Genomic DNA, 450621 nt, shown 5'->3' on the forward strand with positions numbered 1-450621 from the left:
CGTCGTTGACGATGTGGGCGCCCGCTTCCACGGCGAGACGCGCCGTTTCGGCGCGGTAGGTGTCGACCGAAATGATCGCGTCCGTTTCACGAGCCAGCCCGGCGATCACCGGAAGGATGCGCGCTTGCTCCTCCTCGGCGGTCACCGGCGCGGCGTCCGGGCGAGTAGATTCACCGCCGATATCGAGGATTTCCGCGCCCTGCTCCACCGCACGCAGGCCTGCGCTTACGGCCGCAGCGGCATCGATGAAGCGCCCACCGTCGGAGAACGAATCCGGAGTGATGTTGATGATCGCCATCAAAACGCCACGCGGCCCTAGTTCGAGATTGCGCCCATGCGCCAATTTCCAGCGAGACACCTGAAATGGAGTGTTCGTCATGTTCCCATGATCCCCGCGATGCCGAGAGCCCATATTCCATGGCCCCACCAAGAATAGATCAGCCTGTTAAATATCAAAGAGTTGCGAGGCTTTCTTCAGGCTACTCCGAAAGCTCTGAGCGCTACGTCCAGTCGATTTGTGTTGCGCTCGTGCTGGCTATGCCCCAAGCTTCAACGAACTTCAACCAAAGAGAAACACCTATTGATGTACCGAGTTCGCGTTCCGCTGAAAGCCGCTCTCGTCGCGCTCTTCGTCGGCCTTCCGCTGGGGGGTGCCGCGGCAGAGACCGTGTTCAGCAAGAGCTTCACCTACTTCTCGATCGGCGGTCGCACGGCTGCGGAACTCGACAAGGCGCTTGCTGCGGCCGGCCCGGTGATGACAAGCACGGGCGCGCGCCATCCCGGAGCGACGCGGATCAAATTCGGTGGCACGATCACCTATGTCAGCCGCGGCGGGCGCTGCGCCATCGGTACGGCGCGCGTCACGCTCAACACGCGTATCATCCTGCCGCGCTGGAAATATCGCAAACAGGCGGGCCGTGATCTTGCGTTGGTTTGGGACACGCTCGCAAGCGACATAAAGCGCCATGAGGAGCGGCATGCGGAGATCGCCCGCAATCATGCGCGCCAGATGGAAAAAGCGTTCCTAGCGCTGAAACCGGAAGCGGATTGCGAGCGCATGCAGGCCAAAGTGGCTCGAACGAGTACGACCGAAGTCGAAAGGCACGACAAGGATCAGGCACGCTTTGACCGCACCGAGGCTGCAAACTTCGATCGCCGCATGATTCGGTTGCTGCAATACCGTTTGGAAGGCCTCAAGGGCGGGCGCTGAGGTCATTCCACCTGCCTTCGTGCACAACGCACAGTGATCCACAACGGGATTGTCCGGCTTGTTTAAGCAGCAAGAAATCGCACCCCAAGAACAGGGTGACTATAGTCTGGCAGCGTGCAAGCCGGCCGCGCAAAACCCACGGTATTTTATTGGCGAATTCTAACGATGGCAGCGAGACGCCGACTCAGCTATATTGAGACCATGAAGTGAGAGGTAGAATTGAAGTTCAACCTTTCGACGAGACAAGCGTTTGGCTGTCGGCCGGTAGCAAGACGTCGTGCTCGTATTTGGCTTTATTTTGGTTTCGCATCGTTGCTTCAGGCTTTTAATTCAGGGCCCAAGCAATGAAGCAAAAACAGGTTCTCCTGGCGTGTCCTGGTGCAGCAGATGCTCCCTCCCTCATCTGTCTGCGATACGCCCTCCTTGCCTCGCTCGTCGATGCGACCAGCGAGGCATTTTTTTGTGCTGTGCCGGAATAGCTGCTCGGTAGCCCGGGGGTCAGGCCTGGCGCTCCGGAACATGGACGACCAGTCCGTCCAGAGCCTCACTCATCTTGATCTGACAGGAAAGCCGCGATGTCGGACGCACGTCGTAGGCGAAGTCCAGCATGTCTTCTTCCATTGCCTCCGGCGCGCCGACGGCAGCAGCCCATTCGTCGTCGACATAGACATGACAGGTCGCACAGGCGCAGGCGCCGCCGCATTCGGCTTCGATGCCCGGCACGGAATTGCGAACCGCGTTCTCCATGACCGTGGAGCCGTTCTCGACATCGAGTTCGTGGCGCGTGCCGTCAAAGGCTACGATCGTAAGTTTTGTCATTTCACTTTCCGGAATGGATTGGTAGGAGTGGCCGCCAGCGCAAGATCCTGCCGCTGCAGGCGGCGACGGCGCGAATTCAGCGCACGTTCTTCCAACAAATTGGCCAGCCAGTCAACAACAGCCGGTCCCGCCCGGTGGCACATCCCCGTATGAGCGGCCGCGGGAGGTGTCCAAGCGCCGCTTCGCAAGAGGATTGAAGTCAGCGGCAAAGCTTCAGAATGAAAAGCTCGGTCACGAGTACGGCTGCACCGAGCGCGCCCGCAAGGATCGTGTTCCCCGGTTCCCGTTCGATCGCGGCCGCCGCCTCCGCAACGTCAACGGCGCCGACAGCGAGCGCAGAACCCTTCAGCCGGTGGGCAGCCTGGACGCGCCGATCGGTGTCACTGCCAGCGATCTCGCCGACCGCTTGCCGCGCCTGCCGCGCGAAAAGCTGCAGAACTTCGATCTCCAGTTCCTTGTCCCCCATCGTCTGTCTGCCGAGCTGGGCGAAGTCGATGGGTTTTCTGCCGAGGGAAGAGCTTCCTGGGTTGTCTGGTGTCTCGAAGGCTATCTTGAGTGCCGCCATGGGTCAGTTTCCTGTCAATAGATGTCACGTTCGCCGACGCTGTCGCACCGCATAGAGCATGCGTGGATCATCGACCGGCGCCGCTGCCATCAGCTTAAAGCGCGATGCAATTGACGCAGGAATCTGAGGAAATGGTTAACGCAGGTTAAACGGGCTGATTTCCTTGGCTTTTCCCACCGGGAAGCCGTCATCCTGTTAAGAAATCATTAGGATTTTAATGAATGCGGATTGCGCTTAATTGTAAGAACCTGGCTAATGTGTCACTACGATACGGTCAGGAACGGGTTTGCGTACGAAAGTGGCAACTGTTCCGGTGGATAAGCTCTGTGCTCGGTGCCGTGAGGCCTTAGTTCGGGCTATCCATCAAGGCAATGGAATGGGTGATCAGGCAGGATATTGCGCGGATGTGGCGCGTGTCCCTGGCGTCACCGCCCTGTTTCGGATGTCTTCGCGATCGCCGGTGCGGCGCCGTGGAGATGGCCATCGGCGGGCAATAGTAGTGAGGCGTATCCCTATGGCGACGAAAAAGAGCAGTGAGTCGATCGACGAAAAGGCGTTCCAGGCACTGGAAGCGGCCCTGAAGATCGACTTTGACGACCTTAAGTCGGCTCTGAATGACAAGACTTCCTTGGATGAACCGGAGGAAACCGTGTCTGAGCCCAGCAAGCAGGCTGCCGCATCTGATCAGGCGCAGGCTTCAAAGGCGCAGCCGGAAGCGCCGAAGGCAGTACGCAGCCTCGCGTCCGAGCCCGCTCCGAAGCAGCCGCCGCTTTCACCGGCAAATGACGATACACGCCGATCGCCCGCCGCGATGCTGCGTTCCCTCGAAGTTCGCACCAGCCGCGCGGCAATCCGCACCGCTGCGCTGGTGTCGCTGCTTTGGGCCTTCGCTGGTCTCGCCGTCGCCCATCTCCTTTATGCGCCGCAGATCTGGCAAATCCGTTCGCCTGCCGATCTCGCCGCCACGCCGGGTGCAATCGGTGTTCTTATCGGCATCGCCCTGCCCGTGATGCTGTTCTTCTCCTTTGCCATCATGATTGCGAGAGCGCAGGATCTGCGCAACGCGGCGCGCTCGATGGCTGAGGTCGCCCTCCGTCTTGCCGAGCCGGAAACAACCGCCGCAGACCGCGTGATGACCGTTGGCCAGGCTGTCCGTCGCGAAGTGTCAGCGATGAACGAAGGTATCGAGCGCACCATCGCACGCGCGACGGAACTCGAAACGCTGGTCCACTCCGAGGTTAATGCGCTTGAACGCAGCTACAGCGAAAACGAACTTCGCGTTCGCACCCTCGTGCAGGAACTGGGACTTGAGCGGGAAGCGATCATCGGCCACGCCGACCGTATCCGCACCTCGATCGCCGGTGCGCACACCAAGCTGAAGGACGATCTGGAACTAGCAAGCGAGGATATCGCCTCGCGCATCGCTTTGTCCGGCGAAGCCTTCGCTTCCTTGATCGATACACGCTCCGCCGCCCTCACGGAAAGGTCGGAGAATTCGCTGCAGACCATCAGCACGATGCTGTCCACCCGCACCGATGCGCTCCTTTCCGGACTGACAACGGCTGGCGTCGCGCTCAGCAATGAATTCGATGCACGTCTCGACGCCCTCAGTGAGACCCTGGAAAAACGTGGCGAGCAGTTGCTCGGCCAGTTCGAGACCCGCGCTTCCAGCCTGGATGCCAACACCGAGAAGCTGAATGCCGCCCTCAATGAGCGTGCGCGCCAGCTCAACGAAACGCTGATCGCACGGACCCGCGACCTCAACGAGAGCCTGAGTGTCGGCCAGCAGGCAATCACCGGCGGGCTCGACGACATGCTTGCCACGCTCAATGGCGCTCTCGACGAAAAGGGCGCAAGCTTCAGACAGAGCCTGAAGTCGAGCGCCGACGATGCGATCATGGATCTCGATCTTCGCGGCGGTTTCTTCGAAGAAAAGCTGCAGACGACGGTCGGCCAGTTGGCGACGGCCTTCGACGAACGCTTCCACGAGTTCGCGAGTGCTTTCGACAAGCGCGCAAACCTGCTCGACACCAAGCTGATGGAAAGCCTTCACCGGATCAACGAGACCGTTTCCGGCGGCTCGGACGCGATCGGCAACGCCCTCGACAGCGGTGTTGAGAAGATCGGTTCGGCCCTCTCCGACCAGTCGCTGACGCTTGCCACGGCACTTGGCGCGACACAGGATTTCATCGAGGAAAGCATCGGCGGCCGTACGTCCGAGCTCAGCAATCTTATCGGCAGTGCGCAGAACCGGATCGAGAGCGTGCTTTCCGACAAGACCGGTTCGCTGATGGGTGCGCTCACGGAGGCGCAGGAACGGATCGAGAGTGGCTTCGGCCGCCGTGCCGATGCGCTTGCGGATGCCCTCACGACCAGCGAGCAGCGCCTGACCGAGGGGCTCGATTCGCGCACGTCCGCCTTCATCGACGGTCTACAATCCGCGCATGCGCGGATCGAACAGACCCTCACAGGCACGACCGATGAAATCACCAGCGCCATAGCGGCAAGCCAACATCGCCTGGACAACACGCTTTCGGAGCGCACTGCCGCCATCTCGACCGCCCTCACCTCCGGCGCGAGCCTCGTCGAGGGTGCTGTCGCCGGTACCGCTGATCGGCTGGAGCGCGTCCTCTCCGAGCGCGGAGAGGCGATCTCCGAAACGCTCAGCAGCCAGACCAAAGCGCTCGAAGGCGTGCTTTCGCAACGTGGGGACGCGATCACCGACGTGCTCACCAACCAGACGACTGCGCTCGATGGGGTCCTTTCAGAGCGTGCGACACAGATCAACTCGACGATGTCGGCCCGCGCCAATGAAATGGCGGACACGCTCAGCCGCCACGCCGAAGACGTTGCCGACAACCTGACGTTCCGCGCAATGGCCGTCGCCGAGACGATGACGGACCGGGTCGGCGAGATCGAGAACAAGCTTTCACAAAGCGTATCCGAGGTGGCCGAGAACCTCGGCAGCCGCGTCAGCCAGATTGCAGGCACGCTCACCGAAACGAGCGCTCGGATCGCCGAAGATCTGAGCGGTCGCGTCGGGAAGATCTCGGACGCCCTGACGGGCACCAGCGCCGAGATCGCGGAAGCGCTTACTGCCCGCACATCCGAGGCGACCGCCTCGCTCGCCGGCAAGGCTGCAGAAATCGAGCAGGCGCTTTCCGGCAAGACCGAACATTTGCGCGACACGCTCACGACGACGCATGATCAGATCAGGGCGACGCTCGACGATCGGATCCACGCGATCAATTTGGCCGTCGGCCAGGGACGCGAAAACCTCGAGGATCTGCTGTCCGATCAGTCCATGGCGATCGCGACGACGCTCGCGACCAGCGCCAGCATGCTGGAAATGTCGCTTGAGGAGCGGCAGTCGTCGATTGCCGGCGTCATTGACCGCAGCGCCGAAGCGCTCGACGCGCGCATGCGCTCCACCACCGGCACCATCGCGGACCGCCTTGCCGAGACGGCCGACCAGATCAGCCTTGCGGCCGACACGCTCACCAATCGCGTCGACATCTCGATCAACGGCATCAACAACCGTCTCGACGATACGGGCGCCCGCATCGAGGCGAGCCTCGGCTCGCTCGAAGATCGCGTTCAGGGCAGCGTTGGTAGCGTGAACGCATTCGTCGATGAGACTGGCGCGCGTATCGAAACGAGCCTCGGTTCGCTTGAGGAGCGTATTCGCGGGACCGTCGGTACCGTTAGCGGCATCGTCGACGATACGGGTATCCGCATCGAAAACCGCCTCGGCGCAGTGGAAGAGCGCATCCGCGGCAGCGTAGGCAGCGTCAACGCCATCGTTGACGACACCGGCGCGCGCATCGAAACGAGCCTTGGTTCGCTCGAAGAGCGCATCCGCGGCAGCGTCGGCAATGTCAACGCGATCGTCGACGACACCGGCGCGCGTATCGAAACGAGCCTCGGTTCGCTCGAAGAACGCATCCGCGACAGTGTCGGCAGCGTCAACGCCATCGTCGACATTGCCGGACAACGGATCGCCGATAGCCTTGGCGAGCGCGCCGGCGAGATTGATCGGGTCAGCGAGACGGCGGCAGCCCGCATCTCGACGGCGATCGAGGCCGGTACGGGCCGTATCGAAGAGCGGCTCGGTACGATGGACCGCGCCCTCAACATCGGTCTCGAAAACGTCAATCGGACGATCGAAGGCAAGGCCGCAGCCCTCGTAACGAGCCTGCGCGGCGCTGTAAGCAGCGCAGCGCAGGAGCTCGACGCGGAAGCTGCCCGTTCGGCCGATCTGTTGTCCAAGGCTGGCGTGGATTTCGCAGACGCGCTTGCCGCCCGCAACGCCGAATTCGCGACCTCGATCGAGCAAACCGCATCGACCACTGCCGCCCGCCATGCCGACCTCGCCCGCTCGGTTACGGACGCCGTGGATACGGCAACCGCACGGCTTGCCTCCACTCATAACCAGGTTGCCAACCACGCTCTGGGCATCCAGCAGAGCCTGTCGGACGCGGAAAAGGCGCTCGACGCCCGTGGCCAGGCCATCCGCAGCACACTCGACGAACGCACCCGCGAACTCAATTCGATGCTCGCCGGCCGGTCGCTCGAGCTGTCGCGCCTTCTGGACGAGCAGGCACGGCCCGTCATCGAGCAGTATGCGGCAACCGGCAAGGAGGCGGCCGAGCGGATCGCTGCCCTCACCCAGGAGAGCGCGGATCGCCTGCGCGCTGAAAACGCGGCGCTCATCAACGCGATTACCGAGCGGACCGACGAAACGCTCAACGCCATAACGCTGCGCGCAGAGGAAACGGCCAAGGCCATGAAGATGGTCGAAAACCGCCTCCAGTCGACGGCGATGGGTCTCATCGACCAGCTCGCCGCCAACAATTCGGCGATCGCGACCGTTATCGATCAGGCGAGCGACAATCTCGGCGACATGGACCAGCGCCTTGAGGCGACGGCATCGAAGTTCTCCGAAACGACACGGCAGGCGTCCGACATGCTGTCGAGTTCCGCGCGCCTCATCGAAGGCCGGGTCGACAAGCTCTCCGACATCGCCGGTTCGACGCTTTCTCAGATCGGCGGGATCGTTGGCCGCTTTGAGGATCATTCGAAGGTTCTCGGCCAGGCGTCCGACCTGCTGGCCGCCGCCCAGTCGAACCTGGTCAGCACGCTCGAAGAGCGTCAGGGCGCATTGCGGACCCTTTCCGTCGGCCTAGTGCAGCGCTCGGAGGAAATCGAACGCACGATGCGGGCACTGGAAGGCTTCGTCGATGGCGCCTTCCAGCGTGCCGAAGAACGCTCCGGCCAGGTCGCCGGAAATCTTCGCAGCGGCATCCAGTCCTCCTTCGCGGACGTCGGCCGGCTGCTGTCGAGCACCGAACAGCGTGCGAACGAAGCTGCCGAAGCGATGCGCAACGCTCTGGCGCAGGCTGGCGAAGAAGCCGGCGCGTCGGTCGAAGGCGTCTTCACGCAGGCCGAGGAGCGGACCCGCCAGATCGCCGATACGTTGCGCTCCGGCGTCGAGACCTCGTTCGCCGATGTCAACAAGACGCTGTCGCAGGTGGAAGGCCGCGCGCTCAGTGCCTCCGAGGCGCTTCGCCGCGCGATCGCCAAGGCTGGGGAGGATGCCGGTCAGTCGATCGAGGGCGCCTTCACAAATGCCGAAGAACGTTCGAAGGAAGTCGCGTCTCGCCTGCGCGGCAGCGTTGGGGCCTCGGTGTCCGACATCGAGCGCATGCTGGCTGAAAGCGGCAAGAAGTCTGACGGCGTTGCCGCCCAACTGCGCGAGGCCGTGCGTCAGGCAATCGATGAGGCGATCAACCGCTTCAGCGGTGCGACCGACGAAATCCGCCGCTCCGCCACCGAGATCCGCAAGGAACTCGACATGACCCGCGAGGAGCTGAAGCGCGGCGCCTTCGATTTGCCCGAAGAGGCAAAGGAGAACGCCTCGATGATGCGGCGCGCCGTCTCTGAACAGATCAAGGCGCTGCAGGAGCTTTCCGAAATCATCGGCAAGTCCTCCACGCAGCTCGAGGTCGCGCAGCCGGTTCGCCAGCAGGCCGTTTCGAATGCTCCGGCTCCTGTCTCCCCCCGCCCCGCCGTCCAGCAGCCGGTCGCGGAGGAGCGGCGTGAGCAGCCGGCCCCCGCACCAGCACCGGCTCCGGCCCTGCGTGGAAGCCTGGGCCTGGAGCAAGCCACACGCCCGCAGACGCCTGCCCGCCAGGATGTCGCCGAGGACCGCACGGAAGAAGGCGGCGGCTGGATGCGTGATCTGCTTCGCGCGGCCTCGCGTGAAGAAGCTCCCGCCACCGCGCGCCAGCGGCCGGCGGAAAGCCAGCCTTCGGTGCGCCCCGGTGACAGCCGTAATCCGCGCCATGTGGTCGAGTCGTTGAACTCGCTCTCGGTCGACATCGCCCGGGCGATCGACCATGACGCGTCGGTGGATCTCTGGCGGCGCTATCAACGCGGCGAACGCGATGTGTTCACGCGCCGCCTGTACACCCTCAAGGGCCAGCAGACATTCGACGAGATCAAGCGCAAGTATGATCGCGAACCGGAATTCCGGACGGCGGTGGACCGCTACATCGCCGACTTCGAAAAGCTGCTCGCTGATGTCGCGCGAAACGACCCCGACAAGCGCATTACGCAGACCTATCTGACGTCCGATACGGGCAAGGTCTATACGATGCTCGCCCACGCGGCTGGTCGCTTCAGCTGATCCGGCAGAGAGATCTGCAGGTAACGGCCCTGTCGAAAGACGGGGCCGTTTTCGTATTCGCCGTATCGCAGAGCAACCCACCTCCTCACAGGCGCGTGCAACGCGACCTCGGCATCGTCGGCTGTGGTTGCTCAGTGCAGACGATTGCTTCCTCGCCGGCGATGCATTGCGGTGGCGTCCGGCCAATCGCGCTCTTGTCCGTTCGCTGTCTCGAAATCCGCGCTGCGGGAAATGGTCAGCATGCACAGGTGGTGGCGGCAATTGCTCGCCGACGAAACCGCGCCTCACCAAGGCCGCCGCACCCGGAGGGCGCAAGGTCCTTAAATCGGTGCCGATTTGGGGACAAAATCATGCGGCAATTCAAATGCTGCAATGAGCTTTGCGCGCTGGATGAACGCGCGGCGCTCAAAGGAGGCGGAAATGAAGCCGCGAATTAAGGTCCTTACCCTTGGCGTGAGCGATCTCGAAAAGTCGCTCGCCTTCTATCGCGACGGAATGGGCCTGCCGACGGAGGGGATTGTCGGCCAGCAATTCGAAGATGGCGCGGTGGTCTTTTTCCATATGGGCGAGGACCTGATCCTGGCGCTATTCCCGACGACTTCACTTGCGAAGGATGCGAAGATAACCGCACCGCCAGTGCGGCTCGGTGCGGTGTCCATCGGCCACATCGCCAAATCGAGAGACGAGGTCGATGCCGTCATGAAGCAGGCCGAAAAGGCCGGCGCAGTCATTACCGATGCGGCGCATGAACGCGTCTGGGGCGGGTATTCGGGTTATTTCCACGACCCGGACGGCCATCTCCGGGAGATCGTCTGGAATCCGCAATGGACGGTAGCCGATTGAATGCTGCCGAGACGCGCGCCGAGAAAGCCCGGCGGTTCGCTGGCGGGTTCGGAACCTGGCGGGGCCAGAACCATACTCGCGCAAAAAGAAAGGCCCCAACCGGGGCCTTTCGAAAATTCTGATGACCGAGCCGGCATTGCCGGATTTCGATCAATGCTCCTTGTTCGCGTAAACCGACTTCTTCGTCAGATAGATGAGGCCGGTGAAGATGAGCAGGAACACCATGACCATGAAGCCAGTGCGCTTGCGATCTTCGAGATGCGGCTCGGCCGCCCACATCAGGAATGCCCCGACGTCTTTGGCGTACTGGTCGACCGTCTGCGGCGTGCCGTCGTCATAAGTGACCTGGTCGTCGGAGATCGGTGGGGCCATGGCCAGCGCTGCCGCGTTCGCGAAGTACGGGTTGTAATGTGTTCCTTCAGCGACCTCGACGCCTTCCGGCGGCTCCTGATAACCGGTCAACAGCGCATGGATGTAGTCCGGTCCGCCTTCCTGGTAGGGCCAGAACATGTCGAAGACGAACTGCGGGAAGCCGCGCTCGATCCCGCGTGCCTTCGCGATCAGCGAAAAGTCCGGCGGTGCTGCGCCGTTGTTGGCGGCAGCCGCTGCTTCCTTGTTCGGGAACGGCGACGGGAAGTGATCCGACGGAACGGCCTTCCGCGTGAACATCTCGCCGTCCGCATTCGGTCCGTCCTGAACTTCGTAGTTTGCCGCGAACGCCTTCACCTGAGCCTCGGAATAGCCCAGATCTTCCAGCGTACGGAAAGCGACGAGGTTCATCGAGTGGCAGGCAGAACAGACTTCGGTGTAGACCTTGAGGCCGCGCTGGAGCTGGCCTCGGTCGTAGTGGCCGAAGAGGCCGGCAAAGGTCCAATCCTGCTGTTCCGGCTTGTGGATCGGAAAGTGCGGCGTGCCGCTGGTGGCATGCTCCTCTCCGCCTGCCGGTTCCTGGGCGACGGCGGCGCCCAGGCCGAGACCGGCGACGACAGCGAGTGACAGAATGCCTGTAACAAGCTTTTTCATTGTTGTGGGTTCCTTATCAATCACTGTTCTGATCAAGCGCGTACGGTTGCCGGCTGCGCCTTTGCATTCTGCTTTTCCAGCACCGCCTCGGTGATGGAGTTCGGAATGCGCTTCGGCGTTTCGATCAGGCCGAGAACCGGCATGATGACGAGGAAGAAGGCGAAGTAGTACAGCGTGCCGAGCTGCGACATCACGACATAGAGGCCTTCTGCAGGGCGCGAGCCCAGCCAGCCGAGCATGATCGCGTTGGCGACGAAGATCCAGAAGAACAGCTTGTACCACGGGCGGTAGACGGCCGAGCGGACCTTGGACGTGTCGAGCCAGGGCACGAAGAACAGGACGATGATCGAGCCGAACATCACCAGAACGCCGCCAAGCTTGGAGTCGATCGGTCCGATGCTGAAGGTGATGGCGCGCAGCATTGCGTAGAACGGCAGGTAGTACCATTCCGGAACGATGTGAGCCGGGGTCTTCAGCGCGTCAGCCGGGATATAGTTGTCCGGATGGCCGAGGAAGTTCGGCATGTAGAACACGAACCAGGCGTAAACGATCAGGAACACCGATACGCCGAGCGCATCCTTCAGCGTTGCATAGGGCGTGAAGGCGACGGTGTCGGTCTTCGACTTCACTTCCACGCCGGTCGGGTTGGTCTGGCCGACGACATGCAGGGCCCAGATGTGGAGGACCACAACGCCGGCGATCATGAAGGGCAGCAGATAGTGCAGCGAGAAGAAGCGGTTCAGCGTCGGTTGGTCGACGGCAAAGCCGCCAAGCAGGAACTGCTGGATCCACTCGCCGACCAACGGGAAGGCCGAGAAGAAGCCCGTGATAACGGTCGCACCCCAGAAGGACATCTGACCCCAGGGCAGAACGTAACCCATGAAGCCGGTTGCCATCATCAGGAGATAGATGACGACGCCGAGGATCCAGAGGATTTCACGCGGTGCCTTGTAGGAGCCGTAGTAGAGACCGCGGGCGATGTGGAGGTAGACCGCGATGAAGAAGAACGACGCGCCGTTGGCGTGCAGGTAGCGCAACAGCCAACCGTGGTTGACGTCGCGCATGATCTTTTCGACCGAGTTGAAGGCGACCGACGTTTCCGCCGCATAATGCATGGCCAGCACAACGCCGGTCAGGATCTGGACGATCAGCATCACCGACAGCATGGCGCCGAAGGTGTAGGCGTAGTTCAGGTTGCGCGGAACCGGATAGGAGACGAACGAGTCGTGGACGAGACGCGGCAGCGGAAGACGGGAATCAACCCACTTCTCGATGCCTGTCGTTGGCGTGTAGGTTGAATGATCAGCACTCATTATCAGTAGTCCCCTCAACCGATCTTGATAACTGTGTCGGAAACGAACGAGAAGGTCGGCACGGGGAGGTTTTCCGGTGCCGGGCCTTTGCGGATACGGCCGGCCGTATCGTAGTGCGAGCCGTGGCAGGGACAGAACCAGCCACCGAAATCACCGGCCTGACCGAGCGGAACGCAGCCGAGGTGCGTGCAGGAACCGATCATGACGATCCAGTTCTCCTTGCCCTCGCCGGCCGAACGGTCGAGATCGTTGGCCTGGGCGTCGGAGGCAAGGTTGGCGTTGCGCGCAACCGGATCCTTGAGGTCGTCCAGAGGAACGGCCTTGGCGTCTTCGACTTCCTTGTCCGTGCGGTTGCGGATGAAGATCGGCTTGCCGCGCCATTTCGCCGTCAGCGACATGCCCGGCTGCAGGCTGGAGACATCGACCTCGATCGAGGCGAGCGCAAGCGTCGATGCGTCGGGACGCATCTGGTCGATGAACGGCCAGGCAGCGGCAGCGGCGCCGACGACGCCGGCCATACCCGTGGCCAGGTAAAGGAAATCGCGGCGAGTCGGCTCGCCCAAGGTCTCGCTTGAAGTGTCGTGTTCGCTCACGGCTAAACCATCCTCTCACGCAATGTTGCGGAAACCGCATCCGCCCCGGCGAGATTCCTGTTCAGGCCATCGCCCGAGCCAAGGAACCACGCCCTCTCAATTCTCTGGCGCCCTGGCCGGCCTGCCGAGACAAGCGTAGACCGGGCACCAGTATCCGGAAAATTATACGTACGCACTGGACGCAGATTCCCCGTCAATCGGGCGCGTTCTATGCTTGATCGCAAATTATGTCCAGCCTTGACAAGGGCATGTGGGCAGATTGTCGCGGGTAAAAGCGCGACCAATTGGCACAAGGACTTGACGGGGTTACGGGCCTTTTCCCGGGAGGTGTCGCGGACGGTCGGCGGGCGGCGTTCGAGCGCCCTATTCCGCCGCTTCTTCGCGCGCCAGAAAGCCGCCCGATTGACGCGACCAGAGGTCGGCGTAGAGCCCGCCGCGCGCGATCAGTTCCGCATGGGTGCCATCCTCGACGATGTGTCCTTTGTCCATCACGACAAGCCGGTCCAGGGCAGCGATCGTCGACAGCCGATGGGCGATCGCAAGCACCGTCTTGCCCTCCATCAGGCGCTCCAGGTTCGACTGGATGGCCGCTTCCACTTCGGAATCGAGCGCGGAGGTCGCTTCGTCGAGAACGAGGATCGGCGCATCCTTGAGCATGACGCGGGCAATCGCTATTCGCTGCCGCTGGCCGCCGGAAAGCTTGACGCCGCGTTCGCCGACATGCGCGTCGAACCCCTTTCGGCCACGCTGATCCTGGAGATTCACGATGAATTCGTATGCTTCCGCCTTGCGGGCTGCTTCAATCAGCTGCGGTTCATTCGCGCCGGGCCGTCCGAAGAGGATATTGTCACGGATCGACCGGTGCAGAAGCGAGGTGTCTTGGCTGACCATGCCGACATGGGCGCGCAACGATTCCTGGCGGACACCCGCAATGTCCTGGCGGTCGATCAAGATGCGGCCGCCCTCGAGGTCGTAGAAGCGCAGCAGCAGGTTGACGAGCGTCGACTTGCCGGCACCGGACCGACCCACAATGCCGACCTTCTCACCCGGCCGAATGGTGAGCGAGAAATCGTCGATGACACCGCTGCCCTTTCCGTAGTGGAACTTCACGTGCTCGAAGCGGATCTCCGGCCGGTGGACCTTGAGACCGGTCGCACCCGGTCGATCGACGAGGCCGATCGGCTGGGAGACGAGCTCGGCAGAATTCTGGATCGTGCCGATATTGCGCATGATCGCGTTGAACTGCGACATCATGCGGCCGAGCAGCATGTTGAGGCGCAGCACCAGCGCCAGCGTGAACGCCACCGCGCCGGAACTGACAGAGCCGGCGAGCCACAGATGGATCGCATAGACGGCGATGGCCGTGATCATGAGGCCTGAAAGCAGCGCCAACGACGAGCGCACGGCCGTCAGCAACCGTGTGAAGGGGATTACCGCGCCCTGGAACCGGTCGAAGCCACCGCGAATATAGCGGTCGTTCTCCTCGTCACTGCCGAAGAGCTTCAGCGTCTGGATATTCGAATAGGCGTCGACCATACGACCATTGAGCATCGACGCCATCTCGGCCGTCTCGCGGGCGTGCTTGCGTACCCGGGGGACGAAATAGCGGGCAAGCGCAAGGAAGACGACAATCCAGAACGCCACCATTGCCGCAAGCCGCCAGTCGAGCTGGGCTATCAGCGCCATGGTCGATGCCGTGTAGATCACGATGAACCACACCACTTGCAACAGCGAGACGATGAGGTCGCTCGTGGCCTGCGCGCCGGACCAGACCTTCGTGACGATGCGGCCGGAAAAGTCGTTCTGGAAGAAGGTTAGCGACTGGCGCGCGACGTGAACGTAGGATTGCCAGCGCACCAGGTTGAGAAAACCGGTGATGATCGCCTGTTCCTCGACGAGCGCGGCGAGCGCAACCGCAAGGAAGCGGAACACCAGCACCGTCAAGAGCATGAAGAGCAGTTCCGGTCCATTGGCGGCAATCAACCCGCTCCATCCGGCCTCCGGCTTCACGGTGTCAAGGACATCGACCAGTCGGCCGACGAAGTAGAAAAGCCCGGCTTCCAGCATCGCCACCAGACCGCCAAGCGCTGCCATGGCGATGAACGGTCCCTTTGCCTGGCTCGCATAGAACCAGGCGAACCCCCACAACGATTTTGGTGGCTGCAGCCTCTCTCGCGGCGCGAACGGCTTGATCCAGTTCTCGAAGATGATGACGATGGCGCGCAGCATGTTTTCCGATATAGGTGGTTCTGAAACAGCGGCAAACGATTTCCGGTGCCGGCTATATTACAAATGTGTAAGTTCCGCAGGGGCGCTTGCCCGAAAGAACTTGAGAAAAACGCCACAACTGTTTGTTGCCAAAGGCCAATGGAAGCGGCGGATTACTCCGCCGCTTCTTCCTTCTCCAGATCGTCGGCAATGAAGCCGCCGGACTGGCGCGACCAGAGATCGGCATAGAGCCCACCCTTGGCCACGAGCTCTTCATGGGAGCCGGTTTCGACGATGCGACCGGCCTCGAGGATCACCAGGCGATCCATCTCGGTCAATGTCGAGAGCCTGTGTGCAATCGCGATCACCGTCTTGCCCGCCATAAGCGCGAACAGGTTTTCCTGGATCGCGGCCTCGACTTCGGAATCGAGCGCCGACGTTGCCTCGTCAAGGATCAGGATCGGTGCATCCTTGAGGAAGACGCGAGCGATCGCGATGCGCTGGCGCTGGCCTCCGGAAAGCTTGACGCCCCGCTCACCAACCTGCGCGTCGAGGCCGCGCCTGCCAAGGTTGTCCTCCAGCGTCTGGATGAAGTCCCAGGCGTTCGCCTTCTTCGCTGCCGCGACGATGTCCGCATCGCTCGCTTCCGGATGCCCATAGGCGATGTTGTCGCGGATAGAGCGATGCAACAGCGACGTGTCCTGCGTGACGACGCCGATCTGCGCGCGCAGGCTATTCTGGGTGACGGTGGAGATATCCTGGCCGTCAATGCGGATTGAGCCGGACTCAAGGTCGTAGAAGCGCAGCAGGAGGTTCATCAGCGTCGTCTTGCCGGCGCCCGACCGCCCGACCAGGCCGATCTTCTCGCCCGGGCGGATGTCGAGCGACAGCCGATCGATGACACCCTTCGCCTTGCCGTAGTGGAAGCGAACGTTGTCGTAGCTGATCGCGCCATTGTCTGCCTTCAGCAGCGCGGCATTCGGCTGGTCGATGATGTCGTGCGCCTTGGTCATCATGCCCATGCCGTCATAGACCGTGCCGATATTCTCGAACAGTGCCGAGACCTCCCACATGATCCATTGCGACATGCCGTTGATGCGCATCGCAAGGCCGACCGCGATGGCGATCGCGCCCACCGAGATCGCGCTCGTCAGCCACAGGTGGATGCCAAGCGCGCCGATGGCAAAAAGCGCCAGGCTGTTGTTCGTATAGACGAACACATGAAAGAGCGTCACCTTCCGCATCTGCCGGTGGACGGTATCGAGGAACTCGTCCATCGCCGCGCGGGCATAGGTCTCCTCGCGACCTGCGTGCGAGAACAGCTTGACGGTCCCGATGTTGGTGTAGCTGTCGACGATACGGCCCGTCATCATCGAGCGCGCATCGGCCTGCTCTTTCGAGATCTTCTGGAGGCGCGGGACGAAGTAGCTGACGATCGAGATATAGACCACAAGCCAGACGGCGAGCGGCGCAACCAGTCGCCAATCAGCCGTCGCCACGACGATCAGCATCGTCACGAAATAGCTGATGACATACACGAAGACGTCGAGGATCTTCATCACCGTCTCGCGCACGGCAAGCGACGTCTGCATCACCTTCGTCGCCACGCGTCCTGCGAATTCGTTGGCGAAGAAGGTCATGCTCTGGCGCAAGAGGTAACGGTGCATCTGCCAGCGCGCGATCATCGGGTAATTGCCGAGCAGCACCTGATGCATGACGAAGGAATCGAGAGCGACCAGGCTCGGCAGGCCGATGAGGACGAGCGCCGCCATCCAGAACAGCTTGCCACCTTCGGCCGCCAGGAAGCTGTCGCGGTTGGCGCTGGAGAGCCAGTCGACCATGTTGCCGAGGAACTGGAACAGCGCCACCTCGCCGATTGCGATCAGCATGGTGCAGACCGACATGATCAGAAGCCATGGAACGGCAGGCTTCGTATAGTGCCAGCAGAAGGCAAAAAGACCTTTCGGCGGAAGCGTCGGCTCTTCCGTCGGATAGGGATTGAGGCGGGATTCAAACCAGCCAAACATTATCGAGCTCCTTCAGAGTATTTTTGAAGGAAGGCGGGTCGCCCCGCATTCTTATCTGGAAAAATCGAAACCGGAAATGGGCCCGCAAAACAGGCTACGACCTCCGGAGAACCGGAGCGCGCGTCAATCGATCGATAGAAAGAAAAGGCGCGGAACCGGTCAGACCAGGAAGGACCCGGCCCAGAGGCGTGTCATCACGGGAATATGCATGCATGCCTCCAAAGGTTCGCGTTGAAGATGAGCGAGCTTTAAACCTATTCGCGCGCCCGCGCCAGATTGTCGCGGGTATTTTCCTCTCCATTTTATAATCACCGTCCCGGCTGTTGCCGATACGGCACAAATTAGCGAGCCAAAAACCAGCGACAGGAAATGTGTCGTCCCACCGCCAGGCCGCGGCTGGATCGCGTGACAATTCGCTGTCATAGAAACCGTCGCTATCACATGCTCCCTTCCGTTCTGGTGAAGCCCTATGAACAGTCTCCGCATCGCGCTCTATCAACCGGACATTCCGGGCAACACCGGCACGATCCTGCGGCTCGCCGCCTGTCTCGGAATCGCGGTGGATATCATCGAGCCTGCCGGCTTCGATCTGTCGGATCGCAACCTCAAGCGCGCGGGCATGGACTACATTGCGGCGGTCACCCTTACCCGCCACGTCAACTGGGAGCGTTTCGAAGCTTGGCGGGCGACCACCGGCCGCCGGATTGTGCTGGCCTCGACCAAGGCGGCGCAGCCCTATACGCGCTTCAGCTTTCGCGCCGACGACATACTGCTGTTCGGACGTGAAAGCGCCGGCGTGCCAGACCACGTGCACGAGCGGGCCGATGGCCGTGTCGTCATCCCGATGGCGCCTGGCCAGCGTTCGCTCAATATTGCCATGTCGGCTGCCATGATCGTCGGCGAAGCGATCCGCCAAACCGAGCCTGACTGACAGGGTGGGCAAGAACGTCATATCCTGTCCTCTTGTCTCCGGGGACGCACAGCGAGCAGCATCCGGCTTACGAGGCAGACCAGCGCGAGGGCGCCGAGCAAAACACCCGCGCCCGTAAACGCGGCTGCATAGCCCCAGTCACGGACGAACGGCTGGCTTGCGAGCGGTGCGATGAACTGGCCGGCAAAGATTGCGGCGATCAGGGCTCCCGAAAGTCGCCCGCGCAGTGCCGGCGGCGCGATCGCGAGCAGCGAAGCCGAGAGGTTCGGCGTCATCAACCCCATGCTGATCCCGGTTATCGCCGTTGCGGCAAGGATGCCGGCATAGGATTGGGCGCTTCCCAATCCTATGTAGCCAGCGCCGAGCGCTGCGAAACCAAGGGCAAAGACGCCCATCCGGCCGATCCGGCTCCTCACCCGCGAAAAGGAAAGCGCCGCTAGGACGCCAACCACCTGCCCCGCTCCGATCGCCATGCCGGCGCGGCTCGGCTGCACGATACCGAGGTTTTTGAGATAGAAGGGTAACTGTGTCGGCAGCATGTAGAAGATCGCAAAGTGCAGGCATGCCGCGAAAAGCAGCAAGACGAGCGGCAGGGTAATGCCGCGGCGTTCCTCCCGTTTGACATCCGCAATCGGCGCGGCGCGGTGTCTGTGCGGCTCCGGGATTAGCGCCAAGACTGCCGGCAACAGCGCAAAAGCCAGGCAATAGATCGCAAATGGTCCGCGCCAATGGATGTCGGCGAGCAGACCACCGCCCGACAGGAAGATGGCTCCGCCGATACCGACGAAAGCGGCCTGGAACCCCATGTAACGGTCGCGCGCGACCCCTTCGAAGAAATCGCCGACCAGCGCGGTTGCCGTCGTCATGATGCCGGCGACGGAAACGCCGAGCACTGCGCGGCCGACAAGCAAGGCCGGCAGGCTGTCAAGGACGAGGCCCGACGATCCGGCAAGCGCGAAGACGACAAGAGACAGAAGCAAGAGCCGCTTTCGGCCGAACCGGTCGGCAATGAGGCCCGCAACGGGTGCGAGTCCGGCGATGAATATCGCCGGGAGCGTCAGCATCAGCCGGCTGAGGAGCGCCGCGTCTTCGGTCTCGACGAAGTGAGCCTCGATGCCGGGCAAGGAAGCGGAGAGCGTCGCGCCCGACATGATGGTCAAGGCGCTCACACACAGAAGCGTGAGATTGCGGCCCCTGGTTTCGGCGGAAAGCACGCCTTCTGCGGCTACTGCTACATGGAAGGTTGGGCCACTCATGCCGCAATCTCGGTGTAAGGCGTCGTCTTGCGGGCGCTCTTCAGGGTGCGCGCCCACCAGGTCAGCCGATCCATCATCAGGAACAACGGTGCCTGCATCTCGTCAGGCTTGTAGAGGTTTCCGGCTGCATCGAATTTCGACCAGGCTTTCGGGAAGGTGATGCCGTCACGCAAGGTGACCGTATGCAGTTCGCCAAAAACCTGACGGAGCTGCTCAACCGCTCTGATGCCGCCGGATGCGCCACCATAGGAAACGAAGGCAACCGGCTTCGCGTGCCACGGTTCGTAGACCGAATCGATCAGCTCCTTCAGCGCGGCCGGATAACCGTGATTGTATTCGGGTGTGACGACAATGAAGGCATCCGCCTCGGCGACCTTCCGCTCCATCCATTCGGCAGGGTCGACCGCTTTTTCGGCACCGCGAGAGGTCCTGAATCTCACCGGATCGATGATCGTCAGGCTGAAGACGCTGGAGGTCGAAATTTCACGGATGAGCCAACTCGCGACCGTATCGCAAAACCGGCCCTGCCGTGCGCTGCCGTAGATCACAGCCAGGGTCATCTTCTCTGTCATGTGGAATCAGCTCCTTGTTGTCGCTATCAGGGAGCTCATGCTATAGAACCTCAACCATAGTTGAGGTCAATAGGATCCCATGGAAAAAGGCAAGGTCGGCGATATTGCGCGGGAGTTGACGGTCGGCGAGGTCGCCGAACGCAGCGGTCTTGCGGTCTCCACGCTCCATTTTTACGAAACCAAAGGGCTGATCAGAAGCAACCGCAGCCGCGGCAACCAGCGGCGCTATCCGCGCGCGGTGCTTAGGCGCGTTGCCGTGATCAAGGTCGCTCAGCGCACCGGTATTCCGCTGGCAGAGATTCAATCGGCGCTTTCCGTCTTGCCCCATGATCGGCCGTTGACGGTCGAGGACTGGACGAAACTCTCCATCACCTGGCGACATCATCTGGACGAGCGCATTGCCAAGCTGACGGCGCTGCGGGACCATCTGACGGGGTGCATCGGCTGTGGCTGCCTTTCGATGCGCGAGTGTCCCTTGCGCAATCCATACGACGTGCTCGGCGGTGAAGGAGCCGGTCCGCGCCTGATTGATCCGATGGATGGAACGGATCAACGTCAAGCCGCCTCATAAGGTCGAGCGCAACCATGCTTGCCAGGGTGCCAAGGGAGCAGAGAAGCGGAGTCGGCAGGAATCAGTCGGCGCTTGGTAGCCGGCGCATGGTGAACTCGATCTCATCGCCGTCGAGCTGGCGCCAGCTTTCCACCTCGGTCCAATAGGCCGCCTTGGGCCAGGTCTCGAACCACTCGCGCGCCTTGGCGCGGGCCGCGCTTCGCTCGAGCCGAAACGTCTCCCTCACGAAGAGCCTGTCGCTCCGCGTGGGTTTTTCCCGGCGGTGCCGGGCAATCTGACGCCGCAAGCCTTCGAGCGGCGGTCCTGCGGGTATTCTTGCCATGGGCGATACCTCTGCAACGAAGATAGGATGACCGCGACGCCATTGCCAGCCCTCGCCGGAGGACGCGCCGATCTTTTCAGGCGCCGAGCCGGCAATCCTTCCGCAGGCGTTCTCGCATAACTGACATCAAGCCGACGACGATTCCGTCTTGGCCAAATCATTCCCATCTAGGGCTCATTCCTGCGGTAGACTGTCCATGGCGTCGCGCTGCCGTTGCCATTCGGGCAAAAATATGAACTGTGGCGAAACCACTCGAATCGGCGGCTTTTCCCGTGCGAGAAGCTGCGAATGGAAGCTGAATTCCCATGGAAAGACCGCAATTGCCGCAGGGCCTGCCTGCCGACATCGAAGAGAAGAAGGCCGAGGCGAAGGCCTGGTTCGAAAGTCTGCGCAACACGATTTGCGCGGCCTTCGAGGCGCTCGAGGACGACCTGACCGGACCGCTTTCCGATCAGCCAGCGGGCCGCTTCGTCGGCAAGGATTGGCTGCGCGAGGGCGGGGCCGGCGGTGGTGGCCGTATGTCGATGATGGAAGGTCGCGTCTTCGAAAAGGTCGGCGTCCACACATCGACCGTCTACGGCGAATTTTCTCCCGAGTTTCGCGGCCAGATTCCCGGTGCCAGCGAAGACCCGCGCTTCTGGGCGTCCGGCATTTCGCTGATCGCCCATCCGGTCAACCCCAACGTCCCCGCCGTGCATATGAATACTCGCATGGTCGTGACGACCAGCAACTGGTTCGGCGGCGGTGCCGACCTCACGCCGGTTCTCGACCGCCGACGTGTGATGACCGATCCGGATACGGCGCTCTTCCACCGGGCGATGGAAATCACCTGCAGCCGCCACGCGGTCGCCGATCACGCGAAGTTCAAGGCATGGTGCGACGAGTATTTCTTCCTGAAGCACAGGAACGAACCGCGTGGCACTGGCGGGATCTTCTATGACTGGCTGCGTTCGGATGATGAAGTCGGCGGCTGGCAGGCGGATTTCGCCTTTACCCGCGATGTCGGCAAAGCCTTTGCACTTGTTTATCCGAAAATCGTCCGGGCAAATTTCAATACGCCGTGGACGGAAGCGGATCGTGACGAGCAGCTAGTTCGCCGAGGGCGTTATGTCGAATTCAACCTGCTCTACGACCGTGGTACGATTTTCGGGCTCAAGACTGGCGGGAACGTAGAATCGATCCTCTCCTCCCTGCCACCGGTTGTGCGCTGGCCTTGACGCGAAACTGGCGTCGCGCGTGTCGAGCAAAACGATGTGAACAAAATCCCCGCGACCAGCGTTCTTCTCGCTACGGCGCCGCTCGTGTCATCAGACGCGCAAAGGGGCGCTGTAGCACTTTGAAATGCTGCATGTTTTTATCCAAATCGGCTGCGATTTAGGCAAACAAGCAGTAGAGAGAAGGACCGGCGCATGGTTTTCAAGAAACGAACGTTCTTCGGCGACGACCCGGAGAGACAGCCGGCCGAGCAGCCCGCTGAACTCGAACGCCGCGTTGCGCATTATCTTGCTGTCTCGCAGGGGCTCGACGCGATTGACGTCACGGTCACCTGCAGGGGCAACACGGTCGTGCTCGGCGGAACGGTGGCGACCAGCGATGAAGTTGCCCGCGCGGAGGAAGCAGCAGCGGCCGTCGAGGGTGTTGCCGAGGTGATCAACCACATCGAGATTTCGAAAGTCGGCACGGGCTGAACGGCGCGCCATCGGCCATTATCCGCGTAAACTGAAACGGCGAAGAACCTGAAATTCAGCACTCAGATAGAGCTGAGCGTCCAGCCGACGATCTCGCCTGCGACCTGCGCAAAGGCCGCGTCGAGGGCGGCGACGAAGGCGGGGCTGCCTGCGCCCTGTACCGGCGCGACAGCCCGGAATGCCTTTTGCGTCCGAACCGTCCCGTCCCGATCGTTGAGCAGCTTTGCGAAGATCTCAACCACCGCCGTATCCGCCCCTTCGGTGGAAATCTCGAAGGAACGGATTTCCGTGATGAGCTGGTAGTCGATTGCCAGCCCCTGGCCCGGCCTGCCGACGCCTCCCACCTTGCCGGAATTGTCAAAGGTCTGGACGAGTTTGTCCTGCACCATCTTCGGGAGCCGGTCGCCCCATTGAGCCTTTGCGAGATATTGCAATTCCGACCGGGACAGCCGGATTACGATCTGATCGCTGTTGAGGGTCTGCAGCGCGGCGGGCTCGGGCACGAGGATCTGTCTCTTGGTCGATGCCTGCCCTTGGACGATGGGCACCGACGCAAGACTGAACGTATCGTTGACGGCGGCGCGCGTGCCGCAACCCGCGAGCGCCATAGCCAATGAGAAGATTACGGCAGACCGGGTCGCCCTCCCCCTACGCACAACTACCAGCCCCCGAAAATCCATACTGCCAATATCCCCATCCACTCCGGCGCAATTCTCAGTCTACCCGTCGGGTGCATACCGCTTGCAACACTCGATCGACGCGAATCACCGCCGCGTGCGGCCATCATACTGCTTTACCGTTTCGCCCCCGAAAAGCAGCCTCTGCGGATTTCTATCGAAGTTTGAAATCGTACTCTCCAGGCCCTGCACTGTACGGCGTGTCTCGGTCACCAAGGCCTCCACGTCGCGCAGTCCCGAATTCGAGAAACGCCTCAGGTTCTCGGTGATCGGACCGATCTGCGCATTGAGGCTGTCGGCCACCTTACGGAACGCCTCGAGCGTCGAACGCGCCTCGGCAGAAAGCGACGGCGCGTTGGCATCGCCCAGGAAGCCGTCGATCTTCACCAGAATGCCGTCGACCCGGTTCGATGCCGCGTTCAGCTTGTTCGACATCTGCGTGAAATCGGTAATCGTCTGGTCGATATCCTCCTGCCGTGCGGAGATCTTCGACGCGAAGTCCGATATCCGCGCGACGGTCTGGCGGGCATCGGCGCTCGCGGCCGAGATGTCGTTGACGACCAGTTTGACCTTCTGGGTATCGACCGATTCGATCAGTGTATCGACGCGCTTCAGTGTCTGCTGGGCGTTCCTGCCCACCTCCTGATAGGTCTCCACCGTCCGCTGGAAGGAGGCGATCGTCTCGGAAACGCCACCGGAGGCGTTCTTGAGGTCATTGCTTACCTGTTCGACATTGCTCACGATGCGGTCGATTTTCTTCGGGTCAACCGATTTGATCAACGTGTCGGCGGCCGCAAGCGTCGCGTCGAGTTTCTGGGATGCGGCGCTGACCGTTGTCGAGAGTTCCCCGACACTCTTCAGGAAATCGTCGATCGCGCCGGAGTTGTCGGCAAGCGCCTTGGAAAAGCGCTCGGCATTGCCGATCGTCGTGGTGAGTGGGCCGCGTACGTCCGTGACGAAGCCCTGTATATCGGTGATGGCGCTGTTCGCGCGGTCGAGGATCGCGTCCGCAGTTGCGAGCAAGCTGGTGACGCTCGACTGATCGGCAAGGATGCGAGCCTGCGTTCCGTTTTCAAGGGCGGTTTTCAGGATGTTCTCGTCGCCCTTGTTGCCGCCACTGAGTTCGATATAGGCAGCACCGGTCAAGCCCTGCACCTCAAGCGTGGCCCTGGTGGATTTCAGCACGGGCGCGTCGGCGGAAACCTCGGTGATGGCAAGCGAAAAGCGCGGATCGTTCGCATCGATCGCGAGGTTGCGGACGGTGCCGACGTTGATACCGTTGAATCGCACCGGCGAGCCGACCGAAAGGCCATTGGCCGAGCCCGGGATGTTGACGATCAGCTCAACCATCTGGCCGCTTCGCCCATACTGCGACATCCAGTAGACGAATCCGAACGCGGCCGCGATGACGAGTACGGTGAAGAAGCCGACAATGGCATAGTTCGCTTTGGTTTCCATTGGCTCCGACTACCTTCGCGACTTCTAGAGCGCCGTGCGTTCAAATGAATGCACAAAGGAGCTCTAGCACTTTGATTCTAGCGCATCTTATCCGCTTTCAACGACTCGATTTGAAAGCGGGATGCTCTACTGCATTTGTCCTTAAATCGTAGCCGATTTAAGGACAAAAACATGCAGCAATTCAAAGCGCTACAGCGTCCTTTGCGCGTCTGGTGAGACGCGCGGCGCTGTAGCCGCTCATTCACACTGCTTCGACAAGCGGGCTTGTCCGAAGCTTGTCACCTTGCACCTTGCGAACATCAGTCATGTTCGCGAACGATCGACCTCGCGCGCTTGCCCCGGAAATAGGACTTCACCCATGGCTCTTCACAGGCGAGCATGTCCTCGATCGTGCCGGAAACCAGAACGCGCTTCTTTCCGAGAACCGCAATCCGGTCGCAGACCGAAAACAGGCTGTCCAGATCGTGAGTCACCATATACACGGTCAATCCAAGCGTGTCGCGCAACTTGGCAATCAACTCGTCGAACTCCGCAGCACCGATCGGATCGAGACCCGAGGTCGGCTCGTCGAGAAAGACGAGATCCGGATCGAGGGCGAGCGCGCGCGCAAGCGCCGCGCGCTTGATCATGCCGCCTGACAGCTCCGACGGATACTTATCCGCGGCCTCCGGCGCCAGGCCCACCAATTCGACCTTGAGCCGCGCAAGCTCGTCCATGAGGTCCTGCGGCAGATCGAGATATTCGCGCATCGGCACCTGAATATTCTCCCGCACCGTTAAGGCGGAGAAGAGCGCACCATGCTGGAAAAGAACGCCGAGCCGCATGTCGAGTGCGATGCGATCGGCCTCGCTCATCTTGTCGTATTCGGCCCCAAGGATCTCGATTGTGCCTGAACGCTTCGGCAATAGCCTGAGCACTGTGCGCATCAGCACTGATTTGCCGGTACCAGAAGCGCCAACGAAGCCCAGAATCTCGCCGCGCAGCACTTCGAGATTGAGCTTGTCGAGGACGATATTGTCGCCGAAACCGACCGTAAGGTCTCGAACGGAAAGCACGGCTTCGCGCTGTTCCGCCGGGTTGTCCGTTTGCTTTTCCATAACTGCCTGAACCATGTTCCGTCCGCCTCAGAAGTCGATTGCCGCATAGAACATGGCGAACAACCCGTCGACCAGGATGACGACGAAGATCGATTTGACGACCGACGACGTCACGCGACGTCCGAGTGACTCGGCGCTGCCGCCGACCTTGAGCCCCTCGACGGCGGCAACGACGCCGATGATCAGTGCCATGAATGGCGCCTTGATCATGCCCGCCGCTACCGACGAGAAGTCGACGGCTTCCTGCAGCCGCGAGAGGAATGTCGCGAACGTGATGCCCGAATAGCTCCACGCAACGAGCGCCGCACCGGCCAGCGCCGCGAAGTTCGCGATGATCGTGAGCAGAGGCAGCGCGATCGTGAGCGCCACGAGGCGCGGAAAGACCAGAACGCCGACGGGGCTCAAGCCCATGACCTTCAGCGCATCCACTTCTTCGCGCATCTTCATCGAACCGATTTCGGCCGTGATCGCACTGCCGGACCGGCCGGCAATCATGATCGCGGTCAGCAGCACCCCGATTTCGCGCAACTGCAGAATACCGACCAGGTCGACGACGAAGATCTCGGCGCCGAAGGACCGGAGCTGGAAGGCTCCTTGCTGCGCGATGATGGCGCCGATCAGAAACGACATGAGCGTAATGATCGGCACGGCCATGACGCCCATGCGGTCGATCTGGTGCACGATGGCGGCGGGAGAAACCCCCGCATGACGCCCGAGCTTGAGTTGAGCCCCGCGCACTGCCGAGCCCAGGATGAACATCGCCGCGACCGTATCCGTCCATATCGACACGACCACCTCGCCAAGCGGCGCGAACAGCCACTGGAAAAGCGGAGGTTTCACTGTGTCGCGCTCGGGAGAGCGCAATTTCGCCGGCAGCGCTTGCACGAGTTCGACATAACGCTGGCCGCCACTTGCGAAATGCACGTCCGCACCCGCCTCGCCGCCAATACCGTTCATGAAGCGGCGGATGATCCAGGCGCCCGCCGTATCCATCGCCGTGACGCCGGAAAAATCGAACTCATACCGGCCACCCGAGGGCCGCCCAAGCTTCTTCAGCTTCGCGGCCATCTCCTCGGCTGTCTCATGTCGCCAGTTGCCGCTGAAGACATAGCGCCGGCCTTCTGCTCCGGCGCTCTCATCGAGCGTGACATCTGCAACGATCTGGGATTGGGAACGCGTCACGTGATCTTGGTCTTCCCGGTTGGCTTTTGCATAATTCCTTAAACCAGATTCGATCTAAGGACCAAATCATGCAGAAATTCAAAGTCGTAAAGCGGGCTTTGTGCGGCTGAAAAGCTACACTGCTCAAATAAGTTCCCAAAATGCAGAGCGCGTGATGGCGAAGCTGCCGTCCACGGCCCCGTCGGAGAAGATCCAATGCCACTTTCGCTTACCGCAACCGTCCAGCACTTTCCGATCGCCGGCGTCTTCACGATTTCCCGCGGTTCGAAGACGACGGCGAGTGTCGTCACCTGCGAGATCAGCGACGGCGGCGCGACCGGCTGGGGAGAATGCGTACCCTATGCCCGCTATGGCGAATCGCTCGAATCTGTCCTGGCTGCTATCGAGGCCGTACGTCCGTCGGTCGAGGCCGGCCTGACTCGCGCTGGTCTCCAGCAGGCGATGCCGCCCGGCGCTGCCCGCAATGCGGTCGACTGCGCCCTTTGGGACCTTGAGGCGAAGCAAATTGGCAAGCCCGTCCATGCACTGGCCGGTGTCGCCGCTCCCGGCCCCCTCACCACCGCCTACACCCTCTCTCTCGGCGAGCCGGAGCAGATGATGAAGCAGGCACAAAAATATTCCCATCGCGCGCTGTTGAAGGTGAAGGTCGGCACTGCCGACGATACATCGCGCATTCGCGCCGTCCGCCAGGGAGCGCCGGAAAGCCGGATAATCCTCGACGCGAACGAGGGTTGGACTGAGGACAACCTCGCCGTCCACTTCGCCACCTGCGCGGAAAATGGCATCTCCCTCATCGAGCAGCCGCTACCGGCAGGACGCGACCAGGCGCTCGCTTCGATTGCGCGCCCGGTTCCGGTCTGCGCCGACGAAAGCGTGCATGGAACAGACGATCTCGAGGCATTGGTCGGACGCTACGATGCCGTCAACATCAAGCTCGACAAGACCGGCGGCCTGACCGAGGCGCTTCGCATGCGCGCCGCAGCCCAGGCGCTTGGGCTCAAGATCATGGTCGGCTGCATGGTCGGCAGTTCGCTCGCCATGGCGCCGGCGATGCTCGTCGCCCAGGGCGTCGATTTCGTCGATCTCGATGGCCCGCTCCTGCTCGCGGAAGACTGCAAGCCGGGCCTGCGCTACGAAGCTTCTCTCGTCTTTCCACCTGATGCCAGTCTTTGGGGCTGAAGGTACCAGCCGGCAAAGGCGAAACAGCAGCCGGTGAAGGCGACGGCCGACATCGAATAGAAGCCGTTGACGCCGAACCAGGCGTAGAAATAGCCCGAGAGGAACGTGAATATCGCCGTGAAGAAGCCGGTGTAGAAGAAATAGAGGCCCTGCGCCGACGCCTCCTGCTCCTCCGCAACCCTCTCCACAAGCTTATGCTGCATGCCCGTATGCATGATCGCATAGGTGAAGGCGTGGAAACACTGCAGCACGAAATAGCCGGAGAAACCGAGATCCATCGGGAAGATCAGCCAGCGGACGACGGCAAGTCCGCAGCCGGAGAAGATCATCGTCCATACGCTGAAGCGCCGGATGATTGCCTTGGCGAAAAAGAACATCAGCACCTCGGCTGCCACGCCGGCGCTCCACAGAGCCCCGATCTGCGTACCGCTGAAGCCAATGTGCTGCCAGTAGATGGCCGAGAAAGCGAAGAGCATGGCATGACTGCTGTTGACCAGTGTGACGCCGATCAGCAGCAACTGCAGATCAGGCTGGCGCAGCGATTTCGGCGGCGGTTCGGTCAGCGCCGTGATCGGCGAAGGCCGGCGCGGCCGCCCGACGCGCGGCGCCAAAAGAGCGATCACGATCATCAGTCCGAAGCCCGCGGCCATCGCCGGCAAGACCATGGGCCCGCCAAACCTGCCGATCATCCAGCCGCCAAGCATGGTCGCACCGATAAAGGCGACCGATCCCCAGACGCGCATATGGGCATAGTCGAAGCCCCAGCGCCTCACGCCCGAAAGCGCGATCGCCTCGACGATCGGCACGTAGGGCGAATAGACCGCCGATTGCAGCGCGTAGATGATGAGAACTGGCCAGAAGCTGTGCGCGTAGAAAAGAATGAAGGCGGTCGCGAGGGACAGGACGGCCGACCAGATCAACACGATCACCCGCTCGCCGATCCGATCCGCAAGCAAACCGGCGAGCGGCGCTGTAATGACGCGAATGAACATCGGGACGGCGAGAACGACGCCGATCTCGAAATCACTCATCGACATGGTGCTGAGCCAGACCGGGAAATACGGCATGGCAAAGCCGTTGACGATCAACGGCGCGCAAAAGAGCAGCGCTATGCGGAGCGCGAAACGACGCGGCGGAGGCCCCACATTCGAGGGCGCGGATGAGGGAATCATGGAGTGACCTGATGGCTGTAGGCCATCCTCTAGCACAACCGCGCCGCAACTCACCATAAGCTAGTTTTCGCCACAGGCCGTTCTCTGAAAAGAACGAAGAGAAAGATACGAAACCGTCTGGCGCCGCATTCCGCTGCCGCATGTTTCCTTTAAATCGTAGCCGATTTAGGAATCAGGCCGCCTGTGGCGCGAGGATATGCGCCAGCATCCTTTCAGCCTCATCCGACGCTTCCACCTCGATCATGCCGCCGCGCATCCGGTGCCAGGTGATCAACTCCATCCTGCCGTCGTGATGCTCGGCGATTGCCGTGCAGCTTTCGACCCAGTCGCCGGTGTTGATGTAGCGGATATCGCCGATGTCCTCGATCACCGCGTGGTGAATGTGGCCACAGATGACGCCCTGCGCGTCGTGGCGGCGCGCCTCGTCGGCTACGACCTTCTGGAATTCGCCGATGAAATTCACCGCGTGCTTGACCTGCAGCTTTGCCCAGGAGGAAAAGGACCAGTACGGCATGCCGAGACGGCGGCGGATCGCGGCCAGCCCGATATTGATGGCAATCGCCATGTCGTAGGCCCAGTCGCCGAGATAGGCGAGCACGCGCGCATTGCGCACCACGACGTCGAATTCGTCGCCATGCAGGACGAGATAGGTGCGGCCGTCGGCGGCTTTGTGCATGTGGCGCTGGGCCACCTCTATGCCGCCGAAATGGACGCCCGGGAAATCCCGCATGAACTCGTCGTGATTGCCGGGAATGTAGATGATGCGGGAGCCCTTGCGGGCCTTGCGCAGCAGCTTCTGGACGACGTCGTTGCAGGGCTGCGGCCAATACCAGCTGCGCTTCAGGCGCCAACCGTCGACGATGTCGCCGACGAGGATGATGGTTTCCGCCTCGTGATGGCGCAGGAAGTCGAGCAGGTAATCGGTTTTCGCCGCTTTTGAGCCCAGATGGACGTCGGAGATGAAGAGCGTCCGCAGTTTCCGGACCGAGTTCTGTTGGGATGCCGATGCCGCGGTCATGCGAGCCTCGTCTTGGTTGATCCTTTTGATGACCGTCAAAACCAGACTCGTGTTTCAGGAAGATGACACGACATGTGCGTGCGACAAATCCGGTGTCGGAAATGAACCAGAGCATAACTGTACGCCGCCCGCAATTCATGCCAAAAGGCGCCGATCAAGAAGAAGGAATGCAAGGCATGAATACGGGCGACAAAGTGAAACCGGTACCGGCAAGCGGGGACATCGACCAGCAGGCGCTTTTCTTCCATCGTTACCCGCGCCCCGGCAAGCTTGAGATCCAGCCGACCAAGCCGCTCGGCAACCAGCGCGATCTGGCGCTCGCCTATTCGCCCGGCGTCGCCGCGCCCTGTATCGCGATCAGGGACAATCCCGAAGCTGCTGCCGATTTCACCGCGCGCGCCAACCTCGTCGCGGTGATCTCCAACGGCTCGGCCGTTCTCGGCCTCGGCAACATCGGCCCGCTCGCCTCTAAGCCGGTCATGGAAGGCAAGGCCGTGCTGTTCAAGAAATTCGCCGGCATCGACGTCTTCGACATCGAGATCGACGCGCCGACCGTCGATCGCATGGTCGATGTCGTCTCGGCGTTGGAACCGACGTTCGGCGGCATCAATCTCGAGGACATCAAGGCGCCGGAATGCTTCGAGGTGGAGCGGCGCCTGCGCGAGAAGATGGAGATACCGGTCTTCCACGACGACCAGCACGGCACCGCGATCATCGTTGCTGCCGCCGTTATGAACGGCCTCGAACTTGCCGGCAAGGATATTGCCGAGGCGAAGATCGTCGCCTCCGGCGCGGGCGCGGCCGCCCTCGCCTGCCTGAACCTGCTCGTTACGCTCGGTGCCAAGCGGGAAAACATCTGGGTCCACGATATCGAGGGTCTCGTCTACAAGGGACGTGAAACGCTGATGGACGAGTGGAAGTCCGTCTATGCACAGGACAGCGACAAGCGGGTGCTTGCCGACAGCATCGGCGGGGCCGACGTCTTCCTCGGGCTTTCCGCCGCCGGCGTGCTGAAGCCCGAACTTCTTGCCCAGATGGCCGAGAAGCCGCTGATCATGGCGCTTGCCAACCCAACTCCCGAGATCATGCCGGAGGTGGCCCGCGCCGCCCGGCCAGACGCCATGATCTGCACCGGACGATCCGATTTCCCGAACCAGGTCAACAACGTCCTCTGCTTCCCGCACATCTTCCGTGGCGCCCTCGATTGCGGCGCGCGCACGATCAACGAGGAGATGAAAATGGCGGCGGTGCGGGCAATTGCCGGCCTTGCGCGCGAGGAGCCGTCGGATGTCGCCGCCCGCGCCTATTCCGGTGAGACGCCGGTGTTTGGACCAGACTACCTCATCCCCTCGCCTTTCGACCAGCGGCTGATCCTCCGCATCGCTCCGGCCGTCGCCAAGGCTGCGGCCGAAAGCGGCGTCGCGACCCGCCCGATCCAGGATTTCGACGGCTACCTCGATAAACTGAACCGTTTCGTCTTCCGCTCCGGCTTCATCATGAAGCCGGTCTTCGCGGCGGCCAAGAACGCCCCGAAAAACCGCGTCATCTTTGCCGAAGGCGAAGACGAACGGGTGTTGCGCGCCGCTCAGGTGCTGCTGGAGGAAGGCACCGCCAATCCCATCCTGATCGGCCGCCCGCAGATCATCGAGACGCGTCTGCGGCGCTACGGTCTCCGGATTCGCCCGGATGTCGACTTCGAGGTCGTGAATCCCGAGGGCGACCCGCGCTACCGCGACTACGTCGACGATTATTTCGCACTCGTCGGCCGCCGCGGCGTCATTCCTGAAGCGGCGCGTACGATTGTGCGCACGAACACGACGGTGATCGGCGCGCTTGCGGTCAAGCGAGGTGAAGCGGATTCGCTGATCTGCGGCGTGGAAGGACGCTATAGCAAGCACCTGCGTGACGTTTCGCAGATCATCGGCAAGCGCGCGGGTGTTCTCGACTTCTCGGCCCTGAGCCTGCTTATCTCGCAGCGCGGCGCCACCTTCTTCACCGACACCTATGTCAGCTACAATCCGAGCGCCGAGGAGATCGCGCAGACGACCGTGATGGCGGCCGGAGAAATCCGCCGCTTCGGCATCACGCCGCGTGCGGCGCTCGTATCGCATTCGAATTTCGGTTCGCGCGACTCCGAAAGCGCTTCGAAAATGCGCGCGGCACTGCAGCTTGTACGTGAACTTGCACCCGACCTCGAAGTCGACGGCGAAATGCACGGCGACTCCGCGATCTCCGAGATACTACGTCAGCGTGTGATGCCGGACAGCGCGCTTAACGGCGAAGCCAACTTGCTCGTATTCCCCAATCTGGATGCGGCGAACATTACGCTTGGTGTGGTCAAGACGATGACGGACAGCCTGCATGTCGGGCCGATCCTCCTCGGCTCCGCCCTGCCGGCGCACATTCTCTCGCCGTCGGTCACATCGCGCGGCGTAGTCAACATGGCCGCTCTTGCGGTCGTCGAGGCAAGCCATCCGGTGTAACGGATAGGCACACGTCAGCGCTGCCGACCGGGCGGCGCTGACGTTTATCCCGATCAAAATTCAACCATGAATTTAGAAAGGGCAATAGTTTGCAGCGTTTACGAAATATTGCACTAGACAAAGCATGCCCCCATTACCATGCTTATCTAGGGGCAAGATTCGGTGTTGGGCATGACGGATCAACAGGCTGTCCTCGATCTATTGGACATTGTGGAGTACGGGGGCTGCGCTGAACCCGAGCAATTCTTCGCGTTGATGCGCCGCACTTTCAAGATCGCGCACCTGCTATATCTGGAAGCTGAACCCCTTGCCGACGGCCTGAAGGTCTGCCGTCTGCACCACACGTTCGGCGCCTATGCCGCCGAAATCTATCGGACGAGAGCTCTCCACCGCATCGATCCGATCCTGCGACTTGCGCTTGGCGGCGTGAGACCTGTCGAATGGACGACCGCCCGCCGACGCTTTCCGGAGTGCGAACCGCTCTTTCACGCAGCGGAGGAGATCGGAATTTCGGCGGAAGGCGTCGCGCTGCCGCTGCCTTCCCCCGCCGGACGCATGGCACTTCTCGCCATCAACGCCAACATGTCGCCCGTGGAATGGTCCATCTACCGACGTTGCCACTTGCGCGACTTTCAGCTGGCCGCCAACCTCTTCCACGCGTCTATGTTGGAGCATGCGGCCACGGCCGGCGCGATCGATGAGCGCGACATGCGTCTTACAGGTCGCGAAACCGAGGTATTGACCTGGTCGGCGGCCGGCAAGAGTTATTGGGAAATTGCCACGATCCTCGGCATCTCCGAGCGTACGGTCCGCTTCTTCATGACCAATGCGCGCCGCAAGTTGAACGTCGTCTCCAATACGCAAGCCGTGGCACAGGCGGTTCGTCACGCCCTGATCCCTACCATCTGACGGGTCGAATTAACCATCACCGCCGCCCTTCCGACAAAAGCCCCGCAAATTTAGTAGGAAAAAATCGGCTTTTGAACTGTCACTACCGACAGTTACATGTGTCACTTGAGCCTGACAGCATCGCCCCATATCGCGCAATAACGATGGAGCGAAAGATGATCAGGATTGTGAACGGTAACGCTCGCGGACGGCACCCGCAGGCCATCGACGAAATGTTCCGGCTGCGCAAGCGCGTGTTCCACGACTTCCTGAAGTGGGACGTGAAGACGGACGGCGAGTGGGAAATCGACCACTACGACAAGGCAAACCCCCTCTATGTAATGTCCTACGCGCCGGATACCGGAAAATTGCGCGGATCGCTGCGGCTCCTGCCAACCCTTGGGCCGAACATGCTGGACGATACGTTTCCGATCCTGCTCGGCGACAACCCTGAGATCCGCAGCGCCTCCGTGTGGGAATCGAGCCGCTTCTGCATCGAACCGGATATCTCGCAGGATCGCTCGTCGAACCAGGTGACGGTCGCTGCTGCGGAACTGATGTGTGGCGTGGGTGAGCTTGGCCTTGCCTCCGGCATCAGCCACATCGTCACCGTGACCGACGTGTTCCTGGAAAGGATGTTCCGTCGGATGGGTTGCCCCGGAGAACGCATTGCCGACCCGCACCGGATCGGCTCCGTCTACGCCGTGGCCGTGGCGTGGGAAGTGACCCGAGAGCTGCTCGAAACAATGAAGCAGGTCGCCGCGATCGAGGGCACCGTGCTTGAGCGCCCGATGTCGCTCGAAACAGCACGGGCAGCTTGACACCTCTTGCCGGGCCGCGTTCGCGGCCCGGCCCTTCCGTCGCCTGCTGTTTGCCATGTTAACGTAAAACTTCGCCTTGACGTTGCGCTGTTACGTCAAGGCCTTATGATAAGGGGAAACAGGAGTTGGCGGCGGCGAACGTCCTCAAAGAAGGGACCGCGCGCCAAAGCAGAAGAGACAAGCGCCAGTGTCCCGGAGTTTCGTGTACCGGAAGCTCAAATGTGCGGCGGTCGCCTTGCTCCCGGCGCTGCTGGCAATCGCAGGCGGCGCGTCGGCGTCGACCGTTTGTGAACGTCTGAATGAACGGCTTACCGATCTTTCCACGATCGTCGCTCCGACCGCCAACCTCCGCGATTTCACCGGCGCCGTCTCCCGCCAGAACATCGAGCTCCGCCGGGCCAAGAATGAGCGACGCCGGATGGAATGCAGCACCGGCAGCGTCGTCGTCATTGGTGGCGAAAACGACGATGCATGCACGGCGCTTGATGACACCATCGCCCGCATGGAGGACAACCTTCAAAGGCTGAAGGCGCATCGCCGCTCGTTGATATCGGGCGACATGGGCGACACGCGCCGGCGCATTCTCGCGGCGCTGGAACTGAACGGCTGCCACGACGAGGCCCGCGGCGGCCCATATCCAATAGAGGAGCAGGACGAGTTCGCCAGCGCGGCCGTCGATGATGCCGAGTTCCACCGCAATATCCTCAGGGATCTTCCGCCGGATAGCGAGGATTATCCGCTGCTGAATGACGACAGCGACATGCAGGATTTTCCGCTGCTGCACGAGGAGCCGATTGGCAGTCTCAGGACAATGTGCGTACGCACCTGCGACGGAGCGTTTTTCCCGATCTCGTCAAATGCGACGCCGTCGGACTTTGCCCGTGACGCCGAGCTTTGCCAGGCACGCTGCCCCGGCGCAGAGACGGAACTTTACTACCACGTCCTTGAGACGGAGGAGGCCGACCAGATGGTCTCGGCCTCGACCGGAAGGCCCTATACCGAGTTGCCGACGGCCTTCGCCTACCGGGCGCGCGGCGTCGGCGCGCCAGGGGTTTGCGGCTGCCGGATTCCGAATCCTACCGCAACGCAAGATCGCGGCAAGGCGACGACAGGCAGCGAGCCCTCGATCATCACGATCAATGGCGACCGGAAGCCGGCTCAGGGATCCGCACAGGCAAAGCCGGGGCCTGAGAGACCCTACGACCCGGCGAACAGCAAAGTCCGCGTCGTAGGCCCGACATTCCTGCCGCAGGAAAAAAGCGCAATCGACCTGAAACATCCACTTGGCCCGAGCTACCAGCCGACCCAGGGCAATTGAGCTTTCAGCGGCAACTCGACCGATTGGGCCCGCCACATCCCATGCTTTCAAAGTAGTGCAGGTAGGACGTCTATCGTATTGAACTCACGAACTGTTTATCCTTGAATGCCCCACGCTTCCTCGAAGACAAGGTCCTCGAGAGGCAGGCGCTGACGCCATCCTTTTACCGCGAGTTCCGGCTGCTGATAGAGCCGGTCGACAAATCCGACGCAAAGCCAGGCAACGATTTCGACATGCTCGGGCACGCCGAGAATCGACTTGATCTCCTGCTCGTGGAAAATGCTGACCCAGCCGACGCCGACACCTTCCGCGCGTGCGGCAAGCCAGAGGTTCTGGACCGCGCAGACGGTCGAATAGACATCCATCTGCGGATTGTGTGTCCGTCCAAGCACGACCGCTCCACCGCGCGTGCGATCGCAGGTGACGCAGATGCTGAGCGGTGCCTTGCGAATGCCTTCGAGTTTCAGCGACCGGTATTGCGCCTGCCTGTCGCCGAAGAACATCAGCGCCGCTTCCTCGTTGGCGCGCTCGAACGCCTTCCAGACCTTCTCTCGCGTCTCCTTTTGACGGACGAGCACGAAGTTCCAAGGCTGCATGAAGCCGACCGACGGCGCCCGGTGGGCGGCGCCAAGCAGGCGAGCAATGAGTTCGTCCGGCAGTGGATCGGGAAGGAATTCGTCACGCACGTCGCGGCGTGTTTCGATTGCGCGGTAGACGGCGGCACGCTCGTCCGGCGAAAAGGCTTCGGCCGCCGTCAGGCAGCCCTTCGGTTCAGGCAGCATCGTTCGATCCCCAACAATGCACAACCTCCCGCCGTCCGCGCGGGGCCGGTCTATCTCGCCAGGCCGGTCTTCTGACTCTGGATCATCCAGCCGCGCCGCCTTCCCAAATCGCTTGAGGATCTAGTGGCAATGTCCTGAGACAAAATCAGAACCTGTATGGCGCGACCGTCCCCATCACAGCGTTGGGCACGTTCCGGGCTTGCACCGGATTCCCGATTCTCCCGCCGTGGCGGGCACCTGACGGCTGCATATGGGCACAGCCGCTGGCGAAAGGCAAGCGAGCCGAACGGTTCGCCTTACCCCGAGACTTCGCGCCGGAGAGTTCTCGTCAGAGCGGCGCCGCCGGATGCGGGGAACCGTCGTAGGCGCCCCAGATCGATTGGTCGAAGCAGATCACCGAACCGGTCATCAGGCCGGATTCCGCCGAGGAGAGATAGGCGCAGGCGCGCGCGACCTCGGCCGGGTCGACAAGGCGGCCGAAGGGCTGGTTCGCTGCCGCCTTCTCCAGCCAGTCCGCGGGTGCGTCATGATATTCGCGCTGGATGCGATCCTCCCCCTCCGATGCCATCCAGCCGATGTTAAGACCGTTGACGCGGATGCGGTTGCGCAGAAGCGCGTAGGCCGTGTTCTTGGTCAGTGTCTCCAGGGCGCCTTTCGACGCGCAATAGGCGGCGATGAAGGGCTGACCCGCCTTTGCCGACATCGAGCCGATATTGACGATCGTGCCCTCGATCTTCTCGCGCCGCATCACCTTCACCGTTTCCTGAATAAGGAAGAAGGGCGCGCGGATGTTGATCGCGAACATGCGGTCGAAGAGTTCCGGCGTCGTGTCGAGGATCGTGCCGCGGTCGGTGATGGCAGCGGCATTGACCAATGCGTCCACCCGGCCGAATTCCCTGTCGCAAGCATCGACAACCTTGCGGGCATCCTCGACCCGCTCGAGATCGGCCGCCACGTAAACCACCTTGGTGCCGGTCGCCTTACTGATTTCGGCTGCCTTCGCCTCGCCTTTGGCAGCGTTGCGCCCGCAGATGACGATACCGGTCGCGCCCCGTTCGGCGAAGAGAGCGGCGATTGTCGCGCCGAGCCCTTGTGTGCCGCCGGTAACAATGGCAATTTTTCCGTCGAGACGACCATAATCCGTGCTCATGAAATCCTCCCTGGGATGATTGCGTTTTTAAGCTGCCGCCCTCGAAGTGTTGGGGAGCGTAGCTCTGTGGCGTCCCTCAGCTTTTCTTTTTCTCGGCCTGGACGGCCAGTGCCTCCACGAAGGCCACGGTCTCCCAGCCGGCTGCCAGCGCTTCATGCATCAACTGTGCCTGCGTCTTTGGCGCCAAGCCGCCGAGCGGCGGGTCGCGATCGAGATTGGTCGGGAACGAATAGCCTTCGGCGCAGGAAGCAATCGCGTTGGCAATTTCGCCGGCCGAGAGCGTTCCGTCCGCTGCAAGGGCCTTCAGGGCCGGATAGAGCACGCCGCACATCCGTTCGCGGTCGACCGTTTCCATCGCGCGTCCGAAGGCGGAGGAGACCTGAAGGAGATTTGCGACGCGCTTGATGTCCACCGAGCGGTTGGTTCCCGCCGCATGGAAGAGCGCAGGATTGAAGAACACCGCATCGCCCTTCTCCAGCGGAAGCTGAACATGATTTTCGTCGAAGTACGCTTTGAACTCGGGCCTTTTCAGCGCGAGATAGCCGGGCACATAGCTCTGGCTGTAGGGCAGGAACAAGGTCGGCCCGCTTTCGAGCGGCATGTCGCAATGGGCGATGGCGCCCTGTAGCGTCAGAACGGGCGAAAGCTTGTGCACATGTGCGGGATATTGCTCGATGACCGCTGATGTCTGGAAACCGAGGTGATAGTCCCGATGCGCCGACTGCGCCGCTCCGCCCGGATTGACGCGATTGACCTGCGCCGTCATCTGGTAATGTGGCCCGAGCCAGGCTTCGCTGACGAGTGCGACAACCGCGTTGGCGTAGTAGGCCGCGAAGTTTTCGGGAGAGCGCAGGCAATGCTTCTCCAGTGAATTCCAGATGCGGTCGTTGGCGCCGGGCTTGGCGAAATGGTCGCCGCCGCCGCGGTTCGTGCGGTGTTGCTCCTCGATGATCTCATCGAAGATGCGGCTTGCCTGGTCGATGACACTCGTATCAGCGAAGGCGCGCTTGAACACCGCAACGCCAGGTCCTTCGGCCAGAACCTCGCAAATCTCCGCCAGCGCGGCGCGCCGGCTGTCGTCCGTCCCGCAATCGGCAAGAAGGCTGGCGCTGTCGTAGATCAGGATGTTCTTCTGGCAATCGGTCGCATGCGGATAGTCGGCCGGGTCGGTGCGGCGCTCGACCTCGGCGCGGAACGCCTCGATACTGCAGGAATCCTCCGTCAGCCATACGCGCTCGACGCGTTTCCTCGCCGTGTTGTCGGTCTTCATGGGTCTCCTCCTGCTGCATCTTCCTGCCTCGTCGCCGATACCGACTATACGTCCCGCACGATCCTGATATAGAGCAGGAATCCATCAAAAAACCATCACGAGGCATGGTCGTGGCCCATCCGTTTCTGGTCAAGGATATCGCGTTCCAGGCGGGTGTGAGCACCGCCACGGTCGACCGGGTGCTCAATGATCGCGCCGGCGTCCGTCTGCAGACCATCGCTCGTGAAGGCGGCGATCCGCGAGCTTGAGAAGCAGCAGGTCGGCATGGAGATCCACGGACGGAAATATGCAATCGACGTGGTTATGGAAGCGCCGGAGCGCTTCACCGACGCCGTGCGGCGCGCTTTCGAAAATGAAGCGACGACCTTCATGCCGACGATCTTCCGCTGCCGGTTTCATTTCGCAGAAACGATGCGAGTCCACGAGATCGCGCAATTGCTCGACCGAATACGCCTGCGCGGCACCGACGGGGTTGTCCTCAAGGCACCGGATATGCCCGAAGTGACCGCCGCCGTCGCACGGCTGGAAGGCGCAGACATACCAGTGGTCACACTTGTCACCGACCTGCCGCACTCCGCCAGAACGGCCTATGCCGGGGCCGACAACCGCGCGGCCGGCGCGACCGCCGCCTATCTCATCGGCGAGCGCTTCGCCGACCAAGCCGCCACCGTATTGGTCACGATATCGAGCAACCGCTTCCGCGGAGAGGAGGAGCGGGAGATGGGTTTCCGTCGGACATTGCGCGAGCGCTATCCTTCGATCGGCATCGTCGAGATCAGCGAGCGTTTTGGCAAGAACGAGGAAACCGGCGCCCTCGCCCTGGGTGCGCTAACGCGTCATCCCGAGATCAACGCCGCCTATTCGATCGGCGGAGGAAACCGCGCCGTGCTTGCTGCGTTCCATCAACTTGAACGCACCTGCACGCTCTTTGTCGCCCATGACCTCGATCAGGATAATCTGGAACTTCTGAGAGACGGACGCGTGCATTTCGTCCTGCACCACGACTTGAAGATGGACGCGCGCACGGCCTTTCGCACCATCATGGAGAGAAGAGCGACCCTCCCCGGCTCGGGAAGCCAACGCCTTTCCGCGGTCGAAGTGATCACGCCCTATAATCTGCCGGTTGGCTGAGGCCGCAGTCAGGCGGCGCCATGCAACGGAATCACTCCGGCTGATATCGCACGAACGCGAATGCCTCTCCCGTCGGCGACCAATTCGGGACATTCATCGTTCCCTGCCCGCCGAAGAGCTCGAACAGCACCAGCGCATTGCCGCCTTCCGGGTCCATCAGGCGAAGCCTGACGTCAAGGTCGCGCGGATGGTCGAAGATGTCGCCGTCGTAGGAGAGCACCAGCAGGTGTCGGCCATCGGGCGAAGGATGCGGAAACCAGTCGCCATAAGGGCTGTCGGTGATGCGTTGCACGCCACTGCCGTCTGGTCGAATCCGCCAGATCTGCATGCGGCCGGTGCGGCTTGAATTGAAATAGATCCAATGTCCGTCGGGCGACCAGTCCGGTCCGTCATTGCGACCTTCGCCCATCGTCAGCCGGCGCTCGCGGCCGCCATCGACCGCGATCGTGTAGACATCGAAGACCTGATCGCGAATGCCGCAATAGGCGAGTGTGCGCCCGTCCGGAGACCAGCCGTGCCAATAGGACGGCAGGTTCGGCGTGATCAGACGGGGGACGCCGCCCTCGATCGGCAGGACGTAGATCGCCGATTTGCCGAATTCTGTTTTGTCACTGATGACGAGCTTTTTCCCATCAGGGGAAATGCCGTGGTCGTTGTTGCACTGGCGGGCAAAGCCCGTGTCGATCTCCATCGGTTCGGTGCCGTCGAGCGCGAGACGATAAAGCCGGCCGTCGCCATTGATGACCAGATAGCGTCCATCCGGCGACCAGTTGGGTGCCTCGACCAGCCGTTCCGTCTGCCAGACGATGCGCGTCTCGCCGCTGCCGACGTCGAAGATCTCCACCGAGCTGCGCATTGTTACCCCCTGTCGCGGAAGCGATTGGTAATCGGGTAGCGCCGGTCGCGACCGAAGTTCTTCTTGGTGATCTTCACGCCTGGCGCCGACTGCCGGCGCTTGTATTCGGCGATATATAGCAGGTGTTCGACACGATGAACGGTCGGTTCGTCATGCCCGCGGGCGACGATTTCCTCCGTGCTCATCTCCTTTTCCACCAGGCATTCCAGAATGTCGTCGAGCACCGGATAGGGCGGCAACGAATCCTGGTCGGTCTGGTTCGGCCGAAGTTCAGCGGACGGCGCCTTGTCGATGATGTTCTGCGGAATGACCTCGCCGGAAGGTCCCAGCGCGCCCGGCGGCACGGCGCCGTTGCGCCAGCGCGAAAGGGCGTAGACCTGCATCTTGTAGAGATCCTTGATCGGGTTGAAGCCGCCGTTCATGTCGCCGTAAAGCGTGGCGTAGCCGACCGACATCTCGGACTTGTTGCCGGTCGTCACCACCATCGAGCCGAATTTGTTGGAGATCGCCATCAGGATCGTCCCGCGCGTACGGCTCTGGAGGTTCTCCTCGGTAATGCCGGATTCGGTGCCCTCAAACGCGTCAGAGAGCGCGCTTAGGAAGCCCTCGACCGGCTCCTCGATCGCAACTGTATCGTAGCGGCATCCGAGCGCCTTGGCGCAGGCCTCGGCGTCCTTCAGTGATTCTTGCGAGGTGTATCGGTACGGCAGCATGACGGTGCGCACCCGCTCCTCGCCAAGCGCATCGACGGCGAGCGCCGTACAAATCGCGGAGTCGATGCCACCCGAAAGGCCGAGCACGACATTCTTGAAGCCGTTCTTGTTGACATAGTCCCTGAGCCCCAGCATGCAGGCGCGATAATCCGCCTCGTCGCTTTCCGGTATGCGTGAATTGAGCCCATTCGACGAGACCCAACCATCCTCGCCGCGCCTCCATTCGGAGATTGCGACCGCCTCCTCGAACTGACTCATCTGGAAGGCGAGCGACTTATCCGCGTTGAAGGCGAAGCTCGCCCCGTCGAAGACCAGTTCGTCCTGACCGCCAAGCTGGTTGGCATAGATCATAGGCAGGCCCGTCTCGATCACCTGCTTCAGGACGACCTGATGGCGAACATCGACCTTGCCGCGGTAGTAGGGTGACCCGTTCGGGGAAAGGAGGATTTCGGCGCCGCTTTCCTTGAGTGTTTCGCAGACGCCGAGATCGCCCCAGATGTCTTCGCAGATCGGTATGCCGACACGCACACCGCGGAAATTGACGGGCCCGGGCATGGCGCCGGCGTCGAACACCCGCTTCTCGTCGAACTCGCCGTAGTTCGGCAGGTCAACCTTGTCGCGGATCGCAACGATCTTGCCTCCGTCCAGGACCGCAATCGAATTGTGGCGGAGCGCTCCGGCCTGACGGGGAAAGCCGATGACGACGCCCGGGCCTTCATCACCCGTATCGGCGGCGAGCCTCTCGACGGCCTGCAGGCAGGCCTTCAGAAATGCCGGTTTCAGAACGAGGTCTTCCGGCGGGTAACCGGAAATGAAGAGTTCGGTGAACAGGAGCAAATCGGCGCCTTGGCGCGCTGCGTCCGCGCGCGCCTCGCGTGCCTTCGCCAGATTGCCGGCGATGTCGCCTACGGTCGGATTGAGCTGGGCCACGGCAATCCGTAGCGTTGAGGGAGCGGCTTTCTGTGCAGTCATGAGCGGGGCCTGTGGATCTCTTCTCAGCGATTACTTCTGACATACGTCCTGTTCTTACCGCATACCGCGGCAAAAAACCCACAGCCAATCGCGATCAACTCAAAAATTCCGAAAAATTCTGCATTTCCCGGCCTTTACACGGCGCGATGGCGATCTTTTCGTGCGCGTGGAACTTGCGGCCGTCGAAGCTGGTTTAGCCATTCATCCCCTGTTCAAGATGACAGTCGTATGACAGTTGAACGACAGATTTATGAAAATTGGAGACGCCGTTGGCCAGTATCGATTCCGCCGCCGCGAGACGCTCCCGGACCTTTGTCGATAGGTCTGGGCCCTCCGTCAGAAACGCCAAGGCGCTGGCTGGCACGCGCAGCGCGTTCTTCTCTCTTTTTATTGCTGCCGCGCTTGTGTTCGCGATCGAACTTATCGTGCGCCAGTCCCTTGCCGAGACGGTGGCCTATTTCATCGATCCCATGCGTCCGGCCTGGACGACGATCGCTGTTTTCTTCCTGGTTCTGCTTGCAGTCGACGCACTCTTCGGCCGCGAGCACAAGGCGGCCCTGCTTGTCGTGCCGCTCGCCATCCTGCCGGCATTCATCAGCGAGCAGAAGCAGGTCTTCCTTTCCGATCCCCTTTATCCGACCGATTTCCTTTTCGGTCGGCAGATCATGGAATTGATGCCTGTCCTTGTTAAGGATCGCCCGTGGACTGCCGTCGCAGTCGTGGTCGGCTTGATCGCCATGATCGCCACCATCGGCCTGCTCCTGCGCTATGCCTGGCGGAACTTTCCCAAGCTGACGCGCAGGGAGCGTCTCGTTCGCGTCGGCTTTGCCCTGCCGCTGCTCGTCGCGTTCTGGCACATCATGGACTACAACCAGTTTTCGTGGATCCGCGACCGCTTGCGGGTGATTCCGATCATGTGGGACCAGACCGAGAACTATCGCCACAACGGTTTTGCGCTTGCCTTCGCGATCAACTTGCCGATGGCCAGTGTCAGCGCGCCGGCGGGCTACATGGCCGATGCAATCGACCGCATTCCGGTGAAGCCGCTGCCTGCCGGAACGACGCATCGCGGCAAGCCGGATGTGATCGTGGTCATGAGCGAATCCTTCTGGGATCCGACTCGCCTGCCGAACGTGAAGTTTTCGTCCGATCCGATGCCGACGGTGCGTCAAATGCAGGTGGGCAATGTCTTCTCGCCGGAATTCGGCGGCATGACAGCCAATGTCGAATTCGAGGCGCTGACCGGCTTTTCGAATGCGTTCCTGCCCTATGGCAGCATCCCCTACCAGCAATATATCCGCAATCCGATCCCCTCGCTCGCAACCTTCTTCCGTAGCGAAGGTTACGTCGCGCGCGCCATCCATCCCTTCCAGGGCTGGTTCTGGAACCGGAACGCCGTCTACAAGGCATTCGGCTTCGACGCGTTCCGCTCGGAAGAGAACTTGCCGGCGATGCAGAAGCGCGGGATCTTCGCCTCGGACGAATCGCTGACGAAGGAAATCATCCGCCAGGCGGATGCCATGGAGGACCCGTTCTTCTTCTTCACGGTGACGCTGCAGGGCCATGGACCCTACGAACCGAACCGCTACGCGAAGAACACGATCAAGGTCGAGGGCAACCTCCCGGAAGGCGACCGCCAGGTGCTCGCGACCTATGCCCAGGGCATCAAGGAAGCGGACGACAGCCTGAAGATGCTGATGGACTGGGCGAAGAAACGCGACCGCGAAACGATCATCGTGCTCTTCGGCGATCATCTGCCGCCGCTCAACACGGTCTACACCAACACGGGTTACATGAACGACGTGACCGCGTCCCGCAAGGGTTCGAAGGAACAGATGAAGGCGCAGCACGAAACGCCGCTCGTCGTCTGGTCGAACAAGACCGGCCCGAAGAAAAACATCGGGACGATCAGCCCGGCCTTCCTTTCCTATCAGATCCTGAAGCAGGCCGGCTACGAGCACCCCTACTACACGGGCTTCCTGGGCAAGGTTTACGACCAGTACCGCGTTGTCGACCGCTATATGGTGGTGCGCAAGAACGGCAAGGATGTTGCGGAGTGGTCGCGGCAGCCGAAGGTACCCGCATCGCTACGCGACTACCGCTTCCTTCAGCACGACATCATGTTCGGCAAGCGGTACAGCACGGAACGCTTCTTCAAGTCCCACGCCGAGCTCTTCCCCGCCGGTTCCTAAATCCCGACGGTCGGCGCGTGAACCGCCCCGACCGTCGCCGTCCCGCCGTCCTCCGCGCAACAACTGTGGATGCGCTCTTTCGCGCACCACCGGGGCTGCTGACGGACACCGCTTCACAGTTTTACGGCACCGTCCTAAATAGCCTCCGAGCTATTTCCGGAGGCCAGCATGCCGCATCTCAACGAAATTTCCCAAATTCTCCTCGGCAAACCCAGTAGCCAGTTGAGCGAAATCGAACGCCGCATCCTGACGCATGCGAGAGAGCGACGGCCTCTTTCGACGGACACGCAGGCGGCATTCGATACCAGCCTTTCCTTTGGTGCCCGGCTCGCCGATGCCATCGCACGCGTCGGCGGCTCCTGGACCTTCATCCTCGGCTTCTGCGCCTTCCTCGTCGCCTGGGTCGTCATCAACTCGATCCTCCTCGTACGTGGCGCATTCGATCCCTACCCGTACATCTTCCTCAATCTGGTGCTTTCGATGCTGGCGGCGTTACAGGCGCCAGTCATCATGATGTCGCAGAACCGTCAGGCCGAACGGGACCGCTTCGCCGCCTCCAAGGACTACGAGGTCAATCTCAAAGCCGAGGTCGAGCTGATCGCTCTTCACCACAAGGTGGATGACGTCCTGCTCCGCGAAATTGCCGAACTGCGCTCCGAGCTTGCCAACCTCAATCGTCAGCTAGCGCAGTCCATGCCCGTCACGGGCCGCGGCGAGGAATCGGCGGGAAAATAGCGTGGCGGCGCCACAGGCACCTGTCAGGCCAGCCGGCTTTGCCATGCTCTGGAAGCACAAAATGCGTCGTCTCTAATGCAATGCGAATGAAGGCGCGGACGGAGGGGTAAAGTTGCTCAACTTATTGGAGTATGAGAAAATTAACCTTTAAGGCGCACCCTCAAAATGCAGGGTATTAGAGATGCAGCGACCGTTACCCTTCAAAACTGCTGCATCCTCCAATCTGGAGTACCTAATACGATGGCCTGCAAACGGCCCGCGATAGAGCGGGACTATGAGAACATGACGAGCTCTCCGCCAGCTTAATGCAAATATCCGCCGCTGCGGTGCTCGTGGCGCGGATCTTCGCCTGAAACAAACAATCAACTTGCACGTTAAGCGCAAGGTTGAAATGCTATTGAGTTGTCAGAGCAAGGCTGTGTGTTGCCCGGAACACGCGTCAGTTGCCGTGTCCCGTTGCAGCGCCATTGGGGGCATGCGCGCAGATGCAGCGGGTTGCGGGAAAGGAAAGCGTTGAGCAAAAGAGCCCACCTGGTTTCACGGTGGAGGCTTTGCTGCAAAATCCGGAATTCCGGCCTGCCCTGCAGGTGGGAGCACGCAACCTCATCTCGCTGAACGATCTCTTTCCGCGCGTCGCCCGCATGGTGGCGGCCCACCAGAAGTGGATACTCAGCCACGCAGCCTATGCGCTCCACCTCGAGCGCGACCGCAACGACCCCGACTCAGGCGTCACGGCAGCGCGCTTGCTGAAGCTGATGCGCGAAACCGGCGGGGCGAGCCGGAACACCGCGACTGCATTTCTTGCAGAACTGCTCGCCTACAAACTGCTCCGGCCCGCCAGCGGCGGCCGAACCAGGAGGACGCGCCCCCTTGAACCGACGGAGGTCAGCCAGCATGCGATGCAACTCTGGTTCAAGAGCCAGATGGGCACGCTCGACCTCTTGGACGGAGGAACAAGAGTCGAGCGCATCGAGGCCGACATCGCCATTTTCGAACGCGCCCAGCCGATTGCCGCACGGCGCCTCCTCGCCGACAGCAAATGGACGCAGCCTCCGCAAGGCGTCGCCGTCTTCGTCTGGTCGGAGTCTGGCGGAATACTGCTTGACGACCTGATGGCGCGCCCGTCGAGTCTTGTTCCGGAGAACGGAAGAGTGTGGATCAACGTCAACCTGGCGGCACTCGCAGAGCACTACGCCATATCGAACACCCATGTCCGCCGCCTGTTTTCAAACGCGGAGAAGTCCGGCTTTATCGGCAGGCCAGATGATGGGACGCGCGGCCAATTCTGGCTGAGCGAACGGCTGGTCGAGCAATATGCCTTCTGGCAGGCCGTGAAGTTCGAAGCCCTGGCAGGCGCCTTCGATCGGGCAGCGAAGACGCCGGGACAATAGGCAAGCGCCGTCAGGCGCGGCCCTGGTCAAACTTCGGCAGTTCGTCGTCGACGTCGTAATAGTCGCCCTTGTCGGCGCAATAGATGTGATAGCCGGGTTCGAGCCGCGTCGGCTCCTCGAAAGTGCCCGCAAGTATCGACGTGTAGTCGAGTGCGTCGGCCTTCCAGAAAAGCGCCGATCCGCAGGACCGGCAAAAGCCGCGCTGCGCCTCCGGGCTCGAACGATACCAGGTGACATTGTCCGCGCCTTCGACATCGATGTCGTTGTTTTTCACATTCGTCGCGGCGTAATAGAGGCCCGTTTGTTTCCGGCACTGCGAGCAATGGCAGAAGATGACCTCCCGGAGCTTGCCGCGCGTTTTGAACCGCACAGCGCCGCAAAGGCAGCCGCCTTCATGAATTTCCATTGCCGTCCTCCCGTCGTTCCGTTCGCGCTACTGCGTTTGTCCTTAAATCGGAGCCGATTTAAGGACAAAAACATACAGCCATGCAAAGCGCTGCAGCGACATTTGTGCGTCTGAAAAGACGCGCCGCGCTGTAGAATAAAAAACCGGGCCAGCTTTATCGGCCGGCCCGGTCCTGTCAAATTCAGATGATGCGCTGATCGTTCAGAAATTTTGAACTAGGCGTTTCTCATCCCCAATCAGCCGTTGACGACCATCTTCTTCTCGTCGCGGCCGCCCTTCATGCGTTCGGCAAGCAGGAAGGCGAGTTCGAGTGCCTGGTCCGCATTCAGGCGCGGATCGCAGTGCGTGTGGTAACGGTCGGCGAGATCGTCGCCGGAAAGCGCGCGCGCACCGCCGGTGCATTCGGTGACGTCGTTGCCCGTCATCTCGATGTGGATGCCGCCCGGGTGCGTGCCTTCCGCACGGTGAATCTGGAAGAAGCTTTCGACTTCCGACAGGATCCGTTCGAAGGGCCGGGTCTTGTAGTTGTTGAGCGTGATTGTGTTGCCGTGCATGGGATCGCACGACCACACGACCTTCTTGCCCTCGCGTTCGACCGCGCGGATGAGGCGCGGCAGATGCTCGGCGACCTTGTCGTGACCGAAACGGCAAATCAGCGTCAGGCGGCCAGCTTCGTTTGCCGGGTTGAGGAGGTCGATCAGTTCCAGAAGGCCGTCCGCCGTCAGCGACGGGCCGCACTTCAGGCCAAGCGGGTTCTTGATGCCACGGCAATATTCGACATGCGCATGGTCGGGCTGACGCGTGCGGTCGCCGATCCAGATCATGTGGCCAGAGGTCGCATACCAGTCACCTGACGTCGAGTCGACGCGGGTGAGCGCCTGCTCGTAGCCGAGCAGCAGCGCCTCGTGGCTGGTAAAGAAATCGGTCTCGCGCAGGCTCGGGTGGTTTTCCGAAGTGATGCCGATCGCCTTCATGAAATCCATGGTCTCGGAGATCCGGTCGGCGAGCTTGCGGTAGCGCTCGGCCTGCGGGCTGTCCTTGACGAAGCCCAGCATCCACTGATGCACGTTCTCGAGGTTGGCATAGCCGCCCATCGCGAAGGCACGCAGCAGGTTCAGCGTTGCAGCGGACTGGCGGTAGGCCATGACCTGCCGCTCCGGATTGGGCACGCGGGCCTCTTCCGTGAACTCGATCCCGTTGATGATGTCGCCGCGGTAGCTCGGCAGCGTCACGTCACCCTGCTTTTCCACGCCCGAAGAGCGCGGCTTGGCGAACTGGCCGGCGATGCGGCCGACTTTCACGACCGGCTGCTGGGCCCCAAAGGTCAGGACGACGGCCATCTGCAGGAAGGCGCGGAAGAAGTCGCGGATGGTGTCTGCGCCGTGCTCGGCGAAGCTTTCCGCGCAGTCGCCGCCCTGCAGCAGGAAACCGCGGCCCTCGGCGACATTGGCAAGAGCAGTCTTCAGACGCCGTGCCTCGCCGGCGAAGACGAGCGGCGGATACTTCGCAAGGCGTGTTTCCACTGCCTCAAGCGCTGCGAGATCCGGATAATCCGGCACCTGCTGAATGGGTTTTTGCCGCCAGCTGTTCGGAGTCCAAGTCTGTGCCATTTCCATCACCTGTTGTCTGACGCGGGAGCCCCGCGCACGTCGCGCCCGCGGTCATCTAACCGCCTGGTATTCGGATTTCCATGATCCAAGCCGCCTTGCCCGCCCCCGAGCCGATGACTTCACGGATGCGGGCTTATAAACGTTAACATGGGCCTTGGAAAGCCATTCTACCAGAAAACGTCGGTGGTCGCGTACCGCCTGCAAGCAGGCTCAAGCGACCCTTTCGCCGTTTCTGATCCGGTAGGACGGCTGATACATGGTCACCAATTCTTCTGACGCGGTCGGATGCACGGCCATGGTGCGATCGAAGTCGTCCTTGGTGCATCCCGCCTTCAGCGAAATACCGAGCAGTTGCGCCATTTCGCCGGCATCGTGGCCGAGGATATGGGCACCCACCACCTTGCGGTCGGCGGCATTGACCACAAGCTTCATGATCATCCTTTCCTTCCGTCCCGAAAGGGTCGCCTTCATCGGGCGGAACTCGGCGCGGTAGACCTCGAGCTCATCGAATTTGCGTGCTGCATCTTCTTCCGTCATGCCGACCGTGCCGATCTCCGGCTGCGAGAAGACTGCCGTCGCGATCAGGTCGTGATCCGGCGACGTCGGGTTGTTCTTGTATTCCGTCTCGATGAAGCACATGGCCTCGTGAATCGCCACCGGCGTGAGCTGTACGCGATCAGTCACGTCGCCGAGCGCGTAAATGCCCGGTGCGCTCGTGCGCGAGAAGGCGTCAACGATAATCGCGCCGCGCTCGTTGACCTTGACGCCTGCGCTCTCGAGGCCGAGACCCTTGGTATTCGGCACGCGCCCCAGGGCGAGCATGACCTGGTCGACAACAAGCTCGCCGTGCTTCATCGTCTGAGCGACGCGTCCGCCTTGTGGATCGGTCGATACCGACTGGATGATGTCCTCGCAAAGGATGCGGATACCCTTTTCTTCCATTGCCGCATGCAGGCCGCGTCTGAGGTCCTGGTCGAAGCGCGAGAGAATTTCCTTGCCACGATAAATCACCGTCGTCTCGACGCCCAAGCCGTGGAAAATGTTGGCGAATTCGATCGCAATATAGCCGCCGCCCGCAATGAGGATCGATTTCGGCAGTTCGGCGAGGTCGAAGGCCTCGTTGGAACTGATGCAGAGCTCGTGACCCGGAAGCGCTTCGTGCGGGCTCGGATGCCCGCCGACCGCAACCACGATGCGCTCGGCTGTGACGGTCTTGCCGCTTGCCAGCAGTCGCACCGTGTTGGGCCCGGCGAGCTCGGCGCGGGTGTCGAGGATTTCTGCGTCGGCATTGGCAAGCCCCTTGCGGTAGAGGCCCTCAAGACGGGAGATCTCCTGTTCCTTCGCCGCGACCAGCTTCGCCCAGTCGAAGCGGCTTTCGCCAACCGTCCAGCCGAAACCCGCCGCGTCCTCGAAATGCTCAGAATACTGCGAGGCATAGACGTAGAGCTTCTTCGGCACGCAGCCGCGGATGACACAGGTGCCGCCATAACGAAACTCCTCCGCAATCGCCACCTTCTTGCCGAGCGCCGCCGCCAGACGCCCGCTTCTGACGCCACCCGAACCACCGCCGATCACGAAGAGGTCATAGTCGAAAGCGGTCATGGCGAACTCCTGGAGTGAAAATCGTATCGGTCGAAAATGTCGGATTGGAGGATGGTAGGCAGGGACCCGCCTCACCCTTCGCCACTGATATAGTATTGCGACGCAAAAAAAGAAAAGCCCGGATCGCTCCGGGCTTCGTAACCGTCTCCGCCTTGCGGCGATTTACTGCTGCGCCGGAGCGGCGGTGCCAGCGTCGGCTGCGGGCGCGCCGCCGATCTTCGCATCAAGCGACTTCGTGGCGTCATTCGTCAGGTCGCGCGAAACGCCGGCCGCCCAGATATCGGCCGCCTTCAGCAACTCGCGGGAAGCGATCGGACCATTGTCCAGCAGCTTCTTGCCGGCGGGCGAACTGTAGAACTCGGTGATCGCGTTCAGTTCCTCGACCGAGAAGGTCTTGGCATAGATAGTTGCAGCCTCGCGCTCGAGATCCGCACGCCGTGCCGCAAGAGCCAGCGCCTTCTCGTCGACCGTGGCTGTGATCAGCTCCTGGTGGTTCGGCGAGGACTGGATCAGCGTATTCTTCAATCGCTCGGCGAGGCGCGGCAGAATGTTGTCAAAAGTGTTGGTCACGCCAAGCGCACCGATGGTCGCGCGGGCGGCCTTGATCTGATCTTCCGTGACGTCCTGGGCGCGCACTGCCGGAACCGTAACCGAAACGAGAACGGCAGCAGCCGCGAAAGTGCGGGCAAGCCCTGTGAGTTTCTTCATTGTTATCCATGCTCCTGTGTTGGCACGTGTCGCCCGGCCGATCGCCGCCGCCAGGCAGACATGTGCGGAAATCTATTTTCTGCGCCGTCCGCACGCTTCTTCGAAGCGGGGAACCGGCTCAGGACGCCGTCAGGGTACGGGCTCCCTCCGGACCGGCGATGATCGCCAATGACGCAATCCCGATGAATAGCCCGTGCTCAACCACCCCGGGGATAGCATTCAGCTCTGCCGCGAGCGCATCTGCATCAGGAATACGGCCAAAAGATGCATCGAGTATGAGGTGTCCCCCGTCGGTCTTGAAGGGGCCGTCGCCCGACGCGCGAACGACGATATCACCCGTCATTCCCATCCGGGTCGCCACCTTTTCGATCGCCAGGCGCGTCGCAACCTGGCCGAACGGGTTTACTTCGATCGGCAGCTTGAAGGCGCCGAGCACGTCGACAACCTTGGTTTCGTCAGCAATGACAATCATCCGCTTGGAGGCGCTGGCGACAATTTTCTCACGCAGCAGTGCGCCGCCACCGCCTTTGATCAGCCTTAGTTTCGGATCGACCTCATCGGCGCCGTCGATCGTCAGATCCAGTTCCGGCAGTTCGTCGAGCGACTTCAAAGGCACGCCGAGCTCCAGGCAAAGCCGGGCCGTGCGCTCGGACGTCGGGACCCCGACGATCTGAAAACCCGACGCAACCTTTTCGGCGAGCAGCCGGACGAATTCTTCGGCGGTCGAACCAGTGCCGATTCCAAGCCGCATGCCGTCTTCGACATATTCAAGTGCCGCGGCTGCGGCCTTGATCTTCATTTGGCGGGCGTCCATGCGCCACTTGCTCCCTCGTGATCGCTCAGATGGCCAAGCCAAGCAGGCCAGCCACTGTCCAATTTCCGCTGAGACACTTACACGCCCGTCGCTGCAAACAAAAGCCAAAATAAGAGTGCTTTGCCGGATTCCCGTGAGCAGCCTGCGCTGATGCGCGCCATTGCATTCCTCGCCCACTTCGCCTACCCGAACAGCCAGTGCATGTCGCGCAAGAGTGCGCAGCGGTTTTGTGCGACGACATGCATGGAAACATAGCCACAAGCGTTGCATGAAGGCGCATCAACGCGACGTGCTCCAAGATTTCCGCCGACGCGAGGTTCCTAGTGTCTCCTCCCATTGTCGTCTTCGATCTCGACGGTACGCTTGTCGACACCGCTCCGGATCTCGTCGCCAGCCTCAATCACGCAGTCACCCAGGCCGGTGTCGAGCCCGTTACCTATGCGGACCTCACCCATCTCGTCGGTCACGGCGCGCGGGCGATGATCGAGCGCACCTTCGCGCTGCGCGGTAAGGCACTCAGCGAAGAGGATCTTACCTGGCAGATGAGGGAGTTTGTGGATTTCTACCACGGCTCGATGCCAGGGGATTCGCTGCCCTATCCGGGCCTCGTCGCGGCACTCGATCGCCTGCAGGATGCCGGCCTGAAGCTCGCTGTCTGCACCAACAAACCGGAAGCTCTCGCAACACGGCTTCTCGAAGGGCTTGGGCTGCTCGGCCGGTTCGCAGCCATCTCAGGGGGCGACACCTTCTCGGTCCGCAAGCCGCATGCGGAACATCTGCTTTCGACAGTCGCCAATGCCGGCGGCATCGCCGGGCGCGCCGTGATGGTCGGCGACAGCCTCAACGATATCCTTGTCGCACGAAACGCTTCGGTGCCTTCGATTGCCGTGCCGTTCGGCTATTCCGACGTGCCGATCGAGAGCCTTTCTCCCGATCGCATCATCCAGCATTTCGATGAACTGACACCCAATCTGGTCGAAACGCTTCTTTCGCGAAAGCACAAATGAGAAAGGGCCGCACTACAGCGCCGTGCGTCTCTTCGAGACGCGCAAAGGTCGCTGTAGTGCTTTGAATTGCCGCATATTTTTGTCCTCAAATCGGCTCCGATTTGAGGACACATGCAGTAGCGGGCCTTTCCTTATCCTTCGGCGCGGCGAGCGTTGCGCGTCGCTTCCAGTGCGCGGTTCACATACGTGTCGCGGTCATAGACATCGTTGAAATATTCAACGCTGCCGGTCTTGTTCGGCCATGCGGTAAAATAGGAAACGTAGACCGGTACCTTCTGCGGCACCTGCAACGCCTTGTTGCGGCCGCTCGTTATTTCCTTGCCGACGTCGTCAATGCTCGTGCCGAGAACCGCGGCAGCCATGCGGCGCGGATCGGCGAGGCGCACGCATCCGTGGCTGAGCGCGCGCTGATCGCGCTTGAAGAAGCTCTTCGACGGCGTGTCGTGCATGTAGATAGCGTGGGCGTTCGGGAAGAGAATCTTCAGTTCGCCGAGCGCGTTGTCGCTGCTGGGCGGCTGGCGCACCGCAACCGAGGAGGTCGATCCGTACCAGTTGACGGCCGACGATGACACGACGCGGCCACCGACTTCGACCTGATACCCCATGCGGTCGAGATAGCCGGGATCGCTTCTGAGCTTCGGCAGCATCTCGTTGACGATGATCGACTGCGGCACGCCCCAGTAGGGATTGACCTCGACCGTCTGGATCTCGTCTTGGAAGAAATACGTCTGGTTCGTCTTCGAGCCGACGACCACGCGCATGGAGAACTGCTCCACGCCCTGATCCGTGTAGGAGGCCGTGAAAGCGGGCTGGTTGATGAAGACGTAGCGGTTGCCCAATCCATCCGGGAGCCAGCGCGCCTGTTCCATCGCGATTTCAAGCTTGTTGATCTTGTCGGCGGTGGTGTCGCCACCCGTCAGCACACGGATCGAGGCCTGGCCGACGACACCATCGGCCTTCAGGCCATGTTCCTTCTGAAAGGCCTCGACGACGGAAACCAACTCGGGCGTGTAATCCGGCGTTCCCTGGTAGCTCGCGAGCACGACGGCGTGTTCGGTTTTCAGCGATTCGGACGCCTTGAGCTTGATACCGGCGATGACGTTGGCGAGTTCCGGATTGCTCTCGCCGGGCTTCAGCAGCGTACCTGGAGCGATTTCCACACGGGGGGTCGCATCCGTTTGCGCGCGCAGGCGCTCCAGTTCCAACTTCAGAGCCTGGAATTGTTCACTCTTGGGGTTCTGGCTTTCAATCAGTGCCGCAACATCGTCGCTTCCCACCATCTTGTCGAGGAATGCGAAGAGGTCGACACTCTTGCGCTTGAAATCGTGATAGCCCGAGATCTTGTTCGGGTCGATGCGGCCGCGGACCGTGTCCTGTACATAGGTCAGCGTCGCGACCGACATCGCCAGTTCGAACTGCACCAGCTCCTTTTCGCGGGCAATCATGTCGCCTCGATCGAAGGTGTCGGACGGTACCTGAACCGCATAGTCCTGTGGATCGAGCCCGACCTTTGCGGCCTGTGCGAGCACCGCAAGCGCCGATTTAGCGCGCGCGCTGACGCCGCTGCCATTGATCCACACGAAGTCCGTCCGGGAGCCATAATAGTTCTCAACCGCCTTCGCGACGCCCTCCGTGGCGCGGACGTTGATTTGGGGGAGAAACTGCCGTGCGTCCGAAAGCGGCGGGCGCAGCATTGGGGGCAAGGCCCCGTTTTGAACCGAACCGGTCACGATGGGATCGAGCAAGTGGTCCGTGGCGATCCGGCGCAACGGTTCGGCTTTGTAGGTATAGTACCGCGGACCAGTGACGCGCGGCGGCTTCGCCGCGGTTCTCGGATCTATCTGTTGCGGCATGATCATACCTACGCCCGGCAGCGGCCGGGCAGGTTGGGCGTATTCCGGCGATGTCCGCTTCTTGCCGCCGCGGATGAAGTCCATGAGGGTAAGCGCCGATGCCGGCCGTACATCCATGGTTGCAATCGCACACCCACCGATGAGCGCTACAATCGCTGCCGATCTGATAATTTTCATAAGAACAAAGATCCCCGTATTGCGTTGTCGCCGAATTCGGCCGCTGCCAGATTCTCGCCACGCCCTCGTGCTCCACGACTTATAGAAAAGGATGGTGAATGAAAAGGAAACGGCCCGCCTCCCTCGCCTGAAACCTGTCTCAAAAGATCTCGTTCGAAGGCTGCTGAAGCGCCATAAAAAATTGATTCCTATTCATTTTGCGCGCGTAGCGCCTGCATCGTTGTTTCCCCGGTTACAGTTTGGCCTGCATGAGGAAAACGCGCAATGTGACGGAAAGGTCACAACTCCCGCGATTTCGAGGGTGCCGGATCGGCCGGTGCTGGCGCAAAAGCAGATCGATTGCGGCGCTGCAGCAATTCAAACGATTGTAGACGCGGCCATAGCTTTGCGGGCCTTTACAAGCTTGAGTGACCGGGGCAGAGAGGTGCCCGGCACCGGGGCGTAACGACCGGCTGGGACACGTTTCTCGCCTCGGCTTCATGAACCGCAGACGAAGGCAGGTATCACGATGACATCGACCCGCACGGAAACAGATACGTTCGGCCCCATCGAGGTGGCGAGCGACCGCTATTGGGGCGCCCAGGCGCAGCGCTCGCTTGGGAACTTCAAAATCGGCTGGGAAAAGCAGCCTGTCGCGATCGTTCGGGCCCTCGGCATCGTCAAGCAGGCAGCTGCGCGCGCCAACATGGCGCTCGGCCGCCTCGACCCGGCGATTGGCGATTCGATCGTCAAGGCAGCGCAGGAGGTCATCGACGGCAAGCTCAATGAGCATTTCCCGCTCGTCGTCTGGCAGACCGGTTCCGGCACGCAGTCGAACATGAATGCGAACGAGGTCGTTTCCAACCGGGCGATCGAACTGCTCGGCGGCGTCATGGGTTCGAAGAAGCCCGTTCATCCGAACGACCACGTGAATATGAGCCAGTCGTCGAACGACACCTATCCGACGGCCATGCACATTGCCTGCGCCGAGCGCGTCATCCACGACCTGCTGCCCGCGCTGAAGCACCTGCACAAGGCGCTCGAAGAAAAGGTGAAGGCTTTCGATCACATCATCAAGATCGGCCGCACCCACACGCAGGATGCGACGCCGCTGACGCTCGGTCAGGAGTTCTCCGGCTATGCTGCGCAGGTTGCTTCCTCGATCAAGCGCATCGAGATGACGCTGCCCGGCCTCTGCGAACTCGCCCAGGGCGGCACCGCCGTCGGCACTGGCCTTAACGCCCCGATCGGTTTTGCCGAAAAGGTGGCTGAGGAGATCGCCGGCATTACCGGCATCGCTTTCACCTCGGCGCCGAACAAGTTCGAGGCTCTCGCGGCTCACGACTCGATGGTCTTCAGCCATGGCGCAATCAACGCCACGGCCGCCGCGCTTTTCAAGATTGCCAACGACATCCGCTTCCTCGGCTCCGGCCCGCGCTCCGGCCTCGGCGAACTGTCGCTGCCGGAAAACGAGCCCGGCTCGTCGATCATGCCGGGCAAGGTCAACCCGACCCAGTGCGAAGCGCTGACTCAGGTCTGCGTCCAGGTGTTCGGCAACCACGCGGCCCTCACCTTCGCCGGCAGCCAGGGTCATTTCGAGCTCAACGTCTACAATCCGCTGATGGCCTACAATTTCCTTCAGTCGGTACAGCTTCTCGCCGACGCGGCCGTCTCCTTTACCGACAATTGCGTCGTCGGCATCGAGGCGCGCGAGGACAATATCAAGGCGGCACTCGACCGCTCGCTGATGCTTGTCACCGCGCTGGCGCCGAAGATCGGCTACGACAATGCCGCGAAGATCGCCAAGACCGCGCACAAGAACGGCACGACGCTGCGCGAAGAAGCCGTCGGCGGCGGTTATGTGACGAACGAGGAGTTCGACGCGATCGTCCGCCCGGAAACGATGATCGGCCCTGCCTGATCAATCTCGATTGCCGCGGCGCGATCACCGCTGCCGCGGCACACTCGGCCGCTTTAAAGATAAGAGCCTGCAGCAACTCAAGCTGCAGCGGCGTCCTTTGCCAGTCCGATAAGGCGCGCGGTTCTGTAGGCGCATCAGCCCGAAATTGGTCGAATTGTATCGATGCGCTCAAGCAATTGTTAAGACTTCACAAATCATTTGTCCCTAAAAATTACCAGACTTTAGAATTGAATAAATAAAGGAGGTTTGCATATGCAAACGGCAACCTCGAATAAGGCGCCGGCGCCGGATATCGCCGCGCAGATCACCCACGCCATGCGGATGATGGGGGTGGCGCCAATACCGCGCAATTACGAGCTCTATTATGAGGCCTACCTCGGCTCCAACACGCAATTGTCCAAGGATCTCGCGGCACTTGGCAGCCGGGCGACACAGGAAGAGCTTGACGCGATCGGCGCACAGTATTTCAGCCACATTCACCATCCGCACGGCATCGAGCGCGCGCACAACACCCTTGCTGCCAAGCTGACTGAGCTCGTCAACCTCTTGAAGGACGAGCAATATGCGCTCGAGAACTACAACAAGGTTCTCGATGAAGCCTATAGCAACATGACCAGCAAGAGCGCTGCGAGCGCCGACATTCTGCGCCACGCAATCGGCATCCTGACCGAAGCAACGGTCGACACCATGAACCAGGGGAAGGAGCGCGTTCAGACCGTCGTCCAGAAGTCCTTCGAAATGGAAGTCATCCGGCAGGAGCTCGACGAATATAAGCGCATCGCCAATACCGATTCACTGACGCGTCTAGCTAACCGGCGGGCCTTCGATGATGCCCTGGCCGCCGTCTACAACAGCGAACATCGGCGTAATTTCACTGGTCTGCTTGTCGCCGATATCGATCATTTCAAGAAGGTCAACGACACGTTCGGTCATCCGGTCGGCGACAAGATCCTCGCCACGGTCGGCAGTGTCATCCGCGCCAACTTGCGCCGGGACGCATTCGTCGCGCGCACTGGCGGCGAGGAATTCGCCGTCATTCTCCATGACATCACGCAGGAAGAGTGCCTGCAGGCGGCTGACCGGATCCGTACCGTGCTTGCCGGCACCCCCTTCAAAAACTCCAAGACGGGTGTCAACTACGGCCCGATCACGCTGTCCGTCGGCGTCTGCATGGCGACCGAGGCGGACGATCCGGTCGATCTCTACAACAAGGCCGACGTCGCCCTCTATTCCGCCAAGAATGCTGGCCGCAACCGCACGGTGCTATTCGAAGAGGGAATGCGCAAGGATTCCGGTCGCAACTGGCTGATCTATCGCCGGTAGATATCGCTCCCAGCGTCGCTTGTCGTCAAAAGCAATCGGCGGCGCCTACCACATGGTCTTGGCGGCGCGCCCGGGCCATTCCCGGTCGTAACTCTCGTTGTCGAAATCCGCCTTTGCGGCTTTAAGCAGCGTACCGGGGGTCGGCAGCGACGCCGGATCGACGAAGCGATCCGCGTTCCAAAGTTGCGAACGGATCAGCGCCCGCGCGCATTGGAAATAGACCTCTCCGATCGTGATCACGATTACGCTGCGCGGATGGTTGCCGTCGACCTCGAAGGAATTCGTCAATGCCGGATCGACGCTGACGACCGCCGTGCCGTTGATGCGCATCGCCGTATTCGAGCCGGGGACGAGGAACATCACCGCCACCCTCGGATCGCGGACAATGTTGGCAAGCGAATCGACGCGGTTATTGCCACGCCAGTCCGGCATCAGCACGGTCTTGTCGTCCGCGACCCGGACGACACAATGATCGTCGCCACGCGGAGAGCAATCGAGCCCCTCGGGCCCGACGGTCGCAAGCGCAGCAAAAGGCGAGGCCTCGATCATCTGCCGATATTCCGCCGTCAGCGCGCTCGTCACTTTGACGATCGAGGCCTCGCTTGTCTCGCCATAGAGTGCCCTCAGTTCCTCGATCGTGCTGATGACTGTCATTCCATCCTCCGTGCAGCCTGCTCTTGCATGCGCTTTCAACGGATAGCATGACGTCCTGATGACAGCATCAGGCGATTCTTCTCAAATGAGCAGCCTTCTTGCCTTCGCCAAGGAAGGCCTTGATCCTGTCAATGACCGGTTCGGCGGAAACGATACGGCGATGGCCGAAACCGTTCGCCCAATACAACTCGACGTTCGGCCCGGCCGCGCCGTAGCGGCGGGCGTGGGCTGCGGACACCTCTTTGTCGTCCTCTGCGTGGATGACGAGTACTGGTTTCCTCAGCATGCCGAGAATGCGGGCTGCGTCAAAGCCATCGATCCTGCGGCCGGAAAGGCGTTCGACCATGCCTTCGAAGGCGGACTGGGCGACCGGCGCAAGAGCCATCATCTTGCCGAAACCCTTGAAGAGCCAGGTCATTTCGCTCGGAGCGCCGATCAGTACCAGTTTGCCGGGCACGCGCGCCGGTACGTCGCAGACAACGGCGCCTGCCGCACAGGCGAGGCTCGCACCGCCGAAGGAATGGCCGATCGCGACGTCGAATCCATCGAAATGGCGCCAGGCCGCATCGATCGCCCTCACCGCCTGCGGCATCGTCAGCGATCGTCCCGGCGAAGCGCCGTGCCCCGGCCAGTCGATGGCCACCACCTCCGCACCGGCAGCAAGGAGGCCATCGATCAAAGTCGCGAGATAGGCGCTGCGCGATCCCCAGCCGTGGGCGAGCAGGATACGCGGGCCTGCGGCACCCGGGCTCCGGGCGAAATGATGCGCGACAAACCAGCCACCGGCGAAAGACAGCGTCATCTTTCGCGAGCGCTCCATGGTTGACGCCGCCGCTTTCAGCAAGGCTGCTTCCTTGGCGCTTTTCGGCTTGCGGCTCGGCGTGCAACAGAAGATTCTGAAAGCGAGCCTGCCGGCCGCCTCGGCGGAGACGGCAGACACGGCCTTCAGCGCCGGACGGATGACCTTGATCCCGAAGGATGCCATAGTAAAACTCTCTTGAAATGTTCAATCATGAACATCATTGTACAGCGATGAACAAAAAGCAAGTGACAACAGAACAACACCATTTCCCCTGGGATCATCCGCGGTTCCGAAGCTGGATCGCCGTCGCCCGCGCCTGCCAACTGATGCAGCAGACATTGACCCGGGAACTCGCCCATCTCGACATCAAGCCGCCGCATCTCGATATCCTGATCAATCTCTACCGCTTCGACGGCATCACGCAGCAGGAGCTCGCCCGCAAGTTGCTCGTCGGACGCTCCAACATGAGCATGCTGTTGCCGCAGCTCGAGAAGCGTGGCCTGATAGAACGGCGGGGAGACGAGCGTGACAAACGCGTGCTGCGGCTCTCACTGACGCCGGCCGGCTGTACGCTCACCGAGGAGGCAATGGAGATCCAGACGGCGCTTATCGAGAAGTCTCTGACAGGTTCGCCGATCGAGGACTGCATGACGGTCGCGCAGTCGATGGAGCGGATCATCGCCATCTTGCTGAAGGAAGGCAGCGATTGAGAGCGCCGCTAGCGTGGCCTGAGCGTCATATCGGCGCGCAGAGATGCTGTAGCACTTCGGATCAAGGCGTGTTTTTTGCTGTGGTCAGCGCGGCTTTTCCGACTTGTCGCGCGACATGCCCTTTTCGGCCAGTTCCTGCTCATAGACAGCGAAGAGTTCCGCGCCCCTCTCTCCCAATTCTCGCAGATAGCTCCAGGTGAAGATCCCCGTGTCATGGAAATCATCGAAGCCGATGCGCACGGCGTAGTTACCGGTCGGCTGCATCGAAATGATCTGAACATTGCGCTTGCCGGGTACAGTCACCCGTTGACCCGGCCCGTGTCCCTGCACCTCGGCCGAAGGCGAAAGCACGCGCAACAGCTCCGCTGACAGGTCGTAGGAGGCGCCGTCGTCGAAAGTGACAGTAAGGCGGTGACGGTCTTTCGATACGCGCAACTCGGTCGGCCAGAATTCACTCATGATACTCACTCCGCATTCATTCGCTGAGCACTACAGCGCCGCGCGTCTTATCAGGCGCGCGAAGGACGCTGTAGCACTTTGAAGTTGCATGTTTTCACCTTAAATCGGCTGCGATTTAAGGAAACATGCAGTAGCCTAGATCATGCCCGGGGCCTATTAAATTCGTTCGCCCGCCAGAGCGGATCCTCGCCTCCGAAAAGGAATGGTAGGCTGAAAAAGCGGAAACATTTTCAGATCTTTCGAGCCTATTCAGGGGAAATGCGCGTCTCCCTTCGGATTCTACCTGGAACAACGCCCATCGACCGCTGCCTCACCGAAATTTGCGACAGTATGCGCCTTGACGCGAGGGTTTTTGCCCACGACATTGAAAGCGTTGGGAGAAAAGCCTTGAACAATGCCGCGATAGACAGAACCGGCGCAGAGCCGCTCGACAGGTCCACGACGCCGATGATCGATCCTTTCGGTCGGACGATCACCTATCTGCGCGTGTCGGTCACCGACCGCTGCGACTTCCGCTGCACCTACTGCATGGCGGAACACATGACCTTCCTGCCGAAGAAGGATCTGCTGACGCTCGAGGAATTGCAACGGCTTTGTTCCGCCTTCATCGCCAAGGGCGTGCGCAAGCTCCGGCTCACCGGCGGCGAACCGCTGGTGCGCAAGAACATCATGTTCCTCGTCCGCGAACTCGGCAAGGAGATCCAGGCCGGCCGCCTCGACGAGCTGACGCTGACGACCAACGGTTCGCAACTCGCGAAACATGCGGCGGAACTTGCCGATTGCGGCGTGCGCCGCATCAACGTTTCACTTGACACCCGCGATCATGACAAGTTCCGCCACATCACCCGCTGGGGCGAACTTTCGAAGGTGCTCGAAGGCATCGATGCTGCTCAGGCCGCCGGTCTCAAGGTGAAGATCAACACGGTCGCGCTCAAGGGCTTCAATGACGCCGAGATTCCCGAGCTGATGCGCTGGGCGCACGGGCGCGGCATGGAACTGACGCTGATCGAGACGATGCCGATGGGCGAAGTGGACGAGGACCGGACCGACCACTACCTGCCGCTTTCCGAAATGCGCGAACGTCTGGAAAGCCAGTTCACGCTCAAGGATATTCCCTACCGCACCGGCGGCCCTGCCCGCTACGTCGAGGTGGCGGAGACCGGCGGACGGCTCGGACTGATCACGCCGATGACCCACAATTTCTGCGAAAGCTGCAACCGCGTGCGGCTGACTTGCACCGGCACGCTCTATATGTGCCTCGGGCAAAACGATGCGGCTGATCTGCGCGCGGCGCTGCGCTCGACGGACGACGATGCCTACCTCTCTCGCGTCATCGACGAGGCGATTTCCCGCAAGCCGAAGGGCCACGACTTCATCATCGATCGTGAGCACAATCGCCCGGCCGTCGCGCGCCACATGAGCGTAACCGGCGGCTGACGATTCGCGACATCGAGAAAAGCAAAAGGCCCCGCAGTCGCCACCGACCGCGGGGCCTCTTCTTGCCGATAATTCAGGCGGCGTAAGTCGGGCCGTACCGAACCTCACCGTATTCGCCCACGCCGCTGGTGCCGGTCTTGAAGCGTTCGATCTTTTCGTTGAGTGCTTCGACCTGCCGGCGCAGGCCATGGATTTCCGCAGTGTTTTCCTCGACCATTGCAGCGTTCTGCTGCGTGATCAGTTCGACCTCGTGAACGGCGGAATTGACCTCGTTGAGGCCGGTATATTGGTCAGCAGCAGAAGCTTCGATGTTGCTGACGAGCTGGTGAATGGTGGCGATATGGTCGTTAATGACCGTCAGCGCTTCGCCGGTCTCCTGCACCAGTGCCACACCGCTGCGCACCTGGGCGGAACTTGCCGAAATCAGCCCCTTGATCTCGCGGGCGGCTCCCGCACAACGCTGCGCCAACTCGCGCACCTCCTGGGCGACGACCGCGAAGCCTCGGCCCGCCTCGCCGGCGCGGGCCGCCTCGACGCCTGCGTTCAGTGCCAGGAGATTGGTCTGGAAGGCGATCTCGTCGATCACGCCGATGATCGTGCTGATCTTTTCGGACGAGCGATTGATTTCAGCCATGGCATCGATCGCCTTGGCGACCACCTGGCCGGAATGCTGCGCATAGTTATTCGTCTCATCGACCGACACCGTCGTGCGTCGGGCGCTCTCGGCGGTAGAGCCCACGAGTTCGGTGAGTTGACGCAGTGCACGAGAACTCTCTTCAAGTGCTGCTGCCTGCTGCTCGGTGCGGCGGGCAAGATCGTCGGCCGAAGCCGAGAGATTGCCTGTCCCGCCGGAAATCTCTTCCGCGACGAGACGCACATCGGTCAGCGTCGCACGCAGCGCCTCGACGGCATTGTTGTAGGTGCGGGCCATGACGACGTAGTCCGCCGGCAGGTCTTCCGCCATGCCTTCCTCGAGATTGCCGGCAGCAAGCTGGGCAAGAACATCGGAAAGAGCGTTGAGCGCCTGCATCTGCTCGGCTTCGATGCGCGCGCGTTCCTGAGAGCGTCGCGCCTCCTCTTCGGCAGACAATGTACGCGCTGCCTCGGCCTCGCGTTCCAGCCGCACGTTTTCGAGCGCATTATCGCGGAAGACGGCGACCGAGCGCACCATGTCGCCGATTTCGTCACCGCGGTTGCGGCCTTCGATCGCCACTTCGAGATCACCATTGGCGAGCCTCGTCATGGTTTCGGTCACGCGTTTCAGCGGGCCGCGCAGCGTCTCGACAAGCATCAGACCGCCGATGATCGAAAGCAGCGTTCCGGCGACCATAGCGATGATCGAGACCGTCGCCGATCGTTGGCTGTCCTGCTTTCCGGCTTCCTGCGCATTGCTGACGAAGCTTTCGAGCGTGCTGCTCGCGTCGGCTACGAGCGTTGCAGCCTCGCTCTTGGCGGCCTGCCAGCGACCGCCAACGTCGATCAACGCGGCCGTGCCCTTGTCGATGTTGTCGAGTGAGGGGCCGAGCTTCGCCGGCAGATCGCGGAGCGCTGCGTTCTTGCCGCCGAGATCGGAAAGCTTGCCCGCAGTCTCACGGACGGCGTTTATATCCGCAATCACGAGGTCGCGGCTCGCCGCATCGAGCGAGCGATGTAACTCGCTGATATGGAATCGGGTATTATCGAGGCCCTTGAAAGTATCGCCCATCAAGGCGATCAGCGTCTTCAGCGTCGAGATTTCCTCATCCATGCCGACGAAGCGCTTGGCTGCGGTGTCGGAATTCTTGACCGCCTCCTTGGCAAAATCGGCTTCGTATTTCGAGAGCTTGCTGAGGATTGGCACCAGAGCGTTCTTCTTCGCCTCGTTGTCGTCGGCGCCTGCAAGGATCGCCTGTATCTTCAGCGCCTGTTCCTTGAGTTCACCGATCGGCTTCTGGACCTTTTCGGACGCAATCTTCTCGGCCTCCCCGATCTGTTTCAGCAGATGCGGCAGCAGCTTGTTGGCCTGGTCGATCTTGGCGTCGGGATTGACCGCCATGGTTACCGGCAGGCGGAATTTCTTGATGCGCTCGGCAACCCCCTGGTAGGCGGCCGCATCGAAGAGCAGCGCCTTGGCGAAGGCTTCCTTTTCGCCGGATTCGCTTCGGATGATATCGATCTGCTTGTAGGCGCCGTTGCCCGTCTCGGTCATGTCCGCGAGCGCCGCTTCCAGCGACGTCGTTACCGAGTCCTGCTCGACCTTTACCGCCCAGAGCTTGTCGGTCTGATTGCGCATCTGGCCGCCGAGTGCGACGACCGAGGCGATCTGTGCCTTGTCCGCGTCACGCGCCAACAGCGCTTCGAGGGTTCTGACACCCTCTTCCTGCTCGCCGACCTCTTTCGCAAGGAGATCGCGCGTTTCCTCGCTCGGGTTATCGGCGAACGCCTGCAAGGCACTGCGCAAAGCCTGGAAATCCGAGAGATTGTTGATGGTCTCGCGGGTGACGGTCATATGCCCATTGAGCGTACGAGCGGTGAAAAAGCCGACGAGACCGATCCCGGTGATCAGGACCACGAGCGGAACCACGAAAAGGAGGACTTTTGTGACGATACGCAGGCGCTGTAGAAGGCGATCGATCAAAGACATTGCGGACCCCAGGTTCTTATTATGAGGAACATGCCCGCACGGTGGCTTCTCTTGGTGATGAAATGCCGGCGGAAGCACCTCCCAGGCTCCGGCGGACACTTCGCGGATCGACGGTGCGAAAGAAGATCTGAAGCCCGTCATCCACCGATCGCTTCATGCGATTGCACTGCGGAATCATCGGGACGATAGGCAGCGAAACTTAAGATTCCGCGAATAATCCTCGATACCACGATTGCCCCTTGAATTTCGCGTCAGTGCGGCTGGCTCTTCAAATTGCACAAACGGTGCTTGAGTTTGCATGAAATGGCAGTCATTGCTTCGACAAGGGGCGTACCTCCAAGCGACGGATTCGCTCCTCCCGCCAAACATGGCATTTGGCTTCGGCCGAGGGCCATCAGGAAAGACGAATGCATTCATCTGCCAATGTCCGCGGCATCGTTTTCATGTGCCTTGCCATGGTCAGCTTCGCCTGCAACGATGCGCTCGTAAAATCCGTGACGGGCGTCATGAACACCGGCCAGATCATGTTCGTGCGCGGTCTGCTCACCACGCTGATGGTGCTGGGGTTTGCTGTTCACTTTCGCGCATTCCGCCCGGTCCGAACGATCCTGCGACCGGCGATCCTCCTGCGGATCGTCATGGAGGCGCTGGCGTCGATCACCTATATTTCCGCGCTCGGGCAGATACAGCTCGCAAACGCCTCGGCGATCATGCAGGCGCTGCCGCTGGCCGTCACCCTCGGCGCGGCGCTTTTCCTGCGCGAACCGGTCGGATGGCGGCGCTGGACGGCGATCGCCATCGGCTTCCTCGGCGTGCTGATCGTGCTGAGACCTGGGCCGGAAGGCTTCACACCAGCAGCCTTGACCGTCGTCGCATGCGTTTTCTGCACCTCGACGCGGGATCTTTGCACCCGCCGCATCGGCAGCGACGTGCCCTCGCTCTTCATCACCGTCACCACCGCCATAGTAACGACGCTGGTCGGCCTTTTGCTGATCGTGCCTTTCGGCGGCTGGCAGCCGATGTCGAGCACCTCGCTGACCCATATTGCCGGTGCCAGCATCCTGTTGATGCTCGGCTACCAGACGATCGTGCTGGCGATGCGCGATGGCGACATCTCTGTCATCGCGCCGTTCCGCTACACGAGCCTGCTCTGGTCGATCGGAATCGGCATTTTCTTCTTTGCGGAGACACCGGATCGCTGGATGCTGGCGGGGGTCGCGATCATCGTCGGCTCCGGCCTCTATACCTTCTATCGCGAGAGCCTGCGCGGGCGGAAGGCCGTCGCCCAACGCTCCCTTGCAGGCCCCCTCGAATAGGGAACGCGTCGATGGTCACGAATGCGCCAGACACAACGCAACGCCCGCCTGCCGTCATTCTCGCCGGCGGACGATCCTCGCGCATGGGACGCCCGAAGGCGGGCCTCGTGCTCGGTGGCCGGACCATCCTCGACCATATCGTCGAACGGCTCGCCCCGCAGGTGGGAAACATTGCGCTCAACCTCAATGCCGATCCCGGTATCGGGCTGCCGCCTGGTCTTGCGGTGCTGGCCGACGCGGTGCCCGGTTACTTCGGCCCCCTCGCCGGTGTCCTCACAGCCATGCGCCACGCTACAGAGGTTGCGCCGCATGCGACCCATGTCCTGACCGTGCCGACCGACACGCCATTTTTTCCCGATGATCTCGTTGTGCGGCTATCTTCGGTGCCCGATCCGGAGGGGACGATTGCCGTCGCTTGGTCCGGCGGCGAGATGCACCCGCTTTTCGCGCTCTGGCCGGTTGCGATCACCGATGATCTCGAAGGCTGGATCCGTACCGACACCAAGTTGCGCGTGCGCGCTTTCATTGCGCGCCACCCATCGGCAGCGGTAGACTTCCCCATGATCGCGACGAAGGCAGGTCCGCTCGACCCCTTCTTCAATATCAACACGCCGGATGAGCTTCGAGAGGCTGAAGCATGGCTGCAACGCCTCAAGGATCGCAAAGCATGACCCAACCCAGGATATTCGGTATTGCCGGCTGGAAGAACTCGGGCAAGACCGGCCTCATGGTCCGTCTCGTCAATGAGATGACGCGGCGCGGCTACGTCGTGTCGACGATCAAGCACGCCCACCACGACTTCGACATCGACAAGGTCGGCGCCGACAGCTACCGGCACCGGGAGGCCGGCGCGCACGAGGTAACGATCGTCTCCTCGACGCGGTTCGCAATCATGCACGAACTGCGCGGCGGGCCGGAACCGTCCTTCGAGGAGATCCTGGCGCGGCTCGCTCCCTGCGATCTGGTGCTGATCGAAGGTTACAAGCGCGAACCGATCCCGAAGATCGAAGCGCGGCGGATGGAGTCGGCCAACCGCGAGCCTCTAGCGCCGAGCGACCCGCACATCGTTGCCGTTGCTGCGGATCACCCGGTGACCGACGCGGGCCTTGCGGTCTTTGATCTCGACGACACCGCTGCAATCGCGGACTTCGTCGAAAAGGTTACGGGACTGCGGGACTGAGCCTCCCGCCTACCGATCGATTGCTACTGCATGTCGCCTTTAATCGTAGCCGATTAAAGGACAAAGACATGCAGCAATTCAAAGTGCTACAGCGTTCTTTGCGCGTCTGAAAAGACGCGCGGCGCTGTAGGTCTGCGCTTCGACGGACGAAAAAAGCGGGGCCGGTCGCCGGCCCCGCTTTTTATCAAACAATGGGGCGCAGCAGAGAACCCGCCGCGCCCGCGATCATCAGCGCTGGGCGACCGGCCGCACGAGCGGTGTCACGCGGCGAATGGTCACGCGCCGGTTCTCCTCCTCCGCATCCGGCGTGCGTACCTTGAGGAAGCGTTCGCCATAGCCTTGGGTCACGAGGTTTTCGGCCGGGATGCCATAGGCTTCGCTGAGGAGCACCGCGACCGACTCCGCCCGCTGGTCGGAAAGAACCAGGTTGTCGCGGTCGGAGCCGACGGCGTCCGTGTGGCCCTCGATGAAGAAGGTTTCGCCCGGATCCTTTTCTAGAACCTTGGACATCGCGTCCGCGACGCCGCGCAGCGTCTTGGCCTGCGTCATCGACACCTCGGCGCTGCCCGTCTCGAAGTGGATCGTGTCGAGGTCGATGCGGCGAACCTTGTCACGCAGCCGGGCGGAGTTGCGCACCTCATCGATGGTGTAGACGCGCTCGACCTGCTCGACCGGAGGCTCGGAAAGGAACTCGTAATAGTCCCGATCCGGATCGTCGGCCACGTCGACGATATAGTCTTCCACCGGTATCGTCAGGCGCATCGGCGGCAGGTCGTAACCGACGTCGACGATCGCCGGACGGTTATCATCTTCGTCATACTCGGGCGCGTAGACCATCAGATATTCGTTACCGTCGCCGTCAATACGCGAACGCTGCACGATATCGCCATAGCGGTTGTAGATCGTGACGATACGATAACCGCCAGGGCGAACGATCGTCTCGCGAACGCGGTCACGCGGCAACTGGTCGTAGAAGGTTTCCTCCGAATCGCGTCGCAACCGCGGCCGGTCGTCGCCCCGGACGAAAATGCGATCGCCGACACCGAGGATCACGCGGTCCTCCACTTCCTCCACCACCTGCACTTCGGTGACTTCGTTCGTGTTGTTGTTGACCGTCGTGTTATTGACCGTGGTGTTATTGATCACGGTGTTGTTGACGATGTTCGTCGTCTGAGGCACTGCGAAGGCTGGCGCTTCTTCGATGCGCTGTCCCTCTTCCTTCAGGTTGGCCTCGATCCTCTTCGGAAATTGTTGCCGGGCCTCGGTCGATATTTCCGCCTGGGAGGAGGCATCGTCGGTTGGAGGTGCTACGCTTTCTGCCTTGGCACGCAATTCCTCGCGCTGCTTGCGCCGCGCCTCGCGTGCACGGTTGCCGCCGACATTGTCGGCGTCCTTGTCGCTGTCGAGAATGGCTGCACCGTTTTCCACCGGAAGCACGACAGTGTCGTCTGTTGCTGCCGGGTCCTTGGCGATCTTGACCTTCTCTTCCTCCGTGCGCTTATCGACGACCTCAGGAGCGGGCCGGGCCCGTGGCTGTTCGCCTGTACCCTGCTCTGCCGTTGCCGGTGCTTCTGCGCCGGGAACAGGCTGCCTGCCCTCACCGGCCTGGTCGGCTGGCTGTTCGGTCTGACGCTGCTCTTCAGCCTGCTGCTGGCGCTTCTTGCGCGGAACCTGCTGCTCCTCGGCTTGCTTCGGAGTGCCCTCTTCGGTGGCGGGCTGCTGTTCTTCAGCCTGCTGACGCTTCTTGCGCGGGGTCTGCTGCTCCTCTGCGCGCTGCGGAGTGCCCTCCTCGGTGGCGGGCTGCTGTTCCTCAGCCTGTTGCTGGCGCTTCTTCCGCGCCGGGGCCTGCTGCTCCTCGGCTTGCTTCGGGGCGCCCTCCTCAGCGGCGGGCTGTTGTTCCTCAGCCTGCTGCTGGCGCTTCTTGCGCTTCGGAGCCGGCTGTTCCTCTGCCTGCCGCGGAGCGGCCTCTTCAGCGGCTGGCTGCTGCTCTTCAACCTGCTGCTGGCGCTTCTTGCGCCTCGGGGCCTGCTGTTCTTCGGCCTGCTGCGGAGCAGCCTCCTCTGCAGCAGGTTGCTGTTCCTCAGCTTGCTGCTGGCGCTTCTTGCGCCTCGGGGCTTGCGGCTCCTCAGCCTGCTGCGGAGCGGCCTCTTCAGCGGCGGGCTGCTGCTCTTCAACCTGCTGCTGGCGCTTCTTGCGCCTCGGGGCCTGCTCCTCTCCGGCGGCGGGCTGCTGTTCTTCAGCCTGTCCCTGTTCGGCTTGCTTTCTGCGCTTCTTGAGAAGCAGCAAATCCTCGGGCGACGGCTGGTCCGCGCCTTCCTGAGCAACTTCGAACGGCGCCATCAGGCTCTCGGCAAGCGCAGGCTGCACGGCAAAGGTCGCCGCGAATACGGGCAAGGCCACCGTTGCGAAAAGTCTGGATCGAATCGACATTGTCTTCCTTCCTCTTATTGGGAGGTTCGGCTCGCTGCGCGTCCTGGTCCGATTGAACGGTCACGCCTGCAAGCCTGCTCCCACAGGGCCATGATCCGCGGTTTCCGACTTTTTTGTGGTCAGTCGCGTTTGTAATCGCAACGCTGCAGCCGCGGATCGGTTCCGCTTCAAGGGCTATCGGACGCGACATTAACCTCGCGTGAACAGGCCGTTCATCTTTCTCTCGCGCCATGGAGGAGGACGAAAGACGCGTGATTCCCCTTTGGCGGTGGGCGATGACGCTTTCCAGTTGATTTTTACAGGAGAAGTACGAATATCCCGCCAACCGTGGCGGACGCCTCGGCCCTATTTGGCACCCGCGAACAAGAAAAAAACGGGTGTCAGCCAACAGAGAGGATAATCATGCGTATTTCCAGACGGCTGGCAGCCGCCGCATCGGCTGCCCTTTTCGCGCTCATGGCAAGCACGGCCATGGCAGATGGCGAAAAGATCGTCTTCGGTACGGAAGGCGCCTACCCGCCTTTCAACAATCTCGAGGCCGATGGCACGCTGACGGGCTTCGATATCGACATCGCGAAGGCGCTTTGCGAAGAGATGAAGGCTGAGTGCACCTTTGTGACGCAGGAGTGGGACGGCGCCATTCCGGCGCTGATCGCGAAGAAGTTCGACGCGTTCATCGCTTCGATGTCGATCACCGAGGAGCGCAAGCAGAAGGTCGACTTCACCAACAAGTACTACAACACGCCGCCCGCGATCGTCGTTCCGAAAGACTCGCCGATCACCGAAGCTACCGAAGCCGCGCTTGCAGGCAAGACGCTCGGCGCGCAGGGTTCCACCACCCACTCCAACTATGCCGAAGCGCACATGAAGGAGTCGGAACTGAAGCTCTACCCGACCGCGGATGAGTACAAGCTCGACATCGCCAATGGCCGTATCGATGCGGTCATCGACGACGTCGTTGTGCTTTCGGAATGGCTGAAGACCGAAGATGGCGCTTGCTGTAAGCTGCTCGGCACGCTGCCGATCGACCCGGTCATCAACGGCGAAGGCGCCGGCATCGCCGTTCGCAAGGGCGACGACGCGTTGCGCGAGAAGCTCAACAAGGCGATCGACGGCATCCGCGCGAGTGGCAAGTACAAGGAAATCAACGAAAAGTACTTCCCGTTCGACGTCTATGGCAGCTAATCGACGGTTTTCGTGCCGATCATGCCGGGGAAATCTCGGTTGATGAAAAAAATGCAACGGCGGACGGCTTGCCCTTCCGCCGTTTTTGTTTGACAAGAACCCTCGAAAATAAGCGCAATTGGCGCATAAAAGAACGCTGCTAGGGGAATTTATTGGCATGAGCGGACTGTTCGCCGCCCTTTTCTCCGTTTTCGCCTGGATCGGGTCGATGATCGATCCGCTCTGCGGTCCGGCCGGAGTGTTTCGTTGGTTCGGCACAGGCACGCTCCTGGCGTGTGGCGATGCCGGATGGGGCGACGAGATCGCCTACGGGTTCCTCGTGACGGCGAGCCTCGCGATCGCCACCCTGCCAGTCGGGCTCGCGGCCGGCTTCTTCATCGCGCTCGCCAAGCAGTCGAACGAAAGGTCCCTCCGCCTTGCGGCCAATATCTACACGACGATCTTTCGCGGCCTACCCGAGCTCCTGACACTCTTCATCGTCTACTACGGCCTCCAGATCCTGGTGCAGCAGTTCCTTGCCGGTGTCGGCTACGAAGGCCCGGTAGAGATCAACGCCTTCGTTGCAGGCATGATTGCACTCGGCGTCGTCTTCTCCGCCTATTGCTCGGAAGTGCTGCTTTCGGCCTTCAAGGCGATCCCGCACGGACAGTATGAAGCCGGCGATGCGCTCGGCTTTCATCGCGGCAAAACGATGCGCTTGATCATCCTGCCGCAGCTCGTGCGCATCGCGCTTCCCGGTCTCGGCAACCTCTGGATGGCACTCCTCAAGGACACTGCCCTCGTCTCGGTGGTCGGCCTGCCGGACATTCTCCGCCAGACCGGAGTCGCCGCCCGCGTCACAAAGCACGCGTTCGAGTTCTTCGGCGTCGCCTGCATTCTCTTCCTGATCCTGGCGATGATTTCGTCCGTCGTCTTCTCGGCGCTTGAGCGCTGGACCAAACGCGCGGAGATGACCCGATGAGCATTGCCGAAACCATGATCCCGCCTCAGGCACCGCCACCGGCTCCGCCGAGGCCATACACGCTGTCGCGCTTCATCGGCAGCGTCACGCTCGGCGTCTGGCTCGCGCTCGCCGTCGGCATCTTCCTCACTGTCGTCAACGGCTGGGACCCCGAGAAGTTCTCGAAATACGGGCCGAGCTTCGTGTCAGGCCTCGGCGTCACGCTGATGCTCGTGATCTCTTCGATCCTCATGGGCGCCGTCCTGTCGCTGCCCGTGGCGATGGGACGGATGTCGAAGAACAAGATCTGGTCCTGGCTCTCCTATGCCTATGTCTATTTCTTCCGCGGTACGCCGCTGATCACCCAGCTCTTTCTCGTCTACTACGGCCTCGGCAGCTTCCGTCCGCAGCTCGAAGCGATGGGACTCTGGTGGTTCTTCCGCGACGCCTGGAACTGCGCGCTTTTTACGTTCACGCTGAACACCGCCGCCTACCAGGCAGAAATCCTGCGCGGCGCCATCCAGAGCGTGCCGCGCGGGCAGCACGAAGGAGCCGCCGCACTCGGGCTGTCGCAGCGCGTCGCCTTTTTCAAGGTCATCCTGCCCCAGGCGATGATCGTCGCGCTCCGCCCTTATGGCAACGAGATCATCCTGATGATCAAGGGCTCGGCGATTGTGGCGATCGTAACCGTCTTCGACCTGATGGGCGAGACGCGCCGCGCCTTCTCCCGCACCTTCGACTACCAGATGTATGTCTGGGCCGCGGTTCTCTACCTGCTGATGGTCGAATTGCTGCGCAACGTCTGGGCCCTGCTGGAGGCGCGGCTGACACGGCATCTGAAGCGATAGCTGCGAGACCTCGGGCAATAGAAAGCTTGGCAGCAGTGATCGACGAGTGCTGCCAAGCCTTTGTTATCCTGCAGGAAATCCAGATCCCGCACAAATATTAGGACTTGATTAATAGATCAAGCGTTTCATCATAGAGACCACCTTTGCGAGAAGTGAGGTCCTGATGACGAGTGAGATGGAACTGCAACTCAAGGGTTACGGCCTGACAACGGCCCAAATTCTCTACCGGATGCCCGATCACCCGACCTTCCTCCAGACCTATATCTGGCAGCACTACGACATCGCGCCGGACTTTCCGGAGATGCGCCACTTCCTGAAGTTCTGGCAGGAGAAGTTGGACGGACCGCTGCATTCGGTACGTTATGTTCATCGCAAGCTGATATCGGCCAGCGAATGGCGGTCGCTCAAGGGAGAGTTCATTCTCCACTGAGCGGTCGAAGCCGCACAGAATTCCAACTGAACATCCATTTTCGCGAACGGATGCAGTTGCGGCAACCGCTCTTGCTCTCAAGCGCAAGTTTCCCACTGTGGTGAATGCTGCACCTTCAGACGTGCACCTCACCGTGAGCGAGTTCGCCTTCGTGCCGTTCCTTGTGCAGCGACGCATAAAGAACAAGGACGTAAAAGAGCGCAACTCCAATCATCACCACCCAACCCGGTAGCGGCCCAAGCGCGGCATTTTCAGTGACGTCAGCCCAGGAACGGACGTGGCCGAAAGGTTCGCCATTGGTGGAAATCTTCGGTGACGAGATCTTCAGCGCCCAGGCCAAAAGCAGGATCAGATACATCCAGCAATAGTTGCGCTGAAGCCTTCTACAAACAGCTTCGCGATAGCTCATCAGAAAGGCCGGCTTGCGCAGGCTCATAGCGATCGACACGGACCATTTGACGCTTGGCGTCCCTTCCGGCGAAAGGATCTGAGCGAAATAGCCGCGCTCGAGTTGGCGCACGCGCGCGCGGTAGACATCGAAGAAGCGATAACGCCTCGCCTCGATCAGCAGCAGCAGTGTGATCAAGAGCATCGCGAACAGCAGAACCCCGTGATGCGAGGACGGCGTTGAGAGCGACACGGAAAGCATCGCCGCGACAACGGTGATCGCCCAGTTCGACGTGCGGTCGATGCGGTCCCGCCATCCCGCCATTCGGCCCATTTCGCCGCGATAATAGTGAACGATCGTGTTGATCGTCTCCTGCGTCGTCTGCGGCAGCGGCAGCGCCTGCCCCTGCCGCTCGGGCAAATCCTTATCCAATGTCAGCGGGCTGAGTTCAGCGGACATCGGCATTCCCTCCCGGCTTTCGTTGTTGATCGGATGATGACTCCTTTCCGGCGCCGGATAAATCCCGCCGCGCTTGCGCATCGTCATTTTTTTACCGAACGCTAAATGTTCGTTTTTTGTTTCTCAAAGGCCGCCCGGCGGATCGATCGCCACCTTGCGCACGGCGGATTGCCAAAGGCTGCAGACGGTCGTAAGAAGCGCCCATGACCCAGCAGAGCAAGAAGATCGACGAGGAAGCACTGGCGGAGGCGTACAACCGCGCACTTTCCCTCGAGAAATCCGGCAACCTCGACGCAGCCGCAACGGCTTACGCCGAAGTCCTGGCGCTCGACCCGGAGGATCACGGCGGCGCCGCCGTTCGCCTCGCCTCGATCGGACGCGGAGAAACGCCGTTGAAGGCGCCCGACGCCTACGTGGCGACGCTCTTCGACCAGCATGCCGATGTCTTCGAGAACGTCCTCGTCGACCAGCTCAATTATTGCGTGCCGCTGCTGGTCCGCCAGCGCCTGCAGGCACTGGGACTAGGCCCCTTTCAGCGCGCACTCGATCTCGGCTGCGGCACAGGTCTCACCGGCGGCGCTCTGCGCGACATGGCGGAGGACATCACCGGCATCGACCTCTCCGAAAACATGGTCGAGATCGCCCATGAAAAGGATCTCTACGAAACGCTTTATGTCGCCGAGGCGGTCGATTTCCTGGACGACAACGACGAATCCCCGTTCGACCTCATCGTCGCGACTGATGTGCTGCCCTATATGGGCGCCCTCGAAGCGCTCTTCTTCGGCGCCGTCGACAATCTCGTACCGGGAGGTCTGCTGATCTTCTCCAGCGAAACCCTTCCGGCGGAAACTTTTGCCGGCCGCGACTACATGGTTGGTCCGCATCAGCGTTTTGCCCATTCGGAAGCCTACCTGCGCGATCGCCTGACCGCGACCGGTTTCGAAATCATCGAGATGGGCGACATCACCGTGCGCATGGAAGAAGGCGAGCCGATCGCCGGACAGTTGGTGGTCGCGCGCTTCAAGCCCTGAGGCAAGCGATCGCGAGCGCGCCGATGTGCCGGGGAATGCGCGCGGCCTCTTTTCCCCACGCCAACCATCGGTTACACCTGCCCCAAGGCAAATGGGAGTATGCAGGAAATGGCCAAAGTCGCATTCATCGGTCTCGGCATCATGGGTTATCCCATGGCTGGTCACCTCAAGGTTCGAGGCGGACACGAACTGACGGTCTATAACCGTACCGCAGAGAAGGCACAAAAATGGGCTGCCGAGTTCGGTGGTCGGTCGGCTGCGACGCCAGCGGAGGCAGCGGACGGCCAGGATTTCGTCTTCGCCTGCGTCGGCAACGACGATGACCTTCGCTCCGTGACCACCGGCGAGAATGGCGCCTTCGAAACTCTGAAGGCGGGCGCTGTATTCATCGATAATACCACGGCCTCGGCCGAGGTCGCCCGCGAGCTCTACGCCGCGGTCAGGGCAAAGGGCGCTCATTTTATCGACGCACCGGTTTCGGGTGGACAGGCTGGCGCTGAAAACGGCGTGCTGACCGTGATGTGCGGCGGCGACGAAGACGCGTTCGACAGAGCCAAGCCGGTGATCGATGCCTATGCGCGCATGGTCGGCCTGATGGGCCCGGTCGGCGCAGGGCAGCTTACCAAGATGATCAACCAGATCTGCATTGCCGGCCTCGTACAGGGGCTCGCCGAAGGCATCCACTTCGGCAAGAAGGCCGGCCTCGACATCGAGAAAGTGATCGATGTCATATCCAAGGGTGCCGCCGGGTCCTGGCAGATGGAGAACCGCCACAAAACGATGAATGCCGGCAAATACGATTTCGGCTTCGCTGTCGACTGGATGCGTAAGGATCTCGATATCGTGCTGGCAGAAGCGCGCCGCAACGGCGCCAAGCTCCCGGTCACCGCACTGGTCGATCAATTCTACGCCGACATCCAGGCGCGCGGCGGCAACCGCTGGGATACTTCGTCCTTGCTCGCCCGCCTAGAAAAATGACGCTTTCGCCCGCGTCCACGGCCAGCGAGATCATCGAGCATCTGAGGACACTCGGGTCGGAAGAAAACGTGGCCGGGATGGCGCGGTTCGGTATCGTCACGCAAACCGCGCTCGGCCTCTCCAATGTCGAGCTGCGGCGCATAGCCCGGCACGTGAGAGTCGATCACTCCCGGGTCATGGAGCTTTGGCAATCGGACATCCGCGAAGCGCGTCTGCTCGCCGCCTTCACAGCCTCCCCGAGCGCGCTGACATTGGAGGAGGCGCGCGAATGGGCGGGTGACTGCAATTCCTGGGAGCTTGCCGATACGGTCGCCGACCTGTTTGTCGCCGCTCGTTTCGAGCGGACGCTTATTCCGGAATTCGCCGCCGACGAACGGGAGTTCGTCCGCCGCATCGCCTTCGCGATGATCGCGACCGCGGCCGTCCACCTGAAGAAGGAGCCGGATTCGCTGCTCCTTTCCTGGCTGCCGCTGATCGAGGCACATGCCGGCGACGAACGCAATTTCGTGAAGAAGGCGGTCAATTGGGCGCTGCGCCAGATCGGTAAACGCAGTTCTGCCTGCCACGGACCAGCCGTCATGCTGGCAGAAAAGCTCACCGCGAGCGACAGAGGCGCAGCACGGTGGATCGGGAAGGATGCGCTGCGCGAACTTCAAAGCGATCGCGTGCGTAGCCGGCTCGGCGCTCAGGCCTGACGCGGCGGTTTATTCTTCGCTCGCCTTTTGGTCGATCACCATGTAGTCGAGCGGCAGTTCAGTCGTGTACTTGATCTGCTCCATGGCGAAGGCCGAGGACACGTCTCGGATCTCGATCTTGGCTATCAGCCGCTTGTAGAACGCGTCATAGGCGCCGATGTCGGGCACGACGACGCGAAGCAGGTAATCCACGTCGCCGCTCATGCGGTAGAATTCCACCACTTCCGGAAAGTCGGCAACCACTTCGGAGAAACGGCGCAGCCACTCCATCGAATGCGAATTGGTACGGATCGAAACGAACACCGTCACCTTGGTGTTGATCTTCACCGGATCGAGCAGAGCGACGCGGCGGCGGATGACGCCATCCTCTTCCATTTTCTGGATACGCCGCCAGCAAGGCGTGGTCGAAAGACCGACCTTCTTGGCGAGGTCGGCAACGGCCAGAGTCGAGTCTTCCTGCAGAAGGCGCAGGATCTTGCGGTCTAGGCGATCCATGAAATGTCCTCTCGAATATTTTTCCCTTCATAACGTGGATTTTGTGAAAATAAAGAAAATTGTTTCAAGAAATCAACTGAGCGACACGTGCACGCAGGAACGGCAGCAGGTCCGTTTCAAACCAGGGATTTCGCCGCAGCCAGCCGGTATTGCGCCAGCTTGGGTGGGGAATCGGCAGGACAGCCGGGCCGGCATTGCGCATCACGTAGCGTTGCCAGTTTTGCACAGTCTCGGTCATGGAGCCCGGACAGTCCGGACCGAGATGCCAGCGCTGCGCATAGTGGCCGATCGCGAGCACGAGCTCGATCTGTGGCATGGCGTCCATCACCCGTTGCCGCCAGAGCGGTGCGCACTCCCGCCGCGGCGGGAGGTCGCTGCCGTGTTGGTCGTAGCCCGGGAAGCAGAATCCCATGGGGACGATCGCGAATTTTTTCGGATCGTAGAATGTCGGCCGGTCGACGGCGAGCCATTGGCGCAGCCGATCGCCCGAAGCATCGTTGAAGGGTAGTCCGCTCTCATGCACCCGCAGTCCGGGCGCCTGGCCTGCGATCAATATCCGCGCTGAATCCGAAATGACCGCCACGGGCCGCGGCTCGTGCGGCAACCGATGGTCCTCGCCGCGCGCCGGACTGTCGCGACAGGTGCGGCATGCGGCAATGGCTGCGCGCAATACCTCCAGATGATGCGCGCTACTATCCGCCATTGACGAGCCTCCTGAAAATCACTCGGACCTGCTCCTCCAACCATTGAAGAATAAGTCCCGACCAATTGTCCGCTTCATGTGGCGTTTCTTCGGCGCCACCATTCGACCGGCGCCACTCTTGCGGCTGAACGAAATCACCGCTCCAGACGCCGACGCCGCCCTCGCGCGCCGCTTCTTCCTCGTTCTGGTAGCGGCCATAACTGACAGCATAGCCAGAGAGAACCATCTCGCGGCCAAGATCGCGCTGACCCGCCTCGCATACGCCGAGGTCGCGGCCATAGCGGTCGTGGCCATGCAGGCGGCATGCCGTCGTGAAGCCACTGGTAAGCGTCTTCAGGTGCTGACGTGCGTCGCCGCCGCAATCCCATATCGCTTCGCCCCGCCGGCAGGTCTGACCGATCTCGGGCGCGTCGATGCCTTCGAGCCGTATGCGTCGCCCGTCGAGCCTCAGGCTGTCGCCATCGCTTGCGGTGGCTGCACCCTGCAGCTCGCCGGTCACAGCCCGTTCTGGCGGCGGTAAGTTGGCGGCGACATAAGCGCCGATGCTGAGCAGAATGAGGAACATCCAGCCGCCCATCATTCCGGAGTCGCGCCCGGGCTCGACGGCCGTTGAACGGCTAAATCCGAACCGTCGCCTTGGTGCAGGCGGCCTTGCTCCCGCCCCGCTGATGATTCGGAACCTCCGCTTTCCCGACCTCACGCACGCACCCCATGACTCGACACTGCCAGCCTCACTCTGCCTGTCAAAAAAACGCAATCGCGCCACAATGGTTTTCGAATCCTTGCCGGGCAGCAACTTCTTAAGGATTGCATCCTAGACTGCAAGCTCGACACAATCCCTTGATCAAGAGCATGAGTATCGTCGCCAGTACATCGACAGATAAGATCATCGTCGACAAGTCGCGCAGCCATCGGAACAAGGCCGTTTCGAAGACTGTGCGGGCGACGCGTGAGCGGCTGCAGACGGGCTCGTCCGCGCCGACCGGCTTCGAGCGGGAAATGCTTCTCCTGCATATCCATTCCGTCTTGCACGGGGCGATTGCCCTGCCCCTCCTCGTCGCACTGATCGCTGCCACCGGAGTCTACCTTTCCGGCGAGCCGGACATCCTCGCCTGGGCATTGGCGACGCTCTCCGCTCATGCCGTGATCGTATTCCTCGCCCGCAAGGCGAAGCGGGAGGACGTCGGCGCCGAGAAGGTCGCCGTCTGGCGGCGCCGCTTTCTCGTGGGCCAGTTGTTGATGGGACTTTGCTGGGGGGTTTTCGCCACCCAGGACTGCGCCTCCTGCGGTGGTATCCGCTTTGGCTTCTTCGAAGGGACTGTCCTGCTGGTTGCGCTCGCTGCAACGGCCATGGGCACCTTCCTGTTGCGAAACGCCCTGCTCTATACATTTCTGCCGGTTGTTGCCGCGCTTGCCTTCTCGTCGGCGACAACAGGCGATCCTTTCCACATCGGCCTCACCGGGATCCTCTCGCTTTCGCTCGCCTTCCTCGTGTTCATGACCGGCCGCATGAACCGCGCCAACGTTCACATCCTTTCCGTCCAATCGGAAAAGGACGACCTCATCGCCGAGCTCGAAGTGGCAAAATCCATGTCCGACGAGGCCCGCCGGCGCGCCGAGGAAGCCAACCTCGCAAAATCCCGGTTCCTCGCCTCGATGTCGCACGAGCTGCGCACGCCGCTGAACGCGATACTCGGCTTCTCCGAGGTCATGTCGACCGAAGTGCTCGGGCCGCTCAGCAACCCGACCTATAAGGAATATACGTCGGACATCCACCGTTCCGGCGAGCATCTGCTCAACCTCATCAACGAGATCCTCGATCTCTCGCGTATCGAGGCGGGCAAATACGATCTCAACGAGGAGGCGGTGAACCTTATAGAGATCGCCGAGGATTGCATCGGCATGGTGCAGCTGCGCGCCCGTGCGAAGAACATCACGATCGCTGACCAGTTCGAACAGGGCATGCCCGCCGTGTGGGTCGACGAGAAGGCGATACGCCAGGTTACGCTGAACCTGCTTTCGAATGCGGTCAAGTTCACGCCCTCGGGCGGCGAGGTCACCGTCAAGGTGGGCTGGACCGCTGGCGGCGGACAATATCTGTCGATCAAGGACAATGGCCCGGGTATTCCCGAGGAGGAGATCCCGATCGTGCTTTCCGCCTTCGGTCAGGGCTCGATCGCGATCAAGAGCGCCGAACAGGGCACCGGCCTCGGCCTGCCGATCGTCCAGGCGATCCTTGCCAAGCATAATGGCCAGTTCATCCTGCGTTCGAAGCTTCGCGAAGGCACGGAAGCGATCGCGATCCTGCCGCCTCGCCGTGTGCTCGAGAGCGTTCCCCCCGTCGAGGATGTCCGGGCGCTGGAACCGCGCCGCAAGAGCTTCGCCTGATCGGGAAGACATCTCTGCGCGCAGGTCAGTTCATGAACCTCTGCGCGCAGGTCAGTTCATGAACCCGGCCAGAAACACCACGTAAAAGGCATAGGCCGCATTGGCGAGGATGAGGCAGAGGCAGGCGAAGGATCCGAGATCCTTGGCGTTCTTGCCCATTTCCGAGATTTCCGGCGAGACGCGATCGACGATCTCCTCGATCGCGGTGTTGATCGCCTCGAAAGCCATCATCAGCAGGAACAGGATGGCCATCGCGACGTATTGGAACAGCGTTGCGCCGGCGATGAAAAACGCCACCATGGCGACTGCAAAGGCAATGAGCTCGTGCCTGAACGCCGCCTCCCCGATCAGCCGCCTTGCCCCTCCCAGCGAATAGCTGGCGGCGGCAAAGAGGTGCCGGATGCCGGTATGCTTGTCGACAGCTGCGGAGCGGCCGTTGCGCGGGGTGGTGTTGTTGGCGTCCATTTTATCTCGACAGGCTCAAAACTGCTGAAGCTACCATATCGCGATTGAGGCGAATAAAAGGCCGCCCGGATTTTAGACCTGCAACCATCGCTCGTCGCGAGCCTTTCGATAGGAGAGCCGGCCGCTCCTATCTAGCCCGCCGCGACGGAGCCTTCGTGCCCCGACAGCCTATCGACAGCAACCGTGGCACGTGGTCGAACTGCGCGCAAGGCTGCCGCACGGAACCGTCAAGCGGACCTGAACGCGGCAGGCTCGGTGTCTAAACGCGCGCGATTACTCTTTGTTGCTGACGCCGGCCTGCGCGAAGGTCGCCATGCCGCTGTGGCAGGCGGCCGCCGCCTTGACGATTCCCGCGGCGAGTGCGGCACCCGTGCCTTCGCCAAGCCGCATGCCAAGCGCCAGAAGCGGCGTCTTGCCGAGCTTCTCTATCGCGCGCATATGTCCCGGCTCCCCGGAAACATGCCCGATCAGGCAGTGGTCGAGCGCCGACGGGTTGGCGGCCTTGAGGATTGCCGCCGCCGCCGTCGCGACGTAACCGTCGACGATCACCGGGACCTTCTGCATGCGCGCGGCGAGGATGGCGCCGGCCATCGCAGCAATTTCGCGGCCACCGAGGCGGCGCATCAGTTCGAGCGGATCGGAGAGGTGGTCGCGATGGAGCGCCACGGCCTTCTCGACCGCGGCGATCTTGCGCTTCAGCACCTCGCCTTCCGAGCCTGTTCCCGGTCCGACCCACTCTTCCGCCGTGCCACCGTAGAGGCCGAGGTTGATCGCGGCCGCGATCGTCGTGTTGCCGATCCCCATCTCGCCGATGCAGAGAAGATCCGTTCCGCCTGCGATCGCCTCCATGCCGAAGGCCATGGTCGCGGCGCAATCGCGCTCGGAAAGGGCAGCCTCCTCGGTGATGTCGCCGGTCGGATAGTCGAGCGCAAGGTCGAACACCTTCAGGCCGAGATCCTGGCTGACGCAGATCTGGTTGATCGCTGCACCGCCGGCCGCGAAATTCTCCACCATCTGTGCCGTTACGGACGGCGGAAAGGGTGTCACGCCCTGGCGTGTTACGCCATGGTTGCCGGCAAAGATTGCCACCAGCGGCCGAGTGACCGCAGGCGGGCGACCGGTCCAAGCAGCAAGCCAGAATGCGATTTCCTCGAGACGGCCGAGCGCACCGGGCGGCTTCGTCAATTGCCCATCCCGTTCACGCGCCGCCACGAGCGCCGCCGAATCCGGACCTGGCAGGTTGCGCAACAATTCGCGGAAATCATCGAACGGAAGGCCGCTGGCACTCATGGAGAATCCTTGCAAGTAAAAAGCGTCGGTTGGCGCACGTCATAGAGCGTGGGGCCGCTCCCGGCAACGGCATTTGCGCCAAATGCTGTCGCCGGAGCATGATCGGAAGGAGCACGGCGATTCGGGCGGGAGAGGGAATGGCATCTATCGGCGATCTTTGGGACGACGTGGCGCGTGCGGTCGCCTTCCTCAGCCGCATTCCCGTGCCGCAACGCCATTTCGTGGACCATGACGGGCGCCTCGATCGGGCCGTGCGCGCCTTTCCCCTTGCCGGCGTACTGATCGCCCTGCCCGCAGCGGCGCTCGCGGGATTCCTGGTTGCACTTCAGGTGAGTTCGCTCTTCACCGCTTTCCTTGTCATTGCCGTGCAAGCCCTCGTCACCGGAGCCCTGCACGAGGACGGCCTCGGCGACACCGCCGACGGCTTCGGCGGCGGACGTGATCGTGAGAGTGCGCTCGCGATCATGAAGGACAGCCGCGTTGGCACCTATGGCGCCTTGGCTCTCATCCTGTCCGTCGGCCTGCGCGTCTCCGCGCTTGCATCCTTCCTGCCACTCTTCGCGCCGATCGGCGCAGGGCTCACGCTCCTCGGCGTGGCGGCGCTCACCCGTGCTGCCATGGTCTGGCACTGGTCTCGTCTGCCTCCCGCGCGCCCTGGCGGTGTGGCCGCATCGGCGGGTACGCCCGATCCGCAAGCAACCTCCATCGCGCTCGGCTCCGCCGTTCTTTTCGCGCTGCTCCTGTTCTATGCGGCGGGCGTTCCTGCCGTCGCGGTGCTGCTCGCGCTTGCCGGCTTCGCGCTGACCGTAAAGGCCTTTGGAAAGATCGCATCGCGCAAGCTCGGAGGCCATACCGGCGATACGATCGGTGCGACGCAGCAACTGACGGAAATCGCCATTCTCGGCGCCCTTGCGCTGACGGTCTGAAAGGCCAATATTGTTTCGAAATCCGAAGTGAAACGGGATACTGGCCGCGAACCACTTCCGGCGAAAAACGGAGTAAGCCCCGACCGTGGAATCCCCCTGTATTCTCGTTTGTTCGATCGACGAAAGAACCGGCTACTGTTTCGGCTGCGGCCGCACGCGTGAAGAGATAGGTGCCTGGACGCTTTACACCGATGCGGAGCGGCACAGCATTATGGTGGCCCTGCCCGCGCGGCTCGACACGGTGGAGCGCAAGCCGCGACGGGAAACTCGCCGGTCGCGCATGGCGCGGGAACGAAACGGCGCATGAATCGTCTGATCTTTTTGCTGGCAATCCTCGGGGTCGGCCTCGCGCTTCTGATCTTCAATCACGAGAGCGGCGAAACCTTCGGCATCAACAACGACGATTTCGGGAGGCTTGTCGCGCTCGGCGCCATGGCCGCACTCCTGAGCGCCGCCATTCTCCGCAGCCGCGGTCGCTTGGGCGAGGGCCTGCGCCAGATCTTCGTCTGGTTCCTGATCGCCCTCGCCCTGGTCGCCGTCTATGTCTACCGCTTCGAACTGCAATCCGTCGGCGACCGGCTACTGGCGGCCCTGATGCCGGGACGCGCTATGGTGATCACCGACAGCGAGGGCCAGCAGGAGGTGGTGCTGCACCGCCGGCTTGACGGACATTTCGCCGCGGACGCGATCATCAACGGCCATAGCGTCAGCATGCTGGTCGATACCGGCGCAAGCAGCGTCGCGCTCACCTTCGAAGATGCCGAGAGGATCGGCCTCGATCCGGCGAACCTCAGCTACACCGTAACCGTGATAACGGCGAATGGTCGTGCGCTTGCCGCCCCGGTCACCCTGTCTGACATTGCCATCGGTCCGATCGAGCGCCGGAACATCCGGGCAATGGTCGCGGCGGAAGGAAAGCTCGACCGAAGCCTGCTCGGTATGAGCTTCATTTCGACCCTCGACTTTCTCCAGATGCGCACGGACCAGCTCCGGCTGCGCGACTAACGCTGTGGCTGCGCAATTCCGGACGGAAAACCGCTTCACACTTTTCCTGGAATTGCTTTAGTTTCGAAGCCTGTAGCCGGTGTGGAAAATCCAGGTCAGCACCGACATGCAGACAGTCAGGAAGGCGAGGATGATGACGGCGCTCACGGCCGGATTGACGTCGGAAATCTCGAAGAAACTCCAGCGGAAGCCGCTGATCAGATAGAGTACCGGGTTGAAATGACTGACCGTCCGCCAGAACGGCGGCAGCATGTCGATCGAATAGAAGCTGCCACCAAGGAAGACGAGCGGCGGCACGACCAGCATCGGGATCAGGTTCAACTGTTCGAAATCCTTGGCCCAGATGCCGATGATGAAGCCGAACAGGCTGAAGGTTATGGCCGTCAGCACGAAGAAAAACAGCATTACGAAGGGATGGGCGATCGAAAGATCGACGAAAAGCGAGGCCGTCACGAGGATGATCGTGCCGATCATCAGCCCCTTGGTCGCGGCCGCGCCGACATAACCGAGCACGATCTCGACCATCGATATCGGCGAGGACAACACCTCGTAAACCGTCCCGGTGAACTTCGGGAAATAAATGCCGAAGGAACCATTGGCGACGCATTGGGTCAGAAGCGTCAGCATCATCAGGCCGGGCGTGATGAAGGCGCCGTACGAAACACCGTTGATCTCCTGGATGCGTGCTCCGATCGCCGCGCCGAAGACGATGAAGTAGAGCGACGTGGATATTACGGGCGACACGACGCTCTGCAGAAGCGTACGGCGGGTCCGCGCCATCTCGAAGAAATAGATCGACTTCACCGCCTCGATATTCATCGTCCCGCCTCCACGATCTCGACGAAAATGTCCTCCAGCGAACTCTGTCGCGTGGAAATGTCCTTGAGCCTGATTCCTGCTTCCGCGAGCGCGGCAAGCAGCGCTGTGATACCGGTCCGCCCGGCGCTCGTGTCATAGTCATAGATCAGACAGTGACCGTCGGCCTCGAGCGCCAGATTGTAGGAGGACAAGCCTTCGGGCACGCGTTCCAGCGGCTGGGCGAGATCGACGCGCAGCTGCTTGCGGCCGAGTTTCGTCATCAACGCTGCCTTCTCCTCCACCAGCAGGATCTCCCCGCCGTTGATTACAGCGATCCGGTCGGCGATTTCCTCGGCCTCCTCGATGTAGTGCGTGGTCAGGATGATCGTCACGCCCGAAGCGCGAAGCTCCCTCACCACGTCCCACATGCTCTTGCGCAGATTGACGTCCACGCCGGCCGTCGGCTCGTCCAGGAAGAGCACGCGCGGCTCGTGCGACAGCGCCTTGGCGATCAGCACGCGCCGCTTCATGCCGCCGGAAAGCTCGCGCAGCATGTTGTCCTTCTTGTCCCAGAGCGACAGGTCCTTCAGCACTTTCTCGATATGCGCAGGATCCGGCTTCTTGCCATGCAGCCCGCGCGAGAAGGAGACGGTATTCCAAACCGTCTCGAAGGCGTCGGTTGTGAGTTCCTGCGGCACCAGGCCGATCATCGCCCGGGTCTGGCGGAAATCGCGCACGACGTCATGCCCACCGACGGTGACCTCGCCTCCGCTTGCATTGACGATGCCGCATATGATCGAGATCATCGTCGTCTTGCCGGCCCCATTCGGCCCGAGCAAAGCGAGGATCTCGCCTTGCTCGATATCGAGGCTGACGCCTTTCAGCGCCTTGAACCCCGACGCATAGGTCTTCGAGAGATTGGAAACGGAAACAATGGGCGCCATGCAAACGGGTCCGGGAACGGTGCGGGATTAGGCAGGATGCCGCTCTATATGGGCCAACTCGGGTGGAATTGCAGCCCATGCCGGTCAAAATTCCCGGCGACACACCGTAAACAAGTCGCGTTCGCGAGCATAGGCACTTCTGAACAGGAGCGCCCTTTGCTGAAGCCTGGCCGACGTTTACGTAGCCCGCCCCGCATCGCGCGGTGATTTCTGCAGCCAGGCGCGTGCGACGCCTGGACGATCGTGCACTGCCATTCCGGCGAACATTGCGGCAACGAACAGAAGGGTCGCAGGGAGACCAAGGGAAAGCGAGGCGAGTGCGGGACCGGGGCAAAGCCCCACCATGCCCCAGCCAATGCCGAAAATCGCCGACCCCGTAATCAGGCGGCGGTCAATGACGCGCGCCGTCGGCGCGTGAAAGCGCTCGTCGAACAGCGGTCTCCGCATCCGGCGGGCAACCACAACGCCGATGGCCGCGACCGCAACGGCGCCGCCGAGCACGAAGGCAAGGCTCGGGTTCCAGTCCCGCGCAACGTCGAGAAAACCGCGTACACGCGCAGGATCAAGCATGCCGGAGAGCGAGAGGCCGAAGCCGAAGATCACGCCCGAGACGAGCGTCGCGACGACGCGAAGATAGTTGCCGTTCGTCATGCGAAAAATCCCATCACGTAGACCGTCAGGATCGCCGCAGACATGAAGGTCGCCACTGCCATGATCGAGCGCTTTGAAAGCCGGGCCAATCCAACCACACCGTGGCCGCTCGTGCACCCGGAACCCAGGCGCGAACCGAAGCCGACCAGGAAGCCGCCGATTACCAAGATCGGCCAGGAAGCTGTCAGCGTCACCTCCGGCCATTGCCCGGACAAGAGGCGGAACAGAACCGGCCCGAAGGCCAAACCGACGACGAAGGCGCCTCCGGCTACCGGCTGCACGCCCTGCAAAAGCCGGCCGGCGATCCCGCTAATGCCTGCCACCCGGCCCGTGGCGAGCATCAGCACGGCTGCGGACAGGCCGATCAGCATGCCGCCCGCAAGCGCATTCCAATAGTCGGTCATCGCTTCTCTCCATCGCGGCAGAAGATCTCGTAGAGCGCCATCACCAGCCGCGAGGCTTTCTCCTCGGCGAGACGATAGAAAATCTGCTTCGCATCTCGCCGCGTTGCGACGATGCCCGCCTCGCGCAGCACCGTCAGTTGCTGTGACAAGGTCGGCTGATGGATGCCGAGCATCTCCTCCAACTGGCCGACCGAATGCTCTCCCTCGACAAGGGCGCAAACGATCATCAGTCGATTCTGGTTGGCAAGCGTCTTGAGCAGCGTCGCCGCCTCGCCCGCCCGCACGCCCATGTCCGGGCGCACGTTACGAAATTTCATCACGGTTCCCATTGCCTTCTCCCGTCAGTTCCACGCCGCGCCCAGCAGCGCATTGAGCGGAAACTTCAGATAGCGCGCGCCGTTCGATTCCGGCTCCGGCAGCCGGCCGCCGCAAATATTCACCTGCAACGCGTGCAGGATCAGCTTCGGCATCGGCAGCGTCTTGTCGCGCGCCTCGCGCAGTCGAACGAAGTCGTCCTCCGTCAGCCCGACCAAATGCGTATTGCAGCGCTTTTCTTCACCAACCGTACTTTCCCAACGCGCTTCGCGGCCGTTCGGCCGGTAGTCATGCCCGGTGAAAACGCGGGTTTCGTCTGGCAAGGCAAGGATCGACTTGATCGAGCGCCATAACTGGCGCGCGTCACCACCCGGAAAGTCCGTCCGGGCGGTGCCGCTATCCGGCATGAACATCGTGTCGTGCACGAAGGCCGCGTCACCGACAACATAGGTCACGGACGCCAGCGTATGTCCCGGTGAATGGATGACGGAAGCCTCGATGGAGCCGATGGAAAAGCGTTCGCCGTCGACGAAGAGATGATCCCACTGCGAACCATCCGTCGCCAGTTCCGGCCAGTTGTAGATCTTCTTCCAGAGGCACTGGACCTGCCGGACCTCTGCGCCAATCGCCGTCGGCGCGCCGGTCTTTCCTTTCAGATAGGCGGCTGCGGAAAAATGGTCCGCGTGCGGATGGGTGTCCAGGATCCATTCGACGATCAGGTCGTTATCGCGGACATACTCGAGGATCAGGTCTGCCTGCTCGGTCGCTGTCGCTCCTGATTTTTCATCGAAATCGAGCACGGGATCGATGATCGCGCAACGCCTCGTCGCCGGATCCGAAACCACATATTGGATGCTTCCCGTTCGGCATTCGTAGAAGCCTTTGACGTCCGGTTTTGCAGTTTGATTCATAGGCATGGTTGCCCCCATAAAGTCATACAATATACAATTAAGTATATTATATATTGTTAGTGCGAACAAGGGAAATGCCACGTGGCTGCGGCGCCGGGATTCGGGTTCGAAGCATTGAAAAACGTGACGTTCGTTTCCGTCAGCCGTAAAGGCTGTAGAAGAATCGGATGGCTATGAGCACCATGAAGATGCCGAATCCCGCCTCGAGCTGTCGCCTGCCCATCGCGTGGGCAAGGCGCACCCCGAGGGGCGCGACGATCAAAGTTATCGGGATGATCAGCGCCACCGCAATCCAGTTGATGAATCCGGTCGAAAGCGGCGGAAGGCCCGGTGCGCCCCACCCCGCCCAAACATAGCCGAAGAGGCCCGGAATGGAGATCAGCACGCCAACGCCGGCGGAGGTTGCGACTGCCTGGTGAATTGGTCGGTTGTGCAACGTCATGAAAGTGTTGTTGAGCACGCCGCCGCCGATCCCCATCAGGCCGGAAAGTATGCCGATCGCGACTCCGACCAGCCATTTGATCGGGTTCTTCGGCAGCTCCGTACCGATGTGCCAGGTCGCACGGTTGAAGATCATCCGGAAGGCCAAGGCGAGCGCGATCACCGCGAAGATCAGACGCAACGTCTCGCTGCCGACATGGGCTGCGATCACCGAGGCGAGGATTGCGCCGAGCGGCACCGCCACGATCCAGTTGCGCAACAGGTCGACATCGACCACCCCGCGGCGGTAGTGCGCCAGAAACGAACGCAGCGAAGTCGGAACGATGATCGCGAGTGACGTGCCAACGGAAAGATGCATCTTGACCGCGTCGTCGATGCCGAGCAGGCCGAAAACCTGATAGAAGACCGGTACGAGGATCGCCCCGCCACCGATGCCGAAGAGGCCGGCGAGCACGCCGGCAACGACGCCGGCGGCCGCCAGCGCCAATGCAAACATCATCAATTCCGAGACGGGCGGCATGAAGAAACTCGATTTTGCTGGAATCCGGCAAAGAAGAATCCGGATCAGGGCTGCTTGCCTATCACTGTCATGAAACGGTGATGCTTTTCAATCACTTTGACCGCTGCATGTTTCCTTAAATCCTGAGCGATTTAAGGATAAAACATGCAGCAACTGAAAGTATGCAGCGTCCTTTGCGCGTCGGATAGGACGCGCGGCGCTGCAGCGCGGAGCCCTCGCTCCCCGTGATTTGCACTCCGGAGCTCCCCCTATTCTCCGGCGTTTGGCCGGCTTTCCCCGCCGGCCTCTTTTTTTGCCCGTAACTCCGGAAAAGTGCATAGCGGTTTTGCGTCCGGAATTGCGTAAGTTCAGAAGTCAGTCGCAATGCCGATAGCCGGACTTGCGCGTTCTCAGGTCGAAATGGAAGTGGTCCTTGTGGAACGGGTCGCTGCCGGGGCCGAGCACGGTGTTGAAATACTTGCAGCTGTCGGAGCGCACGGCCTTCAGAAGGCCACGTTCGCGGAAGGCGAAGAAGCCCTTTCTGCGAACATCGATCTCCTTGCCGTTCTTCAGGACGAACTTGCCGACATCGATGGCATTGCCGTGCGCGTGCTCCGACATCGGATTGCCGCGGCGCGAATTCATCGTGCGGCAGGAATAGCCGCCGAGCGGCTTGATCGTCTTGACCCCGGACCAGTAGCGGTAGCGCGAGGACGGGGCGAGCTCGTATTTGACCCACTGGGCGAACGCTTCGGTCACCTGGCAGTTCAGCTTTACCGCCGGCTTGACGGCGATGCCGCCGGAAAGGCCGCTAAGCTCGATCGGATAATCGATACCGCAGGACGGTCCGTTGCCGATCCGCGGGATATCGCGGAAGACGACGCCGAGCTTCTTCAGGCGCTGGCGGCAGGCGATTTCCGCCCGAGGCATTTCACCGGTAAATTCCGGCGTGGACATCGGATTGCGCGCGCGCGGCAGGAAGGCGACCTGCTGCGGCTCCCGCGTCGGCCGGCTTGTCCGCTGCGGCTCGATGTAACGCGGTCTTTTCGCCTCCTCGGTGGAGATCTGCTGCGGCGCCAGCGGAGGCAGATCAGGATCGTAGCCGAGGTCCGGCCCGGATGCGGGCGCCGGACCGGCGGAACCGCCAAGTTGATGCACGTTGTCCTCGCCAATGCCGGCGACCACCGGCTGGCTGACGTTGCCCTCGGCAATCTCGTTGCTCTGCTCTTCGGCAAGCCCGACGACGGGCTGGACCCCAAGCATGGCGTCCATATTGACGCCTTCGGGGGGCACCGTCATCGGAGCGGCGCTTGCCATCTGTGTTCCGGCCGCGGGCATCGGCTCGCTGTCGATCATCGGCAGATCGCCGCCCGGCCGCGCACCAGGATTGGCCTGCACGACGTTGCCGCTCGAGGCCGCCACCGGTTCACCCGACGGGTAAGCCGCCGCGATTTCCTGGCGCGGCCGCGCAGCGGTACGCACGGGCTCTATGGCGCTGACACGAGCGCCGCCGTCGATCCGGGCGGAAGGCGCGAGCACGTTGGTTGTGCAAGCAACGAGGGAAGCGGACAGCACCAGCGCAGTCAGCGGTCGATGGAGAAGAGAAACACACGCCATACTCACTGCCGCCTTCGTCCGCGACAAAACCGAAGCCTTGTCGATGCGCCGCCGATCCTACAGCGCCGCCCGTCCAGCCGGACGCGCAAAGGCCGCTGTAGCACTTTGAACTGCTGCATGTTTATCCTCGCTCGGCCATGATTTAAGGAAACATGCCGCCGCCAAAACCGTGGCTGCCGCCTGTGTCGTCAACCGGGCGGACGGCTGAGAAAATCGTATTTCGGTCGGACTTTAGGTAAACAGGGTAAACGAAGCCTTTCCGGCGCCATACCAGATCCGGCAATCAACCTGCGCGTTGGTATGATTGGTGGCCCGCATCCCTTCGAATGCGGGCCGTAAAACTTCACATCGAAACCCGACACGCCGTCAGCGGCATTCCCCGCGGTGGACGATGCTGAACCCGCCAGCTTCCGCCTCGCAAGCATTTGCGAAGGTGCGCATGAGGCCTGCGCGCCGGCCGCAGACGGGGGCAAACTCCATCGTGCAGACCTGTTGCACAGGGGGACGGCTAGCGGGGCGGCATTCGCCAGGCCCGATGACGCGGAAGCCTTCTGCACGAGCGAGGCAGGCATTCGAAAACGTCTGTGTCCGTCGGCCACGCTGGCCGCAAACCGGCGCGAATTCGCGGGTGCAGGCTTGCGGCGGGCGACTAGCGGGGCGGCACTGACCGCGATGGACGACCCGGAAGCCGTCGGCCCGCGCCTGGCAAGCATTCGGGAAGGTCGTCAGGCGATTGCCGCGTTGACCGCATACCGGGTCGAATTCCATTGTGCAGATTGGCGTCGGACGGCTGGGTCTCGGGCCGGGGCGCGGTTCGTCAACGACAACCGTGCAGGCCGAAAGGAAGCCGAGCGCCATGAGGACGACAGTGGAGAGCCGCAAGATAAAGGGTTTGAGAAGCAACACAGGCATACTCCTCCCGATCGAATCGTCGGATCGCGTCATGTCTTGTCGGAACAGCGAAACGATCTAACGCTTTGAAACGACGCAATTTCGGACGGAAACCGTTACACACGTTTCCCGGGATTTCTTTCAGCCCCAAGCGACCGGCCTGCCACGGCCAATGCCGCGTCATCTGACGCCGCCCGCGGCATTACGTCAAGTCCCGCGAGTTGGGCGCATTCGCATACAACCGTCGATAGGATCGTGGCCGCATATAAAAAAGCCCGCGTTCGTTTGAACGCGGGCCAGTCTTTGCTACTGTAGGAGTCTTCTTCTCCGTCAGGCCGCCCTGCCGTAGGCCGCGCGACGATTCCTTTCCTGCAGGCAGAACTTTTCAAGCAGCGCCTTCAACTCGCGGCTCTCGTGTGCGAGCGTCTGGCTCGCGGCAGTGGTCTCCTCGACCATCGCGGCGTTCTGCTGGGTCATCTGGTCCATGCTGTTGACGGCGGTGTTGACCTCCTGGAGCCCCGTCGCCTGTTCGCGGGCGGCCGTGGCGATCGAGGCCACCTGCTCGTTCACGCGATTGACCAGGGTCTCGATCTCCATCAGGGCGTCACCCGTCGAGCGCACCAGTTCCACCCCGGCGCCGACTTCCTTGACCGATGTGCCGATCAAGTCCTTGATCTCCTTGGCGGCGCCAGCGGAGCGCTGCGCAAGCTCGCGCACTTCTTGGGCGACGACGGCGAAGCCGCGGCCCGCCTCGCCGGCCCGCGCCGCCTCAACGCCGGCGTTGAGCGCGAGCAGGTTGGTCTGGAAGGCGATTTCGTCGATCACGCCGATGATCTGGCTGATCCGGTTGGAGGACGCTTCGATCCGCCCCATGGCATCGATCGCATTGCGAACAATGCCGCCGGATTTCGCCGCGCTCGCCTTCGTCTCATTGACCATGTCGCGGGCCTCGTGGGCACGGTCGGAAGCATGGCGAACGGTCGAGGTGATCTCGTCGAGCGCCGCCGCAGTCTCTTCGAGGGCCGCCGCCTGCTGCTCCGTCCGGCGAGACAGGTTGTGCGCGGCCTCCGAAATATCCCCGGCGCTGCCGTGGACGATCTCGGTCGACTGCGAGATGGCGCCGATGACACCGCGAAGTGCCGCAACCGCGGTGTTGAAGTCCTGCTGCAGCTTCGCATACTCGGGAGCGATCTCATCGACTTCGGCTGTCAGGTCGCCGCTCGCCAGCCGCTCCAGCGCCGCGCCGATCGTGTCCATCGCGTCCGCCTGCGCCTCGGCTGTCGCACGCTGGCGCTCCTCGTTGTCGCGCCGTTCGGCATCCAGCCTGTGCTGCTGTTCCTCCTCGCGCGAGCGCAACTCGAGCCGCTCCCGGACCGAATCGCGAAGCACGACTAGCACCTTGGCCATCTGGCCGATTTCGTCACCGCGATCGGTTTCCGGCACATCGGAGGAAAGATCCTCGTCGGCGATCGCGCGCATCGAGATTTTCAACTTCTCGACCGGCCGCACGACGCTGCGTACGATCGCCAGCGCCGCCGTCAGGATTGCCAGCGCCGCTGCAGCCAGAATGCCAGCCATCTGCCAGGCGCGCTCACGGAACATGGCGGCGAGATCGTCGGCATAGACGCCGGTGCCGACCACCCACCCCCAGGGTTCGAAGCCGGCCACATGGGAATATTTCAACACCGGTTCGTCTGCCCCGGGCTTCGGCCAGTAGTAGTCGACGAAACCCTTGCCCTGCGCCTGCACCGTTTTGACGAACTCTACGAAGAGATGCTTGCCGTTCGGGTCCTTGTTGGCGGTGAGATCCGTCCCGTCGAGCTCCGGCTTGATCGGGTGCATGACCATGGTCGGGTGCATGTCGTTGACCCAGAAATAGCCGCTGTCCTGATAGCGCATCGCCTTGACGGCTTCGAGCGCCCGCTTCTGCGCCTCCTCGCGCGAAAGCGTGCCGGCCGTCTCCTGCTTATAGTACGCCTCGAACACCGTAACCGCGTTCTCGTTCATCGCCGCGAGCATCGCCTTGCGCTCCGCGACCAGCTTGTCCTGCGCCTGAACCAGAGCAAACGTCAGTGCCGCCGCCATTGTCAGCAGCGCAAACCCCACCAGCGCGTAGAGACGCGCTGAAATCCGAAATTTTCTCATCCCCAGCCTCCACTTTGAGGCTGCAGGATAGGAGGAGGTCTTTGCAAAGCCCCTAACAAGTGATCACTAATTTTTGCGGTACTCACTTAACGATCTGAAAACCACGAAAGGCCTTCACGGCACGCGCGCTCCCCGCGGAATTGTCGGCAGGTCCTCTTTCCTTGTCGGCCGACCATGCGGTAGATCTTGTTCGACAACAGGGAGACGGGCTGATGACCGAAGCGACCAAGCCGAACGGCGAGCTTACCTTGCGAACGCTCGCCATGCCGGCGGACGCCAATGCCGCCGGTGACATCTTCGGCGGCTGGGTCATGGCCCAGATGGACCTTTCCTGCGGCATTCGCGCCGCGGAGCGCGCCAGGGGTCGCGTGGTCACGGCCGCCGTCAAGGAAATGGCCTTCGCCCTGCCGGTGAAGATCGGCGATACGCTTTGCATCTATACCGATATCGTCAAGGTCGGGCGCACGTCGATGACCTTGAAGGTGGAGGCCTGGGCACAGCGTTACCTCTCCCATGTCATGGAGAAGGTCACGGACGCGATCTTCGTGATGGTGGCGCTCGATTCCGCCGGCAAGCCGACGCCGGTACCGGAAGAATAGGCAGGCAGATGGGCGCTCGCGCCAGATCCGGCGATCTTCTCCCATATTCGCGTCGTCATGGGCATGATCATCAGCCTTAGCCTGGCGCGGCTCTTAAGCGGCGTCGCACTTTTCGTCCAGCACCGCTGCCGGGCTGAAGGACCTCAAGCTGGATCAACGTTCGGGCGGAGCGGATGGAACCGCCTCATCCCTTGAAAATGAACGAGGCGCCGGCGGCGATCAGCGCGAAGCCGACGACGTGGTGCCAGCCGATCGATTCCTTCAGCCAGAAGACAGAGAAGATGACGAAGATGGTGAGTGTGATCACCTCCTGCATCGTCTTCAACTGCGCCGCCGAATAGACCGAGTGGCCAATGCGGTTCGCGGGTACGGCCAGCCAGTATTCGAAGAAGGCGATGCCCCAGCTCGCGACAATGACGATGTAGAGCGGTGAGGACGTGAACTTCAGGTGGCCATACCAGGCAAAGGTCATGAAGACGTTGGAGACAAGCAGAAGCAGTACCGGCCAGACATAGGCGGGATTGATGGCGAAGGGCATGGAGACCTCGGAGGGCGCGAATCGTTTTCCCGAAGATGAGCCGATCGAGATCGCCACCGCAAGCGCCCTCGCCGTGCTGAACCCCGCTTTCCAGGGTCTCTCACGCAAAAACCCCTTCCCGATCGATCTGGCCATTGGCAACCCTGCATGCAGCCATCCAGCGCCAAGTCAACCGAGGTTGCGCGAAACACCCGTTTCGTTTCTGTTTTGTACTCGTTCCCCCCTTCACATTCGGGCTGACTCTGTCCATATTCCGGCCATGGCCCGAAATCCAAAGAACTCCCCGAAGAAATCGTCAACACCTAGCGGTTTCGAAGAAGCCCCACAGGCGCCGCTTTCCGGCACGCCACTGTCCGGCAATATCTCCGATTGGGTAAAGCAGCTCGAATCCGAGGCCGAGGCAAGCACCTTCGAAAGCCAGCGCGAGATCGCCTCCAAGGCGGGCAAGCATCGCAAGAAGGTGGAAATTGCTGCCTCCAAATCGGCGGCCAAGGAAAAGTCGGCCGACGTAGCACGCGGTGGCAAGGGCAAGCCGGAGATCGTCGGCGGAAAGACCGCCCGCGGCACGTCGATGGGCGGCAGCCATGATCCGAAGACGCGCGCCGCCGCGGGGCTCAATCCGGTTGCGGGCCTCGATGTCGCGCTGGAGGATGCCGACAAGCTGACCACCGGTTCCGGCGTGACCGCCACGGTCGACGCGTTGGCAAAGCTGATCGAGAGCGGCAACCCGCTCTTCAAGGACGGCAAGCTCTGGACGCCGCACCGCCCTGCCCGGCCCGAGAAATCGGAAGGCGGCATTTCGCTGAACATGGTGACCGACTACCAGCCCTCCGGCGACCAGCCGACGGCGATCGCCGACCTCGTCGAAGGTCTCGGTTCCGGCGAGCGCAACCAGGTGCTGCTCGGCGTCACCGGCTCGGGAAAAACCTTCACCATGGCCAAGGTGATCGAGGCGACGCAGCGTCCGGCCGTCATCCTCGCGCCGAACAAAACGCTCGCCGCCCAGCTCTATTCCGAATTCAAGAACTTCTTCCCGGACAACGCGGTCGAGTATTTCGTCTCCTACTACGACTACTACCAGCCGGAAGCCTACGTGCCGCGCTCCGACACCTATATCGAGAAGGAATCCTCGATCAACGAGCAGATCGACCGCATGCGCCACTCGGCGACGCGCTCGCTCCTGGAACGCGACGACGTCGTCATCGTCGCCTCGGTCTCCTGCATCTACGGTATCGGCTCGGTCGAGACATATACGGCGATGACCTTCCAGATGAATGTTGGCGACCGGCTCGACCAGCGGCAATTGCTGGCCGACCTGGTGGCGCAGCAGTACAAGCGCCGCGACATGGATTTCCAGCGCGGCTCGTTCCGCGTGCGCGGCGACACCATCGAGATCTTCCCCGCCCACCTGGAGGATGCCGCCTGGCGCATCTCGATGTTCGGCGACGAGATCGACTCGATTACCGAGTTCGATCCGCTGACTGGGCAGAAGACCGGCGACCTGAAATCGGTGAAGATTTACGCCAACTCGCACTATGTGACGCCGCGACCGACGCTGAACGCCGCCATCAAGGCGATCAAGGACGAGTTGACCTTCCGCCTCGCCGAACTGGAACGCGCCGGTCGCCTGCTGGAAGCGCAGCGGCTGGAGCAGCGCACCCGCTACGACCTGGAAATGCTGGAGGCCACCGGCTCCTGCCAGGGGATCGAGAACTATTCCCGTTACTTGACCGGCCGCAAGCCAGGCGAGCCGCCGCCGACGCTGTTCGAATATATTCCCGACAACGCGCTGATCTTCATCGACGAGAGCCACGTCACCATTCCGCAGATCGGCGGCATGTATCGCGGCGACTTCCGCCGCAAGGCGACGCTGGCCGAATACGGCTTCCGCCTGCCCTCCTGCATGGACAACCGGCCGCTGCGCTTCGAGGAATGGGACGCGATGCGCCCGGACACCATCGCGGTCTCCGCGACGCCCGGCGGCTGGGAGATGGAACAGTCCGGCGGCGTCTTCGCCGAACAGGTCATCCGCCCGACCGGCCTCATCGACCCGCCGGTCGAAGTGCGTTCGGCCAAGACGCAGGTCGACGACGTGCTCGGAGAAATCCGCGAGACGGCTGCCGCCGGCTACCGCACGCTCGTTACCGTGCTCACCAAGCGCATGGCGGAGGATCTCACTGAATACCTGCACGAACAGGGCGTGCGAGTGCGCTACATGCACTCCGACATCGACACGCTGGAACGCATCGAGATCATCCGCGACCTCCGCCTCGGCGCCTTCGACGTGCTGGTCGGCATCAACCTCTTGCGCGAGGGCCTCGACATTCCCGAATGCGGCTTCGTCGCCATCCTCGACGCGGACAAGGAAGGCTTCCTGCGTTCGGAAACCTCGCTGATCCAGACGATCGGCCGCGCCGCCCGCAACGTCGACGGCAAGGTCATCCTCTATGCCGACACCATCACCGGCTCCATGCAGCGGGCGATGGAGGAAACCGCCCGCCGCCGCGAGAAGCAGATGGCCTACAACCTCGAAAACGGCATCACGCCGGAATCGGTGAAGGCGAAGATCTCCGACATCCTCGATTCGGTCTACGAGCGCGACCACGTCCGCGCCGACATTTCCGGCGTCTCCGGCAAGGGTTTTGCGGACGGCGGCCACCTCGTCGGCAACAATCTGCAGGCGCATCTCAACGCGCTCGAAAAACAGATGCGCGACGCCGCCGCCGACCTCGACTTCGAAACCGCCGCGCGGCTGCGCGACGAGATCAAGCGCCTCAAGGCCGCAGAGCTTGCGGCGCTTGACGATCCGCTGGCACGGGAAGAGGCGCGGAGTGCCGAAGGCACGACAGGGAGACGAAAAGAAGAGGCGCGGAGCGCCGAAGGCACGACAGGGAAACGAAAAGAGGAGGCGCGGAGTGCGGAGCGCAAGAGGGACGGAAAGGCCATCCCCAGCCCAATCTCCCCCCCTGTGGGGGAGATGTCCGGCAGGACAGAGGGGGGTAAGCCCGCCTCACCCGCCGGCTACTTCCAGAAACCTTCGCTCGACGACATGGGGCCAGGCACCGACACCGAACGCCCGCTCTTCCGCAAGCCGGACCTCGACGAAATGGGCCGCGACGTGGCCGTCCCGGCCGGCAAGGGGCAATCGCTGTTCCGCAAGAACACCCTCGACGAGATGACCGTCGGCCGAACGGAAAAGCCGGTGACAGGAAAAGTGCCGGAGAAGCCGCTGATCCGGGCGAAGCCAGGCGTTGGGTCGTACGAGGATCCGGCGGAGGAGAAGCAGCGCAAGGGCCGGACGAAGGGGAAAACGGGGCGGCCAGGGAGATAGCCGCCCCACCACGGGCATCAGAAACCGACACGGCAAGCGCCGCCTCAGATTGACGAAAGGGGTCCAGCAGCTTTGTTTCACCCCAGGTTGAAAGAAGGTCGTAAACTGCCGTGAGGTGCTCGTGGTAGGGCGGCCGAGCACCGGATTTCGAGCCGCCTAGAATCCTCACTAGTCAAGAACGATTTCCACCTATCAAACGCCCCCAACGATTTGTCTTTCAACGTTCGTTTTGGCAAAGGTGCCCCCGGCCGTCGCCCTGCGAAAACCCCTTATTTTTTATGGAACTTTCCTCCCTATTGCGGATTTGGTCATTGCCGCATTTAAGGCAATACTAAATTAGGGAGAAAAAAGACATGAAAACCCTACATGTACTTCTTACGGGCACCGGCCTGGCTCTTATGTCGGTCGGTTTTTTTGCATCGACAACGGTTCCCGCGCGCGCCCAGGGCGTCGAGCGGCCGATACTCACGGCTGATCAGTGCAGCCCGCTCACAGAGGGCAATTATCAGCTTTGCTGCATGGCGCGGAACCGCAACATGATCCTCTCCGCAGAGCAAATCGAGCAATGTCCGCCGTTGTCTACAGCTGCGATCACGAGTGCCAACCCCTTCGCAACGACTGATAATACCTTCCCCAGCGGCGGTGCGTTCGGCGGCGGTGGCGTGAGTGGTGGCGGTGCTACCAGCGGCGGTGGTGCCAGCGGCGGCGGCGCGAGCGGCGGTGGAGGTGCCGGTGGTAGCGTCGGTGGTGGTGCCGGCGGTAGCGTCGGTGGTGGGGGTAGCGTCGGTGGCGGCGGCAGTGCCGGCGGCGATCTTGGTGGTGGCGTCAGCGAGGATGGCGACCACGGTTCTGCCGGCGGCGATACCGGTAGCGCCAGCGCGGAGGGCGACCACGGTGCCGGTGGCGATGCTGGCGCCAGCGCGGACGGTGACCACGGCGCCGGCAGCGATGCCGGCGGTGCGGCCGCTTCAGCCGATGTATCCGCTTCGGTTGGTGCATCCGCGTCGGGCAGCGCATCCGCGACGGCCGGCGACTGATGACCGGGCGCAGTCTCGCCGGCTCGTTGCGGCCGGCGCGACCTTCTTATTCGTCCTGACGATGGCGTAGCGGATAGGACCCAAGCCTCGGGATTGAGAATTCCGAGGAAGGGGCCAATAGCGCGTGATGTGCTGCCGCAGCCGGCGCAGTTCGCGTGGCGGACAAGGTTTGCTACTGCCCTTGGTTCGCCGTAGTTGCCGCAAACTCGCCATGGCCAGCTTCGCCCGGAGCAGCGGAGATGGCGTCGCGACAGGTGCGGCTGCCTGAACTCACATCGGCCGTGCAGAGCGGATGATTTCGCAGCATCGCATGACAGCGCCCTACTCCGCCGCGCGCGGCTTCGCCTCCAACGCCTCCAGCTCATACGAATACCCCTCCAGCATCGTATAGGCCTGCTCGATCGCCTCGATCTGCGCTTCGGCGTTCTTGATCGCATCGGCGATCGACTGGCTGCGGGCACGAAGCATCGAGCCGAGCACGTCCGTCTCCGGCCGCCGGCCGAGGCGGTCGAGGTGTTTGCGGACGCGGGAGCGGTGGCGTTCGAGCTCGAGGATGTGGAAGCGGTTCTTGACGATGTCGTCGGAGAGTTTTCGGCGCATCGCCGCGACCGGATCGAAAGTACCGGGCTCGCGCTCGTCGAGGATGAAATCGTTGACCAGCGCTTCGAGCATCATCAGGCCCTTGAGGTCCCTGGGGTCGGCGAGCTGCGGATCGTAGCCGGTATCGTCATAGACCTTGCGGCGCACCGGATCCTTGAGCAGGTCATAGGCGGCCTGCAGCTTGCCGAACTGCTCGGCATCGCCGCCGCGGTCCGGATGCGCGGTCTTGACAGCCTTTCGATAGGCAGTCCGGATCGCCCGCTCGTCGGCGTCGCGCTCAATTCCGAGGAGGACATAGGGATCGATCACGCCGGGCACCTGTTCTTCGTCAATGCAATGTTCCTCTCCGGCCAGACCTACCGGTTCGCCGCGTCGGCAGCAAGCCCGTGATGGTTGCATCAGGGCTCGCTACGCTCATCCGAGCGTCGGGACGAAAATGTGGTCAGAAAGAGGCAATCCACGACATTTCGGGATCGGCGCATGGTCGAGCGAGGCCGCGGAAACGGCGTTGGGAAGGGCATTGCGCCCGGCGTCACCGCCTCCAGAAACTCCGCTTGCCTTTTTTTGCAAATACTGCCACTTCTAAGTTGTTCGGGCGTTTTCAATCCCGGAGACTGGACTTTCGTTTGAGCCCGGCCATTCCGCCGGGACTGCCGCAAGCGGCATCGTTGACGTCTTTTCCCCGATATCGTGACCACTCGACGCCTTTCAGTGCCGATAGCGCTGAAGACGACCCGTTCGCATCCCTCCGGGGGCGCGGACAACCAATGCAGACTGAAGGAAAAGGACTTCTTCCATGGCCACCAAGGGCACCGTAAAATTCTTCAACCAGGACAAGGGTTTTGGTTTCATCACGCCGGAAGGCGGCGCGAAGGACGTTTTCGTCCACATCTCCGCCGTTCAGGCCGCCGGCCTCGCAACGCTGAAGGACGGCCAGCAGGTCTCCTTCGACACCGAGCCGGACCGCATGGGCAAAGGCCCGAAGGCCGTCAACCTCCAGGCTATCTAAGCCGGACCTTTCGGTTGGATTTGAAGAACGGCGCTTCGCAAGAGGCGCCGTTTTTTTGTTGGATAGCTTTCGGCAAAGCCCCTCATCCAGTCTGCCGGCCACCTTCTCCCGCAAGCGGGGCGAAGGAAACGTGCGGTACGCTCTCAGCCCGGCTTGCGGTGAGGGGCATCCAGGAACGAAAGAGTCCTGATATCCCTACTCCGCTGCCTGCCGTGCCGTTGCCGCCTCGAACACCGCGTTGAAGGCGGCGTGGATCACTTCAGGGCCGGCGCCCTTGCGGGTGGCGTCGGCGGAGAGGAGCTGGCGGTAGCGGCGGGCGCCGGGCCAGCCCTGGAAAAGGCCGATCATGTGGCGGGTAACGTGGACCAGCCGGCCACCGCCGGCGATATGGGTGGCGGCGTAATCCGCCATGGTGTCGCGCACGCCGGCCCAGTAATCGAGCGACAGGCGATGATCGCGATCATTGAAGGCGTGCGGCTCGATCGGTTCAGGCGCAGCACCCGTCAGGGGATGGGCGAAATAGCCGTCAGCGGCGGTAAGCAGGCCGCTGTCATGATAGGCGGCACGACCAAGCATGACGCCGTCCAGCGCCGGCCCGTTTCCGGTTTCAGCGGCAGGCGCGGGGCCGCCAGGCGGCAACAGGCGATGATCCAGGTGCGAAAGCGCCTGATCCAGCGTCTGAAGACCGCCGTTGAGGCCGATGAAAAGATTCGGATTTTCTTCCTTCAGCCGATGCACGAGGCCATAGTCTAGCGGCGGGATCTCGCGGTTCTCCCTTGGACTCAAGCCCTGCAGCCAGGCCTTGCGTGCATGGACCCAGACGGCGTCCGTGCCGGCATCCTTCACGCGCGCGACAAGGTCGCGCAGCGCCTGTTCCGGTTCCTGGTCATCGACGCCGATACGGCATTTGACGGTGATGGGAATTTTGACGGCCGCCTTCATCGCCGCGACGCATTCGGCAACGCGCGCCGGCTCCTGCATGAGGCAGGCGCCGAAAGTGCCCGACTGCACCCGGTCAGACGGGCATCCGACATTCATGTTGATCTCGTGGTAGCCGAAGCCTTCGCCGATCCGGGCGGCCTCCGCCAGCTTTGCCGGATCATTGCCGCCAAGCTGCAACGCGACCGGGTTCTCCGCGGCATGGTAGCCGAGCAGCTTCTCGCGATCGCCCCGCAGGATCGCGTCGGCGACGATCATCTCCGTGTAGAGCAGCGCATGACGCGAGAGCTGGCGCGCGAAGAAGCGGTAATGCCGGTCGGTCCAATCGATCATCGGCGCGACGGCGAAGACCGGCGCCTTGAAGTATCGGGTGTTTCCCGATCCTACAGTGAATTGCGCCGTTTCCTTCATATCTCGTTAGCTCTCGTTTAACGCCTGGCCCGTTCCTGCTGTGCTATGGCTACAATGTAGCAAACGGTGAGAGGCGTGTAGCAAATTCAGGGGCACCATCGTCGAGCGAAGGCGCCGGAATGGGCAGAAAGTCATATACTGCGCAGATCCGAATAATGCGAGAGAGAGCCACAGTCCAGAGTGAGGCCGGCCGCGGCGGTAGCGAGTCCCGATCGGCGCGTTGCGGGGACGATGATCTCCGATGGCTATCGCTATCTATTGGGCGCGCCGCCCTGGACCTTAACATCGCCAAATAGATGCCTGCGTAGGATAGGCTAGCGCACCGGAACGCGCCGCGGATCGATGGAAGGGCAGCAAAGGACCGCTTGCGCGGCGACGGCACAAATTTTGTGTCCTGCTGTCGGTTCTTGTCGACATCGCGCGTTCCTACGTCCGAGGCTCATTGGGCCGACCGAACAAGGGAGATTGAGCGATGCGTGTCTTAGTCATGGTAAAGGCGACGAAGGACAGTGAAGCGGGCGCCATGCCCACGACAGAACTTCTCGAAGCCATGGGCAAGTACAACGAAGAGCTGGCGAAGGCCGGCATTTTGCTAGCGGCCGACGGGCTGCACCCTTCCTCCAAGGGAAAGAGGGTAGCCTTCGACGGTGCCCAGCGGCTCGTCATCGACGGCCCCTTTGCCGAAACCAAGGAAGTGGTCGCCGGCTTCTGGATGTGGCGGGTGAAGGACATGGACGAGGCGATCGCCTGGGTGAAGCGCTGCCCCAATCCGATGCCCGGTCCGAGCGAGATCGAGATCCGCCAGGTTTTCGAACTGGAGGATTTCAGCGAGGCGCTGACGCCCGAAGTCACCGAGCTGCTTGAGGGCGTCCGCGATAAGCTTGACGGGCAATAGCCCTGCGCCAGTTCCGGTGTATTCGCCCGGCCGACCGGCTCGCCCGTTCGAATAAAGCTGGCCATGTAACATGTTTCATTGGACAGACGACCAGTCCGGTCCGTCAAACGGTACGGCTGGCGACGCCGCCGCGCCGGTAGCCCTACTACACATCGCCGGTCCTCGTGCGGCAGGCTCTTCCAGCCACGCCACGCCTGCAACCATCTCGCCGTCAATCACGTATTGTCCAGCAAAAGAATTCTCCGTGATGGAACCACGCGGTTGCTCCCGGAGTTGATTTTCGGAGTGAGGAGGAACGATGTCTAAAGCGCTAGCACAAAACATTCGCAACGATCATCGCGACCGCGATCTCGAATGCCAACGTGCCATGGGTGACGATTTCGAGTTGCTGATCGCCGTCGCCGAAAGCGAAGGCTGGACGTGGCAGGAGATCGCGCTGGCTTTGATGGAACTCACCGAAGAGTATGTGGCGGCAATGCGCGCCGATGCCCAAATGAAGGAGGAGGCCTCGGTAGGACTGCCGATTTCAAAGACATTGCATTGACCTGCCGCGGCGTTCCTGCGTCAGTTCCTCTGCGCATGATGATTGATTGGCGTGGCGCCGCTCCTGAAAAGCGCGAAGAACTCCGCCGGGCTTTTCGGTTCGTTCGCATGAAGTCTCACCGATCCGTCCTTCCCTACAACCACAACGGTGAAGTCGCGAACCTCGTTGACATCGAGGTCCTCGCGGATCTGGCGAGCGTCGAGGTCGCCGCCGGCTCCATATAGCGGCACGGCGCAACCGTCCCTGACGCGCAGGACGACGCAATCGTGACGGGCAAGTTCGCGGTGCTTTGCAAGCAGCAGCTTCTCCTGACGCTCCGCTTTCTCGTTCGTGAGGTCTGAGAAGATAACGATGACGCGATTTTTCCATTCGAACTGGGCGAGACTGCTGCCGGCGTACTGCGACAGCGAAGGCTCACCAATGATTTCGGCCACCAGGGATTTGGTCCACATTGTTCCTTCCTAACACGACAGAAGACCGCCGCCCCGTCCCGACTCGGCGCGCGGTCGACCACAATGAACTCATCAGGGGATTCATCCGGTTCGCCAACGTCCAGGGCAATCGTCCGGCCGCTCCCCTCAGAGCATACGGTAGCGAAACCCCTGTGAAGCCCGATTGGTTCCTCCGGTCGGCGAAGGTCTGCAAAATAGCGGACAAACCGGAATTCCTGCGCTACATTGAAGCGCTTGGCTCAAGTTGCGCGTCGGAGGAGTACGGAACCTGGGCCCATCTTGCGACGTTGTTGTTCACGATCTCAAGGAGGAGAAGCATGCATCAAGTGTTGTGGAGCCATCCCATCGAGGTTGGATTGACCGGTAACGACGTGCGTACGGTCAAGGGACCGTCCGACGCGCTGAGGTGCCTGGCGGACCAGTGGCCCCACCGTGGACCCTACTACGTCGCCGCCCGCAGCGCCTGCCGCGGAGCGATGGAGGGACGCCGCACCGTCGAGGAAGCCCGCAAGCTCTTTATTTCCGCCGCGAAAGAGGCGCATCTAGAGACGCACTGAGGCACAGGCGTACGACGCCGGGATATTGCTCGCATCGGTCAAGGTATATTTTTTGTTTTCGGTCGTAGCCTTTTCCGGCTCCGCCATCCGTGCATAATAGCCGTTTCCGACCGACTTAATCGCAGCCAGAGCCGGTCCACTTCATACCGATACATCTCGAAATGACACAGAAATCTCCGCGAAACCGCCCGATTTCTGTCGCGAAGCGTTCATTTCTCTCAGTTATATTCTGAGGTGCCTCACAAAAACCAATTTCGGAGAGCTTTAGTCCACACCAAGGGGAAAAATAAGACGGGAGAGCCAGCATGAGCGAGAGTCATCTCTACCGCATAGTCGAAGTCAGCATGAAGCGCGAAAGCGGCCGCAAAGACATCGGCATCATGACAGTCCGACAGGCCCTTGAACTTCCCGAAGTACCCAGCCTCGAATACAGCCATCCGGAACTCAATTCGCGTTCGGACGGCCGGTTTCTGACACGCGACCAGCTTAAAGCATATGTGCGCTGCGCCTGAGTGCAGCCTCCGTGTCGAATCATCGGCATAACTTTGCCTCTTGCGGCAGCCCTTCCGGCTGCTAACGTCCAACTTCAGATTCGCCACAACTCCGCGCCTCTATCGATGCGGAAGCCTGTGGCGTCTCGAATTTCCGTATGACGGCCCGGGGTCGACATTTGCCGCCGGGTCGATCACGGTAGAAGGGGACGATCTTGGATACAGTCATACCTCCCTCGCCGCCCGTGCTGCTGCCTATTTCCGGCAGCCTCGTGGGCTTCCCCGTCCGGCGCGTCTATTGCGTCGGCCGCAACTATGCCGCTCACGCGATCGAAATGGGACACGATCCCGACCGCGAGCCACCCTTCTTCTTCCAGAAAAATCCGGACAACCTGCTGCCGCCGGGCGAGAACTTCCCCTACCCGCCCCGCTCCTCCGATGTCCACCACGAGGTGGAATTGATCGTCGCCCTGCGCAGCGGCGGCGCCGACATTCCCGTCGAGGACGCGCTGAACCACGTCTATGGATATGCGGTCGGCATCGATTTCACCCGCCGCGACCTACAGGCAGAAGCCAAGAAGGCCGGCAAGCCCTGGACGGCGGCCAAGGCCTTCGAGCATTCCGCACCGGTTTCGGAACTCGTACCGTCGGAAGCGATCGGCCATCCGAGCAATGGCAATATCTGGCTGAAGGTCAACGGCGAAACGCGCCAGCAGGGCGATCTCGACCAGATGATCTGGAAGGTACCCGAGATCATCGCCGAGCTTTCGACGACCTTCACGCTTGCGCCCGGCGACGTGATCATGACCGGAACGCCCTCAGGCGTCGGTGCCGTTCAGCGCGGCGACGTCGTCACTTGCGGCGTCGACGGCATCGCCGCACTCTCGGTCACCGTCGTCTGAATCCACAGTACCGTTGCGCGTCTTATCAGACGCGCAACGGTACTGTAACACTTTGAATGCTGCATATTTTTATCCTTGAATCGACTACGATTTAAGGAACCATGCAGCAGGAGGGAAACACGCATGCCACTCTTCGCCCTCGGATCCCTTCAGCCGCAAACGCCGGGGGAAGGCAGCTATTGGCTCGCGCCCGACGCCAATGTCATCGGCCAGGTGGAAATCGGCGAGGATGTCGGAATCTGGTTCGGCGCGACGCTACGCGGCGACAACGAGCCGATCCGCATTGGCGCGCGCACCAACATCCAGGAAGCCGTCATCATCCATGTCGATCCCGGCTTTCCGACGACGATCGGAGAAGGTTGCACCATCGGCCACCGGGCGATCGTCCACGGCTGCTCGATCGGCGACAACTCGCTGATCGGCATGGGCGCAACCGTGTTGAATGGTGCGCAGATTGGCAGGAACTGCCTTGTAGGTGCCAATGCACTCATCACCGAAGGCAAGCAATTTCCAGACAATTCGCTGATTGTCGGTGCACCAGCCAAGGTCGTCCGTACTCTTGATGACGACGCCGTCGAGAGGCTCAAGCGTTCTGCCGAACATTACGTGAAGAACTGGCAGCGCTATGCCGCCCAACTCACGCGGCTGGGCTGAGGGGCAGGTCGGTAGAAAATCAGGCGCAGCTCTTGCAGTGCCCGCGGATCTCGATGGTCGTCTTTTCGGTCTTGAAGCTCTGCGCGCGCACGAGCGCCGAAAGCCGCTCCTCGATCGCCGCGTCGTGGAACTCCGTCACCTGGCCGCAGCCTTCGCAGATGGTGAAGGCGGTGACGCCGCGGTCATGCTCGTGCTCATGCGGGCAGGTGCAGGCCACGAAGGCGTTCAGGCTTTCCAGTCGGTGCACGAGGCCGTATTCGAGCAGCTTGTCGAGCGCGCGGTAGACCTGCAGCGGCGCGCGAAAACCCTCATCGCGCAGCTTGTCGAGAATGGTATAGGCGCTCATAGGGCCTTCCGAATGGGCCAGCGCTCCCATCACCAGCGACTGGTTTTTCGTTAATTGCGGCGTGCCCATCAGCGATGCCCTCCGTACGAAGAATGTGAAGCGCTTTCGATCCTTCTGCCGACCGGCAGGAGACTCAGCACGAACAGCGCCAGGGCCGCGACCACGATAGACGGCCCCGATGGCGTGTCGAAGTGAAGCGAGCCGAAAAGGCCGCCGGCGACGGCGAGCGCGCCGATCAGGGAGGCGAGAACAGCCATGATTTCCGGCGAGCCTGCAAAACGGCGCGCGGTTGCCGCCGGTATGATCAGAAGCGACGTGATCAAGAGGATGCCGACGATCTTCATGGCAATGGCGATCACCAGGGCCATCAGCAGCATGAAGAAGAGGCGTGCCCTCTCCGGCTGCAGGCCTTCGGCTTCGGCCAGTTCCGGATTGACGGTTGAGGCGAGCAGCGGCCGCCAGAGATAGACGAGCGCGAAGATCACCAGAATGCCGCCGCCCCAGATGATGTCGATGTCGGCCTCGGAAACGGCAAGGATATCACCGAAGAGAAAGCCGACGAGATCGATCCGAACCCAGGTCATAAAGGCGACGATGACGAGACCGATCGACAGTGCCGAATGCGAGAGAATGCCGAGCAGCGCGTCCGTCGACAGCGCACCGCGCTTCTGCAGGAAGAGCAGCAGCAGCGAGACGACGGAGGCGACGATGAAGACGCTGACCATCAGGTTGAGCTCGAGCAGCAACGACAACGCAACGCCGAGCAGGGCCGAATGCGCCATGGTGTCCCCGAAGTAGGCCATGCGCCGCCAGATGACGAAGCAGCCGAGCGGGCCGGCAACTGTGGCAATGCCGACGCCGGCAACGAGCGCGCGGATGAAGAAATCGTCAAGCATCGCGCTTCTCCGCCTGTTCGAAGCCCTGGAGCCGCGTGTGATGGCCGCAGCCGCAGTCCGGATCGTGATCGTGCACGTCCTCGGCTTCCTCATGGTGATGATGATGCCCATCGCCCGGGAAGCAGCTTTCGGCGATGCTGCCATCCGCATGCAGCACCCGGCCGTCCGGCAGGTGCGTATGGTCGTGATGGTGGCTGTAGACCGCGAGCGTGCCGGCTGCGCGCCGGCCGAAGAGCTTCAGATATTCCGGGCTGCGGCTCACCGCCTGCGGCGTGCCGCGGCAGCAGACATGGCCGTTGAGGCAGACGACAGTGTCGGTTTCCGCCATGACGATGTGGAGATCGTGCGAGATCAGCAGGATGCCGCAGCCGGTGCGATTGCGAATCTGCTTGATGAGTTCGTATAGCGCGATCTCGCCGGAGAAGTCGACGCCCTGCACCGGCTCGTCGAGAACGAGCAGATCGGGCTTGCGGGCGATCGCGCGGGCAAGCAGTGCCCGCTGGAACTCGCCACCCGATAGATGCTGCACTTCGGCTTTCGCCATGTGCAGCATTCCGGTCGCGGCGAGCGCCTCCTCAATCTCGCGCCCCTTCAAGGGTCCGGTTAGCGTCATCAGCCGCTCGACCGTCAAGGGCAAGGTCCAGTCGACGGCGAGCTTCTGCGGCACATAGCCGACCTTGAGCCCCGCGACGCGCTCCACATGCCCCTCGTCCGGCTTCAGCACGCCGATCGCCGTCTTCGCCGTCGTCGATTTTCCCGAGCCGTTCGGCCCGATCAGCGTGACGATTTCGCCGCTGCTGATCGAAAACTCGACGCCGCGCACGAGCCATCGCCCGTTCCGGCGCACTCCGGCATTGTTGAGGCTGACAAGCGGCCTCGTTTCTGGCGATCGGAAATTCAGCATCGAAAAATTCCGGATTGATGGTTGCCACTGGCTATCGCACACGTTATAGCATAACGCAATTGATGTAATAACATTACATGGCGGCGTTGCGCAAGGTCCGACGCGCAATGGCCCCACGACACTTTGAACCTGTAAAGCTCGGAGACCCCGATGAGATCGACGCCTGCCCTGCTTTTTGCATCAACCGTCCTTTTGTCCGCACCGGCCTGGGCGGATGCGCCCAATGTGGTGGCTTCGATCAAGCCTGTCCACTCGCTGGTCGCGTCGATCATGGAGGGCGTCGGCGAACCGTCGCTCATCGTCGAGGGCGGCGCCTCGCCGCACACCTACAACATGAAACCCTCGAATGCCGCGGCGTTGCAGGCGGCGAACGTGGTGTTCTGGGTCGGCCACGGCCTCGAAGCGTTCCTGGACAAGCCGCTCGAAGCGCTTGGCAGCGGCGCCAAGGTGGTGGAACTCAGCGAAGCGCCCGGCCTTGAGAAGCTGAGGTTCCGCGAAGGCGGTGCGTTCGAGACGCACGGGCATGACGAGGGTGAGGAAGCCGCCGACGATGGCCACGAACATGAAGAGCACGCCGCCAAACAGGAGCCGGCTCACGATCATGAGCACCGCCATGCCGAGGGCGAGGTCGACATGCATTTGTGGCTTGACCCGATGAACGCCAAGGCGATGGCCGCCGAGATCGAAAAAGCGCTCGCCGAAGCCGACCCCAGCAATGCCGCTGCCTACGAGGCCAATCTGGTCAAGCTCAACCAAAGATTGGATGCGCTGGACAAACACCTTGCAGAGACGGTGACGCCGGTCCGGGACAAGCCTTTCGTCGTCTTCCACGACGCCTATCAGTATTTCGAGCATCGCTACGAGGTACGTGTCGCCGGATCCATCACCGTCAGCCCCGAAGTGCTTCCCGGCGCCGAACGGCTTTCCGAAATCCGCGCCAAGATCAAGGAACTGGGCGCGACCTGCGTCTTTGCCGAACCGCAATTCGAGCCGAAGCTGATCAATGTCGTCATCGAAGGCACCCCGGCGAAACCCGGAACGCTCGATCCTGAGGCGGCAACGCTCGATGCCGGGCCGGACCTCTATTTCCAGCTGATGGAGAATATCGGCGCTTCGCTGAAATCCTGCCTGGCTTCGGCGAGCTAGAGCAATCCAGGAAAAGTGTGAAACGGTTTTCCGTCCGGAATTGCGTAGTTTCAAAGAGTTAGATTATTTCCCTGTTTCAATGAAACAATGAAATGATCTAGCGTCGTCCTCCATAACGGCGAAGGCGGTTCTCGAGGACCTGTCTTTTCTCTCCCTTACTTGCCCAAGAAGGAGGCGGCCGACGGGCCGCCGCCTCTTCAAACTTCTGGAAATCAGTGGGTCGCGGCAAGGCCGACGATAACGCCGGTCGCCAGGCTGATCAGCAGGAAATCATTGTCGACGCGCACCCATTGCTGGCCGCGTGGCGGCGTGCGCAGCTTGTAGCGCCGGTAGTCACGGACATAGGCCATGTGGCGCCGCTCGGCCGGGCTCAAGCGATGGCCACGCGCCCAGCGATGCTTCTTGATGATCACGCGCTTTTCGACAGTCTTGTCGACGTGCTTGTATACGTGCCGGTCGACAGACTTGGACCGGTAACGGTCATGCGCCTGCGCAACCTCGAAAGATCCGGACGGTTGGGCAAAAGCCATGGGGCTTGCCAGGAAGGAACTGGCGACGAGGGCAATGATGAGACGTTTCATGAGGGGCTTCCTTTCGTTGTCTGCCCCTCGAAACTAAAGTTCACTTCCTGAACCGAAGATGAAACTCCCCATTACAATTATGTAATGATAACCGTCGTTTATGATTGTTTCCTTATAAATTGAATTCGCCTAGACAGGCGCCTGATAGCGAAAATGATCGAAATCGGCCGGCAGTGCGCTGCCCGAGGTATCGAAGGCGAACATGCCGGCGAAAGCACCGGTGAACGAGCCGTGCTCGCCCCGCCCTCCTTCGTCGGAAATCACGCCGGCGTCGAGCACCGGGCCGATTGCCTGCCATGTGTCGTGCTCCGCCGCTCGCCAGAAGAACTGGAGATCGTTGTCACGCACTTCCATCGCCAGGTGGATCGGTCCATCCGGAACCGCGGCGCCGCTGCCCGCCGGGAATGCCAGGCGGCCATGCGGAAAATCGCCGGGGCACGAGAGAATGGTGACGGCTCGTCCGAGCTTTTCGTGCCAGGTGACGCCCAATGCGTGAAACTTGTGTCTGTTATAGTAATGCGTCAGGCCGGCCACCTGCTGGTAGGTCTCGGGCGCAAACTCAACGACGGTCTCGGCCCGGAACGAATGGTGCTCCTGCCGCCGCGCCACCAACGCCTGCTCGAACCAGCTGCCGATGCTTTCCCGGGCGAAGAGCCTGAAATGCCCCGCCCGCCACGTCAGCGAGAAGATGCGCTCAGCCGCGGGCGTGCGCAGCCACTGGAACTCGGCGGGAAGGTCCGCCTCGTCGAAATCGGTCTCGACCACGCTTGGCTGCGCGACGACGCTCGTACTCGCCGGTGCTGGAACAGTCACGTCCGGGACCGTGCCGCCGTTTTCGAGGTAAAGCCAACCATCCTCGCGCCAGACGCATTTCTGCAGCGCCGTTTCGCGGCCGAGGGTGCAGCGGCGTTGCGGCGCTAGCGGACGGCCGCACAGATGGGTGTGATAGGCCTGACCGTCCGGCGTCTCGACATACTGCCCGTGCCCTGCCCGCTGCAGCGCGGCCTCGGGGTGATCCTTCGAGCTGATGAGATGGGTATTCGGATGCATCTCATAGGGTCCGTCGATGCTGCGCGAACGAGCCATCGTCACGGCATGGTCATAGCCGGTGCCACCTTCCGCGACCGTCAGATAGTACCAGCCGTTGCGCTTGAAGAGATGCGGCCCCTCGACCAGGCCGAGCGAACTGCCGGCGAAGATGTTCTTGACCGGGCCGACGAGCCGGCGAGTACGCTCGTCCCACTCCTGCAGGAGAATCCCGTCGAAGGCCGGAGTCTTCGGCGCGCCGCCGAAGCTCTCGGTGCGGTGGTTCCACTGCATATTGAGGAACCACTTGCGGCCGTCGTCGTCATGAAAGAGCGAGGGGTCGAAGCCGGACGAGTTGACATAGACCGGATCGGACCAGGTGGCCTCCACCGCCTCCGCCGTGACGATGTAGTTATGCGCGTCCTTGAAGTTGCCGTCGAAGCGCTTGACGTCGGTATAGACCAGCCAGAACAGCCCGCCTGAATAGGACAGGCATGGCGCCCAGACGCCGCAGCTATCGGGATTGCCGCGCATGTCGAGCTGGCTTGCCCGCTCCAGCGGCCGACGCACGAGCCGCCAGTTCACGAGATCGCGTGAGTGGTGGATCTGCACGCCCGGGTACCATTCGAAGGTCGAAGTGGCGATGTAATAGTCGTCGCCAACGCGGCAGATCGACGGATCCGGGTTGAAGCCCGGAAGAATCGGATTGCGGATAGTCGCGACCATGGCTTGCCTCTCCCTTGGATCACAATGATTTTGGATCGCATCGCCCCAAAGTCATAAACGTGATCGATTCTCATAAGTTAGAGCGGGATGCGGACGGAAACCCGCGCCCACTTTTGCTCATCCGCTCTCGATTCTCGGAGCGCATCCAGCCTGAAACTCCGAAGCGTTTCAAGACCCCGTCGCACGGTGCCTGTGCAGGAAGAGCAGGCCGAAAGGTCCTGCTCCCGAATCGCCCCGAGCATGAAGGAAACCGATGACCGTTCTGTGGAGCGCAACTGTGGAGAAAACGGCGGTCGCCGCGCGTGCCTGCCTAAGTCTTAGGCATTTTCCATTCACCCATATTCGACTTTCGTCTTGGACCGTCCTGCTATCCCGGAAAATCGGGCGTCGGGCTTGAAAGGAGGCTTGAAATCGGCACTGTGACTGTGCTTGGCGAAAGATAAAAACAGCCATTGCGGGGAGGAACTTGATGAAACCGTTACTCGGCTTCAGTCGGTTGATCGACACCATCACCGAGAATATCGGCAAGGCGGTCGGCTGGCTCATTCTGGTCGCCGTGCTCGTCAGCGCGGGCAATGCCGTCATCCGAAAAATCTTCAACATGTCGTCGAATGCCTGGCTCGAGGCGCAGTGGTATCTCTTCGGCGCAGCCTTCATGTTCGCTGCCGCCTATACGCTCAGCCAGAACGAACACATCCGCATCGACGTCGTCTACGGCAGTTTCTCGCGCCGCGTGCAGCACTGGATCGACCTCTTCGGTCACGTCTTCTTCCTGATGCCGTTCGTGCTACTCATGCTCTATTACCTCGTCCCCTACGTCCGCATGTCCTACGTGTCGGGTGAAGTCTCGTCGAGCGCAGGCGGACTGATCATCTGGCCCGCAAAAGCCATCCTGCTCATCGGCTTCGTGCTCCTCGCCCTGCAGGGTGTTTCGGAAATCATCAAGAAAATAGCGATCATGACGGGAAATATGGACGATCCCACCTCCTACGTGCCGACGCATGCACCGCTTGACGAAGCTGCAGGTCCGGAGGTGCGCTCGTGATTGAGTTCATTGCTGAAAACCTGGCACCGATCATGTTCGTATCGCTGATCGTGTTCCTGATGCTGGGTTACCCCGTCGCCTTCTCGCTCGCCGCCAACGGTCTCCTGTTCTTCATCATCGGCGTCGAACTCGCGCCGCTTTCGGATTCGATCAATCTTTCCTGGCCGCTTCTCAACGCATTGCCCGAACGTTTCTGGGGGGTGATGTCCAATGACACGTTGCTCGCGATCCCCTTCTTCACCTTCATGGGCATCGTGCTGGAAAAGTCAGGCATGGCCGAGGACCTGCTCGACACGATCGGCCAACTCTTCGGCCCCGTCCGCGGCGGTCTTGCCTATGCGGTCATCTTCGTCGGCGCACTGCTTGCGGCAACCACCGGCGTGGTTGCGGCCTCGGTCATCGCCATGGGGCTGATCTCGCTGCCGATCATGCTGCGCTACGGCTATGACCGGCGCGTGGCATCCGGCGTCATCGCCGCCTCCGGCACGCTCGCCCAGATCATCCCGCCGTCGCTCGTGCTGATCGTCCTTGCCGACCAGCTCGGCCGTTCGGTTGGCGACATGTATGCCGGCGCCCTCATCCCGGGTCTCGTGCTGACCGGCCTGTACATGCTGTACATCCTGCTGATGTCGTTCCTCAATCGCGACTCCATGCCGGCATTGCCGCTGGAAGCGCGCACGCTCGGATCCGGCGTCACGTCACTTGCCATCGCGCTCATTGTCGCCGCCGGTATCGCCTATGCGGCGCACGTCTATCTCTCGCCTACCCAAGGCGAGAACGCGGATATCCTCGGGGCGACCGTTGGCGTCGCGTTCATCTACGTCGTCGCTCTCATCGACCGGGCCCTCAAGATCAATGCCCTGTCCCGGCTGGCGCAGCAGGTCATCATCGTCCTGATCCCGCCGCTCGCGCTAATCTTCCTCGTCCTCGGCACCATCTTCCTCGGCATCGCGACGCCGACGGAAGGCGGAGCGATGGGCGCGGTCGGCGCGCTGATCATGGCAGCCGCCAAGGGGCGGCTCAGTCTCGATGTCGTGCGTGGAGCGCTGACCTCGACGACGCGCCTTTCCGCCTTCGTGCTCTTCATCCTGATCGGCGCACGTGTCTTCTCGCTGACCTTCTACGGCGTCAACGGACATCTGTGGGTCGAACACCTGCTGACGGCGATGCCGGGCGGCGAAGTCGGCTTCCTCATTGCGGTCAACCTGCTGGTCTTCTTCCTGGCGTTCTTCCTCGACTTCTTCGAGCTCGCCTTTATCATCGTGCCACTGCTCGCACCGGCGGCCGACAAGCTCGGCATCGACCTCATCTGGTTCGGCGTGCTGCTCGGCATCAACATGCAGACGAGCTTCATGCACCCGCCCTTCGGCTTCGCGCTCTTCTACCTGCGCTCAGTCGCAGCCAGGGTGCCCTACCTCGACAAGGTGACCGGCAAAATCACCCAACCGGTTACCACGGGCCAGATCTATTGGGGTGCGGTACCGTTCGTTGGTATCCAGATCCTCATGGTGGCGCTGACGATCATGTTCCCGCAGATGGTCATGCACTACAAGGGAAGCGGCGCCGTCGTCGATCCGTCCACCATCAAGATCGAGGTCCCGGGCTTCGGAACGGGTGGCGGCGGACTGACCCTCCCCGACAATGGCGGCGGTCTCGGTCTTCCGGGTGGCCTGCAACTGCCGGGCGGCAGCCCGCTCGACAACGGTCAGCAGCCAGCCCAGCCGAACAATGCACCCGCCCAGCAGAACAAGCCGGCGACCGATCTCAGCGCGCCGCCTAAGTTCAACTAGAGCAGCAGACGCCTTTCGCGGTTTTTGCCCCTCATCCGCCTGCCGGCACCTTCTCCCCGTCCCGACGGGGAGAAGGGACTCGCGGCAGCCGTGGCCCTCGTCATCACAGTCGGGGACATACGCGCTGCTTCCCTCTCCCCGCATGCGGGGAGAGGGTTAGGGTGAGGGGCAAAACCGCCAAGGACTTGGCCCACGGCTTAAACAAAAACCCCGGAGCCAAGGCCCCGGGGTTTTTCGTTTCTGCAACTATAGGAGCGGCTCAGACCTTGCCGTTCCGCTGCTGGATCATCATGAAGGTATCGTAGTTGTATTCGGCGATCTGCGCGTTGAGATAAAACTCGGCGCGGAAGGCCTTGATCGAGTCCCAGATCTTCTTGAAGGTCGGGTTCGATGCTTCCATCTCCGCATAGACTTCGTTCGACTTGTCGAAGCAGGCGGACAGGATTTCCGGGCTGAACGGGCTGAGCTTTGCGCCGGCGGCCACAAGGCGCTTGATCGCCGACGGGTTCAGGTAGTCATACTTCTGCAGCATGTTCGCGTCGGTCGCCTGGCAGGCGGTGCGCAGCAGCGACTGATAGTTCTTCGGCAGGCCCTCGAAAGCCGCCTTGTTGAACATGGCGTGCACCGTCGGGCCGCCTTCCCACCAGCCGGGATAGTAGTAGTACGGCGCGACCTTGTAGAAGCCGAGCTTTTCGTCGTCGTACGGACCAACCCATTCCGCGGCATCGATCGTGCCCTTTTCGAGCGCCGGATAGATATCGCCGCCGGCGATCTGCTGCGGCACGACGCCGAGCTTTTCGACGACCTTGCCGGCGAAGCCGCCGATACGCATCTTCAGGCCCTTCATGTCCTCAACGGTCTTGATCTCCTTGCGGAACCAGCCGCCCATCTGGACGCCGGTGTTACCGCCCGGGAAGCCAATGAGGCCCTGGGTGGCGAGGAACTCGTTGAAGAGGTCGATGCCGCCGCCGTGATAGTGCCACGCGTTCATGCCGCGTGCGTTGAGCGCGAAAGGCACAGCAGCACCGAGTGCCCAGGTCGGGTCCTTGCCCCAGTAGTAGTAGGCGACCGTGTGGCAGGCTTCCACGGTTCCGGCAGCGGCGGCGTCAGCGGCCTGCAGACCGGGTACGATTTCACCGGCTGCGAAAACCTGGATTTGGAAATTGCCGTCCGTCGCTTCGGAAACGTATTTCGACAGCACCTCGCCGCCGCCGTAGATCGTGTCGAGCGACTTCGGGAACGACGAGGCCATACGCCAGTTGATCTTCGGATTTGCCTGCGCGATGGCCGGCGATGCGAGCGCCGTGGCGGCAGCCGCACCCAGGCCACCGATGCTCGCGTGTTTGATGAATGAACGGCGATCCATAATACCTCCCTATTGCCCGCCATGACGGCCACAGGCGCAATCGCGCGCCTGCGACGCCGCTCGTTGAGCCCTCCCTCGTTCGCTCCAGCGCGTCGAGAGCTCACACCTCCTCGTTTTGCCAGCCGCGCGCACGCAAAGCGTCTCACACGTGGGACCGGCACCACTGCACCATACATATTCACTAATGCATGTCCAGCGAGGGTTTCCGGCGCCCTATTCGACTTTTGTCTAAGACGCCGGAGATGGGACAATATTACCTAAAATCGAGGCAAATCAATGAATTCGCCGGCTTCAGAGTTCCGCCGACTTTGCCCAGAGGTTGATATCGGCCTCGCGTGCGTAGAGATCGATCTCGGTCAGTTCCTCCGCTGTGAAACTGTCGTTGTCGAGCGCCTTGACGCAGTCGACGATCTGCGCGGAACGGCTGGCGCCGATCAGCGCCGAGGTAATGCGCCCGCCGCGCAGCACCCAGGCAAGCGCCATCTGTGCCAGCGTCTGGCCGCGGCGTTCGGCTATGCCGTTCAACTTGCGGATATTGTCGATAATCGTCGGTCGGATGAAATCCTTCTTGAGGAAGTGGTTCTGGGCCGCACGGCTGTCCCCAGGGATCCCGTTCAGATACTTCGTCGTCAGCATGCCCTGGGCAAGCGGCGAGAAGACGATCGAGCCGATGCCGAGATCTTCGAGCGTATCGATGAGCCCGTCGTCCTCGACCCAGCGGTTGAGCATCGAATAGCTCGGCTGATGGATCAGACACGGCGTGCCGAGATCCTTGAGGATCGCGGCCGCTTCGCGGGTGCGTTGCGAGTTATAGGACGAGATGCCGACGTAGAGCGCTCTGCCCGAGCGGACGATATGGTCGAGCGCGCCGCAGGTTTCCTCGAGCGGCGTGTCCGGATCGAAACGGTGGGAATAGAAGATGTCGACATAGTCGAGGCCCATCCGTTTCAGGCTTTGGTCGCAGGAGGCGATCAGATACTTGCGGCTGCCCCACTCGCCATAGGGTCCCGGCCACATGTCGTAGCCGGCCTTGGAGGAGATGATCAATTCGTCGCGCAAGTCGGCGAAGTCGGTGCGCATGATCTCGCCGAAGGCGGTTTCCGCCGATCCGGGCGGCGGGCCGTAGTTGTTGGCGAGGTCAAAGTGCGTGATGCCAAGATCGAAGGCCGTGCGGCACATGTCGACCTTGCGCTCATGCGGCGTGTCGCCGCCGAAGTTGTGCCAGAGGCCGAGCGAGATCGCCGGCAATTTCAGCCCGCTCTTGCCGCAGCGGTTGTATTTCATCGTCTCGTATCGGTTTTCCGCCGGTTGCCAGGCCATTGTCGTATTCCTCTGTTTCGGGTGGGTGTTTGGATACCCCTCCCCGCCCCTTCGCCACAAGAGGGAGGAGCTTGTCGTGCCCGGTCTTTCGCCTTTGCGCCTCCGGCTTCCTGGATGGGCTGCGGCGAAAGAAAACGCCGCAGCCCTTCTCGGGTGTTCCTCGTACCGTGGATTTCTTGCTCAGCGCAGCAGCGCCTGTGCCTCTTCGATGCCGAGAGCGGCCGGCTGCGTACAGGTGGTCGAAAGCGTCACGAACCGGCCCTCCTCGCCCGACTTCAGGATCGATACCATGACGTCGACGCCGTGAAGCGCGCGGTCCAGCGAGCAACGCGCGTCGCGGCCGTTGAGGATGGCGTCCGCCATGTCGGCGAGACCAGCCGTGCGGTAGTTGGCGATCGGCCCCGCCGGGTGATCCCAGTTGTTGACCGCAAAGGGATGCTCCCACATTTCGAGGGGCTGGATGTTCTTGTCGCGCCCGCTCGCCTCGACCCTGCCGCCGAAGAAATTGGGATCCGGCACGAACAGCGAGCCTTCGGTGCCATAGAGCTCCATGTTGGCGTGACGATGCGACCAGACATCCCAGCTTGCTGAAAGCGTGATCGTTGCGCCGTTCTGGAACTCGAGCAGCGCATGGATGTTGGTCGGCGTCTTGACCGGAATGACCTCGCCATTGCGCGGCGCGCTGGTGATCGTCCGCGTCTCGTTTGCCATCGAGGAAAGCGCAGCGACGCGCTTCACCGGGCCGATCAGGTTGATGAGGTTGGCAATGTAGTAAGGTCCGAGATCAAGCACCGGACCACCGCCCGGCAGGAAGAAGAAATCCGGGTTCGGATGCCACATCTCCATGCCGGGGCTCATTACGTGGCAGGTCCCGGAGGTGATGCGGCCGATCTTGCCGTCGTCGATGTAGTCGCGGGCGAGCTGGTGCGCACCGCCGAGGAACGTGTCCGGCGCGCAGCCGACCGTAAGGCCCTTCGCCTTGGCGACAGCCCTGAGTTCCTCGCCCTGCTCCAGCGTCAGGACCAGGGGCTTTTCGGAATAGACATGTTTTCCCGCCTCGAGGATCGCCTTCGAGACCGGAAAATGCGCGTCCGGAATCGTCAAATTGACGATGATGTCCACCTCGGGATTGGCCAGCAGCGCCTCGATGCTCTGTGCCGTCACGTCATATTCCGCGCCGCGCGCCTCAGCCGCCGCCGGATTGATGTCGGCGCAGGCGACCATTCTGATGCCCTTGAAGAGCGGTGCGAGCTTGAAATAGGTGGTGGAGATGTTGCCGCATCCGATGATGCCGACGCCAAGTTCCTTCGTCTTCATGGTTTTTCCGTTACTCAATAGGATTGGATGGAAGCAAGCGAGCGTTCAGCAAAGCGCCGGAAGTCGCTCGGGTTGTCATGTTCGGCAATGAAATACTTCACCGAAGTTGCGGAAAGCGCCTTTACGAGCCCCTTCCAGTCGATCGTACCGTGGCCGACATCAGCCCAGCCGTCCTCATTCGTCTTCTCGCCCTTGGGCGCTATGTCCTTGACGTGGACGGCAGTGATACGGCTGCCGTATTTCGCGATCCAGGCAAACGGATCGGCGCCGCCGCGGACAATCCAGGCGATATCGGCTTCCCAAGAAAGATCCGGGCCGCCGGAGAAGATGTGGTCCAGCGGTATCGAGCCGTCCGCAAGGGCATGGAACTCGAAGTCATGATTGTGCCAGCCGAAGTCGAGCCCGGCATCACGGAAAGGCTTGCCCGCCGCCTGCAGCCGCTGACCGAAGGCGCGCCAGCCGGCTGCATCGCTCGGACGCTGGTCCGGCATCAGGTAGGGGCAGTAGATTGCCCGGATGCCGAGCGCATTCGCGATCCGCAGCACCCGCGCCGGCTCTTGCTCCAGCATATCGATCCCGAAATGCGCGGTCGGCATGCTTACGCCGTTGCGTTCAAGGCCGCGCTTGAACTCTGCGACCTCTTCGTCGGTCAACGACGCGTAAAGCGCGCCGTAGCCCTCGACCTGCGTATAGCCGGCGTTGCCGACGGCCGCGAGCACATCGCCAAGCGGCGGAAAATTGCGGGCGCTGTAGAGTTGGAAGCTGACGTCTTTCATCAAAAATTCTCCTCGTTGAATGCGCAGGATGGTTGTTGGGAGCAGGTTCGGGCGTTTCAGCCTGTTGCCCTCAGCCAGGTGTCATAGTCGGACACGAGGAGGTGGAGCGGATGGTCGTCCTCCTCGATTGCGGAAAAGCGGCCCACCGGCTCGCGGAAATAGTTGTCGGTAAGGTCGTCGTTGACGGTCGAAACTTCGCCCATCAACACGTCGCCTCCCTCCGCCCAGAAGGCATGCCAGTTTCCGGGCAGCAATGTGACGCTCTCGCCGGGTTCGAGCTGCAGGAGGTCGCCCGCCCTCAGCCGGCGCAGGCGCGCATCGCACGCGACTTCGACGTCGCTGTGCTCGTCGACCGAGCCGTCGGGAAGCGAGTTGTACATCTCAAGCACCAGCGTCCCGCCGCCGCGATTGATGATGTCCTCGGTCTTCACAGCGTGCCGGTGCAGCGGGTTGACCTGGCCGGCGCGCGTGATCATCAGCTTCTCGGCATAGACCATGCCCTTGCCGGTACCGAGATTGGCCGCGGCGCCGTTCCTCAACGTGAAGAGGACGAGACCGAATTCGTCGAAACGGCCCTTGCCGTAGTCGGTAATGTCCCAGCCGAGCCGCGCGTCCAAGATCGTCGGACTGTCGGATGCGATACGCGTCTGCAATTCCTCGGGCGACCAATAGGCAAAGGGTGGCAGCACGAAGCCGTGGCGGCGCATGAAGGCGTCGCTTTCGCGGATGATCTCGTTGACGTGGCTGCGTTTCATCCAGTTCACCCTTTTCCCTGGCACGATTCGAGATCGTAGGCGCTGAAGCTCGGCACGATACCCTCGGCGAGCGGCGCCTTCGGCGTGAAGCGGATCACCTTCGTCTCGCCAGCCGAAAGATCGAAGGCATTGTCGGAATAGCGCCCATCGATATCCGCCTCGACCATCACGTGCAGCGCAAGACCGCTCGCCGTGACGACCACGTCGAAGGCGCCATCCAGTCGCGGCACGGTCTCCAGCGTGAGGCCGGACGGCAAAAGGTCGAGCGCCTTGTAGGTGCCCTGGACATGATGCCCCTCGCCGGACATGCCGTTGGACGCTTCGAACGACCAGAAGAGCAATGTTCCCTCCGGGACTTCACTGCTCGCGATGGTGACGAGCGTGGCGGCGCGGTCCGGCGCACAGGCACCCGCGGCGGCTGCCAGCGGGCGACGCTCGCCGTCCAGCGAGACAAGGAAGATCTGGAGCTCGATCGTCACCGTCTCGGCGGTGTCGTTCACCATCGAGAAAGTGATTTCCTTGCCATCCTTGGAGGGGATGGCGGCGACGGCGACGGGCTGGAAGAAACGGCGGGCCATATAGTGCATGGCCTTCCAGTTGCCGCCATAGTCCAGGCTCGACCAGGAAGCAACGGGCCAGGTGTCGTTGAGTTGCCAATAGAGTGTGCCCATGCAGTGCGGTTTCAGCGACCGCCAATAGTCGACGGCGGTCCGGATCGCGAGCCCCTGCTGGACCTGGCTCAGATAGACGAAGCTCGGGAAATCCTTCGGAAAACGGAAATAGCGGAACATGGTCCCGGCGATCCGCTCGTTGCCGCCGGCATTCTTCTGATGCGCCTCCATAACCGGCGAGGCGATGTTGAGATCGCGCGCCTCGGCGAACTGCCGGACGATCGGCATCGAGGTGTAGGACTGGAAGCCAAACTCCGAGCAGAAGCGTGGCGTCACAGTGCGGTAATTGTCGAACGACTTGTTCTCGTGCCAGACGGACCAGTAGTGCATGTCGCCTGCACCGTCGGCGTGCCAGGCATCGCCGAAATCGAGGTGGCCAACGGACGGGCTTGATGGCCACCAGATCGCTTCCGGGCAAGCCGCCTTCATCGCTGCCTCGACCGTACGGTTCAACCGGTCGTAAGAGACGAGGTAACGGTCGCGATCCTTGCGGCTTTCGTCGAACCAGGTGAGCGCGCCGACAAGTTCGTTGTCGCCGCACCAAAGCGCAATCGACGGGTGGGACGACAGGCGCTTGACCTGATAGTCCACCTCGGCCGCGACATTATCGAGAAAGTCCGGGGTCGAGGGGTAGAGATTGCAGGCGAACATGAAGTCCTGCCAGACGAGCAATCCCAGCCGATCGCAGAGATCGTAGAACCAGTCGGGCTCGTAGAAGCCGCCGCCCCAGACGCGGATCATGTTCATGTTGGCGTCGACGGCGGATTGCAGCAGGTCTTCTACCCCTCCCGGCGTCACGCGCGACGCCAGCGCATCCGCCGGGATCCAGTTCGCTCCGCGGCAGAAGATCTCGCGGTCGTTGATGCGGAAGGCAAACCGGCTGCCTGCCTCGTCCTTGTCGGTGACAAGCTCGATCGAGCGGAAGCCGATCTGCCGCGTCACGCTCTCGTCCGGCAGTTCGACGTTGAGGACGGAAAGCGCCTGTTCTCCGCTGCCCGCCGGCCACCACAATCTTGGCCTTGCGACCGTGAAGACGTGGGTGATCTTGGTCTCACCGGCGGCAACCGCGCAATCCAGGCGTTCCCGGACGCCGTCAAGTTCGAAATAAACGGGGACGATGCCCGGATCGTGGGCAAAAAGCGTGACGGTTACCTGCAGGTCGACCGCACCGTCGGTAAACCAGAGCTGACGCGTCGTCACGTGTTCGATGCGCGCCGTCTCAAGTCGGCAAAGTGCCAGCGAGCCGTAGATGCCGAGTGGCGCGATGGCGATGTTCCAGTCCCAGCCGAAGTGGCACTGGGGCTTGCGCAGCATGTTGCCGTTGGGGATCGGCGAATTCCCATCGTGATAAGGCACGTAGAAAGGCTGCGCCGCCTGCCGGCGCGCGCCCTCGGCAATAGAGGAATGCAGCACGACGCGGATGCGGTTCTCGCCGACGACGAGCGCACTCGATACATCGGGGCGATAGCGGCGAAAGCAGTTTTCCACCTGCAGCACCAACCGATCGTTGACGAAGACCGAGGCGACCGTGTCGATGCTTTCGAAATCGAGATACCAGCACCCGTCGAGATCGTCGGCGTCGACGACAACGGTGCGCTCCAGCACCCAGTCCTTGTGCGCGACCCATTGCACGTCGGCTTCGTTCCGGCCGGTATAGGGATCTGCAATAATGCCCGCCTGCTGCAACGCGCTGTGTACATCGCCCGGGAGCGGGATGGTAAGCGCGTGGCTGTTGTCGGTCGAGGCAAGTAGCCAGTCGCCAGACAAATCGATACGGATGGCGTCGCGGTTCAAGGTTTCGGAGGGCATTTCCTCAAATCCATTCACGGGCCGGCGGTCGAGACCGACGTCATTCTTGTTTATTGCGAGCCCGAACGGCGCCGCCCGGGCTCAATATCGCTTCTCAAAGACGGTTTTCGCTGGCAGCGTCGAAGATCGAGGCGACCCCCATGTCGAAGGAAAGGCGCACGTTGGTGCCGGGCTTGTAGCGCCGCTGGCCGGCGATGCGCACGGACATCGATTGACCGGCCAAAGTCAGCCACAAGAGGTTGTCGGCGCCCATCGGCTCTTCGATGTCGACGACAGCCTGATGGGCTCCATCTCCCGCCGCAGCCTCATCGACCCTGACGTGCTCCGGCCGGAGCCCGAGCACGACCTTCTGGCCCGGCTGCAATCCTCCCCGCGCCGGATAGGCGGTGACGTCGAAGGCAACGCCGTTAACCTGCACGAAGCTACGGCCGTCCTTGGCGGCAACCTCGCCACGGAAGAAATTCATCGACGGCGAACCGATGAAACCGGCAACGAAGAGGTTCTCCGGCGCGTTGTAAATGGTCATCGGATCCGCAAGCTGCTGGATGACGCCGCCCTTCATGACGGCGATGCGGTCGGCCAAGGTCAGCGCCTCGATCTGGTCGTGCGTGACGTAGATCATCGTGTTCTTGAGAGACTGGTGCAGTCGCTTGATTTCGACACGCAGTTCCGAACGCAGCTTGGCGTCAAGGTTCGACAGGGGTTCGTCGAACAGGAAGACGTCGACGTCGCGCACAAGTGCGCGGCCGATCGCCACGCGCTGGCGCTGGCCGCCGGAAAGCTCGGCGGGTTTGCGCTTCAGAAGCGGCTGGATCTGCAGGATCTCCGACGCGCGCGCGACACGCTTGTCGATTTCGGCCTGCGGCACCCTGGCAACCTGGAGCCCGAAGGAAAGGTTCTTCTCGACCGACATCTGCGGGTAGAGCGCGTAGGACTGGAACACCATGCCGATGCCGCGATCCTTCGGCTCTTCCCAGGTGACATTGCGGTCCTTGATGAAGATCTGGCCTTCCGAAACGTCAAGCAGGCCGGCGATGCAGTTCAAGAGCGTGGACTTGCCGCATCCGGACGAGCCGAGCAGGACAAGGAACTCGCCATGATTGATGTCGAGATTGAGCCTGTCGAGAACGGTGACGGCGCCGAAGTTCAGCGACAGGTCCCTGACTGAAACACTGGTCATGCTTGCTTATCCTTTCACTGCGCCGGCGGCGATGCCGCGCACGAACAGCCGGCCGGAGATGAAGTAGATCGTCAGCGGCACGAGGCCGGTCAGCAGCGTCGCCGCCATGTTGACGTTGTATTCCTTCACGCCCTGCACCGAGTTGACGATGTTGTTGAGCTGCACGGTCATCGGGTAGTACTCCGGCCGCGTGAAAACCACGCCGAACAGGAAGTCGTTCCAGATGCCGGTCACCTGAAGGATCATCGCAACGACGAAGATCGGCAGCGACATCGGCAGCATGATCTTGAAGTAGATCGTCCAGAACCCGGCGCCATCGACGCGCGCCGCCTTGAAGAGCTCCTCGGGCAGACCGGCAAAATAGTTGCGGAACAAGAGGGTCAGGATCGGCATGCCGAAGATCGTGTGCACCATGATGAGACCGGTCAGCGTCCCGTAGATACCCATCTCCCTGAGCACGATCACGATCGGATAAATCATCACCTGGTAGGGAATGAAGGCGCCGATAATGAGGATGGCGAAGAACAGATCGGCTCCTTTGAAGCGCCAATTCGCAAGCGCGTAGCCATTCACCGAAGCGACCGCGATAGAGATGATCACCGAGGGCACGGTGATGCGCACCGAATTCCAGAAGCCGCGCGAAAGCCCGTCGCAATTGAGCCCGGTGCAGGCCTGGGCCCAGGCTTTTACCCATGGTTCGAAGGTGATCTCCACCGGCGGCGCGAAGATGTTGCCGATGCGAATTTCCGGCATGCCCTTGAGCGACGTCATGATCATGACGTAGAGCGGCAGCAGGTAATAGAGAGCGACCACGATCAACGTGCCGTAGACGACGATGTTGCGGCGGGAGAGTATCCGGCGCGGCTTCGGGCCCTGCGGGCCGGACGTAATCCTGCCGGGGACCGCTTCGTACTCGGAAACGATGCTGTTGTTGGCGACGAGCTTAAGCACGCTTGCGACCTCCTCCGAATTCCAGATATGCCCACGGCACGATGATGATCGCGACCGTCACGAGCATCATGGTGGAGGCGGCAAAGCCCTGCCCCAGGTTCTGGGCCTGGAACATGTAATCGTACACGTATTTGGCGGGCACTTCGGAGGCGATGCCGGGACCGCCGCTCGTCTGCGCTACGACGAGGTCGTAAACCTTGACGATGCCGCTCGCGATGATGACGAGGGTCGTGATGAAGACGCCGCGCATCATCGGGATGATGACGAGCACGTAGGTCTTCCACATCGGAATGCCGTCGACCCGCGCAGCCTTCCAGATATCCTCGTCGATGCCGCGCAGGCCGGCGAGCATCAGGCACATCACAAGGCCGGTGCCCTGCCAGAGCGCTGCGATCAGGATGCCGTAGATGACGATGTCGGAATTATAGAGCGGATCGAAGTTGAAGTTCGTCCAGCCAAGCGACCGCACGATCGACTGTATGCCGTATTGCGGATTGAGCAGCCACTGCCAGACTAGGCCCGTGACGATGAATGACAGGGCGAACGGATAGAGCATGATCGTTCGAAACGTATTCTCGAAACGGATCTTCTGATCCATCAGTGCGGCAAGCACAAAACCGATCACGAGGCTGAAAATCAGTGAGAAAAACCCGTAGATGGCCAGATTTTCGATCGAGATGAGCCAGCGCGGCGCCGCCCATAGCCGGACATACTGGTCGAGGCCGACGAAAGAAAGCCGTGGCAGCAGCTTCGAGTTGGTGAAGGAATAGAGAACCGTCCAGGATGTGCCGCCGACGAAGATGACCAAGGCTGTCAGGATCATCGGTATAGAGGCGATCTTCGCATTCAGGTTCCGCAACCACTGATTCGGGCGAGCCGAGCCGCGTGTTTGGCCTGTCATGTGTGTTCCTCCGGAACTGCAGTGTTTTCGATGGGCGGTACTCGCGGCGAAATACGCCACCGATACCCGGCCGCCTCACCATCGTAATGGCCCCCTGCCCGGCAACTCGTGTTCAAGTGAACGTATAACGAACGCGCAGAACACTTTGATTCCCGAACATCTTATCCGCGCTCCGCAAGTCGAGCTCGAAAACGGGATGCTCCCTTGTGTCGACGCGAGCAGCCATCGACACGCGACCCGGCGTGAACGCGTCGCGCCGAACGGGGCATGAGGGCGGCCCCGCGCATGCGCGGGGCCTTCAAGCGTCGGTTATCAGTCCGCGGCCGCGATGATTTCGGCGAAACGCTTCTGCGCATCCTCCGGCGTCATCGATGCGTTTGCGAAGAATTCGGAGAAGAGGTCCTCCTTCTGCTTCTGGCTGTCGGCCGACAGAAGCTGGTCGGTGCCCTTGATCACGTTGCCCTTGGCAAGGATATCGAGCCCCTTCTTCATGCAATCATTGGCGGTTGCGAGGTCCACGTCGCCACGCACCGGCAGCGAGCCCTTCTTCAGGTTGAAGGCAACCTGCGTCTCCGGCTTCAGCAGGGTGGACGCCAATGCCTCCTGCGCCTTCGACTTTTCCTCATCCTCCAGCAGGGGGAAGTAGAATGCGTCACCACCGGTCGAGATCACCTCGTTCACGCCCAGCCCCGGAAGGCAGGTGTAGTCGACGCCGGCCTTCTGACCCGCAAGCTGGAATTCACCCTGAGCCCAGTCGCCCATGATCTGACCGCCGGCCTTGCCGGTGATGACGAGGTTCGTCGCCTGGTTCCAGTCCTGAACATTGCTGCCCTTCGACATGCGGCGCGCATCGTCGGCAGCCTTGAAGACCTTGGCGATATCCGGACCCGCTGCGACTTCTTCGTCCTTCTGGGCGAAGACCTTCTCGAAGGTGTCTTTCCCGGCGATCGCCACCATCAAAACGTCGAAGGCGCCCGCTGCCTGCCACGGCTGACCGCCGACGGCGAGCGGCACGATACCGGCCTTTTCGAGCGCCGGTGCTGCCGCGACAAATTCATCCCAGTTCTTCGGCACGGGAACGCCAGCCTGCTTGAAGGCGGCATTCGAGAGCCACAGCCACTGCCAGGAATGGATGTTGACGGGCGCGCAGTAGATCTTGCCCTCGATCGTGCAGGACTCGAGCAGGCTCGCCGGCTTGATGATGTCCTTCCAGTGTTCGCGCTCGGCGAGATCGGTCAGGTCGCGCATCAGGCCCGATTGCACCAACTCCTCCGCCTGACGGCCATGATTGAACTGGGTCGCACCCATCGGATCGCCGCCGGTGATGCGGCTGATCATGATCGGACGCGCGGTCCCGCCCGAACCGGCGATTGCACCGTCGACCCACTTGTTGCCGGTCGCATCGAAAGCCTTGGCCAGTTCGGCGACCGCCGCGGCTTCACCGCCGGAAGTCCACCAATGCGTGACCTCGAGATCCGTGGCATTGGCCACGCCGAGCGGCAGGGCGACGGTTGCGGCCAGCACGGCGGCCATGGAACGCAATTTCATGAGTTCTCCTCCCTCACTGTAACGTTACCGTAAAAACTTAGTTCAAACGATTTTCAGACGCAACACCCACAACGAATAATTCCAGATCTAATTTTTTGCACGCCTTATGCGTGTATATGACACGGCTTTTAAGAGGATAATGTCTGGCCTCGACGGGGCCGTTCCGGCCCGCATTGCTCCACCATAATGCGTTGATTCAAAGTGATTTTGGCTTGCCTTCGCTCGTGAAGCACCAGGATGCGACTTCGCAAACGCAACATTCAGGTTCGCGAATGCGAGATTCAACCAGACGGTTATGTTCTTCGCAGTGCAGCAACGAAATTGCTCGACATCGCTACTGTATCGTTACAGATTTTGTCTCGCGACGCAGCTCCGACAAATCTGGCCACCGGTTACAGTTCGTATATAAGGCGGGGCACCGAGACGGACCGGGCGTGTTCGCATCGAAGCTGCGAGTGAAAGCGGGGCGCTTGATCGTGGCAATTCGCGCAAGGGTCTCAAATGTAGACGGGGGCTGGTGACGGAATGGACAGCAAAACGAAGAACAAGGCGGCGGCAGCGCCGCCACCGGACGGCGCCAGGCCGACACTGAAAACGATCGCCTTCATGACGGGTCTTGGGATCACCACGGTTTCCCGAGCATTGAAGGATGCGCCCGATATCGGCGCTGAAACCAAGGAAAGGGTGCGCCTTGTCGCCAAGCAGATCGGTTACCAGCCGAACCGCGCCGGGGTGCGTCTCAGGACCGGCAAGACCAATGTCATCAGCCTCGTGCTGACGCTCGAGGAAGAGATCATGGGCATCACCAGCCCCATGGTGGTCGGCATCAGTGAAATCCTCGCAGGCACGCAGTACCACCTCGTGGTAACCCCCTACAGTTCCACAAAGGATCCACTCGGGCCGATCCGTTATATCCTCGACACCGGCGCTGCCGATGGCGTCATCATCTCGCGGACGGAGCCGCACGATGCGCGCGTGACGCTGATGACCGAGCGCCGCCTGCCCTTTGTCACTCACGGCCGCACCGAAATGGGCATCGTCCATCCCTTCCACGACTTCGACAACGAACGTTTCGCCTATGAGGCGGTACGTCGGCTTACCGAGCGCGGACGGCGCCGGCTGGTGCTGCTGGAGCCGCCGCCGAACCTCACCTTCCACGCCCACATGCGCACCGGCTTCGAGCGCGGGCTCAAGGATTTCGGCGCGGAAGCGGTGAGCTTCCACCACGTCAATATCGATCACAGCCTTGTCGCCATCCGCGACGCCTTCGAGCAACTGATGCGCTCGGTGGAAGCCCCGGACGGCATCGTTTCCGGCAGCGGCGCCGGCGCGGTTGCATTGATCGCGGGGATCGAGTCGGCCGGCAAGAAAGTCGGCCAGGATGTGGAGATGGTCACCAAGGCGCCGAGCGACTTCCTGCGCTGGCTGCGCCCCGAAGTCATGACCATGTACGAGGACATCCGGCTCGCCGGTCGCGAACTCGCCAAGGCCGTGATCGGCCACATCGAAGGCAAGTCGCCCGAGACGCTGCAAAGCCTCAGCCAGCCGGAGTTCCAGCGGCCCATGTCGAAGTCGCGCAAGGTGTAGCTGCGACGACAGAGAATAATCTCTGCGTCGTTCGCCTCAGCTTTGGCCGGTGCCTTGCTTACCGTTTCGGGAGCGGCAGACATTCCATGATTTCCACGGAGTCGCCCGGGAAGATCGTGAAGTGCGGATGGTTCTCGAACAGCCTCGCGGCAGCTTCGTGCGATTCCGCTTCAACGATGACATAGCCGGTCATGCTGTTCTTAATGTCGGATATGCCTTCCGAGGATGTGCGCTTGGTCTTCCCTAGCGGACCGCCGTGCTCGACGATCGAAGCTGCATTCGCCCGTCCCCATTCCATCCAGACCTCGATGCCGGCAGCCTCACGCGCCTTGCGCTCCTCGTCGTTCATCTTCTTCCACTGCGATCTCTCGAGCGCGGCTTCCGTTCCTATGTAAATGGCCAAGAATCTCTTCATGGTTTCCGATCCGTTGTTTAACCACGGGCTGCCGGGCGATCATATAACGGTTCTGTCGCGACCGGTGAGATTCCGGCTCCGGTCGCGGATAAATTGAGCTGTGGAACCACCTCCACCATCAATGGTATTCTGATGCCAGAACGATGTGAACGGAGGGCGTCATGACAGCATACAACGTGGTTCGGTTCCGCACGAAACCGGGGCTGGAGGACAAGTTCGAGGACTGGTTCCGCAAACTTCGTCGCGACTTCGAAGGATTACGAAAGATGGCGCTCGTCAAGACCGGCGAGCGTTCCTACTGCTCGATCGGCGAGTGGGATAGCTTTGACCACATCGTGGCCGCGCGACCGAAGATGATCAGCAATCTGGACAAGTTCCGCCACGCCCTCGAGACGCAAGGAGAGAGCATAGATGTCACGGATGCTGTTTCCGGTGAGGCGATCTACGAGAGCGCGCCGACCAAGTAGCACCTCTGCCGTGCAGGGATGTCGCGGCAGGGGGTTGTCGTCACGCCCCGGTCGTTGGCCAGTACTTGTCGTCGGTGAAATCACCGGGGATGGGATTAAGCTGCTCGAGTTTCCCGGCGACGAATTCGATCTGCATCTTCAAATACCGGATGGACCTTGGGATCGGCGTGCCGGTTGCGAGGCTGCGAACCCGCCATTGCTCGTAGCCGGTCGCCTCTATCCGTCGCTCCGCTTCCGCACGGATGGTCGGACTATCGGCGGATACGGCTTCATGGACTTTGCCGCCGTCGATCACTCTGAACTTCATACTGATTTTTCGATGGTTTTCTGAATGGAACTCTGAAGCAATTCGGTCGGGAATTGCGTAGTTGCAAAAAGTCTGGAGGGGCGGCGAGAGCCGCCCCTTTTCACGTCAAGACGATCCGCCCTATGCGTTCAGCCCGCTGCCCCACGGACCGTGGTGGCTGTCGGCGCCGTCGACGCGGTCGAAGCCGTGGGCGCCGAAGAAGTCGCGTTGCGCCTGGATGACGTTGGCCGTGCCGCGGCCGCGCCGGTAGCTGTCGAAATAGCCGAGCGCGGAGGCGAGCGCCGGCACCGGCAGGCCGCCGAGCACGGCGGTAGAAACGACGCGGCGCAAGGCTGCATCGGTCTCCTTGACCATCGCCGCAAAAGCGGGCGTCACGATCAGGTTGGCGGCGTCCGGCGCCTTGGTGAAGGCGGTGGTGATCTCGTCGAGGAATTGCGAACGGATGATGCAGCCGGCGCGCCAGATCTTTGCGATCGTCGGCATCGGCAGGCTCCAGCCGAACTCCTTCGAGGCGGCGGACATCACCGCGAAGCCCTGTGCATAGGCGCCGATCTTGGCGGCGAGCAGCGCGTTTTCGAGATCCTTGAGGAAAGCGTCCCTGTCGGCCACCTTGAGCTCGCCGACTGGTGGCAGGCCGAGGATCTTCTCGGCAGCCTCACGCTCCTCCTTCATCGAGGAAATGCTGCGGGCGGCCACCGCGGCTTCGATGCCGGTCGCCGGGATGCCCATGTTCTGCGCCTCGATCACCGACCATTTGCCGGTGCCCTTCTGGCCGGCCTTGTCGAGGATCAGGTCGACCATCGGTTTGCCGGTCAAAGGATCGGCGGCCTTCAGCACCTTCTCGGTGATCTCGATCAGATAGGAGTTCAGCCGGCCCTTGTTCCAGGCGCCGAAGACGTCGCCGATTTCCGCAGCGCTCATCTTCAGCCCGTCGCGCAGGATGCCGTAGATTTCAGCGATCATCTGCATGTCGGCATATTCGATGCCATTGTGGATCGTCTTGACGAAATGGCCGGCGCCGTTTTCACCGAGCCAGGCGACGCACGGGTCGTTCTCGTATTTCGCAGCGATCGATGTCAGCACCTTCTCGACCCGGCGATAGGAGTCTTCCGTGCCGCCGACCATGATCGACGGGCCATGACGGGCACCCTCCTCGCCACCGGAAACACCCATGCCGATGAAGGTGAGGCCGGAATCCTTCAGTGCCTCGAAGCGGCGCATGGTATCGCGGAAATTGGCGTTGCCGGCATCGATCATGATGTCGCCCTTTGCAAGATAGGGCTTCAGGATTTCCATCTGCTGGTCGACCGGATCGCCGGCCTTGATCATGATGATGATCGGCCGCGGCGGGCGGATGGCGGCGACAAACTCTTCGATGGTCTCGCAGGGAACGATCTGCTCCTTGAGCGCGCCGGCCTCGGCATAGAACTTGCGCGTCGCCTCGACCGTCCGGTTGAACACCGCGATCCTGTTGCCCTTTTCCGCGATGTTGAGCGCGAGGTTCGACCCCATGACGCCGAGGCCGATAAGCCCGATTTCCGCCTGTGACACGTGATTGCCTCCGTTGGAAGGAAGAGCCGCCGCGATCGGAACAGACACGCGGACAGCCCCTCGATATTGATCTGCGCATGTTCGGCCCGGTCCGGGAGAGGATGGGCGGCTGGGACATACGGCGGTGGAGGTTCTTTTGGCACTCAAATCGATTTACGACAAGCCACTCCCGCGAAAATCAATCCTTTTCAGGCTTGCCGTCGCCATCGTCGAGGACGCGCCAGGAGGCTCCGTCCAGGTCTTCGTATTGCCCGCTCTTCAGCGCCCAGAGAAACGCCGCAAGCCCCAGGGCGCCGAGAAAGAGCGCGATCGGGATGAGATAGATGAGCGTGTTCATGACGCACTCCGTACCGGCCGCAAGCCGGCCGCACGCGGCGGCGACTCCGGGGCGGCGGCAGTTCCAAGTCCCTTCAGCCGCAACGCATTGAAGACGACGATCAGCGACGAGGTCGACATCGCGATGGCGGCAACGAGCGGCGTCGCATAGCCGAGGATCGCGACTGGCACGGCGATGACGTTGTAGCCGATCGCCAGCGCGAAATTCTGCCGGATCAGCCGGCCGGCGCGACGCGAGGTCTCGATGGCGAATGGAACGGCGTTTAGGCTCTGATGCATGAAGACGAAATCCGCAGCCTGCCGGCCGACATCGGCCGCGGTCGCCGGCGCCATCGAGACATGGGCCGCCCTGAGTGCCGGCGCGTCGTTGATACCGTCGCCGACCATCAGGACCCTGTGCCCCCCTTCGGCGGCAGCGGCACAGGCCTCGACCTTGCCGCGCGGCGAAAGCTCGGAGCGCCATGTCGCAATGCCGAGCCTGCGGGCGAGTACGGCGACGACCGGCTCGCGGTCCCCGGAAAGGATGCCGGCCGTAAGCCCCAGGCGCGAGAGATCTTCGACGGTTTCGCGAGCGGCGGGACGCAGCCGGTCCTCGAAGCGGAAGCAGGCAAGCTCGCGGCCATCGAGCGACAGGATCGCTTCCGACTGGCCGCTGGCCGCACCGGCTCCGCCGCAGGCAAAGGCTCGACTGCCGAGCCGGTAGACACCGTCGCTGGTCTCCGCCTCGATGCCGGCGCCCGGTATTTCGCGGATTTCGCCCCCGAGCGGCTGCGCCGCACCCGACGCCTCATGGAGCGCTGTGGCGATCGGATGGCGCGAATGGAGAGCGAGTGCGGCTGCGGTCGCGAGCGCGCCCGGATCGACTTCGCCCGCATTGGTAAGCCGCGGCTCGCCCATGGTGAGCGTGCCGGTCTTGTCGAGCAGCACGGCGTCGATTTCGGCAAGGCGCTCCATCGCCGATCCATCCTTGACCATGACGCCGCCCTGGAAGAGCCGGCCGGCCGCAACGACCTGAACCACGGGCACCGCGAGGCCGAGGGCACAAGGGCATGTGATAATGAGAACGGCAACCGCGATCAGCATGGCGTGGCGGACATCGCCCTCGATCAGCATCCAGCCAATGAAGGAAAGCAGCGCCAGCAGGTGGACGGCTGGCGAATAATAGCGCGCCGCACGGTCGGCAATGCGGCGATAGCGCGCCCTGCCCCCTTCGGCGGCCTCCATCAGCCCCGTGATCTCGGCCAGGAACGAGTCGCGCGCCGCCGCCGTCGCCTCGAGCGTCAGCGGGCCGGTGAGATTGAGCGTGCCGGCCTGCACGGCGTCACCAACGCTGACGGCGACCGGCGCGCTTTCGCCGTTGACGACCGAGCGGTCGAGATCGGTCGCACCCGAAAGCACGCACCCGTCGACCGGAATGCGCTCACCGGCGGCAACCAACAGCCGCTCGCCGGGCCTGATCTCGTCGACCGGGCGATAGTCGCGCGAGCCGTCGGAATTGACGATCGTCGCGCCGCGTGGCGACAGCCGGGCAAGACCGCTGATCGCCGAGCGCGCCCGCCCGCGCATCATGTGATCGAGGGTGCGGCCGATCAACAGGAAGAACAGCAGCGTCACGGAGGCGTCGAACCAGGCATGTGCGCCATGGCTGATCGTCTCATGGAGCGACATGCCGTAGGAAAGCGTCACGGCAAGCGCGATCGGCACATCCATGTTGGTACGGCCATGGCGAAGCGCATTCCAGGCAGACTGATAGAAGAAGCGCCCCGAATAGATCATCGCCGGCGCCGCGATCATCGCCGAGATCCAGTGAAAAAGATCGCGGGTCGCGGCATCCGCGCCCGACCAGACGGAAACGGACAGCAGCATGATGTTGGTCGCCGCGAAACCGGAAACGGCAACGGCACGGATCAGCTGCTTGAGCAGGACGTCGCCTTCCTCCTCGCCGGCGGCGAAGAGATGCGCTTCGTAACCGCAACCCCGGATGGCGCGCGCGATTTCGAGCGGGTCGGTGCGCCGGCCTTCGAGCTCCTCCTTCCAGACGACGGACACGCGGCGCGACGAAAGATTGACGCGCGCGCGCTCGACCTCGGGTCTCTTGCGAAGCGCCCCTTCGATCGTCGTGATGCAGGCACCGCAGTGGACGCCGGGCACGCTGAGATCCGTTTGGCGCAGGCCGTCTCCAAGCGCGCGGCTCGCAAGCCACAGCTCCTCGGAAGCAGGCAGCCCCTGCCCGGCCCGTTCGATCTCGAGCGCGCCTTCCACGCCTGCGGCACAGCAGCTCATTTGCGCTCTCCTGGCACGACGAACCGAATGGCCTGGCGATAAACGACCTTCTCGCCAGCCATTGCAGTCATGTCAGCGATCCACTGTCCGGGCTTGAGCGTCCGTGCGGAGACGAAGGCGCCAGGAGCCTCACGATCGAGTTCGATGCGCACGTCTTCATGTTCCTCGACGGGACGCTTGAATACGGCGACAACCCTCTCGGCCGTCCGGTCCACCTCGCCGTTGCGGGTCAAAGTATAGCGGATGGAACCCGGCTCTGCGACGAGCGCGCCCTCAATGCCGCGGGCAGCAAAGGCACGCGTCTCTGCCACCTTGCCGTTGAACTGCTGGCTGGCGATATAGGTATTCTCTACGACAAGGCCGCTCCAACTGCGGCTGGCGTTCCAGGCCATGACCAGATTGACGGAAATGATGGTGCCGAAGAAAAGGCTCATCACACCCAGCATATGCCAGCCAGTAAATTCCCGCGGCGCGCTTTGCTCCTTCGTCATCTTGCTACTCCAGGGCGGTTGAAGTTGGCCTGATAGACATCGCGTTCATGGCTGGACGGATCTTCGGCGGTCAGTATGAAGCCCTTGTCCGCCTCGGCAAGCTTTTCCTTCGGCAAGGTGACGAAAACCTTGAGCGCGGTGACCTTGTCCGGATCGACGCCGACCGCGAAACGGCGACCGTCGCCCGGCGCCTGTCCGGCAATCCGCATCGATGCTGCCGGCATGCCTTCCAGCGTCAGTGTGATCGTGCGCTGCTCCGGTATCATGTTGAGAAGCTTGACCATGTAGCCGTTTCGTACCGAGCCGTCCGACTCGAGCACGAATTGCGGATTTCGGTCGTGCAACACATTGAGTTCCAGCCGGTCGCGCGACACCAGCGCATAGACGAGGCCAATGCCGACCAGCGCCCAGACGCCGAAATAGAGAAGAACGCGCGGCCGGAAGATGATCCGCCAGTTGAAGTGACGGACCTTGTCGACGAAGGCGCCGTCAGCGTCGCGCACCCGGGTCGGGTCGATCGCCGTCGTGCCGTTGTTCGTGGCGAGAGCCATGTTCGACGCATAGTCGCTGAGGGTCGCATAGGCGATCAGGCCGCGTTCGCGCCCGAGCTTGTCCATCACGCCGTCGCAAGCGTCGATGCAGAGTGCGCAGGTGATGCATTCGAGCTGCTGGCCGTCGCGAATATCGATGCCCATCGGACAGACGGCGACACACGCATTGCAATCGACACAATCGCCGACCACATCACCCGCTGCCGCCGCCTTCTTGGCATGGCGTGAGCGCGGCTCGCCGCGCCAGTCGTTATAGGTGACGACGAGCGAATTCTCGTCCAGCATCGCTGCCTGGATGCGCGGCCACGGGCACATGTAGGTGCAGACCTGCTCGCGCATCAGACCACCGAAGACATAGGTCGTCGCCATCAGGATCGCGACCGTCATGTAGGCGACCGCGGGCGCTTCCAGCATGACGAAGCTCTTCAGCAGCGAGGGCGCGTCGGCGAAATAGAAGATCCAGGCGCCACCGGTCGCGATGCCGATCAGCAGCCATATCGCGTGCTTGACGACGCGCTTCCAGATCTTGTCGAATGTCCAGGGTCCCGCGTCGAGCCGCATGCGTGCATTGCGGTCGCCCTCGATGAAGCGCTCGACCACAAGGAAAAGATCGACCCAGACGGTCTGCGGGCAGGTGTAGCCGCACCAGGCACGCCCGACGGCGGTGGTGACGAGGAAGAGGCCGAAGCCTGCCATGACCAGCAGCCCGGCGACGAAGAAGAATTCCTGCGGCCAGATCTCGATGAAGAAGAAATAGAAGCGGCGGGCGGCGAGATCGACCAGCACAGCCTGGTCAGGCGCATGCGCACCGCGCTCCCAACGGATCCACGGCGTCAGATAATAGATACCCAGCGTGACCAGCATCACCAGCCATTTGAACCGGCGGAAGCGGCCTTCGGCTCTCTTTGGAAAGATCTTCCGCCGCTTCTCGTAAAGCGGTTTGCGCTTATGCGCGGCATTGACTGGTTCGGCTTCGAGCCGCTCGACGGACGCAGCTTTGGTGACAGGCTGGGGACGCATTATGGGAATCCGGAAATGGCTTGCTGTTCGAGCCGCGTTTTGCCGGATCTGCCCGCGCCAAACCTTGATCTGCGTCAAGTTTGCGCCCTAATGCCGCACGGTGCGTCGAAACGTCCAAACCCGCGCATCCATTGCATTTTACCTGCACGCTTTATGCCCGATTTCCGGTGTAAGATTAAATGAGCTTTGTACGACGGATCGTTTCGCATGAAGGAAATCACGCAAGATCAATCCGACAGTCCGGGCCTCGCCCAAAGCCGAGGCATCTATCGCGAGCAGGCGTCATCCGGCGCGCTGGCGGGCGATGTGAAGTGCTTCTGGACGCACCACCTGCCCGAGACCGCGCGGGTGGCGGTGGTGCCGGATGGCTGCGTCGACATCATCTGGATTTCCGGCGGCCTTGCAGTTGTCGGGCCGGACAAGGTGGCGGCCTTTCCCGAGCTCGTCGCCGGCGAAACCGTCGTCGGCGCTCGCTTCCGCATTGGTTCGGCCGCGTCCTGGCTGCGCACGCCGCTCGACGCGATCACCGGCAAGACCGTTCCTCTCGACGTTTTCTGGGGCCGCGCGGCGCGCGCGCTGGAGACGCAGATGGCGGAAGAGCCAGATGCGGCGGCCCGGATTGGCGTTCTGCGGGCGACCCTGCAGGGGCGGCTCGCCACGGTGAAGCCTCTATCGTCCGAGATCGCCGCCTGTGTCTCGCTTCTCGAAAACGGCCGGATAAGCGCCGTCGAGCCGATTCGCACGCTCGCGCAAGAGACCGGAACCAGCGAACGGACGCTGCGTCGTCGCTGCCACGAGCATTTCGGCTACGGCGCCAAGACGCTCGACCGCATCCTCCGGCTGCAGCGTTTTCTCCGCTCCTGCCGGGCCTGGCCGCAAAATACACTGGCGACGCTCGCGCTCGATGCAGGCTACGCCGATCAGGCTCATCTCAGCCGCGAGGCGAAGGAACTGACGTCGTTGACGCCCAGCGACATTCAGAAGCAACTCGTATACTGATGCAGAACGTTAGAAAAGACCATCAACCTACTCACCAGGAACGGTGAAATGAGCCCTCCCATACAGGCGTCTGGACCGCCGTTGCCGCTGACTGCGGTTGGCCGTTTCGTTCAAGACGGCACCTCCGGGACGTGGTAGCGATAGCGTCAAAGGGAGTGAACGCATGGCAACCATGGCCACCAGGATCATTCACACGTCGATCGCGCGCGACTGGCGCGAGGTCTATGCCTTCATGGCCGATCACGAGAAGATGCCGCTCTGGGCCTCCGGGCTGTCTTCCGGGCTCACGCGCGATGGCGACGAATGGGTCGCGCCCGGTCCGCTCGGCAATGCGCGCGTGCGCTTTGCGCCGGACAATGATTTCGGCGTGGTCGATCACCTCGTAACGCTCGAGAGCGGGCTGAAGGCGCACAACGCATTGCGGGTGGTACCGAACGGCGATGGTGCGGAGGTCATGTTCACCCTGCTCCGGCAACCGGACATGAGCGACGAGCAATTCGCCGCCGACGCGGCATGGGTCGAAAAAGACCTCGCAGCGCTCAAGTCCATCATGGAATCCGATCAGGAATCCGAGCAACCCGCAGAAAGAACGGTGCACAGATGAGCAAACAGGGCAACGATCGCCGCATCGACTATATCGAGTTCAATGTGGCAAGCATCGAAGCGAGCAAGGCCTTTTACGGCGGCGCCTTCGGCTGGACGTTTACCGACTACGGCCCCGAATATTGCGAATTCGCAGATGGTCGCCTGACGGGCGGCTTCACGACACTTGGACCCGTCCGAAGCGGCGGGCCACTCGTCATCGTCTACGCCGTTGATCTCGAGGACGCGTCGCGGCGCGTCGAGGCGGCCGGCGGCAAGATCGTCAAGCCGATCTATTCCTTCCCCGGAGGCCGCCGCTTCCATTTCGCCGACCCGGACGGATACGAGCTCGCGGTCTGGTCGGCTCAGTAAGGGGCTACTCCCCGAACCGGATGAACAGCGCGCTGACGAGGCCGAAGACGACGATGCACTGGAGAATGAACATCGGCCACTCTTGTGACATCTCGATTTCTCCTCTCTACAGCGCCACGCGTCCGGTTAGACGCGCAGAGATTGCTGTAGATCTTTGAATCTCTGCATGATTTTGCCCCCGATCGATTCCGAGTTAGGGATCACTAGCAGGGCATGCGTTTCTCGCGCCGCGCTCCGGCGCACAGCCAGAACGCCCATGCCCGGTGAGGGTTCCCATTGATGATGAACCGAACCGGCAACAATGGCGAGTCCAACCTCCGAGTTGCGCTCGCAACAGAAAGGCCCCGCGTCCTTGTAAGACGCGAGGCCCCTCGCCCCTCAGCCGTGAAGGCCTGCCCCTATTCCCCGCCTCCAAGCGAGTGGACGAAGACGGCAAGCTGCTTGACCGTCGTGTCGCCGATGCGAGGCAGCCAGGCGGGCATCACGCCGTGCTTCGGCGCCTTCATCTGGTTGATGATCGCCTGCTCGCCCTCGCCTTTCAGCCAGATCGCATCCGCAATATTGGGTGCGCCCATCTCGCGGCTGCCTTTCGCGTCGGCGCCGTGGCACGAAGCGCAATTGTCGGCGAAGAGCTGTTTGCCCGCCTCGACTAGCTCGGGGTTCGACGGCGTGGCTGTGAGGCTCACGACATAGGCGGCCGTCTGTTTCGTCTGCTCGGCGTCGAGCATCTCCGCAAAGGACGGCATCTCGGAAACGCGAGTCTCTCCGTCGGCGTCATGACGAATGCCGTGCGCGATCGTCTGGTAGATCTCCTCAGGCTTGCCACCCCAGAGCCAGTCGTCATCGTTGAGGTTAGGGAAGCCTTGCCCGCCGGCGGCGCCCGAGCCATGGCACTGCGCACAGTTCACCTTGAAGGCGGAAGCGCCGGCCGAAACGGCAAACTGCTGCAAGTGCGGATCGGCAATGATTTCGTCGAGCGAACTCGAAGCGATCCGCTCCAGGTTGCCGGCCTGTGCCGCCTTGGCGTTGGCGAGCTCGACGCTAACCTCGGAGCGGCTCGAATAGCCGAGCACGCCCTTGGTCGCCTCTGTCAGCATCGGCCATGAGGGATACGCGATTGCATAGCCGATTGCCCAGATGATCGTCGCGTAGAAGCTGTAGACCCACCAGCGCGGCATCGGGTTGTTGAGTTCGCGAATGCCGTCCCACTCGTGACCGGTGGTCTCGACGCCGCTGATCTCGTCAATGTGTTTGTCCGCCATGGGTCAATCCTCCTTTCGAGCGGCATGAGGGAAAGTGTGCAGCGGTTTTCCGCGCGCATGCCGCTCTGATCTTCGCGTGTCGATCACATCGTGATCGAAGGGTATGGAAGCAGCCCGATCGGCGGCATTCTTGGCGCCCGGCCGGAAGACGAAAGCGACGACGCCGAGGAAGAAGACCATCATGGCGACGAGGCCCCAACTGTCGGCGAAATGACGCATGAACGTGTAGGTTTCCATGTCGGTTTCCCTCTTAGCGATAGCCGGTGGTGTCGTCGTAGGTCGAGAAGTCGACGAGCGTCCCGAGCATCTGGAGATAGGCAATGAGCGCATCCATCTCCGTCAGCCTTTGCGCGTCACCGTCGAAATCGCCGAGCTTGGCCTTCGGGTAGCGCGCCTCGATGCCGGCCGTGTCGGCATTGGGATCGGCCTGCGCCTTGAGGTCCGCCGCCGCGCTGTCGATCATCTCGTCCGTGTAGGGGACGCCGACCGCCCTGTTGGCCTTGAGGTTCATCGCGACGTTCGTCACCTCCAGCGGCGTTTCCTTCAGGAAAGCGTAGCTTGGCATGACCGATTCCGGCACCACCGAGCGCGGCTCGGTCATGTGCTGGACGTGCCATTCGTTGGAGTAACGATCGCCGACCCGGGCGAGGTCCGGCCCGGTGCGCTTCGAGCCCCACTGGAACGGGTGGTCGTACATCGACTCCGCGGCGAGCGAGTAATGCCCGTAGCGCTCGACCTCGTCGCGGAACGGACGGATCATCTGGCTGTGGCAGACATAGCAGCCTTCGCGGACATAGATGTCGCGTCCGGCAAGCTCCAGTGGCGAATAGGGCCGCATGCCTTCAACCTTCTCGATGGTGTTTTCGAGATAGAAGAGCGGTGCGATTTCCACGATGCCGCCGATCGAGACGACGAGCAGCGAGCCGACCAGGAGGAGCGTGGCGTTGCGTTCAAGTATGGTGTGTTTGTCAAGAATGGACACGAATCTGCCCTCCTATTCCGCAGGCTGCGGTACCGGCGTTGCACCGAGGATCGGGGCTTCGTCGCGCACGCGTCCGAGGATCGTCATTGTTACGTTGAAAGCCATGAGCAGCGCTCCGGCGAGGAACAGCCCGCCGCCAGCGGCACGCAGCACATAGTAGGGGAACATGGCCGCGACCGATTCCGCGAAGGAATAGACGAGGAAGCCCTGGTCGTCGTATTCGCGCCACATCAGACCCTGCTGGATGCCGGCAACCCACATGACGGAGGCGTAGACCACGATGCCGAGGGTGGCGAGCCAGAAGTGCCAGTTGACCATGCGCACGCTATAGAGCCGCTCGCGGTTCCAGAGCTTCGGGACGAGATAGTAGATCGCGCCGAAGGTGATGAGCCCGTTCCAGCCGAGGGCGCCGGAATGCACGTGGCCGATGGTCCAGTCGGTGTAGTGGCTGAGCGAGTTGACCGTCTTGATCGACATCATCGGGCCTTCGAAGGTCGCCATGCCGTAGAAGGCGACGGCCATGATCAACATGCGCACGATGGGGTCGGTGCGGATCTTGTCCCAGGCGCCGGAAAGCGTCATCAGGCCGTTGATCATGCCGCCCCAGGAGGGCATCCAGAGCATCACGGAGAAGACCATGCCGAGCGTCTGCGCCCAATCGGGCAGCGCGGTGAAATGGAGATGGTGCGGACCGGCCCAGATGTACATGAAGATCAGCGCCCAAAAGTGGATGATCGACAGCCGGTAGGAATAGATTGGGCGGTTCACCTGCTTGGGGATGAAGTAGTACATCATCGCCAGGAAGCCGGCCGTCAGGAAGAAGCCGACGGCGTTGTGTCCGTACCACCATTGCGTCAGCGCATCCTGGACGCCCGAGAAGGCGGAATAGCTCTTCGAGCCGAGGAAGGAGACCGGCACCGCCAGATTGTTGACGATGTGAAGCATGGCGATGGTGACAATGAAGGCGAGATAGAACCAGTTCGCCACATAGATATGCGGTTCCTTGCGCACGAGGATCGTGCCGAGGAAGGCGATGAGATAGGCGACCCAGACGATCGTCAGCCAGAGATCGACATACCATTCAGGCTCTGCGTATTCGCGGCTCTGGGTGATGCCGAGCAGGTAGCCGGTTGCCGCCAGCACGATGAAGAGCTGATAGCCCCAGAATACGAACCAGCCGAGATTGCCGCCGAAGAGACGTGCACGGCTGGTGCGCTGGACGACATAGAACGAGGTGGCGATCAGTGCGTTGCCGCCGAAGGCGAAGATGACGGCCGAGGTGTGGAGCGGCCGCATACGGCCGAAGTTGAACCACGGCTCGATGTTGAGGTCCGGGAAGGCGAGCTGCAGCGCCACAATGACGCCGACCAGAAAGCCGACGACACCCCAGAATACGGTGGCGATCACGCCGTATTTCACGACTTCGTCGAAATATTCGGATTGCGGCGGCGCCCTACCCGCCACCGCCGGGCGGAACTCGATCCGCCTCAGGAGCACGATCGTTCCGCCAAGCAGCGCGAAGAACAACACCCACATATGGGCGCCGAAAAGGCGGTCTTGAGCGAAGCCGGCTCCAACCAGCGCCAGGAAGGCGCCGACCCCGAGCACGATCATCTCGAATGTATATTTCATGGTTGGGTCCCCAACTTTCACAATTCGCTGACGACGGCGCACTGAACCACGCGTGCCGCCGCAACCTGCCCTGATCTGTCAGAATCGCTCTTCGCCAACCTTGATTCAGATCAAGGCTGGCCCCGGCGCTTCGACGCATCCTTGCGAGCATGGAGGCTTGAACGTGAAGCGATGGTGGGAAGGGCCCGAACGCATGAGAGCAAAGATAAACGGCCGGACGCTATCGATCGGGACGCGGCCCCCTACATCAGGAGAACCGCCGATCGAACCGCTGGCCTGGCTGGCCGGCGCCCACCATGACCAGCTGGCGCTCTGCGACAGCCTGGAAGCGATTGCCGACAGCCTCCCTGAAGAGATCAACCGCGAGACCTGTGCCTATGCGGCGAAGGTGATCGGACCGATGATCCGGGATCTCCATGCCGGCGAGGAACGGCGGGTTTTTACCTGGATCGAGCAACGCTTCGCAGGCGACATGTCCGTGCAAGCTCTGCTGGAGCGCCTGAAATACGAGCATTGCGAAGACGAGTGTTTCGCCGAGGAACTGACCGAGATGCTCGATCGCCTGGGCGAGGCCGACAGGACGGTCAATGCCGAGACCGCCGGCTACATGTTGCGCGGCTTCTTCACCAGTGTGCGACGGCACATCAGCTTCGAGCAGGAATGCCTGCGGGGGATTCTCGTCCAGCACCTCGGCGGCAAGCCGACGGTCTAATTGCTAGCCGCCTGTTACGGCACCGTCGTCTTGTGGCACTGTGAATTGCTGCGCTCAGGCGGCAATCGCCCTGCGTCGGTCCGCATGTTCCTGAATGACCAGAACAGCGCCGATCAGCTTGCCGTTGCTCGAGAGGCACGGCGTCAGGCGACAGCGAACCACAACCGTGCGCGCATCGACATTCTTGGCAAACGTGTAGTCGACGACTTCGCCGGCGAAGCAACGGTCGAGATAAGACTTCACCCGCTGCTCGAAGCGCTGGAGACCGATGAATTCGACGATATGCCGTCCGATGAGGTCCATCGGCCTGCTTTCCAGATGGCTGGCATTCGCCGGGTTCGTATAGAGATAGCGGTAGTCCGGCGTGATGACGGCGATTCGGTCGGTAAGGCAGTCGAGAATCGCCTCGTTGAGCAGCCCTTCGTCGGCGAGTCCCTTGCTGGGCAATCTCGCCCGACGGTCGAGGTCGAGGCCGGCGAGGTCCGCCACTCCCGTCGCCGCAAAATAACGATCGATCAGCGATTGAAGCAACTTTGAATGGCGCAAAACGCTGGACATGTCGCCCGACTCGGCGCGCATGATGTCGATAAGGAAGTGAAATTGCAGGCGGGCGTCTTCCACGCTCGTCGCCCTCTGGTCGTAAACCGCCTTCAGAATAGGATCAAGCTCACGATCCAGAATCCCGATCAGATGTTCGTCCGCCACTTTAACGGCATACTGCAACTGTGAATACTTGAACCAGAACAGCTCAATCAGTGCGTTCAATTCGAATCCCCATTCCCCCACGGCAATGCCGCGTCGATGCACTTCAAGATAGTCGGTGTTGCAGATAGACTTAGGTTTTGATGATTTCCCCTCAATGCCACGCGAATCCGCGCTGCGCTCATTACCCAGAACGCTTGCAGTAGCCCCAAACCACAACGATGAGTTTACACGCATTGCGGCATCGTTCAACAGGAGAAAGCCGGGGCGAGCGTGTCCGGGCGTTCTCGGATTATGCGGCGTCGGGAAGGCACCGGACGACGGGGCCGGCATTTCTAAAGTCAGCGAGGACAGCGATATCTTCGCCACCTCCTCCAGTTGAAGATCGCGCTGGCGCGCGTGATCTTCCGTGATACATTGCAAGCCGTGAATAAGTCCGGATCGAGGGGGCACGCATGACGCGGGAACTTCATCGGCATTGCATTCGGATTTCAGCGCTGGCGATATTTCTGCAGACGACGCTGTGGTTCTTGCCGGCATCGGCGGCGGATCCATACGCCTCGAACAATGGTATCTACCCTCAAGAAAGCGAATGGAGCGGTCCCTATCGCAGCTTGAACTACAACTATCCGGAAACGACCGACAACAAATGGTTCACGCTTGCGCCGCGCGCGCCGCTGAACATCCAAAATGCCGGTGACTATGTTGCAAAGCTGAAGACCCACCTCGAGGCGAACATGCGGGCGATGATCGACGCGCCGGACACATGGGACCCGGCAGCCAACGGCTGGTACGGAATGATCTGGCAGGGCGCCGGCACGGCGGGCCCGAACGGCGTCACCGATCCCGAGAGCGGACAGGAAGCCATCCTGGGTTCATTTTCCGGCCAGATCATCACGAAGGAAACGTTTCAGGACTTCGGCCTGACGGTCAATCTGCAGAACCACACGGTCATCTATTACGATGCCCTCTCCGCCACGATGCTGAGGAAACTCTGGGCCGATCCATTCAAGCCCAACCGAAAGGCGGTCTCCTTCCCCGAAGGCGGCATGGTGGTGAAGGCGGCGGCGGTGACACCGACGCCGCAGCAATGGCCTGCGGTTGAGGGCTCTGCGATCTGGAACGTCTACCGTCCGACGGTCGAGTCACTCCAGGGACCTGACTACAATCCCTACACCAACGCCAAGGCCGTCGTCGTGCCGCTACGGGTGCTGCAGTTCGACATCATCGTGAAGGACACGATCGCCTCTCCGCAGACGGGCTGGGTCTTCATCACCTATGTCTACGACAAGGACGCTCCCGGTGCTACCACCTGGGACAAGCTGGTGCCGCTCGGCGCCATGTGGGGCAACGACCCCGCTTTCGCACGTGAACCGAACGGCACGGATCCCAAGGGCGGCCCCCTGCAGGAGACGTGGATCAACGACAAGGCACCCGCCTACGCGCGCTCGTCCCTCGGCTGGGGCGGCCGGTTATCCGGCCCGATCGATGTCTCGGAACGGCACAACGTACTTCTGACCAACGGCAATCTGGTTCCCGTGCAGCCGGCGTCGTCGTGTCTCAGCTGTCATGGCACCGCGCAATTTCCTTTTGTTGCCAACTTGTATCCGTCGCCGAACAAGGCATTTCCGCGCGAGGGAACACTCTTTCCGATGTATCCGCCGGGTTCCGAGATGTGGGCGCGCTGGTTCCAGAACAGGCCCGGCTCAAAGCCGCAGAATGACAACGAGAACGCGATTGCCCTCGACTACGACATGTTGATCATGTTTGCCCTCAGCGCCTACGACGCCGCAGCGGGCAACGACCAATTCGTTCAAGAACATGTCGACGTCCACTAGTCATCCGAGCGACCGGATCGGCGCGCTGATGGCCCAGGGGTCTCTGGAACCGTCCGACACGCCCTCGCAACACCGGCAGCTGACGGTGATGTTCGCTGATCTCGTTGGTTCGACCGCCCTCCTCGAAGAACACGGGCCCGAGGCGTTCAGCGACCTCTTGCGCATCTACCACAACCTCTGCACGGAGGCGACGCGGACCCAGGACGGCACGGTCGCGAACTATCTCGGCGATGGCGTGATCAGCTATTTCGGCTATCCACGCGGCACGGAGGACGATCCGTTGCGGGCCGTACAGGCCGCATGGGCGATCCTGCAGAACCTCGAGCGGCTCAATCGCAAGCTCGCCGGCGCCCGGCTCGAGGCCCGGATCGGCATCGCGACCGGGCGCGTCATCATTCACCAGAAACCGGGCGATCACTACGGCGAGAACGTCGTCGGCGCCTGCCTGAACAAGGCAGCACGCCTGCAGGTGCTCGCCTCGGCGAACACGGCGATCGTCTGCGCCGCCACACGCAAGCTCGCAGGAAAGGCATTCGACTTCGAGGATCTCGGGCCGCAGAACCTGAAGGGGTTCGAGCAGCGGGAGACCATCTTCAGGCTGCGGCCGCGTCGACGAAAGGGGCTTAGCCGTTTCGAAGCGTTGCGGGGCGAGCGTCGCACGCCGCTTATCGGCCGCGACCGGGAACTCGCGCTGTTGCGCCAGATGACAGCGCGTGCTGCCCGGGGGTCAGGTGGCGCCGCGGTTCTGGTCGGCGAACCCGGGATCGGCAAGTCGCGGCTGATCGACGTGCTCCGGCACGACGAGGCGCAGGAGAGCGCCCGCTATCTTTCGCTGCAGTGTTCGCCGACCCATCAGTTTTCGTCGCTCCATCCGGTGAAGGACTATCTCGACTGGGTATCCGGCGTGAACGCGGACGATCCGCGCGACGTGCGGCGCGACAAGCTTCGGCGGCTTTTCCAATCGGCCTGGCAGACGGACGAGGAGCAGACCGCCGTGCTGATGGACGTCGTGGCGTCGAGCGGCCCGGAACAGGAAGCAAATGCCGATATCGGCATCCTGCTCAAGAGGCGGATGGCCTTCCAGATATTGTCGAAGAAGGTATTCAGCACGGCGGTGCCCGGGCATCCGCTGCTGCTCGTCTTCGAGGACGTGCACTGGATCGATCCGACGTCGGCGGAGTTCCTCGAAAATCTGGTGAGAAACGCCGCCAACCATGCCTGCACCGTGCTCAGCACGACGCGGCCGGAGGGTCCGTTCGCCGACCGATTGAACGCACTCGGCGAGATCGTGCCGCTTGAGCGGCTGAGCGATGAGCAGTCCGTAGAACTCGCGAGGTCGACCGGCCTTGCTGCCGGTATGGACAATGAAACGCTCAATGTCATCGTCGAAAAATCCGACGGGGTCCCGCTCTTCGTCGAGGAATATGCCTCAATGCTTGCGGAAAGCCTCGGCGCCAGAGAAAAGGCCGACGGCCCGGAGGAGCGGCGTAACGTACCCCTGACGCTCGGCGGGCTTGTGCAGAACAAGCTCGACCGCCTCAATCCTCATGCCCAGAAGGTCGCAAGGATCGGCGCGACTGTCGGACGCATCTTCGACCTGCAACTGGTGCGCTCCCTGTCGGCCCTGGGTCGGACGACCTTCGACAAGGCGCTTGCCACCCTCGAAGCCGCCGACATCGCTCACCGCGGCGCGGGATCCGGAAGTCAGCCGGCCGCGAGCTTCAAGCATGCCTTGGTACAGGACGCCGTATACGGATCGCTGAGCACTTCCGAGCGGCGCCGGCTGCACGGCCGCGTGGCCGATGCAATGCTCTCCGACAAGGGCGGGCGCCGGATCAACGCCGAGGTACTCGCCGAGCACCTGCTTGCCGCGGGGCGCAATCGGGAGTCCGCCGAGTGGCGCCTGACGGCAGCCATGGGCGCGGCCGGCGAAGGCAGCGCGGCGGAGGCGCTGGCGCATCTCACCCGCGGCCTAGCGGCGACGGAGTTGTTGCCTGCTGGCGGCGAGCGCGACGATCTCGAACTGCGGCTGCGTGCCATCGAGGGCCCGACGCTGATGGTCACCCGCGGCCCGGGCAGTCCGGCTTTCGGCGCAGCCCAGGCCCGCGCCCTGGAACTGCTGCGCGGCCGCGACAAGCCGGACAACCTGATCCCCGTCATCTACAACACCGCCCTGCATGACTGGGCTTGCGGCAGGCTCGCCGAGGCCGACCGGGTAACGGACGAGATTTTCGCGATATTGGAAGCGGAACCATCGGACGCGGCCTATCTCAGCGCCCATACGATGCGCGGCCTCGTCGCGTGGCATCGCGGCGACAATCCGGCGGCGCTCGAACACCTGACCGCCACAGTCGGGCGCTACGACCCGACGCACCATCGCGAATTCTATATGCGCTTCCTCAAGGAGTTCGGCGTTTTCGGCCAGTTCTATCTCGGCCTGACGCACACCGTCATGGGCAACACGACCGAGGGCGCGGAGCATGCAAAAGCAGCGCTCGAACTCGCAAAGCTGGTCAAGCGCCCGCACGCCTATGGATTCGCGCTGCTGGCCAACTTCGTCACCGCCATGCTGCGCGATGACGTGCGCACTGCGTCACGCTACAGCGAGGAAAGCATCGAATTCGCGAGCCAACAGGGCTTTCCCGAATTTCTTGCCATGTCGATGATCTGCCAGGGCTGGGCGAAGGTGAAACGAGGCGCCATCGACACCGGGATCCATCAGATGGAAGAAGGCTCCGGCCTCTGGGCAATGACCGGCTTCGAGAACTGGCAGGCCTATTTTGCGAGCTTGCTCGCCGACGCTTACGTCGTCGTCGGTCGCCTGGCCGATGCAGGCGCACTGCTCGACCGCCATGACGAGCGGGTGGCCCGTTTCGGCGAGGCCCAGTTCGAGCCGCTGCTGGCCGAGTCGCGGGCGGCGCTTCTGTCTGCATCGGGCGACGCCGAGGGCGCGGCCGCCTCCTTGCGGATCGCGCGAGACCGCGCGACGCGGAACAAGGCGACGCTTTGGGCGAGCGGGCGTTGATTAGAGCAATTCCAGGAAAAGTTTGTAACGGTTTTCCGTCCGGAATTGCGTAGTTTCAAAGAGTTAGATCATTTCACTGTTTCAAATGAAATGATCTAGAGACTGCGCTTGATGTTCCAGCGATCGTGATACCAGAGCCATTGGCCCGGATATTCGCGGACCCAGCTCTCGACCTTGTCGTTCAACATCTGCGCCGTCGCATTGACATCGACGCTGCCATCCGCCCTGCGCGGGATCGTAATCGCGGGTTCGAGCTCCAGCCGGAAGCGACCGCCGGGCAGACGGATGCAGCGGGCCGGATAGACCTCGCAGTTGAACTGACGGACGAGCTTGGCAAGCAGCGGGTTCGTCTGCACGTCGCGACCGAAGAACTTCGTCTTCAAGCCCTTGCGGAACTTCTGGTCGACCAGAACGCCGACACCGTCGCCGCGCTCAAGCTGACGGGCGAGCGCGAAGGAAGAACCGGCATGGGAGGGTACTAGATTGCCCATCCGCGCCTTGCGGAATTCAAACACCTTCTCGGCCATGTAGGGATTGTTCGGCGGGCGGAAGAGGACGGTGACTTCGAGCCCGAAAGCCGAGCCCGCAACGGGCAGCATTTCGAAATTGCCGCTATGGGCGGTAAAGACGATAAAGGGCCGCGGATTATCGCGCAGGTCCAGGAACAGCGGGATGCCGGAGACTTCCACCCTGCCCGGCTCCGAGCGAAACGGATCGAAATCGAAGAGTTGGTCGAGGAAGACGTATTCCGCCGCCATCCGGCCCATATTGCCCCAGCTCTCGAGCGCGATCTCCTGCAGCTCCGCCTCGCTCTTTTCCGGAAAGGCGTTGCGCAGATTGGTCAGCGTCAGCTTGTAACGCCCGGTCTTCGGGCCGATCCAGCGCGCGACGCGGTCCATGAAGTTGATCGCCGCATCCGCCGGGAAGAGCTTCAGGACCGTAAGCAGCAGGAACACGAGCTGCGCAATCAGCCATTGCCGAAAATGGTTGGCGGCCAGCACCAGCCGTGTGATCAGCATCCGCACGATGTTCAGTCCATCCGCAGGATGATCTTGCCGAAGACCTGACGCGACTCCATCCGCTCCAGAGCGCGGTCGATATCGTTGAAGCCGACTTCCGTATCGATCACCGGATGCACGAGGCCCCGGCCCATCTTCTGCATCGCGTTGGCCATGTTCTCCATGCGGCAGCCAAAGGAGCCGAGCAGCTTCAACTGCTGCTGGAAGAGCATCATCAGGTTCATGTCCGTCGAGACACCGGAGGTCGAGCCGCAGGTGACGAGGCGCCCGCCCCGCTTCATCGACAGCATGGAGCCCGCCCAGGTGTCCTTGCCGACATGTTCGAAGACGACGTCGACGCCCTTCTTCTTGGTGAGCTTGCGCACCACGCCCTCGAAGCGGTCGGTGCGATAGTTGATCACATGATCGGCGCCAAGCGCCTTCGCTCTCTCGATCTTGTCGTCCGAGCCGACCGTGGTGATGACCGTGCAGCCGATCTTCTTGGCAAGCTGAATCGCAGCCGTGCCGATGCCGGAGCCGCCGGCATGGACGAGGATCGTTTCGCCGGGTTCGAGCTTGGCGTTGTCGAAGAGCATGTGCTCGACCGTGCCGAAAGTGACGGGCGCGAGTGCCGCACCGATGGCGTCGACGCCCGGAGGTGCCGGAACGAGCAGGCGCGCCGGGAGGTTCACCAGTTCCTGAGCGAACCCGTCAAGATGGAAGCCATGCACGCCGCCTACGTGTTCGCAGAGATTGTCACGACCTTCGCGGCAGGGGCGGCAGAGCCCACAGGTGCGCGCGCCGTAGATTGAGACGAGCTGGCCGGGCAGGACATTCGCAACGCCGGGGCCGATGCTCTCGACTACGCCGGAGGCTTCCGCGCCGATCACCAGCGGCATCTTGCGCTTGGCAAAGGCCATGCCCCGCCAGCCCCAGACGTCGATATGGTTGAGCGCGACGGCCTTGACGCGAAGCGTAACTTCACCGGGACCCGGCGCTTCCGGCTCCGGAAGGTCGGTGATTTCAAGCTTGCGGTCATCGAGCAGTTGCAGGGCGCGCATGATCTTTCCTTTGCCGAAAACGGCATAGATTCCAAAGATTTTGCGCGGGATGCAGGCGGAGAGCCGCTCGCACTTTCCTCATCCCGCGCTATTCGTTGTGGGCCGTGGGTTTACGCCGGCTCGGTGGTCATGACAAGGCTGGCATTCTGACCACCGAAGCCGAAGGAGTTCGACAGCACGGCAGTGACCTGCTGGCTGCGCTTCACGTTCGGCACGACATCGAGAACGATCGCCGGGTCAGGGTTTTGGTAGTTGATCGTCGGCGGCAGCGTGCCGGTCAGCATCGTCTGCAGCGAGAAGACCGCCTCGACCGCACCGGCCGCCGTCAACGTATGGCCGATCATCGACTTGTTCGACGAAACCGGGATCGTCGGCAGGCGCTCGCCGAAGACGGACGACATCGACAGATATTCCATCTTGTCGTTCTCCGGCGTCGACGTGCCGTGGGCATTGATATAGCCGATGCCGCTCTCGTCGATACCGGCGTCCTCGAGTGCGGCGCGGATCGTCGCGATCGCCGGGCCGCCATCCGGCGACGAACGCGTGCGGTGGAAGAGGTCGGCCTTTTCGCCGCAACCCTTGAGAATGCCGTAGACGCGTGCGCCGCGGGCAATGGCCGCTTCCAACGATTCAAGCACCAGCGTCGCGGCCCCTTCCGCGATGACGAAGCCGTCGCGGTCCTTGGTGAAGGGTTTCGATGCCTTTTCCGGCGGATCGTTCTGGGTCGAGAGCGCGGAAAGCAACGAGAAGCGGATCAGTGCCTCGGCGCTGACCGAGCCGTCCGTTGCGACCGTCAAGGCGCGATCGGTGCGGCCCTGGCGGATCGCCTCAACGCCGAGCTGGATCGCCGTCGCACCGGAAGCGCAAGCCGTCGAAAGCGTGACCGGCAGGCCGCGGGTGCCGAAGCGGTCAGCGAGGCGCTCCGAAATCGAGCCGAAGAGCACGGCCTCGTGAAACACCGGATCCGCCTTCTGCCGCATTGCCGCGAGGAAACGGTTATAGGCGTCGCCCGGCCGCTCGGACGGCGGCGAACGGTCGGCAAGCTCGAAGCGTGCGCTCCATTCCGGTTCGATCGGTGGAGCAGCGAGGAACAGCGGGCCATTGAAATCACCGGAGAGACCGGCCTGCGCCAGTGCCTCCAGTGTCGTCTCGCGCGCCATTGCATAGGAGCGCTCGACCGCATTTTCGGCCGGCAACTCGATGAAATCGACTGTACCGCTGATGCGGGTCGAAAGGCCCTCGGTCGGGAAACGGGTGATCTTGTGGATGCCGGAAACGCCGCCGGAAAGCGCCGCCCAGTTGTCTTTAAGGCCCTGGCCCAACGAGGTGATGACGCCCATGCCGGTAACGGCGACAATTGGGCGGCCGAGATGATCCGTATATGCCTTGCTCATGGTTCGAGCCCCTTTATTCCGCAGAAAGCACGGCGACGCCTTCGCCGCGGGCGTGGCCGATCGTCGTCACGACCGCCGTCTTGGCGGGTGCCGTCATCACGGTTTCAGCATTGGCATCGAAGGGCGGGACCTTGGCGGCGTGGCCGAGCGAGAGCGCCGCCAGCGCCAGGCCCACTGGAAACTGTGCCTCGATGCCATGCCCGACGAGACCGCCATAGGCGCGAATTGGCCGACCGGCGAGTGTCGTTTCGAGAAAGTTCTTCTCGCGGCGGGCGAGATCGTGGAAGCCTGAGGTGCCGGAAAAGACCACGGTCGACTGCGGCTCGAAGGCGGCAGCCGGTGCCGCTAGCTCGGCAAGACGTGCCTCGAGCCGCCCATCCTGACGGCTGCCGCGATCGCCACCGACCGCCTCGATCGAGGCGTAGATGCGGGCGCCGCGCGCCTCGGCATATTGGCGTGATTCGAGCACGAGGAATGCGCCGACCGAGCCGAGGATGAGGCCGCCGCCGTCCTCCGGCTTGCGCGACCAGATCGGATGCCAGTCGCCAACCGCGCAGCCCTGGATGGCTTCGATCAGCAGGATGATATCGATACGCTCGGCCGAAAACGCGCCACCGACGAGCGTGTGGGTCGACTGGCCGGCCTTGATGCGCGCGAAGGCAGTTTCGAAGGCCGAAATGCCGGCAGCCTCTTCGCCCATAAAGGTGCGAGAAGAGCCCGTCACCTTGTGGACGATGGATATGTTGCCGGCGAGCAGATTGGAGAGCTGCGCCAGAAAGAGCGTTGGCCGCAGTTCAGTCGTCAGCTTCTCGTTGAGGAGCTGCTCGCGGTCGTTGCGCTTCAGGCCTTCGTCGACGATCAGCGAGTCGACGTTGATGTCGCGCTCGCCGCCGCCGGCGGCCACGATCATATCCATGCTGCCGCAGGCTTCGAGATTGTCCTTTAGCCCTGCGTCGTCAAGCGCCAAACCGGCGGCAAAGACGCCGAGGCGCTGCCAGTTTTCCATCTGCCGCTGGTCGCCACGCTTGGCGATCTGCTGGGACCAGTCGATTTCCGGCAGCGGATGAACCGGATAGGGAGCGAAACGTTCGGTCTCGACGCGCACTTTCGGCGGTCCGGCGGCGGCCAAAAGCGCGACATGCGGCTCGACGCCTACCCCCTGGCTCGTCACGATGCCGACGCCGGTGATCACCACGTCGTTTGCGGATTTCGTCATCTTCACTTCTCCGAACCGGCCATCGCGGCCATCAGTCCCAGCTCCTCGGCGCGCTTGCGAACGATATCGCCGAGAGGCACCTGATCGAACGGCATCGTCCTCAGTTTCAACTGGGCATCACATATCTTCTTGCCGGCCGAGGTAATCTTCGCCTTCGTCACGGCAAAACCGGACCCTTCATGCTCCAGCAAAGCCTCGATCTCAAGCTCGGTGGAAGGCTCCACGAACGTGCGCATCTTGGCGCCGTCGACAGACATCAGGAACGGCATCGCCGCAAATTTCGTGGCGGCCAGCACGAGAAAGCCCGAGGCCTGCGCCATGGTCTCTATCAGGAGCACGCCCGGAACCAAGGGATAACCCGGAAAATGTCCCTCGAACACGGGGCTCTTTTCCGGAACGACCGATCGCGCCGTCAGGCGGCCCGTCGCAAGATCCACCGTTTCGACGCGGTCGATCATCTGGAAGTATTCAAGGAGCATGAAGGCTCATCCCCGTTGGTTTCGGGCTCAAGTAAAAACGCCGATGCCGCCTGTCAAGCGCGGGACGCGACAGGCGGCATCGTGAAACGGGTCGAACCGCGTCGACGGAAGGTCAATCAGGCCCTAGATCACGTGATTTTGGTTTGAAAAACCAAAATCATAAACGTGATCGATTCCAACAAAGCAAAGCGGGATGCGGGCGGAAAACCGCTTCACACTTTTCCTCATCCCGCTTTGGCCGCCCGAAGTTCGTCGATCTTCGCACAGAGGTTCTTCAGCACGAAGTATTCTTCGGTCGAAACCTTGCCTTCGTTGACTTCCTGGGTCCACTGCTCGAGCGGGATCTTGATCCCGAATTCCTTGTCGATCGCAAAAACGATGTCGAGGAAGTCCAGGCTGTCGATGCCGAGATCATCGATCGTGTGGCTCTCCGGCTTGATCGTCTCGCGATCGATCTCGCTGGTTTCCGCAATAATATCGGCGACCTTGTCGAATGTTGCTGTCACGCGCATACCTCATGAAAATCGAGTCTTGGCGATCCCTATAGAAAAATGCACGGCAAAAGCCAATGCCTCTTGGCTTCTGCCATGCCGATTGCTTTAGCGATTCAAAATGCGGTGTTGCTAAACAGCGACCGAGTGGCGGCCGCGCCCGTTCGAAAGATGGGCGTCGAAGGCGGCCGCAACCGAGCGGGCGAAGGGCCGACCACGCGCCGTCAGCTTGAAGACGCCGGACTCGATCGTCGAAAGGCCTTCGGCATCGCGTGCACGGAAGAGCCGTGCCTCCTCGATGACCGATGCGGCGATCAGCGGGAATTCCGCTTCGATGCGCTCGAAGGAGAAGCCGAACTCGCACATGACGAGCGAGATCACCCGTGCTCGCAGCCGATCCTCCGGGGTCAGCGCATAGCCGCGAACGGCGGCAAGGCCACCCTGCTCCGCCCGGCGCAGATATTCCCCGGTCGCCGGCATGTTCTGCACATGGCCCTCGCGAAACTGGCCGATCGCCGAAGCCCCGAGGCCGATCAGCGTTTCTGCCGTGTCGTCGGTGTAGCCCTGGAAATTGCGACGCAAGCGCCCTTCCCGGCTGGCGACGGCAAGCGTATCGGAGGGCCGCGCGAAATGGTCGATGCCGATCGCCTCGTAACCGCACGCGACGAGCATCTCCGCCGCCCGCGCCATCTGGGCGTAGCGGGCGACAACACCCGGGAGGCTCTCCTCCGGGATCATCTGCTGATGCTTCTTCATCCACGGCACATGGGCATAACCGAACAGCGCGACGCGATCGGGGCCAAGCGACAACACCGCCTCGATCGTCCGCTCAAGCGTCGCCATCGTTTGATGCGGCAAGCCGTAGAGTACGTCGCAATTGACGGAACGGACGCCGCGCGCCCGCGACGCCTCGATCGCGTCACGCGTCTGCTCATAGGTCTGGATGCGATTGATGGCCTTCTGCACGACCGGATCGAAATCCTGGATGCCGAAGCTCGCCCGGCTCATGCCGATCGCCGCGAGGGCGTCGTGACGCGCCTCGTCAAGATCGTTCGGGTCCATCTCGACACTGATCTCGCAATCCTCGGCGAAGGTGAAATGCTGCGAGAACTGGCTCTTCAGCGCGATGAGATCGTCCGGCCGGACGAGCGTCGGCGAGCCGCCGCCGAGGTGCAAGGCGGTCACACGCGCGCCGCCCGTCACCTGCTGACCGATCGCCTCGATCTCCCGGTGCAAGCCCGCCAAATAGGCGGTCACCGGATCATAACGCAGCGTCTGCTTCGTATGGCAGGCGCAGAACCAGCACAGGCGGTCGCAATAAGGAATATGTGCGTAGAGTGACAAGGTCTCGCCCTCGCCGATCGCGCCAAGCCAGCCCTCGTATTCCGCGTTGCCGATCGCTTCGGAAAAGTGCGGGGCGGTCGGATAACTGGTATAGCGCGGCACCGGCGCCGTATATTTCAGAACGAGTGCGTCTTCCATCTTTCTCTCCAGGCAGGTGACGGAGAGATAAGCGAGCGTGCCACAGCCGCCTTTGATTTTGATCAAGTGCGCCGCAAAACCACCCGGAAATTGACGATTCGCAATCTTGTCTGAGACATAGTTTCGCGGTTCGGGAATTAGCACCCGTCAACTCTTGCTTTGCGGGCGTCAATCCTCTTTGGTCTTTTTGGTACATAAAGCGGGGCATTAGAAGAATTGCAGATCGTGAGCGAAAAAAGCCGCAAGGACATCCATAATTCCGACATTCCGGTCGTCTGCGCCGCCTGCGAGGCGCGCCACGGCGGGGTCTGCAGCACACTCACGCCGAGCCAGTTGACCGAACTCAGCCGCCATTCGACACGCCGGCGCGTCGATCCAGGCAGCGAGATGGTCGGCCAGGGCGAAACGACCAACAATTATGCGAACATCATTCGCGGCGTGGTAAAGCTCAGCAAGATGCTCTCCGACGGCCGCCAGCAGATCGTCGGTCTGCAGTTCGCGCCCGACTTCATGGGCCGGCCCTTCACCCGCGAAAGTGCGCTGAGCGCCGAGGCAGCAACCGGCATCGATATCTGCGCCTTCCCGCGCGCGGTCGTCGAGCGGCTCGTCTCTGAAGTGCCTGGCCTGGAGCACCGGCTGCACGAACAGGCCCTGAAGGAGCTCGACGAGGCACGCGACTGGATGCTGACGCTCGGCCGCAAGACCGCGCAGGAAAAGGTCGCGAGCTTTCTCTACCTCATCGCCTCCCACATCGATCCCGAGCATGGCCGTGCGAGCGAATTCGACCTGCCACTGTCGCGCGCCGACATCGCCGACTATCTCGGCCTTACCATCGAGACGGTAAGCCGCCAGATCACCAAGCTGCGTAAGGAGGGGGTGATCCGCGTCGAGAACAGCCGCCGGGTCGTTGTACCGGACATCGACCGCTTGATGCGCTTCGCCGGGATGGATTGATGCACCGGCATAGCGGCTTCTCCGCGGCTGGCCGGACCGCTTACGCTCAGAACAGCGACGCAACCAAAGCCGCGACGGCAAAGCTCAGCGCCATCGCCGAGCAGGCGCCATAAAAGACGGAAACGGCGGCATCGATATCCTCCGGCGTCGCCATCGACCTGCCGGGCTCGTTGATCATCGGTTCGTCAACCGTCACGCCGCTGTAGGTCCGTGGCCCGGCAAGCTGGAGATCCAGCGCCCCCGCCATCGCTGCCTCGGGCCAACCGGAATTCGGTGACCGATGGAGGCCGTGATCCCGTCGCGCGACATCCATTGCTGTCCGTGCCGCCTCCGCACCGCGCTTGAAATAGGCGCCGGCGGCTACCAGCAGGATCGAAAGGCGCGCGGCCGGCAGATTGGCAAGGTCGTCCAGCCGTGCCGCCGCCCAGCCGAAATGCAGATATTTCGGGCTTTTGTGGCCGATCATCGAATCGGCCGTATTCAGCATCTTGTAGGCGAACAGGCCCGGAAGCCCGGCGATTGCGTACCAGAAGGCGGGCGCCACGACCCCATCCGAGAAGTTCTCCGCAAGGCTTTCGATGGCCGCCCGGCAGACACCGGGCTCGTCGAGCGTCTTCGGATCGCGGCCGACGATCATCGACACGGCCGTCCTGCCGCCTTCAAGCCCGTCTTCACGCAGTGCCTGCGCCACGCGCTTCACGTGATCGGCGAGGCTCTTCTGTGCAAGAAAGACGGCAACGACGATGGCCTCCAGCAGAAAGCCAACGGCGCCCAGCACATCGAACAGGCGATGAAACACGACGCCGACCACGATGCTTGCCAAGAGCAGAAACGCGATCGCCGCGAGCCCCCTCATCTTGAGGGCCGCCGGCCCCGCCCTACCGCGATTGAGCGCCTCGTCTAAAATCCCGATCCCCTTGCCGAAGAAGACGACCGGATGCGTCACGCGCTCCCAGAGCCAGTCGGGATCACCGACCAGACGGTCGATTACCAGTGCGACAACGAGGATGAGAAAAATTTCAAAAGTCACTTACACACCTGTCCGCTGCAAGGCGTCAGCAAGGCGCCGATCGCCGTTTTCGTCCGGGGTGAGGCCGATCCTGAGCCAATGCGGGTTGTAGTCGAACTTGCGCGTCAGGATGTGCGCTTCGCAAAGCGCGGTATGAAGCTCGCATGCCCGGTCGCTCTCGACCAGAGCGAAAAGGCCCGTACCGCCCGCGATCTTCATGCCGGCTGCTCTGAGTACCGCATCGAGCCCAGCCCTGCGCGCAGCAATGCTCCTCGCGGTTGCCTCGGTGTCACCTTCCATGAGTTTCGCCGAAATGGCGAGTGCCGGGCCGGAGACCGCCCAGGGACCGAGCCACTCGCGGAACGCTGCAAGGATCGAAGCGCGAGCGATGACGAAGCCGAGCCTCAGGCCTGCCAGGCCGAAGAACTTGCCGAAGGAGCGGAAGACGATGAGATTGTCGGAGGTTGCTGCATAGCGGGCGACGCTCGCATCCGGCTCGAGATCGCCAAAAGCCTCGTCGACCACCAGCAAGCCGCCATGCGCTTTCATGGCGCCCGCCATGGTAAGGATTTCCTCAGGCGGAAAAAGCCGCCCGGTCGGGTTGTTGGGATTGACGACTACGGCGAGACCGTGCGCGGCGGCAAGATCGTCGGCGCGCTGGACGGGATCGACCGCGAAGCCGGCAGCCGCGAGCACGCGGGCGTATTCGCCATAGGTCGGCGCGAAGACGGCGGCACGTCTCCCGGCGTCAGCGAGCCGCGGCAGCAACTGGATCGCGGCCTGGGTGCCGGGCACCGGCAGGGGCATGGCATCACCGGTTCCATAGTAGCGGCTTGCGGCAAGACGCGCCGCCTCCTCGACATGGCGGTCCGGAAGGCGATGCCAGACACTGGGATCGATCTCCGGCAAGGAAACCGGACGCGGGTTGATGCCGGTCGAAAGGTCGAGCCATTCGGCCGGAGTACCGCCGAAACACGCGGCGGCCTCGGTAACCCCGCCGCCATGTAGGATGGGAGCGGTCATTGTCTGCCCGAGAGATCGATCAAATGCATGAAGGAGCCGGCGACACTCCCCCGCCGGAGGCCGGCATAACCGAGATTGCTGCCCGCAGCGTCATGGACCGCGAAGAGCGGTTCAGCCGCGCCTTCGGATACAATGGTCGCGTAGTGGAACTCGTGCGCCGTCATTGTTCCATCGAAAAATGCGTTGTCGAGCGGCGCGACGCGCCGATAGCCGAGATGCCGCTTGCGCTCGGCAAAACTGGTCACCAGCGGCAGAAGGCCGAGCATTTCGTAACGCCTGCCATCCGCGGCGACAAGCCCCTCGCCGAGCGTCATGTAGCCTCCGCACTCGCCGAAGATGCGCACGCTCGTCTCCGCTGCGCCTTGCAAGCCCTTGCGGAACTGCGCTGCCCCGGCCAGCTTTTCGGCGTGCAGTTCGGGATAGCCGCCCGGAAGATAAATCGCGTCTACACCGCTTTCGGGCGCTTCATCCGCGAGCGGCGAGAAGAAGGAGATTTCCGCGCCCTGCATCCGCCAACCGGAAATAAGGTGTGCGTAGCAGAAGGCGAAGGCGACGTCGCGGGCGACAGCGATTCGCTGGCCGAGCGGCTTCATCGCGGTGATTTCCGAGTTGGCTGCCCCCGGCGGCGAGGGTGTTGCGGCAGCCAGGATTGCGCCGAGATCGCAATTCGCCTCCACGAAGTCCGCCGCGTGGTCGATGAACGGTTCCAGGCCCCCGTGTTCACCGGCCTGCACCAGGCCCAGGTGACGCTCCGGCAGCTTCAGGGAGCTGTCCTGCCGAAGCACGCCGAAAATCGCCACGCGTGCGCGGTCGAGCGCATCGCGCAGCATCATCTCGTGGCGGTCGCTGCCGACCTTGTTGAGGATGACGCCGGCAACGCGGATATCGTCGCGGTAGTCGGTGTAACCGCGCACCAGCGCCGCGACCGAATGAGACAAACGCGCACAGTCGACGACGAGAATCACGGCGAGCCCGAGCGTGGCAGCAAGATCAGCCGGCGCGCCGGTGCCATCCGCGGCGCCGTCGTAGAGACCCATCATCGCCTCGACCACAAGCGTGCGGCCGCCGGACGCCACCTGCGCGGCATTGGCAACGAGCAGCTCGGGGCGCATCGCCCAGGGATCATAGTTGAAGCAGGGCTCACCGCTTGCGGCGGTGTGGAAGGCGGGATCGATATAGTCGGGCCCGGCCTTGCCGGGTGCGATGGCGATCCCACGCCGCCTCAGTGCCCGCATCAGCCCGAGCGTCACCGTGGTCTTCCCCGAGCCAGAGCTCGGGGCCGCAATCAGAAGACCGCTCATGCGCGATCTCGCAGGACACGGTCTGCGAAGGGATCCGCCGCCAGCACACGGCCATCACGTGCGCCGACCCAGTCGAGCGCCGCGCGCAGGCGAACGACCTCCCCGACGACGACGATTGCCGGCGGCTCGAGGCCGGAGGTCGCGACATCAGCTTCGGCGCGCGAAAGCGTCGTTTCCAGCACCACCTGCGCCGGTGTCGCTGCATTGCAGACGAACGCCATCGGCTCTTCCGGAGAGCGGCCGCCGGCAATGAGATTGGCGGTGATTTGGCCGATATGCTTCATCGCCATGTACATGACGATCACCGGTGAACCCTTGGCGATGCCTTCCCAGTTGATCCGGTCCGGCACGACGCCCGAGGAATCGTGGCCGGTCAGGAAGGTCACGGCATGATTGACCTCCCGGTGCGTCACTGGAATACCGGCATAGGCAAGCCCGCCGATGCCGGCCGTGATGCCCGGAACGATCCGGAACGGAATGCGATGCTCGACAAGCGTCAAGGCTTCCTCGCCGCCGCGGCCGAAGACGAAGGGGTCGCCGCCCTTGAGGCGGAGCACGCGGTTTCCGGCGCGCGCCAGTTCGACAAGGCGAAGCGAAATATCGCGCTGCTTCGGCGAAGGCTTGCCGCCGCGCTTTCCGGCGTATTCGAGGGCAGCACCGGGTTTTGCGAGCTTCAGGCAATCGCCGTTCACCAGCGCATCATGGACGATGACATCGGCCTGGCGCAGCGCATTGGCGGCATGCAGCGTCAAAAGCCCGGGATCGCCCGGCCCGGCGCCGACCAGCCAGACGGAACCGGGTTCGAGTTCTGGTAGACCGGCAAAAAATGCATCCGTCATGGCATGATCCTTGAGGTCCCGCGGGACAGCAGACCTGTTTCAACCTGTAAGGCAGGTAATTTGTTTTGATAGAAATCGACGACAGAGCATTGAATCTGCTCGTCTAACGAAACATGGAGACAAGCGGAGAAAGCCATCAGGCGTCCCCCACGCGCTTTGTCCGGATTGTGGCCGCTCCGGTTGCGCGTGCGGGACCGGCGATCGCCGCAGTCGCACGGGCCGAGCGGATTTTCGGCACGATCAGCACCGCATCGCGGCCGGCGCCGGCAAGTGCCGCGCCTTCCGCCACGCCGTGACAGCCGGTATGGGCAAAGACGATTTCCGAGGGATTCTGCAGTCGCGCCGTTTCCGCCTCCAGCGTCGACGCGCCAAAGAAGCGCGCCGGCACGGCAAAATGCCGTGCGGCCGCATGGATCGCCGCCTCCTCGGCACGGGCATCGAGCGAGGCGACAAAATCGATGTCACGCTTTTCGAGACGGGCTTCTGAAAGGGCCTGCTCGGCAAGCGCAATCACTTCCTCGGACGCGGTGTTCCGCTCGCAGCCAAGGCCGAGTACAAGCTTGGTGACAGTTGGTCGATTGACCGAAGGCATATGCTGTGCGGCTCCCCCGCAGCGTCGCGTATCCGCCTCGATACGCAAAGCTGCTCCGTGATTTGCTGCACAGCTTCGGAAATCTCCGGATACCGGCAGCGGTCGGCGTTCCATACGAAGCGCCGGCCTGGGCAGATAGCCGCACCGGTCTGGACAGCACCGGATCAGGTCCCCTGTATGGGTCGGCCGCACCGGACGCTCTTACAGTCTGCTCGAAGCAGACGCCGTCGCATGATTGTCATTTTTACCGGAGCCCATCCGGCCGGTCAAACCGGATTGCGACATCGGCGTGTCGTAAACGGTGCAGGTTGACGGGCGCATCGCGTCTCATCCTTGGTCGGTTTCAGGAAAACTGGGCATCAAATCCGCGGAGGCGTGCAGCAAACCCGCAATCTGCCCTTTGCATTTCCGTTCCGGCTCTGACACAAGGCGGAAACAATTCCGCTGCCATTCCGCTTCCCGAGCCTCCCGTGCACGACCTCGCCCTTCACATTCTTCTCTTCCTCTTCGCTGCAGCCTTCATCGCTGGGTTCATCGATTCGATTGCCGGCGGCGGCGGAATGATCACCATTCCCGCCATGCTGATCGCCGGCATTCCGCCGCTCGAAACGCTCGGCACCAACAAGCTGCAATCGCTCTTCGGTTCGGGTTCCGCAAGCCTCGCCTATGCGCGGTACGGCCATGTGAGCCTGAAGGAGCAGCTGCCGATGGCGGCGATGGCGGCGCTCGGGTCCGTCTTCGGCGCCCTGCTCGCGACGGTCGTTCCCGCCGACGCGCTCAAGGCCGTTCTGCCCTTCCTGCTGATCGCGATCGCTGTCTATTTCGGTTGCAAGCCCAACATCGGCGACGTCGAAAGGCACCACCGAATTACGAAGCTCGCCTTCACGCTCACCTTTGTGCCGCTCATCGGCTTTTATGACGGCGTGTTCGGTCCCGGGACCGGCTCCTTCTTCATGCTCGGTTTCGTCACCCTCGGCGGCTTCGGCATCATCAAGGCGACCGCCCACACGAAGTTTCTGAATTTCGGCTCCAATCTCGGCGCCTTCTTCGTCTTCCTTGCCTATGGCGTGGTGTTCTGGAAGGTCGGCCTGACGATGGGCGCGGGGCAGTTCCTTGGAGCACAGGTCGGCTCGCGCTTCGCGATGGCGAAGGGCGCGAAGATCATCAAGCCGCTGCTCGTCGTGGTCTCGATCGCGTTGGCGGTCCGTCTGCTGGCCGACCCGGCGCATCCGCTCCGGATCTGGCTTGGCATGTGAAGGCCCAGGAGCGCGCTACTGCATGTTTCCTTAAATCGTAGCCGCTTCAAGGATAAGAACATGCAGCAATTCAAAGTGCGACAGCGTCCTTTGCGCGCGCGTCAGATAGGATGCGCGGCGCCGTAGAACTGCCAGCTTTGAGCCGTCAGAATTCGACGCCCTTCTGCGCCTTGATACCGGAACGGAACGGATGTTTGACGAGTTCCATCTCAGTCACCAGATCGGCGATCTCGATCAGATCTTCCTTGGCGTTGCGGCCGGTCAGAACCACGTGCGTCATGTGCGGTTTTTCCTCTTTCAGGAAACGGACGACCTCGGCGACATCGATGTAGTCGTAGCGCAGCGCGATGTTGATCTCGTCGAGCAGAACCATGGAATTGCGTTCGTCGCGGATCAGCTCCTTGGCCTTTTCCCAGGCTTTCTCGGCCGTCGCCACGTCGCGCGCGCGGTCCTGCGTCTCCCAGGTGAAGCCCTCCCCAAGCGTGTAGAATTGGCAGAGATCGCCGAAATGCTTTTCGATCAGGTCGCGCTCGCCGGTGTGCATGGCGCCCTTGATGAACTGCACGACGGCGCAGGGCATGCCGTGGGCGATGTGGCGGAAGATCATGCCGAAGCCGGCGGTCGACTTGCCCTTGCCCTTGCCGGTGTGGACGATGACGAGGCCCTTTTCGTCGGTCTTCGTCGCCATGATTTTTTCGCGCGCGGTCTTCTTCTTCGCCATCTTCATGGCGTGGCGGGCTTCATCCTTTTCCGGCCCGGCTTCGCCGCTGGTTACTGTTTCGTCGCTCATGGTGATCTCTCCCTATTCGTTCCAGCGCGCAGCCGACGGACGGCCGCGTCACCGGACAGACTGTTCAGTTCAAAACGCGCCGAGTTGGAGCGCGGATTCCAGAGGCCGCGATCGATCGCTTCCAGGAAACGGTCCGACATTTCGGCAAGCGCGGCCGCGTTCTTGTCGCGCAGGAAATCGAGGACCTTCTCGTCGGTGATGAATGCCTGGTAGGCGGCCTCGAAATGGTGATCGCGCACGGCGCCGGTCGTCGCGGCGAAGGCAAACATATAGTCGACCGTCGCAGCGATCTCGAAGGCGCCCTTGTAGCCGTGGCGCATGACGCCATCGATCCACTTCGGGTTGACCACGCGCGCGCGCACGACCCGGCCGATCTCCTCTTCCAGCGAGCGAATCACCGGCTTTTCCGGACGCGAATGGTCGTTGTGGTAGATCGCCGGGCGCTGGCCGGCGAGGTGCTCCGCCGCAGCGCTCATGCCGCCCTCGAATTGGTAGTAGTCATCGCTGTCGAGCAGGTCGTGTTCGCGATTGTCCTGGTTCTGGACCACCGCTTCGATGGTTCGCAGCCGTTCCTCGAACAGTCCGCGCTCGGCCTTGCCATCCTCGCCGGCGCCATAGGCGTAGCCACCCCAGGTGAGATAGGCTTCAGCGAGATCGCCGCGCTTGTCCCAGCCCTTCTCGTCGATCAGCGCCTGCAGCCCGGCCCCATAGGCGCCCGGCTTGGCGCCGAAGACGCGATAGGAGGCGCGCCGCGCGGCTTGCTTCGGCTCGACGCCGATCTCTTCCAGCCGCCTCGTCTCGGCGCGCATGCGCGCGGCGATCATGTTATCGGCGTCGTCCTCTTCCAAAGCCCCGACTGCGCGGATCGCCTTGTCGAAAAGCGCGATCTGCTCCGGGAAGGCGTCACGGAAGAAACCGGAAATCCGGAGCGTGACATCGACGCGCGGGCGTCCGAGCACTGCGAGCGGCACGATCTCGTAGCCGGTCACGCGGCGCGAGGCCATGTCCCAGACCGGCTTGGCGCCGATCAGCGCCAGCGCCTGGGCGATGTCGTCGCCGCCGGTGCGCATGTTGGAGGTGCCCCAGGCGGTGAGCCCGAAGGAGGACGGCCATTCGCCATGGTCCTGCAGGTAGCGGCGGATGAGCAATTCGGCAGATTTCTTGCCGAGCTCATAGGCCGCCGGCGTCGGCACGGCGCGGCTGTCGACGGAATAGAAATTGCGGCCGGTCGGCAGCACGTCGGGACGGCCGCGCGTCGGCGCGCCGGACGGCCCGGGTGCCACGAAGCGGCCATCGAGCCCAGTAAGCAGGCCTTTGATTTCCGCTTCCCCGGAGCCTTCGATCGAGGGCTTTAGGCGCGCATCGATCTCGTCGAGCACAGCGCGGCTGGCTGGCCATCCAGCGGGACAGGCGACCTCGCCGGATACCAGCTTCCCCGCGAGGAGTTCAATACGCTCGACCGTATCGCCGGCGGTGCGCCAGGGTGCATCCGAGACGGCGGCGAGAGGCGCGGGCTTCGGGCCGTTCCACGGCGCGGACATGACGCAGTCAAGGGGGTCGAAAGGTTGCAACTGCGGAACCGTACCCCCCTCTGCCCTGCCGGGCATCTCCCCCACAAGGGGGGAGATTGGCAGATGGCGACCGCTCGGTCCCTCGACGTTGCCGCTGATTCTCGGTTGTTCGACGTTACCGCTAACAATTGCACCTTCTGCCGTCGGATCCGCCTGGGGCGGTAGGGCTGCGGGACTCGCTTCGCGTTGCTGAGACGCTGGCTTCGCCTCATGTTGCGGCGCTGTGGAGCCACGAGAGATGTCCGGCAGGACAGAGGGGGGTGATCCCGCCGATGCATCACCCAGCCCCAAGTCCGACGCAATCGCCCGCTGCAGGCTCTGGTCGCCGCCCTCGCCCAAGCCGCGCGGCACCCGCGCCAGTGCCACGGTGAGGTCAGTCAGCAAACGCCCCTCCGGCGCGACGCCGAAGATGTGCAGCCCGTCACGGATCTGCATTTCCTTCAAGTCGCAGAGATAGGCGTCGAGCTTTTCCAGCGCCTTGTCGTCGCTGTCGGCCTTTTCGATGCCGGCGTCCTGATCGAGGCCTATGTCGCGGACGAGATCCAGGATCTGCCGGCTCAGGAGCCTGAGCCGCCGCGGGTCGCCGCCGGCCGCCTCGTAATACTCGTCGACCAGCGCCTCGAGGTCTTTGAGCGGCCCATAGGATTCCGCACGCGTCAAGGGCGGCGTCAGATGGTCGATGATGACGGCGCTGGTGCGGCGCTTGGCCTGCGTTCCCTCGCCCGGATCGTTGACGATGAAGGGGTAAAGATGCGGCGTCGGACCGAAGACCGCCTCGGGGTAACAAGTCTCCGAAAGCGCCAGTGCCTTGCCGGGCAGCCATTCGAGATTGCCGTGCTTGCCCATGTGGATGATCGCGTCGGCGTGGAACACCTGCCGCAAGAAGGCGTAGAAGGCGAGATAGCCGTGCGGCGGCACAAGGTCCGGGGCGTGATAGGTTTCTTTCGGATCGATGTTGTAGCCGCGCGCCGGCTGGATACCGACGACAACATCACCGAAGCGCGCGAGCGGCAGCGCGAAGGCGCCGTTGAGGAAAAATGGATCGGCTTCTGGCTCGCCCCAGCGCGCCGTCACCTCCTCCTGAATCTGCTGCGGGAGGGAACCGAAGAAGTCCTTGTATTGCGCGAGCGAAATGACCTCACGGATTTCGCGGTCGCGGCTTGCCGCGTTGGTCGGCCCGGCCATCAGGAAGCGCATCAGCGCGTCGCTGTCCTCGGGAAAACCTTCGATGGGATAGCCTTCCGCAGCCATCGCCTTCAGCACCTCGATGGTGCCGGCCGGCGTATCGAGGCCGACGCCGTTGCCAAGGCGCCCGTCGCGGTTGGGATAATTGGCCATGACGATCGCTACGCGGCGCGCTTGCGGCTTTGCCCGGCGCAACCGCGCCCAGTTGGCGGCAAGCCGCGCGGCAAAGCGGACGCGATCGGCAAGCGGTTCGTGCCCGATGATATTGGCTTCCACCGCCGGATCATAGACCGACGCCGCCTTGAAGGAGACGGCCCGCGAGAGAATGCGGCCGTCCACCTCGGGCAGCGCGACGTTCATGCCGAGATCGCGCGCCATCAACCCCTGCGGCGAAGCCTCCCAGGCGGCGCGGGAGGATCCGGAAAAGATCACTTGCAGCACCGGCGCCCCCGTCGATTCGAGCGCCGTCGGCTGGCGGTCGGCACCAGGCGCGGAGACGGCAAAGCCGGTGGCGTTCATCACCACATCCGGAGCGGCTTCAGCGAAGATCGCCTGCAATGTGCCGATCGAGACCTGATCCTTGAGACTCGAGACGAAGAGCGGAAGCGCCCGCATGCCTTCGGCCGCAAGCGCGTCGATCAAGGCTTCGACGGGTTTGGTTTCGCCGCTTTGCACGAGGGCGCGGTAGAAGCAGATGGCGACGGTGGGTCTGAATTCCTTCTTCTCGTCTGCAGTGGTCGCTGCATCCGGCAAGCCAGCAATCGCACGCCACCGGTCGACACCGGTCACCCCCTCGCCCGGCCACCAGATACCCGCCTTCAAGAGCGGCCGCGCCGGCTGCGGCTTCTCGCCGCCGGAAATCAGCGCCTCGGCATAATCAAGGAAGAGTCCGGCATTGTCGGCGCCGCCCTCGGTGAAGTAGGCCCAGAGGCGCTCGCGGTCCTCCGCAGACACCGTGGAAAACGGGTCGAGACCCTGGTCCGGCTTGTCGTCGCCCGGGAGCACCGCGATCTGGAACGTGTTCGCAATTGCTGCCGCATGCAGCGCCTCGAGCACGTAACGGAAATAGCTGGCACCGCCGAGCGGGCGGACGACGATCAGCTTCGCGTGCCGTGCCGTGCGCTCGACATAGGTGTCGACCGACATCGGATGCATCAGATTCATCAGGCTGGCGATGCGCAACGTCCTCGCCCCCGCCCGCCGTCCATAGGCCGCGGCGATCGAGGCAAGCTCCGTGTCGGCGGCCGAGAGGAACAGGATGTCGGCCGGGCTTTGCCCGAGATCGATCGCCTCGTTGCCATCGGCGATCGTGCCTTTCTGGGCGAGAAGCAGGTGCATTTTCTATCCGATCACACCAGCGCAGAGATCGCGGCGCGTACCGCGGCCTCGTCCATGTCGTGGAGGCCGATGACGACGAGGCGCGTGCCGCGTGGTTCGCCAGCCGCCCAGGCGCGGTCGTAATATTGGTCGATGCGGCTGCCAACCGCCTGGATCAGGAGGCGCATCGGCTTGCCGGGAATATCGGCAAAGCCCTTGAGGCGCAGCACGTCGTGCTCCGCAATCACGCCCTTCAGCCGGTCGATGAAGGCCGCGGGATCGCCGATCGCGCCGAGTTCGACGACAAAGCTGTCGAATTCGTCGTGGTCGTGCTCTTCGCCGCCCTCATGCTCCATTTCGTGATGCGACTTGCGGTTGGCGATCTCACCCTCGGTGCCGACGCCGAGCCCGAGCAGGATGGCGGCAGCCACTTCGCCGTTCTTCGCCTCGATCATCGTCGGCTTGCGGCTGATGCGCGAAGCCACCTCGTCGCGAACGGACTTGAGGCCCGAGGCGTCGATCAGGTCGGTCTTGTTGAGGACGATGAGGTCGGCGGCGGTCAACTGGTCCTCGAAGAGCTCTTCGAGCGGGCTCTCATGGTCGAGGTTGTCGTCGTTGACGCGAAGTGCATCGACCTTGTCGTGGTCGTCCGCAAAGCGGCCGGCGGCAACCGCGGCGCTGTCGACGACGGTCACGACGCCGTCGACCGTCACTTCGCTGCGAATATCCGGCCAATTAAACGCGGCGACCAGCGGCTGCGGCAGGGCAAGGCCCGATGTCTCGATGACGATGTGGTCGGGCCGGTTTTCGCGTTCGAGCAGCTTCGTCATGGTCGGGATGAAATCGTCAGCCACCGTGCAGCAGATGCAGCCGTTGGTGAGTTCGATGATGTCGTCCTCCGAGCAGGCGTCCGCGCCGCAGCCCTTCAGCACGTCGCCGTCGACGCCGAGATCGCCGAACTCGTTGATGATCAGCGCGATGCGCTTGCCGTCTGCGTTCTGCAACAGATTGCGGATCATCGTCGTCTTGCCGGCGCCGAGGAACCCGGTGATGACGGTGGCCGGGATCTTGCCGTGGTTGGCTTTGGCGAGTGTCATGGATCAACCCTTCATTTTCAGCGGCAATCCGGCCGCGACAAAGTAAACTTCGGCGGATTTCTCCGCAACGATCTGGTGGAGGCGGCCGGCATGGTCGCGAAAATCGCGCGCCATCCGGTTTTCCGGAACGATGCCAAGGCCGACCTCATTGGAAACGAAGATGAGGCGCGCCCGCGCCTCGGGGAGGAAGGCGGCAAGCGCCGCGAATTCCGCGGCTATGTCGCGCTCTTCCATCATCAGGTTGGTGACCCAAAGCGTCAGGCAATCGACAAGGATCGCGCGAGCCGGATCGTCGATGCGGCGAAGCAAGCCGACGAGATTGAGCGGCTCTTCATGGGTCGTCCAGCCCTTGCCGCGCCGCGTCTCCTGGTGGTGGCGGATGCGATCGCGCATCTCGTCGTCCCAGGCTCGACCCGTGGCGGCGTAATGCAACGGCAGTCCGGAGGCTTCGGCGAGCCTTTCCGCGAAAGAGGATTTGCCGGATCGGGCGCCGCCAAGGACGAGGATCGGTCCGGCGTTGGGAATGGTCATGCGGCCGGCCTCAGTTCACTGACGGCTTCAACCGGAAATGGGCGGGCCCCACGCTCGTCGCGCGTTCGCAAGACAATTTGTAAGCCATGACAACCTCCGTGCTGGCATCGGGGAATGGTCTCCCCTTCGGGCGGAATGCCCTGACAGATGGCAGGTCTCCTGGCTCACGGCGTCACAACCTTCAAGAAGATTGCATTCAAGCGATCGCTGAACACAAGCCTCCGAAAGCCGAACGGGCCCGCCTCGCCTTCCCGGCATATTCGACGTCATGAAAGGCGGACGATTCGTAGAAGAAGAGGCGTCCAGCCCGGCTGATCACGATGCCATGCCAGTGGCTTTTCCGACTTGCCGTCCGATCCGGCGAGACTGCCCCATGCAGCTCGTCCGAAGCAGGCGACATGCCCGATGGCGAACCCTGACCGTTCTACAGTCGCGGGGTCGGCTGTGATAAGGGCGCCCGGCGTGGGTCCGCCCCGTCACATTCCCATTTACTCCCCCGCTCCGCTCCGGCGCGGGGGAACCATCCATTGACGTTAATTATGAAGCGGCACCGGCAAAGTCAATCGACGCCCTGCGACACATCGGCCCCGAAACACGCCAGCAACCATAACGGACAACCGGAAGCGGCCTTCACCGTGTTGCTATTGCCAACGCCGCGTGGAAATCCGACATTCCATGAAACGGCAATTTCATGGAATCGACGATGAACGCCAAGGAACGATCCTTTCTCACCCGCGTGCGCGAGGTCCTGCCGGAACTCCATCCGGCGGAGAGGCGGCTCGGCGACTTCGTCTGCGATTTTCCGGGCGAGATCGCCAGCTATTCCGCGCAGGAACTCGCGGCGCTCGCGCATGTGTCGAAGGCCACCGTGTCGCGCTTCATCCAGCGGCTCGGCTATGAGAACTACGAGGCGGCGCGCCGCCACGCGCGCGCGGACAAGCAGACCGGATCGCGGCTGTTCCTGGCGACGGCCGCTGATTCAGCCGGCGAACAATCGGTTGCCGCGCATGTGGCCCAAGGCGTCGCCAACCTGGAAGCCACATTCCTCGCTATAGCGGAGAGCCAGATAAACGCAGCGTCGCAAGCAATGCTCAAGGCCCGCAAAGTCTGGGTCATCGGCTTTCGCGCCAGCCATTCCTTCGCCACCTATCTTCAGTGGCAATTGACCCAGGTCATCGAAAACATCACCGCCATTCCGGGCGGCGGACAAACGCTCGGCGAGCACCTCGTCAGCTTCTCGGACGAGGACGTTGTCATCGTCTTCGGGCTGCGCCGCCGCATCGCGCTCATGGATAGCCTGCTGGCGCAGGTGGAAAAATCCGGCGCAAAATTGCTGTACATTACCGACGAAGGCGTGCCCTTCCTCGGCCACGCCGCGTGGCATTTCCGCTGCCAGACGCTTGCGCCGGGACCGCTCTTCAACCATGTCTCGGTCATGGCGCTTTGCCACCTGCTGACGACCCGCTGCATCGAACTCGCAGGCGTCGCCGGCCGAAACCGCCTGCGCGGCATCGAGGCGCTGAACGACGCGCTTGAGGAGCTGTGATCGCTCGCTGGCGTGTGTGCCCGGCGCTATGGCCATCATTATAAGAAATTGCGTCGGCGGCGATCGACCTTCTATCCGCGGATGAAACTCGCGTTTCACGCTCATTGGCGCAAAGACTACCTTCCCTCTGGCATTGAGCGAAGATGACCAGAGCACATTGCGTCCGTATGTCCTTGTTACGGCACGTCAAATGCAAATGATCCTTCCATGGGCAAAAATTCGTTATGAAATCCTGGTTTCATGTTGTAACTTAATGAAACTGGGTTTTCATATCTGTTAGCCAACAAGGGGAACAACCATGGCAGCGGAGAATATGGTGCAATCCGGCAAGACCTCGCCGGTCATTCGACAACTGGAGTCAGCTTTCACCAAGATAGGCGTAACGGGAGCGCACAAGCAGATCCTTGCTCTCGTTCTGATCGGTTGCCTGTTCGACAGCTTCGAGCAGAACACGATCGGCGTCGCCGGCCCCATCCTGAAGGAGCATTGGGGGCTCACCGGCACTGACATCGGCTTCCTAAACACCATCACTTTCGGCAGCGCCGCGCTTGGCCGGCTGCTGTCCGGCATCCTCGGCGACCGCTATGGCCGGCGTGTGATGCTGACGGTCAACCTTCTGCTCTTCACGATCGGCTCCGCCGCCTGCGCGCTTGCACCGAATTTCGCGGCGCTCTGCATCGCCCGCGCGATCGTCGGCTTTGGCGTTGGCGGCGAAATCTCGACGGCCGTGACGATGCTGTCCGAATTCTGCTCGCCGAAATTCCGCGGCACGGCGGCCGGTCTCGTCAACGTCGGCGCCGGCGGCTTCGGCAATTTCCTCGCCCCGGCCTTCGGCCTGATGGTCTTCACGCTCTTCCCGGGAGAGAATGGCTGGCGCTGGCTGTTCGCCGCGCTTGCCCTGCCCGCGCTGCTCGCCGTCTTCTATCGTCGCTTCGTGCCGGAGACGCCTCGCTTCCTCGCCTCCCGGAACAAGATCGACGAGGCCAACAAGGTTCTTTCCGTCCTCGCTTCGGGAACGCTCAGGCCCCGCAACCTGGTCGTCCAGGAATATCTGACGAAAGACCACATCCAGGACGAGGCTCCGGCAAAAAGCGATTGGAAGGAACTCTTCCGGGCTCCGTTCCTTGGGCGGACCATTCCCGTCGCAATCGCCATCCTGATGAGCTACGGCGCGCAACTCTCCGTGCTGACGCTCATGCCGATGATCTTCGTTTCGATGGGCTATACGCTTTCCGGCAGCCTGCTCTACAGCATGATCATTCAAAGCGGCAGCGTTCTCGGCGCCATCGCCGCCTCCACCTTCGGCTATTACTTCCCGCGCAAGAAGGTCCTGACGCTGGGCGCCGTGTTTGCCTGCCTGGCGGCGGTCTCGATCGCCTATCTCGGCACCAATATCTATCTCGTCCTGCTGTTCGGCGCCGTCTTCCAGTTCTTCGTGCTGCTGCTCAACACGTCGATCTGGATCTACGCACCGGAGCTCTACCCGACGCGCATCCGCGCCTTCGGCGTCGCGCTCATCCTGGCCACGGGATCGGCGGCGGGCTCCTTCGTGCCGACGATTTCCGGCGCGCTGTTCGACAGCTACGGCATGGTCGGCGTCTTCGCCCTGGCAGCGGCGATGTACGCGGTATTCGCCTTCTGCATCCAGCTCGGTCCGGAGACCTACGGCATGTCGATGGAAGATCTTCAACAACCGGCCGAAGCCGAGCAGCCCAAGGCTGCCCAGCAGCAGGTCCGCGTCGGAGTGGAACTGAGAACGTGACCTCGCACATCCTCCTCATCAATCCCAACAGCTCCCGCGCGTCGAGCGACATGATGGTCTCCATCGCGCGCAAGGCTGCAACCGGGCGCTCGGCCGTGGCAGTTGCCACGGCCGAGCGGAACCCCCTGATGATCGTGACCCCGGAGCAGCTGCGGCTCGCCGCCGCCGAGGTCACCGAGATCGGCTCGAACCACGAGCCCGGCTGCCTCGGCATCATCGTCAGCGCCTTCGGAGATCCGGGCCTCGCCGCGCTCAGAGAACGCGTCGCCGTCCCGGTCGTCGGGATCTGCGAAGCGTCCATGATCGAAGCCTCGCGTGCGGGGCGCAGGTTCGGCGTTGCGACCACGACGCCGGACCTCCTGGAGGCGATCGGTGATCGCGCCCGCGACCTCGGCCTTTGGCACCTTTATACCGGCATTCGCTGTACGCCCGGCGACCCTGTCGCCGTCGCTGCGGACGAAAGATTGCTCAAGCTGTCGCTGGCGGAAGCGGTGCGTGATTGCATCGAAATCGACGGCGCCGAAGCCGTCATAATCGGTGGCGGCCCGCTCGGACAGGCGGCCGAGCAACTGCAGCCGCTCTTTGGAACACCGATCATCGCCCCTATCCCCGCAGCCGTCGAACGGGTCTTCGAACTCATGCAGGTGAACGCTTAAAGGGGCCAGGGAGCCGGATGCCCTATTCAACCAGCGGGAATCCCGCCTTGCGCAGCCCGTCGATGAGATGCGCATAGTGATCGGGATCGACATAGGGCGTGAGGATCTTCCAGTAATGGGCGATGTCGGCCGGTACGTTGGCCATGATTTCCGGAATGAGCTCGCGCGCCTCCTCGTGGTGGCCAAGCTGTCCGAGGCACGCCAGAAGCACGACCCGGTTGAAATAGGCCCGGCGGAGTGAAATGCCGCGTTCCGAGTAATGCAGCGCCTCTTCGTAGTTGCCGAGATGATAGTGGGCAAGCGCCATATGGTTGAGGAATAGATAGGTCAGCGGATCGTGCGGACTGAGCCTCAGGGCCATGTGGAGCGGATCGAGCGCCTCGGCGAAATGTCCCGCGAAAATCCGGGCCCAGCCGAGTCCCATATGCGCGAGCGCCAGGTTGGGATTGAGGTCGATCGCCCGCTGCGCCTCTTCCACGGCCGCAGGCGCTCGGTGCGCCACGAAATGGGCAAGGCACATGGTGTAGTGCGAATAGGGGTCGCGCTCTTCCAGCGCGACAGCACGCTCGGCCGCCGCGTAGAGCTCGGCGCTGTCGCGGTCGACATCGTCGCTGAAGCCGTGGAAGCAGCGTGCGTAGAGCGAGCGGGCGAGCATCATATGCGCGCGGCCGAAATCGGGGTCGAGAGCTATCGCCCGCCGATGCCAGACCAGCGCTTCCTTGAAGTGCTCTGCGGTATCCTGCGCATTGTGCAGCCACGTGCCGCGCATGTGACACTCATAGGCATCGAGGTTGTTGGTGGGACTGAACTGGGCACGCCGGCTCTCCCCGATGAGGATTTCCGGTTCGATGGCGCCGACGACGTTCTGTGTGAGTTCGTCCTGGATGGCGAAGATATCCGCAAGTTCGCGGTCGTAGCGCTGGGCCCAGAGATGGACGCCGGTCTCGGCTTCGATGAGCTGCCCGGTCACGCGCACACGGTTCCCCGCCCGGCGCACGCTGCCCTCGACGATGTAGCGCACGCCAAGATCGCGGCCGACCTGCTTCACATCAACGGCGCGCCCCTTGTAGGCGAAGGACGAGTTGCGGGCGATGACGAAGAACCAGCGGTAGAGCGAAAGTGCGGTGATGATGTCCTCGGTGAGCCCGTCGGCAAAATATTCCTGCTCCGGGTCGCCCGACATGTTGACGAAGGGAAGGACGACGATCGAGGGCTTGTCCGGAAGGACGAGCGGCCCGCCGAGCACGCCGGCATCGACCGGGTCCTCGCGACGCCAGTCGACCCTGTGCACCGGGACTGGACGCGGAATGTTCTTGAGATTCCGGTCGCCAAGGTGAACCACCGGGAAATCGAGCTTGCCCTCGATCTGGTCGTGAAGCGCACCTGAGATGCAGATCCCGCCCGGCAGCGCGACTTCCTGCAGCCGGGCAGCCACATTGACGCCGTCGCCGAGAAGATTGTCGCCGTCGACGACGACATCGCCAAGGTTGAGCCCGATGCGAAACTCCATCCGGTGGTCGGGGGGAAGATCGGCATTGCGGCGATGCAGCACACGCTGGATGGCGACGGCGGCGCGCACGGCCTGCACCGCACTGTGGAACTCCGCCACGACGCTGTCGCCGGCCGAACCGAATATGCGCCCGCCATGTTCGGCGACGAGATCTCGGATCGCGGCGCTATAGGTACCAAGCGTCGCAAGCGCGCCCTCCTCGTCGGCAGCGACGAGCCGGCTGTAACCAGCAACGTCGGCGGCAAGGATCACTGCGAGCTTCCGTTCCACGGGGACAGCCGCTCCTGCGGCGTATGGCCAGGATATTTCAACCGTAGCTTAAATGCCGAAGGCGGAGAAGCAACAAATTGGTAGCTACAGCAGCGCGTCTTGTCAGGCGCGCAAAGGGCGCTGTAGCACTTCGAGTTGGTGCATGATTTCGTCCCTAAATCGGCTACGATTTAAGGAAACATGCAGGTGGCGGCGCCGCGTACTGGTCTCTCCGGCGCTTTGCCGCCGCCTCACCCGGCCCTGTGCTCGCCGCCGAGTAGCCGGTCTAGCCAGGCAGGATCGAGCACCGCTTCGAGCTCGCCGGCGATATCGTCGAGCGCCGCATCCACGGACTGGCGATAGTTACCGCCGCCACCTTCGATGCCAAAGCTCTTGAGCAGAGCCGCCCGGTAGGCGTCGCTGGCGAAAAGCCCGTGGAGGTAGGTGCCCATAATTTTGCCGTCGGCGGACATCGCCCCGTCACGGCGACCGTCTATCGAGACCGGCGCGCGGTCGCAATCGGTGCCCGTTGTCTTGCCGAGATGGATCTCGTAGCCGTCGAGCGGGACGTCATGTTCGAGCGACCAGGCGCGGCTGTTGCGTACGGTCTTTTCCGGCGCCATTTCCGTTTCGACGGCAAGCAGGCCGAGGCCGGCGATCTCGCGCTCACCGCCTTCGATGCCGAGCGGATCGGTGACGCGCGCGCCGAGCATCTGGTAGCCACCGCAGATTCCGATAACCCGGCCCCCGCGCCGCAAGTGACGCTCGAGATCCCCGTCCCAGCCCCCGGCGCGAAAATCCTTGAGGTCGGCAATTGTCGATTTCGAGCCGGGAATGATGACGAGCCCGGCATCGTCCGGAAGCGGCGTGCCGGGCCGGACGAAGACGAGGTCGACTTCCGGCTCGGCGATCAGCGGATCGAGATCGTCGAAATTGGCGATCCGCGACAGGACCGGCACTGCGACCTTCAGTGCCCTGCCGCCGCCGCGCGCGAGCTTTTCGAGCACCACCGAATCCTCGGCCGGCAGCAGCGCGGCACTTTTCAGCCATGGCACCACGCCGAAGCAGGGCCATCCGGTGAAGCGATGAACGGCGGCAATGCCATCGTCGAAGAGAGTTACGTCGCCGCGGAACTTGTTGATGAGATAGCCGCTGACCATGCGCCGATCTTCTTCCGGAAGAATCGCATGCGTGCCGACGAGCGACGCGATGACGCCGCCGCGGTCGATGTCGCCGACAAGCACCACCGGCACACCCGCCCGCGTGGCGAAACCCATGTTGGCGATATCGCCGGCGCGGAGATTGATTTCGGCCGGCGACCCCGCGCCTTCGACGATGACAAGATCCGCGCCGGCGGTGACCAGTTCGAAACTTTCCATCACCGCGCCGATGAGCTTCGGCTTCAGCGCCTGGTATTCCCTGCCCTTCGCCTGACCCGCCACCTTGCCCTGCAGGATGATCTGGCTGCCGATGTTCGATTGCGGCTTCAACAGCACCGGGTTCATATGCACAGAGGACGGCACGCGCGCAGCCAGCGACTGCAGCCATTGCGCCCGGCCGATCTCGCCGCCGTCGTCGGAAACGGCGGCGTTGTTCGACATGTTCTGCGGCTTGAACGGCCTGACCTTCAGCCCGCGATTGGTAGCGAGCCGGCAGAGCCCAGCCACCAATACCGATTTTCCGACATCCGAGCCGGTTCCCTGCAGCATGATCGTCTGTGTCATGCGGCCCCCGTAACATCGAAACCATCGCGCGCAAAGGCCCGTTTTCGACGCGATTCAGCCTCATTTCGCCATGCACAGTCACGGCCCGTTTCGGGCGCTAATGAAGCTTGTTCGAAATTGCGACAAAACTAGCAAAATTGCGACATGCGATGGCGACATTGGCATTTAAATTCCACCCGCTCGCGCCTATATCGACGCCATCGAAACAACCCCGGGCGAGACCCGGACTCCCAAGGTAGAAAGCCATGCTGTTCGTCTTCAGCAAACCCAATTTCGTTCAGATTGCCTGGAACTCCAAGGCGCCGTCTAGCCAATCCCGCGTGCGCAATGTCGAGATGGATGCGCCTCGCGGCCCGCTCGGTTTCATCCGCACGTCCAACATCGGATAATCGGGCGCTTTCCCGCTTCAAGCCGCTTCTTTCGGGGCGGCTTTTTTGTTGTCCGATTTTCAGGGGAATGGTCCATAACGCGAAGACCGCACCCGACCTCCTGCGAGGGGATGCGGCCGCCAGAATAACGCATGGTCTCTCCGGCACAACACACCGGAAATCGCTGCACTACTCAGAACGCGGAATGTTGCAGGTCCGGTACGCAACACCTGATCCGGACCTGCGGCAGTCGCCCGCCGCAGGCAAACAATTAGCCTGACATCGTTACCGGATGGTTATTGATCATTTAAGCAATGGTGAATCGCGGATTTTTTTGATTTTTTTTCGAGACATTCTCGGGCGGATACCCGGACGCAATCGCGACAGGAAACGTCCCGATTGAAGCAGGATCACAGGAGACGCAGTTCCCCGAGCCGCATTTTGCGGCAATTTTGTCGTAAATGCTCAATTTGCGGCCAGACCGGCAAGAAAGCGCACGCAAGACGGCGAGACCGTTCGACACGACAGGTCGATTGAAGAGGTTGATTTCTCTTCGGGAATACTTAGGCTGCCAGAGCGGTGAAGAGGAGATCCGGCCGACGACAGGGTTCCGCGGCCAGGATTGGAAAGAACTCCCACACTGCCGCAGCGGGGCGTGATTTTGGCCTTCCGGTGCCGAACCTCAGGCTGCTTACTGAATAATCGGGTGTCGGGCGGCAGTAAACCTGCGGCACCCTCGATCGTTGGCTGCACAAAGACTGGGAGGTCTTGCAAACATGAAGAAGCTCCTCGCGTCCACCTTTCTCGCCGTGGGCCTTTACGCCGTGGCGGGCTCGGCGCAAGCCGCGGAATGCGGCGAAGTCAGCATTGCGGAAATGAATTGGGCCTCGGCGGGCGTCGCCGCCCATGTCGACAAGTTCATCCTCGAAAACGGATATGGTTGCACCGTGGAGCTCGTCACCGGCGACACGATGCCGACCTTCGCCTCGATGAACGAGAAAGCGCAGCCCGACATGGCGCCGGAACTCTGGGTCAACGCCGTGCGCACGCCCCTCGACGCAGCGATCAAGGAAGGCCGCCTTATCCAGGCCGCGCCCCTGTTGAGCGAAGGCGGCGTCGAAGGATGGTGGATACCGAAGTTCCTCGCCGACGCGCACCCGGACATCAAGACAGTGCAGGACGCTCTGAAGCATCCGGACCTGTTCCCGGCACCGGAAAATCCGTCCACCGCCGCAATCCACAATTGCCCCTCCGGATGGAACTGCCAGGTCTCGACCGCCAATCTCTTCAAGGCGCTGGAAGCCGAAAAGGCCGGATTCGAGCTGGTCGATACCGGCTCGACCGCCGGCCTGGACGGCTCCATTGCCAATGCCTTCGAGAAGAAGACCGGCTGGCTCGGCTACTATTGGGCTCCGACCGCCATACTTGGCAAATATGAAATGACCCGCCTCTCCTTCGGCGTCGACCACGACAAGAAGGAGTGGGACGCCTGCACCGCCGTTCCCGATTGCCCGAACCCGAAGGTCAATTCCTATCCGGTCTCGGACGTCTACACGGTCGTGACGAAGTCCTTCGCGGATAAGGCCAGCGTCGCCATGGACTACGTCAAGGTACGCAAGTGGGATAACGGCACGGTGAACAAGGTTCTGGCATGGATGGACCAGAATCAGGGCACCAACGAGGACGCGGCCAAGCACTTCCTCGAGGAGTTTCCCGACATGTGGACGCAGTGGGTCAGTCCCGAGGTGGCCGAGAAGGTCAAGTTAGCCCTCTGACAAGAAGGCCGCGGTGGACGGCTGCCGGACATCCGGCCGCCGCGCCCCGCGCCTCGGAAGGCAATTGCGCGCTCATTGAGCTAACAGCGGCGAAGTGCTTGCTCTAACGTCGCAAACAGTAAAGCGGCAATGTCGTTCCGCTGTCACATTTCTCGCGCCGGGACACTTAAGAGGTCACGAGCAAGTCTGCGCAGGGCGACCGCATTGCGGCATCCCAAGACGCAGCCGGCGATATAAGACTTCCGGCCGGAAGGGGGAAAAAATGGCTATCTGCAGTTTCTTGCCGGAACTGCTCTGCAAGTTCCCGGCCATCGACGATGGCACTATCCGCATGGCGCGCAAGAGCGTCGACGACGGATTCAAGGGATTCGTGCGCAGCTATGGCGATGCGATCGACACAGTGGTCCAACCATTGCAATGGTTTCTGAACTACCTGGAACGGGCCTTCGTCAGTTCGCCCTGGATCCTGATACTGATTATCATGGTTGCCATCGTCTATCTCGGCAGCCGCAACGTGAAGATCACCACTGGCACGGCGTTGTCGATGGTGCTGATCGGGCTTGTCGGGCTCTGGAACGACACGATGATCACGCTCGCCATGGTTACGGTCTGTACCCTGATTTCGATCGTGATCGGCATCCCGATCGGCATCCTGATGGCCCGCTCCGACCGTGTGCAGGCCTTCGTCAATCCGATCCTCGATGTCATGCAGACGATGCCGAGCTTCGTCTATCTCATTCCGGTGGTGATGATCTTCGGGATCGGCAAGGTGCCCGGGCTGATCGCCGTCGTCATCTACGCCGTGCCGCCGATGATCCGGCTTACCAATCTCGGCATCCGGCTCGTCGACAAGGAAGTGCTGGAGGCCGCCGACGCCTTCGGCTCATCCGCCTGGCAGAAACTGAGGAACGTGCAGATGCCGCTGGCGCTGCCGACCATCATGGCCGGCATCAACCAGACGATCATGATGTCGCTGGCAATGGTCGTCGTCGCTTCGATGATCGGCGTCGGCGGGCTCGGCAAGAACGTGCTCCAGGCGATCGCCAACCAGTTCTTCACCGTCGGATTCCTTAACGGCTTTGCCCTCGTCGGCATCGCCATCATTTTCGATCGTACCAGCCAGGCCTTCGGAAGGCGGCTGCAAAAGCACTCGGAGGTTATTCATGGCTAGTCACGCAATCGAGGTGAAAAACCTCTACAAAATCTTCGGCCCGCGCGGCGAGGAATATGTCGATGTCGTCAAGAAGGGCATGGGCAAGGCCGAACTCAACGAGAAGCACGGTCATGTGCTCGGCCTGCAGGACATCAATATCCTGATGCCTGGCGGCTGCATCACCGTTGTCATGGGACTTTCCGGTTCCGGCAAGTCGACGCTGATTCGTCACATCAACCGGCTGATCGATCCGACGGCGGGCGAAGTGCTCTATGACGGCACCGACGTCTGCAAGATGAACGAAAACGACCTTCGCCAATTCCGCCGCCACAAGACGGCAATGGTGTTCCAGAAGTTCGCGCTGCTGCCGCACCGCACCGTCCTCGAAAACACCGTCTACGGCCTGGAGATCCAAGGTATCGAGCGGCGCGAAAGCGAAAAGCGGGCGCGCGGCTGGATCGAGCGCGTCGGCCTCAAGGGGTTCGAAAACCACTATCCGAACCAGCTTTCGGGCGGCATGCAGCAGCGCGTGGGCCTGGCCCGCGCGCTCACCAACGACGCCGACATCCTGCTGATGGACGAGGCCTATTCGGCGCTCGATCCGCTGATCCGCATGGACATGCAGACGGTGCTGCTCGATCTGCAGAAGGAACTGAAAAAGACGGTCGTCTTCATCACGCACGACCTCGACGAAGCGCTGAGGCTCGGTGACAAGATCGCGATCCTGCGCGACGGCCGCGTCGTTCAGCAGGGTACCGGTCAGCAGATCGTGCTTTCGCCAGCGGACGACTATATCACCGCCTTCGTCAAGGAAGTGAACCGCGGCCGCGTCGTGCATGTTGAGACGATCATGCGGCCGCTCTCCGGCAATCCGGAGGGCGTGTCGCTGACGGTCGGTACGGTTCTCGAAGCGGCTGCGCGGACGATGACCGGCGCGCACGTAGCCACGGGCCACGTCGTCGATGAGAACGGGAGAGCGATCGGCGCGATCGACCTCCAGGCGATCATCGCTGCCATGGTGACGCCGACGAGCCACACAGACCGCCAGGCGGCATAGGCCGGAACTGTGGTTCACCGCACGCACGAAGGGCGCTCGCGAGGGCGCCCTTTTTCCTGCTGCCCCTCCGACCCGCTACGCAGCCGACTTGAGCTTGCCGCTACTGCATGATTCCTTAGATCGGAATCGATTTAAGGATAAAGTCATGCAGCAATTCAAAGCGTTACAGCGACCTTTGCGCGTCTGAAAAGACGCGCGGCGCCGTAATGAAGCGGAACTCCTGCGTCTTGCCGCCATAGCCATAGGCCGCGGCGGACACCTCATGGACGAGCACATAGCTCTCCGGATGGACCTCTCCGAGAAGCTTGCCGAAGGCACCGTAGATCGCTTCGATGTAGTCGGCGATTTCCTGCTTGGTATTGGTGCCGTCGACGACCTTGATGTCCAGCCAGAAGCTGCTGGTCTCCTGCAACGCGATCGACTTTCCGCCGGCAAACCAGTGCTGCGAGTCGACATAACCGACCGCAACCGCGGTGACGGTTGGGTCCTTGCGCAGGTGCGCTTGTGTCAGTTTGCTGACCTCTGCCGCGATCCTTGCAGACATTTCCGGATCCGGACGTCCCGTGACGGTGACATTGATGATGGGCATGGCAAGCTCCTTTCGAGTTGTTTTTCACGTTCAGCTTGCCATCACCAACACATCAATAAAATCAAATTGTGTTGGATATATACTTCGATATCATCGAAGCATGAATGCCATCGATCCCGATCTCCTGCGCACATTCCTCGCCTTCGCCGATGGCGGTTCGCTTGCCCGCGCCGCAGCGGCAGTCAACCGCTCCCCCTCCGCCGTGACGGCGCAGATGCAGCGCCTCGAAACGCTGATCGGCGAACCGCTTCTGGCGCCGGCCGGGCGCGGACGCGCGCTGACACCGGTCGGCGAGGAACTCGTGGATCACGCCCGCCGCATCCTCGACGCGCATCGCGATGCCTGGCTCAGCCTCCGGGGCGCGCGCGCCGACGGACGGATCTCGCTCGGCAGCACGCAGGATTTTGCCGATACGATGCTGCCCGACCTCTTGCGCCGCTTCGCCCGCTCGCATCCGCGCGTTCGCCTCGACCTCAGGATCGGCAGGTCGAAGGAACTGACGACGGCCTTCGATCAGGGCCAGGTCGACATTCTGCTCACCATGCGACAGGCGCCCGCGGCCAACGAACTGCTCGTGCTGAAAGAAGAGATGATCTGGCTTTGCGCCGACGGGGGACTGGCAACGGTCGACGCGGAAGTGCCGCTGGCCGTGCTCGATCCGCCCTGCGGGTTTCGGGCAGCGGCGATCTCTGCACTCGAGGCGGCAGGCCGCCCCTTCCGGATCGCGGCAACAAGCCCGAGCCTTTCGGGCCTGCGCGCCGCCGTTATGAGCGGCATCGCCTTCACGACGCGCACGGCGCGGTTTCTGGGGCCGGGAATAGAGCGCGCACCCGCACATCTCGACCTGCCGCGCCTGCCCGCGGCCGAATTCAGCCTGCGCCTGCGAACGCACGCGGACAAGCCCGTGGCGGATCTCGCCGCTCTTCTGGCGGACGAACTGGCACAGAGAGGCGAGCCGACCCGACGATGACATGCGCCGGGTCCATGCAAGGCGACACCGTGCCTATTTACCCGATGACGATACGGAAAGCTTCGCCATCACCTCGTCGAGATTGAAGCTTGCCGGTCTTTGCCGGATCGGGAACTCCTTGAAGCTTTCGATCCATCTCGCAACGAGCGCCTGCGATGGAACCAGGATGAAGGCGCGCTCCGCCATCCACCTGTCATATTCGAACGACTCGTTGCCGCGCTCGAAGGGGTCGGCGCGCATGTTGAAGATCCAGGGGACGCGCAGATTGGTGAACTCCCTTTGCCAGACCCCGATACCGGTGTGCTCCTGGACCTTGAAGTTGACTTTCCAATCCAGCGCGCGAATCGCCACCAGTTCACCGTCATCGTTCCAGTAGAGGAATTCCCGTCGGGGCGAATCCGTTACCTCGCCGCGGAAGAACGGCATGAGGTTGTAGCCGTCGAGATGAACCTTGAAGGTCTTGGCACCCGCCTGATAACCCCCCAGGCATTTGGCCACGATATCCGGCTCGCCGGCAGCAGCGCAGAATGTTGGTATCAGGTCGTAGTGCGAGAACGGCTCGTTGTAGATGGTGCCGGGCTTGATCACACCGGGCCAACGAATGCACATCGGCACGCGGAAACCGCCTTCCCAGTTGGTCGCCTTCGCGCCGCGGAACGGCGTTGTGCCGCCGTCCGGCCAACTCATCACCTCGGCGCCGTTGTCGGTGGTATAGATGACGATCGTGTTTTCGGTGACGCCGAGATCGTCGAGCTTCTTAAGCAATTGCCCGACGTGGCCGTCATGCTCCACCATGCCGTCAGGATACAGTCCCTTGCCGGTCTTGCCCTCAGACTCGGGCTTCAGGTGGGTGAAGATATGCATGCGTGTTGAGTTGAAGTCGCAGAACCAGGGCTTCTGGGCGTTCTGCTGGCGGTCGATGAAATTCAACGCGGCGGCAAGGAATTCCTGGTCCACCGTTTCCATGCGTTTCTTCGCCAGCGCGCCCGTATCCTCGATCCGGCCGTCGGCATAGGAGTGGATGACGCCGCGCGGGCCGAAGCGTTTGCGGAATTCCGGGTTCTTCGGGTAGTCGGGATTTTCCGGCTCCTCCTCCGCATTCAAATGGTAGAGATTGCCGAAGAACTCGTCGAAGCCATGATTGGTCGGCAGAAACTCGTCCTTGTCGCCCAAATGGTTCTTGCCGAATTGGCCGGTCGCATACCCGAGCGCCTTCAGGAATTCCGCGACCGTCGGGTCCTCGGGCTGCAGGCCGACATCGGCGCCGGGCAGGCCCACCTTGGTCAGGCCGGTGCGGATCGGCGACTGCCCGGTGATGAAGGCCGCGCGTCCCGCCGTGCAGCTCTGCTCTCCGTACCAGTCGGTGAACATCGCACCTTCATTGCCGATCCGGTCGATGTTCGGCGTCCGGTATCCCATCATGCCGCGGTGGTAGATGCTCGGATTGTACCAGCCGATGTCGTCACCCATGATCATGAGAATGTTCGGCTTGGCCCCACCGGCGGCCGGTTGCGCCGCCTGCTGTGCCCTGACGGATGTCGCAAGACCTGGCGCGGACAGGGCGGCTGCGGCAAGCGCGGTCCCGGTCAGGAGCACGTCACGACGGCTGAGCCCCTGCTCTGAGCGAGTATCGCCCTTGCCTTTTTCAGATGCTGACGTTTCCTGCATCGTTCAATCCTCCCTGGAGTGAAGCACCCCGCCTCCAGGCGGAGGCACTGCAAGTCGCTAAGCTACGCGCGTTTGAGACTATCAGAGCGATGTGAGCACGCCGCTGAGGCGCGCCGATCGGTCAGATATCGACGAGCAGACGGTCTCACCGGGCCGGTCGCCGCACAAATACGTAACGGTTACGACCGTTTGAATGGACCGGTCGACGGCGCTGGTGGGCGTCGGCTACCGACTTTTCCGGCATGTTCCGGCAAAGTCTGTTGCAATCACATAAAGATATCTTTATATCTTATTGCAATTTCATTCAGCCGGGAAAAACCGATGTCCGCTTCCGCCAATGCCCTTTCCGATCTCCTTGCCCAGAAGGGCGTCCTGCTTGCCGACGGCGCGACCGGGACGTCGCTCTTTGCCATGGGGCTCGAAGCCGGCGAAGCGCCGGAGCTCTGGAACGAGGCCAAGCCGGAAAACATCACCAAGCTGCATCAGGATTTCGTCGATGCCGGCGCCGACATCATCCTCACCAACTCCTTCGGCGGCACGCGCCATCGCCTGAAACTGCACCAGGCCGAGGACCGCGTCCATGCGCTGAACAAGCGCGCAGCCGAAATCGCTCGCGCCGTTGCCGACAAGGCGCCGCGCAAGGTCATCACCGCCGGCTCCGTCGGCCCGACCGGCGAACTCCTGATCCCGCTCGGCGCGCTTTCTTATGAGGATGCCGTTGCGGCCTTTGCCGAGCAGATCGAAGGCCTGAAGGCGGGCGGCGCGGAAGTCGCCTGGATCGAGACGATGTCCTCGCCGGACGAAATCCGCGCTGCGGCGGAAGCGGCCACCAAGGTGGGCCTCGCTTACGTCTATACCGGCTCGTTCGATACCGCCGGCAAGACGATGATGGGTCTCCACCCCAAGGACATTCACGCGGTCGCCGGCGATATCGGTGAGGGCCCGGTCGCGGTCGGCGCCAATTGCGGCGTCGGCGCGTCCGACATCCTGTCTTCGCTGCTCGACATGACCGCCGCGGCCCCGGAAGCGACCGTCGTCGTCAAGGGCAATTGCGGCATTCCGGAATTCCGCGGCTCCGAGATCCATTACTCCGGCACCCCGCCGCTGATGGCGGAATATGTGCGGCTGGCGGTCGACGCCGGCGCGAAGATCATCGGCGGCTGCTGCGGCACCTCCTGCAACCATCTCGCCGCGATGCGCCTCGCGCTCGACAATCACGCGAAAGGCGAACGCCCGACGCTCGACGTCATCGTCGAGAAGATCGGCCCCTTCCGCAACAAGACCGCCGCCGAAGGCGCCTCCGCACCGCCCCGTGAACGCGGCAGCCGCCGCCGGGCCTGAGACTGCCAAACTGCGCAGCACGAAACGACAAACGCTCCGGTGCGGTATGCCCCGGAGCGTTTTTCATTTGCTTGTCATGCGAAAGATCGGGCGCCGCGACGTGCAGCACTGTCACGAAGACAGGCGTCGAACCCCAGCCTCCGTATTCTTCGCCTCGCTTGCAGACTGCTGGCGCCTGCCCTATCCCCAAGAGAGTTTCGATTCGAGGGAGACGATCCATGAGCGCCGGACCAGCCGCCTTTCCGGATAGGGACACGACCGCCGCCAAGCTTTCGAGCTTCGACGAGGCCGACCAAGCCTTCGTCAAGCTTCTGATGGAAAACACCGAGCAGGACGAGAACCTGTTGGAAGGCCTGCAGCGCCATCTCGACCTCGCCGCCGAGGCCCGGTTCCTGAATTCGCTGAAGCTTGAAAAGCTCGGCGAGTGGCTCGGCAACGAGGCGCCCGCCCGCCTGCAGATGCGCCTGATAGAAGCCGCCCGCTCCAGCCAGCATCCGGCCTATCAAGCGTTCAAGAACGGATTGACGAGATCCGGCGGCCTGCAACGCGCTTTTCCAACGGTTTGATAGAGTGTGATCCCCGACGCGCGAAAGGCCTGGTAACCAGCTCGGCTGTGTGTCTCGTGCTCATGGAGGCGCAGATCTGGCCGGATCGTAACTAAATATTACCAGAGAGATCGGAAATGGCAGCATCCACCTGTCATCTGGAAAATGACGTCTGATGCTCAGCACTCTTCCATCTTCCGAAGAGATCCATATCTCGGAAATCGCACGATACGGAAAATGCCGCCAGACAGCTGAGTAGCGAATAATCTGCGGAGTCGCGTTTTTCTGTTGCGGTAGAAGCTTGCAGGAATTCCATACGGGACCCTGCTCTTCTACAGTTGACACGTCTGCTCTGCTGTATCGCTGCCACTTCGCAGAGAATGAGTACTTCTCATACACGAGGGATTCCATGACACGTATCTCTTGGTGCGCCTTCAATGTGCCATCGGCCTTCACATTGTAGAGCACTGCTGAATAGAACGGGCCATTCTTGGTCTTGAGATAGGCTCGGTTTACCGCCTTACAGGAAACATCCTCTCTCCAAGCGTCCTCAGAGGAGGCTGGCTCCGCGGTCCATTCCCGTTCGCGCTTGAGCGTCTGGCTGGCTGGCAACAAAGCCTTCGGCGGAGTGTGGTTCATGACTGCCGCTCCGCCATACACGGCCGAACTGAGAAGTGCCGGTAGTAAGCTGGAAATAAACGCAGATAGCACAGTGTTGGCCGATGACTGTTGATGAAGCTTGACGCCTCCATAAGTTGCAATGATCGCCAGGCCCGTCAAGCTGCAGCTTCATGAAGTTCTTGATATTTGCCGCTTAGTTGTCGGAGTTTGATCCCGTGCGCCGCGGCTACTCCTTGGCGCCGGAAAGCCCCTTCGCCAGCCGCACCAGATTAACGAATTCGGCACGGTAGCCGAAGGGGTCGGCCCCCTTGGCGCCGGCCGCAAGATCGGCGACCGCGGTGTAGGAATAGCCGGAAAGCGCCGTATTTCCTGCAAGCTTCTGACCGAAGGCGGCGACGGCCGCGGAGAATCGGACGTCCGCAGACGCTTCGGCGAGCGACGGCACTGCATTCGCCTCCGTGACTGGTGTGGTGATCAACTCGCTCTTGTCGCTGTCCGGCTTCTTGTAGCGGATCTTGAGATAGGCGAGTTCGCCCGAATGCGCTGTCGCATCCGCTGCCGGTTTCTCCGCGGTCGCATAGCGCAGGTCGTCGTTGAGGACCGCCGGACTTCCCTTCGGCGTCACCTCATAGATCGCGGTGACGCTGTGGCCCGAGCCGATATCGCCGGCATCCACCCGGTCGTTGTTGAAATCCTCGCGTTTCAGTGCCCGGGTCTCGTAGCCGATGAGGCGATACTCGGCGATTGCCGCCGGATTGAACTCCACCTGCGGCTTGACGTCCTTGGCGATCGGGAAGAGCGACGAGCCCGCCTCCTCGACCAAGGTTTTCTGGGCTTCGGCAAGGGTGTCGATATAGGTGGCAACGCCGTTGCCGTTCTGGGCGATCGCCTGCATAAGCGCGTCGTTGTAGTTGCCGCGGCCGAAGCCGAGCACCGAGAGGAAGATGCCCGTCTTGCGCCTTTCCTCGACCAGCCGCTTCAGTTCCTCGTCGCTCGACGGGCCGACATTGAAGTCACCGTCGGTGGCCAGCAGGATGCGGTTGACGCCGCCCTTGACGCGAGCCTTTTCGGCCAGCCGGTACGCCGCGTCGATGCCGGCAGCGCCGGCCGTCGAGCCGCCCGGTGTCACCGTATCGATCGCTGCGAGGATCTTCGCCTTGTCCTTGACCGCCGTCGGCTCGAGTACGGTGCCGGCATTGCCGGCATAGGTGACGATCGACACTGTGTCCTCGGGCTTGAGCTTGTCGACGAGCAGCCGGAAAGCATTCTTTAAAAGCGGCAGCTTGTACGGCTCATCCATGGAGCCGGAAACGTCGATCAGGAACACGAGGTTGGCTTTCGGCGCCTCCGCAGGCACGACCTCATAGCCCTTGATCGCCACATGCATCAAGCGCGTGCCCGCGTTCCAAGGGGTCGGCGTGACGGTGACCGTCGCCTTGAACGGTTCCGCGGCCGACGTCGGGCGCGGCCAGTCATAGGGGAAGTAGTTGACCATCTCCTCGACGCGCACGGCCTCGGGCCTGGGCATCTCGCCCGCCATCAGCGAGCGGCGGACGAAGGAGTAGGAGGCCGTGTCGACATCGACGGAAAAGGTCGAGACCGGCTCGCTCGCCACACTCTTCACCGGATTGGCATCGGCGTTGCCGAAGCGCTCGCGATTCTCGACCAGCGGCGGAAGAAAGTCGCCCGGTGTCGTCGGCGCCGGCATGATCTCCATACGTCCCCGCGCCGCAAAGCCGACCGTCCCGCCGAGCGTACTTATGGGGGCCGCCGCATCGGGGGCCATTCGGCTCGCCATCGCGTCGGCTTCCGCGGCCGCCGGCGCCTCGGTTTTCATCTCTTCCGCAATTTTTGCAGCGGCCTGTGCTGGCTGCGAGCGGGCAAGCGGCGCGACGCTGTCCGCGACCGGCTTCGATTCAGTCTTCGCAGTGATCTCGGTTTCTTGTGTGGACGGCGCGTTGCTGCGGACGAATTCCAGCGTCAGGAAGGCAGCGGCGGGCACGACGATAAGTGTTGCCAGCGCCGATCCGGCAAGCAATTTCCGGTTCATGATGGGGCTCCATACCCGGTTGAGGATGGAGCTTGGACGACCGGGCATTGCTGTTCCTTGGGCGACGCTCGAATTTTCCGCCGTGTCATAGGCTTCCATAGCCGCAGCCAGCGCGCCCGCCCGCGCCTCACTCGAAGGTGTCGGCGGCAGCTTTCCGGCCAGCGTTTCAAATTCATCGGTCATGATCACACAGCCTCCTTGCCGAGCAATATCCGCAGGCGCTTGCGCGCCTCATGGACATGCCAGGAGATGGTTGCTTCCGAGCAGCCGAGCACGTCTGCCGCCGCGGCATGGCTCAGGCCTTCGGCGTAGACGAGCAGGACGGCATCGCTTTGTTTCTCCGGCAACGTCCGGACCGCTGTCCAGAGCGCCTCCTGCCGGTCCTCGTCCTCGCCGCCCGGTGTGCCCTGCGCCGCTTGATCCGACGCATAGGCTGCAAGCTTTCGCTCGTCGCGCACGCGACGGCGGCGCTGGTCGCGCGCGGCATTGAGCGTCAGGGTGTAGAGCCAGGTGCGGAAACGGCTGGTGCCACGAAAGCCGCGGATCGCGGAACCGAGGCGAATGCAGACATCCTGCGCGATATCCTCCGCGTCGGTCACGTTACCGGCCCAGCGCCAGGCAACAGCGTGGACGAAATCATAGTGGCGCTCGACCAGGAGGCTGAACGCCTCCCTGTCGCCCCTCACCGCCCTTTCAACGAGTTCCGCGTCCAAGTCCGTGCCCGCTTTCGACCTGTTTACCCGTTAGACGTCCGCTAGTAGCCATTCCTTGGGGCACCCGAAAAAAAATTATCGCGGGAACGAATCGACGACGGCGATGATCGGCCCGAGTGGAAACAGCCGGTCGTGGCGGTTGATCTCCGGCGCATAGAGGCTGGAAATCGTGCCATCGAGAAAGAGCGCATTCGGGCAATCGAGCGCGTCGCGAAACAGCGTCGCGAAATCGTGAAAGCGCACCGGGCGCTTTGACACCACGAAAACGACCTCGCCCGAAGTCGTCACGCCGACGCCGTTGCGGGTTTTCAAACTGTCGCTATTCGGCAGGAAGCGCGGATGGAGCGCCCCGTCGATCACCAGCATCGGGCCGGACTGTGTCGCAAAGCGCGGCTTGATGCTCGCGGCGCGATAGGCTTCCGCCGCCATCACCCCCGCCTTGCCGTCCCCGACATAGAAGACGCCGTTCGGCAACAGATGGAAATTGCCCCAGCCGGAATTGGTGTTGAGCGGCGCCTGCTCCACCCCTTCTTCGACATGCAGGCCGACCGGTGACAGGTCCTCGTGGTACATGCCACCATTCATGGCGAAGACGATATATTTGTCGCGGTGGCGCAGTTCGAGCGACAGCGCCTTGAAGGATTTGAACGGCACGCCCGCCTGGTCCTTGTTGTAGAGGCGGATGTCGCTTGCGGCCGGATCGAACGAGCAGACGATGTAGTCCTCGCCGAGGTGGGTGACGCTACGGCAGGCGGCGTCTATGGGTCCGGCCAGTGCCGGCTCGGCAAAACCCGCCGTGAGAATGGCAGCACCGACAAGGAAGGCTTTCGAAAACGACGGCATGGTTCGCGACTCGAAGCGGATCGTGACGTAGCATCGCATGGATTGCGGCGAAAATTGATGCTTGCGTTCGCGATCGCGGAAAGCCCCTCATCCGCCTGCCGGCACCTTCTCCCCGCAAGCGAGGCGAAGGGACTCGCCGTGCCCCTCGGCCAGCTAGCCGAACTGGAAGAAGGGACGAACCGCCCTCTTAAGTCCCTTCTCTCCGCCTGCGGGGAGAGGGTCAGTCCTCGGTTTAAACCCGAGGAGAGGGGCAATCCGGGTCGGCTACAAACTCAGCGCCGCCATGTGGAAACTGAGTTGCGCATCCGGGTAGCGATAGTCTCGCCCCGCCGGACAGGCATCGCGCGAAAGGCACCCGCGCGCGAGGCATCCGCCCACCCCCTCCTCGGATCTCAGATGCGCGCGACAGCGGCCGACATCGAATGCCGCGGCAGCCAAGGCATCAGCCGGACAGGCGGAGATGCACGGTTTTTCGACACAAGCGTCGCAAGGATGGCCGGCTGAAACTTGCCCCGTCTGCGGCAGGACCCAATCGAGGCCGAGCGCTCCCCGATACCCGTGCCAGAGGCCGTACTGCGGGTGGATAAGGATCCCGAGCGGCGAAGCCTTCAGCCTCTCGGCCCGCATTGCCCACTGCTGAAAGGGCTGCCACGGCGGATCGGAAGGGAAATAGGCGATAGCGCCGGCCGCGTCCGCGACAGGCCGGATCACCTGCTTCGACCAGTTGTCGAGCGGATCGGTACCGCCGCCGTCCGGTTCACACTGCCTCCAGCGGCTGAAAGACTCCCACAGCGAGCCGCCGATATTGCCGATGAGCACGACGCTCGCGGCCGGCGTGCCGTCCGCGAGCATCGGAGCGGCCTCGCCGCCGGCAAAATTCACGGTGCCGCGCAAAAAAAGACCGTGCGGCGCGAGCGCCGCACGGATTGTTTCAAGCAATTGGTCCGCCGATGGAACCGTCATTTCGGTTTCGGCCCCTGTAGTTCGTAATGCGGGCGCCAGACCTCCTTCTGGATCATGTCGGCCACCTGCGCCGCGCCGCCTTGCTCCCTGGCTCGCTCGGGAGCCTTTCAGGTGAAGGCGTCCGGCATGGAGTCCTTGCGCTTGGCAATGTACTCCTTCAGAGCGTCGTCGATCGCCGGATCGAGGTACGGTGCCTCATAGTGTTCGAGCCAGGTGCGGGCCAGCGCATTGGCGCGCTGTTCGATCCGCTTCTCGCCTTCGATTTCCCACTGCTCGAAGGAATTGTTGTCGGCGAGCGGCGAGCGGTAGAAGGCCGTCTGGAAGTTCGCCTGCGTGTGGGCGCAGCCGAGATAGTGGCTGCCCGGCCCGACCTCGCGAATCGCGTCCAGCGCCTGGGCGTTTTCGGAAAGGTCCACGCCTTCGGCCATCTTCTGCATCATGCCGAGCTGATCCTGGTCGATCATGAATTTCTCGTAGGACGAGACGAGACCGCCTTCGAGCCAGCCGGCCGCGTGCAGCACGAAGTTGGTGCCCGCAAGCAGCGTCATGTTGAGCGTGTTGGCCGATTCGTGCGCGGCCTGCGCATCGGGAACCTTGGAGCCGCAGAGCGAACCGCCTGTACGGAACGGCAGGCCGAGGCGGCGGGCAAGCTGCGCTGCGCCGTAGGAAACGAGCGACGGCTCCGGCGTACCGAAAGTCGGCGCGCCCGACTGCATCGAGATCGACGCCGCGAAAGTGCCGAACAGCACCGGCGCACCCTTGCGGATGAGCTGGGTGAAGGAGGCGCCCGCAAGCACTTCGGCAAGGATCTGCGTCAGCGTGCCGGCGACGGTGACCGGGCTCATCGCGCCCGACAGAATGAACGGCGAAAGCACGCAGGCCTGGTTGTGGCGTGCATAGACCTTGAGCGCGCCCACCATGGTCTCGTCGAAAACCATCGGCGAGTTGGCGTTGATGAGGTTCAACGTCACTGTATTCTTCTCGACGAAATCATCGCCGAAAACGATCTTCGCCATCGCGATCGTGTCTTCGGCGCGTTCCGGCGCCGTGACCGAGCCCATGAATGGCTTGTCGGAATATTTGATATGGCTGTAGACCATATCGAGATGGCGCTTGTTGACCGGGATGTCGACCGGCTCGCAGACAGTGCCGCCGGACGAATGCATCGACGGCGCCATGTAGGCAAGCTTCACGAAATTGCGGAAGTCTTCGATTGTCGCATAACGGCGGTTGCCTTCGAGGTCGCGCACGAAGGGCGGGCCGTAGACCGGTGCAAAGATGGTTGCCTTGCCGCCGACATGCGCACTGCGCTCAGGATTGCGCGCATGCCAGGTGAAGTCCGACGGAGCGGTCTTCAGAAGTTCGCGGCAGAGCCCCTTCGGGAAATGGACGCGCTGGCCGCGCACGTCGGCGCCGGCTGCCTTCCAGAGATCGAGCGCTTCGGCATCATCGCGAAATTCGATGCCGATTTCCTCGAGCACGGTGTCGGCGTTGCGCTCGATGAGCTGCAGGCCTTCCTCGTCGAGCACTTCGTATTCGCGAATCCTGCGCTGGATATAGGGCAGAGACGGTCCCGGGCCGCCGCCGGTGCGGGATGCACGGCGCGCCGCCGCTCCCCGTCCTTCGCCACGCGCACGGCGTCCGCCGCCTTCAACCGCGCCTTGATCTGTCACGTCGCTCATTCGCTCATTCCTCTCCCGCCGCGCCTTTCTGGCTCTCCAAGGGACGCGGCAACGCTTTGATTAAGTGGCGCATATTTCTTCCGAAGGTCGAGACCAATGGTCGAAGCCATGCACCGGGATCGATTTTGGGCTAATGCTACCAAGCCGCCGAACCGGTACGGGTCTCAATGCGCCAACACGTGGCGCATCTCAGACACTCAACCTTGAGATCCGTCAAGGATCGACAGGGCCCAGGAATGGGCGCGGCGCACAACAAAAAACTTGTCCGAAGCCAATGTCGCCAAATGTAACATCTTGAACTGTTGCAGAATTTTACCGTGCACCCGATTCCGAATGCGGCTTTAATGCGGTAGGACTATGAAAGCGCGGACGAACCGGCGGCGCCGTCGCTTTTCATCATATGCGACGTCGCTTTCAAAAAGAGATTTTTAGGTTTGGACCGCTAAGGATGGGCAACGCGTCCGGATCGTGCCCGACCGAGCCAGATCACCGCGAAGACTACCGTGCCAGGAACCGAGGAACCCTAATATGGCAGACGATGAAATCATTCTCGCGGACCTTTCCGACGAGGAACTCGTGCAGCAGATGCATGACGACCTTTACGACGGTCTCAAGGAGGAAATCGAGGAAGGGACTCGAATCCTTCTCGAACGGGGCTGGACGCCCTACGACATCCTGACCCAGGCGCTCGTCGAGGGCATGCGCATCGTCGGTATCGACTTCCGCGACGGCATTCTCTTCGTTCCGGAAGTTCTGCTTTCGGCCAACGCGATGAAGGCCGGCATGTTCATCCTCCGTCCTCTGCTCGCCGAAACCGGAGCGCCGAAGCTCGGCAAGATGGTCATCGGCACCGTCAAGGGCGATATCCATGACATCGGCAAGAACCTCGTCGGCATGATGATGGAAGGCGCGGGCTTCGATGTCGTCGACCTCGGCATCAACAACCCCGTCGAGAACTACCTCGAAGCGATCGAGCGCGAGCAGCCGGATATCCTCGGCATGTCCGCCCTGCTGACGACCACCATGCCGTACATGAAGGTCGTTATCGACACGATGAAGGAAAAGGGCATGCGCGACGATTACGTCGTCCTCGTCGGCGGCGCGCCGCTTAACGAGGAATTCGGCAAGGCCGTCGGCGCAGACGCCTATTGCCGCGATGCCGCCGTCGCCGTCGAGACCGCCAAGGACTTCATGAAGCGCAAGCACAACCGGCTTGCCGCCGGCTAAGCCTGGAAGCCTTTCAAGAAGAAAAGCCGGCTGCGCGGGATGAAAGCGGCAGCCGGCTTTCCTATTTCAGGGTGATGCGGGAGGGCGCGTAGGCATCCTTCCCGGCCATGGAACCGTCAGTTGGCGGCCCTGGCGACCCTGTGACCGGCCCCCTGTGTCGCGTTCACGGTGTTTGCAGTATCCTGCCCTATGCCGCGTATCGTGTTGGCGCAGGAACTCAGGGTTGTCAGCGCTACCAGCACGGCGGCGATCGTCGCGAGAGTTTTTGTCGTCATGACAATGATTCCTTCATATTGCTGCAAGGCGGAATAAAGATGGAAAACAGACCGTCGGCAAGAGAACGTGCACAACCGAAGAAAGTTCACGTCATTGGTTGTGGAGCGATCGCGCGCGAAATCCTTGCGATCTGCGAGGCCAATGGGCTCGATCACATCGATCTCCATTGCCTGCCCGCTATCTGGCACAACACCCCGGAAAAGATCACGCCGGGCCTGCGCGAAGCGATCGCCCGAGCGCGTGAGGAGGGCTTCGAGCGGATCTTCATCGCCTATGCCGATTGCGGCACCGGCGGCCAGCTCGACCGGCTTTGCGAGGAGGAAGGCGTGGCCCGCATTCCCGGCCCGCACTGCTATTCCTTCTTTGCCGGCAACGCCGATTTCGCCAAGCGCTGGGACGACGATATCACCGCCTTCTTCCTCACCGACTTCCTCGCCCGCCAGTTCGAGGCCTTCGTCATCGAACCGCTCGGCCTCGACCGGCATCCGGAACTGCGCGACATGTATTTCGGCCACTACCGCAAGCTCGTCTACCTCTCGCAGGTGGAGGACAAGGCGCTACAGGAAAAGGCCCGCCGCGCCGCCGAGAGACTCGGCCTCGAATACGAATATCGCTTCACCGGCTACGGCGATCTGATCGGGTCGCTCATTGAGGCGTAACAGGTCCGCTGAGCACCCTGTGAACGGTCGTTCCCGGCGCGGAAGACTCCTGTAAACGCACTTTCGACGGCCCGCATCACCATTAAGACGACAGCAATGTCCGCGTCGGCACATCTGTTTTTGAAGCACCAGCATGCCGCCGAAGCGTGCTAGCCGGAAACCTCCAGCCGGTCGATGTCGCGGTTTCCTCGCCGCAACGATACCATCCGTCGTTCAGGACTTGTGTTTGGAATGGCTTGCCACGCCGAATCGGGTAAACATCTGAGAAACTGGGGAGAACGCAATGTCACAAGAGCGCTATGAACTTGTTCTCGATCCGACCGACCATTGGACGGTGTGGGATAATGTGACCGGCGTGCCGGTCGTGTTTGGCGATCAAATCCTCGGAGGTCTCACCGAGGAAGAGGCAGAGGCCGCCCTGAGGGTGTTGATGGAACTGGACCGGACTCGCGCAGCGACGGCCGTCGTGGACGCCGCTTAGCCGTGAGGAACAGCCAAGCGCGCTTCGCTTGGCCTCCGACCGGTCGACATTCTCGGGGCCGATCCTGTCCGCGCTACTGGGCGCCTGCCCGCAAGACACGGTCTGTGGCGCCTCCGACGGCGTTCCCGGTCTGCGCGCTGTCCTGCGCGAAACCGCGAACCGTGTTTGCGCAAGACGAAAGCGCGAGAAGGCCCAGGCACAACACTGCGATTACAGCTTTTGACATCGCCATCTCCTGAATCGGCGTGCGATCTCCAATGAGATGATGCGGGCCGTCCTCAAATCAACCCCGTCCCGACGACGTGGCAATCTTCCCGGCACATCACCGCTCCGCGCCATGTTTTTGACCAGCGAGTGGCGGAACATAACAGCATTCGCCATAGCCTCCATGATTGGAGAAGACCATGGACCGCAAACTTCTTTCCGTCGCGATTGCGACAGCTCTCCTGGCGGTCGCGGGATGCACGACCAGCCAAACCAATCAGACCAGCCAGAACACAGTCCCTCCTCCGCCAAGCCAGGCCGGCAGCGCCGGTTCCTCAGGAAGCGCCGGCTCCTCAGGAGGTGGCGGCATGGGCGGAGGCGGAAGCTCGGGGTACTGAGGTCGCCCGTGGCTCTGTTAGATGCGTCCTGGAATGCTGGCCGATTTGAGGACAAAAACATTTGTCAAATCAATGCGCTACGCGACCTCTGGCGCTTGATGAGAAGCGGCACAGGGACCCGGCATCATTCAATGAGAGCCACGACAGCGAACACGAGGATTGCGACGATGATCGCCAGCACCACGATTGATAGCAAGTTCCCGTCACGCATGTTCAGAGCCTTCAGGCTCTAAACGAGCGAGGCAATCCACTGTTCCGTGGGCGACGGCGTTCCCTGCGACGGGCTCTTCCGTGCGGCGCACGCGGTCGCAGCACCCCGCAAATCACCGCCAACCCTGTCCACGGCCGGCTCGAAGCCGGTGTCGCCGAAAGTACGCGCGGAGGGCCGATCGCGACGAATGCGCACCACGCGGATACACGATTGGGGAGCGTCGTTTTTGGACATATCCGACGTCGTGGCAAGGTGAGCGACGGCGGATGGACATGCGCATTGTCGGGTCTAGAGGAGAACAGGAATCCCATGGCAGATCGCATCATTGTCTACTGGCGCGACATTCCCGCCCAGGTCATCATCAAACAGGGTCGCAAAAGCGCCAAGCGCGAACTGTCGCTGCGCTTTACCGAGGCGATCGACATGTGCGCGATGCGCACCGGCGCCGCCGAGACCGACGACTATCTTGCCGAATGGCGCAAGGCCGATCCGGTTCCAGTTTCCGACGACCTGGAGGCGGAGGCCGACAAGGCGGCGGCGGAACTCGAAGCCGCCTATGACCGGGAGCGCCTGGTCGCGCTCGTGAAGGCCGGAGGCCGGGACAATGCCTGACCCGAAGGTCGTGACCGGCAATGCCCAGCCCGCCAAGAAGGCGGCGACAGGCGCCTATACCCCGACGAACGTCTCGCCGAGCCGCCGCTCGCGTCACAAATATACCGTGCGGCTCTGGGCGGTGCGCAATTCGCGCTTCCTCGAATGGTTCTACAACCGCTTCGCCGACATGTTCCTGATGCTCCATCCGCTGTGGAACGCCATCGGCTATGGCCGCGTTGAACGGCCGGTGACCTTCCTCGAGCGCCACGTCAAGGGCTTCCTCTTCGACTGTCGCATGTGCGGCCAGTGCGCGCTGTCCTCGACCGGCATGTCGTGCCCGATGAACTGCCCGAAGCAGCTCAGAAACGGGCCCTGCGGCGGTGTGCGGGCCAACGGCAATTGCGAGGTCGAGCCGGACATGCCCTGCGTCTGGGTGCAGGCGTGGAAGGGCTCGCAGAACATGGTGAAGGGCAAGGCGATCATGAATGTGCAGAAGCCGGTCAACCAGTCGCTGCGCGAAACATCGTCCTGGTTGCGGGTGACGGCGGAAGCCGCAGCCGCCCGCGACGCGGCGAAGAAGGAAGGCCAGCAGCAATGAGCCCGGATATCAATCCCCACGATCCCGGTGCGCCGCTCGATCCCCTGCCCGGCCATTCCTCTCGCGGGAGGCTGGAGCGTGTGCTGCGCCGTGGCGAATTTGCCGTGACCGCCGAACTCAACCCGCCGGACAGCGCCAATCCCGAAGACGTCTACGAACGCGCGGCGATCTTCGACGGCTGGGTCGACGGCATCAACGCGGTCGATGCCTCCGGCGCCAACTGCCATATGTCGTCGGTCGGCATCTGTGCCCTCTTAACGCGAATGGGCTATTCGCCGATCATGCAGATCGCCTGCCGCGACAAGAACCGCATCGCCATCCAGGGCGATGTGCTCGGCGCCTCCGCCATGGGCGTGCAGAACATCATGTGCCTGACCGGCGACGGCGTCCAGGCCGGCGACCAGCCCGGCGCCAAGCCCGTATTCGACCTCGACTGCATGTCGCTGCTCGAGACAGTCCGCCTCATGCGCGACAATTCGAAGTTCCTGTCCGGCCGCAAGCTGACGACGGCGCCGCACGTCTTTTTGGGCGCGGCGATCAACCCCTTCGCGCCGCCTTACGATTTCCGCCCGTACCGGCTCGCCAAGAAGATCGAGGCCGGCGCGCAGTTCGTCCAGAGCCAGTACTGCTTCGACGTGCCGATGTTCCGCGAATACATGAAGAAGGTGCGCGATCTCGGTCTGCACGAGAAGTGCTTCATCCTCGTCGGCGTCGGGCCGATGGCCTCGGCCAAGACCGCCCGCTGGATCCGCTCCAACGTGCCGGGCATCCACATTCCCGACAGCGTCATTACGCGCCTGGAAGGCGCGCAGGACCAGAAGAAGGAAGGCAAGCAGCTCTGCATCGACATCATCAACGAGGTGAAGGAGATCGAGGGCGTCTCGGGCGTCCACGTCATGGCCTATCGCCAGGAGGAGTATGTCGCCGAGATCGTGCATGAATCTGGCGTCCTGAAGGGCCGCAAGCCCTGGAAACGCGAAAGCCAGCCGGGCGATGCGCTGGTTGCCGAACGGCTCGAACACATCCGCGAGGGCATCGAGGAGAACCAGCAGCAGATGGCGGAGGCCGCAGCGCACCACCCGCACTAGGATGCCGGGAGCACTCCCCGTTGGATATCAGAGGAAAACCGGCGCTTCAGCCAGTCCAGCGCCTTACAAACAAAGACCGGGCCTATTACATAGCCCCACGCTCAGGATCAAAGGATCTTACATGACCCGCACCATCGTCGCTTCCGCCACCCGCGAGATCGTCATCGGCTTCGACCAGCCCTTCTGCGTCATCGGCGAACGCATCAACCCGACCGGCCGCAAGAAGCTCGCCGCCGAGATGATCGAAGGCAACTTCGAAACCGTGATCAAGGACGCGCTGGAACAGGTCGCTGCAGGCGCGACGATGCTCGACGTCAATGCCGGCGTCACCGCCGTCAACCCGAACGAGACCGAACCGCCGCTGCTCGTCAAGACGCTGGAAATCGTCCAGGGCCTCGTCGACGTGCCGCTGTCGATCGACAGCTCGGTCACCGCCGCGATCGAGGCGGGTCTGCGCGTCGCCAAGGGCCGTCCGCTGGTGAATTCGGTCACGGGCGAAGAGGAAAAGCTCGAAGCGATCCTGCCGCTCGTCAAGAAGTACGATGTCCCGGTCGTCGCGATCTCCAACGACGAGACCGGTATCTCCATGGACCCGGACGTGCGCTTCGCCGTCGCCAAGAAGATCGTCGAGCGCGCCATGGATCACGGCATCAAGCCGCACGACATCGTCGTCGACCCGCTCGTCATGCCGATCGGCGCTCTGGGCGATGCCGGCCGGCAGGTTTTCGCGTTGCTTCGTCGTCTGCGCGAGGAGTTGAAGGTCAACACCACCTGCGGCCTCTCCAACATCTCCTTCGGCCTGCCGCACCGCCACGGCATCAATGCCGGCTTCATCCCGATGGTGATCGGCGCCGGCATGACCTCGGCGATCATGAACCCCTGCCGCCCGCAGGAAATGGAGGCAGTGCGCGCCGCGAACGTCTTGAACGGCACCGACGCGAACTGCACCAACTGGATCATGACCTATCGTGACCACAAGCCGGCCGAAGGCGGCCAAGCCGTCGCTGCTGCTCAGCCAGCTGCCGGCGGCGGACGGCGTGGCGGCCGCGCGGCTCGCGCCGGCGCTGGCGCAAGGGCGGAATAATCATGGCAAAGGGCGCCTCCATCGTCAGGGATCTGACGGCACTCTGGTTCCAGGCACCAATGGTCATCGCGGCGCGCACGCAGGCGATGACCATGGCCGCCATGACCGGCTCCGCGACCGACTACGTGGAGGCAGGCCGCATGGTGACGGAGAAGATGGCGGCGGCAGCCGAAAGCGTCGTCGCCGCCAATGTGGGGCTGATCAAGGAAGGCATGGGCGCGGCCGCGGCGCTTGCCGGCGGCAAGGTGCCGGCGACCGGCCACAAGCGGGTGACGGCGGCCGTGCTGCGCCCTTATGCCAAGCGCGTGCGGGCCAACGCCCGCCGGCTCTCAAAGTAATCCGCTCGCGAGGCAGAAAGATGCTGAACGTGTCCTCGAAGGAAAACAAGGACGACCCGCTGGTGCTGTTCATGCCGTCGGGCAAGCGTGGCCGCTTCCCGGTCGGCACGCCGATATTGGACGCAGCCCGTTCGCTCGGGGTCTATGTCGAAAGCGTCTGCGGCGGACGCGCGACCTGCGGGCGCTGCCAGGTTTCCGTGCAGGAAGGCAACTTCGCCAAGCACAAGATCATCTCGTCGAACGACCACATCTCGCCGATCGGACCCAAGGAACAACGCTATGCCAGCGTACGCGAGCTGCCGGACGGCCGCCGCCTTTCTTGCTCCTCCCAGATCCTCGGCGATCTCGTCATCGACGTGCCGCAAGACACCGTCATCAATGCGCAGGTTGTGCGCAAGGCCGCGACCGATCGGGTCATCGAGCGCAATGCCGCCGTGCAGATGTGCTATGTCGAGGTGGACGAGCCGGACATGCACAAGCCACTCGGCGATCTCGACCGGATGAAGGCGGTTCTGGAGAAGGACTGGGGCTGGAAGGATCTGCTGATCGCGCCGCACCTGATCCCGCAGGTGCAAGGCATCCTGCGCAAGGGCAACTGGGCGGTAACGGCCGCGATCCACCGCGACATGGATTCCTCGCGTGCCTTCATCGTCGGCCTCTGGCCGGGCCTCAAGAACGAGGCTTACGGCGTCGCCTGCGATATCGGCTCGACGACGATCGCCATGCATCTGGTGTCGCTGCTGTCCGGTCGCATCGTCGCCTCCTCCGGCGCGTCGAACCCGCAGATCCGCTTTGGCGAGGATCTGATGAGCCGCGTCTCCTACGTGATGATGAATCCGGACGGCCGCGAGGCGATGACCAAGGCCGTACGCGAAGCGGTGAACGGCCTGATCGGCAAGGTCTGCACCGAGGGCGAAGTCGACCGCCACGACATCCTCGACATGGCGGTCGTCTGCAACCCGATCATGCACCACCTGTTCCTCGGCATCGATCCGACCGAACTCGGGCAGGCGCCCTTCGCGCTCGCCGTTTCCGGTGCACTGCAATATTGGGCGCACGAGATCGACATCGAGGTCAATCGTGGTGCGAGGCTCTACATGCTGCCCTGCATCGCCGGCCATGTCGGGGCGGACGCCGCCGGCGCCACGCTTTCCGAGGGTCCGCACCGGCAGGACAAGATGATGCTGCTCGTCGATGTCGGCACCAATGCCGAGATCGTGCTCGGCAACCGGCAACGCGTCGTTGCCGCCTCCTCGCCGACCGGCCCGGCCTTCGAGGGTGCAGAGATTTCCTCCGGCCAGCGCGCCGCGCCCGGCGCGATCGAGCGCGTGCGCATCGATCCCGAGACGCTGGAGCCGCGCTTCCGCGTCATCGGCGTCGACAAGTGGTCGGACGAGGAAGGTTTTGCCGAAGCTGCCGCCGCGGTCGGCGTCACCGGCATCTGCGGCTCGGCGATCATCGAGGTCGTGGCGGAGATGTATCTCAGCGGCGTCATTTCGCAGGATGGCGTGGTCGACGGCGCCATGGCCGCGAAAAGCCCGCGCATCGTGCCGAACGGCCGCACCTTCTCTTATCTCCTGCATGACGGCGAGCCCCGCATCACGGTGACGCAGAACGACATCCGCGCGATCCAGCTCGCCAAGGCCGCTCTCTATGCGGGCATCAAGCTGCTCATGGAAAAGCAGGGCGTCGACCATGTCGATACGATCCGCTTCGCCGGCGCCTTCGGCTCCTTCATCGATCCGAAATACGCCATGGTGCTGGGCCTGATCCCGGATTGCGACCTCGACGAGGTGAAGGCGGTCGGCAATGCCGCCGGTACCGGCGCGCTGATGGCGCTCCTCAATCGTGGCCATCGCCGCGAGATCGAGGAAACCGTGAGGAAAATCGAGAAGATAGAGACGGCTCTTGAATCGAAGTTTCAGGAGCACTTCGTCAACGCCATGGCGATGCCGAACAAGGTGGATGCCTTCCCGAAACTCGCCGAGGTGGTCACGCTTCCGGAGCGGAAGGTGATGGCAGATGATGGCGAAGGTGGCGGCCGCAGAAGGCGAAGGAGCAGGGAATAGGCGCTGTCTCCTTTCCCTCGCTGCCGCTGCCATACGAGGTTAGAGCAATTCCAGGAAAAGCGTGTAGCGGCTTTCCGTCCGGAATTGAGTTATTTCAAAGAGTTAGATCATTTCACTGCTTCAATGAAACAATGAAATGATCAAGCGTGCCGCTTTGAGCCTCAAAGCGGCACCGTCAGCCCGACCTTGACGCGATCCATGGCGACGAAGGTGCGGAATTTCTTGACATTGTTGTTGCCGAAGAAGAGGCGTCGCGTCAGGGCCTCGTAATCGGCCATGGTCGCGACGACGATGACCAGGATGAAATCCGCCTCGCCGGTGACGTAATAGCATTGCTGCACTTCGGGCGCGGCCGAAAACTCCGCCTTCGCCGCATCGATCAGTTCGGCCGTCTCGCTGATCACCTCGACCTCGACGAAGATCGTGATCGGCCGGCCGACCTTGGCCGGATCGACGATGGCGCAATTGGCCGCGATGACGCCCGCCTCCTCCATGCGCCTGATCCGCCGCTGCACCGCCGGCGCCGAGAGATTGACCGCCTCGCCGATCGTGCGCTGCGGCGTGGCGTTGTCCTTCTGCAGAATTTTCAGGATCGCCAGGTCGAAGGAATCGAGAGCGATCTCGGGAATGGTTCTTGCCAATGGGAGAAGCCTTTGCGAAACAAACTTGCATTTCAAGGCCTGGAATACAGCGCAACTTTCGCGCTCCATGCAATATGTATTCGCGGACATAAGAGTTTGAAGCCGGATATCGGCCGAAACCCTGCACCCTTTCCTCACCCGCTTGAACGAGGGCCGCCATGTTTCTTCTGAATACCCATCCCGACCACAATCGCCCGCTCGACCCTGTCGACGCGGAAACGCTTGGAGAAGGAGCAGCCGATACGGTGGAGCGCTTCCTGGCGCACCGCGCCAATCATGCCGAGACGCCGCTGCATGCTCTGCCGGCGCTCGCCCGTGAACTCGGCGTCGGCGCGGTCCATGTCAAGGATGAGGGCCATCGACTCGGCCTCGGCAGCTTCAAGGCGCTCGGTGGCGCCTATGCGGTGATCCGGCTGGTGCTCGAAGAGGCGGAACGGCGCCTCGGGCGGCCGGTCGATATCGCCGAACTGCATTCGCCGGAGGTCAAGGCCGTGGCGACGACGATGACCTTCGCCTGCGCGACCGACGGCAATCATGGCCGGTCGGTAGCGCAAGGGGCCGAGCTTGTTGGCGCGAAGGCGGTAATCTTTGTTCATGGCGGCGTCAGCGAGACCCGCGTGGCGGCGATCGCCCGCTTCGGCGCCGAGATGGTCCGCGTCGGAGGCACCTATGACGACACCGTTGCCGAAGCGGCGCGGGTTGCGACCGAGAACCGCTGGACGATCGTCTCCGATACGTCCTGGGCAGGCTACGAGCGCATTCCTGGCCTGGTGATGCAGGGCTACACGGCAATGGTTCGGGAGGCGCTGCGCCGGCTGCCGGAGCCGCCAACGCATGTCTTCGTGCAGGCGGGCGTCGGCGGCGTCGCGGCCGCCGTCAGCGGTCATCTCGCGCTTGCATTCGGCGACAGGCGGCCGACCTTCACCGTCGTCGACCCGGTGCGCGCCGCCTGCATCTTCGAAACCGCCCGCGCGGGGTATCCCGTCAAGATCACCCACGGCGAACCGACGGTGATGGCCATGCTCGAATGCTATGATCCCTCGCTTGTCGCCTGGCGGGTGCTCAAGCATGTGGCGGACGTCTTCATGACCGTTGACGAGCAGGACGCCATTACCGCAATGAACCGGCTGGCGCGCCCATCCGATAACGATCCGGCGATCGTCGCCGGAGAAAGCGGCGGCGCGGGATTGGCGGGCCTCCTCCGGGCGGCGACCACCCCCGCCATCAGGATGGCGATCGGCCTCGACGAAACCTCGCGCATCCTGCTTTTCAATACCGAAGGTGCGACGGATCCGGAGCGCTATGCCGAGCTTGTCGGCATGAGCCCGGCGGACGTCATCGGTCGCCGGCAGGCGCGGTAGCAACAGCATGAGCGCCCTTTCGATCAATGCAGAGCGGCTGCTGAACCGCATCCGCGCCCTCGGCGAAATCGGTCGCGACAGCGATGGCAGATTGACCCGGCTCGCAGCCTCGGACGCGGACAAGGCAGGCCGGGATCGGCTCGTCCAGTGGCTCCGAGAGGCCGAACTCGAGGTCGTCGTCGACCGGATCGGCAATATCTTCGGCATATGGCGCGACGCCGGCAATGCCGAGAATGCGCCCGTCCTGGTCGGCTCGCATATCGACACCGTTATCGACGCCGGCATTTACGACGGCTGCTACGGGGTGCTTTCCGGTCTGGAGGTGATCCAGACGCTGAGGGAGGCCGGTACCGCCCCCGCCCACCCGATTGCCGTCGCCGCCTTCACCAATGAGGAAGGCGTGCGCTATGCCCCCGACATGATGGGCTCACTGGTCTATGCCGGCGGGCTTTCGGTCGACCAAGCGCTTGCGACGGTCGGCACGGATGGCAGCGTGCTTGGCGAGGAACTGCGCCGCATCGGCTATGCGGGCGCGGATGGGCCGGGCTTTTCGAAGCCGCATGCCTATGTCGAGCTCCATGTCGAACAAGGCCCGGTGTTGGAGCGCGAAGGCGTGCCGATCGGAGCCGTCGAGAACCTGCAAGGCATTTCCTGGCAGCGGGTCACCATCGAGGGCGTCGCCAATCACGCCGGCACGACGCCGATGTCGATGCGGAGCGATGCCGGCCACGCGGCCGCCCGCGTGATCGCCTTCCTGTACGATCGCGCAATGACCTCCAATACACCGACCGTCGCTACCGTCGGCTGTATCGCCTTCGAGCCGAATGCCATCAACGTGATCCCGTCACGTGCCACGTTCACCGTCGACCTGCGCGATCCTGATGCCGAACGGCTAAGAGCCGAGGAGGCCGCGCTCGCCAGCTATCTCCACGACCTCGCGGCGGCCGAGGACATGACGATTGCAACGGAGCGCCTGGCGCGGTTTGAGCCTGTGACCTTCGACGCAAGGATTGTCGGCCTCATCGAGGAGGCAGCCACCATGCGCGGCCTCGCTTCGAAGCGGATGACCTCCGGCGCCGGCCATGACGCTCAGATGGTCGCGCGAGTCGCACCGGCGGCGATGATTTTCGTGCCGAGCGTTGGCGGCATCAGCCACAACCCGCGCGAATATACGACCGACGGCGATCTTGTCGCCGGCGCCAATGTCCTGCTCGATGTCGTCCAGCGCCTTGCCGCAGACTGAGGAGAGTTTCAATGACCGATCTTGAGATGCTCGAAAGGCAGATGACGGAATGGCGGCGCGATCTTCACGCCCATCCCGAATTTGGTTTCGAGGAAAAGCGGACCTCCGCCTTCGTCGCGGCGAAGCTGAGGGAGTTCGGGCTTGATGTTGCCGAAGGCGTCGGCGGCACTGGCGTCGTCGGTACGCTGAAACGCGGCAACGGCAACCGCGCCATTGCGCTTCGCGCCGACATGGACGCGCTGCGCATTCCGGAACAGGGCGCGGTCGAGTATCGCTCGCAAAACCCGGGCGTGATGCATGCCTGCGGCCACGACGGCCACACGACCATGCTGCTCGGCGCCGCAAAGCTGCTTGCCGAAGACGGCGGTTTCGATGGCACCGTGCGCTTCGTCTTCCAACCGGCGGAGGAATGGGGCAAGGGCGCGCTCGCCATGCTCGACGATGGCCTGATGGAGCGATTTCCCTTCGAGGAAATCTACGGGCTGCACAACATGCCGGGGCTTCCGGTCGGCCATTTCGAGACCCGTGCCGGCGCCATGATGTCGGCGGAAGACAATTTCGAAATCGTGCTCAAGGGCGTCGGCGGCCATGCCGCGCGTCCACACGCCGGCAACGAGGTGCTGGTCGCCGCCTGCGCCCTCGTCACCAACCTGCAGACGATCGTCTCGCGTCGTCTGAGCCCGGCCGATATCGGCGTCGTCTCGGTCACGGAGCTCATCACCGACGGCACCCGCAACGCGCTGCCAGGCCTTGCCCACATCCTTGGCGATGCGCGCAGCTTCCGCCCCGAGGTCAGTGCAGAGATCGAGAAGCAGATGCGCGTGATCGCGGAAGGTACGGCGCTGACTCACAACGTCTCCGCCGAGGTAACTTACACCCGCGAGTTCGTGCCCCTCCTCAACGATGCGGCTCTCGTCGAGGAAGCCTTCGCCGCCGCAAGGACCGTCTTCGAAACCGATCATGTCGGCACCGCCCGCGAACCGATGACGGGTTCCGAAGATTTCGCCCGCTTCCTTGAACACGTTCCCGGCTGCTTCGTCTTCCTCGGCAACGGCCGCGACTCCGCGCCGTTGCACAATCCGACCTACGATTTCAACGACGCCGGGCTCATTCACGGAACCCGTTTCCATGCCGCGATCGTCAAGCGGCGCCTGCCGGAGAAATAGAAGGGCAGCCATCCGCGCCGAACAAGGCGGCCACCTAGTTCTCTGGTATGCCCGCCTTCTTCATGCGCGCCGCCATCGCCTCGCGAAAACGACTGAAGTCACGCAGCGAGGGAAGCGCGGCATATTTGGCGATCGCATAGTCGGGCTGGATGGCGAGAAGCCGTTCGGCCGCCCAATGGGCGGTCTTCATATCGTCGTTGATGGCGGCCCAGACCGCAACCGAATGCGCATGTGTCCGCTCCATTTCACAATACGAGCCACGCTAGCATTGATTGCGTTCGATTTGACGCAGATTTAGCGCTTGTCTCCCTCGGCTCACCCGCATTTCACTCCCGCCCGAACAGCAAGCGCGCGCGAAGCGAAACCCGCACTCGAAGTCACGGCCAGCCTGATGATCACCTTGATGTCCATGCGGTGAGTTGGGCGCAGGCCGAACCTTAAGCCACCTTGGCAGCATAGGAGGCCAGCAATCCGCCCCAGCCGGAATCGAGCATGCCGCCGACATCCTGCGCCTTGGCGCCGTAATTGGCGAGTTGGCGATGCTCAAGGACGACCGTGGTCTCATTGTCGCCTTTCGCTTCGAACAGAACTTCCACTTCTGTGTGGAAGGCCGGATCGAAGGTGAAATCGGCGTTGAGTTGCCAGGCAAGGAGGATGCGGTTCGGCCGGTCGCAGGCAATCACATGGCCCCAGTCCCGCTCCTCGCCGGCATTGCCGATCTCGTACCAGCGGCCGCCGGCAACAGCCTCGACGACAACCGTCTTCTGGCCGGATTCGGTCAGGCTGTGACCCTTGATCCACCAGCTTCCCATGTCGTTGACAAAAACGTCAAAGGCCTTTTCCGCCGAGGCGCGGACGGTGACGGACTTGCGAACCGGAGCGGGCTCGATCGTGTGCATGATGCTTTCCTCCCGTTGCATCAACGATTTCATATCTGTCCTCAAGAATCGTCCGCCGTCTCGACCGCGGCCTTGAAAGCGGCGAGCTGTTCGCTCCAGAAGCGGTCGAGCCAAGCCCGGAGTGGCCCTAACCCCTCCGGGTCGATCGAATAGATGCGGCGCGCGCCCGAAGGCACGTCACGCACGAGCCGCGCTTCCTTCAGAATCTTCAAATGCTGCGAGATCGCCGGCTGCGACACCGGCATCGTCCGCGCCAGCTCCGCGACCGACTGCCGCTGCCCTGCGACACGCTCGAAAATCGCGCGCCGGGTCGGGTCGGCAAGGGCTGCAAACAATCTATCTTCATAAGTCATGGCTTATTATAAGCTGAAGCTTATTGCTGTCAATCGAGCGACGGTGAACCATCGCGCAAACGAAACGCCGCGCATTCGACTGAACACGCGGCGCTCGTTTGAGGTTTAGGCGGTGAGCCAGGGGCTCGCAGTTTCCTTCAGGCCGGTCCGATGCGATGCATCAAGCGGCTTGCATCTGCAGCTCGGCGAAGGCCTCACGCACATGATCGGCGACCGCGAGCACCGGAGCCGGCGCGTCCTCGATGACCTTGAGCCCGATGTCGTAGTGCCCGAGATCCGGCAGCCCGTCACGCTCACCGAGCTGGACCATTTCGCCTTGGACCAGGTAGCGCGGCAGCGGAGCGATGGCGAGGCCGGCGAGCACGGCAGCCCGCTGACCCGTCGTGTAGGCGCTGAGGAAGGCAACGCGGAACTTGCGGCCGGCCCGTGACAGTTTCTCGACCGCATCGGCACGCCAGACGCAGCCGTCCTCCCACATGGAAACCGGCAGCGGATCGCGTAAATGCGCATTGCCGCATTTCGCGCCTGCCCAGACCAGTTTCTCCTGCAACAGGATTTCCGTGCCGTTCGGCGCTTCATCGGTCAAGCTGTTGAAGATGGCGATGTCCAGCCGGTGCTCGTCGACACGCTTGCGCATCGCGTTGCTCATGCCGATCGATACGTCGACAGTGACATTCGGATAGGATTCGGCAAAACGCTTCAACACATCCGGCAGGATCCGCTCGCCGACATCCTCCGGCGCGCCGACCCGAACAACGCCGTTCATGTCGGGCAGGAGGAAGCGCGAGACCGTTTCATTGTTGAGCGACAGAAGCCGGCGGGCAAAGCCGAGCAGCAGTTCGCCTTTTGGCGTCAGCGACACCGAGCGAGCGTCACGCAGGAAAAGCGTGCAGCCGAGGAGTTCCTCCAGCTTCTTGATCTGCATCGAGACGGCCGACGGCGTCCGGTAGACCGTCTCCGCAGCGGTGGTGAAGTTGCCGGTTTCGGCGATGGCGACGAAGGTCTTCAGGACGTCCATCTCAAGGAGCGGAAGCGCGTGGCGCAACATCATGTTCATGGCGGCATCCTCATTCAGAAAATCTGAAAGATAACATGATTTCATTTCGTTTGATTGAACATCAAGCGTGAGCGATAGTCAAGCTGCAAGGAAGATCCAGGGCGGGATCGGGACCAAGGCGGAGCGGGCTTTCCCACCCTCATCCGTCGAAACTCACAATGAACCGATCCGGTAAATGCTTCTGGATTGCCAGCGCGATCTCGCAAAGGAGAAGCTCATGTCCGCGTTGACACTGGTGATTACGCCCCGCGGCAACACCTCATACATGAATGCCGATGGGCGAATGACCATCGGCGCCGCCAAACGGGACACGGTCGTCCGGCTTCAACCGGAAACCGTGGCGCCTTCCACGATCATCGCTGGCGACGGCGACATCGTTCTCGCCATCCTGTCGCACGCCCGGTCCTTCATCGACCGGATCGCCACGAGGCGGCGCGCCAACAACATCGCCCGGAATCGGGTGGAAACCCGCCGTGAATTGGCGAAACTTCCCGCGAGGGTCAGGAATGACCTGTTACTCGCGGAACAACAGCCGCTGATACTTTCGGATAGAGTTTGTTAGTGAGGCGGCAACCGATCACCATGTTTGATGAAAAGCATCAAACATATTCGTTGGAATGATGAATGAGGTTGCACCATATTTACCTTCATGGTCGCGACCTTTTGAGAAACTCAGAAGGAACCAGAAATGTCCACGAACCAGTTTTCATCGTCGAGCCACGGGCTGTCCGCCCTACCCGGCCTCTTCAACCTGCGCGCACGCGCCTGGGCCGCCTGGAAGCGGCACCGCAATGAAGTCGTCCTGGAGAGCCTGTCCTATGACACGCTGAAGGATATCGGCTTCCCGTCCGCTGATGACGAGGTTCACGAGGTCCAGAAGAACCAACAATGAACGCCGACAGCAACTATCCTCCCGCCCGATGTCGGGCAAGACTTGACCTCTAAAGGGCATTCCCGCAACGGAATGCCCTTTTTGTTTGTATCGATTGTGGCATGCGATTTTCAGTCTCTGGCCAGACGGGCGACGATCTGCGGCGACAGTTCCCTGATCAGCTTTCTCCGGATGGCCGCCGCAAAATCGGCATCTTTCCGCACATCCATCACGAAGGCGCCGGCGCCGAGGATGACTTCCTTCTCATAGTAACTTGCCAGGTCCTTCTGCTCATCGGAGATGGCCAGCGCGTTGATGGTGACCCCCATTTTCCGGGCGCGCAGGCGAGCCGCATAGAGCGAGGCGCGCTGCCGCTGCTTCGGCGCGACCGTTTCCTTCCCGTCGCCCGAGATGTTGACAATCGATCTGCCGGCGCAAAAGCCTGGCCCGGCCAAGAGGTCCAACGCCGACCAGATGCCGCTGCCGATATCGGTGTTGCCGAAGACCAGCCGCTGGTTGCCTTCGACCTCGCGCGCGAAAGGTTCCGCACCGTCGCCGTCGAAGATCACAAACCAACTAAGGTGCTGGACCGCAAATTCGCCGTCGCCCCAAAAGACGGCCGACACTGCCACGGCCCCGGCCTTGTTCAAGGCCGAAAGGACGCCCCTGTCGCGGAAGGCCGCGGCGATCGCGGATTTCTGGAAAGCATATTCCTGGTCGGAAACGCTGCCGGATCCGTCGACGGCAAGCACCAGCGCAACGTCGACGCAGGAATGCGGCGCAGACACCGCCGGCGCGCAAAGGAACAATGCCGACACGGCGGCAGCCAGCGTGTTGCGCATGTCCCCTCTTCCTTGCCCGCGTGCTCCCCAGCATCACCCGAATTGACTATGACAGACGAGCGCTTCCTTGCTGTTATAGTGGCGTTACACCGTCCGTTAGAGGTAGCTTAATTGGCGTTCAGGTTGCGCCTGCTTGGCCGTTTCCAACTGCTTTCGGCAACCGGCGAAAGCATCGCCATAACTTCGCGCAAGCACCAGGCCCTGATCGCGATGCTGGCGCTTTCGCATGGAAAACCGGTTTCGAGATCGAAGCTGGCCGGACTCCTGTGGGCGGAGCGGCCGGAAGACCAGGCCCGCAACAATCTCCGCCAGGCCTTCTTCACCATCAGACATGCCGTCGAGGGGCATGGTCCTTCGCCGTTCATGGTCGACAATGAGAGCGGCTGGATCGCGGACGGAGAGGTCGTAACCGACTTCCGCGCTCTCCTTGAGGGTATAAGGACAGGCATTATCCCGCCCGAGCCGGACGCTTTCGACGGCGAATTCCTCGAAGGCGTGACGTTCAAGGATGAAACGCTTGAGGCCTGGCTCCGCCTCGAGCGTGACCGGCATCACAATTTGCTGGTCGACTGCCTCACAAACCTGATCGAAGGCCTGGAGAAGGCGGGCGACGCCGCAAAAGCGCTGCTGGCCGCACAATGCCTGCTGCGGCACGATCCCTATAACGAACCGTCCCACCGGGTCGTTCTGCGCCATTATCTTGCGTGCGGCGACCGCGCCCGGGCAATCAGATACTACGACACCCTGAAGACGCTCTTCGAAGCCCATCTGGGCGTGCTGCCGGATGCGGAAACGCAGCAGCTTGTCAACCGGAACCGCGACCAGCAGAGCCCGTCGCGCCCGGTGGATCTCGCCAACGGCAAGCCGAGGGTGGCGATCCTGCCCATCATCAGCCTGTCCGCCGACGGCGACTACGATATCGTCGACGAACCCTTGACCAGAAAGCTGATCGGCGAAGTCGGCCGCTTTTCGCCGATCTCCGTCGTCGCGGCGGCAACGATGCTTGCCGTCGGGGCAAGGCAGCGCACGATCGAGGAGATCGGACAGCAGGTTGGCGCGGACTACGTCGTTGAAATCGCGGCCCAGGAGCGCGGGGGAACCGGATGGACCTTGGTGCAGCTTATCGCCGTGCAAAGCGGAACCCAGATATGGAGCAGGAAATATTCCAGCGTAACGGCCGATCCGCCTGATGCCCAGGATGCGCTTGCGCGCAGGATCAGCGGCAATCTCTACCAGACGATAATGCGGCACGCGGCGAGCCAGTCGGCCACGGAGCCGGAGGAAACAATGGCCGGCGCGAAGCTTTACCTCCAGGTCTTCTCTCACGTCGAACGGCCGACACTGAACGGCATGATCCGGGCACGGCGGCTATGCGATCGTCTGCTGGCGATCGATCCCAATCACGCGCTCGTTCGCGAAAGCCTCGCCTGGATATCCTTCCATTGCTGTTTCAACGGCTGGATCGATGATCCGCTGCGCGGCTTCTCCGACGCGCGCGACGTGGCACTGACCGGCTTGGCTCTCGACGACCGCGAACCCTACCTCCTGAGCGCGCTCGGGCTTGCCGAAACCTATCTCGGAAATATCCGGTCCGGCCTCGACAACTTGGGAAGGGCCGTCGAGCTCAACCCCAATGACGCCGAGTTTCATACCTGGCTCGGCATCGGGCTCACATTCGCCGATCGGATCGACGAGGCGGATGCCGCCTTCGACCAGGCGGACCAGGCGAGCCCCGACTACCCCCCGATCTTCCTGTTCCGCGGCGACGCCCATCTGGCCGCCGGCAACGACGAGGCGGCCGTTTCCTGTTTGGACCGCTTCTTGACCGTACTCCCGGAATACCACTGGGGCCGCCTGCTCAGGGCAGCGGCGCACGAGGCGCTCGGTGATGCGGCAACGGCCCGACAGGAGGTGTCGCATGTCCGCGCGAATGCCGCCCGGCTAAACGGCCATTACGTCGAAAGACTGCTGCAGGCGCGCACAACCGAATTCCGGCAGAAACTCTGGTCGCGGCTGGAGGCGGCCGGCCTGCCCTGGTCCGGATGATGCTCGCAGCGCATGACCGGCTGGTGCTCAAGCCGCCAGGCGTTCGACTTCGACCGTCACATGGGAGAGTTCGCGCAGATGCGCGAGCTTGTCGCGGTAGAGCGACGGGCTTTGCGGGTTCTTCGTCACCAGCGAGACAATGGCGCCGTGATGACCGGGGCCGAGCTGCCAGACGTGAAGATCGGTAATGCGGTCGCCGTCCTGCTCGATCGCCGCGCGGATCTCTTCAGGCAAGTCCTCGCTGGCGGGAATGTAATCCAGAAGAACGCTGCCGGCATCGCGGATCAGGCCAACGGACCACCGGGCGATCACCAGAGCGCCGACCACGCCCATCAACGGATCGAGCCAGATCCAGCCATAGACGCTCCCCGCTGTCAGCGCGACGATTGCCAGAACCGAGGTCAGCGCGTCGGCGAGCACATGCAGGTAGGCGGCGCGCAGATTGTTGTCGCGGCCGTGCCCGTGATGATGATCACCGTGATCGTGATGATGATCGTGGGCATAATGATGATGCGCGTGATCGTCGCTAAGCAGCCAGGCGCTGACCAGATTGACGGCGAGGCCGAGCACGGCGACGGAAATCGCCTGCGGGAAGCTGATGGCAACCGGGTTCATCAGGCGGAGAAGGCTTTCCCAGCCGATCAGCAGCGCAATCAGCGCCAGCACGATCGCACTCGCAAAGCCGGCGAGATCGCCGAGTTTGCCGGTACCGAAGGTGAAACGGCGGTTGCGGGCGTTGCGTCGGGCGTAGAGATAGGCGAGCGCCGCGATCAGCATGGCGGCGGCGTGCGTGGACATATGCCAGCCATCGGCGACCAGCGCCATCGAGCCATAATAGGTGCCCGCCGCAATCTCGGCGATCATCATGCCCGCGGTCAGCGCAATGACGAACCAGGTGCGGCGCTCATTGCGCCGGTGATTGTCGCCGAGAAAGACATGATCGTGCCCGGTCGAGGCGGAAGCGTAGGCCTTGCTCATTTCAGGTATCTCCTGACGACTTCGATCAGTTCGTCGGCGCCCTGCTCGCGGGCGCGCTGTTCCTGCCCCAGGTCGCCGCCCGCCCCCGGGGCGGCAACATGCTCGCGAATGTGATCCTCGATCAGTTCGACAGTGAGGCCCTGGACGGCACCACGCACGGAGGCCACCAGATTGAGAATTTCCCCGCAGGGCCGCTCAGCCTCGAGCGCGCGCTCGATCGCCTCCATCTGCCCCTTGAGGCGACGGACGCGGGCGAGCAGCTTGGCTTGGTTGCGGATCGTATGCATAACATAGGGGGGTACCCTATACTGACGCGATAGGCAAGCATGCTGGAAGCCGAGGTGCGGCCGAACAAGGGCGGCCCACCGTATCGGCGGCAGCACGAAGGTCGAGGTCGAACTTCGGGCTCCCATAAGGAGCTTGTCAGATACCGACACCGCTCACACCTCCTCCAACGACGTCGCAATCGACAACGCCGCAACCATAAGCGGTAGGCGCGGCGGCTACTCAGCCTGAGCGGCATTTGCCAGATTGCGCCACGCGCTCCGGGAATTGTGTCGCTTTTTCACAAAATTGCCGGAAAGTCGCTCGAAACGGCGGGCATCACCGCCATGTCGCAATGGGAAATCTCTTCCCAGTCGCGGCTTTCCATGTCAATGTCGCAAATTGACAAGCCGAGTGAGCTGTTCCAAGCAACCAATATGCGCAGCGTAGAGCCTGGGAGGACTCATGAACAAACCCCTGACCAAAAAGCGTTCGCTCGTTTTCTTTCTGGTGCCGAACTTTTCCATGCTGCCCTTCTCCGCAGCGATCGAAACGCTCCGCATCGCCAACCGGATGCTCGGTTACGAGGCCTATACGTGGCGTCTCGCCTCGACCGATGGTCAGAAGGTCTTTTCCTCCGCCGGCATAGCGCTCGAGGTCAACACCTCGCTTGCCGACGAGCGCAAGTTCCTGGCCGGCGAGAACCGGCCTTCGATGGTGCTCGTCTGTTCCGGCATCTATGTCGAGGACTTCCAGAACAAGTCGGTCAATGCCTGGCTGCGCGAGGTCTATAACCGCGGCGTCGCCGTCGGCAGCCTCTGTACCGGCGCCCATGTGCTGGCGTCCGCCGGGCTTTTGACCGGCAAGCGCTGCGCCATCCATTGGGAGAACCTGCCGGGCTTCTCCGAGAGCTTCCCGCAGGCCGAGGTCTATGCCGACCTCTACGAGATCGACAGCAACATCTATACCTGCGCCGGCGGCACAGCCTCGCTCGACATGATGCTGAACCTGATTGACCAGGATTTCGGCGAGAACCTCGTCAACCGGGTCTGCGAACAGGCGCTGACCGACCGGGTGCGCGGGCCGCATGACCGCCAGCGCCTGCCGCTGCGGGCCCGCCTCGGCGTGCAGAATTCGAAGGTTCTGTCGATCATCGAACTCATGGAAAGCAACCTCGCAGAACCGCTGTCGCTCCTGGAGATCGCCGAGAACGCCGACCTTTCGCGCCGCCAGATCGAACGGCTTTTCCGCCAGGAAATGGGCCGTTCGCCGGCGCGGTACTATCTGGAGATCCGGCTCGACCGCGCCCGCCACCTCTTGATCCAGTCGTCGATGCCGGTGGTGGAAGTGGCCGTTGCCTGCGGCTTCGTCTCGGCCTCACACTTCTCCAAGTGCTATCGCGAACTCTACAATCGGTCGCCCCAGCAGGAGCGCGCCGAACGCAAACTGACGCTGCAGATGGCGCGCTAATTCTGCCACACCACCCCCTAAATCGCGCAGATGGGTAGTGGAGCCAATCCCTACGGCGATCTCTTTCAGGATGAAGAGATCGCCGTAATTACATTGAACGATTGCATTATTTCGCGCGTTGCAGACATCGCTGCAAACGCAAAGATCCGTTAATATTATTTTTACCCGCAGCTTCTCCTGCCGCCCCACCCTGCTATGCTCGTATGACGCGAAAAGCGTTCGCCGATCGCTTCTGATTCCATATCCCACGAGGAATTCATGTCCGGCCGTATTTTGTCCGCGGCGCTCGCCGCAGGAGTGCTGTCTTTGTGCGCCAGCGGAGCGCAGGCCGGCGACCGCCCCGGTGAAACCACAAGCAACTGGTCCGGCTGTTATGTCGGGGCCCATGCAGGTTACGCCCGCGCTGAGACCGACGCGACGGATTCGCCGTTCACCAAGGGCCCCTCCGCCGGCAACGGAACGTCGTGGAACAGCCTCGGCGGCCCCTACGAAGTGATCGAAAGTGACGACCACGGCGCGATCGGCGGCGTCGAGGCCGGCTGCGACCGGCAGGTGGATGTCGACGGCCTCTCCTTCGTGTTCGGCGGTGCGATCGATTTCAGCCTGATGGACCTTGGCGGCGGCGGCGCGTCGAAAATCGTCGGAGACACGCGGACGAGCTTCGACACCGATTGGGCCGGTACCGCGCGCCTGCGTGCCGGCATCGCCGCCGACGATCTCCTCTTCTACGTGACCGGCGGTCTGGCGGTGGCCGACATCGACGTGCGCGCCTTCGACAACCAGACATTCCCGACGATCGGGCTCATGGATGTCTCCGGCGGCGGCGTCAAGGCCGGCTGGGTGGCCGGCGCCGGCGCGGAATGGCAACTCGCTCCGAACTGGTCCGCCTCTCTCGAATACCTCCACTACGATTTCGACGATGTCACGGCTACCGGCGCAGCAGCCGACCCGGTCGGCGCGTTCCCGCGCTTCGAAAACGACCTCGATTTCGATGTCGTGCGTGTCGGCATCCGGTGGCGACTTTAGTTTTCTTGTGGTGACGAAGGGGCCGTCACCGATTCCCTGGGGCGAGACGCGAAGGCGAAGGCATTCGCGAAGTAAAGACTGAAACAAAAAAATCTTATTGAAACAAGTTATTACAGTGATTTTTTCGCGCGCTTCGTAGGCGATCGGCACTGTAGATCCACAATCAGCAAGGCGGCCCCGCCCGGAGCATCGAGGACCCGGGCTCAAAGGCCGTCTACAGGCCGGCAATCGCCGACATTCATTTGGCACCGCTGTCGCTGGCAGATCGGTGAACCATCGCAGGAGCGCAGACATGGTGCAGACATTGGTCGACTTTTCCGCCGGGCAGATCACCGACGGTTCGGCGGGCGGGGCCGATAACACGCTGAGCGCCGGCGGGCTGGTCTTTACGATATCGGCGCAGGGCAACTGGAGCGCCAATTTCGACAACGGCCGGTTCAACTTCACCGAGGACGCGGCCTTTGGCGGCGGACAGTTCTCGATCACCGTTACCAGCACAACAGGCGCAAAGCTCGACTTCTACGACTACCAGATCAGCATGAATTCTGATCCGCTGGTGATCGGCAGTTGGTCGCCTGGGCTCGGCCTCGACGGAACCACCTGGTACGACGACAATATCCACGGTGATGGCGTCGGACCTTATTATTATCGCGCGATCTTTGGCGGCAACGTCCCTGCGCTGAGTCCCCAGACCTCTCTCAACATCGGTGACCTCATCGTTCCCGACACCACGACCACGGGCACGATAAGCTTCTGGCTCGACAACATCACGGTTGAGCTCGCCAATCAACGCCCGGTTGCCGCGACGTCGGGCGGCACGTCCTCGTTCACGGAAGGCAACAATACGGTATCGACGCCGATTGCCGTGGATAGCGGCGTGACGATCAGCGATGGAGACAACACCACGCTTGCCTCGGCCACTGTCTCCATCACCGGCAGTTTTCAGTCCGGCCAGGATGTTCTCGCCTTCACCAATACAAGCGCCGTGACCTTCGGCAACATCGTGGCGTCCTTCAACGCGCTGACCGGCGTCATGACGCTGACGTCCGCAGGCGGCACGGCGACATTGGCGCAGTGGCAGTCTGCCTTGCGGGCGGTGACCTACACCAACACGTCGGAAAGCCCGAACACAGCGCCGCGGACCGTCTCCTTCGTCGTCAACGACGGCAGCGACAACAGCACTGTCGCAACCAAGATTGTGAACGTCAGCGCTGTCGACGACGCGCCCATCGTGAGCACGTCTGGCGGCAGCACGGCCTTTAGCGAAGGCAACAACACCACGTCGACACCGGTCGCGGTCGATGCGGGCCTGACGATCGCCGACGCCGACAACACGACCCTCACCTCGGCCACCGTCGCCATCACCGGAAATTTCCACGGCGGCGAGGACGTCCTCGCCTTCACCAATTCGAGTTCCGCAACCTTCGGCAACATCATGGCGTCCTATAACGGCAGCACCGGCGTGCTGACGCTGGCGTCTGCCGGCGGCTCGGCCACGGTGGCGCAATGGCAGGCGGCGCTTCGCGCCGTCACCTACACCAACAGCTCGGAGACACCTGATACGTCGAACCGGACGGTTGCCTTCACCACCAATGACGGGACCCTGAACAGCTCCACCGTCACCAAGACGGTGACGGTTGCCTCGACCAACGACGCTCCGGTGCTGACCACAACCGGCGGCAGCACTGCGTTCACCGAGGGTGGTTCGACAGTCGCCGTCGACGGCGGCGTCACGCTCTCGGACGCGGACAACACCACCCTCGCCTTCGCCACGGTGGCCATCACAGGCAATTTCCAGTCCAGCCAGGATGTTCTCGCCTTCGCCAATGACGGCAGCACGATGGGCAACATCACGGCGTCCTACAATGCCGGAACCGGCGTGCTGACGTTGACCTCCGCCGGCGGCGTGGCAACGCTGGCCGAGTGGCAGGCTGCGCTGCGCTCTGTCGCCTATGCCAACACGTCCGAAACACCCGGCGCGGCAACCCGCACGATCAGCTTCGTGGCGAACGATGGCAGCACGAGCAGCACCGCGGGAATCAAGACCGTCACCGTGACGTCGGTCAACGATGCACCTGAGGTGACGGTGCCGGGCAGCATCAGCGTCGTCGAGGATAGTACGGCCGCGATTACCGGCATCAGCTTCTCCGATGCCGACGCGGGTGGTGGAAGCGTAACCGTCACGCTCTCCGTCGGCGCGGGAAGCCTCGGCGCCACGAGCGGCGGCGGCGTGACGGTCGGCGGAACCGCGTCATCCCTGACACTCACCGGATCGATCGCTAACATCAATGCCTTCATCGCCGCTTCCAACCTTCACTATACGACGGCGGCCAACGCCACCGGCAACGTGACGCTGACAGCGGCGATCAGCGATAACGGCAACACTGGCGGCGCCCCGCAAAGCGACGTCGACACGGTGACGTTGGTCGTAACGCCGTTGAATGATGTGCCGGTGATAACGGCGCCCGGCTCGATCGCCGTAGCGGAGGACGCGGCAACGACGGTCACCGGCATATCCTTCGCCGATGTCGACGCCGGCTCCGCCTCGGTGACGGTCTCGCTCACTGTCCCGTCGGGCGCGCTCGCTGCCACTTCGGCAGGCGGCGTCCTCGTATCCGGTGGTGGAACTGGGACGCTGACGTTGAGCGGTTCGATCACCGACATCAACGCGTTCATCGCGGCATCCAAGGTGAACTTCGTACCGGTCGCCAATGCGACGTCCGACGTCGTGCTGACCGCAGCGATCAACGACGGCGGAAATAGTGGCACCGGCGGTGCGCTGACGACCACGACGACGGTGACGCTTGTCACGACTGCGATCAACGACGCGCCGGTAAACCATGTTCCGGGGCAACAGGTGATCGACACGAATTCGACGCTTGTCTTCAGCAGTGGCAACAGCAATGCCATCACGGTCTCCGACATCGATGCCGGCGGCGGCACGGTGCAGGTAACGCTGACGGCAAGCAACGGGCTGATCTCGCTCGCGGGGACGACAGGGCTGACCTTCGTCGTGGGCAGCGGCGCGGGCGATGCAATGATGACCTTCGAGGGGACCGTTACCGACATCAACGCCGCGTTGAACGGCATGGCGTTCCTGCCGACGGCAGGTTACTCCGGCCCCGCCACGCTGCAGGTCATCACAAACGACCTCGGGCGTATGGGATCAGGCGGTGCACAAACCGACACCGACACGATTCCCATCAATGTCGGCGTTACGGAGGTGGTCAGCGTCGACGTTACAAGCGCGGATGGTGTCTACCATACGGGGCAGACGATCTCCGTTACCGTCAGCTTCGACAGTGCCGTGACGGTTGCCGGCGGTACCCCGACCCTGGTCCTGGAGACGGGATCCGTCGACCACGTCGCGACCTACGTATCCGGATCGGGCTCGAACACGCTCACCTTCAAATACACCGTGCAGGCGGGCGATCACAGCACTGATCTCGACTATGCCTCCATCGCTGCGCTGGTGCTCAACGGCGCGACCATAAAGGATGCGAACGGCAACGACGCGGTGCTGACCTTGCCGACGGTCGGCGGTTCAGGTTCGATCGCCGGACAGAACAACATCGTCATCGACGGTATAGCCCCCTCGGTTGCGAACGTCGCCGTGCCTGCGAACGGCACCTATATGAATGGCGACAACCTGACGTTCACGGTCACATTCCAGGAAGCGGTCGTCGTCGATACAGCCGGCGGCGCTCCGCGCATCGCCGTCACGCTCGACACCGGCGGAACGGTCTATGCCAATTATGTCGGCGGCAGTGGCACCGCCGCACTGACTTTCCGCCTGACGGTGATCGACGACCAGCGCGACACCAACGGCATCACCCTCGGTTCCGCCCTCCTTCTGAACGGCGGCACGATCCGCGACAGTGCCGGAAACAACGCCGTGCTGACGTTCAACAACGTTGCATCGACCGCATCGGTCTTTGTCGACGGCATCGTCAACGACGCGCCCCGTCTCACCGGCGATTTGCGTGCGACCGTCGCGGAAGGCGGCAGCTACAAGCTTGTTACCGCCGACCTCGGGTTCACCGATCCCGACGACACGGCCGCAGGTGTCACATTCTTCATCTCCAGCGTCACCAACGGGACGGTGCTCGTCAACGGCGTCGCTGCAACGCGCTTCACCGGCACGCAGCTCGCCGGCGGTCTCGTCAGCTTCCGCCACAATGGTTCGGACACGACCGCGGCGTCCTTCAAGGTCTTCGTGGAGGATGGCAACGAAGATCTCTCCACGCCCGTTTCCGCCACCTTCAACTTCACGGTGAACGCGGTCAACGACGCCCCGACGCTGACGCTGACGCAGCGACTCGCAACGATTGCGGAAAATGCCTCGACCGCGACCGAGCGCAAGGTGGCCGATCTTCTCATCTCCGACGACGGGCTCGGCAGCAACGCCCTCACGCTCGCCGGCGCCGATTCATCGCTCTTTGCCGTTCATAACAACGCACTGTGGCTGAAGGCCGGCGCGCGGCTCGATTTCGAGACCAACCCCTTCCTCGATGTCAGCGTATTGGTCGACGACAAGACGATCGGAACCGGAGCCGAGGCGACGAAAACGGTCCGGGTCTCGGTCACCGATGCGGTCGAGCGCTATGTTGGCAGTTCAGGCGCCAACACGCTGACCGGCACGTCGGCCGCGAACGAGTATTTCGACGGCGGCGCGGGCAATGACACGATCAATGGCGGAGCCGGCAAGGATACGATCGTCGGGGGGCTCGGGGCAGACCGGCTGACCGGCGGCGCCGGAAACGATACCTTCGTCTTCAACCTGATCGACGACTCCGCGAAGGGCTTCTCCGGCTATGTCAACAATGTCGCCTATGGTCCGGCCTCGGGCGCCGGCTATCGCGACATCATCACGGACTTCGGCAATGGCGATGACGTGATCAGCCTGACCGCTATCGACGCCAATACCGGACTCGCGGGCAACCAGGCCTTCACCTGGCGCGGTACGGGTGCGTTCACGCGCAAGGCCGGAGAGCTGATCTACAAGACGTTCGATGCCGCCGGCACCGCCAACGACAAGACGATCATCTACGGCGACGTCACCGGTGACGGCCGCGCCGATTTCCAGATCGAGCTTTCCGGGATCAAGGCGCTCGTTGCCGGCGACTTCCTTCTTTAAGGCGAGACATGGGGGACGCCGCAGGCGTCGCCTGCTCGACCGCTCAGCAGGGAAAACCCACCGGCAGTGCATGCGGCGTCGCGACTGAAATCAAGCGCCGCGCGTCGCGGCGATACTTCGCCCGCGTCCGGCAAAAAGGGCGCGCCGAATTTGCAGCCATCCGAGCTGAACACTGGACGATCCTAGGACGCCAGCGTGTCGAGCAGCGCCAGTTCGGACATCACGCGGTTTCGTCCTGCATGTTTCGCCATGTAGAGGAACTGGTCGGCCGCGTGCAGGTAGTTGTCGAAGGCTTCCGCGACCTCGATGGTCGCAAGGCCGATCGAGATCGTGATCGTCAGTTCCTCGTCGTCTGCGACGATTTTCGACCGTTCCAGTTCGACCCGCAGCCGCTCGCAAAAGTCGTAGGCGCGCCGCGCGTCAAGCCCGTTGAAGAGAATACCGAACTCCTCGCCGCCGAGGCGCGCCAGCAGATGCTCCTCTCCAACGAGCGCCTTCAGACGCCGCGCCACGTGTTTCAGCACGATGTCGCCGATCTCGTGCCCATAGGTGTCGTTGAGACGCTTGAAATGGTCGATGTCGAGAACCGCGATCGAGGTGCTGTCACCGCGCCTCAGGCATTGCTCGACAAGCCGCGGGCCGGTGAGGAAGAAGTGGCGGCGGTTGTAAATGTTCGTCAGATAGTCGCTCGCCGCCAAGCGGCGCAACGCCTGCAAGCGCTTCTGCATGGCGGCGGCCTGCCCTACCCTGGCACTGAATTCCGCCTCGAGGAACGGCTTGCGGATGAAATCCACCCCGCCCGCCTCAAGGAAGCGCGCCGCCAGCCGGGCATCGCCGTCATCGGAGAGGCCGATGACCGGGGTGGCCTCCTCGCCCTGGCGACTACGGATTTCGGCGATGAGTGCCGGGCCGCTCATGTCGTCCAGTTCAGTGTCCGTGACGATCAGATCGATCGTCTCGCCTGCATCGAGCAGCCGCAACGCTTCTCCAGCCGCGGACGCCTCGATGACGGAGAATCGCTGCCGACGCAAGAGACCGGCGAGATCGTAGCGCGACCCCTTGTTGGGATCGACGAGCAGCACCGTCGTCCGGCCGTCTGTCAGGGCCCGGTCGACGGCGGCGATCAGGCGCTCGATCGATTGCGGTTCGTGCTTCACGATGCAGCCCAGCACGTCCTTGCCCAGGATTTGCTCGCGCGTCCCGTCGTTGAAGGCACCGGTAAACACGATCGCGGGTATGTTGCTGGCGAGCACGAAATCGAGCGCCTCGCAATTCGGCGCGTCCGGCAGGTTGAGGTCGACCACTGCCAACGAGAATTCGTCAGCCCCTGCGGCAAGCTCGGTCTTCACAGCCGCGAGCGTCCCGCAATGCGTGACCCGTGCACCGAGCATGGTTTCCAGCCCGTGTTTCAACGCCGTCGCGAACATGCGCGAATCTTCGACGAGCAGCAGTCGCTTGTCGCGATGCTTCTGCGCGCTGTTCGCCTGCCCCGACGTGCGACGTAGTCTCACGGTTCCAGCAACCCCATCCCTGCAGCACCGGCGCCTCGCCCCCGAGATGCCCGATAGCTGCAACCAATTGAATTCATGCACGCTTCCTGACTTCTGTTCAGTGATTCATGCACTGGCCGCGGGCGTGCTCCCCGAGGGTGACGCCGGCCAGAGAGTAACAATTGCGCTGGCGCGCATCAGCCGAGTTGCCATCTGGCCGCGCACCCATCTTCCCCATTATTTTAGGTGGATTGAAAGGCCTGCCGGTTGCGATTCCGTTAACGCAGCAACCGACAGTGCAAAATCCACAGCACGGAAGCCTGCCGCGGAACCCGAAAGTAGCGCGGGGTCAGGCCGGGATTTTCATCTTCCCGCTCAAGGTGCGGATCTTGGTCAGCGTGTCGAGGTTCTGGTTGACGCGGCAGTAGAATTCCTCGTTGACGAAGGGACGCACGACAAAATCATTGCCCCCGGCCTTGAGGAAGCGTGCGGAAAGCAGCCGGTTGGTCGAGGACGAGACGCCGATGATACGCAACTGATGCGGGCCGTGCGCCGCCCGGATCCGGCGTGTCAGCTCGAATCCGTCGATATCCGGCATGTTGTAGTCGGTGATGACGAGCGCGACGTCAGGATTGTTTTTCAGGATTTCAAGCGCTGCGGCACCGCTCTCGGCTGAGCTGGTGCGGAAATTGTAGCGCTTGAGCTGCGTCGTCAAAAGCGCCCGCGCCGTCGGGCTGTCGTCGACGATCAGCACGTGATGTTTCTGGTTGGTCAGGAACCGGCAGACAGACTCCGCCAGCATGTCGACCGCGAAGACGCTGTCCTTGATGACGTAATCGACGAGGTCCTTGGAAAGGATCGCCTCGCGCGTGCTCTCCTGGAACGAGCCGGTGAAGACGATCGTCGGCACGCTCATGTCGATCAGATAGTTCAGCGCCTCGCCGTTTTCGGCACCGGGCAGATTGATGTTGGAGATCGCGAGCGAAGCCGGAAAGGAGGCATTCTCAACGGCGAACTGCAGATCCTCGTAGTCGCGGCAGACAATCACGTCGATGTCGAACAGCTCCTTCAGCCGTTTCGAAACCATCGACGCAAAGAGGTTTGAGTCCTCGGCAAGCACGATGCGGTGTTCGCCGAGGGATTCGCCGGAATAGTACATTCCGGATACGCCGAAAAATGACATTGATCGCCTATGAGAAAGAGTGTCCCGGGGACGCATGCTAGGGGGAAAAGGCTTTATCGCGTGTTAATGCCGACCGACACCAGCCCGCCTTCGTTCCAGCAATCGCCTCCTCCAAAAGCATGAAACACCTCCACCTTCGCGGCAGTGAGTACGACCGTTGCCGTATGCATCAGAACGAATATCCGAATTTTTTCATGTGATGATCTGCGTCAGGATAGGCTGCGGTCGTTCTCGAAACCGTGTGCTGGAAAAGGCGGGAGAGAACCATGTCATCGCCCAGAAAGCAGCGCCCGCGGATCAATCGGGCAAGACGTCACTTCCTCGGTCTGGCCGCCGCGGCCGGCGCCAGAATTGCGGCAATGGGCACTCTTGCCGTGACGACTTTCTTGCCGTCTTCGACAGCCCAGGCAAAACCGGGAAATGGACCGAAACCCGGCAAAGGGCCGGGGAGCAGCCCCGGCAACGGCCCCAAATGTCTTCCCCGTGGTACTTCCATCATGACCCCGACAGGCGAGGTCCGGATCGAAGATCTCCGGATCGGTGATCTCGTAGAGACCGTGCGCGGGGAAGCCCATGCGATCAAATGGATCGGCCGCGATCTCTACCGGCTGAGCGGGTCCCGCTGGAACAACAGCGTCATGCCGATCCGCATCTGCCGGCATGCGCTCGATGAACAGACGCCGCATCGGGATCTTTACCTCTCTCCCGGCCACGCTCTGTTCATCGATGGCGTACTCATCAGAGTGCAGGATCTCATCAATGGAACGTCGATCATGCCCGCCCTTCCCGCGGACGCGCGCGAGATCGAGTATTTCCATATCGCGCTCGATACGCATGAAGTGATCCTGGCGGAAGGCGCTCCGGTCGAAACCCTTCTTCTCGAGGCCGACATCCACGAGGGCTTCACGAATTTCGCGGAGTTCGCGCGACTCTATCCCGGGCCGCAGCCTCAGATGACGCCTTTTGCGCCGATCGTCGGCTATGGCGGGCGCGCACATCTGAAGGCCCTGCTGCGCCTCGCAGCAGGCCCCTTTGCGCGGGTGCGTGCGCCGATAGAAGAGAGCTATGAGAGAATTGCCGCACGCGCCGAGCAACTCATCGGCTGATTGACGCGCGGCCCTCTCCCACTGCGCTTTCCCCGCGCCGTCCGCTCTAACGTTAGAGTGATCATGATCTTGGGTCCGGTCGAGCCAAGATCATCGTCACTACAGCGCCGTGCGTCCTTCAGGACGCACCAAGGACGCTGTAAGTCTTTGAATCCACGCATCGTGCTTTCCGAAAATCGATTCCGATTTTCGGGCCGATGCGCTAGGCGAACACGATGTCGTCCGCCGAGAGATCGGACAGCGATACGTTGTCGAGCGTGAGCCCAAAGGTGCTGGACCCGTTGAAGGCGATGTAGAGTCCATCGCCCGTCTCGGTCGCCGCCGCAACGAGGTCGGCGAAGCTGTCGATCCCGGTGACTGTGGAGGCGTGGCCGATGAACCGCAGCACGTCGCCGCCGTCGGCGTCGAAGTCGGTGATGTGGTCGACACCGTCACGGGACAGTGTATCGGACGACCACAGGAAGGCATCGGCGCCGAGACCGCCCGTCATGACGTCGTCTCCGGCACCACCCCAAAGCAGGTCGTTGCCGGCGCCGCCATCCAGGCGGTCGTTGCCGTCGTTGCCCGTGAGGGTGTCGTTGCCGGCGAGCGTCCGGATAATGTCGTCGGCCGCGCCGCCTGCCAGGTTGAATGTCTCGATATTGGTGAATATCAGCGTCTTGCCGAGGACGCCCGTCGCCGCATCGAAATTGGTCACACCCGGAAGTGGCGCAGTGACGTGCAGCGTGTCGTTTCCGCGACCGCCATCGATGATCCCGGAGGGAGCGCTCACCAGGATCAGATCATCACCGGCGCCGCCGTCGATGATCGTCTCGCCGTCGTCGAAGCTCGTTCCGGCATCGTAGATCTCATCGTTGCCGGCGCCGCCCATCAGCACATCATTGCCGCCGACGCTGATCAGGATATCGTCGCCGGCGCCGCCATAAAGGGCGTCATCACCACCTCCGGAGGATATGTAGTCCCTGCCGCCGCTGCCGAATACGTAATTGTCGCCCTCGCCCATGTGGGAGCTCAACGAGGACAGGTTCCCCGCGATCAGCGTATCGTTACCGCTGCCGAGATCCACACTGGCGACCTCGATGCCGCTGATCAGCGTACCGGTCGAGGCAAAACCCTGCGCGAAATCGACGGTCACGTCCTCGGTCCTGCCTTCATCGGACAACGTGAGCGTATCCCGGCCGTTCCCGCCGTCGATCACCGCCGAGGAAAGCGTGGTAACGATGTTATCGTTGTCGTCTCCGGCGAAGATGCGGTTCGCGCCGCTCGTGTCGACGATGATGTCGCCGCCGCTACCCGTATCGATCGTGTCGTCGCCGAACATGCTGGTGCCGTCGTCGAGGTCGGCGCCATAGGGACCGATAATGTCGTTTCCGGCGCCGGTCGAGATGACGTCGTCGCTTGCCGCACCGAAGATCCGGTCGTCGCCGCTTCCGGTAGTCAGCACCAGCCTCTCGATACGATTGAAGAATATGTGGTCCCAATTGGATGTGTTGTAGCCGATGATGCCGTGGCCGTGCTCGCCACTGAACCGGACCGTGGTGCTGACGCTGGAGAGATCGACCACCAGCGTATCGACGCCGGCCCCGCCGGTAACTGCGCCGCCGGTGCCGATCAGCGCGATCTGGTCGTCGCCCTCGCCACCATCGAGGCGGTCGTAGCCGGCCATGCTCGTCAGCCGGTCGTCTCCTGCGCCACCATCGACCAGATCGTCACCCTCACCCGCATCGATCTCATCGTCCCCGATGAGGCCCCAGATGCGATCCTTCACGTCAGTTCCTAGTAAGGCGTCATTTCCGGCAGTACCCACAATAGTGGCCATGTTGCGCTCTCCCAGCCCAAAAATATAATGATGAAACCTCATTACTGTATTTCCAGTTGAAACGCTATAAAGAATTAAGAAATACCTTTAGAAAACAATACAATAAGTACTTTACTTCAAAATTTCAATTAATATAACCAAATATATACTTTCCGAAGCACCAAGCATCGTCTCACTCAGCAAGCCAGATCCCGTCGACAGGAGGTTTCTGGGGCAGCTTTTCGCCGAGATCACCTGATCAAATACGCTGACCGCGCGGCGAATTCCGTATAGAATGGCGCGATGAATGAAGCTCAGACTCTGTTCGATGCGCTGCGCCAGTCGGTGAAGCCGCAGATTGTCGATGCCTTCGAGCGGTTCGTGCAGGATGCGCCGGACCGCAAGCTCTGCCGCATCAACGCTCTCGCCTTTGCGAAGGCGGAGGGGCTAGACGAGGAGCAGACGATCGCGGGCTTCCTGCATGCCTCCCATCACGGCATCTTCGAATTGTCCTGGAACGTGCTCTGCCCCGGCTGCGGCGGGGTGCTTGATGCCAATACCTCGCTCAAGTCCCTGCAGCAGGAGGAATATATCTGCGCGCTCTGCGCCGCCGGCTACGAGCCGACGCTCGACGAAATGGTCGAGGTGACCTTCACCGTGAGCCCGAGGGTGCGCCACATCGAGGCGCACAAGCCGCACGAACTGCCGCCGGCCGAATACTTCCGCCAGATCTACTGGGGCTCGGGCGTCGACCTGCCCGAAGACGGTTATGAGGAGAAGGTCGACGAGTTCATGATCGAGGCGCTTGAATTGCCGCCCGGTGACAAGGCCGTCATCGCGCTTCAGCTTCCGGCGGAGTTCGTCATCATCTTCGAGCCGGTCACGCATGCGGCGCAGTTTCTGGAGGTGGCGGGCGAGCCGACCAAGGAGCGAAGGAACCTCGCCCTCGTCTTCGACCGCGGCCACCGCCACAACGAGACCTTGCGCCTCCAGCCCGGGCCGCTGAGGATCCAGGTGGAGAACCACGCCGAAGTCCGCACCCTGCCCTCGGTCTGCGTCGCGAACGACGCGCTTCACGGCATGCTTGGCCGCCGTCGGCCGTTCCTGACGGCGAAGCGCCTGCTTTCCAACCAGACCTTCCGCGACCTCTACCGCACCGATACGATCGACGTCGACCAGCGGCTGAAGATTACCAGCCTCACCTTTCTCTTCACGGACCTCCGCGGCTCGACCGAGCTTTACGAGCGCGTCGGCGACCTCGCAGCCTTCGATCTGGTGAGAACTCATTTCGCTGTCCTGAACGAGATCGTCGGGGCCGAATCCGGTGCGGTCGTCAAGACGATCGGTGATGCGGTAATGGCGACCTTCCCGACACCGGATCGGGCAGTCGCGGCGGCGATGCGGATGCGCGATGCGATGCGCGAACTCAACGAAGAGCGCGGCAGTGAGGACTTGCTGCTGAAGATCGGCATCCACGAAGGGCCGTGCATCGCCGTCAACCTCAACGAGCGCCAGGACTATTTCGGCCAGACCGTCAACATCGCCTCGCGCGTCCAGCACCTCGCGACGTCGCGCGAGATCTTCGCCACCGGTTCGGTAGTGGACGATCCGCGCGCATCGAGTCTCCTCAGCGACCGCGGCCTCAACCCCATGTCGCACAACGTCACGCTTCGCGGCATCACCAACGAGATTAGCATTTTCGCGATCCCGTGAGGTGCGCACCGTTACAGCGCAGCGTGTCCAATCGGACGCGCCAAGGTCGCTGCAGCACTTTGGAGAACTGCATGATTTTATCCTTAAATCGATCTCGATTCGAGGAACCAGCTCCGTTCATCACCGATTCAGGCGCGGTGTCTGAATATTTCGGCGATGGAAGGAGAGCGATATGCGCATGGAGCTTGTCCTGTTTGCTGCCGTGGCGATAACTGCCAGCGCGGCGATGGCCGGGAGCCAATCGTCGAATTCGAGTTCGAACAGTTCGACCAACAACGGCGTCGTCAGCGAGCACGTCGTTGAAACCGACTGCGAAGATGGCCGTTGTCAGCGCTACCTTCTGCGTCGGGTATATAGCGACGAAGGAGAGCGACGCTATCGCGAACGCTATTCCAATGACGATGGTTGAGGTCTCAGTCTGACCACTGCAACTTGTTGGCCTTGAGCAACTGTCAACAATGACTGACGAGGTGCATCATGCCTTCCCGAACAGCCTCCTGCTCCTGCGGCCAATTACGGATTGAGGTCCGGGGCGAACCGCTCGGAGTTGGGGTTTGTCACTGCCTCGCCTGCCAGCGCCGAACGGGCAGCGTCTTTGCGGCCCTCGCCGCCTTCGCCGCGCCCTACGAGGTCACCGGCACCGCAACCGAATATGTGCGCACCGGCGATCAGGGCGCGCGGTTCAGGTTCCGCTTCTGCCCCGTCTGCGGGACTAACCTCTTCCATACGGAAGAGGGCTACGAAGGATCCTCGGTGGCGGTCGCCGTCGGCGCCTTCGCCGACCCGAGCTTTCCGCCGCCCGAAGATTCGGTCTATGACTGCCGCCGCCATTCCTGGGTACAACTGCCGCCGGGGATAAGGACTTACGACAAGGATCCGGCCTGATTGGCCTCTCATCCGGCCTGCCGGCCGCCTTCTCCCCGCAAGCGGGACGAAGGGATCCGCGGAAACGTCGTCGCGACCGCAACCATAGGGATTCCGCCAACCTTGGCCCCCTCTCCCCGCAGGGAGAGGATTAGGGTGGGGGCATCCAACGACCGCGAGCGCTCTCGAACACTGCCCTCAAGTCCTCGGTGTCGCGCCGCGCCGTTCGAGCGCAGTCTTGCGGATGATGTCGGCTATGTCCGGGTTACTCACCGACAGCATCTGGAAGTCCTCCGCATGCAGCGACAGCAGCGAAACCTCGGTCGAGGCGCTGACGGTCGCCGAGCGGGGCTCGCCGCTGATCAGCGCCATCTCGCCGAAAAAGCTGCCGGAACCGAGCTCGATCGGGTCCGGCGTCGCGACGCAGACGCGGCCCTCGACGATGAAGTACATCTGGTCGCCGGCCTCGCCCTTGCGGCAGATCGCGGCACCGGCCGGCACGACACGTGGCCTCAGGGCTCTGACGATCTCGACCAGCGCCGACGAGCCGAGGTTCCGGAACAGCGGCACGGCGGCAACCAACTGCCAATTGCGCACGAAGTCCTGGCGACGGACTTCGGCGTAAAAGCCGGTGGCGAGAAGGCCGGCCCAGAGCGCGAAGATGCCGATGCCGCACATCATGACCAGCCCGGCGAGCACACGGCCGGCGAAGCTCTGCGGAATCTCGTCGCCGTAGCCGGTGGTCGATAACGTGACGACGGCCCACCACATCGCCTGCGGGATACTGCCGAACTTATCGGGCTGGACGTCGCGCTCGATGAGATAGCCCGCCAGCGCCGCCGCGAACAGCACGAGGCCGAAGACCGATGTGACGCCGATCAGGTTGCGTGCCTCATTGGCAATCACCCTGCCCATCAGCCGGAAGAAGGTGGAATTTCGCAGCGGCTTCAAGAGCCAGATCGCGCAGAAAAGGGCCTGGTCGCGCGTGGCGGCAAAGAGGAAGCCGACAAGAGGCACCAGAACGGCCAGCACATCTATGACGATCGCCGGCGTGCTGTCCTGAGGACCCTTGGCGCGGCGCAGCAAGAGCGTCTCGATCAGTTGCAGGAGATAGACACTCCATATGGCGACGAGCAGGACCTGCAAGCCGAGCCTCGCCCGCCCGGTGATGTCCGGTGTGGTGAGCACCGCAACCGCGACGAGCCCAATCGCTGCGAGCAGCCCGTTGAACGGCGAAGAAAACTTCGAGAAAGGCCGTGCCGACATAAACGCCCCCGAACGGCGAACGACCCTAATACAATAGGCCGCCTTGGGACCGAGCGCAAAGGCTGCGAGACGGCCAGGGCTGCAACGCTGCGCCGCGCGTCCTATCAGAAGCCACGGTACACGGTGGGGGTCGGCGGGGCCTCTTTACCGCCCTCATCCCTGTGCTTGTCACAGGAATGAGGATCGGAGGGAGATGCCTTGCCGCACCTGGCCCGTCAGCCACCTTTATCGCGTCAGCCGGGCCTCGGTCCAGCCCAATGCCTTGAGGTCTTCGACGCGCGCCTCGGCGTTGTCGGTGAGAATGAATTCGTCGATCTGCGGTGGCGGGACGCTCGTTCCCGATAGCATCGAATGGACCTGACCGCGGTGGTGTTGGCCGTGCATGAAGACGTGAAGCAGTGTATCGGCGACAGTTCCGGTGAGCGTTCTTTCCGGCCAGGGAATGTTGATCGTGCGCAAGAGCCCCTCGGCCGTGAGACTCTCGCTAAAGTCGACCAGCCATTCGTCGACCTCTGCCCGTTCGATCGAAAATTCGTCCGCCGTTGCGCGGCTGCCCGGTGGCCTCGCCAGGCCTGGCCGTTCGCCACGCAGCGTGTCGATATAATACCGATCGGCATTCAGGAGATGGACCATCGTCTCCTTGAGCGACGGGAAGAAGGACGTTCGGGGCGCCTCCCATTCGCCGGGGATGAGCGCTATGCAGGCGCGGTCAAGCCGCGCATTGGCGAGACGAGCATTGCGCGCAAGCTGGCGATAGGGCCGGCATATCAGGTCCTGAGAAGGAGTCATGCCGCGTATAGTGAGATCTTTGCGATGGTGCGTCCAGCCCGTGTCGCTACACGGTGCTGCCTGAAATCGCCCGCACCGTCTTTGGGGGCGACCGGAGCGTTTCACCGTTTCGTCAAGAATGGCGAAACGCTCCGATCTTCATGACCCCCGCACTTTCACACCTCTTACAGCCGCGCCTCGAGGATCAGGTTGAATGGCGTCTCCAGCGCCCGGCGGAAGCGGCTGAAGCCGGCCTTGCGGAAGACGTCCGCGAGCCGTGCCTCGCCGGCCTGGGCGCCGAGCACAAGATGGCCGCCGTCCGAGATCGCATGGGCGCAGCAGATCGTCGTGGACGCCGCGTAGTAGATCCGGGCAACCGGCGAGACGTTGTCTTCGACCCGGTCGTTGGCAAAGGGTTCCACCAGCATTACCGACCCGTCTCCCGCAATCGCCTTTGCCGTGTGCGCCGCCGCGGCGACCGGATTGCCCATGTCATGCAGGCAGTCGAAGAAGCAGATGAGGTCATAGTCCGCACCGGGGTAGTCGTCCGCTCGCGCGGTCGAAAAGGTGATCCGATCCGAAACGCCCGCTACTTCCGCGACCTTGCGTGCCTCGACGATCGATTCCGGCTGGATGTCGAAACCATGGAAGCGTGACGCCGGAAAGGCCTTTGCCATCAGCACCGTCGAATGCCCGTGCCCGCAGCCGACATCGGCCACACGGGCGCCGGTCCTCAGCTTCTTCTCGATGCCGCTGCCGAGCGCCGGCAGCCACTCCGCCACCAGGCTTGCCTTGTAGGCGTTCCGGTAGAAGGCGGCGACGCCGCAATAAAGCCGCCCGTCGTGATCACCCCAGGCAATACCCCTGCCGGTGCGGAAGGCCTCCACCGCCTTGTTCTCGTCCGCCCACATGGATGCAGGGACCGCCCAGGCATTGGGGATGAAGACGGGGCTGTCTTCGTCGGCGAGCACAAGTGCCTGCTCCGGCGAAAGCTCGTACGTGCCGCTGCTTGCATGGTACGTGACATAACCGCCTGCCACTTGGGAGCCAAGCCATTCACGCACGTAACGTTCGGCGCAGTCCGCCCGGTTCGCCAGTTCATGCGAGGTCAGCGGACCGGCGCCGGCCATCGCCTTGTAGAGGCCGAGACGGTTGCCGAGGCTGACCATCACGCCGCCGTAACCCGCCGAAAGGTCGCCGATCGCCCGCGAGACGATCGCATCGAGCTTCGCCTCGTCGATCTTGTTGTTTGCTGCATCTGCCATGTTCGCGCTCCTGTCATCCACCTGAAGGTTCAAGGACTGGCGGAGGATCGCATCTGGCGTGACCGCGCGGCAGAGCGGAATTGTCCGGAACCGGGCCATTTGCGCCATAAGCGGTGTCGCGGTAGAACTCAATTGCCGACGTGGCGCCACCCGTCCGATGGGATTCGAGATGCCGCGCAACACCGCCGAGACCGGAACGCACCCGCTTCACGTGAGCCTCGTCGCCATCCCCGAGGCGGTGGTGTCGACGCTGAGCGGCATCTTCGACGTGATGAACGCCTTCGCCATAGTGCCGCCTTCTGGCCAGGCATCGGTTTCCGCGCCGCCGTTCCGGGTCGAGATCGTGGGATTGTGGTCCGGCCCGCTGGAACTCGCCAGCGGCGTGCCTGTGATGGTACAGCGTGGTATCGCCGCCATCGAGACGACCGACATCGTCATCGTCCCCTCCGTCCTGCTCGGGCCGGACGGTTGGCAGAAGGGCCGGCATCCGGAACTGGTCGATTGGCTCAGCGCCATGCATCGCCGCGGCGCGCTCCTGTGCTCGGCCTGCTCGGGCCTTTTCCTGCTTGCCGAGACGGGGCTTTTCGACGGCGTCGATGCGACGGTGCATTTCGGCTACGCGCAGGCCTTTCGGAACGCCTTCCCGAAAGTGGTGATCCACCCCGAGCGCGTGCTGGTCGTCTCCGGCAAGCGCGAGGAGCTGATCACGTCGGGCGCCTCCATGACCTGGCACGATCTGGTGCTCTATCTGATCGCCCGCCACGCCGGAGCGGCGGCAGCGCAGACCGTCGCCCGCTATTTCGCGCTGCAATGGCATCAGGACGGGCTCGCGCCCTACATTGTCTTCGAAGGACGAAACGACCACGGCGACGTCGCGATCCGGGCGGCGCAAGAATGGATCGCCACGCATTTCTCGGTCGCCAACCCGCTGGAGGAGATGGTCCGCCGCGCCGGGCTTGCCGAACGCACCTTCAAACGCCGCTTCACCGGCGCAACCGGCTTCAGCCCGATCGCCTATGTCCAGCGCCTGAGGATCGAGGATGCCAAGCGCCGGCTCGAACGAACGGAGGCCCCGGTCGACGAGATCAGCTGGCAAGTCGGCTACGAGGATCCCGCCTTCTTCCGCCGCCTGTTCAAGCGCCTCACCGGGCTGACGCCGGGTAGCTATCGCCGGCGCTTCATGATTCCCGACTATGCCCGGCCGCAGCGGAAGGAATAGGCGCTTCACGGAATTCCGCCACTGACGGTGCGCTCGCAAGAATTTTTGGGACCATGTCGGCCTAGTCCGCTGCCGGGCGTCCTAGATACAGAAACAAGGAAACGAGGATGACGAAGGAGAGCGGCAATGAGAAAAATCGTCGTTGGTGCATTTGTAAGTCTTGACGGAATCATGCAGGCACCGGGCGGGCCGCACGAGGACCCGGTCGGCGGCTTCAAGTTTGGTGGATGGGTCGCCCCCTATTTCGACGAGACGATGGGGACGGCGGTGGACGAGATGTTTGCCAAGCCGTTCGATCTTCTGCTGGGGCGAAAGACCTACGACATCTTCGCGGCGCATTGGCCCTATGCCGGCGCCGACGATCCGATCGGCACATTGTTCGACCGCATCACCAAATTTGTCGCGACGCGCAATCCGGATTTCAAGCTCGGCTGGCAGAACAGCCAGAGCCTCGGCAACGACGTCGTCGCCACGCTCCAGAAGCTGAAGAGCGAGGACGGGCCGGATCTCCTGACGCAAGGGTCGACCGACCTGCTGCAGACGCTCTTCCGTAACGATCTGGTGGAGGAGATGTATGTGTCGATCTTTCCGGTCGTGCTCGGAAAGGGCAAGAAACTGTTCGGTGACGGTGCCTCGCCGATGGCGCTGAAGCTTGTCGGTTCGAAGGTTTCGGGGTCCGGCGTGACCGTGAACAAATACGTCCGCGCCGGCGAGGTCGTCACCGGCTCGTTCGAATTCGAGCAGCCGACCGAAGCGGAACTGGAGCGGCGGAGGAACCTGACCTGAACGAAGCGCAGCCAGCCGCTTGACCATCTTGGGGTCGGTCCTGTCCTGGCGAAAATCCACCGGATATCAACGATTGGCCATGATTTCCGGCTATGCTTCACCTTTGCCGAACAAGGGAGGTTACGATGCAAATTTCGGAAGCCATGCATTCTGGAGTACGTTGGATCTCGCCGGACACCGACCTGCGCACGGTAGCGCACATCATGAAGGACGAGGATATCGGCGCCCTGCCCGTCGGCGAAAACGACCGCTTGATCGGAATGGTCACGGACCGCGACATGGCGCTGCGCGCCTTCGCCAACGGTCACGATGTTTCTGCGCTCACGGTGCGTGACGTGATGACGAACCAGATCGTCTTCTGCCGCACGAGCGATTCTCTCGAGGACGCTATCCGCCTGATGGAGGAAAAGAAAATTCGGCGCCTGCCGGTGATCAACGACGACAAGCGGATGGTCGGCATGCTGTCGCTTGGTGATATTTCCCATAACAGCAGCCGGGAAATGACGGGCGAACTGCTGAAGGCCGTCACCGGCCATCACAGCTGATAGACGCGGGACGCAGACGCGCCTTTTGGACATGGCATTCAAGGCGTGTCCGCGCCGCGATTGACGCTGAAGCGGCTTTAATCCTACGGCAAAACGCGGCGCACATGGCTCACTGGCCTGTGCGACGGCCGCGCTATTTGAAGACGACGGAGCCGTTGAGGATCTCGATTGTTTCGTCGCCCTGGAGGCCGATACGGTCGCCGCTCGGGGCGGTGACGAAGCAGCCGCTCGGGCAAATCATTTCCGTCGCCCCGGAACCGATCGCAACGTCCATCCGGCTCTCGCCCTCGACGACCACCAGCACAGCGGTGTCGCCGTCCTTGTTCGTCACGGACGCAGCAAACGCCGCTCCCGTCATAAGAATGCCGGAAAGCACCGCAATCAGGATTGTCTTCATCGCCCGCCGGCGCTGAGCGCCGCCCCTATACTGCCGGCCACCGCGTCGTGTCGCGACCTCCGGCCCCCTCTTCAGCCCGCGCCAGCCTAAACTGGAGCGAGACGAATTGCATGCTTTTTATCCCCGGTCGGCTGAATGCCTGCTGAACACCGGATCGGCGCGCGGAACGCATGCCGGCGGAGCGCCGGCCGAACCGACCCGCACCGCCAGTCACCTCGCATTAAACCATTGATTTATCGAAGACTTTTCGATTTCCGTTCCGGCCTGCGTGACTGGTAACCCGAACGGATTAGGAGACACCATGCCCTGTCGCATGGTACATAGGTAAGAAATTGCGAGCGGGGCTAAAGAATAAATGCCTCAAATATTTCAATAAATTCCCGCTCTAGCGAGTGATCACGCAGAAAGGCTACGATTTTTTCAATCGAAAGTCGCCGTGATCCAGGAGGGGTGCCATGTCCTATTTGCGTGGCGCTGCAATCGTTGCACTCGGCTTCATTTTTTACAGTCCGGTGTCAATGGCCGCTGAAGCGATCGGCGAGGCGGTTCGGATCCGGACTGAAGTCAGAGGTGCGGGCGGTCCGCTGGCGGCCAAAGACCCGGTCTACCGGGACGAACGGATTCTGACCTCAAAGTCCGGGCTGGGACAATTTGTGTTCCGCGACGGCACCAAACTGGCCGTCGGCTGGGGCTCGTCCGTCGTCATCGACAAATTCGTCTTCGACGACTCCAACAACTTGCAGAAGCTCAGCCTCAGGGCGACGAAAGGCACGTTCCGCTGGGTCAGCGGAAAGTCGAAGAGCACTGCCTACGAGATCCTGACGCCGGCCGGAACGATCGGCGTTCGCGGCACCGCGTTCGACTTCTATGTCGGCGGAGACGGAACCACGGCGCTCGTTCTCCTCAACGGCGAGGCCAGTTTCTGCGGCCCTGGCGGCTGCAAACAACTGACAAGGCATTGCGACTGCGTGATCGCCGATCGCAACGGCAACGTTACTGACACGGCCCGCGTAAACCGCCGCATCCTGGATACCCTCGGAAACAAGGGGGCGTTGCCGTTCCTTTCCGGCAACCAGCACCTTTCCGGCGGACTGGGCTGGGTCGGCGGTGGTTGCAGCATTCGTGCCGCGCTCCCAATTCCACCAACACAGCCCGAGCGGATCAGGCCCGAGAAAAAGCAGGCGCAGCCGCAGAAGCCCCCGACAAAACCGGACAAGCCGCCTCCGAAGCCTGACAAGCCCGAAAAGCCGCCGCGCCCGGATAAACCGGAAAAACCGCCCCGTCCGGATAAACCGGAGAAGCCGCCGCGGCCAGAGAAGCCGGAAAAGCCTCGCGAACCGGAGAAGCCGCGTCAGGAGCAGAACGGACCGCGAGAGGGCAGCCGCAACAACGGTTAGCAATTCCACAGCGCGTTCGGCTATCCTGTCTTGCCGTGATCAACGAAGTGATCGGCCCGGCGGGAAATCCGGCGGTAGAAGTCCGTCAATCCGTCCAGCTTCGCCGCCTTGAGCTTCGCCGCGCTCAGGATCTTGCGGTTCGGCACGCGGGACCGCAGGGCCTCGATAAGTTTCAGGTGAAGGCATCTGAGTTCGGCGAACTCGGTGGAAGCTCCGAGTTTTTCATCACCGACGACGGCGAAGAGCTTTGTCCGAGTGCTCTTTCCCTTGAGCGCCAGCATCCCCGCCTCGAGCAGAGCATGACCCGGCAGCGCCTGAGCGGTCTCCTCGGACACCAGAATGTCGAAGTGAACATCCTTGCAGGAGGATTCTATCCGAGCCGCGATGTTGACCGTATCGCCGACGGCCGAGTAGTTGAAGTGGGCCTCGGCGCCCATGTTGCCGACACAGGCGATGCCGGTGTGAATGCCGACGCCGATCGCGATGTTTTGCTCCTTTCCGAAGCCGAAGGCGTCGTCGGCATTGAGGCGGAGAAGCGTCTCGCGCATGCCGAGCGCGGCGCGAACGGCCTTGCCCGCGTGGTCGGCGACGTCGACTGGGGCGTTCCAGAAGGCCATGATCGAGTCCCCGATGAACTTGTCGAGCGTGCCTTCGTTGGCGATGACGTGGCGGCTCAGCGCATCGAGCAGCGTGTTCAGGAAGCCGACAACGGCAGTCGGCGCCATCTGTTCGCTGATCTCGGTGAAATTCCGGACGTCGACGAACATCACCGTCAGCTCGCGGTCGTCGCCGCCGAGGCGCAGCGCATCGCGCGTGTGCTCGATACGGTAGAGCAGCGACGGTGAAAGATACTGGCCGAAGGCCCTCCGGACCGCCCGGCGCTCACGGTCGGTCACTAGGAAGCGGAACGCCGTGGCGGCAAAATGCGTGATCGATGCGCTGACGATCGGGGCCAGCGGATCGAAGAGCAGCCCACCATAGAGGAAGGCGAGCCAGGAGGCGATGAGGGCAAGCGCAGTGATGGCCAGGCCGCAGGCGAGCGCGACCGCCGGGCTGACGAAGGTGGTGAGCACCACCAGCAGAGTGCCCGCGATTGCAATGGACAGGATTTCAAGGCCATCAGCCCAGTCGGGACGCGAGAGAAAATGGCCGGACAGGATCTGCTCAACCGTCTGCGCGTGCAGCGAGACGCCCGGAACGTTCTGCCCGAGGGCGGTCGTGCGAATGTCCTGCAATCCCGCCGCCGACGTGCCGACAAACACGATGCTGCCCTCGATCGCCGCCCTCACCTCCGGCGGCGCCCCTCCGGGGGCGAGCACGTGCCTTGCGGAGACGTAGCGTTCTGCGTGATCCGGGCTGACATAGAGCCAGAGTTCGCCGGCCGCGGTCACGGGAACGATGAAGTCGCCGATCTTGGCGTCCGTCAATGTATCCGCCACGTCCGGGGCGGCGGCGAGCACATAGGTGGAGGCCCCCTGCGCGACGCGCAGCGCTTCGAGCGCAAGGTTCGGATAGAACTGTTCGCCGTCGCTTAGGAAAAGCGGAACGGCGCGCACGACCGTCGACGTCGCGCCGGGATTGAGGCTGATATGGCCAAGACCGGCGGCATTGGCCTCGAGCTGCGGCCTGAGCGGCGTCGCCGCCTCGAGACGTGGAGGTGCGCCGAACGGGCTTTCACCGGTAAAGGCGAAGCCGGCCTTCACCGGCGGGCGATAGTTCCCTTCGTTGGAAATGCCGAAGCCCAGCACGACGGGTCTGTCCGCGATCGCCCGGGCGAAGATCTCGTCATTGTCGGGCAGTTGGCGAAGCAGCGACGGGTCGATCCCGCCAACGTCGCGCACGACGTTGCGCGGTGACAGGCGATCCGGCTCGGCAAAGAGAATGTCGAATGCGATGGCCGACGCCCCCATCTCCGACAGCCGGTCGACCAGCGCGGCGATGCGGTCTCTCGGCCACGGCCACTGACCAAGCTCCCGGAGCGAGGCCTCGTCAATGTCGACGATCCGTACCGGCATGTTCTCGAAAGTGCGCGGCTTGATACGCTGATACTCGTCGAATGTGAGATTTCGGGCGAGCCGCAGCAACGGCGGATCGCTTGCCCGCAGCATTGTCAGAGCCGCTACAATCGACAAGCCGATAATGACGCCCACCTGCTGCGCACGTGTCATGCAGCAACCGCCCCCCTACAGCGCCGCGCGCCTTATCGGACGCACAAAGGACGCTGCAGCACCTTGAACTGCTGCATGTTTGTATCCTCAAATCGGTTAGGATTTCAGGAAAACATGCAGTAGCGCGCGCAAGCTTACTGCATAATCCGGCAAATCGGAATCGGATAAATTATGCGGCAATTCAAGGCGTTACGGCGCCTCATGCCCGTTCAGCGTTTCTCGCCAAGATAGCTGAAGAGAGTCTGTTTCCATTTTTCGCTGCGGATCGCGTCAAGTACCGCCACATCGGTCGCCTTGCGGTAGCGGCTGCCGATCGGCATGGCGATGCCGTAGCTCTGCGGTTCGAATGTCACGTCAAGGACCCCGACCGCATTCGAAAACTTCTGTGCAACGAGCCACGCGAGCAACGGCTTGTCGTAGACAAAGGCGTCGATCGAGCCCGACCCCAGCATGTTCGACCCATCCTCGACACGGTCGAAGTCGCGGTGCTCGATACGGTCCCGGTCGAGCAATCCAATCGTTGCCGATCCCGCCAATGCGCCGACGCGCACGCCGGGCAGATCATCGACATTGTTCACGACGCCGCGGATCTGTCGCGTCGTGAGCGCCGAGGTGACACTGGCGGTGAACACCGCGATGGTGATGATCGAGACGACCATCCAGATAATGGCGAGCGCGCGTCCTGCCAGGGTTCTCGGGCCGCGGTGACCGGTACTGGCCTGCGTCATCACCTCGGCGGACCACCAGATGCTGGCGCCGAGCCCCTTGGCGGCACTGCCTCCGAATTCCTCGTTGTGGCGGCGTTCGAACAACCAGATCAGAGCCCCGACCAGAAACGAGATGCCGATGAGCGCACCGGCTGCCTGAAGGAAACCGAGCGAGGTCATCGCGCGGATGATTTCGCGCCATATCGAAACGCGGGTCAGCGAGACCGCGATGCCGAGCCCCGTGTGGTAGAAGGGCTGCGAGAAATCCACGCTGCGCTCGCGCTCGGGCGTGATGGTTATCGCCGCGACAGACAGGTCATAATCGCCCCGTGCCGTCGCCTCGACGAGGCTCTGCACCGATGGTTCTTCGACCAGCCGGAACTTGAGGCCGCGATCCTGAGCGATCTGCCGCCAAAGTTCGATGGAAATGCCCGTCCAGTTGCCGTCCGGTTGCTTCATCGAGAACGGCGGCGCCTCCTTGGTGCCGACGACAAGCTCGCGATCCGGGAAATCCGTCGCCATGTCTTTGGCGGGTGCCTGAGGACTGGTCTGGGCCGCTACCGCAACCGCGATGATCGTCACCGCCCCGAAAACGAGCGCCGGCAGAAGACGAGGGAAGCGCCTGCCCGCGAGTTGCCGCTTTCTGAAGGTGTGCATGGTCACCCTCACTTCCTTCCCATCCGACCGATCCTTACCTGCCCCAAGCGCCGATGCGGGACAGGACTGGTTATCTCCTTCCCTGCGGGTAGATCGTCTCGCCGCGCTTGAGCATTTCGACAAAGGCATCGATCTTCTTCTTCCGCCCGGCTTCCGTCTTCATGTTGTGGGTGCGGAAGGCGAGCGCGAAGCGGTTCTGCTCGCTGAGCTTGGCGAGCATCTCCCTGGCCTTGGGCTCGGCGTCGATGGCGGCCTGCAGATCGTCCGGGATCTTCATGTCCTTGCCGCTCGCATAGGCGCGCTCCCAGCGCCCGTCGGCCTTCGCCGCCTCGACCTGCTTCACCCCATGCTCAGTCATCCGGCCTTCCTCGATCAGCCGGGCGACATTGTCGACGTTGATCTGGCTCCAGGTGCTCTTCCTGCCGCGCGGCGTGTAACGCTGCAGGAAGCTCCTGTCGTCGAGCCCCTTGCGCAGGCCATCGATCCAGCCCCAGCACAGGACGACGTCGATCGCTTCCTTGGGCGTGATCGACTTGAGTCCCGAACCGGCCTTGTGGATCTTGATCCACACCTCGTCCGCCGTGTCGTGATGGCTGCCCAGCCAGCGGTAGAAGCTCTCGGCGTCCTCGAACTCGCGAATCTTTTCCGGATCGACCGTTACCGGTGCCATCAGCTGACCTGCCTTTTCGCTACTGCCATGTTGCGTGCCACCGTCGCCAAATTCCGGGCGCCACCATCATCACGCAGCGGGCGCGGAAGTGCAACGTGAGGAGGCAGCGGCAAGTGCAGGCGCTTGGCGCGGAAGGCTTCTCCAGCCTAAGATCATAGGAAGGCGGGGAGAAAATTGATGGACGATCTGCAAATCCGCACGATCAGCGACTGGCTGGTCGCACAGGGCCTGCTCGGCCTCGACGAGACCGGACTTCTTGAAGGTTTTTGCGAGCGCTGCCGTGAGCAAGGCCTCGATCTTGTCCAGGCAGCACTCTTTCTCGATACGCTTCACCCCGTGCTCGAGTCGCGCGGCTTCGTCTGGAATGCCGAAGAAACGGACGCGACGAGGCAGCGGGAGTTTTCGCGCTACGAGTCGGAGCGCAATTCCCGTCTGTGGAGCGCCAGCCCCTTCAACCACATGCTGGAGGATGCGCTCTCAGAAATCCATCTGCCGCTCGACTACACCGGAGAGGCCCGCTTCACGATCCTGGACGACCTTCGTCTCGAGGGGCACACCGACTATTTCGCGCTGATCCATCGCCTGAGCGGCAAGGATGCGTTCGGCGAGATGGACAGCCTCTATTCGCGTTGGTCGACGAAGGCGCCGGGCGGCTTTTCTAGCGACGACCTCCATGCGCTGCGCAGCCTCGTGCCGGCGCTGGCGCTTTCCATCAAGGCCGTTTCGCTGAAGTGGACCGCCCAATCGCTGGTCGAGGTCTATCTCGGCCGCGACGCCGGCCATCGCGTGCTGGAAGGCCGGATCGCCAGGGGCAAGGTCGAGAGCATCCACACGGTGCTGTGGTATTCGGACATCGCAAATTACACGGCTCTTTCCGAGCAGGTCCACAGCAGCGACCTCATCCCCATGCTGAACGATTATGCGGAGGCGGTGATCTCGTCGGTTCACGCAGCCGGAGGCGACGTGCTGAAGCTCGTCGGCGACGGGACGCTCGCGATCTTCACCAGTGCAGACCGATGCCAAGCGGCACTTGCCGCGCTCAAGGCTGAGGCCGAGCTTCAGGAGAGGATCGCCACGCTCAACGCGACACGTCTCGAGCAGGAGACGGCGATCACCTCGGTCTATCTCGCGCTCCACGTCGGTGAAGTCTTCTACGGCAACGTCGGAAGCGACGAACGGCTGGATTTCACCGTCATAGGCCCGGCCGTCAACGAGGTCTGCCGGATCGCGTCGACTTGCCGTGTTGCCAATCGGTCCGTGCTCGTCTCCTCAGCCTTCGTCGATCTTCTTCCGCCGGCGGAAAGAGCGGGGTTCGAGACGCTCGGCTCCTTCCACCTGAAGGGTGTCCGCGAACCGCGGGAATTGTTTGCGCGCCCGTAGAGCAAGCGCCGCGCGTCTATGAGACGCCACAGTACACGACGGCAGCGTAGTGGGTTTGGCGGATGCTTTTTTCGCCCTCATCCCTGTGCTTGTCACAGGGATGAGGGCAGCGCCGCGTCCGCGGCGCGGGAGAGTCTCTTCAACCCAAGGACTGCATGTTTCCTTAAATCGCAGCCGATTTAAGGATAAAAACATGCAGCAATTCAAAGTGCTACAGCGTCCTTTGCGCGTAAGGCACGCGGCGCTGTAGGGGCTTGCCGGATTCCTGTGACAGGCACAGGAATGAGGGTGGGAGGAGAAGCCTTGCAGTACCGCAACCCACAACGCGCAGTCGCTACTATCGCGACTGTGATCGGACGCATAAAGGACAACAAGACGGCGTTCGGCCGGCGCACCGGTCGAACGCGCGTCGTCTGTCATCAGGCGATCATATCCTCAATCCGGATCGGCAGCGTGCGCACGCGTATGCCGGTCGCGTGGAAGACCGCGTTGGCGATGGCGGGCGCCATGCCGACAAGCGCGATTTCGCCGAGGCCCTTGACGCCGAGCGCGTTGACGTGCGGGTCCACCTCATCTACGAAATGCGCTTGGATATCCGCGATATCGAGGTTCACGGGCACGAGATAGTCCGCCATATGCGCGTTGACCGGGCGGCCGTCGCGCTGGTCGAGCACGGTTCGCTCCATCAGCGCCATGCCGATGCCGCCGACCATGCCGCCGGTGCACTGGCTGGCAGCAAGGCGCGGATTGACGATGCGGCCTGCCCCATAGGTACCCAGCGCGCGGCGCACCCGGATGGTGCCGACATCGGGATCGACGGCCACCTCGGCAAAGACAGCACCGAAGGCATGCATGGAATATCGGCTGGCTATGTCGGGATCACGGCTGGCTGATGCATTCGCCTCGATCGGTCCGCCGGCGCTCGCCGCGATGTCGCCATAGGCCTGGCCGGACGCTGTATCGCCGCGACGGCGCAGACGCCCCTCCTCCCACATGACCCCATCGATCGACGCGCCGAAGACCGGCGAGCGCTGGTCGGCGATGGCGCGCTTTGCGGCCTCCTCCTGCGCCGCGATACAGGCGGCGCGGATCGCCGAGCCGACCGACGCCATCGTCCAGGAACCGCCATGGGAGGGAGCGGGCGGAAAATCCGAGCGGCCGAGGCTGAAGCGGACGCTCTCGATCGGCAGGCCGAGCGTCTCGGCCGCCACCTGCGTCATCGACGTATAGGTCCCCGGCCCCATGTCGCTCGCCGCCACCTCGATTTCGGCGGTGCCGTCGGGAAGGAGGCGCGCGAGCGCGCTCGACGGAGCGTGAAACGCCGGATAGCTGGCGGACGCGACACCCATGCCGATCAGCAGCCGCCCATCGCGCATCGAGCGCGGTTTCGGATCCCGTTTCGACCAGCCGAAACGTTCGGCACCGGCATCGTAGCACGTCATCAGCGACCGGCTCGAAAACGGCTTGCCTGCGGCCTCGTCGATCTCGGGCTCGTTCAGGCGGCGCAGTTCGATCGGGTCGAGCCCGAGCTTGTAGGAAAGCTCGTCCATGGCGCATTCGAGCGCGAAGACGCCACTCGCCTCACCCGGGCCGCGCATATAGGTGGGGGTGCCGGTGTCCAGCTTCACAAGGCGATAGCGGGTGCGCACATCGGGGCAGGAGTAGAGGAAACCGGAGACGGAGGTCAGCGCCTCGATGAACTCCTCGTAGCGGCTCGTCTCTCCGACCCCCTCATGGATCAGGCTCTTGAGCTTGCCGTCTTTCGCGGCCCCGAGCGCGATGCGCTGTAGCGTGCGCGGACGGTGGCCGGTGATGTAGAACATCTGCTTGCGGGTCAGCACCAGCTTGACCGGCCGCCCCACCTCACGCGCCGCGATGGCCGCGAGCGTGACATGCGGCCAGGTCCTGAGGCTCGTGCCAAAGGCGCCGCCGACGAAGGGACAGATCACCTGCACATTCTCCACCGGCAGGCCGAAGATCGCGGCGATCTCCGCCTGTTCGTTGATGACAAACTGGCTCTTGCTCCAGAGCGTCAGGCGGTCGCCGTCCCAAACCGCGATGGTCGCGTGCGGCTCCATCGGATTGTGGTTTTCCCGGGCGATGTCGTAGCTCTCGTCGACTTTCACCTCCGCGCTCTCAAGCGCGGCGTCCGCATCGCCCCGCGCGGCGTCGCCACCCCGCCTCATAGTTTCCGGAATGACGGCGCTGGCGAGCAGACCCGTCGGATCGACGACGGGCCGCTCGGCAGCGTAAGCGACCTTAAGTGCCGCGGCGGCGCGTTCGGCATGATCGAGCGTGTCGGCAACCACGATCGCCACCGGCTGACCCCAGAACCGCACCTGATCGTCCTGCAGCACATGCAGGCGCTCACCGGTGGCGGGATCGATCACTCCCTTGTGCTCGCCATAGGCAAGCCGCGGTGCATTGAGGTGGCTGATGACCGCGATTACGCCCGGCATGCCGGAGACGGCGTCCGCGCCGATCTCTGTGATGCGGCCAAGACCGGCCGTGGCGCTGACGATCACCGCATAGGCCTGGCCCTTCTGGTTGAAATCGGCCGCATAGCGCGCGCCGCCGGTTACCTTGGCGCGGCCGTCGATGCGAGGAAGCGGTTGTCCGATGACGTTCGTCATGCCATTTCTCCGACCATTTCGAGCGTACGGACGATCGTCCGCTGCAGGAGTTCGACCTTGTAGTGATTGCCGGTAGCCGGCCGTGCGCCGTCCGCCGCCAGCCGCGCAGCCGCCTCGAAGACCGGGCGGGACGGCTCCTTGCCGATCAGTTCCGCCTCCGAGGCGCGCATCCGCCACGGGCGGGTCCCGACCCCGCCGCAGGCGATCCGCACCGAGCGGATCACGCCGCCGTCCGTTTCCATGGCAACGGCGGCAGACACCAATGCGAACTCGTACGACTCGCGGTCACGCACCTTGAGGTATCGTGCGCGACGGCTGTGGGGACCGCTGGGGACGCGCACGTCCAGGATCAGTTCGCCCGCCTCGAGCGTGTGTTCGAGATGCGGCGTATCGCCAGGCAGCCGGAAGAGGTCCTCGACGGGAAAGGTGCGCTCGCCTTCCGGCCCGCGCACGCGCATCGTCGCGTCGAGCGCGATCAGCGCCACCGCAACGTCCGACGGGTGGGTGGCGATGCAATGGTCACTGACGCCGAGTATGGCGTGCCCGCCGTTGAGCCCATCGATCGCGGAGCAGCCCGAGCCCGGCTCGCGCTTGTTGCATGGCGCATCGAGCATGCGGAAATAAGGACAGCGGACGCGCTGCAAGAGGTTTCCACCGATCGAGGCGACGTTGCGCAATTGCGGCGATGCGCCTTCGATCAAGGATTCGGCGACAAGCGGCTGCAGACGCAAGGTGTCGGGATGGGCGGCGATCTCCGTCATTCGGGCAAGCGCGCCGATGACGAGATCGGAGCCTTCGACGCGAATGTCTCCGAGCGGAAGGGCGTTGATGTCGACGAGCCGTTCGGGACGCTCGACTTCCTCCCGCATGAGATCGATGAGCGTCGTACCGCCGGCGATATAGCGTGCGCCCGCGGCCGCGGCAGCGATCGCCTCCTGCTCGCTGCTGGCCTTTTCGTAACTGAATGGAAGCATGCTCAGGTCCTCCCGGCGGCATCGGCGACAGCGGCGACAATGCCCGGATAGGCCCCGCACCGACAGATATTGCCGCTCATCCAGAACCGGATTTCCTCCGGCGAATGGGCGTGGCCCTCGGCGATGCAGCCGACGCCGGACATGATCTGCCCGGAGGTGCAGAAGCCGCACTGGAGCCCGTCGTGCTCGATGAAGGCCGCCTGCAGCGGATGAAGCTCGTCGCCTTTCGCCAGCCCCTCGATCGTCGTGATCTCGGCGCCATCATGCATGATGGCGAGCGTCAGACAGGAATTGATCCGCTTGCCATCGACGAGAATGGTGCAGGCACCACAGGCGCCCTGGTTGCAGCCCTTCTTCGTGCCGGTGAGGTCAAGCGTTTCGCGAAGGACGTCGAGCAGCGACTGGCGCGGATCGAGCTCCAGTTCGCGCGAATTCCCGTTGACAGTCAGTCGTATGCGCGCTGTCGTCACGCTCGTGCCCTCCTGGTTTGTAGGTGCGGTGGTCGATGACGCGGCCTGCGCCGCGCCGGATGGAATGACTGCCAGCGTCGCCGCTCCTGCTGCCATTTGTAGAACGTCGCGTCGGGAAAATGCGCAATCAGCAGTCTCTGCTCCGGCCGATAATCGCGCTTCCCCCCTTTCGGGTTTGTCAAGTTCGGACATGGTAACGCAGACTCCTTGCTGGGGAACGACGTGTTCGCTCTTTGAGGCGATTAATCGATTTACGGGAATGCAGGCGCCAAGCTTATGCAGGCATGCTGAGCGCGCCAGCGCCCGTATTGCTGCGTTTTGTACGAAAGTGCTATGTTTTTGCGGGGCGCCCAGAACAAGAACAGCATCGGACCTCGAGCGGAAATTCCTCATGGAGTTCGCGGATGGCCGGCGGAGCTTATGGCGAGCGGTTGGGCGAGGCTGTCGGGGCCGAGGCGTCGCCGAGCATTCTTGTGCAGCGACTGCAAAGGACAGACTTCGCCGCCACTCGCGTCAGCTGGGGGAAGAGAGAAAGCGGGCGCCTGGGCCGTATCGAAAGGGAAGACGGCTATCTTGTCTGTCTGCAACTGCTCGATCTTGAGCCCCACCCCTACTGGGTCGAGGGTCGCCCGGTCACGATTGCGCCGATCCGAGGCGGACAGTTCACGCTTCTGGACCTGAATTGCGAGCACTCCTCCGTCCTCGCCGACCCTATCGACTGCCTGGCGATGTATATTTCGCGCCAGTCGCTTGACAGGATCGCCGAGGAACGCGGCGTTTCGCGGACGAGCACGATCGGCATTGCGCCGGGCGCTCCCCTCGACGACCTCGTCGTTCGGAGTCTCGGAACCAGCCTGCTGCCGGCACTTGAGGCACCCGAGCAGGCCAGTCAGCTTTTCCTCGACCATGTCGGCATGGCTCTGCTCGGCCATCTGGGCAGCGCCTACGGCGATATGCCGGGCGGGCGTAGGCCAAAGCGCGGTGGCCTCGCGCCCTGGCAGGAGCGACGCGCCAAGGAGATCCTCATGGCGCATCTCGACGGCGACATCGCGCTCGAGGAACTCGCCCATGAATGCGGTCTCTCACGCAGCCATTTTGCCCGCGCTTTCAAGGAAACGACCGGCGCCCCGCCGCATCGCTGGCTGCTGGCACGTCGTATCGAGCGCGCCCAGGACCTGCTCTTGAACTCGAACCTGTCTATCACGGAGATCGCCAGCAGCTGCGGCTTCGCCGACCAGAGCCACTTCACCCGGGTCTTCGCCAAAATGGTCGAGACGGGCCCGGGCGAATGGCGGCGATGCCGGCGGTGGTAGCAGGCAGGGGCCGGTTACCACGCAGCCTTCTCAGGCGACCGTTGCACGGCGCCGTAGACATGCACCCTGCTCAGTTCGCGGCGAAGCAGTAGAAAAGGCCGTCGCCGCCCGTGCTCTTGAACGCCTCCACGGTGCAGCCGCCGCGCGTCTTGTGCGAGGAATTCCAGGACTTTGCCGGCGCGGACTCGTCGAGGCCCGTGCGGTCGCTGTGGCCGACCATTGCCGCCCCTTCGGCTGCGCCCATAGTCCAGTTGCCGCAAGTGTCGGCCGCGGCCGTGCCGTCCGGGTTCGAGCCGGTCAGCATGTCGTGACGGTTCGGCGTATCGCCGCGACCGTTGATGACCTCGCCCTTCTCGTTGAGTGCCGTCTGCTTGGTCAGGTTATTCTTCTCGCTATGGAGCGACGCGACATCGTCGGCGATCTTCTCGCCCTTGGCATTGTACCACGGACCGTTTCCGATGCGGTCCTTGGCGTTTTCCGCGTCGGTCGAAAGATAGGCCTTCCAGGTCTTGCCGGTCGAACCGGCGGCCGTCGCGAGCTGCGCGCAATAGGCATCCGCCCCGGCAAGGCCGCCGAGATCGCCGCCCTTGCCGGGATTGGCGCTGGTGACGAAGAAGCTCATGCTCGTGTCCTGCGCATGGACGGACACGACTGAACAGGCCAAGGCGGCCGCGACAAGTGCAACTGCGCGTTTCATGGTCTCCTCCCTGATGTGGGCTTCAAACCCGCGATCAAGAGCGTATGGCGGCAAAGACGGGAGTAAAATCAAAACCTTGTGATAGGCACCACAAGAAATTGGCGACAGGCGGCGGGCGAACCGGCGCGGCGGAGGCGGCGCCCGCGGTTCAAATTACTTTCATGCGCTTGTGGAATAAGACACGGCACAAGTGCATCATGCCGCGGCCCTGCAGCGCCGCGCGTCTCAGCGGATGCGCAAAGCACGCTGTAGTACTTCGAGTTGCCGCATTTTCTATCCTTGGATCGGGTACGATTGAAGGGAACATGCAATTGGGAGAGCGCCGGAGAGGTGACATGAACAAGTCGACGACAGAAACCGAACGCCCGGACTGGCTTGAGGCCGAACTGGCCGATACGATCGATGAGGACTACGAGCTCGAGCTCTCCGAGCCGGCCCTTTCCGAAGAGATCCGCAAGATCTACCGCAAGGCACATCCAGCCTCGATACCGCGCCTCGAGTATTTCCGCACGCTGCTCAGGCTGCAGGCGGAACTGATCAAACTGCAGGACTGGGTCTCCTATCACAAGGAGAAGGTCGTCGTGATCTTCGAGGGGCGTGACTCCGCCGGCAAGGGCGGCGTGATCAAGCGTATCACCCAGCGTCTCAACCCGCGCATCGTGAAGGTCGTGGCGCTGCCGGCCCCTTCCGATCGCGAAAAGACGCAATGGTATTTCCAGCGCTACGTACCCCACCTGCCGGCGGGCGGCGAGATCGTGCTCTTCGACCGGTCCTGGTACAACCGTTCCGGCGTCGAACGCGTCATGGGTTTCGCCACCGAGGACCAGGTCGAACAATTCTTCCACGACGTGCCGGAGTTCGAGCGCATGCTCGTGCGCTCCGGCATTCGGCTCGTCAAATATTGGTTCTCGATCACTGACGAGGAACAGCAGATGCGGTTCCTGGTGCGCATCCACGACCCGCTGAAGCAGTGGAAGCTCTCGCCTATGGACCTGCAGTCGCGGGTGCGATGGGAAGCCTACACCAAGGCCAAGGAAGAGACCTTCGCCCGCACCAACATCCCGGAAGCGCCGTGGTACATCGTCGAGGGCAACGACAAGAAACGCGCTCGGCTCAACTGCATCGACCACCTGCTCCACCAAGTCCCCTACGAGGACGTGCCGCACGAGGACATCACCCTGCCCGAGCGTGTGTTCAATCCCGATTACGAACGCAAGGTGCTGCCGCCGGAGCTCTACGTTCCGTCAAAATATTGACAGGCTGCGACCCCGCGCGTCTTTGGACGCGCAGGGCGCTGAAGCACCTATGAAGGTGTGCCCGCGGGCACGCCTGTCGGGGGTGCCGGCGTGTTTTCTTACTGCTGTGCCGGTGCAGAATTTGGCTGCGCCGGGGCGGAGGTCTGGATCTTTTCCTGAACCTTCTTGGCCAAGGCCGGGTCGTTCTGCGCGGCCGTCAGAATCGACGTATATTCCTCGACGGATATCCCGTTTGAAGCTTCAACGGCCTGGACCATCTGCTGGCTGGCTTCGTTCTTCAGCTTCTCCTTGGCGGCCTGATCCGGGGTCGCTTCGATCTTGGCCGAATATTCCTGCCGGACCTTGTCGACTTGCAGATAGGCAACGGCAAAGGCCTCGATCTTCTGATCGCTTACGGCCGCACCGCCGCTATCAGGCTGGCCTTGCATCGGCTGCGTCTGTTGCGGCTGCGTCTGTTGCGCTTGAGCCACTTCCAACGCGAACGCCGGGCTGTAGGTCATCATGCCGAAGACCGCAGCGGTCAACGTTGCAACGGCTTTATAACGAGTGATCATGTTCATTCCTCTGTAAAGTGCATGACTTGATCGGCAGCAGTACCGCCTGACAGCGCCGCGCGTCTTCCCAGACGCATAAAGGTCGCTGCAACACTTGAATCGCTGCATGGCCTTGTCCTCAAAGTCGGATACGACTTCAGGACCCATGCAGCCGTCGCTCGTTCCTCGCGTCAACGCGATGACGAGCTGGTCAGGATGAACCGGTTAAGAGTGCTCGATGGGGCGGTACCGGGGCGATTTGCTGACCATTGAGCGGCAGCTTTGTGGTGATCGACGCATGCGGCGCACAAGCACAGCGTGCACATCCGCAATACACACCTCCGGCCACAGAGCTGAGGACCTATTGGTGACCCTGCCCCGGCCGTGCGCGCCGTTCCAGTGGTTCGCAACCGTCGGCCGCTCCTCACCCACCGCGGGATCCGCGCTTGGCGATGCTGCGCGGCGCGGTTTCCGGCGCCTCTTCTGCTTCGGCGGGAGGCTCTGGCTCTGCCCCAAGCGAGGGCTCCGCCTCGGCCGGCGCCTCCTCTTCCGGCGTCGTATCCTCGATCTTCAGCGGGAATGGCGAGCCGATGCCCTCGTCGCGGAAGCGCTCGTAGATCGTGATGCGGATATCGTTGCGCACATTGCCCGCCGTCAGCACGTCGGCAACATAGATGCGCAGTTCGAAAGTCATGCGCTCGTCCCCGAAGGCGGTGAAGCCGACCGAGGGCGCCGGGTTCTTCAGCACCATCGGATGGGCGGCGGCGATGTCCTGCAGGAGCTCGATCACCCGGCGCGGATCGCTGGCATACGTGACGGTGACGGTGATTTCCGAACGGCCGAGCTTGTTGCGGTGCGTCCAGTTGCCGACCGAGGCGTTGATGAGCAGCGAATTCGGCATCATGATCGACTGGTGCTGGAAGGTCTCGATCTCGGTCGCGCGGACCGAGATGCGCCGGACGAAGCCTTCGGTCGTGCCGCTGACGATCCAGTCGCCCACCTTGAATGGCCGTTCGACGAGCAGGATCAGGCCCGAGACGAAGTTCGAGACGATGTTCTGCAAGCCAAAACCGACGCCGAGGGAGAGAGCACCGGCGACGAGCGCAAGGCTCGAGAGGTCGATGCCCGCCGCCGACAGCCCGATGAGCCCGGCAAGTCCGACGCCGACATAGCCGATGCCGGTGCGGATCGAGTTGCGCACGCCCGCATCGACGCGGCTGCGCGCCATCACATTGCCGTCGATCCAGCGCTGCACCCAGCGCGTGACGACAAAGCCGAGCGCGAAGAACAGGAGGCCGGCAAGCAGGCCTACGAGCGAGATGGTAATCGTACCAATCCTGATCTCGGTCAGTACGCGATAGGTCCACGACTCGATGTCGGCGATCTTGAAGCCCCATTGCATGAGGATCAGCGGCACGAAGAACAACAGCACCAGCGCATAAATGCCGAGGCCCGAGGCAAGCCCGATCTGGTCGAGCCCCACCTGCTCCAACTGGAAGCGCCGTTCGAGATAGCGCCCTGCCCTGGTTTCTGCGAAGGCGCCCTGCTTGGAGACCGACCTGCCGGTGAGAATGCCGATATACATCGTCACCAGGATCGCGCCGGTGACGATGATCTGGGTGGCGATGAAGCGGGCAAGGCCGACGTATCCGCCGAGCGCGATGGCGACAAGGAGCGCCCCCATGAGGAGAAGCGAAATCCAGACGATGCGCGGCCAGGACCGGCCCGGCGCACCGAAGGGCTCATCCGGCCGCAACATCGGCCGGATCCAGGCCATCGACATCAGGATCAGGCCGATGATGATCGAGGCCACGAAGCTCTTGGCGACGGTCAGGATGACCGGCGACCCGAGGGACTCGCTGATGCTTCCGGCGAGGTAATCGAGGACGTTGACCACCGCCATCGCGCAGATCGAAATGAACAGCATACGGGCGCCGCGATCGGAAACGCGCACGAGACGCCAATTCGATTGGCTGGGAGACAGGACGGCCTGAGCCAGGCTGGTGATGAAGAGCAGCACGACGACGACCGCCAGCGTGATCGCCAGGATCGGCGCAATATCCGGCCGCAACACATTGAAGCTATTGAGGAAAAAGTAGCTCGACATTGCGAATGCGGTTGCCGATACTGTCGGGATTACCGTGGACCAGAAGGCGACCGAAAGCTTCCTGAAATAGTTCGGCTCCTCCTCGTCGCCATTGTGCCGGAGGAAGGGCGCGAAGAGACGGCGACTACCGGCAAGAAAGATCAACGCCGCACAGAGCGAGAGAAAAATCGCGATGAGGAGCGGCACGCGCTTGTAGTTCCAGGCAAAGGTCAGCCAACTGCCGACGCTGCGCGACAACGCCTGGGTCTCGCCGATCGTCGTCGTCACCGCCACGGCGAGTGTCTCTGCCGAGATTTCCGTGTGCTTCAGCAGCGTGTTGGAGAAGAGCGCCCGCCTTGTCGCCGTGATGCCGTTCGCGAGCTTGCGCGCCTCGACCGAAAGGTTCTCCGCCGTTCCCGTGAACGCATTTATCGCCCCGCGCTCCGCGAGCAAGTGCTGCCTCTCCTCGGTGACGATCGCTTGCTCCGGTGGCGCACCCGCGCCGGGCGGATCGCCGAGCTCGGTGAGCCTCGCCTTGATTTCATCGAGCCGCGGGCGGGTCGCGACCGACGCAGCGATGATCTGCTGCGAAAGCTCGTCCACCTGCACCTTGAGTTCGGCAAGCAGCGCATCGTCGTCCTTGGCGCTCTCGACACGCCCGGCGAGCCGCCTGAGATCGCCTTCAGCCTTGGCAAGCTGCTGCGTCGCCTGGTCCAGGACCGGTGACTCGACGGCCGCCTGCGCCGGCGGGGCCGGCTGCGCTGGCTGGGTCTGTTGCGGCTGCTGCGCCGGCGCCGGGGCCGGCTGTGTTGCTTGTGGCGCCGGCTGGGCTGGCTGCGCCGCCTGGGGGGCTTGCTGGGCCGGCGCCTGCTGGGCGCTCGCGGGCCCGCTGCCGGTGAGCGCCATGGCTCCGGTCAGGACAACAAGCGTAACGGCGGTCAATTTTCCAACGAAATGCAAATTCGATATCCTTCGAAGCCCCGGAATGAGGACACGGAATCACGTCGAGCACTAGATCACGATGATTTCGACTTGAATCAACCGAAAAGCCGATAACGTGGGCTGCCCGTGGCGGTTCCCTCTCCATCGCGCCGCGTGGAGATCCGCTTTTGCATGCGTAACACGGCAAAAAAATGCGTGCCGGAAGCTATCTAAGTGTTTTTTTGCTGAATCAAGCCGCGCGCCCTCGTTCGCGAAGGCGCAAACCGCTCCGCTACTGCACCCCCTGGAAGGTCGCAACGACATTGAGGCGGGCATTGCCGTCCTCGTCCTCGCTGACCGACACCAGCGCCCACCAGCCGGCGGTGAGATCGCTGCCGGTCCAGTTCAGTATTGTCGGATTGGGGCTCATCAGTCCGGCAAAGCTCTGAGGCGGGAATACCGCGCCGTTGATCTCGCCGGCCACGGCCCATGTCGTGGCGAGGCTGACCGTGACCTTGGCCTGACTTCCGGCCGGCGGCACCGGCAGCGCGATCGTCGCATTCGCGCCGTTGGCGGTAAACGACTGGCCGGTCAGCCATTGGGGCGTGACCGTCCAGGTCGCGCCGGCGAGCACGACCTTCTGCGGGATCGGTGCGCCCGGGCCGACATTCAAATGGAGCTTGCCCATCGGCGGCGGCGGGTCGGTCAGGCTGATCGAGAACGGCGCGTCGAAGTATTGGACCGGCGATTTGACCGCTCCGGCCGGGTTGGGCTGGCCGGCCTTCGGCGAGAAGGAAAAGGCCGTGCCGGTGCCGCCGACGACCTTGCCGTCAAGCAGTACCTGCGCGCCCGAGACCGCGCCGCCGGTATCGGCGTCGACCGCGGTCACGGTAACCGAGGCGGTCGTGCCGCGCTGCACGGTCGAGGGCGCGACGCTGACCTTCAGATGGCCGCGCGTCACCGGCACACCCCGTCCTTCGAGCGAGCTGGCATGGGCACAGAGTGTCTGCACGACGAAGACCACATCCTCTTCCTTGAGCGGAGGCGACCCCGCGGGAATCCAGGCATCCACAAATTGCGTGTCGACGCTGGAGCGAAGCACGCGGTTGACGAGCAGGTGCGCGCGAGCGCCGCGAAGGAAGCCTTGGGCATAGACGAACGGCGCGGCGGGCCTGATCGGCGCTCCGATCTCCGGCACCGGGATCGGAGCGGGCAAAGGATGCACCTTGTCTGCGGCGGAATCGCCGTTGGCGTTGCAGCCGGATTGTCGGATGAAGACCTTGTCGCCCTCGGTGAGCGGGAGCCAGGTCCTGAAGAATACCGTCGGCTGGTCGACGAATACCGGATCGCCGAGCGGCAGGCCGGTAACCGCCGAGCGCGCCTCGACCTGCGAGCCAAGATGAGCGCTCTGCATCACCACGACGCGGGCGCAATCGAAGAGCGGGCCAGCCAGGATCGGCACCATATAGGGCCCGCCCGCAGCAGCGAATTTTGCGGGTGTGGCCTTGCCGCTCGTCAACCCGCAACGGGTCTGCGCCGCGGTCAACAGCACTGCTTGGCCCGCGGACGTGACAGGGTTGACGCCGGGCGGCAGGTTGAACGGCTCGCTCGAGGCGCTGACGCCGGCGGTTCCGATCGCGGTTTCGATGGTGGTTCCCGGGTTGGCCGGATCGGGGGCGCGCGTGTAAACCGTGACGACCGATCCCGGCGCGAGATTTGAAAGCTTTATCTGTGCAATCTGCGGGCAGATGTCGGACTGGATCGCCGGCGTCGGCGGCGTCACCGGCGGCCCGACGGGCACCGTGGTCGTGCCACTTTCGCTGTTGAGGCGCGGAAACGCCTGCTTGACCAGCATCTTGCCCTGCCGGAACTGCAGCGCGCCCCAGGCGGCGTAAGCCTCCGCCGGATTGAACCAGGTGGTGACGATGCCCTCGTTGTCGGCGATGAGGTCGGCCGAGGGCGTGACCCCGGAGACGCCAATGCTGGTCTCGCAGGCGGTAACCGGCTGGGCGACGTTCGGCGTCGGAAGATCGACCTCTCGCCCGAGTTGCACGAGCGGAAGACTGGCGACGGAGGGGCTGGAGATGCCGGCCAGACTCTGCTCTGCGATGAGCGGCGTTCCGGCATCGAGGCTGGCGCCCGCAAGAATCGGAATCCATGCGGTCGTCTCGCTGCCGCCGCCAAGCCCGACGACCGTGCCGTTGTTGCTTATCGTAATCGACGCACCGGGCACGAGGCCACTCAGCCGCACAGCGGACATGGCGGTCGTAAGCGGCGAAACGAAGACGGGCGACGGCAGAGGGTTCGGCAGGTCGATGACCGGCACGCCCTGTGGCGAAGGCGCACTGCTGCCGTCCGTCGTCGTCTGCACGGCCGTGACCGACTGTCCGACATTCGGTCTGTCGACGATTGTTACCCAAAGCGTGCCGTTCGATCCGGCGACGGATTTTCCGATCGGGCTGCCGTCGGCCAGCAGTTCGACCGTCGCATCGGCGAGAACGCCCGTAACCCGCACCGAGGGGGAGAAGGTCGTGATCGGCCCATGCACGATGGGCGGAAGCGGCAGAACCATGAAACACTCCTGGGCGGACGGGCGCAAAGGCGCGGCTGTTCAGTTTCGAGGGACTAAACGCAACTCGCTGCAAGGAAGGTATTTCAGATTTCGGGAACTGGTTCTGGCTTAAACCAAAGCGGTTGCACTGTCAATTGGTTGCGCAATCATAGGGAGTAAAGAGGCCTCTTTACGCGTGCATCTTTCCGTAGCGTAAAGCATCAGTAAAGTCGGGCCGCTTTTTTTGGGGCCGCCACAGAATTCACCCGCATTAACGCTATGAAATGCAAGTCTAATGCGTATGATGGGGGCCGTTGGGGTGTTCTGTGCTTCGAGGGAAATGAGATGGCAGAAACGTTGCATCCGGCGGCAGTGGATCATCTGCCTGTCTTCATCACCGCCCCTGGGCAGACGGACGTGCTGTTCAACGTGATGATCGTCTTCGTGCTGCTCATGGTCTTCCTGGTCGGGATCTTCTATTTGCGGCTGCACGCGCTGCCCGAACACATGGCGCACGGCGCCAGCAAGGGGCAGCTGCAGATCATCGGCGTGCTGGGGCTGATTGCGCTCTTCACCCACAATCACCTGTTCTGGATCGCTGCGCTGATCCTTGCCATGATCGAATTTCCGGATTTTGCCTCGCCCATCAAGTCGATGGCTCGCTCGCTCGCCAGGATTGCCCGCCGCGACGAAAGGGATGCCCGCGAGCTGCAAGAGGGTGGAGCTCCGGCCGCGGAGCCTCCGCCGAAAATGCCGCCAGAAGCGCCCCCACCGGGAGCGCCAAGGGGCGAAGGGTCGCAATGGGTGCCGCTCGAGGTCGCGCAGGCGCAGAGCGATGACAAGATCGAGCGCAGGAGGTGAGCCATGCTGGAATTTCTGATTTGCTCGATGCTCACCATTTTTCCCGACTTCCTGTTCCGCCGCTTCGTCCAGGGCAAGCGCGTCGGCCGTGAGATCAACCTCTATTCGATGTGGTTCGAGCTGCGCTACGGCATCACCGCCTGCGTGATCCTCACCGTTTCGCTGATCACGATGATCTTCTACTTCCACCCCTCTACGACGAATGTCACCGCCGTGTTCCGCACCGTCACCATCCTGCCGGAGTCGAACGGTCGCGTCGCCGAAGTCTTCGTCGGCACCAACGAGAAGGTCGCGGCCGGTGCGCCGCTTTTCCGTCTCGACAACACCGAGCAGCAGGCCGCGCTTGAAACCGCACGCCGCCGCGTCGCGGAAATCGAAGCCGAAACAACCGTGGCGCAGAGCGAGCTCGCCTCCGCCGACGGCCTGATCGCGCAGGCCGAGGGCGCCTATCTCCAGGCGCAGAACGAACTGCAGACGCAGGTCGAATTGAACCAGCGCAACCCCAACATCGTCGCAAGACGCGAAATCGAGCGGCTGCAGGTCGCAGCCGACGGCCGCAAGGGCGCGCTCGCCGCCGCCGTTTCGAACAAGCAGACGCTGCAGACGAAGATCTCCTCGCTGCTGCCGGCGCAGAAGGCAAGCGCCGAGGCGGCGCTCGCGCAGGCGCAGGTGGATCTCGACAAGACGACCGTGCGCGCCGGCGTGGCCGGCACCGTGCAGCAATTCTCGCTTCGACCCGGCGACGTCGTCAATCCGATGATCCGCTCTGCCGGCATCCTCGTGCCGGAAGAACGGCGCATCGGCCTTATCGCCGGCTTCGGCCAGATCGAGGCGCAGGTGATGAAGAAAGGGATGATCGCCGAGGCGACCTGCATCGGCAAACCCTTCACCATCATTCCGATGGTGGTCACCGAGGTCCAGGACGTCATCGCCGCCGGCCAGTACCGGCCGACGGACCAACTCGTCGACGTCCAGCAACTGGCACGTCCCGGCACGCTGACGACCTATCTGGAACCGCTCTTCCAGGGCCAGCTGTTCGATATCCCGCCCGGCAGCAGCTGCATTGCCAACGCCTATACCAGCAATCACGACGCCCTGCATGAGCCCGGCATCAGCACGTGGCGGTGGACGTACCTGCACGTCATCGACACGGTCGGTCTGGTGCACGCGGCGATCCTCCGGCTGCAGGCGCTGCTCTTGCCCGTCCAGACCCTGGTGCTGACGGGCCATTGATCCGGAGGCGATGGGATGCAGCTCACACTCCCTCGCCTGCCGCTGATTGCCAACCTTGCCGGCTACCAGGCGAGTTGGCTGCGCAACGACGTTTCCGCCGGGCTCGCCATCGCGGCGGTCGGCCTTCCGAGCGCCATCGCCTATCCGGCCATCGCCGGCCTGCCGCCGGAGACCGGCCTTTACGCCAGCATCACGCCGCTTATCGCCTATGCCCTCTTCGGCCCGTCGCGGCGCCTGATCGTCGGACCGGACGCCGCGACCATGACGGTGTTGGCTGCGGCGCTCACCACGGTCTATGCGGTGCCCGGCGTCACCGCAGATCGGGTCACCGTGGCCGCGTTGCTGGCGCTCGCCGTTGGCGCCCTGTGCCTGATCGCTCGCGCCGTGCGGCTCGGCGTGCTTGCGACTTTCCTGTCGCGCCCGATCCTGATCGGCTTTTTTGCCGGCATCTCGCTTTCGATCCTGATCGGCCAGATCGACCGGGTCACCGGCATCGACATCGAATCTGAGGGCCTGATCGCCCCCGTGCTCGAACTTGTCAGCAAGGCCAGTTCGATCCATTGGCCTTCGCTGCTGCTTGCCGCGGCGTCTTTCGCGCTCCTGCAGGCGGCGCGCGCCATGCAATCGCGCATTCCCGGGCCGGTGCTGGTTGTCGCGCTCGCCGTCTTGCTGTCGGCGCTGTTCAATTTCGAGGGATACGGCATCAAGGTCGTCGGCGACATCCCGCGCGGCCTGCCATCGCTGACCTTGCCACCGGTCTCCGGTCTCCCCTTCCAATCGCTGCTGCTCGGCGCCGGCGCCATCTTTCTGGTGAGCTTCGGCTCGGGCATCATCGCCGCCCGCAGCTTTGGGGCCAAGGGTGGCTACCTGGTTGATCCCAACCGCGAACTCGAAGGCTTCGGCGCTGCGAACATTGCCGCCGGCCTCTTCGGAACCTTCCCCGTTACGGCTTCGGACTCGCGCACGGCGGTGAATTTCAGCGTCGGCGGCCGATCTCAGATCGCGAGCATCGTGGCGGCCGCGGCGCTGATGGCGGTTCTGCTCTACTTCGGCGACGTCCTGCGCATCCTGCCGATCCCCACGCTCGGTGCGGTGCTGGTGGCAACCGCGCTCAGCCTGATCGATATTTCCGCCCTCAAAGAGATCTGGCGCATCAGCCGCATCGAATTCGCATTCGCGCTGATCGCGATGTCCGGGCCGATCAGCTTCGGCGTTCTCGAAGGCGTGGTCACGGCAATCGCCGCGACGCTCGTCTACGTATTGCACAAGACGATGTTTCCGCGCGACGCCCTGCTCGGCCGGCTCGCTGGCCATGACGGCTTCTACAAGCTCCACCGCAACCAGGCCGCGCGGCCGGTGCCCGGCTTCGCCGTCTTCATGGTCCAGGGCAGCCTTCTCTTCTTCAACACCGACTATGTCCGGGAGCGCCTGCGCGCCGTGATCCATGAACTGCCCGCGGATACCCGCTGGTTTGTGATGGATGCGAGCGCCATCGCCCAGGTCGACAGTTCGGCAGCGGCCATGCTCGACGAGGTCCATGACGATCTCGGCAGGCGCGGCATCGCGCTTGCAATCGCCGAGCTGCATTTCGAAGCGCGCGAGATTCTCGAACGGGCCGGCGTGATCGCAAAGATCGGCGCCAACATGATCTTCGAGGATCTCGATGACGCGCTGGACGCCTTCGATAAAAGCAATGCGGAGAAAGCGGCGCAGTAGAGCCGTCCTCCGCTGCGCCGACGTCACAACCGTTGAAAACAAGCATGCAACCGCCAGATGGGAGAGCAGCATGGCCAAGAACGGGAAGAACGGCAAAAAGGACAAGAATAAAAACAAGGACAAGGCAACGGACAGAAAAGTCGCCGAACTGCACGAGACGGCGGCGAAGTCGAGCGGCGACTATGCCAAGGAACTCAGCCGGCTTCACGTCGAACTCGCCCATCTCCAGGCCTGGGTGAAGAAGACTGGAGCCCGCGTCGTCATCGTGTTCGAGGGCCGTGACGCGGCTGGCAAGGGCGGCGTGATCAAGCGGCTCACCGAGTGCGTCAGCCCGCGCGTCTTCCGCGTCGTCGCCCTGCCCGCGCCGACAGACCGGGAGAAGACGCAGATCTACATGCAGCGCTATATCCAGCACCTGCCGGCGGCCGGCGAGGTCGTGATCTTCGATCGCTCCTGGTATAACCGCCCCGGCGTCGAGCGCGTCATGGGCTTCTGCACCGAAGAGAAGGCGCGGCGCTTCCTTGAACTTGCACCGCGCTTCGAGGCGGCAATGATCGAGAGCGGCATCGTCCTGCTCAAATATTTCCTCGATGTCAGCGAAGAGGAACAGGAACGGCGTTTCCGCCAACGCGTGGACGACCCGACCCGCCAGTGGAAATTAAGCCCGATGGACGTCGAATCCTATCGCCGCTGGTGGGACTATACCCGAGCCTATGACGAGATGATCCGCATGACCGATACCGACTTTGCCCCCTGGTGGATCGTGCCCTCCAACGACAAGAAGCGGGCGCGCATCAACTGCATCTCGCACATCCTGGCCTCGATCCCCTATGAGCGGGTGAAGTTCCCGGAACCCGAGTTCGGCAAGCGGCAGAAGCGCCCGAACGACTACGTCGACGACACGCATATCCGCCGGACCGTGCCGGACGTTTTCTGATCGGAGGCGCCTGCTACTGCATGTTTCCTTAAATCGTAACCGATTTAAGGATAAAAACATGCAGCAATTCAAAGTGCTACAGCGTCCTTTGCGCGTCTGATAAGACGCGCGGCGCTGTAGCCGCATCTGCGTGCAGGCGCGCCGCCCGCGGCGACTCAGGCCTTGTCGGGCGACCAGTCCAGGAAGAAGCCGACATCGCCCGGCATGCCGCCGGGGAAATTGATGATCATCGCCTTCAGCTTGTAGCCCTGCGGCTTGCCGAATTCCTGGTAGCGTTCGTAGAACTCCTTGGCCTTGCCCTGCAGCGTTTGCGGCCAGTCGCGATCGGCGCTGTTGATCGCCCGGCCGCTGTCTGTGCAGAGCGAGGACGGGAAGCTGTAGACCATGGCTTCGAACTTGCCGTCCTTGACCGCGTTGGCGACCAGGCGGCGAACTACGGCGACTTCCTGCTCCGTCACGTGTTTCTCGAGGAAATCGGCGGCGAAGTCGGCAAGCTTCTGTTCCTGCACCGAGCGCAGCTTGCGCTCCTTCTCCATTTCCGCCATCTCCCGCTCAAGCATTTGCATGCGAAGCTGCTCGGCGCTGATCGGTGCTTCGTTCGAAGCGGATTCTTTGTTTTCCGGCATCCTGTTGATCCTCCTCAAGTCTATGGGAACGCTATCGGGGACGAATTGCGGACCATCTGGTTACGTCGAATATGCTTTCCAGCTCGTCGAAGTATATCTCTCATTTGTGAATAAGATAATTCGGTCATCGTCGGTAAAAAATAAGCAAAAAAGATTGATTGCAAAAAATGAAATTCTGTCGATCGACAAGATATTACGATCGTGCTGCGCCCGCATCAACTTGGAGATCGTGAAGGCTTTTGCCGACAGCGCCTGTGCGTACTCTCTCGTCTTGTTAAGGCCGCAACGGTCATGGAAAGAATTTGAACGAATACTACCGCCACGCAGGCATCATGACAAGCATAGCGTCGACGTCGATCCCATATCCTTGACATCGTGTCACTGTCAGGGATATCTTGACTGTCAAGGTATCCCTGACACAAGGATGCGACGATGAGTGCCAATCCGGAAGTGTCCGAGCCACGCGCCTCGACGGCGGATCTGCCGCAAACGGAAACCTACTATTGCTCCTTCTGTCTGCGACCGAGTGACGAGGTCGAAAAGCTGGTGGCGGGCCACGGCCGGATCTTCATCTGCGACGAGTGTGTTGCGACCTGCAACGACTACATCTTGACCGGGAAATCCGACCGCCCGCCCCGCGCGCCCTTGGAAAAAGCGCCGACGGAAAGGCTGCTCGCCCTTCTGAAGCCGATCGAGGAGACGGTCGAGGGCAAGAGCAACCAGCTCCAATCCGTCGTGGAAACGCTCCGGTCGCGGCGCGTCAGCTGGGCCCATATCGGCCAGGCGCTCGGCATATCTCGGCAAGCCGCGTGGGAGCGGTTTTCCTAGAGCGTTCCGCTTGCATTCATCGCTTCAACAAGACGGTAAACGCTCGATGCCCCGCCCGGCCGCTTATGCCGCCGGGCTTCCAGCCTTTTGGCGGTATTCCTTCAGCAGCCCCTCATAGGCTTCCAAGGGCGGCAGCGCCGCGTAGCTGTGAATGGCGGGCGTCGTCGCCCAGGCCAGTTTCTCGCTCGTCCAGGTTTCGATGAAGGGCATGAACCAGCCCGGATCGTCGAGCATCGTTGCGCGGACGTTGACGAACCAGTCCATGCCCTCCGGCCGTGTGAACATCCAGCTCATGCAGTGCGGGCAGAAATAGTGCCGGGTCGCGCCGTGCAGGCCGCCGATCACCGGCTCGCCCTTCGTCACGGCAAACCCTTCGCTCGGGATCGCGACACTCAGCGAGAAGGCGCTGCCGGTCATCTGCTGGCAGCCGGTGCAATGGCAGGCCATGGTGAGCAGCGGCGGAGCGCTGACCTTGAACCGCACCCCGCCGCAGCGGCATCCTCCCTCCCAGGGCAAGCTGTTCTTGTTCATGGTGTCCTCCGTCGATGTCGTCTGGCAATGCGTGCGCCGAGGCGCTTAGAACCCCGCGCCCGGCTGCGCCAGATATTCCTCCTCGGCCGCAGTCGAGACACGGCCGAGGATGGCGTTGCGGTGCGGAAAGCGGCCGAATTGCTCGATCACCTGGCGGTGGCGGATGGCATAATCGAGATAGTCGGCATCGCCGAGCTCGGTGAAGAGTTTCACCGCCATCGTCTGGTCGGTCAGGTTTTCCGAATGCTCGAAGGGTAGGTAGAAGAAGGCGCGCCATTCCTTCGGTACCGCGAGATCCGCGCTGGCGCCGACGGCGAGCTTCGCCTCGCGCAGCGCCAGGCAATCTGTGGCGAAAGCGAGCGGCGAGGCGCGGTACATGTTGCGCGGCAACTGGTCGAAGACAAGAACGGCCGCGAGCCAGTGTTCGGGTGTTGCCCGCCAGGCGTCGTCGAGCTTTCTCGAAAGCGCCAGGTGCGAGGCCTGGAAGCGTTGCATGCATTGCCGGTCGAGTTCTGCGCTCGGCGTGAACCACTGGTCGTAGGAAAGCTCCGTGAACCAGAATTTCAGGACCTCTTCCGGTGTGCAGATCGCGATCTCATCAGTCATTCAATGCCTCTCGTCAATTCCGGCCATCAGATAGGGGGCGATCATGCGGTTTCCACCGCCGATCGGCAATGTTCGCACCGATGCAACGCGAAGAATGCGAGCGGCACGGCGCGGGCGACGCCGGCGGCGTCAACGAAAGCCGGTGACGTCCGCGTTGTGGCGACATGTCTCCTCACCGCCGCTGCAGCAGCGCCCGCCCGATGGGTTTCGGCTGTTCCGCGCGCAGCACCAGCGAAGTCGTCACCGCCCCGAACCGGGCGATGGAGTCGACGATCGTTTCGAGCTCTCCGGGCGACGGAACGAGTACCTTCAGCAGGAAGCAATCCTCGCCGGTCAGCCGCAGCACTTCGACGATGTGCGGCATCTCGGCAAACTGCTTGAGACAGGGCCGGATATTTTCATGCGTCGTGCGCAGCCGGATGACCGCCATCATGCCCAGTCCGAGCGCAGCGGCATCGATGCGGGCGCCATAACCGAGAATGAGGCCCCGCTCCTCCAACCGCCTGACGCGCTCCGACGTTGCCGGCTGGGAGAGCCCCACCCGGCGCCCGAGTTCCGAAATCGCGATGCGGGCATCCTCCTGCAGCGTTTCGAGGATGGCGATGTCGGTTGGATCGAGCGTGCGAGGATTTTCTACCAACGTCATAGGGGGGCCTTCAATTCATCGGAAGTCGGAGCTGTTTTCCGATAGTTCTGCATTCCGGGTGAAAAGAAAAGCCGTCATCCTCGCCCTGCACAACTGTAGGAGAAATCATGACGAGCATCATCATCCTGCCGGGCATCGGCGGCTCGGGCGAGGCCCACTGGCAGACGCTCTGGGAGAAAGAAGAACCGCGAATGCAACGGTTCCGGCCGGCGAACTGGAACGAGCCGCAGCTCCCCGACTGGATTTCCGCGCTGGAGCGTTCGGTCGCCACGGCGCCCGTGCCACCGATCCTCGTGGCGCACAGCCTCGCCTGCCTCCTCGTCGCGCACTGGCAAAAGGCTTCCACGCTGCAGATCGCCGGCGCATTCCTCGTTGCGGTCCCGGATCCGCAAGGAGCCGCCTTCCCGAAAGAGGCGAAGAGCTTCGCGAACCCGCCGACCAATGCGTTTCGTTTCCCCTCCCTCATCGTCGCCAGCGCCGACGACCCCTACGGCACCCTCGACTATGCCCGCGCCCGTGCCCGCCAATGGCAAAGCCGCCTCGTCGAAATCGGCGCATGCGGTCATATCAATGGCGAGAGCGGACTGGGTGACTGGCCGGCAGGGCTGGATCTGCTGAGGTCGTTTGCTGCGGAATGCGCGGAGATGGCGGGACGAAGGGCCTGAGAAGCCGGCCGCTTGCTTGAAACTCATTTGCGACCGGGCGAAGAATCCTCCTCACCGGCTCCTCGTCTCTGCCCCCCTCCTGCCGTCATCCTCGGGCTTGACCCGAGGATCCCGGCACAAGCGCCCTAACAGAGTTCCTTGGCATTGGATCCTCGGGTCAAGCCCGAGGATGACGAAAGACGAGGTCGTGCACCGCGACCTGCGCTTACATGAGAGCGGCTTCTGGCCGTGCACCACTCAGCTGACTTGATGACGGCATTTCCAGCGCCATCTCCCGAGAAGGCACACGACGCCAGAGGCGAAGCTCACCTCCGCCGCTTGAGGATGGCGATAAACGCGATCCCGCCGGCAAGGCCGGTGACGACGCCGATCGGCATGTCCTCGGGCGCCATGACGATGCGGGCGACAAGGTCGGCAGCGATCAGCGCGAGCGCGCCGGCAAAGGCGGAAAGCGGGATGACGCGGACACTGTCGCTGCCGGCGAAGAGGCGGACGAAATGCGGGATCATCAGCCCGACGAAGCCGATCGCGCCGGAGAATGCCACCATGACGCCGGTGAGCAGCGCCGTGACGACGAAAAGCATCAGGCGGAAGCGGCGCACCGGAATGCCGAGCGTCATCGCCGTCTCGTCCCCCATGGCGAGCGCGTTGATCTCGCGCGCCCGCACGATCAGCCAGCCGAGTGATACGGCGAGCGCCAGCGCCGGATAGATAAGATGCGGCCATTGCGCGAGGCCGAGGCCGCCGAGCATCCAGAAGATCACCGTGTGTACGGCGCGCGGATCGCCAAGGAAGATCAGGAGATTGCCGGCCGCCGTCAGCGTGAAAGCGACCGCGACGCCGGAAAGCACGAGCCGATCGGCCCCGGTGCCGAGCACGCGGGTGACGAGCGCCACCAGCGCGGTGGCGCCAAGCGCACCGGCGAAAGCGAAGAGCGGCACCGTCGCAAGGCCGAGGATAAGACCGGTATGGAGCAGCGCGACAATGGCACCGAGTGCCCCGCCGGCCGAGACGCCGAGCAGATGCGGATCGGCAAGCGGGTTGCGCGTCACCGATTGCAACACCGCGCCGGTGACCGCAAGCCCGGCACCGACGAGCCCGGCGAGCGCTACGCGCGGCAGGCGCACGTCCCAGACGATGCTTTCGCGGCCGGCCGACCACAGGACCTCGACGCTGCCCGGCGCGATCTTCGCCGCGATGATCGACCAGACGGTCGCAACCGGGATGGGCGCCGAACCGAGCGAGACGCCGGCGGTGACGGTGAGGCAAAGCAGAAGCAGTGCCGCCAGGATGAAGAGTGTGGTTTTCACGGTGGGCCGGAGATTCCCGGTTTCTCGGACTTGAAGGGACAATGCCACTTTGGCTGCGGCATCATTGTTGGAAATCATAGGGTTGCATAGCCTTCTTCATGCGGCCAAAGACGTAAAGGGAGTGTCGCCGTCCGCCGCTCCCTGCCGCGACAACGTCCGGGAGCGGCAGCAGGTGTGCCTCCTTTCTCCCGTCCAGCGGTTCCCGCGCACCTCATTCCTGTGCTTGTCACAGGAACGAGGTCAGTGTGGCGGCCGCTCCCACGCAACTGACCTGGTGGGAGACCTCGACGCCAAAGGCCCTCACATCGCCTCGGCATGAAAACTCTTCGCCAGCCGCCGGATCGCCTCGATATCGCGCGGGCCAGGCGTCGCCTCGACATAGTCGAGCACGACGAAGCGGTCGTTCTTCACGGCGTCGACATTCCTGAAGGCCGGGTTACCCTTCATGAAGGCGATCTTCTGCTCGGCGGTCACCTCGCCGTAATTGACGATCACCGCAACTTCCGGATTGCGATCGATCACCGGCTCCCAGGAGATCTCCGTCCAGCTCTTCTCGACGTCGTCCATGATGTTGACGCCGCCGGCCGCTTCGATCATCGCGGTCGGGATGCCGTGGCGCCCTGATGTGAACGGCTTTTCCTCGCCGGAATCATAGACGAAGACGCGCACCGGCCGCCGCTGGGCGCCCTTGATCTCGGCCGTGATCTCGGCAAGCTCATCGCGATAGCCTGCGACCAGCGCCTCCGCTCTCTCCTCGACGCCGAAGATCCGGCCGAGGTTCAGGAGGTCGACGAACATATCCTCCATCGTCGGCTTGCCCTTCGCCATGATGTGGATGCAGCTTTCGGTCAGCTCATAAACCTTGATGCCGAATGGCGCGAGCGTTTCAGGCGTCACCTCGCCGCCGACCTTCATGCCGTAGTTCCAGCCGGCGAAGTAGAAATCGACGTCGGCATTCAGCAGCACCTCCTTCGTCGGATATTTTTGCGAAAGCTCCGGCAGTGCCCTGACGCCCTCGCGCAAGCGCTCGTCCAGCGTCTTCCATCCCGAAACGCCGGTATAGCCGGCCATGCGATCCTGCAGTTTCAAGGCCAGCATCATCTCGGTGAGATTGACGTCGTTGGAAACCGCCCGCTGCGGCGCGGCGTCGAAAGTGACCTCTCGGTTGCAGCTCTTGACGGTGACTGGATGAGCAAGCGCGGGCACGGCGGCAAGCAGAAGCGCGCCGGCGGCAAAGAGAAATCTCGTCATCGGATGGCTCCTGCGGAACGGGAAGGTCGCGTGGCGGGCATTGGGTCGGGCCGCGAGAGCGCGAAGGAAAAGCGGGAACCATGACCCGCGGCATCGGCATGCGCGGTGGCATGGACGCCGAACGCAGCCGAGAGCGCCGAAGGCTTCAGTACGGTCTCCGGCGGGCCGAAGGCTGCAAGCCGCCCCTCCGTCAGGATCGCCACATCGGTCGCGAACTCGGCCGCGAGATTGATGTCGTGCAGCGTCGTGACGATCGTCAGCTTCAGCGTTTGCAACAGATCGAGGATTTCCAGCTGGTGGCGGATGTCGAGATGGTTGGTCGGCTCGTCGAGGATGATGACCTTCGGTTCCTGGGCAAGCGCCCGGGCAATCAGCACCCGCTGCTTCTCGCCGCCCGAAAGCGTGGCGAACTGGCGGCGCGCAAGATGGGCAAGGTCGAGATGCTCGAGCGCATGCGCCACGCGCTCACGGTCGTAGTCGCTCCAGCCGCTGATCCCCTCGCGGCGCGGGATCCGCCCCATCATCACGACGTCCCGGACGCTGAACGGAAAATCGCCCGGCATTTCCTGCAAGACCACGGCGATCGTCCTTGCCGCCTCGCGCGCACTCATTGCCCAGAGGTTCACGCCGTCGATCGCGATACGGCCGGCAGTCGGCTCGACCGCGCGGTAGAGGCAGCGCAACAGCGAGGTCTTGCCGGCGCCGTTCGGGCCGATGATCGCCAACCGGCTGCCCGGCGCAATAGCAAAGCCGATATCGCGGACAAGCCGAAGGCCGGGGCGCGGCCCCCACTCCAGTTTTTCGACATGCAGGCTGGCGCCGGCGCCCCCCTGCAAACAACTGAATTCGTCGCTCATGAAAACGCCCTCCCCGCGCTCACTGCAGCCGCCCCGCGGTCTCCTCGGAGACGAGGAGCGCCGCCGGAATGCGCGCAAGGCCCGTGCCCGCCGGGACCAAGGCGGAACGCGGAAGGGCATCAAACGCCTGACCTTCGGCACAGGCAGCGGCGAAGCTGACGAGATCGTCTATGTCTTCCTCCGGCGAGATGTCGCCGAAGAGATAGGTCGCCCTGCCGGTGGCCTGGAAGGCGATCGTGCAAGGCCGCGTGCAGGCCGTCATCGCCACCGTGCCGGCGATGGAGAAATCCTGGTCGAGAGGTCGGCCGAGCGCGGAAACGCTGCGGTTCAACTGCGCGAGCAGTTCGGCGCCGGGTCGGCACGGGCCTCCCGTGAAGCGGCAATCGGTGCAGAGGGTTATCTTGTGCTGTCGGAAGTCTGAATTCGCCATGGCTTGTCTCCGCCGGGCTGGGCCGGAGAGAAAATGGCGAAGATGCAAGGAGACGGTTGCCCGCCAAGCAGTAGCCAGTTCTTTTCCATCGGAACACCCCGTCCGTTGTGGTTGATCGGTTCGATGGCAGGTCTCCTGGCTTGCGGGTCGCCGCGCATCCACGTCTTCCCGGCTTTTCGCCAGTGACATGGTGTGAATGCGCTTTCCGCTCACAGTTGCGGGGGCAGCCACGGTTTCGGCCCCTCCTGGGTCGTCCTCACCGTGTTCCCTTTTCAGCCGCTTCCGGATCACGAAAGCAGCACCATCGCGCCCTTGGTGGCATGAATCGCGCCCCGAGGCAACCGGCGGATGAAGGGCGAATGGAGATATCAACATGGGTGGGCATCTCGTTGAGTGGCCGCCATTTGTTACTAAATAACATTACGGCGGACAAGACAGAAACTTCGTTTGCAAGCGGACGCTCCCCAATGCGAAGACAGCAAGGCGCCAATTGGCCTCAGGCGGAAAACAGATTCTCCGCCATGAAATCCACGAAGACCCGGAGTTTTGGCGACTGATAGCGGCTGGAGGGCCACAGGATCCGGAACGGGCCGGAATGTTCGACGTGATCGTCGAGCACGCTGACGAGCGTGCCGTCGCGAAGCTGGCGGCGGATGCCGACGTCCGGCAGGCAGGCGATGCCGAGCCCTTGCTCGGCCATGTAGATCAGCGGCTCGATGGTGTTGACGACCGCGGTCGTCGGCAGTTCGATGTCCCTCTCCCCGCGCCTGAGCGGCCAGCGCTCAAACTTGCCGCTGGTCGCGTAGCGGTGCTGCAGGCACGCGTGGGATGTGAGGTCTCCCGGAGTTTGCGGCACGCCTCTTGCCGCAAAATAACCGGGCGAGCCGACGAGCATGAGCCGGAAGGTGCCAAGCGAGCGGATCATCAGCCGCGAGTCGCTGACCTCGCCGGCGCGCACGACCGCGTCGAAGCCTTCATCGATGACATCGACGAGCCGGTCGCTGAGATCGAGGTCGAGCTCGATCTCCGGATAGGCGCGCATGAAGGCCGTAAGCGCCGGCATCATCAGCATGCCGATGAGTGGCATGCTGACGCGCAATTTGCCGCGCGGCGCGCCCTGCGTCTGGGCGATCCCCTGCTCGGCCGCCTCGACTTCCAGGAAGATGCGCCGGCAGCGTTCGAGGAAGAGCGCGCCTTCAGGCGTCAGCGTGATCGAGCGGGTCGAGCGATGGAAGAGCCGCACGCCGAGCCGTTCTTCCAACCGCGCCACCGCCTTGCCGATCGCCGAGGACGACACGCCCAATTGCCGCCCGGCGAGCGTGAAGCTGCGGGCGTCCGCCGCCTGAACGAAAGCGTTGAGGGATCCGAGACTGTCCATCTGCCAAACTCCATTGCGGACATTTTCGTCCGATGTGCTCGGAATTGTAGCGCATTTTTCCAGGACTTCGAGTGGCTTACCTTCAACCAGCGCGGCAGATCGCCCTCTTCGGAAGGCGGCCCGCCGTCCCTGATTTCACTGAAGGAGAGAGCCATGTCCGAGGTTTCAACGGCACCACAGCACCACGACCGTTTTGACTATTCCGCCATTATCGATCGTCCGCCGCTGCGCTGGCCGGGCGGTGCAAGGGTTGCGGTCTGGATCGTGCCCAATGTCGAGCACTTCCTGTTCGACCGTCCGTCCAGTTCGATCACGCAGCTGACCGCCGGTTTCGTGCCCGACGTGCTGAACTATTCGTGGCGCGATTTCGGCGCCCGCGTCGGCATCTGGCGGCTGATGGAGGTGATGGAGAAATACGGGGTGAAGGGCACGGTGGCGCTCAATTCCGACGTCTGCGAGCACTATCCGCGCATCATCGAGGCCGGCAAGGCACTCGGCTGGGAATGGATGGGCCACGGTACCAACAATTCCACGATGATCAACGGCCAGCCCGAGGAAGAGGAGCGACAGATCGTCAGAACCGTGATCGAGACGATTGAGCGAAGCGCCGGAAAGAAGCCGCGCGGCTGGCTGAGTCCGGGCCTCACGGAATCGCACCGCTCGCTCGACCTGCTTGCCGAAGCCGGCATCGAATATGTCGCCAACTGGGTCAACGACGAGCAGCCGTATCCGATGCGGGTGAAGAGTGGCTCGATCCTGTCGCTGCCCTATTCCGTCGAGATCAACGACTTTGCCGCCTTTCTCGAACAGGGCCAGAGCGGCGAGGCCTTTGCGCAGACGATTCGCGACCAGTTCGACGTGCTCTACGAGGACGGCGCGCAAACGGGGCGCGTGATGGCGATCTGCCTGCACCCGTTCCTGATCGGCCACCCGCATCGCAGCAAGCATTTCGCGAGCGCGCTGGCCCATATCACCTCGCGCCGCGAGGTGTGGCTGGCGACCGGCGGCGAGATCGCCGACTGGTACAAAAGGAACTATCTGAAGAACTGAGCCTGTTCCCGGACGGAACCCGCGACATGCTCTTCCTGGACTTAGTGCAGCGGCCAGACCCACATCAGCATCGGCACGGCAACGAGCACGATGACGATCGACAGCGGCAGGCCGAGGCGCGGGTAGTCGCTGAAGCGGTAACCGCCGGGCCCCATGACCAGCGTGTTGCACTGGTGGCCGATCGGGGTGAGGAAATCCGAGCCCGCGCCGATCGCCACCGCCATCAGGAAGGCATCCGGCTTGTAGCCGAGGGCAGTGGCGAAGCTCGCGGCGATCGGCGCCATGACGAGCACGGTGGCGGCGTTGTTGAGGAAGGGGGTAACCGCCATCGCAGCGATGAGGATGAGCGCAAGCGCGCCCGCGGGCGGCAGGCTGGCGGCGATGCCGCTCAGCCAGCCGGCGATGAGATCCGAACCGCCCGTAGTGCGCAGCGTGTCACTGACCGGGATCAGCGCCGCCAGCATGACCAGGATCGGCCCGTCGACCGCGCGGTAGACGTCGCGCAGCGGGATGACGCGGAAGACGACCATGGCGAGAGCCGCCGCGAAGAAGGCGACCGGCACCGGCACGACGCCGACCGCCGTCGACCCCATGGCGGCCGCCAGCACGAGCAGCGGCACGGTCGCGCGGCGAATGGTTCCGAGCAGGATTTCCCGCTGCGCGAGCGGCAGGCAGCCGAAATCCTGCAGGAAGGCCGGCAGGTCGCGCCGCGTCCCCTGCAGCACGACGATGTCGCCGGCCTGCAGCCGGATGCTGCCGAGACGCTGCTTCAGCCGTTCGCCCTGGCGGCTGACGGCGAGCAGGTTGATGTTGTGATTGTTGAAGAGCGCGAGCCGCTGCGCCGACATGCCGATGAGCGGCGAGCCGCTGGCGATCACGGCCTCGATCGCCTCGATATCGGCCGGAGTCTTGCCGTTGGCGGATGCGGGCGAACGGTCGCCGGAAATCCTGAGTTTCGCCTGCGAGACGATACGGTCGAGCGCCGCCGGCCCGCCTTCGAGCAGCAGGATATCGTCGGCCTCGATGATAGCGTCCGGTAGCGGCGCCAGATGCGTACCGCGGCGGAAGATGGCGATTACGACCGCTCCGCCGTCGCCGAGCTTGACGAGGTTGACGAGTGGCTTGCCTATCATCGGCGAACCGGCCGCGACGACCGCCTCCGACGTATAGTCGGTGATCTCGATCGCCTGGTTGACGGAAACCTGCTGGCTCTTGCGCTCCGGCACCAGGCGATAGGCAAAAAGCAGAAACACCGCGCCGACCAGCGCCAACGACGCACCGACCGGGGTAAAGTCGAACATGGTGAAGCTCTCGCCGGTCAGGTCCTGCCGCATCCTCGACACGACGACATTGGGTGACGTGCCGACCTGGGTCATCAGCCCGCCGATCAGCGAGCCGAAGGCCATCGGCATCAGGAAGACCGAGGGCTGGACACCCGACCGCCGGGCGAACTGGAAAGCGACCGGAATCATGATCGCCAGCGCCCCGATATTCTTGATGAAGGCGGAAAGCACCGTGACGGTGACGACGAGAAGCGCAAGCTGCGCCCTCACCGAGGTCAGATCCGGCAGGAAGCGCTGGATCGCCGCATCGACCACGCCGGAGCGGGCGACGCCCGCACTGACGATCAGCGCGCTGCCTACGATGATGACGATATCGTCGCTGAAACCGGCAAAGGCGCGGTTGAATGGCACGATCCCGACCGCCACCGCGAGCATCAGCGCCGAACAGGCGATGATATCGTAGCGGAAGCGGTCCCAGATGAAAAAAACCATCATGGCGCCGATGACAAGAAACGAAAGCGACTGTTCGGCGGTCATGAGCAGTACCTGAAGCAACGCGGATCGTACGAGAGCCTCTACTGCATTTCTCCTCAAATCGAAACCGATTGAAGGAATAAAAACACGCAGCGGCGGGTCCGATCCACTACATCCTCCAAAGCGTCTATCGAACGCAATAGAGATCCCGACAAATTCGTGTCGCAGCGCCGTCCATCACCAGAAACTCGACCGAAACTCGTTGGTTCCTTTGACCGTTGTTGAAGAAGGAATAAGATGACGCAGCCAGTTTAACGTGTATCAAACGGCCTTCGCGCAACGGAGAGGGCGCAATCGCCAGAGCCGAGGAAAACGCAGCCATGAAGACCGCCCTGCCCGCCATTTGCGCGGGTCTCCTGCTCGTCGCCTGCACCTCCAGCGGCCCGCCGTCGGTCGGTTACTCGCGCAATCTCGAGCCCATTCCCGGCAGCATCACCTATGGCGGCCAGCCGCGCACGAAGCTCACCAAGTCGCCGATCGGCAGCATCGTGCCGCATCGGTTCCGCGACAGTTTCGGCCGTCTGGTCTCCGAAACCTACGTCATCGAGCCTGACCGCTCATTGCGTCTGATAAGCCGCCGGATCGACTACGACCTTTTGACCGACCGGTAAGACGGACGAGGAAATCGGGACGCGGTCCTCGCGCCGCGTCTACGGCATGATTCCTTAGATCGAAACCGATTCAAGGGCAAAATCATGCAGAGACTCAAAGCTCTACAGCGACCTTTGCGCGTCTGATTAGACGCGCGTCGCCCTAATGGCATCGGGATTGAGAGGATCGCCATGAAACATGCCTTGCCCGCCCTCTTTGCCGCCCTTCTGCTCGGCGCTTGCACAACCGCAACCACCCGACCGCCATCTGTCGGCTACGGGCGCTATCTCGAACCCATTCCCGGCAGCATCACCTATGGCGGCCAGCCGCGCACGAGGCTCACCAAGGCGCCGGTCGGCAGCATCGTGCCGCACCAGTTCTTCGACGACTTCGGCCACAAGGTCTATGAGACCTATGTGATCGAACCGGACCGCTCATTGCGGCTGGTCGGCCGCCGCATCGACTACGACATCTTCGGCGATATGGATCGTTGATTCTCGGCACGGACAAGAGGGCCGCCATGATGAAAACTGCGTGTATCGCCTGCGCCACCGCGCTCCTGCTTGCGGCCTGCACCACCACGGCGCCCGAGGTGGAGCCGATCCCCGGCAGCATTACGTATGGTGGCCAGCCACGCACGAAGCTCACCAAGGCACCGGTCGGCAGCATCGTGCCGCACCAGTTCTTCACAAACGGCGGGCTGGCCCGGGAAACCTACGTGATCCAGCCGGACCGCTCGCTGAAGCTGATCCGCCGCCACATAGATTACGACTTCATCACGAGGCACTCCCGCTAGAGCGGGATGGGCGAAAGGCTACGCGGTTTCCTGTCCGCGTCCCGCGTCTCGACCGATTGGAATCGATCACGTGATTTTGGTCGATTTGACCGAAATCATCGTGGTTCACGGGAAAGGCAAGGAAATGCCGCCAAACATCAGATCCTGTTCGGCGGCCGGCACGGGAACCCTGCACACATGGAACGCGTTGCTTTGCGGCGGGCCGATGTTCAAGGCCCTCGGCACTTCAACCGGGCCACATCGAGCGACGAGAAAGACCATGAAGATCCCCCTGCCCGCGATGTCGCTTGCGATCCTCTCCACCATCCTGCTCGCTTCGAGCTTGAGCGGCTGCACCGCCACCGCCGTGACGGTCGGCTATTCGCCCTATCTCGAGCCTATACCCGGCAGCATCACCTACGGCGGCCGGCCGCGAACACGGCTCAGGAAGGCGCCCGTGGGCAGCATCGTGCCGCACCAGTTCAACGATCGCGCGGGGCGCAGCGTCTACGAGACCTATGTGGTCGAGCCCGACGGCTCGCTGCGCCTCGTCGGCCGGCGTTACCGCTACGATTTCTTCGACTTCGACTGATTTCGCACGCCCGGCACCCTGTCTGGAACCGCTGCCCGACGGGGTTGTGGCTCCGAACGCATATCCAAACGCCCGGGGCACGCCGCATTCCACAGGAAGCTCCGCCCGCGATCTTTCGGCGAAAGCCGTCTTCCGCCGCCTCTTCGGTGAAAGCGGGTCCGCGCCTGACCGGCGAATGTCTGCCTCTGTTTACGAAAAGCCGGCCCGGCGGAACCAGTCCTTCACGCCCGCCAGCACGTTCGCCTGGGCCGCATCGAGCGTCGTCGCATGACGGAAATCGTCGCTGCCGGTCCCGTTGCAATGCCAGATCGTCCAGGCCCAGTCTCCGCGCGCCTGGCGCTTCAGGACAAAGCCCATTTCGTGGTCACCCAGTTTGGCGCAATAGGCATCCGCCCGCTTCTGCACCCATGTCAGATTGATGTCGGCGACAGTCACCATCCCCCTGGCCCTCCCTCCGTTGGGAAAGGTAACCGCAATCGCCTTGGTCGCACCCATGGAATTTTAGAGGAATGGGATATAGCCGGGGCGATATCCACAGCCATCGCGAGCCGGGCTAGGCCGCGGTTCGCGGCTTACGCTTGCTTTCAGGGAAGCACAACCTGAACCATTGTTTTTTCGACATTTCGCCGCAACCGCGGCAGACGGCGCACCGGTCGCTGAACCTGGCGCCTTCCGCTCCGAATCGGCGCCAGCCACCGCCATGCGAAGACCGGACCGATGCGACAGCGAAGTAAGCGACCGGCATCGCGACCTACCCGCCCCTGAGCAGCACAAGCATCCGCTTCGCCGCGTCCGCAAAGGTCACCCCGAGCGCAGCGCCACCGATGCCGATGACGCCGAGCGCGCCCATCCCCATCAGCTTCCATTTCCGCACGTCCTCGGTCACCGGCTTCATGTCGGCGATATCTTCCTTGGTCAGCGACATCGCGCCTTCGAGCGTGCCCACACGCTCGAAGAGTTCGTCCATACGGCGGATCGTCGAGGCGAGGCTTGCGTCGGCCCGCTCCTCGGTCCGCCGGAAATCCTCGCGCAGATTCTTCACTTCGGCGATCAGCGTTCCGAGCTGCTGGTGAACGCCCGCATCAATCATCCCTGCCCGCTCCCATCGTCCCTCCATGTCTCTCGCATTCGGCCTTCGTCCATATGGCCGCGGCGCAAAGGCCGACCACGGTGCGGTCAATGCGGCTTTGGTCAGCGGCAGTCGCGCCGCGGGTGCCGGCAAGCTCAGTGCCGACGACGCGTCTCAGGCCCGTCACATCGCCCGGCCCCGAAATCCCACACCCCGCCAGAACCAAGGCAGGCATCATAAGCGCGACGCTTCGCGTCAGCGCGGTCTGCTGCTTCATCGTTTTGCCTTTCGATGGCATGTCTCACTGCTTGTGCCCCCTCCTCGCGGATGGCGAGCACGGCCCAAAAGACGGCAGCAAGCACGAGGCCGCCCCCAAGGATCTTTCCCCAGACCATCGTCACTTGAGACCCAGCGCCTGCCGCACGACCGGCATCGAGGAGATGGCGTAGACGGCGAAGCCGACGATCACCGTGAGGATCGCGAGTTGCACCCGCCAGTCGAGCGTCACGAGGTTCAACTCCTTCAAGGCGGTGACGACGCTGCCGCCGGCCGTCAGCAGCCAGGTCCAGAAGCGCCCCGACCTCGAGACCGCCTTGCGCTTCGACGCAGGGCGCGATGCCGCCGGCGCCGCTTCAGCCTGCGTGACTGGCGCGATCGAGACTTCGGGCTCCACCGGCCTCCGCGCCACCGCCAACACCTCCCGCAGCACGGCTTCGACCTTCTCCGGCTTGACCAGCGCCTTGTTGAGGCTATCACCGGCGTAATAGGATTGTCCGCGCTTCACCTCCTGATCATTCCCCCTGGTGGCGGCCAGCACCGGAAGCGACGCCCATTCCTGTGCCAGCCGTTTGCCGAATTCGACCAGGGACAATTCGCCAGCCACGAACGCCTGATAGCCGCGGCGTTTCACGAGGTGAAAGCCAAGCCGGTCCTGCAGATCCGGCGTGAAGAGATCGCTTGCCTCGATCGAGGAGATTTCCTTCGCGAGCCCGATCAGCGTCGCCCGCATAAATTGATAGGCGCCGGCGGCGCTGGAGCCATGGCTCTTCGACCAGGACTTTTGCGCCTCGACGACATCGCCGAAGCGCATCGTCGTCAGCGGCTGCTTTAGCCTGTTCTGCCTGTTGGCATAGATTACGTCATAAGAAGCGCGGTCCTTCCGCCCGACCTCGGTCTCCCGAATGAAGTCAAGCAGAATCGCCGCGCCAGCAGGCACGGTTTTGTTCATGGTTCACCTTGTTGCTCAAAAAAGAAAACCCCGCTTCGTGGCGGGGTCAGAGGCAATTCGATCGCGATAGCTAGTGTTTGATAATTAGCCCTTGGCCGGTCGGCAAAGTAAGAACCATATGCGCACGTTTAGCCGTGAATTCGTTCCACATGTCGTACTGCTCTTCGAGATCCTTGAAGGCGTAATCGTCTAACACGATGTGACCACCTGGAACGATCCTATCCCACACCCGCTCGATGCACTCTTTTTCGTAGCGAGCACTGTTTAGGTCCACTGAAAGATATGAAATCTTTTCTATGGCCGTGACATCAAGTGTTTGCGGCAGTGCGCCCTTGACCAACGAGGCATTCGGGAATCGCGCGAAGTTACGTTTCGCTATGTCGTAGACGTCGATATAAAATTTGTTGTTTCGCTTGATGGCGATCGCCTTTTCACTCGACGCTAATCCTTGTGTAGGTATCCCTTCGTAGGTGTCAAAAAGATAGAATTGTTTGTTGAGCTTATCGAAGTCCAGGTAGTCGCAAACTGTCATCGAAAAGAGGCCGGCGTTTACACCAAACTCAACGAAGTCGCCCTCTAATTTGGATGCATTGAGCGCCGCCCAGCAACAGACGTGCGCTCTCCAGCGGACATCAGGAACATGGCCCAGTTTCGCCCAAGCCTCCTTGTTGCCCTGCTCGGCAAACCGCCATGCAGCATCGAATTTCGGATCGTCGAGGAAGGACGTATTCTTATTCAGGACACGAAAGCCGTCCATCTCCAGCCCCGGAAGCGATTTATCTCCGTGCGCTACATAGCGCGCACGTTTCCTTAATTCACGAAACCGCATGCAATTGACCCTGTGTGTGATGCTGCTTGCGCTGATATACAGGCAGGAGTTGAGCGCCGCAAGCAGATCAGAAATCGATAGCTGTCCACCAGATTTCGTCGATCTGCGCTTCTGAAAGGCCGAGTGCGCCGCCTACAACGCTGATGAACGGATGACCGCGAACAAAGGTCGTCGCATATTCCCATTCGATCCTCGCCGTTTCCTTTTCGGGCCCCTCCGGCATCGTCTCGATCACAGCATCGACTCGTGCGGGGGCGAAGCCGTTGTTTACAAGCCCAATGCGAAGCTGACGCGCAGTCAGCGCAGGCATGCCGGCGCGTATTTCAGCCGCGGTCGGCGGAGCAAACGGCTGGATTGGGAAGGACGGATTAGTCGCGAGCCACGCGCGCACGGCCGGGTTCAGGCCATAGGGGTCGTCGGGACGGCTACAGTAAGATGTATCGTACGTCTGACCTTCGATGTCCGTTATGTTGCAATGAACGACAAGCACGTTCTCTTCAGTTGTAGCCGCGACGGCAACGACCGAATTGAGAGATATGTTGGAGGACATGACAGTCATTTAGGCAACCCTTTGGAACAGATTAATTTCCGAACCACCGTCAGACACGCCGCGACACCGCCATGTTCCAGCCAGTTGGGCGCCGGCATTGACGTAGCCGGTAGTGACGTAGGAGAAGTTGTTCGGCGAAAAGAGATGGATGCCCGCGCTAGCATTGCGCGCAGTGTATGTGCTGGAACTCGCGCACAGCACATGCCCTAACGGAAAATTCGTTTCCGCCGCCGCCGTGCCCGTATAAACCTCCGCGGCCGTGAACCCGAGCGCGTGGGTGTGGCTGGTGGTTGTCACGCTGTTCGTCGTGTCGTTGGTGATGCTCGATGGCGTGCCGAGGGTGAATGTGCGGTTTGTCGTAAGGTCGCCGCCCCCTGTCAGTCCATTGCCGGCGGTCATTGTCGTCGCCGTTGATGCCGCCCCCAACGAGGCGCGGGCCGTTGCGCCGCTCTCCGCTACCCAAGTCGTGCCATTGCCGACGATGAAATTACTGTTGGTCACCGCCAGATTTGCAATGGCCGCAAGGCCGGCATCAAAGGCCTGGACGTTTGTGCCGATCGCAAGGCCAAGCGTCGCTCGCGCCGTCGCCGCGTCGGCATCGTCGAGGAGCGTACGGGCGAAGGCCGTGAGAGGGGTGGCCGCATAGCTATCTACCGCCGTCGTATAGATCATGCGGTCGGCCGCCGTCGTCAACCCGGCGATCGACTGAAGCCCGGCGTCGAACGCCTGGACGTCGGTGCCGATGGCGACGCCGAGGGTGGCCCGCGCGGTCGCCGCATCGGCGTCGTCGATCAGCGATCGGCCGAACGGCGTCAGCGCCGTGGACGCATAGGCGTCCGCCGCGGTCGTGTAGATCGTCTTGTCGGCGCCAGTCGCAAGCCCGGCGATCGAGTTCAGCGCCGCGCTCGCGGCTTGCGCGCCAAGCGCCGCGCGGGCGGCGCTGGCGCTGGTGGCACCGGTTCCGCCCGCAGTGATCGGCCGCGCGGCATTTGCGTCGGCCGTGAGGTCGTCGATCAGCGCGTTGTAGGGCACGCTCTGGATCGTCGTGTTCGGAACACCCTTGGTGCCGGCCGGTGGGGAATAGACTCCGCCTGTTCTTGGCAAGATAGCCTCCATGAAAAAAGCCTCCCTTTGGGAGGCCGCAAAAAATGGAAATGGTTCGATTTCGGGCGGGATCGCCTTGAGGATATCGCGCCCGTCGTTGCGCGCGCAAAAGCGTTGGGTCAGGTGACGAACCCGAAAAGAACGTATGCAACGATACCGCAGATTACCGGATACAATTTCCCCGATATTCTTATGTTAAATTTGGCGAGCAGCCAGTCGATGAGCGTCAGCACGACGTAAATACCGATAGCTGCGTAAATCTTCTGCATATCGTCTCCGAAGAAATTTGAACGCTGATCCCCAAGAGAGATCATCGCAAGCCGCTGAGATCACCCTTGAAGCCGTTCCGCCCGACATAGTCGCCAAGTGCCTCAATCATGCCACCACCATAAGCTCCAGTATAGTAGCCCGCCAAGCCACCGGCGGCGCCGCCATATCGACTCGCCTGGGGACCGTAGTGGCTGCCAATCGTCGCGCCGATAAGTCCACCGATCGCACCCCCAATCCGCCCGAGATGTGGGCTCTCGCGCAGGCCGCCGCCTTGCGTTGTTTGCTCGCCTGGTTGTTGCTGCCGAGAAACTTCACGTCGTGGCTGGAAGTGTTCCCAGGCATTTGGCTGAAAGGCGCGAGTATCGTACAGCTCCGTGCCGGACTGAGGTCCCCTTCCAAAAGTCGGATCGAAATAAAACCGGTTCCGCATCGAAGACCCGACGTTGGCAGGCGGCAACCTTTGGCTAGGCCACGGTTCTTCGTGGGAGACAGAAACGCTGCGCGGCATCACTGATTGGCGGAGCGCTGCAGCGCCTGTCTTGTCTTGAGCGCCAAGCCCCTCCCTTGCCGTGTTATCCAGGCGCCGCGGCGCATCCGCAAAGGGCGCACCGGCGACCGCATCGCTCAGCGAAGGCATCGCGGTCGCCTGCGGCTTCCCCTCCATCAATCCTGCTCGGACAAAGTCCGCTTGCTGCCGCCTGCGCGGCAAATTGCCTTTCCTGTTTCCAAGTCTCGCTGGATCCACCGATATGCTCCTTGCTTGCGGCCGCAGGCTTAATTGCGGGTCGCCTGATTTTGATAAAGACATGCGTGTTGCTGGCGTGGGTGGTCTTCCGAAATCCCGCGCCTGAGTTTGGGGAACATCCTTACCGCTGCTTCCGATCCCTCTTCCCCGCCGAAAAAAGCCGGCCATAGTCCACCCGCCGCATGCCGTCCGCCCCGCGGATCACGGCGTCCGGGCGGATCTTTTCCACCTCCTGCGCCATCACGCCGATATGCTTCGGCCCCGAACCCGGCTCGCCCCTGTAGCGGAACTCATAGAGGTTATGCCCGTTGAGCCTGCCGACCTTCTCGATGTTCTTCTTGGCGCGGCGGTCGGATAGCGGAAGGTTGCCGATGATCGACGCAATCGATCCCATCATGTCCTTCCCCGCCTGCTGCCGGGCGTTATAGGTCGCCATCTGGTTCTGGTAATTCTGCTGCACCAGCCCGGCATAGTCGACCGGCTGCATCGACTGGCCCTGTGTCGGCACGAAGTTCGGGCTCGTCACCTGCCCGCCGGCAAGCAGCGCCGAGATCTCGTTGATCGGCTGGTTGCGGCTCGCATATTGCTCGTTCAAATAGTTGGCGCGGGCCGTGTTCTGGGCGTTGATCCGCGCCTGCTCCGCGTTGAAGCTCTGGTCCTTCAGCGCATTGTTCGCGGCCGTCGCCGACTGGCTGTTCTGGTGCATCTGCTGCTTGGCGTTGTTGCCGAAATCGGCGTTCTGCAGTGCCTGACCATAGGCCTGCGCCTGCGCCGCATTCTCGAAGCTCGCCTTCTGGTTGGCGAGGTTGGCAAGCCGCGTCTGCTCCTGGCCGGCATTCAGCACCGCGGCGATGCGGGCGTCGTTGGACGTCCGGTTCGCCTCGTCGACCGCTCGGTTATAGGCCTCTGACCCCGGTTGCAGGCCCTGGTTGGCAAGCCGCGTTTCCAGCGCCGCCCTGTCGCGATCGAGCTGCGGGTTGAGCCGCGCCATCAGGGCATTCTCGTATTTCGAGGTGTCGAAATCCGTCTCGTAGCTACGGGTGATGTTGCCGGCATTGCCGACGGAGGTTTGAAGCTCCGGGCCGCCGGAAAACTGCTGGTATTGCGGGAGCTGCAGCTTCGAAGGATCGCCGGCGGCCGGCGCCTTGGAAATGTCCATCGGCTTGCCGAGCAGATCGTTGAGCCGGCTCGATTGCGAAGTGGCGAGCGTCGCAAGATTGAGGCTCGCCGCATCGTTCTGATCCTTGATCGCCTTTTGAGTCTTCGAGAGCGCCTGCGTCGCCGTCGCCACGGGCACGTCGTAGACATTCCCGCTCAAGGGATCGGTCCACTTCTGCGTCGTATAGCTGTAGGTGAGGCTGCCGTCCGGCGTCACCTGGTTGACATTGCCCATGTATCCGTTGGCGACCGCCGTGCCGATATTGGTCGCGGTCTGTGCGGCCGCCGTCGCCTTCGGATCCGGGGGCGTGGGAGCTTTTGATTTTCCGATAGCACACCTACCTTCGATTGACGGGATGCGCCCGCCAGTCATTGTCCGTCAGAGTGAAGATGATTTCCGCCTCGTCCCGTCCGCGAAGGCGGGGAATGCGGTGGCTCGTGAAGCCGAAGCGACGGGCGATCTCGACCATGCCGCGGTTCTCCTCCGAGACGCGCAGCACCGCCATCTGGCAGCCGATCTCGTCAAAGGGATAGCCGAACATGGCCGTCAGCACCGGCCGCGTCAGCCAGCGCTTGCTGGTGGCAGCGGCCGAAAGCTCGATGACGCCCGCCTCGGGCGAATAGTTGTGGTAGACGACGCCGGCGACGAGCCTGCCCTCCTCCGTCACGCCGAGCGTGGCGAAGTCGGCAAAGCCGCGTCCGCAGCCGTCGATATGGGCGGCGACGAAGCCGGCGATCGCGTCGTTCTTCGCAGGGTCGGCCGCCCCGCCCCAGATGATGTTCAAGCACTCGCCTCCCCGGCCGCGACCTGCAGCGTGGCGAGGTCCACTTCGATGTCGAGTTTCACCGCCCCGCCGGATGTAATGACACAGCCGACGGCCAGCATGTCGCCGCTCGCGCGCACGTTCTGGCGAAAATCGTAGCGCAGCGCCTCCGACACGCCATCCCAGCGGGCCACGTCCCAAAGGCCGACGTCCCATTCCGGTGAGGCCGTATCGCCCTCCGTCACCCGGTCGAAGGGCGGTACCCGCCGGTCGAAGTCGGCGCGGGCGAAGAGTTGCACCTTGGGTCTCGTCTTGGCGCGAAAATACATATGCGCCATCGTCGCCGCCGTCCGCTGGCCGAATTGCCCGGTCGGCGTGAACTGCGAGAGGTAGGTGGCGGCAAAGGTCAGCCCGTCGTCGGTGCCGCCGGTGTCGCCCTGCCAGCAATAACCCTCGCGCGAGCCGAAGAAGAGCCCGCCCTGCAGCGTCTCGAAGCAATTGGCCCGCCAGTTGCTGATCGTCGCCCACCGCCCGCTCAAGACATTCAGGACGAAGGTCCTGTCGCTGACGACGCTGTTGTCGGGAAAGGCGACGAAGACCAGGTTCTGCTCGACCCAGGGCTTTAGCGTCCATCCGGATCCGGTGGCGTTTGCCGCCTGCCGCCAGTCGTCCTCGATCGGCCGAGATACCGAGACCTGGGTCAGCGCCTGCCGGTCGCGCTGGAATACTTGCGACATCGGCGTCAGACCGTCCGAGGTCGCGATCAGCACGTCGCCGCCGACGCGGATCCAGGCGTTCTTTCCGAGCGGCTTGCCGACCTGATAGACGCCCTTCAGCGCGAAATCGCTGGCGCTCGAAGGGTCGGAGCCGGCATAAACCGCGATCTCGCCTTCCGTCGAAACGAAGACGCAGAGATCGGAAAGCCCGTCGCCGCTTTCGAGCGACCAGGAAAAGCCGGTGATGAGCGACCCGCCCTTCTTCATCACCCCGCCAAGCGGGAACACGGCCGGCGCGCCGCCGATTGCGTTCACCGGCAGGTAGTAGGCGTCGAGCGTCGCGTTCTTCAGGAAGAACTCGCGGTTCTTGAACAGCCAGCCATAGTTGAGCTGCGCCATGGTCGTACTGTCGGAAAAGGTGATCGCCGGCGTCGTTGTCCAGGCGCTGCCGTCATAAATGCGGCGCGTGTCGGCGCCGTTGAGGCAAACGAGAAACGAGCCGCCGGCAGTCGTGTGCTGGAAGGCGCACCAGTCGCCGCCGGTAAGCCCGCTCACGGCCGCGGCCGTTGTTGCCGGCGGGGCCGCCGGCGCGGTCATGTTGTAGATCGCGCTCCCTGTCGCCATAAACAGCTTTTCGTTGCTGCCGAACTTGTATTTGAAGGCGCTGCGGATGGCGCCGCCGTCAGCAGCAAGCCCCGCCTTGCGCGATCCACCGCGGATCTTGCAGCCGGCGAGCGTCGGCAGGAAATTCCTAAGCACGGTGGCTGAGCCCGGTGTCTGCGACGCCATGTCCGCGGTCGTCACGAGACCTTGCTTCGGCGCCGGAAAGGTCACCGATTGCGAGGTCTGCGGCCGGCCGAGGCTTGCCTGCCCGCGGTTGGTTTGCGGCAGGCGGCCGGGGCGAACTGTATTCGTGCGAACTGTAATCATGATGTCCCCCTGTCCGCATTGATCTCCTGCAGGAGATCCGCCTCGAACTCTGCGAGGTTGTCTTCGAAAGAGAGGCCCTTCTGGCGCTTCCAGCGCCAGATCAGCCCCTTCTTCAGCAGCCGCTCGGGAAAGAGCGTCGTGTCGTCGTCGGCCCGAAACGTATCGCGCTCCTCGTAAGGATCGCCGAGCACCCAGTTCTTCGAGACGTAGTCGATCGTCGCCCCGACGGCGGAAGCGGCCGGCGAGAAGAGCATCTCCTTGCCGCAGAGGTGGCAATAGGGCGCCGCAGAGGCGACGCCGACGATCACGGCCCATTGCCCGCCGTTGGTGACAGGTCGGAAGAAGCGGCCGTCCGCCGCCCGCACCGGCCCTCCCGGCGCCAGCCGCTGATAGTCGGCAGGCAGGATCTCCGGCGAAGCGGAAACGGCATGCGTCTTCAGCATCCGCCTCCAGTCGGCGCGCCGGACGATCTCCGCGCCCGCCTCCTCGGCGAGCGCCACCATCGTCTGCGCGTTCGGATCGTTGGTCCCGTAGACGCTGTCGAAACGGTCGAGCGAGACGATGTCGGCGACTTCGTTGATCACGGTCAGAAGCGTCATGGCGTCAGCCCTCCGATGACGACTTCGGCATTGCCCCAGCGCAGGCGCTCGTCGGCGAGCCCAAGCCCGGCCATCGCCTGGCGCTTCAGTGCCTCCGCCGCGCCCGCCTTGGAAACGTCGCGCTCCCAGACGGCGATCTCCTCGACGAGTGCGTAGAGATAGATGTCGGGCGCCTTTTCGATCAGCCAGTTGCTTGGGGCTTCGGCCGTCAGCGGCGGGATTTTCGCATAGTAGGTCAGGTGGATGTTGTCGCCGCCCTTCGGCCGCACCTCAATGGCGCTGCCGATGATCGCGTAGCCGATCGGCGCGCCGGCGGCTGTCCCGTGACTGCTGAGCTCCTGCAGCGGCAGCGCCCGAAGCGCCCGGCCATCGGCGGCGAGCACCTGCCGCGCCTCCAGGAAATCCGGGGGCAGGCTGCCTTCGCCTTCGGCGAGCGGCACCGCCGTGGTCTTTTCCATGCCGGCAGTGCGCATGACGCGGTTGAACTTGAGCTCGGCCAGAGCCAGGAAGCGCGGGAAGAGATGAGCGACGTCATCGCGGCCGGCATAGTCGCCGGCGTCGATGAGGAGCGACGCATAGTCGGTTGTGGTCATAGATGTCCCTCGAAGCTGCGCCAGGCGCGGTTGTCGCCGTCGTTGAGCCAGCGCTTCAGATAGCGGTCGTCACCTTCGGAATGCGCCCGGACCAGGTTTTCGGAATGAGCGAGGTTGAGCGGGATCGAGGCGACCTTGGTCCATTCGCCGAAGGCGTTGCCGGCGGTCGCATGGCGGGTGAATTCGTTCTGGCGAACGAGGTTTTCGACCGGATAGTCCGTCCGCCAATGGGTCCTGTTGCCATCCTCCGTCACCCAGACGGAGCGGCCGGTCTGAAAATCATAGTCGAAGAGCTTCCAGTCGCCGTCGCGGATCACCATGGTCACTCTCCCGGCAGCGGATCGGCTCGCTCGGCCTTGCCGTTGGCGATCAGCGCCTTGGCGTCAGCGAGGCTCAAGGATACGATCGTTCCGGCCGGCGTCCGCTCACCGTCGTTGAGCCAGACGTCATAGATCAACCGGACCGGCACCGGCTTCTTTGTTTCGGACATTGCTTTCTCCAATGAAAAAGGCGGCTCCGAAGAACCGCCTTGCTAATAAGGTAGCGAGACACGGGGTTAGTACCGCCAGGGCTTGCCTTCGACGATATCCGGCCGAGGTGCCGGAACCGGCGTGCGCCACGGCGGAAAATTTTCTAAATTACCGCGGCGCCGTCAGGAACAAGTCGGAGGGATCAGGCAGCGCCGCCGAAGTAAAATCATCCGAGTTGAATGAACAGACCAAGAGTCCCCCCTCGCGGGAACCAGCATCGCGGATAGAGAAGTTCTGCGACGGCGTGTAGCCCGTTTCCTCCGTCTGCAGATCCACAATCCATCCCTGTCCTTTTACATATCCGCTTCCAGTGCGCTGCATGATGGCGTACCAGAGTGGGTCCTCCCACTCTGCCGTTTCAAACCCCCACGAGATCCTTTCCCTGCCCGCCGATCGATCCACCCTTTGGACATAGGCGGTGAGATCGAGCCCCCACGCGTGCACAATCGACGAAAACTCTACCCGCGTTTCAATCGGCTCATTCCTCTTGCCCCATAGAGATATGCGGCGGATTTTCACTGCTCCGAAGGCCTCTTGTTCGGCTTTCAACAGATCGAAGAATTCCGGCGTGCAGGCAACCAACCCCTTCATCAGTCGGTCGGCGTCGCCAAGCGGCAGCGGCTTCAGTTCCGGCGCCCCGAACAATGCCGTGATGTGGGGAGGCTGGAAGTTGGGCGTGTCCGCATGACTGACATGACATCGCAAGTCGGACTGTCCCTCAGGGGCATCTTCTCCTGTAATGCCAAAATCCGATGACACCCGCCCGTCTTCTACCGCCTCTTTGTTACTCCAGCCGAAGGACCTAAGCTCATCGAACTTGACCCCCAGCCGCGTTTCGAGCGCTTGGCGAACTCGTTCCGCAGGCCAAGCAACTTGGAGTTCAAAAATGTACCAGGACGGCGCATCGCCTTCGCGAACTACGTAACGCTGGGAATAGCCGATGATCGGAAGTCCGCCAATCGCAATCGGCTTTGCGAAGATCGCCATTTGCACGTAGTAGTTTTCCCGTGGCGGACCATGTGGCGAGTTGCCCTCGTCTTCATCGAAATCGATCCTCACCGGCCCCAGTACCGCCCTCTCCTCCTTCAGGATCGAGAAAAACTCCGGTTTGCAGGAAAGCAACGACTCGAGTAGCCGGTCCGGCGCGGCAAGTGCCGGTCCGGCGAAATTGAGTGCGACGAAAGCGACCAGAGCCGCGATGAAACTCCTGCAAGATGGGAAGAGGAAGATATTCACAACCGGGGTCCTGCTGGAAGGCCACTTGGCGCTGCACCGGGCTCACCTCTAAAATTGTCGGAAATCCGCGATCGTCTTCCGGACCGACGAAATGAATAGCCTGAGCCTTCCGAAAATTCGCGGTTCGGCTGATTGCGACAGTAAAAGGTCGGCAACGTGGGGCAATTCCTGCATCCCATTGTCCCCTCGGTCACCAAAACATTCGATCTGCGTTCTGGGAAAATCGCGTTTCGGCGTCCAGATGAGGCCCGGCCAGTCACCGGATCTCATCGCGCCCCGCTCCCATCCAAAGGCGCGAAACTCTTCTGTTTCAGGGTGACGCGCTTTGATCGCCTTCGCAACCTCGGCCGGGGACTCTATGACCTGAAACCCCCAGCTGTAACCCTCCGACGAGGCACCCTTATAAAGAGACCAGTCCTGGTTGTAGGCGATCAGCTTGAGTCCGTAAGCCTCGATCGGTTTGACAAAGGTCGCCACCGTCATCCGTGGTTCCTCAAGACTGATCAGATTGTAGGGGAGAGCCCTGATTTCCACAGGCCCGAACACAGCCCTCTCTTCTTTCAGGATCCGAAAGAAGTCTGGACTGCAGGACAGCAAGGCATACAGCACCTTGTCGGCGCTCTCCGGCGGCAGTGTACATTCGGGCGCCCTGCCTCCGCTTCTTTCGCAAATACCCCTCCGGCTTGGATCCACGACCGCTTCAGGATCGATCATGGCGAAAACTACGCCGCCCAGGACGACCAGCAGGCCTAAGACTGCGGCGAAACGATAAAGAACGCCCCGTGGCCAGTTTTTCATGTCCTCTCCTGCCTTTGCACGTAGTTCCTCCGAAACGCCTTCCTAGAACATTTCATGAACATGCGCAAGGGTGTGGAGGTCAATATTCTCAACCATGGACCGTGGCGGGGCAGCCGTCAGAAGTGTCTCGAAAGCGCGTCCCAAAGAGAAATTCCCTCGGGAAATCGTCTGTTTGTGGGCTGAGATGAATCTGGCGTCCAGCGATTGCCGCGCTCCGAGGTTGACGCATCGGGATAGGAAACGATGAGCTCGGCGGATTGCCCGGTTTTGTCGTAGAAATCGGCAAAACGATCCATCTGATCCGTGAGGTCGATACATCCCGCGGACCCCGGATCCCGACCGCCATGGATCGAAAATCCGCTTCTGTGCGCGTACTTTGGATCAATATCTGCCTTGGGAGTGAGCCACGTCCTTGAGTTGCCCCACGCCACGCGACCGCCCGGCCATTTGCCTCCCTTCCCAAAGGGGTAGCCCAGCAAGCCGATCACATCGTCCATAGCGCCCCGGTGCTGAAGCTCGCCAACGGAATATCTTCCCTCGGGTATCGGCCCATTGCCCTGGTTATGCTGTTCCCACGGATACTGATGCCCCTCTCTTCCACTCACCGCCGGCCAGGAGCCGGAATATCGGCCGTTTTCCGTTGCCGTAAGACGATCTCCATCGAAGTGAAGCGTCGTTCGCTTCCTGAGGTTGTTTTTGCCCATAGAGCACTCCTTCTTCTGCATTCTTTTGGACCGCTGTCTCTCAGTCACCCCTGTCATGGACACAGGGGTGACTGAGAGGACCGACAGACCTGCCGTCAGTTCGTCTCGCTCAAGCCGAACAGGTCGGCCGCGACGCCGAGCCCCTTTTCATTGTGCACCTTCAGCGTGCCCTCGCCGATGATCACGCCCTTGTCGGCGTCTCCGGTCTTGGCAACGTCGCGGTCTTCCTGGATCTGGCGCAGCCAGAGGAAGGAGAGCATGTCCGTGTCGATGAAGAAGGCGTTGCGAGCAAGCCCGGCGTTCACCGCCTGCACCCGGTTCGGGTGGATCATCACCGTGCCGAACGGGCCTTCATAGTAATCCGCCGTCGCGACGATGGTATTGCGCTCGCCGCCCTGCGAGACCGCATAGCGGAAGGGCGCGACATTGCTGTCCGACATGAAGGTGACGAAGACGGATTTGACATAGGGCGAGACCGAGACATGGCGGAAGTTCGCGCCGTTCTGGTAGCCCTGCTGCATCACGGTATCGAGGATCGCCTTGGTGAACGGCCGCTGCGTGCCGTCGGTCGGCGCCACCGTCAGCCCGGTGGCTGCATTGAACCCGCCATTGGCGCCGCCGGCCCCGCGCGAGACATTGGAGGTGAGCCAGGTGCTGAGCGAGCCGAACTCGCGGGTGGCGCCGCTGACGGACGCATTGGTGTCGGCGATCGCGAATTCGACATCCTTGCGGATCTCGACGCCCTTCTTCAGCTTCTGGTACTTGCGCTTCTGCACGTTGCCGGCCTCGGCCGTCACTTCCTGGGTGGCGGAGATGATCCAGTCCTTGCGCATGATCTGGGTGTAGTTGCCGAGCCGCGTCGGCGGGGTGATCGCGCCGAAGGCGTATTCCTCGCCTTCCTCGCGGATATTGGCGCCGGGCGCGGCCAGTTCGTCCGTCTCCCATTCCGGGTGATAGGTGGTGCACTTGCCCTTCTCGATCAGCGAATAGATCGGCGTGTCTTCCGGCGTGATGCGCGACACGACGTCGGAAAGCTCCTCACGATTGCCGACGGCCTGGGTGGTCTGGAACGTATTGGTGAGAACTGCCATTTTCTGGTCCTTCTGTGAAAATGAGATCGGCCGCCCGCGCGTGGGGTTCACGCGGGAAAGCCTCTGTTGAAATGATCGGAGCCGCCCCGCACGCGGAGGGTGGCCGGCCGGGCATCCGAAACCACCGGCGAGCAGCGCTACTCGAAATCGACAGCCATAGCGTCGCGGATCGAGCCGGTGCGCGTCAGCCGCTGCATCGCCTCGCGGCTTTCGCGCTGGTGGCGCTGCGCCTGGTTCCTTGCCTTCATGCGCGGTGCGGAGGCGGGTGCCGCCGCCACCTTCTGCAAGGCCCTCGCTTTCGAGCGTTCGGCGATGAGGCCGAGCCGGGCGTAGTGCGCGAGCTTGAAGAGCCGGTGGTCGACAACCTCGCGCACCTCCTCGTCGGAAAAGCCGAGCTCACGTGCCGTCTCGAAGGCACTGGCGAAGAAGGCCTGCCGCCCCTCATCCTGCCCCGTCTCGGGGAAGGCTTCGAGAAGCCTGGCGTTTTCCGCCTCCAGCCTCTCCTCGCTCGCCGCCGCCTGAAGCTGCGTCATCACCGCCGCCGGTTCGTCGCCGAGCGCCATCACCCGCGCGAGCTGTTCCAGCCCCGCCTGGTGCAGCGCCCATTGCCGCTGATAGGCTTGCGGATCGTAGAGCCTCAGTTCCTCCGGCGGCTCGTCCGGGATCTCCCCGGCGATGAGTTCGGCAACTGCGTTGGCGGTGGCCGCGACCCGGCTGCTCATGCTTTCGAGCGCCCGCCGCCCATTGGCGAGGTCCTGGGTCTTGTGGCGGTAATCGCGGTCCCGCATGTAGCCGAGCTTCAGTTCCTCAAGCGGAACTTCTTCGCCGCCCTTGAGCGTGACGACCAGATCCTCGGCTTCATTGGCCGCCCCCTCGTCGGATAAGCCCGGCTCGTCGCCTTGGGTATCATGGTCGTCATACGCGCCGGGGTATTCCGTGGGCGTTGCATCCCACGCCTCTTCGTCCTCGTCGTCTGCTTCATGCAACTCCCGAAAATCGAGGTCGTCGAAGCTTGCTGGCTCGAGCGAGCCGTCAACGGTTTTGCTCCCGCCGAAGGGCAGGTTGGCACTATCGTTCATCATGGAATGACCTTTTCAGAGCATTTCGGCGAAGTGGGAATCGCCAAAAGATGCGGCAAACAGAGACACTTTTGGCGAAACGGCGAATGCCCCGTTCGCCAAAGCTTTGCGAAATTCAAATGGTTGCATTGGCTTCCTGAATCAAATCATCAAGGAAACCGGCTAACGGAGAAGCGCTTGCCGCGCCCTCCTCATTGCGCACGCCCGCGTCACGCCGGCGCGCTCGTTCCCTCGGTCCTGGCTTGTTCCGTCAGGAACTTGAGCTTGCCGCGGAAATTGCGGATCGCCCGCGCCTCGGCTGCAAAGGCCGCGCGGCTCTCGTGGTCTGTAATCTTCGCATTGACGCAGCTATTGATGGCCGCCGCTTCCAGTTCGTCCATCAGCCGGTCGAACAGCGGATTGTCGATGAGCGCCCGCGCCGCGGCAGTCCTTTCCTCTGGTTTCATGTCACGTTTTCTCCCGTGATAATTCGGACGGGCCGACCATCCCATGTCGGCGAAAAATCGTTACACGGAAGGATTGATTCCCGTTTTGTTCTGGACTACCCATTTGCATGCGCAGCATCGTCTTTGTGGAGAGGTCCCTCAAACGCCGACGACCGCTGGAAAGGAAACTTCGTATCCGGCAATTTCGCCAATGAGTCTCTGAAACCAATGAGTCCCTGAAACATGAAGAAAATCGGCTTCGCATTCGATGCTGTCGTCGGCCTCATCCTCAATATCCTCGACCTTCTCATCTTCGAGTTTCTCCTGCATCGGACGGCGCGCATCGTCGTGCCGCTGGTCAGTTTCGGTCGAGTGAAAGTCGAAGAAATCTATACTGACGACATCGCCTTCAACTGGCTGGGTTTCAAGCGCCTTCCGTCCGGCCCTTTCCTTCTCAGTTCTACCATGAGCAAGTTTGCCGGTGCGCTCTTCTGGCTGCTTTGCCTTGTCGCCTATCTGAGCTTCACCCGCGGGGTCTAGTTTCGAGGAAAAGCATGCGGTTCTCCGTGAACCCCCATTGGCATCATTCGCGGCAGGAAGTCCGGAGCGAACCTATGCGGAAGTTTGTGCCCGCGCCGCTTTCCTAAACAGCAAGGCCGACAGGAGCCACAGCGCGGCGAAGAAGCCGGCCAGAACCATGCTCGCCCCTGTAGAGCCTAATCCGCCGATCAGCGCGATGACGGCGACCGACGCCTGAGTGAGCGCCATCGCGATCAACGCGCGCACCATTCCACGTGGCTGGAAACGCGCGACAACGGCACCGATGAGCCCGACGGCAAGCACTCCGCCATACATCAGGTTGGCAGGGTTATCCTCGGTTCCGATGATGCCGACGGCAAGGTTTATCCATATGAGGAGGAACGACGCCGCGAGCGCTATGCCGACGGCGGCCCGGTACTCCCTGTTGCTCGTCATCCTCGCCGCCAGTTCCAAGGCCCCGCAAGCACCGAACAGCATCGTCCCGAATACAGTGAAATCGGTCGCATCCCAGTTCACTTCATCGGTGAACTGCATTGCCAACAAAGGCAGCAGCATCAGGAGCACTGCGATTGCCCAGGGCGTCATCCTCCAGAAGCGCCCGCGCCGTCCGCCATTGATTTCCGCCTTTCCTGCCATTGCCACACCTCGGTGACCGAGCGGATGAGATGAGCCGTCTCCAAGGAACCCAAGGGGCCGCTGAACCGCCGGTCCATTTTCCCGATGAAATGCACCGCTATAGTCACGCCCGGTCTAGACGGCGGTCAAGGCGGCAGCCGACGCCGGCACCATCGCTTGCCTATTTGCCCGCCCGCTTGGTGCACTGGATCTTTTGCTTCACACAGGCGATCTGCGGCGTCGAGCATTCGGCCACACCGTTCACCACCGCGCAGAAGGAGCATTGGTCGTTGAACTCCATGCAATCCGGGTTGGCGGCCATGAATTCCTTCATGCTGTCGCCTTGCGTCTGAGCCGCTCCGGGCTGCGTCCCGACCTCGACCGAAAGCGCCGCCGTCGCGCCGGCGAGGGCGAGCGCAAACGAAAGGCCTAGCTTACGGACGGCATATCCCATTCCATCCCCTTTGCGGCGCCGAACTTCTTTCGCCTTCACAAGGCATCGATCCTGCCGCCGTGCAATCACCCCGCCAGGTTGCGGATCGCCCGCATGAAGACGCGGGCACCGATCCCGATCAGCGCGTCGGGAAAATCATAATCAGGATTGTGCAGCCGAGGATGGTTCTCGCCGGCGCCGAGGAAAAACATCGCCGAGGGGGCGACGCGGCCGAATAGTCCAAAATCCTCCGACGCCTTCATCGGCAGTGCGCCCGCGCCCCGATCGTGGCTGACGCCCTCCTCATCGAGCGCCCGCCTGAGTTCGCCGACCGCAGATGCCGCATTGCTGCACTGATGGAACACGTCCTCGTAGCAGATCCTCGCGTCAAGTTTCGCCGCCTCGGCCTCCCTGCGCACGAGTGCCTCCGCATTCGCCACCAGCGCCGCCATCCGCTCGTCCGTCAGCGTGCGCAGCGTCGCCCAGATCTCGGCGTAGCCGGGGCTGATGCCAAAGGCCTCCTCGCCGAGCTTCGCATGCGTCACCGTCGCCAGCGTGAAGTTTTCGTCGAGCGCCCCGCCGGCACCAAGCGCCGTCAGGCCGCTGAGGAGTCTTGCGAGCGCAAAAGTCGGCGCGATCCCGTCTTCAGGTGACGAGGCATGCGCCGTCTTGCCGGAAAGGGTAATCTTCATGCCGCGCGAGGCGCAGTTGACCGGGCCTTCCGCGAGGGCCACATGGCCGAGCGGCAGGCCGGGAAAGTTGTGCAGCGAAAACACGAAATCCGGTTTCAGCGCGGAAAATTTCGGATCGGCGAGCACCGCCGCCGCCCCTGCCCCGTTCTCCTCGGCCGGCTGGAAGAGCAGGATCGCCCGCCCCCGCGCCGGCCGCTCGCGGCCGAGCCCCTTGGCCAACGCCATCAGGATCGCCATGTGCCCGTCATGCCCGCAGAGGTGTCCCTTGCCGGCGATCTCGGAGCGATGCGGCAGATCGGAAACCTCCGTAATCGGCAGGCCGTCGAGCTCGGCGCGGATCATCACTGTCGGCCCTTCGTCTTTCCCCCGGTAGATCGCCGCCACGCCATGTCCGCCAAGCCCAGTGACGATCTCGTCCGCCCTGGTTTGCTCAAGCGCCCGCTCGACCGCCCTTGCCGTCTCCGCCTCGGCGCCGGAAAGCTCGGGCCGACGATGCAGCGCGCGCCGAAACGCTGTGACCTCATCCAACTCGCCGCCGCTCAGAAACATGCTTCAACTCCCCGAATGCACGCACCGCGTTCGTTCCTATGTTACGCGTCTGCCACGGCAAATCTTCTCACGAGACGATGCTCTAAGCGATTGCGGTCCGCGTCGAGGCAAATTTTCTGATAATGAGGAACTCAAGAACAACATAGGTCAGAAGAAACACGGCGTATTGGGGACCAAGCAATCCAACAAGAAACACAATTTCCACTCCCTCCCAGAGAACAGTGAGGCTACCAACTCTGTAGAAAATCATAGAATGCACCAGTGGCACGAGCATCAGCGGTACAGCGGCCAACGTGATGTATAGGAGGCGCTTCCGCAGTCGTGCCTTGGGAAGGGGGACGAAGGCAAACACATAGAGAAGTGAAAACAATGCGGCCACACCGAAGGTGAAGTGGCGGTGATAGGCCCATTCCGCAAATACAAACATACCGACGTAGCTGAGAAACACACGAATCGTATTTAGAACAACATACCGCATAAAATGGCCCCGAGAAGGATAGACTTCAGCTAACGTCCATGCGTAGCAGATTGACTAGCCATCCATCCAGCAGAAATGTGGCACTTTTTCGCTCGCATTAGGTGCATCGTCTGAAAATAAAACAATAAGTGGCGATGTCCTTCATTTGGGCCGACCTCAATTGTCAAAGTCATATCTCGCAATTGAACCTACTTGAACAGCAACCGTCGTAAGCTCTCGACATCGTTGGCTTCACCCACATGTTTGCTCAAATCTTTGAGCTGATTGTCCAGCTTGGTCGGCCACATGGTTTGCTCCACACGGCGAAATGGCCCGACACCCTTGATCGCCTCGCTCACTCCTGTTGTGCAGCCCGCATCAATCCAATTGGCTGCTGGCGCGCCGCCAAGGTCGAAAGTCCGCTTCTTTATCTGCTCTTCTTCTTCCGGACTCGTTGCGTACTTACGCACAGTCACGTTTGGCCCATCTCGCAACTGATAGCGCACATAATCTTCGGGAGACACCTCTGGCCCATAGAGGGCGCCCGCTGCCCATCTCCTGGCTCATGTAGCTACCAGCCGGATCGTAGAGGAACTTTTTCTCCGGATCGCCATCGTCAGGGACGATGAACAAGCCGCTGTGCATGTTATTGCCAAGAAATGCCTGGAGTGGCCATCCGGTCGGGTTCGTGTTGGAGACCACGTACGTCGCCGCCACCTCCGTTCCCTTGCCACGTTTGCGCGGGCGTGGGCTCGTTGCGTCGCGCGAAAGGCTGGTCGCCTCCTCGCCGAAGTCCCGCAGTTCCAGTGCCGAAGTCGTCGGAACGTCGGCGTAACAATCCTGCAGTCCACGAACTTGCTTTCTCATCCCGGAATCCCTTCGATTTGCGCCGCCGCCAGCGGCTCGCCGCCCATCATTTCCGCGGCGGTCTGTTGTCGTTTCAGGTTCTGTTCGGCGTTGATCTGGTAGCGTTTGACCGATCCCCGCGCCGTCATGTTCGTCAGCGCGTCCGGAGCACGCCCGCTCGAGGCATCGGAATGCCGGTGCGATCTGTCGCCTCCTGATCGAGATGGGAGAGCATCACGAAACACTCGTTCGCGACGAAGGGCACCATGGTGTAGCCGAGCGCCGCGCGCGCATCGATGCCCTGGCTGACGCGGATCGGCTGGCCGAAATTGGGGTTCAGCACGCTTTCAGGGTTGGCGATCGCGCCTTCCTGGACGATCGGCTGATATTGTTCTGCGAGTAGAGATTATCGGGCGTCTGGCGGATCAGCACGGATTTCACCGCTGGATTTGCGCCATTTTGATCACCGAGCCGCGTTCACGCTGTTGCTGCCGGCAAAAGCGAGGCGGCTTTCCTATTCCCGAATTCGCGCGTCCTCTTCACCGGGCCGTTCAATCGCCACGGCCTTCGCCCGGATGGTCGTTTTTATTGTGACGTATTTGCCGGCCTCGTCGCCGTGACCTAGTTCGATCATAACCGTGAAGCGGTCGCCTTCGTAACCACGGAATTCGATGCCACCGATTTCGTCGTTCGGAATTCGGCCGGGCGGATCGAAGGAGATTGATTGACCCCTTCGAACACCAGAAAGCCGTCTTTCACGTCCTCGGCTGAATAGAAGTCCCATGTTTTGGACCGCTTTCGGGAGATCAGATCGACTGGATCTTGACCTCATCCCGCCATCCGTCGAGCACGACGGCCTTGCATCCGCGATCGCCCAGATAGATCGTCCGGAAAAATTCGTCAGGCTTCATTTCATTTCCTCATCGGCCAGTGCGCGTTAGGGCTGTTCCACGGCACCACGTTCCCATTGACATCAAGCGATGGCCCTTGTCCGTTTCTGCCTCTGCCTGTCCCCATCAAATGACCGTGCCCGTGGGGGGTGGGATCGTCCCAATGCCCCTGCGGGTTCATTCTGTGATCGTTCGATCCATTCGGATAGAGCGTATGGGTGTCAACCGGATCTCGCCCAGGAACTGTACTTCCTCCCAGCGGCTCGAAGGCGATATTGCCTCTCGGGTCGACAATGTAGCGCTGAACGGGAACCCCAGTGCGCGGGTCCACTATCTGAGCTCTTTGAAGCTCTTCCAGCCGCCGCTGCAGATTGTCTCTGGACCGAATCGGAACCGCCCAGCGGCTCCAGAAGCGCCTCGTTCGGGTTGAGGCGCCGTATCCGCCTCATCATTTGCTCACCACCGGATGGCGATTGCCATCGGCGACTTCGTAGAAGTCGTTCAACTACCGCTCTGTATGATAGGCGGCGCCACCATGATTCTCTTCATCATCAGCAATTCCAAGCCGATGTAACTCAGTATGAATACGAAGTAATGTGGCCCGAGCACCAAATACAACAGAGCCGCCAAGGGGTAAATCAGTTCGGATATATCCCCATCGGTCAGGTCAACGGGAACGATTCCCAAGGTCAAATAGTGATATAGCATACCGCAAGCCATATACGCTGCGCCGAATGCCAAGGCTGTCAGCGTGATAGAAGCAAGCCTCTTCGCAAGTATCGCGTTCGGTCGCGGCACAAACGAAACAGCATAGAGAGCGACAATGTAGAGAGTCATCTCATATCGAAACAGCCTCTGATAGAGAAATCTGCAGGCGACTACGGTCACAGCGACACAGAGCAGCACACGAATCACATTCAAAACCGCGTACCTATGCACAGACCGCCCTCTTGAGCTGAGCGAACCGACTCACCACGCGCAATGAAAGCGCAAGTCGAATTCTTTCGTCAACGCCGCCACTGTCGTTACCATAGATTGCGGTATTTTTATGCTACCTTTGAGAGCATTCTCGGTTCGTCCGCCGTCACGCCGCAGGATGGAACAGATCACATTCCATCGAACTTTCGCTTGTATCGCCTAGCCCGCTCAAGTTGCTCGTCGAGCTTGCTCGGCCACATTGTTTCATCAATCTTGCCGAAAGGTCCCACCCCATCGATTGCGCGTGATACACCTGTTGTGCAACCCATGCCGGGCAAACCCTCGTTTGTTATCGGAGAGCCTCCAATTTGCTCGATCCGCTCCTGGATTTCCCTTTCTTGCGCGGCGTTTGTATCGTATCGGCGTACAGTGACGGCAGGACCATCCGTCAACTGATATCGGACATAATCCTTGAGCGACGCTCCGGGGCCCCAGAGCGTTCGATCGCTCCCAAACTCCTTGCTTGGATAACTGCCATTCGGGTCATACAAGAAGTTATTCTCCGGATTTTCATCGTCGGGAACGATGACAAGTCCGGTATGACCATCTGATCCGAACAAGGGCACGGAATTTACCGGGTTGGTATTGGAGATAACATAAGTATCGGCCACCTCCACAGGCTCATCTCGCGGGCTTCGACGGTCCTTGCCCCAGTTCGGCAAGCGGCTGTTCGCCTCTTCGCCGAAGTCACGCAGTTCGAGCGCTGTCGCTGTTCGCGGCGCCGTTTCGTAGAAATCGTATAAGGCTTTGATTCTTCTTATCACCCTGGCACTCCTCCGATCTCAGCCGCCGTCAGAGGTCCTCCGCCCATCATTTCCGCGGCGTTCTGCTGTCGTTTCAGGTTCAGCTCGGCGTCGATCTGGTAGCGTTTCAGCGCGCCCTTCTGCTGGATCTCGGCAAGCTTCAGCTCACGCTCGATCTCCAGCTTGCGCCGGTCGTTTTCCGCCGAAAGCCGCGCCTTCTCGGCGTCGGCCTGCGCCCGCATCTGAAGCTTCTGCATCTCCGGGTTCGGCTGCCCGGCGCTTGCTTGCATCCGGCGCTGGATCTCTTCCGGCGAAGGCTTGGTGAAATAGAGGTCGGGCGATTTCAGTCCCGCCGCCTCCACCGATTTGGCGATGCCGTTGTAGAGGTTGTCGGGCGAGACGTAAGGGTTGTCCGGACCCAGCGTCATCAACAGCTTCTCCTGCAGTTGCTGGACCATCTGCACCATCATCATGTCGCGCTCGCGCGTGCCGGCGCCGAGGCCGGTGTTCACCGTCGCGTCCATTTCGGCGTTCCAGTGGCGGGGGTCGAAACTCACCCATTGCCCGCGCAGCCTGACGACGCGCGGCCGGTCCTGGTGCTTGATCACGAGCCGCAGCAATCCCTTGAACACCCGCCTCAGGCCCTGAGCGAAGGTGCGCACCATCAGCTCCGTCTGGCCGATCCCCGCCTGCTCGATCAGCGCCGTGGCCCGCGCCGTCATGTTCTGAAGCGCGTCCGGGGCAAGGCCGCTCGAAGCATCGGAAATGCCGGTGCGGTCGGTCGCCTCCTGGTCGAGGTAGGAGAGCATCGCAAAGGATTCCTTCGCAACGAACGGCACCACGGTGTAGCCGAGTGCCGCGCGTGCATCGATCCCCTGGCTGACGCGGATCGGCTGGCCGAATTTCGGGTTGAGCACGCTTTCGGGATTGGCGATCGCCCCTTCCTGGACGATCGGCTGCTGGTTGTTCTGCCAGTAGAGATTGTCGAGTGTCTGGCGCATCAGCACGGTCTTCACCCGCTGGATTTCCGCCATGTCGTCGGTCACCGAGCCGCCCTCGCGCTGGTGCGGCCGCCGCTCCACGATCAGATCCGCGAAGGGCACCTCGTCCCATTCGTCGTTCGAAAGCAGGTTTTCCGCGCCCGTGCCGCCGGCGAAGACGAGCCGGCGGAGCTCCGCAATGCCGTCGTCGTCCGCATCCACCTTCACGTAGAGCTCGTAATAATCCACCTCCTCCAGCGCCTTCGGCACCGCGTCTCGTCCGGCGAACGCGTCACGCCTGCGGGTTAGCTCCTCGTCGTCCCGGCCGCTGTCGCCGGTCGAGGCCGGCAGGCCTTCGATCAGATCGCGGTCATGCCCCATCGCGATCAGGTCCGAGCGGCGCATGCGCGTGGCAATGCCGGTGACCGGGCTCTCCTCGATCGAGAGCGCGTCCGGATGGACCAGGAATTCTTCGAGCGGCACTGCCGCCAGCCGCGGCGTGCCGCGCTCCACCTTCCGGCGAATCTTCACATTGTAGCTCGGCTGCTCGATCACGCCCTGAGGGCTCTCGATCTTCTCAACCGTCTGCGACTGCTCCAGCACCTCCACCGCGTCGTCACCGACGAGCTGCACCAATGCGGCCTCGTCGAGCCCGGTGTGGGTGGAAACCGCGACCGACATCTTGTCCTCGTACCACCAGCGGATCACGCCGTTGCGGAGCTTCAAGGCGTCGTGCGCCGCGTCCTGCACGGCGTCATAGCCGTCGCTTTCGGGAAAGACGACGTAGTTGATGTAGTCGGTCGCCTGTTCCGCCGCCGCCTCGTCGCCCTCGTTGACGGGCGCGTATTCCACCACCTTGTCGTTGCCGAGAATGGTGCGGATCAGCGATGGCAGCACCTTCTTGATCGCCGCGCGGCAATCGCGCGAAACGACCTTCGAGCGGTTGGCCTCCGCCGGCACGTCCTTCATCGCGCCGTCGTAATATTCCATCGCCATGATGCGATCGACCGCGAGCACATCGCGATAGTCCTCGCAGTCCTTCACCAGTTGGCTGACAAGCTGGGCCAGCCGTTCATCGGTCATTGCAGCCATAGGAGAACCTCTCAGGCAGAAATTTCTGATTGTGTTTGCTTGTGCGCTGAAGGCGTGTTTTCACCGGCGCTTCGCGTGAGGGGGACAGGAGTTGCGTTCAGCTCGAGGCACCGGCTCGCCATCGTTGCAGCAGAGACCCCACTCTTGCCTGTGCGGCGAAAACGAAGTCTGCCCGGTTTGCTCTCGGAAAAATGGCACGAACTGGCCGGAAACGCTGTGAGCCTTATAAGCTGAAGTGCGATCACAGGCCGGATGATGTTATATCTCAATGGACCGCAACATCAGAGAGGCTGATCCATGTGGCTAAAATTGCACGACAACAACGGACCCATCTTCATCAACATGGACAATGTCACGCACTTCCAGCGGGTAGAAGGGCAGCGCCGCACCACGCTCGTCACCTTCTCGCCCAATGGCGGAACCTCCGTGATGCTCCACGTTCACGAGTCGCCTGACGACATCATGGAGATGCTTTGGGAAGAGTAACGTAGCTTTGCCCAGTGTCGGCATCACCCACCGACAGGATGGAGAGCGAACCAGAACGCCCCAGTCGCGCAGCGCCCGGCGCACGCGACCGGTCCATGCCAATACGCTCCGCGCTTCCAATGCAAGTGACGGGGTATCGCTCCGCTGCATCGGCGCAGTCAAAGTTTGCCATCTTCGGTAGCAGACCTTCCCTTCCGCAAAACCTCCCATAGTTAAGCCTCATCGGAAGCTTTCATCGGGAGTACGAGGCCATGTCGATCCTCATCAGCATCTTGATCACGTTCCTGGTCGTCATCCTGGTGCTTTATCTCGTCAATCGGCTTCCACTGGACGCGCGCGCGAAACAGATAGTCCAGGCCATCGTGATCATCATCGGCATCCTCTCACTGCTTCGGTATCTGGCGGTCTTTTGATCGCGCTCTCGACCCCATTCGGGCGCCGTAACTGTGGCCTCTGCTGGGACGCTCTGCGCTGCAGGCCTGCATTTGTATAGCTTGTGAGGCTTTGAAAAACGCGCTCGAATTGACCCCGATCGCGCCGAACGTTCCCGGCCGACCGACAGGCCGGTCTCGACGGAAACGCCGATTGATCACGCTTGCCCCGCTGCCAAAATAGCTACGAACATTGAGTGAACCGGTGGCGGGAGATGCCGCCCATCACCCGTAATCTCCAGCCATGAACTGAGGAGCATGGTATAATGCCGTCACGTTACCACGCCTCAATCTTTGTTATCCCTGGCCACCCATCGCGCAGGAACCAGTTCCGCCGATGGCACGTTCTCGTATGTGCATAGAGTGGAGTTCGTTACGATGATTGGAAAAGATTATCGAGGGCCGGAATATCACGCTTCGACCGGCTTGCCCGTGGCCATCCTGTTGCTGTCCGTGCTCGGCATATCCGCCTATCTCTTCCTGGCAGGATCTTTGACCAGCGAGGAGCACGCGGTGGCCAAGGTCTACTTGCCGGCGGCACAGACCCAGACGCGGTGACATGCCGTAGGCGCTTCTGCGTGGTTCCCTGAATCGGGGTCGATTTAGGGACAAGATCATGCAGAAACTCAAAGCTCTACAGCGACCATTGCGCGTCCAATTGGACGCTCGGCGCTGCAGAGGCGGGGCTTTTGCTTCGCCGGCTCGCGAATGCCTCGAAATTCTCACATTTCGGTTCCTCATGATGGGGAATGAACAAGACCGGCATCGCCTTTCTGGCGCTTATACTCATCCTTGTCGCTCTCGTTTTAAGCATCCTGGCGTTTAATCCCGAGGCAGTGGCGCCTCCGCCCAGACCGCCAATCGCTCCGAGCAACTAGAACCCAGGAAAGTGGGGAGCGGTTTTCCGTCTGGAATTGCCTGGTTTCAAGGCAATTCCGGAAATGTAGGCAACGGTTCTCCGCCGAGGCTACCTGCTGCCTGTCTCCTGAATCGACCTCGATTTTCCAAGCGCTGCAGCGGCCTGCGCGGCCGCTAACACGCCCGGCGCCGTACGCCCATTTCCGGCCGCTTATGCAAACATCGGCTGAAGTAATTACGAACGCCAGAGGAACGCTTGGCGAACGAAGCATGGATGTCTACTCCCCGCGGGCTAAGCCCTCGTCCGCCAAGCCGAAGGCGGAAATACCTCCTCCGGGTAGGGCCTATTCGGTAATCCGGACGACCCGCCGCCAGACAAAAGGGCAGTCGGCGGCGCGCGGCGCGCCGCCCTGGCCGGGCGGCGCAGCGCAGGAAACCCCATCCCGCTCAAACAACCTTCCGGTCCGTGAACTTCCACGCCGCGGCATCGGCCTTCACCCGCGCGAACCGCTTCATCATCAGTGCGTAGCGCGAGGCGGACAGAAGGTCGTCGCGTTCCTTGACGACCCGGCCGTCCTTGCGGTGGTAGAGGCGGAATTCCTCGAACCAGTGGGCACAAGTGGAAAACACCTTCCAGCGCCCGGTCTGCATTCGCTGCAGCATGTCGGAAAGCCCGGCTTCCAAGCCGTTGGTGCCGTCGTCGAAGGTCGCCCGCTCGGCAGTGAGCGCCAGCCCCTGCCCGCGATATTGCGCGGCAAGCTGCTCGCCGCTCCCCTTGTCGTGCTGCAGGCCGTCATGCGGCCAGGCGAAGGGCAGCCACGCGCCCCAGGGTTTCAGCGCCGCCGCATGGATGATCGGCGTCGCCTCGCGCTCGCGATAGGTTTTCGTCACATAGAAAACGTCGGCGTCCCGGTCCCAGGCGCAGGCGATGGCGGCGAAGGGGTGATCCCAGCCGAAGTCGAGCCCGCCGATCTGCACCCAGTGCTTCGGGATCTCGAAGGGATCGACGCGGATCGTCTCCTCCGCCACCGGGAAGATGCGGCCTGAGCCGAGCGCCGGCACGCCCATGGTGCGCGCCTCGCGCTCATGTGCCGGGTAGCTGTCGATGATCCGCTGCCGCTCCGCCGCCGTATAGTGCTCGGCATCCTCGATCGTCATGGTGATGACCTCGCGATCCGGCGACTTTTCCATCAGGTACCGCGCCACGACGCTGCTCAATCCCTTGAGCGGCGTGAAGGTAACGGCGACCGCGCCCCGCGTCGCATTGGTGCGGGTGATCCCCTCGAAATAGACATCCTCCGGCGGCTCCTCATCGAACCAGACATAGTCGACGGTGTTCGCCTGCCACTTGCCGCGCCCCTGCTCGTAGGCCTTGAAGAGCAGCGTCGAGGCGCCTCCCGTGACATGGCGCACCGTCACGCTGTCGAGCGCGCCGGAAGCGCCGGAACGCCGCGTGGTCGCCTGGATCGCCGATTTCGGAATGAAGCCGGTGCCCCAGTCCTCCTCGTTGAGCGGCGGGCCGACCAGCAGCCGCTGCACGCCGTCGCGCGTCAGCTCGTAGGATTCCGAGCCCGCCAGCATCACGACCGCCCTGTCGAACCGTCGCCCCCGCCACCAGTCCGGGTAGCGCCCTGTCAGGTGCATCGCCGCCTCCGCTGCGCCGGCGAGCGTCTTGCCGAGCTGGTTGCCGGCCATGAACAGTCGTTCACGCACCGCGGCACCCGCCGCATGGAATTCGCGCTGCTTCGCATAGGGCCGGTAGAGGGCGAGAATATTGGTGCGCCGCCGCCGGTCGAGTTCGGCCATCAGCACCGCCTGTTCCTTGAGCAACGCGTGGAGATCGCACGGTTCTCCGAAGGCGCCCGGTATCGCCGTCGATCGATTTGGCATTTTTTCTCCACCGGTTCGCGCAATGTTCCATCATTGGCTCTTGCCTTTGACGAGCAGTCGTGGAAATTCCACCAAATGAGAATCAGCCGTACCTTATTGATTACGCTCTGCCTCTCGGCGCTGGCGTCCTCGTGCACCGAGACCGCCACAGCGCCCGCACCCGTGCGCCGCTCGAAAGTGGCCGCCGCTGTGGTCGACAATTCGCCGCGCCAATGCACCACCCGCCAGACGCAGTGCTACTACGGCACCGGTCCGGCCGGCGAGCCCTGCTCGTGCTGGTCGAACGAAGGCGCCCCCGACCACGGCATCACCACCAAGTAAACCTGCAGCAATTCACAGTGCTACAGCGTCCTTTGCGCGTCCGGTAAGACGCGCGGCGCTGTAGAGCTCGAACTGTCGCGAAAATCGCCTGGCCGCCCCGCGGCCGGCGATGCCGTCACTGCAAAGACTATCCACGGGATACCGGAAGCCGCATCGCGCTCCCGCGCATCATATCGGACGCACGGCATTTCGGCCCGACTGCCGCCATCAACCGGCCGTTAACCATATCTCACGTTACCAGGGGAACATCTCACTCGGCGCCACACGAATATCGTCATCGCACGCTCTGAAGGGACGGACGACAACAACGCGCTTGAAAGGGGATGGAGATGGTCAAAACTGGTCTTGGCGCTTCGATAGCTGCTCTCACCTTCTCCATTGCCGTGTCTGCGGTTCTTCATGTCGCCTTGGCCCAAAATCGAACAGAGGCCATCCCCGCCGTATCGACGGAGATAACCTCCTCGATCTCGAAATAAGGTGATCGCCCCGTCCGGGAAGGCCCGACTGGATGGGGCTGACGCGGTTGCCTGCGCGTCACGCGGCGCGATAGCCGCGCTGGGCCTTCGTACTTACCCCCAAAACGTCGCAACCCACACGCAGGTTCCAATTCCGGGTTAGCTTCCCCTCTTGCGACACCCCCCTTGCGCTTCCTTCGGTGCTGGCCAATGCTTGAGCCGGTCGCCCACCGAAGGAGCACACCATGATCGAAGGTCATTGCCATTGCAGGTCGGTGCGCATCACCGTGCCCATCCGCCCCGAGACGCTCGGTGATTGCAACTGTTCCATGTGCAGCCGGCTTGGCGCGCTGTGGGGTTACTATCCTGTTGCCGACGTCACGGTCAGCGACGAGCAGAAAACGCTTGTGGGCTATGTCCAGGGCGACGCAACGCTCACCATGCATCATTGCGGGCGCTGCGGCTGCACGACCCATTGGTCACCACGCGGGCGCAACGCCTCGCGCATGGGTGTGAATATGCGGATGTTCGACCGCGCGGTCTGGGAGGAGATCCCGCACCGATTGATCGACGGCGCAAGCTGGTAGACGGCCTCGCCCCACTTGTCCGTGCTCGCCGTTAGCCGGCGCCATTAGCCCGGCCGCGAGACCGCTCAGATCCTGCCCATTAACAGCAGGACGACCAGCACGACCACCAGGACGCCGAGAATGCCGGAAGGGCCGTAGCCCCAGCCGCTCGAATAAGGCCAGGAGGGAAAGGCGCCGATCAGGAGCAGGATCAAAATAACGAGAAGTACGGTTCCAAGCATATTGCGATCCTCCGCTGCATAATTCGATCCGCGAATGGAATTACGCAGCAATTACAAGCTGCCACTGAGACATTGGCGCGTGCGCGCCGCCGCGGATGGTTTGTCATTCCTACCGAATGCCCATAACCGCAATAAGTTCCGATGAGACCGCGTCGGCCGACCGCTAAACCCCACGTCTCAGAGGATAATTCTGCGCCGCGCCGCCGTCCCCGCCAATATTTCGACTGTATCATTGGTAACAGCGCCGGCGCGCCGAAGATCCTTGTATGCATTTGTTCTCAGCTTCTTGAGAACATGCTAGATTTCCCACGGCTACAGAGGGGGAGAACCAATGCCACGTATCGCAGATCTTTACTTCAAGACCGCCATCATTTTTCTGATCGCCGGCATCTCGATCGGCCTTCACATGTCGATTTCAGGTAATCACGCGCCGACCGGCGCCCATGCCCACGCCAACCTGCTCGGCTGGGTCACCATGGCGCTCTTCGGCGGCTACCACGCGCTCAATCCGAAGAAGGCCGAGAAGCGCCTGGCGATGATCCAGTACGTCGTCTACACATTTGGCGTCGCGGTGCTGATCCCGTCGCTTTACCTGCTGCTTTCCGGAAATGCAGCGATGGAACCAATCGTCGCCATTGCCTCGCTGATCGCCTTTGTCGGTGTGCTGATGTTCGCCGTCATCATCTTCTCGGGCAGCGAGGCCTCGGTTCCCGCCGGCGTCTCGCGGGCGCGCTAGCGCATCGGCCCGAAAATCGGAATCGATTTTCGGAAAGCACGATGCGTAGATTCAAAGACTTACAGCGTCCTTTGTGCGTCCTGAAGGACGCACGGCGCTGTAAGTCTATTGGGATGAGGTGGCCTCCACCTCATCCTACCGCAGCAGTACATCTTCCAGAATTCCAAAAATCCCTGCAACGTTTTGAATTTCTGCAGGAATCAACCCTGGTTCGACTTCGATCCGGGGCGCTGTCCGGACGATCGCCGGGTCGCTGCGGACTTCCGCGCCGCCCTGCCTCTCGCCGGCGCCTCGATCAGCGGCCGGATCGTCGCGTCGAGCATGCGGATGCGCCGGACAAGCTCTTCATCCGTCAGATCGTCCAGCGCGTTCGCATTCGCCGACAGATCCTTGGGCAGGATCGAGGCCAGGAGCTTCAGATAGGATTCCGGCTTCTCCTCGCGCAGCCGCGCGATCACATCGACGCCATGCGCCTCAAAATCCGCCTGCACCGCTTCGAGGAAAGCACCGCCGAGCCGTGTGCGCGAGCCCTTCGCCAACGGACCGGCGGATTGGTCCCCATCATCGGCCGGCCCATCTGCCGGATCGTCCGGGCAAAACCCCGGCGCGCTTGAAACATCGTCTTCGATCACTTCCGTCGCCTCTCTTCCATCGATTTTGCAGCGTGCGAACAGCCGTAGGAGCCGGCTCGAAGAGGAGTGTGCATCGACTATTTTCGCTACCCATAATTGGGCCAAAATCGCGACTCAGATTGCATCGCAAGCGCCCGCACGCCACGCCAAGCGTGTCGCGATCCAGGAAAAGCACCCCGGCACCATGCTGAAATTCATTGCCACGACCTTTCTCGCCGCCGCTCCGGCCGTTTCAGCCTTCGCAGCCGGACAGAGCGGCGAGCCACAATATTTCGTCAAGGCCTGGCTGCAGAAGGTGGACAAGCGCTTCGAACACACGACCGGCTGGTGCGACGCCAGTTATTTCTGCTCGCTCACGATCGGCGATCACACGGTAAAGCTACGCGAGATCGGGCATTCCCGATATTTCGTAAGCTTCGAGACCGCTCCTTCCGAACGAGAGCGCTGCTGCCTGTTCGCCGGCGGCACCGCCGAGACGATGGTCAAGACCGGACGACCTCATGTCGAGACCCTCTACGACAGCGCGGCGGATGTGGCGGACGGCGGGGATCCGGTTGAATTCGGCAAAATCATCATCCTCGTCGAAGACCTGAAAAAGCCCGAGCCGGACTGGTGGCAGGTGACACCCGTCAGAGCATCGCCCCGAGACACGCTGCAAGAGGCAAGGTGAACATGTCCGGCTCACTCGCAATGGCGCTGCTCGCCGCTATCTCCGCCTCCTCTGCCCTCGCCTCGCACCAGACCGGCGATCCTCGTTACCTCGTCAAGGCGTGGATTCAGAAATACGACAAGAGTTTCGTACACGCGACCGGCTGGTGCGGCACCGGCGATCTTTGCACCCTCGAGGTCGGCGAGCACGATATCCGCATCCGCTTCTTCCTGTCAGGCGAAAGCTACCGCTTGAGTGTGCGCGCCGCGCCCGACGATCCGGCCACCTGCTGCGTCTTCGCGGACAGGTCTGATGAAGTTCTCGTCGGCGGCGGATCCCCGCACGCCGAAACACTCTATTTCCGGCTTCCGGACGAGCTCGCAGACAAGGGCCGCGTAGAATTCGGCACGCTGTTCATTGCGCTGGAGGATTTGCGATAGCGACCGCATTCCGATTTCGTTCCGCACCCGCCCGGCCGTCGCGTTGCGCCTCTGGTCAGTGTCGTTCGAGCGTCTTGCGCCTTGCGATCGAGCCGGGCGGCTGCGGGGCGGCCGGTGACGCTGCCATGGCCTCAGCGCCGAGCATCCTTTCGGACGCCTCAAGGTCGCTGTTCCACGAAGGCGCATCACCGGCCGCCTACGGCGCCGCGCCGCGTCGTGGGACGCGCGGCGGCTGCCGTAATTCGTTGTTTGACGATGTTTGATAAGTTCGGGAATCGAAACGGCTGCCGAAGCAGCCGCCGCATCAGGACAAAATTCCTATCCTTGATTTACGGAATAATCCAACTCACCTGCGCGGCGCAAGAGCCGGCAAAGTGAAAAGCTTCCGATCGCCGATTTAGCGACAGCATTTTTTGCCCCCCGCCGCCACCGCATCCGTTCAGGCGCTCGCGGTTGGCGGCGGATGTCCATCGCCTGCAGCCACCAGACGCGGACCATCGAGCCAGTCGGGCGGCGCGTGCTATCAATCCCGTCACCCTGTGACGAGCACAAGAATGGTGAGTCTAGGGCATCGGCCGAGCGACAGCGGGCCATCCGAGGGACATTCGGCCGTTGATGTTCTTTGTGCGGCCGACCCGGACGCCCTCATCCCTGTGCTCGTCACAGGGATCCAGCCACGGCGCGTCCGCGCGTGAACGACTCCGCCTCGCCGCAGATGTTGTAGCTGGCGTGGGGCGACCGTGCGCCACGGCTCAAGGGATATTACGGCGCGCGGAGACTTGCCGTTTTTGCGCCCCCCACGCCCACTCGATCACTTCCATGCGAATCTGAAAATTTGGCTCAAACCCTTGCTATACAAACGTATATTATAATTTCCTTGCATAAGACAGAGCCCTCTGCTTCAATCAAGCCAGGTCGATGCTCAAGGGGCTTGGGCATGATTGGATTGGTGGCATTTCCGCAAGCAGCACGACGGGGACGAGACATCATCGCGCCTTATGGCCGGTGGTTTGCCGTCGTGCACACGCCTAGGAAAACCATTGCCTGACCAGCCGGTAAAAAAGACGTGAGCGAGGCTAGAAAAACCGGCAGGCCGACAAATATTTATACTGTAAACAGCAAGAAATGACGGTGCGGCATATATTTTTTACACTTTGACGAGCCCATGGCTCCCGGGCCGATACCGGGGAACCAGACAAGCCCTCACGCATTTGCCTTCCGACAGAAGGAGTTTCAGTCATGCGTAATCACTGGATGTATGTTGCCATCGGATTTCTTGCCGGCGCTGGCCTGTTTCTTACGACCTCCTGGCAGCAGCGCACGGCGCCAGCCGAAATGCCAACGGTAAAACTCGAAAAGACCGACCGCCTCCAGGGCCCCGCCGTCCAGACCTCGTTCATCATGGATCGCTTCGGTCCCGCGCACTCGGTGGAATAAGCGTCACACCTACGGCGCCGCGCGTCTTATCAGACGCGCAAGGGACGCTGTAGTGCTTTCAATTGCTGTATGTTTCCTTGAAATGGACCCGATGTAAGGAAACATGCAGCAATCCCCTGAATCCACAGCGATGTCACCGGAAACGTCACAGCGGCTTTCCGGCGGCTCCACTGCATGATTTCCTCAAACGTGGCCGGCTGCATCCGGGCCGGCAGCATGGCCAAACTCGCATCCCCGCGAGCTGGCAACAGTGATCGGGTCCTCGGGTGGCCAGGATATGAACCTTTCCGCTCGCTGAACGTTTCCCTCCAGCCTGAAATAACGCGGAGGACTGGTGATGGTGCCTGCCCAGCGTGCCAAAATGATCGAGTGGATCGCGGTGATTGCCGCGTGCGCTCTCGTTGCGGCGTTCATGGTCGCAACGTTGATGCCCTGATCGACGTCATCATTCAGATAATGCCGGAAAATTTCCGCTGTTCGCGGATGTAGGCGATCGCAGCAGCTTCCAGGGCTCTGCACTCCTCCTCGAACCGGAGCAAGGTTTCATCGTCCTTGTCGGGAGCGCATCGCAGGGCATCGCGCCGCAAGCAGGCGTGCTCGTATACCTCGCATAGATGCAGAAAAACGAGATCCTGCATCATCCAGGGGCTGTCCCTCAATTCGGGGGCCGCCAGGAGCAGCCTGGTCATTCCCGCTTTCTGCATATCCATGCCAACGCTCGCATTCTTGGACGAGCCACTGCATGGTTCCTAAATCGCAGGTGATCCAAAAAACATGCAGCAATTCAAAGTGCTACAGCGCCATTTGCGTGTCCGACAACACGCGCGGCGCTGTAGGAAGTATGTTAAATGCCGGCGACAGATGAAGGTTCCAGAAGCACGGCGACTGCGCCCGCTGCGTCGCAGGTGTTCATTGCCGACAGACGCGCCGTGGCCAAGAAGAAGAGAAATCAAACGGATGCTTCATTGAAACACACCCTGCCGCCGATCGTCATTTGACAACCGCCGTGACGATAAAGGCGGCAATGGCGCCGCAGAGCGCTGCATAGGCGCAGGCGCGCAACATTTTCATTCGGCGCGTTCTCTCGCCGGTCCAATCGTAGCCCATCATGTGCTCCGAACCGCCTTACAGCGCCGCGCGTCTCATGACGCAGGAGGGCCGCCGTAACGCTTTGAATTGCCACATGATTCCGCAACCCAGCTTCGACTTGGGGAATCGTCCAGTAACTTGCCGGCTTCTTCTTAAAAAATGGAGAATCGAGGCGAGAAAATCTGCGCTACCAGTGCGCCAGAGTCTTTCAGGCCGGCAGCGCAAGACGGTTCTACATTCGTGAACGGGCGCCACGCGGCCCCTTCCCGTCTTGCCTTTCACCCACGAATGCGCAAGTTACGCCCGAACGGGCCTTGCCCGACGAAACTTTCGAGGACGCTGCTTTGAACTCCGAGAACAAGCCCGATGCCACCATCAAGGTCGAGAAGCGATTGAACGGCCGCTGGGCCTTCGTGCTTACCTTCCGTGGCGTGACCTATCCCGCCGAGGGGCAGTTTGCCTCAGAGCTCCAGGCGCAGGCCGCAGCGCATGCGGCGAAGAAGATCCTCGAGCAGCGCCACTGACCCGCTGCATGTTTCCTTAAATCGGAGCAAGGCTCCCCTCCGCCCTCACTCCGGCAGACCCGCCAGTCGATAACCGTCGACAAAATACCGCCTGAGCTCTTCGTCGCGGAACGGTTGCGATTCGGCCCACTGCCGTATCGTGAAGTTCGGGTTGTTCATCATGAACAGCTGCGCTTCAGTCCGCGCATCATCCAGGCGTCCGAGCCGCGCCAGGCTTGCCGCGAGCAGGCGGCGCGAGGTCGCGCGGTAGGTTTCCGGCCGACGCAGTGTCTGGACCGCCGCCTCGTAATCGCGGCTCGCATACTGGGCCTGCCCCAGCATCCAGTAATACCAGCCCGGCGGGTGAGGATTGAGCCGGAGCGCCTTTCGGACGTGCTCGATGGCATCGCCGGGTCGGCCGGCCAAGACAATCAGATCCGACCGCATCGCCCAGGCGTCGGCGTGGTTCGGATCGAGCCTCAGGGCGAGGTCGAACTCCGCGTCCGACTCCTCCCAGCGCCGCTCATGCCCGAGAATGATGCCGAGCACCCAGCGGTTGCCGGCGTCATTGGGGTCGAGCTCGACCGCCTTTTGTGCTTCCGCCACCGCTCGCGGCCGGTTGGGGTCGATTGGCTGATCCCAGAACTCCCAGCTCAGCCACAGGTTCAGCGCCAGCAGCCGATGTGCCTCGGCATAGTCCGGATCGCGTGCGATTACCCGCTGCAGCAGGAAGATCGCCTCCCTCGCGCTGCCGGCTGTATGCAGACCGAGCGAACGCGCCCGGACACAGAGGTCGTAGGCCGCCATGTCCGTCGGCCTGTTTCGCGCCGGCGCGGTCGTCAATCGCCCGACCAGCGCCTCGACGATCTTGCTCGTCACTTCGTCCTGGACGGCGAAAATGTCCTCCAGGCTACGGTCGAATCGTTCCGCCCACAGGTGGTCTCCCTGCATGGCGTCGATCAGCTGGGCATTGATGCGAACGCGTCCGGCGGCGCGGCGGGCGCTGCCTTCCAGGACGTAGCGAACGCCAAGCTCGCGGGCGATACGGCGCACATCCGTGGGCCTGCCCTTGTAGGCGAAGACGGAATTGCTGGCGATGACGAACAGCCCGCTGGCCCTGGAGAGGTCGGTGATCAGGTCTTCGGTCAAACCGTCGACAAAAACCTCCTGTTCCGGGTCGTTGCTCATGTTCGCGAACGGCAGGACGGCAATGGACGGCTTGGTCGGCAGCGGCAACGGTGCCTTGGCGGCGCCATGCTGCCCCCAGCCCGAAGGCTCGATCCGGTAGACAGAAACCGGCTCGACCACATTCTTGATGGCGTGCGGGCCAAGCTCGTCGAATTCGCAGTAGAGCCGCCGGCGGACCTGGTCGTAGATGCTGCTCGAAACGAAGATCTCACCCGGACCGGCCATCGCCTCGAGCCGCGCGGCGACGATGACGCCATCACCGTAGAGATCGCCGCCTTCGACGACGACGTCGCCAAGGTTGATACCGATTCTCAGAAGAATTTGCCGGTCGTCGGCCAGCCCCTCGTTTGCCGCCTGCATCCGCCGCTGGAATTCGATTGCACAGGTTACGGCGTTCACTGCGCTCGCGAACTCGACCAGCACACCGTCGCCCATGGTCTTGACGACGCGGCCGTTGTTCTCGCGGACAAGTGGCTCCAGGATCTGCTTGCGGCGTTCCTTCAACGTCGCGAGCGTACCGCTCTCGTCGAGTTCGACGAGGCGGCTGTAACCGACCACGTCGGCGGCCATTATCGCGGCAAGACGCCGTTGGGCGCGTTCTTCAGCCATTGCAAACGCCTTCGCAGAACGCAGTGCCCCGAATTGTAGGACGTCCCCGCGAAATGTCTATCAGGCGAATGGGACGGCGGCGGCTTGTGCTTGCCGTCTATAGACCGGCCCGAGTATCGAGCGGGAGAGCGCAGCGGATCCCCGAGAGAGAGAGCAAAACACCGTTCTACTTGCGAATGCCGAGAAGTTTTATGTTGTGGCAAATGAAAAATCTGATTTACTGCCGCTTCGCTACTTGGCTTTTCGGGGGATATTGCCGATGGGGTGGACGCGCAGGGATATTGTGCTTGGTGGTTTGGCCTCGCTCGGCACCGTGGCAGTCCAGAGACCCACATTCGCAGCGGCGTCTTCCTATTTTTCCGGCAACGCCGTCGACAACGGCGTGACCTTCCGAAGCACCAACTTTGCCAAGATCGACAAGAAGTGGCGCCGCCAGGTCGTCAAATATTTCAGCAGCGAGCCGATTGGCACCGTCGTTGTCGATACCAGGCACCATTTTCTCTACCTGATCATGGAGAACAAGACTGCCATCCGCTACGGCGTCGGCGTCGGCCGCGAGGGCTTCAAATGGTATGGCCGCGCCACGATCGACCGGAAATCGCTCTGGCCACGCTGGACGCCGCCGCCGGAGATGCGTGAGCGCCACCCCGAACTGCCTGAATCGGTCGAGGGCGGTTCGCCAAAGAACCCGCTTGGCCCGCGCGCCATGTACCTGCTTCGCGATGGTGTCGATACCGGCTATCGCCTGCACGGTACGCTGGAGCCGGGCAGCATCGGCAGGGATGCCTCCAGCGGTTGCATCCGCATGTTCAACGAAGATGCAATCGATCTTTATCAGCGTTGCCCCATCGGCACCGCGGTGCAAGTCCTGCCGCACATTGCCGACCAGGCCGAAAGTGCTGCTGAACTCAGCCAAGCAACTCCGGTCGAATGAGGCCTGGTCGAATGAGGAATGCCACCCTGATGTCTGCTTTGACCGGATATACGAGGCCGCTTGCCGCCGCGGCCATGCTCCTGACGCTCGCTGCCTGCGCCACCACTGAAATCGCCGCGCTGGAAGAGCCGGCCGCGGTAGCGATGACCGGACAAACCAACGATCCGGCGCCCGGTTTCGAGAATGTCGCCGCCGGCAGCGAAGAGGACTTCATCCTGAATGCCGGCCGACGGACATACTTCACGCTGGACTCGGCCGCACTCGACTCCGTCGCCATGGCAACGCTCGACAAGCAGGCCATCTGGCTCAACGAGAACCCTCGTTGGCTGGTCAAGCTGCAGGGATTTGCCGACGATTCCGGGTCCGCGTCAAATATGACAACGCTGTCGCAGAAACGCGCCGACGCGGCGATGGCCTATCTCGTCTCGAAGGGCGTGGATCCCAACCGCATGTGGGCCAAGGGTTACGGCAACGACCGCGAGGTGCGTGACTGCACGGACCGCTCCTGCAAGGTGCAGAACCGGCGCGTCGTCTCCAACCTACGCACCGAGCGCGACGCCCTCTGATCGCAGGATGCCTTGCGGCTGGCTCTGCCTTGGCTCCCGTCAAGACGGCGGCTTTCGCATCTTCCTGCCCCGCAAGCCGCCTGTCCGCGCGCCTGAGGAAGTTGAACTCTATCATGACGGACGAAAAACCAACACCTGTTCGTCGCGTGGTCTCGCTGGTCAAGATAGCGTGGACAGTGTCGCTCATTACAACAGCGACCGCCGGGGGAGCCTACATCGGCTGGGAGAACCATGGGCTTGTCGGAGCGCTGGCTCTTGGATTCGTTGGCCTGATAGCTGGCGGCTTCCTCAGTTCACCGTCGCTTCTTTTGCAAGTAATGACTTAAACTTCAGCCAAGCTTGCGCCGCTGTAAGCGATCACCCGGCGAGAGACGGCAACGACCCGGCGGACAGGTGGGCGGAGGCCGTGCTGCTTAGGCAGGCGGTGCGCGAGCTACGGACACCGCTGCCGAGGCCCTGACGACGGGCAGGTTCCGACGCAGGGGTGCAATCGGACGTGACGCAACCTCGGCGCAGAGGGAGGCTATCCGCATCGGGTCGGCTGGTGCTATGACTCCGACGTGCCAACGGCCGAACGCCAGGCGGGACGAGGCGTGCATGTCGACAGCAATTGCCATTCTCGGCGGCATCGGGCTGTTCCTGCTCGGGATGACCGTCATGACCGACGGCCTGAAGGCGCTGGCGGGATCCGCACTGCGCACCGTTCTCGGCAAGGCGGCGGCGACGCCGCTCTCGGGTGCCCTCTGGGGCGCCGTCGTCACGCTGCTGGTGCAGTCCTCGAGTGCCGTGACGATGACGACGATCGGCCTCGTCAGCGCCGGGCTCATGACCTTTCCGCAGGGGCTCGGCCTCGTGTTCGGCGCCAATGTCGGCACGACAGGAACCGGCTGGCTCGTGGCGCTGATCGGTGTGCGCGTCTCGCTTTCCGCCTACGCGCTGCCGATGATCTTCGCCGGCGCGCTGGCCAAGTTGCTCGGCCGCGGGCGGATTGCCGCGTCGGGAGGCGCGCTCGCAGGCTTTGCGCTGGTGCTCTACGGGCTGACGACCCTCCAGCAGGGCATGGGGGGCCTTGCCGAAACCCTGCATCCGTCTGACCTCCCCGCCGTCCTCGGCATGCCGGGGGTCGGATGGGCCGCGGGGTCGGTTGGCCTCATGACGCTGATCATCGTCGGCCTGGCAATGACCGCGGTCATGCAGTCGTCGACCGCCGCCATTGCCGTCACCATTTCCGCTTATTACGCCGGGGCGGTCGGCCTGGAACAGGGCGCGGCGCTGATCATCGGGCAGAATATCGGGACAGCGACGAGCTCGGCATTGGCGGCCATCGGTGCCAGCGCGACGGCCAAGCGCCTCGCGCTTGCCTATGTGCTGTTCAAGGTCATAGCGGCGATCATCGCCGTCATCGCCTTTCCGCTCACGGCGGCCCTGATGAAGGCCGCACTCGCGTCGGTCGACGGGATGACGCTCCTTGCCGCCTACCACACAGCCTATAACGTCGTCGGGGTGGCGGTGCTCCTGCCGGCCACGCAATCGTTCACCCGCGTCGTGGAGCGCCTCCTGCCCTCCAGGCAGACGGCGCTCCAGCGCGCACTCGATCCCAGCGCGCTTGCAAGTCCGGTGGTCGCGGTCGAGACCGCCCGCCGCGTCGTGGCCGACGTCCTCACGACAACAGCCGCCTCGGTCTCCGCGGCGCTTTCGGGCGGGGCTCGCCCCACGGTACAAGGCACTGCAGCGGCCGCCGCCGCACTCGAGGAGGTGCGCGACTTCCTGTCCGAATTGCAGGAGCCGCCCGAAACGGAGGCCGAGCGGCACCGCCTGACGAGCACGCTGCACGCGCTCGATCACGCCTCGCGCCTCGTGGAAGTGCTGGCCGACGGCAGCCTGACAGCGCAGCCAGCCGGAGCCCTCCATGACTTCCGCGCCGCCCAGCTTTGTACGAAGGCCATGCGTGCGGCGCAGCTGGTCGGCGGCTCGATAACCTCCGAAAGCGCCCTCAGCGCGCAGGCCCCACCCATCGGCTGGAACGTCTCGCCGGAAGTCGCCGCGGCGCTGGCCGAGGTGGAGGATGCAGCGAGCAAGCTTGACGCGCTTCAGCGGGATTATCGCGCCGCGACCCTCGCCTCCGTCGCGCCGGGAAAGTTGACCGCCGCGGAGGCCCTGACGAGGATCGACGCCGCCAGACGGCTCGACCGGATTGTGAACCATGCCTGGCGTTCGGCGGCGCATCTCCTCGGCCGCGGCACGCCTGACAACGCGGATGACACTTCGGCCCCGGCGTCCGAACCGGAGAGCGCCGCGGCCGGAAGCCACGAGGGCGCAGCCAGCTGAGGTCGCCGGCTGATCCGGCGCGAAAGGAACCCGGGGTCGCCGAAGATCCGACTTCCACGCAACAGATTGCGTCTTGGGTCACGCTCGCGGCGGGTCAACAACCGGCTGAACGTCGATCAATCGGTACAAGTCCGTCTGCGGCGCACCCTCCGGCCAGGCAGGGCATCGCTCATCGAGCGTCAGCCACGGCTGCTTCCGTTTCGTCCATATGTGAGCGACGACTTCGAGCTGATGACTTGCGTCAAAAGTTCCGGCTCTGACGATAACCAGCCCCGGCCGTCCGCTGTTGGTATTGTAGAGCCGCGTGAAGCACACCGGGCAGGCGAACTGGTTGGAGATCCTCTCTCCGTCAGCACTCGGCAGATCGAACCGGCCGACCTGACCCATGCATTCGAAACGCTGTCGCGCCACGATAGCCTGCTGGCTGAAGGCACTGCCGCTCCAGGTCTGGCAATCCAGGCAATGACACGCGTAGGTCCGGGGAAGACGCTCGCACGAGATGCGCCACCGCACTGAGCCGCAGCGGCACCCTCCTTCTATTCTGTCCAACACCGCACTCCCATACTGGTGGAAATACCTGCAACAACGTCGTGCCTGTCGCGAACCTGGTCGCGCACGCAATGCGGCTATGGATTGCCGCAGGACATCTATGCCGAAGAGGTCTTAACGATTGGGGCCTAAGATCAGCCTAACGCCCTGCAGAACGACGACAGTTTAAGGAACTTGCATTAGGCCGCGCTTGCACCCGGACATGGCTGCTCGCGGACCGAACTCAAGGGTTCGGGCGAACCTGCGAGAAGGTGAAGGCCATGTCCCCGTGGTACCAGACGAACTCGTTCTCCTTGGCGTTGAGCCCGCCGGGGTTCCGCAGCACCATGCCGCAGAGGTTCGCGGTCTTGCGCCACAGAAAACAAACGTCGTCCCCCTCAAATCGCATCTCGACGTCGGCCATGCGCCCACCACCGATGGAGGCCCACCCTCCCGAGAGCAGGCCCTTGCCCTCAGTCGAAATGGCTGCCTCGTGCGCCTCGCCATAGTCCTGCACGCGTCCGCGCAGCCGATGTCCAAGAAACAGCGAACGCACCTCGTCGGCTGTCAGCTTGTTCTTGCTGCTGAATTCGCTGCTCCGCATGTTCTCCGGCACGCCGGCGAGCCGCAGCCCCTGCAGGAGCCGTTCCCTGTCCTCGTGCTTCGAAAGGTCGAGCGGCGGGCAGGTTGAGATGGTGGCGACGATGCCGCCGCGTCTGACGCTCAACGCATCGAAGCGGGCGACGGCAGCCTCGGCTTCCGCGCGGCGGCCAAGCTGTCCGGAGGCGGCCGCAAGCAGAAGCCAGGAGCTCTCATCCTCGGAATTGAGCTTCGTGCTCTTCTCCGCAGCCTCGGCTGCCGCTTCGTAATTCTGCAGGCTGAACTCGGTCAGGCCGAGGACGAACATGAAGAACGACGGATAGTGAGGATCGAGCCTGATCGCGGTGCGGATATGGGGCATGGCCTCATCAGCCCTCCCCGCGGACGTAAGCGTGAGCGCCATCATCGCGTAGCTCCAGGAGTCTCCGGGGGCGAGCGCTATGGCTTCCTTGAGTTCGACCAGCGCCTGCTCGTGCTGCCAGTCGGCTTCGGACAGGAGCCCGGCCACCTGGTGCGCCAGCGCCGTCTTGTTCCCCTGGGCGGTGCGGAGATACTTCGATGCCTTGGCTCTCGCTTCAAATCGCGAGATGCCCAGGTAGTAATGCCAACGCCAGGCGTAAAGGCGCGCGTAGACCATCGCCGCTGCCGCACTGGCCCGTCCATAGGTTGGATCGAGCGCAATCGCCTCTTCGAAATAGGGCACGGCCTTGACGGAATCCTCGGGCGTCATGCGCCGGTAGTGCTCCCAGCCGCGCAGGAACGCGTCAAATGCCGCCGGGACCGTCGTTTCCTGGCGACCAACGGCCACTTCCTCGTCAGGCTGCAACCGAAGCGCCAGGGCATCGGCAATGCCGCCGGTCACCTCGTCCTGCAATGCAAAGACATCGGCGAGCGTCCCGTCGAATTTTCCGGCCCAGGCGTGGCCGCCGCTTTGCGAGTCGATGAGCTGGGCATTGATGCGCAGTTGCTCCCCTGCCCGCTGCACGCTGCCTTCCAGGATATATCTGACACCGAGTTCCTTCGACACCTGCCCGGCCGTCGTGGCCTTGCCCTTGTAGGTGAAGGTCGAATTGCGTGCGATGACGAACAGACCGGATATCTGCGCGAGCTCGGTGACAAGCGCGTCGGTCATGCCGTCGGCGAAATACTCCTGCTTGGGATCGTCGCTCACATTGTCAAACGGAAGCACGGCGATCGAGGGCTTGTCCGGCAGGGTCAGCGCCGCTTGGGCGATCGAAGCCGGCTCGGTCGTCGCACCCCAAGGCTGCCACCACCAGGGCTGCCACCAGACAACGCCGGCAGCGATGCCGAGCGCCACGGCAGACGCGGAGAGCACTTCCCGAAGTCTTGCGCGACGTCCGGCGGCGGTCACGCTGCCGTCGCGCGCTTCGGCCGGCAGGAGGCGGTAGGCCCGCACCGGCCTTTCGATATGCTTCAGCCGCTGCTCGCCGAGAAAGACGAAACAAGCGTCGACGTGCTTTTCGACCTGATCGTAGGCCGTGCCGGAGATCAGAATTCCACCGGGTTCGGCGAGGGTCTGCAGCCGCTCGGCGATGATGACACCATCGCCATGGATGTCGTCCCCCTCGACGATCACGTCGCCGAGATTGATGCCGATGCGGAATTGCAGCCGGCAGCCGTCGACGTCGCTCCCCTCCGACTTCGCCCGCTGCACCTCCATCGCGCAGCGGACCGCCTCGACGACACTGTGGAATTCGATGAGCAGCCCGTCGCCCATCGTCTTGATCAACCGCCCGCGATGGGCGGCAATCGCCGGCTCGAACAGGTCGTGCAGATCGGCCTGGAAGCGCACGCGGGTACCTTCCTCGTCGGCCTGACTGAGCAGTCCATAGCCGACGACGTCCGCAATCATGACGGCGGCAAGCCTACGCTCCATTGGCCTTCCAAACGGAAGAAGCTCCTAGTTCAAGCTAACGCGATTTCGTAAGTCCGAAACACGCACTCTATCGCAATATGTATCATTCCTAAAATAAGAACTCGCTCGCGGCGCACGTGCCCGTTTGCGAAAAGTCGAGATCGCCGCAAGGCATATTCATGGAACCGGTGCATGCGACCGCCGTTCATGTTAGGCCCGCGGTTGCCGGTACTCGTGGGGAAAACGGTCGTCGACGTGAGCCTGACCCGCACACCGCGTTGGAATTGTCGGTCGTTGCGCGTCTGAGAAGACGCGGCGCCGTAATACCGTGACCATGCTGACCCGAACGGCAAAGAAGGAAATTTAATGACTGTCGTCGCCTCGTTCGTGTACAGGGACGGAAAGCGCGCGGAGGAACTGCCGCTCTCCGCCACGCCGACGTCCTTCGAGGAAAACGAGTTCGTCTGGATCGGATTATACGCTCCGACCGCCGAGGAGATGGCTACGCTCGAGAATGCCTTCGCACTCCACCACCTTGCAGTCGAGGATGCGCTCAGCCCGCACCAGATCCCCAAGGTCGAGATCTACGGCGAGCAACTGTTCATAATTGCCAAGACCGCGCACATCGAAGGCGACAAGATCGTCTACGGCCAGACGGCGGTGTTCGTCGGGCGAAACCACATCATCTCCGTCCGGCAGGGCTCTGCGCGTGCGCATACCGAGCTTCGCTCGCAACTGGAGGCCTCGCCGAAACTGCTGCAGAAGGGAACGGACTACGTGCTGCACGCGATCATCGACTTCATCGTCGATGGCTATCTCCCGGTCGTGCAGACAATCGAGGATAAAGTCCTCGCCATGGAAAAGCACATGCTGGTGGCATTTCTCGAACGCGACGAAATCCGCCGCATTTTCCGCATGCGTCGCCAGGTCATTCTGTTTCAGCGCATTCTCGGCCCGATGTCGGAGGTGGCCAGCAAGCTGACGAACCTGGATCTGCCGTGCATCGACGACCACGCCAAGCCGTATTTCCGCGATGTGCTCGACCACGTCAGGCGTACCGAGGTCATGGTCAACGGCCTGCGCGAAGTCATCACCTCGGTGTTCGAGGCGAGTAACCTCCTCGAGCAGCAGCGGCAGGGCACGATCACGCGCCAATTGGCCGCCTGGGCCGCGATCCTCGCCGTCCCGACGGCCATCGCAGGAATCTACGGGATGAACTTCAGGAACATGCCGGAACTGGATACGCGTTACGGCTATTTTGCCGTGCTCGCGACGATCGCCGTCTTGTGTGTTCTCCTGTTCGTCCGCTTCAGGAAAGCCGGCTGGCTCTGATCCCGCCTCAGAACGGGCGCAGGTGCGGAAACCGGCCTTCCTTCAGGTAGGCCTCTTCGTCGGGGGTTGAGGTTCTGCCAAGGACGGCGTTGCGGTGCGGGTGGCGGCCGAAGGCGGCGATCACCTTGCGCACCTCCACGGGCTGTTCCGCGGCAAACGCGTAGCCCGCCCGCAGATGCGCCGGGGCCTTGGCGAGAATGTCCTCGGCCAGCGCGATTACCCGGTCGAGCCGGTCCAGATGGTCCGGACCTTCGCAATGGCCGAACGGCAGGTTGTAGAACGTCCTGTACCACGGTGTTTCCAAGGCCTCGTAGTGGCCGTTGCCGTGGCCTTCGAGCGCCAGCGCCAGCGCCTTTTCGTCCTGGGCAAAGGCGCGCGGCGAGTCCCGCCACAGCGAGCGCGGGAACTGGTCGTGCACGACGATCAGCGCTAGCCGGCCATGCGGATCGTTCGCCCAGTGGTCGAATTCGCCGCGGATTGCCCGTTCTGTGATCTCCGTGAAGCGAGCGATGATTTCCGCGTCCGCGCCGCCACGCATCCGCCACAGCCACCAGTCGCGGTGGATGCCCGCATCCACATCGAGGTTCGTTCCCTCGGGAAACCAGAATTCCAGAATGCTGTTCCAGTCGACGATCGTGTTCATCGCGAAACCCCCGGGGCCGAATTTCGGCCGCCTGCAGGTTGCCGTCAAGGGATTTTGCCGTAGCGCCGGCCAGCCGGCCGCCTCCCGCGCCGCTACGACGAGCCCTCCCGCATCAGGACGGCAACGACGACGCCGGAGAGAAAGGTAAGGGCGGCGACCGATGTGATCGCCGCGCCAAGGCCGAAACGGTCCGCGATAAGCCCGGCTATGAGCGCCCCGATCGCGTAGCCGAGGTCGCGCCAGAAGCGGTAGACACTGAGCGCGCGGGCGCGCCAGGCGGGATGCGCGGCATCCGATACGGCGGCGATCAGGCTCGGATAAACCATGGCCGTGCCGAGGCCGAGGAGGAGGCTTGCGACCAGCCACCATTCGAACTGGCGCGTCCAGGCCGTGAGGAACAGGCCGGCGGCCTGCACCCACATGCCGCAGGCGATCAGCCCCTTGCGCCCCCAGCGGTCGCTCAACGGGCCGGTCGCGACCTGGAGGATGCCCCAGGTCGCCGGGTAGACTGCCTTGAGAATGCCGATCCGCTCGACGCCGAGGCCGAAGGAGGCGAAGAACAGCGGGAAGATGCCCCAGCTCATGCCGTCGTTGAGGTTGTTGACGAGGCCGGCCTGCGAGGCGGCGAAGAGGTTGCGATCCCGGAACGACGTCAGCGTGAAGATTTCGCGGAAGCCGATCTGAGGCGGCTGTTCCGGGCGCGACGAAGCCTCGAGGCGCACGTGATCGCGCGTGTCGCGAACGGCGAGGATCGAAAGCAGCGTCCCGAGCACGGCGTAGCCGACGCCGAGATAGATCGGCGCCGGCCTGAGCCCATATTCCGACGCCAGATAGCCCGTGGCGAATGCCGTCAGCCCGACGGCGAGATAGCCGGCGAACTCGTTCAGCCCCACCGCAAGTCCGCGTGACCTCGGTCCGACAAGATCGACCTTCATGATCACCGTCATCGACCAGGCGAGCCCCTGGTTGATGCCGAGGAGCGCATTGGCGGCGATGATCCACTCCCAGCCCGGTGCCGCGATGATGATGAACGGAACCGGCAGGCCGAAAAGCCAGCCAAGCACGAGCACGCGCTTGCGCCCCCAGTGGTCGGCGAGCTGGCCGGAGACGAGATTGGCAAGCGCCTTCACCACGCCGAAGCTGACGATGAAGGAAACGACGAGCGTCGTCGAGGCGATGTGGAACTCTTCCGCGCCGATCAGCGGCACGACGGTGCGCTCGATCCCGACCATGCCGCCGACGAACGCGTTGATCAGCACAAGCAGCGCGAACTGCGGCCAGTTCTCCGCAAGGCCGAGCCGTATACCGGCGGTCGCCGGCGCGCCGTTCTTCGTGGTCATTTTCACGCTCCGCTACAGCACCGCGCGTCTGACAGACGCGCAAGGGACGCTGCAGCACTTGAATTGCTCCTTATTGAACGTCATTCGCCCTGGGCGTCGGGGAAAAGGACCGTCAAACTGTCTTCGGCCGCCGCCCAGGCATTCAGATGATAGCGCCGCAGCAGCAGGATGCTCGCAGCGAAAACCAGAAGCCCGACACCCACGCTGAGCAGGACCGGCAGGCTGACCGCCGATCGCGCGACAACGCCCGCGAAAACGCCGGCGATCGCGCCATTGATGGTGCTGACCATTCCCGCCGTTGTCACGAAGAATTGCCATGGCGACGATTTGAGGCCCTTGTGGACAAGCACGGCCGAGCGATCGTCGTGAATGGCATGGATGAGATAGCGCCGCACGACCGGCGCGCTCTCGACGTAGTAGTGCCGTATTCGCGCCATTCCGCGCGCGTGCACCATATCCTCGATAGCGACCTGCACGGCACGCACGAAAGTGACAATGCCGATGAAATAGAGGCAAGGAAGCAGGATCAGGCTGAACAGCACGAACGGCATACCCATTTGCGTGACCTGCGCGACGAAGGCAAGCGCGATGGTCGCGCTCGAAACCGAGGTCAGGAACAGGTTCGCACGCTGGTTCGCCTCCTGGATGGTGCCCGACCGCGCGGTTTGAAGCACGAAGTGCTCCGTCGTCATGATCTGCAGGACCTGGTCTTCGCCCTCATTCGCCTCTGCCATGGCGGTCTCCTCTGGACGATTGCTCCTGGCGTTGCATGGCTCGTCTCATCAGACGCCATGGTGCACGGCAGCAGTGTAATGTTGCCCCCGTCGGTTGCGGTACAGAAACGCATCTCCTCCGAGAACGCATCCGCCGAACCCATTACGCCACCGCGATTGCTGGTCGGCAACTGCCGCATGATCCCAACGTGGGCTGGACCCCTCAGGCGATGCCGATCAGCACCCCGCCGATCGCGGCGACGACGACCACGATCCAGGGCGGACATTTCCAGGCCATGAGGAGGACAAAGCACGTCAGCGCCAGCGCGAACTCGTGCGGGCCGATGATCGCGCTCTGCCAGACCGGCTGGTAGAGCGCCGCGCCGAGAACGCCTACAACCGCGGCATTGGCGCCGCGCATCAGCGCCTGTGCGGTGGGTCTTGCGCGAAAAGAATCCCAGAATGGAATGGTGCCAATCAGCAGCAGGAAGCCCGGCAGGAAGACGGCAACGAGCGCGATGATGGCGCCGACAAGGCCGTTCGGCTCGGGGCCGAGCACCGCGCCGAGATAGGCGGCGAAGGTGAAGAGCGGCCCCGGAACTGCCTGTGCCGCGCCGTATCCCGCGAGGAACTGGTCGGCCGTCACCCAGCCGGGCCGGACGACCTCCACCTGCAGCAGCGGCAGCACCACGTGCCCTCCCCCGAACACCAGTGATCCCGCGCGGTAGAACGCATCGAAGACCGCCAGCCCCTGCGACGAGGTGGCTGCGACCGCGACCGGCAGGCCGACGAGCAGGCAGAAGAACAGCACGAGCGCCACCCAGCCCGTGGCGTGCGAAACGGGGAAGCTGACACGTCCCGAAATCGCCTCGCCCTTCGCCCGGCAGAGCCACAGTCCGGCAAGCCCGCCGGCCAGGATCGCCGCCAGCTGCCCGATCGCGCCGGCAACGAGAACGACGATCAGCACCGCGGCAAGCGCGATGCTCGCGCGTTCCCGGTCCGGGCAGAGGTTCTTCGCCATGCCCCACACCGCCTGCGCGACGATGGCGACGGCGACGACCTTCAGGCCGTGGATGACGCCCCAGGCGATCGGCCCACCGAAGGAGGCTGCCCCGAAGGCAAACAGCACGAGCAGGATCGCCGAAGGCAGCGTGAATGCGGCCCAGGCGGCGGCCGCCCCCAAAGGCCCGCCACGCAGGAGCCCAAGCGCGAAGCCGGCCTGGCTGGAGGCGGGACCGGGAAGAAACTGGCAGAGCGCCACGAGGTCCGCATAACCCTTCTCATCGATCCAGCGCCGCCGGACGACAAGCTCGTCGCGAAAATAGCCGAGATGCGCAATCGGACCGCCGAACGAAGTCAAACCGAGCTTCAGGAAGGCCGCGAAGACCTCGCCGGCACTCCCCTTCCGGTGCGCCGTGCCCTCGCTCGTCTCGATTGCCGTATCATTCATCGATTATCGTTCCCGTTCCGGATGGATGCTCGCGAGCAGCGCGAGCGCCGCCTCGATATTTCCCGATACAGCGCCTCCGGCGATACGCCAATCTCTTCCGCGAGCGCTCTCCAGTCGCCTTTGGCCGGCAACCTGCCATCGTTCCATGTCACCCATGCGTCGAGCCTGGCGCTGACGGTGCGTAGCGCCACGATCTCTGCCCTCTTTCTCGCGCTCTGCAACTCGCGCGAAAGATGGATCGTCCACGCCCGCGCAAAAGCCGGATCGTCGTTGAGCAGCTGCCGGACCTCGGCAATCGGCACGACGAGCGCGCATGTCGTCATGATTGCCACCGCATCGCAATGATACCGCTCCGAAAACACCGAGGCCTCGGCGAGCAGCATGCCCGGTCCCGAGCGCTGCAGCACCGCCATGTTTCCATCCGCCTGGTAACGCACGAGATGCACACCCCCGTCCGTGACCAGGAACATGCTCAGCACCCGGTTGTCCCGGTGGAACAGATGTTCGCCTTTCTCGAAGGACTTCTGCGCCGTGGCCCTCGGCCGAAGCTCGCTGATAATTGTTTCCGACATGATAGCTATCATGTCGGACATGCCCCCGAAATGGCAAGCTCGGGCCGTCCAACAGAATAGGGCAAGCCCATGAAATTCCTGATTCCAGCATTCCTTGCCGTGGTTCTTCCCCTGCCGGCCGCGGCGCAGTCCGAACACGCCCATATGTCGCCCTATGCCGGGGAGCAGCAGCGCGAGATCAAGAGCCTCTCGGCCGAGGACATCGCCGAGCTCAGCGCGGGCGGCGGCTGGGGGCTGGCGAAGCCGGCCGAGCTCAACGGCGTGCCGGGGCCGTCGCATGTCCTCAAGATGAAGCGAGAGCTGGCTTTGACGGCGGACCAGGAGAGATCGGCGCAACGCATCTTCGAGGAGATGCGGAGCGAAGCCGTGGCCGAAGGCAAGAACCTTCTCGCCGGTGAAGCGGCGCTGGACGCAGCCTTCCGCGATGGCGGGATCGAGGCGGACCACTTGCGAATGCTGCTTCGCCGGACCGAAGTGAGCCGGGCGAACCTGCGTTACGTCCATCTTGCAGCTCATTTGAGGATGGCTCGAGTGCTGACCAGGGATCAGGTGAAACGCTACAACGAGCTGCGCGGATACGGCGCCCATCCGCAGCCATAGTCAATGCTGCCGATGGCAGGTGACTCGATGCTTCCTTCGCCGCATCCCGCCGCCGCGTCCCTATGCCGCAAACCAACGTATACCTAGTCTCCCGCCGCCTATTCATTGATTAGATCGCAGCTGGAGCCCTACTGCATGTTTCCGTAAACCGTCGCCGATTTAAGGACAAAAACATGCAGCGGTTCAAATTGCTACAGCGTCCTTTTGCGCGTCTAAAGAGACGCCCGGCGCTGTAGGTTCCGGCCATGTAGAGGAGACACCTGATGTTCAGGCCCATTGCTGTTGCCTTTTCCTTCGCATTGATCGCGGCCGCGCCCGCCTTTGCCGACGAACCGTACAACGCCAAGGTCACGACGATATTCGACCACAAGCTGCCCCATGTTCCGGGCAAGAGCATGCGAGGCGTCCTGGTGGAATACGGACCCGGTGGACACAACCCGTCCCATACGCATGCCAAGACCGCCTTCATTTCTGCGACCGTGATCCAGGGGCGCATCAAGAGCCAGGTCAATGGTGGCGAGGTCAAGATCTACAATACCGGCGAAAACTGGATCGAAGTTCCCGGCGACCACCATCAGGTCAGCGCCAATGCCAGTGATACGGAAGATGCCAAGATCCTGGCGGTCTTCGTCGTAGACACGGACGAAACGGAACTTACGATCCCCGACGATTGAGCGGAGTTCTGAATTCTTGCCGCTGGCTCTGGGGTGCTTCTTGCGCTGTTCGGCAAACCCCAGAGCGGTATATCGCCGCGGTTGGCATAGTCGTCAGGCCGTCGTTACGCGGTGGTCTCCTTCAGGAAATCCATTGTCCGCTCCCACGCGAGTTCCGCGGCGTCCTTGGAGTAGGTGGAGGAGACGGTGTCGTCCTCAAAGCCGTGTTTGGCACCCTCGTAGACGAACGCTTGGTAGCTGACCCCCGCCTTCTTCAAGGCGTCCTCGAAAGCAGCCCGCTGCGGGTTAACCAGCCGGTCGTCGCCTGCGTAGTTGAGCAACAGGGAAGCGGCAATTTTCGAGACGTTTTCGAGTGGCGGGGCACGCCCATAGAAAATGACGCCGCTCGTGAGCTCGTTCAATTGGAACATTATTCGGCTGAGGGCGCTGCCGCCCAGACCGAATCCAATCGCCGCCACCTTGCCATTGCTCCGAGGCTGCCGTGCCAGCCAGCCCAGCGCCGAGCGGGTGTCGGCCAGCCATTCATCCCAGGTGGTCATGCCGACGACCTCGTGAGCAGGCATCGGCTCGGCCGGGGTCCCGCCGTAGCGCGAGGCATAGTCCGGTACCAACACGGCAAAGGATCCTGCTGTCGCCAGGCGCCGTGCAACATCTTCGAAATGTGGCGTCAGGCCCAGCGCGTCATGGGCTACGATGATGCTGGTGAGTTGACCCCTGTCGGTAGCCGGCACGGCAGCATAGCTCTGCAACCCGCCCGCGCCGTTGTCGATGGTTAGGAGTTGAACATGAACGCGAGGGTCGTCGGCAGCAACGGCAGGAGCGGCCACGGCCAAGCGAGGCAGCAGACCAATGCCGGCTGGCACCCCGCACAGGGCCAGCAGGATCGTGCGGCGGCTTACAAGGACGCCTTCACGCAAAACCTTGTTTCTCATGACTTCCTCCCCTTTTGTGGGAGTAATATTAGGCTCTGACGCAGATTTGGTGCAATTCTCTCATGTTGCGCCAATCAGGCGGGCTTGAAGAAGATCAAGCTTTCCTTGCGATTTCAGGACGCAAAGCGATAACCGGCCGAGACTCAGGTGTTCCGAAGGTCGGGTGGGAAGATTGGTCATGTTTGGGCCCCTCGTGTCTCACCACGCGAGGAGGCAAGAGATGTGCCGGTATCACCTGCTCCCGACCCACTGCCGGATCTCGTCAGCCACTTGCTCGAGAACGCCCATCGTCCCGGCGGGGAGCGGGTCCGGAAACCGTTGCTCGGGATACGCGAGCGTTCCCCCCAGATGGACCGGCTGGACGCAGGGCATCTCGTGCTGTTCGAAAAACTTAATCATGTTGTCCGCGCATAGGCGCACACTCGGATCGTCCGCGGGATCGGTGGCGCCGTTGACGATGACCGCTCCGAGTTTTCCTTTGAGCTGTTGTCCGTCGCGCCACAGGGGATCCGATCTGTCGAGCAAGACGACGCCCAGGGCCGGCGGCATTCCGAAGCAGGTGGGGGTAGCCATCAGAACCACGTCCGCCTCTTTCATGAGTGACAGAACACGATCGATCCCGTCGCCGTGGTATCCGAACGTTTGATAACACTGCTCGCACCCGAGACAGTCGATACGCTCATCGGCCAGACGCACCTGTTCCAGGACCTTCACCCGCCGATCTCTCTCGAGCGAGCGAAGAACCTCGCCGAGCATCCGCGCTGAGTTACTGGACGCGCGTGGGCTGCAGTCTATTCCAATGATGGTCGTCGCTTTGTCCATGTGAGGATCCCTAGTAAGGCGTGACAGCTCGATACCGAATGGCACGGGGCGAAGTTTTGAGTATCCACACCGATGGCTTCAAAGTCGACGATACTCGCTCTTTACCTTTGAATTTTCCGGATCACAATTTTAGACGCCCGTTTCTTGGTTGCGGCCAGCGCTCAAGAGGCTAAGTCTCACACGGCTCTGCCGTGTCGATGATGCGAGGCATCGCAATCGCCGGTCCGAATCCGCCTCGTTAATACCGCCCCGGCCTAGTACCTGTCCTCCGCCGAAGCCAGTGCGCGCTTTCGTCACGCAATATTGACAGGGCGCGTCCCTCCCTGGACGCTTGCCGCGGCTTGTGTTTCACGGAATTCGGCGCAATTGTCTCTGCTGTCATGCAGCACTGGTCCGTCCGAAGGTTGCGTGTCGCCTGGAAGCACAAAGCGCTTTTCAGACAACGGCATGCACCAAGACAAATCGTCAGCTTTCTCCTCGCGGTCTTCCTCGCCACGGGCATGGGCCTGTCTTTCGCCCAGGCGAGCGGCATGGCCGCCAGAATGGCGACGATGCCTGATATGGCCGAGTCGAGCATGGCCCAGTCGGACACAGTCAAGTCGGACACAGTCAAGTCGGACACAGTCACATCCGACACGATCATGCCGGACATGTCTGAGCATGGCGACTGCCAGGATTGCCCGGACCAGCCGGACGGCATGAAGGCCATGGCCTGCGGCAATGTCTGTGCTGCCGCCGTCATCGCGCCGCTTCCTCTTGCGGCACTCGTGCCGCACGGCGAGAAGCCGGCTTCGGTCCTCGCCCCCGATCTGTCTCTCGACGGCCGGACCCTCTCCCCCGATCCCGACCCGCCACGAACCTCCGACATCGGCTGATCCCCGGCCGTCGCTGCCGCGACCGCCTGGCGAGCGAACGCGCGTCCTTCGTGCCGAAACGGCCTTCGAGATGACAACGCCGCCTTCGTCGCCGACGATCCCGCCGACCGGATGCTGCCCCGGCATGTCATCGATCACGAGACGGCCGCGCGGCGCATGAAGCAAACGGAAGATACACAGATTTATCCATGGAGAATTGAAATGAACCGCATGATCCGCCTCACGAGCCTCGCCGCTCTCATCGCCTTCGCCACCCCGGCGCTTGCCCAGTCGCAGGACGCGACACTCTACAAGAGCCCCGAATGCGGCTGCTGCGAGGGCTACGCCGCCTATCTCCGCGACAATGGCTTCAAGGTTGATGTGAAGGAAACCGACGAGCTTGCCGAGATCAGCCACAAGGCCGGCGTGCCGGAAGACATGCAAGGCTGCCACACCACCTTCATCGACGGCTATGTCATCGACGGCCACGTGCCGATCAACGTCGTGCGCAAGCTCCTCAAGGAAAAGCCCGCGATCGCCGGCATCACGCTCCCGGGAATGCCGATGGGCTCGCCCGGCATGGGTGGCACGAAGACCGAGAAATTCGTGATCTACACGGTGCCGAAGGACGGCAAGGCGCCGGAGATCTACGCGACCGAATGACAATTGCATGCTTCCTGGCGTACCGCGCTTCGTCGGTTGCAGTGCGGCAGGGCTTCTCCTCCGCCTCCTCATTCCGGTGCTTGTCACAGGGATGAGGCGGGTGGGGTCACCGCCAGAGAGATCAATCAGACAGATCAAATGACCAGAGGGACCGAGGAGAACCTCCCCGTACCGCGACCGACGAGACAGCAGTAGACTGCTGTCGTGTGCTTTCAGAAGACGTGCGTAGATTGAAGCAAGTGGTACCGCGATGAATGCTGTCGTTCTCGAATCCGTGCTGACCTGCCCCCATTGCGGTTTCGCCCGACGGGAAACCATGCCGACCGATGCCTGCCGGTTCTTCTATGAATGCAGCAGTTGCAAGACCCTGCTGCGTCCCCGCCCCGGAGACTGCTGCGTGTTCTGTTCGTTCGGTTCGGTGAAGTGTCCGCCGGTGCAGCAGCAGCTTAGATGCTGCGAGTAGGCTCCAGTCCTTGCGACAGCTCCGGAATATTGCGCCGGCTGAGCCTCCACGACGACTATACCGCGAACCGAAGAAGCCTCTTGGTTCCATAGAGCATCCAACCAAGGCAGTGGCCGAGTACATAGATCGTCAGGACCATATAAGTGATCAACACCACGGTGACGGTCGTGCCGGTGTCCAGCCTGTCAAACGGCGATACCTGACGGAGCAGATCGGCCCACCAGCCAAGCTTCGGGCTCCATTCGCAGGCAACCCCGTCACAGGCCGAAACAATAAACGGCAGGGTCATTGCCGACCAGGCGAGGAAAATAAAGCCGGCGCTCTTCCAGTTGTAGCTGCGGCTGCGAAGCAGCCTGTGCACCTGCCGTCCCTTGGCAATAGTCATGGCAATAGCGGCCAGTATATAAATTGATATCTGCATCTCGGCGCCCAAGCCCACCCATGAAGAGCCACCATTAGCGGAGAGATGTTGCTGCGCGGTTCAGTCGAAAGGTAAATGGTTTATGACGAAGCTTGTTCGTCTGGCCCGAAAGCCGGCACTGAGCATGTTGTCCCGGCAAGTCACGGCCGGGATGTCCGGTCACTTCGGCCGTGCGCTGCCCTCGTACATGAAGGTCATGGGGCTCGGCCCTTTCATATAGCCGGTCTCGACCCGGTCGAGCCGAAAGCCGCCCTCCTCGATCAGCGACCGGATCGGACGGTTGAGATTGCAGCCGCCGGTGATGCGCCGCCAGATCGGGTTGAGGCAATCCTGGCACCAGCGCACGCCGCGGTCGGGCGAGCGCCCATGCTCGACGAACAGCAGCCTGCCGCCGGACTTCAGCACGCGGCGCATTTCCGAAAGTGCCGTTGCCGCCCCGGGGATGGTGCACAGCGTCCAGGTCGTCACCACTGTATCGACGCTCCCGTCATCGAGCGGGATCGCCTCGGCGGAGGCTTCGATGAAGTTGACCGGTATCGCGGAATGCGGCACGCGACGTGCCATGGCCGCGAGGCTTGGCAAAGGCTCGAGTGCCAGGATTTCCCGAACCGCCGGGCGGTAGTGCGGCAGGTTGAGGCCGGATCCGCTGCCGATCTCCAGCACCCGCCCTTCCGCCGCGCCGATCACCCGTTCGCGATAGGGAAGCAGGCGCTCGTTGCGCATGGAGCAGTCGCAGAGCTTCGGCAGGATGACGTCGCTGTAGATGCCCATCTTTCCCTCCCGGGCTACTGCATGTTTCCTCAAATCCTAGCCGGTTTAAGGCCGAAATTTGGAGAGTGGGTGTGATACCCCCCTCTGCCCTGCCGAGCATCTCCCCCACAAGGGGGGAGATCGCCAAGGGGCGATGCCCCGCTCAGTCAATGACCCTGTGCGCGCTGCATTGCATCAGGCGGCTGCGGCATTTGCGCGTTTGCTGTCGGGCAGGCCGCGGCTCCCGCCAATCTCCCCCCTTGTGGGGGAGATGCCCGGCAGGGCAGAGGGGGGTGCCCTTCCACAGCTTGCAGATTTCACACCCACCAGCGCCGCGCATCCCTTCAGACGCACGACGCCGTGCCATCACTCAGCCACTTCACCCGGCCCTTGGCTCAACCGGCTGCCATATGCTGACCTGGCGCGTCTCGGGCATCAGGATCAGGGCGAGCACGAAGCATATGGCGGGAACGACGATCGGGTAGATCAGCGCGTAGCCGACGCTGCCCGTGGCCGCGAAAGCCGCAGAGGTGACGAAGGGCACCAGGCCGCCGCCCCAGCCGTTGCCGATGTGATAGGGCACCGACACCGACGTGTAGCGGATCCTGCCGGGGAAATATTCCGCCAGGAACGCCCCGACCGGCCCATAGACCATCCCGACGTAGCAGACGAGGATGAAGATGATGAAGATCGCGGTCGGATAGTTGATGTTGTCCGGCTGCGTCACCGTTCCAAGCCACAGATACAGCGGATAGTAGGTGATCGCGGCGAGCAACATGCCCCCGAGGATCACCGGCTTGCGGCCGACGATGTCGGAGAGCCACCCGAAGAGGATCAGGCTCGGCGTGGCAAGGAGCAGCGCTGCGCCGACGATGTAGGACGAGCTCAGCGCGTCCACCTTGGAAACCTGCTGCAGGAAGTAGAGCGCCCAGAACTGGCCGCTGTACCAGACCACCCCCTGCCCGATCAGCACGATCGTGGCGATCCCTACGTATTTGGCGTTGGCGCTCAGGAAGGCCTCCTTCCAGGGGTTCCGGGTCATCTGCCCCCTCGCCTTGATCTCCGCGAAGACCGGCGTCTCCTGCAACTGGAGCCGGATGTAGATGGCGATGGCGACCAGCAGGAACGACAGCAGGAACGGCACGCGCCACGCCCATGCCTCGAAGACCTCGTTGCCGAAGTAGGTGCGCGTGGCGATGACCACGGCCAGCGACACGACGATCCCCAGCGTCGGAGAGGTCTGGAGCCAGCCGGTGTAGTAGCCGCGGCTTTCATCGGGCACATGCTCGGCGACATAGGTGATGGCGCCGCCATATTCGCCGCCGAGGCACAGGCCCTGGATCATCCTGAGGCCGAAGAGCACGAACGCGGCTGTGAGGCCGATCGAGTCGTAGGTCGGGATCAGGCCGATCGCGCCGGTACCGAGCCCCATGCCGCTCAGCGTAATCAGGAACGTGTATTTGCGGCCGACCCTGTCACCCATCCAGCCGAAGAGAAACGCCCCGAGCGGGCGGATCAGGAAGCCTGCGGTGAACAGCGCAATGGTGCTCAGGAGCGCCGCGACCGGGTGCGATGGTTCGAAGAACTTGACCGACAGCACCGCGGCCAGGCTGCCGAAAATATAAAAATCATACCATTCGATGATGTTTCCCACCGACGCGGCGACAATCACGCGGCGGAAATCCGTCGGGACTTGTATAGCCATGTTTCTTCCTCCCGTTTCAACAACATGGCCCCCAAAATTTTTAGGGCATCCTAACACAAACCAGGGCAAGTAAAAACCGGCCCTGCTTCGCGAAGGCGGCACGTCGCGAAGTAACGGCATCGTCATTGCAAGGCGTTACTTCGTCTATTAATGGCGCTAGTGCCGGCTTATGGAGAAGTCCAGAACCAACTTCCACGCTGTAGCACTTTGAATCGCTACGCGTGGGCGAACATCGAGATTAACCACCTCCCCGCGATATGCTATATAGACTGCAACCAACCGTGAGGGCGCAAAACTGGGGGGAGCCATGTCGCCTTTCCGAAATGCAGTTGTTTCGTTGCCTGGCAAGGAACGCACGGCAAAAACGCCTTTCGGCGCAAAGGTTGTGATCCATGTCACGGCTGCAGAGACCGGAGGCGCGTTCGCGATGTGGGAAACCTTCACCCCGCCTGGAGGGGGCCCGGCTCCTCATATGCACACACGCGAGACCGAGGTCTTTCGCGTCATACGCGGTCTCTATCGTTTCCAATGCGGTGACGACGAGTTCGAGGCCCCTCCCGGTGCCGTCGTCGTTCTGCCACCGCATGTGCCACACGCCTGGCGAAATATAAGCGGCGAGCCGGGCCAGATGTTCGGCACCGTCACGCCGGGTGGTTTCGAGCAGCTGTTCATCGACATCGAGGCTTCCGGTGCAGATACACCCGAGAAGATTGCGGCGATTGAAGCGCGTTTCGGGATCATCAACGACATGACGCTCGCTCTCGGGCTGCGGGCATGACCAGCTTCCCTGGCCGATCGGCCTACGAGATCTTCTTTCTCAGGGGTGGCGACGTTGATCCCGTCAGTCTGAAATTCATGATTCCGTCGAAGTTCGCAGACTATGTTTGGAACGGCTTCAGATAGACCTGCCGGCATGACCGGTCTCGGGTTCGAGCACCAGTACCGAAGAGGAGACTGACTTGCCGCCCGGATCACGCAAGACAGCGAATTGCCCGGCGAACGAATGTGACCAGCAGCGGTGATGACAAGAGCCGAGCTTTCCGACCTCTACCGAGGCTACATTCAGTGCCTGAACGACCAGGATTGGCCGAACCTCGGGACGTTCGTTCACGATGACGTTCATTACAACGGCGAGCGGATCGGACTGTCGGGCTATCGCAGGATGCTCGAAGGCGATTTCGATGCGATACCCGACCTTTATTTCGACATCGAGCTGCTGGTTGCCGAGCCGCCCCTGATCGCCAGCCGCCTGCGTTTCGACTGCACGCCGAGAGGCGTGCTGTTCGGCCTCCCCGTCAACGGCCGGAAGGTCCGGTTCGCGGAAAATGTCTTCTACGAATTTGTGGAGGGGCGGATCGAAAGGGTCTGGTCGGTCATCGACAAGGCTGCGATCGAATCGCAGCTGGGTTAATTTCCAAAGCGACAACAACCACGAAGAAAGGCGACCCGATGGACGGAAAACCAGAAGACTCTCCCTCTCGGCTGATCGATGCCAGAATTGACGAGCTCGGCGATTGGCGGGGCGAGACGCTCGCCCGGGTTCGGGCACTCGTCCGGCAGGCCGATCCCGACGTCATCGAGGAGTGGAAGTGGCGAGGCGTTCCGGTGTGGTCGCATGCCGGCATCATCTGCACCGGCGAAACCTACAAGCAGGTCGTGAAGCTGACATTCGCCAAGGGCGCTTCGCTGGAGGACCCCGCAAGCCTCTTCAACTCCAGCCTCGAAGGCAACACCCGCCGTGCCATCGATATCCGCGAGGGCGAGACGATCGATGAAGATGCGCTGAAGGTGCTGATCCGCGCCGCGGTGGCGCTGAACACGTCGGCCAAAGCTGCCCGTTCGCCGAAGAAACCGAAGAGCGCCTAAAGCGCCGGGCGTTCAAGTGAACGCACAAAGGACGCTCTGGCACGTTGTTTCTGGAGCATCTTATCCGCTTTCAGTGGTTCCACTTGAAAGCGGGATGCTCCAGCCCAAAATCTTTGGGCTGAAAAGGCGCAACGAATGATCCGATGGCCGTTAACCGCGAGACCAGTAGTCCTCGTGGAGTTTCGCCGCCTCGACCTCAAGCATGGGCCCGACGACTTCCGTTGCGCGCTGACCGGCGGCGAACACGATGTGGCAGGGGAGATCAAGCGTCGGATTTTCCTGGTTATCGCCTATTTGTTGCTTCATCTCTCTCTCGGACAGGCCAAACACGACGCGCCCTATGCCTGCCCAATAGATCGCGCCGGAGCACATGGCGCACGGCTCTGCAGACGTGTACATCGTGCACTCGGCAAGAAAATCGAGACCATAGGCCTTGCCGGCGCGCGTGGCGAGAAGCCGCTCCGCATGGGCCGTGCGGTCGCCGCCTTCCGAACTGTAGCCATTGCACTGCTCCAATAAAACATTGCCATCGTGGTCGGCGAGAATTGAACCGAACGGGTGATCTCCCCCCTCGCGCGAACGCCGCGCCACATCGAAGGCCTTGCGCAGCAGTGACTCGTCGTAGGATCGTGTGGTGCTTGTCATTTTATGAACTCCTGGCAATTGTCGCAGTTCATCCGCCGTCAATGTTTCCCCGGTAACGGCGCGGGTAATTTGTGTTCTCCGCCAAGTGGAAAGTTGCCAGCTTTCCGAGGGTGACCATCTGGCAACCCCCCGATGGACAGGTATCAAAGATCGATAGTGATCCGTTCTGACTTTATCAGCAAGACTGACACGAACCGCCGCAAACTGGGATCAATTTGCTCATCAATGGCGCATTCGTCAGCTCGCAGGTTCTTGAAGCGAGCGAAGCCATTCCGCTCCTGCGGCGAACCGCGGACGCGCTGATTGCCGCCTCCGGGTAAATGAGAGTCGCAGCACCCGCGGCCCACCCCTCCCTAAGATCACTGCGTTATTCGTTCATTTTTTCAATGTCCGGCAGCACCCATTTCTTCTCGAACAGCGCGGGCTTCGGGGCATAGAGCCGGAACATGACCTCGAACTGCCGGGCCGGGTCGGTCGGTACCCAGTTGGGCTCCTTGTCCGCAGGGGCTTGCGGCCCAAAATAGACATCCACGGAGCCGTCAGCGTTCTTCTGCACTTCCGTGCTGTTCGAGGCGCGGCTCGCGCGGTTCATGTTCTTGATTAGCGCATGTGTCTTGCGGTCGTATGCCGTGGCCGACCAGTACTGCTCTACCGGGGCATCCGGCGGCACATGCAGGCGGTAGCTCTTGCTGCCATCAAAGGCATCACCATCTTTGTCGCGGATCGTAATCATGTACATCTGGCCTGCGCCCAGCGTCTTGATGCCGACATAAGCGTAGCTGTAGGCAATGCCGCGCCCATCGACCGGGTAGGAATCGGGATTTGAGAAACCGTCGGCCTGCGCTGCTATGAGTTCCTTCGGTGCCGGCAACGTCCAGCGACTTCCCTCCCAGAAGGGGTCAAAGCCGACGTCGTAACCGGCCTCCAGCCAGGCACTGGCTTCGCGCGCAGCCCGGTCGAGCAGTTCCTTCGTCTGCGCATCCGGACTGAACGGCTTGCCTTTTTCAATGCCCAGCGACTTGAGCTTGTCGATCATATTCCGGTCGCGGTCGAGCCAGGGCTCGTTCTGGACGATGCGGTCCAGGTTCTGGAAGAAGCTCGCATCATAGCGAATGGTCGAGTCGAAATAGACGTCCTGTGCATCGGTGAACTTTGTCTCGGGCGGATTGGCCGCCTGAGACAAAGGATAGAATTTCACCCTCTTGGCATACGCGACGGATTTGGCGACGTCCGCGTCGCTGTGGCTCTCGAGGTTCGAGCGGACGAGCGCGTAGCCCCCGAAGGTGTCGGCGTGCAGTGGGATGTAGCCCTCGGGCACCCTGTCCTTGTAGCCGGGCGGTAGGATCAGGTATTTACCACCCTTGCCCTTGTCCGCGCCGAGGAGACCGCCGTCGCCAAGCGCCATCTGCCAGGTGGTAACGATGTTTGCGTTGAGCGAACCTCCATTCGCCGGTGGGATTTCGAGGACCAGCGGCCCAACTTCCTTTGTGTTGAAGAAGGCCATGAAATAGAGCGTGTCGGGGTTCGGCGTGAGTGTCTGATTGTGCCAATCGAGCGGCTGGCTCCAGTAAACGAACTCGTTGACCTTGGCTTCGGTTTTGTTGAGCATTTCCTGAAGCATAAGGTCGTAGTTGACGGCAGACATGCCCCAGATTACGGCTTCGACCGCACGCCGCTCGATGGTGCGGCGTTCAAGGTCTTCAGAGGACGGGGCTTGTGCGGAAGCGGAAAACACCGCGAAGAACAGGCTGATTGTGGCAAGCGCGATTCTGACCATCCGCCACTCCTCCTTTGGCCGACAGTTGTCTCAAACGAACTCGGTTCCATGTTGCCTGTCGGGGCGGAAAACTGAAAGTACGTAACAGTAACGACGTGGAGCGACACCGAAGCGAGTCGACAAAACAGCGGAGAATGTCCTGAACGGCACTACATCCCGCTGAGCAGCCTGTAGGCGATCATCCACATGACGGCGGCGATCGCGAGATCCAGCACCCGCCATGCCGAGGGCCGCGAGAAGATCGGGCGCAGCCACTTGGCGCCGTAGCCGAGCGCGAAAAAGAACAGGAACGAAGCCGACATGGCGCCGGCGGCAAACAGCATTTCCTGACCGGGAAAGCGGGTCGCAATGGTGCCGAGAAGGACGACCGTGTCCAGGTAGACATGCGGATTGAGCCAGGTGAGCGCAAGGCAGGTCGCAAACGTCGGCCAGAACCTTGAAGAGACTTCTTCTCCGACCGTCAGGGCCCCGGAAGATCGAATGGCGGAACGGAGGCTCTTTGCGCCGTACCAGGTGAGAAAGGCGGCTCCCCCAAATCGCATGGCCGGGTCAAGCCAGGGCAGCATGGCCGCAATTTGCCGGAGGCTGGTAACGCCCAGAAGGATCAGGATGGCATCGGACACGCCGCATGTAAGGCACACGGCGAACACATGCTCGCGTCGCAATCCCTGACGCAGAACGAAGGCATTCTGCGCACCGATTGCGACGATCAGGCTCAAGCCCATCATCAGGCCAGTCATATAGACGGGGAAGGTCATGTAAATTGGAAGGTTCATGCTGACGAAATGCTCCGCGAACGAGTCAGCATTTCTCTAGCCGGCGCCGTGAAGTTAGGATAATTAAATCATATAACCCCGATTAAGAAGAACTAACGCGATGCTGGACTATCCCGCCCTTCACGCCGTTGCAACCGTCGTCCAGACCGGCAGCTTCGAAAAGGCGGCCGCCGCATTGAACGTCACGCCGTCGGCCGTGTCCCAGCGGGTGAAGCAACTGGAAGAACGCCTCGGCGTGGTATTGATCGTCCGGGGCAACCCGTGCACGGCAACCGAGAAGGGAGCATGGCTCTGCCGCCACATGGAGCATGTCGGCATGCTGGAAGGCGAACTGATGGAGCATCTTCCGTCGCTTGCCGATCCCGACAAGCCGCGCGAGCAAGTGACACTTCACATTGCGACCAATGCCGATAGCCTTGGAACGTGGTTCCTGCCGGCCATCTCAAATTTCTCCAGGAAATCCCGCTATCTCTTGAACGTTGCCATCGACGACGAAGAACATACGGCCGAATGGCTGCAACGCGGTCGCGTACTCGCGGCTGTCACCAGCGTCGAAAAACAGATCTCCGGCTGCCGGCGCACGTCGCTCGGAGCGCTGCGCTTTCACGCGACGGCAAGCCCCGAGTTCGTGGCGAAATACTTCGCCGACGGCGTGACAGCGCAGGCGATCGGGCGTGCGCCCGCCTTGACCTTCAACCAGAAAGACACAGGGCAAAGCCGCTGGATTCATCAGGCTTTTGGACAGGAGCTTGCCCATCCCACCCACTGGCTGCCATCGACGCAGAGCTTCCTCGATGCCAGCCTCGCCGGTATGGGCTGGTGCATGAACCCTGCCCTCCTCGCCGGGGAGCACTTGGCTTCCGGGCGGCTCGTCGAACTCATCCCGGATACCCCGCTCGATGTGCCGCTCTTCTGGCAGATCAACCGCCTCGCAGCCGACCGGCTGACGGACCTGACGCGCGAAGTGGTCGCAACGGCGAAGTCGCGACTGCTCGGGTGAGCGCTTTTGGCCCGAAGTGGACCTCGCACGTCAGAATGCTGAGGTCCGCATTCCGTGGAATCCGGAAGTCGAGTGGCTGGGGAACTGAAGGCACAATCCGCTATTAGCGGTCATTGAGATCGCGGATGGCATTGGCGACCCATGTGATGTGGCAATTCCTGCTCGAGCTATTTCCTGACCTCGACCACCAGCGGATTGCCCACGTCGTTCCACTCCAAAAATCCGCCGGCAAAATAGTAGACGTGCGTGTAACCCCAGGCAATCGCCTTGGCCGAAGCATAGGCGGAATAGGGGCAATGCTTGCCCTGACAATAGAAGGCGACCTCGTCTTCCTTGCCCGCCACCTTTGCAAGGCTTTCCTTCGATAGGCCGGTGACCAGCGATAAGTTGATGGCCTTTGGGATGTGGCCGTTCTCATAATTGAGCGGAGCTCGCACATCGATGAAGGGCACACCGCGGGCGAGCAGCGCCTTTGCTTCCGTTACATCGACTTTTATCGTTCGATCGACACTGAGATCGCCCTTCGTCAGGGTCATGAACTTGACGTAGTCGTCAAGCGCGAGGTCGGTGCCAGCCCCCTCCGGCACTCCGGCCTTGCGGAGTCCTTCCTGCAGGCGCGCAATGTACGGCCGATGGTAGCTGAACGCGCTGCCATACCACTCAAACGCACTTTCCTGAACCGTGAGCGGATCAGACAAGGAAGACAAAGCAAGTTTGTTGTACTTGTCGATCAGCACCTGAATGCCGTCCGTTCGTCCGAGATGTCCGTAAATCGATATCAACGTGGCGTAATCCGCTCGGAGATCAGACCTCTTGTCGATCACGCGTTCGAAGGTGTCGATGGCTTCGTCGTATCTTCCCTGGGAGAAAAGCGACACTGCGAGCATGCGCAGCGTTGCCTGCGGGGGACGAGGGTCGATTCTTATCGCCAGACGCACTTGCTGTTCCGCCTCCGCCGCATGTCCCGTCGCGTTAAGAACACGCGCCATGGTGACGTGGTTGTCGGGGTCATTCGGCGCAAGTTTCATCGCCCGCTCGATGGCAGCGAATGCTTCGTCATAGCGCCCTTGCTGGGCAAGCACTTGCGCCGATATCGCATAGGCAAGCGGCGTCGGCTTCTCCATGGCCTTTGCAAGGTTTCTGTCCAGGTTCCTGGAGGCGCTCTCCCTGCGGGAATAATTCCAGGATAAGACGCTAGCTCTCCAGTTTGCTGCCGCCAGCGACGCATAGGCGCGGCTGTAGTCCGGATCGATCACGATAGCCTTCTGGAAGAATGCAGTGGCCCTGACCGTTTCCGACTCGGTGTCCCGGCGAAGATGCTCCCAGCCTCGCAGCAAAAGGTCGTAAGCTTGGGGGTTTGTCGTTTCCGGTACTTCTGCGATGTTCTGTTCTGCACTCGTCAGCTTCACGGAGAGCGTCGACACGATCTGTCCTATGACCCTGTCTTGCAGCCCGAATACGCTGCTCATTTCACCGTCATAGCGCTCAGCCCAGAGGTGATGTCCGTCGATCGCATCAATCAACTGGGCATTGACCCGAACATGGTTTCCCTCTCGGCGTACGCTGCCCTCCAGGATGTAATGAACTCCCAATTCCTCGGACACCTGCTGCGCCGTGGCGGACTTGCCCTTGTAGGTGAAGGCCGAGTTGCGCGCGATAACGAAGATGCCAGAAAGCTTGGAGAGCTCAGTGATCAGGTCATCGGTCATTCCGTCGGCGAAATAGCCCTGTTCGGCGTCAGAGCTGAGATTGTCGAATGGCAGGACGGCGATCGAGGGCTTCTGGGGTAGCGGAAAAGCCATCCGCGCAACGGACGCCGCGTCGGTACTCTCGCGCCTCTGAGCCTGCCATACTGCGGAAACTACTATCAAGAGTAGGAGGACCAAAGCAGCCGGAATTCTCCAACGGCGAAAGCTTTTGACGTTGATGCGCCAAAGCCCGGCATCTCCCTCGAACTTCACCCGGTAGACGCGGACAGGGCGCTGGATATTCTTCACGTGGTGCTCGCCGATAAATTCCAGCGGCAATTCGAACTTGCCCTGCAAGTGATCGAAAGCAGTGCCAGATATGAAAAGTCCTCCTGGCTCACACATCTGCTCAAGGCGAGCCGCGACGTTGACGCCATCGCCCAGCAAATCATCCCCGTCGACGACCACATCGCCGAGATTGATGCCCATGCGGAGGAGAAGCCGACGCTGGGATGGGACATCCACTTGGCGTGCAGCAATCTTACTTTGGGACGCGATTGCACAAGCGACGGCGTCGACGACGGAACCAAATTCCACGATCGCGCCATCGCCCATGAGTTTCACGATGCGTCCGTGATATTCTTCCAGAAAGGGATCGAAGATTTCGGAACGCCACGTCTTCATTGCTGCCAGGGTCCGTGCCTCGTCAGCTTCGATGAGTCGCGAATAACCAACAATGTCGACGGCAAGAATTGCAACCAGCCGCCGTTCCGCGCGAACTGCTTCCATAACCACCTCTCCCGAAGGTGTAGAAGGCCTCGCTCTTGCGTTGGTCAGGGGCGGGAACTCCAGCCTCCCAGCCTCTGGAAGCTACACTTGTTTCCTCGCTCGTGCCAGATTTATTGGGACCTTGCCGGAACGGCCGCTTCGGGCCGAGTGCAGACGTGAACCGGTCAGCCTCAGATTTCCGCTTCTGGCACATTCCGGACGAACGCGGCGACCGCCTTCGGCCCAAAGTGGACGTTCAATGCTCGATCAGAAAATCAAGGAACGGTTCACTGCCTGCTGCACGTCTCCTTAAATCGACTTCGAGGAGATATGCGGCAATTCTAAGTGCGACAGCGCGGGGCAGCCAGACCATGTCAGTCACTCCTGTCGCGTCTCGCGATCCAGCCACTCTCGTGGTCGGCGCGATGGCCTGTCAGGTGATCGGCCGGCTCGTCCCACAAATGTCCCCTTCGTCGTTGCTGGATTGATGGACGGTCTTTCGTTGTCCGAGCTTCGTAGCTTCGGTCGAACTCCTGTGAAGTCGACAGTCAACAAGATAATCTTCGATCGGACTCTCCCGGAAATGGGCACTGGCCGCCTTGCGCGCGAAGTGGTCGCAACGGCGAAGTCGCGACTGCTCGGGTGAAGAAGCAACGTCCGAATAACAATGAAATGATCTAATGAGCGATGTAGCGATAGGCGACGAAGGCGAAGAAAGCCGTCATGCAAGCGGCGGTCGCGAGCTGCGTCAGCCGCCGCTCTACAAAATCGCGCACCGACTCGCCGTAGCGCTGCAAAAGCCAGGCTAGCAGCATGAATCGCGATCCCCGTGCGAGCGTGGCGGCAATCGCGAACAACCAGATATTCACGTGCGCGACGCCAGACAGAATGGTCACGACCTTGATCGGCGGCAGGTGCGCGAAGCCCGAGGTAATCAGGAGCAGTATGATCGTCGAGAAATCGACGGACTGACTGAGGTGATTGAAAGTGTCGAGCTTCCCGTAAAATTCCAGTATCGGCCGGGCGACAGCTTCGAACGCGTAATATCCGAGAAGCCAGCCGGCGATGCCGCCGAGCACGGACGCAACCGAGGCGACAAGCGCGTAGCGCCAAACCCGGTCACGCCTTGCCAGCGCCATCGGCACAAAAAGAACGTCGGCCGGCACGAGAAAGATGGAGCTTTCGACAAAGGCAATGGCCGCGAGCCATCTTTCCGATGAGCCCTTCCCGGCAAGAGACATCGTCCAGTCGTATAAGGATCGGAGCATGAAGCCACCTTTCAACTGCAGAAAATCCCGCCTGCGGTCTGTTCACGCCGGCCGGGATCACGCGCGTGACCTGTCATCGGGCGGAGAATACATCGTCAGCGGGCTGAGCCAATCCTCGCGCCGCGGGGGGTAGAGCCATATCCATGTCGTCAAAATCGTCGTCAAAAATCGGGTCGCAGTTCAGAGCAACATGAACGGGGAACCTGTCGAACGGCCGTCGAACACTGCAGAACAAACGCTTGTGGCTTGACAGCCTGTCGCGAGATTGGGCCCTGAGCCGTGGTGCGGCCGAGTTTCCGGAATATGTCGCCCACTGAACCAAAGTGCCAGTGATCGGACTGGCCGCGACCACTTCTGGCGCTCCGCTCCGCATTCACGCGAGATAGCCGGAAACGCCGTCCCACAATAATTTCAACGCCGTCACGACCAGCAATCCGTAGCACGCCCGGTAAAGCTGGCGTTGGTCCAGCCTTCCGTGAAGCCGCCAGCCAAGCCATACGCCGGCAGGAATGGCGATGAGGCAGGCCGCCATCAGGGTCCAGTCGTTGCCCGCCGGTCTCACGAGCAGCAGCCACGGCACCGCCTTGGTTGCGTTGCCGACCGTGAAGAACATGCTCGTCGTTCCCGCATAGACTTCCTTGCTGAGGCCGAGCGGCAGCAGGTACATCGCAAGTGGCGGCCCGCCCGAATGCGCCACCATGGTGGTGATGCCCGACGTGAGACCGGCGGCGATCGCCTTCGGCGACGAACGCGGGCGGATTGTCTCCTTCCCGCCTCCCGCAAGCCATAGGCCGACAAAGATCAGAGTGGTCGCCGCCATCATGATCGCAATCGCGCGGTGGTCCAGAAGGCGGAACATGAGATAGCCGAGCCCGACGCCGATCACGAGCCCCGGCAACAGCAGCAAGAGGTCCGGCTTCGACCATGTCGACGGCTTCCAGTAGCGCAGTGCGAACAGGTCCATCGCAACGAGCAATGGCGCGAGAAGGCCGCCCGCCGTTACCGGGTCCATCACCATCGACAACAGCGGAATGCCGACGATCGAGAACCCGCCCCCGAATGCGCCCTTCATGAAGCAGATCAGGAATACGCCGGCAAAAGCAACAAGGATCGTGGCTGCGGTGAGCTCCGGCGCAGCGGGGACGGCCATCGTCATGTCCTCGCCCGCTTGGGAGAGGTCATGAAGCCATAAACCGCCGCCTCAATTTCGGAACGTGCGAGCCCGATATCGCGTAGTGCGTCATCATCGAACTCGCGAAGGGCTTTCAAGGCGGCGCGGCGGACGAAATGGCGAGCGATGCTCTCCCTACAGACGCTGAAAATCAGGCGACTCCCCTGCGACGGGTCGATGGTGGACAAGGTTGCGGACATTTTGGTCTCCATGGTTGCTCCGCGGCAATGCGACGCCGTCGGCGCGAGCGCTTCTCCAGCGCCGCCGCGTGTTCATTGACCGCAGACCTTAGTGATGCCCGGTGCAAGCCGGTTGACGCAGGCAGCATGCTCTGACTACAATCTCGGTGCAATCGAAACATTGAACTCGGTGCAATTATGCCGAAGTCGGACTATCTCAAACTTGCCGACACCATCGCCGCGGAAATTGCCAACGGGGCTCTGAAGCCCGGCGACCGCTTGCCTCCGCAGCGCAGCTTTGCCTATGAGCGCAAGATCGCGGTCTCGACGGCGAGCCGCGTCTATGCCGAGCTGTTGCGCCGCGGCCTTGTCGTCGGCGAGGTAGGCAGGGGCACGTTCGTCTCGGGCGATGCCAGGCGCGGCGCGGCAGCGCCCGGTGAGCCGCGCGGCATCCGGATCGATCTCGAGTTCAATTACCCGATGCTCCCCGATCAAACCGCGCTCATCGCAAAAAGCCTGGTTGGCCTGGAAAATCCCGCAGGGCTCGATGCCGCCTTGAGACAGGCGACCAGCATCGGCACCCCGTCAGTCAGAAGCGTCGCAGCCGCTTACCTGTCACAAGGTGCATGGTCCCCTTCCCCGGACCAGCTCGTCTTCACCGGCAACGGACGGCAAAGCATCGCTGCAGCGCTCGCCTCGGTCGTTCCCACGGGCGGCCGATGCGGCGTGGAGGCGCTGACCTACCCCTTCATCAAGGGGATCGCCGCGCGGCTCGGCATTTCGCTCGTGCCGCTGGCGATGGACGAACTTGGCGTACGGCCCGACGCAGTGGAAGAGGCACACCGCGAGGCACATCTCTCAGCCATCTACATTCAGCCGGCGGTCCAAAATCCCTTGGGGATGACGATGACGCCGGCGCGCAGGGCCGATCTTTTGCGCGTCGTCGAAAGGCTCAATCTTCCGGTAATCGAGGACAATGTCTATGGCTTCCTCGACAATGAGCCGCCGCTTGCTGCACTCGCGCCGGAGTCCTCGATTGTCATCGACAGTCTCTCCAAGAGGGTTGCTCCCGGCCTGACGCTGGGCTTCATCGTGCCGCCGCAGCGGCTGCGTGAAAGCGTGATGGCTTCAGTCCGTTCCGGCGGATGGACCGCCTCGGGATTTGCGTTTGCGGCGGCTGAACGGATGATGGGCGACGGCATCATTGCCGAGCTTTCGCGGCAGAAGCGCCTCGATGCGGGCGCGCGTCAGAAACTGGCGGCCGATCGTCTCTCGGCTTTCGAAATCCGGGCGAACGAGAACTCCTATCATCTGTGGTTGACGCTGCCGGCGCACTGGCGCTCGCAAACCTTCGTCGCGGCCGCCGCCAAGCGCGACATTGCCTTGACGCCCTCCACCACCTTCGCCGTCACACCCGGCCATGCACCGAACGCCGTAAGGCTGGCGCTGGCGTCCCCGACGATGGATCAACTCGACGCTGGCCTGCAGACGCTGGCCGCGATGCTGAATGCCAGGGAGTACGATTTCGAATCGACCGAATGAGCAAGCTCGGTCGGTGCGGCAATGCCTGCTCCGCATCCAAGGCCGCTGGGCTAAGAACTGACCAATGGTCAGTTCTTGACCCAAGGGGCAGCATCTCTTTGCAGTCGAGCGGCGGCGAGACGCAATGAAGCGTCAGCCGCGCCGCGCCGCTTCGATCGCGGCGACGTCGATTTTCCCCATCTCCATCATGGCATCGAACGCGCGCTTTGCCTCGGCGCCGCCGGCCGCCATCGCTTCAGTCAGCACGCGCGGCGTGATCTGCCAGGAAATCCCCCACTTGTCCTTGCACCAGCCGCACGCGCTCTCCTGGCCGCCGTTGCCGACGATGGCATTCCAGTAGCGGTCGGTCTCCTCCTGATCGTCGGTGGCGATCTGGAACGAGAAGGCTTCGTTATGCTTGAACATGGGCCCCCCGTTGAGACCGAGGCAAGGAACGCCCGCAACCGTCATTTCGACCGTCAGCACGTCGCCCTCCTTGCCAGAGGGGTAGTCGCTCGGTGCACGGTGCACGGCAGTCACCCTGCTGTCGGGAAAGACCTGTGCGTAGAAGCGAGCGGCATCCTCGGCGTCCTTGTCGAACCAGAGGCAAATCGTATTCTTCGACATTTCCGTGTTCCTTTCGCTTGAAGCAGCTACCCTGCGAGATAGGCAGCGAACCGTTATTCTCCACCCCGAACGTGGCTGTGTCGCCAAGTGGCTGTGTCGCCAAGTCGCCCCCTGAGGACGGATGAAGCAATCGCTTCCCGACAGGGCAGAGGTGAAATCCTGAAAAGTTTTGCAACGCGCCGGATTCTCACGCTCCCCGCCGTCGCAAATGTGTGGCGGTGTTATCGGGAGCCGTTCAGTCAAGGCAGCAGAAGCGTCTATCGCGCCTGGGCGATCGCCAACGCCGGTAACTTTGACGTCGCCGTCCGCGAGGATTATCTCGAGCATAGGGTGTCGGAATCTCGTTTAGCCAGCCGTCTTCAAGATGGACATGCTACTGCATGTCTCCTTAAATCGACCTCGATTTAAGGACAAAGACATGCAGCAATTCAAAGTACTACAGCGATCTTTGCGCGTCCGATAAGACGCGCGGCGCTGTAGGGAGAACAGCGATGACCATCACCATTACCGCCTTTGAACGGTCGCCCGACCGCGGCAGGGGCTTGGCGCGCGACATGCGCGTTCGCTGGGCGCTCGAAGAAGTGGGCCAGCCTTACGAGGTTCGTCTTCTCTCATTCAAGGCGATGAAGGAACCCGCCCATCTCGCGCTTCAACCTTTCGGCCAGATTCCGACCTACGAAGAAGGCGATCTCGCTTTGTTCGAGTCCGGGGCGATCGTGCTCCATATCGGAGAGCGCCATGGCGGCCTGCTGCCGGACGATGCGAATGCCCGGGCACGCGCGATCGCGTGGATGTTTGCCGCGCTCAACACGGTGGAGCCGCCGATCTTCGATCGCGCCCTCGCCACGATCCTCGAGCGCGACGAGCCCTGGTACGATGAGCGCCTGCGTTTCCTCGAGGACAGCATCCGCAAAAGGCTGGCCCACCTTTCCCGCCGCCTCGGCGATGCCGACTGGCTCGACGGCGCGTTCAGCGCCGGTGACCTGCTGATGGTGACGGTGCTGCTCAGGTTGAAGGGATCGGATATGCTGGACGAACATCCGAACCTTTCCGCCTATGTCGCGCGCGGCGAAGCGCGGCCCGCCTACAAGCGTGCTTTCGACGCTCAACTGGCGGTTTTCACCGCCGCTTCGAGCACGTGACAAAGGTCGGCTGATAAAGGTCCCCTCCCGCACAATCAGCCGTTCGTTGCGTCTCCTATCGATGACGGCTTTGCGTCGCTTTCCCGCGTTCCCCAGCGTTCGCGAAAGGGTGGTAAGCGGAAGTTCGGACGCCCCTTAGCTGAGGTTTGGTTCGCTCTGATAAGCGGTCGTCCTCATCTCCTTGTGAGCCTAAAGCCGCCCGAAGCGAAATAACATCGCCCAATAGACAAGTCGTATGAGCGCCTGAGCTAGCCTCCTTCCCCGAGAGGCCGGCGGTCTGTCTGCACTATTAGCGTTTGGCAGTGCCTCAGGAGAATTCCCCATTGCTTCCTTCCAACATTTTCGCGAGCTTCGCCAACGTAGGGTCGGCTATGATGCCGGCGTCCGGCGACATCGGGCGGGCGTTCGCGATACGGCGCGCAGCCTCGTCCGCGGCGCCCGCTTCGGCAAGAACAGCCAAGGCTTGCTTGCTTGGCAACGCATTGAACCAACGGTAGCCAGCAGCTTTGCGCTCAGAGGGGACGACCTCACCCCACAGGCGCACTCGCGAGATGCCGCCATCCGGAAACGCGTCCAACCTGACGAATGAGCACGGAAAAGCGTCAGCCGCCTCAAAGACGTGGCGGGTATCGGGCTGCAAGCGAGTGCGCGCCAGAAGAGGTCTCCACTCGGGTGCGTCGGCCGCCGGCATGGTTTCCGTGTTTGCGCCGAACAGAGCAACCTCAGCCGAGGCATTGTATTTGAAGTGTGCCGTGTCGATCTCGATCTTGCGGATGGTGCCGCGCATGGCGAGGCGGAACAACGCGTGGTCCGGACCGCCATCGCGACGACGGCGGGTTTCCCAGCCATCCCCCATGTTTCGCGCCTTATCGGGCCGATTGAGCATCGACGCGGAGGTATAAAATCCATCGCTGCTCGTGACGACCTGGCCGCCGTGATCCTGGCTCGCAAGATCGATGGTGATGCCGTCGATCGTACGAGGATCGATGACGACGCGCCCGAAGACGCGCAACCTGGCAATGCCGCCGTCGGGGAAAGCGGACAGGCGAACGTGTGTGAAACGGCGCCCGTCGCTCACGTCGAAGCGATTGTGCCCGTCACCCTTGAGGGCTGAGCGCGGCACAATCTCGATCCATTCCACTTCCGCGTCCTGCAACTCCCTCGGGCTCGGATAACCCTCGACACCGCAGGCTTCGATCCGGCATGTCGCCGGGAAATTGCCCGTGAAGAAGCTTGTATCGACATCGACCGCGGTGATTGTTCCTGCCGCTCCGAGCCGGACAAGTACCCAATCGTGACCGGGCTCGCGACGGCGTTTCGTCTCCCAGCCGTCGACAATCTCGCCACGATGGCCATAGTTGCCTGGTACGAAGGCGGCCGGGGTGGGCACAAGCAGGTTCTCCTTTTCGCCAAAGGACTCGTCGCTCGCGGCAAGGACGCTCCCACCAAGCCAGCGTGACGCCAGATCAACCTCGGAGGCGAAGTCTTCCTGCCGCTCGGGAACGGCGTATGTGTCTGCCATCGACTCCTGCGCTGTGAGGACAATGGTCATTGCGCACCTCCCGCGCGGACTTTGTTTCGCAAATAACCGGCTTTTGGGCGCAGGCCGAGCTCTTCAGAAAGCGGCCACCCGGTTATTTTTTTCGGTTCCGGCGTCGCGTAGGTCGAAATCTTGCTCGTCTTGAGCTTCAGCCCGACCACCGCTTCGGCGAGTTTTACTGCGGCAGCCACGCCATCTATGACCGGCACGCCCAATTCGGACGTGATTGCGTCTTCCAGACCCGCCATACCGGCGCATCCGAGACAAATGACTTCGGCATGATCCTGTTCGACCGCCTTGCGCGCTTCCTCGACGATCGATCGCGTCGCGGCTTCAGGATCATTGTCTACTTCGAGCGTGGTCATCCCATTGGCGCGAACGGAGGCGCAACGGTCCCAAAGGCCGCCCGTCCGCAGCCGGTCCTCGATCGGTGGAACCGAGCGCTGCAAAGTGGTGACCACCGAATAGCTGCGGCCGATCATCATGGCTACATGAGCGGAGGCTTCACAGATTTCGATCACCGGTTGATCGATCAACTCCTGCAGGCCGTCTCGTCCGTGCTCGCCGAAGCCGGCCATCACGACCGCGTCATAAGGCTCGTCATAGGCAAGCACACGGTCCATCACGGCGACCGCGGAAAGATAGCTTTCGAAATTGCAGTCCACCGCTTCCGCGCCGAAGAACGGCGTGAGCGTTACGATTTCCGTGCCGGGCGAAGCGCTGCCTTTGGCTGCGGCGTCGATGACGTCCGACATCGACTGGCTTGTGTTCACATTAACGACGAGGATTTTCATCTCAGCCCCATTTCCTGGTGTTGGCGTTATTTTCTGCAATTTGCGCTTCCGCGCGGGAGAGCAATTTTCCTCTCGGGCGCCCCATGAGATCGACAGGCCTGCCCGCGAGATAGGTTTGGCGAACGGCACCGTAGAGCGAATGGCCAAGATAGGGCGTCAGGCGATGGCGATGGTGGAGCGTGCCCGCTTCAACGACGAAGCTCTCCTCCGGCGCGAAGATCGAGAAGTCGGCGTCGCAGCCGATCGCGAGCCGTCCCTTTCGCTCAAGGCCGGCCAGTGCCGCCGGCTTGAGCGCCATCCAGGAAGCTATGTCGACAAGGGAATGACCGCGTGCGCGTGCTTCGCTCCAAGCGACGGGAAGGCCGAGCTGTAGCGACGAGATGCCGCCCCAGGCAGCTCCGAAATCACCGGAATCAAGTTCCTTCATCGCCGGTGTACAGGGCGAATGATCGGAGACGATCATGCTGAGCGTACCGTCTCTCAGACCGTCCCAGAGTTTTTCCCGGTTGCTTCGCTCCCGCACCGGCGGGCCGACCTTGGCGGCGGTGGCACCGTCTGGAATCTCTTCCGCGCATAGCACCAGGTAGTGAGGGCAGGTCTCCACGCTGAGGTGAACGCCGTCGGCAATGGCCGAGGCAATCATCGGCAGCGCGTCGGCGCTCGAAAGGTGCAGAACATGCGCTCGAGCCCCAGTAACCCTCGCGGCCTCAATGACTTCGGCAATAGCGAGATTCTCCGCACCGCGCGGCCGTGATGCCAGATAATCGCTGTAGCGGCATGTATGGACTGCCGGAACGGCAGCCAGGACGTCGTTGCTCTCAGCGTGCACGATGAAGATTGAACCCAGCTCGCGGACAACTCGCATGACCTCCTTCATGTGCCGGGGGGTAATGTGCGGAAAGTCATCCGTACCGGTATCGCAAAGAAAGGACTTGAAGCCCAGAACACCGGCGAAGTGCAGGGCCGGCAGATCGGCAAGGTTGGAGGGGATGGCACCTCCCCAGAAACCGACATCGACGTGACACTGACCCTCAGCGGCTGCACGCTTGGCAGCCAGGGCTGCGAGCGAAACGGTGGTTGGGACACTGTCGAGGGGCATGTCGACAAGAGTCGTGATGCCCCCGGCGGCGGCGGCGCGCGTGGCCGTCAAAAAGCCCTCCCATTCCGTATTGCCGGGCTCGCAGATATGGACGTGCGAGTCGACCAGGCCCGGCATGAGTACCTCGTCGTCGGCAAGTGTGACGACTTTCGATGCGACCGGCATTGCCTCGAAGTCAGTGACCGCCGTGATGTGACCGTTGCGGATACCAATCGCAGCCGGCCGCTCGCCGTCAGGCAGGATGGCGCGACGCGCCTTTATCAGTAGATCGAGCTGTTCCATTCGGATCCTCCTTGGACGCGCGCCATCGTTCGCGGACAGTCGACGCGTCGCAGGTCGTGCTTTAAAGAAATCGTGGCGTTTCGGATCTGTCCGGGCGCCCTATCGAGCGCCCGGACGGTCGGGCATCAGATCCGGGCGAAGCCGAGCAGGGCCTTCACGTTGGCATGCTTCTGTACAAATGCCACGCCGATGATGTAGACCACGCCGCCGACAATCCATGATTGAAGAGCCGGAAAACCGATGTAGGCGGTGTTCAGCATTGGCAGCAGTCCAGCGGTATAGAGGCCAACCAGTGTTCCCGCGGCGAGTGCGATAACGCCGGGCCAGTTGGCAATGCCCAGTTCGCTCCAATTGGCGACGCGGTGCATTGGCCGCTTGATACCGAACAGCAAGGGCAACAAGAAAAGGTCGATCGCCATAATCGTGCTCGCGACCGGAACCGTCGTCGAGCCGATCCCCGTGACAATGTTGAAGGTATCCTGCAAGTTCGGCAGGTAGAATGTAAGGACGGTCGCGATCAGGCCGAGTGCGACGACGGTATATTGCCGCCGCCAGCCGCGGATACCGGAAAGCAGGTTCTGAGCTCCATTGACGGCGATGTAGAGATTGCCATCCTGCACAGCCCACTGGTTGATCACGATGACAGCGATGCCGATCAGCGCGCTGCCGAACATTGTAAAGTTTACGAAATAGCTGATGCTTTGCCCGAAGTCCGGCTGGTTCGAGAGCGCCGCGATCATATAGCCCATCACAGGAAACAGGAGCGCTCCGACGAGGTAGGAAACGATGATCGTCGGCAAATTCCACAAGGATTCGCGACCGACCTTGGCGTAACGGAAGAAATCCGGTTCGTTACCCCAGGTCGACAGGCCGACGAGAGCGCCGGTCACCATGATCATGGAAGTTGGCGCATCGACATGTGGGATCGCCGCGAGAACATCACCGGATGTGGCAAAGAAGGCGCGGATCGTCGCGTAGACGCCCCAGATCAGGATCACTGGAACGGCGATGTACTGAGCGAAACGTTGAACACCTTCAAAACCGAAGTAGGTGTTGATGATCATGACGAAGGCAAGCACTGCCGTGACCAGCCCGACCGCAGGCAGCGTCATGAGTCCGCCGGTGATGTCGATGACGAATTTCACCGTGAACAGATAAAACGCCATGCCGTTGACAATCAGCAAGAGCGACACCAGCGCGCTGCCGAGGGTGCCAAAAACGCTTCTTGCCATTACTGAATGCGTCTGGCCCGTGGCAGCGCCAGCATTCGCGGAGCCCAGGCAATAGAGGCTCATCACCGCAACGGCGATCAGCATTGAAATGATCAACTGCGACAACGTGAGGCCCTGGAAGCGGGCGCCGTATCCGACCAACACTGTGCCAAACACGGCTTGCATGGACAAGAACTGCGCCAGCATGCGGAAGTTCGAACGCCGCTTCTCCAATGGAACGACGGACTCGGTGTAGTCCGCTATGTCTTCTTCGGTCGCTGATAGAATGCTTTCGATTTCGGCGATTGCCGATACCGTCTCAGTGGCTCGCGCCTCTTTCCCATTTGATGGGTTCTGCATGCTCATCTTGTAATCCCCTTTTCGAGGTGTGTTCCCCTGGCTGACCGTCGCCTTTCTCCACGAAGGAAGCATCAACGGCGTTGATGCGAGGTCGCCATGCAACACGATGAGATCACAGTCACTTGGGTTCAACGCCCAAACATCGAACGTAGTGCATTAACGAAATCAATGCAGCGCAAACGACAAGTGCACCCGATCAGGCCGCACTTTTCAATTCCTCACGAATCTCTGTGATAAAAAGCTCGCGCGAGATTTGGGCCGGACTGTTGGGGTCGGTTACGACATATATGCCAGTCCGCGGCACGCCGTCGCCTGCAAGCAGCGGCCAGAGCCTACCGCTGTCAACGTCCGGCTTGGCATACCCTTCCGGCAGAAAGCAGATCCCCACTCCAAGCATTGCCAGGCGTTTGGCCTCTTCGAGATGATTGGACATACCGGCAACATGACGTCCTAGTCCGTGTTGCAGGCGGAATTCGGTGAGTTCGTCTCCTTCGTCGGCACCCGTCAGCACAAACGACTCCGAAGCGAGATCCGACGGGCCGCTTGCCTCGACGCCAAACATCGGATGCGAGCGGCCGCAATACGGCCGATGAACCTCGGTGAAAAGCGGCAAGTAGCTCAATTCCGCCCGCATGACACGCGAAGGCGAAATGCCGACATCGACCTTATGCTGTATCAGAGCATTTACAACGTCCGTCCAGGCGGCGACCTCGACGATGAGCTCCACCGCCGGGTATTTTTGGTGAAACGTCTCGATCGCCTGATCCAGCGCTGGAGCAACCAGGTTGCTTACGAGCATGACCCGCAAATGTCCGCGCACCTCGGCCTTGATATCGGACAGGCGAGCCGGAATCTCGCGGACCGAAGCAGCAAAGACACTACACGTATCAGCCAATATGCGGCCCTCTTCCGTCAATTCGAAACCGGTCGGTCCGCGCCGACAGAGAGTTACGCCAAGCCGCTCCTCCAACCGTTTCAAGGCCAAGCTCAACGCTGGCTGTTTGCGATTGAGCAATGCAGCGGCTCTCGTAATGCCGTGAGCCTCCACGATCTCGTTGAACAGCTTGAGCAGGTTCCAATCGAGATTTTTTGCGAAGCGCAGATCCCGAAGTCTCGGCTCCGGCTGCAGACGTTTCAAGACCGACTCCTCCAAACTCACTCTGATAGAGGTATATCCTAAGTGAAGCGAAATAGGACATTGCACGAGGTCATTACCAATGACTGCATTGGGTCGAGAGCGGAACCTACAGCGCCGCGCGTCTTATCGGATGCGCAAAGGACGCTGTGGCACTTTAATTGCAGCATATTCAATCCTTAAATAGGCTAGCATGTAGGAAAACACGCAATAGCCGTTCCATCACGCCGAGAACGAGAGCGATAGCCGGGAGCAAGCCATGTGCAGAAACATCAAACCCCTGTTCAATTTCGATCCGCCGGCGACGGACGAGGAAGTCCACGATGCGGCGTTGCAGTTCGTGCGCAAGCTGAGCGGAACGACCAGGCCGTCGAAGCGGAATGAAGCGGCGTTCGATCGCGCGGTGCATTCGATCGCGCAATGCGCCCGCGAACTCATCGATTCGCTCGAGACCTCGCAACCGCCCCGCGACCGTGAGGAGGAAGCCGCGAAGGCACGGGCGAGAAGCGCAGCCCGGTTCGCGTGAGCTGCTGGCGGTTCCGCGCCCAGTTTCGCCTGCCTATGGAAGTTCGATCTCGCCGTCCACCACGTGATTGAGGCCGGTGCCTTCCGCTGTCAGCGTCATGCGGACCTTCAACTTCTTGCCGCCGGCCTCGCCTCCGCGCACGGTCTCCTCGATCTTGCGCTGCGACGTGACGCCGACTTCCTTCAGGAACTTGCGGATCGACATGTTGAAGGCGTCTTCACTCATGGCAGAACTCCTCTCTATCCGGAGGAGATTGTAAGGGAAGGCAAGCGGTCAAGGAAGGAGCACGCGCCGTGTCACAGAAAAAGACCCCGAGCCGGGAGGAGGCGTCGGGGTCTCTTGATCGGCCCCTTGGGAGGAGGAGCGGAACCGATCGGTTGTCTCGCGCAGCGGGAGGACGTACTGCGCGGTGTCAAGGGGAAGATAGATCATGCCCCATCATCGAATAGTTCCCTGGGTAACATCGCAGCGTCGTGCGTCTGACGAGACGAAACAGATACCCGTCTTCCGCGTCCGCAGGCGCTTACGGCGCAATCATCTTGACCGTTTCATCGGTCGTCCAAAGTCCGTTTGCCATATATCGGAAGTTGATCAGTGCGGCGAGATTGCCGTCGCCCTCGGGCAACTTGGGCGCGGCTACGGCGTCCCGAATAACGGCGACCTCAAATCCCTCTTCAAGGAACTCGCGGAGATGCGATTCAACGCACATGTTGGCGAGCATCCCGGCGAGGACGATCTGGGTGACGCCCTGTTTGCGGAGCTGGAAGGAAAGGTCGTTTTGCTGCGGCCCGTAGAGCTTGTGAGGCGAGGCGATAATGGTCTTGCCATCCTCAATGTATTTCTTGAACCGCGGCAGGAAGTCTGCCCCCGAGCCCTCGAAACCCTCCAGCGAATAGGGGTCTTTTCTGTCGAATATGCCAAGCTCATGCTGGAATATTTCGAGAGGCCCCTGCACCTTCCACGTGTGATCCCACTTGTAGTAATGGTGAGGCGATAGTGCGACGACCATTCCTGCCTGCTTTGCTGCGGCGAAAAGCTGATCAAGGTGGGAAATGACATTGCGTTCGGTGACGGCTTCGCCCAAGACCGGCCAAGCTTTCCCTTCAGGGCTCATGAAGTCGTTCTGCGCGTCGATAACCACGAGCGCCGCCTTCGAGACGTCGAGTTTCATGTTCCCCTTGGTCAGTGCCGGTTTGGCGGGGTCCTGGTAATAATCGACAAGCGGCTGCGCGGCCATGGAAGCGCCGGCTCCAGCGAGAATAACCGCGCCAGCGAGGATCGCTGTGCTCAATTTCCGAATGAATTTCATTTCACGACCCAACATTTCGATATCTCCTTTCGTTGATCGTCAGTTTCGCATTGGGGATGGTTGCCGGCGCGCTTGCCGCGCCGGCTAGCGCATCGGCCCGAAAATCGGAATCGATTTTCGGAAAGCACGATGCGTAGATTCAAAGACTTACAGCGTCCTTTGTGCGTCCTGATGGACGCACGGCGCTGTAAAGTGCTAGGCCTTCACAAAGGCGAGCAGGTCGGGGTTCACGACATCGGCATGGGTGGCGCACATGCCGTGTGGGAAATTTTTGTAGATCTTGAGGGTGCTGTTCTTCAGGAGCTTCGCGGAGAGCGGAGCGGAATCCTCGATCGGTACGATCTGATCGTCATCGCCGTGCATGACGAGCGTCGGCACGTCGATGATCTTGAGATCCTCGGTAAAATCGGTCTCGGAGAACGCCTTGATGCCGTCGTAATGCGCCTTGGCGCCGCCCATCATGCCCTGGCGCCACCAGTTCTGGATCACAGCTTGCGAGCTCTCCGCGCCGGGCCGGTTAAAGCTGTAGAAAGGTCCGCTCGCGAAATCGAGGTAGAACTGCGCACGATTGGCGGCGAGCTGACGTCGGAGGCCGTCGAACACCTCGATCGGCAGGCCGCCGGGATTGGCCGGCGTCCTGACCATGATCGGCGGCACGGCGCCGATCAGCACCAGCTTGGCGACGCGGCCCTGGGGCTGGCCGTAACGAGCCACGTAGTGCGCCGCCTCGCCGCCACCGGTGGAGTGGCCGATATGGACCGCATTTCTGAGGTCGAGATGTTCGACCACTGCGGCGACATCGGCCGCGTAGTGATCCATGTCGTGACCGTCGCTGACCTGGGCGGAGCGGCCGTGGCCGCGTCGATCATGGGCGACAACGCGATAGCCCTGCCCGAGGAAATAGAGCATCTGGGTATCCCAGTCGTCTGCGCTGAGCGGCCAGCCATGGTGAAAGACGATCGGCTGAGCGTCGCGCGGACCCCAGTCCTTGTAGAAAATCTGGACGTCGTCCTTGGTCGTAACAGTGGCCATGTTGTTGATCCTTTCAGATTGCGTGTTGCTCGGAATGGAGGGCTGAGAGGCAGCAGCCGGCAGGATTGGCAGAGCCGACAAAGCCGCCGCGCCGAGGCCGAACAGCAGGAGGTCGCGGCGGACCGGATCGATGGGTTTGGAAAATGTCGTGCTCACTGGCGGCTCCGTTGCTCAATGGGATTGACAGCACAATACGAGCACGCATCAATGTCTCAAACGACATTAATCCCGGGATTTCGGCCATGGCCCGCCACGTGACATTTCTCGTCTATCCGGAATTCGTGCTGCTCGACCTCAGTGGCCCGCTCGAGGTGCTGTCCAATGCCGGCGAGATATCGGGGAAGCGCTATGGCCTCCGGGTTGCGTCCGTCACGGGAGGATTGGTGCGCAGCACCTGCGGTGTGGAGGTTGCGACGGTACCGCTTGCGATCGAGGCGACGGACACGTTCATTGTCGTCGGCGGGCGGGAACCGCCGGAAGGGGCATGGGTGAGCGAGGTCGCGAATGCCGTTCGCGGCGTATCCGCGCGGGCCCGCCGCACCGCGAGCGTCTGCACGGGTGCTTTCCTGCTGGCCGAAAGCGGGCTCCTGGACGGGCGCGCCGCGACGACCCATTGGTTCTACGCGCCGAAGCTGCAGGCCCGATATCCGGCGCTTGAGGTCGATGGCGACCGCATCTTCACCAGCGATAATGGCGTGTGGACGTCGGCAGGCATGTCGGCAGGCATCGATATGGCGCTCGCCCTCGTTGAGGAAGATCTCGGCAAGGCGACCGCGCAGGCCGTCGCGCGCATGCTTGTGGTCTACTACCGGCGACCGGGCGGCCAGTATCAGTTCTCATCGTTGCTCGACTTCGATCCCGGCTCCGATCGCATCCGCAAGGCGCTGAGCTATGCGCGGGAGAATCTGGCCGAAAACCTTTCGGTGGAGCGCCTCGCCGACGTCGCGCACCTGAGCGTCCGCCAGTTCGGGCGTGCCTTCTCCTCTTCCACCGGCATGACGCCGGCCAAGGCGATCGAGCGGCTCCGCGTGGAGGCGGCGCGTCCCCTGGTCGAGGAGGGTCGGCTGTCCTTCGACGAGATCGGCCGTCTCGTCGGATTCACCGATCCGGATCGCCTGGCCCAGAGCTTCATCCGGATCTTCGGCCACACGCCGCAGGAGATGCGGCGCATGGCCAGACAGGCTGCTGCAGCAGAGCGGACGGCATGATCAACTGAGGTGTCGCATTGTCCAACGTCTGGATAAATCGGTGTGCGTTTCTCTGTAGTGGCCGAAGCGGTCGCATTGCCGCCGAGACCACCGCATCTTCCTTTGGTCCTGGCCGATTAAAGTGCTGCCGCGACCTTGGAGTGACGTCCGCAATGTCTATATAACGCGGCCGCAGATGCCTCCGGACTGGATGATGGAATGAGCGACGAATTGCAGGCGCGAGCTGCGCACTCCGCAGCGATCCGCGAACGCGCGGAAGCGGAAATGAAAGCGATCGGGATCGATGACGCGTTCATCGGCCGGTTGGTCGATACGTTCTACGCCCGTGTGCTCGCGCATCCGGAGCTTGGCCCCGTGTTCGACGCAAGGCTTTCGGGGCGGTGGCCGGAGCACATGGAGAAGATGAAAAGCTTCTGGTCTTCGGTTGCCTTCCGCAGCGGCGCCTATGGCGGAAAGCCTGTCCAGGCGCATTTCGGCATCGCCAACATGAAACCGGCGCTTTTCCAGAAATGGCTGGCGCTCTTTGCCGCGACGCTTGACGACATTGCGCCGAACAATGACGCGAAGGCCTGGTTCATGACCACGGCGGAGCGCATTGCGCGAAGCCTGACACTCTCGCTCTTCTACAATCCGGCGCTCGACGACCCGGCGCTCAAGCGTTCCTGAAACCGGCACTTTTGCCGATGACGGGTGTCCCTTCTGAGAGGACCTTGCACCCGAGGATGCTAAGCTCCGGGTGGAATGTTCGCGTTGCCGTTGCCGATCCGAACAGGCAGAAATCGCCAAATGCGGGAGGTTGCCGGACCGCGCGGCAAAGACGCAAAACGCTCCATTCGCAGACATAACTCCGCTGACGTCTTGCAACTTTGAGAGGTCAGGAACATGGTTGTATCTTAGGTCGCAGGGGATTTTTTGCGACCGATGTGCATGCCGCTACTGCATGTTTCCTCAAATCGTAGCCGATGTAAGACAAAAACACGCAGCAATTCAAAGTGCTACAGCGTCCTTTGTGCGTCTGAAAAGACGCACGGCGCTGTAACGTAGCTTTTCAGCGCAAAGGAGCTTTCCCATCATGTCGGAAAAATCTGAGAAGGGCCTCGATCGCCGCGACTTTGTGATTGCATCAATCGCCACGGTGGGCGCGTCCGCTGTCCTCGCCCGCAACGCTGGCCCTGCGCAAGCCCAGGACACGTCTGCATCCTCCGGCAATACGGCATCGGTGGCACCACAGGGGACGGTCTACACGGGCGACGTGATCGACGGGAAAAAAGTCGTCAGCATGCTCGACGTCAACGACCTGGAACCCGGAAAGAAGCACCTTCTGTATTTCCAAGGCGTGCAGATGCCCAGCGGACAGCACTGGTATGTCTCCGTGACGGTCGCAAAGGGGGCGAAGCCGGGCAAGCGTGGCGTTCTTACCAGCGGTGTGCACGGCGACGAGATTAGCAGCATACATACGGTCCAGACCGTGATGAACCAGATCGACCCCGCTGAGATGTCGGGCACGGTGATGGCGGTCACGGACGTGTCCCCTCCAGCCCTGCAAAGCATGCAGCGCAGATGGCCCAACCAGGGCAGAGGCATCGACCTGATCGACTTGAACCGGGTGTGGCCCGGGAACGAGAACGACGTCACTGCACCCGGCCGACACGCCTGGCTCCTGTTCAACAGGCTGCTGCGGCCGAACGCCGACTTCGCGCTCGACTTCCACACCGGCACAACCGGATTCGAAGTCACCGACTTCAATCTCGGCGGCATGGACGTACCCGAGGTCAAGGCGATGGTGGAGCTCTATCCGATCAGCCAGATCTACGACAACCATGCCTATCCGGGCCTGCTGCACAACGCGTTCAGGGACGTGGGCATCCCGGCCTTTACGCCGGAGGTCGGCGCGGCGCGCGTGCTGGACCTCGAAATGATCCCACTGTTCGTGGAAGGGACGATGAACGTCCTCAAACATCATGGGATCGTTGCCGGGCCGATGGGCCGCACAGCCAAGGACGTGCCTGCCTTTATCGGCGACAGTTCCTTCCCGATCCTGGCTACGGAGGGAGGGATCGTCGAGCATCTGGTTAAGCTGAACGACAAGGTCGAGCCCGGACAGAAGGTAGCCGTCCAGCGCAACAGCTTCGGCGAAGTGGTTGCAGAATATACGAGCGCGGTGTCCGGAGAGCTAATCGGCCAGCGAAGCGATGCAATGGCGGAACCCGGCAACCCCTTGGTATTTATCCTTTTCAACAGGGGGACGCCGGAGGGCGTTGAGACCTATCCCGAGTAGTCCCCCCGCCCGCAAGCAAACTTCACATTTGCGAACGGCGTTGCGCGGGCTGTATTCGCTGTGGCTGCTCAATGGCGGTTTCGGCCCAAAGCAGTCTTTCACCTGTCACGGCACTCGGGAATCCATTTCAGGATAAAGAACAACGCTTTCCTGCGCGGTTGGCTCGTTGCGCGCCCCGACAAATACGGCTGGTTGGGCTCCCCGATTGACGGCCACGTGCAACACGTTGGCGGGGATGTATAGATAATCTCCTGGGTGCACCACATCCCGGTGCTGGAGTTCATCGCCACTCCACAGTTCCAACTCTTCACCGCTCAACATGTAGAAAGCAGTCTCATGGCGCGCATGCACATGCGCCTTGGTGCGTCTCCCAGGCGGGATCGTAGCGATACCGAGCCACAGTGCGGTTGAGCCAACCGACTCCGCACTAATGCCAGGCAGGTAATCGGACCCCTGTTCAGCTCGGTATCCTGCGTCCCCTTTGGATACCAGGGCCTTGCCCCGCGAGAAGCCTGGACCTGCATCGGTTCGTTCTTCTGAAATCGTCATTTCGATCTCCTCTGTGGTAGCTTGGTGGACCTACGCAAAAGGATCACAAGAAGACCGGCTGGAGTCCTTAATGGGAGAGCGAAAAGTTCCGAATTCTTCCGAAGAAGCCGTGGCCGATAGCGTCGCGCCGCAACGGTTCGCGTTCGGGGCGTTCATCCTCGACATGCAGCGCGGCGCACTGACCTGTGAAGGGCGGCGGGTCGCAATTGGCCATAAGGGCTTGTTGCTGCTGCACGCGCTCGTGCGAGCGTCGACGCAGGTCGTGAGCAAGTCCGCGCTGATGGAAGCTGTCTGGCCCGCCGCTATCGTTGAGGAGAGCAATCTCTCGGTTCAGATCGCTGCCCTACGCAAGATGCTAGGGGCCCAACCGGAGGGGAACGATTGGATCGCGACCGTGCCTCGTGCGGGGTATCGTTTTGCCGGCCGGGTGAATAGCCTGCATCCTGACGCCGCTGATGCGCCCGCGGCGTTGCCCGGTTCGCCCGCGAACCCCGGCAGACCGTCGATCGTGGTCCTACCGTTTGCTAATTTGAGCAATGACAAGGAACAGGCGTATCTGGTGGATGGCATTACCGAAGATGTGATCACTGCGCTCACGAGATTTCGGTGGTTTCGGGTAATCGGGCGCAATTCAAGTTTCGTCTACAGAAACAAGTCAGTGAGCGCCAAGCAGGTGGGCCAAGAACTGGGTGTCGGTTATGTGCTCGAAGGAAGCGTGCGCCGCTCTGGCGGTCGCCTTCGAGTCTCCACTCAACTGGTCGAGGCCACCTCGGCCAGCCAAGTCTGGGCCGAACGGTATGACTTGGAACTGGAAGAGGCATTCGCAGTTCAAGACGCCATCGCGGAGAGGGTCGCAGGTGCGATCGAGCCAGAACTGCTGAAGACGGCATCACTCCCCGTGGCGGCGCGGCATACGGGAAATATGACGGCGTGGGAGATAGTGCGGCAGGGGACCTGGTATTTCCACCACGTTGGCAAGCAGACCCACCTGATGGCACGAGAGCTATTCCGGGAGGCATGTCGGCTCGACCCCGAACTTGCTGAAGCCCATCTCTGGCTTGGTCGCGTGAGCGCAGGCATCGTCGCCTATGGATGGAGCGAGCATCCTTCCGAGGACATCAGGGAAGGGTTGGATGCCGCCTTGGCAGCAGTTCGGCTCGACGAAAAGAACCCGTACACACATTACGCGTTGGCGATCTGCAGCGCTTACTCGAATGCACCCGAACAGGCGGTCCTTGCCGCCGAAAGGGCGATCGAGATCAGCCCGAGTTTCGCCCTTGGCCACCTTGTCCTGGGAATGGCGGAGCTCTTTAGGGGTAGCGCGTCTGGTGCCATAGCGCCACTGGAACACGGCCTCATGTTGAATGCCAACGACCCTCAGAACTTCGTTTGGCTGAACTTGCTGGCGCTGGCTTACTTGTTTGCAGGCGACGGAGCCGGCGCGCTGGCTGCTGCCGTGAGAGCGCGAAAGGTGCGCCCTGCATGGCGGCCGGTCCAAGAAACGCTAGCCTGCTGCTATGCGACTGTCGGGCGTCTTGCAGAGGCTCGATCATCGCGCGAGTTGATGAGCGAAATGGAGAACCCGCCAGGCGATGCTTTGGAGCCGCTAAGACAACGTAATCCGCACTGGCAGGAACGATTGGCAGAATTGTTGAAGCAAATCCCGAGTGACCCGCTTCCGACAGGAGAGCAGACATAAGTTCTCTGCAGACAGGTCTCATAGGCACTTGACGAATGCTGTCATAAACCTAGTCGGCGAGCGCCCGCCATGATGGTGCCGGTAATGAAGAAGCGCGGCCCACCTCCCCTGGCGCTTGTGCCGGGACTTACGTCGCCAATGCGGAGAAGGTGGTGCACTCCATCGATTTGAGCTGGAATCAGGGCCGGACCGGGAAGCCAACGCTCGTCGGTTCGGAAGGTTCGCCCAGAAGCGACAGACATTCGAGTCCATTTAACAGCCGCGCATAGGCGCGGCGGCAACCGGGGAACGACCGGATGTCGCTGGGCAGATGGGATGGTTGCCGCTTCCCCGGCGGCATCGAAAGCGGAGAGGACGGCGATACCGCCTGACACCGGGGTCGGCTGGTACTTTGTCCTTCGTGTCGCTTCCTGGAGGGATTTGATCGCGCCGGAAGCGGCCCTTGCGATCTGTCCGGGCAAGCCGTCTCCGTGCTATGTTTCCCGTCCGGATCGCAAGGCGGAGGGAGGGAGAGCGAAATGACACGACGCGTCGCCGTTCTGTTGTTCGACAACGTAGAGGTCATGGACTTCGCGGGGCCTTTCGAAGTGTTCGGAGTAACAGGGCAACGGGAAGGCAAGCGCCTCTTCGACGTCTACACCGTCGCCCGGGAAAGCAAGCCTGTGCTGGCCCGGAACAACCTCAGCATCAATCCGGACTATAGCTTCCGCGACTGCCCCATCATGGACATCCTGGTCGTTCCCGGAGGCTTCGGGACGCGGAGGGAGAAGCATAATCCGTCCGTCCTGGATTTCGTTCGCCAGCATGCTGGCCAGGCTGAGCGGGTTCTGTCCGTATGCTCCGGCGCCCTGCTGCTTGCCAGGGCCGGCCTGCTGGACGGGCTGCAAGCGACCACGCATCGTGGAGCCCTTGCCGAACTCCAGGCGGACGCCCCGACCGCGAATGTTCTTCAGGATGTGAGGATTGTCGACAACGGAAGGGTTGTCCTCTCGGCTGGCGTTTCCGCCGGGATCGACGCCGCACTCTACCTCGTCGCCGAGTTGCATGGGCTTGAACAGGCAACCGAGACAGCAACGTACATGGAATATGATTGGCGGTATCATCCGAACGCAGCCAACCCGGCCATTCGCCTGGCGAAGGCATCTTCGGAGATGGCGCCGCATCGTCAATGACATTTCGTTGCCTGAATGTCACGCCCCTGCAAGTTCAGGCGAAGGCTTGCACTTTCCTCAAAGAGCTGGGTGGACAGCGGGTCCCGTGGTCGGCATGCAGAGCGACTGCAATGTAGTCTTTCCGGACGAAGCGCGACGATCGGTCGTGGCCCCCGTGCGGCCTTCTTCCCTCAATCGACCCGGCGCAGACATTCCTCTACCATCGGTTTCTGGTCCTCGTCGGCCGAAGCGGTCGCATTGCCGCCAAGACCACCGCATCTTGCTTTGGTCCTGGCCGATTAAAGTGCTACCGCCACCTTGGAGTGACGTCCGCAATGTCTATATAACGCGGGCCGCAGATGCCTCCGAACTGGATGATGGAATGAACGACGAATTGCAGGCGCGAGCTGCGCACTCCGCAGCGATCCGCGAACGCGCGGAAGCGGAAATGAAAGCGATCGGGATCGATGACGCGTTCATCGGCCGGTTGGTCGACACGTTCTATGCCCGTGTGCTCGCGCATCCGGAGCTAGGACCCGTGTTCGACGCAAGGCTTTCGGGGCGGTGGCCGGAGCACATGGAGAAGATGAAAAGCTTCTGGTCTTCGGTTGCCTTCCGCAGCGGCGCCTATGGCGGAAAGCCGGTCCAGGCGCATGTCGGCATTGCCAACATGAAACCGGAGCTTTTCCCGAAATGGCTGGCGCTCTTTGCCGCGACGCTTGACGACATTGCGCCGAACAACGACGCGAAGGCCTGGTTCATGACCACGGCAGAGCGCATTGCGCGAAGCCTTACCCTCTCGCTCTTCTACAATCCGGCGCTCGACGACCCGGCGCTCAAGCGCTCCTGAAGCACCTTATTTCCCGGCGTGCCTGATCGGATCGTACGATGCCGTTGCTGGTTCGCGCGCCCTTGGAACATGCTACTGCATGTCGCCTTTAATCGTAGCCGATTAAAGGACAAAGACATGCAGCAATTCAAAGTGCTACAGCGTCCTTTGCGCGTCTGAAAAGACGCGCGGCGCTGTAGGTCCTTGAGGGCCGAAGTGAGTCTGAGAGAAAGGGGGCCTGTGTGGTTAGCGCGATAGAGAGCGAGATCGGCGGGGTGTTCATCCCGGTAAGCAATATCGAAGCCGCAAGAGACTGGTATTGCCATCTCCTCGGGCGGCCGGCGGACGGAGACATTCCTTTCGGGCATCTCTATGTGATTGCCATGAAAGGCAGCACTGCGCTCGTCCTCGACAGCAAGGGGTTCGTGGGACCGCATGTCGGCAAGCCGGTTTTTCATTTCAATGCCGATGACCTGAGCGCCGCACACGCGCATGTGTCTGCGCTTGATGCTGACAACGTCTCCCCCATCACGGACGGAGCGTTCTTCACGTTCAATGATCCTGACGGCAATCTCCTGATGGTGGCAAACGTCCCTCCCGCGCCGCGCTTCGAGGACGAATAGCGAGGCGTCGAGATGAGGTGGCCCATCGACGTCGCTGATTGCAGACGTCTAATGGTCTAATTCTTTGAAAACCACGCAATTCCGGACGAAAAACCGTTACACACTTTTCCTGGAATTGCTCTAAGGATCCGGTTGAACTCTCGTCCGCAAGTCGTTGAATGCGGTGCTGGTCTGCCCGGCCTCCGCGCTTGTCCCATCTGATGAGCACATTGAACCATTTACACTTTCTGGCCCCCCGGTCGCCGCATGACTCTTGCGAAATTCGAAGCCGCAGCCACCTCCGGCCCGCAGGTTGCGGCCGCCGAGCTTCCCTGCCCGCTCAGTTGTACGGCGAGTTGCAGGCGCGGCGCGGGCCTTCATGCGGCTGGAAGGTGTTGTCGGTCGACCGGTAGGAGATGTAGCGATCGCGGCACCAGCGGGCATGGGCGTTGGCATCGTAGCGGATCACCTGCTGCTGCCGGCGCACGCGTCCTGGGTCGAGTGCCGGAGGCTTCGGCCCGCCGACGGTCGCGCCCGGGCCGACGCCGATGTCATAGGGCTGGCCGCGATAGCGCATGGCGGCGCCGGAGTTCGGGTAGCGGTTGACCTGGAAGTCCCGGTACTCCCGCTCGATGAAGAGGTCGTGGCGGGATATGCCCCGATAGCCGGTCCCGTAGTTGTTGCCATAGTTTCCCCTGAGGGGCACGCCGGTGCAGACGCCAATGCACGGCGTCTGGGCCGCAACCGGCGGCACGGCCGAAACGGCGGTCAGGAGCGCGAGCGCGATGGTGGCTGCAAACTTCACGGGCTTCACCTTTCCCTTCCTCTTGAAGCAACGATTTTCACGGAAGGATTGATCCCCCCGTTACTATACACCATCGGACAGCGAAAGACGCGCGTTTCCGCAACCCTCTCGCATGGGTCGGCGGCCGCATGTTTCCTCAAGTGCTACTCAGATCATAAACGTGACCAATTCTGATAAGCTGCGCGGCGGAAAACCGCACACACTTTTCCTGAATTTGGGAGCAAATGCCGCGAGATTCCGAAGGCCGACATTATCGAGGTTCGCGGGACTTCGCACCCTGCACGCCGCTGCAGCGGACCGACTGGACTGACCAGCAGCCTCGTCGGCCGTTCCGCTTGACGGTGGATTGTTTCTCCAGATCGGCTGCTCAATGGACTTCTCCGTAGGGCGCGAATACCATGGGCGCAGTTCCTCCTCGGGTACCATTGCCCAATGGCCGAAGAACGCGTCCAGCGCCGTCTTGCAGCAATCCTCGTCGCGGACGTCGTGGGGTTTTCGCGTTTGATGGAGGAGGACGAGGTTGCGACGCTCGCAGTCCTGAAGGAGCGCCGGGCGACTATTCTCCAGCCTGTCGTGCGCGCGCATGGCGGCCGCATCGTCAAGGTGATGGGAGACGGCGTTCTCCTGGAGTTCCCGAGCGCGGTCGACGCCATCTCCGGAGCGGTCGAGTTGCAGCGGAAGATGGCGGATGCAAACGCCGCCCTGTCCGAGGCGCGCCGCATCGTCCTGCGCATCGGGATCAGTCTCGGTGATGTCGTCATAGACGGCAGCGATCTCTATGGCGACGGCGTCAACATCGCCGCACGGCTGCAGAGCCTGGCCGAACCGGGTGCCATCTACGTGTCGTCGGGCATTCGTGATCAAGTCAAACGCAAGCTGGCATTCGACTTCGACGATCTCGGGCCGAAATTTCTGAAAAACATCGCCGAACCGGTTCATGTCTATCGCGTCGTCTTTGAAGCCGCCGCCACGATCGGTCACCAGGAACAGGCGCTGCCCCTGCCCGCAAAGCCATCCATCGCCGTGTTGCCGTTCACCAACCTCAGCGGGGAAGCCGAGCAGGACGCCTTCACGGACGGGTTGACCGAAGACCTGATTACCGACCTTTCAAGAAATGCCGGCCTGTTTGTCATCGCGCGCCATTCGACCTTCGCCTACAAGGGAAAATCGATCGACGTTCGATTGATCGCACGCGATCTGGGCGTTCGCTACCTCGTGGAGGGCAGCGCGCGCCGCGCCGCCGATCGCGTGCGCATCAACGTTCAGCTCATCGACGCCGTTGGCGGAGATCACCTCTGGGCCGAACGCTTCGACCGAAACCTCGAAGACATCTTCGGCGTCCAGGACGAGGTCACAAACAAGATCGTCGAGGCCCTTGTTGGACGCTTGGCGGAATCACCGTCACGCAACCGCCCGAAGAGCCTGGAGGCTTACGACCTTTGTGTCCGCGGGCGAAGTCTGGTGTCATCGTTCAACAGTTCCCCGGAAGCGCTTCGCGAGGCCGAGATACTTCTGAACCAGGCAGTCTCCATCGATTCCGAATATGCGGAGGCAATCCGCTGGCTGGCTTTTGTTCACTGGCAAATATGGGCACAGAGCATCGATCCCACCGAAGACAACCGCTCGCGAGCCTTTGAACTGGCCCGCCAGGCGGTAGCATTGGACAAGAACGACGCCGCCAATCATTGGTTTATCGGATTTTTGTTGGCCAATGAGAAACGCTGGCCCGAGTCCGATGAAGAGTTCGCAGCCGCCTTCACGCTGGAACCAAACAATGCGGATGCCCTGGCCATCCGTTCGGAGCTTGCGGCGTTCGCAGGCCACGCATCGGAAGCGATCGAACTGACCCAAAGGGCGCTTCGACTGAATCCGCACCCGCCCGGGTGGTATTATTGGCAGCTTGGACTCGCGCATTACGCGGCCTGCCAATATGAAGAAGCCGTCAGGATCCTGCGCATGGAGGCGATCTACCGCAGCCCCTCGCGCCGCATACTGGCGGCCAGCCTTGCCCAGCTCGGACGCAGGGACGAGGCGATGCGCGAGGCAGCTCTTTTCATGGCGATGACCCCGAAATTCACCATCACCCACTGGGCCGCCGCACAACCCGCCCGCGACATGGAGACGGTCCGGCGCTTCGTCGAAGGCTATCGCATGGCCGGATTGCCGGAATGAGTGCCAAGACCCCAAGTTTGCGGCATTACAGCGCCGTGCGTCCTTCAGGACGCACAAAGGACGCTGTAAGTCTTTGAATCTACGCATCGTGCTTTCCGAAAATCGATTCCGATTTTCGGGCCGATGCGCTAGGTCTCAAACGCCCCCAACGGCGGCTTCTGGTCCGAAGCTGGCGTTAGGCGATCTCGGCCTCTACGACCGCTTTGCGCCTTCCTTTCGGTCATTCAGAGTATCAGATCGAGCTTCTGAAAGCCGACGGTCTGCGCAGGAGTGATCGCGTCCGGAAAGCGCCACTAGCAGCCACGACCTACTGCATGTCTCCTTAAATCGACCTCGGTTTAAGGACAAAGACATGCAGCAATTCAAAGTGCTACAGCGACCTTTGCGCGTCTGATAAGACGCGCGGCGCTGTAGCCGCGCCAATGCGCCAATAGTACGGATCGCCGCGCCGCGACCCCAACCCTGAGGAGGGCGGCGCGGGAGTCTTCGCTACACCGTAGGAACCGTTCCACCATCTATCACGTATTCCGCGCCCGTTATCGTGGCAGCGCGGTCTGACGCCAGATACGCTATGAGGTTGGCGACTTCCTCTGGCTTTGATGGCCGACCAATTGGAATTCCCCCGAGAGAACCCATGATGATCTTCTTGCCCCCTTCGATGTCGGTGCCCGCCTCGCGCGCGAGACGCTCAGCCAAATGAAGGGAAGCCTCCGTCTCTATCCAGCCTGGCGAGACGCGAACCACCCGTACACCTTTGGGTGAAACCTCTTTCGACAGGCTCTTGCTGTAGGTGGAGAGGGCTGCCTTGGCGGCGGCATAGGCGGTGGTTGCTTCGGGCAGCGGCAGCAATCTCTGTATCGACGTGACGTGAATGACCACTCCGGTTCGTCTCTCGACCATTTCCGGGACCAGAAGTCGGTCGAGCCGAACGGCTGAGTAGAGATTGAGGTCGAGTTCCTTGCGCCATTCTCCGTCCGAAAGCGCGGCAAATCCTCCTGCCGGAGCCGATGAGCCACCCAGCATGTGAACGATGATATCCACTTCGCCGAGCCTCTTGCGCACCGCATCGGCGACAACTTCACATCCCCCTTCGGTGGTCAGATCGGCCGGAACAAACATGTCCGGCGGCATGTCTTCCGGCTTTGATCTGGCCGTCGTCAGGACATGCGCGCCGAGCTCGCGAAAGAGCCTGACGGTGGCAGCTCCCGCACCTCTCGTACCGGAGGTAATGAGCGCGCGCTTGTCTTCAAGCGTGAGGAAGGATGTCATGCGCCGATCTCCAGTCGGGCAATCTTCTGGTCATCCTGGAGATTGAAACGGTACGTGAGAACGGCCGGGCTGCCTGGGAATTGTCCAGTCACACGGGCGCGAACTATCGTGACTTCATCCGATGTTACCACGTGAAGGGGCTCTGCAGTGTGTTCGTACTGTTCCTTGGCTCGCTTCCACCAGGTTGCGATCGCCTCGGGGCCGACATGGGACATGCCTTCGTCAACAACAGTGGCGTCGGTAGCGAATATGCCGGCAGGGGCCATCCCCGCCTTGCCCTGGTCCGCGGCAAAGTAGCTTTCGATTGAGTGTGGGAGGTTCATAACTTGTCTCAATTTTAGTTGATCGTCTTCGACAGGGTGACGCCTCCTACACATAGGACTGGACAACAATCCCGATAAGCGGGATTAAGATGGATGAGGAATTGCGATAATCGGGACAATGTATCAGCCAGGTTTGAATGACATCCGGGCCGTCATCGCCGTTGCACGGCGGGCCTCGTTCCGAGCGGCAGCCCTTGATCTGGGCATGTCTACAACTGCGCTTAGCAACGCCGTCGCCAAGCTGGAGGCCGAACTCGGCACACGCCTGTTCAATCGTACGACCCGCAGCGTCGCCCTGACCGACGCGGGCCGCGGCTTTGTCGAGCAGATCGGCCCCGCCCTGGAGGATATCGACGCCGCCATGAACGCGGTGCGGTCGAGGCAGGCTGTTCCCTCAGGCGTGCTCCGCATCAACGCCTTTGCAACAGCAGCTCGCGACATCTTGTCCCCGCTGATCCTCGAATTCCTGCGCCGCTACCCGCAAGTGCATATAGATCTCGCGACGGACGAGCGGCTCATCGACATCGTCGCAGAAGGGTTCGATCTTGGAGTGCGTGTCGCCGACCTGCTGCCCAAAGACATGATCGCCGTCCCACTTGGCCGAGCGCAGCGCTATGCGGTCGTAGGCTCCCCAGACTATCTGGCCTTGCACGGGAGGCCGAAGGTGCCAACCGACCTCCTCGAACATCCCTGCATCCGCGTCCGTCTGCCAAACGGCATGCTCTACCGCTGGCAGTTCGAGCAGGAAGGCGAAAAAGTCCAGATCGATGTCAACGGACCTCTCACCCTCGATGAGGCAAGCCTTGCACGCATGGCCGCGCTGGATGGTGTGGGACTTGGCTTCTTCATGGAGCTGGACGTGCGTTCCGACATCGATTCAGGTCGTCTCGAAAGATTGCTCGAAGACTGGACCCCGCCCCTTTCAGAACTTTGCCTCTACTATCCGGGAAGGAAGAACGCGTCCGCGGCACTCAAAGCGTTCGTTGCGCTCGCGCGAGACGTGTCAAAAAGCCGGGCGTGATTTCAGCACGCGCCCTGGCTGGGCCGCTCAGGGCCAACGGCACTGGCGGGTCGCGTGCCTTTGCGCACTATGTAGCGCTCTAAGAAACAGTGCCACGATCGTGAGGGCGGCCGAGATCACGGTCCCTGCGGACATGACACCCGTCCATCTGCCAGCTAAACGGGCCGCGCCTCTTGGGACAATGTTTCAGTTACTGAAGTTCGACAAGGCGGCTATGCGCCTTCACTTCAGTCATTCCGGTCACTTTGGCGATTTCCTGAAAGCTGTCGATCGGCTGAGCGCCATCCCTTGCCAACTTCCTGATCGTTCCCAAACGGGACGGCACATCGACAGAGTCGAGTTGGACGTTATGGCGGCGTCCGACACAGCCCTCTGTTTCCGGCCAGGGGCGCTCGGTGGGCTGGCTGATGATCTAGGCCCGGTGCGGAGGCAGGTTTGGAAACGTGGCGCTAAATAGAACCAATGCACAATTGCGATAAGATGTTTCATCATTTCCGGTTCTTGAGGTCCAATGTCTGAAGTCGATTGGCTAAGCCATCTCCTGCAAATCGTCACCGTAACCGGTCAGCTCGAGGTCCGCTGTACCTACGGTGCGCCATGGCGCGTGGCCTGGGGCCGGGCTGCGGCGAACGAAATCCCCTACCACGCCATCGTCCAGGGTCGGGCCATTTTCGAGGATCCGGAGACGAGAACAACGAGGGAGTTGGTGAGCGGAGATATCGTGCTGCTGCCTCATGGTGCGGCGCATGTACTGCACGACGGCAGCGGGCAAGCTCCTATCCATACCCGGCAACACCGGAGGCCTGCCGGATGGATGCTGAGCGAGAACGATAGCCAGGGCGAGCAACTCGATCTGTTGTGTGGTCGATTTTTCATCGCGCCGCCCCATGATCGACTGATCCGTAACTACCTGCCCACAAATCTCGTGGCGCGGGCTATGGACGGCCGTGGCGAAGATGGTATCGGTTCCGCCTCCAACCAACTGGCCAGTCTGGTGAGGCTGATGCGCATGGAGTCCGCCGGCGACCGAGCCGGAGGACGCGCCGTTCTCAACGCCCTTTCTTCGGCCCTGTTCACACTGGTACTGCGAGCGGCGAGCGAGTCCGAGAAAGCCCCCGAAGGCTTGTTGGCCGTGGCCGGCCATCCGCGACTTGCTCCAGCCATTGCGGCCATGCTCGGCAATCCGGCCCATCCATGGAAACTGCCTGATCTGGCGGATTTGTGCGGCATGTCACGCGCCACGTTCATGCGGCACTTTCAAGACAGGCTAGGTTGCTCCGCGCTCGATTTGTTGACCGATCTCCGCATGAGTCTGGCAGCCAACGAACTTAAGAAGCCAGCAATAAGCACTGAAGCCGTGGCCGAGACGGTGGGATATCAATCCGTTTCGGCATTCCGACGTGTGTTTGCCGAAAGGATGGGGATGACGCCGGGGGAATGGCGCCGACTCGCGCACAATGGCGAGTAGGCCGGGACGATCTTAATTCATATGCGCCAGATTGATCCTTTCGCGCATGATATTGAGCCAATCCAGTCTCGATGTTTGCAGGATCAGTCGTAAATTGGGTTCCGTAATCACTTGATGAAGGAGCCACCCAATGAACTGCATCAATATCGCCGCCAACGAAACCGCAACCGGCACAGACGCCGAAATCTACGCGCGGACCGAGACCCCCGGAATCGCTCTCGCGCCCCAACCATCCCATTCGCCCGCGCAGCCGACGCCGACGAACGCCGTCATCGAAACCATTCTGAGCCGTAGTGCTGCCAAATACTACGACCCCGCCGCCACCCTGAGCGATGGTGAGATCCGCGACCTGGTGCGGATCGGCACTTCCGCGCCGACGTCATTCCACCTGCAGAATTGGCGGTTTATCGCCGTCCGTACGCCTGACGCCAAGGCCCGGCTACGTCCGATCGCCTGGAACCAGCCCGCAATCACCGACGCCGCCGTTACCTTCATCATCATCGGCCAGTTGGCCGATGCCAGCACCGTCCCTGAGCGCCTGGCGCCGGTGGTGGAAGCCGGCATCATGCCAGCGCACCTGGTGCCGGAATGGGAAATCCCCGCTCGCGGGCTGTATGACCGTCAACCCCAGCGGCAGCGCGACGAGGCGGTACGCTCCGCTACCTTCGGCGCCGCGGCGATCATCTATGCAGCTCGCTCCTTCGGCCTGGGTTCGACGCCGATGATCGGATTTGACGCAGAAGCCGTGCACCGCGAGTTCGGCCTGACCGAAGACGAAGTGCCGGTCATGCTGCTGACCGTCGGGCCGGAGCGGGCCGGTAACTGGCCGCAGAAGCCGCGCATGCCGGTGGCCGATGTCCTGTCCTTCGCATAATTCGAAATCCAAACAACTTATGGAGATTATGATGCCCAGAACTATTGCCCTAAAGCCTGAACATGTGCCGGCTGAATCGAAACCAACTCTCGATACATTCACGAAGAGCATCGGGTTCACCCCAAATATGATGGCGGCCTTCGCGCAGAGCCCTATCGCGTTCAACGCGTGGGCCACGCTGCTCGGCTCCCTCAGCAAAGCACTCGATGTGAGGACACGCGATAGTATCGGCCTTGCCGTCTCCGAGGTGAATGGCTGCAATTACTGCCTGACGGTTCACAGCTACACCGCCGAACATATGGCAAGGTTGTCGGCTGGTGACATCATTCTCGCCCGCAAGGGTCATGCAAACGACCCGAAACGAGACGCCGCCGTCCAGTTCGCGCGCAAAGTCATCGAGACCCGAGGACACGTTGGTGATGCCGATCTGAAAGCCGTCCGCGATGTCGGCTACACCGATGCGAACATCATCGAGATCGTTGCGCTGGTCGCCATGTACTCCCTGACGAACTTCTTCAACAACGTGTTCGATCCCGAGCGGGACTTTCCCGCCGTTACCCCGGCCGGCTCGATCTAAGCCCGGTCCTGTCGCCGCGCGACATCACACAGCAATTCGACAACAAGGTCTTCGCGAAAGGCGTTAAGCCGATAACGAGTTGCGAGAGATCGAAAACACCTTCCACGCCTGCAATTTATCCGAACCAACAAATATCTGAGGAGACAATTCCCATGAAAGCGATCGTAGTGACCGACCCGGCTGCGGGAACGGCCGGAATGAAGCTGGTGGAGCGACCCGAGCCGCAGGCCGCGATAAACGACGTCGTCGTACAGGTCCATGCGGCGGGGTTCGTCAACACCGAACTGGATTGGCCTTCGACCTGGACGGATCGGGCCTTTCGTGACCGGACGCCATCGATTCTCGGCCATGAGCTGGCCGGTGTGATCACCGCGCTGGGCTATGGCACCACGGGGCTGTCGATCGGTCAGCGGGTGTTTGGCCTGTCGGACTGGTATCGCGACGGCACACTCGCTGAGTACGTCGCTATGGAGGCCCGCAACCTCGCGCCATTGCCCGGCAACGTCGACTTCACGGTTGGCGCAAGCCTGCCAATATCTGGCCTGACCGCATGGCAGGGACTGTTTCAGCATGGCCGCCTTCAGGCGGGGCAGAGCGTCCTCGCACATGGCGCGGCTGGCGCCGTCGGCTCGATCGTGACGCAGCTTGCGCGGGAGGCCGGCGCCTATGTCATCGGCACCGGACGCGCCGCTGACCGCCAGAGAGCTCTGGACTTCGGTGCAAATGAATTCGTCGATCTTGGAAGCGACACCCTGGAAGACGTCGGTGGCGTCGATCTGGTATTCGACGTTATCGGCGGCGATGTTCAGAGGCGGTCCGTAGCGCTGATCCGGGGCGGAGGAACGCTTGTGACAGCCGTCGGACCGACGGATACTCGACCTGTGGATGGCCTGGTGGTTGACTTCGTCGTCGAGGCTGATCGTGCCCAGCTATCCGAGATCGTTCAGCGGGTCCGGGACGGAAGACTGCGGACGAACATCGGCAAGATTTCAAGTCTGGACGATGCGGTCGCCACCTTCAATTCTACGGAGCGGCGCGCGGGAAAGACGGTCATCCGCGTTCACCCGTGAGGACTCGGGGAGAACGAGGATATTTGCGGGGCAGTTGAACCAGCCGTATCGTTGTGTCAACCGCGACAAGATGGCCAACGGTTTTCCGCTGACGGCAACTCTCTCTGGAATTGAATTGAGAAGCAGGCCGTCAGCTTCCGGCCCGAAGCGTTCACTCTTCAAGCCGACGGCCATGTCTTCTGCTACATAGAACCACACTTTTCCTCATCCCGCTCAAGGTTGCGCCGCGGGATGCGGGCGGAAAACCGTGCACGGTTTTCCTCATCCCGCTCCGGCCGTTTGGAAGTTTTGAGAACTATTTGGGTGGGCTTAATTACGACGCTGTTCGTGTCCTGCAGAATTTCAGCCTCTATCAGATCATGTTTCTTGGAGGCTGCCATGAACGATACTTGCACCCTTGCTCCTGCCTCGCCTCAGGCGGCGCGGCCGGGAACGTCCGCGGGCCTTGCGGAGGTGTCGCGTGGCGGCCGGGCGACCCTGCGGGGCATTGTTGAGACCCGGGACGAACGGAAGCGCTTTCACCGGGATCTTGAGCAAAAGTCGAAGGCCAATCCCCGTTTGAGCGACGATATCGGTCTGGCGAGACAAGAGGTCGCGTCGGAGGCCGCCAGCCCCCTGGCTGGACAGGGAACCGCCAAGGGTTTCCTGCGGCTTCTCGGAAGGCTCGGCACCTTGGCCGCCCGATGGAAAACGTGGCGAGGTAGCCTCGCAGTCCGGGCAGCGATCGACGATTTGAGCGAAGGACAGTTGCGTGAGCTGGGTATCAGCCGCGTTGCACGGAGGGCCCGGTGGCTTGACGGCTGCGAGACTGAGTTCCCCATCGATTTCGAGTACCGCATCCATCGGGACGTCTCACCATGAAAGTGAACGCCATCGGACCTACTGCATGTCGCCTTTAATCGTAGCCGGTTAAAGGACAAGGACATGCAGCAATTCAAAGTGCTACAGCGTCCTTTGCGCGTCTGAAGAGACGCGCGGCGCTGTAGTAGACGTGCAGCAACCAGGCGCTGCAGCGTGGCCTCAACAACGGGCACCCCCGCGCGTTCGTTCGAACGCGCGGTACTCTCGTCACGCGGTCACCCGTCCGCCTTCAATAGTAAGGCGAGACGCACACCTGGCGCGGACCGTAATAGGGCTGGAACGTGTTGTCGTAAGCCCGATAGGACCGGTAGCGCGCATAGCACCAGTTCGTGTGCGCGTTGCCGCCGTAATAGCTCTGGCGGTAATAGCGCGGCGCGTAGTAGCGCGGGCGGTAAGGCGGGGCATAGTAGCCGCCGTCGTAATAGCCTCCGCCGTATCCACCGCCGTAGTACGGCTGCGCCAGCAGGCCGCCGAGGATCGCACCGGCCGCGAGCCCACCGAGTGCCCAGCCCCAGTCGTCGCCGCCGCCATGGTGATGATGGCCGCCATGATGGCCGCCCCATCCGCCGTGATGGCCACCCCATCCACCGCCGTAGCCGCCGCGAAAACGCCTGTACTGGACCGGCTGCGCCTCTGGAACTTCTATCTTCGGCATCGCCGGCGCGGCAACGATGGGAAACGCCATGGCGGGCGGAACGCTGGTAAGCGTCGTCGCCAGCGACAAGGCAATGATTGCTAGCCTCTTCATTGGCTTCACCTTTTCCTCCACAGCGCCGCGCATCAAACGCGATGCGCAAACGACGCTGCGGCACTTTAACCTGCTCGCATATTTTCGTCCTTAATCGGTTTCGATTCAAGGAATTACGCAAGCAGCAGGAAAGCATTCCTTTCAAATAATGGCCGAATCGCGGTGCTGTGAGATCCGCCGCGAAAAAAACATGATTTCCTGCTCGCGGGACGCCCAGTGACATCTTGCTTCCACACGCATTGATGGAAACAGCCATCCTGTCATGGAAGGAACGGGGAACGCGGCACCCAAGTTGCGCCCCCCCGCGTCCCGGACGCAAAAGGAACGCTGTGGCACTTCGAATTGCTGCATGGTTCTACCCTTGAATCGGCCAGGATTTAAGGAAACATGCAGCAAGGAAACCTGCGAGGATAGATGTTCAAAAGGGACACGCGATGACGGTATTACGGATCCTGAAGAAGACACTGCTGGCGGCAGCGCTCGTCATCGCGGGCGCCGGCGGCTATACGCTCGCGGCAAGGCACAGCGGCTCCGGCACCCCGCCCGAAATGGCGGCGCCCGAGCTGCAGGCAAAGGAAGTGGTGGTGGACAAGTCCGCGCGCACGCTCAAGCTCCTGCGCGATGGTACGGTGCTTGGCGAATATGGCGTGTCCCTCGGCGGTAATCCTCTCGGCCACAAGGAGCGCGAGGGCGACCGGCGAACGCCGGAGGGCGACTACCGGATCGACTGGCGCAACCCGAATTCCGCCTTCCACCTGAGCCTCCACATCTCCTACCCCGATGCCGCCGATGAGGCGCGCGCGGCGGCCGCTGGCGAAAGCCCCGGCGGCGATATCATGATCCACGGCCTGCCGAACGGCTGGGGTTTCCTCGGCTCGCTCCACCTCCTCCTCGACTGGACCGACGGCTGCATCGCCGTCACCGACGAGGAAATGCGCCAGATCTGGTCACTGGTCCCCGACGGCACCCCGATCCGCATCGAGGCCTGAGCGGGCCACGACAGCAACGCTTTTTCCCCTCGCCCGGTCGTGCCGGCGCCAAGCCGCGGAACGCTCCGGGGCGATACGGCGTTATTGTTTCAACCGCAGCGTTCGCCGCTCGCATGTTTGCTCGATTTGGAACCGATTTCGGGATAAAACATTGAGTGGTCCGAAGTGGTGCAGCGGCCCTTGCGCGAAGGCACGCGAGGGCGCGTTGCAGAGCGTGCGCTGGATAGCATCCGGTGACCGGATGCTGCATGGACACAGGAGTATGCCATGAGCGTTTCTCTTAAAACTATCGTCCTTTCATCCGCCCTCGTTGCAGCAGCCGCGCCGGCCTTTGCCGACGGCTACTACTATGTGGATCGTGCACCGACAGGCAGCATCTACTACGCCGATCCGACGCCGGACGTCGTCTACGTCGATCCGATGCCCACCGGCAGCATCTACTATCAGGGCTACAATCGTCCGATACCGCCGGCGAACCTTGGCGCGGCCCGCGACCGCTACACCAACGAATACCAGGGTAGCCACCAGAACGACTATTACCTGGGCATCACGCCCCCGCCGACGGCTCCCTGAGCGGGCCGTGGCGCGTCGCTGGCGCATCGGCCCGAAAATCGGAATCGATTTTCGGAAAGCACGATGCGTAGATTCAAAGACTTACAGCGTCCTTTGTGCGTCCTGAAGGACGCACGGCGCTGTAAGTACCGGATGACGCGGGTTTCCTTGGACGGTTGCAAGGAAAACTGCATACAGGTGTTTTGCCGGCCCGCCGGCCTCCGCGCTGCGATTTCATAGCGCCAGGCCGACCCGGTCGCCCTGCTGATTTCGTCCTGGAGCTTTTTCCGCAGGGCAACGGCGTCGTCGTCCGCGGTCGCGGGTTCAAGCGCGAACGAGCCTGCCGGCGACGGCCGCCAAGCGCATGGCCGGTGATTTGGTGCGGCGGCTGCGATGGGCCTCGGCCGATCACCACCCAAGAAAATCGCACCTCGTTCCCGTGCTTGCCACAGGCGTGCTTGCCACAGGGATTGAGCAGCGCCGCGCAGGCGGCGCAGAGGGCTGCTCGAAACCGGCCTCGATTGGCAGTGGGGGCACCCACAGGAGCGCCCGCCCCCCTCCCGTCCGTCGCGAGCACAGGAATGACGGGCGCGTTTGTTAGCTGCTGATCGACCAATGGTTGCTGCGCTGGCAGAACCGGCGCCGCCTGATGGTCGCCACAGTCAGGCGCCTGTCGCGATCGACGCCCGGCAGAGGGAGAACCTGAAGCGCGCACATGTCACGAGTAGCGTCATCACTCTCCTTATCCGGACAATATTTGACATCAAGCATGGCGGCGTCGCGGACCGTTCCATCACCGGCAGTGATGATGCCGTTGCGACGGCGAGCCTCGCGCTCAGGCATGAAGCCAGCATCCTGACCCGCCGATGCGATCGCGGCGTTTCGTGGCATCGATGGCGTGTATTCGGAGGGCCGTTCAAAGCTAACGGGGCCGATCTCAGCCAACATCACGCGTTGCTCGAATGCCCGGAACGCAGCCGCGGCGTTGCTCGCCGTCTGGTCAGAGGCGCCCGGCCTGTTGCCGGCAAGGTTCGTCTGCGTCGACCAGGGGGATTGCCTGTCGCTCCGCACATGGTTCGACTGCGCCACCATCGCGCCGGTTGCAACTTGAGGCTCCGGATTCACCGCCGGGAAGCGATCCCCCTTCCTGACGTAGGATGCCAGGAGATAGGGCATATCGTTTCCGTCCACACGGGCGCGGCCCACATACTGCACCCGCACGGAAACCGTGCCGCGGCGCTTCAGGTCCAGCATGTCTGCTGCCTTGCCGGAAAGGTCGATGATGCGCCCCTTATGATAGGGACCGCGGTCGTTGACGCGCACGACGACCGACGAACGGTTTTCAAGATTGGTCACCCGCACGTAGCTCGGCAAAGGAAGGGTCGGATGCGCGGCGGAAAGACGATCGGGAAAGTAAACCTCGCCGTTCGCGGTCAGCCTCCCGCGAAACGCCGAGCTGTACCAGGAAGCGACGCCCTTCCGGTCGTAGCTGGGGTCTTCTCTCGGATAGTAACGCTTGCCTTTCACCACATAGGACTTGCCGACCACATAACGGCCGCGGCCCTTCAAGGTCTTCTTGCCGTGGGCGACCCGCTGGCTCGCCTTCGTAAGCGATAGCTTTCCGGAAGCATATCCTTTGCCGCTGCTCGGGACTTGCGTGGTGGTACAGGTGGCACAGCAGGCGCAGATCATGATGATCGCCAACCATCGTACGCCTTTTACAGCCGTACTTGTATCAATATCCATCTGCCCAAAGCGACAGCCTTCCGTGCGTCTGCGGCAAGCCTCGACACAAACGCTCATGTAGGCTGGAGCGCCGCGCGTTCAAATGAACGCGCAAAAGACGAATCCGGGGCCTCTTTCTGCCTTCAGTGATTCCACTTGAAAGCACGATGCTCCAGGCGCTCGAAGTCTGCTGTGCATTGGGTCGAAAGACAGACGGAAAAGCAGCCGAGGCACGCGCCGATGCATTGCAGCATTCTGGGACCGTGCCACGAAATTCGCTCCATCCGTGAAATGATTGCCAAATCGGCGTGGATGCCAAAAGTTCCCTGGGATACGCGAATTTGCCCCATCCTTTGTTGAGGCCAGCCGGTGACACCGTTTCAATGAAACCGTGAAAGGCGTTTGAACGCCCCTACAGCGCCGCGCGTCTTATCAGACGCGCAAAGGACGCTGTAGCACTTTGATTTGCTGCATGTTTCTATTTTTAAATCGGCTGCGATTAAGTAGGCGTCTCTGCCGATCAAGGGCCAGATTGGACCGCCTGCTCCAGGACCTTGAACAAGCGACGCTCCTCGGTCGGCTTGCCGACATTTGGCGCGCCTGCGAGGACTTCTCCGCCGATGAGCTCCGGACTGGCATAAGCGCTTGCCACGACGAACGGTACGTTCTGCGCGCGCAGCGTCTCAGCCACCAGTGTCACCTTGCCGTCCCTCAAGGTTACATCGAGAATCGCCACGGCAGGCAATTCATCGCTCAACAGTTCAAGCGCCTCCCCCACCGTCGCCGCGGGTCCGAGTACGCACCAGCCGCGTTGCTCAAGCAGCAGCTTGAGATCCATCGCGATCAGGAACTCGTCCTCCACGATAAGCACGGTCTTTTGCACAGGACCATCTCGGTGTCATGAGACCGCTCCTATCGGGACGACGATCTCGACCACCAAACCCCCCGGCGCATAGTTAAGTTCCACCCGTCCGCCGAGTTCGCGGTTCGCAGCGAACTCGATGAGCTGCGTGCCGAATCCCGAAGAGGCCGGTGGCGCAACCGGGGGGCCGCCACTCTCTTGCCAGACCAGCCGCAGGCGCCGGGCGCTCGCCTGTTCCAACTCCCAGCGGAGGCGAATCTGTCCTGTGGGTACCGAAAGCGCGCCGTATTTGATCGCATTGACCGCGAGTTCGTGCAGGATGAGGCTCAATGACATGATTTGCCTCGACTCCAGCCGCACGGCCGGCCCCGGCACAACGAGAACGGCCGTTGGCCCCTCCGAATACGGCTCAAGCGTTCGCGCGAGCATCGCCTGAAGGTCAATCTCGCCCTCCGAGTAAGCCATGTCATGCGCCTGCACAAGCGCGTTGAACCTGCCAAGGAAGGCGTCGCGGTACTCCGCGCCAGAGCGGCCCGCCGCCGTGGTCTGACGCGCCATTGCCTGCACCAACGCCAGCAGGTTCTTCATCCGATGCCGGAGCTCGCCGAGCAGAATGTCCTTCTCTGCCTCGCGCCGAAGTCGCTCTGTGGCATCCACGACTGAAAGCAGCAAGGTGCGGCTGTTGTTGTCGGGATGGAACAGACGGTGGGCACTGACGAGCATCGTCCTGTGACCGATGCTCGGAAAGTCGTGCTCCACCTCGAAGTCCACCACCGCCGAGCTTCTCGGGATTACTTCTTCGAGCAGACGCCGCAACTCGGGGATGTCCCACTGCCGATTGCCGAGCTCGTAAAAGTGCTGCCCGATCGTCTCATCGCGATCGACTTTGAATGTTTCAAAGAAGGCCCGGCTGGCGGTCATCACGCACAGCTTCTCGTCGAGGACGATTAAGGGATCCGGGACCGTGTCGATTATGCCTTGCGCCTGGACATGGCCCTTCCGCAGCAGGCGATAAAGATCCTCCAGATTCATCTTTATCTCCATACGTTCAACTTCTCAGAAATTACCACACGCCTCGTTCTTGATGAAGGCGAGGACGCAGCGCGGCAGCGCCTCGCCGGCGACGCGGACGACCTCCGCAGGGATAGCGCGCACGGCGGGTCAACGGGCCAGTCGCCCGCCGGTCCCCCGTCGACACTCTGAAGTTTTTCATTGCGCGACGCGCCGTGGCTCTCGTCCGCGTGACGAACGGAGCGCGCAAGCTCCCAACTCGGCCAGCATGGCCAACGCGCGCGCCGCCGCCCGTCAAGCAGGATAATATTCCTATCCGCGTTCAAACAAAGCACCGCCCTCCCCATATTCGCGCAAGCCCTTGTCGAAGAGGAGCGCATTCAGCCCGCGTTTCAGCCATGCGAGTTGCGGCTCCGGCATCAGCCTGAGGCCCTCGTAGTCCATGACGCAGACGTTGAAGACCGTGGTTTTGACCTGCCGCCCTTCCGCGCATCCGGAAAGCACGCCGTCGAGGCGCATCATCCGGTCGGCGGCCTTCAGCGCCGTGCGGGCGCGCTCCTCGGTCGTCTCGCCGGGATGCCCCGCCACGCGGTCGAGCGCCTGGGCGCGCACGCTGGGATAAGGAATGCCGCTCAGGTGATAGTAGCGCGCCATCGCCAGGGCATAGTCGTCGCCGGCCTCGCGCTGCTCGGCGGTGATGCGCCCGTCGAGGAACAGGCGGCCGAGCGTGTAGCCGGCAAAGGCACTTGTCGTGTCCAGCCCATGCATTCGCTTGCGTGCCGCGAGCGCCACCGCGATCGCCTCTTTTTCACTCTGCTGTCTCGACCATTCTGGCCGGATCTTGCCGCAGGCGAAGCGCTCGGCATTCACCTTGCGCGGGCGTCCAAGCTGGGCCTTGCGCTTTGCACGCAGCTTCTGGGCTTTGCTCGTCATTTTCGGGTCCTTTCATAACCGGGGTAGGAAAAGTGGGGGACGGTTTTCCGGTCCACCCCGCGCCAGCAAAGAAGCGGGGCAGGAAAAGTGGTTCCGGTTTGCCGTTCCGCCCCGCGCCAGCAAAGAAGCGGAGCAGGAAAAGTGTCTGCGGTCGTTGCCCCGGGTCGCGGCCAGAGAACATGAATCTGTTTCTCCGAAATCACGCCCAAACCATTGAAAGGCTTGCACGAAACACCAGCGCCACAACCGGCTCAGGCATCCGCCGATCTCCGTTGCACCACGCCGAGCACGGTCGTGTGCTTGCGGTGGAAGATGCGGCCGAGCAGCGGCAGTGAGAGGTCCTTGCGGGCGTCGTATACCGCGCGCATGCAGGCGTGCCGGGGTTCGACCAGGCGGCGCTCGCGTCGCACGCTGATGATGTCCTCCCAGGTGACACCGGGGAAACCTTCGAGCACCGCCGCAACGATCTGCTCGACCGGCGGCCGGTCGCCGTCCTCGGCCGCCTCGCCCGGCCTTTGCCCAAGCAGCGCCTGCGCCTGGGCGATCAGCCGCGCCCCGGCATCGGCTAACTCCGTCTCGAGCGCGGCGATCCGCCTCGCCTTCGCTGCATTGTCGCCCGCAAGCGCCTGAAGCCGCCTTTCGAGCTCCGCAGCCGCAGCCGCCGAGACGACCGCGTTTGCCGGCCTGACCAGCCGTTCGCGCACGGCGCCGTAATGCCGGGTGAGCCGCGTCAGTTGCGACTGTGTCCCTTCCAAATGATTCGTCACTGCTTACTCCTGTTTCCTGCCGGCGTGCTGCCGGCGTTTCGCGTTTCCGCGGCTCTTAAGGACTCAATCATTTCGCCGGCTAATGTTTTTCAGTCCTGCTGAACTTCATCGCCAATCCGCGCTCATTCCTGCACCCGTCTTGTGCGGCCACCCCCAGCACTCCCTCATCCCTGTGCCTGCCACAGGGATCCAGCCGCGGCGCGTCGGCGCCGTCGATGATTCCGTCTGGCCGCACAGACGCTGCGAAAGCGGCGCCAGAATCCCGCTTTGCGCAAGCTTCTCCCGCGCCCAAGGACTTGGGCGCACTGGATTCCTGTGACGAGCACAGGAATGACGGAGAGGGAGGCTGAAGCTGTGCTAGATCGAGCCGGCCGAGGCGTGTTCGACGGTTGATGCTCTGTGCACTCAAGCCCGGCATTTTCGTCTCCCCCTGCACACGTCTTGGGCGGCCATTCCCTGCACCCGGCTTGGGCGACAAACACCCCTTCCCTGCACCACTCCTGGGCGACCATCCCAGCACGCCCTCATCCCTGTGCTCGTCACAGGGATCCAGCCACGGCGCGTCGGCGCCGTGGATGACTCCGTCTGGCCGCACAGACGCCGCGAAACCGGCGCCATCGTCCGGCCCAACGCAAGCTTCTCCCGCACCCCAGGACTTGGGCGCACTGGATTCCTGTGACGAGCACGGGAGGACGGCGCTATGGCTGAGCCAGATCGAGCCGAGGCATGTTCTACGGTTGCTGCACTTTGTGCAGCCAACCGGGACTCCGTCATCCCACGTTCGTCACAGGCATGAGGTTCCACGGCGGCAGCCGCGCGCACTCCCGTCATCGGTCCTGCTCCGGGAAGGACGGCGCTTCCGGCTCGGCCTGCTCGCGAAAAGGGGCGAGGATCGCCCGCACCCGCTGCTTGCTTTCCGGCGAAGGCGCGGGACGCGCAAGCGCCTGCAGGGTCTCCGCCGTCGCACGCGCCCGGGACATATCCTCCCTGGCGCCCAGCGCCTCCTTTCGGGAAAGCGCCGCGAGTTCCGCCGGCATCGGCATGAAGGCGGGCTTCACCGTAGCATATTCGCCGCGCTTCAGCTTCACGATCGCCGCCATCAGCCCGCATGCCGGCACGTTCGAAAGTGCCAGCGTGTATTCGCGCAGGAAATCGGCGGGCGCGATCGTAGCCGGCGCCACCATGCCGCCGCGCTTCAGCGCATTGAGGCACTCGGCCACGCGCTCCGGCGGCGCCGGCTTCAGCCTATCGGCGAGCCTGCCAATCTCTTCGTTCAAGTTCGAAAGTCGTGCCGGTAAAGTCGTCATCGCCTGCCCGTCCCAATGCCCTGTCGAGTTCGCGTTGCACCTCGTCCTGGTGCGCCCTGAAATTCCCCTTGCCGCCGACGCCGCCGGGCGGCGCCCGCCCGCCAAAAGCCCGCGGCCGGCCGGCATTGCGGATCCAGTTGCGCCAGGTCGCCTGCCAGTCGAGCTTGGTCGCCTCGCGCCCGGCCTTGGCGCGCCAGTAGTCGCGGAATTTCTCGAACTCGGCCTCCGCCTCCGCCCGGCCGAAGCCCGCGCCCGCCGCGAAATCCCAGTCGGGCAGGAACGCGTCGGGCAGCCGCATCCCCCGCCGCCTACCCTCTCCGCGATTGGCCTCTGCTCGCGTGGCCTCTCCCCGATTGCCCTCGCCCCGGCTGGCCGGCCGATGCCTGGCTTGCCCGTGCTCCCGCTCCGGGCTTTCGCCGCCCCGGCGCGCAGCCGCTTCGAGCTCGTGACCCCTGGGCTGCCGATGCTCGGCCCATGGTCGCTCCGCACGCGCAGCATGCCCGTGTCCCGCCTCCGGACGCACAACCTCCCGATCTGCTGCGCCCTGATGCGCAGCCTGCCGGGTCCCAGCTTCGCCAGCTCCAGCCGGGAAAACCCCGGCGGCGGCATCAGGGCGCCGAAGACCCGAGCCGGCGAGGCCTGCGCCAGTCGGACTGAAGCCAGCCGGGCGTAGAGCGCCGAGCGCCGTGCCGGTGACGACCCGGCCAGCAACGGCCGACCCGGCGGCTATTGGGTTCGGGGTTGGGTTAATTTCTTTAGGGGGTGCGGGGGACCTTTCTTTATCGGGAAGGGGGGCGTCACGCTCCGTCACGGGGCTGTCACCGGCCGTCGCGTGACGCGGGCAAACCAGCCCCTCGCCCTGAACTCCCTCCGCTTCCTCCCGCGCCAGCCTTTGCCGGCGGCGCTGCTGGCGGGCGCGGTCGGACGCCCGGCGCTTCTCCAAGGCGTTGCGCGCATGTGCCTCGGCGGCCGAGACCGCCGAAAGGATAATCTCCGGCGTCGCCCCCGCCTCCACCAGCGCCGCCACGATCGCCGAGATCCGCAATACCGCTTCCCTCATTCCTGCCTTCCGCCTTTCACGAGCAGCGCCGCGCCTCGCGGGACGCCGCTACCGTTTGAATTTCCACCTCACCCCTCGGACCGGCGCGCCGCCCCAAGAGACACAAGAGATCACGCGCCGCATCCTGCCCGCGCGGAGTTCCCCCTCGCGGCGCCGATTTCGCCGCGCATCCCATCGATGTTCTCGAATTCCCGCAGGCGCCGAACCGGCCGCAGGACCTCCTCCCTCAGCCGCCCGGCCGCGGCCGGCCGAGATGAGCTGGTGCGAAGCCCTGTCGGTTGAAAGTCAGCCGACAGGGCTTCGCGCTGATCGCCGGGGAGGAGAGCGGCGATCAGTTCCTGCGGGGTGCAGGAAAAGTGCGAAGCGGTTTTCCGTCCGCACCCCGCATCCCAAGAGCCCCGGGGTGCAGGAAAAGTGCGGTTTTCCGTCCGCACCCCGCATCCCAGGAACCCCCGAGTGCAGGAAAAGTGCGGTTTTCCGTCCGCACCCCGCATCCCAAAAACCCCCGGGGTGCAGGAAAAGTGCGAAGCGGTTTTCCGTCCGCACCCCGCATCCCAGGAACCCCCGGGGTGCAGGAAAAGTGCGAAGCGGTTTTCCGTCCGCACCCCGCATCCCAGGAACCCCCGGGGTGCAGGAAAAGTGCGAAGCGGTTTTCCGTCCGCACCCCGCATCCCTATCCTCGGGAACGTGCGAAGGCGCTTTCCGTTCACACCCGCACCCGAGAAACTCGGGCGCGGATTTGGGAAGCGGACTTCCGCCTCCACCAACACCTCAAAAACCGGGAAGATCGTGCGTCGCCCTTCTGCTGGCCCCGCCCAGTCCCCCGGGGCCCCCAAGGGATGCCCACAAGACTGATCTAGGGCACCGCCGAAGGCTTGAAAGGCGTAAGCCGGACGAAGGTCGGTAAAATCTCACGCTGCCGCCTCTACATCCCTCGCTCCGTTGTTCGCGTTTCCATGTCGTCATGAATGACACCATTCGTGTTGTCATGTCAACATGATTTGTGTTATGCATGTCGCTATGTTCCGGACGACGAGCGAGGAATATGTTCCGATCCATGAGCGACAAAGCTGAAAGATTGCGCGAGGCGCGCCGCAAGGCCGGCTATCGGTTTGCCTCCGATGCCGCCAACGCGCTTGGCGTCATCGCCTCGACCTATCGCGCCCACGAAAACGGCCAGAACGACTTCGAGCTCGCCGAGGCCAAGTTCTACGGCCGCCGCTTCGATGTCGATCCGTACTGGCTGCTGGAAGGCGACCGGCGGACGGGCGACCGCGCCGCGCCCGCGGGGACCACGGGGGTCGAAGACCCGAACGGTACCGTTCTCGCCCCGCTCGTCGGCCAGGGCAAAAAGATCCCCGTCTTCGGCCAGGCCGTCGGCGGGGTGGATGGTGAATTCCTGATGAATGGCAATGTGTTGTACGAAGTCATGGCGCCGCCGATCCTCTCGGACATTTCCGACGCCTATGCGGTCTCGGTTTCCGGCGATTCCATGTCTCCGCGCTACGAGGACGGCGAGATCTGCTTCGTCGACCCCAGACGCCCGGTGAGGCGCGGCGACTACGTGATCGCGCAGATCCGGCTCGAAGAAAACGGCGCGCCGCTTGCCTACGTCAAGAAGTTCGTCCGCCACAACACCGCCGAGCTGGTGCTCGAGCAGTTCAACCCGCCCAAGGAACTCCGCTTCGACGCCAACACCGTTCACTCGGTCCACTACATCGCGCTCGCCGGCAATGCGTGAGCGGGAGTTGGTGCGCGGCTGGGCTGCTCGGTCGCCTTCGCTCCAGCCACGGCGCCTTGGATATCAACTCCCGCACTCGGCCGTCATCCTCGGGCTTGGCCCGAGGCACCGTCATCCTCGGGCTTGACGCAAGGCACAGTCATCCTCGGGCTTGACCCGAGGATCCAAACACAGGCAGCCGATGGTGCCCCGTGAACCAAGTACGGTCGCTCGATTCTAGATCCTCGGGTCAAGCCCGAGGATGACGGAACAAGGGGAAAAGCCCGTCACCTCATCAAGCCAGTTGAGCGGCAGATAGCCGAACAATGCGCGCCTCATTCCGGTGCCCCTCACCAGCGCGCCCAAGTCCTTGGACACAAGAGACTTCCGGTTCCACACCCTCACCGGACAAGCAAGCCGTCGGCGGCGCGCAGTCTCCATGCCCCCTCTCCCCGAATCCCATCAAACCCGAACCATGTCGCCAACACCAAAACAACACGATACGTGTTGACATGTTCCGTGTCGCATGAAATGTCGTTCCCAACACGAACAACACGACCGATGCCCGGCAGACCGGCCCATCGGAGACCGGGAGAGCGCGCGGCCGCATGTCCATCCTCACGATAAAATCCGGCCTGCACGGCCATATCGACGAACTGTTTGCCGCCGATCTCCGCCGGTCGAGTGACGCCGAGAACCAGCAGGCGCTGAAGACATTTGTGGCGAGCGTCTATTCGAGCCTCGCCTCGCTCGCCTGGCATCTCGGCGCCGATGGCAAAGTGTTCCAGCGCGAGGCCCTGCCCGCCTCCGAGCTCACCGACGACGCCTTCTTCGCCCTCAACCGCGAACGCGAATTTTCAGGCGGCGGCACCGGCCGCGACCAGCGCCTCGTCGGCACCCACAATCACCGCCAGCAATTCTAAATTCTTTGATGCCGCAAGTCCGGACGGAAAACCGCTTCACACTTTTCCTGACTTGCTTTGGAACCTCCCCAATGCGCGCCGAAACCTACGCCGTCGTCAACCTCGCCGCCTTGAACCTGATCGAGGCGATGAGCGCCGCCTATTACGCGACCGAGGCCGAGGCCGCCGCGCGGCATGCCTTTCGTGCGAGGGAAATGTTGAAGAAGATCGCCGCCGCGCTTGAACTGGAACATCGGCATGCGACCGTCGAGGCGGCACGCGGCGCCGAAATGGGCGAGGCGACAGGGAGCGAGGCGACAGGAGGCGAGGCAAGAGCGGGCGAAGCGAAGGCCGGCACCGCACCTCTTCGAGCGGCAAGGCCCACCTCCCCTTGCCTGACGCTCGTATCGGACCACTCGGCCGGGCCCGCAAGCCTGGCTGAACAGTAGCCGGCTCAAGAGCAGGCGAGCGGCCAAGCACTGCTGGCACCTGTGCGTGCCTGAAAGGACACGGTCGGCGCTCCCGGGCGCTTCCGCAAAGAAGCCCGCCACCCTTCGCGGCTTCGCACTTGATCCGTATCAAGGCGCAAGCCTGCGCGAGGGCCTAACGCTTCCTTCGTGGATGGTATCCGGGCGGTTCCCGGCAATGGCCGTCCGGAGCTGCCCGCTGCAAGAAACACGCAGCAATTGAACGTGCTACAGTATCCTTCGCGCGGCCTCACAAGACCCGCGGCGCTGTCGTTCAGGAGGAAGTCATGTTCGTCAGGGAAATGACCGAGCAGGAATGCATCGCGCTCGTCGCCTCGGGGCGGCTCGGCCGGCTCGCCTGCTGCCGGGACGGCCGGCCCTATATCGTTCCGATCCACTATGCGCTCACCGGCCGATGCCTCTACGGCTTCTCGATGCTAGGGCAGAAGGTCGAGTGGATGCGCGACAACCCATTGGTCTGCGTCCAGATCGACGAGCTTGTGAGCCATGACCAATGGAAGAGCGTCATCCTCTCGGGCCGCTACCAGGAATTGCCGGATACCGATCAATGGCGCCGCGAGCGCCTGCATGCCTGGTCGCTGCTCGAAAAACACGTCAACTGGTGGGAGCCCGGCGGCCTGAAGCCCGGCCCGCAGGAGATCGCCGATTCCGCCCCGCCCGTCTTCTATTGCATCGACATCGACGAGATCACCGGTCGCGCGGCGATGCCGGGCGATCCGACATGACGAAAAAGGCTTGCAGAGCCCTTGCACCCTCCGGGTGGCGACACCAGCACCCTACGCGATGGCGATGATCTCGAGCTCCTGATCGCCGACGCTCACGACGTCGCCGACGGCCCTGCCCCTCAGAATCCTTGCCACCGGGGAAACATAGGAAATCGACCCGGCCTTGGGATCGGCTTCGTCCTCGCCGACGATCCGATAGGTCTGCACGCGCCCGTCGTCACGGCTGAAGGTGACCGTGCTGCCAAAGGCAACCGTTTCGGTCGATGTCGGGTCGGGAACAAGCTCAGCCGTGCGAACGCGCTCCGCAAAGTAGCGCAGGTCACGCAAGGGGCTTGCGGCCTGCCGCCGTCGTTCGTTCACGTCCTCGATCGCGCTCGTCGCATCACAGGCCTCGCGCGCCTGCCGGAGCTGCATTTCGAGCGCCTTCAACCCCGCTTCCGTGACCAGGTTCGGATGGGGTGAAATCGGTCGATCGGGCAGCAGGGTTTCCGCAGCCGTTTCGGCACTCTCTTCCTTGACGAAGGCAACGCTCAAGATCGGACTCCATTCAGACGCGGTGGGCTCTTGCGGGGCATGGGGCAAAGCCCCTGTTCTAGCACCACGGTTGCGGCGACGATCGTCCACCGCTCGGCGGACGGCGCCAATCAACCTTATACGATGTTTCCGACGGTCAGCGCGACTGGAATAACGCGTCCCTGGACAAGGCAGTGCAGTGCCGAGCCTTGTCTGCGCCCGATGGTCGATGTCGCATTGCGCCAGAGCGGAAGTTTGCGGCTGGCTGATCGATGACCGCTGTCGACCCAAAGCAGCCACTCGTTCCGGCGAGCCGACCGTCTGCAATGGGTGGAAATGCGATCCTCTCCAACATAGACGCTCTGGAGCGCCAACAGCAGCTACCAAACGTCCCTACAAAGGTAACGCAGATCAAGTGAGCACCCCCCCGGCTGGGCCACTGCAGTCGAGGCGGATGGTGAGATCGAGGGCACTGCGGTGGCCTCCCTGTAAACCAACGGTTTGCTGCGAGTGCAGCCGCTCACGACGGCAAAGACGAGAGATCGCGGCATCGGACGGCAGCGAGCGTGTTAACGATCGCATCTCTCGAGCTTACCCATAACGACATCTGTCCTCGGAAAGCAAAATTCGCCGAATAGGAAACTCCCTCGGCGCGCTAGAACCGCGCCACGAGGCCGAGAATTGGACCCTGCTGCACGACGTCGAATACGAATCCGTCATTGCTGTAGTCCACCCCGAGGGCACGGTAGCCGGCCACTGCCGAAACCGTGTCGCTGAACCGATAGCCGATCGCGGCGGCGACGTCCCAGTCAAGATCGGCCTGCCCGGCGCCGATCAGGCCCCATCCAGTCAGATAGATTTCCGGCGTCAACGAATAGGTGCCGCGAAATCCGGCCAATCCATCCACCCACGTGGCGTCGTCCTTCCTGGAAACCCCATCGAGAAGGCCGCCGCTGAAGGAAAGCTCGCTTTCGACCGACCACACGCGTAGACCGCCGACGATATCAATCCGCGCGGAACTGTCTTCAAAGAGGGCGTAGCCGACGCCGAGCAACCCGGCGAAGGTTTCGGACGAAAGTTCGACGTCGTCCGCGAGGATACCCCTCGGCGTTCCATCTTGGCCTGATATCTTCGTGTACATCGCGTCGCCGAAGATGCTGTAGGGTCCGTAGCGGGCCTCGCCGATGGCCATGGCGCCGAAATCGAGATGATCGAAGATATCGCTGAAGCTCGCGTCGACATGGGATTCCGGCAATGCGAATTGTGCTACGTCTCCGGACAGGCCCGCCGCCCAGAAATAGGGCGCGAATGAAAACGTCCAGCCGCTGTCCGTGGTCGTCTGCTGAACCTCAGGGGTCATTGGAGAATAGATATCTGCCGCCCAGGCACCTCCGGCGATAAGACAGCTACCGATAGACGCCAGCGTTCGAATGATGCACGAGCCCATTGTTCCCCCTGATTTTCGATCACTCGATGACCCTGGCTTCGCCAAGTCGAACGAGTCAACGTGGACGAATGTTCGCAAGCAAGCTGTCTTTCGCCCGAAGCACAAGCTATCGGAGTATTAGCTGAAAATCAAAAGACATCTCTGCCTTAAATCAGGGACATTCCCGTGACGCTTCGGCTGAAAGGCGGACGCGAGCAAAGCCCGCTGAACCATCCGAGTGGGCTATTGTCGTTGGGTATTAAATCTGCAACAACTAGCCGCAATACTACTCTGCATATCCATGCAGCTCGCATTGCAATTCACCGCAGGTTCCGCCGAGGGAAGGATGCATACGATGTGCCGGATGAACAGACGACCATTCTTGCTTTCTTCAACAATCCTCGTTTTTGCCGCTACGTCCGTCGTCGCGCAGGAGCGCCACGCCTTTTTCGGGCAGACCCACCAGCACACGAGTTGGTCGCTGGATGCTTACATCATCGGCAACACGGTCACTGGGCCGGAGGAGGCCTACCAATACTCGATGGGGCGGACCATCAAGCATCCTGCGGGCTACGACGTGCAGATCAAGACGCCCCTCGATTTCCAAGGCGTTACGGATCATTCCGAGTATGTCGGCGTCGTCCGACTTGCCAACGATCCGACCTCGTCGATCAGCAAGCTTCCCGTTGCCGCGAAGCTGAAGGTCACCAAAGACAACGGCCCGATGAAAATCTTCCAATGGATGGCTGGAAGTATCGCCAGCGGTAAACCCATCCCGGAACTGCTGGACCCAAAGCTCACCGGTTCGGTGTGGAGTCAGAACACTGCCATTGCCGACAAGTACAATAAGCCGGGGCAATTCACGACCTTCTGTTCGTACGAGTGGACGTCGATGCCCAATAATCAGAACATGCACCGCAATGTTTTCTTCAAGGATTGTTCCAAATTACCGGAGGCTCCGTTCTCCGCGATTGAGTCCGACCACCCGGAGGACCTTTGGAACTGGATGGACGGCCAGCGCAAGGCGGGGAACGATGTGCTCGCCATTTCGCACAATGCCAACCTGTCCAACGGCATCATGTTTCCGACCGATGTGGACAGCAAGGGCAATCCGTTGGATGCGGCCTGGGCACAGCAGCGCATGACCAACGAGCCTCTGACCGAGATCAAACAGGTGAAGGGCGTCTCAGAAACCCACCCCGATCTCTCGCCCAATGACGAATTCGCCAATTACGAGATCATGAATTACCTCATCGGCCTCGACAACAGCACCTCGAAACTACACGGGAGCTATACGCGAGAAGCCTATGAAAACGGCCTGGCGATGCAGGCGACGCGTGGGTACAACCCGTACAAATTCGGTGTGGTTGGCGCAGGCGACTCGCACAACACCGTGACCGCCTACTCGCAATCGAACTTTTTCGGCGCTCATGGTCTGGTCGATGCCACGCCGGAAGCTCGTCTTGCGGGTAAGGTGGCGTCCGGCATGAACATCCTGCAGACCGGAACCTCGGGTCTGACGGTCGTCTGGGCGGAGGAGAACACCCGCGAGTCGATCTTCGCCGCGATGCAGCGCAAGGAAGTCTATGGCACGAGTGGCGTGCGTATCCAGGCACGCATGTTCGGCGGATGGGATTATGACAAGGGACTTCTGGCGGATGCCGACTGGCCGAAGACTGCCTACGCCAGTGGCGTGCCGATGGGCGGCGATCTACCGGCGGCCGAGGGCAAGGTTCCCTCCTTCGTCGTCGCGGCGGTCAAAGACCCGGCGGACGGAAATCTCGACCGGATACAGATCATCAAGGGATGGACCAAACACGGCCAGGTTTTCGAGAAGGTTTTCGACGTCGCCTGGTCCGGCACTCGCCAGCCCGATCCTGCGAGCGGCAAGCTGCCTCCTGTCGGCAGCACCGTCGACATCACCAAGGCAACCTACACCAACGACATCGGTTCGGTGGAACTCAAGGCGGTCTGGACGGACCCGGAGTTCGATCCCAGCCTGCACGCTTTCTATTACGCACGCGTGCTGCAGATTCCGACGCCGCGCTGGAGCACCTACGATGCCGTGAAGCTCGGTATCCTGCCGCCGAGCAATGCGCCCGCCACCGTGCAGGAACGCGCCTGGACGACGCCGATCTGGTACACGCCGACGCCAGGGCAGATCGCAAAGGGTGCACGTGGCCTGATGGTTGCCGATCTGACCAAATCTGGATCCACGGCCCTGACCGACGATCAACTGAAACAACTCATCGTCGGCAAGGCTTTCAGAGTTCGCAACACGGTGACGGACGAGAACTTCCAGGTCTTGTTCGGTGACGATGGACAGCGCATCGTGACGCAGCTCAACGACGGCCCGCCCAAAGCAGACGACCTGCTGCAGGTCATGCACACGCCCATCTCGGGATCGACGGCGGCCTATGAAATCCGTGACGGTCACATCGTCACGACGATCGACGGGACACCGTTCGAACTGACCGTCTATAGCTCCGGCGACAAATACATCGCCGCTCGCAGCAATGAGTTCGGCTACGCGAACTACGAGGTGCAGGCCGTGGTGCAGTGAGGAAGGCGTCGGGGAGACGGCTACCATGAAACTGTTTCCGATTGCACCTGAACCCTCGACCGAACCAGTCGACGACATGGTGAACAGCAAGTGGCAAAACGTTCTCCGCGAGCCGCTGCTGCACTTCCTCGTTGTTGGTTGCGTACTATTCGGCGGCTACCACTTCCTCAATCCCGGACAGGAAGAGGCGGCTGAAGCGCAAGAGATCGTGTTGACCAAGGACGATGTGCGGCAACTGGCGATTAGCTGGCTGGCGCAGGGACGGTCGGCTCCCACGCCCGAGCAGATTATTGGCTTGGCGGAGCAAAAGGTCACCCAGGAAATCCTCTTCCGCGAAGCCGTAGCCCTTGGGCTCGACCGGGACGACGAGGTGGTGAAACGCAGGCTCGCCCAGAAGATGGACTTCCTTGCCGCCGATGTGGCGACATTGCAGGAGCCGACCACCGAGCAACTGAAGACCTGGTTCAGTGTCAATTCGGGGCGATTCGCGCTGCCTGCGCATGCAAGCTTCCGGCATCTGTATTTCTCGCCCGACAAGCACGGCAAGGCAGCCCGCGTGGCTGCGGATGCCGCACTTGCGAGAATCGGCGGACGGCCGCCGGAGGAAGCTGCCGCCGTCGGCGACCCCTTCATGTTCCAGAGCCATTACCGGAACGCCACCCCCGAACAGATGGCGAAGGAGTTCGGGCCAGCGTTCTCCGAGGCGCTGTTTCAGCTCACGCCCGGCAAGTGGGAGGGACCTATCCAATCCGGATATGGATGGCATCTCGTCTGGGTCGACGCCATGGAGCCCGGCCGCGTTCCGGCATTCACGGAGGTTATTCCCAGCGTCAAGGCCGGGTGGATCGAAGACCAATATCGCGAGATAAGACGCATTGCGTTGGATGAGATGCGGTCCCGATATGTCGTCACCGTTCCTGAGATCGACGCCACCGACCTCCGAGACCTGCGGGTGCCCGCTGGAGCCGGCGCTCAGTTCGAAGTGCCCACACAATGAGCCTACGAATCCTGTTGCCAGCGACGCTTTGGCATTTGCTTGGCTGCCTCGCCCTAGCCGTTTTTGCGTCGACGTTGAACGCTGCTGCCCACGAGATACGGCCCGCCTACCTGCAGATCGATGAGACCGCCCCAGGCCGTTACACGGTCACATGGCGCACCCCCATCTTCTCCGGAATGCGCCTTCCGGTTGTTCTGCGATTTCCGGAGGGCGTACGCAACGTGACGGCTCCGGCAGTCCGCGACCTTCCGGATTCGCTTGTCGAAACGCGTCTGATCGAGACAGTCGATGGAAGTCTTTCCGACAAACGGATCGAGTTTGTCGGACTGGAAGCGACGATCACCAACGTCCTGGTGCGCGTGCATTCGCTTGAGGGCCTGGTCACCACCGAGATGGTCCACCCGTCCCAGCCCTGGGTCGAGATTGCTGCTCGCCCTGAACGTCTCGATGTCGCCAGGACTTTCATTGCCCATGGCATAGAGCACATCCTGTTCGGCTACGATCATTTGCTGTTCGTGCTGGCGTTGATCCTGATCGCGCGCGACTGGCGCGCACTGCTGTTGACGGTCACCGCATTTACCCTTGCCCATTCCATCACGCTCACGCTGGCGACACTGGGATTCGTCAACGTCCCCGGTCCCCCCGTCGAAGCGGCGATCGCCTTTAGCATCCTGCTGCTTGCATGCGAGATCATTCGCATCGACCGCGGTCAGCCCAGTTTGACGGCGCGACGGCCATGGCTGGTCGCCTTTGCCTTCGGACTGTTGCACGGGTTGGGGTTTGCCGGTGCGCTGGCGGATCTGGCGCTTCCCAAGAGCGATATCCCCTTCACCCTGCTGTTCTTCAACGTCGGCGTCGAGCTCGGGCAACTATTGTTCATCGCGGCGGTGATCGCGATTGTCGCAGCCCTGAGGTTGGCCTTGCAGTCGATCCTGGACGGTCGCGCGGCATATCTCGCCTCAACTTACGCGGTCGGCGCGATGGCATCGTTCTGGTTCATCGAGCGCGTGGCAGCATTTTGAAGCGGCAGACGCGGCATAAACCAATGGCCAGTATCAAGGAGGAACAACGCCATGCAGTTCAAACTGGAATCTTTGGGTTTGGCGATCACGCTTGCGCTGGTGGTGATCGGGGGCGCATCGGCACAGGAACAGCAGAATGCCATCAGGGCTCCGGCGACGAAGACGATTGGATCGGCAAAGCCCCAGGTTGAGCCGTCATTGATCGTACTCAATTCGAAGGGAGCAAGCATGAAGGACGGTAAACTCGTCCTGACCGGGGTATCGCCCAATTCAATCGTTTTCGCCGACCGGCCGGTGCGGGCGGCGGGCCACGTGCTCACCGCACACCTCATCGAAGAATGGGGTTCCGGCAAGGACAGTTTTGCGGCCGATCCTCCCAATGCGACCGTGTCCGTACTCAGCAAGGACGGTGGTGACGTTGTTGACGCAGTCGTCACATTGGATGCGCCGAAGATGGAAGGGGACGAGCTGACTTTCAACGTCAATGTGCTGGAAGGCAGCCTCGAGGGCGGCGACGGGCCGGCATCGACCTTCATCGACATCATCGGCATGCCGCTCACCCCGCGTTCCTTCGCGGGCGTTGCCCGCCGAACCGCAGTCCGGGGGGCCTGGTATGGCGGCGCTGTCGCCGGAGCGGCCATGGCGGCTCCGTATTATGGGCGGCCAGCCTGCGGTTATTATCCCTATCCGCCCTGCTACTGATCGGACTCATTGAGGGGAGAGAACAACCAGAGCCAGTTGACGTCGGGTGGAAAAGAGCTGGCACGTTACAAAGATAGCACTGCGTCCGGCACCAATTGGAGCTATCTGCGCGCACTCGATTCCATGAAACCGGGGGAGAAGAAATATGCCGCTATCTGCCATATTGGATGAACGGCGCGCGGAAGGGGAAACAGAGACTCCCGGCTTGAAAATTGCTCTTCCGTCTGGAGGCTCAGCGCATCTGTCATCTACGGCGTTCCGGGCGCGGCGTGGAACAATGCGATAATCGGCCGCGCCACGTGGCTGGCGAGCCTTCGTCATGAAAAGTGGCCACTGGAGGTCGCATTCTACCAGGCCGACACCCCGCAGGTCTGGGACTAGCGGCTCATGATGCTGCTCGACGATCCTGGAAGGTTCAACGCGATGTTTTCGATTTCCCGCTTCCACGTGAGGTGCCTTGGAATGCGGCTGCGAATGTCGTCTCATCCAATCGCTCTGTCTGAAACCGGACAGGAGCACACGGCCCAAACACGACATCTGATGATCGATTTGCCGAGGGCGGCTGATGGCGCATCGTGCCCATTCAGCTCCCGTCGTCTAACTTCCGCATACCACCCAATGCGGACCTCAGCATCCTGACGTGCGACGTCCGCTTCGGGCCAACAGCGGGAGACCTGTTTACAGCTCAATGTCATAATCGAGCCAACAACGACCTGACCCGGCAGGTCGCTTTGGGAGCGGAAACAATGGCAAAACACAGGATTTATACGACGAGCTTTGCAAGCGTTTACCCCCACTACATCGCGAAGGCAGAGAAAAAGGGGCGGACCAAAGCGGAGGTCGATCAGGTCATCTCATGGTTGACCGGCTATGGTCCGAAAGAGTTCGAAGCTCAACTGGCCAGGAAAACCGACTTCGAGACGTTTTTTGCAGACGCTCCGAAAATGAATCCCTCGCGGGCCTTGATCAAGGGCGTTGTCTGCGGTGTCCGCGTCGAGGACATAGAGGAGCCGACCATGCGGGAGATTCGCTACCTGGACAAGCTGATCGATGAACTGGCGCGGGGCAAGGCGATGGACAAGATCCTGCGCGAGAATTGACGCGCCCGCCAGGACGGTAAACTGCCGCCCGGAATTGTCGCTGTCATTTCGTCTGCAGGTTGCGGGCAATCTGCACCAGGGCAACATCGGTCGCATCCGCCCTCCCTGGTCGTTTTTGGTTTCCTGCTTCCAGCCAGAACTCGCTCATTACGCACAGAATCTGCTCGTCCGTCTGCACCACGCCGGCGGCATTGAAGTCCTCGCGAACCTTCCTGAGCACGTCCGCGCGTTCAACGTCGAGCGTACCCTCGGCAAGTTCATCCGAATATGCCTTGGCGCTTTCGCCGACGAGCCCCAGTTTTTCCGCCGCCCACATGCCAAGGAGCTTGTTGCGGCGTACCATTCTCAGCAGATCCCCGTGGTGGCCGTTCATGGGAAACCTTCCCCCTCCGCGTCTTTCGGCATCCTGAGGCCGGACCCTCGCCGCACAGGAACGCGTCCCTCAACATGGCATCCTCCACGTTTGGCATCGCGTTCTCTCTGTTGCATTCCTTAAATCGTACCCCGGTTGGAGGCGGTCGATGACTACAGAGTCAGGACAAGCAAAACCAGAAACGCGATGGGTATCGCGACCAACAAGGTGAGCAACAGTTCTGTGCCGACATTTTCCCAATAGCGCCGGCGCCAATATTTGTCAGGACGCCGCATCTGCGTGTCCTCCATCTCTCAATGCATTTTACCGCGATCTCGACTGGAAATCACCGACATGGAGATCACCAGCGAGCGGGAGTGACGTGTCCTTGGACAAGGACAGTGGTAGCTCCATGACCCGGCGGTGGAGGTGCCCGCGGTCATCATTTCTTCTCAGCGGGAATGCATGGCAGTGCGACTGAGAATGCTCCAGAAAGGACGTTTTATTTCCACCAGCGGCCGACCGCGATCACCGGCCTTGAGACCGTCCCGAATCAAGGCAGCCAGATCCTTTTGAACCGCCGGGTCGGACAAGAAATAGCTATGCCCCGCAAAGCCCGAAATGCCCTTGTATTCGATAAAGTCGGCGATGCCCGACATCTGCGAATTCTTCCACAGCGCGCTCGAGCCCGCCTCTTTGGAGTCGATGCTCGCGCTGGTCAGACGCCCCAGTCGAACAACGCTTCCGAACAGCCCGCTCGAAATGGCAAGCGCCTGGTCGTTGGGGGACGAATACACGGTCAGATGCAGCGCACCTATGCGCGGCAAGAGGCCGTAGGGGCTTGCGGCCTGCCGCCGTCGTTCGTTCACGTCCTCGATCACGCTCGTCGCATCATAGGCCTCGCGCGCCTGCCGGAGCTGCATTTCGAGCGCCTTCAACCCCGCTTCCGTGACCAGGTTCGGATGGGGTGAAATCGGTCGATCGGGCAGCAGGGTTTCCGCAGCCGTTTCGGCACTTTCTTCCTTGACGAAGGCAACGCTCAAGATCGGACTCCATTCAGACGCGGCGGCTCTTGCAGGGCATGGGGACAGCCCCTGTTGTATTCCGATCGCGCTGACCGTCGGAAACATCGTATAACGCGGCCCTTGGCAAGGGTAGTGCCGGGCGTTGTCTCCGCGCGATGGTCGATGTGCTCATTGCGCCGCAGGCGGACGCACGGTTTGAGAGACGTTAATAGAGGTCCGGCTTGCGTCAAACTCGCCGTCCAATCATCACCTCGCGAAGTGCTGCCGTCCTCGACTTTGGCCATGCGGAGCCGCAACGCCGTACTGGACAGCGGACCGTTTACTGATTTCACGAAGTACAATAGGCTGACGGCCAGAGGGGAACGCAATGACAAGCGCAACGGACATCCTTGATGCCGTCGTCATCGGTGCCGGCTGGGCGGGGCTAGGTGTCAGTCATGCGCTGATGCAGCGCGGCTTGCGTCATAGAGTGCTGGAGCGAGATCGCATAGGGGAGACCTGGCGGACCCAGCGCTGGGACTCATTTCGGCTGAATACCGCGAACATCCAAACGGTCATGCCCGGGGATAGCTATGTCGGCGCCGATCCCGACGGCGCAATGACCAGCGGCGAGTTTGTTGCGATGTTGGAGGACTATGCACGCCGTCATGCCCTCCCGGTGGAAACCGGTACGCCGGTGACCGACCTCGTTGCGAGCGACGGCCTGTACCGGCTTACCCTTCCGCGCGGTTCCCTGTGTGCGAGAAACGTGGTGATCGCCAGCAGTAACCAGAACTGCCCGGTGCGCCCATCCTTCTCCGCCTTGTTGCCGCCCGAAATACGGCAGATCGACGCATCAGCCTACCGCAACGCATCCGGTCTCGACAGTGGAGCGGTGTTGGTGGTCGGTAGTGCCCAGTCGGGCGGCCAAATCGCCGAGGACTTGGCCCAGGCGGGGCGAACCGTGTTTCTCGCAACGAGCCGGGTCGGCCGGCTGCCCCGAACCTATCGAGGTCGTCACATCAGTATCTGGCTGGTTCTTAGCGGACTGATAGACGTGACGCGCAAGGAAATACTTGAACAGGGCCCAATCCCAGGAAGGCCGCTGCAAGGAGCGCTCCATACGATCAGCCTGCAGTCCCTCAGTGCGCAAGGCGTCGTCGTATTGGGTCGGCTCACGGGCGTCGACGACGGCCGCCTGTCATTCAGCGACGAAGCGGAAGCGCATGTTCGGCATGCTGACGAGGGCTCCGCCAGAGTTCGAAGCCAGATCGACGATTATATCGCGCGCAACGGGATCGATGCCCCTGAGGCTGAGCCCGACCCGGCGGAGACGATTGAAGCGCGTCTGCCCAATCCACCGATCCGATCAATTGATCTCGCGGCGCGGGGGATCACAACGGTGATCTGGTGCACCGGGTTCAGGGGGGATTTCGGGTGGGTGCGCGTTCCCAATGTGCTCGATGCAGAAGGCCAGCCATTGCACGAGAACGGGTTCGCAAGCGTCCCGGGTGTGTATTTTGCCGGCCTGCCTTTTGCAATCACCCGGCGGTCGGGCACAATATTGGCCATTGCGGAGGAAGCAGCCCTGTTGGCCGACGATATCCGGCGTCGGTCGGTAAGGACCGCCTCCGACGTCCGGACGCAGTGATCCCGACCGCAGACGAATTTCATCCGGTGGGAGCGGAAACAATGGCAAAACACAGGATTTATACGACGAGCTTTGCAAGCGTTTACCCCCACTACGTCGCCAAGGCAGAGAAAAAAGGGCGGACCAAGGCGGAGGTCGATCAGGTCATCTCGTGGTTGACCGGCTATGGTCCGAAGGAGTTCGAAGCTCAACTGGCCAGGAAAACTGACTTTGAAACGTTTTTTGCAGACGCTCCGAAAATGAATCCCTCGCGGGCCTTGATCAAGGGCGTCGTCTGCGGTGTCCGCGTCGAGGACATAGAGGAGCCGACCATGCGGGAGATTCGCTACCTGGACAAGCTGATCGATGAACTGGCGCGGGGCAAGGCGATGGACAAGATCCTGCGCGAGAATTGACGCGCCCGCCAATCTCCGTTCGCGTGACGTTCTCGCAGGGGACGCGGGCGCCCGCTTGGTGGAGACGACGCCCGCTACAGAGTCAGGACAAGGAGGACCAGGAACGCGATGGGTATGGCGACCAACACGGTGAGAAGCACCTCCGCGCCAACATTTTCCCAATAGCGCCGGCTCCAATGTCTGCGAGGACGCCGCATCTCCGTGCCCTCCACTCTTCAGCTCATTCTACTGCGATCTCGACTGGAATTCACCGGCGTGGAGATCACCGAGGAACCGGGTGGCTGCTGCGCTGGAGGTGCTTGTAATCGTCGTTCTTCTCAGCTCATTTCACTGTTTCATTGAAACAGTGAAATGATCTAACTCTTTGAAACTACGCAATTCCGGACGGAAAACCGTTACACACTTTTCCTGGAATTGCTCTAGCGGGAATGCATGGCAGTGCGACTGAGAATGCTCCAGAAAGGACGTTTTATTTCCACCAGCGGCCGACCGCGATCACCGGCCTTGAGACCGTCCCGAATCAAGGCAGCCAGATCCTTTTGAACCGCCGGGTCGGACAAGAAATAGCTATGCCCCGCAAAGCCCGAAATGCCCTTGTATTCGATAAAGTCGGCGATGCCCGACATCTGCGAATTCTTCCACAGCGCGCTCGAGCCCGCCTCCTTGGAGTCGATGCTCGCGCTGGTCAGACGCCCCAGTCGAACAACGCTTCCGAACAGCCCGCTCGAAATGGCAAGCGCCTGGTCGTTGGGGGACGAATACACGGTCAGATGCAGCGCACCTATGCGCGGCAAGAGGCCGTAGGGCGTTGCCTTTGCTCCGTAGGGCGTATCGGGATCGGATATGAAGCCGAACAATTTTGTCGTGGCAACATCCAGATCGATGTCAGGAGCGAACAGCACGGCATTGGCGATTTTGTAGCGCTCGGCCGGCGAAGACCGCGCGGCATAGGCCTCCATTCCAAGTTGCCCAAGGGCGGACAACAGAACGTCTGCGCCGCGGCTGTGCGCGATGAAGTGGAGGCGTCTGACACCCTTGGTCGCTGAAATGATGCGAACCGCCTTCTTGACATCCGCTACCGCGAACTCGCCGGACTCGCGGTCGATATTATAACCGTAGAAAGCGCCGCCGGTGCCGCCCGCCGGCCATGAAAGCGACACGCACACAAACTCCCTAGAAAGGGCGTTGCATATCTTGCCGGTGGCCTTGGCGGCATCGTCGAAACTGTTGGCATAACCATGAATGAAGATGACCACTTCCTTGCGCTTCGCGGTCGCAAGCCGCCGGGCCACCTCGCCCTGCAGCCCCGCGACGGCTCGCGTGTGGGCATCTACGGTTGCGCGCGCCCGACGGGGCCCCTCAGGCGTGAGTTCGATCGGGTACGGCGATTGCGGAAATTGGCCGAGCTTGGTCGTATGTGAAACACGCAGCGAGCCGTCATGCTGTCCCGTTGCCCCACCGTGGAAACGCGACCGCTCCGGAACAAGCGTAACGGAACCGAAGCTCAGCGAATGACCCCGAACCGCGCTGTAGGCGGGTTCGCCATTGGCGGAAGCGGTAGGCGCTCGATCAGTGACGTAAAGGATATCGAGGGGACTATCGTCTTTGACACTGGAAGCAGCGGCCTTTGGCTGAGCCCCCAGGTCGCCGACCAGGTCCTTTTCACTCAGGCAGGCAGAGAGGACGAGAATGCACGGGAGCAATAAAAAAGTCAGGATTATTCGCAACAGCCGACCGAACGGGCAATATTTCTTCAGCTTTATTTTGAAAAGTATCTCCATGTTTATGACAACACAACATCCTACCTATGGAGAATAACAATTCATTTATGCGGCAGAAATTTAGTATACACAAAGGAGAGATATCACCTATACATTGGTTTAGCTCGCATCGAGTGTTCCATCCATGGGCGCGATGTCACTCCGTCCCCCCTGCTCCCTGCAGCGCCGCGTCCAATCGAACGCCACAGTACGCCACAGCAAGCCCTACTGCTGCCTCGTCGATTGCGGTGCAGTAAGCTTCGCCCCACCCTCATCCCTGTGCTTGTCACAGGAATCCTGTCAGCCCAAGTCCTTGGGCTGAAAGGACTCTTCCGCGCCGCGGACGCGGCGCTGCTGGATCCCTGTGACGAGCACAGGGATGAGGGCGAAGAAGGCGTCCGAGCAAACCCAGCACGCTGCTGTCGTGTACTATGATCGGACGCCCGCGGTTCGCTCCAGCATTTTGAATCGCGCATGATTTTGTCCTTAGATCGATTCCGATTTACGGAATCATGCAGCAGGCGCAAGCTGGCCACATGATCGTGCTATTTACGGATTTCGGCCTCAGCGGACCCTATACGGGGCAGATGAAGGCGGTGCTGCACCGGGAAGCGCCGGGCATTCCCGTCATCGATCTCTTCGCCGATGCACCGGCCACCAATCCGGCAGCGTCGGCCTATCTGCTGGCGGCCTATGCCGTGTGGTTTCCGGCCGACGCGGTCTTTCTCTGCGTCGTCGATCCGGGCGTCGGCGGCAAGCGGCCGGCCGTGGTCGTGGAGGCCGATCAGCGGTGGTATGTCGGCCCGGGAAACGGCCTGTTCGAACTGGTCCAGCGGCGCGCTCGCAAGACGCGCTCGTGGGAGATCGACTGGAGGCCTGAGCAACTGTCGGCCAGCTTCCACGGGCGCGACCTGTTCGCGCCGGTGGCCGCAAAGCTGGCGCGCGGCGAGCCGCCGCCCGGCCGGCCGCGCGACGATGTCGGCCGGCGGCCGGACTGGCCGGACGACCTTGCCGAGATCGTCTATCTTGATCACTACGGCAATGCCATGACCGCGCTCCGGGCGGCCATGCTGCCGCCCGGAGCGAAACTTGTGGCGGCCGGCCGAACGCTGGAGCGGGCGAGAACGTTCAGCGACCGCTTGTCGGGCAGCGCGTTCTGGTACGAGAATTCGAACGGGCTTGCCGAGATCGCGGTCAACCAGGGACGCGCGGACCGGGAGCTTGGCCTCGCGGTCGGCAGCCCCGTCGAAATCGCCTCTCCAGAAAGGAGGAACTCATGACCGAGAATATCGCCAAGAAGTCCTGCACACCCTGCCGCGGCGGCATACCGCCGCTGACCAGGGACGAAGCCGCCGGCTTTCTTTCACAGACACCAGGCTGGGATCTCCTGGACGACGGGCACCTGATCCGCCGCAAGTTCAAATTCGGTGATTTCAAACAGGCGCTGGCCTTCGTCGACGAGGTCGGCCGGCTGGCGGAGGAGGAAGGCCATCACCCCGACGTCTGCTTCGGCTGGGGCCATGCGGAGGTCTCGCTGTGGACCCACAAGATCAACGGCCTGCACGAGAACGATTTCATCATGGCGGCGAAGATCAACGAGTTGCAGAAGGCATCCTGAATTTCAGGTGAGGCCTGCCAGCGCCGTTTCGGAAATTGCTGCAGCGTCCGTTGCGCGTCCGACAAGACAGTGCGGCGACGCAGGGATGAAACATGCAGCGACCTTTGCGCGCCTGATCATAGCACGCGGCAGCAGGGTGCTGCGCCCTGTCGGTACGGGACAACTCTCCCCCTCCCTCATTCCTGTGACGAGCACAGGAATGAGGGAGGAGAACCGTGCCCCCAAGCCGCCGTTGCCACCACTGAACGTCACAGTCTAAGTTTGGGTGTCAGAAATTGATTGGCAACCTTCTCAAGGAGGAAACTGATGGCCAGGCTTGTCGTCCTTTACAGAATGCCCAAGGACACCGCGGCTTTCGACCGGTACTACCGCTCCACCCACATTCCATTGGCCAAGAAGCTGCCCGGTCTCAGAAAGTACGAAATCAGCAGTGGCGGGATTTCGACCCCCGGCGGCGCGGCCGACCTCCATCTTGTCGCCACGCTTCATTTCGATTCGATAGCCGACATCCAGAGCGCGTTCGCCTCGCCGGAGGGTCAGGCTGCGGCCGGCGATCTGGCGAACTTCGCAGATGGCGGCGTCGATCTTTATCTCTTTGATACCGAAGAGGTTTGATTCATTTGCACGACGGACGGGGCGCCTACAGCGCCGCGCGTCTTATCAGACGCGCAAAGGTCGCTGTGGCACTTTGAATTGCTGCATGTCTTTGTCCTTAAGCCGAGGTCGATTTAAGGAGACATGCAGTAGGAGCCCGCGAACCGGTATCGGTCAGCTTTCGGTTGGTCGCCGACCGACAGTCGCTGCCGGTCGGCCCCTCCGAAGCGGCCTCGCTTATCGCTTCTCCGTGTCCTGCTTGCGCATCGCCGCCTCGCCGGCGTCCGACACCTCGACCCATTTCCTGTCGGGCGCGGCATCGGCGACGTAGCTGTCGTGCCAGTTCCACCACTTGTATGTCGGGGTCTGGGGATAGCCGTCGGGCGAGTCCTCCCAGACCTCCTGCCGGCCGAGCGGCGTGATGTCGAGGTAGTTCCAGGTGCTGCCCATCTGCTCGTCGCCACGGTTGTTGACGAAATAGGTGCGGAAGATGCGCTTGCCGTCACGGTAGAACACGTTGGTGCCGTGCCATTCGTCCACGCCGAAGTCGGCGTCGAAGCTGTCGGTGATGGTGAACCACGGCATCTCCCAGCCCATCCGCGCCTTCAGCCGCGCGATTTCCGCCTGTGGCGCGCGCGAGACAAAAACGAGCGTCGTGTCGCGGGCGTTGAGGTGAGCGACGTGGGCCACCTGGTCGGCGACCAGGGAGCAGCCGCGACAGGCGTGCTCGGGCCAGCCGAACACGCCCGGCTCGTAGAAGGCGCGGTAGACGATCAACTGGTGCCGGCCGTCGAAAAGGTCGGCGAGGCTGACCTTGCCGTCAGGCCCCTCGAACACGTAATCCTTCGTCACGGCCATCCACGGCATGCGCCGGCGCTCGGCGGCAAGCGCATCGCGCGCGCGGGTCTGGGCCTTTTCCTTGACAAGCAGCTTCTGCCGGGCCGCCTCCCACGCCTCGGGCGATACGACCGCTGGCGTGTGCATGGCAGGCTGTGCGTCTCTCCGTCCGTTTTCCGCTGGCGTAGTCATCGCTCTTGAACCTCCTGATCTTGGGGCGACATGTGGGCAACATCGCCCGTCGTTGTCCGTAGGGACAGTCTGGCTCCGGATCGCGAAGGGTGCGAGTAACAAGTGTGTCGCCATTTTGTTGGCGCCGAATTGCAACTGCGGCGCGTGTATCGGCGGCCCCCGGCACCGGTAATACGGCTTTGCCGGGCTTGTCATCGCGCGTTCCGGCCATACCTTTATTAACGCACACAACCGGAAGAACGGCGCGTGTGACACACTGATTAATATTTTTAATAGCCAGCGCCCCGCACGAGAACGCATCATCTGGCCGTCCGCGGGAATATTCAGGGCCCCGCTGATGTCATAGCGCTGTCGCGCCAACGGAGGAAGATGCGCTATGCCGATCCGACCCCACATTCCCTTGCACGATGTCGACATGCTCAGCGCGGTATTCGAGGAGTTACTGGAGGATCATCAGATACTCCGCGCCAGCACCGTGGCGGAGGGCACCCTCACACGCCTGATTTTCAACTACGACCTCGGCATTCGCGATCCGGCGCTATTGAAAATGCTCACCGTGCCCTTCCTGCGGCAGCGCCTGTCAGGAACGCAGTGATCGCAACAGGGACCGCCTCGATCTGCCCTGTCCAAAATCCAGGCAGGACCGGGATACCTCTGCGCTCTCCGCCGCACCGCCTGAATGACCGATGCACAGGACGCCGGGAGTTGTTTCATTGAAACGGCGAAATGACCTACAGCGCCGTGCGTCCTTCAGGACGCACAAAGGACGCTGTAAGTCTTTGAATCTACGCATCGTGCTTTGCGAAAATCGATTCCGATTTTCGGACCGATGCGCTAGCTCTTTGAAACTACGCAATTCCGGACGGAAAACCGTTACACACTTTTCCTGGAATTGCTCTAATTCGACGGTTCCTTTCCCGTTACCGCCTTCATTTCCCCGATGAGCCGGTCGCGCTCGACGAGGTAGAAGGCAAGGTTCATTTCGAACGTGAACAGCAACTGCCGAGCGATCCTGGTGTCGCTGCCGAGTCGCTCCAGTTTCAAGATGATTTCCCGCTGGATCAGCACGTGACGGGCGCCCTCGGCGATCCGCCTTTCCGCTGCGTCCAGGCGTCGATTGACGTACATCAGCCGCCACCACACGATCAGGAAAATCCCAAGCGGCCATTAACGCACAAATCACGAGAAAAGTCGCGCTGACTATTGGGATGATGAGAACATATTGAGCGCGTCGCCGGGCGATGGGCGGGGAAAAAACAACCGAAGCCGAATGCGGCGCTGCAGGCGCACCGCTGAAGGGAAATTCCTGGAAGCAAGCACATCCCGCACAAGCGGGGTCCCGCGCGCTTTTCTGCGGAAAGGGGCCCCCGCTCTAAATCACTTCTGAAATAAATTTAGGTTTGTGTCGGTGCATGCCGCCCGGCACCCTCCCAAAGATTGCGAAGTATCGTCCTCCGACACCCCGTGGTCCATGGACTTTAGTCCCAGCGCGATGGGACAAAGGTCCCATATTCGATTTTGGCATGAACTTGCAGGAAGAGCCCGCCAGGAGGGGCGAACGACGGACTCCTGTCGATGATCGCAGCGCCGCGCGTCTTATCGTACGCTCAAGGGACGCTGCACTCCTTCGGTTTGCTGCATGTTCTTGTCCTTGGATCGGCTAGGATTCGAGGAAACATGCAGGAGAGGTCGGCCGAATGATCGGCCGAACGCGGCGCTTCAGATCAGCTCGTTAGTTGAGGATCTGAACGACGGTGCGCGACCTCGGATCGACAATCACCCGCTGATCGTTGACGACAGCCACCGAGTATTCCGGAGTGTCCGGAATGGGGGTCAGCGCCACCGTCTGCGGAAGAGGCTTGCCAACGACGATCCGTTCCTGAACGACGACGGAAGGCGGCGGGGGCATTTGTTCGACCAGGGTAACCACCTTCGGCGGCGGCGGTGCAAGCGCGCCGCCAAGTGCGCCGCCGACAACTGCGCCGACGCCAGCGCCGACCGGCCCGCCGATAATGGCGCCCGTGGCCGCGCCACCGACGATACCCGTGGCGGTACTGCGATTACCGTTGTTGTTGTTCTGAGCGATCGCGGGGCCGCCAAGCAGGGCAGCTGCCGCAGCGATGAGTATAAGTTTTCTCATTGGTCATCTCCTTCGTTGGATGAAGGGTCAACGACCTCCCGGGAAAACTGTTCCAGCCGCAGGACTTAAGTCCCACAGGCAAAGCCAAAGGTCCTAGGACGGTTGCGGGCCCTGCGCCTGAAACATATTGTGACAACAGAGCGCCGACGACACCACTAGTCCCCGACACCGCTGTTGGCGCGAAAAGGTCCCAGAGCCACCGCGATTGTCCCTTCTAACCGCTCTGGGACCCTCTTTTCACAGGACAGCGCCGCGCGCCGTGTCAGGCGCCACAGGACACGCCAGTGGCCTTGGTGAGGCCGCAGACGTTGAGAGGTTGCAGTCACGAGCCTGTCACAACCGATGCAAAAGTGATAGTTTCGCGGCCGCTCACCCTACAGGAGTGCCCTCCAGTTACAGGAGCGAGAGAGATGTGCGCAGGCGCGATGCTCGATGATGCTGCGACGGGGCCCTTCTGGACGCCGCCATTGCCTGTCGACCGGGACAAGCTCACCCCATCGATCCTGCGCGAACTCGACCAGCGAGGCGAGCGCCAGGCCTTCAAGGGTTACGTGCTGCAAATCTACGACGCGCCCGACGGCAGGCCGTCCGGCGTGTTCGAAATCGCCTTCTGCCCGAAGACCGGGATGGCATGCGCAGTCTACGAATCCGAAGCGCCGGAGGAGCCCGACACGACGCGGCGCGTCGTAATGACGGAGCCTCACTGGCTTGCCGCCGCCACGCCCCGGGATGCCGCCGGCACTTTCTTCCAGTTGCTCGTGGACACCGCCCCGGAAGCCTGAGCAGGACCAGCGCCGGCGATTTGTCGACATGCTATCGCACGGACAAAGGACGCTGCAGAGCGCACTGTATGCCGGCGGGCCTCTATCAGCCGCGGCATTCATTCGCGCCGCTTGCGCACGGCCAGACCTATCTCTGCAAGCGTTCCGAGCGCGACAGCGAACATGATCCAGTAAAGCCCTTCATCCAGGCCCTCGCTCAACGACGAAACCGTCGTGAACCGCGACACCAAATCCGGATCCAGATACCCCGTCGAGATGACCAGCCCCAGCACGATCTGCCAGACCCCGGCCACAAGCGTCACGATTGCCACAAGGCGAGCAGCGTATGAAAACACCGTTCCACCTCCTCCCTGTTGTCGGGGAAGACTATCTGAAAGGTGCAGGAAAGACGATGACGAGGGCACCGGCCGTCAAGGGACCAGACCCTGCCCCACACCGTCGAGAGATGTCGCGCGGCGCCGCGCCGATCCGGAATTGCCTGATTTCCCGGAATTGCTTGATTTCAGAGAGTCAGATCATTTCAACACCGAGCGTCGCCAGCGACCCGGCGTCTCTCCAACGTGCTGGGAAAAAACGCGGTTGAAATGGCCGCTTGGACCAGGCAGTCGCCAAGGCAGACACGGCGTGGTAGATCGGCTCGATACAACCAAAATTTGCATTTGATGTGGCGTTCATTCAAAGGACCAGTCCATGATCATTGTCCTCAACGGCTACCCCGGGGTGGGGAAGCTCACGATCGGTCAGGAACTCATATCGAAGATCTCGGGCCGCCTGCTGGACATCCACAGTGTCTACAATATCGCTTTCGCATTGACGGAATTCAAATCGCCCGAGTTCATCGAAACCGTCGAGAAGATCGAAGCGATCGCGCATGACCTGATCCTTAAACTTCCGGCCGAAACTCCGGTCGTACTGACGACGGTTCTTGCCGGACGCAGCGATTGGGGCGACGCAGAATGGCAACGGATCGTGCGCCTTGGCCGCGAGCGGGCACCGCTCTTCGTTGTGCACCTGCACTGCGATCTTGAAGAGAATATCCGCCGGATCGAGGCAGGCGAGCGGGCCGCAATGCGCAAACCGCGCGATGCCGAGATGGCGAGGAGAAACCACGCACAGGGCAAAACCCTCGCCGGTATCGACGAGACGAACCTGCTAAAGCTCGATGTGACGCGCCTCTCCCCGTCAGATGCGGCGGCCAGAATTGCAGGGTGGGTCCAGAGAGCGGAGGTTTGAAGCTCGATCCGGAAGTGTCCTGTCTGCGCTCGATCGAGCTTCATGGCGTTGAGGTGGCCGTGCGCTTGGCGGCCGACGCCACCGCGACAAAGGCCGCCATGCCCACTGCACCAAGGCACGCATTGGCCATCAAGGCGACGTTGCTTCCGAAACGCTCCATCAGCACGGAGAAAACGAACGGTGCCATCGCGCCCGCAGCCAGCCGCGCGGCGGCCATGCGGCCCGTTATCGCTCCGTAGCCCCCTGATCCGAACATCCAGAGCGGCAGAGAGCCCTGCGCGATGCTGTTGATACCTGACCCAAGGCCACGGAAGATCGCGAAAGCCACCGCCCCGGGCAGCCAGGTCCCGGACAGGCCGAGGATAAGGACGCCGGCGACGATGAGCGCGGCGGACAGCGTCGCGAGTGCAGGTGGCGGCAGGTTTTTGCCGAATGCCATGTTGACCAGCCTGCTGAGGACTTGCGAGGGCCCGAACAACGAGCCGATCACGACCGCTGCCGTCCCGAAGCCGATCGCCCCCAGCATCGGAACCATGTGGGTCAGCATCGCCGAAAGCGTGAACCCCTGCAGGGCAAAAGCCAGCGACACAAGGAGCATGCCGCGTCGCCTGACCTCGACCGGAAGCGCGCCGACAACCACGTGCCCGTCCCTGCCGGTGAATTTGGCCGCTTCGGACCTCCTGCTCCGCATGATCCAATAATGAAGCGGAAGGCAGACGGTGAGATTCAACGCCGCGTAAGCGATGTAGATTTCCCGCCAGGAGAAATGCTCGTGAAGGCTCGCGGCGATCGGCCAGAAGATTGTCGAGGCGAAACCCCCGATCAAGGTGAGACAGGTGATACTGCGTGAAGCCGCCATTGGGCGGCTTTCCACGAGCGCCGCGAAAGCCGCCTGGTACTGCACCATGCCGGATGCAACTTCCAAGAGGACGATGGAGAGCGCGAACACCGCGATCGAGGGCGACCAGGCGCACAGCACGAGGGCGAGCGCCGAGACGGCCGAGCCGATAGTCATGACCATCGCCGCGCCCAACCGATCCATCCATCCCCCGACGAATGGAGCCGAAAGCCCGCCCGCAAATAGCGAGGCGGAAAAGACGCCGAACACCTGCTCGACGGTCAGCCCGAGGTCGCGCGCCATTCCTGGCGCGAGGATGCTGAAGCTGTAGTAGAGCGTGCCGTAGCCGATGATCTGGGTTAATCCGAGCGCAGCGACTGTGGCGACGGGAATGCCGGGCTTCATATCAGACATTCTCGCCTTCGGTCGACGCGGAAGACGGCGCGCAGCAGCCGTCGTCGGCGCCGGTCAATGGCGCCCGTACACTGGGGTGCCCGGCGCAGCAGTCCTCCATGAGGAACTTCACAAGACCGGACAGCGTATCGTAGCTGGCGCTGTAGACGATCGAGCGGGCCTCCCGCCTCTGCGCGATCAATCCAGCCCGCTCCAGCTCCTTCAGGTGGAAGGAGACGTTCGAGGGCGAGACGCCCATCGTCTCCGCGATCGCGCCGGCGGCCATGCCCGCGGGCCCCGCCACGACGAGCGTTCTGACGATCCCCAACCGGGTCTCCTGAGACAGTGCCGCGAATGACATCAGGGCTTGACGTTCTTCCATATTTCAAGAATCCTACAAATGTTGAAACGAGGAATAACCGAAATGACGCTGATCGACAATAGCCCGCATACACAGAGCGACATCACACTTGGATCGCTGCTCGAGCGGCTGAAGGAAACAGCCGCCAAGCGGCTCGTCTTCGAATATGACGGAAAGATCGTCCGTCCCGGATATCACGTCACGGAGGTAAAGGCAGGCCGGTTCTCCGCCCTCGACTGCGGCGCGAACCCCGAGGCATGGACGGAAATCTTCGTCCAACTGTGGGACGTCGACGGCGGCGAACGCACGCACATGCCAGCGGGAAAGTTCTCGGCAATCATCAGGAAGGTCTCCGAACACGTTGCCCTCGACGGATCGGCCAGACTGACGTTCGAGGTCAGTGATGGCGTGAGGCCGATGCAGCTTTACTGCGCAGACGAGCCCGTCGAGCGGGACGACGTTCTTTTCGTTCGTCTCTCGCCCCGACCCGCGAGCTGCAAGCCCCGCGACCGATGGCTCGCCGAGCAGGCCATGCCCTCGCAATCGAGTTGCTGCGGCCCCTCGAACACCTCGAAGTGCTGCGCATAGCCGCGCCGCGCTCCACGTTGCCATCAGCGGAATTCCCTCCCTATACTCCGCCATGGAGAAGACCTTCGTCTCAGCGCGGGAGGACCGGCCCGGAGAGGACTGGCTTTCCCGGTTCATGGCCGGCCGGGCGGGCGCAGAAAGCTGGTATTTCGGCAAGGCGGTGACTTCGAGACCCATCGCCCCCACCGCCACGGAGTGTCGCGCCGCGCTTGCGCAGCACATGCCCGAACTCATCCCGCACTATGAGCATGTCTGCGCCCTCGTCGGAGACGATGAGCTCGCCCACCGGGTGCTCAGCCACTACCGTCCCGCGCCCGAGGGCTATGGTTGCAGCCAGGCAATCTGGCTCGGGGACGAAGGCCCGGCGCTCGTCCGCAACTTCGACTATCCGCCCGACATCGTCTCGGATCGCTTCGAGCTCACCGCCTGGTCGGGTCTCAAGGTGATCGCGAAGGCGCAGCGGCCCTGGGGAGGCTGCGTCGACGGCATGAACGAGGAAGGGCTGGTCGCGAGCGTCACGCTCGGCGGCGGCCGCGTGCAGGGCCGCGGCTTCTCGATCATTCTCATGATCCGCTACGTGCTCGAGACCTGCCATCGCGTCAGCCAGGCGGTGGACGCCCTTTGCCGCATCCCCGTGGCGCTTGCGCAGAACGTCACCCTGCTCGACCGATCGGGGACCTACGCCACCCTCCTCCTCGGCCCCGGCCAGCGGCCGGTCATCACCCGGCTCAAGGCCTGCGCCAACCATCAGCGCAGCGAACGGGCGACGCCAAATTCGCTGGCGCGGCAACAGGCGCTCCTGCAGGCACTTGCGGACCCTTCAATGTCGCTCGAGGGCCTGACCGACCGCTTCCTTCAGCCGCCGGTCCATGCGCGAAATCCGCGCTTCCCCACCCTCTACACCGCCGTCTACCGGCCGGAGGAAGGCCGGGTGGATTATGTCTGGCCCGGCAAACGCTGGTCCCAGGGGTTCATGGATTTTCAGCCTGGCGAATACACGCACCACTATGGATGCTAAAGGGCCTTGAAGGCTCAGCCCTTCACGGCGCCGGCGCGCCATGGCTCTCTGTCAACGCCTTACTCCACGCTCATTCCCATATTCCACCGCCATCCTCGGGCTTGAGGAAAGCCGGCGGCCGAATGCGCCGCCAGCTCTCTTGGTCCGCCATCACCACACGCGCTGCGCAATAGGATCACGCCATTCATATCAATTGGTGCTAAAACAGGCTATTCTACATCGCCAAGTTTCATTGAATCGAAGAACCCCTTGTGCGCCAGAGAGGACGCACAAGCGCCCTGCAGCGCCGCGTGTCTCATGTAAGTGGCGTGCATTGCCTGAAGTATTTTGTCGGTTACTCCCGTTGAGTCCTCTGACCCGTAGGGCGCCAAGGCGCCGGTCTCGCATCCTCATCCGCGAGGTGCTCAGATGAAGCCGAAGCAACTGCATTCTCTCGCCATTGCCGCCCTTTTCGCGGTCGGCTTTCCAGCGTTCGCGGCCGCGCAGCAGTCCCCGCCGCGCATCGGGCTTCTCGCCTATTGGCCCTGCGAGATGCAGCGCTACATGGACGGGTCCGGCGAGTTCGGAGCGTTCCTGCACGGACTTCGCGAGCTCGGATACAAAGCCGGTCAGTCGGTCACCGTCGACTGCCGGAGTGCCGGCAAGCAATACGATGGCCTGACGGTGGCGGCGTTGGAGCTGACCGGCATACCGGTCGACGTGATCGTCACCATGTCCCAGCCGGCGGGACATGCCGCCCGAAAGGCGACGGAGACGATCCCGATCGTCACGATCGTCAGCGGCGATCCAGTCGGCGCGGGTCTGGCGCAGAGCCTCGCCAGGCCCGGCGGCAATCTCACCGGCGTCAGCTACTATGCCACCGAACTCTCCGCCAAGCGGCTGGAGTTGTTGCTGGAGGCCGTACCGGGGCTGAAGAAGATCGGCATGTTGGCCAATCCCAAGCTTTCTTATCTGCCTTTCGAAGAGGATGCGCGAAAAGAAATCCGGCGGCTCGGCCTTACCGCGCTCGTCGAGCAGGTCAGTGCGCCGCACGAACTCGATGCTGCGTTCTCACGCATGAAGGCGGAGGGCGCTGAGGCGGTTTTCATCCTGCCCGATCTCATGTTGGCCGATCAGTCACCGCACCTCGCTGCGCTCGCGATCAAGCATCGCCTGCCGATGATCGGTTGGGGGGACTGGTTCACCGAGGCCGGCTGCCTGATGGCCTATTCGGCCGACTATAGCGGGATGGGCAGTCGACTTGCCTTCTATGTCGACCGCATCCTCCACGGAGCGAAGCCGGGCAACCTTCCCATCGAACAACCGACAACATTCACGCTGTCCGTCAACCTGAAGACCGCCAAAACCCTCGGCATCGATCTGCCGCAGACGTTGCTGCTCATGGCGGGAGAAGTTGTCGAATGACGATGGTCCCGACCTGATCCAGCCTGCAGCGCCGGGGAGCAATTCCAGGACATGTGCCTAACGGCTTTCCGTTCAGAATTGGGTCGAATCAAGAAGTTGGTTCATTTCACTGTTTCAATGAACACAGTGCAAAACAGTGGCGTAATGGGCTTGGCGGATGCTTTTTCCGCCCTCATTCCTGTGACAAGCACAGGCATGAGGATGGAGGAGAGGCCTACAGTAGCCGTGCATCGAGACGGTGAAATGATCTCAAACGCTGTGGCACTTTGAATTGGTGCAAGGCCGCGCCCCATGCGCTTTTCGCTGTTCTGGAAGTATTTTGTGGCCCTGTTCGCCGCCGTCACCGTTCCGCTGGTCGCGAGCGGCATCAGTGACGCCTGGTTCAGCTATCGCGATCAGCGGGCCATGCTCAGCACCCTGCTGCGCGTCGAGGCTGCCGCCGCGGCCGGCAAGATCCAGGGCTTTCTCGACGGCGTCGAGGCCCAGCTCCGCTGGACCGTCCAGCGCGGCTGGGACGTGGGCGAGGAAAGCCAGCATCGGTCCGATGTGCTGCGGGCGATGCGCCAGGCGCCCGCCATCATCAGCCTCAGCCTTGTCGATGCAGCCGGCACGGAGCGGCTGCACGTCTCCCGCATCGAGCTGAACAGGACGGCCGGGACGGACCGCTCGGGCGATCCCGCCGTGGTGGGTGCCCGGTCGGACGGCATCTGGTATGGCCCGGTCACTTACCGCCAGGGCTCCGAACCCTTCATGACCATGGCGATCGCCGGCCAGCGCCAGGCCTTCGGCGCGGCCGTCGCCGACATCAACCTGAAGCTCATCTGGACCGTCATTGCCGAAATTCGCGTCGGCGAAAAAGGCCGGGCCTTCGTTCTCGATGGCGCCGGCCGGCTGATCGCCCATCCCGATATCAGTAAGGTGCTGCAGGGCGGCGACGAGAATGACGCCGCCGCAAAGCTCAGGCGGATGCAGGACGAAATCACGGCCGCGGGAGGCCGGGCGATTGCGGCCCGGAACGCCGACGACGATGCGGTCGTGACCGCCATGGCAGAGATCCCCCGGCCCGGCTGGACCGTGTTTGTCGAGCAGCCGCAGGCGGAAGCCCTCGCGCCCCTCCTCGCGTCCCTCTGGCGCTCCGCCGGCCTGCTCTTCGCCGCCACCATCATTGCCGCCGCACTCGCCTACTGGCTGGCGAGAAGGCTCACCGAGCCGATCCGCCGCCTGGAGGAAGGCACGGAGAAAATCGGCGCCGGCGAATTCGACCACCGCATAGAGATCGCCACCGGCGACGAACTCGAGCGGCTGGCGGTCGGTTTCAACCAGATGGCGGAAGAGCTCGCGGTCTCCAAGGAGCGATCCGAGCGGATCGCGCGGCTGAAGCGCTTCCTCGCGCCGCAGGTCGCGGAAATCGTGGAGAAGGCCGGCGACGAAAGCGTCCTTGCCGGACAACGCGCCGAAGTGGTCGTGATCTTTTGCGACCTGCGCGGCTTCACCGCCTTTTCGGCGCACACCGAGCCCGAGGAGATCATGGAGGTGCTGCAGGCCTACTACGAGGCGCTCGGCGCGATCATCACGCGCTATGCGGCGACGCTTACCAATGTCTCGGCTGACGGCCTGATGGTCCTCGTCAACGCGCCGATCGCCTGCGTGGATCCGGCATTTCGCGCCGTCGAGATGGCGCGCGAGATGCAGGACGCCGTCCAGCGGCTGATCTCGGACTGGAGAAAGCGCGGCCATACGATCGGCTTCGGCATCGGTATCGCCATGGGCTCGGCGACGGTCGGCAAGGTCGGTTATGAGGGCCGGCTCGACTACACGGCAATCGGCCATGTCGTGAACCTCGCGTCGCGTCTGTGCTCGTCCGCCGCCGACCGACAGATCCTCATCGACAGTTCGCTTGCCCATTCCGTCGGCGGCCGGATCCCGATGACGGCGCTCGGCTCGATCCAGTTGAAGGGGTTCGACGAAGAGGTTCCTGTCTATGACCTTGGAATGGCAGGCGCGAGCGCCGACGCGGCGGACGGCGCAAGCAAAACCGAAGCCAAAAGGTAGATGCGCTACAGCGATGCCACAGTATAAGACTGTAGCGTGCGGGCTTGGCGCATGCCATTTTTCGCCCTCCATCCCGTCAGTTGAGCCGGCAGCCGCCCCCACCCACCTCATTCCTGTGCGCGTCACAGGAATCCAGCAGCGCCGCGTCCGCGGCGCGGGGGACCCTTCCTGATCGATGGTGTGATTGGTCGCCGGTCACCCGCAGGATGCCCGTTCGCATCTCGTCCGTCTCGAATACTGCCAGTCATTCACGGCGCCGACGCGCCGTGGCTGGATTCCTGTGACGAGCACAGGAATGACGGGGAGTTCTAGGCTCCAGACTCAATTGGTCCACCAGATGATGATAGCGGCGATGTGGACGGCAGCCTGGAAGTTTGTGGCGAGCTTGTCGTAGCGGGTGGCGATCCGCCGCCAATCCTTGAGACGGCAGAACATCCGCTCGATGACGTTGCGCTGGCGATAGGCCGTTGCATCGAAGGGATGGCGGCGCTTTCTGGTCGGGTTGTTGGGAATGACCGGAATGGTGCCGCGTGCGGTCAGATACTGGCGCAGGGCATCGCTGTCGTAAGCGGTGTCGGCGGCGAGGAAATAGGCGGGTGGCAGGTGCTGGAGTAACGGCACGGCGGCGCGCACATCGCCCATCTGCCCCGGCGAGATCTGCAGGCCGAGCGGCCGGCCGCGCCCGTCTACGACGGCGTGGATTTTCGTCGTCCGGCCGCCGCGGGAGCGACCAATCGCCTGCGTCTGCGCCCCCCTTTTCCACCAGCGGCGGAGCGATGGACCTTCGCGGTGGTACTGTCGATCATCTGCATATCGCATGGACTGGCCGCGACCAGGGCCGAAAACAGCTTCTGCCACAGGCCGCGGCCGGCCCAGCGATGAAAGCGGTTGTAAATCGTGGTTGGCGGGCCATAGACGGCCGGGCAATCCTGCCAACGGCAGCCGACACGCAACACATGGACAATGCCGCTGATGACGCGGCGGTCATCGACCCGGCGCGCACCGGGCCGGTTCTTCGGCAGCAGCGGTTCGATCACGGACCATTGCTGATCACTTAGCCAGAATTCGCTTCCCATGCCTCACCTCCGCTATTTCGGAATAGAATCATGGAAATCAAACGCCATCAATAGGCTGATTGAGTTTTAACCCTAGAGCAATTCCAGGAAAAGTGTGTAACGGTTTTCCGTCCGGAATTGCGTAACTTCAAAGAGTTAGATCATTTCACCGTTTCAATGAAACTGTGAAATGATCTAAAGGAAACCCGCAACAGCTGGCGCATGGCCCGCTCGATTGCCGGGCCATGTGGCTGCCGGGCCTCAGGCCCAGTAGTTGTATTCGAGTTGAACGGCGACGGTGGAACCGTTCGCGACCTGCTGGCTGAACGTACCGTTGAATGCAATCGTACCGTCTGCGAAATCGGTGTCGCTGAGGACCACTGTCTTGGAATAAGGGTTCAGCGTTTCCGTGGTGCTGCTGTTCGAGTCGCTGCCGACGATGCTGAACGAGCCACTGTCGACCGTGCCCCCGAGGCTTTCTCTTATGCTGTTCAGGTCGGCGAGACCGCTCACGGTGACGATGCCGTCGAAACCGTCCACATCGACCGTGAAAGAGCCCGAAAACGACCGTTCCGTGATATCGCCGCCGATCTTCTGGAAATTGAAGGACTCGGTTCCAGTGTAGACGTCCGCGGAGCCGGCGATTTCGATCGTCAGCGCGTTGGTGGTCGTGCCGCCGTGGCCATCCTCGATCGTGTAATTGACGACGACGGTGAGCGTCTCGCCGAGCCTCAGATCGATTGCCCCTCCGGGCTGCAGATCGGGATGCGACGTGTCGACGGTCACGATGTTGTCCACGACGGTGATGTAACCGGGAGGCGTTGTGGACCCGGTGCCGCCGTCAACGGAAAAGCTCAGGCTGCCGCCGACGACGGAGAGCGTGTCGCCGTCCGGATCCGAAGCCGTTGCGAGGAGGTCGATCGGAGACGCAGCAACGTCCTCGGTCAGTTCCTTCAGGATCGGTTCGGCACTCGGAGGCTGGTTGTCCACGGACCAACCGGCGTCGTAGTCGGCCGGCTCGCGCGTATCCGTGTAGAACTCGCGGGTATGGTAGATCGTTTCGGCTTTCTTGCCGCCCCCCTGCACCGTCGACCAGGTTTCCGTGTCGATACCGGTGAGGATGGCGGTCAGGTCGATTTCAACGCCGTTGACCAGCATCGTCGGCGCCGGATTCGTGATGCTGGCGCCGTCGACAGGGCCAAGCTTGCTCTGCGCGGCTCCGAAGAGGTTCGAAAGCGTGAAGTCCCCGGCGATGACCGCGGCCTTTACCGCCAGGGCGTCATCGACCGAAAGACCGCCCTGATTGGCCAGGAAGCCGATGTAGTCGGCGACGGCTGCATCCTCCAGCGCTCCCGTGAGCGCCTCGGTGTAGCTCGACGAGAGCTGCCCCTGCGCGGATTGGCTGAGGCCGGAATTATACGTTCCGTCCGTCATGAAGCTTGTCGTGAAGAAACTCATGCTGCTTGCCCCCTAACCCCGATGCTGGTGCATCGATCGATGGATCCTGTTGACTCAAAAAATTCAGTTACCTTTCCCGTCCTCTTGAGCGCCCCCGCGTTCGGAAGATTTGGGAAATTCGTCGCGACCAGATCATTTCATTGTTTCACTGAAACAGTGAAATGACCTAACTCGTTGAAACTACGCAATTCCGGACGGAAAACCGTTACACACTTTTCCTGGAATTGCTCTAACTCGCGTTCTCGAAGAGGGTGGAAACCGGCCAATGACGGCCGGTTTCCCCTCGCTGAAGCCGGAGCCCCTCATCGGGCGAATACTCTGCACACGCCCTCGCCCTCTCCGGCCAGCGCGTTCAAAATGGCTGGCCAGGCAACATGTTGAAAATTTGTCTTGATTCCCCTCAGCCGCACTCACGCTCGCGCGTCAGCTGCCGCAGTAGAATCCCCTATCCCCTTGTACCTCTTACCATATTCCATAGTTTAAGAAACGAATATTTCTGAGTAGTACTTTAATTCGAAAGGAGTAGATTTAAGCCGTCTCGCATTTCAACCATTGGACGGTGAGACAATCTATATCGAAGTGCTTTCCGCTTGTCGTTAGCGCTGCGTCCGGGAAATTATCGCCGCGTACATTCTCGCTGCGACGACGGGAAAATTACTAGGGGCGGGTTGGCGACCCGATGCGATTGGCTGGGCCTGAGACATGCGGCACGCTCGCGGCCCACATCGCTGCCTGGCGCTACCAATTGCCGGGATCTGCCGTATGGTCGAGACTGGCAAACTCGTCCGCCTCTTCCCGGTCCAGCGTCAGCTCGGTTGCGGTCCCTGTCTCGTCCGCGACCGAATAATCGAGCGGCGCCGGCGCTTTGGTCAGTTCCTGATACATCAGCAGGGCGGCCTCCTCGGCAGTGTCGGCTTCGAAGTGTTGCCTGATGGTGACTGTGAACTTGTGCATGGCCCTGACCTCGCCTGTGCTGGTTTCGACGCCTCGCCTCGATGTGTCCGAGCCCGAAGCGGATGCGCCCCGATCCAAGCGGTACTCTACTGCATGTTTCCCTGAATCGTAGCCGAACAAAAGCATGCGGCAATTCAAAGCGGCCAAGCGCCGCTTGCGCCTGCCAAGAAGCGCGGCGCTGCACCGCCCCTGCCGCCCAAGCTCTGCGGACAACCCGAAGGGGCCGACGGAACAATCGGCATAGTGCTCGATTACAGCTAACAAGTCTTCCAACGACGCAGGTGTGCGATGTCCAAAAGCCCCATAAAGCCGCCGCCGGCAGCCATCGAGCCGCGCAAGGGAACGCCAAGTCCGAGGCTCGCGGAGACCGAATTTCGCCGCCGCTTCCTGAGCCGGTTTCAGGATCCGGCCTTCGATGGTCTTCAATCGGAACTGGACAAGATCGCTTCGGCGGCATGGGACGCCTATGAGCATCAGCGAAAGTCACCGCGCACCCGCAAGGCCGGTGCTGCGTTCAAGGATGCGGACTACGATCTATCCGTCGACTGGCTTGCGGCGCGCGATGCTGTTCATGCCGCGCAAGAGCGTCACATGGACGCCAACGGTCCCGCGCGCATCCTTCTGATCAGCGGCTCGTCACGCAGCGAACACACCTGCCCCGGCGAAATGTCGAAATCCTACCGGCTGATGCGGATCGCACAGGAAACGATGGACCAGACGGCCGGGGTGAAGACGACTGTGCTCGAACTGCACCGGCTCGCTTCGGAATATGGGCGAACGATCCATCCGTGCAAGGCGTGCTTCTCCACCTCGCCGGCACTCTGTCATTGGCCGTGCTCCTGCTACCCGAACTATTCGCTCGGACAGGTCGACGACTGGATGAACGAGATCTATCCGATGTGGGTCGAGGCGCACGGCATCATGATCGTCACACCGGTCAACTGGTATCAGGTGTCCTCGCCGGTAAAGCTGATGATGGACCGGTTGGTCTGCGCCGACGGCGGCAACCCCGATCCGACCTTGACCAAGGGCAAGGATGCGAAGCTCGCCAAGGCGATCGAGCTGGAGGGCTGGGACTATCCCCGCCATCTGGCCGGGCGACTATTCTCCGTCATCGTGCATGGCGACGTGGAGGGTGCAGAGAACGTTCGGCGCAGCCTGTCGGATTGGCTTTGCTACATGCGCCTCGAACCGGCCGGCCCTTTGGCGGAGCTGGATCGCTACATCGGCTACTGGAAACCTTACGCATCAAGCCACGAGGAGCTGGATGCCGACGAGGCGGTACAGGAAGAGGTCCGCAACGCGGCACGGACATTGGTCGAAGCGGTTGCGGCCAAGCGGACCGGAAAACGGGTTTCAGCGGGAGGAGAGCTCTCGCAACCACGACAGAAGTAAGCGGAGCAGGGTCGCGTCTATTTGATCGGAGCCTCGGTGCAGGCGACATCACGCTCCACCCACGACGCGTCGGGCCGTGAATGTCTCGAAAGCTTGTCGTCAAGCGGACAGGAGCTCTTGCGCCAAGGACTTGGGCTGAAAAGGCCCTTCCGCGCCGCAAGGTTGGGCCGCGGCTGGATCCGCCATGCCGTCAATCCGTGAACTCCACGATTACCCCCGGCTTGACCATCCCCGCCAGTTCCTCGGCATCCCAGTTTGTAAGGCGCACGCATCCGTGTGACCCCGCCTTGTCGATGAGCGACGGTTCCGGCGTGCCGTGGATCCCGTAGGTTGGCTCGGTCAGGTCGATCCAGACGCTTCCGACCGGGTTGTTGGGGCCGCTGGGCAGCGTCAGGCGCTTGGTGTTGTTGCCCTGCTTGAAGTTGATTTTGGGGTTGTAGACGTAGACGGGCGTTCGACCCACCCCTTTCACCTTGTGCGTGCCGGAAGGCGAAGGCGTCTCTTCGCTGCCGATCGTGGCCGGATAAACGGCAATCAGCGAGCCGTCTTCCGCGAAGGCCGCGACCTGGCCCGCGCGCCTGCGCGCCTCGATCCGCTTGACCCTGCCCTTGCCCTCCTGCGCGGCGCCGGGCATTGCAACCGACACCGTGTCCCCAACGGCAAACGCCGAGCCCGGATTGAGCGCCTTCAAGAGGTCGATATCCATGTGAAACCGCTCGGACAGCTTCTCCGCGACGCTCGTATAGCCAAGGTGCTTCATCTCGGCCTGCTTGGCGTAGTCGTCGGGGATGCGCTCGACGAGATCCTTTGCATCCTCTTCGCTGACTCGATAGGGCTCGATGACGGGTTTGTCGTCGGGAAGTCTGCCGATGACTTCCGGGTCCGGCTTTCCATCGACGGGAAGATGCTGCATGGCCTCGAACCCGGCGATCGCCTTGGTGACGTTCTCGCCATAGTAACCGTCGATCACGCCGGGAGACGAACCTGCGCGGTCGAGAAGCACCTGGAGATGGACGATGGCGGGGTCCGGCCGGGGCGAGTCCTCGGCCGGCCGTTCCGGCGGGATGGAGGCGAGCGAAGCCTTGTTGATGGCTTCCGGCTGAAGCTCCTGAGCACCGGCGGTGCCGCAGAGACCCAATGTCAGCGATGCTGCGAAAAGAGCCATGTTCTTCATGAACATCACAATTCCGCAGCAGCCGAACTTGTTCCACTGGCGGGTTCTGGGGAGCGCGGCGCAGCGTCTCCAAACCGACCGCGGTTGCACCTCCCTCTGCCCTGCCGATCTCCCCCCTTGTGGGGGAGATGCCCGGCAGGGCAGAGGGGGGTATCGACACCGGCGTCCCCGATTTGCAGAAAATGTTTCCCCCTGGCCATGAAAGGCTGTCGACTCGCGCAATCCGAAGTGGCGCGCCTGCTGTCCGAAACACGCGCCCTCCGCCCCGCCTGCCGCCTGCTGGATGTTTCCTTAAATCGGAATCGATTTAAGGATAAAACAGGCAGCAGCTGAAACTGCTCCAGCGCCCTTTGCGCGTCTCGACAAACGCGCGACGCTGGGGGCGGACCCGAAGCAAGGACGAAGCCATCATGCCCGAGACCCGCCGCAAGCTGACGACGATCTTCTGCGCCGATGTGCAGGACTATTCGCGCCTGATGGGGGCGGACGAGGAAGGCACGCTCGCGACGCTGAAGCGCTATCGCGATGCCATGGCACGGCTGATCGAGACGCATCACGGCCGCATCGTCAACACCTGGGGCGACGGGCTGATCGCCGAATTCCCGAGCGTGGTCGAGGCGGTGCGCGCCGCGATCGACGTCCAGAACGAACTTGCGGGGCTGAATGCCGAGCGGTCGCGCGAGACCCAGATGCTCCTTCGCATCGGCATCAATCTCGGCGACGTCATCGCCGAGGGCGACGACCTCTATGGCGACGGCGTCAACATCGCCGCCCGCCTGCAGGCCACGGCGCCGGCCGGCGGCATCGTCATCTCCAACACCGTCTACGACCAGGTGCGCAACAAGGTCGCCGTCAGCTTCGATTTCCTGGGCCAGTTGGAGGTGAAGAACATCGAGGGCGGCGTGGCGAGCTACGCGGTCAGGATCGGCGCCGGGGATGGCAGCAGGCAAGACGCCTACGGGAACGGCGCGGCGGCGCCCGGACGCACCCGGGACGTGCACCCCTCTCCCGGGCCAGCACCAACGCAACAGCCCGCCGAGGCAGGCGGTGCACCCCGGCACGCAGCGTCGGCCGCATCGTCCGCCATCTGGGGCCGGCAATCCGCTTCCAACGCAGCGCCCGGGTCGGCCACCGGGGCGAGCGTCGCTCCCGGGGACACGGCCGCAGCGGAACGTTCCGGCACCCGGGGCCGCGAACGCGCTCCGGATGGCAATCGGCCACAAGCGCCTTCCGGGACGACCTCCGCGTCAACGTCCGGCAACCGCAAGCTCGCCGTCATCGCCGTGATCGCCGCCACTCTCGTCGCGATAAACCTCCTCACCTGGGACGGTGTGCTGTGGGCCGTCTGGCCGCTGCTCGGGCTCTCGATCCTCTACGCCCTCCTCTGGCTCCGGCGGAGAAAGGACATCAACCGCACCCTCGGCCTGCTTGCCATCGCCGCCCTCACCGTCGTCGCCGTCAACCTCCTCACTTTCGATGGAGTCTTCTGGGCCGTCTGGCCGCTCCTCGGCCTCGCCATCGCCGCCGCGCTCCGCTGGGTGCTGCGCCGGGAGTGAGCCGATCACCTCACCCTCCCTCATCGCTGTGCCCGTCACAGGGACCAGCCACGGCGCGTCGGCGCCGTGAAGGACAGCGCAGATGCTGCGATCTAGAATCAAAGTGCTGGAGCTTCCTTTGTGCGTTCATTTGAACGCACGGCGCTCCAGGGTCAGGACCCATAATTAAGCGAAGGCGATAGATTAGGCTTTCGGCCCCAAAAGGGGACCGAGACTGAATCTCAAATGGCACCGGTTAGAGAGGCAGCGGTATCTTCTTGAGAGCGTTCGCCAGCGATTGCACTGACGCGGGTCGAAAAGGCCCCATTCGAGTGAAGGCGCTGATTGTGAAAGACGGTGCGAGCTCGATCAGGCGCTTTGCCGCCACTCGTGCCGCGTCGAAATTGCCCAACTCGACATATGCCGCCGCGAGGTAGGCGTAGGTGACGCTGAAGTTCGGGTTCGCGCCAACGGCGAGCGCTGCATAGGTGGCGGCCTCCTCGAACCGGCCACTGAACCAGTGGGCCAACGTCAGCGCACAGTACGGGTGATAGTTCAAGGGATCGAACGGACTGAGCCTCAACGCAAGCAGTGCATGCTCGATGGCTCTTTCATTTCGCTGGCAATGGGCATTCACCAAGGCACTAAAGCCGTATGCGAGCGCCGAATTGTGATTGAGCTCCAGCGACCGATCCAGAACAAGAATGGCCGCTTCGTAGTCATGCGTGAGATTGGCCTGGACAAAGGCGGCGATGCTCAGGACCTGCGGGTCATCGACGCCAAAGTTGAACGCAGCATTGCAGTGTTCCAGCGCGAGGGATTTATCTCGTTCATCGAGGCCACCGCGAAAGTAACTTTGCTCACGGCACCACGCCGCATAGGCATGTGCAAGTGCATAGTTCGGGTCGCGCTTCAGCGCCTCCTCCAACAGTTGCAGCGCTTTTTGGGCTTCAGCAGGTGAATTCGCATGGGTGTGGGGAAGTGCTTTCAAATACAGATCGTAGGCGTCTAGTGTATCTGGCCGTTTTCGGAGCGCTCGTTCAATTTCAGCGCGGCGCATTGACGGCTCCAACGCACCGACGATGCTCGTTACGAAACGGTCTTGAAGGTCAAACAAGTCCTCGGCGAAGCCCTCGAGCCTGTCCGCCCATACATGAGTCGCACCCGCCCCCTCCACAAGCTGTCCCGTGATGCGGATTCGGTTGGCAGATTGTCGGACGCTGCCTTCAAGCACGTAGCGTACGCCCAGATCTCGTGCGACTTGCTTCACATCGACCGACCTGCCTTTGTAGGAAAAGCTCGAGTTACGCGCGATCACGAAGAGGCTGTGAATCTTGGCCAGTTCAGTAATGAGATCGTCGACCAGGCCGTCGGCGAAATAGTCTTGCCGCGGATCGCCGCTCATGTTTTCAAACGGCAACACCGCAATTGACGGTCGTTTCGGCAGAGCAAAGGGCGTGTCGATCAGGTTGGCTGCTTTCGGCGTCTGCTTCCCTAAGTGAAGCTGATAAACGCGGATCGGTCGGGTGATGTTCTTGAGGTGCTGGTCTCCGGTGTCTTCGAACGCGATGTCCAGCCGTTCTCGGACAAGATCGCGCACCGCGGCCGACACGGCGATGCCGCCTGGTCTTGCCACTCCCTCCAGCCTTGACGCAACGTTCACGCCGTCGCCGAAAATGTCACCGTTCTCCAGGATGACGTCTCCCAGATTGATGCCGATCCGAAATTCAATGCGGCGATCTGGTGGGATTGGGTCATTACGAACAATCATCGCGCGTTGTATGTCGACAGCACATGCGACCGCGTCCAATACACTTTGGAACTCGGCGAGAATGCCGTCGCCGATGAATTTGACCACCCGGCCGCTGTGCTCTGCAATCTTTGGATTGAGGAGCTCGCTTTGGTGAGTCATCAACGAAGTGAGCGTACCGGGTTCATCGGCCTCCATGAGCCGACTGAAGCCAACGACGTCAGCGGCGAGGATCGCGGCCAGCCTGCGGTCCATGGACGCTCTCCTCCGGGATTGCATCAGGCAGCATGCCATAGAATTTATTTTAGGGCATTCAAAATTAAGGGTATTCAAAATCCGCTCTTTGCGCGCCTACAGGGCCGCGCGTCCAATCACGCGCAAAGGACGCTGCAGCAGCCCTGCAAAAGTGACCGCTTCTGACGCAAAGGGGCGGTTATGAACTCCAGATCCCTTGCGACAGCATCCATTGCGCGTCTGACAGGACGCCCGGCGCCGTAGACCGGGCGGACAGGTCAGGCAGCGGAAGGCCCGGTAATTATTGGATTTTTTCAAGGGTACTTAACGAAAGGGCCCCGGTAGGGGTATCCGGGGCCGCAAGGTTTTCGCCCATTTGGGAGGGGCTGGGGGCGGGCGAAATGCGGGAAGAATATTTCCCGTCTTGTTTGAGTTTGCCACCGCTCCAACGCATCTCAAAGTAGCGAAAATTAGCCATGCGTTGTGAATGAAGGCGTTGCGGTGAGCAGTTGTCGGCCGAGGCGGCTCCGCCCTCACGACAGCGCGACCGCCTCCAGGCGCCCGCGCAGGCGCGGTGCCGCGAAATCGAGGAAGCTGCGCATCTTGACCGGCAGTTCGCCCCGTCCCTGATAAAGAATATGGACCGGCAGCGGTGCCGGCTCGAAGGCCTGCAGCACCACCTGAAGCAGGCCCTCCTTCACCGCCCTGGCCGCCTGGTAGGAGAGAACGCGGGTCACGCCGACGCCGGCGATTGCTGCGTCCAGCGCCGCCTCCGCCGTATTGACGCAAAGGCGCGGGCGGATCTCCACGACCGCCTCGCGCGCCTTTCCACCCTTGCCAAAGGGCCAGGGGTTCGGCGACCCCATCATGTCGAAGGTGACGCAGGGCAGCCGCTCGAGGTCCGCCGGGCTTGCCGGAACGCCATAGCGCTCGAAACAGCCGGGGCTTCCGCAAACCACGCGGCGCACGGAACCGACGCGCCTTGCGACCATCGTGCTGTCGGGCAGCGCGCCGATGCGAACGGCGAGGTCGATATCGTCCTCGAGCAGGTGCACATTGCGGTCGGAAAGCAGCATCCGGACATTGATGTCCGGATAGAGCGCCAGGAACGCGCTGACGACCGGCAGGACATGCAGCCGGCCGAACACGATCGGCGTCGTCACCACGAGTTCGCCCTTCGGCGCGCTCTGCTCGCCCGCCGCCTTCCGCTCCGCATCGCCCACCTCTTCGAGGATGCGCTTGCAGGACTGGAAATAGTCTTTGCCCGCATCGGTCAGTGTCAGCTTGCGCGTGGTGCGCGTCAGCAGCCGGGTTCCGAGATGATCCTCGAGTTCCGCGAGCTTCCGGCTGACGCTCGGCAGCGGCATGTTCAGCCGGCGGCCGGCACCGGTGAGGCTGCCCGCTTCCACCGCCGCAACAAGGATCGACATCGCTTCGAAACGGTCCATGATTATCTCAATTTATGAAACTATGCCTCTTGAGCGTAGGCGATTATCGCACCTGCTGGAAGATCATATCTTGCCCGCATCCCTCAACGGCGCCCGGCAAAGTCCGGCCAGCAAGGAGAAAGACGATGACCGAGATCCACTATCGCAGCACCGACGTCGACGGCCTGAAGATCTTCTATCGCGAGGCAGGCGCGCCGGGTGCGCAGAAGCTGCTGCTGTTGCACGGCTTTCCGACGTCGAGCCATATGTTCCGGGACCTGATTCCGCTGCTTGCCGACCGCTACCACATCATTGCGCCCGACCTGCCGGGCTTCGGCCAGTCGGACGACCCGAAGACAAACAGCTTCGACTCGATCGCCGAGACGATCGAGCGCTTCACCGAAATCGTCGGCTTCGACCGTTTTGCCGTCTACGTCTTCGACTACGGCGCGCCGACCGGCTTCCGCCTCGCCGTCCGCCATCCGGAGCGGATCACCGCAATCATTTCCCAGAACGGCAACGCTTATACCGAGGGCCTGAGTGAGGACTGGAACCCGATCCGCGCCTATTGGCAGGAGGCCTCGGACGCCAATCGCAACGCACTCCGCATGATGCTGAGCCCGGAGACGACCCGCTGGCAATATACGCACGGCGTGCCGGACGCCACGAAGGTCTCGCCGGATGGCTACACGCTCGACGACCATTACCTCGGCCGCCCCGGCGCCGACGACGTGCAGCTCGACCTCTTCGGCGACTACAAGAGCAATGTCGCGCTCTATCCGGTGTTCCAGGAATATTTCCGCACCCACCGGCCGCGCTTCCTGGCGGCCTGGGGCCGCAACGACCCCTTCTTCCTGCCGCCCGGCGCCGAAGCCTTCAAGCGGGACAATCCGGAAGCGCAGGTGATCTTCTTCGACACCGGGCACTTCGCATTGGAGACCCACGCCAGGGAAATCGCCGCCGCCATCCGGGACTTTCTCGGCTGACTGCTTGATTCGGTTGGCACAATCCGGCGCGGCGATAGCGCCGAACTCCCTCGTTCCTGTGCCCGTCACAGGAATCCAGTGCGCCCAAGTCCTTGGGCGCGAAAGACTCCGGCGCACTTGGTAGCAAGCTCGTCTGCGTTTTCCGGAAAAGGCGAGTCATCCACGGCGCCGACGCGCCGTGGCCTGGATCCCTGTGACGAGCACAGGGATGACTGGCGGAAGGGGCGGTCCTCATCGGTCCGTTGCGCCGCCAAACATTCTTCGGTTGGCGCGATCCCGGGTCGGTCGGATGCTGCCCGCGCTCAGCTGGCAGGCGTCCGCTCAAGCGCACTCCAATCATAGGCGCGCGCCCAGTCCGCGAAGCTCAGCCAGTGAACCTCCGGAAACTCCCGGCGCAGTGCCGCGATGTCGGCGTCGTAGCCGACGCGGTCGAACCACTCGAACATCAGCGCCGCATCCTCGCTTTGCTGGCGAGCCTTGGCGATCGGGACCTCCTGATAGTGGATGGGGCGCCCGATCGCCTGCGAGAGGATATCCGCCTGCTCTTCGCCGGTGAGTTCGTCCCCGGCGATATCGAAGCGCGTGCCGAAGACATGCGCGCCGCGCTCGACCAGTGCCGCAACGAAGGCACCGATGTCCGCGAGCGCCACCAGCTGCAGGCGGCGGTGGGCGGGCATCGCAAAGGCGTGAGTGCCCTGGCGCAGCGCATCGATCGACCACGGCGCGACAATGTTCTCCATGAAGGCGACCGGCGCGCTGATCGTGTAGGGGATGCCGAGCTCTGCGACATGCTTCTCGACGCGATACTTGCTTTCGAAGTGCGGGATGCCCGTCTTCTTGTCGGCATCGGCAACGGACGAATAGATCAGGTGCCCGACGCCGGCAGCCTTCGCCGCATCGGCGGCAATGATCCCCTGGCGGATCTCCTCCTCTGTCCCGGCCTCGTAGCTGTTGCCCATCAGGTACATGGCGTCCACGCCGCGTGCGGCCTTCACGATGGAGGCCGGATCGCCGAGATCGCCGCCCACGACCTCCGCACCGGCAGAGGCCAGCTGCCGCGCGGCATCGCTGTCGGGCTTTCGCGTCAACGCCTTGACGCGGTGTCCCCTGGCAAGCAGCGCGTGCGCGACGGCGCCTCCCTGCTGGCCGGTGGCGCCGGTGACGAGAACGTTTCGCTTCGTGGTCATGTGTCTGCTCCTTGGTTTTCAACAGAGCGAAGTTAGGGTCTGCCGCTTTGGTCCATAATTGCCTATAATCGGGAAACTTTGTCCCAAGACAGGATACAATGCTCGATCTCAACGATATCGCGGTCTTCGCTCGCGTCGTCGAAGCCGGCAGTTTCACCGCTGCGGCGCGACAGCTCGGCATGCCCAAGACGACCGTCAGCCGCCGCATTGCCGCGCTCGAGCGCGAGGTCGGGGTCCGCCTGCTCCAGCGCACGACGCGCAGCCTCAACGTGACCGACGCCGGGCGTCTCTACTACGAGCAGAGCAGCCAGGCGCTGAGGACGATAGAGGAAGCAAATCTGCGCCTCGCGGAAGCGAGGGCGGAGCCGTCAGGCACAATTCGCATTTCCGCTCCCGTCGGCTTCGGCGGCCATTTCCTGACCCGCGCCGTGGTCGACTTTCTGGCAATCTATCCGAAAACCAAGGTCGAACTGCGCCTGACCGACGACAATCTCAACCTGGTCGAGAACGGCATCGATCTCGCCTTCCGTACCGGCATCCTTGCGGACTCAACGCTGATCGCGCGCAAGCTGGGGTCCACGCACAGGCTGCTCTGCGCCAGTCCCAACTACGTCGCCCGTTCAGGGGTTCCGGACGGACCGGCAGATCTCGCCCGCCATCAGTGCGTCATCGCGGGCCTCTCGGCCGCCAGCGCCCACTGGGTGCTGGACGGGCCGCACGGCCAGGAAACGGTCACCGTGGCTGGACGCTTCGCCGCCAATGAAATGCAGGCGGTCGTGGCCGCCGCGATCGCTGGCTACGGCATCGCCCAGGTGCCGCAGGGGATCGCGGAGGCGCTTGTCAGCGAGGGGCGATTGCGCCGCGTTCTCCACGATTACACGACGCCAGCCGGCGGCCTCTATGTTCTTTACCCGAGCAGTCGGCACCTTTCGCCGCTGGTCAAGGCATTCATCGAGCTTGCAGCCGAGCAATGGAGCGCCGCCCGAGCCGGCAAGACGGACGAGGCCGCGGCCGCATCAAGCTGACAAATGAGAAAAAGTGCTCGGTTTTCCGCCCGCATCCCGCGTCTCGACCTATCGGGCCGTAGACTCTCCGCAGTCCGCCGGGCTCGTGGCGCGATTATGCGGGAACGTATGTCAACCTGATCGCATCCCCGCCAATTCGATCGCTCGCCACGAGGCGCAGCCGCGGCCGCGGGCCCGCGAAATACGGCTTGCCGCGACCAAGCACGACGGGATGGAGGTACAGGCGATATTCGTCAACAAGACCAAGGTCGGTCAAACTTTGCGCTAGCTCAGGTCCCGCGACTTCAATCTCCCCATCCAGTCGAGCCTTCAGCCCGCGTATCGCCGCCTCGATGTCATCCGCGACAAGCGTGGCGTTCGGGCCGACGGACTTCAGCGAGCGCGACACGACCCATTTCGGTTGGCTCCGCCACGCCGCTGCATAGTCGCGTTCCTCCTCGTCCCACTCGGGATGGTCTTCGTCCCAATACCGCATCACCTCGTACATGCGGCGACCGTACACGCTGCCGGCAAGGCCGCGCACGTCGTCGATGAAATGGCGAAAGAGCGCGGGATCGGGCGCAAACTCCGTGTGGTCGACATACCCATCCAGGGACTGGTTCAAAGCGTACACTAGCTTCGCCATGCTGCAGGACCTCCTCCCCAAGTTCCTCAAAAACGCTTGGGCCGATGCTATGCAGAAATGAAGTTGGCTACAACCTGGCCACCGCTTCGTTGGTGAGACCAATAACAGAGCCACTTTGCACGTCGTTCGAAAAAGGTCGCCTGCACAAGGTATGCGTGTCCACTTTTGCTCGACCGGGGCGCGCTGCCGTTGTATATAGGGCTACAGCGCCGCGCGTCTCGTCAGACGCACAAAGGACGCTGTAACACTTTGAAGTGCTGCATGTTTTTATCCTTAAATCGGCTACGATTTAAGGATACATGCAGCAGGTGGCTCCACGTGACGGGGAGGTTCGTCATGGCCTTAGAGGAAGAGAAGTCCAACCTGTTTTTCGGCAAGGTCGGCGGATTGATTTTCGTCGTAATCGGTTTCCTCCTGGCGGCGTCCGGCTACCGCTACGGGGCGGCAGGATATATGATTGCAGGCGTCGTTTTCATCGCGATCGGGATCATGCTGCTGATGGGCAAGGTCCTCCGTCGCAATCAACACAAGTAGATCTACAGCGCGGCCTTTCATTTTCCTTGGATCGCAGCGATCTAAGGAAAGACCATGCAGCAATTCAAAATGTTACAGCGCCCTATGCGCGTCTGATAAAGACGCGGGCGCTGTTGGCGGCTGCTTCTTCGCCCTCGTCCCTGTGACAAGCAGGAGTGAGGTGGAGGAGAAGCCTTGCCGTACCGCCACCGAAGGAAGCATGCAGGAGGGAGAACGGCATGTTTGACTGCTCGGCAGCAACGACGGCGACACCCGGCCACATTGGATGCCTCTGCCACGGGCCCGAAATCCGATACATCGCCGAGCGCGTCAAACTTCGGTTTTCCCGCCGCGACTTCATGACGGGAATAGCCGCAGCGGCGACCGGCGTCGGCCTCGGAACCACCGCTTCGGCGCAACTGCAGCCGCCTCCCCCGGCAACGGCTCGGCCAATCCTCTTCACCAACATCCGCCTCTTCGATGGCACCTCTCCGACCCTTCGCGAGGGTGCGCGCGTGCTCGTCGAAGGCAACCGGATCAAATCGGTCGAGGATGGCGGGGCGGAGGCACCCGAGGAAGCGATGACGATCGACGGCGCCGGCGGGGTATTGATGCCGGGGCTGATCGACGCCCACACACATTTGACCTTCTCGTCCGTTCCCCTGGCGGTGGCGCTGACCGCCGATCCCAATTATCTGGCGTTGCGCTCGGCCCGGACTGCCGGCGATTACCTGATGCAGGGGTTCACCTCCGCGCGCGATGCCGGTGGACCCGTATTTGCGCTGCAGCGGGCGATCGACGATGGCACGATCGTCGGTCCCCGCATCTGGCCGGCCGGGGCGATGATCTCGCAGACGTCCGGCCACGGAGACTTTCGCACGCGCCACGATCTGCCCCGCCAGGACGGCGACCAGCTGCATTTTTCCGAACGCAGCGGAGCGGCCGCGATCGCCGATGGCGTCGACGAGGTGCTGCGGCGAACGCGCGAGCAACTTTTCCTCGGCGCCAGCCACATCAAGGTGATGGCGGGCGGCGGCGTCACCTCAGACCATGATCCGCTCGACTCCTCCCAATATACCGAAGCCGAGCTCCGCGCCGCGGTCGATGCGGCGGCGGGTTGGAACACTTACGTCACCGTGCACGCCTATACGCCAAAGGCGATCCGGCTGGCGATCGCGGCGGGCGTCAGATGCATCGAGCACGGGCACCTCGCCGACGAGGACACCGCGAGACTGATGGCGGAAAAAGGCATATGGTGGAGCCTTCAGCCGTTTCTGGATGACGAGGACGCCGCGCCATTTCCGGAGGGGTCGCCGCAACGCTTTTCCCAGATGCAGGTCATCAGCGGCACGGACACCGCTTACGAGCTGGCGAAGAAGCACGGGATCAGGACGGCATTCGGGACCGACACGCTGTTTTCGGAAAGGATCGCCGCCCGCCAGGGAGCGCAGCTCGCCAAGCTCACCCGGTGGCATGCGCCGGCGGCGGTGCTGAGGATGGCAACCGCGGACAATGCCGAACTGCTTGCCCTCTCCGGGCCGCGCAGCCCCTATACCGGCAAGCTCGGCGTCATCGAAGCGGACGCGCTGGCCGATTTGCTGGTGGTTGGCGGAGACCCGCTGGCGGACATGTCGCTGATCGCCGACCGGAACAATCTGAAGCTCATCATGAAGGACGGACAGATCTACAAGAATACGCTTTGATCGATCTCCTTCCCCCTCGGCGATGATGCTTCCCGTCTCAGTTTCCAGAGCTGTAATTCAGACGACATACAATGTTTGGTAGTATCGAATAGCGCGTGCTAACCTCGAAAATGCCATGAGGGAAATAGGAGGCGATTATGGAATTGACACGCCGTGCCGTCGCATTGGGGGGATCCGGTTTGCTCGCCAGTGCCGCATTTTCACCCGCGAATGCCTTGGAGTCCCCGCTCATCGACCCCGTCGAGGCGGCCGATGAGTTCTGGCTGGCCGTCGACGCCTACATCTACGGCTACCCGCTCGTAACGACGGAAATGACCCGCCGGGTCATCACCAATGTCGAAAAGCCCGAGGGCAGCAAGGGCCCGATGGGCCACATCATCAAGCTTCGCGAATACCCGAATGCGTCCTTCAAGGACGTTACGGCGCCGAACGCCGACACCCTCTATACGACCGCGTTCATCGACGTGGCGAAGGAGCCATGGGTGCTGTCGATCCCGGATATGAAGGATCGCTACTTCCTGTTTCCGATGCTCGATGGGTGGACAACGGTGTTTCAGGTGCCGGGAAAACGAACGACCGGCGACGGCGCGCAATCCTACGCGATCACGGGCCCCGGCTGGCAGGGCGATATTCCCGATGGTGTCACCGAGTACAAGTCGCCGACGGGCATCGTCTGGATTCTCGGCCGGATCTATTGCGACGGCACGGCGGAAGATTACAAGGCCGTCCATGAATTGCAGGATCAGTGCAAGCTGGTGCCGCTCAGCGCCTACGGCAAGGACTGGACCCCACCGCCTGCCAAGGTCGATCCGAGCATCGACATGAAGACCGCAGTGCGCGAGCAGGTCAACCGCATGGATGCGATCGAATATTTCACCCTGCTGAGCGAACTCTTGAAAACCAATCCGCCGACAGCCGCGGATGCGGACATGGTGGCGAAATTCGCACAAATCGGCATCGTCCCGGGCCAGGACTTCGACAAAAGCAAGCTGGACGCTGCCTTCATCAAGCGGATTCCCGAGATCGCCTTCCACCGCATCATGCTGCATTTCAAGTTCAGCGACGGGGACGTCAAGGACATCAACGGCTGGGGTTACACCACCAGGACCGGCATCTACGGTGACAATTACCTCCAGCGGGCCCTCGTAACGGCCATAGGGCTCGGGGCCAACCGCCCGCAGGACGCCGTCTATCCGACCTCGCTGAAATCGAAGGACGGCCTTTTTTCTCGTGCCTATCACGGGACGAACAAGTACGTGCTGACCTTCCCCAAGGGACACCTGCCGCCCGTCCGGGGCTTTTGGTCGATCACGATGTACAACGACAAGTACTTCTTCGTCGACAACCCGATCAACCGCTACTCGATCAGCGCAAGGCAGGATCTCAAGGTGAATGCGGACGGGTCGACGGATATCTACATCCAGAACGAATCCCCCGGTGCAGACAAGGAGGCCAACTGGCTGCCGGCGCCAAAGGAAAAGTTCATCCTGATGATGCGGCTCTACTGGCCCGACGACAGCCCGCCGTCCATTCTGGATGGTTCGTGGGTCATCCCGCCGGTCAGGAAGGCGTGATAGCATCTCGTATCGGATACGGTACCGGGCGCGAGGACACCCTCTCGCGTCCGCTTCTGATTGCAATCCAGCGTCCATGGGGGCGAGCCGACGCGCCTTGGCGGCAATTCGGGCTGCAGACGCGATAAAGCGTCAACCACGCCGGCCGCCTCGATGGCGGCGACGTGGAGCCGAGGCGGCGGCTGCTTTCAGCCATTGGCTTTCTCCGAAGTTCGCTCGGATCACCGAGAAGCGCTTGCCCAGGTGTGGTCCGCGGACCTAATCTGAACGCCTCGCGGGCCTGCCCCAGCGCGCAGCCGAGGCACAAGGGCCTGGCAATAGAGGGAGGTCTATCATGAAGATCGCATCGATAATCGCAGTGGGCTGGATTGGACTCTGCGGAGCCGCCTCCTTTGCCTCGGCGGGGGATGAGCACACAATGGTCGCTCCCGATGATATCAAGTGGGGTCCGGCCCCCAAGATCCTTCCTGCCGGAGCACAAGCGGCGGTCTTGTTCGGCGATCCCACCAAGCAGGGTTTGTTTGCCCTCAGGCTTAAGGTGCCGCCCGGGTATGCGGTTCCGCCGCACACCCATCCTGCGGATGAGGTGGTCACTGTCATATCAGGGACTTTCAATCTTGGGATGGGCGAAACCGCGGACAAGGGTTCCGCCCACGCGCTGCCTGCGGGCAGTTTCTTCGCGCTGCCGCCCGGCACCGCGCATTTCGCCTACTTCGACGAGGAAACGGTAATCCAGATCACCACCAATGGCCCATGGGGGCTCAACTATGTCAATCCGGCCGACGATCCACAAAAGTCGCAATAGCCAGCCGCAGACTTGTAGACCAACTACAGCGCCGCGCGTCTTCTCTACGATTAGGCGACATGCAGTAGCCCCACCGCCAGCGCGGCGGGGCTTTCGCCTCCCACCAAATGCGGTCTGGTCCACACTGCATGAGCCGTTGCATCACGCGTACCGTCGTACTCCTGATGCCGGCCATTTTCCTCAATCTGTTTGATCGAGAGCATATTCAAGTGAGATCTTCGCTGATAGACAGGTGATCGATCGGAGCAAATGATGCTGAAGCAGTTGCGCAGTGGAAAGAGCATATGGGTGGCGCTTGTCGCCGCCTGCCTGCTCGTCCTAGAGGCTGCGAGCGGAGTTGCGGCCAGCGCCGCACCGGTTGTGCTGGATAGCTTCGGAAACCCGCTTTGCATCTCGGACGCGGACCACGGACACCACGGCCAACACGAGCAGGCGCCAGCGAGCGATCACTCGGGAAAGCAGGACTGCTGCACGCTGGCTTGCGGGATGTTTGCGCATCCGGCAATTCCGGGGAGACAGCTTTACGTTTTTGACGCGCAGTATGCGACACCCGTCGATCTCCCTGCGAAAAGGGACGGTCCCGGCCTTCGCCAATGGCTGAACGAGTTTCAAGGAAGCCCACGGGCGCCTCCTCACCAGATGCGAAACCATCTGCATCACGCTGATTTCGCGAACGTTTAGTCGCTCAGCGCATCCAATCCAATATGAGCCGACCCACAGCGCCTGACATTCGCAGGCGGAAGACCCTCGGCATCAGGCCCTCGTGCCGCTAAAATCACCGCCGCGCTGAAGCGCCGGCGACATGGAGAAGAAATATGTTCAAGACGTTCATCACGACCGCAGCCATCCTGGCGCTTGGAACCGGCGCCGCGCTGGCGCATGTCAGCCTGCAGGTCAAGGAAGCGCCCGTCGGCTCGACCTTCAAGGCGATCCTGCAGGTGCCGCACGGTTGCGAGGGCAAGCCGACGACAGCCATCCGGGTGCAGATCCCGGAAGGCGTCATTGCGGTCAAGCCGCAGCCGAAGGCCGGCTGGACCATCGAGAAGGTCAAGGGCGCCTATACCAAGTCCTATGACTACTACGGCACGCCGACCAGCGAAGGCGTGAAGGAACTGATCTGGAGCGGCGGAAGCCTCGCCGACGACGAGTATGACGAATTCGCGTTGCGCGTCTTCCTGACCCCTGACCTCAAGGCCGGCGAAACGCTGTATTTCCCGGTCGTGCAGGAGTGCCCCGATGGCCTTGCCGAACGCTGGATCGAGATTCCGGCTGCCGGCCAGACTTCCGACGATCTCGAATTGCCGGCGCCGGGTCTGAAACTGCTCAAAAAAGCCTCTGGACATTGAGTTCGCAATATTGAGCAAATGAGCCGGCGCTTCGGCGCCGGCTTCCTTTCGATGTCAGGATCTTCCGGTGAATACGCTCGCGGCCACGAAGTTTCCGCCCGGCCTTGGCCGGGTAACGATCGCCGTTCTGGCCTGGCTTTTCCTGGCGACGGCGGCGCTTGCCCATGCGTCGCTGACCGCGACCGAGCCGCGGGATGGCGCGGTCGTTCCCACTTCGCCCACAACACTTGCGCTGTCGTTCAGCGAGCCGGTGTCACCTCTGGCGTTGAAACTGGTCAAGCCGGATGGTTCCGCGGTCGCGCTCGAGCGGTTTTCGCTCCGGGATCGCACGGTGGAAATCGAGGTGCCGCCCGGCCTTACCGCCGGCACGCACGTCCTTTCCTGGCGCGTCGTCTCCGAAGACGGACATCCGGTCAGCGGCTCGATCCTTTTTTCCATAGGCTCGCCGAGCGGGTCGACTTATGCCGGCGAAGCGATCGACTGGCCGGTGCGCGCTGCGCTCTGGACAAGCCGTGTCGCGCTCTATGCCGGTCTTTTTTTCGGCATCGGCGGCGTCTTCGCCTTGAGCTGGCTCCTGCAGGGCGCGCGAGCCGGGCGGCGGTTCATTGCGGCAATGCTTGGCATCGGGCTTGCGGGAACGGCTCTTTCCGCCGGGTTTCAGGGACTGGACGCGCTCGGCAGACCGCTTTCGGCGCTGGCTGAGCCCTCGGCGTGGTCGACAGGACTCGGAACAAGTTTCGGCAAGACGGTCATCGTGATGACCGTCGCGCTCGCCCTTGCAGGCGTTGCGCTCGTCTCGCGCCGCGAGCAGCTCGCGCGGTGGATTTCACTCACGGCACTGATCGCGGGTTCGCTGGCTCTCTCCCTCAGCGGCCACGCCAGCGCCGCCGAGCCGCAATGGCTGATGCGCCCGAGCGTCTTCCTGCATGCAATCACGATCGCGCTGTGGGTCGGCGCCCTGGTGCCCATCGCAAGACTGCTCCAGGCCGGCCACCCGCATGCACTGAAGGCGCTGCATCGCTTCTCGGTTTTCATCCCCTTCTCAGTCGCCGTTCTCGTGGCGGCAGGCATCGTGCTGCTGATCGTGCAGGTGGGGCAGCCCTCGGCACTCCTCGATACGGCCTATGGCAATATCTTTCTCGTCAAGCTCGCTCTCCTCGTCGTGCTTTTCGCCCTGGCCGCAATCAATCGATGGGTGCTGACCGACCGCGTCGAAGCCGGCGATCGAGGCGCCGCCCGGCATCTCGTGCACTCGATCGCTGCCGAGACGCTGCTGGTGCTGCTGGTTTTCGGCGTGACGGCTTCGTGGCGTTTCACGCCGCCGCCGCGAGCCCTCGTGACGGTCGCCGCGGAGCCCGCCTCGGTCCACATTCACGGGGAAAAGGCGATGGCGGAAATAACCATCACACCGGGCCAACCGGGACCGGTCGAAGCCTCTGCCCTTGTCATGGACGGCGACTTTTCTGCCCTTGACCCGAAGGAGGTCACCTTCGTCTTCTCCAACCCGTCCGCCGGCGTCACCGAGATAAAGCGCAAGGCCAGCAAGGCCGCGGACGGAACATGGCGGACCTCCGACCTCCTGCTGCCCCTCCCCGGCCTCTGGAAAGTCCGGCTCGACATATTGATCAGCGATTTCGAGATCGCCCGGATCGAGGGGGAAATCCAGATCGGGCCGTAGGGGGCAAGCGGTCGATATTGAATCGACTTCCGGACCTTTACCGTTAAGCCACAAAGGCGCGTCCCGCTCCACTTCGGTCATCGGCGGCGGGCCAAATGAACGGCTCGATTGAGCCCCAAGCTGGCATCGCCGCGTCGGGCTCGCCGACTGATGCGGTACCTCACGCGGCGCGCTTGAGTTCTTTCGTGCTGTCGTTGCCCCAAATCTGCTGCCCACTTCTGGGCGCATGTATTACAGCGCCGTGCGTCCTTCAGGACGCACAAAGGACGCTGTAAGTCTTTGAATCTACGCATCGTGCTTTCCGAAAATCGATTCCGATTTTCGGGCCGATGCGCTACAGCGCCGCGCGTCTTTTCAGACGCGCAAAGGACGCTGTAGCACTTTGAATTGCTGCATGTCTTTGTCCTTTAATCGGCTACGATTAAAGGCGACATGCAGTAGACGCGGAGGGTAAGAATCGGTTCTTGAAGCGGTCGCCGTTCCCCGCATCGCCTGCGTCGTTTGGGAAGACGAGAAAACCGCACGCTGTTTCCGCTCGCATCCCGCGCTCCAGCCTGATAAAATCAATCACGAGGCGCACCGGTACCGGGCGCTTCGCTCTATACTGCATGGACACATGATGGCCGTTAGGCCCCAGATTTTTTATTTCAGATTTTATTATATTAGATCAACGTTTTATTGGTCGGTATCGCGTATACCGCCTCAGAGAGGCGAAGATGACAATAGATGTTATTGGCTATTCTAGAGAATTTAAGAAAATTCGAAAAAATTGGAACCGGGTATATCTTTCAGATCCAGAATCTCATCCTTTACTCTCCTGGTCCTGGCTGAACGAATACTTGTCCAGGCGGGAACAATGGTTCATTCTGGCCTTCGGGCAGGAGCAGACTGACCATCGCTACGACGCTTTTCTGCCGCTGGAGGTTACGACTCTCCAGGATGACGACACGGGGCTTTTCTCAGACCAGCTTCTGATGATCGGCAATCGCGACAGCGGCGAGAGTGGCTTTCTCTGCATGCCCGGCCTGGAGAACGCGGCGGCGGACGCCTTCGCCGGCTTCCTCATGAGCGAAAGTTGGACGAGCATGCGGTTCGAACGTTGCGAGCCCTCTTCCGCCAGGCTCGAACACTTGCTGCAGGCGTTTCCCGACGGGCCGCTTTCCCGAAGCTCCGAGGATCGAGCGAGAGGCGAGATCGACAAGGGTCCGGTTCACAGCGTGCTCATTAGAACCCGGACGGGCCGAAACCTGCATGACAGGCTGAACCGCCGCAGCGTCGGCTTCGTGTTCGAGCGGGCGATGGCGCTGCATGCCGAGGGCAAGCTCGACGTGGCGGAAGCGGGATATCGTCAAGTGATCCGTACCATCCCCGGCCATGTGCAGGCCCGCTACGCACTTGCGCAGCTCTACAGCGACAGGGGCGACCACGCCGAGGCGGAATATCTCTATCGCGGGCTGTTAGCGACGCTTCCCGACGCCGACGAAATCCTTCATCGGCTTGGCGACACGCAAATGGAGCAGGGCTCCTATGGCGAGGCAAGCAAAACCTTCGAGAAGCTCGTTGGGCGGCACCCCCATCGGGGTATCCTGCGCTACAAGCTCGCGGTCACGCTTCTGGCCGCCGGACGCAGAGATACTGCCATTGCAGTCTTTCTCAGTTTCGACGAGGTCGCGTCCGACGACTCGGACCACATTCGCTGCAAGCTGAAGGCACGCGAGGTCCTGCGCCGTCTGGAACCCGTCTGCGGCATGGAGGAGCAGTCGGAGGTGCAACAGCAGCGGATTTCCTTCGAGCCGACCGGCCTGCTGTTTGGCTATTCGGTTCCGGTCGCCGTGCCTTCGGCGCGCTTCCAGACACTTGCGCCGTGGTTGCTCGAGCCTTCTCTTCCCAGCGGCGCCTGGGCACACCTGCACGCCAGATCGGGCGATCGCGACTGCAAGTGCTCGAGGCTGAAGCATTAATGCATGTCGCCTACTGCATGTCGCCTTTAATCGTAGCCGATTAAAGGACAAAGACATGCAGCAATTCAAAGTGCTACAGCGTCCTTTGCGCGTCTGAAAAGACGCGCGGCGCTGTAGGAGTCTGCAGCGGTTTGGGGCAACGACATGCTTACAGAGATCTGAAGCGCGTTAAGCCGTTCGGCGAACGACGCCGAATGGCTGTTTCCTACCCGACCCAGACCTTTAAGGTTGTAGGTAAAATGGCGACTCCTGGGCGCGAAGCTGACTTGCGGGGGCCCCCGCAATTTTCTCCTTAAATCGGTCGCGATTTAAGGAAATGCAGTAGGCCATACAAACCCGATTCCGTGGGAGCTTTTCGTGGCCACTTCTTCGAACAGACTGCGCATTGCCGTGCTCTTCGGCGGGCGCTCCGCCGAGCATGACGTATCCGTGCTTTCGGCAACCAATGTCATGCGCGCGCTGGAACCCGAAAAATACGATGCGGTCCCGATCTTCATCACCCGCGAAGGGCAATGGCTGCTGAGCCGCTTCGAGAATGGCACGCTCTCAAAGCCGGTAAGCGGCACGGAAGTCTCGCTCGTGCCGGGCGGCAAGGGACGCATGCTGGCGATCCCGGCCGATGGCGCGCCCTATGCGCTGCCGGAGATCGGTGCTCTCTTTCCGGTGCTGCATGGCCTCCACGGCGAGGATGGTGCCGTGCAGGGACTCGCCGAGGTAGCCTGCGTGCCGCTCGTCGGCTGTGGCATTCTCGGTTCCGCCACCGCGCTCGACAAGGACATCGCCAAGCGGCTCCTCCACGAGGCGGACCTGCCGACCGCGCGGTCCGTCACCATCCACCAGGGTGCAGCACCAACCTTGGCCGAGCTTCAACGCGCGCTCGGGCTTCCGCTTTTCATCAAGCCCGCACGCCAGGGCTCCTCCGTCGGCGTCAGCAAGGTTGCGACCGAAGGGGACTACACGGCCGCACTTGAGGAGGGTTTCAGGCACGACCGCAAGCTCCTGGCCGAAGAGTTCATCCGCGGCCGCGAGATCGAGTTGAGCGTGCTGGAGGATCCGGAAGGCGGCCTCTTCGTTTCCCGCCCCGGCGAGATCGTGCCGGCCGAAAGCCACGGTTTCTACAGCTACGACGCCAAATATATCGACGAGGATGGCGCGGCGCTGAAGGTGCCGGCGGAGCTGCCGGAAGAGATCGAAGTCCGCATCCGCGCAACGGCCGCGATGGCCTTCCGGGCGGTCGGCTGCGACGGCATGGCGCGCGTCGATTTCTTCCTGACGCCGGACATGCGCTTCCTCATCAACGAGCTCAACACCATTCCCGGCTTCACCGACATCAGCATGTATCCGAAGGCGATGGCCGCAAGCGGCGTCAGCTATGCCGAGCTCATCGACCGGCTGGTGGCGCACGGGCTGGCGCGCGCCGGTCTAACTCCTTGAAATTGCGCATTCCGTACCGCAGTGCGGTCCTGCGTTTGGCAGTCACTGTTTTCGCCCATCCTTGGGAAACCGTGCTGCGACGCCCGCCACTACATCTTCAACGATCTCCTGCAGTTCCGCTAGCTCGCAACCGTCGCGCGCCTGGATCGAAATACCCTGCATGACGGCAGCCAGATGGCGCGCCAAGCGCTGAACCTCGTCCACGCGGGCAAAGGGCTGGAGCGCTTCCGCAATCCGCTCGCGCATAGCATCACGCCGCGTGGCCGCGTCGCGGGCGAGCGGGGCATGTTCCGGATGACAAGCGACCATACCGCTTGAGATCAGGCAGCCACGTTCACGGTGAGGGTCGGTTACGGCTCTCACGGCTCCCTCGAGCAATACTCGTACTGCGTCCGCCAGCGCCCCCCCCGATTTGATGGATGCCACATCCAGGCATCCGAGCGTCTGCTCGTAGCGTGCAACCGCTTCCCGGTAGAGATCCGCCTTGCTGCCAAAGGCAGCGTAGAGGCTTGGAGGCGCTATCCCTATCTCCGTCGTGAGATCACCGATCGACACCCCTTCATAGCCGTGCCGCCAGAACAGCCGCATCGCGGTCTCGACCGCCTTTTGTCGGTCGAAACTCCAAGGTCGTCCGCCGCGTGATTTTGCTTTGCTTTCCATAGCGGCCACTAAACAACCCTTGACAGGCGAAGTCAAGTAGGTTGAATAGCGTTCGCTAAACAACGCGGAGCAACACTCATGAATCACTCGAGACGTACCTTCCTCGCCGGCGCGGCCGGCCTCGCCACCTTGGCCATCGAAGCCGCCCATGCCGCGCGGCAAGCTCATGCGGCATCCGCCGGCAGCGCTGCCCCTCGGTCGAAGGCCGATGGAGCGCCTGCGGCAGCGCGCGAGCCATTCGTCGTCCGCTCGGCGGATGGCGTGATGCTGACAGGCGAGGCGCAGGGCGACAGCCAGGCGCCGGAGGTCCTGTTCATCCATGGCCTGCGTCAGAGCCGCCTGAGCTGGGAAAAGCAGTTCGCCGATCCTGCGCTGGCGGGCTTTCGCATGGCGAGCTTCGACCTTCGCGGCCATGGCGATTCCGACAAGCCGACTGCACTCGACGCCTATTCCGATGCCGATCGATGGGCGGACGACGTCGCCGCCGTAATCGCCGCCGCCAAGCTTCGCCGGCCGGTGCTCGTGGGATGGTCACTCGGCGGCTTCGTGGCCGGCGCCTATCTGCGCAAATACGGGGGTTCGGCAGTTGCCGGCGTCAATCTGGTCGACGCCGTCACCAGGCTGTCGCCGGATCTCCTCACCGAGGAGGCGGCGACCTTCACCGGCACCTGCACCTCGCACGATCTGGCAGAGCGCACCGCGGCCACGGCCGACTTCCTCGCCGCCTGCTTCCACCGGCCGCCGACCGCTGTGGAGATGCAGCGCATGCTGGTCATCAACGGCATGACCGCCCGCGCGGTGAACGAGGGCTTCATCAAGACAGCGACAACCGATCTCGAACCCGTATTCAACGCCTTTGCCGGCCCGATACTGCTGACGCATGGCGTCCACGACCGGCTGGTTCGCGTCGCGATGTCGGAACGGATCAAGTCCATCCACGCTAACAGCAGGCTCTCGCTTTTCTCCGACAGCGGACACAGCCCATTTTATGAGGAGCCGGTACAGTACGGACAGGAGCTTGCCGCCTTCGTGCAGGCCGCCAACAGGGGCTGAGGATCGACGTGAACCTGGATCGGCGACACCGTCCTTCAAACTCTACCATCGACATCACGGCTGCCCGCAGCCGTGACGCGGTAGCGCCGTTCTTTCCGGGCTTCCGCACCCTGGACATGGACGCCGGCGGCGTTCGCTTCGCCGGCGTCATCGGCGGCGCAGGGCCGCCGCTCCTGCTGCTTCATGGCTTTCCCGAGACGCATATCGCGTGGCGCAAGGTCGGCCCGATGCTGGCACGTCACCACACGCTGGTCATCCCTGACCTGCCGGGCTATGGCGCCAGCCGGCCGCACGCGACGTTCCCGCGCTGGACCAAGCGGCGCGTCGGTGAAGCATTGGTCGCGCTTATGCGGGCGCTCGGTCATGAGCGCTTTGCGCTGGCCGGACATGATCGCGGCGCACGCGCCGGCTACAGACTGGTGCTCGACCATCCTGGCATAGTAACCCGCTTCGCGTCGCTCACCGTCATTCCTGCCCTCGATTCGATGCTGGCCGTCGACTATCGTTATGCGCAGAAGAGCTATCATTGGTTCCTGCTGGGCCAGGAGGCAGACCTGCCCGAACGGTTGCTCGCAGCCGCACCGGATGAGTTCATCGATCGGGCCCTTTGCGTCCATGAATGCAGAAAGCAGTCGCGTGATTGAGGCGGCGGCAAGGGAAGCGTACCGTGCCGCTTTCCGCGACCCGGCAGTCAGGCACGCAATATGTGAAGACTATCGTGCGGCGCTGGCTGAGGATCTTGCCCATGACCAAGCGGACCGCGCAGCAGGACGCAAGCTGGATTGTCCTGTCCTCGTGCTCTGGCCACACTCGCAGGAGAAGCCGGGCAGATTGCATCCGGCCGGGATCTGGCGGCTCTGGGCCGGCGACGTCACGGGCGTGGCGACGAGCGGCGGTCATCTTCAGCCCGAAGACTGCCCGGATGAGGTCACCGTGGCGCTCGTTCCCTTCTTCGCCGCGAACCCTGGAGGAGTGTAGCGCAAATATGCTTCTCGCTCGGCTCTCACACGGCTTCTAATCGCTTCTTGGGATGCTGCGAGCATATCGAGCGGGTGGCATGCCTGCATGTCGCGCAAAGGCAACGCTGAAAGTGCTTGCCGATCCGTAACCCACGCGTTCGGCCACCTGGTCTATGCCCAAGTCACGGCTGCGCAAGAGCTGTTTTGCAAGAGCCATGCGCCAAGCCAATAGATATTCCATTGGCGGCAAGCCGACGACGCGGCTGAACCGGGCAAAGAAAGCCGAGCGCGACAGAGCCGCTTCGGCCGCGAGGTCCGAGACAGTCCAGGGATGTTCCGGGCGCGCATGCAGGGCATGAAGCGCGGCCGCCAGGCGTTCATCGGCAAGGCCGCGGCTCAAGCCCGGCGCGGCTGTCGTTTCCGGGCCGGAACGCAATGCTTCGATCAACAACACCTCCAACAGCCGTTCCAGCACGAGTTCGCGCGCCGGCCGCCGTTCGCGCGTTTCCTCGCCCACCAACTGCATCAGCGTGGCAAGCCGGGGTTCGCCACGCACGAGAACCACATCCGGCAAGAGAGAGACAAGCAGGGCCGTATCCGGCGCGCCGAAGCTGCAATGCCCGATCCGCATGCGCAGATCGGCAGGCCCGTTGTGGCGTCCGACACGGAAATGCCCGTCGCGGACCTGCGTCGGGATCATGGTGGAGAGATCGGCCGGCGCATCGATGCTCTCGTTGACCAGATCGGCCATCGCCGGCGCAAGCACGAAGTCACCGGCCTGGAGGACGAACGGTGGGTGACTGCCGAACTTCACGCGGCAGGTCCCTTCCAGGATCGCGCAATAGAATGGTTCGCCGGTGGCTTCACGATGAATGCGCCAGGAGCCGGCACACTCCACCAATTTCGAAAAGCGGGCGGCAGGCTGTAGCAGGGTCACGATTTCTGCAAGCGGATCGACGGCCATATTCAGGACTAACGCTAAAGGAATGAAGACTATCGCCTATATTAAGTCCGGCATGCGGTCACTACCATAGGCTCATTCATTTTGTACGGAGATGCCTATGCCTGCGATATTGATTACCGGTTGCTCGTCCGGCTTCGGTCTGGAAACCGCGAAACTGTTTCTCGAACGGGGGTGGGACGTGATCGCGACGATGCGCACGCCCAACGCGGAGTTGCTGCCTGCCTCCGATCGCCTGCGGGTGCTGGCGCTCGACGTCACCGATCCGGCAAGCATCGCGCAAGCTGTCGAGGCGGCAGGCCGTATCGACGTGCTGGTCAACAACGCCGGCTTCGGCGCGCCATCACCGGTTGAATTGACGGCACCCGAGACAGTCCGGGCGCTTTTCCAGACCAATACGATCGGGACGCTGGCGATGGTTCAGGCCGTCTTGCCGCAGATGCGCCAACGGAGGTCAGGCGTCGTCATCAACGTCACGTCCACGGTGACGGTGAAGACGCTGCCGGTGGTCGGGGTGTACCGGGCGAGCAAAGCGGCGGTAAACGCCTTCACCGAGTCCCTTGCAGTGGAGGTGGAGCCGTTCGGGATACGCGTGCATATCGTTCTACCGGGACGCTCACCGGAAACGCGCTTCGGGGCCAATGCCCGCCCACACCTGCGCGGTGTGGATGACCCTGACTACGCGTCGCTGATCCAGCAATTCGTGAAGAACGCGCAGGACGACACGGGTCCCGTAACCAATGCGCCCGACGTGGCGGAGGCGGTCTGGAAAGCTGCAACCGATCCGTCCGCCCCATTGCGTATTCCGGGCGGTGCGGATGCCGAGCTTTGGATGGCCGAGGCAGCTATGTAACCGGAACGGCCGCCGCAGGAAAGGTTCCGTCATCGCGCCCGGTATACATCGAGAGGAATGCGCTGCCGTCTGGCGAAGCGCATTCCCCCCGGCATTCGTATTGCGCTCAGCCGAGTTCTTGGGCGAGTCCGATGAGAAGCCCTTCAGGCCCACGGATATAGCAGAGCCGATAGGCGTCCTTGTACTGGACGACTTCGCCTACGAGCTGCGCGCCGCGCCTGCGAAGCCTTTCAAGCGTCTCGTCGACGTCGTCCACGGCAAACATGACGCGGAGGTAGCCCAGGGCGTTGACCGGGGCGTTCCGGTGATCTGCGACGACTGGCGGCGCGATGAAGCGGGAAAGCTCGAGCCGGCTGTGGCCGTCCGGTGTGCGCATCATGGCGATCTCGACACGCTGATCGCCCAGTCCCGTGACACGTCCGGCCCATTCTCCTTCGATCGTGGCCCGCCCTTCGAGCTCGAGGCCGAGTTCGCGAAAGAAATCAATCGTCCCTTCGAGGTCTTCGACGACGATTCCTACGTTGTCCATCCGCTTGAGCGCCATGTTTCCAATCTCCAGGGTGCAGTTTCGATCTACAAGGTGTCTCCTACAGCGCCGTGCGTCCTTCAGGACGCACAGAGGACGCTGTAAGTCTTTGAGTGTACGCATCGTGCTTTCCGAAAATCGATTCCGATTTTCGGGCCGATGCGCTAGAGCAATTCCAGGAAAAGTGTGTAACGGTTTTCCTTCCGGAATTGCGTAGTTTCAAAGAGTTAGATCATTTCACTGTTTCAATTAAACAATGAAATGATCTAAGGCAGTCTGCGCTACGACATCCAGCCGGGCAGCTCGGATGCCTGCCGGATCCAGCTCGCCACCAGCTCCTCGTCGAGTTGCTCGCCCTCATGGATGTGGAAATAGCGCGTGTTCTTGTCCTTGGACTCGACCGGAGGAAGAGGACTGAGCGACGCGCCGCGGAAGAACGTCACCTTGATGTACTTGGTGAAGCAATGATAGGCGAGGAACCAGCCCTGGCCCTCGACGCCATAGAAGGGCGAGTTCCATTTGACCGCCTTCCTTACGCCGGGGACCGTGCGCACGATCAGCGCGTCGAGGCGGCGACCTACGTCGCTCTTCCAGCCCGGCATGGCAGCGATATAGGCCTGCACGGGAGCGTCGCCGTCGCCCTTCGCGATCTGCGGGTTGCCGCCTGAAAGCAGGGTCGGCTTCGCATCCTTGGTCGCTGCGGGCTTGCGGGCCGACGGCTTGGCGGTCGACTGGCGCGGCTTGGCGGCGCCTCGCTTGGCGTCCGGCTCCTTGGCGACCTTCGCCGGCTTGCTGGAGGTCTTCTCGGCCATAACGTTCACTCCACTGAATGACGGAGGTAACTTTAGGGCGTAAACGCGGATTGCCCAGCGCCTTACGGTAAAGAGATCGAGCGGCGATCCGAAATCTGCGCCGGTTTTCTCGACGTGGTCGGAGCGAGTCCGATGAATCAGCGCCCAAGCTCCTCGACCATGAGATCGATGAAGCGTCTCACGCGCGGCTCCAGGAGACGCTTGCTGGGATAGATCGTCACGATCTTTACATCGTCGGTCTCGAGGCCGGATAGAACCGGCCGGAGGCGGCCCGCCGCCATGTCCGCCGCGACCAGAAAGTCGGGAAGAAACGCGATGCCGAGGCCCGCAATGGCGGCATCCCGGATCGCCTCTCCGCTGTCGAGCCGCAGGCGGCTGCGACCCTGGGCCCTGACCCACGCACCTCCTTCCCCGCGGAAGCGCCAGCCTTGCCTCTGGTTGCGACTGCTGAAGAGCAGGCAGTCGTGTGCTGCAAGATCGTCCATCTCCAGCGGCTCGCCGCGCTCGGCGATGTAGGAGGGCGAGGCACAGAGCACCGCCTTGTATCTGGCGACCACGCGCGAGACGAGCCGCGTGTCCGAGGTCGTAACCCCGATCCTGACCGCCAGGTCGAAGCCTTCCTCGACGATGTCCGCAACGCGATCGGTGAAGTTCACCTCGACCTGGATCTCGGGCCAGGCCGCAAGATATTTCCTGATGACGGGCAGAACCAGAAGCCGCCCGAAGGCATCGGGAACGGTGAGCCGGAGAACCCCGCGTGGCGTGCCGCCCTCCCCGGCCACGCTCGCCTCCGCTTCGTCGATCGAGACGAGAACCTGCAGCCCGCGTGCGTAGAACACCCGCCCTTCCTCGGTGAGGCTCAGCGTTCTCGTCGTGCGGTTCAGAAGGCGCGTACCGAGCCTGTCTTCCAGGCGGATGACGGCCTTTCCCGCGGCCGACCGGGACAGGCCCATGGCCTGCCCTCCGGCGACGAAGCTCCCCGCGTCGACGACGGCCATGAACACCTGAATGTCGTTCAGATTCGCACGCTGCATGATGCAACTCCAAAGTCTCGACCACGGCAGAGGCTCATGCTGCCGCACATGTCTCCAA

At 62.2% G+C, this 450621-nt stretch carries 430 protein-coding genes, 7 pseudogenes and 2 riboswitches (1 of these 439 cut by a window edge); of the genes and pseudogenes, 193 read left to right on the forward strand and 244 right to left on the reverse strand.

The genetic code is table 11. The features are described from left to right. Window positions 1-379: the 5' portion of a dihydropteroate synthase gene (folP, locus tag FKV68_RS10310; protein WP_180937756.1), read on the reverse strand. Its footprint begins 491 nt before the window's first position; only the first 379 of its 870 coding nucleotides appear in the window; it begins with the start codon at window positions 377-379; the stop codon falls past the left edge of the window. A gap of 204 nt (window positions 380-583) precedes the next feature. On the opposite strand from folP, the gene FKV68_RS10315 reads away from it, so the two are divergent. After that, entirely contained in the window at window positions 584-1210 is a 627-nt protein-coding gene (locus FKV68_RS10315) for a DUF922 domain-containing Zn-dependent protease (RefSeq protein WP_180937757.1), read from the forward strand. A 498-nt stretch (window positions 1211-1708) separates the two neighbouring features. Here the strand turns inward: FKV68_RS10315 and FKV68_RS10320 are convergent, their stop codons facing one another. Together FKV68_RS10320 and FKV68_RS10325 are read right to left on the reverse strand one after the other, a co-directional pair. Further along, complete coding sequence (locus tag FKV68_RS10320) at window positions 1709-2029, reverse strand: 2Fe-2S iron-sulfur cluster-binding protein (protein WP_136505576.1); 321 nt, start codon at window positions 2027-2029, stop codon at window positions 1709-1711. Window positions 2030-2228: 199 nt separating this feature from the next. Continuing rightward, complete coding sequence (locus FKV68_RS10325) at window positions 2229-2594, reverse strand: Hpt domain-containing protein (RefSeq protein WP_180937758.1); 366 nt, start codon at window positions 2592-2594, stop codon at window positions 2229-2231. A gap of 514 nt (window positions 2595-3108) precedes the next feature. Between FKV68_RS10325 and FKV68_RS10330 the strand changes: the two genes are divergently transcribed. Both FKV68_RS10330 and FKV68_RS10335 read left to right on the forward strand, forming a co-directional pair. Further along, complete coding sequence (locus tag FKV68_RS10330; protein ID WP_180937759.1) at window positions 3109-9282, forward strand: apolipoprotein A-IV repeat region-like domain-containing protein; 6174 nt, start codon at window positions 3109-3111, stop codon at window positions 9280-9282. A 420-nt stretch (window positions 9283-9702) separates the two neighbouring features. Beyond that, complete coding sequence (locus FKV68_RS10335) at window positions 9703-10125, forward strand: VOC family protein (protein ID WP_180937760.1); 423 nt, start codon at window positions 9703-9705, stop codon at window positions 10123-10125. Window positions 10126-10275: 150 nt separating this feature from the next. On the opposite strand, the gene FKV68_RS10340 is transcribed toward FKV68_RS10335, so the two are convergent. The 5 genes from FKV68_RS10340 to FKV68_RS10360 form a co-directional block, all read right to left on the reverse strand. After that, window positions 10276-11148, reverse strand: a complete 873-nt coding sequence (locus FKV68_RS10340; protein WP_180937761.1) for a cytochrome c1 — start codon at window positions 11146-11148, stop codon at window positions 10276-10278. 32 nt (window positions 11149-11180) lie between these two features. After that, window positions 11181-12461, reverse strand: coding sequence for a cytochrome b (locus FKV68_RS10345; RefSeq protein WP_180937762.1), 1281 nt, complete (start codon window positions 12459-12461; stop codon window positions 11181-11183). A 14-nt stretch (window positions 12462-12475) separates the two neighbouring features. Continuing rightward, window positions 12476-13054 (reverse strand): ubiquinol-cytochrome c reductase iron-sulfur subunit, encoded by a 579-nt coding sequence (gene petA, locus FKV68_RS10350; RefSeq protein ID WP_180937763.1) that lies wholly within the window; start codon window positions 13052-13054, stop codon window positions 12476-12478. 363 nt (window positions 13055-13417) lie between these two features. After that, window positions 13418-15283 (reverse strand): ABC transporter ATP-binding protein, encoded by a 1866-nt coding sequence (locus tag FKV68_RS10355; RefSeq protein WP_180937764.1) that lies wholly within the window; start codon window positions 15281-15283, stop codon window positions 13418-13420. A 152-nt stretch (window positions 15284-15435) separates the two neighbouring features. Beyond that, complete coding sequence (locus FKV68_RS10360) at window positions 15436-17289, reverse strand: ABC transporter ATP-binding protein (protein WP_180937765.1); 1854 nt, start codon at window positions 17287-17289, stop codon at window positions 15436-15438. Between the two features lie 469 nt (window positions 17290-17758). On the opposite strand from FKV68_RS10360, the gene FKV68_RS10365 reads away from it, so the two are divergent. After that, window positions 17759-18220, forward strand: coding sequence for a tRNA (cytidine(34)-2'-O)-methyltransferase (locus FKV68_RS10365; RefSeq protein ID WP_180937766.1), 462 nt, complete (start codon window positions 17759-17761; stop codon window positions 18218-18220). Window positions 18221-18237: 17 nt separating this feature from the next. Here FKV68_RS10365 and FKV68_RS10370 read toward each other — a convergent pair whose 3' ends face one another. Both FKV68_RS10370 and FKV68_RS10375 read right to left on the reverse strand, forming a co-directional pair. Continuing rightward, the gene (locus FKV68_RS10370; protein WP_180937767.1) at window positions 18238-19476 is read right to left on the reverse strand and encodes an MFS transporter; all 1239 of its coding nucleotides are present in this window, start codon (window positions 19474-19476) and stop codon (window positions 18238-18240) included. Further along, window positions 19473-20048 (reverse strand): NADPH-dependent FMN reductase, encoded by a 576-nt coding sequence (locus tag FKV68_RS10375; protein WP_180937768.1) that lies wholly within the window; start codon window positions 20046-20048, stop codon window positions 19473-19475. Before FKV68_RS10375 ends, FKV68_RS10370 begins: the two co-directional genes overlap by 4 nt. A gap of 79 nt (window positions 20049-20127) precedes the next feature. On the opposite strand from FKV68_RS10375, the gene soxR reads away from it, so the two are divergent. Continuing rightward, the gene (gene soxR, locus FKV68_RS10380) at window positions 20128-20619 is read left to right on the forward strand and encodes a redox-sensitive transcriptional activator SoxR (protein WP_180937769.1); all 492 of its coding nucleotides are present in this window, start codon (window positions 20128-20130) and stop codon (window positions 20617-20619) included. 61 nt (window positions 20620-20680) lie between these two features. Here soxR and FKV68_RS10385 read toward each other — a convergent pair whose 3' ends face one another. Further along, window positions 20681-20941 carry a hypothetical protein gene (locus FKV68_RS10385; protein ID WP_180937770.1) on the reverse strand — a complete coding sequence of 87 codons (261 nt, stop codon included), beginning with the start codon at window positions 20939-20941 and terminating at the stop codon, window positions 20681-20683. Window positions 20942-21246: 305 nt separating this feature from the next. Here FKV68_RS10385 and hemF point away from each other — a divergent pair, with 305 nt between their 5' ends. Together hemF and FKV68_RS10395 are read left to right on the forward strand one after the other, a co-directional pair. Continuing rightward, window positions 21247-22158, forward strand: a complete 912-nt coding sequence (hemF, locus tag FKV68_RS10390) for an oxygen-dependent coproporphyrinogen oxidase (RefSeq protein WP_180937771.1) — start codon at window positions 21247-21249, stop codon at window positions 22156-22158. Between the two features lie 192 nt (window positions 22159-22350). Beyond that, on the forward strand, window positions 22351-22629 hold the full coding sequence (locus FKV68_RS10395) for a BON domain-containing protein (RefSeq protein WP_180937772.1): 279 nt from the start codon (window positions 22351-22353) through the stop codon (window positions 22627-22629). A gap of 62 nt (window positions 22630-22691) precedes the next feature. On the opposite strand, the gene FKV68_RS10400 is transcribed toward FKV68_RS10395, so the two are convergent. The 4 genes from FKV68_RS10400 to FKV68_RS10415 form a co-directional block, all read right to left on the reverse strand. After that, on the reverse strand, window positions 22692-23309 hold the full coding sequence (locus tag FKV68_RS10400) for an ABC-type transport auxiliary lipoprotein family protein (RefSeq protein WP_180937773.1): 618 nt from the start codon (window positions 23307-23309) through the stop codon (window positions 22692-22694). 84 nt (window positions 23310-23393) lie between these two features. Beyond that, entirely contained in the window at window positions 23394-24764 is a 1371-nt protein-coding gene (locus FKV68_RS10405) for an MlaD family protein (protein WP_180937774.1), read from the reverse strand. 299 nt (window positions 24765-25063) lie between these two features. Then, on the reverse strand, window positions 25064-25876 hold the full coding sequence (locus FKV68_RS10410) for an ABC transporter ATP-binding protein (RefSeq protein ID WP_180937775.1): 813 nt from the start codon (window positions 25874-25876) through the stop codon (window positions 25064-25066). A 12-nt stretch (window positions 25877-25888) separates the two neighbouring features. Continuing rightward, window positions 25889-27043 carry an ABC transporter permease gene (locus FKV68_RS10415; RefSeq protein ID WP_180937776.1) on the reverse strand — a complete coding sequence of 385 codons (1155 nt, stop codon included), beginning with the start codon at window positions 27041-27043 and terminating at the stop codon, window positions 25889-25891. Between the two features lie 195 nt (window positions 27044-27238). On the opposite strand from FKV68_RS10415, the gene dgcA reads away from it, so the two are divergent. Beyond that, window positions 27239-28222, forward strand: a complete 984-nt coding sequence (gene dgcA, locus FKV68_RS10420; RefSeq protein ID WP_180937777.1) for an N-acetyl-D-Glu racemase DgcA — start codon at window positions 27239-27241, stop codon at window positions 28220-28222. Here dgcA and FKV68_RS10425 read toward each other — a convergent pair. After that, on the reverse strand, window positions 28174-29394 hold the full coding sequence (locus tag FKV68_RS10425) for an MFS transporter (protein ID WP_180937778.1): 1221 nt from the start codon (window positions 29392-29394) through the stop codon (window positions 28174-28176). The genes dgcA and FKV68_RS10425 overlap by 49 nt on opposite strands. A 172-nt stretch (window positions 29395-29566) precedes the next feature. Beyond that, window positions 29567-30412, reverse strand: coding sequence for a UDP-2,3-diacylglucosamine diphosphatase (locus FKV68_RS10430; protein ID WP_180937779.1), 846 nt, complete (start codon window positions 30410-30412; stop codon window positions 29567-29569). Window positions 30413-30588: 176 nt separating this feature from the next. On the opposite strand from FKV68_RS10430, the gene FKV68_RS10435 reads away from it, so the two are divergent. The 4 genes from FKV68_RS10435 (at window position 30589) to FKV68_RS10450 (ending at window position 35922) form a co-directional block, all read left to right on the forward strand. After that, window positions 30589-32895 (forward strand): NADP-dependent malic enzyme, encoded by a 2307-nt coding sequence (locus FKV68_RS10435; protein ID WP_180937780.1) that lies wholly within the window; start codon window positions 30589-30591, stop codon window positions 32893-32895. Between the two features lie 171 nt (window positions 32896-33066). Beyond that, complete coding sequence (locus FKV68_RS10440) at window positions 33067-33804, forward strand: helix-turn-helix transcriptional regulator (RefSeq protein WP_180937781.1); 738 nt, start codon at window positions 33067-33069, stop codon at window positions 33802-33804. A gap of 155 nt (window positions 33805-33959) precedes the next feature. After that, window positions 33960-34604, forward strand: a complete 645-nt coding sequence (locus tag FKV68_RS10445) for an acyl-homoserine-lactone synthase (protein WP_180937782.1) — start codon at window positions 33960-33962, stop codon at window positions 34602-34604. Window positions 34605-34791: 187 nt separating this feature from the next. After that, a complete protein-coding gene (locus tag FKV68_RS10450) occupies window positions 34792-35922 on the forward strand; it encodes a DUF2865 domain-containing protein (RefSeq protein WP_180937783.1) in 1131 nt (376 codons plus the stop codon). Window positions 35923-36017: 95 nt separating this feature from the next. Here the strand turns inward: FKV68_RS10450 and bluB are convergent, their stop codons facing one another. From bluB to FKV68_RS10465, 3 genes are all read right to left on the reverse strand, one after another. Further along, on the reverse strand, window positions 36018-36704 hold the full coding sequence (gene bluB / locus FKV68_RS10455; RefSeq protein WP_180937784.1) for a 5,6-dimethylbenzimidazole synthase: 687 nt from the start codon (window positions 36702-36704) through the stop codon (window positions 36018-36020). A 44-nt stretch (window positions 36705-36748) separates the two neighbouring features. Beyond that, window positions 36749-36960: riboswitch (cobalamin riboswitch) on the reverse strand. A 72-nt stretch (window positions 36961-37032) separates the two neighbouring features. Further along, a complete protein-coding gene (locus FKV68_RS10460) occupies window positions 37033-37854 on the reverse strand; it encodes an SDR family oxidoreductase (protein WP_180937785.1) in 822 nt (273 codons plus the stop codon). Between the two features lie 76 nt (window positions 37855-37930). Continuing rightward, entirely contained in the window at window positions 37931-39124 is a 1194-nt protein-coding gene (locus tag FKV68_RS10465) for a phytanoyl-CoA dioxygenase family protein (protein ID WP_180937786.1), read from the reverse strand. 110 nt (window positions 39125-39234) lie between these two features. Here FKV68_RS10465 and FKV68_RS10470 point away from each other — a divergent pair. Next, window positions 39235-40255 (forward strand): annotated as a pseudogene (locus FKV68_RS10470) (LacI family DNA-binding transcriptional regulator). Between the two features lie 31 nt (window positions 40256-40286). Here FKV68_RS10470 and FKV68_RS10475 read toward each other — a convergent pair. After that, on the reverse strand, window positions 40287-41111 hold the full coding sequence (locus FKV68_RS10475; protein WP_180937787.1) for a TolB family protein: 825 nt from the start codon (window positions 41109-41111) through the stop codon (window positions 40287-40289). Window positions 41112-41113: 2 nt separating this feature from the next. Next, window positions 41114-42796, reverse strand: a complete 1683-nt coding sequence (locus tag FKV68_RS10480) for an NAD+ synthase (RefSeq protein WP_180937788.1) — start codon at window positions 42794-42796, stop codon at window positions 41114-41116. A gap of 269 nt (window positions 42797-43065) precedes the next feature. Between FKV68_RS10480 and FKV68_RS10485 the strand changes: the two genes are divergently transcribed. The 3 genes from FKV68_RS10485 to FKV68_RS10495 all read left to right on the forward strand — a co-directional run bounded on the left by FKV68_RS10485 (window position 43066) and on the right by FKV68_RS10495 (window position 47114). Next, on the forward strand, window positions 43066-44988 hold the full coding sequence (locus FKV68_RS10485) for an LTA synthase family protein (protein WP_180937789.1): 1923 nt from the start codon (window positions 43066-43068) through the stop codon (window positions 44986-44988). 168 nt (window positions 44989-45156) lie between these two features. Further along, complete coding sequence (locus tag FKV68_RS10490) at window positions 45157-45723, forward strand: DUF1003 domain-containing protein (protein WP_180937790.1); 567 nt, start codon at window positions 45157-45159, stop codon at window positions 45721-45723. A 542-nt stretch (window positions 45724-46265) separates the two neighbouring features. Next, window positions 46266-47114 (forward strand): hypothetical protein, encoded by an 849-nt coding sequence (locus FKV68_RS10495; RefSeq protein ID WP_246452572.1) that lies wholly within the window; start codon window positions 46266-46268, stop codon window positions 47112-47114. 10 nt (window positions 47115-47124) lie between these two features. Here FKV68_RS10495 and FKV68_RS10500 read toward each other — a convergent pair whose 3' ends face one another. The 5 genes from FKV68_RS10500 to rpiA form a co-directional block, all read right to left on the reverse strand. Further along, entirely contained in the window at window positions 47125-47520 is a 396-nt protein-coding gene (locus FKV68_RS10500; protein WP_180937792.1) for a GFA family protein, read from the reverse strand. Window positions 47521-47756: 236 nt separating this feature from the next. After that, window positions 47757-49130, reverse strand: a complete 1374-nt coding sequence (locus FKV68_RS10505; protein WP_180937793.1) for a class II 3-deoxy-7-phosphoheptulonate synthase — start codon at window positions 49128-49130, stop codon at window positions 47757-47759. A 210-nt stretch (window positions 49131-49340) separates the two neighbouring features. Beyond that, window positions 49341-50732 (reverse strand): glutathione-disulfide reductase, encoded by a 1392-nt coding sequence (gene gor / locus FKV68_RS10510; protein ID WP_180937794.1) that lies wholly within the window; start codon window positions 50730-50732, stop codon window positions 49341-49343. Between the two features lie 162 nt (window positions 50733-50894). Next, window positions 50895-51440 (reverse strand): DUF2059 domain-containing protein, encoded by a 546-nt coding sequence (locus FKV68_RS10515; protein ID WP_180937795.1) that lies wholly within the window; start codon window positions 51438-51440, stop codon window positions 50895-50897. A gap of 118 nt (window positions 51441-51558) precedes the next feature. Next, complete coding sequence (rpiA, locus tag FKV68_RS10520; RefSeq protein ID WP_180937796.1) at window positions 51559-52254, reverse strand: ribose-5-phosphate isomerase RpiA; 696 nt, start codon at window positions 52252-52254, stop codon at window positions 51559-51561. A 323-nt stretch (window positions 52255-52577) separates the two neighbouring features. Between rpiA and FKV68_RS10525 the strand changes: the two genes are divergently transcribed. Further along, entirely contained in the window at window positions 52578-53261 is a 684-nt protein-coding gene (locus FKV68_RS10525; RefSeq protein ID WP_180937797.1) for an HAD family hydrolase, read from the forward strand. A gap of 131 nt (window positions 53262-53392) precedes the next feature. Here the strand turns inward: FKV68_RS10525 and FKV68_RS10530 are convergent, their stop codons facing one another. After that, entirely contained in the window at window positions 53393-55291 is a 1899-nt protein-coding gene (locus FKV68_RS10530; RefSeq protein ID WP_180937798.1) for a L,D-transpeptidase family protein, read from the reverse strand. 94 nt (window positions 55292-55385) lie between these two features. Between FKV68_RS10530 and FKV68_RS10535 the strand changes: the two genes are divergently transcribed. The 3 genes and pseudogenes from FKV68_RS10535 to FKV68_RS10545 all read left to right on the forward strand — a co-directional run bounded on the left by FKV68_RS10535 (window position 55386) and on the right by FKV68_RS10545 (window position 58514). Beyond that, a complete protein-coding gene (locus tag FKV68_RS10535; protein ID WP_180937799.1) occupies window positions 55386-55736 on the forward strand; it encodes a hypothetical protein in 351 nt (116 codons plus the stop codon). Continuing rightward, window positions 55699-57191 (forward strand): annotated as a pseudogene (gene fumC, locus FKV68_RS10540) (class II fumarate hydratase). The gene FKV68_RS10535 and the pseudogene fumC overlap by 38 nt, the downstream one beginning before the upstream one ends. Before the next feature lie 252 nt (window positions 57192-57443). Beyond that, window positions 57444-58514, forward strand: a complete 1071-nt coding sequence (locus tag FKV68_RS10545) for a GGDEF domain-containing protein (protein WP_180937801.1) — start codon at window positions 57444-57446, stop codon at window positions 58512-58514. Between the two features lie 45 nt (window positions 58515-58559). On the opposite strand, the gene FKV68_RS10550 is transcribed toward FKV68_RS10545, so the two are convergent. Both FKV68_RS10550 and FKV68_RS10555 read right to left on the reverse strand, forming a co-directional pair. Further along, entirely contained in the window at window positions 58560-59168 is a 609-nt protein-coding gene (locus FKV68_RS10550; RefSeq protein ID WP_180937802.1) for a pyridoxamine 5'-phosphate oxidase family protein, read from the reverse strand. Window positions 59169-59235: 67 nt separating this feature from the next. After that, on the reverse strand, window positions 59236-60153 hold the full coding sequence (locus FKV68_RS10555; RefSeq protein ID WP_180937803.1) for an alpha/beta fold hydrolase: 918 nt from the start codon (window positions 60151-60153) through the stop codon (window positions 59236-59238). A 47-nt stretch (window positions 60154-60200) separates the two neighbouring features. On the opposite strand from FKV68_RS10555, the gene FKV68_RS10560 reads away from it, so the two are divergent. Then, window positions 60201-60680, forward strand: a complete 480-nt coding sequence (locus FKV68_RS10560) for a MarR family winged helix-turn-helix transcriptional regulator (RefSeq protein ID WP_180937804.1) — start codon at window positions 60201-60203, stop codon at window positions 60678-60680. Between the two features lie 84 nt (window positions 60681-60764). On the opposite strand, the gene FKV68_RS10565 is transcribed toward FKV68_RS10560, so the two are convergent. Next, the gene (locus FKV68_RS10565) at window positions 60765-61139 is read right to left on the reverse strand and encodes a gamma-butyrobetaine hydroxylase family protein (protein WP_180937805.1); all 375 of its coding nucleotides are present in this window, start codon (window positions 61137-61139) and stop codon (window positions 60765-60767) included. 387 nt (window positions 61140-61526) lie between these two features. On the opposite strand from FKV68_RS10565, the gene moaA reads away from it, so the two are divergent. Continuing rightward, window positions 61527-62576 carry a GTP 3',8-cyclase MoaA gene (moaA, locus tag FKV68_RS10570; protein WP_180937806.1) on the forward strand — a complete coding sequence of 350 codons (1050 nt, stop codon included), beginning with the start codon at window positions 61527-61529 and terminating at the stop codon, window positions 62574-62576. Between the two features lie 73 nt (window positions 62577-62649). Here moaA and FKV68_RS10575 read toward each other — a convergent pair whose 3' ends face one another. Beyond that, entirely contained in the window at window positions 62650-65199 is a 2550-nt protein-coding gene (locus FKV68_RS10575) for a methyl-accepting chemotaxis protein (RefSeq protein WP_180937807.1), read from the reverse strand. Window positions 65200-65606: 407 nt separating this feature from the next. Here FKV68_RS10575 and FKV68_RS10580 point away from each other — a divergent pair, with 407 nt between their 5' ends. Genes FKV68_RS10580 through mobB form a run of 3 tightly spaced genes read left to right on the forward strand, consistent with a single transcriptional unit; the run spans window position 65607 to window position 67695 of the window. Beyond that, window positions 65607-66515 (forward strand): DMT family transporter, encoded by a 909-nt coding sequence (locus FKV68_RS10580; RefSeq protein ID WP_180937808.1) that lies wholly within the window; start codon window positions 65607-65609, stop codon window positions 66513-66515. An 11-nt stretch (window positions 66516-66526) separates the two neighbouring features. Beyond that, window positions 66527-67186, forward strand: a complete 660-nt coding sequence (mobA, locus tag FKV68_RS10585; protein ID WP_180937809.1) for a molybdenum cofactor guanylyltransferase MobA — start codon at window positions 66527-66529, stop codon at window positions 67184-67186. Then, the gene (gene mobB, locus FKV68_RS10590; protein WP_180937810.1) at window positions 67183-67695 is read left to right on the forward strand and encodes a molybdopterin-guanine dinucleotide biosynthesis protein B; all 513 of its coding nucleotides are present in this window, start codon (window positions 67183-67185) and stop codon (window positions 67693-67695) included. The genes mobA and mobB overlap by 4 nt, the downstream gene beginning before the upstream one ends. 228 nt (window positions 67696-67923) lie before the next feature. Here the strand turns inward: mobB and FKV68_RS10595 are convergent, their stop codons facing one another. Continuing rightward, window positions 67924-70125 (reverse strand): OmpA family protein, encoded by a 2202-nt coding sequence (locus FKV68_RS10595; RefSeq protein WP_180937811.1) that lies wholly within the window; start codon window positions 70123-70125, stop codon window positions 67924-67926. A 402-nt stretch (window positions 70126-70527) separates the two neighbouring features. On the opposite strand from FKV68_RS10595, the gene FKV68_RS10600 reads away from it, so the two are divergent. From FKV68_RS10600 to FKV68_RS10615, 4 genes are all read left to right on the forward strand, one after another. Further along, on the forward strand, window positions 70528-71310 hold the full coding sequence (locus FKV68_RS10600) for an ABC transporter substrate-binding protein (RefSeq protein WP_180937812.1): 783 nt from the start codon (window positions 70528-70530) through the stop codon (window positions 71308-71310). A 157-nt stretch (window positions 71311-71467) separates the two neighbouring features. Next, window positions 71468-72271 (forward strand): ABC transporter permease, encoded by an 804-nt coding sequence (locus FKV68_RS10605; protein ID WP_180937813.1) that lies wholly within the window; start codon window positions 71468-71470, stop codon window positions 72269-72271. Continuing rightward, window positions 72268-73098, forward strand: a complete 831-nt coding sequence (locus FKV68_RS10610; RefSeq protein ID WP_180937814.1) for an ABC transporter permease — start codon at window positions 72268-72270, stop codon at window positions 73096-73098. Before FKV68_RS10605 ends, FKV68_RS10610 begins: the two co-directional genes overlap by 4 nt. 163 nt (window positions 73099-73261) lie before the next feature. Next, window positions 73262-73528: an usg protein gene (locus tag FKV68_RS10615; RefSeq protein WP_180937815.1), complete on the forward strand. Its 267-nt coding sequence runs from the start codon at window positions 73262-73264 to the stop codon at window positions 73526-73528. A 115-nt stretch (window positions 73529-73643) separates the two neighbouring features. Here FKV68_RS10615 and FKV68_RS10620 read toward each other — a convergent pair whose 3' ends face one another. Then, the gene (locus FKV68_RS10620) at window positions 73644-74375 is read right to left on the reverse strand and encodes a DUF2270 domain-containing protein (protein WP_180937816.1); all 732 of its coding nucleotides are present in this window, start codon (window positions 74373-74375) and stop codon (window positions 73644-73646) included. Between the two features lie 203 nt (window positions 74376-74578). On the opposite strand from FKV68_RS10620, the gene FKV68_RS10625 reads away from it, so the two are divergent. The 3 genes from FKV68_RS10625 (at window position 74579) to FKV68_RS10635 (ending at window position 77079) form a co-directional block, all read left to right on the forward strand. Continuing rightward, window positions 74579-75406, forward strand: coding sequence for a class I SAM-dependent DNA methyltransferase (locus FKV68_RS10625; RefSeq protein ID WP_180937817.1), 828 nt, complete (start codon window positions 74579-74581; stop codon window positions 75404-75406). A 108-nt stretch (window positions 75407-75514) separates the two neighbouring features. Then, the gene (locus FKV68_RS10630; RefSeq protein ID WP_180937818.1) at window positions 75515-76384 is read left to right on the forward strand and encodes an NAD(P)-dependent oxidoreductase; all 870 of its coding nucleotides are present in this window, start codon (window positions 75515-75517) and stop codon (window positions 76382-76384) included. Further along, complete coding sequence (locus FKV68_RS10635; RefSeq protein WP_180937819.1) at window positions 76381-77079, forward strand: DNA alkylation repair protein; 699 nt, start codon at window positions 76381-76383, stop codon at window positions 77077-77079. The genes FKV68_RS10630 and FKV68_RS10635 overlap by 4 nt, the downstream gene beginning before the upstream one ends. Window positions 77080-77088: 9 nt before the next feature. Here the strand turns inward: FKV68_RS10635 and FKV68_RS10640 are convergent, their stop codons facing one another. From FKV68_RS10640 to FKV68_RS10650, 3 genes are all read right to left on the reverse strand, one after another. Beyond that, window positions 77089-77574 (reverse strand): Lrp/AsnC family transcriptional regulator, encoded by a 486-nt coding sequence (locus FKV68_RS10640; RefSeq protein ID WP_180937820.1) that lies wholly within the window; start codon window positions 77572-77574, stop codon window positions 77089-77091. Between the two features lie 64 nt (window positions 77575-77638). Beyond that, window positions 77639-78277, reverse strand: coding sequence for a uracil-DNA glycosylase family protein (locus tag FKV68_RS10645; RefSeq protein WP_180937821.1), 639 nt, complete (start codon window positions 78275-78277; stop codon window positions 77639-77641). Beyond that, on the reverse strand, window positions 78267-78977 hold the full coding sequence (locus FKV68_RS10650) for a thermonuclease family protein (protein WP_180937822.1): 711 nt from the start codon (window positions 78975-78977) through the stop codon (window positions 78267-78269). The genes FKV68_RS10645 and FKV68_RS10650 overlap by 11 nt, the downstream gene beginning before the upstream one ends. Window positions 78978-79129: 152 nt before the next feature. On the opposite strand from FKV68_RS10650, the gene FKV68_RS10655 reads away from it, so the two are divergent. Then, window positions 79130-80665: a sensor histidine kinase gene (locus FKV68_RS10655; RefSeq protein ID WP_180937823.1), complete on the forward strand. Its 1536-nt coding sequence runs from the start codon at window positions 79130-79132 to the stop codon at window positions 80663-80665. Window positions 80666-80716: 51 nt separating this feature from the next. Here FKV68_RS10655 and FKV68_RS10660 read toward each other — a convergent pair whose 3' ends face one another. Then, window positions 80717-81130 carry a diacylglycerol kinase gene (locus FKV68_RS10660; protein ID WP_180937824.1) on the reverse strand — a complete coding sequence of 138 codons (414 nt, stop codon included), beginning with the start codon at window positions 81128-81130 and terminating at the stop codon, window positions 80717-80719. Between the two features lie 273 nt (window positions 81131-81403). Beyond that, window positions 81404-82420 carry a nicotinate-nucleotide--dimethylbenzimidazole phosphoribosyltransferase gene (gene cobT / locus FKV68_RS10665; RefSeq protein ID WP_180937825.1) on the reverse strand — a complete coding sequence of 339 codons (1017 nt, stop codon included), beginning with the start codon at window positions 82418-82420 and terminating at the stop codon, window positions 81404-81406. A gap of 137 nt (window positions 82421-82557) precedes the next feature. On the opposite strand from cobT, the gene FKV68_RS10670 reads away from it, so the two are divergent. The 3 genes from FKV68_RS10670 (at window position 82558) to FKV68_RS10680 (ending at window position 84351) form a co-directional block, all read left to right on the forward strand. Next, window positions 82558-83346 carry an adenosylcobinamide-GDP ribazoletransferase gene (locus FKV68_RS10670; protein ID WP_180937826.1) on the forward strand — a complete coding sequence of 263 codons (789 nt, stop codon included), beginning with the start codon at window positions 82558-82560 and terminating at the stop codon, window positions 83344-83346. 85 nt (window positions 83347-83431) lie between these two features. Continuing rightward, a complete protein-coding gene (locus tag FKV68_RS10675; protein ID WP_136505644.1) occupies window positions 83432-83653 on the forward strand; it encodes a DUF1289 domain-containing protein in 222 nt (73 codons plus the stop codon). After that, window positions 83650-84351: a TIGR02281 family clan AA aspartic protease gene (locus tag FKV68_RS10680; protein ID WP_180937827.1), complete on the forward strand. Its 702-nt coding sequence runs from the start codon at window positions 83650-83652 to the stop codon at window positions 84349-84351. The genes FKV68_RS10675 and FKV68_RS10680 overlap by 4 nt, the downstream gene beginning before the upstream one ends. A 57-nt stretch (window positions 84352-84408) precedes the next feature. Here FKV68_RS10680 and FKV68_RS10685 read toward each other — a convergent pair whose 3' ends face one another. The 10 genes from FKV68_RS10685 to FKV68_RS10730 all read right to left on the reverse strand — a co-directional run bounded on the left by FKV68_RS10685 (window position 84409) and on the right by FKV68_RS10730 (window position 93967). After that, complete coding sequence (locus FKV68_RS10685; RefSeq protein WP_180937828.1) at window positions 84409-85170, reverse strand: ABC transporter permease; 762 nt, start codon at window positions 85168-85170, stop codon at window positions 84409-84411. Continuing rightward, window positions 85167-86093, reverse strand: a complete 927-nt coding sequence (locus FKV68_RS10690) for an ABC transporter ATP-binding protein (RefSeq protein ID WP_180937829.1) — start codon at window positions 86091-86093, stop codon at window positions 85167-85169. The genes FKV68_RS10685 and FKV68_RS10690 overlap by 4 nt, the downstream gene beginning before the upstream one ends. Window positions 86094-86270: 177 nt before the next feature. Beyond that, window positions 86271-86744 carry a YeeE/YedE family protein gene (locus FKV68_RS10695; RefSeq protein ID WP_180937830.1) on the reverse strand — a complete coding sequence of 158 codons (474 nt, stop codon included), beginning with the start codon at window positions 86742-86744 and terminating at the stop codon, window positions 86271-86273. Then, the gene (locus FKV68_RS10700) at window positions 86741-87148 is read right to left on the reverse strand and encodes a YeeE/YedE family protein (protein ID WP_180937831.1); all 408 of its coding nucleotides are present in this window, start codon (window positions 87146-87148) and stop codon (window positions 86741-86743) included. The genes FKV68_RS10695 and FKV68_RS10700 overlap by 4 nt, the downstream gene beginning before the upstream one ends. After that, the gene (gene bigR, locus FKV68_RS10705) at window positions 87145-87477 is read right to left on the reverse strand and encodes a sulfite-sensing transcriptional repressor BigR (protein WP_180937832.1); all 333 of its coding nucleotides are present in this window, start codon (window positions 87475-87477) and stop codon (window positions 87145-87147) included. Before bigR ends, FKV68_RS10700 begins: the two co-directional genes overlap by 4 nt. Before the next feature lie 12 nt (window positions 87478-87489). Beyond that, entirely contained in the window at window positions 87490-88380 is an 891-nt protein-coding gene (locus tag FKV68_RS10710; protein WP_180937833.1) for an MBL fold metallo-hydrolase, read from the reverse strand. Between the two features lie 133 nt (window positions 88381-88513). Beyond that, on the reverse strand, window positions 88514-89335 hold the full coding sequence (locus FKV68_RS10715; protein ID WP_180937834.1) for a sulfite exporter TauE/SafE family protein: 822 nt from the start codon (window positions 89333-89335) through the stop codon (window positions 88514-88516). 354 nt (window positions 89336-89689) lie between these two features. Further along, window positions 89690-90931, reverse strand: coding sequence for an extensin-like domain-containing protein (locus FKV68_RS10720; protein WP_180937835.1), 1242 nt, complete (start codon window positions 90929-90931; stop codon window positions 89690-89692). Window positions 90932-91297: 366 nt separating this feature from the next. Further along, on the reverse strand, window positions 91298-91837 hold the full coding sequence (locus FKV68_RS10725; RefSeq protein WP_180937836.1) for a Kazal-type serine protease inhibitor domain-containing protein: 540 nt from the start codon (window positions 91835-91837) through the stop codon (window positions 91298-91300). Window positions 91838-92152: 315 nt separating this feature from the next. Further along, window positions 92153-93967 carry a methyl-accepting chemotaxis protein gene (locus FKV68_RS10730; protein WP_180937837.1) on the reverse strand — a complete coding sequence of 605 codons (1815 nt, stop codon included), beginning with the start codon at window positions 93965-93967 and terminating at the stop codon, window positions 92153-92155. A 212-nt stretch (window positions 93968-94179) separates the two neighbouring features. Here FKV68_RS10730 and FKV68_RS10735 point away from each other — a divergent pair, with 212 nt between their 5' ends. Then, entirely contained in the window at window positions 94180-94566 is a 387-nt protein-coding gene (locus FKV68_RS10735; RefSeq protein WP_180937838.1) for an acyl-CoA thioesterase, read from the forward strand. A 184-nt stretch (window positions 94567-94750) separates the two neighbouring features. Here the strand turns inward: FKV68_RS10735 and FKV68_RS10740 are convergent, their stop codons facing one another. Beyond that, window positions 94751-95104, reverse strand: a complete 354-nt coding sequence (locus tag FKV68_RS10740; RefSeq protein ID WP_153441040.1) for a DMT family protein — start codon at window positions 95102-95104, stop codon at window positions 94751-94753. Window positions 95105-95363: 259 nt separating this feature from the next. On the opposite strand from FKV68_RS10740, the gene uvrB reads away from it, so the two are divergent. Next, window positions 95364-98435 (forward strand): excinuclease ABC subunit UvrB, encoded by a 3072-nt coding sequence (gene uvrB, locus FKV68_RS10745; RefSeq protein ID WP_180937839.1) that lies wholly within the window; start codon window positions 95364-95366, stop codon window positions 98433-98435. A gap of 353 nt (window positions 98436-98788) precedes the next feature. Beyond that, window positions 98789-99472 carry a hypothetical protein gene (locus tag FKV68_RS10750; RefSeq protein WP_180937840.1) on the forward strand — a complete coding sequence of 228 codons (684 nt, stop codon included), beginning with the start codon at window positions 98789-98791 and terminating at the stop codon, window positions 99470-99472. A gap of 321 nt (window positions 99473-99793) precedes the next feature. Here FKV68_RS10750 and FKV68_RS10755 read toward each other — a convergent pair whose 3' ends face one another. Then, a complete protein-coding gene (locus tag FKV68_RS10755; RefSeq protein WP_180941461.1) occupies window positions 99794-100381 on the reverse strand; it encodes a J domain-containing protein in 588 nt (195 codons plus the stop codon). A gap of 487 nt (window positions 100382-100868) precedes the next feature. On the opposite strand from FKV68_RS10755, the gene FKV68_RS10760 reads away from it, so the two are divergent. After that, window positions 100869-101081 carry a cold-shock protein gene (locus FKV68_RS10760; RefSeq protein ID WP_069458369.1) on the forward strand — a complete coding sequence of 71 codons (213 nt, stop codon included), beginning with the start codon at window positions 100869-100871 and terminating at the stop codon, window positions 101079-101081. Window positions 101082-101276: 195 nt separating this feature from the next. On the opposite strand, the gene dusA is transcribed toward FKV68_RS10760, so the two are convergent. Then, a complete protein-coding gene (gene dusA / locus FKV68_RS10765) occupies window positions 101277-102431 on the reverse strand; it encodes a tRNA dihydrouridine(20/20a) synthase DusA (protein WP_180937841.1) in 1155 nt (384 codons plus the stop codon). 472 nt (window positions 102432-102903) lie between these two features. On the opposite strand from dusA, the gene FKV68_RS10770 reads away from it, so the two are divergent. Further along, window positions 102904-103326, forward strand: coding sequence for a YciI family protein (locus tag FKV68_RS10770; RefSeq protein ID WP_180937842.1), 423 nt, complete (start codon window positions 102904-102906; stop codon window positions 103324-103326). Between the two features lie 298 nt (window positions 103327-103624). Then, window positions 103625-103870: a hypothetical protein gene (locus FKV68_RS10775; RefSeq protein ID WP_180937843.1), complete on the forward strand. Its 246-nt coding sequence runs from the start codon at window positions 103625-103627 to the stop codon at window positions 103868-103870. Between the two features lie 20 nt (window positions 103871-103890). Here the strand turns inward: FKV68_RS10775 and FKV68_RS10780 are convergent, their stop codons facing one another. Beyond that, complete coding sequence (locus tag FKV68_RS10780; RefSeq protein ID WP_180937844.1) at window positions 103891-104322, reverse strand: DUF4174 domain-containing protein; 432 nt, start codon at window positions 104320-104322, stop codon at window positions 103891-103893. A gap of 317 nt (window positions 104323-104639) precedes the next feature. Between FKV68_RS10780 and FKV68_RS10785 the strand changes: the two genes are divergently transcribed. From FKV68_RS10785 to FKV68_RS10800, 4 genes are all read left to right on the forward strand, one after another. Continuing rightward, a complete protein-coding gene (locus FKV68_RS10785) occupies window positions 104640-104879 on the forward strand; it encodes a DUF982 domain-containing protein (protein ID WP_180937845.1) in 240 nt (79 codons plus the stop codon). 305 nt (window positions 104880-105184) lie between these two features. Next, window positions 105185-105391, forward strand: a complete 207-nt coding sequence (locus FKV68_RS10790; protein ID WP_136510096.1) for a hypothetical protein — start codon at window positions 105185-105187, stop codon at window positions 105389-105391. A gap of 194 nt (window positions 105392-105585) precedes the next feature. Next, window positions 105586-106272, forward strand: a complete 687-nt coding sequence (locus tag FKV68_RS10795) for a fumarylacetoacetate hydrolase family protein (protein WP_180937846.1) — start codon at window positions 105586-105588, stop codon at window positions 106270-106272. A gap of 123 nt (window positions 106273-106395) precedes the next feature. Next, the gene (locus FKV68_RS10800) at window positions 106396-106926 is read left to right on the forward strand and encodes a gamma carbonic anhydrase family protein (RefSeq protein ID WP_180937847.1); all 531 of its coding nucleotides are present in this window, start codon (window positions 106396-106398) and stop codon (window positions 106924-106926) included. 19 nt (window positions 106927-106945) lie between these two features. Here the strand turns inward: FKV68_RS10800 and FKV68_RS10805 are convergent, their stop codons facing one another. Genes FKV68_RS10805 through FKV68_RS10815 form a run of 3 tightly spaced genes read right to left on the reverse strand, consistent with a single transcriptional unit; the run spans window position 106946 to window position 109072 of the window. Further along, window positions 106946-107341 carry a Fur family transcriptional regulator gene (locus FKV68_RS10805; protein ID WP_180937848.1) on the reverse strand — a complete coding sequence of 132 codons (396 nt, stop codon included), beginning with the start codon at window positions 107339-107341 and terminating at the stop codon, window positions 106946-106948. Next, the gene (znuB, locus tag FKV68_RS10810) at window positions 107341-108168 is read right to left on the reverse strand and encodes a zinc ABC transporter permease subunit ZnuB (RefSeq protein WP_180937849.1); all 828 of its coding nucleotides are present in this window, start codon (window positions 108166-108168) and stop codon (window positions 107341-107343) included. The genes FKV68_RS10805 and znuB overlap by 1 nt, the downstream gene beginning before the upstream one ends. Next, window positions 108161-109072: an ATP-binding cassette domain-containing protein gene (locus FKV68_RS10815; RefSeq protein WP_180937850.1), complete on the reverse strand. Its 912-nt coding sequence runs from the start codon at window positions 109070-109072 to the stop codon at window positions 108161-108163. The genes znuB and FKV68_RS10815 overlap by 8 nt, the downstream gene beginning before the upstream one ends. A gap of 150 nt (window positions 109073-109222) precedes the next feature. Between FKV68_RS10815 and znuA the strand changes: the two genes are divergently transcribed. Beyond that, on the forward strand, window positions 109223-110218 hold the full coding sequence (znuA, locus tag FKV68_RS10820; RefSeq protein ID WP_180937851.1) for a zinc ABC transporter substrate-binding protein ZnuA: 996 nt from the start codon (window positions 109223-109225) through the stop codon (window positions 110216-110218). 212 nt (window positions 110219-110430) lie between these two features. Here znuA and FKV68_RS10825 read toward each other — a convergent pair whose 3' ends face one another. Beyond that, a complete protein-coding gene (locus FKV68_RS10825; RefSeq protein WP_180937852.1) occupies window positions 110431-110799 on the reverse strand; it encodes an RcnB family protein in 369 nt (122 codons plus the stop codon). A 129-nt stretch (window positions 110800-110928) separates the two neighbouring features. Continuing rightward, window positions 110929-112551 carry a glycoside hydrolase family 43 protein gene (locus FKV68_RS10830; RefSeq protein WP_180937853.1) on the reverse strand — a complete coding sequence of 541 codons (1623 nt, stop codon included), beginning with the start codon at window positions 112549-112551 and terminating at the stop codon, window positions 110929-110931. Window positions 112552-113020: 469 nt separating this feature from the next. Here FKV68_RS10830 and FKV68_RS10835 point away from each other — a divergent pair, with 469 nt between their 5' ends. Both FKV68_RS10835 and FKV68_RS10840 read left to right on the forward strand, forming a co-directional pair. Further along, window positions 113021-113596, forward strand: a complete 576-nt coding sequence (locus tag FKV68_RS10835) for a TRAP transporter small permease subunit (protein ID WP_180937854.1) — start codon at window positions 113021-113023, stop codon at window positions 113594-113596. Next, window positions 113593-115386, forward strand: a complete 1794-nt coding sequence (locus tag FKV68_RS10840; protein WP_180937855.1) for a TRAP transporter large permease — start codon at window positions 113593-113595, stop codon at window positions 115384-115386. The genes FKV68_RS10835 and FKV68_RS10840 overlap by 4 nt, the downstream gene beginning before the upstream one ends. Window positions 115387-115645: 259 nt before the next feature. Here FKV68_RS10840 and FKV68_RS10845 read toward each other — a convergent pair whose 3' ends face one another. The 10 genes from FKV68_RS10845 to FKV68_RS10890 form a co-directional block, all read right to left on the reverse strand. Continuing rightward, window positions 115646-116752 (reverse strand): TRAP transporter substrate-binding protein, encoded by a 1107-nt coding sequence (locus tag FKV68_RS10845; protein WP_180937856.1) that lies wholly within the window; start codon window positions 116750-116752, stop codon window positions 115646-115648. Between the two features lie 291 nt (window positions 116753-117043). Continuing rightward, window positions 117044-118072, reverse strand: coding sequence for an L-glyceraldehyde 3-phosphate reductase (gene mgrA / locus FKV68_RS10850; RefSeq protein ID WP_180937857.1), 1029 nt, complete (start codon window positions 118070-118072; stop codon window positions 117044-117046). A gap of 180 nt (window positions 118073-118252) precedes the next feature. Beyond that, a complete protein-coding gene (locus FKV68_RS10855; protein WP_180937858.1) occupies window positions 118253-119389 on the reverse strand; it encodes a Gfo/Idh/MocA family protein in 1137 nt (378 codons plus the stop codon). A 14-nt stretch (window positions 119390-119403) separates the two neighbouring features. Beyond that, complete coding sequence (locus FKV68_RS10860; protein WP_180937859.1) at window positions 119404-120165, reverse strand: sugar phosphate isomerase/epimerase family protein; 762 nt, start codon at window positions 120163-120165, stop codon at window positions 119404-119406. Between the two features lie 56 nt (window positions 120166-120221). Next, on the reverse strand, window positions 120222-120920 hold the full coding sequence (locus tag FKV68_RS10865; RefSeq protein WP_180937860.1) for a D-lyxose/D-mannose family sugar isomerase: 699 nt from the start codon (window positions 120918-120920) through the stop codon (window positions 120222-120224). Between the two features lie 5 nt (window positions 120921-120925). Beyond that, window positions 120926-123400, reverse strand: coding sequence for a beta-mannosidase (locus FKV68_RS10870; RefSeq protein ID WP_180937861.1), 2475 nt, complete (start codon window positions 123398-123400; stop codon window positions 120926-120928). Between the two features lie 94 nt (window positions 123401-123494). Continuing rightward, entirely contained in the window at window positions 123495-124580 is a 1086-nt protein-coding gene (locus FKV68_RS10875) for an ABC transporter ATP-binding protein (RefSeq protein ID WP_180937862.1), read from the reverse strand. 6 nt (window positions 124581-124586) lie between these two features. Then, window positions 124587-125531: a carbohydrate ABC transporter permease gene (locus tag FKV68_RS10880; RefSeq protein WP_180937863.1), complete on the reverse strand. Its 945-nt coding sequence runs from the start codon at window positions 125529-125531 to the stop codon at window positions 124587-124589. Next, window positions 125524-126432 (reverse strand): carbohydrate ABC transporter permease, encoded by a 909-nt coding sequence (locus FKV68_RS10885; protein ID WP_180937864.1) that lies wholly within the window; start codon window positions 126430-126432, stop codon window positions 125524-125526. Before FKV68_RS10885 ends, FKV68_RS10880 begins: the two co-directional genes overlap by 8 nt. A gap of 312 nt (window positions 126433-126744) precedes the next feature. Then, a complete protein-coding gene (locus FKV68_RS10890) occupies window positions 126745-127980 on the reverse strand; it encodes an ABC transporter substrate-binding protein (RefSeq protein WP_180937865.1) in 1236 nt (411 codons plus the stop codon). Window positions 127981-128505: 525 nt separating this feature from the next. Between FKV68_RS10890 and FKV68_RS10895 the strand changes: the two genes are divergently transcribed. Then, window positions 128506-129567, forward strand: a complete 1062-nt coding sequence (locus FKV68_RS10895) for a LacI family transcriptional regulator (protein WP_180937866.1) — start codon at window positions 128506-128508, stop codon at window positions 129565-129567. Window positions 129568-129625: 58 nt separating this feature from the next. Here FKV68_RS10895 and FKV68_RS10900 read toward each other — a convergent pair whose 3' ends face one another. Beyond that, entirely contained in the window at window positions 129626-129982 is a 357-nt protein-coding gene (locus tag FKV68_RS10900; protein WP_180937867.1) for a hypothetical protein, read from the reverse strand. A gap of 161 nt (window positions 129983-130143) precedes the next feature. Here FKV68_RS10900 and FKV68_RS10905 point away from each other — a divergent pair, with 161 nt between their 5' ends. Further along, window positions 130144-130449: an antibiotic biosynthesis monooxygenase family protein gene (locus tag FKV68_RS10905; RefSeq protein ID WP_180937868.1), complete on the forward strand. Its 306-nt coding sequence runs from the start codon at window positions 130144-130146 to the stop codon at window positions 130447-130449. 40 nt (window positions 130450-130489) lie between these two features. Here FKV68_RS10905 and FKV68_RS10910 read toward each other — a convergent pair whose 3' ends face one another. The 6 genes from FKV68_RS10910 to ccoG all read right to left on the reverse strand — a co-directional run bounded on the left by FKV68_RS10910 (window position 130490) and on the right by ccoG (window position 136988). Further along, window positions 130490-130756, reverse strand: coding sequence for a hypothetical protein (locus FKV68_RS10910; RefSeq protein ID WP_180937869.1), 267 nt, complete (start codon window positions 130754-130756; stop codon window positions 130490-130492). A 120-nt stretch (window positions 130757-130876) separates the two neighbouring features. Continuing rightward, window positions 130877-132307: an NADP-dependent phosphogluconate dehydrogenase gene (gene gndA / locus FKV68_RS10915; protein WP_180937870.1), complete on the reverse strand. Its 1431-nt coding sequence runs from the start codon at window positions 132305-132307 to the stop codon at window positions 130877-130879. Between the two features lie 178 nt (window positions 132308-132485). Next, entirely contained in the window at window positions 132486-132644 is a 159-nt protein-coding gene (ccoS, locus tag FKV68_RS10920; protein WP_180937871.1) for a cbb3-type cytochrome oxidase assembly protein CcoS, read from the reverse strand. Further along, a complete protein-coding gene (locus FKV68_RS10925) occupies window positions 132641-134926 on the reverse strand; it encodes a cation-translocating P-type ATPase (protein WP_180937872.1) in 2286 nt (761 codons plus the stop codon). Before FKV68_RS10925 ends, ccoS begins: the two co-directional genes overlap by 4 nt. Further along, complete coding sequence (locus tag FKV68_RS10930) at window positions 134923-135417, reverse strand: FixH family protein (protein ID WP_180937873.1); 495 nt, start codon at window positions 135415-135417, stop codon at window positions 134923-134925. The genes FKV68_RS10925 and FKV68_RS10930 overlap by 4 nt, the downstream gene beginning before the upstream one ends. Next, the gene (ccoG, locus tag FKV68_RS10935; RefSeq protein WP_180937874.1) at window positions 135414-136988 is read right to left on the reverse strand and encodes a cytochrome c oxidase accessory protein CcoG; all 1575 of its coding nucleotides are present in this window, start codon (window positions 136986-136988) and stop codon (window positions 135414-135416) included. Before ccoG ends, FKV68_RS10930 begins: the two co-directional genes overlap by 4 nt. A 207-nt stretch (window positions 136989-137195) precedes the next feature. Here ccoG and FKV68_RS10940 point away from each other — a divergent pair, with 207 nt between their 5' ends. The 3 genes from FKV68_RS10940 to FKV68_RS10950 all read left to right on the forward strand — a co-directional run bounded on the left by FKV68_RS10940 (window position 137196) and on the right by FKV68_RS10950 (window position 138941). Further along, complete coding sequence (locus FKV68_RS10940; RefSeq protein ID WP_180937875.1) at window positions 137196-137987, forward strand: helix-turn-helix domain-containing protein; 792 nt, start codon at window positions 137196-137198, stop codon at window positions 137985-137987. 163 nt (window positions 137988-138150) lie between these two features. Continuing rightward, window positions 138151-138591 carry an SRPBCC family protein gene (locus tag FKV68_RS10945; protein ID WP_180937876.1) on the forward strand — a complete coding sequence of 147 codons (441 nt, stop codon included), beginning with the start codon at window positions 138151-138153 and terminating at the stop codon, window positions 138589-138591. Further along, window positions 138588-138941: a VOC family protein gene (locus tag FKV68_RS10950; RefSeq protein WP_180937877.1), complete on the forward strand. Its 354-nt coding sequence runs from the start codon at window positions 138588-138590 to the stop codon at window positions 138939-138941. The genes FKV68_RS10945 and FKV68_RS10950 overlap by 4 nt, the downstream gene beginning before the upstream one ends. A gap of 398 nt (window positions 138942-139339) precedes the next feature. On the opposite strand, the gene ccoP is transcribed toward FKV68_RS10950, so the two are convergent. The 4 genes and pseudogenes from ccoP to ccoN all read right to left on the reverse strand — a co-directional run bounded on the left by ccoP (window position 139340) and on the right by ccoN (window position 142817). Then, window positions 139340-140203, reverse strand: coding sequence for a cytochrome-c oxidase, cbb3-type subunit III (ccoP, locus tag FKV68_RS10955; protein ID WP_180937878.1), 864 nt, complete (start codon window positions 140201-140203; stop codon window positions 139340-139342). Between the two features lie 87 nt (window positions 140204-140290). Further along, window positions 140291-140440 (reverse strand): annotated as a pseudogene (locus FKV68_RS33020) (cbb3-type cytochrome c oxidase subunit 3); the annotation flags it as partial. A gap of 13 nt (window positions 140441-140453) precedes the next feature. After that, a complete protein-coding gene (gene ccoO, locus FKV68_RS10965) occupies window positions 140454-141185 on the reverse strand; it encodes a cytochrome-c oxidase, cbb3-type subunit II (protein ID WP_180937880.1) in 732 nt (243 codons plus the stop codon). 12 nt (window positions 141186-141197) lie between these two features. After that, on the reverse strand, window positions 141198-142817 hold the full coding sequence (ccoN, locus tag FKV68_RS10970) for a cytochrome-c oxidase, cbb3-type subunit I (protein ID WP_180937881.1): 1620 nt from the start codon (window positions 142815-142817) through the stop codon (window positions 141198-141200). Window positions 142818-143010: 193 nt separating this feature from the next. Between ccoN and FKV68_RS10975 the strand changes: the two genes are divergently transcribed. Then, window positions 143011-143529 (forward strand): hemerythrin domain-containing protein, encoded by a 519-nt coding sequence (locus tag FKV68_RS10975; protein WP_180937882.1) that lies wholly within the window; start codon window positions 143011-143013, stop codon window positions 143527-143529. A 54-nt stretch (window positions 143530-143583) separates the two neighbouring features. On the opposite strand, the gene FKV68_RS10980 is transcribed toward FKV68_RS10975, so the two are convergent. Continuing rightward, window positions 143584-144600 (reverse strand): PAS domain-containing protein, encoded by a 1017-nt coding sequence (locus tag FKV68_RS10980; protein WP_246452484.1) that lies wholly within the window; start codon window positions 144598-144600, stop codon window positions 143584-143586. Between the two features lie 86 nt (window positions 144601-144686). On the opposite strand from FKV68_RS10980, the gene FKV68_RS10985 reads away from it, so the two are divergent. Both FKV68_RS10985 and FKV68_RS10990 read left to right on the forward strand, forming a co-directional pair. Next, the gene (locus tag FKV68_RS10985) at window positions 144687-146069 is read left to right on the forward strand and encodes a hypothetical protein (RefSeq protein WP_180937883.1); all 1383 of its coding nucleotides are present in this window, start codon (window positions 144687-144689) and stop codon (window positions 146067-146069) included. Then, a complete protein-coding gene (locus FKV68_RS10990) occupies window positions 146053-149094 on the forward strand; it encodes an AAA family ATPase (protein WP_180937884.1) in 3042 nt (1013 codons plus the stop codon). Before FKV68_RS10985 ends, FKV68_RS10990 begins: the two co-directional genes overlap by 17 nt. A gap of 95 nt (window positions 149095-149189) precedes the next feature. On the opposite strand, the gene FKV68_RS10995 is transcribed toward FKV68_RS10990, so the two are convergent. The 7 genes from FKV68_RS10995 to hemN all read right to left on the reverse strand — a co-directional run bounded on the left by FKV68_RS10995 (window position 149190) and on the right by hemN (window position 156215). Beyond that, window positions 149190-150113 carry a lipid A biosynthesis lauroyl acyltransferase gene (locus FKV68_RS10995; protein ID WP_180937885.1) on the reverse strand — a complete coding sequence of 308 codons (924 nt, stop codon included), beginning with the start codon at window positions 150111-150113 and terminating at the stop codon, window positions 149190-149192. 11 nt (window positions 150114-150124) lie between these two features. Beyond that, the gene (locus FKV68_RS11000; protein WP_180937886.1) at window positions 150125-151153 is read right to left on the reverse strand and encodes a zinc-binding dehydrogenase; all 1029 of its coding nucleotides are present in this window, start codon (window positions 151151-151153) and stop codon (window positions 150125-150127) included. Between the two features lie 110 nt (window positions 151154-151263). After that, complete coding sequence (locus tag FKV68_RS11005) at window positions 151264-152547, reverse strand: beta-ketoacyl-ACP synthase (protein WP_180937887.1); 1284 nt, start codon at window positions 152545-152547, stop codon at window positions 151264-151266. Window positions 152548-152560: 13 nt separating this feature from the next. Beyond that, entirely contained in the window at window positions 152561-153763 is a 1203-nt protein-coding gene (locus FKV68_RS11010) for a beta-ketoacyl-ACP synthase (protein WP_180937888.1), read from the reverse strand. Between the two features lie 2 nt (window positions 153764-153765). Beyond that, a complete protein-coding gene (locus FKV68_RS11015) occupies window positions 153766-154242 on the reverse strand; it encodes a 3-hydroxyacyl-ACP dehydratase FabZ family protein (protein ID WP_180937889.1) in 477 nt (158 codons plus the stop codon). 224 nt (window positions 154243-154466) lie between these two features. Further along, window positions 154467-154754 carry an acyl carrier protein gene (locus FKV68_RS11020; RefSeq protein ID WP_010969581.1) on the reverse strand — a complete coding sequence of 96 codons (288 nt, stop codon included), beginning with the start codon at window positions 154752-154754 and terminating at the stop codon, window positions 154467-154469. Window positions 154755-154865: 111 nt separating this feature from the next. Beyond that, a complete protein-coding gene (gene hemN / locus FKV68_RS11025) occupies window positions 154866-156215 on the reverse strand; it encodes an oxygen-independent coproporphyrinogen III oxidase (protein ID WP_180937890.1) in 1350 nt (449 codons plus the stop codon). A 216-nt stretch (window positions 156216-156431) separates the two neighbouring features. Between hemN and FKV68_RS11030 the strand changes: the two genes are divergently transcribed. Further along, on the forward strand, window positions 156432-157169 hold the full coding sequence (locus FKV68_RS11030; protein ID WP_180937891.1) for a Crp/Fnr family transcriptional regulator: 738 nt from the start codon (window positions 156432-156434) through the stop codon (window positions 157167-157169). A 46-nt stretch (window positions 157170-157215) separates the two neighbouring features. On the opposite strand, the gene cbiB is transcribed toward FKV68_RS11030, so the two are convergent. The 5 genes from cbiB to FKV68_RS11055 all read right to left on the reverse strand — a co-directional run bounded on the left by cbiB (window position 157216) and on the right by FKV68_RS11055 (window position 161933). Further along, entirely contained in the window at window positions 157216-158199 is a 984-nt protein-coding gene (gene cbiB / locus FKV68_RS11035; protein ID WP_180937892.1) for an adenosylcobinamide-phosphate synthase CbiB, read from the reverse strand. Next, complete coding sequence (gene cobD, locus FKV68_RS11040; protein WP_180937893.1) at window positions 158200-159201, reverse strand: threonine-phosphate decarboxylase CobD; 1002 nt, start codon at window positions 159199-159201, stop codon at window positions 158200-158202. Beyond that, a complete protein-coding gene (locus tag FKV68_RS11045; protein ID WP_180937894.1) occupies window positions 159198-160502 on the reverse strand; it encodes a cobyrinic acid a,c-diamide synthase CobB in 1305 nt (434 codons plus the stop codon). The genes cobD and FKV68_RS11045 overlap by 4 nt, the downstream gene beginning before the upstream one ends. Continuing rightward, on the reverse strand, window positions 160499-161341 hold the full coding sequence (gene cobA, locus FKV68_RS11050) for a uroporphyrinogen-III C-methyltransferase (protein ID WP_180937895.1): 843 nt from the start codon (window positions 161339-161341) through the stop codon (window positions 160499-160501). The genes FKV68_RS11045 and cobA overlap by 4 nt, the downstream gene beginning before the upstream one ends. 136 nt (window positions 161342-161477) lie before the next feature. Then, the gene (locus FKV68_RS11055; protein ID WP_180937896.1) at window positions 161478-161933 is read right to left on the reverse strand and encodes a cobalamin biosynthesis protein; all 456 of its coding nucleotides are present in this window, start codon (window positions 161931-161933) and stop codon (window positions 161478-161480) included. A gap of 470 nt (window positions 161934-162403) precedes the next feature. On the opposite strand from FKV68_RS11055, the gene FKV68_RS11060 reads away from it, so the two are divergent. Further along, on the forward strand, window positions 162404-163189 hold the full coding sequence (locus FKV68_RS11060; protein ID WP_180937897.1) for a TSUP family transporter: 786 nt from the start codon (window positions 162404-162406) through the stop codon (window positions 163187-163189). Window positions 163190-163334: 145 nt separating this feature from the next. On the opposite strand, the gene cobO is transcribed toward FKV68_RS11060, so the two are convergent. The 4 genes from cobO to cobU are packed head-to-tail and all read right to left on the reverse strand — an operon-like array spanning window position 163335 to window position 169680. Beyond that, window positions 163335-163979, reverse strand: a complete 645-nt coding sequence (gene cobO / locus FKV68_RS11065) for a cob(I)yrinic acid a,c-diamide adenosyltransferase (RefSeq protein WP_180937898.1) — start codon at window positions 163977-163979, stop codon at window positions 163335-163337. Further along, complete coding sequence (cobN, locus tag FKV68_RS11070; RefSeq protein ID WP_180937899.1) at window positions 163976-168073, reverse strand: cobaltochelatase subunit CobN; 4098 nt, start codon at window positions 168071-168073, stop codon at window positions 163976-163978. Before cobN ends, cobO begins: the two co-directional genes overlap by 4 nt. An 11-nt stretch (window positions 168074-168084) precedes the next feature. Continuing rightward, complete coding sequence (gene cobW, locus FKV68_RS11075; RefSeq protein ID WP_180937900.1) at window positions 168085-169149, reverse strand: cobalamin biosynthesis protein CobW; 1065 nt, start codon at window positions 169147-169149, stop codon at window positions 168085-168087. 3 nt (window positions 169150-169152) lie between these two features. Next, window positions 169153-169680 carry a bifunctional adenosylcobinamide kinase/adenosylcobinamide-phosphate guanylyltransferase gene (cobU, locus tag FKV68_RS11080; RefSeq protein ID WP_180937901.1) on the reverse strand — a complete coding sequence of 176 codons (528 nt, stop codon included), beginning with the start codon at window positions 169678-169680 and terminating at the stop codon, window positions 169153-169155. 703 nt (window positions 169681-170383) lie between these two features. On the opposite strand from cobU, the gene FKV68_RS11085 reads away from it, so the two are divergent. From FKV68_RS11085 to FKV68_RS11095, 3 genes are all read left to right on the forward strand, one after another. After that, entirely contained in the window at window positions 170384-171226 is an 843-nt protein-coding gene (locus FKV68_RS11085) for a MurR/RpiR family transcriptional regulator (RefSeq protein WP_180937902.1), read from the forward strand. Window positions 171227-171524: 298 nt separating this feature from the next. Beyond that, on the forward strand, window positions 171525-172988 hold the full coding sequence (locus tag FKV68_RS11090) for an MFS transporter (protein WP_180937903.1): 1464 nt from the start codon (window positions 171525-171527) through the stop codon (window positions 172986-172988). After that, on the forward strand, window positions 172985-173644 hold the full coding sequence (locus tag FKV68_RS11095) for an aspartate/glutamate racemase family protein (RefSeq protein ID WP_180937904.1): 660 nt from the start codon (window positions 172985-172987) through the stop codon (window positions 173642-173644). The genes FKV68_RS11090 and FKV68_RS11095 overlap by 4 nt, the downstream gene beginning before the upstream one ends. 22 nt (window positions 173645-173666) lie before the next feature. On the opposite strand, the gene FKV68_RS11100 is transcribed toward FKV68_RS11095, so the two are convergent. Beyond that, window positions 173667-175424 carry an adenylate/guanylate cyclase domain-containing protein gene (locus FKV68_RS11100; protein ID WP_180937905.1) on the reverse strand — a complete coding sequence of 586 codons (1758 nt, stop codon included), beginning with the start codon at window positions 175422-175424 and terminating at the stop codon, window positions 173667-173669. 230 nt (window positions 175425-175654) lie between these two features. Then, the gene (locus tag FKV68_RS11105) at window positions 175655-177127 is read right to left on the reverse strand and encodes a cobyric acid synthase (protein WP_180937906.1); all 1473 of its coding nucleotides are present in this window, start codon (window positions 177125-177127) and stop codon (window positions 175655-175657) included. A 245-nt stretch (window positions 177128-177372) separates the two neighbouring features. On the opposite strand from FKV68_RS11105, the gene FKV68_RS11110 reads away from it, so the two are divergent. From FKV68_RS11110 to FKV68_RS11125, 4 genes are all read left to right on the forward strand, one after another. Then, window positions 177373-177516 carry a hypothetical protein gene (locus FKV68_RS11110; RefSeq protein WP_180937907.1) on the forward strand — a complete coding sequence of 48 codons (144 nt, stop codon included), beginning with the start codon at window positions 177373-177375 and terminating at the stop codon, window positions 177514-177516. A 755-nt stretch (window positions 177517-178271) separates the two neighbouring features. Beyond that, complete coding sequence (locus FKV68_RS11115) at window positions 178272-179270, forward strand: ABC transporter substrate-binding protein (protein WP_180937908.1); 999 nt, start codon at window positions 178272-178274, stop codon at window positions 179268-179270. Between the two features lie 262 nt (window positions 179271-179532). Continuing rightward, the gene (locus tag FKV68_RS11120; protein WP_180937909.1) at window positions 179533-180441 is read left to right on the forward strand and encodes an ABC transporter permease; all 909 of its coding nucleotides are present in this window, start codon (window positions 179533-179535) and stop codon (window positions 180439-180441) included. Further along, complete coding sequence (locus tag FKV68_RS11125; RefSeq protein ID WP_180937910.1) at window positions 180434-181480, forward strand: quaternary amine ABC transporter ATP-binding protein; 1047 nt, start codon at window positions 180434-180436, stop codon at window positions 181478-181480. The genes FKV68_RS11120 and FKV68_RS11125 overlap by 8 nt, the downstream gene beginning before the upstream one ends. A 163-nt stretch (window positions 181481-181643) precedes the next feature. Here FKV68_RS11125 and FKV68_RS11130 read toward each other — a convergent pair whose 3' ends face one another. Beyond that, window positions 181644-182069: a tautomerase family protein gene (locus tag FKV68_RS11130; RefSeq protein ID WP_180937911.1), complete on the reverse strand. Its 426-nt coding sequence runs from the start codon at window positions 182067-182069 to the stop codon at window positions 181644-181646. A gap of 100 nt (window positions 182070-182169) precedes the next feature. Between FKV68_RS11130 and FKV68_RS11135 the strand changes: the two genes are divergently transcribed. Continuing rightward, the gene (locus FKV68_RS11135) at window positions 182170-183039 is read left to right on the forward strand and encodes a LysR substrate-binding domain-containing protein (protein ID WP_180937912.1); all 870 of its coding nucleotides are present in this window, start codon (window positions 182170-182172) and stop codon (window positions 183037-183039) included. Between the two features lie 33 nt (window positions 183040-183072). On the opposite strand, the gene FKV68_RS11140 is transcribed toward FKV68_RS11135, so the two are convergent. After that, window positions 183073-184707, reverse strand: a complete 1635-nt coding sequence (locus tag FKV68_RS11140) for an arylsulfatase (protein WP_180937913.1) — start codon at window positions 184705-184707, stop codon at window positions 183073-183075. Window positions 184708-185028: 321 nt separating this feature from the next. Here FKV68_RS11140 and bmt point away from each other — a divergent pair, with 321 nt between their 5' ends. Both bmt and FKV68_RS11150 read left to right on the forward strand, forming a co-directional pair. Beyond that, complete coding sequence (gene bmt, locus FKV68_RS11145) at window positions 185029-186048, forward strand: betaine--homocysteine S-methyltransferase (protein ID WP_180937914.1); 1020 nt, start codon at window positions 185029-185031, stop codon at window positions 186046-186048. Between the two features lie 218 nt (window positions 186049-186266). Further along, window positions 186267-186614, forward strand: coding sequence for a hypothetical protein (locus FKV68_RS11150; protein ID WP_180937915.1), 348 nt, complete (start codon window positions 186267-186269; stop codon window positions 186612-186614). Between the two features lie 60 nt (window positions 186615-186674). On the opposite strand, the gene FKV68_RS11155 is transcribed toward FKV68_RS11150, so the two are convergent. The 6 genes from FKV68_RS11155 to FKV68_RS11180 form a co-directional block, all read right to left on the reverse strand. Continuing rightward, a complete protein-coding gene (locus tag FKV68_RS11155; protein WP_180937916.1) occupies window positions 186675-187232 on the reverse strand; it encodes a hypothetical protein in 558 nt (185 codons plus the stop codon). Window positions 187233-187440: 208 nt separating this feature from the next. Continuing rightward, window positions 187441-189447 (reverse strand): vWA domain-containing protein, encoded by a 2007-nt coding sequence (locus tag FKV68_RS11160; protein ID WP_180937917.1) that lies wholly within the window; start codon window positions 189445-189447, stop codon window positions 187441-187443. Between the two features lie 2 nt (window positions 189448-189449). Then, window positions 189450-189977 (reverse strand): RNA polymerase sigma factor, encoded by a 528-nt coding sequence (locus FKV68_RS11165; RefSeq protein WP_180937918.1) that lies wholly within the window; start codon window positions 189975-189977, stop codon window positions 189450-189452. Between the two features lie 75 nt (window positions 189978-190052). Further along, window positions 190053-190820, reverse strand: coding sequence for a phosphodiester glycosidase family protein (locus FKV68_RS11170; protein WP_180937919.1), 768 nt, complete (start codon window positions 190818-190820; stop codon window positions 190053-190055). A gap of 264 nt (window positions 190821-191084) precedes the next feature. Next, window positions 191085-191783 (reverse strand): 4Fe-4S dicluster domain-containing protein, encoded by a 699-nt coding sequence (locus FKV68_RS11175; RefSeq protein ID WP_180937920.1) that lies wholly within the window; start codon window positions 191781-191783, stop codon window positions 191085-191087. 107 nt (window positions 191784-191890) lie between these two features. Beyond that, window positions 191891-193465, reverse strand: coding sequence for a trimethylamine methyltransferase family protein (locus FKV68_RS11180; protein WP_180937921.1), 1575 nt, complete (start codon window positions 193463-193465; stop codon window positions 191891-191893). Window positions 193466-193993: 528 nt separating this feature from the next. Between FKV68_RS11180 and FKV68_RS11185 the strand changes: the two genes are divergently transcribed. After that, entirely contained in the window at window positions 193994-194692 is a 699-nt protein-coding gene (locus FKV68_RS11185) for a corrinoid protein (protein WP_180937922.1), read from the forward strand. A gap of 116 nt (window positions 194693-194808) precedes the next feature. Here FKV68_RS11185 and FKV68_RS11190 read toward each other — a convergent pair whose 3' ends face one another. Further along, window positions 194809-194967 (reverse strand): entericidin domain-containing protein, encoded by a 159-nt coding sequence (locus tag FKV68_RS11190; protein WP_180937923.1) that lies wholly within the window; start codon window positions 194965-194967, stop codon window positions 194809-194811. Between the two features lie 39 nt (window positions 194968-195006). On the opposite strand from FKV68_RS11190, the gene FKV68_RS11195 reads away from it, so the two are divergent. The 9 genes from FKV68_RS11195 (at window position 195007) to FKV68_RS11235 (ending at window position 202692) form a co-directional block, all read left to right on the forward strand. Beyond that, window positions 195007-195627 carry a DUF1638 domain-containing protein gene (locus FKV68_RS11195; protein ID WP_180937924.1) on the forward strand — a complete coding sequence of 207 codons (621 nt, stop codon included), beginning with the start codon at window positions 195007-195009 and terminating at the stop codon, window positions 195625-195627. A 283-nt stretch (window positions 195628-195910) separates the two neighbouring features. After that, entirely contained in the window at window positions 195911-196108 is a 198-nt protein-coding gene (locus tag FKV68_RS11200; protein WP_180937925.1) for a hypothetical protein, read from the forward strand. A 404-nt stretch (window positions 196109-196512) separates the two neighbouring features. After that, window positions 196513-196710 carry a hypothetical protein gene (locus FKV68_RS11205; protein WP_180937926.1) on the forward strand — a complete coding sequence of 66 codons (198 nt, stop codon included), beginning with the start codon at window positions 196513-196515 and terminating at the stop codon, window positions 196708-196710. A gap of 520 nt (window positions 196711-197230) precedes the next feature. Further along, window positions 197231-197533: a virulence factor gene (locus tag FKV68_RS11210; protein ID WP_037423594.1), complete on the forward strand. Its 303-nt coding sequence runs from the start codon at window positions 197231-197233 to the stop codon at window positions 197531-197533. Beyond that, window positions 197526-198113 carry a methylenetetrahydrofolate reductase C-terminal domain-containing protein gene (locus tag FKV68_RS11215; RefSeq protein WP_180937927.1) on the forward strand — a complete coding sequence of 196 codons (588 nt, stop codon included), beginning with the start codon at window positions 197526-197528 and terminating at the stop codon, window positions 198111-198113. The genes FKV68_RS11210 and FKV68_RS11215 overlap by 8 nt, the downstream gene beginning before the upstream one ends. After that, window positions 198110-199201 (forward strand): methylenetetrahydrofolate reductase, encoded by a 1092-nt coding sequence (locus tag FKV68_RS11220; RefSeq protein ID WP_180937928.1) that lies wholly within the window; start codon window positions 198110-198112, stop codon window positions 199199-199201. The genes FKV68_RS11215 and FKV68_RS11220 overlap by 4 nt, the downstream gene beginning before the upstream one ends. 121 nt (window positions 199202-199322) lie before the next feature. Further along, complete coding sequence (locus FKV68_RS11225; RefSeq protein ID WP_180937929.1) at window positions 199323-200285, forward strand: methyltetrahydrofolate cobalamin methyltransferase; 963 nt, start codon at window positions 199323-199325, stop codon at window positions 200283-200285. 2 nt (window positions 200286-200287) lie between these two features. Continuing rightward, window positions 200288-200623 carry a hypothetical protein gene (locus FKV68_RS11230; protein WP_180937930.1) on the forward strand — a complete coding sequence of 112 codons (336 nt, stop codon included), beginning with the start codon at window positions 200288-200290 and terminating at the stop codon, window positions 200621-200623. Window positions 200624-200643: 20 nt separating this feature from the next. Beyond that, entirely contained in the window at window positions 200644-202692 is a 2049-nt protein-coding gene (locus tag FKV68_RS11235) for an ASKHA domain-containing protein (RefSeq protein WP_180937931.1), read from the forward strand. Between the two features lie 161 nt (window positions 202693-202853). Here FKV68_RS11235 and FKV68_RS11240 read toward each other — a convergent pair whose 3' ends face one another. Continuing rightward, window positions 202854-203333 (reverse strand): Lrp/AsnC family transcriptional regulator, encoded by a 480-nt coding sequence (locus FKV68_RS11240; RefSeq protein ID WP_209647192.1) that lies wholly within the window; start codon window positions 203331-203333, stop codon window positions 202854-202856. A 158-nt stretch (window positions 203334-203491) separates the two neighbouring features. On the opposite strand from FKV68_RS11240, the gene FKV68_RS11245 reads away from it, so the two are divergent. From FKV68_RS11245 to FKV68_RS11255, 3 genes are read left to right on the forward strand one after another with little or no spacing between them, the layout of a single operon-like run. After that, window positions 203492-204694: a diaminopropionate ammonia-lyase gene (locus FKV68_RS11245; RefSeq protein ID WP_180937932.1), complete on the forward strand. Its 1203-nt coding sequence runs from the start codon at window positions 203492-203494 to the stop codon at window positions 204692-204694. A gap of 7 nt (window positions 204695-204701) precedes the next feature. After that, on the forward strand, window positions 204702-205937 hold the full coding sequence (locus FKV68_RS11250) for a Zn-dependent hydrolase (protein ID WP_180937933.1): 1236 nt from the start codon (window positions 204702-204704) through the stop codon (window positions 205935-205937). Window positions 205938-205948: 11 nt separating this feature from the next. Beyond that, window positions 205949-207103: a M20 aminoacylase family protein gene (locus FKV68_RS11255; protein WP_180937934.1), complete on the forward strand. Its 1155-nt coding sequence runs from the start codon at window positions 205949-205951 to the stop codon at window positions 207101-207103. Between the two features lie 34 nt (window positions 207104-207137). Here FKV68_RS11255 and FKV68_RS11260 read toward each other — a convergent pair whose 3' ends face one another. From FKV68_RS11260 to FKV68_RS11275, 4 genes are all read right to left on the reverse strand, one after another. Then, window positions 207138-207347 (reverse strand): hypothetical protein, encoded by a 210-nt coding sequence (locus FKV68_RS11260; protein WP_180937935.1) that lies wholly within the window; start codon window positions 207345-207347, stop codon window positions 207138-207140. Window positions 207348-207540: 193 nt separating this feature from the next. Further along, window positions 207541-208002, reverse strand: a complete 462-nt coding sequence (locus FKV68_RS11265; RefSeq protein WP_180937936.1) for an SRPBCC family protein — start codon at window positions 208000-208002, stop codon at window positions 207541-207543. 41 nt (window positions 208003-208043) lie between these two features. After that, window positions 208044-208355, reverse strand: coding sequence for an ArsR/SmtB family transcription factor (locus FKV68_RS11270; RefSeq protein ID WP_180937937.1), 312 nt, complete (start codon window positions 208353-208355; stop codon window positions 208044-208046). A gap of 160 nt (window positions 208356-208515) precedes the next feature. Further along, window positions 208516-209412 carry a LysR substrate-binding domain-containing protein gene (locus FKV68_RS11275; RefSeq protein WP_180937938.1) on the reverse strand — a complete coding sequence of 299 codons (897 nt, stop codon included), beginning with the start codon at window positions 209410-209412 and terminating at the stop codon, window positions 208516-208518. A 217-nt stretch (window positions 209413-209629) separates the two neighbouring features. On the opposite strand from FKV68_RS11275, the gene FKV68_RS33025 reads away from it, so the two are divergent. Both FKV68_RS33025 and FKV68_RS11285 read left to right on the forward strand, forming a co-directional pair. Further along, window positions 209630-209974, forward strand: a complete 345-nt coding sequence (locus tag FKV68_RS33025) for a hypothetical protein (RefSeq protein ID WP_245181187.1) — start codon at window positions 209630-209632, stop codon at window positions 209972-209974. Between the two features lie 126 nt (window positions 209975-210100). After that, a complete protein-coding gene (locus FKV68_RS11285; protein WP_180937939.1) occupies window positions 210101-210304 on the forward strand; it encodes a hypothetical protein in 204 nt (67 codons plus the stop codon). A gap of 110 nt (window positions 210305-210414) precedes the next feature. Here the strand turns inward: FKV68_RS11285 and FKV68_RS11290 are convergent, their stop codons facing one another. Then, a complete protein-coding gene (locus FKV68_RS11290; RefSeq protein WP_180937940.1) occupies window positions 210415-211125 on the reverse strand; it encodes a DUF1194 domain-containing protein in 711 nt (236 codons plus the stop codon). Window positions 211126-211236: 111 nt separating this feature from the next. On the opposite strand from FKV68_RS11290, the gene FKV68_RS11295 reads away from it, so the two are divergent. After that, on the forward strand, window positions 211237-213171 hold the full coding sequence (locus FKV68_RS11295) for a BTAD domain-containing putative transcriptional regulator (protein WP_180937941.1): 1935 nt from the start codon (window positions 211237-211239) through the stop codon (window positions 213169-213171). Between the two features lie 27 nt (window positions 213172-213198). Here the strand turns inward: FKV68_RS11295 and dmeF are convergent, their stop codons facing one another. Both dmeF and FKV68_RS11305 read right to left on the reverse strand, forming a co-directional pair. Further along, window positions 213199-214149 carry a CDF family Co(II)/Ni(II) efflux transporter DmeF gene (gene dmeF / locus FKV68_RS11300; protein WP_180937942.1) on the reverse strand — a complete coding sequence of 317 codons (951 nt, stop codon included), beginning with the start codon at window positions 214147-214149 and terminating at the stop codon, window positions 213199-213201. Continuing rightward, window positions 214146-214436 (reverse strand): metal/formaldehyde-sensitive transcriptional repressor, encoded by a 291-nt coding sequence (locus FKV68_RS11305; protein ID WP_180941464.1) that lies wholly within the window; start codon window positions 214434-214436, stop codon window positions 214146-214148. The genes dmeF and FKV68_RS11305 overlap by 4 nt, the downstream gene beginning before the upstream one ends. A gap of 442 nt (window positions 214437-214878) precedes the next feature. Here FKV68_RS11305 and FKV68_RS11310 point away from each other — a divergent pair, with 442 nt between their 5' ends. From FKV68_RS11310 to FKV68_RS11320, 3 genes are all read left to right on the forward strand, one after another. Beyond that, on the forward strand, window positions 214879-215883 hold the full coding sequence (locus FKV68_RS11310; RefSeq protein WP_180937943.1) for a GlxA family transcriptional regulator: 1005 nt from the start codon (window positions 214879-214881) through the stop codon (window positions 215881-215883). 258 nt (window positions 215884-216141) lie between these two features. Beyond that, window positions 216142-216909 (forward strand): outer membrane protein, encoded by a 768-nt coding sequence (locus tag FKV68_RS11315; protein ID WP_180937944.1) that lies wholly within the window; start codon window positions 216142-216144, stop codon window positions 216907-216909. A 292-nt stretch (window positions 216910-217201) separates the two neighbouring features. Continuing rightward, window positions 217202-222046: a beta strand repeat-containing protein gene (locus FKV68_RS11320; protein WP_180937945.1), complete on the forward strand. Its 4845-nt coding sequence runs from the start codon at window positions 217202-217204 to the stop codon at window positions 222044-222046. Window positions 222047-222228: 182 nt separating this feature from the next. On the opposite strand, the gene FKV68_RS11325 is transcribed toward FKV68_RS11320, so the two are convergent. Together FKV68_RS11325 and FKV68_RS11330 are read right to left on the reverse strand one after the other, a co-directional pair. Beyond that, complete coding sequence (locus FKV68_RS11325) at window positions 222229-223557, reverse strand: GGDEF domain-containing response regulator (protein WP_246452486.1); 1329 nt, start codon at window positions 223555-223557, stop codon at window positions 222229-222231. Window positions 223558-223885: 328 nt separating this feature from the next. Next, window positions 223886-224719 (reverse strand): response regulator, encoded by an 834-nt coding sequence (locus tag FKV68_RS11330; RefSeq protein WP_180937946.1) that lies wholly within the window; start codon window positions 224717-224719, stop codon window positions 223886-223888. Window positions 224720-224985: 266 nt separating this feature from the next. On the opposite strand from FKV68_RS11330, the gene FKV68_RS11335 reads away from it, so the two are divergent. After that, on the forward strand, window positions 224986-225825 hold the full coding sequence (locus FKV68_RS11335; protein WP_180937947.1) for a Hint domain-containing protein: 840 nt from the start codon (window positions 224986-224988) through the stop codon (window positions 225823-225825). Window positions 225826-226027: 202 nt separating this feature from the next. Here the strand turns inward: FKV68_RS11335 and FKV68_RS11340 are convergent, their stop codons facing one another. After that, window positions 226028-227644, reverse strand: coding sequence for an SMc04171 family calcium-binding repeat protein (locus FKV68_RS11340; RefSeq protein WP_180937948.1), 1617 nt, complete (start codon window positions 227642-227644; stop codon window positions 226028-226030). Window positions 227645-227926: 282 nt separating this feature from the next. Between FKV68_RS11340 and FKV68_RS11345 the strand changes: the two genes are divergently transcribed. The 3 genes from FKV68_RS11345 (at window position 227927) to FKV68_RS11355 (ending at window position 230221) form a co-directional block, all read left to right on the forward strand. Beyond that, on the forward strand, window positions 227927-229336 hold the full coding sequence (locus tag FKV68_RS11345; RefSeq protein ID WP_180937949.1) for an adenylate/guanylate cyclase domain-containing protein: 1410 nt from the start codon (window positions 227927-227929) through the stop codon (window positions 229334-229336). A 172-nt stretch (window positions 229337-229508) separates the two neighbouring features. Then, window positions 229509-229745 (forward strand): hypothetical protein, encoded by a 237-nt coding sequence (locus tag FKV68_RS11350; RefSeq protein WP_180937950.1) that lies wholly within the window; start codon window positions 229509-229511, stop codon window positions 229743-229745. Between the two features lie 68 nt (window positions 229746-229813). Further along, on the forward strand, window positions 229814-230221 hold the full coding sequence (locus tag FKV68_RS11355; RefSeq protein ID WP_180937951.1) for a GFA family protein: 408 nt from the start codon (window positions 229814-229816) through the stop codon (window positions 230219-230221). 177 nt (window positions 230222-230398) lie between these two features. Here the strand turns inward: FKV68_RS11355 and FKV68_RS11360 are convergent, their stop codons facing one another. The 3 genes from FKV68_RS11360 to FKV68_RS11370 form a co-directional block, all read right to left on the reverse strand. Beyond that, window positions 230399-231466, reverse strand: coding sequence for a cyclic nucleotide-gated ion channel (locus FKV68_RS11360; protein WP_180937952.1), 1068 nt, complete (start codon window positions 231464-231466; stop codon window positions 230399-230401). Window positions 231467-231691: 225 nt separating this feature from the next. After that, window positions 231692-232255 carry a DinB family protein gene (locus tag FKV68_RS11365; RefSeq protein WP_180937953.1) on the reverse strand — a complete coding sequence of 188 codons (564 nt, stop codon included), beginning with the start codon at window positions 232253-232255 and terminating at the stop codon, window positions 231692-231694. A 164-nt stretch (window positions 232256-232419) separates the two neighbouring features. Further along, entirely contained in the window at window positions 232420-233499 is a 1080-nt protein-coding gene (locus FKV68_RS11370) for a class I SAM-dependent methyltransferase (RefSeq protein WP_180937954.1), read from the reverse strand. Between the two features lie 169 nt (window positions 233500-233668). On the opposite strand from FKV68_RS11370, the gene FKV68_RS11375 reads away from it, so the two are divergent. The 3 genes from FKV68_RS11375 (at window position 233669) to FKV68_RS11385 (ending at window position 236049) form a co-directional block, all read left to right on the forward strand. Next, window positions 233669-234718 (forward strand): GlxA family transcriptional regulator, encoded by a 1050-nt coding sequence (locus tag FKV68_RS11375; protein WP_180937955.1) that lies wholly within the window; start codon window positions 233669-233671, stop codon window positions 234716-234718. Between the two features lie 126 nt (window positions 234719-234844). Next, window positions 234845-235504, forward strand: a complete 660-nt coding sequence (locus tag FKV68_RS11380) for a dihydrofolate reductase family protein (RefSeq protein WP_180937956.1) — start codon at window positions 234845-234847, stop codon at window positions 235502-235504. Between the two features lie 125 nt (window positions 235505-235629). Continuing rightward, complete coding sequence (locus FKV68_RS11385; protein WP_180937957.1) at window positions 235630-236049, forward strand: CBS domain-containing protein; 420 nt, start codon at window positions 235630-235632, stop codon at window positions 236047-236049. A gap of 133 nt (window positions 236050-236182) precedes the next feature. On the opposite strand, the gene FKV68_RS11390 is transcribed toward FKV68_RS11385, so the two are convergent. Next, window positions 236183-236446, reverse strand: coding sequence for a hypothetical protein (locus FKV68_RS11390; RefSeq protein WP_180937958.1), 264 nt, complete (start codon window positions 236444-236446; stop codon window positions 236183-236185). 455 nt (window positions 236447-236901) lie between these two features. On the opposite strand from FKV68_RS11390, the gene FKV68_RS11395 reads away from it, so the two are divergent. After that, entirely contained in the window at window positions 236902-237843 is a 942-nt protein-coding gene (locus FKV68_RS11395) for a FecR family protein (protein WP_180937959.1), read from the forward strand. Between the two features lie 20 nt (window positions 237844-237863). On the opposite strand, the gene FKV68_RS11400 is transcribed toward FKV68_RS11395, so the two are convergent. From FKV68_RS11400 to FKV68_RS11410, 3 genes are all read right to left on the reverse strand, one after another. After that, window positions 237864-240011 (reverse strand): CHASE2 domain-containing protein, encoded by a 2148-nt coding sequence (locus FKV68_RS11400; protein WP_180937960.1) that lies wholly within the window; start codon window positions 240009-240011, stop codon window positions 237864-237866. 209 nt (window positions 240012-240220) lie between these two features. Continuing rightward, a complete protein-coding gene (locus tag FKV68_RS11405) occupies window positions 240221-241375 on the reverse strand; it encodes a transporter substrate-binding domain-containing protein (RefSeq protein ID WP_180937961.1) in 1155 nt (384 codons plus the stop codon). A 70-nt stretch (window positions 241376-241445) separates the two neighbouring features. Then, window positions 241446-242045, reverse strand: a complete 600-nt coding sequence (locus FKV68_RS11410) for a YdeI/OmpD-associated family protein (RefSeq protein ID WP_180937962.1) — start codon at window positions 242043-242045, stop codon at window positions 241446-241448. Window positions 242046-242222: 177 nt separating this feature from the next. On the opposite strand from FKV68_RS11410, the gene FKV68_RS11415 reads away from it, so the two are divergent. After that, window positions 242223-243425 carry an adenylate/guanylate cyclase domain-containing protein gene (locus tag FKV68_RS11415; RefSeq protein ID WP_180937963.1) on the forward strand — a complete coding sequence of 401 codons (1203 nt, stop codon included), beginning with the start codon at window positions 242223-242225 and terminating at the stop codon, window positions 243423-243425. Between the two features lie 419 nt (window positions 243426-243844). Here FKV68_RS11415 and FKV68_RS11420 read toward each other — a convergent pair whose 3' ends face one another. From FKV68_RS11420 to FKV68_RS11430, 3 genes are read right to left on the reverse strand one after another with little or no spacing between them, the layout of a single operon-like run. After that, window positions 243845-246058: a xanthine dehydrogenase family protein molybdopterin-binding subunit gene (locus tag FKV68_RS11420; protein WP_180937964.1), complete on the reverse strand. Its 2214-nt coding sequence runs from the start codon at window positions 246056-246058 to the stop codon at window positions 243845-243847. Next, entirely contained in the window at window positions 246055-247032 is a 978-nt protein-coding gene (locus FKV68_RS11425) for an FAD binding domain-containing protein (protein ID WP_180937965.1), read from the reverse strand. The genes FKV68_RS11420 and FKV68_RS11425 overlap by 4 nt, the downstream gene beginning before the upstream one ends. 2 nt (window positions 247033-247034) lie before the next feature. Continuing rightward, the gene (locus FKV68_RS11430; RefSeq protein WP_180937966.1) at window positions 247035-247598 is read right to left on the reverse strand and encodes a (2Fe-2S)-binding protein; all 564 of its coding nucleotides are present in this window, start codon (window positions 247596-247598) and stop codon (window positions 247035-247037) included. Between the two features lie 308 nt (window positions 247599-247906). Here FKV68_RS11430 and FKV68_RS11435 point away from each other — a divergent pair, with 308 nt between their 5' ends. Further along, on the forward strand, window positions 247907-248815 hold the full coding sequence (locus tag FKV68_RS11435) for a helix-turn-helix domain-containing protein (protein WP_180937967.1): 909 nt from the start codon (window positions 247907-247909) through the stop codon (window positions 248813-248815). Window positions 248816-248885: 70 nt separating this feature from the next. Here FKV68_RS11435 and FKV68_RS11440 read toward each other — a convergent pair whose 3' ends face one another. Further along, window positions 248886-249512: a hypothetical protein gene (locus FKV68_RS11440; protein ID WP_180937968.1), complete on the reverse strand. Its 627-nt coding sequence runs from the start codon at window positions 249510-249512 to the stop codon at window positions 248886-248888. Between the two features lie 335 nt (window positions 249513-249847). Here FKV68_RS11440 and ppk2 (FKV68_RS11445) point away from each other — a divergent pair, with 335 nt between their 5' ends. After that, window positions 249848-250768 (forward strand): polyphosphate kinase 2, encoded by a 921-nt coding sequence (gene ppk2, locus FKV68_RS11445; RefSeq protein ID WP_180937969.1) that lies wholly within the window; start codon window positions 249848-249850, stop codon window positions 250766-250768. A 98-nt stretch (window positions 250769-250866) separates the two neighbouring features. Here ppk2 (FKV68_RS11445) and FKV68_RS11450 read toward each other — a convergent pair whose 3' ends face one another. The 3 genes from FKV68_RS11450 to FKV68_RS11460 form a co-directional block, all read right to left on the reverse strand. Next, complete coding sequence (locus FKV68_RS11450) at window positions 250867-251322, reverse strand: DUF4168 domain-containing protein (protein WP_180941466.1); 456 nt, start codon at window positions 251320-251322, stop codon at window positions 250867-250869. A gap of 403 nt (window positions 251323-251725) precedes the next feature. Then, a complete protein-coding gene (locus tag FKV68_RS11455; RefSeq protein ID WP_425347579.1) occupies window positions 251726-254347 on the reverse strand; it encodes a mechanosensitive ion channel family protein in 2622 nt (873 codons plus the stop codon). Window positions 254348-254600: 253 nt separating this feature from the next. After that, window positions 254601-256880, reverse strand: coding sequence for a hypothetical protein (locus FKV68_RS11460; RefSeq protein ID WP_180937970.1), 2280 nt, complete (start codon window positions 256878-256880; stop codon window positions 254601-254603). 324 nt (window positions 256881-257204) lie between these two features. Between FKV68_RS11460 and FKV68_RS11465 the strand changes: the two genes are divergently transcribed. The 4 genes from FKV68_RS11465 (at window position 257205) to ppk2 (FKV68_RS11480) (ending at window position 261606) form a co-directional block, all read left to right on the forward strand. Then, window positions 257205-257720, forward strand: a complete 516-nt coding sequence (locus FKV68_RS11465; protein ID WP_180937971.1) for a hypothetical protein — start codon at window positions 257205-257207, stop codon at window positions 257718-257720. A gap of 3 nt (window positions 257721-257723) precedes the next feature. Beyond that, window positions 257724-258953 carry an HlyD family secretion protein gene (locus FKV68_RS11470; RefSeq protein ID WP_180937972.1) on the forward strand — a complete coding sequence of 410 codons (1230 nt, stop codon included), beginning with the start codon at window positions 257724-257726 and terminating at the stop codon, window positions 258951-258953. A gap of 15 nt (window positions 258954-258968) precedes the next feature. Continuing rightward, window positions 258969-260669 (forward strand): SulP family inorganic anion transporter, encoded by a 1701-nt coding sequence (locus tag FKV68_RS11475; RefSeq protein ID WP_180937973.1) that lies wholly within the window; start codon window positions 258969-258971, stop codon window positions 260667-260669. Window positions 260670-260739: 70 nt separating this feature from the next. Next, the gene (gene ppk2 / locus FKV68_RS11480; RefSeq protein WP_180937974.1) at window positions 260740-261606 is read left to right on the forward strand and encodes a polyphosphate kinase 2; all 867 of its coding nucleotides are present in this window, start codon (window positions 260740-260742) and stop codon (window positions 261604-261606) included. Between the two features lie 155 nt (window positions 261607-261761). Here the strand turns inward: ppk2 (FKV68_RS11480) and FKV68_RS11485 are convergent, their stop codons facing one another. Continuing rightward, complete coding sequence (locus FKV68_RS11485) at window positions 261762-262232, reverse strand: histidine kinase (RefSeq protein WP_180937975.1); 471 nt, start codon at window positions 262230-262232, stop codon at window positions 261762-261764. Between the two features lie 432 nt (window positions 262233-262664). On the opposite strand from FKV68_RS11485, the gene FKV68_RS33725 reads away from it, so the two are divergent. After that, entirely contained in the window at window positions 262665-263060 is a 396-nt protein-coding gene (locus FKV68_RS33725) for a ClpX C4-type zinc finger protein (RefSeq protein WP_180937976.1), read from the forward strand. Between the two features lie 63 nt (window positions 263061-263123). On the opposite strand, the gene FKV68_RS11495 is transcribed toward FKV68_RS33725, so the two are convergent. From FKV68_RS11495 to FKV68_RS11505, 3 genes are all read right to left on the reverse strand, one after another. Beyond that, complete coding sequence (locus tag FKV68_RS11495; protein ID WP_180937977.1) at window positions 263124-263591, reverse strand: GFA family protein; 468 nt, start codon at window positions 263589-263591, stop codon at window positions 263124-263126. Between the two features lie 45 nt (window positions 263592-263636). Continuing rightward, window positions 263637-264197 carry a DUF924 family protein gene (locus FKV68_RS11500; protein WP_180937978.1) on the reverse strand — a complete coding sequence of 187 codons (561 nt, stop codon included), beginning with the start codon at window positions 264195-264197 and terminating at the stop codon, window positions 263637-263639. Window positions 264198-264369: 172 nt separating this feature from the next. Further along, window positions 264370-264843, reverse strand: coding sequence for an Lrp/AsnC family transcriptional regulator (locus FKV68_RS11505; RefSeq protein WP_180937979.1), 474 nt, complete (start codon window positions 264841-264843; stop codon window positions 264370-264372). A gap of 107 nt (window positions 264844-264950) precedes the next feature. Between FKV68_RS11505 and FKV68_RS11510 the strand changes: the two genes are divergently transcribed. Beyond that, window positions 264951-265508 carry an RBBP9/YdeN family alpha/beta hydrolase gene (locus FKV68_RS11510; RefSeq protein WP_180937980.1) on the forward strand — a complete coding sequence of 186 codons (558 nt, stop codon included), beginning with the start codon at window positions 264951-264953 and terminating at the stop codon, window positions 265506-265508. Between the two features lie 305 nt (window positions 265509-265813). Here the strand turns inward: FKV68_RS11510 and FKV68_RS11515 are convergent, their stop codons facing one another. The 5 genes from FKV68_RS11515 to FKV68_RS11535 form a co-directional block, all read right to left on the reverse strand. Beyond that, on the reverse strand, window positions 265814-266818 hold the full coding sequence (locus FKV68_RS11515) for a FecCD family ABC transporter permease (RefSeq protein WP_246452488.1): 1005 nt from the start codon (window positions 266816-266818) through the stop codon (window positions 265814-265816). 300 nt (window positions 266819-267118) lie between these two features. After that, window positions 267119-268069, reverse strand: coding sequence for an ABC transporter substrate-binding protein (locus FKV68_RS11520; protein ID WP_180937982.1), 951 nt, complete (start codon window positions 268067-268069; stop codon window positions 267119-267121). After that, window positions 268066-268926, reverse strand: a complete 861-nt coding sequence (locus tag FKV68_RS11525) for an ABC transporter ATP-binding protein (RefSeq protein ID WP_180937983.1) — start codon at window positions 268924-268926, stop codon at window positions 268066-268068. The genes FKV68_RS11520 and FKV68_RS11525 overlap by 4 nt, the downstream gene beginning before the upstream one ends. Before the next feature lie 19 nt (window positions 268927-268945). Beyond that, on the reverse strand, window positions 268946-269356 hold the full coding sequence (locus tag FKV68_RS11530; RefSeq protein WP_180937984.1) for a DUF1636 family protein: 411 nt from the start codon (window positions 269354-269356) through the stop codon (window positions 268946-268948). A 108-nt stretch (window positions 269357-269464) separates the two neighbouring features. Next, a riboswitch (cobalamin riboswitch) is annotated at window positions 269465-269677 on the reverse strand. 175 nt (window positions 269678-269852) lie between these two features. Beyond that, on the reverse strand, window positions 269853-270734 hold the full coding sequence (locus FKV68_RS11535; protein ID WP_180937985.1) for a LysR family transcriptional regulator: 882 nt from the start codon (window positions 270732-270734) through the stop codon (window positions 269853-269855). Window positions 270735-270887: 153 nt separating this feature from the next. On the opposite strand from FKV68_RS11535, the gene FKV68_RS11540 reads away from it, so the two are divergent. After that, entirely contained in the window at window positions 270888-271784 is an 897-nt protein-coding gene (locus FKV68_RS11540; protein ID WP_180937986.1) for a polysaccharide deacetylase family protein, read from the forward strand. A gap of 41 nt (window positions 271785-271825) precedes the next feature. Here FKV68_RS11540 and FKV68_RS11545 read toward each other — a convergent pair whose 3' ends face one another. After that, entirely contained in the window at window positions 271826-273604 is a 1779-nt protein-coding gene (locus FKV68_RS11545; RefSeq protein ID WP_180937987.1) for an SLC13 family permease, read from the reverse strand. A 317-nt stretch (window positions 273605-273921) separates the two neighbouring features. Here FKV68_RS11545 and FKV68_RS11550 point away from each other — a divergent pair, with 317 nt between their 5' ends. From FKV68_RS11550 to FKV68_RS11565, 4 genes are all read left to right on the forward strand, one after another. Beyond that, window positions 273922-274212, forward strand: coding sequence for a hypothetical protein (locus FKV68_RS11550; RefSeq protein ID WP_180937988.1), 291 nt, complete (start codon window positions 273922-273924; stop codon window positions 274210-274212). A gap of 171 nt (window positions 274213-274383) precedes the next feature. Further along, window positions 274384-274686 carry a hypothetical protein gene (locus FKV68_RS11555; RefSeq protein WP_180937989.1) on the forward strand — a complete coding sequence of 101 codons (303 nt, stop codon included), beginning with the start codon at window positions 274384-274386 and terminating at the stop codon, window positions 274684-274686. 29 nt (window positions 274687-274715) lie between these two features. After that, window positions 274716-274988 (forward strand): hypothetical protein, encoded by a 273-nt coding sequence (locus tag FKV68_RS11560; protein WP_180941468.1) that lies wholly within the window; start codon window positions 274716-274718, stop codon window positions 274986-274988. A 259-nt stretch (window positions 274989-275247) separates the two neighbouring features. After that, window positions 275248-275559: a hypothetical protein gene (locus FKV68_RS11565; protein ID WP_425347580.1), complete on the forward strand. Its 312-nt coding sequence runs from the start codon at window positions 275248-275250 to the stop codon at window positions 275557-275559. Between the two features lie 189 nt (window positions 275560-275748). Here FKV68_RS11565 and FKV68_RS11570 read toward each other — a convergent pair whose 3' ends face one another. From FKV68_RS11570 to FKV68_RS11670, 21 genes are all read right to left on the reverse strand, one after another. Next, window positions 275749-275997, reverse strand: a complete 249-nt coding sequence (locus tag FKV68_RS11570) for a hypothetical protein (RefSeq protein WP_180937990.1) — start codon at window positions 275995-275997, stop codon at window positions 275749-275751. A gap of 313 nt (window positions 275998-276310) precedes the next feature. Continuing rightward, window positions 276311-276649 carry a DUF1515 family protein gene (locus FKV68_RS11575; protein ID WP_180937991.1) on the reverse strand — a complete coding sequence of 113 codons (339 nt, stop codon included), beginning with the start codon at window positions 276647-276649 and terminating at the stop codon, window positions 276311-276313. Then, window positions 276642-276905 carry a hypothetical protein gene (locus FKV68_RS11580; protein ID WP_180937992.1) on the reverse strand — a complete coding sequence of 88 codons (264 nt, stop codon included), beginning with the start codon at window positions 276903-276905 and terminating at the stop codon, window positions 276642-276644. The genes FKV68_RS11575 and FKV68_RS11580 overlap by 8 nt, the downstream gene beginning before the upstream one ends. 120 nt (window positions 276906-277025) lie before the next feature. Continuing rightward, window positions 277026-277856, reverse strand: a complete 831-nt coding sequence (locus tag FKV68_RS11585) for a lysozyme family protein (protein ID WP_180937993.1) — start codon at window positions 277854-277856, stop codon at window positions 277026-277028. 70 nt (window positions 277857-277926) lie between these two features. Further along, the gene (locus FKV68_RS11590) at window positions 277927-278685 is read right to left on the reverse strand and encodes a TylF/MycF/NovP-related O-methyltransferase (protein WP_180937994.1); all 759 of its coding nucleotides are present in this window, start codon (window positions 278683-278685) and stop codon (window positions 277927-277929) included. A gap of 67 nt (window positions 278686-278752) precedes the next feature. Beyond that, a complete protein-coding gene (locus FKV68_RS11595) occupies window positions 278753-279244 on the reverse strand; it encodes a hypothetical protein (RefSeq protein WP_342454782.1) in 492 nt (163 codons plus the stop codon). Continuing rightward, a complete protein-coding gene (locus FKV68_RS11600; protein ID WP_180937995.1) occupies window positions 279245-280351 on the reverse strand; it encodes a hypothetical protein in 1107 nt (368 codons plus the stop codon). Window positions 280352-280649: 298 nt separating this feature from the next. After that, window positions 280650-281246, reverse strand: coding sequence for a hypothetical protein (locus FKV68_RS11605; RefSeq protein ID WP_180937996.1), 597 nt, complete (start codon window positions 281244-281246; stop codon window positions 280650-280652). A 229-nt stretch (window positions 281247-281475) separates the two neighbouring features. Next, entirely contained in the window at window positions 281476-282843 is a 1368-nt protein-coding gene (locus tag FKV68_RS11610; protein ID WP_246452575.1) for a tail fiber domain-containing protein, read from the reverse strand. A 7-nt stretch (window positions 282844-282850) separates the two neighbouring features. Beyond that, window positions 282851-283297 (reverse strand): GNAT family N-acetyltransferase, encoded by a 447-nt coding sequence (locus tag FKV68_RS11615; RefSeq protein WP_180937998.1) that lies wholly within the window; start codon window positions 283295-283297, stop codon window positions 282851-282853. Continuing rightward, window positions 283294-284922, reverse strand: coding sequence for a hypothetical protein (locus FKV68_RS11620; protein WP_180937999.1), 1629 nt, complete (start codon window positions 284920-284922; stop codon window positions 283294-283296). The genes FKV68_RS11615 and FKV68_RS11620 overlap by 4 nt, the downstream gene beginning before the upstream one ends. Beyond that, window positions 284919-285521: a hypothetical protein gene (locus FKV68_RS11625; RefSeq protein WP_180938000.1), complete on the reverse strand. Its 603-nt coding sequence runs from the start codon at window positions 285519-285521 to the stop codon at window positions 284919-284921. The genes FKV68_RS11620 and FKV68_RS11625 overlap by 4 nt, the downstream gene beginning before the upstream one ends. Next, the gene (locus FKV68_RS11630; RefSeq protein ID WP_180938001.1) at window positions 285518-286114 is read right to left on the reverse strand and encodes a phage adaptor protein; all 597 of its coding nucleotides are present in this window, start codon (window positions 286112-286114) and stop codon (window positions 285518-285520) included. The genes FKV68_RS11625 and FKV68_RS11630 overlap by 4 nt, the downstream gene beginning before the upstream one ends. After that, a complete protein-coding gene (locus FKV68_RS11635) occupies window positions 286111-286434 on the reverse strand; it encodes a hypothetical protein (RefSeq protein ID WP_180938002.1) in 324 nt (107 codons plus the stop codon). The genes FKV68_RS11630 and FKV68_RS11635 overlap by 4 nt, the downstream gene beginning before the upstream one ends. Before the next feature lie 2 nt (window positions 286435-286436). Continuing rightward, entirely contained in the window at window positions 286437-286604 is a 168-nt protein-coding gene (locus FKV68_RS11640) for a hypothetical protein (RefSeq protein ID WP_180938003.1), read from the reverse strand. 148 nt (window positions 286605-286752) lie between these two features. Next, on the reverse strand, window positions 286753-287880 hold the full coding sequence (locus FKV68_RS11645; RefSeq protein ID WP_180938004.1) for a hypothetical protein: 1128 nt from the start codon (window positions 287878-287880) through the stop codon (window positions 286753-286755). Window positions 287881-287928: 48 nt separating this feature from the next. Beyond that, window positions 287929-288678: a hypothetical protein gene (locus FKV68_RS11650; protein ID WP_180938005.1), complete on the reverse strand. Its 750-nt coding sequence runs from the start codon at window positions 288676-288678 to the stop codon at window positions 287929-287931. A gap of 116 nt (window positions 288679-288794) precedes the next feature. Next, window positions 288795-289382 carry a L,D-transpeptidase gene (locus FKV68_RS11655; protein ID WP_180938006.1) on the reverse strand — a complete coding sequence of 196 codons (588 nt, stop codon included), beginning with the start codon at window positions 289380-289382 and terminating at the stop codon, window positions 288795-288797. A gap of 95 nt (window positions 289383-289477) precedes the next feature. Beyond that, entirely contained in the window at window positions 289478-290473 is a 996-nt protein-coding gene (locus FKV68_RS11660; RefSeq protein WP_180938007.1) for a DUF5309 domain-containing protein, read from the reverse strand. 137 nt (window positions 290474-290610) lie between these two features. Beyond that, complete coding sequence (locus FKV68_RS11665; RefSeq protein WP_180938008.1) at window positions 290611-291555, reverse strand: hypothetical protein; 945 nt, start codon at window positions 291553-291555, stop codon at window positions 290611-290613. A gap of 206 nt (window positions 291556-291761) precedes the next feature. Further along, window positions 291762-291998: a hypothetical protein gene (locus FKV68_RS11670; RefSeq protein WP_180938009.1), complete on the reverse strand. Its 237-nt coding sequence runs from the start codon at window positions 291996-291998 to the stop codon at window positions 291762-291764. A 222-nt stretch (window positions 291999-292220) separates the two neighbouring features. Between FKV68_RS11670 and FKV68_RS11675 the strand changes: the two genes are divergently transcribed. Then, window positions 292221-292517 carry a hypothetical protein gene (locus FKV68_RS11675; RefSeq protein ID WP_180938010.1) on the forward strand — a complete coding sequence of 99 codons (297 nt, stop codon included), beginning with the start codon at window positions 292221-292223 and terminating at the stop codon, window positions 292515-292517. Between the two features lie 72 nt (window positions 292518-292589). Here the strand turns inward: FKV68_RS11675 and FKV68_RS11680 are convergent, their stop codons facing one another. From FKV68_RS11680 to FKV68_RS11725, 11 genes and pseudogenes are all read right to left on the reverse strand, one after another. After that, window positions 292590-293159 (reverse strand): hypothetical protein, encoded by a 570-nt coding sequence (locus FKV68_RS11680; RefSeq protein ID WP_180938011.1) that lies wholly within the window; start codon window positions 293157-293159, stop codon window positions 292590-292592. Window positions 293160-293313: 154 nt separating this feature from the next. After that, entirely contained in the window at window positions 293314-293586 is a 273-nt protein-coding gene (locus FKV68_RS11685) for a hypothetical protein (protein WP_180941587.1), read from the reverse strand. A gap of 65 nt (window positions 293587-293651) precedes the next feature. Beyond that, window positions 293652-294806 carry an amidohydrolase gene (locus FKV68_RS11690; RefSeq protein ID WP_180938012.1) on the reverse strand — a complete coding sequence of 385 codons (1155 nt, stop codon included), beginning with the start codon at window positions 294804-294806 and terminating at the stop codon, window positions 293652-293654. 82 nt (window positions 294807-294888) lie between these two features. After that, the gene (locus tag FKV68_RS11695; protein ID WP_180938013.1) at window positions 294889-295284 is read right to left on the reverse strand and encodes a hypothetical protein; all 396 of its coding nucleotides are present in this window, start codon (window positions 295282-295284) and stop codon (window positions 294889-294891) included. Window positions 295285-295472: 188 nt separating this feature from the next. Next, the gene (locus FKV68_RS33030; protein ID WP_245181189.1) at window positions 295473-295739 is read right to left on the reverse strand and encodes a hypothetical protein; all 267 of its coding nucleotides are present in this window, start codon (window positions 295737-295739) and stop codon (window positions 295473-295475) included. Further along, window positions 295726-296130, reverse strand: a complete 405-nt coding sequence (locus FKV68_RS33035; protein WP_245181190.1) for a hypothetical protein — start codon at window positions 296128-296130, stop codon at window positions 295726-295728. The genes FKV68_RS33030 and FKV68_RS33035 overlap by 14 nt, the downstream gene beginning before the upstream one ends. A gap of 50 nt (window positions 296131-296180) precedes the next feature. Continuing rightward, window positions 296181-296603, reverse strand: a pseudogene (locus FKV68_RS33730) (portal protein); the annotation flags it as partial. Window positions 296604-296623: 20 nt separating this feature from the next. Next, a pseudogene (locus tag FKV68_RS33735) lies at window positions 296624-297020 on the reverse strand (DUF6258 family protein). Window positions 297021-297500: 480 nt separating this feature from the next. Further along, complete coding sequence (locus FKV68_RS11715; protein WP_180938014.1) at window positions 297501-297836, reverse strand: hypothetical protein; 336 nt, start codon at window positions 297834-297836, stop codon at window positions 297501-297503. 269 nt (window positions 297837-298105) lie between these two features. After that, complete coding sequence (locus tag FKV68_RS11720; RefSeq protein ID WP_180938015.1) at window positions 298106-298741, reverse strand: hypothetical protein; 636 nt, start codon at window positions 298739-298741, stop codon at window positions 298106-298108. Continuing rightward, the gene (locus FKV68_RS11725; RefSeq protein ID WP_180938016.1) at window positions 298738-300792 is read right to left on the reverse strand and encodes a portal protein; all 2055 of its coding nucleotides are present in this window, start codon (window positions 300790-300792) and stop codon (window positions 298738-298740) included. The genes FKV68_RS11720 and FKV68_RS11725 overlap by 4 nt, the downstream gene beginning before the upstream one ends. Window positions 300793-301089: 297 nt before the next feature. Between FKV68_RS11725 and FKV68_RS11730 the strand changes: the two genes are divergently transcribed. The 3 genes from FKV68_RS11730 to FKV68_RS11740 all read left to right on the forward strand — a co-directional run bounded on the left by FKV68_RS11730 (window position 301090) and on the right by FKV68_RS11740 (window position 302267). Continuing rightward, complete coding sequence (locus FKV68_RS11730) at window positions 301090-301278, forward strand: hypothetical protein (protein WP_180938017.1); 189 nt, start codon at window positions 301090-301092, stop codon at window positions 301276-301278. A 251-nt stretch (window positions 301279-301529) separates the two neighbouring features. Further along, window positions 301530-301691: a Thivi_2564 family membrane protein gene (locus FKV68_RS11735; RefSeq protein ID WP_153437503.1), complete on the forward strand. Its 162-nt coding sequence runs from the start codon at window positions 301530-301532 to the stop codon at window positions 301689-301691. Window positions 301692-302087: 396 nt separating this feature from the next. Next, window positions 302088-302267, forward strand: coding sequence for a hypothetical protein (locus FKV68_RS11740; RefSeq protein WP_180938018.1), 180 nt, complete (start codon window positions 302088-302090; stop codon window positions 302265-302267). Between the two features lie 747 nt (window positions 302268-303014). Here the strand turns inward: FKV68_RS11740 and FKV68_RS11745 are convergent. Further along, window positions 303015-304457, reverse strand: coding sequence for a terminase large subunit domain-containing protein (locus FKV68_RS11745; RefSeq protein WP_180938019.1), 1443 nt, complete (start codon window positions 304455-304457; stop codon window positions 303015-303017). Between the two features lie 75 nt (window positions 304458-304532). On the opposite strand from FKV68_RS11745, the gene FKV68_RS11750 reads away from it, so the two are divergent. After that, window positions 304533-304778 carry a hypothetical protein gene (locus tag FKV68_RS11750; RefSeq protein WP_180938020.1) on the forward strand — a complete coding sequence of 82 codons (246 nt, stop codon included), beginning with the start codon at window positions 304533-304535 and terminating at the stop codon, window positions 304776-304778. 700 nt (window positions 304779-305478) lie between these two features. Beyond that, complete coding sequence (locus FKV68_RS11755; RefSeq protein WP_180938021.1) at window positions 305479-305820, forward strand: GFA family protein; 342 nt, start codon at window positions 305479-305481, stop codon at window positions 305818-305820. A 65-nt stretch (window positions 305821-305885) separates the two neighbouring features. Here FKV68_RS11755 and FKV68_RS11760 read toward each other — a convergent pair whose 3' ends face one another. Further along, window positions 305886-306041: a DUF3309 family protein gene (locus FKV68_RS11760; protein WP_153437499.1), complete on the reverse strand. Its 156-nt coding sequence runs from the start codon at window positions 306039-306041 to the stop codon at window positions 305886-305888. A 331-nt stretch (window positions 306042-306372) separates the two neighbouring features. Between FKV68_RS11760 and FKV68_RS11765 the strand changes: the two genes are divergently transcribed. Then, window positions 306373-306777, forward strand: coding sequence for a hypothetical protein (locus FKV68_RS11765; RefSeq protein WP_180938022.1), 405 nt, complete (start codon window positions 306373-306375; stop codon window positions 306775-306777). A gap of 200 nt (window positions 306778-306977) precedes the next feature. Here the strand turns inward: FKV68_RS11765 and FKV68_RS11770 are convergent, their stop codons facing one another. Then, window positions 306978-307409, reverse strand: coding sequence for a hypothetical protein (locus tag FKV68_RS11770; RefSeq protein ID WP_246452490.1), 432 nt, complete (start codon window positions 307407-307409; stop codon window positions 306978-306980). A gap of 184 nt (window positions 307410-307593) precedes the next feature. Here FKV68_RS11770 and FKV68_RS11775 point away from each other — a divergent pair, with 184 nt between their 5' ends. The 3 genes from FKV68_RS11775 to FKV68_RS11785 all read left to right on the forward strand — a co-directional run bounded on the left by FKV68_RS11775 (window position 307594) and on the right by FKV68_RS11785 (window position 309935). Next, a complete protein-coding gene (locus tag FKV68_RS11775) occupies window positions 307594-308079 on the forward strand; it encodes a hypothetical protein (protein ID WP_180938023.1) in 486 nt (161 codons plus the stop codon). 2 nt (window positions 308080-308081) lie between these two features. Then, window positions 308082-308498 carry a hypothetical protein gene (locus tag FKV68_RS11780; protein ID WP_180938024.1) on the forward strand — a complete coding sequence of 139 codons (417 nt, stop codon included), beginning with the start codon at window positions 308082-308084 and terminating at the stop codon, window positions 308496-308498. Window positions 308499-309737: 1239 nt separating this feature from the next. Beyond that, window positions 309738-309935 (forward strand): hypothetical protein, encoded by a 198-nt coding sequence (locus FKV68_RS11785; RefSeq protein WP_180938025.1) that lies wholly within the window; start codon window positions 309738-309740, stop codon window positions 309933-309935. 449 nt (window positions 309936-310384) lie between these two features. Here FKV68_RS11785 and FKV68_RS11790 read toward each other — a convergent pair whose 3' ends face one another. Next, window positions 310385-310645: a hypothetical protein gene (locus tag FKV68_RS11790; RefSeq protein WP_180938026.1), complete on the reverse strand. Its 261-nt coding sequence runs from the start codon at window positions 310643-310645 to the stop codon at window positions 310385-310387. Window positions 310646-310783: 138 nt separating this feature from the next. Here FKV68_RS11790 and FKV68_RS11795 point away from each other — a divergent pair, with 138 nt between their 5' ends. Then, window positions 310784-310933 (forward strand): hypothetical protein, encoded by a 150-nt coding sequence (locus FKV68_RS11795; protein WP_180938027.1) that lies wholly within the window; start codon window positions 310784-310786, stop codon window positions 310931-310933. Between the two features lie 435 nt (window positions 310934-311368). Beyond that, the gene (locus tag FKV68_RS11800) at window positions 311369-311548 is read left to right on the forward strand and encodes a hypothetical protein (protein ID WP_180938028.1); all 180 of its coding nucleotides are present in this window, start codon (window positions 311369-311371) and stop codon (window positions 311546-311548) included. Window positions 311549-311593: 45 nt separating this feature from the next. Here the strand turns inward: FKV68_RS11800 and FKV68_RS11805 are convergent, their stop codons facing one another. Continuing rightward, window positions 311594-313324: an adenylate/guanylate cyclase domain-containing protein gene (locus tag FKV68_RS11805; protein WP_180938029.1), complete on the reverse strand. Its 1731-nt coding sequence runs from the start codon at window positions 313322-313324 to the stop codon at window positions 311594-311596. Between the two features lie 259 nt (window positions 313325-313583). Between FKV68_RS11805 and FKV68_RS11810 the strand changes: the two genes are divergently transcribed. The 4 genes from FKV68_RS11810 (at window position 313584) to FKV68_RS11825 (ending at window position 317152) form a co-directional block, all read left to right on the forward strand. Next, window positions 313584-314258: a L,D-transpeptidase gene (locus tag FKV68_RS11810; protein ID WP_180938030.1), complete on the forward strand. Its 675-nt coding sequence runs from the start codon at window positions 313584-313586 to the stop codon at window positions 314256-314258. A gap of 29 nt (window positions 314259-314287) precedes the next feature. Beyond that, window positions 314288-314824, forward strand: coding sequence for an OmpA family protein (locus tag FKV68_RS11815; protein ID WP_180938031.1), 537 nt, complete (start codon window positions 314288-314290; stop codon window positions 314822-314824). A 113-nt stretch (window positions 314825-314937) separates the two neighbouring features. Continuing rightward, window positions 314938-315150 (forward strand): hypothetical protein, encoded by a 213-nt coding sequence (locus FKV68_RS11820; protein ID WP_180938032.1) that lies wholly within the window; start codon window positions 314938-314940, stop codon window positions 315148-315150. A 271-nt stretch (window positions 315151-315421) separates the two neighbouring features. Continuing rightward, complete coding sequence (locus FKV68_RS11825; protein ID WP_180938033.1) at window positions 315422-317152, forward strand: Na/Pi cotransporter family protein; 1731 nt, start codon at window positions 315422-315424, stop codon at window positions 317150-317152. Between the two features lie 78 nt (window positions 317153-317230). Here FKV68_RS11825 and FKV68_RS11830 read toward each other — a convergent pair whose 3' ends face one another. Continuing rightward, window positions 317231-317704 (reverse strand): GFA family protein, encoded by a 474-nt coding sequence (locus tag FKV68_RS11830; RefSeq protein WP_342454788.1) that lies wholly within the window; start codon window positions 317702-317704, stop codon window positions 317231-317233. Between the two features lie 220 nt (window positions 317705-317924). After that, on the reverse strand, window positions 317925-320177 hold the full coding sequence (locus FKV68_RS11835) for an adenylate/guanylate cyclase domain-containing protein (protein WP_180938035.1): 2253 nt from the start codon (window positions 320175-320177) through the stop codon (window positions 317925-317927). Between the two features lie 345 nt (window positions 320178-320522). On the opposite strand from FKV68_RS11835, the gene FKV68_RS11840 reads away from it, so the two are divergent. Next, the gene (locus FKV68_RS11840) at window positions 320523-321488 is read left to right on the forward strand and encodes a magnesium and cobalt transport protein CorA (RefSeq protein WP_180938036.1); all 966 of its coding nucleotides are present in this window, start codon (window positions 320523-320525) and stop codon (window positions 321486-321488) included. Window positions 321489-321495: 7 nt separating this feature from the next. On the opposite strand, the gene FKV68_RS11845 is transcribed toward FKV68_RS11840, so the two are convergent. The 5 genes from FKV68_RS11845 to FKV68_RS11865 form a co-directional block, all read right to left on the reverse strand. After that, entirely contained in the window at window positions 321496-322131 is a 636-nt protein-coding gene (locus tag FKV68_RS11845; RefSeq protein WP_180938037.1) for a DUF924 family protein, read from the reverse strand. Window positions 322132-322223: 92 nt separating this feature from the next. Beyond that, window positions 322224-323471 (reverse strand): MFS transporter, encoded by a 1248-nt coding sequence (locus FKV68_RS11850; RefSeq protein WP_180938038.1) that lies wholly within the window; start codon window positions 323469-323471, stop codon window positions 322224-322226. A gap of 80 nt (window positions 323472-323551) precedes the next feature. Continuing rightward, the gene (locus tag FKV68_RS11855) at window positions 323552-324205 is read right to left on the reverse strand and encodes a hypothetical protein (RefSeq protein WP_180938039.1); all 654 of its coding nucleotides are present in this window, start codon (window positions 324203-324205) and stop codon (window positions 323552-323554) included. A gap of 202 nt (window positions 324206-324407) precedes the next feature. After that, entirely contained in the window at window positions 324408-325634 is a 1227-nt protein-coding gene (gene chrA / locus FKV68_RS11860) for a chromate efflux transporter (RefSeq protein ID WP_180938040.1), read from the reverse strand. Further along, window positions 325631-326206 carry a Crp/Fnr family transcriptional regulator gene (locus FKV68_RS11865; RefSeq protein WP_245181192.1) on the reverse strand — a complete coding sequence of 192 codons (576 nt, stop codon included), beginning with the start codon at window positions 326204-326206 and terminating at the stop codon, window positions 325631-325633. Before FKV68_RS11865 ends, chrA begins: the two co-directional genes overlap by 4 nt. Window positions 326207-326275: 69 nt before the next feature. On the opposite strand from FKV68_RS11865, the gene FKV68_RS11870 reads away from it, so the two are divergent. Next, complete coding sequence (locus FKV68_RS11870; protein WP_180938042.1) at window positions 326276-326806, forward strand: hypothetical protein; 531 nt, start codon at window positions 326276-326278, stop codon at window positions 326804-326806. A gap of 263 nt (window positions 326807-327069) precedes the next feature. Further along, entirely contained in the window at window positions 327070-327480 is a 411-nt protein-coding gene (locus FKV68_RS11875; protein ID WP_180938043.1) for a cupin domain-containing protein, read from the forward strand. A gap of 104 nt (window positions 327481-327584) precedes the next feature. On the opposite strand, the gene FKV68_RS11880 is transcribed toward FKV68_RS11875, so the two are convergent. Further along, window positions 327585-328412 carry a dienelactone hydrolase family protein gene (locus FKV68_RS11880; protein ID WP_180938044.1) on the reverse strand — a complete coding sequence of 276 codons (828 nt, stop codon included), beginning with the start codon at window positions 328410-328412 and terminating at the stop codon, window positions 327585-327587. 231 nt (window positions 328413-328643) lie between these two features. Then, window positions 328644-329234, reverse strand: coding sequence for a flavodoxin family protein (locus FKV68_RS11885; protein WP_180938045.1), 591 nt, complete (start codon window positions 329232-329234; stop codon window positions 328644-328646). 530 nt (window positions 329235-329764) lie between these two features. Here FKV68_RS11885 and FKV68_RS11890 point away from each other — a divergent pair. The 3 genes from FKV68_RS11890 to FKV68_RS33045 all read left to right on the forward strand — a co-directional run bounded on the left by FKV68_RS11890 (window position 329765) and on the right by FKV68_RS33045 (window position 331214). Continuing rightward, a complete protein-coding gene (locus FKV68_RS11890) occupies window positions 329765-330109 on the forward strand; it encodes a hypothetical protein (RefSeq protein WP_245181193.1) in 345 nt (114 codons plus the stop codon). A 201-nt stretch (window positions 330110-330310) separates the two neighbouring features. Beyond that, on the forward strand, window positions 330311-330751 hold the full coding sequence (locus FKV68_RS11895; RefSeq protein ID WP_180938047.1) for a DUF411 domain-containing protein: 441 nt from the start codon (window positions 330311-330313) through the stop codon (window positions 330749-330751). 250 nt (window positions 330752-331001) lie between these two features. Next, on the forward strand, window positions 331002-331214 hold the full coding sequence (locus FKV68_RS33045) for a GDCCVxC domain-containing (seleno)protein (RefSeq protein ID WP_245181194.1): 213 nt from the start codon (window positions 331002-331004) through the stop codon (window positions 331212-331214). A gap of 55 nt (window positions 331215-331269) precedes the next feature. On the opposite strand, the gene FKV68_RS11900 is transcribed toward FKV68_RS33045, so the two are convergent. The 3 genes from FKV68_RS11900 to FKV68_RS11910 form a co-directional block, all read right to left on the reverse strand. Then, window positions 331270-331635: a hypothetical protein gene (locus FKV68_RS11900; RefSeq protein ID WP_180938048.1), complete on the reverse strand. Its 366-nt coding sequence runs from the start codon at window positions 331633-331635 to the stop codon at window positions 331270-331272. Window positions 331636-331794: 159 nt separating this feature from the next. After that, a complete protein-coding gene (locus FKV68_RS11905; protein ID WP_180938049.1) occupies window positions 331795-332406 on the reverse strand; it encodes a class I SAM-dependent methyltransferase in 612 nt (203 codons plus the stop codon). A gap of 358 nt (window positions 332407-332764) precedes the next feature. Further along, a complete protein-coding gene (locus tag FKV68_RS11910) occupies window positions 332765-334090 on the reverse strand; it encodes an MFS transporter (RefSeq protein WP_180938050.1) in 1326 nt (441 codons plus the stop codon). 307 nt (window positions 334091-334397) lie between these two features. Here FKV68_RS11910 and FKV68_RS11915 point away from each other — a divergent pair, with 307 nt between their 5' ends. From FKV68_RS11915 to FKV68_RS11925, 3 genes are all read left to right on the forward strand, one after another. Beyond that, window positions 334398-334868: a cupin domain-containing protein gene (locus FKV68_RS11915; protein WP_180938051.1), complete on the forward strand. Its 471-nt coding sequence runs from the start codon at window positions 334398-334400 to the stop codon at window positions 334866-334868. A gap of 243 nt (window positions 334869-335111) precedes the next feature. Continuing rightward, window positions 335112-335501 (forward strand): ester cyclase, encoded by a 390-nt coding sequence (locus FKV68_RS11920; protein ID WP_180938052.1) that lies wholly within the window; start codon window positions 335112-335114, stop codon window positions 335499-335501. Next, window positions 335501-335956, forward strand: coding sequence for a DUF1801 domain-containing protein (locus FKV68_RS11925; RefSeq protein WP_425347583.1), 456 nt, complete (start codon window positions 335501-335503; stop codon window positions 335954-335956). Before FKV68_RS11920 ends, FKV68_RS11925 begins: the two co-directional genes overlap by 1 nt. A 150-nt stretch (window positions 335957-336106) precedes the next feature. Here FKV68_RS11925 and FKV68_RS11930 read toward each other — a convergent pair whose 3' ends face one another. From FKV68_RS11930 to FKV68_RS11940, 3 genes are all read right to left on the reverse strand, one after another. Then, the gene (locus tag FKV68_RS11930; protein WP_180938054.1) at window positions 336107-336601 is read right to left on the reverse strand and encodes a nucleoside deaminase; all 495 of its coding nucleotides are present in this window, start codon (window positions 336599-336601) and stop codon (window positions 336107-336109) included. A gap of 367 nt (window positions 336602-336968) precedes the next feature. Further along, window positions 336969-338378, reverse strand: a complete 1410-nt coding sequence (locus tag FKV68_RS11935) for a DUF1254 domain-containing protein (protein ID WP_180938055.1) — start codon at window positions 338376-338378, stop codon at window positions 336969-336971. Window positions 338379-338527: 149 nt separating this feature from the next. Beyond that, window positions 338528-339136 (reverse strand): LysE/ArgO family amino acid transporter, encoded by a 609-nt coding sequence (locus FKV68_RS11940; RefSeq protein WP_180941471.1) that lies wholly within the window; start codon window positions 339134-339136, stop codon window positions 338528-338530. Window positions 339137-339254: 118 nt separating this feature from the next. On the opposite strand from FKV68_RS11940, the gene FKV68_RS11945 reads away from it, so the two are divergent. Further along, on the forward strand, window positions 339255-340154 hold the full coding sequence (locus tag FKV68_RS11945; RefSeq protein WP_180938056.1) for a LysR family transcriptional regulator ArgP: 900 nt from the start codon (window positions 339255-339257) through the stop codon (window positions 340152-340154). A 167-nt stretch (window positions 340155-340321) separates the two neighbouring features. Here FKV68_RS11945 and FKV68_RS11950 read toward each other — a convergent pair whose 3' ends face one another. The 4 genes from FKV68_RS11950 to FKV68_RS11965 form a co-directional block, all read right to left on the reverse strand. After that, on the reverse strand, window positions 340322-342631 hold the full coding sequence (locus tag FKV68_RS11950; protein ID WP_180938057.1) for a rhodanese-like domain-containing protein: 2310 nt from the start codon (window positions 342629-342631) through the stop codon (window positions 340322-340324). Window positions 342632-343287: 656 nt separating this feature from the next. Beyond that, window positions 343288-343878 carry a YqaA family protein gene (locus tag FKV68_RS11955; RefSeq protein ID WP_180938058.1) on the reverse strand — a complete coding sequence of 197 codons (591 nt, stop codon included), beginning with the start codon at window positions 343876-343878 and terminating at the stop codon, window positions 343288-343290. A 373-nt stretch (window positions 343879-344251) separates the two neighbouring features. Then, complete coding sequence (locus tag FKV68_RS11960; protein WP_425347581.1) at window positions 344252-345028, reverse strand: sulfite exporter TauE/SafE family protein; 777 nt, start codon at window positions 345026-345028, stop codon at window positions 344252-344254. 2 nt (window positions 345029-345030) lie between these two features. Further along, window positions 345031-345249: a DUF1127 domain-containing protein gene (locus FKV68_RS11965; protein ID WP_245181195.1), complete on the reverse strand. Its 219-nt coding sequence runs from the start codon at window positions 345247-345249 to the stop codon at window positions 345031-345033. Window positions 345250-345426: 177 nt separating this feature from the next. On the opposite strand from FKV68_RS11965, the gene FKV68_RS11970 reads away from it, so the two are divergent. Next, complete coding sequence (locus tag FKV68_RS11970) at window positions 345427-346770, forward strand: aminotransferase-like domain-containing protein (protein WP_180938061.1); 1344 nt, start codon at window positions 345427-345429, stop codon at window positions 346768-346770. A gap of 132 nt (window positions 346771-346902) precedes the next feature. Here the strand turns inward: FKV68_RS11970 and FKV68_RS11975 are convergent, their stop codons facing one another. Continuing rightward, entirely contained in the window at window positions 346903-347376 is a 474-nt protein-coding gene (locus FKV68_RS11975; protein ID WP_180938062.1) for a VOC family protein, read from the reverse strand. Between the two features lie 491 nt (window positions 347377-347867). Here FKV68_RS11975 and FKV68_RS11980 point away from each other — a divergent pair, with 491 nt between their 5' ends. Continuing rightward, entirely contained in the window at window positions 347868-348518 is a 651-nt protein-coding gene (locus tag FKV68_RS11980; RefSeq protein WP_180938063.1) for a glutathione S-transferase family protein, read from the forward strand. A 307-nt stretch (window positions 348519-348825) separates the two neighbouring features. On the opposite strand, the gene alc is transcribed toward FKV68_RS11980, so the two are convergent. The 5 genes from alc to FKV68_RS12005 all read right to left on the reverse strand — a co-directional run bounded on the left by alc (window position 348826) and on the right by FKV68_RS12005 (window position 355008). Next, complete coding sequence (gene alc / locus FKV68_RS11985; RefSeq protein WP_209647197.1) at window positions 348826-350070, reverse strand: allantoicase; 1245 nt, start codon at window positions 350068-350070, stop codon at window positions 348826-348828. Then, window positions 350067-350852: an aspartate/glutamate racemase family protein gene (locus FKV68_RS11990; protein ID WP_245181196.1), complete on the reverse strand. Its 786-nt coding sequence runs from the start codon at window positions 350850-350852 to the stop codon at window positions 350067-350069. Before FKV68_RS11990 ends, alc begins: the two co-directional genes overlap by 4 nt. Window position 350853: 1 nt before the next feature. Next, window positions 350854-352233 (reverse strand): allantoinase AllB, encoded by a 1380-nt coding sequence (allB, locus tag FKV68_RS11995; RefSeq protein ID WP_180938064.1) that lies wholly within the window; start codon window positions 352231-352233, stop codon window positions 350854-350856. A gap of 125 nt (window positions 352234-352358) precedes the next feature. Beyond that, on the reverse strand, window positions 352359-353810 hold the full coding sequence (locus tag FKV68_RS12000; RefSeq protein ID WP_180938065.1) for a cytosine permease: 1452 nt from the start codon (window positions 353808-353810) through the stop codon (window positions 352359-352361). A 190-nt stretch (window positions 353811-354000) separates the two neighbouring features. Continuing rightward, on the reverse strand, window positions 354001-355008 hold the full coding sequence (locus FKV68_RS12005) for a LysR family transcriptional regulator (protein WP_180938066.1): 1008 nt from the start codon (window positions 355006-355008) through the stop codon (window positions 354001-354003). A 190-nt stretch (window positions 355009-355198) separates the two neighbouring features. Here FKV68_RS12005 and FKV68_RS12010 point away from each other — a divergent pair, with 190 nt between their 5' ends. After that, the gene (locus FKV68_RS12010) at window positions 355199-355465 is read left to right on the forward strand and encodes a DUF2277 domain-containing protein (RefSeq protein WP_180938067.1); all 267 of its coding nucleotides are present in this window, start codon (window positions 355199-355201) and stop codon (window positions 355463-355465) included. A gap of 33 nt (window positions 355466-355498) precedes the next feature. Here FKV68_RS12010 and FKV68_RS12015 read toward each other — a convergent pair whose 3' ends face one another. From FKV68_RS12015 to FKV68_RS12025, 3 genes are all read right to left on the reverse strand, one after another. Continuing rightward, the gene (locus FKV68_RS12015) at window positions 355499-355690 is read right to left on the reverse strand and encodes a DUF6494 family protein (protein ID WP_180938068.1); all 192 of its coding nucleotides are present in this window, start codon (window positions 355688-355690) and stop codon (window positions 355499-355501) included. A gap of 298 nt (window positions 355691-355988) precedes the next feature. Then, entirely contained in the window at window positions 355989-356789 is an 801-nt protein-coding gene (locus FKV68_RS12020; RefSeq protein ID WP_245181198.1) for a cysteine hydrolase family protein, read from the reverse strand. A gap of 180 nt (window positions 356790-356969) precedes the next feature. After that, on the reverse strand, window positions 356970-357806 hold the full coding sequence (locus FKV68_RS12025; protein ID WP_180941474.1) for an alpha/beta fold hydrolase: 837 nt from the start codon (window positions 357804-357806) through the stop codon (window positions 356970-356972). 242 nt (window positions 357807-358048) lie between these two features. On the opposite strand from FKV68_RS12025, the gene FKV68_RS12030 reads away from it, so the two are divergent. From FKV68_RS12030 to FKV68_RS12040, 3 genes are all read left to right on the forward strand, one after another. Continuing rightward, window positions 358049-359014, forward strand: a complete 966-nt coding sequence (locus FKV68_RS12030) for a GlxA family transcriptional regulator (RefSeq protein WP_180938069.1) — start codon at window positions 358049-358051, stop codon at window positions 359012-359014. 198 nt (window positions 359015-359212) lie between these two features. Then, a complete protein-coding gene (locus FKV68_RS12035; protein ID WP_180938070.1) occupies window positions 359213-359680 on the forward strand; it encodes a group III truncated hemoglobin in 468 nt (155 codons plus the stop codon). Window positions 359681-360086: 406 nt separating this feature from the next. Next, the gene (locus tag FKV68_RS12040; RefSeq protein WP_180938071.1) at window positions 360087-361292 is read left to right on the forward strand and encodes a M14 family metallopeptidase; all 1206 of its coding nucleotides are present in this window, start codon (window positions 360087-360089) and stop codon (window positions 361290-361292) included. Between the two features lie 105 nt (window positions 361293-361397). On the opposite strand, the gene FKV68_RS12045 is transcribed toward FKV68_RS12040, so the two are convergent. Then, window positions 361398-361841 (reverse strand): cupin domain-containing protein, encoded by a 444-nt coding sequence (locus tag FKV68_RS12045; RefSeq protein ID WP_180938072.1) that lies wholly within the window; start codon window positions 361839-361841, stop codon window positions 361398-361400. Window positions 361842-361911: 70 nt separating this feature from the next. Between FKV68_RS12045 and FKV68_RS12050 the strand changes: the two genes are divergently transcribed. The 4 genes from FKV68_RS12050 to FKV68_RS12065 all read left to right on the forward strand — a co-directional run bounded on the left by FKV68_RS12050 (window position 361912) and on the right by FKV68_RS12065 (window position 366143). Next, window positions 361912-363540 carry a winged helix-turn-helix domain-containing tetratricopeptide repeat protein gene (locus tag FKV68_RS12050; protein WP_180938073.1) on the forward strand — a complete coding sequence of 543 codons (1629 nt, stop codon included), beginning with the start codon at window positions 361912-361914 and terminating at the stop codon, window positions 363538-363540. A gap of 518 nt (window positions 363541-364058) precedes the next feature. After that, complete coding sequence (locus FKV68_RS12055; RefSeq protein WP_180938074.1) at window positions 364059-364712, forward strand: DJ-1/PfpI family protein; 654 nt, start codon at window positions 364059-364061, stop codon at window positions 364710-364712. A 361-nt stretch (window positions 364713-365073) separates the two neighbouring features. After that, entirely contained in the window at window positions 365074-365541 is a 468-nt protein-coding gene (locus FKV68_RS12060; RefSeq protein WP_180938075.1) for a group III truncated hemoglobin, read from the forward strand. A gap of 221 nt (window positions 365542-365762) precedes the next feature. Further along, a complete protein-coding gene (locus FKV68_RS12065; protein WP_180938076.1) occupies window positions 365763-366143 on the forward strand; it encodes a VOC family protein in 381 nt (126 codons plus the stop codon). Window positions 366144-366462: 319 nt separating this feature from the next. Here FKV68_RS12065 and FKV68_RS12070 read toward each other — a convergent pair whose 3' ends face one another. Further along, window positions 366463-366936 carry a BA14K family protein gene (locus FKV68_RS12070; RefSeq protein ID WP_180938077.1) on the reverse strand — a complete coding sequence of 158 codons (474 nt, stop codon included), beginning with the start codon at window positions 366934-366936 and terminating at the stop codon, window positions 366463-366465. A 423-nt stretch (window positions 366937-367359) separates the two neighbouring features. Here FKV68_RS12070 and FKV68_RS12075 point away from each other — a divergent pair, with 423 nt between their 5' ends. Then, window positions 367360-369099 carry an adenylate/guanylate cyclase domain-containing protein gene (locus FKV68_RS12075; protein WP_180938078.1) on the forward strand — a complete coding sequence of 580 codons (1740 nt, stop codon included), beginning with the start codon at window positions 367360-367362 and terminating at the stop codon, window positions 369097-369099. Window positions 369100-369588: 489 nt separating this feature from the next. Here the strand turns inward: FKV68_RS12075 and FKV68_RS12080 are convergent, their stop codons facing one another. Both FKV68_RS12080 and FKV68_RS12085 read right to left on the reverse strand, forming a co-directional pair. Then, window positions 369589-370368: an SDR family oxidoreductase gene (locus tag FKV68_RS12080; protein ID WP_180938079.1), complete on the reverse strand. Its 780-nt coding sequence runs from the start codon at window positions 370366-370368 to the stop codon at window positions 369589-369591. Then, window positions 370365-370691, reverse strand: a complete 327-nt coding sequence (locus tag FKV68_RS12085) for a nuclear transport factor 2 family protein (RefSeq protein WP_180938080.1) — start codon at window positions 370689-370691, stop codon at window positions 370365-370367. The genes FKV68_RS12080 and FKV68_RS12085 overlap by 4 nt, the downstream gene beginning before the upstream one ends. 118 nt (window positions 370692-370809) lie before the next feature. Here FKV68_RS12085 and FKV68_RS12090 point away from each other — a divergent pair, with 118 nt between their 5' ends. The 6 genes from FKV68_RS12090 to FKV68_RS33055 all read left to right on the forward strand — a co-directional run bounded on the left by FKV68_RS12090 (window position 370810) and on the right by FKV68_RS33055 (window position 376562). Then, a complete protein-coding gene (locus FKV68_RS12090; RefSeq protein ID WP_180938081.1) occupies window positions 370810-371712 on the forward strand; it encodes a LysR family transcriptional regulator in 903 nt (300 codons plus the stop codon). A gap of 511 nt (window positions 371713-372223) precedes the next feature. Beyond that, entirely contained in the window at window positions 372224-373180 is a 957-nt protein-coding gene (locus FKV68_RS12095; protein WP_180938082.1) for a cupin domain-containing protein, read from the forward strand. Window positions 373181-373310: 130 nt separating this feature from the next. Continuing rightward, the gene (locus FKV68_RS12100; protein WP_245181199.1) at window positions 373311-374054 is read left to right on the forward strand and encodes a nitroreductase family protein; all 744 of its coding nucleotides are present in this window, start codon (window positions 373311-373313) and stop codon (window positions 374052-374054) included. A 31-nt stretch (window positions 374055-374085) separates the two neighbouring features. Then, complete coding sequence (locus FKV68_RS12105) at window positions 374086-374631, forward strand: carboxymuconolactone decarboxylase family protein (protein ID WP_180938083.1); 546 nt, start codon at window positions 374086-374088, stop codon at window positions 374629-374631. Window positions 374632-374783: 152 nt separating this feature from the next. After that, window positions 374784-375701, forward strand: a complete 918-nt coding sequence (locus tag FKV68_RS12110; RefSeq protein ID WP_180938084.1) for an NADP-dependent oxidoreductase — start codon at window positions 374784-374786, stop codon at window positions 375699-375701. 378 nt (window positions 375702-376079) lie between these two features. Beyond that, window positions 376080-376562, forward strand: coding sequence for a hypothetical protein (locus tag FKV68_RS33055; protein WP_245181200.1), 483 nt, complete (start codon window positions 376080-376082; stop codon window positions 376560-376562). Between the two features lie 229 nt (window positions 376563-376791). Here FKV68_RS33055 and FKV68_RS12120 read toward each other — a convergent pair whose 3' ends face one another. Then, on the reverse strand, window positions 376792-377310 hold the full coding sequence (locus FKV68_RS12120) for a BA14K family protein (RefSeq protein WP_180938085.1): 519 nt from the start codon (window positions 377308-377310) through the stop codon (window positions 376792-376794). 434 nt (window positions 377311-377744) lie between these two features. Here FKV68_RS12120 and FKV68_RS12125 point away from each other — a divergent pair, with 434 nt between their 5' ends. Both FKV68_RS12125 and FKV68_RS12130 read left to right on the forward strand, forming a co-directional pair. Next, window positions 377745-378299 (forward strand): L,D-transpeptidase family protein, encoded by a 555-nt coding sequence (locus tag FKV68_RS12125; protein ID WP_180938086.1) that lies wholly within the window; start codon window positions 377745-377747, stop codon window positions 378297-378299. A gap of 267 nt (window positions 378300-378566) precedes the next feature. Beyond that, window positions 378567-378872, forward strand: coding sequence for a hypothetical protein (locus FKV68_RS12130; protein ID WP_180938087.1), 306 nt, complete (start codon window positions 378567-378569; stop codon window positions 378870-378872). A 576-nt stretch (window positions 378873-379448) separates the two neighbouring features. Here the strand turns inward: FKV68_RS12130 and FKV68_RS12135 are convergent. The 7 genes from FKV68_RS12135 to FKV68_RS12165 form a co-directional block, all read right to left on the reverse strand. Further along, window positions 379449-380597 carry a septal ring lytic transglycosylase RlpA family protein gene (locus FKV68_RS12135; RefSeq protein WP_245181201.1) on the reverse strand — a complete coding sequence of 383 codons (1149 nt, stop codon included), beginning with the start codon at window positions 380595-380597 and terminating at the stop codon, window positions 379449-379451. Window positions 380598-381096: 499 nt separating this feature from the next. After that, on the reverse strand, window positions 381097-381459 hold the full coding sequence (locus FKV68_RS12140) for a response regulator (protein ID WP_180938088.1): 363 nt from the start codon (window positions 381457-381459) through the stop codon (window positions 381097-381099). Between the two features lie 15 nt (window positions 381460-381474). Then, window positions 381475-382470, reverse strand: a complete 996-nt coding sequence (locus FKV68_RS12145; protein ID WP_180938089.1) for a PAS domain-containing sensor histidine kinase — start codon at window positions 382468-382470, stop codon at window positions 381475-381477. Window positions 382471-382761: 291 nt separating this feature from the next. Next, window positions 382762-383382 carry a hypothetical protein gene (locus FKV68_RS12150; RefSeq protein WP_180938090.1) on the reverse strand — a complete coding sequence of 207 codons (621 nt, stop codon included), beginning with the start codon at window positions 383380-383382 and terminating at the stop codon, window positions 382762-382764. Window positions 383383-383633: 251 nt separating this feature from the next. Next, window positions 383634-384149, reverse strand: a complete 516-nt coding sequence (locus FKV68_RS12155; RefSeq protein ID WP_246452492.1) for a helix-turn-helix domain-containing protein — start codon at window positions 384147-384149, stop codon at window positions 383634-383636. Between the two features lie 827 nt (window positions 384150-384976). Continuing rightward, window positions 384977-385426, reverse strand: a complete 450-nt coding sequence (locus FKV68_RS12160) for a hypothetical protein (RefSeq protein ID WP_180938091.1) — start codon at window positions 385424-385426, stop codon at window positions 384977-384979. Beyond that, entirely contained in the window at window positions 385395-386516 is a 1122-nt protein-coding gene (locus FKV68_RS12165; protein WP_180938092.1) for a hypothetical protein, read from the reverse strand. Before FKV68_RS12165 ends, FKV68_RS12160 begins: the two co-directional genes overlap by 32 nt. A 1057-nt stretch (window positions 386517-387573) precedes the next feature. Between FKV68_RS12165 and FKV68_RS12170 the strand changes: the two genes are divergently transcribed. Then, window positions 387574-388257 (forward strand): LexA family transcriptional regulator, encoded by a 684-nt coding sequence (locus FKV68_RS12170; RefSeq protein WP_180938093.1) that lies wholly within the window; start codon window positions 387574-387576, stop codon window positions 388255-388257. A 216-nt stretch (window positions 388258-388473) separates the two neighbouring features. On the opposite strand, the gene FKV68_RS12175 is transcribed toward FKV68_RS12170, so the two are convergent. Further along, window positions 388474-388614 (reverse strand): hypothetical protein, encoded by a 141-nt coding sequence (locus FKV68_RS12175; protein ID WP_180938094.1) that lies wholly within the window; start codon window positions 388612-388614, stop codon window positions 388474-388476. A 230-nt stretch (window positions 388615-388844) separates the two neighbouring features. On the opposite strand from FKV68_RS12175, the gene FKV68_RS12180 reads away from it, so the two are divergent. The 3 genes from FKV68_RS12180 (at window position 388845) to FKV68_RS12190 (ending at window position 390351) form a co-directional block, all read left to right on the forward strand. Continuing rightward, complete coding sequence (locus tag FKV68_RS12180; protein WP_180938095.1) at window positions 388845-389159, forward strand: hypothetical protein; 315 nt, start codon at window positions 388845-388847, stop codon at window positions 389157-389159. A 71-nt stretch (window positions 389160-389230) separates the two neighbouring features. Then, window positions 389231-389587: a hypothetical protein gene (locus tag FKV68_RS12185; protein ID WP_180941588.1), complete on the forward strand. Its 357-nt coding sequence runs from the start codon at window positions 389231-389233 to the stop codon at window positions 389585-389587. A gap of 305 nt (window positions 389588-389892) precedes the next feature. Next, window positions 389893-390351: a pyridoxamine 5'-phosphate oxidase family protein gene (locus FKV68_RS12190; protein ID WP_180938096.1), complete on the forward strand. Its 459-nt coding sequence runs from the start codon at window positions 389893-389895 to the stop codon at window positions 390349-390351. A gap of 51 nt (window positions 390352-390402) precedes the next feature. Here FKV68_RS12190 and greA read toward each other — a convergent pair whose 3' ends face one another. Beyond that, window positions 390403-390885 (reverse strand): transcription elongation factor GreA, encoded by a 483-nt coding sequence (gene greA / locus FKV68_RS12195; protein ID WP_180938097.1) that lies wholly within the window; start codon window positions 390883-390885, stop codon window positions 390403-390405. Between the two features lie 634 nt (window positions 390886-391519). Further along, window positions 391520-392311, reverse strand: coding sequence for a hypothetical protein (locus FKV68_RS12200; RefSeq protein ID WP_180938098.1), 792 nt, complete (start codon window positions 392309-392311; stop codon window positions 391520-391522). 334 nt (window positions 392312-392645) lie between these two features. Between FKV68_RS12200 and FKV68_RS12205 the strand changes: the two genes are divergently transcribed. The 5 genes from FKV68_RS12205 to FKV68_RS12225 all read left to right on the forward strand — a co-directional run bounded on the left by FKV68_RS12205 (window position 392646) and on the right by FKV68_RS12225 (window position 398674). Continuing rightward, entirely contained in the window at window positions 392646-394853 is a 2208-nt protein-coding gene (locus FKV68_RS12205; protein WP_180938099.1) for a DUF3604 domain-containing protein, read from the forward strand. 25 nt (window positions 394854-394878) lie between these two features. After that, window positions 394879-395850, forward strand: a complete 972-nt coding sequence (locus FKV68_RS12210; protein ID WP_180938100.1) for a peptidyl-prolyl cis-trans isomerase — start codon at window positions 394879-394881, stop codon at window positions 395848-395850. Continuing rightward, window positions 395847-396872, forward strand: coding sequence for a HupE/UreJ family protein (locus tag FKV68_RS12215; RefSeq protein WP_180938101.1), 1026 nt, complete (start codon window positions 395847-395849; stop codon window positions 396870-396872). The genes FKV68_RS12210 and FKV68_RS12215 overlap by 4 nt, the downstream gene beginning before the upstream one ends. Window positions 396873-396923: 51 nt before the next feature. Continuing rightward, window positions 396924-397574: a hypothetical protein gene (locus FKV68_RS12220; protein ID WP_180938102.1), complete on the forward strand. Its 651-nt coding sequence runs from the start codon at window positions 396924-396926 to the stop codon at window positions 397572-397574. Window positions 397575-398320: 746 nt separating this feature from the next. Continuing rightward, on the forward strand, window positions 398321-398674 hold the full coding sequence (locus FKV68_RS12225; protein WP_180941477.1) for a DUF2200 domain-containing protein: 354 nt from the start codon (window positions 398321-398323) through the stop codon (window positions 398672-398674). Between the two features lie 43 nt (window positions 398675-398717). On the opposite strand, the gene FKV68_RS12230 is transcribed toward FKV68_RS12225, so the two are convergent. Next, window positions 398718-399047 carry an ATPase inhibitor subunit zeta gene (locus FKV68_RS12230; protein ID WP_245181202.1) on the reverse strand — a complete coding sequence of 110 codons (330 nt, stop codon included), beginning with the start codon at window positions 399045-399047 and terminating at the stop codon, window positions 398718-398720. A 551-nt stretch (window positions 399048-399598) separates the two neighbouring features. Then, window positions 399599-400069, reverse strand: a pseudogene (locus FKV68_RS12235) (alpha/beta hydrolase); the annotation flags it as partial. 349 nt (window positions 400070-400418) lie between these two features. On the opposite strand from FKV68_RS12235, the gene FKV68_RS12245 reads away from it, so the two are divergent. After that, the gene (locus tag FKV68_RS12245) at window positions 400419-401681 is read left to right on the forward strand and encodes a flavin-containing monooxygenase (RefSeq protein ID WP_180938103.1); all 1263 of its coding nucleotides are present in this window, start codon (window positions 400419-400421) and stop codon (window positions 401679-401681) included. A gap of 41 nt (window positions 401682-401722) precedes the next feature. After that, complete coding sequence (locus FKV68_RS12250; RefSeq protein WP_180938104.1) at window positions 401723-402076, forward strand: DUF2200 domain-containing protein; 354 nt, start codon at window positions 401723-401725, stop codon at window positions 402074-402076. Window positions 402077-402495: 419 nt separating this feature from the next. Here FKV68_RS12250 and FKV68_RS12255 read toward each other — a convergent pair whose 3' ends face one another. Next, a complete protein-coding gene (locus FKV68_RS12255; protein WP_180938105.1) occupies window positions 402496-403857 on the reverse strand; it encodes an alpha/beta hydrolase in 1362 nt (453 codons plus the stop codon). Between the two features lie 491 nt (window positions 403858-404348). Between FKV68_RS12255 and FKV68_RS12260 the strand changes: the two genes are divergently transcribed. From FKV68_RS12260 to FKV68_RS12270, 3 genes are all read left to right on the forward strand, one after another. Beyond that, window positions 404349-405116, forward strand: coding sequence for an SAM hydrolase/SAM-dependent halogenase family protein (locus FKV68_RS12260; protein WP_209647199.1), 768 nt, complete (start codon window positions 404349-404351; stop codon window positions 405114-405116). Further along, on the forward strand, window positions 405113-405454 hold the full coding sequence (locus tag FKV68_RS12265) for a 4a-hydroxytetrahydrobiopterin dehydratase (RefSeq protein WP_180938106.1): 342 nt from the start codon (window positions 405113-405115) through the stop codon (window positions 405452-405454). The genes FKV68_RS12260 and FKV68_RS12265 overlap by 4 nt, the downstream gene beginning before the upstream one ends. A 306-nt stretch (window positions 405455-405760) precedes the next feature. Beyond that, complete coding sequence (locus tag FKV68_RS12270) at window positions 405761-406069, forward strand: EthD family reductase (RefSeq protein ID WP_180938107.1); 309 nt, start codon at window positions 405761-405763, stop codon at window positions 406067-406069. Between the two features lie 216 nt (window positions 406070-406285). Here the strand turns inward: FKV68_RS12270 and FKV68_RS12275 are convergent, their stop codons facing one another. Continuing rightward, window positions 406286-407077 (reverse strand): DUF899 domain-containing protein, encoded by a 792-nt coding sequence (locus tag FKV68_RS12275; RefSeq protein ID WP_180938108.1) that lies wholly within the window; start codon window positions 407075-407077, stop codon window positions 406286-406288. A 376-nt stretch (window positions 407078-407453) separates the two neighbouring features. Here FKV68_RS12275 and FKV68_RS12280 point away from each other — a divergent pair, with 376 nt between their 5' ends. Beyond that, on the forward strand, window positions 407454-407672 hold the full coding sequence (locus tag FKV68_RS12280) for a hypothetical protein (protein WP_180938109.1): 219 nt from the start codon (window positions 407454-407456) through the stop codon (window positions 407670-407672). A 302-nt stretch (window positions 407673-407974) separates the two neighbouring features. On the opposite strand, the gene FKV68_RS12285 is transcribed toward FKV68_RS12280, so the two are convergent. Beyond that, a complete protein-coding gene (locus FKV68_RS12285; protein ID WP_180938110.1) occupies window positions 407975-408205 on the reverse strand; it encodes a hypothetical protein in 231 nt (76 codons plus the stop codon). Between the two features lie 604 nt (window positions 408206-408809). Further along, a complete protein-coding gene (locus tag FKV68_RS12290; protein ID WP_180938111.1) occupies window positions 408810-409217 on the reverse strand; it encodes a DUF1236 domain-containing protein in 408 nt (135 codons plus the stop codon). Window positions 409218-409627: 410 nt separating this feature from the next. On the opposite strand from FKV68_RS12290, the gene FKV68_RS12295 reads away from it, so the two are divergent. Beyond that, window positions 409628-409999 (forward strand): hypothetical protein, encoded by a 372-nt coding sequence (locus tag FKV68_RS12295; RefSeq protein ID WP_180938112.1) that lies wholly within the window; start codon window positions 409628-409630, stop codon window positions 409997-409999. Between the two features lie 98 nt (window positions 410000-410097). Here the strand turns inward: FKV68_RS12295 and FKV68_RS12300 are convergent, their stop codons facing one another. After that, window positions 410098-410334 carry a hypothetical protein gene (locus FKV68_RS12300; protein WP_180938113.1) on the reverse strand — a complete coding sequence of 79 codons (237 nt, stop codon included), beginning with the start codon at window positions 410332-410334 and terminating at the stop codon, window positions 410098-410100. A gap of 355 nt (window positions 410335-410689) precedes the next feature. Between FKV68_RS12300 and FKV68_RS12305 the strand changes: the two genes are divergently transcribed. Then, window positions 410690-411232 carry an AAA family ATPase gene (locus FKV68_RS12305; RefSeq protein WP_180938114.1) on the forward strand — a complete coding sequence of 181 codons (543 nt, stop codon included), beginning with the start codon at window positions 410690-410692 and terminating at the stop codon, window positions 411230-411232. Between the two features lie 40 nt (window positions 411233-411272). Here FKV68_RS12305 and arsK read toward each other — a convergent pair whose 3' ends face one another. Continuing rightward, on the reverse strand, window positions 411273-412475 hold the full coding sequence (gene arsK / locus FKV68_RS12310) for an arsenite efflux MFS transporter ArsK (protein WP_180941480.1): 1203 nt from the start codon (window positions 412473-412475) through the stop codon (window positions 411273-411275). Between the two features lies 1 nt (window position 412476). Next, complete coding sequence (locus tag FKV68_RS12315) at window positions 412477-412845, reverse strand: ArsR/SmtB family transcription factor (protein ID WP_180938115.1); 369 nt, start codon at window positions 412843-412845, stop codon at window positions 412477-412479. Between the two features lie 42 nt (window positions 412846-412887). Between FKV68_RS12315 and FKV68_RS12320 the strand changes: the two genes are divergently transcribed. The 4 genes from FKV68_RS12320 to FKV68_RS12335 all read left to right on the forward strand — a co-directional run bounded on the left by FKV68_RS12320 (window position 412888) and on the right by FKV68_RS12335 (window position 417886). Next, window positions 412888-413412: a DUF6428 family protein gene (locus FKV68_RS12320; protein ID WP_180938116.1), complete on the forward strand. Its 525-nt coding sequence runs from the start codon at window positions 412888-412890 to the stop codon at window positions 413410-413412. A 52-nt stretch (window positions 413413-413464) separates the two neighbouring features. Next, entirely contained in the window at window positions 413465-414430 is a 966-nt protein-coding gene (locus FKV68_RS12325) for a C45 family autoproteolytic acyltransferase/hydrolase (protein ID WP_180938117.1), read from the forward strand. A 408-nt stretch (window positions 414431-414838) separates the two neighbouring features. Continuing rightward, on the forward strand, window positions 414839-415834 hold the full coding sequence (locus FKV68_RS12330) for an ABC transporter substrate-binding protein (RefSeq protein WP_180938118.1): 996 nt from the start codon (window positions 414839-414841) through the stop codon (window positions 415832-415834). Window positions 415835-416125: 291 nt separating this feature from the next. Continuing rightward, window positions 416126-417886 carry a HAMP domain-containing protein gene (locus tag FKV68_RS12335; RefSeq protein WP_180938119.1) on the forward strand — a complete coding sequence of 587 codons (1761 nt, stop codon included), beginning with the start codon at window positions 416126-416128 and terminating at the stop codon, window positions 417884-417886. A 321-nt stretch (window positions 417887-418207) separates the two neighbouring features. Here the strand turns inward: FKV68_RS12335 and FKV68_RS12340 are convergent. The 3 genes and pseudogenes from FKV68_RS12340 to FKV68_RS12350 form a co-directional block, all read right to left on the reverse strand. Then, a pseudogene (locus tag FKV68_RS12340) lies at window positions 418208-418962 on the reverse strand (IS5 family transposase). 240 nt (window positions 418963-419202) lie between these two features. Next, entirely contained in the window at window positions 419203-420399 is a 1197-nt protein-coding gene (locus FKV68_RS12345) for an Ig-like domain-containing protein (protein ID WP_180938121.1), read from the reverse strand. A 738-nt stretch (window positions 420400-421137) separates the two neighbouring features. Beyond that, window positions 421138-421353, reverse strand: a complete 216-nt coding sequence (locus tag FKV68_RS12350) for a hypothetical protein (RefSeq protein ID WP_180938122.1) — start codon at window positions 421351-421353, stop codon at window positions 421138-421140. Between the two features lie 288 nt (window positions 421354-421641). On the opposite strand from FKV68_RS12350, the gene FKV68_RS12355 reads away from it, so the two are divergent. Further along, a complete protein-coding gene (locus tag FKV68_RS12355) occupies window positions 421642-422748 on the forward strand; it encodes a flavodoxin family protein (protein WP_180938123.1) in 1107 nt (368 codons plus the stop codon). Between the two features lie 190 nt (window positions 422749-422938). Here the strand turns inward: FKV68_RS12355 and FKV68_RS12360 are convergent, their stop codons facing one another. Further along, the gene (locus tag FKV68_RS12360) at window positions 422939-423928 is read right to left on the reverse strand and encodes a L,D-transpeptidase family protein (RefSeq protein WP_180938124.1); all 990 of its coding nucleotides are present in this window, start codon (window positions 423926-423928) and stop codon (window positions 422939-422941) included. Window positions 423929-424332: 404 nt separating this feature from the next. On the opposite strand from FKV68_RS12360, the gene FKV68_RS12365 reads away from it, so the two are divergent. Further along, window positions 424333-425478: an adenylate/guanylate cyclase domain-containing protein gene (locus FKV68_RS12365; protein WP_180938125.1), complete on the forward strand. Its 1146-nt coding sequence runs from the start codon at window positions 424333-424335 to the stop codon at window positions 425476-425478. Window positions 425479-425713: 235 nt separating this feature from the next. Here the strand turns inward: FKV68_RS12365 and FKV68_RS12370 are convergent, their stop codons facing one another. Both FKV68_RS12370 and FKV68_RS12375 read right to left on the reverse strand, forming a co-directional pair. Beyond that, window positions 425714-427462: an adenylate/guanylate cyclase domain-containing protein gene (locus FKV68_RS12370; protein WP_180938126.1), complete on the reverse strand. Its 1749-nt coding sequence runs from the start codon at window positions 427460-427462 to the stop codon at window positions 425714-425716. A gap of 512 nt (window positions 427463-427974) precedes the next feature. Further along, window positions 427975-428889 carry a LysR substrate-binding domain-containing protein gene (locus FKV68_RS12375; RefSeq protein ID WP_180938127.1) on the reverse strand — a complete coding sequence of 305 codons (915 nt, stop codon included), beginning with the start codon at window positions 428887-428889 and terminating at the stop codon, window positions 427975-427977. Window positions 428890-429014: 125 nt separating this feature from the next. On the opposite strand from FKV68_RS12375, the gene FKV68_RS12380 reads away from it, so the two are divergent. Continuing rightward, window positions 429015-429854 (forward strand): alpha/beta fold hydrolase, encoded by an 840-nt coding sequence (locus tag FKV68_RS12380; RefSeq protein WP_180938128.1) that lies wholly within the window; start codon window positions 429015-429017, stop codon window positions 429852-429854. Window positions 429855-430156: 302 nt separating this feature from the next. On the opposite strand, the gene FKV68_RS12385 is transcribed toward FKV68_RS12380, so the two are convergent. Then, the gene (locus FKV68_RS12385; RefSeq protein WP_180938129.1) at window positions 430157-431041 is read right to left on the reverse strand and encodes an NmrA/HSCARG family protein; all 885 of its coding nucleotides are present in this window, start codon (window positions 431039-431041) and stop codon (window positions 430157-430159) included. Between the two features lie 98 nt (window positions 431042-431139). Between FKV68_RS12385 and FKV68_RS12390 the strand changes: the two genes are divergently transcribed. Beyond that, window positions 431140-432066, forward strand: a complete 927-nt coding sequence (locus FKV68_RS12390) for a LysR family transcriptional regulator (RefSeq protein WP_180938130.1) — start codon at window positions 431140-431142, stop codon at window positions 432064-432066. Between the two features lie 94 nt (window positions 432067-432160). Here FKV68_RS12390 and FKV68_RS12395 read toward each other — a convergent pair whose 3' ends face one another. Further along, window positions 432161-432691 carry a dihydrofolate reductase family protein gene (locus tag FKV68_RS12395; RefSeq protein ID WP_180938131.1) on the reverse strand — a complete coding sequence of 177 codons (531 nt, stop codon included), beginning with the start codon at window positions 432689-432691 and terminating at the stop codon, window positions 432161-432163. A 336-nt stretch (window positions 432692-433027) separates the two neighbouring features. Here FKV68_RS12395 and FKV68_RS12400 point away from each other — a divergent pair, with 336 nt between their 5' ends. The 9 genes from FKV68_RS12400 to FKV68_RS12440 all read left to right on the forward strand — a co-directional run bounded on the left by FKV68_RS12400 (window position 433028) and on the right by FKV68_RS12440 (window position 443705). Next, on the forward strand, window positions 433028-433225 hold the full coding sequence (locus FKV68_RS12400; RefSeq protein WP_180938132.1) for a hypothetical protein: 198 nt from the start codon (window positions 433028-433030) through the stop codon (window positions 433223-433225). 218 nt (window positions 433226-433443) lie between these two features. Beyond that, complete coding sequence (locus FKV68_RS12405) at window positions 433444-434907, forward strand: metal-dependent hydrolase family protein (protein WP_209647383.1); 1464 nt, start codon at window positions 433444-433446, stop codon at window positions 434905-434907. Window positions 434908-435044: 137 nt separating this feature from the next. Continuing rightward, window positions 435045-436481 (forward strand): DUF1254 domain-containing protein, encoded by a 1437-nt coding sequence (locus tag FKV68_RS12410; RefSeq protein WP_180938133.1) that lies wholly within the window; start codon window positions 435045-435047, stop codon window positions 436479-436481. A 334-nt stretch (window positions 436482-436815) separates the two neighbouring features. Then, window positions 436816-437286 (forward strand): cupin domain-containing protein, encoded by a 471-nt coding sequence (locus FKV68_RS12415; RefSeq protein WP_180938134.1) that lies wholly within the window; start codon window positions 436816-436818, stop codon window positions 437284-437286. Window positions 437287-437538: 252 nt separating this feature from the next. Then, window positions 437539-437967, forward strand: a complete 429-nt coding sequence (locus tag FKV68_RS33740; protein WP_180938135.1) for a DUF2946 family protein — start codon at window positions 437539-437541, stop codon at window positions 437965-437967. Window positions 437968-438101: 134 nt separating this feature from the next. Next, on the forward strand, window positions 438102-438632 hold the full coding sequence (locus FKV68_RS12425) for a YcnI family copper-binding membrane protein (protein WP_180938136.1): 531 nt from the start codon (window positions 438102-438104) through the stop codon (window positions 438630-438632). A gap of 67 nt (window positions 438633-438699) precedes the next feature. After that, the gene (locus FKV68_RS12430; protein WP_180938137.1) at window positions 438700-440310 is read left to right on the forward strand and encodes a copper resistance CopC/CopD family protein; all 1611 of its coding nucleotides are present in this window, start codon (window positions 438700-438702) and stop codon (window positions 440308-440310) included. A gap of 716 nt (window positions 440311-441026) precedes the next feature. Continuing rightward, window positions 441027-442271, forward strand: a complete 1245-nt coding sequence (locus tag FKV68_RS12435) for a tetratricopeptide repeat protein (protein ID WP_180938138.1) — start codon at window positions 441027-441029, stop codon at window positions 442269-442271. A 357-nt stretch (window positions 442272-442628) separates the two neighbouring features. After that, on the forward strand, window positions 442629-443705 hold the full coding sequence (locus FKV68_RS12440) for a D-alanine--D-alanine ligase family protein (protein ID WP_180938139.1): 1077 nt from the start codon (window positions 442629-442631) through the stop codon (window positions 443703-443705). A gap of 42 nt (window positions 443706-443747) precedes the next feature. Here the strand turns inward: FKV68_RS12440 and FKV68_RS12445 are convergent, their stop codons facing one another. After that, on the reverse strand, window positions 443748-444365 hold the full coding sequence (locus tag FKV68_RS12445; protein WP_180938140.1) for a TetR/AcrR family transcriptional regulator: 618 nt from the start codon (window positions 444363-444365) through the stop codon (window positions 443748-443750). A gap of 78 nt (window positions 444366-444443) precedes the next feature. On the opposite strand from FKV68_RS12445, the gene FKV68_RS12450 reads away from it, so the two are divergent. From FKV68_RS12450 to FKV68_RS33065, 3 genes are read left to right on the forward strand one after another with little or no spacing between them, the layout of a single operon-like run. Beyond that, the gene (locus tag FKV68_RS12450) at window positions 444444-445418 is read left to right on the forward strand and encodes an alpha/beta fold hydrolase (RefSeq protein ID WP_180938141.1); all 975 of its coding nucleotides are present in this window, start codon (window positions 444444-444446) and stop codon (window positions 445416-445418) included. Window positions 445419-445426: 8 nt separating this feature from the next. Continuing rightward, window positions 445427-446062, forward strand: coding sequence for an alpha/beta fold hydrolase (locus tag FKV68_RS33060; RefSeq protein WP_246452494.1), 636 nt, complete (start codon window positions 445427-445429; stop codon window positions 446060-446062). Beyond that, a complete protein-coding gene (locus tag FKV68_RS33065; protein WP_245181925.1) occupies window positions 446055-446396 on the forward strand; it encodes a hypothetical protein in 342 nt (113 codons plus the stop codon). The genes FKV68_RS33060 and FKV68_RS33065 overlap by 8 nt, the downstream gene beginning before the upstream one ends. 36 nt (window positions 446397-446432) lie before the next feature. Here the strand turns inward: FKV68_RS33065 and FKV68_RS12460 are convergent, their stop codons facing one another. Further along, window positions 446433-447341, reverse strand: a complete 909-nt coding sequence (locus FKV68_RS12460) for an AraC family transcriptional regulator (protein WP_180938142.1) — start codon at window positions 447339-447341, stop codon at window positions 446433-446435. Window positions 447342-447438: 97 nt separating this feature from the next. Here FKV68_RS12460 and FKV68_RS12465 point away from each other — a divergent pair, with 97 nt between their 5' ends. Continuing rightward, entirely contained in the window at window positions 447439-448191 is a 753-nt protein-coding gene (locus FKV68_RS12465) for an SDR family oxidoreductase (RefSeq protein ID WP_180938143.1), read from the forward strand. 106 nt (window positions 448192-448297) lie between these two features. On the opposite strand, the gene FKV68_RS12470 is transcribed toward FKV68_RS12465, so the two are convergent. From FKV68_RS12470 to FKV68_RS12480, 3 genes are all read right to left on the reverse strand, one after another. Beyond that, a complete protein-coding gene (locus FKV68_RS12470) occupies window positions 448298-448735 on the reverse strand; it encodes a VOC family protein (protein WP_180938144.1) in 438 nt (145 codons plus the stop codon). 263 nt (window positions 448736-448998) lie between these two features. Then, complete coding sequence (locus FKV68_RS12475; protein WP_180938145.1) at window positions 448999-449529, reverse strand: DUF1801 domain-containing protein; 531 nt, start codon at window positions 449527-449529, stop codon at window positions 448999-449001. A 137-nt stretch (window positions 449530-449666) separates the two neighbouring features. Next, window positions 449667-450563, reverse strand: a complete 897-nt coding sequence (locus tag FKV68_RS12480; protein ID WP_180938146.1) for a LysR family transcriptional regulator — start codon at window positions 450561-450563, stop codon at window positions 449667-449669. Between the last annotated feature and the right edge of the window lie 58 nt (window positions 450564-450621).

This window comes from Sinorhizobium mexicanum (assembly GCF_013488225.1).
In the GTDB taxonomy this organism is placed as follows: domain Bacteria; phylum Pseudomonadota; class Alphaproteobacteria; order Rhizobiales; family Rhizobiaceae; genus Sinorhizobium; species Sinorhizobium mexicanum.

Bases quoted from the DNA above. Each gene is read 5' to 3' on its own strand.
- FKV68_RS12100 (WP_245181199.1), top strand. From the start codon at position 373,311: ATGAACTGCATCAATATCGCCGCCAACGAAACCGCAACCGGCACAGAC.
- FKV68_RS10370 (WP_180937767.1), bottom strand. From the start codon at position 19,476: ATGAGTGGCCCAACCTTCCATGTAGCAGTAGCCGCAGAAGGCGTGCTT.
- FKV68_RS11655 (WP_180938006.1), bottom strand. From the start codon at position 289,382: ATGGGCAAAAACAACCTCAGGAAGCGAACGACGCTTCACTTCGATGGA.
- FKV68_RS12405 (WP_209647383.1), top strand. From the start codon at position 433,444: ATGTTTGACTGCTCGGCAGCAACGACGGCGACACCCGGCCACATTGGA.
- FKV68_RS12400 (WP_180938132.1), top strand. From the start codon at position 433,028: ATGGCCTTAGAGGAAGAGAAGTCCAACCTGTTTTTCGGCAAGGTCGGC.
- FKV68_RS11640 (WP_180938003.1), bottom strand. From the start codon at position 286,604: ATGTCCGAAACAAAGAAGCCGGTGCCGGTCCGGTTGATCTATGACGTC.
- FKV68_RS10900 (WP_180937867.1), bottom strand. From the start codon at position 129,982: ATGAAGAGATTCTTGGCCATTTACATAGGAACGGAAGCCGCGCTCGAG.
- FKV68_RS10335 (WP_180937760.1), top strand. From the start codon at position 9,703: ATGAAGCCGCGAATTAAGGTCCTTACCCTTGGCGTGAGCGATCTCGAA.
- FKV68_RS10715 (WP_180937834.1), bottom strand. From the start codon at position 89,335: ATGCCGCCCGTCTCGGAATTGATGATGTTTGCATTGGCGCTGGCGGCC.
- FKV68_RS11250 (WP_180937933.1), top strand. From the start codon at position 204,702: ATGAGCGCCCTTTCGATCAATGCAGAGCGGCTGCTGAACCGCATCCGC.
- FKV68_RS12120 (WP_180938085.1), bottom strand. From the start codon at position 377,310: ATGAAGAGGCTAGCAATCATTGCCTTGTCGCTGGCGACGACGCTTACC.
- FKV68_RS11665 (WP_180938008.1), bottom strand. From the start codon at position 291,555: ATGATGAACGATAGTGCCAACCTGCCCTTCGGCGGGAGCAAAACCGTT.
- znuB (WP_180937849.1), bottom strand. From the start codon at position 108,168: ATGCTTGACGATTTCTTCATCCGCGCGCTCGTTGCCGGCGTCGGCATT.
- FKV68_RS11315 (WP_180937944.1), top strand. From the start codon at position 216,142: ATGTCCGGCCGTATTTTGTCCGCGGCGCTCGCCGCAGGAGTGCTGTCT.
- FKV68_RS11340 (WP_180937948.1), bottom strand. From the start codon at position 227,644: ATGGCCACTATTGTGGGTACTGCCGGAAATGACGCCTTACTAGGAACT.
- FKV68_RS12470 (WP_180938144.1), bottom strand. From the start codon at position 448,735: ATGGCGCTCAAGCGGATGGACAACGTAGGAATCGTCGTCGAAGACCTC.
- FKV68_RS11960 (WP_425347581.1), bottom strand. From the start codon at position 345,028: ATGGCCGTCCCCGCTGCGCCGGAGCTCACCGCAGCCACGATCCTTGTT.
- FKV68_RS11275 (WP_180937938.1), bottom strand. From the start codon at position 209,412: ATGAACATGATGTTGCGCCACGCGCTTCCGCTCCTTGAGATGGACGTC.
- FKV68_RS12335 (WP_180938119.1), top strand. From the start codon at position 416,126: ATGCGCTTTTCGCTGTTCTGGAAGTATTTTGTGGCCCTGTTCGCCGCC.
- FKV68_RS10875 (WP_180937862.1), bottom strand. From the start codon at position 124,580: ATGACCAGTGTTTCAGTCAGGGACCTGTCGCTGAACTTCGGCGCCGTC.
- FKV68_RS11935 (WP_180938055.1), bottom strand. From the start codon at position 338,378: ATGGTCAGAATCGCGCTTGCCACAATCAGCCTGTTCTTCGCGGTGTTT.
- FKV68_RS12435 (WP_180938138.1), top strand. From the start codon at position 441,027: ATGACAATAGATGTTATTGGCTATTCTAGAGAATTTAAGAAAATTCGA.
- FKV68_RS33740 (WP_180938135.1), top strand. From the start codon at position 437,539: ATGCTGAAGCAGTTGCGCAGTGGAAAGAGCATATGGGTGGCGCTTGTC.
- dusA (WP_180937841.1), bottom strand. From the start codon at position 102,431: ATGAAGGAAACGGCGCAATTCACTGTAGGATCGGGAAACACCCGATAC.
- FKV68_RS11725 (WP_180938016.1), bottom strand. From the start codon at position 300,792: ATGGCTGCAATGACCGATGAACGGCTGGCCCAGCTTGTCAGCCAACTG.
- FKV68_RS12355 (WP_180938123.1), top strand. From the start codon at position 421,642: ATGTCCAAAAGCCCCATAAAGCCGCCGCCGGCAGCCATCGAGCCGCGC.
- FKV68_RS12295 (WP_180938112.1), top strand. From the start codon at position 409,628: ATGTGCGCAGGCGCGATGCTCGATGATGCTGCGACGGGGCCCTTCTGG.
- ccoN (WP_180937881.1), bottom strand. From the start codon at position 142,817: ATGAAATATACATTCGAGATGATCGTGCTCGGGGTCGGCGCCTTCCTG.
- FKV68_RS12375 (WP_180938127.1), bottom strand. From the start codon at position 428,889: ATGGACCGTTTCGAAGCGATGTCGATCCTTGTTGCGGCGGTGGAAGCG.
- FKV68_RS12215 (WP_180938101.1), top strand. From the start codon at position 395,847: ATGAGCCTACGAATCCTGTTGCCAGCGACGCTTTGGCATTTGCTTGGC.
- FKV68_RS11940 (WP_180941471.1), bottom strand. From the start codon at position 339,136: ATGACCTTCCCCGTCTATATGACTGGCCTGATGATGGGCTTGAGCCTG.
- FKV68_RS11185 (WP_180937922.1), top strand. From the start codon at position 193,994: ATGGCAGACGATGAAATCATTCTCGCGGACCTTTCCGACGAGGAACTC.
- FKV68_RS11555 (WP_180937989.1), top strand. From the start codon at position 274,384: ATGAAACATGCCTTGCCCGCCCTCTTTGCCGCCCTTCTGCTCGGCGCT.
- FKV68_RS11870 (WP_180938042.1), top strand. From the start codon at position 326,276: ATGAAATTCCTGATTCCAGCATTCCTTGCCGTGGTTCTTCCCCTGCCG.
- FKV68_RS11305 (WP_180941464.1), bottom strand. From the start codon at position 214,436: ATGCATACGATCCGCAACCAAGCCAAGCTGCTCGCCCGCGTCCGTCGC.
- FKV68_RS10975 (WP_180937882.1), top strand. From the start codon at position 143,011: ATGAGAGCAAAGATAAACGGCCGGACGCTATCGATCGGGACGCGGCCC.
- FKV68_RS33045 (WP_245181194.1), top strand. From the start codon at position 331,002: ATGAATGCTGTCGTTCTCGAATCCGTGCTGACCTGCCCCCATTGCGGT.
- FKV68_RS10480 (WP_180937788.1), bottom strand. From the start codon at position 42,796: ATGACTGCACAGAAAGCCGCTCCCTCAACGCTACGGATTGCCGTGGCC.
- FKV68_RS10680 (WP_180937827.1), top strand. From the start codon at position 83,650: ATGAATCGTCTGATCTTTTTGCTGGCAATCCTCGGGGTCGGCCTCGCG.
- FKV68_RS10945 (WP_180937876.1), top strand. From the start codon at position 138,151: ATGGCAACCATGGCCACCAGGATCATTCACACGTCGATCGCGCGCGAC.
- FKV68_RS11765 (WP_180938022.1), top strand. From the start codon at position 306,373: ATGCCACGTATCGCAGATCTTTACTTCAAGACCGCCATCATTTTTCTG.
- FKV68_RS11160 (WP_180937917.1), bottom strand. From the start codon at position 189,447: ATGACCGATGAATTTGAAACGCTGGCCGGAAAGCTGCCGCCGACACCT.
- FKV68_RS12390 (WP_180938130.1), top strand. From the start codon at position 431,140: ATGCTCGATCTCAACGATATCGCGGTCTTCGCTCGCGTCGTCGAAGCC.
- FKV68_RS11180 (WP_180937921.1), bottom strand. From the start codon at position 193,465: ATGAGCGACGTGACAGATCAAGGCGCGGTTGAAGGCGGCGGACGCCGT.
- FKV68_RS11505 (WP_180937979.1), bottom strand. From the start codon at position 264,843: ATGACGTTGGTAGAAAATCCTCGCACGCTCGATCCAACCGACATCGCC.
- FKV68_RS12170 (WP_180938093.1), top strand. From the start codon at position 387,574: ATGAGCGACAAAGCTGAAAGATTGCGCGAGGCGCGCCGCAAGGCCGGC.
- FKV68_RS11950 (WP_180938057.1), bottom strand. From the start codon at position 342,631: ATGGAAGCAGTTCGCGCGGAACGGCGGCTGGTTGCAATTCTTGCCGTC.
- FKV68_RS10395 (WP_180937772.1), top strand. From the start codon at position 22,351: ATGGTTTTCAAGAAACGAACGTTCTTCGGCGACGACCCGGAGAGACAG.
- FKV68_RS12025 (WP_180941474.1), bottom strand. From the start codon at position 357,806: ATGGCCACTGTTACGACCAAGGACGACGTCCAGATTTTCTACAAGGAC.
- FKV68_RS11740 (WP_180938018.1), top strand. From the start codon at position 302,088: ATGATTGGAAAAGATTATCGAGGGCCGGAATATCACGCTTCGACCGGC.
- FKV68_RS12030 (WP_180938069.1), top strand. From the start codon at position 358,049: ATGGCCCGCCACGTGACATTTCTCGTCTATCCGGAATTCGTGCTGCTC.
- FKV68_RS10355 (WP_180937764.1), bottom strand. From the start codon at position 15,283: ATGCTGCGCGCCATCGTCATCATCTTCGAGAACTGGATCAAGCCGTTC.
- FKV68_RS11785 (WP_180938025.1), top strand. From the start codon at position 309,738: ATGCGTAATCACTGGATGTATGTTGCCATCGGATTTCTTGCCGGCGCT.
- FKV68_RS10825 (WP_180937852.1), bottom strand. From the start codon at position 110,799: ATGAAACGTCTCATCATTGCCCTCGTCGCCAGTTCCTTCCTGGCAAGC.
- FKV68_RS11345 (WP_180937949.1), top strand. From the start codon at position 227,927: ATGAATGAAGCTCAGACTCTGTTCGATGCGCTGCGCCAGTCGGTGAAG.
- FKV68_RS10645 (WP_180937821.1), bottom strand. From the start codon at position 78,277: ATGGCGGATAGTAGCGCGCATCATCTGGAGGTATTGCGCGCAGCCATT.
- FKV68_RS11890 (WP_245181193.1), top strand. From the start codon at position 329,765: ATGGCCGCCAGAATGGCGACGATGCCTGATATGGCCGAGTCGAGCATG.
- FKV68_RS11245 (WP_180937932.1), top strand. From the start codon at position 203,492: ATGTTTCTTCTGAATACCCATCCCGACCACAATCGCCCGCTCGACCCT.
- allB (WP_180938064.1), bottom strand. From the start codon at position 352,233: ATGGAACAGCTCGATCTACTGATAAAGGCGCGTCGCGCCATCCTGCCT.
- FKV68_RS11355 (WP_180937951.1), top strand. From the start codon at position 229,814: ATGCCTTCCCGAACAGCCTCCTGCTCCTGCGGCCAATTACGGATTGAG.
- FKV68_RS11620 (WP_180937999.1), bottom strand. From the start codon at position 284,922: ATGATTACAGTTCGCACGAATACAGTTCGCCCCGGCCGCCTGCCGCAA.
- FKV68_RS11435 (WP_180937967.1), top strand. From the start codon at position 247,907: ATGGCCGGCGGAGCTTATGGCGAGCGGTTGGGCGAGGCTGTCGGGGCC.
- FKV68_RS11015 (WP_180937889.1), bottom strand. From the start codon at position 154,242: ATGCTCCTTGAATACTTCCAGATGATCGACCGCGTCGAAACGGTGGAT.
- FKV68_RS10460 (WP_180937785.1), bottom strand. From the start codon at position 37,854: ATGAGCACGGATTATGGTCGTCTCGACGGAAAAATTGCCATTGTTACC.
- FKV68_RS12265 (WP_180938106.1), top strand. From the start codon at position 405,113: ATGACCGAGAATATCGCCAAGAAGTCCTGCACACCCTGCCGCGGCGGC.
- FKV68_RS11875 (WP_180938043.1), top strand. From the start codon at position 327,070: ATGTTCAGGCCCATTGCTGTTGCCTTTTCCTTCGCATTGATCGCGGCC.
- FKV68_RS11600 (WP_180937995.1), bottom strand. From the start codon at position 280,351: ATGGAGGCTATCTTGCCAAGAACAGGCGGAGTCTATTCCCCACCGGCC.
- cobA (WP_180937895.1), bottom strand. From the start codon at position 161,341: ATGACGGATGCATTTTTTGCCGGTCTACCAGAACTCGAACCCGGTTCC.
- FKV68_RS11370 (WP_180937954.1), bottom strand. From the start codon at position 233,499: ATGGCAGATGCAGCAAACAACAAGATCGACGAGGCGAAGCTCGATGCG.
- FKV68_RS10860 (WP_180937859.1), bottom strand. From the start codon at position 120,165: ATGAAAGACGTCAGCTTCCAACTCTACAGCGCCCGCAATTTTCCGCCG.
- FKV68_RS11020 (WP_010969581.1), bottom strand. From the start codon at position 154,754: ATGCGCGTGACAGCAACATTCGACAAGGTCGCCGATATTATTGCGGAA.
- FKV68_RS11385 (WP_180937957.1), top strand. From the start codon at position 235,630: ATGCAAATTTCGGAAGCCATGCATTCTGGAGTACGTTGGATCTCGCCG.
- FKV68_RS10340 (WP_180937761.1), bottom strand. From the start codon at position 11,148: ATGAAAAAGCTTGTTACAGGCATTCTGTCACTCGCTGTCGTCGCCGGT.
- FKV68_RS12450 (WP_180938141.1), top strand. From the start codon at position 444,444: ATGAATCACTCGAGACGTACCTTCCTCGCCGGCGCGGCCGGCCTCGCC.
- FKV68_RS10925 (WP_180937872.1), bottom strand. From the start codon at position 134,926: ATGAGCTGCTGTGCCGCAGGCGTGGAAGGCGCGCTCGAGATCGAACGG.
- FKV68_RS10600 (WP_180937812.1), top strand. From the start codon at position 70,528: ATGCGTATTTCCAGACGGCTGGCAGCCGCCGCATCGGCTGCCCTTTTC.
- FKV68_RS12090 (WP_180938081.1), top strand. From the start codon at position 370,810: ATGTATCAGCCAGGTTTGAATGACATCCGGGCCGTCATCGCCGTTGCA.
- FKV68_RS11085 (WP_180937902.1), top strand. From the start codon at position 170,384: ATGAACGCCAAGGAACGATCCTTTCTCACCCGCGTGCGCGAGGTCCTG.
- FKV68_RS12050 (WP_180938073.1), top strand. From the start codon at position 361,912: ATGGGAGAGCGAAAAGTTCCGAATTCTTCCGAAGAAGCCGTGGCCGAT.
- FKV68_RS12085 (WP_180938080.1), bottom strand. From the start codon at position 370,691: ATGAACCTCCCACACTCAATCGAAAGCTACTTTGCCGCGGACCAGGGC.
- FKV68_RS12330 (WP_180938118.1), top strand. From the start codon at position 414,839: ATGAAGCCGAAGCAACTGCATTCTCTCGCCATTGCCGCCCTTTTCGCG.
- FKV68_RS12395 (WP_180938131.1), bottom strand. From the start codon at position 432,691: ATGGCGAAGCTAGTGTACGCTTTGAACCAGTCCCTGGATGGGTATGTC.
- FKV68_RS11525 (WP_180937983.1), bottom strand. From the start codon at position 268,926: ATGAGCGACGAATTCAGTTGTTTGCAGGGGGGCGCCGGCGCCAGCCTG.
- FKV68_RS10855 (WP_180937858.1), bottom strand. From the start codon at position 119,389: ATGAAGACGAAGGAACTTGGCGTCGGCATCATCGGATGCGGCAACATC.
- FKV68_RS10865 (WP_180937860.1), bottom strand. From the start codon at position 120,920: ATGAAACGCAGCCACGTCAACGAGATCATCCGCGAAAGCGACGCCTTC.
- FKV68_RS11395 (WP_180937959.1), top strand. From the start codon at position 236,902: ATGTCCTATTTGCGTGGCGCTGCAATCGTTGCACTCGGCTTCATTTTT.
- FKV68_RS10790 (WP_136510096.1), top strand. From the start codon at position 105,185: ATGAGCGAGAGTCATCTCTACCGCATAGTCGAAGTCAGCATGAAGCGC.
- FKV68_RS11450 (WP_180941466.1), bottom strand. From the start codon at position 251,322: ATGATCACTCGTTATAAAGCCGTTGCAACGTTGACCGCTGCGGTCTTC.
- FKV68_RS11735 (WP_153437503.1), top strand. From the start codon at position 301,530: ATGTCGATCCTCATCAGCATCTTGATCACGTTCCTGGTCGTCATCCTG.
- FKV68_RS11485 (WP_180937975.1), bottom strand. From the start codon at position 262,232: ATGCCGGAAAACAAAGAATCCGCTTCGAACGAAGCACCGATCAGCGCC.
- FKV68_RS10835 (WP_180937854.1), top strand. From the start codon at position 113,021: ATGAAACCGTTACTCGGCTTCAGTCGGTTGATCGACACCATCACCGAG.
- FKV68_RS12190 (WP_180938096.1), top strand. From the start codon at position 389,893: ATGTTCGTCAGGGAAATGACCGAGCAGGAATGCATCGCGCTCGTCGCC.
- FKV68_RS11310 (WP_180937943.1), top strand. From the start codon at position 214,879: ATGAACAAACCCCTGACCAAAAAGCGTTCGCTCGTTTTCTTTCTGGTG.
- FKV68_RS33725 (WP_180937976.1), top strand. From the start codon at position 262,665: ATGAGTGCCAATCCGGAAGTGTCCGAGCCACGCGCCTCGACGGCGGAT.
- ppk2 (WP_180937969.1), top strand. From the start codon at position 249,848: ATGAACAAGTCGACGACAGAAACCGAACGCCCGGACTGGCTTGAGGCC.
- FKV68_RS11560 (WP_180941468.1), top strand. From the start codon at position 274,716: ATGAAAACTGCGTGTATCGCCTGCGCCACCGCGCTCCTGCTTGCGGCC.
- FKV68_RS11820 (WP_180938032.1), top strand. From the start codon at position 314,938: ATGACGGACGAAAAACCAACACCTGTTCGTCGCGTGGTCTCGCTGGTC.
- FKV68_RS10710 (WP_180937833.1), bottom strand. From the start codon at position 88,380: ATGCCTATGAATCAAACTGCAAAACCGGACGTCAAAGGCTTCTACGAA.
- FKV68_RS11835 (WP_180938035.1), bottom strand. From the start codon at position 320,177: ATGGAGCGTAGGCTTGCCGCCGTCATGATTGCGGACGTCGTCGGCTAT.
- FKV68_RS11405 (WP_180937961.1), bottom strand. From the start codon at position 241,375: ATGCACACCTTCAGAAAGCGGCAACTCGCGGGCAGGCGCTTCCCTCGT.
- FKV68_RS11675 (WP_180938010.1), top strand. From the start codon at position 292,221: ATGAAGAAAATCGGCTTCGCATTCGATGCTGTCGTCGGCCTCATCCTC.
- ccoP (WP_180937878.1), bottom strand. From the start codon at position 140,203: ATGGCGGACAAACACATTGACGAGATCAGCGGCGTCGAGACCACCGGT.
- bluB (WP_180937784.1), bottom strand. From the start codon at position 36,704: ATGCTGCCTGAACCGAAGGGCTGCCTGACGGCGGCCGAAGCCTTTTCG.
- FKV68_RS10735 (WP_180937838.1), top strand. From the start codon at position 94,180: ATGACCGAAGCGACCAAGCCGAACGGCGAGCTTACCTTGCGAACGCTC.
- FKV68_RS10990 (WP_180937884.1), top strand. From the start codon at position 146,053: ATGTCGACGTCCACTAGTCATCCGAGCGACCGGATCGGCGCGCTGATG.
- cobU (WP_180937901.1), bottom strand. From the start codon at position 169,680: ATGACCATTCCCAACGCCGGACCGATCCTCGTCCTTGGCGGCGCCCGA.
- FKV68_RS12465 (WP_180938143.1), top strand. From the start codon at position 447,439: ATGCCTGCGATATTGATTACCGGTTGCTCGTCCGGCTTCGGTCTGGAA.
- cobN (WP_180937899.1), bottom strand. From the start codon at position 168,073: ATGCACCTGCTTCTCGCCCAGAAAGGCACGATCGCCGATGGCAACGAG.
- FKV68_RS10425 (WP_180937778.1), bottom strand. From the start codon at position 29,394: ATGATTCCCTCATCCGCGCCCTCGAATGTGGGGCCTCCGCCGCGTCGT.
- ccoG (WP_180937874.1), bottom strand. From the start codon at position 136,988: ATGCGTCCCCAGCCTGTCACCAAAGCTGCGTCCGTCGAGCGGCTCGAA.
- FKV68_RS10740 (WP_153441040.1), bottom strand. From the start codon at position 95,104: ATGCCCTTCGCCATCAATCCCGCCTATGTCTGGCCGGTACTGCTTCTG.
- FKV68_RS12360 (WP_180938124.1), bottom strand. From the start codon at position 423,928: ATGTTCATGAAGAACATGGCTCTTTTCGCAGCATCGCTGACATTGGGT.
- FKV68_RS11730 (WP_180938017.1), top strand. From the start codon at position 301,090: ATGTGGCTAAAATTGCACGACAACAACGGACCCATCTTCATCAACATG.
- FKV68_RS11410 (WP_180937962.1), bottom strand. From the start codon at position 242,045: ATGGCACCGGTAACGGTCGATCCGGAAAAGATTCGCGAGTTCGAGGAC.
- FKV68_RS11350 (WP_180937950.1), top strand. From the start codon at position 229,509: ATGCGCATGGAGCTTGTCCTGTTTGCTGCCGTGGCGATAACTGCCAGC.
- FKV68_RS11155 (WP_180937916.1), bottom strand. From the start codon at position 187,232: ATGAACCACACTCCGCCGAAGGCTTTGTTGCCAGCCAGCCAGACGCTC.
- FKV68_RS11520 (WP_180937982.1), bottom strand. From the start codon at position 268,069: ATGACGAGATTTCTCTTTGCCGCCGGCGCGCTTCTGCTTGCCGCCGTG.
- FKV68_RS11650 (WP_180938005.1), bottom strand. From the start codon at position 288,678: ATGAAAAACTGGCCACGGGGCGTTCTTTATCGTTTCGCCGCAGTCTTA.
- FKV68_RS12460 (WP_180938142.1), bottom strand. From the start codon at position 447,341: ATGGCCGTCGATCCGCTTGCAGAAATCGTGACCCTGCTACAGCCTGCC.
- FKV68_RS12245 (WP_180938103.1), top strand. From the start codon at position 400,419: ATGACAAGCGCAACGGACATCCTTGATGCCGTCGTCATCGGTGCCGGC.
- FKV68_RS11660 (WP_180938007.1), bottom strand. From the start codon at position 290,473: ATGGCAGTTCTCACCAATACGTTCCAGACCACCCAGGCCGTCGGCAAT.
- FKV68_RS10770 (WP_180937842.1), top strand. From the start codon at position 102,904: ATGCGTGTCTTAGTCATGGTAAAGGCGACGAAGGACAGTGAAGCGGGC.
- FKV68_RS12150 (WP_180938090.1), bottom strand. From the start codon at position 383,382: ATGACGAGCAAAGCCCAGAAGCTGCGTGCAAAGCGCAAGGCCCAGCTT.
- FKV68_RS11635 (WP_180938002.1), bottom strand. From the start codon at position 286,434: ATGGTGATCCGCGACGGCGACTGGAAGCTCTTCGACTATGATTTTCAG.
- FKV68_RS12035 (WP_180938070.1), top strand. From the start codon at position 359,213: ATGAGCGACGAATTGCAGGCGCGAGCTGCGCACTCCGCAGCGATCCGC.
- FKV68_RS11045 (WP_180937894.1), bottom strand. From the start codon at position 160,502: ATGAGCGGTCTTCTGATTGCGGCCCCGAGCTCTGGCTCGGGGAAGACC.
- FKV68_RS10530 (WP_180937798.1), bottom strand. From the start codon at position 55,291: ATGAAAATTATCAGATCGGCAGCGATTGTAGCGCTCATCGGTGGGTGT.
- FKV68_RS11170 (WP_180937919.1), bottom strand. From the start codon at position 190,820: ATGCCGTCGTTTTCGAAAGCCTTCCTTGTCGGTGCTGCCATTCTCACG.
- FKV68_RS11530 (WP_180937984.1), bottom strand. From the start codon at position 269,356: ATGGCGAATTCAGACTTCCGACAGCACAAGATAACCCTCTGCACCGAT.
- FKV68_RS11205 (WP_180937926.1), top strand. From the start codon at position 196,513: ATGGACCGCAAACTTCTTTCCGTCGCGATTGCGACAGCTCTCCTGGCG.
- FKV68_RS10800 (WP_180937847.1), top strand. From the start codon at position 106,396: ATGCCACTCTTCGCCCTCGGATCCCTTCAGCCGCAAACGCCGGGGGAA.
- FKV68_RS11850 (WP_180938038.1), bottom strand. From the start codon at position 323,471: ATGACCACGAAGAACGGCGCGCCGGCGACCGCCGGTATACGGCTCGGC.
- FKV68_RS11880 (WP_180938044.1), bottom strand. From the start codon at position 328,412: ATGAGAAACAAGGTTTTGCGTGAAGGCGTCCTTGTAAGCCGCCGCACG.
- FKV68_RS12110 (WP_180938084.1), top strand. From the start codon at position 374,784: ATGAAAGCGATCGTAGTGACCGACCCGGCTGCGGGAACGGCCGGAATG.
- FKV68_RS11090 (WP_180937903.1), top strand. From the start codon at position 171,525: ATGGCAGCGGAGAATATGGTGCAATCCGGCAAGACCTCGCCGGTCATT.
- FKV68_RS10895 (WP_180937866.1), top strand. From the start codon at position 128,506: ATGGACAGCAAAACGAAGAACAAGGCGGCGGCAGCGCCGCCACCGGAC.
- FKV68_RS10730 (WP_180937837.1), bottom strand. From the start codon at position 93,967: ATGAGAAAATTTCGGATTTCAGCGCGTCTCTACGCGCTGGTGGGGTTT.
- FKV68_RS10475 (WP_180937787.1), bottom strand. From the start codon at position 41,111: ATGCGCAGCTCGGTGGAGATCTTCGACGTCGGCAGCGGCGAGACGCGC.
- FKV68_RS10785 (WP_180937845.1), top strand. From the start codon at position 104,640: ATGCATCAAGTGTTGTGGAGCCATCCCATCGAGGTTGGATTGACCGGT.
- FKV68_RS11330 (WP_180937946.1), bottom strand. From the start codon at position 224,719: ATGTCATTTTTCGGCGTATCCGGAATGTACTATTCCGGCGAATCCCTC.
- FKV68_RS10775 (WP_180937843.1), top strand. From the start codon at position 103,625: ATGTCTAAAGCGCTAGCACAAAACATTCGCAACGATCATCGCGACCGC.
- FKV68_RS10345 (WP_180937762.1), bottom strand. From the start codon at position 12,461: ATGAGTGCTGATCATTCAACCTACACGCCAACGACAGGCATCGAGAAG.
- FKV68_RS12000 (WP_180938065.1), bottom strand. From the start codon at position 353,810: ATGAGCATGCAGAACCCATCAAATGGGAAAGAGGCGCGAGCCACTGAG.
- FKV68_RS10605 (WP_180937813.1), top strand. From the start codon at position 71,468: ATGAGCGGACTGTTCGCCGCCCTTTTCTCCGTTTTCGCCTGGATCGGG.
- rpiA (WP_180937796.1), bottom strand. From the start codon at position 52,254: ATGGACGCCCGCCAAATGAAGATCAAGGCCGCAGCCGCGGCACTTGAA.
- FKV68_RS11105 (WP_180937906.1), bottom strand. From the start codon at position 177,127: ATGACACAGACGATCATGCTGCAGGGAACCGGCTCGGATGTCGGAAAA.
- FKV68_RS10815 (WP_180937850.1), bottom strand. From the start codon at position 109,072: ATGCTGAATTTCCGATCGCCAGAAACGAGGCCGCTTGTCAGCCTCAAC.
- FKV68_RS11990 (WP_245181196.1), bottom strand. From the start codon at position 350,852: ATGAAAATCCTCGTCGTTAATGTGAACACAAGCCAGTCGATGTCGGAC.
- FKV68_RS12410 (WP_180938133.1), top strand. From the start codon at position 435,045: ATGGAATTGACACGCCGTGCCGTCGCATTGGGGGGATCCGGTTTGCTC.
- FKV68_RS11510 (WP_180937980.1), top strand. From the start codon at position 264,951: ATGACGAGCATCATCATCCTGCCGGGCATCGGCGGCTCGGGCGAGGCC.
- FKV68_RS12365 (WP_180938125.1), top strand. From the start codon at position 424,333: ATGCCCGAGACCCGCCGCAAGCTGACGACGATCTTCTGCGCCGATGTG.
- FKV68_RS11360 (WP_180937952.1), bottom strand. From the start codon at position 231,466: ATGTCGGCACGGCCTTTCTCGAAGTTTTCTTCGCCGTTCAACGGGCTG.
- FKV68_RS11380 (WP_180937956.1), top strand. From the start codon at position 234,845: ATGAGAAAAATCGTCGTTGGTGCATTTGTAAGTCTTGACGGAATCATG.
- FKV68_RS10595 (WP_180937811.1), bottom strand. From the start codon at position 70,125: ATGTCGATTCGATCCAGACTTTTCGCAACGGTGGCCTTGCCCGTATTC.
- FKV68_RS12270 (WP_180938107.1), top strand. From the start codon at position 405,761: ATGGCCAGGCTTGTCGTCCTTTACAGAATGCCCAAGGACACCGCGGCT.
- FKV68_RS11260 (WP_180937935.1), bottom strand. From the start codon at position 207,347: ATGGAGCGGACACATGCGCATTCGGTTGCGGTCTGGGCCGCCATCAAC.
- hemN (WP_180937890.1), bottom strand. From the start codon at position 156,215: ATGGAAGACGCACTCGTTCTGAAATATACGGCGCCGGTGCCGCGCTAT.
- FKV68_RS10720 (WP_180937835.1), bottom strand. From the start codon at position 90,931: ATGGCGTGTGTTTCTCTTCTCCATCGACCGCTGACTGCGCTGGTGCTG.
- FKV68_RS11125 (WP_180937910.1), top strand. From the start codon at position 180,434: ATGGCTAGTCACGCAATCGAGGTGAAAAACCTCTACAAAATCTTCGGC.
- FKV68_RS12380 (WP_180938128.1), top strand. From the start codon at position 429,015: ATGACCGAGATCCACTATCGCAGCACCGACGTCGACGGCCTGAAGATC.
- FKV68_RS11750 (WP_180938020.1), top strand. From the start codon at position 304,533: ATGAGAATCAGCCGTACCTTATTGATTACGCTCTGCCTCTCGGCGCTG.
- FKV68_RS11460 (WP_180937970.1), bottom strand. From the start codon at position 256,880: ATGGTTCTGCCGCTTCCGCCCATCGTGCATGGGCCGATCACGACCTTC.
- cobD (WP_180937893.1), bottom strand. From the start codon at position 159,201: ATGACCGCTCCCATCCTACATGGCGGCGGGGTTACCGAGGCCGCCGCG.
- FKV68_RS12010 (WP_180938067.1), top strand. From the start codon at position 355,199: ATGTGCAGAAACATCAAACCCCTGTTCAATTTCGATCCGCCGGCGACG.
- FKV68_RS10445 (WP_180937782.1), top strand. From the start codon at position 33,960: ATGATCAGGATTGTGAACGGTAACGCTCGCGGACGGCACCCGCAGGCC.
- FKV68_RS11535 (WP_180937985.1), bottom strand. From the start codon at position 270,734: ATGGACAGTCTCGGATCCCTCAACGCTTTCGTTCAGGCGGCGGACGCC.
- FKV68_RS11415 (WP_180937963.1), top strand. From the start codon at position 242,223: ATGGACGATCTGCAAATCCGCACGATCAGCGACTGGCTGGTCGCACAG.
- FKV68_RS11255 (WP_180937934.1), top strand. From the start codon at position 205,949: ATGACCGATCTTGAGATGCTCGAAAGGCAGATGACGGAATGGCGGCGC.
- FKV68_RS11225 (WP_180937929.1), top strand. From the start codon at position 199,323: ATGACCCGCACCATCGTCGCTTCCGCCACCCGCGAGATCGTCATCGGC.
- FKV68_RS11290 (WP_180937940.1), bottom strand. From the start codon at position 211,125: ATGCGCAACACGCTGGCTGCCGCCGTGTCGGCATTGTTCCTTTGCGCG.
- soxR (WP_180937769.1), top strand. From the start codon at position 20,128: ATGGAAAAAGGCAAGGTCGGCGATATTGCGCGGGAGTTGACGGTCGGC.
- FKV68_RS12250 (WP_180938104.1), top strand. From the start codon at position 401,723: ATGGCAAAACACAGGATTTATACGACGAGCTTTGCAAGCGTTTACCCC.
- FKV68_RS11945 (WP_180938056.1), top strand. From the start codon at position 339,255: ATGCTGGACTATCCCGCCCTTCACGCCGTTGCAACCGTCGTCCAGACC.
- FKV68_RS10545 (WP_180937801.1), top strand. From the start codon at position 57,444: ATGCAAACGGCAACCTCGAATAAGGCGCCGGCGCCGGATATCGCCGCG.
- FKV68_RS12230 (WP_245181202.1), bottom strand. From the start codon at position 399,047: ATGAACGGCCACCACGGGGATCTGCTGAGAATGGTACGCCGCAACAAG.
- FKV68_RS11270 (WP_180937937.1), bottom strand. From the start codon at position 208,355: ATGACTTATGAAGATAGATTGTTTGCAGCCCTTGCCGACCCGACCCGG.
- dgcA (WP_180937777.1), top strand. From the start codon at position 27,239: ATGCCACTTTCGCTTACCGCAACCGTCCAGCACTTTCCGATCGCCGGC.
- FKV68_RS11135 (WP_180937912.1), top strand. From the start codon at position 182,170: ATGAATGCCATCGATCCCGATCTCCTGCGCACATTCCTCGCCTTCGCC.
- FKV68_RS11595 (WP_342454782.1), bottom strand. From the start codon at position 279,244: ATGACTGTCATGTCCTCCAACATATCTCTCAATTCGGTCGTTGCCGTC.
- FKV68_RS10870 (WP_180937861.1), bottom strand. From the start codon at position 123,400: ATGCCCTCCGAAACCTTGAACCGCGACGCCATCCGTATCGATTTGTCT.
- FKV68_RS11005 (WP_180937887.1), bottom strand. From the start codon at position 152,547: ATGAGCAAGGCATATACGGATCATCTCGGCCGCCCAATTGTCGCCGTT.
- cobT (WP_180937825.1), bottom strand. From the start codon at position 82,420: ATGAGTGCCAGCGGCCTTCCGTTCGATGATTTCCGCGAATTGTTGCGC.
- FKV68_RS11215 (WP_180937927.1), top strand. From the start codon at position 197,526: ATGCCTGACCCGAAGGTCGTGACCGGCAATGCCCAGCCCGCCAAGAAG.
- mgrA (WP_180937857.1), bottom strand. From the start codon at position 118,072: ATGGCCTGGCAACCGGCGGAAAACCGATACGAGACGATGAAATACAAC.
- uvrB (WP_180937839.1), top strand. From the start codon at position 95,364: ATGGCCCGAAATCCAAAGAACTCCCCGAAGAAATCGTCAACACCTAGC.
- FKV68_RS10575 (WP_180937807.1), bottom strand. From the start codon at position 65,199: ATGTCTTTGATCGATCGCCTTCTACAGCGCCTGCGTATCGTCACAAAA.
- FKV68_RS10930 (WP_180937873.1), bottom strand. From the start codon at position 135,417: ATGACGAAGGAGCAAAGCGCGCCGCGGGAATTTACTGGCTGGCATATG.
- FKV68_RS12040 (WP_180938071.1), top strand. From the start codon at position 360,087: ATGTCGGAAAAATCTGAGAAGGGCCTCGATCGCCGCGACTTTGTGATT.
- FKV68_RS11955 (WP_180938058.1), bottom strand. From the start codon at position 343,878: ATGCTCCGATCCTTATACGACTGGACGATGTCTCTTGCCGGGAAGGGC.
- FKV68_RS10830 (WP_180937853.1), bottom strand. From the start codon at position 112,551: ATGGTCGCGACTATCCGCAATCCGATTCTTCCGGGCTTCAACCCGGAT.
- chrA (WP_180938040.1), bottom strand. From the start codon at position 325,634: ATGAATGATACGGCAATCGAGACGAGCGAGGGCACGGCGCACCGGAAG.
- FKV68_RS10640 (WP_180937820.1), bottom strand. From the start codon at position 77,574: ATGGATCGCCTAGACCGCAAGATCCTGCGCCTTCTGCAGGAAGACTCG.
- FKV68_RS11475 (WP_180937973.1), top strand. From the start codon at position 258,969: ATGCAGCTCACACTCCCTCGCCTGCCGCTGATTGCCAACCTTGCCGGC.
- FKV68_RS10670 (WP_180937826.1), top strand. From the start codon at position 82,558: ATGGCATCTATCGGCGATCTTTGGGACGACGTGGCGCGTGCGGTCGCC.
- FKV68_RS12130 (WP_180938087.1), top strand. From the start codon at position 378,567: ATGAGCGTTTCTCTTAAAACTATCGTCCTTTCATCCGCCCTCGTTGCA.
- FKV68_RS12125 (WP_180938086.1), top strand. From the start codon at position 377,745: ATGACGGTATTACGGATCCTGAAGAAGACACTGCTGGCGGCAGCGCTC.
- FKV68_RS11745 (WP_180938019.1), bottom strand. From the start codon at position 304,457: ATGCCAAATCGATCGACGGCGATACCGGGCGCCTTCGGAGAACCGTGC.
- FKV68_RS11390 (WP_180937958.1), bottom strand. From the start codon at position 236,446: ATGAAGACAATCCTGATTGCGGTGCTTTCCGGCATTCTTATGACGGGA.
- FKV68_RS10555 (WP_180937803.1), bottom strand. From the start codon at position 60,153: ATGGCATCCTTCGGGATCAAGGTCATCCGTCCGGCGCTGAAGGCCGTG.
- FKV68_RS11140 (WP_180937913.1), bottom strand. From the start codon at position 184,707: ATGCAGGAAACGTCAGCATCTGAAAAAGGCAAGGGCGATACTCGCTCA.
- FKV68_RS12305 (WP_180938114.1), top strand. From the start codon at position 410,690: ATGATCATTGTCCTCAACGGCTACCCCGGGGTGGGGAAGCTCACGATC.
- FKV68_RS11865 (WP_245181192.1), bottom strand. From the start codon at position 326,206: ATGTCGGAAACAATTATCAGCGAGCTTCGGCCGAGGGCCACGGCGCAG.
- mobA (WP_180937809.1), top strand. From the start codon at position 66,527: ATGGTCACGAATGCGCCAGACACAACGCAACGCCCGCCTGCCGTCATT.
- FKV68_RS10780 (WP_180937844.1), bottom strand. From the start codon at position 104,322: ATGTGGACCAAATCCCTGGTGGCCGAAATCATTGGTGAGCCTTCGCTG.
- FKV68_RS12260 (WP_209647199.1), top strand. From the start codon at position 404,349: ATGCAGCAGGCGCAAGCTGGCCACATGATCGTGCTATTTACGGATTTC.
- FKV68_RS11965 (WP_245181195.1), bottom strand. From the start codon at position 345,249: ATGTCCGCAACCTTGTCCACCATCGACCCGTCGCAGGGGAGTCGCCTG.
- FKV68_RS11625 (WP_180938000.1), bottom strand. From the start codon at position 285,521: ATGACGCTTCTGACCGTGATCAACGAAGTCGCCGACATCGTCTCGCTC.
- FKV68_RS12475 (WP_180938145.1), bottom strand. From the start codon at position 449,529: ATGGCCGAGAAGACCTCCAGCAAGCCGGCGAAGGTCGCCAAGGAGCCG.
- FKV68_RS12210 (WP_180938100.1), top strand. From the start codon at position 394,879: ATGAAACTGTTTCCGATTGCACCTGAACCCTCGACCGAACCAGTCGAC.
- FKV68_RS12060 (WP_180938075.1), top strand. From the start codon at position 365,074: ATGAACGACGAATTGCAGGCGCGAGCTGCGCACTCCGCAGCGATCCGC.
- FKV68_RS10365 (WP_180937766.1), top strand. From the start codon at position 17,759: ATGAACAGTCTCCGCATCGCGCTCTATCAACCGGACATTCCGGGCAAC.
- FKV68_RS12415 (WP_180938134.1), top strand. From the start codon at position 436,816: ATGAAGATCGCATCGATAATCGCAGTGGGCTGGATTGGACTCTGCGGA.
- FKV68_RS10760 (WP_069458369.1), top strand. From the start codon at position 100,869: ATGGCCACCAAGGGCACCGTAAAATTCTTCAACCAGGACAAGGGTTTT.
- FKV68_RS10440 (WP_180937781.1), top strand. From the start codon at position 33,067: ATGACGGATCAACAGGCTGTCCTCGATCTATTGGACATTGTGGAGTAC.
- FKV68_RS11190 (WP_180937923.1), bottom strand. From the start codon at position 194,967: ATGACGACAAAAACTCTCGCGACGATCGCCGCCGTGCTGGTAGCGCTG.
- FKV68_RS12285 (WP_180938110.1), bottom strand. From the start codon at position 408,205: ATGTACGTCAATCGACGCCTGGACGCAGCGGAAAGGCGGATCGCCGAG.
- FKV68_RS12165 (WP_180938092.1), bottom strand. From the start codon at position 386,516: ATGAGGGAAGCGGTATTGCGGATCTCGGCGATCGTGGCGGCGCTGGTG.
- FKV68_RS11840 (WP_180938036.1), top strand. From the start codon at position 320,523: ATGACTGTCGTCGCCTCGTTCGTGTACAGGGACGGAAAGCGCGCGGAG.
- FKV68_RS10315 (WP_180937757.1), top strand. From the start codon at position 584: ATGTACCGAGTTCGCGTTCCGCTGAAAGCCGCTCTCGTCGCGCTCTTC.
- FKV68_RS11980 (WP_180938063.1), top strand. From the start codon at position 347,868: ATGACCATCACCATTACCGCCTTTGAACGGTCGCCCGACCGCGGCAGG.
- gor (WP_180937794.1), bottom strand. From the start codon at position 50,732: ATGACCGCTTTCGACTATGACCTCTTCGTGATCGGCGGTGGTTCGGGT.
- FKV68_RS11495 (WP_180937977.1), bottom strand. From the start codon at position 263,591: ATGAACAAGAACAGCTTGCCCTGGGAGGGAGGATGCCGCTGCGGCGGG.
- alc (WP_209647197.1), bottom strand. From the start codon at position 350,070: ATGACCATTGTCCTCACAGCGCAGGAGTCGATGGCAGACACATACGCC.
- FKV68_RS12385 (WP_180938129.1), bottom strand. From the start codon at position 431,041: ATGACCACGAAGCGAAACGTTCTCGTCACCGGCGCCACCGGCCAGCAG.
- FKV68_RS10700 (WP_180937831.1), bottom strand. From the start codon at position 87,148: ATGACCGACTATTGGAATGCGCTTGCGGGCGGCATGCTGATCGGCCTG.
- FKV68_RS12045 (WP_180938072.1), bottom strand. From the start codon at position 361,841: ATGACGATTTCAGAAGAACGAACCGATGCAGGTCCAGGCTTCTCGCGG.
- FKV68_RS10940 (WP_180937875.1), top strand. From the start codon at position 137,196: ATGAAGGAAATCACGCAAGATCAATCCGACAGTCCGGGCCTCGCCCAA.
- FKV68_RS11930 (WP_180938054.1), bottom strand. From the start codon at position 336,601: ATGACAAGCACCACACGATCCTACGACGAGTCACTGCTGCGCAAGGCC.
- FKV68_RS11440 (WP_180937968.1), bottom strand. From the start codon at position 249,512: ATGAAACGCGCAGTTGCACTTGTCGCGGCCGCCTTGGCCTGTTCAGTC.
- FKV68_RS12055 (WP_180938074.1), top strand. From the start codon at position 364,059: ATGACACGACGCGTCGCCGTTCTGTTGTTCGACAACGTAGAGGTCATG.
- FKV68_RS10375 (WP_180937768.1), bottom strand. From the start codon at position 20,048: ATGACAGAGAAGATGACCCTGGCTGTGATCTACGGCAGCGCACGGCAG.
- FKV68_RS11470 (WP_180937972.1), top strand. From the start codon at position 257,724: ATGCTGGAATTTCTGATTTGCTCGATGCTCACCATTTTTCCCGACTTC.
- FKV68_RS11915 (WP_180938051.1), top strand. From the start codon at position 334,398: ATGTCGCCTTTCCGAAATGCAGTTGTTTCGTTGCCTGGCAAGGAACGC.
- FKV68_RS10550 (WP_180937802.1), bottom strand. From the start codon at position 59,168: ATGACAGTCATCAGCACGATCGAGGAACTGAGGGCACTCTATGGCGAG.
- FKV68_RS10505 (WP_180937793.1), bottom strand. From the start codon at position 49,130: ATGGCACAGACTTGGACTCCGAACAGCTGGCGGCAAAAACCCATTCAG.
- FKV68_RS11895 (WP_180938047.1), top strand. From the start codon at position 330,311: ATGAACCGCATGATCCGCCTCACGAGCCTCGCCGCTCTCATCGCCTTC.
- hemF (WP_180937771.1), top strand. From the start codon at position 21,247: ATGGAAAGACCGCAATTGCCGCAGGGCCTGCCTGCCGACATCGAAGAG.
- FKV68_RS10905 (WP_180937868.1), top strand. From the start codon at position 130,144: ATGACAGCATACAACGTGGTTCGGTTCCGCACGAAACCGGGGCTGGAG.
- FKV68_RS11420 (WP_180937964.1), bottom strand. From the start codon at position 246,058: ATGACGAACGTCATCGGACAACCGCTTCCTCGCATCGACGGCCGCGCC.
- FKV68_RS33025 (WP_245181187.1), top strand. From the start codon at position 209,630: ATGTCCGCGTTGACACTGGTGATTACGCCCCGCGGCAACACCTCATAC.
- FKV68_RS12095 (WP_180938082.1), top strand. From the start codon at position 372,224: ATGTCTGAAGTCGATTGGCTAAGCCATCTCCTGCAAATCGTCACCGTA.
- FKV68_RS11855 (WP_180938039.1), bottom strand. From the start codon at position 324,205: ATGGCAGAGGCGAATGAGGGCGAAGACCAGGTCCTGCAGATCATGACG.
- FKV68_RS11055 (WP_180937896.1), bottom strand. From the start codon at position 161,933: ATGCCTTCGGTCAATCGACCAACTGTCACCAAGCTTGTACTCGGCCTT.
- FKV68_RS11365 (WP_180937953.1), bottom strand. From the start codon at position 232,255: ATGACTCCTTCTCAGGACCTGATATGCCGGCCCTATCGCCAGCTTGCG.
- FKV68_RS10630 (WP_180937818.1), top strand. From the start codon at position 75,515: ATGGCCAAAGTCGCATTCATCGGTCTCGGCATCATGGGTTATCCCATG.
- FKV68_RS12480 (WP_180938146.1), bottom strand. From the start codon at position 450,563: ATGCAGCGTGCGAATCTGAACGACATTCAGGTGTTCATGGCCGTCGTC.
- FKV68_RS11200 (WP_180937925.1), top strand. From the start codon at position 195,911: ATGTCACAAGAGCGCTATGAACTTGTTCTCGATCCGACCGACCATTGG.
- FKV68_RS10615 (WP_180937815.1), top strand. From the start codon at position 73,262: ATGACGAGTGAGATGGAACTGCAACTCAAGGGTTACGGCCTGACAACG.
- FKV68_RS11790 (WP_180938026.1), bottom strand. From the start codon at position 310,645: ATGGATATGCAGAAAGCGGGAATGACCAGGCTGCTCCTGGCGGCCCCC.
- FKV68_RS12425 (WP_180938136.1), top strand. From the start codon at position 438,102: ATGTTCAAGACGTTCATCACGACCGCAGCCATCCTGGCGCTTGGAACC.
- FKV68_RS12325 (WP_180938117.1), top strand. From the start codon at position 413,465: ATGGAGAAGACCTTCGTCTCAGCGCGGGAGGACCGGCCCGGAGAGGAC.
- FKV68_RS11570 (WP_180937990.1), bottom strand. From the start codon at position 275,997: ATGGTGACTGTCGCCGACATCAATCTGACATGGGTGCAGAAGCGGGCG.
- mobB (WP_180937810.1), top strand. From the start codon at position 67,183: ATGACCCAACCCAGGATATTCGGTATTGCCGGCTGGAAGAACTCGGGC.
- znuA (WP_180937851.1), top strand. From the start codon at position 109,223: ATGAGATCGACGCCTGCCCTGCTTTTTGCATCAACCGTCCTTTTGTCC.
- FKV68_RS12280 (WP_180938109.1), top strand. From the start codon at position 407,454: ATGCCGATCCGACCCCACATTCCCTTGCACGATGTCGACATGCTCAGC.
- FKV68_RS11815 (WP_180938031.1), top strand. From the start codon at position 314,288: ATGTCTGCTTTGACCGGATATACGAGGCCGCTTGCCGCCGCGGCCATG.
- FKV68_RS12345 (WP_180938121.1), bottom strand. From the start codon at position 420,399: ATGAGTTTCTTCACGACAAGCTTCATGACGGACGGAACGTATAATTCC.
- FKV68_RS10985 (WP_180937883.1), top strand. From the start codon at position 144,687: ATGACGCGGGAACTTCATCGGCATTGCATTCGGATTTCAGCGCTGGCG.
- FKV68_RS10515 (WP_180937795.1), bottom strand. From the start codon at position 51,440: ATGAAGAAACTCACAGGGCTTGCCCGCACTTTCGCGGCTGCTGCCGTT.
- ccoS (WP_180937871.1), bottom strand. From the start codon at position 132,644: ATGAACACGCTCATCTATCTCATCCCGATCGCGCTCTTTCTCGGCGCC.
- FKV68_RS11900 (WP_180938048.1), bottom strand. From the start codon at position 331,635: ATGCAGATATCAATTTATATACTGGCCGCTATTGCCATGACTATTGCC.
- FKV68_RS12180 (WP_180938095.1), top strand. From the start codon at position 388,845: ATGTCCATCCTCACGATAAAATCCGGCCTGCACGGCCATATCGACGAA.
- FKV68_RS12255 (WP_180938105.1), bottom strand. From the start codon at position 403,857: ATGGAGATACTTTTCAAAATAAAGCTGAAGAAATATTGCCCGTTCGGT.
- FKV68_RS10610 (WP_180937814.1), top strand. From the start codon at position 72,268: ATGAGCATTGCCGAAACCATGATCCCGCCTCAGGCACCGCCACCGGCT.
- FKV68_RS11120 (WP_180937909.1), top strand. From the start codon at position 179,533: ATGGCTATCTGCAGTTTCTTGCCGGAACTGCTCTGCAAGTTCCCGGCC.
- FKV68_RS11430 (WP_180937966.1), bottom strand. From the start codon at position 247,598: ATGGCAGCAGGAGCGGCGACGCTGGCAGTCATTCCATCCGGCGCGGCG.
- FKV68_RS10805 (WP_180937848.1), bottom strand. From the start codon at position 107,341: ATGGGCACGCCGCAATTAACGAAAAACCAGTCGCTGGTGATGGGAGCG.
- FKV68_RS11375 (WP_180937955.1), top strand. From the start codon at position 233,669: ATGCCGCGCAACACCGCCGAGACCGGAACGCACCCGCTTCACGTGAGC.
- FKV68_RS11630 (WP_180938001.1), bottom strand. From the start codon at position 286,114: ATGACCACAACCGACTATGCGTCGCTCCTCATCGACGCCGGCGACTAT.
- FKV68_RS11585 (WP_180937993.1), bottom strand. From the start codon at position 277,856: ATGAACAAAACCGTGCCTGCTGGCGCGGCGATTCTGCTTGACTTCATT.
- cobO (WP_180937898.1), bottom strand. From the start codon at position 163,979: ATGAGCGACGAAACAGTAACCAGCGGCGAAGCCGGGCCGGAAAAGGAT.
- FKV68_RS33055 (WP_245181200.1), top strand. From the start codon at position 376,080: ATGAACGATACTTGCACCCTTGCTCCTGCCTCGCCTCAGGCGGCGCGG.
- FKV68_RS11150 (WP_180937915.1), top strand. From the start codon at position 186,267: ATGAGCGCCGGACCAGCCGCCTTTCCGGATAGGGACACGACCGCCGCC.
- FKV68_RS11795 (WP_180938027.1), top strand. From the start codon at position 310,784: ATGCCGGCGACAGATGAAGGTTCCAGAAGCACGGCGACTGCGCCCGCT.
- FKV68_RS11910 (WP_180938050.1), bottom strand. From the start codon at position 334,090: ATGGCTATACAAGTCCCGACGGATTTCCGCCGCGTGATTGTCGCCGCG.
- FKV68_RS12185 (WP_180941588.1), top strand. From the start codon at position 389,231: ATGCGCGCCGAAACCTACGCCGTCGTCAACCTCGCCGCCTTGAACCTG.
- FKV68_RS11565 (WP_425347580.1), top strand. From the start codon at position 275,248: ATGAAGATCCCCCTGCCCGCGATGTCGCTTGCGATCCTCTCCACCATC.
- FKV68_RS10565 (WP_180937805.1), bottom strand. From the start codon at position 61,139: ATGAGTGAATTCTGGCCGACCGAGTTGCGCGTATCGAAAGACCGTCAC.
- FKV68_RS11845 (WP_180938037.1), bottom strand. From the start codon at position 322,131: ATGAACACGATCGTCGACTGGAACAGCATTCTGGAATTCTGGTTTCCC.
- FKV68_RS11810 (WP_180938030.1), top strand. From the start codon at position 313,584: ATGGGGTGGACGCGCAGGGATATTGTGCTTGGTGGTTTGGCCTCGCTC.
- FKV68_RS12105 (WP_180938083.1), top strand. From the start codon at position 374,086: ATGCCCAGAACTATTGCCCTAAAGCCTGAACATGTGCCGGCTGAATCG.
- bmt (WP_180937914.1), top strand. From the start codon at position 185,029: ATGTCCGCTTCCGCCAATGCCCTTTCCGATCTCCTTGCCCAGAAGGGC.
- FKV68_RS10430 (WP_180937779.1), bottom strand. From the start codon at position 30,412: ATGACCGCGGCATCGGCATCCCAACAGAACTCGGTCCGGAAACTGCGG.
- FKV68_RS11220 (WP_180937928.1), top strand. From the start codon at position 198,110: ATGAGCCCGGATATCAATCCCCACGATCCCGGTGCGCCGCTCGATCCC.
- FKV68_RS11320 (WP_180937945.1), top strand. From the start codon at position 217,202: ATGGTGCAGACATTGGTCGACTTTTCCGCCGGGCAGATCACCGACGGT.
- FKV68_RS10330 (WP_180937759.1), top strand. From the start codon at position 3,109: ATGGCGACGAAAAAGAGCAGTGAGTCGATCGACGAAAAGGCGTTCCAG.
- FKV68_RS10885 (WP_180937864.1), bottom strand. From the start codon at position 126,432: ATGACAGGCCAAACACGCGGCTCGGCTCGCCCGAATCAGTGGTTGCGG.
- FKV68_RS10400 (WP_180937773.1), bottom strand. From the start codon at position 23,309: ATGGATTTTCGGGGGCTGGTAGTTGTGCGTAGGGGGAGGGCGACCCGG.
- FKV68_RS11885 (WP_180938045.1), bottom strand. From the start codon at position 329,234: ATGGACAAAGCGACGACCATCATTGGAATAGACTGCAGCCCACGCGCG.
- FKV68_RS10625 (WP_180937817.1), top strand. From the start codon at position 74,579: ATGACCCAGCAGAGCAAGAAGATCGACGAGGAAGCACTGGCGGAGGCG.
- FKV68_RS12135 (WP_245181201.1), bottom strand. From the start codon at position 380,597: ATGGATATTGATACAAGTACGGCTGTAAAAGGCGTACGATGGTTGGCG.
- FKV68_RS12205 (WP_180938099.1), top strand. From the start codon at position 392,646: ATGTGCCGGATGAACAGACGACCATTCTTGCTTTCTTCAACAATCCTC.
- FKV68_RS10660 (WP_180937824.1), bottom strand. From the start codon at position 81,130: ATGGACGCCAACAACACCACCCCGCGCAACGGCCGCTCCGCAGCTGTC.
- FKV68_RS11400 (WP_180937960.1), bottom strand. From the start codon at position 240,011: ATGACACGTGCGCAGCAGGTGGGCGTCATTATCGGCTTGTCGATTGTA.
- FKV68_RS12220 (WP_180938102.1), top strand. From the start codon at position 396,924: ATGCAGTTCAAACTGGAATCTTTGGGTTTGGCGATCACGCTTGCGCTG.
- arsK (WP_180941480.1), bottom strand. From the start codon at position 412,475: ATGAAGCCCGGCATTCCCGTCGCCACAGTCGCTGCGCTCGGATTAACC.
- FKV68_RS10845 (WP_180937856.1), bottom strand. From the start codon at position 116,752: ATGGATCGCCGTTCATTCATCAAACACGCGAGCATCGGTGGCCTGGGT.
- FKV68_RS11540 (WP_180937986.1), top strand. From the start codon at position 270,888: ATGTCCGAGGTTTCAACGGCACCACAGCACCACGACCGTTTTGACTAT.
- dmeF (WP_180937942.1), bottom strand. From the start codon at position 214,149: ATGAGCAAGGCCTACGCTTCCGCCTCGACCGGGCACGATCATGTCTTT.
- FKV68_RS11580 (WP_180937992.1), bottom strand. From the start codon at position 276,905: ATGAAGCAGCAGACCGCGCTGACGCGAAGCGTCGCGCTTATGATGCCT.
- FKV68_RS10890 (WP_180937865.1), bottom strand. From the start codon at position 127,980: ATGAAATTGCGTTCCATGGCCGCCGTGCTGGCCGCAACCGTCGCCCTG.
- FKV68_RS11230 (WP_180937930.1), top strand. From the start codon at position 200,288: ATGGCAAAGGGCGCCTCCATCGTCAGGGATCTGACGGCACTCTGGTTC.
- FKV68_RS10490 (WP_180937790.1), top strand. From the start codon at position 45,157: ATGCCGCATCTCAACGAAATTTCCCAAATTCTCCTCGGCAAACCCAGT.
- cobW (WP_180937900.1), bottom strand. From the start codon at position 169,149: ATGACACTCGCCAAAGCCAACCACGGCAAGATCCCGGCCACCGTCATC.
- FKV68_RS11605 (WP_180937996.1), bottom strand. From the start codon at position 281,246: ATGCCTTCGCTGAGCGATGCGGTCGCCGGTGCGCCCTTTGCGGATGCG.
- FKV68_RS10320 (WP_136505576.1), bottom strand. From the start codon at position 2,029: ATGACAAAACTTACGATCGTAGCCTTTGACGGCACGCGCCACGAACTC.
- FKV68_RS12290 (WP_180938111.1), bottom strand. From the start codon at position 409,217: ATGAGAAAACTTATACTCATCGCTGCGGCAGCTGCCCTGCTTGGCGGC.
- FKV68_RS11110 (WP_180937907.1), top strand. From the start codon at position 177,373: ATGCTGTTCGTCTTCAGCAAACCCAATTTCGTTCAGATTGCCTGGAAC.
- FKV68_RS12315 (WP_180938115.1), bottom strand. From the start codon at position 412,845: ATGGAAGAACGTCAAGCCCTGATGTCATTCGCGGCACTGTCTCAGGAG.
- FKV68_RS12020 (WP_245181198.1), bottom strand. From the start codon at position 356,789: ATGTTGGGTCGTGAAATGAAATTCATTCGGAAATTGAGCACAGCGATC.
- FKV68_RS11000 (WP_180937886.1), bottom strand. From the start codon at position 151,153: ATGCGCGCCCTGCAACTGCTCGATGACCGCAAGCTTGAAATCACCGAC.
- FKV68_RS11010 (WP_180937888.1), bottom strand. From the start codon at position 153,763: ATGACGAAATCCGCAAACGACGTGGTGATCACCGGCGTCGGCATCGTG.
- FKV68_RS11175 (WP_180937920.1), bottom strand. From the start codon at position 191,783: ATGACGGTTCCATCGGCGGACCAATTGCTTGAAACAATCCGTGCGGCG.
- FKV68_RS11825 (WP_180938033.1), top strand. From the start codon at position 315,422: ATGTCGACAGCAATTGCCATTCTCGGCGGCATCGGGCTGTTCCTGCTC.
- FKV68_RS12145 (WP_180938089.1), bottom strand. From the start codon at position 382,470: ATGAATCTGGAGGATCTTTATCGCCTGCTGCGGAAGGGCCATGTCCAG.
- FKV68_RS12445 (WP_180938140.1), bottom strand. From the start codon at position 444,365: ATGGAAAGCAAAGCAAAATCACGCGGCGGACGACCTTGGAGTTTCGAC.
- FKV68_RS11590 (WP_180937994.1), bottom strand. From the start codon at position 278,685: ATGCGGTTTCGTGAATTAAGGAAACGTGCGCGCTATGTAGCGCACGGA.
- FKV68_RS11545 (WP_180937987.1), bottom strand. From the start codon at position 273,604: ATGACCGCCGAACAGTCGCTTTCGTTTCTTGTCATCGGCGCCATGATG.
- FKV68_RS10405 (WP_180937774.1), bottom strand. From the start codon at position 24,764: ATGGAAACCAAAGCGAACTATGCCATTGTCGGCTTCTTCACCGTACTC.
- FKV68_RS10655 (WP_180937823.1), top strand. From the start codon at position 79,130: ATGAGTATCGTCGCCAGTACATCGACAGATAAGATCATCGTCGACAAG.
- FKV68_RS12075 (WP_180938078.1), top strand. From the start codon at position 367,360: ATGGCCGAAGAACGCGTCCAGCGCCGTCTTGCAGCAATCCTCGTCGCG.
- bigR (WP_180937832.1), bottom strand. From the start codon at position 87,477: ATGGGAACCGTGATGAAATTTCGTAACGTGCGCCCGGACATGGGCGTG.
- FKV68_RS11500 (WP_180937978.1), bottom strand. From the start codon at position 264,197: ATGACTGATGAGATCGCGATCTGCACACCGGAAGAGGTCCTGAAATTC.
- FKV68_RS11130 (WP_180937911.1), bottom strand. From the start codon at position 182,069: ATGCCCATCATCAATGTCACCGTCACGGGACGTCCGGATCCGGAAATG.
- FKV68_RS11465 (WP_180937971.1), top strand. From the start codon at position 257,205: ATGGCAGAAACGTTGCATCCGGCGGCAGTGGATCATCTGCCTGTCTTC.
- FKV68_RS10750 (WP_180937840.1), top strand. From the start codon at position 98,789: ATGAAAACCCTACATGTACTTCTTACGGGCACCGGCCTGGCTCTTATG.
- FKV68_RS10435 (WP_180937780.1), top strand. From the start codon at position 30,589: ATGAATACGGGCGACAAAGTGAAACCGGTACCGGCAAGCGGGGACATC.
- FKV68_RS11115 (WP_180937908.1), top strand. From the start codon at position 178,272: ATGAAGAAGCTCCTCGCGTCCACCTTTCTCGCCGTGGGCCTTTACGCC.
- FKV68_RS11690 (WP_180938012.1), bottom strand. From the start codon at position 294,806: ATGTTTCTGAGCGGCGGCGAGTTGGATGAGGTCACAGCGTTTCGGCGC.
- FKV68_RS11695 (WP_180938013.1), bottom strand. From the start codon at position 295,284: ATGCGGTATGTTGTTCTAAATACGATTCGTGTGTTTCTCAGCTACGTC.
- FKV68_RS10465 (WP_180937786.1), bottom strand. From the start codon at position 39,124: ATGAAGACCGACAACACGGCGAGGAAACGCGTCGAGCGCGTATGGCTG.
- FKV68_RS11550 (WP_180937988.1), top strand. From the start codon at position 273,922: ATGAAGACCGCCCTGCCCGCCATTTGCGCGGGTCTCCTGCTCGTCGCC.
- FKV68_RS11920 (WP_180938052.1), top strand. From the start codon at position 335,112: ATGACAAGAGCCGAGCTTTCCGACCTCTACCGAGGCTACATTCAGTGC.
- FKV68_RS11670 (WP_180938009.1), bottom strand. From the start codon at position 291,998: ATGAAACCAGAGGAAAGGACTGCCGCGGCGCGGGCGCTCATCGACAAT.
- FKV68_RS11335 (WP_180937947.1), top strand. From the start codon at position 224,986: ATGTCATCGCCCAGAAAGCAGCGCCCGCGGATCAATCGGGCAAGACGT.
- FKV68_RS11195 (WP_180937924.1), top strand. From the start codon at position 195,007: ATGGAAAACAGACCGTCGGCAAGAGAACGTGCACAACCGAAGAAAGTT.
- FKV68_RS11805 (WP_180938029.1), bottom strand. From the start codon at position 313,324: ATGGCTGAAGAACGCGCCCAACGGCGTCTTGCCGCGATAATGGCCGCC.
- FKV68_RS10410 (WP_180937775.1), bottom strand. From the start codon at position 25,876: ATGGTTCAGGCAGTTATGGAAAAGCAAACGGACAACCCGGCGGAACAG.
- FKV68_RS10580 (WP_180937808.1), top strand. From the start codon at position 65,607: ATGCATTCATCTGCCAATGTCCGCGGCATCGTTTTCATGTGCCTTGCC.
- FKV68_RS10690 (WP_180937829.1), bottom strand. From the start codon at position 86,093: ATGGCGCCCATTGTTTCCGTTTCCAATCTCTCGAAGACCTATGCGTCG.
- FKV68_RS10385 (WP_180937770.1), bottom strand. From the start codon at position 20,941: ATGGCAAGAATACCCGCAGGACCGCCGCTCGAAGGCTTGCGGCGTCAG.
- FKV68_RS11780 (WP_180938024.1), top strand. From the start codon at position 308,082: ATGTCCGGCTCACTCGCAATGGCGCTGCTCGCCGCTATCTCCGCCTCC.
- FKV68_RS10685 (WP_180937828.1), bottom strand. From the start codon at position 85,170: ATGAATATCGAGGCGGTGAAGTCGATCTATTTCTTCGAGATGGCGCGG.
- FKV68_RS11685 (WP_180941587.1), bottom strand. From the start codon at position 293,586: ATGGGATATGCCGTCCGTAAGCTAGGCCTTTCGTTTGCGCTCGCCCTC.
- FKV68_RS10360 (WP_180937765.1), bottom strand. From the start codon at position 17,289: ATGTTTGGCTGGTTTGAATCCCGCCTCAATCCCTATCCGACGGAAGAG.
- FKV68_RS11715 (WP_180938014.1), bottom strand. From the start codon at position 297,836: ATGACTCTCTACATTGTCGCTCTCTATGCTGTTTCGTTTGTGCCGCGA.
- FKV68_RS11775 (WP_180938023.1), top strand. From the start codon at position 307,594: ATGCTGAAATTCATTGCCACGACCTTTCTCGCCGCCGCTCCGGCCGTT.
- FKV68_RS11285 (WP_180937939.1), top strand. From the start codon at position 210,101: ATGTCCACGAACCAGTTTTCATCGTCGAGCCACGGGCTGTCCGCCCTA.
- FKV68_RS11755 (WP_180938021.1), top strand. From the start codon at position 305,479: ATGATCGAAGGTCATTGCCATTGCAGGTCGGTGCGCATCACCGTGCCC.
- FKV68_RS12080 (WP_180938079.1), bottom strand. From the start codon at position 370,368: ATGACATCCTTCCTCACGCTTGAAGACAAGCGCGCGCTCATTACCTCC.
- FKV68_RS11210 (WP_037423594.1), top strand. From the start codon at position 197,231: ATGGCAGATCGCATCATTGTCTACTGGCGCGACATTCCCGCCCAGGTC.
- FKV68_RS33035 (WP_245181190.1), bottom strand. From the start codon at position 296,130: ATGAGAAAGCAAGTTCGTGGACTGCAGGATTGTTACGCCGACGTTCCG.
- FKV68_RS11970 (WP_180938061.1), top strand. From the start codon at position 345,427: ATGCCGAAGTCGGACTATCTCAAACTTGCCGACACCATCGCCGCGGAA.
- FKV68_RS11905 (WP_180938049.1), bottom strand. From the start codon at position 332,406: ATGGGCATCTACAGCGACGTCATCCTGCCGAAGCTCTGCGACTGCTCC.
- FKV68_RS10635 (WP_180937819.1), top strand. From the start codon at position 76,381: ATGACGCTTTCGCCCGCGTCCACGGCCAGCGAGATCATCGAGCATCTG.
- FKV68_RS11425 (WP_180937965.1), bottom strand. From the start codon at position 247,032: ATGCTTCCATTCAGTTACGAAAAGGCCAGCAGCGAGCAGGAGGCGATC.
- FKV68_RS10620 (WP_180937816.1), bottom strand. From the start codon at position 74,375: ATGTCCGCTGAACTCAGCCCGCTGACATTGGATAAGGATTTGCCCGAG.
- FKV68_RS10695 (WP_180937830.1), bottom strand. From the start codon at position 86,744: ATGACGAACGGCAACTATCTTCGCGTCGTCGCGACGCTCGTCTCGGGC.
- FKV68_RS10950 (WP_180937877.1), top strand. From the start codon at position 138,588: ATGAGCAAACAGGGCAACGATCGCCGCATCGACTATATCGAGTTCAAT.
- FKV68_RS11235 (WP_180937931.1), top strand. From the start codon at position 200,644: ATGCTGAACGTGTCCTCGAAGGAAAACAAGGACGACCCGCTGGTGCTG.
- FKV68_RS11575 (WP_180937991.1), bottom strand. From the start codon at position 276,649: ATGATTGATGCGGGCGTTCACCAGCAGCTCGGAACGCTGATCGCCGAA.
- ppk2 (WP_180937974.1), top strand. From the start codon at position 260,740: ATGGCCAAGAACGGGAAGAACGGCAAAAAGGACAAGAATAAAAACAAG.
- FKV68_RS12015 (WP_180938068.1), bottom strand. From the start codon at position 355,690: ATGAGTGAAGACGCCTTCAACATGTCGATCCGCAAGTTCCTGAAGGAA.
- FKV68_RS10325 (WP_180937758.1), bottom strand. From the start codon at position 2,594: ATGGCGGCACTCAAGATAGCCTTCGAGACACCAGACAACCCAGGAAGC.
- FKV68_RS12225 (WP_180941477.1), top strand. From the start codon at position 398,321: ATGGCAAAACACAGGATTTATACGACGAGCTTTGCAAGCGTTTACCCC.
- FKV68_RS12275 (WP_180938108.1), bottom strand. From the start codon at position 407,077: ATGACTACGCCAGCGGAAAACGGACGGAGAGACGCACAGCCTGCCATG.
- FKV68_RS11975 (WP_180938062.1), bottom strand. From the start codon at position 347,376: ATGTCGAAGAATACGATTTGCCTCTGGTTCGACAAGGACGCCGAGGAT.
- FKV68_RS12370 (WP_180938126.1), bottom strand. From the start codon at position 427,462: ATGGACCGCAGGCTGGCCGCGATCCTCGCCGCTGACGTCGTTGGCTTC.
- FKV68_RS10560 (WP_180937804.1), top strand. From the start codon at position 60,201: ATGAACAAAAAGCAAGTGACAACAGAACAACACCATTTCCCCTGGGAT.
- FKV68_RS12320 (WP_180938116.1), top strand. From the start codon at position 412,888: ATGACGCTGATCGACAATAGCCCGCATACACAGAGCGACATCACACTT.
- FKV68_RS10995 (WP_180937885.1), bottom strand. From the start codon at position 150,113: ATGCTGATCACACGGCTGGTGCTGGCCGCCAACCATTTTCGGCAATGG.
- FKV68_RS11265 (WP_180937936.1), bottom strand. From the start codon at position 208,002: ATGCACACGATCGAGCCCGCTCCGGTTCGCAAGTCCGTCACCGTCCGC.
- FKV68_RS12350 (WP_180938122.1), bottom strand. From the start codon at position 421,353: ATGCACAAGTTCACAGTCACCATCAGGCAACACTTCGAAGCCGACACT.
- FKV68_RS10500 (WP_180937792.1), bottom strand. From the start codon at position 47,520: ATGGAAATTCATGAAGGCGGCTGCCTTTGCGGCGCTGTGCGGTTCAAA.
- FKV68_RS10910 (WP_180937869.1), bottom strand. From the start codon at position 130,756: ATGAAGTTCAGAGTGATCGACGGCGGCAAAGTCCATGAAGCCGTATCC.
- FKV68_RS12200 (WP_180938098.1), bottom strand. From the start codon at position 392,311: ATGGGCTCGTGCATCATTCGAACGCTGGCGTCTATCGGTAGCTGTCTT.
- FKV68_RS11760 (WP_153437499.1), bottom strand. From the start codon at position 306,041: ATGCTTGGAACCGTACTTCTCGTTATTTTGATCCTGCTCCTGATCGGC.